This is a genomic window from Nocardioides marmoribigeumensis, from assembly GCF_031458325.1.
GTDB classification, from domain to species: Bacteria; Actinomycetota; Actinomycetes; order Propionibacteriales; family Nocardioidaceae; genus Marmoricola_A; species Marmoricola_A marmoribigeumensis.
Window position 1 is genome coordinate 3554821 of the sequence record NZ_JAVDYG010000001.1, and the last position, 451499, is coordinate 4006319.

The 451499-nt window shown below is 73.0% G+C and carries 433 protein-coding genes, 7 tRNA genes, 1 other RNA gene, 2 pseudogenes and 1 riboswitch (2 of these 444 only partly in view); of the genes and pseudogenes, 301 read left to right on the forward strand and 142 right to left on the reverse strand.

Going from position 1 to position 451499, the window contains the following annotated elements:
• Positions 1-501 carry the 3' end of a phosphotransferase gene (locus J2S63_RS16895; RefSeq protein ID WP_310304653.1) on the forward strand. The gene continues 705 nt to the left of window position 1, outside the view, so 501 of the gene's 1206 nt are visible here — the last part of the coding sequence; its start codon lies off the left edge, out of view; it ends in the stop codon at positions 499-501.
• A gap of 73 nt (positions 502-574) precedes the next feature.
• Here the strand turns inward: J2S63_RS16895 and J2S63_RS16900 are convergent, their stop codons facing one another.
• The 9 genes and pseudogenes from J2S63_RS16900 to J2S63_RS21345 all read right to left on the reverse strand — a co-directional run.
• The gene (locus J2S63_RS16900; RefSeq protein ID WP_310304655.1) at positions 575-1570 is read right to left on the reverse strand and encodes a GNAT family N-acetyltransferase; all 996 of its coding nucleotides are present in this window, start codon (positions 1568-1570) and stop codon (positions 575-577) included.
• A gap of 48 nt (positions 1571-1618) precedes the next feature.
• Positions 1619-2998, reverse strand: a pseudogene (locus J2S63_RS16905) (glycosyltransferase).
• An 18-nt stretch (positions 2999-3016) separates the two neighbouring features.
• A complete protein-coding gene (locus tag J2S63_RS16910; RefSeq protein ID WP_310304657.1) occupies positions 3017-5410 on the reverse strand; it encodes a LamG domain-containing protein in 2394 nt (797 codons plus the stop codon).
• Complete coding sequence (locus J2S63_RS16915) at positions 5407-6093, reverse strand: hypothetical protein (RefSeq protein WP_310304658.1); 687 nt, start codon at positions 6091-6093, stop codon at positions 5407-5409. The genes J2S63_RS16910 and J2S63_RS16915 overlap by 4 nt, the downstream gene beginning before the upstream one ends.
• On the reverse strand, positions 6090-7121 hold the full coding sequence (locus tag J2S63_RS16920; protein WP_310304660.1) for a sulfotransferase domain-containing protein: 1032 nt from the start codon (positions 7119-7121) through the stop codon (positions 6090-6092). The genes J2S63_RS16915 and J2S63_RS16920 overlap by 4 nt, the downstream gene beginning before the upstream one ends.
• A complete protein-coding gene (locus J2S63_RS16925; protein WP_310304663.1) occupies positions 7118-8506 on the reverse strand; it encodes an O-antigen ligase family protein in 1389 nt (462 codons plus the stop codon). The genes J2S63_RS16920 and J2S63_RS16925 overlap by 4 nt, the downstream gene beginning before the upstream one ends.
• The gene (locus J2S63_RS16930; RefSeq protein ID WP_310304664.1) at positions 8503-9633 is read right to left on the reverse strand and encodes a glycosyltransferase family 4 protein; all 1131 of its coding nucleotides are present in this window, start codon (positions 9631-9633) and stop codon (positions 8503-8505) included. Before J2S63_RS16930 ends, J2S63_RS16925 begins: the two co-directional genes overlap by 4 nt.
• Before the next feature lies 1 nt (position 9634).
• On the reverse strand, positions 9635-10333 hold the full coding sequence (locus J2S63_RS16935) for a glycosyltransferase family 4 protein (protein WP_310304666.1): 699 nt from the start codon (positions 10331-10333) through the stop codon (positions 9635-9637).
• Positions 10334-10397: 64 nt separating this feature from the next.
• A pseudogene (locus tag J2S63_RS21345) lies at positions 10398-10760 on the reverse strand (glycosyltransferase); the annotation flags it as partial.
• A gap of 137 nt (positions 10761-10897) precedes the next feature.
• Between J2S63_RS21345 and J2S63_RS16940 the strand changes: the two are divergent.
• Positions 10898-11599, forward strand: a complete 702-nt coding sequence (locus J2S63_RS16940) for a hypothetical protein (protein ID WP_310304668.1) — start codon at positions 10898-10900, stop codon at positions 11597-11599.
• On the opposite strand, the gene J2S63_RS16945 is transcribed toward J2S63_RS16940, so the two are convergent.
• Positions 11578-12459, reverse strand: coding sequence for a hypothetical protein (locus J2S63_RS16945; RefSeq protein ID WP_310304670.1), 882 nt, complete (start codon positions 12457-12459; stop codon positions 11578-11580). The two genes, J2S63_RS16940 and J2S63_RS16945, sit on opposite strands and share 22 nt — an antisense overlap.
• A gap of 38 nt (positions 12460-12497) precedes the next feature.
• Positions 12498-13487, reverse strand: coding sequence for a non-homologous end-joining DNA ligase (gene ligD / locus J2S63_RS16950; RefSeq protein ID WP_310304672.1), 990 nt, complete (start codon positions 13485-13487; stop codon positions 12498-12500).
• Positions 13488-13615: 128 nt separating this feature from the next.
• Here ligD (J2S63_RS16950) and mfd point away from each other — a divergent pair, with 128 nt between their 5' ends.
• The 9 genes from mfd (at position 13616) to J2S63_RS16995 (ending at position 24651) form a co-directional block, all read left to right on the forward strand.
• Positions 13616-17212, forward strand: coding sequence for a transcription-repair coupling factor (gene mfd / locus J2S63_RS16955; RefSeq protein WP_310304674.1), 3597 nt, complete (start codon positions 13616-13618; stop codon positions 17210-17212).
• Between the two features lie 47 nt (positions 17213-17259).
• Complete coding sequence (locus J2S63_RS16960) at positions 17260-17961, forward strand: hypothetical protein (RefSeq protein ID WP_310304676.1); 702 nt, start codon at positions 17260-17262, stop codon at positions 17959-17961.
• A 4-nt stretch (positions 17962-17965) separates the two neighbouring features.
• Positions 17966-18592, forward strand: a complete 627-nt coding sequence (locus tag J2S63_RS16965; protein WP_310304678.1) for a nucleoside triphosphate pyrophosphohydrolase — start codon at positions 17966-17968, stop codon at positions 18590-18592.
• Positions 18593-18603: 11 nt separating this feature from the next.
• Complete coding sequence (locus tag J2S63_RS16970; protein ID WP_310304680.1) at positions 18604-20265, forward strand: M15 family metallopeptidase; 1662 nt, start codon at positions 18604-18606, stop codon at positions 20263-20265.
• Positions 20266-20417: 152 nt separating this feature from the next.
• Positions 20418-21698, forward strand: coding sequence for a phosphopyruvate hydratase (eno, locus tag J2S63_RS16975; RefSeq protein ID WP_310304684.1), 1281 nt, complete (start codon positions 20418-20420; stop codon positions 21696-21698).
• Positions 21699-21708: 10 nt separating this feature from the next.
• Positions 21709-22320, forward strand: a complete 612-nt coding sequence (locus tag J2S63_RS16980; protein WP_310304686.1) for an FtsB family cell division protein — start codon at positions 21709-21711, stop codon at positions 22318-22320.
• A 3-nt stretch (positions 22321-22323) separates the two neighbouring features.
• Entirely contained in the window at positions 22324-22878 is a 555-nt protein-coding gene (locus J2S63_RS16985; protein ID WP_310304688.1) for a DUF501 domain-containing protein, read from the forward strand.
• On the forward strand, positions 22871-23800 hold the full coding sequence (locus tag J2S63_RS16990; RefSeq protein WP_310304690.1) for a Ppx/GppA phosphatase family protein: 930 nt from the start codon (positions 22871-22873) through the stop codon (positions 23798-23800). The genes J2S63_RS16985 and J2S63_RS16990 overlap by 8 nt, the downstream gene beginning before the upstream one ends.
• Positions 23797-24651, forward strand: coding sequence for a uracil-DNA glycosylase (locus J2S63_RS16995; protein WP_310304692.1), 855 nt, complete (start codon positions 23797-23799; stop codon positions 24649-24651). The genes J2S63_RS16990 and J2S63_RS16995 overlap by 4 nt, the downstream gene beginning before the upstream one ends.
• On the opposite strand, the gene J2S63_RS17000 is transcribed toward J2S63_RS16995, so the two are convergent.
• On the reverse strand, positions 24648-25688 hold the full coding sequence (locus J2S63_RS17000) for a hypothetical protein (RefSeq protein WP_310304693.1): 1041 nt from the start codon (positions 25686-25688) through the stop codon (positions 24648-24650). The genes J2S63_RS16995 and J2S63_RS17000 overlap by 4 nt on opposite strands.
• Positions 25689-25772: 84 nt before the next feature.
• On the opposite strand from J2S63_RS17000, the gene J2S63_RS17005 reads away from it, so the two are divergent.
• A tRNA-Leu gene (locus J2S63_RS17005) sits at positions 25773-25845 on the forward strand.
• A 1-nt stretch (position 25846) separates the two neighbouring features.
• On the forward strand, positions 25847-26518 hold the full coding sequence (locus J2S63_RS17010) for a hypothetical protein (RefSeq protein ID WP_310304695.1): 672 nt from the start codon (positions 25847-25849) through the stop codon (positions 26516-26518).
• Here the strand turns inward: J2S63_RS17010 and J2S63_RS17015 are convergent.
• The 3 genes from J2S63_RS17015 to J2S63_RS17025 are packed head-to-tail and all read right to left on the reverse strand — an operon-like array spanning position 26444 to position 28715.
• Positions 26444-27373 (reverse strand): oxygenase MpaB family protein, encoded by a 930-nt coding sequence (locus J2S63_RS17015; RefSeq protein WP_310304697.1) that lies wholly within the window; start codon positions 27371-27373, stop codon positions 26444-26446. The genes J2S63_RS17010 and J2S63_RS17015 overlap by 75 nt on opposite strands.
• A gap of 60 nt (positions 27374-27433) precedes the next feature.
• On the reverse strand, positions 27434-27856 hold the full coding sequence (locus J2S63_RS17020) for a TY-Chap domain-containing protein (protein ID WP_310304698.1): 423 nt from the start codon (positions 27854-27856) through the stop codon (positions 27434-27436).
• Between the two features lie 4 nt (positions 27857-27860).
• Positions 27861-28715: a PPK2 family polyphosphate kinase gene (locus J2S63_RS17025; protein WP_310304699.1), complete on the reverse strand. Its 855-nt coding sequence runs from the start codon at positions 28713-28715 to the stop codon at positions 27861-27863.
• A gap of 80 nt (positions 28716-28795) precedes the next feature.
• Here J2S63_RS17025 and J2S63_RS17030 point away from each other — a divergent pair, with 80 nt between their 5' ends.
• Positions 28796-29917: a DNA adenine methylase gene (locus J2S63_RS17030; RefSeq protein ID WP_310304701.1), complete on the forward strand. Its 1122-nt coding sequence runs from the start codon at positions 28796-28798 to the stop codon at positions 29915-29917.
• Here J2S63_RS17030 and J2S63_RS17035 read toward each other — a convergent pair.
• The gene (locus tag J2S63_RS17035; protein ID WP_310304704.1) at positions 29899-30270 is read right to left on the reverse strand and encodes a YchJ family protein; all 372 of its coding nucleotides are present in this window, start codon (positions 30268-30270) and stop codon (positions 29899-29901) included. The genes J2S63_RS17030 and J2S63_RS17035 overlap by 19 nt on opposite strands.
• Positions 30271-30407: 137 nt before the next feature.
• On the opposite strand from J2S63_RS17035, the gene J2S63_RS17040 reads away from it, so the two are divergent.
• Entirely contained in the window at positions 30408-31256 is an 849-nt protein-coding gene (locus J2S63_RS17040; RefSeq protein WP_310304706.1) for a Bax inhibitor-1/YccA family protein, read from the forward strand.
• 152 nt (positions 31257-31408) lie between these two features.
• On the opposite strand, the gene J2S63_RS17045 is transcribed toward J2S63_RS17040, so the two are convergent.
• Entirely contained in the window at positions 31409-32446 is a 1038-nt protein-coding gene (locus tag J2S63_RS17045; RefSeq protein WP_310304708.1) for an SGNH/GDSL hydrolase family protein, read from the reverse strand.
• A gap of 242 nt (positions 32447-32688) precedes the next feature.
• On the opposite strand from J2S63_RS17045, the gene infA reads away from it, so the two are divergent.
• The 7 genes from infA (at position 32689) to rplQ (ending at position 36812) form a co-directional block, all read left to right on the forward strand.
• On the forward strand, positions 32689-32910 hold the full coding sequence (infA, locus tag J2S63_RS17050; RefSeq protein WP_166084121.1) for a translation initiation factor IF-1: 222 nt from the start codon (positions 32689-32691) through the stop codon (positions 32908-32910).
• Between the two features lie 30 nt (positions 32911-32940).
• On the forward strand, positions 32941-33054 hold the full coding sequence (rpmJ, locus tag J2S63_RS17055) for a 50S ribosomal protein L36 (RefSeq protein WP_004008316.1): 114 nt from the start codon (positions 32941-32943) through the stop codon (positions 33052-33054).
• A 198-nt stretch (positions 33055-33252) separates the two neighbouring features.
• Positions 33253-33627, forward strand: a complete 375-nt coding sequence (gene rpsM, locus J2S63_RS17060) for a 30S ribosomal protein S13 (RefSeq protein WP_310304710.1) — start codon at positions 33253-33255, stop codon at positions 33625-33627.
• A gap of 70 nt (positions 33628-33697) precedes the next feature.
• Positions 33698-34105, forward strand: a complete 408-nt coding sequence (rpsK, locus tag J2S63_RS17065; RefSeq protein WP_091125760.1) for a 30S ribosomal protein S11 — start codon at positions 33698-33700, stop codon at positions 34103-34105.
• 33 nt (positions 34106-34138) lie between these two features.
• Positions 34139-34747 (forward strand): 30S ribosomal protein S4, encoded by a 609-nt coding sequence (gene rpsD, locus J2S63_RS17070; protein WP_310304712.1) that lies wholly within the window; start codon positions 34139-34141, stop codon positions 34745-34747.
• Positions 34748-34948: 201 nt separating this feature from the next.
• Positions 34949-35962 carry a DNA-directed RNA polymerase subunit alpha gene (locus J2S63_RS17075; RefSeq protein WP_310304714.1) on the forward strand — a complete coding sequence of 338 codons (1014 nt, stop codon included), beginning with the start codon at positions 34949-34951 and terminating at the stop codon, positions 35960-35962.
• Between the two features lie 202 nt (positions 35963-36164).
• The gene (rplQ, locus tag J2S63_RS17080; RefSeq protein WP_310304716.1) at positions 36165-36812 is read left to right on the forward strand and encodes a 50S ribosomal protein L17; all 648 of its coding nucleotides are present in this window, start codon (positions 36165-36167) and stop codon (positions 36810-36812) included.
• A 90-nt stretch (positions 36813-36902) separates the two neighbouring features.
• Here rplQ and J2S63_RS17085 read toward each other — a convergent pair whose 3' ends face one another.
• Positions 36903-37541: a YczE/YyaS/YitT family protein gene (locus J2S63_RS17085; RefSeq protein ID WP_310304718.1), complete on the reverse strand. Its 639-nt coding sequence runs from the start codon at positions 37539-37541 to the stop codon at positions 36903-36905.
• Positions 37542-37594: 53 nt separating this feature from the next.
• Between J2S63_RS17085 and truA the strand changes: the two genes are divergently transcribed.
• From truA to J2S63_RS17115, 6 genes are all read left to right on the forward strand, one after another.
• A complete protein-coding gene (gene truA, locus J2S63_RS17090; RefSeq protein WP_310304720.1) occupies positions 37595-38455 on the forward strand; it encodes a tRNA pseudouridine(38-40) synthase TruA in 861 nt (286 codons plus the stop codon).
• Positions 38452-39051 (forward strand): class I SAM-dependent methyltransferase, encoded by a 600-nt coding sequence (locus tag J2S63_RS17095; RefSeq protein ID WP_310304722.1) that lies wholly within the window; start codon positions 38452-38454, stop codon positions 39049-39051. Before truA ends, J2S63_RS17095 begins: the two co-directional genes overlap by 4 nt.
• Before the next feature lie 29 nt (positions 39052-39080).
• Complete coding sequence (gene ppdK / locus J2S63_RS17100) at positions 39081-41786, forward strand: pyruvate, phosphate dikinase (protein ID WP_310304724.1); 2706 nt, start codon at positions 39081-39083, stop codon at positions 41784-41786.
• A gap of 147 nt (positions 41787-41933) precedes the next feature.
• A complete protein-coding gene (locus tag J2S63_RS17105) occupies positions 41934-42362 on the forward strand; it encodes a hypothetical protein (protein WP_310304726.1) in 429 nt (142 codons plus the stop codon).
• Between the two features lie 55 nt (positions 42363-42417).
• Positions 42418-44094 (forward strand): ABC-F family ATP-binding cassette domain-containing protein, encoded by a 1677-nt coding sequence (locus J2S63_RS17110; protein ID WP_310304728.1) that lies wholly within the window; start codon positions 42418-42420, stop codon positions 44092-44094.
• A gap of 108 nt (positions 44095-44202) precedes the next feature.
• Positions 44203-44865: a hypothetical protein gene (locus J2S63_RS17115; protein ID WP_310304730.1), complete on the forward strand. Its 663-nt coding sequence runs from the start codon at positions 44203-44205 to the stop codon at positions 44863-44865.
• A gap of 64 nt (positions 44866-44929) precedes the next feature.
• On the opposite strand, the gene J2S63_RS17120 is transcribed toward J2S63_RS17115, so the two are convergent.
• Entirely contained in the window at positions 44930-45445 is a 516-nt protein-coding gene (locus J2S63_RS17120) for a hypothetical protein (protein ID WP_310304732.1), read from the reverse strand.
• Between the two features lie 356 nt (positions 45446-45801).
• Here J2S63_RS17120 and pgm point away from each other — a divergent pair, with 356 nt between their 5' ends.
• On the forward strand, positions 45802-47442 hold the full coding sequence (gene pgm, locus J2S63_RS17125; RefSeq protein WP_310304733.1) for a phosphoglucomutase (alpha-D-glucose-1,6-bisphosphate-dependent): 1641 nt from the start codon (positions 45802-45804) through the stop codon (positions 47440-47442).
• Positions 47443-47498: 56 nt separating this feature from the next.
• Here the strand turns inward: pgm and J2S63_RS17130 are convergent, their stop codons facing one another.
• The gene (locus tag J2S63_RS17130; protein WP_310304734.1) at positions 47499-48797 is read right to left on the reverse strand and encodes a citrate synthase; all 1299 of its coding nucleotides are present in this window, start codon (positions 48795-48797) and stop codon (positions 47499-47501) included.
• A 336-nt stretch (positions 48798-49133) separates the two neighbouring features.
• On the opposite strand from J2S63_RS17130, the gene rplM reads away from it, so the two are divergent.
• The 3 genes from rplM to glmM are packed head-to-tail and all read left to right on the forward strand — an operon-like array spanning position 49134 to position 51520.
• On the forward strand, positions 49134-49577 hold the full coding sequence (gene rplM, locus J2S63_RS17135) for a 50S ribosomal protein L13 (protein WP_310304735.1): 444 nt from the start codon (positions 49134-49136) through the stop codon (positions 49575-49577).
• A gap of 48 nt (positions 49578-49625) precedes the next feature.
• On the forward strand, positions 49626-50141 hold the full coding sequence (gene rpsI, locus J2S63_RS17140; protein WP_310304736.1) for a 30S ribosomal protein S9: 516 nt from the start codon (positions 49626-49628) through the stop codon (positions 50139-50141).
• A gap of 14 nt (positions 50142-50155) precedes the next feature.
• Complete coding sequence (glmM, locus tag J2S63_RS17145; RefSeq protein WP_310304738.1) at positions 50156-51520, forward strand: phosphoglucosamine mutase; 1365 nt, start codon at positions 50156-50158, stop codon at positions 51518-51520.
• On the opposite strand, the gene J2S63_RS17150 is transcribed toward glmM, so the two are convergent.
• From J2S63_RS17150 to coaA, 4 genes are all read right to left on the reverse strand, one after another.
• Positions 51498-52253, reverse strand: a complete 756-nt coding sequence (locus J2S63_RS17150; protein WP_310304740.1) for a hypothetical protein — start codon at positions 52251-52253, stop codon at positions 51498-51500. The genes glmM and J2S63_RS17150 overlap by 23 nt on opposite strands.
• An 86-nt stretch (positions 52254-52339) precedes the next feature.
• Positions 52340-52816: an SRPBCC family protein gene (locus tag J2S63_RS17155; protein WP_310304742.1), complete on the reverse strand. Its 477-nt coding sequence runs from the start codon at positions 52814-52816 to the stop codon at positions 52340-52342.
• Positions 52817-52825: 9 nt separating this feature from the next.
• The gene (locus J2S63_RS17160; RefSeq protein WP_310304744.1) at positions 52826-53788 is read right to left on the reverse strand and encodes a DUF389 domain-containing protein; all 963 of its coding nucleotides are present in this window, start codon (positions 53786-53788) and stop codon (positions 52826-52828) included.
• 7 nt (positions 53789-53795) lie between these two features.
• Entirely contained in the window at positions 53796-54788 is a 993-nt protein-coding gene (gene coaA / locus J2S63_RS17165) for a type I pantothenate kinase (RefSeq protein WP_310304746.1), read from the reverse strand.
• Positions 54789-54828: 40 nt separating this feature from the next.
• On the opposite strand from coaA, the gene glmS reads away from it, so the two are divergent.
• The 9 genes from glmS to tsaD are packed head-to-tail and all read left to right on the forward strand — an operon-like array spanning position 54829 to position 63805.
• Positions 54829-56673 (forward strand): glutamine--fructose-6-phosphate transaminase (isomerizing), encoded by a 1845-nt coding sequence (glmS, locus tag J2S63_RS17170; protein ID WP_310304748.1) that lies wholly within the window; start codon positions 54829-54831, stop codon positions 56671-56673.
• 14 nt (positions 56674-56687) lie between these two features.
• Positions 56688-57044, forward strand: a complete 357-nt coding sequence (locus J2S63_RS17175; protein WP_310304750.1) for a holo-ACP synthase — start codon at positions 56688-56690, stop codon at positions 57042-57044.
• Positions 57041-58459 (forward strand): NAD(P)H-hydrate dehydratase, encoded by a 1419-nt coding sequence (locus tag J2S63_RS17180; protein ID WP_310304752.1) that lies wholly within the window; start codon positions 57041-57043, stop codon positions 58457-58459. The genes J2S63_RS17175 and J2S63_RS17180 overlap by 4 nt, the downstream gene beginning before the upstream one ends.
• Positions 58456-59607: an alanine racemase gene (gene alr / locus J2S63_RS17185; protein WP_310304754.1), complete on the forward strand. Its 1152-nt coding sequence runs from the start codon at positions 58456-58458 to the stop codon at positions 59605-59607. Before J2S63_RS17180 ends, alr begins: the two co-directional genes overlap by 4 nt.
• Complete coding sequence (locus tag J2S63_RS17190; RefSeq protein ID WP_310304756.1) at positions 59594-60721, forward strand: alpha/beta fold hydrolase; 1128 nt, start codon at positions 59594-59596, stop codon at positions 60719-60721. The genes alr and J2S63_RS17190 overlap by 14 nt, the downstream gene beginning before the upstream one ends.
• Positions 60718-61680: a tRNA (adenosine(37)-N6)-threonylcarbamoyltransferase complex ATPase subunit type 1 TsaE gene (tsaE, locus tag J2S63_RS17195; protein WP_310304758.1), complete on the forward strand. Its 963-nt coding sequence runs from the start codon at positions 60718-60720 to the stop codon at positions 61678-61680. Before J2S63_RS17190 ends, tsaE begins: the two co-directional genes overlap by 4 nt.
• Positions 61681-61690: 10 nt before the next feature.
• Complete coding sequence (gene tsaB, locus J2S63_RS17200) at positions 61691-62338, forward strand: tRNA (adenosine(37)-N6)-threonylcarbamoyltransferase complex dimerization subunit type 1 TsaB (RefSeq protein ID WP_310304761.1); 648 nt, start codon at positions 61691-61693, stop codon at positions 62336-62338.
• The gene (gene rimI / locus J2S63_RS17205) at positions 62335-62769 is read left to right on the forward strand and encodes a ribosomal protein S18-alanine N-acetyltransferase (protein ID WP_310304762.1); all 435 of its coding nucleotides are present in this window, start codon (positions 62335-62337) and stop codon (positions 62767-62769) included. The genes tsaB and rimI overlap by 4 nt, the downstream gene beginning before the upstream one ends.
• Entirely contained in the window at positions 62762-63805 is a 1044-nt protein-coding gene (tsaD, locus tag J2S63_RS17210; protein ID WP_310304765.1) for a tRNA (adenosine(37)-N6)-threonylcarbamoyltransferase complex transferase subunit TsaD, read from the forward strand. The genes rimI and tsaD overlap by 8 nt, the downstream gene beginning before the upstream one ends.
• 95 nt (positions 63806-63900) lie before the next feature.
• On the opposite strand, the gene J2S63_RS17215 is transcribed toward tsaD, so the two are convergent.
• The 4 genes from J2S63_RS17215 to J2S63_RS17230 all read right to left on the reverse strand — a co-directional run bounded on the left by J2S63_RS17215 (position 63901) and on the right by J2S63_RS17230 (position 67798).
• The gene (locus J2S63_RS17215) at positions 63901-65166 is read right to left on the reverse strand and encodes a hypothetical protein (protein WP_310304767.1); all 1266 of its coding nucleotides are present in this window, start codon (positions 65164-65166) and stop codon (positions 63901-63903) included.
• On the reverse strand, positions 65163-65696 hold the full coding sequence (locus J2S63_RS17220) for a SigE family RNA polymerase sigma factor (protein WP_310304769.1): 534 nt from the start codon (positions 65694-65696) through the stop codon (positions 65163-65165). The genes J2S63_RS17215 and J2S63_RS17220 overlap by 4 nt, the downstream gene beginning before the upstream one ends.
• Before the next feature lie 168 nt (positions 65697-65864).
• Entirely contained in the window at positions 65865-66506 is a 642-nt protein-coding gene (locus J2S63_RS17225; protein WP_310304770.1) for a LysE family translocator, read from the reverse strand.
• Positions 66507-66604: 98 nt separating this feature from the next.
• Complete coding sequence (locus J2S63_RS17230) at positions 66605-67798, reverse strand: THUMP-like domain-containing protein (protein WP_310304772.1); 1194 nt, start codon at positions 67796-67798, stop codon at positions 66605-66607.
• 202 nt (positions 67799-68000) lie between these two features.
• Between J2S63_RS17230 and groES the strand changes: the two genes are divergently transcribed.
• The 3 genes from groES (at position 68001) to J2S63_RS17245 (ending at position 71025) form a co-directional block, all read left to right on the forward strand.
• Entirely contained in the window at positions 68001-68297 is a 297-nt protein-coding gene (gene groES, locus J2S63_RS17235; RefSeq protein ID WP_310304774.1) for a co-chaperone GroES, read from the forward strand.
• A 113-nt stretch (positions 68298-68410) separates the two neighbouring features.
• Complete coding sequence (gene groL, locus J2S63_RS17240; protein WP_310304776.1) at positions 68411-70033, forward strand: chaperonin GroEL; 1623 nt, start codon at positions 68411-68413, stop codon at positions 70031-70033.
• A gap of 95 nt (positions 70034-70128) precedes the next feature.
• Positions 70129-71025 (forward strand): oxygenase MpaB family protein, encoded by an 897-nt coding sequence (locus J2S63_RS17245; RefSeq protein WP_310304778.1) that lies wholly within the window; start codon positions 70129-70131, stop codon positions 71023-71025.
• A gap of 41 nt (positions 71026-71066) precedes the next feature.
• On the opposite strand, the gene J2S63_RS17250 is transcribed toward J2S63_RS17245, so the two are convergent.
• Complete coding sequence (locus tag J2S63_RS17250) at positions 71067-72626, reverse strand: alpha/beta fold hydrolase (protein ID WP_310304780.1); 1560 nt, start codon at positions 72624-72626, stop codon at positions 71067-71069.
• A gap of 135 nt (positions 72627-72761) precedes the next feature.
• On the opposite strand from J2S63_RS17250, the gene J2S63_RS17255 reads away from it, so the two are divergent.
• The 3 genes from J2S63_RS17255 (at position 72762) to J2S63_RS17265 (ending at position 74904) form a co-directional block, all read left to right on the forward strand.
• Positions 72762-73217: a MarR family winged helix-turn-helix transcriptional regulator gene (locus J2S63_RS17255; protein ID WP_310304782.1), complete on the forward strand. Its 456-nt coding sequence runs from the start codon at positions 72762-72764 to the stop codon at positions 73215-73217.
• Between the two features lie 14 nt (positions 73218-73231).
• Positions 73232-74461, forward strand: coding sequence for an MFS transporter (locus J2S63_RS17260; protein ID WP_310304784.1), 1230 nt, complete (start codon positions 73232-73234; stop codon positions 74459-74461).
• A gap of 68 nt (positions 74462-74529) precedes the next feature.
• Complete coding sequence (locus tag J2S63_RS17265) at positions 74530-74904, forward strand: hypothetical protein (RefSeq protein ID WP_310304786.1); 375 nt, start codon at positions 74530-74532, stop codon at positions 74902-74904.
• A gap of 10 nt (positions 74905-74914) precedes the next feature.
• On the opposite strand, the gene J2S63_RS17270 is transcribed toward J2S63_RS17265, so the two are convergent.
• Genes J2S63_RS17270 through J2S63_RS17280 form a run of 3 tightly spaced genes read right to left on the reverse strand, consistent with a single transcriptional unit; the run spans position 74915 to position 79129 of the window.
• Entirely contained in the window at positions 74915-75856 is a 942-nt protein-coding gene (locus J2S63_RS17270; RefSeq protein WP_310304788.1) for a DMT family transporter, read from the reverse strand.
• Positions 75857-75899: 43 nt separating this feature from the next.
• Entirely contained in the window at positions 75900-78440 is a 2541-nt protein-coding gene (locus J2S63_RS17275; protein ID WP_310304790.1) for a DUF4153 domain-containing protein, read from the reverse strand.
• Positions 78437-79129 carry a response regulator transcription factor gene (locus J2S63_RS17280; protein WP_310304792.1) on the reverse strand — a complete coding sequence of 231 codons (693 nt, stop codon included), beginning with the start codon at positions 79127-79129 and terminating at the stop codon, positions 78437-78439. Before J2S63_RS17280 ends, J2S63_RS17275 begins: the two co-directional genes overlap by 4 nt.
• Positions 79130-79260: 131 nt before the next feature.
• Here J2S63_RS17280 and J2S63_RS17285 point away from each other — a divergent pair, with 131 nt between their 5' ends.
• Positions 79261-79668, forward strand: a complete 408-nt coding sequence (locus tag J2S63_RS17285) for a DUF7715 family protein (RefSeq protein WP_310304795.1) — start codon at positions 79261-79263, stop codon at positions 79666-79668.
• Positions 79669-79746: 78 nt separating this feature from the next.
• Positions 79747-81261, forward strand: a complete 1515-nt coding sequence (gene guaB, locus J2S63_RS17290; protein ID WP_310304797.1) for an IMP dehydrogenase — start codon at positions 79747-79749, stop codon at positions 81259-81261.
• A 113-nt stretch (positions 81262-81374) separates the two neighbouring features.
• Here guaB and J2S63_RS17295 read toward each other — a convergent pair whose 3' ends face one another.
• A complete protein-coding gene (locus tag J2S63_RS17295) occupies positions 81375-82139 on the reverse strand; it encodes a class I SAM-dependent methyltransferase (protein ID WP_310304800.1) in 765 nt (254 codons plus the stop codon).
• A gap of 117 nt (positions 82140-82256) precedes the next feature.
• Between J2S63_RS17295 and J2S63_RS17300 the strand changes: the two genes are divergently transcribed.
• From J2S63_RS17300 to J2S63_RS17330, 7 genes are all read left to right on the forward strand, one after another.
• Positions 82257-83366, forward strand: a complete 1110-nt coding sequence (locus J2S63_RS17300) for a GuaB3 family IMP dehydrogenase-related protein (protein WP_310304802.1) — start codon at positions 82257-82259, stop codon at positions 83364-83366.
• A 7-nt stretch (positions 83367-83373) separates the two neighbouring features.
• The gene (locus J2S63_RS17305) at positions 83374-83793 is read left to right on the forward strand and encodes a hypothetical protein (RefSeq protein WP_310304804.1); all 420 of its coding nucleotides are present in this window, start codon (positions 83374-83376) and stop codon (positions 83791-83793) included.
• 59 nt (positions 83794-83852) lie between these two features.
• Positions 83853-85040 (forward strand): sterol desaturase family protein, encoded by a 1188-nt coding sequence (locus J2S63_RS17310; RefSeq protein ID WP_310304806.1) that lies wholly within the window; start codon positions 83853-83855, stop codon positions 85038-85040.
• A 157-nt stretch (positions 85041-85197) separates the two neighbouring features.
• Positions 85198-86172: a pirin family protein gene (locus J2S63_RS17315; RefSeq protein WP_310304808.1), complete on the forward strand. Its 975-nt coding sequence runs from the start codon at positions 85198-85200 to the stop codon at positions 86170-86172.
• Positions 86173-86206: 34 nt separating this feature from the next.
• The gene (glpD, locus tag J2S63_RS17320; RefSeq protein ID WP_310304810.1) at positions 86207-87913 is read left to right on the forward strand and encodes a glycerol-3-phosphate dehydrogenase; all 1707 of its coding nucleotides are present in this window, start codon (positions 86207-86209) and stop codon (positions 87911-87913) included.
• A gap of 81 nt (positions 87914-87994) precedes the next feature.
• Positions 87995-89263, forward strand: coding sequence for an alkaline phosphatase family protein (locus J2S63_RS17325; RefSeq protein WP_310304812.1), 1269 nt, complete (start codon positions 87995-87997; stop codon positions 89261-89263).
• A complete protein-coding gene (locus tag J2S63_RS17330) occupies positions 89260-90450 on the forward strand; it encodes an alkaline phosphatase family protein (RefSeq protein WP_310304814.1) in 1191 nt (396 codons plus the stop codon). Before J2S63_RS17325 ends, J2S63_RS17330 begins: the two co-directional genes overlap by 4 nt.
• Before the next feature lie 84 nt (positions 90451-90534).
• Here the strand turns inward: J2S63_RS17330 and J2S63_RS17335 are convergent, their stop codons facing one another.
• On the reverse strand, positions 90535-92052 hold the full coding sequence (locus J2S63_RS17335) for an AMP-binding protein (protein WP_310304816.1): 1518 nt from the start codon (positions 92050-92052) through the stop codon (positions 90535-90537).
• A gap of 135 nt (positions 92053-92187) precedes the next feature.
• On the opposite strand from J2S63_RS17335, the gene J2S63_RS17340 reads away from it, so the two are divergent.
• Together J2S63_RS17340 and J2S63_RS17345 are read left to right on the forward strand one after the other, a co-directional pair.
• Positions 92188-93801: a succinic semialdehyde dehydrogenase gene (locus J2S63_RS17340; protein ID WP_310304818.1), complete on the forward strand. Its 1614-nt coding sequence runs from the start codon at positions 92188-92190 to the stop codon at positions 93799-93801.
• Between the two features lie 13 nt (positions 93802-93814).
• On the forward strand, positions 93815-95542 hold the full coding sequence (locus J2S63_RS17345) for a GMC oxidoreductase (RefSeq protein ID WP_310304819.1): 1728 nt from the start codon (positions 93815-93817) through the stop codon (positions 95540-95542).
• A 134-nt stretch (positions 95543-95676) separates the two neighbouring features.
• Here J2S63_RS17345 and J2S63_RS17350 read toward each other — a convergent pair whose 3' ends face one another.
• Both J2S63_RS17350 and J2S63_RS17355 read right to left on the reverse strand, forming a co-directional pair.
• Positions 95677-96597 carry a methylenetetrahydrofolate reductase gene (locus tag J2S63_RS17350; protein ID WP_310304821.1) on the reverse strand — a complete coding sequence of 307 codons (921 nt, stop codon included), beginning with the start codon at positions 96595-96597 and terminating at the stop codon, positions 95677-95679.
• A gap of 43 nt (positions 96598-96640) precedes the next feature.
• Complete coding sequence (locus J2S63_RS17355) at positions 96641-97963, reverse strand: serine hydrolase domain-containing protein (protein ID WP_310304823.1); 1323 nt, start codon at positions 97961-97963, stop codon at positions 96641-96643.
• 287 nt (positions 97964-98250) lie between these two features.
• On the opposite strand from J2S63_RS17355, the gene guaA reads away from it, so the two are divergent.
• From guaA to J2S63_RS17380, 5 genes are all read left to right on the forward strand, one after another.
• Positions 98251-99819, forward strand: coding sequence for a glutamine-hydrolyzing GMP synthase (gene guaA, locus J2S63_RS17360; RefSeq protein WP_310304825.1), 1569 nt, complete (start codon positions 98251-98253; stop codon positions 99817-99819).
• Positions 99820-99829: 10 nt separating this feature from the next.
• The gene (locus tag J2S63_RS17365; RefSeq protein ID WP_310304827.1) at positions 99830-100129 is read left to right on the forward strand and encodes a hypothetical protein; all 300 of its coding nucleotides are present in this window, start codon (positions 99830-99832) and stop codon (positions 100127-100129) included.
• Positions 100130-100200: 71 nt separating this feature from the next.
• Positions 100201-100647 carry a class I SAM-dependent methyltransferase gene (locus J2S63_RS17370; RefSeq protein ID WP_310306732.1) on the forward strand — a complete coding sequence of 149 codons (447 nt, stop codon included), beginning with the start codon at positions 100201-100203 and terminating at the stop codon, positions 100645-100647.
• 156 nt (positions 100648-100803) lie between these two features.
• The gene (locus J2S63_RS17375; RefSeq protein WP_310304829.1) at positions 100804-101355 is read left to right on the forward strand and encodes a Dps family protein; all 552 of its coding nucleotides are present in this window, start codon (positions 100804-100806) and stop codon (positions 101353-101355) included.
• Positions 101356-101586: 231 nt separating this feature from the next.
• The gene (locus J2S63_RS17380; RefSeq protein ID WP_310304831.1) at positions 101587-102876 is read left to right on the forward strand and encodes a cytochrome P450; all 1290 of its coding nucleotides are present in this window, start codon (positions 101587-101589) and stop codon (positions 102874-102876) included.
• 13 nt (positions 102877-102889) lie between these two features.
• On the opposite strand, the gene J2S63_RS17385 is transcribed toward J2S63_RS17380, so the two are convergent.
• The 5 genes from J2S63_RS17385 to J2S63_RS17410 are packed head-to-tail and all read right to left on the reverse strand — an operon-like array spanning position 102890 to position 110546.
• Positions 102890-105367: a bifunctional FO biosynthesis protein CofGH gene (locus J2S63_RS17385; RefSeq protein ID WP_374725141.1), complete on the reverse strand. Its 2478-nt coding sequence runs from the start codon at positions 105365-105367 to the stop codon at positions 102890-102892.
• Positions 105255-107228, reverse strand: a complete 1974-nt coding sequence (locus J2S63_RS21350) for an ABC transporter ATP-binding protein (protein ID WP_374725120.1) — start codon at positions 107226-107228, stop codon at positions 105255-105257. Before J2S63_RS21350 ends, J2S63_RS17385 begins: the two co-directional genes overlap by 113 nt.
• Positions 107225-108934 carry an ABC transporter transmembrane domain-containing protein gene (locus J2S63_RS17400; protein WP_310304835.1) on the reverse strand — a complete coding sequence of 570 codons (1710 nt, stop codon included), beginning with the start codon at positions 108932-108934 and terminating at the stop codon, positions 107225-107227. The genes J2S63_RS21350 and J2S63_RS17400 overlap by 4 nt, the downstream gene beginning before the upstream one ends.
• A gap of 36 nt (positions 108935-108970) precedes the next feature.
• Positions 108971-109264, reverse strand: coding sequence for a hypothetical protein (locus tag J2S63_RS17405; protein ID WP_310304837.1), 294 nt, complete (start codon positions 109262-109264; stop codon positions 108971-108973).
• A 1-nt stretch (position 109265) separates the two neighbouring features.
• Positions 109266-110546: a PspC domain-containing protein gene (locus tag J2S63_RS17410; protein ID WP_310304839.1), complete on the reverse strand. Its 1281-nt coding sequence runs from the start codon at positions 110544-110546 to the stop codon at positions 109266-109268.
• Positions 110547-110688: 142 nt separating this feature from the next.
• Here J2S63_RS17410 and J2S63_RS17415 point away from each other — a divergent pair, with 142 nt between their 5' ends.
• From J2S63_RS17415 to pcrA, 6 genes are read left to right on the forward strand one after another with little or no spacing between them, the layout of a single operon-like run.
• Positions 110689-112050: a PspC domain-containing protein gene (locus J2S63_RS17415; protein WP_310304841.1), complete on the forward strand. Its 1362-nt coding sequence runs from the start codon at positions 110689-110691 to the stop codon at positions 112048-112050.
• Positions 112047-112697 carry a response regulator gene (locus J2S63_RS17420; RefSeq protein WP_310304843.1) on the forward strand — a complete coding sequence of 217 codons (651 nt, stop codon included), beginning with the start codon at positions 112047-112049 and terminating at the stop codon, positions 112695-112697. Before J2S63_RS17415 ends, J2S63_RS17420 begins: the two co-directional genes overlap by 4 nt.
• A gap of 57 nt (positions 112698-112754) precedes the next feature.
• Positions 112755-114530, forward strand: coding sequence for an NAD(P)H-binding protein (locus tag J2S63_RS17425; RefSeq protein ID WP_310304845.1), 1776 nt, complete (start codon positions 112755-112757; stop codon positions 114528-114530).
• A 4-nt stretch (positions 114531-114534) separates the two neighbouring features.
• Positions 114535-114876 (forward strand): hypothetical protein, encoded by a 342-nt coding sequence (locus J2S63_RS17430; RefSeq protein ID WP_310304847.1) that lies wholly within the window; start codon positions 114535-114537, stop codon positions 114874-114876.
• A 5-nt stretch (positions 114877-114881) separates the two neighbouring features.
• Positions 114882-115790 carry a M15 family metallopeptidase gene (locus tag J2S63_RS17435; RefSeq protein ID WP_310304849.1) on the forward strand — a complete coding sequence of 303 codons (909 nt, stop codon included), beginning with the start codon at positions 114882-114884 and terminating at the stop codon, positions 115788-115790.
• A gap of 45 nt (positions 115791-115835) precedes the next feature.
• On the forward strand, positions 115836-118277 hold the full coding sequence (pcrA, locus tag J2S63_RS17440; RefSeq protein WP_310304851.1) for a DNA helicase PcrA: 2442 nt from the start codon (positions 115836-115838) through the stop codon (positions 118275-118277).
• 39 nt (positions 118278-118316) lie between these two features.
• Here pcrA and J2S63_RS17445 read toward each other — a convergent pair whose 3' ends face one another.
• The gene (locus J2S63_RS17445) at positions 118317-118979 is read right to left on the reverse strand and encodes a M23 family metallopeptidase (RefSeq protein WP_310304853.1); all 663 of its coding nucleotides are present in this window, start codon (positions 118977-118979) and stop codon (positions 118317-118319) included.
• A gap of 146 nt (positions 118980-119125) precedes the next feature.
• On the opposite strand from J2S63_RS17445, the gene J2S63_RS17450 reads away from it, so the two are divergent.
• From J2S63_RS17450 to sucD, 5 genes are all read left to right on the forward strand, one after another.
• Positions 119126-119827 (forward strand): succinate dehydrogenase cytochrome b subunit, encoded by a 702-nt coding sequence (locus J2S63_RS17450; protein WP_310304855.1) that lies wholly within the window; start codon positions 119126-119128, stop codon positions 119825-119827.
• Between the two features lie 24 nt (positions 119828-119851).
• The gene (locus J2S63_RS17455; protein ID WP_310304857.1) at positions 119852-121882 is read left to right on the forward strand and encodes a fumarate reductase/succinate dehydrogenase flavoprotein subunit; all 2031 of its coding nucleotides are present in this window, start codon (positions 119852-119854) and stop codon (positions 121880-121882) included.
• Positions 121879-122619 carry a succinate dehydrogenase/fumarate reductase iron-sulfur subunit gene (locus J2S63_RS17460; protein WP_310304859.1) on the forward strand — a complete coding sequence of 247 codons (741 nt, stop codon included), beginning with the start codon at positions 121879-121881 and terminating at the stop codon, positions 122617-122619. The genes J2S63_RS17455 and J2S63_RS17460 overlap by 4 nt, the downstream gene beginning before the upstream one ends.
• Before the next feature lie 353 nt (positions 122620-122972).
• Entirely contained in the window at positions 122973-124136 is a 1164-nt protein-coding gene (gene sucC / locus J2S63_RS17465) for an ADP-forming succinate--CoA ligase subunit beta (RefSeq protein WP_310304862.1), read from the forward strand.
• A 12-nt stretch (positions 124137-124148) separates the two neighbouring features.
• The gene (gene sucD, locus J2S63_RS17470; RefSeq protein ID WP_310304864.1) at positions 124149-125030 is read left to right on the forward strand and encodes a succinate--CoA ligase subunit alpha; all 882 of its coding nucleotides are present in this window, start codon (positions 124149-124151) and stop codon (positions 125028-125030) included.
• Between the two features lie 104 nt (positions 125031-125134).
• On the opposite strand, the gene kynU is transcribed toward sucD, so the two are convergent.
• Positions 125135-126364, reverse strand: coding sequence for a kynureninase (kynU, locus tag J2S63_RS17475; protein ID WP_310304866.1), 1230 nt, complete (start codon positions 126362-126364; stop codon positions 125135-125137).
• Positions 126365-126471: 107 nt separating this feature from the next.
• Positions 126472-128994 carry a penicillin acylase family protein gene (locus J2S63_RS17480; RefSeq protein ID WP_310304868.1) on the reverse strand — a complete coding sequence of 841 codons (2523 nt, stop codon included), beginning with the start codon at positions 128992-128994 and terminating at the stop codon, positions 126472-126474.
• Between the two features lie 150 nt (positions 128995-129144).
• Here J2S63_RS17480 and J2S63_RS17485 point away from each other — a divergent pair, with 150 nt between their 5' ends.
• Positions 129145-130671: a cell division protein PerM gene (locus J2S63_RS17485; RefSeq protein ID WP_310304870.1), complete on the forward strand. Its 1527-nt coding sequence runs from the start codon at positions 129145-129147 to the stop codon at positions 130669-130671.
• 18 nt (positions 130672-130689) lie between these two features.
• On the opposite strand, the gene J2S63_RS17490 is transcribed toward J2S63_RS17485, so the two are convergent.
• Positions 130690-131484 (reverse strand): class I SAM-dependent methyltransferase, encoded by a 795-nt coding sequence (locus J2S63_RS17490; protein ID WP_310304872.1) that lies wholly within the window; start codon positions 131482-131484, stop codon positions 130690-130692.
• A 139-nt stretch (positions 131485-131623) separates the two neighbouring features.
• Between J2S63_RS17490 and purN the strand changes: the two genes are divergently transcribed.
• Genes purN through J2S63_RS17510 form a run of 4 tightly spaced genes read left to right on the forward strand, consistent with a single transcriptional unit; the run spans position 131624 to position 135166 of the window.
• Positions 131624-132256, forward strand: a complete 633-nt coding sequence (purN, locus tag J2S63_RS17495; protein WP_310304875.1) for a phosphoribosylglycinamide formyltransferase — start codon at positions 131624-131626, stop codon at positions 132254-132256.
• The gene (gene purH / locus J2S63_RS17500; RefSeq protein WP_310304877.1) at positions 132253-133839 is read left to right on the forward strand and encodes a bifunctional phosphoribosylaminoimidazolecarboxamide formyltransferase/IMP cyclohydrolase; all 1587 of its coding nucleotides are present in this window, start codon (positions 132253-132255) and stop codon (positions 133837-133839) included. Before purN ends, purH begins: the two co-directional genes overlap by 4 nt.
• Positions 133840-133869: 30 nt before the next feature.
• Positions 133870-134730, forward strand: coding sequence for a bifunctional methylenetetrahydrofolate dehydrogenase/methenyltetrahydrofolate cyclohydrolase (locus J2S63_RS17505; protein ID WP_310304880.1), 861 nt, complete (start codon positions 133870-133872; stop codon positions 134728-134730).
• A gap of 1 nt (position 134731) precedes the next feature.
• Positions 134732-135166, forward strand: coding sequence for a DUF3017 domain-containing protein (locus J2S63_RS17510; RefSeq protein WP_310304882.1), 435 nt, complete (start codon positions 134732-134734; stop codon positions 135164-135166).
• Positions 135167-135306: 140 nt separating this feature from the next.
• Here J2S63_RS17510 and J2S63_RS17515 read toward each other — a convergent pair whose 3' ends face one another.
• The gene (locus tag J2S63_RS17515) at positions 135307-136293 is read right to left on the reverse strand and encodes a malate dehydrogenase (RefSeq protein ID WP_310304883.1); all 987 of its coding nucleotides are present in this window, start codon (positions 136291-136293) and stop codon (positions 135307-135309) included.
• A gap of 108 nt (positions 136294-136401) precedes the next feature.
• Here J2S63_RS17515 and J2S63_RS17520 point away from each other — a divergent pair, with 108 nt between their 5' ends.
• The gene (locus J2S63_RS17520; protein WP_310304885.1) at positions 136402-138273 is read left to right on the forward strand and encodes a glycogen debranching N-terminal domain-containing protein; all 1872 of its coding nucleotides are present in this window, start codon (positions 136402-136404) and stop codon (positions 138271-138273) included.
• On the opposite strand, the gene J2S63_RS17525 is transcribed toward J2S63_RS17520, so the two are convergent.
• Both J2S63_RS17525 and J2S63_RS17530 read right to left on the reverse strand, forming a co-directional pair.
• Positions 138264-139235 carry an SDR family NAD(P)-dependent oxidoreductase gene (locus J2S63_RS17525; protein ID WP_310304887.1) on the reverse strand — a complete coding sequence of 324 codons (972 nt, stop codon included), beginning with the start codon at positions 139233-139235 and terminating at the stop codon, positions 138264-138266. The two genes, J2S63_RS17520 and J2S63_RS17525, sit on opposite strands and share 10 nt — an antisense overlap.
• The gene (locus J2S63_RS17530) at positions 139232-139687 is read right to left on the reverse strand and encodes an SRPBCC family protein (RefSeq protein ID WP_310304889.1); all 456 of its coding nucleotides are present in this window, start codon (positions 139685-139687) and stop codon (positions 139232-139234) included. Before J2S63_RS17530 ends, J2S63_RS17525 begins: the two co-directional genes overlap by 4 nt.
• A gap of 137 nt (positions 139688-139824) precedes the next feature.
• On the opposite strand from J2S63_RS17530, the gene J2S63_RS17535 reads away from it, so the two are divergent.
• The gene (locus J2S63_RS17535) at positions 139825-142059 is read left to right on the forward strand and encodes an NADP-dependent isocitrate dehydrogenase (protein WP_310304891.1); all 2235 of its coding nucleotides are present in this window, start codon (positions 139825-139827) and stop codon (positions 142057-142059) included.
• Positions 142060-142108: 49 nt separating this feature from the next.
• Here the strand turns inward: J2S63_RS17535 and J2S63_RS17540 are convergent, their stop codons facing one another.
• A complete protein-coding gene (locus J2S63_RS17540; protein WP_310304893.1) occupies positions 142109-144781 on the reverse strand; it encodes a hypothetical protein in 2673 nt (890 codons plus the stop codon).
• A gap of 70 nt (positions 144782-144851) precedes the next feature.
• Positions 144852-145985, reverse strand: a complete 1134-nt coding sequence (locus J2S63_RS17545; protein WP_310304895.1) for a GNAT family N-acetyltransferase — start codon at positions 145983-145985, stop codon at positions 144852-144854.
• Between the two features lie 31 nt (positions 145986-146016).
• On the opposite strand from J2S63_RS17545, the gene J2S63_RS17550 reads away from it, so the two are divergent.
• From J2S63_RS17550 to J2S63_RS17560, 3 genes are read left to right on the forward strand one after another with little or no spacing between them, the layout of a single operon-like run.
• Entirely contained in the window at positions 146017-147354 is a 1338-nt protein-coding gene (locus J2S63_RS17550; RefSeq protein ID WP_310304897.1) for a hemolysin family protein, read from the forward strand.
• On the forward strand, positions 147351-148424 hold the full coding sequence (trpS, locus tag J2S63_RS17555) for a tryptophan--tRNA ligase (RefSeq protein ID WP_425573301.1): 1074 nt from the start codon (positions 147351-147353) through the stop codon (positions 148422-148424). The genes J2S63_RS17550 and trpS overlap by 4 nt, the downstream gene beginning before the upstream one ends.
• Positions 148421-148933, forward strand: a complete 513-nt coding sequence (locus J2S63_RS17560) for a 2'-5' RNA ligase family protein (RefSeq protein ID WP_310304902.1) — start codon at positions 148421-148423, stop codon at positions 148931-148933. The genes trpS and J2S63_RS17560 overlap by 4 nt, the downstream gene beginning before the upstream one ends.
• Here J2S63_RS17560 and J2S63_RS17565 read toward each other — a convergent pair.
• On the reverse strand, positions 148915-149310 hold the full coding sequence (locus tag J2S63_RS17565; RefSeq protein ID WP_310304905.1) for a hypothetical protein: 396 nt from the start codon (positions 149308-149310) through the stop codon (positions 148915-148917). The genes J2S63_RS17560 and J2S63_RS17565 overlap by 19 nt on opposite strands.
• An 89-nt stretch (positions 149311-149399) precedes the next feature.
• Here J2S63_RS17565 and J2S63_RS17570 point away from each other — a divergent pair, with 89 nt between their 5' ends.
• Together J2S63_RS17570 and J2S63_RS17575 are read left to right on the forward strand one after the other, a co-directional pair.
• Complete coding sequence (locus J2S63_RS17570) at positions 149400-149648, forward strand: SCO4848 family membrane protein (protein ID WP_310304908.1); 249 nt, start codon at positions 149400-149402, stop codon at positions 149646-149648.
• A complete protein-coding gene (locus J2S63_RS17575; RefSeq protein WP_310304910.1) occupies positions 149645-151672 on the forward strand; it encodes a penicillin acylase family protein in 2028 nt (675 codons plus the stop codon). Before J2S63_RS17570 ends, J2S63_RS17575 begins: the two co-directional genes overlap by 4 nt.
• 73 nt (positions 151673-151745) lie before the next feature.
• Here J2S63_RS17575 and J2S63_RS17580 read toward each other — a convergent pair whose 3' ends face one another.
• Positions 151746-152429: a glycosyltransferase gene (locus tag J2S63_RS17580; RefSeq protein WP_310304913.1), complete on the reverse strand. Its 684-nt coding sequence runs from the start codon at positions 152427-152429 to the stop codon at positions 151746-151748.
• A 182-nt stretch (positions 152430-152611) separates the two neighbouring features.
• On the opposite strand from J2S63_RS17580, the gene J2S63_RS17585 reads away from it, so the two are divergent.
• Genes J2S63_RS17585 through meaB form a run of 3 tightly spaced genes read left to right on the forward strand, consistent with a single transcriptional unit; the run spans position 152612 to position 157694 of the window.
• Positions 152612-154456: a methylmalonyl-CoA mutase family protein gene (locus J2S63_RS17585; RefSeq protein WP_310304916.1), complete on the forward strand. Its 1845-nt coding sequence runs from the start codon at positions 152612-152614 to the stop codon at positions 154454-154456.
• The gene (scpA, locus tag J2S63_RS17590; RefSeq protein WP_374725121.1) at positions 154453-156687 is read left to right on the forward strand and encodes a methylmalonyl-CoA mutase; all 2235 of its coding nucleotides are present in this window, start codon (positions 154453-154455) and stop codon (positions 156685-156687) included. Before J2S63_RS17585 ends, scpA begins: the two co-directional genes overlap by 4 nt.
• A 14-nt stretch (positions 156688-156701) precedes the next feature.
• Complete coding sequence (meaB, locus tag J2S63_RS17595; RefSeq protein ID WP_310304918.1) at positions 156702-157694, forward strand: methylmalonyl Co-A mutase-associated GTPase MeaB; 993 nt, start codon at positions 156702-156704, stop codon at positions 157692-157694.
• 3 nt (positions 157695-157697) lie between these two features.
• Here the strand turns inward: meaB and J2S63_RS17600 are convergent, their stop codons facing one another.
• The gene (locus tag J2S63_RS17600) at positions 157698-159866 is read right to left on the reverse strand and encodes an acyltransferase family protein (protein WP_310304920.1); all 2169 of its coding nucleotides are present in this window, start codon (positions 159864-159866) and stop codon (positions 157698-157700) included.
• An 80-nt stretch (positions 159867-159946) separates the two neighbouring features.
• Between J2S63_RS17600 and J2S63_RS17605 the strand changes: the two genes are divergently transcribed.
• The 20 genes from J2S63_RS17605 (at position 159947) to J2S63_RS17700 (ending at position 180091) form a co-directional block, all read left to right on the forward strand.
• The gene (locus J2S63_RS17605; RefSeq protein ID WP_310306736.1) at positions 159947-161149 is read left to right on the forward strand and encodes an amidohydrolase; all 1203 of its coding nucleotides are present in this window, start codon (positions 159947-159949) and stop codon (positions 161147-161149) included.
• A gap of 119 nt (positions 161150-161268) precedes the next feature.
• On the forward strand, positions 161269-162351 hold the full coding sequence (locus J2S63_RS17610; RefSeq protein ID WP_310304923.1) for a BMP family lipoprotein: 1083 nt from the start codon (positions 161269-161271) through the stop codon (positions 162349-162351).
• Between the two features lie 92 nt (positions 162352-162443).
• A complete protein-coding gene (locus J2S63_RS17615; protein ID WP_310304926.1) occupies positions 162444-164021 on the forward strand; it encodes an ABC transporter ATP-binding protein in 1578 nt (525 codons plus the stop codon).
• On the forward strand, positions 164021-165112 hold the full coding sequence (locus J2S63_RS17620; RefSeq protein WP_310304930.1) for an ABC transporter permease: 1092 nt from the start codon (positions 164021-164023) through the stop codon (positions 165110-165112). Before J2S63_RS17615 ends, J2S63_RS17620 begins: the two co-directional genes overlap by 1 nt.
• Positions 165109-166392: an ABC transporter permease gene (locus J2S63_RS17625; RefSeq protein WP_310304933.1), complete on the forward strand. Its 1284-nt coding sequence runs from the start codon at positions 165109-165111 to the stop codon at positions 166390-166392. The genes J2S63_RS17620 and J2S63_RS17625 overlap by 4 nt, the downstream gene beginning before the upstream one ends.
• 50 nt (positions 166393-166442) lie before the next feature.
• Positions 166443-166871, forward strand: a complete 429-nt coding sequence (locus J2S63_RS17630; protein WP_310304935.1) for a cytidine deaminase — start codon at positions 166443-166445, stop codon at positions 166869-166871.
• Positions 166849-168000 (forward strand): cytochrome P450, encoded by a 1152-nt coding sequence (locus J2S63_RS17635; RefSeq protein WP_310304937.1) that lies wholly within the window; start codon positions 166849-166851, stop codon positions 167998-168000. The genes J2S63_RS17630 and J2S63_RS17635 overlap by 23 nt, the downstream gene beginning before the upstream one ends.
• Before the next feature lie 16 nt (positions 168001-168016).
• Entirely contained in the window at positions 168017-169300 is a 1284-nt protein-coding gene (locus tag J2S63_RS17640) for a thymidine phosphorylase (protein ID WP_310304940.1), read from the forward strand.
• An 87-nt stretch (positions 169301-169387) separates the two neighbouring features.
• On the forward strand, positions 169388-169858 hold the full coding sequence (locus tag J2S63_RS17645; protein WP_310304942.1) for a MaoC family dehydratase: 471 nt from the start codon (positions 169388-169390) through the stop codon (positions 169856-169858).
• A 148-nt stretch (positions 169859-170006) separates the two neighbouring features.
• The gene (locus J2S63_RS17650; protein ID WP_310304944.1) at positions 170007-170780 is read left to right on the forward strand and encodes an MlaE family ABC transporter permease; all 774 of its coding nucleotides are present in this window, start codon (positions 170007-170009) and stop codon (positions 170778-170780) included.
• The gene (locus J2S63_RS17655; protein ID WP_310304946.1) at positions 170777-171592 is read left to right on the forward strand and encodes an MlaE family ABC transporter permease; all 816 of its coding nucleotides are present in this window, start codon (positions 170777-170779) and stop codon (positions 171590-171592) included. Before J2S63_RS17650 ends, J2S63_RS17655 begins: the two co-directional genes overlap by 4 nt.
• Positions 171589-172737, forward strand: a complete 1149-nt coding sequence (locus J2S63_RS17660) for an MCE family protein (protein WP_310304948.1) — start codon at positions 171589-171591, stop codon at positions 172735-172737. Before J2S63_RS17655 ends, J2S63_RS17660 begins: the two co-directional genes overlap by 4 nt.
• Entirely contained in the window at positions 172734-173807 is a 1074-nt protein-coding gene (locus tag J2S63_RS17665) for an MCE family protein (protein ID WP_310304951.1), read from the forward strand. Before J2S63_RS17660 ends, J2S63_RS17665 begins: the two co-directional genes overlap by 4 nt.
• A complete protein-coding gene (locus J2S63_RS17670) occupies positions 173804-174772 on the forward strand; it encodes an MCE family protein (protein WP_310304952.1) in 969 nt (322 codons plus the stop codon). Before J2S63_RS17665 ends, J2S63_RS17670 begins: the two co-directional genes overlap by 4 nt.
• On the forward strand, positions 174769-175977 hold the full coding sequence (locus J2S63_RS17675) for an MCE family protein (RefSeq protein ID WP_310304955.1): 1209 nt from the start codon (positions 174769-174771) through the stop codon (positions 175975-175977). The genes J2S63_RS17670 and J2S63_RS17675 overlap by 4 nt, the downstream gene beginning before the upstream one ends.
• The gene (locus J2S63_RS17680; protein ID WP_310304957.1) at positions 175974-177020 is read left to right on the forward strand and encodes an MCE family protein; all 1047 of its coding nucleotides are present in this window, start codon (positions 175974-175976) and stop codon (positions 177018-177020) included. The genes J2S63_RS17675 and J2S63_RS17680 overlap by 4 nt, the downstream gene beginning before the upstream one ends.
• Positions 177017-178141: an MCE family protein gene (locus J2S63_RS17685; protein ID WP_310304959.1), complete on the forward strand. Its 1125-nt coding sequence runs from the start codon at positions 177017-177019 to the stop codon at positions 178139-178141. Before J2S63_RS17680 ends, J2S63_RS17685 begins: the two co-directional genes overlap by 4 nt.
• A gap of 60 nt (positions 178142-178201) precedes the next feature.
• Positions 178202-178768 (forward strand): DUF2231 domain-containing protein, encoded by a 567-nt coding sequence (locus J2S63_RS17690; RefSeq protein ID WP_310304961.1) that lies wholly within the window; start codon positions 178202-178204, stop codon positions 178766-178768.
• Position 178769: 1 nt separating this feature from the next.
• Positions 178770-179630 (forward strand): ATP-grasp domain-containing protein, encoded by an 861-nt coding sequence (locus tag J2S63_RS17695; protein ID WP_310304964.1) that lies wholly within the window; start codon positions 178770-178772, stop codon positions 179628-179630.
• A complete protein-coding gene (locus J2S63_RS17700; protein WP_310304966.1) occupies positions 179621-180091 on the forward strand; it encodes a hypothetical protein in 471 nt (156 codons plus the stop codon). Before J2S63_RS17695 ends, J2S63_RS17700 begins: the two co-directional genes overlap by 10 nt.
• A gap of 63 nt (positions 180092-180154) precedes the next feature.
• Here J2S63_RS17700 and J2S63_RS17705 read toward each other — a convergent pair whose 3' ends face one another.
• Together J2S63_RS17705 and J2S63_RS17710 are read right to left on the reverse strand one after the other, a co-directional pair.
• Complete coding sequence (locus J2S63_RS17705; RefSeq protein WP_310304969.1) at positions 180155-181198, reverse strand: DUF7064 domain-containing protein; 1044 nt, start codon at positions 181196-181198, stop codon at positions 180155-180157.
• Positions 181199-181284: 86 nt separating this feature from the next.
• The gene (locus J2S63_RS17710; protein WP_310304971.1) at positions 181285-182580 is read right to left on the reverse strand and encodes an oxygenase MpaB family protein; all 1296 of its coding nucleotides are present in this window, start codon (positions 182578-182580) and stop codon (positions 181285-181287) included.
• Positions 182581-182650: 70 nt separating this feature from the next.
• Here J2S63_RS17710 and J2S63_RS17715 point away from each other — a divergent pair, with 70 nt between their 5' ends.
• The 3 genes from J2S63_RS17715 to deoC are packed head-to-tail and all read left to right on the forward strand — an operon-like array spanning position 182651 to position 184778.
• A complete protein-coding gene (locus tag J2S63_RS17715) occupies positions 182651-183226 on the forward strand; it encodes a TetR/AcrR family transcriptional regulator (protein ID WP_310304973.1) in 576 nt (191 codons plus the stop codon).
• Between the two features lie 22 nt (positions 183227-183248).
• The gene (locus tag J2S63_RS17720) at positions 183249-184073 is read left to right on the forward strand and encodes an SIMPL domain-containing protein (RefSeq protein WP_310304975.1); all 825 of its coding nucleotides are present in this window, start codon (positions 183249-183251) and stop codon (positions 184071-184073) included.
• Positions 184074-184112: 39 nt separating this feature from the next.
• Positions 184113-184778, forward strand: a complete 666-nt coding sequence (deoC, locus tag J2S63_RS17725; RefSeq protein ID WP_310304977.1) for a deoxyribose-phosphate aldolase — start codon at positions 184113-184115, stop codon at positions 184776-184778.
• On the opposite strand, the gene J2S63_RS17730 is transcribed toward deoC, so the two are convergent.
• The 3 genes from J2S63_RS17730 to J2S63_RS17740 form a co-directional block, all read right to left on the reverse strand.
• A complete protein-coding gene (locus J2S63_RS17730; protein ID WP_310304980.1) occupies positions 184765-186429 on the reverse strand; it encodes a phospho-sugar mutase in 1665 nt (554 codons plus the stop codon). The two genes, deoC and J2S63_RS17730, sit on opposite strands and share 14 nt — an antisense overlap.
• 14 nt (positions 186430-186443) lie before the next feature.
• Positions 186444-187256: a crotonase/enoyl-CoA hydratase family protein gene (locus J2S63_RS17735; RefSeq protein ID WP_310304982.1), complete on the reverse strand. Its 813-nt coding sequence runs from the start codon at positions 187254-187256 to the stop codon at positions 186444-186446.
• A 78-nt stretch (positions 187257-187334) separates the two neighbouring features.
• Positions 187335-187787 carry a gamma-glutamylcyclotransferase family protein gene (locus tag J2S63_RS17740; RefSeq protein WP_310304985.1) on the reverse strand — a complete coding sequence of 151 codons (453 nt, stop codon included), beginning with the start codon at positions 187785-187787 and terminating at the stop codon, positions 187335-187337.
• A 58-nt stretch (positions 187788-187845) separates the two neighbouring features.
• Between J2S63_RS17740 and J2S63_RS17745 the strand changes: the two genes are divergently transcribed.
• From J2S63_RS17745 to J2S63_RS17755, 3 genes are all read left to right on the forward strand, one after another.
• A complete protein-coding gene (locus J2S63_RS17745; RefSeq protein WP_310306738.1) occupies positions 187846-189243 on the forward strand; it encodes an NAD(P)H-quinone dehydrogenase in 1398 nt (465 codons plus the stop codon).
• A 114-nt stretch (positions 189244-189357) separates the two neighbouring features.
• The gene (locus tag J2S63_RS17750) at positions 189358-190608 is read left to right on the forward strand and encodes a SpoIID/LytB domain-containing protein (RefSeq protein WP_310304988.1); all 1251 of its coding nucleotides are present in this window, start codon (positions 189358-189360) and stop codon (positions 190606-190608) included.
• Positions 190605-191525: a metallophosphoesterase family protein gene (locus J2S63_RS17755; protein ID WP_310304991.1), complete on the forward strand. Its 921-nt coding sequence runs from the start codon at positions 190605-190607 to the stop codon at positions 191523-191525. The genes J2S63_RS17750 and J2S63_RS17755 overlap by 4 nt, the downstream gene beginning before the upstream one ends.
• Positions 191526-191530: 5 nt before the next feature.
• Here the strand turns inward: J2S63_RS17755 and J2S63_RS17760 are convergent, their stop codons facing one another.
• From J2S63_RS17760 to J2S63_RS17775, 4 genes are all read right to left on the reverse strand, one after another.
• Positions 191531-192043, reverse strand: coding sequence for a metallophosphoesterase family protein (locus J2S63_RS17760; RefSeq protein WP_310304995.1), 513 nt, complete (start codon positions 192041-192043; stop codon positions 191531-191533).
• 82 nt (positions 192044-192125) lie between these two features.
• Positions 192126-193904, reverse strand: a complete 1779-nt coding sequence (locus tag J2S63_RS17765) for an acetyl/propionyl/methylcrotonyl-CoA carboxylase subunit alpha (RefSeq protein WP_310304997.1) — start codon at positions 193902-193904, stop codon at positions 192126-192128.
• Between the two features lie 187 nt (positions 193905-194091).
• Positions 194092-195681, reverse strand: a complete 1590-nt coding sequence (locus tag J2S63_RS17770; RefSeq protein ID WP_310305002.1) for an ABC transporter permease — start codon at positions 195679-195681, stop codon at positions 194092-194094.
• The gene (locus tag J2S63_RS17775; RefSeq protein ID WP_310305005.1) at positions 195678-196607 is read right to left on the reverse strand and encodes an ABC transporter ATP-binding protein; all 930 of its coding nucleotides are present in this window, start codon (positions 196605-196607) and stop codon (positions 195678-195680) included. Before J2S63_RS17775 ends, J2S63_RS17770 begins: the two co-directional genes overlap by 4 nt.
• 66 nt (positions 196608-196673) lie before the next feature.
• Between J2S63_RS17775 and J2S63_RS17780 the strand changes: the two genes are divergently transcribed.
• A complete protein-coding gene (locus tag J2S63_RS17780; RefSeq protein WP_310305007.1) occupies positions 196674-197873 on the forward strand; it encodes an acyl-CoA dehydrogenase family protein in 1200 nt (399 codons plus the stop codon).
• Here J2S63_RS17780 and J2S63_RS17785 read toward each other — a convergent pair.
• Together J2S63_RS17785 and J2S63_RS17790 are read right to left on the reverse strand one after the other, a co-directional pair.
• Complete coding sequence (locus J2S63_RS17785) at positions 197839-199938, reverse strand: DUF6077 domain-containing protein (protein ID WP_310305009.1); 2100 nt, start codon at positions 199936-199938, stop codon at positions 197839-197841. The genes J2S63_RS17780 and J2S63_RS17785 overlap by 35 nt on opposite strands.
• A gap of 29 nt (positions 199939-199967) precedes the next feature.
• Positions 199968-200600 carry a Maf family protein gene (locus J2S63_RS17790; protein WP_310305012.1) on the reverse strand — a complete coding sequence of 211 codons (633 nt, stop codon included), beginning with the start codon at positions 200598-200600 and terminating at the stop codon, positions 199968-199970.
• Positions 200601-200783: 183 nt separating this feature from the next.
• Here J2S63_RS17790 and J2S63_RS17795 point away from each other — a divergent pair, with 183 nt between their 5' ends.
• Together J2S63_RS17795 and J2S63_RS17800 are read left to right on the forward strand one after the other, a co-directional pair.
• Entirely contained in the window at positions 200784-201443 is a 660-nt protein-coding gene (locus tag J2S63_RS17795) for a hypothetical protein (protein WP_310305015.1), read from the forward strand.
• A 193-nt stretch (positions 201444-201636) separates the two neighbouring features.
• A complete protein-coding gene (locus J2S63_RS17800; protein WP_310305018.1) occupies positions 201637-202269 on the forward strand; it encodes a hypothetical protein in 633 nt (210 codons plus the stop codon).
• Positions 202270-202379: 110 nt separating this feature from the next.
• Here J2S63_RS17800 and J2S63_RS17805 read toward each other — a convergent pair whose 3' ends face one another.
• Both J2S63_RS17805 and J2S63_RS17810 read right to left on the reverse strand, forming a co-directional pair.
• Positions 202380-202607 carry an acyl-CoA carboxylase subunit epsilon gene (locus J2S63_RS17805; protein WP_310305021.1) on the reverse strand — a complete coding sequence of 76 codons (228 nt, stop codon included), beginning with the start codon at positions 202605-202607 and terminating at the stop codon, positions 202380-202382.
• A 74-nt stretch (positions 202608-202681) separates the two neighbouring features.
• The gene (locus tag J2S63_RS17810; protein WP_310305025.1) at positions 202682-204304 is read right to left on the reverse strand and encodes an acyl-CoA carboxylase subunit beta; all 1623 of its coding nucleotides are present in this window, start codon (positions 204302-204304) and stop codon (positions 202682-202684) included.
• An 85-nt stretch (positions 204305-204389) separates the two neighbouring features.
• Here J2S63_RS17810 and J2S63_RS17815 point away from each other — a divergent pair, with 85 nt between their 5' ends.
• The 6 genes from J2S63_RS17815 (at position 204390) to purE (ending at position 209062) form a co-directional block, all read left to right on the forward strand.
• Positions 204390-205160: a biotin--[acetyl-CoA-carboxylase] ligase gene (locus J2S63_RS17815; RefSeq protein ID WP_310305029.1), complete on the forward strand. Its 771-nt coding sequence runs from the start codon at positions 204390-204392 to the stop codon at positions 205158-205160.
• 25 nt (positions 205161-205185) lie between these two features.
• The gene (locus J2S63_RS17820; protein WP_310305032.1) at positions 205186-205716 is read left to right on the forward strand and encodes a PH domain-containing protein; all 531 of its coding nucleotides are present in this window, start codon (positions 205186-205188) and stop codon (positions 205714-205716) included.
• Positions 205700-206677 (forward strand): adenylate/guanylate cyclase domain-containing protein, encoded by a 978-nt coding sequence (locus tag J2S63_RS17825; protein ID WP_310305036.1) that lies wholly within the window; start codon positions 205700-205702, stop codon positions 206675-206677. The genes J2S63_RS17820 and J2S63_RS17825 overlap by 17 nt, the downstream gene beginning before the upstream one ends.
• Positions 206678-206857: 180 nt before the next feature.
• Entirely contained in the window at positions 206858-207283 is a 426-nt protein-coding gene (locus tag J2S63_RS21355) for a winged helix-turn-helix domain-containing protein (RefSeq protein ID WP_374725122.1), read from the forward strand.
• A 79-nt stretch (positions 207284-207362) separates the two neighbouring features.
• Complete coding sequence (locus J2S63_RS17835; protein ID WP_310305039.1) at positions 207363-208568, forward strand: 5-(carboxyamino)imidazole ribonucleotide synthase; 1206 nt, start codon at positions 207363-207365, stop codon at positions 208566-208568.
• Positions 208565-209062 carry a 5-(carboxyamino)imidazole ribonucleotide mutase gene (gene purE / locus J2S63_RS17840; protein WP_310305042.1) on the forward strand — a complete coding sequence of 166 codons (498 nt, stop codon included), beginning with the start codon at positions 208565-208567 and terminating at the stop codon, positions 209060-209062. Before J2S63_RS17835 ends, purE begins: the two co-directional genes overlap by 4 nt.
• 317 nt (positions 209063-209379) lie before the next feature.
• Here the strand turns inward: purE and J2S63_RS17845 are convergent, their stop codons facing one another.
• Genes J2S63_RS17845 through J2S63_RS17860 form a run of 4 tightly spaced genes read right to left on the reverse strand, consistent with a single transcriptional unit; the run spans position 209380 to position 212828 of the window.
• A complete protein-coding gene (locus tag J2S63_RS17845) occupies positions 209380-209796 on the reverse strand; it encodes a CoA-binding protein (RefSeq protein ID WP_310305045.1) in 417 nt (138 codons plus the stop codon).
• Positions 209793-210665: a DMT family transporter gene (locus J2S63_RS17850; protein ID WP_310305048.1), complete on the reverse strand. Its 873-nt coding sequence runs from the start codon at positions 210663-210665 to the stop codon at positions 209793-209795. The genes J2S63_RS17845 and J2S63_RS17850 overlap by 4 nt, the downstream gene beginning before the upstream one ends.
• Positions 210666-210681: 16 nt before the next feature.
• Positions 210682-211593, reverse strand: coding sequence for a crotonase/enoyl-CoA hydratase family protein (locus J2S63_RS17855; protein ID WP_310305051.1), 912 nt, complete (start codon positions 211591-211593; stop codon positions 210682-210684).
• Positions 211590-212828 (reverse strand): LCP family protein, encoded by a 1239-nt coding sequence (locus J2S63_RS17860; protein WP_310305054.1) that lies wholly within the window; start codon positions 212826-212828, stop codon positions 211590-211592. Before J2S63_RS17860 ends, J2S63_RS17855 begins: the two co-directional genes overlap by 4 nt.
• A 24-nt stretch (positions 212829-212852) precedes the next feature.
• Between J2S63_RS17860 and J2S63_RS17865 the strand changes: the two genes are divergently transcribed.
• The 9 genes from J2S63_RS17865 to J2S63_RS17905 all read left to right on the forward strand — a co-directional run bounded on the left by J2S63_RS17865 (position 212853) and on the right by J2S63_RS17905 (position 225041).
• Positions 212853-213383: an acyl-CoA thioesterase gene (locus tag J2S63_RS17865; RefSeq protein ID WP_310305057.1), complete on the forward strand. Its 531-nt coding sequence runs from the start codon at positions 212853-212855 to the stop codon at positions 213381-213383.
• Positions 213384-213459: 76 nt separating this feature from the next.
• Positions 213460-214950 carry an LCP family protein gene (locus J2S63_RS17870; RefSeq protein ID WP_310305059.1) on the forward strand — a complete coding sequence of 497 codons (1491 nt, stop codon included), beginning with the start codon at positions 213460-213462 and terminating at the stop codon, positions 214948-214950.
• A gap of 117 nt (positions 214951-215067) precedes the next feature.
• Positions 215068-216003, forward strand: a complete 936-nt coding sequence (locus J2S63_RS17875; protein WP_310305062.1) for a glycosyltransferase — start codon at positions 215068-215070, stop codon at positions 216001-216003.
• Positions 216000-216953: a glycosyltransferase family 2 protein gene (locus tag J2S63_RS17880; RefSeq protein ID WP_310305065.1), complete on the forward strand. Its 954-nt coding sequence runs from the start codon at positions 216000-216002 to the stop codon at positions 216951-216953. The genes J2S63_RS17875 and J2S63_RS17880 overlap by 4 nt, the downstream gene beginning before the upstream one ends.
• A 57-nt stretch (positions 216954-217010) precedes the next feature.
• On the forward strand, positions 217011-218207 hold the full coding sequence (gene glf / locus J2S63_RS17885) for a UDP-galactopyranose mutase (RefSeq protein ID WP_310305068.1): 1197 nt from the start codon (positions 217011-217013) through the stop codon (positions 218205-218207).
• Entirely contained in the window at positions 218204-220267 is a 2064-nt protein-coding gene (locus tag J2S63_RS17890) for a glycosyltransferase (protein WP_310305070.1), read from the forward strand. Before glf ends, J2S63_RS17890 begins: the two co-directional genes overlap by 4 nt.
• On the forward strand, positions 220267-221223 hold the full coding sequence (locus J2S63_RS17895) for an ABC transporter permease (RefSeq protein WP_310305073.1): 957 nt from the start codon (positions 220267-220269) through the stop codon (positions 221221-221223). Before J2S63_RS17890 ends, J2S63_RS17895 begins: the two co-directional genes overlap by 1 nt.
• A gap of 1 nt (position 221224) precedes the next feature.
• Positions 221225-222028, forward strand: coding sequence for an ABC transporter ATP-binding protein (locus tag J2S63_RS17900; protein WP_310305076.1), 804 nt, complete (start codon positions 221225-221227; stop codon positions 222026-222028).
• A 136-nt stretch (positions 222029-222164) separates the two neighbouring features.
• The gene (locus J2S63_RS17905) at positions 222165-225041 is read left to right on the forward strand and encodes an FG-GAP-like repeat-containing protein (RefSeq protein ID WP_310305079.1); all 2877 of its coding nucleotides are present in this window, start codon (positions 222165-222167) and stop codon (positions 225039-225041) included.
• 59 nt (positions 225042-225100) lie between these two features.
• Here J2S63_RS17905 and J2S63_RS17910 read toward each other — a convergent pair whose 3' ends face one another.
• Positions 225101-225826, reverse strand: a complete 726-nt coding sequence (locus J2S63_RS17910; RefSeq protein ID WP_310305082.1) for a TIGR03089 family protein — start codon at positions 225824-225826, stop codon at positions 225101-225103.
• 134 nt (positions 225827-225960) lie between these two features.
• On the opposite strand from J2S63_RS17910, the gene J2S63_RS17915 reads away from it, so the two are divergent.
• A complete protein-coding gene (locus J2S63_RS17915) occupies positions 225961-226989 on the forward strand; it encodes a nucleotidyltransferase family protein (protein ID WP_310305084.1) in 1029 nt (342 codons plus the stop codon).
• Positions 226990-226999: 10 nt separating this feature from the next.
• Here J2S63_RS17915 and J2S63_RS17920 read toward each other — a convergent pair whose 3' ends face one another.
• The 3 genes from J2S63_RS17920 to cofD are packed head-to-tail and all read right to left on the reverse strand — an operon-like array spanning position 227000 to position 229841.
• Positions 227000-227773 (reverse strand): DUF3105 domain-containing protein, encoded by a 774-nt coding sequence (locus J2S63_RS17920; RefSeq protein ID WP_310305087.1) that lies wholly within the window; start codon positions 227771-227773, stop codon positions 227000-227002.
• Between the two features lie 53 nt (positions 227774-227826).
• Positions 227827-228828, reverse strand: coding sequence for a coenzyme F420-0:L-glutamate ligase (gene cofE, locus J2S63_RS17925; protein ID WP_310305089.1), 1002 nt, complete (start codon positions 228826-228828; stop codon positions 227827-227829).
• Entirely contained in the window at positions 228825-229841 is a 1017-nt protein-coding gene (cofD, locus tag J2S63_RS17930) for a 2-phospho-L-lactate transferase (protein WP_310305092.1), read from the reverse strand. The genes cofE and cofD overlap by 4 nt, the downstream gene beginning before the upstream one ends.
• A 350-nt stretch (positions 229842-230191) precedes the next feature.
• Between cofD and J2S63_RS17935 the strand changes: the two genes are divergently transcribed.
• Entirely contained in the window at positions 230192-230449 is a 258-nt protein-coding gene (locus J2S63_RS17935; protein WP_310305094.1) for a WhiB family transcriptional regulator, read from the forward strand.
• 35 nt (positions 230450-230484) lie between these two features.
• On the opposite strand, the gene J2S63_RS17940 is transcribed toward J2S63_RS17935, so the two are convergent.
• On the reverse strand, positions 230485-230967 hold the full coding sequence (locus J2S63_RS17940) for a metallopeptidase family protein (protein ID WP_310305097.1): 483 nt from the start codon (positions 230965-230967) through the stop codon (positions 230485-230487).
• 50 nt (positions 230968-231017) lie between these two features.
• On the opposite strand from J2S63_RS17940, the gene J2S63_RS17945 reads away from it, so the two are divergent.
• From J2S63_RS17945 to J2S63_RS17980, 8 genes are all read left to right on the forward strand, one after another.
• Positions 231018-231416, forward strand: a complete 399-nt coding sequence (locus tag J2S63_RS17945) for a DUF3499 domain-containing protein (protein ID WP_310305101.1) — start codon at positions 231018-231020, stop codon at positions 231414-231416.
• Positions 231417-231426: 10 nt separating this feature from the next.
• Complete coding sequence (locus tag J2S63_RS17950; RefSeq protein WP_310305103.1) at positions 231427-232809, forward strand: phosphomannomutase/phosphoglucomutase; 1383 nt, start codon at positions 231427-231429, stop codon at positions 232807-232809.
• Positions 232806-233030, forward strand: coding sequence for a Trm112 family protein (locus J2S63_RS17955; protein ID WP_310305106.1), 225 nt, complete (start codon positions 232806-232808; stop codon positions 233028-233030). Before J2S63_RS17950 ends, J2S63_RS17955 begins: the two co-directional genes overlap by 4 nt.
• Positions 233027-234073: an SIS domain-containing protein gene (locus tag J2S63_RS17960; RefSeq protein ID WP_310305109.1), complete on the forward strand. Its 1047-nt coding sequence runs from the start codon at positions 233027-233029 to the stop codon at positions 234071-234073. The genes J2S63_RS17955 and J2S63_RS17960 overlap by 4 nt, the downstream gene beginning before the upstream one ends.
• A 129-nt stretch (positions 234074-234202) precedes the next feature.
• On the forward strand, positions 234203-235633 hold the full coding sequence (gene ahcY, locus J2S63_RS17965) for an adenosylhomocysteinase (RefSeq protein ID WP_310305112.1): 1431 nt from the start codon (positions 234203-234205) through the stop codon (positions 235631-235633).
• A 19-nt stretch (positions 235634-235652) separates the two neighbouring features.
• On the forward strand, positions 235653-236366 hold the full coding sequence (gene mtrA, locus J2S63_RS17970; RefSeq protein ID WP_310305115.1) for an MtrAB system response regulator MtrA: 714 nt from the start codon (positions 235653-235655) through the stop codon (positions 236364-236366).
• A 3-nt stretch (positions 236367-236369) separates the two neighbouring features.
• A complete protein-coding gene (gene mtrB, locus J2S63_RS17975; protein ID WP_310305117.1) occupies positions 236370-238028 on the forward strand; it encodes an MtrAB system histidine kinase MtrB in 1659 nt (552 codons plus the stop codon).
• Positions 238025-239812 carry an LpqB family beta-propeller domain-containing protein gene (locus J2S63_RS17980; protein ID WP_310305120.1) on the forward strand — a complete coding sequence of 596 codons (1788 nt, stop codon included), beginning with the start codon at positions 238025-238027 and terminating at the stop codon, positions 239810-239812. The genes mtrB and J2S63_RS17980 overlap by 4 nt, the downstream gene beginning before the upstream one ends.
• Positions 239813-239821: 9 nt before the next feature.
• Here the strand turns inward: J2S63_RS17980 and J2S63_RS17985 are convergent, their stop codons facing one another.
• A complete protein-coding gene (locus J2S63_RS17985) occupies positions 239822-240808 on the reverse strand; it encodes a threonine/serine dehydratase family protein (RefSeq protein WP_310305123.1) in 987 nt (328 codons plus the stop codon).
• A 77-nt stretch (positions 240809-240885) separates the two neighbouring features.
• On the opposite strand from J2S63_RS17985, the gene J2S63_RS17990 reads away from it, so the two are divergent.
• The 7 genes from J2S63_RS17990 to secA all read left to right on the forward strand — a co-directional run bounded on the left by J2S63_RS17990 (position 240886) and on the right by secA (position 248469).
• Positions 240886-241419, forward strand: coding sequence for a DNA-formamidopyrimidine glycosylase family protein (locus J2S63_RS17990; protein ID WP_310305126.1), 534 nt, complete (start codon positions 240886-240888; stop codon positions 241417-241419).
• Positions 241416-241697 carry an Fpg/Nei family DNA glycosylase gene (locus J2S63_RS17995; protein ID WP_310305131.1) on the forward strand — a complete coding sequence of 94 codons (282 nt, stop codon included), beginning with the start codon at positions 241416-241418 and terminating at the stop codon, positions 241695-241697. The genes J2S63_RS17990 and J2S63_RS17995 overlap by 4 nt, the downstream gene beginning before the upstream one ends.
• A 69-nt stretch (positions 241698-241766) precedes the next feature.
• Positions 241767-242540: a ComF family protein gene (locus tag J2S63_RS18000; RefSeq protein WP_310305133.1), complete on the forward strand. Its 774-nt coding sequence runs from the start codon at positions 241767-241769 to the stop codon at positions 242538-242540.
• 398 nt (positions 242541-242938) lie between these two features.
• On the forward strand, positions 242939-243559 hold the full coding sequence (hpf, locus tag J2S63_RS18005; RefSeq protein WP_310305137.1) for a ribosome hibernation-promoting factor, HPF/YfiA family: 621 nt from the start codon (positions 242939-242941) through the stop codon (positions 243557-243559).
• A gap of 145 nt (positions 243560-243704) precedes the next feature.
• The gene (locus J2S63_RS18010) at positions 243705-244403 is read left to right on the forward strand and encodes a response regulator (RefSeq protein WP_310305139.1); all 699 of its coding nucleotides are present in this window, start codon (positions 243705-243707) and stop codon (positions 244401-244403) included.
• A 94-nt stretch (positions 244404-244497) separates the two neighbouring features.
• A complete protein-coding gene (locus J2S63_RS18015; RefSeq protein ID WP_310305142.1) occupies positions 244498-245646 on the forward strand; it encodes a winged helix-turn-helix domain-containing protein in 1149 nt (382 codons plus the stop codon).
• Positions 245647-245655: 9 nt separating this feature from the next.
• A complete protein-coding gene (secA, locus tag J2S63_RS18020; RefSeq protein WP_310305145.1) occupies positions 245656-248469 on the forward strand; it encodes a preprotein translocase subunit SecA in 2814 nt (937 codons plus the stop codon).
• On the opposite strand, the gene J2S63_RS18025 is transcribed toward secA, so the two are convergent.
• Complete coding sequence (locus J2S63_RS18025; protein WP_310305147.1) at positions 248462-248995, reverse strand: Rv3235 family protein; 534 nt, start codon at positions 248993-248995, stop codon at positions 248462-248464. The two genes, secA and J2S63_RS18025, sit on opposite strands and share 8 nt — an antisense overlap.
• Entirely contained in the window at positions 248992-249765 is a 774-nt protein-coding gene (locus J2S63_RS18030) for a LysM peptidoglycan-binding domain-containing protein (protein WP_310305150.1), read from the reverse strand. The genes J2S63_RS18025 and J2S63_RS18030 overlap by 4 nt, the downstream gene beginning before the upstream one ends.
• Positions 249766-249881: 116 nt before the next feature.
• On the opposite strand from J2S63_RS18030, the gene J2S63_RS18035 reads away from it, so the two are divergent.
• Positions 249882-250421, forward strand: coding sequence for a hypothetical protein (locus J2S63_RS18035; protein WP_310305152.1), 540 nt, complete (start codon positions 249882-249884; stop codon positions 250419-250421).
• 53 nt (positions 250422-250474) lie between these two features.
• Here the strand turns inward: J2S63_RS18035 and J2S63_RS18040 are convergent, their stop codons facing one another.
• Positions 250475-250693: a helix-turn-helix domain-containing protein gene (locus J2S63_RS18040; protein ID WP_310305155.1), complete on the reverse strand. Its 219-nt coding sequence runs from the start codon at positions 250691-250693 to the stop codon at positions 250475-250477.
• A gap of 98 nt (positions 250694-250791) precedes the next feature.
• Between J2S63_RS18040 and J2S63_RS18045 the strand changes: the two genes are divergently transcribed.
• Positions 250792-251487, forward strand: a complete 696-nt coding sequence (locus J2S63_RS18045) for a CpaB family protein (protein ID WP_310305158.1) — start codon at positions 250792-250794, stop codon at positions 251485-251487.
• On the forward strand, positions 251484-252740 hold the full coding sequence (locus J2S63_RS18050) for a CpaE/TadZ family protein (protein WP_310305161.1): 1257 nt from the start codon (positions 251484-251486) through the stop codon (positions 252738-252740). Before J2S63_RS18045 ends, J2S63_RS18050 begins: the two co-directional genes overlap by 4 nt.
• On the opposite strand, the gene J2S63_RS18055 is transcribed toward J2S63_RS18050, so the two are convergent.
• Positions 252730-254049, reverse strand: coding sequence for a hypothetical protein (locus tag J2S63_RS18055; RefSeq protein ID WP_310305164.1), 1320 nt, complete (start codon positions 254047-254049; stop codon positions 252730-252732). The two genes, J2S63_RS18050 and J2S63_RS18055, sit on opposite strands and share 11 nt — an antisense overlap.
• Before the next feature lie 88 nt (positions 254050-254137).
• On the opposite strand from J2S63_RS18055, the gene J2S63_RS18060 reads away from it, so the two are divergent.
• The 4 genes from J2S63_RS18060 to J2S63_RS18075 all read left to right on the forward strand — a co-directional run bounded on the left by J2S63_RS18060 (position 254138) and on the right by J2S63_RS18075 (position 257919).
• Positions 254138-255553 carry a WS/DGAT/MGAT family O-acyltransferase gene (locus tag J2S63_RS18060; RefSeq protein WP_310305166.1) on the forward strand — a complete coding sequence of 472 codons (1416 nt, stop codon included), beginning with the start codon at positions 254138-254140 and terminating at the stop codon, positions 255551-255553.
• Positions 255554-255573: 20 nt separating this feature from the next.
• Complete coding sequence (locus J2S63_RS18065) at positions 255574-256023, forward strand: DUF6912 family protein (RefSeq protein WP_310305168.1); 450 nt, start codon at positions 255574-255576, stop codon at positions 256021-256023.
• 62 nt (positions 256024-256085) lie between these two features.
• Positions 256086-257714: an L-glutamate gamma-semialdehyde dehydrogenase gene (gene pruA / locus J2S63_RS18070; protein WP_310305170.1), complete on the forward strand. Its 1629-nt coding sequence runs from the start codon at positions 256086-256088 to the stop codon at positions 257712-257714.
• A gap of 4 nt (positions 257715-257718) precedes the next feature.
• The gene (locus J2S63_RS18075; protein WP_310305172.1) at positions 257719-257919 is read left to right on the forward strand and encodes a hypothetical protein; all 201 of its coding nucleotides are present in this window, start codon (positions 257719-257721) and stop codon (positions 257917-257919) included.
• Here the strand turns inward: J2S63_RS18075 and J2S63_RS18080 are convergent.
• A complete protein-coding gene (locus J2S63_RS18080) occupies positions 257894-258379 on the reverse strand; it encodes a DUF2505 domain-containing protein (protein WP_310305174.1) in 486 nt (161 codons plus the stop codon). The genes J2S63_RS18075 and J2S63_RS18080 overlap by 26 nt on opposite strands.
• Positions 258376-258870 (reverse strand): DUF2505 domain-containing protein, encoded by a 495-nt coding sequence (locus J2S63_RS18085; protein ID WP_310305178.1) that lies wholly within the window; start codon positions 258868-258870, stop codon positions 258376-258378. Before J2S63_RS18085 ends, J2S63_RS18080 begins: the two co-directional genes overlap by 4 nt.
• 85 nt (positions 258871-258955) lie before the next feature.
• On the opposite strand from J2S63_RS18085, the gene J2S63_RS18090 reads away from it, so the two are divergent.
• From J2S63_RS18090 to J2S63_RS18105, 4 genes are all read left to right on the forward strand, one after another.
• A complete protein-coding gene (locus J2S63_RS18090) occupies positions 258956-263857 on the forward strand; it encodes an NAD-glutamate dehydrogenase (RefSeq protein ID WP_310305181.1) in 4902 nt (1633 codons plus the stop codon).
• 42 nt (positions 263858-263899) lie between these two features.
• Positions 263900-265321 carry an amidase gene (locus J2S63_RS18095; protein WP_310305184.1) on the forward strand — a complete coding sequence of 474 codons (1422 nt, stop codon included), beginning with the start codon at positions 263900-263902 and terminating at the stop codon, positions 265319-265321.
• Positions 265318-266211: an SDR family NAD(P)-dependent oxidoreductase gene (locus J2S63_RS18100; RefSeq protein ID WP_310305186.1), complete on the forward strand. Its 894-nt coding sequence runs from the start codon at positions 265318-265320 to the stop codon at positions 266209-266211. The genes J2S63_RS18095 and J2S63_RS18100 overlap by 4 nt, the downstream gene beginning before the upstream one ends.
• Before the next feature lie 88 nt (positions 266212-266299).
• Positions 266300-266587, forward strand: a complete 288-nt coding sequence (locus tag J2S63_RS18105; protein WP_310305188.1) for a hypothetical protein — start codon at positions 266300-266302, stop codon at positions 266585-266587.
• Positions 266588-266665: 78 nt separating this feature from the next.
• Here the strand turns inward: J2S63_RS18105 and J2S63_RS18110 are convergent, their stop codons facing one another.
• Positions 266666-268237 (reverse strand): HNH endonuclease signature motif containing protein, encoded by a 1572-nt coding sequence (locus J2S63_RS18110; RefSeq protein WP_310305189.1) that lies wholly within the window; start codon positions 268235-268237, stop codon positions 266666-266668.
• Between the two features lie 94 nt (positions 268238-268331).
• On the reverse strand, positions 268332-269282 hold the full coding sequence (gene ku / locus J2S63_RS18115; RefSeq protein WP_310305191.1) for a non-homologous end joining protein Ku: 951 nt from the start codon (positions 269280-269282) through the stop codon (positions 268332-268334).
• 30 nt (positions 269283-269312) lie between these two features.
• Between ku and ligD (J2S63_RS18120) the strand changes: the two genes are divergently transcribed.
• The 3 genes from ligD (J2S63_RS18120) to J2S63_RS18130 all read left to right on the forward strand — a co-directional run bounded on the left by ligD (J2S63_RS18120) (position 269313) and on the right by J2S63_RS18130 (position 271860).
• Positions 269313-270269 (forward strand): non-homologous end-joining DNA ligase, encoded by a 957-nt coding sequence (ligD, locus tag J2S63_RS18120; RefSeq protein WP_310305193.1) that lies wholly within the window; start codon positions 269313-269315, stop codon positions 270267-270269.
• Complete coding sequence (gene ligD, locus J2S63_RS18125) at positions 270262-271188, forward strand: non-homologous end-joining DNA ligase (RefSeq protein WP_310305195.1); 927 nt, start codon at positions 270262-270264, stop codon at positions 271186-271188. The genes ligD (J2S63_RS18120) and ligD (J2S63_RS18125) overlap by 8 nt, the downstream gene beginning before the upstream one ends.
• Positions 271189-271317: 129 nt before the next feature.
• Entirely contained in the window at positions 271318-271860 is a 543-nt protein-coding gene (locus J2S63_RS18130) for a hypothetical protein (RefSeq protein ID WP_310305196.1), read from the forward strand.
• 104 nt (positions 271861-271964) lie between these two features.
• Here the strand turns inward: J2S63_RS18130 and J2S63_RS18135 are convergent, their stop codons facing one another.
• Positions 271965-273833, reverse strand: coding sequence for a hypothetical protein (locus J2S63_RS18135; protein WP_310305199.1), 1869 nt, complete (start codon positions 273831-273833; stop codon positions 271965-271967).
• 220 nt (positions 273834-274053) lie between these two features.
• Here J2S63_RS18135 and J2S63_RS18140 point away from each other — a divergent pair, with 220 nt between their 5' ends.
• The 14 genes from J2S63_RS18140 (at position 274054) to J2S63_RS18205 (ending at position 283793) form a co-directional block, all read left to right on the forward strand.
• Positions 274054-274755: an ATPase, T2SS/T4P/T4SS family gene (locus J2S63_RS18140; RefSeq protein ID WP_310305202.1), complete on the forward strand. Its 702-nt coding sequence runs from the start codon at positions 274054-274056 to the stop codon at positions 274753-274755.
• Between the two features lie 66 nt (positions 274756-274821).
• On the forward strand, positions 274822-275505 hold the full coding sequence (locus J2S63_RS18145) for a DUF5343 domain-containing protein (RefSeq protein WP_310305204.1): 684 nt from the start codon (positions 274822-274824) through the stop codon (positions 275503-275505).
• Positions 275502-276035, forward strand: coding sequence for a TIGR02391 family protein (locus J2S63_RS18150; protein ID WP_310305207.1), 534 nt, complete (start codon positions 275502-275504; stop codon positions 276033-276035). The genes J2S63_RS18145 and J2S63_RS18150 overlap by 4 nt, the downstream gene beginning before the upstream one ends.
• Positions 276036-276133: 98 nt before the next feature.
• Positions 276134-276298, forward strand: a complete 165-nt coding sequence (locus J2S63_RS18155) for a hypothetical protein (RefSeq protein ID WP_310305210.1) — start codon at positions 276134-276136, stop codon at positions 276296-276298.
• Positions 276295-276537: a hypothetical protein gene (locus tag J2S63_RS18160; RefSeq protein ID WP_310305214.1), complete on the forward strand. Its 243-nt coding sequence runs from the start codon at positions 276295-276297 to the stop codon at positions 276535-276537. The genes J2S63_RS18155 and J2S63_RS18160 overlap by 4 nt, the downstream gene beginning before the upstream one ends.
• Positions 276534-277355 carry a hypothetical protein gene (locus J2S63_RS18165; RefSeq protein ID WP_310305217.1) on the forward strand — a complete coding sequence of 274 codons (822 nt, stop codon included), beginning with the start codon at positions 276534-276536 and terminating at the stop codon, positions 277353-277355. The genes J2S63_RS18160 and J2S63_RS18165 overlap by 4 nt, the downstream gene beginning before the upstream one ends.
• Positions 277352-277543, forward strand: coding sequence for a hypothetical protein (locus tag J2S63_RS18170; protein WP_310305221.1), 192 nt, complete (start codon positions 277352-277354; stop codon positions 277541-277543). The genes J2S63_RS18165 and J2S63_RS18170 overlap by 4 nt, the downstream gene beginning before the upstream one ends.
• Entirely contained in the window at positions 277540-277740 is a 201-nt protein-coding gene (locus J2S63_RS18175; protein WP_310305224.1) for a hypothetical protein, read from the forward strand. The genes J2S63_RS18170 and J2S63_RS18175 overlap by 4 nt, the downstream gene beginning before the upstream one ends.
• Positions 277737-279233 carry a terminase large subunit domain-containing protein gene (locus J2S63_RS18180; RefSeq protein WP_310305227.1) on the forward strand — a complete coding sequence of 499 codons (1497 nt, stop codon included), beginning with the start codon at positions 277737-277739 and terminating at the stop codon, positions 279231-279233. The genes J2S63_RS18175 and J2S63_RS18180 overlap by 4 nt, the downstream gene beginning before the upstream one ends.
• A 473-nt stretch (positions 279234-279706) precedes the next feature.
• Entirely contained in the window at positions 279707-279868 is a 162-nt protein-coding gene (locus J2S63_RS18185) for a hypothetical protein (RefSeq protein ID WP_310305230.1), read from the forward strand.
• Entirely contained in the window at positions 279865-282375 is a 2511-nt protein-coding gene (locus J2S63_RS18190) for a bifunctional DNA primase/polymerase (RefSeq protein WP_310305233.1), read from the forward strand. The genes J2S63_RS18185 and J2S63_RS18190 overlap by 4 nt, the downstream gene beginning before the upstream one ends.
• 452 nt (positions 282376-282827) lie before the next feature.
• Positions 282828-283406 carry a recombinase family protein gene (locus tag J2S63_RS18195; RefSeq protein ID WP_310305236.1) on the forward strand — a complete coding sequence of 193 codons (579 nt, stop codon included), beginning with the start codon at positions 282828-282830 and terminating at the stop codon, positions 283404-283406.
• Positions 283403-283636 carry a hypothetical protein gene (locus J2S63_RS18200; protein WP_310305237.1) on the forward strand — a complete coding sequence of 78 codons (234 nt, stop codon included), beginning with the start codon at positions 283403-283405 and terminating at the stop codon, positions 283634-283636. Before J2S63_RS18195 ends, J2S63_RS18200 begins: the two co-directional genes overlap by 4 nt.
• Positions 283620-283793, forward strand: coding sequence for a hypothetical protein (locus tag J2S63_RS18205; protein ID WP_310305239.1), 174 nt, complete (start codon positions 283620-283622; stop codon positions 283791-283793). Before J2S63_RS18200 ends, J2S63_RS18205 begins: the two co-directional genes overlap by 17 nt.
• Here the strand turns inward: J2S63_RS18205 and J2S63_RS18210 are convergent.
• Both J2S63_RS18210 and J2S63_RS18215 read right to left on the reverse strand, forming a co-directional pair.
• Entirely contained in the window at positions 283790-284440 is a 651-nt protein-coding gene (locus J2S63_RS18210; RefSeq protein WP_310305242.1) for a DUF4145 domain-containing protein, read from the reverse strand. The two genes, J2S63_RS18205 and J2S63_RS18210, sit on opposite strands and share 4 nt — an antisense overlap.
• Positions 284441-284491: 51 nt before the next feature.
• Complete coding sequence (locus tag J2S63_RS18215; RefSeq protein ID WP_310305247.1) at positions 284492-286048, reverse strand: recombinase family protein; 1557 nt, start codon at positions 286046-286048, stop codon at positions 284492-284494.
• Positions 286049-286059: 11 nt separating this feature from the next.
• Here J2S63_RS18215 and J2S63_RS18220 point away from each other — a divergent pair, with 11 nt between their 5' ends.
• From J2S63_RS18220 to J2S63_RS18260, 9 genes are all read left to right on the forward strand, one after another.
• Positions 286060-286764, forward strand: a complete 705-nt coding sequence (locus J2S63_RS18220) for a TadA family conjugal transfer-associated ATPase (protein WP_310305250.1) — start codon at positions 286060-286062, stop codon at positions 286762-286764.
• A complete protein-coding gene (locus tag J2S63_RS18225) occupies positions 286764-287615 on the forward strand; it encodes a type II secretion system F family protein (RefSeq protein ID WP_310305252.1) in 852 nt (283 codons plus the stop codon). Before J2S63_RS18220 ends, J2S63_RS18225 begins: the two co-directional genes overlap by 1 nt.
• The gene (locus J2S63_RS18230; protein WP_310305254.1) at positions 287612-288526 is read left to right on the forward strand and encodes a type II secretion system F family protein; all 915 of its coding nucleotides are present in this window, start codon (positions 287612-287614) and stop codon (positions 288524-288526) included. Before J2S63_RS18225 ends, J2S63_RS18230 begins: the two co-directional genes overlap by 4 nt.
• A gap of 14 nt (positions 288527-288540) precedes the next feature.
• Positions 288541-288744, forward strand: coding sequence for a hypothetical protein (locus J2S63_RS18235; protein WP_374725123.1), 204 nt, complete (start codon positions 288541-288543; stop codon positions 288742-288744).
• Entirely contained in the window at positions 288741-289139 is a 399-nt protein-coding gene (locus J2S63_RS18240) for a TadE family protein (protein ID WP_310305257.1), read from the forward strand. The genes J2S63_RS18235 and J2S63_RS18240 overlap by 4 nt, the downstream gene beginning before the upstream one ends.
• Positions 289136-289573 (forward strand): hypothetical protein, encoded by a 438-nt coding sequence (locus J2S63_RS18245; protein ID WP_310305262.1) that lies wholly within the window; start codon positions 289136-289138, stop codon positions 289571-289573. The genes J2S63_RS18240 and J2S63_RS18245 overlap by 4 nt, the downstream gene beginning before the upstream one ends.
• Positions 289570-290004 carry a pilus assembly protein TadG-related protein gene (locus tag J2S63_RS18250; protein WP_310305265.1) on the forward strand — a complete coding sequence of 145 codons (435 nt, stop codon included), beginning with the start codon at positions 289570-289572 and terminating at the stop codon, positions 290002-290004. Before J2S63_RS18245 ends, J2S63_RS18250 begins: the two co-directional genes overlap by 4 nt.
• 162 nt (positions 290005-290166) lie before the next feature.
• The gene (locus tag J2S63_RS18255) at positions 290167-290826 is read left to right on the forward strand and encodes a heme oxygenase-like domain-containing protein (RefSeq protein ID WP_310305268.1); all 660 of its coding nucleotides are present in this window, start codon (positions 290167-290169) and stop codon (positions 290824-290826) included.
• Positions 290823-293108, forward strand: coding sequence for a SpoIIE family protein phosphatase (locus J2S63_RS18260; RefSeq protein WP_310305270.1), 2286 nt, complete (start codon positions 290823-290825; stop codon positions 293106-293108). The genes J2S63_RS18255 and J2S63_RS18260 overlap by 4 nt, the downstream gene beginning before the upstream one ends.
• Before the next feature lie 133 nt (positions 293109-293241).
• Here J2S63_RS18260 and J2S63_RS18265 read toward each other — a convergent pair whose 3' ends face one another.
• The 3 genes from J2S63_RS18265 to J2S63_RS18275 are packed head-to-tail and all read right to left on the reverse strand — an operon-like array spanning position 293242 to position 296179.
• Positions 293242-294321, reverse strand: a complete 1080-nt coding sequence (locus J2S63_RS18265) for a hypothetical protein (protein ID WP_310305272.1) — start codon at positions 294319-294321, stop codon at positions 293242-293244.
• A gap of 7 nt (positions 294322-294328) precedes the next feature.
• Positions 294329-295507, reverse strand: coding sequence for a sensor histidine kinase (locus J2S63_RS18270; RefSeq protein ID WP_310305276.1), 1179 nt, complete (start codon positions 295505-295507; stop codon positions 294329-294331).
• A gap of 30 nt (positions 295508-295537) precedes the next feature.
• On the reverse strand, positions 295538-296179 hold the full coding sequence (locus J2S63_RS18275) for a LuxR C-terminal-related transcriptional regulator (RefSeq protein ID WP_310305278.1): 642 nt from the start codon (positions 296177-296179) through the stop codon (positions 295538-295540).
• Between the two features lie 120 nt (positions 296180-296299).
• Here J2S63_RS18275 and prfB point away from each other — a divergent pair, with 120 nt between their 5' ends.
• From prfB to J2S63_RS18325, 10 genes are all read left to right on the forward strand, one after another.
• Complete coding sequence (gene prfB, locus J2S63_RS18280) at positions 296300-297421, forward strand: peptide chain release factor 2 (RefSeq protein WP_310305279.1); 1122 nt, start codon at positions 296300-296302, stop codon at positions 297419-297421.
• Between the two features lie 70 nt (positions 297422-297491).
• On the forward strand, positions 297492-298181 hold the full coding sequence (gene ftsE, locus J2S63_RS18285) for a cell division ATP-binding protein FtsE (protein ID WP_310305283.1): 690 nt from the start codon (positions 297492-297494) through the stop codon (positions 298179-298181).
• 22 nt (positions 298182-298203) lie between these two features.
• Positions 298204-299124, forward strand: a complete 921-nt coding sequence (gene ftsX / locus J2S63_RS18290; protein WP_310305286.1) for a permease-like cell division protein FtsX — start codon at positions 298204-298206, stop codon at positions 299122-299124.
• Between the two features lie 73 nt (positions 299125-299197).
• Complete coding sequence (locus tag J2S63_RS18295; RefSeq protein ID WP_310305288.1) at positions 299198-300460, forward strand: M23 family metallopeptidase; 1263 nt, start codon at positions 299198-299200, stop codon at positions 300458-300460.
• Positions 300461-300510: 50 nt separating this feature from the next.
• Positions 300511-300987: an SsrA-binding protein SmpB gene (gene smpB / locus J2S63_RS18300; RefSeq protein ID WP_310305290.1), complete on the forward strand. Its 477-nt coding sequence runs from the start codon at positions 300511-300513 to the stop codon at positions 300985-300987.
• Positions 300988-301053: 66 nt separating this feature from the next.
• Positions 301054-301422, forward strand: a transfer-messenger RNA (tmRNA) gene (gene ssrA / locus J2S63_RS18305).
• 90 nt (positions 301423-301512) lie between these two features.
• On the forward strand, positions 301513-301692 hold the full coding sequence (locus J2S63_RS18310) for a hypothetical protein (RefSeq protein WP_310305293.1): 180 nt from the start codon (positions 301513-301515) through the stop codon (positions 301690-301692).
• The gene (locus J2S63_RS18315) at positions 301689-302807 is read left to right on the forward strand and encodes a carboxylate-amine ligase (protein ID WP_310305296.1); all 1119 of its coding nucleotides are present in this window, start codon (positions 301689-301691) and stop codon (positions 302805-302807) included. Before J2S63_RS18310 ends, J2S63_RS18315 begins: the two co-directional genes overlap by 4 nt.
• Positions 302808-302952: 145 nt before the next feature.
• Positions 302953-303702, forward strand: coding sequence for an alpha/beta fold hydrolase (locus J2S63_RS18320; protein ID WP_310305299.1), 750 nt, complete (start codon positions 302953-302955; stop codon positions 303700-303702).
• 10 nt (positions 303703-303712) lie between these two features.
• Positions 303713-304960 carry a PP2C family protein-serine/threonine phosphatase gene (locus J2S63_RS18325; RefSeq protein WP_310305301.1) on the forward strand — a complete coding sequence of 416 codons (1248 nt, stop codon included), beginning with the start codon at positions 303713-303715 and terminating at the stop codon, positions 304958-304960.
• Here J2S63_RS18325 and J2S63_RS18330 read toward each other — a convergent pair.
• Together J2S63_RS18330 and J2S63_RS18335 are read right to left on the reverse strand one after the other, a co-directional pair.
• Entirely contained in the window at positions 304921-306411 is a 1491-nt protein-coding gene (locus J2S63_RS18330) for an amino acid permease (RefSeq protein WP_310305304.1), read from the reverse strand. The genes J2S63_RS18325 and J2S63_RS18330 overlap by 40 nt on opposite strands.
• A 120-nt stretch (positions 306412-306531) precedes the next feature.
• A complete protein-coding gene (locus J2S63_RS18335; RefSeq protein ID WP_310305306.1) occupies positions 306532-308604 on the reverse strand; it encodes a PAS domain-containing sensor histidine kinase in 2073 nt (690 codons plus the stop codon).
• 242 nt (positions 308605-308846) lie between these two features.
• On the opposite strand from J2S63_RS18335, the gene J2S63_RS18340 reads away from it, so the two are divergent.
• Both J2S63_RS18340 and J2S63_RS18345 read left to right on the forward strand, forming a co-directional pair.
• Entirely contained in the window at positions 308847-310970 is a 2124-nt protein-coding gene (locus J2S63_RS18340) for an MMPL family transporter (protein WP_310305308.1), read from the forward strand.
• Position 310971: 1 nt separating this feature from the next.
• Entirely contained in the window at positions 310972-312093 is a 1122-nt protein-coding gene (locus J2S63_RS18345; protein WP_310305313.1) for an amidohydrolase family protein, read from the forward strand.
• Here J2S63_RS18345 and J2S63_RS18350 read toward each other — a convergent pair.
• On the reverse strand, positions 312081-312965 hold the full coding sequence (locus tag J2S63_RS18350) for an LLM class flavin-dependent oxidoreductase (protein WP_310305315.1): 885 nt from the start codon (positions 312963-312965) through the stop codon (positions 312081-312083). The two genes, J2S63_RS18345 and J2S63_RS18350, sit on opposite strands and share 13 nt — an antisense overlap.
• A gap of 155 nt (positions 312966-313120) precedes the next feature.
• Between J2S63_RS18350 and J2S63_RS18355 the strand changes: the two genes are divergently transcribed.
• The gene (locus J2S63_RS18355) at positions 313121-314212 is read left to right on the forward strand and encodes a hypothetical protein (RefSeq protein ID WP_310305318.1); all 1092 of its coding nucleotides are present in this window, start codon (positions 313121-313123) and stop codon (positions 314210-314212) included.
• Between the two features lie 11 nt (positions 314213-314223).
• Here J2S63_RS18355 and J2S63_RS18360 read toward each other — a convergent pair whose 3' ends face one another.
• Positions 314224-315183 (reverse strand): hypothetical protein, encoded by a 960-nt coding sequence (locus tag J2S63_RS18360; protein ID WP_310305321.1) that lies wholly within the window; start codon positions 315181-315183, stop codon positions 314224-314226.
• Between the two features lie 307 nt (positions 315184-315490).
• Here J2S63_RS18360 and J2S63_RS18365 point away from each other — a divergent pair, with 307 nt between their 5' ends.
• The 6 genes from J2S63_RS18365 (at position 315491) to J2S63_RS18390 (ending at position 321624) form a co-directional block, all read left to right on the forward strand.
• Positions 315491-316129 carry a PadR family transcriptional regulator gene (locus tag J2S63_RS18365; protein WP_310305323.1) on the forward strand — a complete coding sequence of 213 codons (639 nt, stop codon included), beginning with the start codon at positions 315491-315493 and terminating at the stop codon, positions 316127-316129.
• A complete protein-coding gene (locus J2S63_RS18370; RefSeq protein WP_310305326.1) occupies positions 316126-316866 on the forward strand; it encodes an ABC transporter ATP-binding protein in 741 nt (246 codons plus the stop codon). Before J2S63_RS18365 ends, J2S63_RS18370 begins: the two co-directional genes overlap by 4 nt.
• Positions 316863-319406, forward strand: a complete 2544-nt coding sequence (locus J2S63_RS18375; RefSeq protein ID WP_310305329.1) for an FtsX-like permease family protein — start codon at positions 316863-316865, stop codon at positions 319404-319406. Before J2S63_RS18370 ends, J2S63_RS18375 begins: the two co-directional genes overlap by 4 nt.
• Positions 319407-319413: 7 nt before the next feature.
• The gene (locus J2S63_RS18380; protein ID WP_310305331.1) at positions 319414-320301 is read left to right on the forward strand and encodes an amidohydrolase family protein; all 888 of its coding nucleotides are present in this window, start codon (positions 319414-319416) and stop codon (positions 320299-320301) included.
• Between the two features lie 141 nt (positions 320302-320442).
• Positions 320443-321180, forward strand: coding sequence for a J domain-containing protein (locus J2S63_RS18385; protein ID WP_310305333.1), 738 nt, complete (start codon positions 320443-320445; stop codon positions 321178-321180).
• Positions 321181-321216: 36 nt separating this feature from the next.
• The gene (locus J2S63_RS18390) at positions 321217-321624 is read left to right on the forward strand and encodes an HIT family protein (RefSeq protein WP_310305335.1); all 408 of its coding nucleotides are present in this window, start codon (positions 321217-321219) and stop codon (positions 321622-321624) included.
• Here the strand turns inward: J2S63_RS18390 and J2S63_RS18395 are convergent.
• On the reverse strand, positions 321617-322651 hold the full coding sequence (locus J2S63_RS18395) for a phosphatase PAP2 family protein (protein WP_310305337.1): 1035 nt from the start codon (positions 322649-322651) through the stop codon (positions 321617-321619). The genes J2S63_RS18390 and J2S63_RS18395 overlap by 8 nt on opposite strands.
• A 96-nt stretch (positions 322652-322747) precedes the next feature.
• Here J2S63_RS18395 and fabG point away from each other — a divergent pair, with 96 nt between their 5' ends.
• The 7 genes from fabG to J2S63_RS18430 all read left to right on the forward strand — a co-directional run bounded on the left by fabG (position 322748) and on the right by J2S63_RS18430 (position 328944).
• Positions 322748-323512, forward strand: a complete 765-nt coding sequence (gene fabG, locus J2S63_RS18400; RefSeq protein WP_310305340.1) for a 3-oxoacyl-ACP reductase FabG — start codon at positions 322748-322750, stop codon at positions 323510-323512.
• A gap of 151 nt (positions 323513-323663) precedes the next feature.
• Positions 323664-323843: riboswitch (cyclic di-AMP (ydaO/yuaA leader) on the forward strand.
• Between the two features lie 6 nt (positions 323844-323849).
• Positions 323850-324455 (forward strand): C40 family peptidase, encoded by a 606-nt coding sequence (locus J2S63_RS18405; protein WP_310305343.1) that lies wholly within the window; start codon positions 323850-323852, stop codon positions 324453-324455.
• Positions 324456-324483: 28 nt separating this feature from the next.
• Complete coding sequence (locus tag J2S63_RS18410) at positions 324484-325497, forward strand: DUF3048 domain-containing protein (protein ID WP_310305346.1); 1014 nt, start codon at positions 324484-324486, stop codon at positions 325495-325497.
• A gap of 196 nt (positions 325498-325693) precedes the next feature.
• Entirely contained in the window at positions 325694-325945 is a 252-nt protein-coding gene (locus J2S63_RS18415; RefSeq protein WP_310305349.1) for a hypothetical protein, read from the forward strand.
• A 223-nt stretch (positions 325946-326168) separates the two neighbouring features.
• Entirely contained in the window at positions 326169-326783 is a 615-nt protein-coding gene (locus J2S63_RS18420; RefSeq protein ID WP_310305352.1) for a YqgE/AlgH family protein, read from the forward strand.
• A gap of 24 nt (positions 326784-326807) precedes the next feature.
• The gene (locus tag J2S63_RS18425) at positions 326808-327101 is read left to right on the forward strand and encodes a DUF3039 domain-containing protein (RefSeq protein ID WP_374725124.1); all 294 of its coding nucleotides are present in this window, start codon (positions 326808-326810) and stop codon (positions 327099-327101) included.
• Positions 327102-327135: 34 nt separating this feature from the next.
• Entirely contained in the window at positions 327136-328944 is a 1809-nt protein-coding gene (locus J2S63_RS18430; RefSeq protein ID WP_425573308.1) for a DEAD/DEAH box helicase, read from the forward strand.
• On the opposite strand, the gene J2S63_RS18435 is transcribed toward J2S63_RS18430, so the two are convergent.
• The gene (locus J2S63_RS18435; RefSeq protein ID WP_310305354.1) at positions 328941-329393 is read right to left on the reverse strand and encodes an Lrp/AsnC family transcriptional regulator; all 453 of its coding nucleotides are present in this window, start codon (positions 329391-329393) and stop codon (positions 328941-328943) included. The two genes, J2S63_RS18430 and J2S63_RS18435, sit on opposite strands and share 4 nt — an antisense overlap.
• A 121-nt stretch (positions 329394-329514) precedes the next feature.
• On the opposite strand from J2S63_RS18435, the gene hppD reads away from it, so the two are divergent.
• Complete coding sequence (gene hppD / locus J2S63_RS18440) at positions 329515-330738, forward strand: 4-hydroxyphenylpyruvate dioxygenase (protein WP_310305356.1); 1224 nt, start codon at positions 329515-329517, stop codon at positions 330736-330738.
• A 112-nt stretch (positions 330739-330850) separates the two neighbouring features.
• Here hppD and J2S63_RS18445 read toward each other — a convergent pair whose 3' ends face one another.
• From J2S63_RS18445 to J2S63_RS18460, 4 genes are all read right to left on the reverse strand, one after another.
• Positions 330851-331615, reverse strand: coding sequence for an amino acid ABC transporter ATP-binding protein (locus tag J2S63_RS18445; RefSeq protein ID WP_310305359.1), 765 nt, complete (start codon positions 331613-331615; stop codon positions 330851-330853).
• Positions 331615-332409 carry an amino acid ABC transporter permease gene (locus J2S63_RS18450; RefSeq protein WP_310305361.1) on the reverse strand — a complete coding sequence of 265 codons (795 nt, stop codon included), beginning with the start codon at positions 332407-332409 and terminating at the stop codon, positions 331615-331617. Before J2S63_RS18450 ends, J2S63_RS18445 begins: the two co-directional genes overlap by 1 nt.
• A 47-nt stretch (positions 332410-332456) precedes the next feature.
• Entirely contained in the window at positions 332457-333251 is a 795-nt protein-coding gene (locus tag J2S63_RS18455; protein WP_310305363.1) for a basic amino acid ABC transporter substrate-binding protein, read from the reverse strand.
• A 72-nt stretch (positions 333252-333323) separates the two neighbouring features.
• Positions 333324-334208, reverse strand: coding sequence for a hypothetical protein (locus J2S63_RS18460; RefSeq protein WP_310305365.1), 885 nt, complete (start codon positions 334206-334208; stop codon positions 333324-333326).
• Between the two features lie 29 nt (positions 334209-334237).
• Here J2S63_RS18460 and J2S63_RS18465 point away from each other — a divergent pair, with 29 nt between their 5' ends.
• Entirely contained in the window at positions 334238-335437 is a 1200-nt protein-coding gene (locus J2S63_RS18465; protein WP_310305367.1) for a homogentisate 1,2-dioxygenase, read from the forward strand.
• Positions 335438-335504: 67 nt separating this feature from the next.
• Here J2S63_RS18465 and J2S63_RS18470 read toward each other — a convergent pair whose 3' ends face one another.
• Together J2S63_RS18470 and ldtCP are read right to left on the reverse strand one after the other, a co-directional pair.
• A complete protein-coding gene (locus tag J2S63_RS18470; protein WP_310305368.1) occupies positions 335505-336314 on the reverse strand; it encodes a choice-of-anchor P domain-containing protein in 810 nt (269 codons plus the stop codon).
• A 29-nt stretch (positions 336315-336343) separates the two neighbouring features.
• Positions 336344-337198: a protein-sorting L,D-transpeptidase LdtCP gene (gene ldtCP / locus J2S63_RS18475; protein WP_310305371.1), complete on the reverse strand. Its 855-nt coding sequence runs from the start codon at positions 337196-337198 to the stop codon at positions 336344-336346.
• A 212-nt stretch (positions 337199-337410) separates the two neighbouring features.
• Here ldtCP and J2S63_RS18480 point away from each other — a divergent pair, with 212 nt between their 5' ends.
• Genes J2S63_RS18480 through J2S63_RS18490 form a run of 3 tightly spaced genes read left to right on the forward strand, consistent with a single transcriptional unit; the run spans position 337411 to position 339153 of the window.
• A complete protein-coding gene (locus tag J2S63_RS18480; protein WP_310305373.1) occupies positions 337411-337944 on the forward strand; it encodes a DUF1697 domain-containing protein in 534 nt (177 codons plus the stop codon).
• Positions 337937-338377: a nuclear transport factor 2 family protein gene (locus J2S63_RS18485; RefSeq protein ID WP_310305376.1), complete on the forward strand. Its 441-nt coding sequence runs from the start codon at positions 337937-337939 to the stop codon at positions 338375-338377. Before J2S63_RS18480 ends, J2S63_RS18485 begins: the two co-directional genes overlap by 8 nt.
• On the forward strand, positions 338374-339153 hold the full coding sequence (locus tag J2S63_RS18490; RefSeq protein WP_310305379.1) for an enoyl-CoA hydratase: 780 nt from the start codon (positions 338374-338376) through the stop codon (positions 339151-339153). Before J2S63_RS18485 ends, J2S63_RS18490 begins: the two co-directional genes overlap by 4 nt.
• Here J2S63_RS18490 and J2S63_RS18495 read toward each other — a convergent pair.
• Together J2S63_RS18495 and J2S63_RS18500 are read right to left on the reverse strand one after the other, a co-directional pair.
• Positions 339140-340384: an MFS transporter gene (locus J2S63_RS18495; protein WP_310305382.1), complete on the reverse strand. Its 1245-nt coding sequence runs from the start codon at positions 340382-340384 to the stop codon at positions 339140-339142. The genes J2S63_RS18490 and J2S63_RS18495 overlap by 14 nt on opposite strands.
• The gene (locus J2S63_RS18500; RefSeq protein ID WP_310305385.1) at positions 340381-340917 is read right to left on the reverse strand and encodes an ArsR/SmtB family transcription factor; all 537 of its coding nucleotides are present in this window, start codon (positions 340915-340917) and stop codon (positions 340381-340383) included. Before J2S63_RS18500 ends, J2S63_RS18495 begins: the two co-directional genes overlap by 4 nt.
• A gap of 92 nt (positions 340918-341009) precedes the next feature.
• Between J2S63_RS18500 and J2S63_RS18505 the strand changes: the two genes are divergently transcribed.
• Positions 341010-341585 carry a nicotinamidase gene (locus J2S63_RS18505; RefSeq protein ID WP_310305388.1) on the forward strand — a complete coding sequence of 192 codons (576 nt, stop codon included), beginning with the start codon at positions 341010-341012 and terminating at the stop codon, positions 341583-341585.
• Between the two features lie 22 nt (positions 341586-341607).
• Here the strand turns inward: J2S63_RS18505 and J2S63_RS18510 are convergent, their stop codons facing one another.
• Complete coding sequence (locus J2S63_RS18510; protein ID WP_310305390.1) at positions 341608-342897, reverse strand: nicotinate phosphoribosyltransferase; 1290 nt, start codon at positions 342895-342897, stop codon at positions 341608-341610.
• A 35-nt stretch (positions 342898-342932) separates the two neighbouring features.
• Here J2S63_RS18510 and clpS point away from each other — a divergent pair, with 35 nt between their 5' ends.
• The 5 genes from clpS to J2S63_RS18535 all read left to right on the forward strand — a co-directional run bounded on the left by clpS (position 342933) and on the right by J2S63_RS18535 (position 345618).
• On the forward strand, positions 342933-343229 hold the full coding sequence (gene clpS / locus J2S63_RS18515) for an ATP-dependent Clp protease adapter ClpS (RefSeq protein WP_310305393.1): 297 nt from the start codon (positions 342933-342935) through the stop codon (positions 343227-343229).
• On the forward strand, positions 343222-343833 hold the full coding sequence (locus tag J2S63_RS18520) for a DUF2017 domain-containing protein (RefSeq protein WP_310305395.1): 612 nt from the start codon (positions 343222-343224) through the stop codon (positions 343831-343833). The genes clpS and J2S63_RS18520 overlap by 8 nt, the downstream gene beginning before the upstream one ends.
• A gap of 42 nt (positions 343834-343875) precedes the next feature.
• On the forward strand, positions 343876-344319 hold the full coding sequence (locus J2S63_RS18525) for a M67 family metallopeptidase (RefSeq protein ID WP_310305398.1): 444 nt from the start codon (positions 343876-343878) through the stop codon (positions 344317-344319).
• Between the two features lie 70 nt (positions 344320-344389).
• A complete protein-coding gene (locus J2S63_RS18530) occupies positions 344390-344662 on the forward strand; it encodes a MoaD/ThiS family protein (protein WP_310305401.1) in 273 nt (90 codons plus the stop codon).
• Positions 344663-344670: 8 nt separating this feature from the next.
• Entirely contained in the window at positions 344671-345618 is a 948-nt protein-coding gene (locus J2S63_RS18535) for a PLP-dependent cysteine synthase family protein (protein ID WP_310305405.1), read from the forward strand.
• 25 nt (positions 345619-345643) lie between these two features.
• On the opposite strand, the gene J2S63_RS18540 is transcribed toward J2S63_RS18535, so the two are convergent.
• A complete protein-coding gene (locus J2S63_RS18540) occupies positions 345644-347473 on the reverse strand; it encodes a S8 family serine peptidase (RefSeq protein ID WP_310305406.1) in 1830 nt (609 codons plus the stop codon).
• A 114-nt stretch (positions 347474-347587) separates the two neighbouring features.
• Between J2S63_RS18540 and J2S63_RS18545 the strand changes: the two genes are divergently transcribed.
• From J2S63_RS18545 to rdgB, 8 genes are all read left to right on the forward strand, one after another.
• Positions 347588-348247, forward strand: a complete 660-nt coding sequence (locus J2S63_RS18545; protein WP_310305409.1) for a lysophospholipid acyltransferase family protein — start codon at positions 347588-347590, stop codon at positions 348245-348247.
• A gap of 21 nt (positions 348248-348268) precedes the next feature.
• Positions 348269-349102: a glutamate racemase gene (murI, locus tag J2S63_RS18550; RefSeq protein WP_310305411.1), complete on the forward strand. Its 834-nt coding sequence runs from the start codon at positions 348269-348271 to the stop codon at positions 349100-349102.
• On the forward strand, positions 349099-349860 hold the full coding sequence (locus tag J2S63_RS18555; RefSeq protein WP_310305414.1) for an MBL fold metallo-hydrolase: 762 nt from the start codon (positions 349099-349101) through the stop codon (positions 349858-349860). The genes murI and J2S63_RS18555 overlap by 4 nt, the downstream gene beginning before the upstream one ends.
• Positions 349861-349926: 66 nt before the next feature.
• On the forward strand, positions 349927-351045 hold the full coding sequence (locus J2S63_RS18560; RefSeq protein WP_310305416.1) for a DUF3152 domain-containing protein: 1119 nt from the start codon (positions 349927-349929) through the stop codon (positions 351043-351045).
• Between the two features lie 7 nt (positions 351046-351052).
• Positions 351053-351955, forward strand: a complete 903-nt coding sequence (locus J2S63_RS18565) for an ABC transporter ATP-binding protein (RefSeq protein ID WP_310305419.1) — start codon at positions 351053-351055, stop codon at positions 351953-351955.
• Entirely contained in the window at positions 351952-352764 is an 813-nt protein-coding gene (locus J2S63_RS18570) for an ABC transporter permease (protein WP_310305421.1), read from the forward strand. Before J2S63_RS18565 ends, J2S63_RS18570 begins: the two co-directional genes overlap by 4 nt.
• Before the next feature lie 21 nt (positions 352765-352785).
• Positions 352786-353541 carry a ribonuclease PH gene (rph, locus tag J2S63_RS18575; protein ID WP_310305424.1) on the forward strand — a complete coding sequence of 252 codons (756 nt, stop codon included), beginning with the start codon at positions 352786-352788 and terminating at the stop codon, positions 353539-353541.
• Positions 353534-354184, forward strand: a complete 651-nt coding sequence (gene rdgB / locus J2S63_RS18580) for an RdgB/HAM1 family non-canonical purine NTP pyrophosphatase (RefSeq protein WP_310305427.1) — start codon at positions 353534-353536, stop codon at positions 354182-354184. Before rph ends, rdgB begins: the two co-directional genes overlap by 8 nt.
• A 66-nt stretch (positions 354185-354250) precedes the next feature.
• On the opposite strand, the gene J2S63_RS18585 is transcribed toward rdgB, so the two are convergent.
• Positions 354251-354328 (reverse strand) — tRNA-Leu (locus J2S63_RS18585).
• Positions 354329-354352: 24 nt separating this feature from the next.
• Positions 354353-354820 carry a thioredoxin-dependent thiol peroxidase gene (gene bcp / locus J2S63_RS18590; RefSeq protein ID WP_310305429.1) on the reverse strand — a complete coding sequence of 156 codons (468 nt, stop codon included), beginning with the start codon at positions 354818-354820 and terminating at the stop codon, positions 354353-354355.
• 86 nt (positions 354821-354906) lie between these two features.
• Here bcp and J2S63_RS18595 point away from each other — a divergent pair, with 86 nt between their 5' ends.
• Genes J2S63_RS18595 through J2S63_RS18620 form a run of 6 tightly spaced genes read left to right on the forward strand, consistent with a single transcriptional unit; the run spans position 354907 to position 357951 of the window.
• Positions 354907-355611 carry an energy-coupling factor ABC transporter permease gene (locus J2S63_RS18595; protein WP_310305431.1) on the forward strand — a complete coding sequence of 235 codons (705 nt, stop codon included), beginning with the start codon at positions 354907-354909 and terminating at the stop codon, positions 355609-355611.
• A complete protein-coding gene (locus J2S63_RS18600) occupies positions 355608-355919 on the forward strand; it encodes a PDGLE domain-containing protein (protein WP_310305434.1) in 312 nt (103 codons plus the stop codon). Before J2S63_RS18595 ends, J2S63_RS18600 begins: the two co-directional genes overlap by 4 nt.
• 1 nt (position 355920) lies before the next feature.
• Positions 355921-356577: a cobalt ECF transporter T component CbiQ gene (gene cbiQ / locus J2S63_RS18605; protein ID WP_310305438.1), complete on the forward strand. Its 657-nt coding sequence runs from the start codon at positions 355921-355923 to the stop codon at positions 356575-356577.
• On the forward strand, positions 356574-357344 hold the full coding sequence (locus J2S63_RS18610) for an energy-coupling factor ABC transporter ATP-binding protein (RefSeq protein WP_310305440.1): 771 nt from the start codon (positions 356574-356576) through the stop codon (positions 357342-357344). The genes cbiQ and J2S63_RS18610 overlap by 4 nt, the downstream gene beginning before the upstream one ends.
• 50 nt (positions 357345-357394) lie before the next feature.
• Positions 357395-357637: a DUF3618 domain-containing protein gene (locus J2S63_RS18615; RefSeq protein ID WP_310305443.1), complete on the forward strand. Its 243-nt coding sequence runs from the start codon at positions 357395-357397 to the stop codon at positions 357635-357637.
• Between the two features lie 14 nt (positions 357638-357651).
• Positions 357652-357951 (forward strand): GroES family chaperonin, encoded by a 300-nt coding sequence (locus tag J2S63_RS18620; RefSeq protein ID WP_310305446.1) that lies wholly within the window; start codon positions 357652-357654, stop codon positions 357949-357951.
• A gap of 96 nt (positions 357952-358047) precedes the next feature.
• Here the strand turns inward: J2S63_RS18620 and J2S63_RS18625 are convergent, their stop codons facing one another.
• Both J2S63_RS18625 and J2S63_RS18630 read right to left on the reverse strand, forming a co-directional pair.
• Positions 358048-359031, reverse strand: a complete 984-nt coding sequence (locus J2S63_RS18625) for an aldo/keto reductase (RefSeq protein ID WP_310305449.1) — start codon at positions 359029-359031, stop codon at positions 358048-358050.
• Positions 359032-359033: 2 nt separating this feature from the next.
• Entirely contained in the window at positions 359034-359462 is a 429-nt protein-coding gene (locus J2S63_RS18630) for a hypothetical protein (protein WP_310305452.1), read from the reverse strand.
• 170 nt (positions 359463-359632) lie between these two features.
• Between J2S63_RS18630 and J2S63_RS18635 the strand changes: the two genes are divergently transcribed.
• Positions 359633-359773 (forward strand): hypothetical protein, encoded by a 141-nt coding sequence (locus J2S63_RS18635; RefSeq protein ID WP_310305455.1) that lies wholly within the window; start codon positions 359633-359635, stop codon positions 359771-359773.
• A gap of 16 nt (positions 359774-359789) precedes the next feature.
• Here the strand turns inward: J2S63_RS18635 and J2S63_RS18640 are convergent, their stop codons facing one another.
• Positions 359790-360239 (reverse strand): CBS domain-containing protein, encoded by a 450-nt coding sequence (locus J2S63_RS18640; RefSeq protein ID WP_310305458.1) that lies wholly within the window; start codon positions 360237-360239, stop codon positions 359790-359792.
• Positions 360240-360296: 57 nt separating this feature from the next.
• Here J2S63_RS18640 and J2S63_RS18645 point away from each other — a divergent pair, with 57 nt between their 5' ends.
• A complete protein-coding gene (locus J2S63_RS18645; protein ID WP_310305460.1) occupies positions 360297-360653 on the forward strand; it encodes a hypothetical protein in 357 nt (118 codons plus the stop codon).
• 32 nt (positions 360654-360685) lie between these two features.
• Positions 360686-361456, forward strand: a complete 771-nt coding sequence (locus tag J2S63_RS18650) for an SDR family oxidoreductase (RefSeq protein WP_310305463.1) — start codon at positions 360686-360688, stop codon at positions 361454-361456.
• Here the strand turns inward: J2S63_RS18650 and J2S63_RS18655 are convergent.
• Positions 361453-362481 (reverse strand): GNAT family N-acetyltransferase, encoded by a 1029-nt coding sequence (locus tag J2S63_RS18655; RefSeq protein WP_310305466.1) that lies wholly within the window; start codon positions 362479-362481, stop codon positions 361453-361455. The two genes, J2S63_RS18650 and J2S63_RS18655, sit on opposite strands and share 4 nt — an antisense overlap.
• A gap of 76 nt (positions 362482-362557) precedes the next feature.
• A tRNA-Lys gene (locus J2S63_RS18660) sits at positions 362558-362630 on the reverse strand.
• Positions 362631-362756: 126 nt separating this feature from the next.
• Here J2S63_RS18660 and sigK point away from each other — a divergent pair.
• Positions 362757-363353 carry an ECF RNA polymerase sigma factor SigK gene (sigK, locus tag J2S63_RS18665; RefSeq protein ID WP_310305470.1) on the forward strand — a complete coding sequence of 199 codons (597 nt, stop codon included), beginning with the start codon at positions 362757-362759 and terminating at the stop codon, positions 363351-363353.
• On the forward strand, positions 363350-364084 hold the full coding sequence (locus tag J2S63_RS18670; protein ID WP_310305473.1) for an anti-sigma factor: 735 nt from the start codon (positions 363350-363352) through the stop codon (positions 364082-364084). Before sigK ends, J2S63_RS18670 begins: the two co-directional genes overlap by 4 nt.
• A 22-nt stretch (positions 364085-364106) precedes the next feature.
• Here J2S63_RS18670 and J2S63_RS18675 read toward each other — a convergent pair whose 3' ends face one another.
• Positions 364107-365708 (reverse strand): phytoene desaturase family protein, encoded by a 1602-nt coding sequence (locus J2S63_RS18675; protein ID WP_310305477.1) that lies wholly within the window; start codon positions 365706-365708, stop codon positions 364107-364109.
• 68 nt (positions 365709-365776) lie between these two features.
• On the opposite strand from J2S63_RS18675, the gene J2S63_RS18680 reads away from it, so the two are divergent.
• On the forward strand, positions 365777-366538 hold the full coding sequence (locus J2S63_RS18680; RefSeq protein ID WP_310305479.1) for a potassium channel family protein: 762 nt from the start codon (positions 365777-365779) through the stop codon (positions 366536-366538).
• 176 nt (positions 366539-366714) lie between these two features.
• Here the strand turns inward: J2S63_RS18680 and J2S63_RS18685 are convergent, their stop codons facing one another.
• Positions 366715-367251, reverse strand: coding sequence for a hypothetical protein (locus tag J2S63_RS18685; protein ID WP_310305482.1), 537 nt, complete (start codon positions 367249-367251; stop codon positions 366715-366717).
• Positions 367252-367446: 195 nt separating this feature from the next.
• On the opposite strand from J2S63_RS18685, the gene J2S63_RS18690 reads away from it, so the two are divergent.
• Together J2S63_RS18690 and J2S63_RS18695 are read left to right on the forward strand one after the other, a co-directional pair.
• Entirely contained in the window at positions 367447-368169 is a 723-nt protein-coding gene (locus J2S63_RS18690; RefSeq protein ID WP_310305485.1) for an ANTAR domain-containing protein, read from the forward strand.
• 39 nt (positions 368170-368208) lie between these two features.
• Positions 368209-368925, forward strand: a complete 717-nt coding sequence (locus J2S63_RS18695) for a GAF and ANTAR domain-containing protein (protein ID WP_310305488.1) — start codon at positions 368209-368211, stop codon at positions 368923-368925.
• A gap of 42 nt (positions 368926-368967) precedes the next feature.
• On the opposite strand, the gene J2S63_RS18700 is transcribed toward J2S63_RS18695, so the two are convergent.
• From J2S63_RS18700 to J2S63_RS18730, 7 genes are all read right to left on the reverse strand, one after another.
• A complete protein-coding gene (locus J2S63_RS18700; protein ID WP_310305491.1) occupies positions 368968-369660 on the reverse strand; it encodes a thermonuclease family protein in 693 nt (230 codons plus the stop codon).
• 2 nt (positions 369661-369662) lie between these two features.
• On the reverse strand, positions 369663-369944 hold the full coding sequence (locus tag J2S63_RS18705; protein ID WP_310305493.1) for an excalibur calcium-binding domain-containing protein: 282 nt from the start codon (positions 369942-369944) through the stop codon (positions 369663-369665).
• Positions 369945-370090: 146 nt separating this feature from the next.
• Positions 370091-370483, reverse strand: a complete 393-nt coding sequence (locus tag J2S63_RS18710) for a response regulator (protein ID WP_310305496.1) — start codon at positions 370481-370483, stop codon at positions 370091-370093.
• 100 nt (positions 370484-370583) lie between these two features.
• Positions 370584-371261 carry an anti-sigma factor family protein gene (locus J2S63_RS18715; RefSeq protein ID WP_310305499.1) on the reverse strand — a complete coding sequence of 226 codons (678 nt, stop codon included), beginning with the start codon at positions 371259-371261 and terminating at the stop codon, positions 370584-370586.
• Positions 371258-371812: a sigma-70 family RNA polymerase sigma factor gene (locus J2S63_RS18720; protein WP_310305502.1), complete on the reverse strand. Its 555-nt coding sequence runs from the start codon at positions 371810-371812 to the stop codon at positions 371258-371260. Before J2S63_RS18720 ends, J2S63_RS18715 begins: the two co-directional genes overlap by 4 nt.
• The gene (locus J2S63_RS18725; protein WP_310305505.1) at positions 371809-372198 is read right to left on the reverse strand and encodes a hypothetical protein; all 390 of its coding nucleotides are present in this window, start codon (positions 372196-372198) and stop codon (positions 371809-371811) included. Before J2S63_RS18725 ends, J2S63_RS18720 begins: the two co-directional genes overlap by 4 nt.
• Positions 372199-372247: 49 nt before the next feature.
• Complete coding sequence (locus tag J2S63_RS18730) at positions 372248-374344, reverse strand: CDP-alcohol phosphatidyltransferase family protein (RefSeq protein ID WP_310305508.1); 2097 nt, start codon at positions 374342-374344, stop codon at positions 372248-372250.
• 85 nt (positions 374345-374429) lie between these two features.
• Between J2S63_RS18730 and J2S63_RS18735 the strand changes: the two genes are divergently transcribed.
• The 5 genes from J2S63_RS18735 to J2S63_RS18755 are packed head-to-tail and all read left to right on the forward strand — an operon-like array spanning position 374430 to position 378474.
• The gene (locus tag J2S63_RS18735; protein ID WP_310305511.1) at positions 374430-375434 is read left to right on the forward strand and encodes a zinc-dependent alcohol dehydrogenase; all 1005 of its coding nucleotides are present in this window, start codon (positions 374430-374432) and stop codon (positions 375432-375434) included.
• Positions 375412-375801 (forward strand): 6-pyruvoyl trahydropterin synthase family protein, encoded by a 390-nt coding sequence (locus J2S63_RS18740; protein WP_310305514.1) that lies wholly within the window; start codon positions 375412-375414, stop codon positions 375799-375801. Before J2S63_RS18735 ends, J2S63_RS18740 begins: the two co-directional genes overlap by 23 nt.
• Positions 375801-376877, forward strand: coding sequence for a glycosyltransferase family 4 protein (locus J2S63_RS18745; protein WP_310305517.1), 1077 nt, complete (start codon positions 375801-375803; stop codon positions 376875-376877). Before J2S63_RS18740 ends, J2S63_RS18745 begins: the two co-directional genes overlap by 1 nt.
• The gene (locus J2S63_RS18750) at positions 376874-377767 is read left to right on the forward strand and encodes a lysylphosphatidylglycerol synthase transmembrane domain-containing protein (RefSeq protein WP_310305520.1); all 894 of its coding nucleotides are present in this window, start codon (positions 376874-376876) and stop codon (positions 377765-377767) included. Before J2S63_RS18745 ends, J2S63_RS18750 begins: the two co-directional genes overlap by 4 nt.
• Positions 377764-378474 carry a RibD family protein gene (locus J2S63_RS18755; RefSeq protein WP_310305522.1) on the forward strand — a complete coding sequence of 237 codons (711 nt, stop codon included), beginning with the start codon at positions 377764-377766 and terminating at the stop codon, positions 378472-378474. Before J2S63_RS18750 ends, J2S63_RS18755 begins: the two co-directional genes overlap by 4 nt.
• Before the next feature lie 345 nt (positions 378475-378819).
• Here the strand turns inward: J2S63_RS18755 and J2S63_RS18760 are convergent, their stop codons facing one another.
• Together J2S63_RS18760 and J2S63_RS18765 are read right to left on the reverse strand one after the other, a co-directional pair.
• Positions 378820-379395 (reverse strand): GNAT family N-acetyltransferase, encoded by a 576-nt coding sequence (locus J2S63_RS18760; RefSeq protein WP_310305525.1) that lies wholly within the window; start codon positions 379393-379395, stop codon positions 378820-378822.
• Positions 379392-380012, reverse strand: a complete 621-nt coding sequence (locus tag J2S63_RS18765; protein WP_310305528.1) for a TetR/AcrR family transcriptional regulator — start codon at positions 380010-380012, stop codon at positions 379392-379394. Before J2S63_RS18765 ends, J2S63_RS18760 begins: the two co-directional genes overlap by 4 nt.
• A 69-nt stretch (positions 380013-380081) precedes the next feature.
• Here J2S63_RS18765 and J2S63_RS18770 point away from each other — a divergent pair, with 69 nt between their 5' ends.
• Positions 380082-380678, forward strand: a complete 597-nt coding sequence (locus J2S63_RS18770; protein ID WP_310305531.1) for a TIGR03086 family metal-binding protein — start codon at positions 380082-380084, stop codon at positions 380676-380678.
• A 298-nt stretch (positions 380679-380976) separates the two neighbouring features.
• Here the strand turns inward: J2S63_RS18770 and J2S63_RS18775 are convergent.
• Together J2S63_RS18775 and orn are read right to left on the reverse strand one after the other, a co-directional pair.
• Positions 380977-381052: transfer RNA gene (locus J2S63_RS18775), tRNA-His, on the reverse strand.
• 66 nt (positions 381053-381118) lie between these two features.
• On the reverse strand, positions 381119-381766 hold the full coding sequence (gene orn, locus J2S63_RS18780) for an oligoribonuclease (RefSeq protein WP_310305533.1): 648 nt from the start codon (positions 381764-381766) through the stop codon (positions 381119-381121).
• A gap of 51 nt (positions 381767-381817) precedes the next feature.
• Between orn and J2S63_RS18785 the strand changes: the two genes are divergently transcribed.
• Positions 381818-382846 (forward strand): adenosine deaminase, encoded by a 1029-nt coding sequence (locus J2S63_RS18785; protein ID WP_310305536.1) that lies wholly within the window; start codon positions 381818-381820, stop codon positions 382844-382846.
• A gap of 4 nt (positions 382847-382850) precedes the next feature.
• Here J2S63_RS18785 and J2S63_RS18790 read toward each other — a convergent pair whose 3' ends face one another.
• The 3 genes from J2S63_RS18790 to J2S63_RS18800 all read right to left on the reverse strand — a co-directional run bounded on the left by J2S63_RS18790 (position 382851) and on the right by J2S63_RS18800 (position 385940).
• On the reverse strand, positions 382851-384521 hold the full coding sequence (locus J2S63_RS18790) for a hypothetical protein (protein ID WP_310305539.1): 1671 nt from the start codon (positions 384519-384521) through the stop codon (positions 382851-382853).
• A 152-nt stretch (positions 384522-384673) separates the two neighbouring features.
• Positions 384674-384750, reverse strand: a tRNA-Arg gene (locus tag J2S63_RS18795).
• Positions 384751-385034: 284 nt separating this feature from the next.
• A complete protein-coding gene (locus J2S63_RS18800; protein ID WP_310305541.1) occupies positions 385035-385940 on the reverse strand; it encodes a LysR family transcriptional regulator in 906 nt (301 codons plus the stop codon).
• A gap of 77 nt (positions 385941-386017) precedes the next feature.
• On the opposite strand from J2S63_RS18800, the gene J2S63_RS18805 reads away from it, so the two are divergent.
• From J2S63_RS18805 to J2S63_RS18815, 3 genes are read left to right on the forward strand one after another with little or no spacing between them, the layout of a single operon-like run.
• Positions 386018-386932, forward strand: coding sequence for a DMT family transporter (locus tag J2S63_RS18805; protein WP_310305544.1), 915 nt, complete (start codon positions 386018-386020; stop codon positions 386930-386932).
• Positions 386929-388185, forward strand: a complete 1257-nt coding sequence (gene egtB / locus J2S63_RS18810; protein ID WP_310305547.1) for an ergothioneine biosynthesis protein EgtB — start codon at positions 386929-386931, stop codon at positions 388183-388185. Before J2S63_RS18805 ends, egtB begins: the two co-directional genes overlap by 4 nt.
• Positions 388182-388790 (forward strand): HAD-IA family hydrolase, encoded by a 609-nt coding sequence (locus J2S63_RS18815; protein ID WP_310305551.1) that lies wholly within the window; start codon positions 388182-388184, stop codon positions 388788-388790. The genes egtB and J2S63_RS18815 overlap by 4 nt, the downstream gene beginning before the upstream one ends.
• Before the next feature lie 10 nt (positions 388791-388800).
• Here J2S63_RS18815 and J2S63_RS18820 read toward each other — a convergent pair whose 3' ends face one another.
• Genes J2S63_RS18820 through J2S63_RS18830 form a run of 3 tightly spaced genes read right to left on the reverse strand, consistent with a single transcriptional unit; the run spans position 388801 to position 391956 of the window.
• Positions 388801-390213, reverse strand: coding sequence for an aminopeptidase P family protein (locus J2S63_RS18820; protein WP_310305554.1), 1413 nt, complete (start codon positions 390211-390213; stop codon positions 388801-388803).
• Positions 390210-391193, reverse strand: coding sequence for a helix-turn-helix transcriptional regulator (locus tag J2S63_RS18825; RefSeq protein ID WP_310305556.1), 984 nt, complete (start codon positions 391191-391193; stop codon positions 390210-390212). The genes J2S63_RS18820 and J2S63_RS18825 overlap by 4 nt, the downstream gene beginning before the upstream one ends.
• 10 nt (positions 391194-391203) lie before the next feature.
• Entirely contained in the window at positions 391204-391956 is a 753-nt protein-coding gene (locus J2S63_RS18830) for a hypothetical protein (RefSeq protein WP_310305559.1), read from the reverse strand.
• A 127-nt stretch (positions 391957-392083) separates the two neighbouring features.
• Here J2S63_RS18830 and J2S63_RS18835 point away from each other — a divergent pair, with 127 nt between their 5' ends.
• The 5 genes from J2S63_RS18835 to ettA all read left to right on the forward strand — a co-directional run bounded on the left by J2S63_RS18835 (position 392084) and on the right by ettA (position 398992).
• A complete protein-coding gene (locus J2S63_RS18835; RefSeq protein WP_310305563.1) occupies positions 392084-393262 on the forward strand; it encodes a PrsW family intramembrane metalloprotease in 1179 nt (392 codons plus the stop codon).
• A gap of 67 nt (positions 393263-393329) precedes the next feature.
• A complete protein-coding gene (locus J2S63_RS18840) occupies positions 393330-395015 on the forward strand; it encodes an ABC transporter (protein ID WP_310305566.1) in 1686 nt (561 codons plus the stop codon).
• Positions 395012-396649: a GTPase gene (locus tag J2S63_RS18845; RefSeq protein WP_310305569.1), complete on the forward strand. Its 1638-nt coding sequence runs from the start codon at positions 395012-395014 to the stop codon at positions 396647-396649. The genes J2S63_RS18840 and J2S63_RS18845 overlap by 4 nt, the downstream gene beginning before the upstream one ends.
• Positions 396650-396784: 135 nt before the next feature.
• Entirely contained in the window at positions 396785-397261 is a 477-nt protein-coding gene (locus J2S63_RS18850) for a single-stranded DNA-binding protein (protein ID WP_310305572.1), read from the forward strand.
• 48 nt (positions 397262-397309) lie between these two features.
• A complete protein-coding gene (ettA, locus tag J2S63_RS18855) occupies positions 397310-398992 on the forward strand; it encodes an energy-dependent translational throttle protein EttA (protein WP_310305573.1) in 1683 nt (560 codons plus the stop codon).
• Between the two features lie 342 nt (positions 398993-399334).
• Here the strand turns inward: ettA and J2S63_RS18860 are convergent, their stop codons facing one another.
• Positions 399335-400552: an acetyl-CoA C-acetyltransferase gene (locus tag J2S63_RS18860; RefSeq protein ID WP_310305575.1), complete on the reverse strand. Its 1218-nt coding sequence runs from the start codon at positions 400550-400552 to the stop codon at positions 399335-399337.
• 103 nt (positions 400553-400655) lie between these two features.
• Here J2S63_RS18860 and J2S63_RS18865 point away from each other — a divergent pair, with 103 nt between their 5' ends.
• Entirely contained in the window at positions 400656-401585 is a 930-nt protein-coding gene (locus tag J2S63_RS18865; protein ID WP_310305578.1) for an acyl-CoA thioesterase, read from the forward strand.
• Here J2S63_RS18865 and J2S63_RS18870 read toward each other — a convergent pair whose 3' ends face one another.
• Positions 401586-401990 carry a globin gene (locus J2S63_RS18870; RefSeq protein ID WP_310305581.1) on the reverse strand — a complete coding sequence of 135 codons (405 nt, stop codon included), beginning with the start codon at positions 401988-401990 and terminating at the stop codon, positions 401586-401588.
• A gap of 142 nt (positions 401991-402132) precedes the next feature.
• On the opposite strand from J2S63_RS18870, the gene J2S63_RS18875 reads away from it, so the two are divergent.
• A complete protein-coding gene (locus J2S63_RS18875) occupies positions 402133-402495 on the forward strand; it encodes a hypothetical protein (protein ID WP_310305583.1) in 363 nt (120 codons plus the stop codon).
• A complete protein-coding gene (locus tag J2S63_RS18880) occupies positions 402482-402862 on the forward strand; it encodes a DUF5130 family protein (protein ID WP_310305586.1) in 381 nt (126 codons plus the stop codon). The genes J2S63_RS18875 and J2S63_RS18880 overlap by 14 nt, the downstream gene beginning before the upstream one ends.
• Before the next feature lie 97 nt (positions 402863-402959).
• Here J2S63_RS18880 and pepN read toward each other — a convergent pair whose 3' ends face one another.
• Positions 402960-405509 (reverse strand): aminopeptidase N, encoded by a 2550-nt coding sequence (gene pepN, locus J2S63_RS18885; RefSeq protein WP_310305589.1) that lies wholly within the window; start codon positions 405507-405509, stop codon positions 402960-402962.
• Between the two features lie 93 nt (positions 405510-405602).
• Between pepN and J2S63_RS18890 the strand changes: the two genes are divergently transcribed.
• A complete protein-coding gene (locus tag J2S63_RS18890; protein ID WP_310305592.1) occupies positions 405603-406037 on the forward strand; it encodes a hypothetical protein in 435 nt (144 codons plus the stop codon).
• On the opposite strand, the gene gdhA is transcribed toward J2S63_RS18890, so the two are convergent.
• Positions 406030-407367, reverse strand: coding sequence for an NADP-specific glutamate dehydrogenase (gdhA, locus tag J2S63_RS18895; protein ID WP_310306744.1), 1338 nt, complete (start codon positions 407365-407367; stop codon positions 406030-406032). The two genes, J2S63_RS18890 and gdhA, sit on opposite strands and share 8 nt — an antisense overlap.
• 22 nt (positions 407368-407389) lie before the next feature.
• Positions 407390-408898, reverse strand: coding sequence for a serine/threonine-protein kinase (locus J2S63_RS18900; RefSeq protein ID WP_310305596.1), 1509 nt, complete (start codon positions 408896-408898; stop codon positions 407390-407392).
• Positions 408899-409131: 233 nt separating this feature from the next.
• Here J2S63_RS18900 and J2S63_RS18905 point away from each other — a divergent pair, with 233 nt between their 5' ends.
• The 7 genes from J2S63_RS18905 to J2S63_RS18935 all read left to right on the forward strand — a co-directional run bounded on the left by J2S63_RS18905 (position 409132) and on the right by J2S63_RS18935 (position 416926).
• Positions 409132-409785, forward strand: a complete 654-nt coding sequence (locus tag J2S63_RS18905; RefSeq protein ID WP_310305598.1) for a DsbA family oxidoreductase — start codon at positions 409132-409134, stop codon at positions 409783-409785.
• Between the two features lie 24 nt (positions 409786-409809).
• The gene (gene metG, locus J2S63_RS18910) at positions 409810-411609 is read left to right on the forward strand and encodes a methionine--tRNA ligase (protein WP_310305600.1); all 1800 of its coding nucleotides are present in this window, start codon (positions 409810-409812) and stop codon (positions 411607-411609) included.
• The gene (locus tag J2S63_RS18915) at positions 411606-412511 is read left to right on the forward strand and encodes an alpha/beta hydrolase (protein WP_310305603.1); all 906 of its coding nucleotides are present in this window, start codon (positions 411606-411608) and stop codon (positions 412509-412511) included. Before metG ends, J2S63_RS18915 begins: the two co-directional genes overlap by 4 nt.
• A 12-nt stretch (positions 412512-412523) precedes the next feature.
• A complete protein-coding gene (locus J2S63_RS18920) occupies positions 412524-413042 on the forward strand; it encodes a ribose-5-phosphate isomerase (protein WP_310305606.1) in 519 nt (172 codons plus the stop codon).
• Positions 413035-413880 (forward strand): Fpg/Nei family DNA glycosylase, encoded by an 846-nt coding sequence (locus J2S63_RS18925; RefSeq protein WP_310305608.1) that lies wholly within the window; start codon positions 413035-413037, stop codon positions 413878-413880. Before J2S63_RS18920 ends, J2S63_RS18925 begins: the two co-directional genes overlap by 8 nt.
• Before the next feature lie 9 nt (positions 413881-413889).
• Positions 413890-415032 (forward strand): PP2C family protein-serine/threonine phosphatase, encoded by a 1143-nt coding sequence (locus J2S63_RS18930; protein WP_310305609.1) that lies wholly within the window; start codon positions 413890-413892, stop codon positions 415030-415032.
• 133 nt (positions 415033-415165) lie between these two features.
• Positions 415166-416926 (forward strand): lectin-like domain-containing protein, encoded by a 1761-nt coding sequence (locus tag J2S63_RS18935; RefSeq protein ID WP_310305610.1) that lies wholly within the window; start codon positions 415166-415168, stop codon positions 416924-416926.
• 80 nt (positions 416927-417006) lie between these two features.
• Here the strand turns inward: J2S63_RS18935 and J2S63_RS18940 are convergent.
• A tRNA-Gly gene (locus J2S63_RS18940) sits at positions 417007-417080 on the reverse strand.
• Between the two features lie 135 nt (positions 417081-417215).
• Between J2S63_RS18940 and J2S63_RS18945 the strand changes: the two genes are divergently transcribed.
• From J2S63_RS18945 to clpX, 7 genes are all read left to right on the forward strand, one after another.
• Positions 417216-417288 (forward strand) — tRNA-Pro (locus J2S63_RS18945).
• Positions 417289-417384: 96 nt separating this feature from the next.
• On the forward strand, positions 417385-418776 hold the full coding sequence (gene tig / locus J2S63_RS18950) for a trigger factor (RefSeq protein WP_310305614.1): 1392 nt from the start codon (positions 417385-417387) through the stop codon (positions 418774-418776).
• Positions 418777-418824: 48 nt separating this feature from the next.
• Positions 418825-420132 carry a lipase family alpha/beta hydrolase gene (locus tag J2S63_RS18955; RefSeq protein WP_310305616.1) on the forward strand — a complete coding sequence of 436 codons (1308 nt, stop codon included), beginning with the start codon at positions 418825-418827 and terminating at the stop codon, positions 420130-420132.
• Positions 420129-420656 carry an SRPBCC family protein gene (locus J2S63_RS18960; protein ID WP_310305617.1) on the forward strand — a complete coding sequence of 176 codons (528 nt, stop codon included), beginning with the start codon at positions 420129-420131 and terminating at the stop codon, positions 420654-420656. Before J2S63_RS18955 ends, J2S63_RS18960 begins: the two co-directional genes overlap by 4 nt.
• 33 nt (positions 420657-420689) lie before the next feature.
• Positions 420690-421376, forward strand: coding sequence for an ATP-dependent Clp protease proteolytic subunit (locus J2S63_RS18965; protein WP_374725143.1), 687 nt, complete (start codon positions 420690-420692; stop codon positions 421374-421376).
• Positions 421268-421987, forward strand: a complete 720-nt coding sequence (locus tag J2S63_RS18970) for an ATP-dependent Clp protease proteolytic subunit (RefSeq protein WP_374725144.1) — start codon at positions 421268-421270, stop codon at positions 421985-421987. The genes J2S63_RS18965 and J2S63_RS18970 overlap by 109 nt, the downstream gene beginning before the upstream one ends.
• Positions 421988-422136: 149 nt before the next feature.
• Positions 422137-423420, forward strand: a complete 1284-nt coding sequence (clpX, locus tag J2S63_RS18975) for an ATP-dependent Clp protease ATP-binding subunit ClpX (RefSeq protein WP_310306748.1) — start codon at positions 422137-422139, stop codon at positions 423418-423420.
• Positions 423421-423442: 22 nt separating this feature from the next.
• Here clpX and J2S63_RS18980 read toward each other — a convergent pair whose 3' ends face one another.
• Both J2S63_RS18980 and J2S63_RS18985 read right to left on the reverse strand, forming a co-directional pair.
• Positions 423443-424120 (reverse strand): response regulator transcription factor, encoded by a 678-nt coding sequence (locus J2S63_RS18980; RefSeq protein WP_310305622.1) that lies wholly within the window; start codon positions 424118-424120, stop codon positions 423443-423445.
• Entirely contained in the window at positions 424117-425274 is a 1158-nt protein-coding gene (locus J2S63_RS18985) for a sensor histidine kinase (protein ID WP_310305625.1), read from the reverse strand. Before J2S63_RS18985 ends, J2S63_RS18980 begins: the two co-directional genes overlap by 4 nt.
• A gap of 108 nt (positions 425275-425382) precedes the next feature.
• Here J2S63_RS18985 and J2S63_RS18990 point away from each other — a divergent pair, with 108 nt between their 5' ends.
• Positions 425383-426072: a hypothetical protein gene (locus J2S63_RS18990; protein WP_310305628.1), complete on the forward strand. Its 690-nt coding sequence runs from the start codon at positions 425383-425385 to the stop codon at positions 426070-426072.
• 13 nt (positions 426073-426085) lie between these two features.
• On the opposite strand, the gene valS is transcribed toward J2S63_RS18990, so the two are convergent.
• On the reverse strand, positions 426086-428716 hold the full coding sequence (gene valS / locus J2S63_RS18995) for a valine--tRNA ligase (protein WP_374725125.1): 2631 nt from the start codon (positions 428714-428716) through the stop codon (positions 426086-426088).
• A gap of 102 nt (positions 428717-428818) precedes the next feature.
• On the opposite strand from valS, the gene J2S63_RS19000 reads away from it, so the two are divergent.
• The 11 genes from J2S63_RS19000 (at position 428819) to J2S63_RS19050 (ending at position 440443) form a co-directional block, all read left to right on the forward strand.
• Entirely contained in the window at positions 428819-429355 is a 537-nt protein-coding gene (locus J2S63_RS19000) for a sigma-70 family RNA polymerase sigma factor (RefSeq protein ID WP_310305632.1), read from the forward strand.
• The gene (locus J2S63_RS19005; protein ID WP_310305634.1) at positions 429352-430137 is read left to right on the forward strand and encodes a hypothetical protein; all 786 of its coding nucleotides are present in this window, start codon (positions 429352-429354) and stop codon (positions 430135-430137) included. The genes J2S63_RS19000 and J2S63_RS19005 overlap by 4 nt, the downstream gene beginning before the upstream one ends.
• Positions 430138-430156: 19 nt before the next feature.
• On the forward strand, positions 430157-431518 hold the full coding sequence (locus tag J2S63_RS19010; protein WP_310305638.1) for a bifunctional folylpolyglutamate synthase/dihydrofolate synthase: 1362 nt from the start codon (positions 430157-430159) through the stop codon (positions 431516-431518).
• Positions 431515-431937 carry a DUF4233 domain-containing protein gene (locus tag J2S63_RS19015; RefSeq protein WP_310305639.1) on the forward strand — a complete coding sequence of 141 codons (423 nt, stop codon included), beginning with the start codon at positions 431515-431517 and terminating at the stop codon, positions 431935-431937. The genes J2S63_RS19010 and J2S63_RS19015 overlap by 4 nt, the downstream gene beginning before the upstream one ends.
• 10 nt (positions 431938-431947) lie before the next feature.
• Positions 431948-432367 (forward strand): nucleoside-diphosphate kinase, encoded by a 420-nt coding sequence (ndk, locus tag J2S63_RS19020; RefSeq protein WP_310305641.1) that lies wholly within the window; start codon positions 431948-431950, stop codon positions 432365-432367.
• A gap of 113 nt (positions 432368-432480) precedes the next feature.
• Positions 432481-433506: a rod shape-determining protein gene (locus tag J2S63_RS19025; protein WP_310305643.1), complete on the forward strand. Its 1026-nt coding sequence runs from the start codon at positions 432481-432483 to the stop codon at positions 433504-433506.
• 11 nt (positions 433507-433517) lie between these two features.
• A complete protein-coding gene (gene mreC, locus J2S63_RS19030) occupies positions 433518-434462 on the forward strand; it encodes a rod shape-determining protein MreC (RefSeq protein WP_310305645.1) in 945 nt (314 codons plus the stop codon).
• Position 434463: 1 nt separating this feature from the next.
• Positions 434464-434979, forward strand: coding sequence for a rod shape-determining protein MreD (mreD, locus tag J2S63_RS19035; RefSeq protein WP_310305648.1), 516 nt, complete (start codon positions 434464-434466; stop codon positions 434977-434979).
• A 3-nt stretch (positions 434980-434982) separates the two neighbouring features.
• Complete coding sequence (gene mrdA / locus J2S63_RS19040) at positions 434983-437193, forward strand: penicillin-binding protein 2 (protein ID WP_310305650.1); 2211 nt, start codon at positions 434983-434985, stop codon at positions 437191-437193.
• Positions 437190-438407: a rod shape-determining protein RodA gene (gene rodA / locus J2S63_RS19045; protein WP_310305652.1), complete on the forward strand. Its 1218-nt coding sequence runs from the start codon at positions 437190-437192 to the stop codon at positions 438405-438407. Before mrdA ends, rodA begins: the two co-directional genes overlap by 4 nt.
• An 80-nt stretch (positions 438408-438487) precedes the next feature.
• Positions 438488-440443, forward strand: a complete 1956-nt coding sequence (locus J2S63_RS19050) for a TIGR03960 family B12-binding radical SAM protein (RefSeq protein WP_310305654.1) — start codon at positions 438488-438490, stop codon at positions 440441-440443.
• 117 nt (positions 440444-440560) lie between these two features.
• Here J2S63_RS19050 and J2S63_RS19055 read toward each other — a convergent pair whose 3' ends face one another.
• Positions 440561-441334, reverse strand: coding sequence for a hypothetical protein (locus J2S63_RS19055; protein ID WP_310305658.1), 774 nt, complete (start codon positions 441332-441334; stop codon positions 440561-440563).
• 38 nt (positions 441335-441372) lie between these two features.
• On the opposite strand from J2S63_RS19055, the gene J2S63_RS19060 reads away from it, so the two are divergent.
• The 10 genes from J2S63_RS19060 to nadD all read left to right on the forward strand — a co-directional run.
• Positions 441373-442113: a TIGR03936 family radical SAM-associated protein gene (locus J2S63_RS19060; protein WP_310305660.1), complete on the forward strand. Its 741-nt coding sequence runs from the start codon at positions 441373-441375 to the stop codon at positions 442111-442113.
• A gap of 146 nt (positions 442114-442259) precedes the next feature.
• Positions 442260-445508, forward strand: coding sequence for an Rne/Rng family ribonuclease (locus tag J2S63_RS19065; RefSeq protein WP_310305662.1), 3249 nt, complete (start codon positions 442260-442262; stop codon positions 445506-445508).
• 212 nt (positions 445509-445720) lie between these two features.
• A complete protein-coding gene (gene rplU, locus J2S63_RS19070; protein ID WP_310305664.1) occupies positions 445721-446032 on the forward strand; it encodes a 50S ribosomal protein L21 in 312 nt (103 codons plus the stop codon).
• 29 nt (positions 446033-446061) lie between these two features.
• Complete coding sequence (gene rpmA / locus J2S63_RS19075) at positions 446062-446319, forward strand: 50S ribosomal protein L27 (RefSeq protein WP_310305666.1); 258 nt, start codon at positions 446062-446064, stop codon at positions 446317-446319.
• A gap of 126 nt (positions 446320-446445) precedes the next feature.
• Entirely contained in the window at positions 446446-448002 is a 1557-nt protein-coding gene (gene obgE / locus J2S63_RS19080) for a GTPase ObgE (protein ID WP_310305670.1), read from the forward strand.
• Positions 448002-449144 (forward strand): glutamate 5-kinase, encoded by a 1143-nt coding sequence (gene proB / locus J2S63_RS19085; RefSeq protein ID WP_310305673.1) that lies wholly within the window; start codon positions 448002-448004, stop codon positions 449142-449144. Before obgE ends, proB begins: the two co-directional genes overlap by 1 nt.
• A 129-nt stretch (positions 449145-449273) precedes the next feature.
• Complete coding sequence (locus tag J2S63_RS19090) at positions 449274-449618, forward strand: DUF8830 family protein (protein WP_310305675.1); 345 nt, start codon at positions 449274-449276, stop codon at positions 449616-449618.
• Between the two features lie 134 nt (positions 449619-449752).
• Positions 449753-451006, forward strand: coding sequence for a glutamate-5-semialdehyde dehydrogenase (locus tag J2S63_RS19095; protein ID WP_310305676.1), 1254 nt, complete (start codon positions 449753-449755; stop codon positions 451004-451006).
• 29 nt (positions 451007-451035) lie between these two features.
• Positions 451036-451194: a hypothetical protein gene (locus tag J2S63_RS19100; protein ID WP_310305678.1), complete on the forward strand. Its 159-nt coding sequence runs from the start codon at positions 451036-451038 to the stop codon at positions 451192-451194.
• Positions 451195-451216: 22 nt separating this feature from the next.
• Positions 451217-451499, forward strand: partial view of a nicotinate-nucleotide adenylyltransferase gene (gene nadD / locus J2S63_RS19105; protein WP_310305681.1) — the 5' end (the start) only. It continues 386 nt past the right edge of the window; 283 of the gene's 669 nt are visible here — the first part of the coding sequence; its start codon is at positions 451217-451219; its stop codon lies beyond the right edge, outside the window.

Consider the following 451499-nt stretch of genomic DNA (forward strand, 5'->3'; position numbering starts at 1 on the left):
CTGGGGCGCGCCGCGGCCCACCCCCTGTCCCCGACCGCCGGACGCGCGGTCGCCTCGGCGATCGTGGAGCTGGAGCGCCTCGGGGTCACGGTCCTGCAGCACCAGGACGTCTCGGCCCAGAACTGGATCGTCGACGGGCAGCAGCTCAGCGGGCTGATCGACTGGGAGACCTGCTCCCCGACGGGCACGCCCGGCATCGACTCCGTGGAGGCAGCCGTCTCGGTCCTGGAGCACGGCATCGCCCTCGAGCGGTGGTCCGACGAGCTCGTGGTCGAGGTGTTCGGTCCGGCGTGGGAGTCCTCGGCGTACTTCGAGGGGACCCGAGAGGCGACCGCACGCGCCGTGCAGGCAGCCGGCCTGGCTGCCGGACTCGCCGAGCCGTTCACCGTGGCGTACTTCGCCGGCCGGCTGGGTCGGAAGCTCGCCGAGCCGGCGAGCCAGAGCCTGGGGGCCGGCGCGCTCGCCGCGATGCTGGAGACCGTGGCGCGCAGCTTCTCCTGAGCCACCTGAGCCGCCTGAGCCGCCCGAGCCGCCCGAGCCGACCGAGCCGCCCAGGGCCCCCTGGCGGGGTGTCTCAGCCGCGCAGCCGCGCGGTGGCGGCCACCGCGGCCCTGCCCCGGGCGGTGCGTCCGAACGCCAGGCTGTGCAGCGGCGAGGGGTCCTTGGTGAAGCGCGCCTTGTAGCTCTCGTCGCCGCGCAGCAGCCGGAACTCGGTCCGGCCCTCCTCGAGCGCTGCCTGCAGGGCGTGGCAGTACATCACGAAGCCGAGCGAGTGCCGCTCGAGCTCGGGGTCGCGTCCCCCCTGGTAGAGCGCGTGGGCCGGGCCGAAGCTGTAGCAGTGCAGGGCGGCGACGACCGTGCCCTCGGACTCCATCACCCACAGCCGGAGCCAGCCACGCTCGAGCGCGACCGCGGCGAAGTCCTCGTGGAAGGCGCGCTCCGCGCCCGTGGCGTACGCCGCGTCGTCGCCCCAGGTGAGCCGGTGCAGCCGGAACAGCTCGGCCAGGTCGTGCCGGAGGGTCTCGGCGGTGGCCAGCCGGATGGTGAACGGCATCGCCCTGGCCAGCTGACGGGGGCGACGACGGACCTGGGAGCGGAAGTTGTGGCTCATCGTGGCCAGGTGCTCGTCCCAGGTGGAGCCCTGGAAGTGGACGACGGGGCTCGGGGTGACCCGCACCGTGGTGCCCCCGGGCAGGAGGTCCTCCCAGCCGTCGGTCACCGGGACGTCCTGGAGCAGGAAGACGTCGGCGCGCACCTCGGAGCCGCCGAGCACGCGCTCGCGGATCATCCGGGCCGCGAGGGGGCGGTCCTCGGGCGCGCACACCGGGCCGAGCTGGTCGGCGGGACCGTTGCCCAGGAAGCGCACCTGGCGCAGGACCCGTCCGGTGCGGTGCAGGGGGAGGAGCACGCGTGGGTGGGCGGGGTCGTCGAGCAGGACGTGGGTCTCGCCCCCGCCGCCGAAGTGCCGCAGCCAGGTCTCGGCCCACTCACGGGTCGAGAACAGGTTGCCCGACCGCAGCGCGAGGTCGTCCCAGACCTCACGGTCCGGCCAGTGCTCGGTGAGGCTCATCGGCGCTCCTGCGGGGTCGTCGTCGGGTCGTCGCTGGTCACCGGCACCTCACTCGGGCCGGGCGAGGGGGCCGGTGCGGCCCAGCCAGGTCGCCTCGACGACGCCGGTCATCTTGCCGACGTCCTTGACCAGCTGCGCGGCCGGGAGGAGCGCGAGGGCGCGGGGGTCCTCGCGGCGCCGGACCAGGCGCGCCGCGGGGAAGCCGAGGATCGCGACCGCCCCGGCCCCGGCGACCCGGCGGTGCCCGGGACGGGGGGAGACGGCGAGGGCGGCGAGGCCGACGTAGCCCACGCCGCGGACCAGGTCGACGCGCCGCTGGGCGGGCGACCCGCCGGCCGCGGCGCCCCGGCCGTAGCCGCGGAACTGGCGGAAGGCGAGCCGGGCCGAGCTGCGCTGGAACCACACGACCGTCGCGTCGGGGACCAGGGCGTGATGGGCGCCGCCGGCGATCGCGTCGCGGCCGAAGGCCTCGTCCTCGGCGGTCAGGAGGTCCTCGCGGAACCCGCCCGCCGCGTCGTACGCCGAGCGGGTGAAGGCGACGGAGCGGCCGTCCACGCGGTCACCGGAGTACTGCGGGCCGATCGTCCGCAGCCACAGCCGCCACGGGAGGCTGGCCCGGCGCAGCTCGCCGGCGTCGGGCCACGCGACGGCGGCGAACGCGGCCTCGAACAGCCGGTCGCCGACGTGGGCGGCGTAGACCCCGGTGAGCAGCGTCGGGTCCTCGACGTCGTCGAAGGCGCCCCGGAAGGCCTGCAGCCAGCCCGGGTCGACCCGGCAGCCCGCGTCGGTGCAGGCGACCAGGTCGTGCCGCGCCTCGCGGACACCGTGGTTGCGGCTGCCGGCGATCGTGCAGGGCTCGACCTCGACCAGACGCACGCGGGGGTCGCGCTCGGACTAGGACCGCAACCTGTCGCGGGTGCCGTCCACCGAGCCGGAGTCGACCACGAGGACCTCGTCGTCGGGGGTCAGCTGCGGCAGCAGCGGCTCGAGCACCTGGTCGATCACGCGCACCTCGTCGAGCGCGGGGACGACGACGCTGACCGGACGGCCGCCCTGCGCCCCGCGCCCGGGCCGGCCGGCCAGCAGGGCCAGGTCGCGCGCGGTGGTGGCGGCGTCCGCCACCTCCAGGGGGCGTACGCCGAGGCGCCGGTCCAGGCGGTCGGGCGCGGCCGGCGCGACGGACCCGGTCGACCGGGCCCGGACCAGGCGGAGGCCGAGCCACCACGCCGCCAGCAGCGTCGCGGTGGGGCGGTGGCCCTCGACGAGGACGAGCACGTCGGGGGAGAGGGCGCGCAGCTCGGCCGGGCCGGCGGTGCGCCGGGTGGCGAGCACCTCCACCCGGCCGGAGGAGACGAGCAGGTCGGCGAGCCGGGTCGTGGTCGGTCCGTCGCCGAGGAGGAGGCAGCGCAGCGGCGCGCGAGGCGTCACAGGTCGGTCACCGTCCGCTCAGCCGCCGAGGCCGAGGTCGTGGTGGGCGGCCACCGTCTCCGGCGAGAGCTGGTGGAGGTAGACGGCGAGCTCGTCGACGGTGCCGGCGTAGTTGCGCTGAGCGGGCTCCTTGGGCCAGCCGGCGAGCCGGTCGCCGCCCACCTGCCACGACCCGGCGTAGGCCGAGGTGGACCGCTTGGTCGAGTCGCCCGCCACCCGCCGGCCGTCGAGGTAGAGCACCGTCCCGGCGTCGCCGTGGGTGGCGACGGCGTGGTGCCACCGGTCGTCGTCGACCCGCGCCCCGCTGCGGACGACGTGCGGAGCCCGCGACCCGTCGTACATCCCGAAGACGAGCCGGCCGTCGGTGTCGACGTAGAGGTGCCGGTCGGCGTAGGAGCTGAGCGTGGTCTGGCTGGAGCCGTAGCCGACGATCTTGCCGGTGCCCGACCCCTTGAACCAGACCTCGACGCTGAACGTCGACGGGGCGGCTGTCCGGGAACGTCCGCGCGCCATGCCGAGCACCCCGTCGAGCTGGACCGCGGTGTCGTCGGGGACGCCCTGGAGCGCGCCCGGGACGCCGCGCGTGACGCCGCCGGAGGTGTAGCGCCCGCCCCCGCCGGCCGGCACGAGCGTGCCGGCGACGCGGTCGGCCTGGTCGTCGAACGGCCAGTAGAGCTGCGGCCGGTCCGCGAGGACGCGCCGGCGGTAGGCGTCGGGGCCGGAAGCGACGGTCACGGTGGTCGCGGTGGAGGGCGCGCTCGCCACACCGGCGCCGTCGGTGGCGACCACGCGGTAGCCCACCCGCGAGCCGGGCGTGAGGCCCGTGTCGAGGAACGACATCGTGGGACGCGGGGTGTCGTGCGACGAGGTGGCGCTGCGGGTGGCGACGACCGTGCCGCCGCGCAGCAGGGAGTAGCCCAGCGTCGCGTTGTCCCAGTCGTCGGTGGCCTCCCACGTCACGCGGACGCGGCCGGACGCGTCGCTCACCGCGAGCGGAGCCGAGGGCTGCTCGGGGGCGATCGAGGGGACGCCGGGGTCGCGGGCCGGGCCGAAGCGGGTCAGGCCCTGCTGGGGATCGCCGTTGACGGTGGTGAACTCGCCGCCGGCCCACAGCACGTCGGCGGTCGGGGAGTAGGTGAGGTCGCGCGGGCCGAGGGACCCGACGATGCCGCCGTCGGTGGTCGGCATCCAGTGCAGGAGGCGGGGTGCCCCGGAGCCGACCACCTCGGCCTGGAAGCGGTGGTAGTGCTCGTCGCCGGGCTTGTCGAGGAGGTGGCGTGCGGTCTCGCGGAAGCCGCCGGGGACGGCGTGGCAGTCGTGGGCGTGGGAGCCGGTGTAGAGGGAGGAGCCGACCCGCTCGATCGCCCAGGTGGCACCGAGGCAGGTGTTGCGCCAGCGCACGACCCCGTTGGTCGGGTTGATCGCCAGGCGGCCGTCGAAGACGTGCTCGCCGAGACCTTCGGTGGCGACGTAGACCGTGTCGCGGTCGACGGCGAGGTCGGTGACGTAGGAGCGGCGCCCCCCGTTGGTGCCCCGGAGCGGGTTGCCGGACCAGGCCGTGTTGGCGCCGGTGGCCGCGCTGACGGCTCGGACGCCCCGCCGCAGCTGGCCGTTGACCCGGTCGAAGTCGCCGCCGATGATCACGCGCTTCTGGTCGGCGGTGATCGCCATCGCGATGACGTAGCCGTTGACCCGAGGAGCCCAGGAGGTCAGCGCGCCGTTGTCGGTGCGGACCGCGGCGACCTTGTAGCGCCTGCGCCCGGAGACCTGGGAGATCTGCCCCCCGATGTAGAGCCGGGAGGCGCTCGGCACGAGCGCGCGGACCCGTCCGTAGACGCGGTCGACGCGGAACGAGGTCAAGGCCCCGGAGCTGACCCGGAACGCCGCCACGTTGCCGCGCACGCGTCCGTCGACGGTCTGGAAGTCACCGCCGACGAAGATGCGCGAGCGGTCGTGGGAGGCGCGGATCTCGTAGACCGTGTCGCAGGTGTAGGTGCCGGCCCTGGCGCCCCTGGAGCACTCCTTGTCGTAGACACCGGAGGAGGGGATCGGGTAGCTGGGCGCCCGGAAGGCGTGCGAGAAGGGGAGCAGCGCCCCGGTCGTGGCGTTGAACGCCGCCATGTTGCGCCGGGCGACCTCCCTCGTGCCGGGAGCCGCGCCCGGGGGGCGGACCTTGGTGAAGTTGCCGCCGACGTAGACCACGTTGCCGACCGCCTCGACGGCGTAGACGACCCCGTTGGTCTGGTAGGTGGGCAGCGGCTGGGCGGTGAAGCGGGTGTCGCTGGTCGGCGTGGGATCGGTGGCACGCGCCCTGAGGGCGGCGCCGGTGGCGGTCGTGCCCGGCACCCAGGCGAGGAGCGGGACGAGGAGGGCGCCCAGCGCGGCGCCGAGCAGGCCGGACCGGGTCCTCACGGGAGGCTCCGGCGCCGGACCGCGGCCCCGACGACGGCGGCGCCGGCGAGGGCCAGGAGAGCGCCGGCCACCAGGGCCTGCGGGACGGTGGGCACCGACGGGGAGTCGGGGGTCACCGCCGACCCGATCAGACGGCCCTTGACCAGCCCGTCCTGCGCGACCTCGTCGAGCAACGCCGTGGCGAGGGCCTGGGCGCTGCGCGCGGCGGTCGCCGGGTCGTCGCTGGCGAACCTGATGTCGACCACCAGCGTGGTGGCCTCGATCGTGGCCCGGCTGCCGTCGAGCAGCGCCTTGGAGGTCGTGCCGGCGTCACGAGCCGCCTTGGCCAGCACGTCGGGGTTCTCCAGGAGCGTGAGGTAGCGGGGGCCCAGCAGCAGCATCGTGTCGGCGGAGGTCGCGATCGGGTCGCGCGGGGTCAGGGAGACCAGGGCGGTGCTGGAGTAGCCGCCGGCCACGCGCGGCACGCCGACCAGGACCAGGGCGAGCAGGACCATCAGGACCGCGACGGCCGAGGACCACCACGCGCGTCCGAGGTGGCGCCACGACCCGACGGTGAACGAGGTGCCCTGCGCCCGGGCCCGGCGCTGGGCGCGTGCGTTGGCGGCCCCGACGGCCAGGGAGGTCGCCAGGACGACGGCGAGCGCCAGGGGCACCCACCAGCACCACTGCGGCACGTCGGTCATGAGTCGGGTCCCCCTCGGTCGGGCGGGTGGAGCTCGCTGTCGTCTGCGTCCGGCTCGAGGCCGGCGTCAGCTCCGGCGTCCTCGCCGTGGCCCCCCGCGGTGGCCCAGTCGAACCGCCTCCCCAGCGTCTCGAACAAGGCCTCGTTGTGAGGATCGTAGTAGGCGGTCAGGCGCCGGCGCAGGTCGTCGTCCCAGCCCCTGGGGGGAAGCAGGTGGTGGTGCTCGAAGCGGATCCCGTCGTGGTGGGGCAGGCCGAGGAACTCCTCGACCTGCGCGAACACCGCCGGTGGGTCGGCGTACATGTCCTCCGAGCGCAGGACGAGCACCTGCTCGCCGCCCAGGTGCTCCAGCCAGCGGCGCACCTGCTCGTCGTACCTCCCGCGCGCGAGGTAGGTGTGGTTGTCGTGCTCGTAGGAGTAGTACGCCGGGTCGCGCAGCAGGCGCTCCACCTCGCCCTCGAGCCGCCGCGGCTCGGCGTCGATCGCGGCCGCGAAGTCGGTGAGGTCCTCGGCGTCGCTGCCCCTGCGCTCGCGGAAGTTGGAGAACGCGCGCTCGACCGGGTCGCGCAGCAGCATGATCACCTTGGCGTCGGGCGCGGTCGCCGCCACGCGCTCGGGGGCGAGCGGGTGGAACATGTAGTAGGGCGAGGCCTCGCCCACGACGGGGTGGTAGCCCAGGCGGGCCTCGGCGCGGGCGACCGCGGACCGGGTGGGGAAGTGGGAGCGGTACCACCGCTCGCCCCTGGTCCAGTTGATGTCGAAGTAGTGCGGGCTCTTGATCTGCTGGACCGCCGGGAACATCGGCAGGACGCCGGGGTGCTGCTGGAGCCACTTCCACAGGCTCGTGGTGCCCCCGCGCTTGGCCCCGGCGATGAGGAAGTCGGGCACCACCCGACGACCTGCGGTCGCGATCGCATAGCGGCGTACGGCGGCGCGGCCGGCGGCCTTGACCTGGGGCGGCACCTTGCCCTTGACCGCCCGCAGCCGGTCGGGCACCTCGACGTGCCGCTGCGGTGTGGCCTCGCTCATGTGGTCCCCCTGCTGGTCGGGGCGGGCTCGCGGCCCGCCGGACGTCGGCCCCCCGGCCGTCGGTCGGTCGTCGGTGGGGGCACCAGCCCCAGGGCGGCCACCAGGCCGGCGACCATCGCCACGAACACGAGCACGTAGGCGTTGCGCAGCGCGTAGTCGACGGTGAGGTTGGCGAGCACGACCCCGGCGGTGGTGCCGAGCCCGTAGGCCAGCAGGTCGGTGCGGACCTCCTCACCGAAGGTGCCGCGCCGCTTGCGGCGTGCGCGACGCACCCGGTCCAGGCCGAGGCCGAGCGCGACCGCCACGACCACCACCGCGACCCCGCCGATCGCGCCTTCCTCGGCGAGGGTGGTGAGCAGCCCGTCGTGACCGTGCTCGACCGGGTTGGCCCAGATCGGCGAGGGCGGGCTGGCGTTGAGGCTGCGGTAGGCACCCGGGCCCCAGCCCAGCAGCGGGCGCTCCCAGAAGTAGCGCAGCGCCTCGGACCAGATCTCCGGCCGGGTGTCGTCGGGGTTGACCGCGCCGTCGAGCGAGCTGACGCGCGCGACGACAGTCGAGAACGGAAGCGCGACGCCGGCCGCCTGGGCGAGCAGGAGCGGCACGACGACCGCGGGGACGACGCGCGCGACGATCAGCCGGCGGAAGGTGCGGTTGAACAGCAGGACGACGACGCCGAGGGTGAAGGCCAGCCACGACAGCCGCGAGAACGACAGCACCAGCGCGGCGCCGCAGGCCAGGCTGGCGGCGATCCCGACCAGGCGCTGGGAGCGGCGCTCGGTGGCGACCGCGAGCGTGATCGAGAGGAAGAACGTGACCGCGGTGTAGAAGCCGAGCTCGTTGGGGTCGGCGAAGGAGCCGACGGCCCGGCCGCTCACCACCGCCCCCGCGAGCTGGGCCCGCACCTGGGAGCCGCCGAGCAGCGCCGGAACGGTGGACCCGAAGGAGCCGATCGCGGTGCACGTGAGCAGGAGGCGCAGGTCGGCGGTCGTGCGCGTGACGAACAGGACGCAGCCGGCGTAGAGGATCCCGACGAGGGTGGTGATCGTGATGCCGGCGTAGTCGGAGAGGAAGGGGCTCAGCAGCGCCGAGGCCGCGACGGCGGCGCCGTAGACGACGGTGCCGCCGACCGCCACGGCCGGTGCGCCGCGCAGCCGGCTCCAGTCCCGGTCGTCGCCCAGGACGAGCCGGCTCAGCAGCACCGCCCCGACGGCCACGACCACCAGGACGTGGGCGTAGTTGAGGTTGCCGGGCACGCCCGGCAGCGCCTGGGGCCCGACGCCGGCGCCGAGGGGCACGACGGCGACGGCCCACAACGGCCTGCGGGCGAGGAGCACGACCAGGCCGGCGACGACGGCCAGGACGGCGGGCAGCGCGACCCAGGTCACCGGTGCCGTCTCCCCACGGCGTCACGGAGGACCCGGACCAGCCGGGCCGCGGCGACCTCGGCGGTGTCGAAGAGCTCCGGGGCGAGCCGCAGCGCCTCGGCCCGCAGCGCCTCGGCGCGTCCCGGGTCGGCCAGCTCGCCGAGCGCGCGGGCCACGGAGCCCGGGTCGAGCGCGTCGACCAGCAGCCCGCCGCCCCGACGCACGCGCCGGCCGACCGGGCCGCCGTCGTCGGGCGCCAGCACGGGTACGCCGGCCAGGGTCGCCTCCATCGCGGCCATGCCGAAGCCCTCGCGCCCAGGCGTGCGGGGCCCGGCTGGCCGGGTGAGCACCGCCAGCGCGTCGGCCCCGCCGAGCAGCTCGGCCGCGTCGGCGACGTGCCCGGCCAGGTGCACCCGGTCGGCCACCCCGAGGTCGGCGGCGAGCCCGGACAGCCGGCGCCCCTCGCCGGGCTCGGCCGGGTCCTCACCGCCCATCACCAGCAGGTCCCAGCCCTCGGCGCCCGGCGCGGCGAGCGCGCGGATCGCGGTGTCGATGCCCTTGTAGGGCGTGAAGCGGCTCAGCATCACCAGGAGCCGGCCGACCGGACGTCCGACCCGGTCCTCGACCTGCTTGCGGGCGAGGTCGCGGGGGAGCGCCTGCCCGACCGGCTGCGGCGGGTGGATCACGGTCACGTCGGCCCGACGCGTGGCCGGCACCAGCTCCTCGGTGGTCGCGACGACCTCGTGGGCCACGCGCGCCACGACCGGGGTGACCCAGCGGTCGAAGCTGTGGTCGTGCTTGACCCACACCGTGGGCAGCCGCAGGACCCGGGGCAGGGGGCCGAGGGCGACCTGGGCCTTGACCCCGTTGGCGAGCACGACGTCGGGAGCGCTCGCTCGCAGCGCCCGCCGCAGCGGCCCCCACGAGCGCAGCACGTCGACCGGCCGTCGACCGACGGGGAGGACCCGCACGGCGACGCCACGGGACTCGAGCTCGGGCCGCAGGGGGCCGTCGCGCAGCAGGACCGCGTCGACCTCGAGGTCGTCGGTGGCGTCGAGCAGCCGCAGCAGCCAGTACTCCGCGCCGCCGAGCTCGCCGAACGGGTTGAGCACGGTGACACGCAGGCGACCGGGAGCGGGACCGGCCATCTCAGGCCCGGCCCAGCAGCTCGGCGTACAGCTCGAGGACGCGGTCGGCGGCGCGCGGCTGCTGCGCGAGGTCGTCGCCGCAGGCCCACGCCACCGCCTCGGCCTCGGCGCGCGCGGCGGGGTCGGCGAGGACCTGGTGGAGGGCGCCGGCCAACGCGTCCGCGTCCTCGACGGGTACGACGACCCGGGCCGGCCCCCAGCCGCCCTCGCGGACGCCCTCGACGTCACTGGCGACGACGACCCGGCCCAGCGCACCGGCCTCGATCGGCACCAGCGACATCCCCTCGTAGCGGGAGGGGCAGGTGACCACGTCGGAGGCGACCATCCACGCGACCGAGGTCTCGCGCGGGGCGTCGCCGAGGAAGCGGACGTGCTCGACCCCGCGGGCCTGGCGGCGCAGCGCCTCCTCGTCGGGTCCGCCGCCGACCAGCACCAGGCGGGCCTGCGGCTCGGCCGCGACGACGGCGGGCCAGGCCCGGAGCAGCACGTCCTGGCCCTTCTGGTGCGCCAGGCGCGCGCAGCAGACGACCAGCTGGACGTCGTCGTCGACCTCGAGGAGCTTGCGCGCCTGTGCGCGGTCGACCGGGGCGCCGGCGCGCAGCGCCCCCACCTCGACGTCGTTGGGGATGAGCCGCAGGTCGCCGGTGATGCCGACCGCGCGGCCCTCGGCCCGCTCGGACTCGCTGACGCAGCAGGTCACCGACCAGCGCGACCCCAGCCGTTCCCACGCCTGGGCGGCGCGTCGGGTGCGGCCCTGCGCGGCGAGCCAGGACCACGCGTGGGGGGGTGTAGACGGTCGGCAGGCGGCCACGCAGGGCCAGGCGACCGGCGAGCCCGGCCTTGGCGCTGTGCAGGTGGACCAGGTCAGGTCCCCAGGAGCGCACCACGCGGCGCAGGCCCGCGACCTCGCGCGGCAGCAGGCGCGGGTCGGGCTCGCGCGCGGCGGGCCAGTCGAGGACCTCGACGCCGAGACCGCGCATCAGCGCGGCCAGGGTGCCGCCGGGGCACGCCACCGCGACCTCCCACCCGGCCTCCAGCTGGCGGCGGACGTAGTCGTCGACGACGTAGGGGACCCCGGTCTCGGTCGACTGGCTGACGTGCAGGACGCGTCGTCGCGCATGGTCCATGCTCGGCAGCTCCTCCACCCCCTGCACCTGTTCACCCGTGTCCCGTGCGCCCCAGCAATCGCAGCACGAAGGCCAGTATGACGACGCCCCCCTGGCTATGCTGCACCTTCAGGGAGTTGACGGGCGGGGAGGCCTCAGTGGACGACGCACGCGGGGGCGCACCCCGTCGCACCCTCTGGGTCGTCGTCGGGCTGGTGGGGCTCGTCGCCCTGACCGCCGGCCTCCTGATGAGCGCCCAGCCCCCGGCCTACACCTCGCACGCGGTCGTGTCCCTCGAGCCCAAGCCGGGCCGCAGCGTGCCCCCGGCCTCGACGATCAGCCTCCTCGCCGCGCCCTACGCCGCCTACGCCTCGGCGGACAGCACCTTGAAGGAGGTCGCCGACAGCGCGGGCCTGACCCTGGACGAGGTCCGCTCCGCGGTCGCGGTGAGCCTCCCCGCGGGCTCCACCAACGTCGAGGTCGACGTCACCGCCGGCACCTCCGCCGACGCGGTGGAGATCGCGGGCCGGGTGGCGTCCAAGGTCGCGACCTTCGCCGCGGACGACGCGGTGCTCCGCGCCGCGATCGCCATCCCGCCCACCGACCCCAAGCAGACCCTGGTCTCCCGTGCCCAGCCGGTCCTCGCCCCGCTCGGGCTGGGTCTCGGCGTGGCGCTCCTGGTGCTCGCCGTCTTCATGCTCTCCGCACCCGCCGCTCGCCGCCGCCTGGACCGACGCCGGTCGAGCCGGCCCGACCCGGTGGACGCCGAGGCCCCGGGGGACCCGCTGACGCCTGAGGAGCGCGTCGCACCGGCCGGACCCGTGGCCGGTCCGCGGGATCAGGGCGCCGACATCCGGTAGACGGGGCTCCGCTCGCCCTCGCTGCCCACCAGCACGTGGTCGCCGTCGCGTCCGAACGCCACCGACTCGCCCTGGGCCAGTGGTGGCTTGGGTCGTCGCACCGGGGAGGTGCCGCCGAGGTGGCGGTAGAACCACGCGTCGGCGTAGTCGACGAGGACGAACCGGCGGCCGTCGGGCGAGAACGACGCGCCGGTGACCACGGGGGGCGCCCACGCGACCCGGCGCAGCAGGTTGGTGCGCGTGCGCGAGAGCGTCTCGGGGGCGCGGTAGACCGCTCCGCCGGCGGAGTCCTTGGTGACGACGAACAGCCGCCCCGTCGTGGGGCGGACCATGAGCGCCTCGGCGTCGTGCCGGCCGTCGGGGTAGCGCAGGTCGAAGCGGGTCGCGTCGACCGCGCGGCCGGCCAGCGTCCGCGGCTCGACGAAGCGGTAGACCGAGACGTGCCGGCGGGAGTGGCCGTTGTCGCCGATGTCGCCCACCCAGATCTGGTGCCCCCGGCCGGCGGCGACGTCCTCCCAGTCGACGGCGGTCGCACCCCGCAGCCGCACCACCGCCCGCGTGCGTCCGTCACGGTCGACGGCGAAGAGACGGGGGAGGTCGCCGCTGTCGTTGTGGGTCCAGACCGTACGGCGGGGGTAGGTGCTCCGGGCCAGCCCCGAGGACTCGACGATGCGGGCGTCGAGCAGGCGCCGGTCCAGCCGGGCCTGCTGACGGGCCTCCTGACGGGCCTCCTGACGGGCCTCCTGACGGGCTTGGTCACGGGCTTGGTCACGGGCGGGGGTGACGGCGCCGGCGGTGGGTCCGACCGCGAGGGGCAGCGCGGCGAGGACGGCGACGGCGCCTCGGCGTGGTGCGCGCACGACGGGGCCTTTCGGTGGGGGTGGGGACCCTCCCGAGGCTACGCGTCCGGTCCGGCCTCCGGCTCCTCCGGAGGAGGCTCCTCGCCCTCGGCCTCGTCCCGCTCCGCCCACTCCAGCAGCGGGGCCAGGTCGAAGACCGCCTCGTCGATCCCCTCGTGGAGGTCGCCGAGCTCGGCGAACCGCGCCGGCACCGTCGCGATGGTCAGCTCGCGGGGCTCGACGTCGTCGACCTCGTCCCACCGGATCGGCGTCGACACGGTCGCGTCGGCGTTGCCGCGCACGGAGTAGGCCGCGGCGATGGTGTGGTCGCGGGCGTTCTGGTTGTAGTCGACGAACAGGGCGGCCGGGTCCCGGTCCTTGCGCCACCAGGTGGTCGTCACGTCGTCCGGTGCGCGGCGCTCGACCTCGCGCGCGAACGCGAGCGCTGCCCGGCGTACGTCGGGGTGGCCGTGGTCGGGCTGCACCCGCACGTAGACGTGCAGGCCGTTGCCCCCGCTGGTCTTGGGCCAGCCCACGGCACCGAGCTCGTCGAGCACCTCGTGGACCACGTGGGCGACGCGACGAACGCGGTCGAAGTCGCACTCCGGCCCGGGGTCGAGGTCGATGCGCCACTCGTCGGGCTTCTCCGGGTCGTCGCGGCGGCTGTTCCAGGGGTGGAACTCGACGGTCGACATCTGCACCGCCCAGATGACGGCCCCGAGCTCGGTGACGCAGAGCTCGTCGGCGGTGCGCTTGAACCGCGGGAAGAACAGCTCGACGGTCTCCACCCACGGCGGAGCGCCCTGCGGGAGCCGCTTCTGGTGGACCTTGGCCCGGGGGTCCCCGGTCACGCCCTTGGGGAAGCGGTGCAGCATGCACGGCCGCTCGAGCAGCGCGCGCACGATCCCGTCGCCGACCGAGAGGTAGTACTCGACCAGGTCGAGCTTGGTCCACCCGTGCTCCGGGAAGTACACCCGGTCGGGGTTGGTCACCTTGACCACGCGGTCGTCGACCTCGATCTCGACCGCCTCGCCGTGGGAGCTCGCCATGCACGCCACCGTAGACTGGGCCCACACCCCCTCCCGCGCGTCGAAGGGGGCTGCTGTGCTGTCAGCAGTGGGTGATCGAGCCGGCAGCACGGTGATCGAGCCGGTCGAGATCAGAGGAGCGACGTCGCATGGGCCTGTCAGGACTGGCCGAGTGGGTGCTCAGCGAGCCGGTGCTCGCGGGGGCGCTGGAGCACGCCGCGAGCACCCGCACGCTCGACCTGACCGGGCCCGCGGCGCTGCGGCCCTTCGTGGCCAAGGGGCTGGTCGACGCGGGCCGCACGGTCCTGGCCGTCGCCGCCACGACCCGTGAGGCGGAGGACCTCGTCGAGGGGCTCGGCAGCCTGGTCGACCCGCACCGCGTCGCCATGTACCCCTCCTGGGAGACGCTGCCGCACGAGCGGCTGTCCCCGCGCAACGACACCGTCGGCCGTCGCCTCGCGGTGCTGCGCCGCCTCGCCCACCCCGGAGACGACCCGACCACCGGACCCCTCTCGGTCGTCGTCGCCCCCGTCCGCTCGTTGCTCCAGCCGCAGGTCAAGGGGCTGGCGGACCTCCGGCCCGTCGAGCTCGTCGCGGGTGGCCGGGCCGACCTCGACGACGTCGTCGCCCGGCTCGCCGCCGCGGCGTACACCCGGGTCGACCTGGTCGAGCGGCGCGGCGAGTTCGCCGTCCGCGGCGGCATCGTCGACGTCTTCCCGCCCACGGAGGAGCACCCGCTGCGCGTGGAGTTCTGGGGCGACGACGTGGAGGAGATCCGCACCTTCGCCGTCGCCGACCAGCGCACGCTGGACAAGGTCGAGCGGCTCTGGGCGCCACCGTGCCGCGAGCTGCTCCTGACCGACGAGGTGCGCGAGCGCGCGCGGCGGCTGGGGGAGCAGCACCCGGTGCTGCGCGAGATCACCGACAAGATCGCCGAGGGCATCGCGGTGGAGGGCATGGAGTCCCTCGCCCCGGTGCTGGTCGACGAGATGGAGCTGCTCGTCGACCTGATGCCGGAGGACACCCACGTCCTCGTCATGGACCCCGAGCGGGTCCGCAGCCGCGCCCACGACCTGGTCGCGACCAGCGAGGAATTCCTGGCCGCGTCGTGGGCGACCGCGGCCACGGGCGGCCAGGCGCCGATCGACCTCGGCGCCGCGTCCTACCGCAGCATCGGCGACGTCCGCGGGCACACGCTCGAGTCGGGGCGCGCCTGGTGGAGCCTCAGCCCGTTCGGCCTCGACACCGACCCGGTGGTCGAGCCTGTCGAGACCACGGACGTGATCTCGACGAGCTCGATCACCAGGGGGGGCGTCGAGAGCCGCAGCATCGGGTTCCGGCCCGGCACCGTCTACCACGGCGAGGTCGACCGGGCGGTCGCCGACATCCGCGCCTGGCTCGCCTCCGGCGGGCGCGTGGTCACCGTCTACGAGGGTCACGGGCCCGCCCAGCGCATGGTCGAGCTGCTGGGCGACGCCGACGTGCCGGCGCGCTTCGACGAGCACGTGGACTCCACCGCCGACGTCCCCGGCGGAGTCGCGGTCGTGACCTGTGGCAACCTCGCCCACGGCCTGGTCGACGAGACCCGGCGGCTGGCGCTGGTCACCGGGGACGACATCGTCGGGCAGCGGTCCTCCACCAAGGACATGCGCAAGATGCCCGCGCGCCGCAAGAAGCAGATCGACCCGCTGGAGCTCAAGTCCGGCGACTACGTCGTCCACGAGCAGCACGGCGTCGGCCGCTACGTCGAGATGAAGCAGCGGGTCGTGCAGGGCGCCACCCGCGAGTACCTCGTCCTGGAGTACGGCGCCTCCAAGCGCGGCGCCGCTCCCGACAAGCTCTACGTCCCCACCGACCAGCTCGACCAGGTCACGAGGTACGTCGGCGGCGACATGCCGAGCCTGGACCGTCTCGGGGGCGGGGACTGGGCCAAGCGCAAGGGCCGCGCCAGGAAGGCGGTCAGGCAGATCGCCGCCGAGCTGATCAAGCTCTACGCCGCCCGGCAGGCCACGCGTGGCCACAAGTACGGTCCCGACTCCCCGTGGCAGCGCGAGCTCGAGGACGCGTTCCCGTTCACCGAGACCCCCGACCAGCTGAGCACCGTCGAGGAGGTCAAGCGCGACATGGAGCGCGAGGTCCCGATGGACCGGCTGGTGTGCGGCGACGTGGGCTACGGCAAGACCGAGATCGCGGTGCGCGCGGCGTTCAAGGCGGTGACCGAGGGCAAGCAGGTCGCCGTCCTGGTGCCCACCACCCTGCTCGTGCAGCAGCACTTCTCGACGTTCGCCGAGCGCATGACCGGGTTCCCGGTCAACCTCAGGGGCCTGAGCCGCTTCCAGACCGACAAGGAGGCCAAGGAGGTCCTCGAGGGGATCAAGGACGGCAGCGTGGACATCGTGATCGGCACCCACCGCCTGCTCAATCCCGACATCGCCTTCAAGGACCTCGGGCTGGTCATCGTCGACGAGGAGCAGCGCTTCGGCGTGGAGCACAAGGAGAAGCTGCTCCAGCTGCGCACCTCGGTCGACGTCCTGGCGATGTCCGCGACCCCGATCCCTCGCACCCTGGAGATGGCGGTGACGGGCATCCGCGAGATGTCGACGATCACGACGCCGCCGGAGGAGCGGCACCCGGTGCTGACCTACGTCGGCGCCTACGAGGACCGCCAGATCGTCGCCGCGATCCGACGCGAGCTGCTGCGGGAGGGCCAGGTCTTCTACATCCACAACCGGGTGCAGTCGATCGAGAAGGCCGCCGCGCGCATCCGCGAGCTCGTGCCCGAGGCGCGGGTCACCACCGCGCACGGCCAGATGGGGGAGCACGCCCTCGAGCAGGTGATGGTCGACTTCTGGGAGAAGCGCTACGACGTGCTGGTGTGCACCACGATCGTCGAGTCGGGCCTCGACGTCTCCAACGCCAACACGATGGTCATCGAGCGGGCCGACACCCTGGGCCTGAGCCAGCTGCACCAGCTGCGCGGGCGGGTCGGCCGCAGCCGCGAGCGGGCCTACGCCTACTTCCTCTACCCGCCGGACAAGCCGCTGACCGAGACCGCTCACGAGCGGCTCGCGACGATCGCCCAGCACTCCGACCTCGGTGGGGGCATGGCGATCGCGATGAAGGACCTCGAGATCCGCGGTGCGGGCAACCTGCTGGGCGGTGAGCAGAGCGGCCACATCGCCGACGTCGGGTTCGACCTCTACGTCCGGCTCGTCGGCGAGGCGGTCAACGAGTTCAAGGGCGACGGCACCCCGGAGCCGGCCGAGATGCGCATCGAGCTGCCGGTCGACGCGCACCTGCCGCACGACTACGTGCCGAGCGAGCGGCTGCGGCTCGAGATGTACAAGCGGCTGGCCGAGGTGCGCACCGACGACGACGTGGACCTGCTGCTCGAGGAGATGCGCGACCGCTACGGCGACCCGCCGTCCGCGGTCGCGAGCCTGCTCGACGTGGCGCGCTTCCGCGCCCGCTGCCGCCAGGCCGGGCTGACCGAGGTCACCGTGCAGGGCACCAACGTGCGCTTCGCCCCGGTGGAGCTGCCCGAGTCGGCGCGCCTGCGGCTGCAGCGGCTCTACCCGCGCAGCCTGGTCAAGGAGGCCGCCCGTACGATCTTGGTGCCCCGGCCCAGGACCAAGCCGGTCGCGGGCGAGCCGATCCGTGACGCCGAGCTCCTGGCCTGGTGCCGCGAGGTGGTCGACTCGGTGATCGACCGGGCGCCCGTGGCCGCCGCCACGCCGCGCACCTGAGGCCCCGCATGCTTGCCCTGCCGCCGCAGACGAAGGAGAGTGCCCCCGTGCTGTCATTGGTCGAGTCATCCCGCCGCCGCCTCGCGGTCGTCGCCGTGCTCGTGCTCCCCCTGTCCCTGTCGGCCTGCGGCAACGGGGTGGGCCCCGGTGACGCGGCCGAGGTCGACGGCCACGCGATCAGCGTCCAGCAGGTCGACGACCTGGCGCGCGTGATCTGCGCGACCCAGGGCGGCCAGCAGGGCCAGGGCGGCAAGACCCCGACGGCGTCGGTCCGTGCGATCGCGCTCAACGTGCTGATCGGCATCGAGGTGGGCGCCGGCATCGGCGACCTGGGCTCGGTCGACCAGCAGCAGGTCTCGCAGAGCGTGCAGTCCGCCGCCCAGGCGCGGGCGATGGTCGACGAGGCCGACCGTGAGCTGTTCGACCGCGTGGTCAAGGACTCGACCCGGTCCCAGCTGGTCCTCGACGCCGAGGCCGCCAAGCGGCTGCAGGCCTCGGGCGGCGACCCCACCGACCAGAACGCCCTGCAGGCCGAGGTCGCCAAGGTCCAGGCCGACTACGTCAAGGGAGCCGACGTCAAGGTCGCGCCCCGCTTCGGTCGGATGCAGGACGGTCAGCTCGTCGCCGGGGACGGCTCGTTGTCGGTGCCGGTGTCCAAGGGTGCGCTGGCCTTCAAGGGCGGCTCCTCCGACGACCCGTTCGGCACCGCCAGCACCGCGGACTTCCCTGCCTCCCAGCGCTGCAGCTGACCCGGTGGGGTCCGAGGCGGCGGGGACCGAGCCGGCCCTGCTGCGCCTGGTCGAGGTGATGGACCGGCTGCGTCGCGAGTGCCCGTGGGACCGCGAGCAGACCCACACCTCGCTCACGCGCTACCTCCTCGAGGAGACGCACGAGGTGCTCGAGGCGATCGACACCGGCGACCTCGACCACCTGCGCGAGGAGCTCGGCGACCTGCTGATGCAGGTCTACTTCCACGCCCGCATCGCTCAGGAGACGCCGCGCGACCAGGGCGGCTTCGACCTCGAGGACGTCGCGGCCGGCATCGCCGACAAGCTCGTGCGCCGCCACCCCCACGTCTTCGCGGGGGTGGAGGTCGCCGACGCCGACGAGGTCGAGCGCAACTGGGAGGCGATCAAGGCCCAGGAGAAGCAGCGCTCCGGCCCGACCGAGGGCATCCCGGCCTCGCTGCCCGCGCTGGCCTACGCCGACAAGGTGCTCGGACGGCTCCACCGGCAGGGCGCCGACGTGACGCTCCCCGAGGACGCGGGGATCGGCGCTCGCCTGCTCGCCCTGGTCGCCGAGGCCCGGTCGCAGGGGCTGGACCCTGAGACGGAGCTGAGAGTCGCGGTGCGTCACCTCGTGGAGGCCTTCCCGGGGTGAGGATGGGCCCCATGCTCGGGACCCACTCCTCCTGGCGGCTGCTCGCCGCGCTCCTCCCCGGCCTGGCCCTCCTCCTCGGGGCCCTCACGGTGCCGGCGGAGGCGGCCACCGGGCCGACGCTCGCGCTGACCGGGCCCGCGACCGCGAAGCGCGGCTCCACCGTCTCGCTGCGCGCGACGCTCACCAGCGCGTCGGGTGCGCCGCTGGAAGGCCAGCCGGTCCGGCTCGAGACGGCCGACGGCACCACGGTCGCCACCGCGGACACCGTCGCCGACGGCACCGTGGTCCTGCGGGCGACCCTGGCCGCGACCACGGCCTTCCACGCCGTCCGGGACGCGGTCGGCGACGGGTCGGGCGACGGGGCCGCCGCCACCTCGAGCGAGGTCACCGTGCGCGCCTTCGACGCCCGGACGACGCTCGGCCTCACCGGACCGGCCTCCGGCTACGTCGACACCTTCCGCACCCTGACCACCACGCTCACCCGGCAGGACACCTCGGCCGGGGTCGCCGACGAGCAGGTCCGCCTCGAGCGACGGGTCGACGGGGTGTGGCGCCTCGCGCAGTCGGCGACGACGACCGCGGACGGCACGGCGACGTACTCCGTCAAGGTGCTGCCCGGCGACAACACCTTCCGCACCGTCTACCCCGGCCGCTCCGACCGCCCCGACGGCACCGACAACCTGCTCGGCGCGCGGAGTGCGGAGGTGACGCTGAGCGCCCTCAAGCGGGCGACCACGCTGAGCCTGACCGGACCGGGGCGCATCGTCGACGAGACGTCGGTGCTGCTGCGGCTGACCTGGAAGGCCGGCAACGGCACCGCCGTCCCGGGCCGGGTCGTGGTCCTCCGTCGCCTCGTCGGAGGGGACTGGGCACGGTACGACTCGGTCGCGCTCGGCTCCGACGGTGCGGCGAGCCTGCGCGTGCGACCACGGGTCGACAGCCGGTGGAGGGCGGTCGGGTCGGAGGGTCGCTGGTGGAAGGCCGACACCTCGGAGGTCCACGTGCTCGACAACGTGCCGCCGGGGTCGCCGGTGGTCTACCCGGCCGCCGCGCCGCGCCCGGCGATCCGCATCGCGCCCAACGCGCGCGCCACGGGGGCCGGCGCCAACCCGACGGTCGGCCGCCTCCCCGACGCGATGTGGCGCACGATGGTGGGCCGCACCTGGCACTCCGGCTGCCCGGTCGGTCGCAGCCAGCTGCGGGTCGTGCGCGTCAACTACTGGGGGTACGACGGCTACCGCTACCGCGGCGAGATCGTGCTGCGCGACTCCGTCGCCGACCGGGGCGCGACGATGTTCGCCTCGATGTACCGCCAGCGGCTGCCCATCTTCCGCATGTTCCGCGTCGACCGCTTCGGCTGGAGCTCGACGCTGCACGGCGGCAACGACTACAGGTCGATGCGGGCGGGCAACACCTCGGGCTTCAACTGCCGTGGCGTGACCGGCAACCCCAGCGTCACCTCGCCGCACTCCTACGGCCGCTCGATCGACCTCAACACCTGGGAGAACCCCTACCGCTCCCAGCAGGGGCTCGTCCCCAACTCCTGGTGGCAGTACCACTCCCACCCGCGCATCGCCTGGCGCTCCCGCTCGCACCCGGTGGTGCGCACGATGGCCGCCCACGGCTTCCGGTGGACCTACGGCCTGGGAGACACCCAGCACTTCGACGGCTGAGCGGCTCGCGGTGGTCGAGCCCGCCCGCTGACCACGACCGTCGCGGTCCGGGGGCGGGTCGCCGCCGGGCGAGCGGCCCCGCGCGGTCTAGGCTGAGGCGGACGACGAAGGTCAGCAGGAGACCGGCAGCGAGCACGTAGGAGCGCAACACCGTGGCGGCGATCGAAGCAGTTGGAGCACGCGAGATCCTCGACTCCCGAGGCAACCCCACCGTCGAGGTGGAGGTGGCCCTCGACGACGGCACGGTCGCTCGCGCGGCCGTGCCCTCCGGCGCCTCGACCGGCGCGTTCGAGGCCGTCGAGCTGCGTGACGGCGGCGACCGGTACGCCGGCAAGGGCGTGACCAAGGCGGTCGACGCGGTGCTCGACGTGATCGGTCCCGAGCTGGTCGGCTTCGAGGCCTCCGAGCAGCGGCTGGTCGACCAGGCCCTGCTCGACCTCGACGGCACCGACAACAAGGCCAAGCTCGGCGCCAACGCCATCCTCGGCGTCTCGCTCGCCGTGGCCCGTGCCGCGGCCGACTCCGCCGACCTGCCGCTGTTCCGCTACGTCGGCGGTCCCAACGCCCACGTGCTGCCCGTGCCGATGATGAACATCCTCAACGGTGGCTCGCACGCGGACTCCAACGTCGACGTGCAGGAGTTCATGATCGCCCCGATCGGCGCGGCGACCTTCCGTGAGGCGCTGCGCCAGGGCGCGGAGGTCTACCACGCGCTCAAGTCCGTGCTCAAGCAGCGCGGCCTGGGCACCGGCCTCGGCGACGAGGGCGGCTTCGCCCCCGACCTCGGCTCCAACCGCGAGGCCCTCGACCTGATCGCGGAGGCGGTCTCCGCCGCCGGCCTCTCGCTCGGCACCGACATCGCGCTGGCGATGGACGTCGCGGCCTCGGAGTTCTTCGGTGACGGCGCCTACTCCTTCGAGGGCGGCCGCAAGTCGGCCGAGGAGATGACCACCTACTACGCCGACCTGGTCTCGGCCTACCCGATCGTCAGCATCGAGGACCCGCTGGACGAGGACGACTGGGAGGGCTGGAAGGCCGTCACCGACGCGCTCGGCAGCCGCACCCAGATCGTCGGCGACGACCTGTTCGTCACCAACGTCGAGCGGCTCCAGCGCGGCATCTCCGGCGGCCAGGCCAACGCCCTGCTGGTCAAGGTCAACCAGATCGGCTCGCTCACCGAGACCCTCGACTCGGTCGACCTGGCCCACCGCAACGGCTTCCGCTGCATGATGAGCCACCGCTCCGGCGAGACCGAGGACACCACGATCGCCGACCTCGCGGTCGCCACCAACTGCGGCCAGATCAAGACCGGGGCCCCGGCGCGGTCCGAGCGGGTCGCGAAGTACAACCAGCTGCTCCGCATCGAGGAGGAGCTCGACGACGCCGCCCGCTACGCCGGTCGCTCGGCCTTCCCCCGCTTCACGGCGGGCTGACGGCACTCCCATGGCGCAGCGCCGAGGATCCTCCGCCCGCCGGCCCGGTGACCTGGGTCGCGGCGCTCGAGCGCGCCCGACCGGACGTCCGGCCCTCGGCTACGGCTCGGCGGCGCGGGCAGGTCGCGCCCTGCGTCGCGGGGGTGCCGAGGTGGTCGCGCTCCGGTCCCGGCTGACCGGCCGGGCGGCCGTGCTGGTGCTCGTGGTCTGCGCGCTGCTGGTCTCCTACGCCTCCAGCCTGCGGGCCCACCTCGACCAGCGCAGCCACATCCACGCCCTCCAGCAGAGCATCGCCGACTCCCACCGCGAGATCGCCGCGCTCAAGCGCGAGAAGCAGCGCTGGAAGGACCCGGCCTACGTCGAGGCGCAGGCCCGGGCCCGCTTCGCCTTCGGCTTCCCGGGCGAGATCGGCTACCAGGTGCTCGACGACGACGGCACCCCGCTCGACGCCGGCTCGCGCCTCGACCGGCCGGCCGCGGCGTCCGGCGACGGGCGTCCCGAGTGGTGGCAGTCGACGCTGGCCAGCCTCGACGCCGCCGAGAAGCCGCCGCGCACCGAGCGCCCGGGCCCCGCCGTGATCAAGGCGCCGCCGGGTGACGCCCTGAGCGGCACCGGGGACTGAGCGTTGGGGGAGCCCCTGACCCCGCGCGACGAGGCGGTGGTCGCCGAGCAGCTGGGACGCGAGCCGCGCGCGATCCACGAGGTCGGTCACCGCTGCCCCTGCGGCAACCCCGACGTGGTGACCACCGAGCCGCGACTGCCCGGCGGGACGCCGTTCCCGACGACGTACTACCTGACCTGCCCGCGGGCCGCCTCCCTCATCGGCACGCTCGAGGGCAACGGCGTGATGAGCGAGATGACCGAGCGCCTGCGTGCCGACGAGGACCTCGCCGTGGCCTACCGCCGCGCGCACGAGGCCTACCTCGCCGCGCGCGCGGAGCTGGGCACCGTCCCGGAGATCGAGGGCATCTCGGCCGGCGGCATGCCCGACCGGGTCAAGTGCCTGCACGTCCTCGCGGGCCAGTCCCTGGCCCAGGGGCCGGGGGTCAACCCGCTCGGCGACGAGGTGCTCGAGCGGCTCGGCGCGTGGTGGGCGGCCGGTCCGTGCGTCTCGGTGGACGAGCCGTCCCCGGTGGTCGAGCCGTCCCCGGTGGTCGAGCCTGTCGAGACCCATGACTGAGCGTGCCGCCGGCATCGACTGCGGCACCAACACGATCAAGCTCCTCGTGGCCGACCTCGACCCCGACACGGGCGAGCTCTCCGAGCTGGTGCGGACCGCCCGGATGGTGCGGCTCGGCCAGGGCGTCGACGCCAGCGGCACGCTCCACCCCGACGCGCTGGAGCGGGTCCTCACCGCCGTCGACGAGTACGCCGGGCTGCTGCGCGAGCACGACGCCTCGCGCCTGAGGTTCTGCGCCACCAGCGCGGTGCGCGACGCGACCAACCGCGACGTGCTCGTCGACGGGGTGCGCGAGCGGCTCGGGGTCACGCCGGAGGTGCTGTCCGGCGACGAGGAGGCGCGGCTGTCCTTCGCCGGCGCGACCCGGGGGCTCGGTGACGTCCCGGCCCCGGTCCTCGTGGTCGACATCGGCGGCGGCTCGACCGAGCTGGTGCTGGGCCACGGCACGACCGTGGACGCCGCGCACTCGCTCGACGTCGGGTCGGTGCGGATGACCGAGCGCTTCCTCGCCACGGACCCCCCGTCGTCCGAGGAGCGCGAGGCCCTCGTGCGGTCGGTCGACGACGCGCTCGACACCCTGCCGGGCCACGGCGTCGACCTGTCCACCGCGCGCACCGTCGTGGCGGTCTCCGGCACCGGCCTCACCGTCGCGGCCGCGGTGCTCGACCTGCCCGCGCTCGATCGCGACCTCGTCGACCGGCGGGTGGTGCCCGTGGCCGGCGTCCACGAGGCCGCCGACCGGCTGGCCGCGATGACCGTCGCGCAGCGGCGCGCCCTGTCCTACATGCACCCGGGCCGCGCCGACGTGATCGGGGCGGGGGCGCTGATCCTGAGCCGGGTCCTCGCACGCGTGCCGGCCGACGAGCTGGCGGTCTCGGTCAGCGACATCCTCGACGGGATCACCTGGTCGGCGCTGTCGTGACCGACCCGCACCCGCACCCGCACGCCGACCCGCACCCGCTCACCGGCCAGGAGTTCGCCTCCCCGGTCCCGCCGGGCACGGGCTGGCCCGACGACCCCGCCGCCCCGGACACCCCGGTGGCCCACGACGCCGCGTCGATCGAGCACCTGGCCGCCTCGACGTCGCTCGAGGAGCTCACCGCCCGGGTCTCGGTCTGCCGCGCCTGCCCGCGGCTGGTCACCTGGCGCGAGGACGTCGCCGAGGCCAAGCGGGCGTCGTACTCCTCGGAGCCCTACTGGGGCCGCCCGATCGCCGGGTGGGGCGCCCCCGACCCGGCGGTCCTCGTGCTCGGGCTCGCCCCGGCCGCGCACGGAGGCAACCGCACGGGCCGCATCTTCACCGGCGACCGGTCCGGCGACTGGCTCTTCGCCGCCCTGCACCGCGCCGGCCTCGCCGCCCAGGCGACCTCGGTGCACGCCGGCGACGGCCAGCGGCTCCTCCACACGCGCATGGTGGCCGCCGTGCGCTGCGCGCCGCCGGCCAACAAGCCGACGACCGAGGAGCGCGACACCTGCGCGCCGTGGCTCGACCGCGAGCTGGCCCTGGTCGCGCCGTCGGTGCGGGTGGTGGTGTGCCTGGGCTCGTTCGCGTGGGAGGCGGGGCTCAAGGCCTACCGCCGCCAGGGCTACGACGTGCCGCGGCCCAAGCCGCGCTTCGGGCACGGCGCGGAGGTCCTCCTGACCGGGCCGGCCGGGCCGCTCCACCTGGTCGGCAGCTACCACCCCAGCCAGCAGAACACCTTCACCGGCACCCTCACCGAGCCGATGCTCGACGCCGTCCTGCTGCGGGTCCGCGAGCTCGCCGGTCTCTAGTTGCTCGGCACCGGCAGGCGTCGGTCGACGTCGAGCGCGAGGACGCCGTCCGCACCGAGGGCGGCGGTGTCGCGCGGGTCGACGCAGACCGCGAGCGCGGAGACCAGGTCGCGGTGGGTGGTGGTCAGCACGGTGACGAGCTGGGGCACCGCGCGGTTGAGCGCCTCGCTCTGGGACCCCGGCCGGCGCAGCTCCCGGACGGTCGCTGCGACCTTGCGCTGCAGCGGCGCGAGCGCGGTCGCCGCCAGCGCGCGGGTGCAGACCGGCCCGCCGCCCGAGGCCGCCGCGAGCGCCGCCTCGGTCGGCCGGAAGGTGCCCACCCAGGGCTGCAGGAGCCGGACCAGGCAGGCGGCGGTCCTGCCCGGCGGCCGGTTGTAGCAGCCGTTGTAGCCGGCGTAGAGCGTGCGCACCGCCTCGTCGTACGCCGTGACCGGCCCGGCGAGCGTGGCGGCCGCCTCTGGGGGGAGGTACGACGGGACGTCGGCCGTGCGCCTCCCGCGCAGCGCGAGGTGGCTGGTCCCGCCGAACCCGCAGCCGCGGAAGGCGTAGGCGACCCCGCCGCCGAGGGTGTCGCCGTCCTGGACCAGGCGGTAGCGCGCGGTCTCGGTGAACCGGCCGGGCCGGCTGCTGTTGGCGGTCTGCTCGCACGGGCCCGTGCGGCGGCGCTCGCCCGTGGCGAGCGTGTCCCCGGCCCGCAGGGCGACGGTGCGGCTCAAGGCGCCGGTGGAGACGCTGCCGCGCACCAGCAGCCGCTCGCAGGTGTCGTCGGCACAGCCGACCACCAGCGCCAGCCGGTCCCGCGTCCCGCGGGTGTTGCCCGGGCCGGTGAGGGTCGTGCGGTCGACCACCGAGGTGACGTCATAGGTGCCGACGAGCGGGTGGGTGGCCATCGTCGGGCTCGGGGACGCCGCGGGGGAGTCGGCCGTGTGCTGCCTGCTGTCCCCGCTGTCACCGCTGTCCCCGCTGTCACCGGTGCACGCGGCCAGGGTGAGGGCCGGCAGCACGAGGACCAGGGAGAGCACCCGGCGACGTCGCATGGCTCGATCGTGGCACGGTCCACCCCTCAGGGTGGAGCACCTGGGCCGGAAAGGCCGGGGGGTGTCGGCTACGTTGCCGGTGCCGCCCCCGTGGCCCAACGGCAGAGGCAGAGGTCTTAAACACCTTTCAGTGTGGGTTCGAGTCCCACCGGGGGCACGTGCTGACTCGCTCGCTGGTCCTCGCCCTCTCCGGGCCCCTCCTCGCCCACGAGGCGCTGCTGCGCGCCGCCTCGTCGTACGGCGCCCGCACCGTGCAGCTCGGCGTCAGCGACGAGCCGGTTGCCGCGGGACTGCGCCTGACGGTGCTCGACCCGCCCGTGGACGCGTTCGTCGTGGTGACCGGCGACGACGTGGACGGGACCGGCCTCGCCGCCGCGCTCACCGACCTCGGGCAGGTGGTGCGGGGGTGGTGGGCTGAGACCGCGGAGCCGCTCCCGCCCCGCGAGGTCCCCGACGGCGAGCGGCTGGACGCGCTGGCCAACGTCGCGGTGCTCAGGCGCCCGGCCGATCAGTCCGAGGAGGAGTGGGTCCGCTTCTGGAAGGACTTCCACACGCGGGTCGCGATCGAGACCCAGGGCTCGTTCGGCTACGTCCAGCACCGGGTCCTCGAGCCGCTCCCCGGCAGCCCCGAGGTGGCGGCGGTGGTGGAGGAGCACTTCCCGATGGCGGGGCTGGTCGACCTCCACGCGTTCTACGGCAGCGGGGGCGACGACGCCGAGCTCGGCCGCCGGCTGGAGCGCCTCATGGAGTCGGTCTCACGCCTCGGGGCCGACCGCGACCTGGACCTGGTCCCGACGAGCCGCTACCGATGGACCCTCGCCCAGCCCTAGCCGTGCCCAGGCCGCGTCGAGGCCCGTCCGGCCGCGCCGGCGGTAGGCGGCCCGGGCCGCGGGCAGCAGCCGCACCCGCTCGGGCAGGTGCGGCCAGGTGCGCGTGACGACCTTGCGGAACGCCTCGAAGCCGGCCCGCTGGGCGGGGGTCCAGGTGAAGCCGCACAGCTCGCGTGCCCGCGGGGGCAGCGCGCCGACCGCGACGTCGCGCGCCGGGATCCCGCCGACCCGGGTGGCGGCCACCCACAGCGCGCGCGGCAGGTGGTCCTGGCGCATCGACCAGGGCCGGTTCATGAAGTCGACGAGCCCCTGCGCCGCGGGGGTCAGCTCGAGGACGTGCTCGACGTGGTGGTCCCAGTACTCCACGAACGCGTCGTACGTCGGCGGGGCGACCCGCATGGTCAGGCCGTAGGCGCGCCACCACTCCAGGGTCTCGAGGTAGTAGGCCGACCGGCGGGCGTGGTCCATCGACCGGCCGCCGTAGAGGTCGTCGACGCGGAAGGCGACGTCGACGAAGGTCGCGTGGGCCCAGAAGAAGGTCTCGGGGTCGAGGGCGTGGTAGCGCGCGCCGCCGTGGGAGGCGGGCATCTCGCCCCTGATGTCGCGGTGGAAGTCGCGGACCCGGCGGGCCTGCTCGGGGTGCAGGTCGCCGTCGTAGATGATCGAGACGATCTGGGGCACCGAGCGCAGCAGCCGGTCCAGCGGCTCGTCGTAGAACGCCGAGTGCTCCTCCACGCCGCGCCCGAGGGCGGGGTACATCAGCTGGAGCAGGCCGGTGGTGCCGGCGCACAGGAAGCCCAGGCGGTCGCCGTACGACTCGTAGAGCACGGACCCGGGCCCGAAGGGCTGCGACATCCCGATCCCCCTCGAAGTGACGACAGGTGTTGTCAGTCTAACGAGGACGGCGCCCGGGCGTCACGGCTCCTCGCGGGTCAGCTCCACCTCGAGGTCCTCCAGCTCGCAGCCCAGCGCCTGCAGCGCCCGGACGGTGGCCAGGGCCAGCCGCGGTGCGCCGATCAGCTGGGCCTCGCGCTGGAAGGTGGTCAGCTCGGGCAGCCACGGCTTCTCCCAGCCCTGGCGCAGCAGGGTCGCTTCGGTCTCCTCGCTCATCTCCCACGCGCCGCCGATGCGGGTCGAGCCGACGCACTCGGCGACCAGGGCGTTCTGCGCGGCGGTGATCTGGACGTAGCGACGCGGCCCGGGCGGGGGCGGCTTGGGCCCGAAGAGCCGCTTGCGCGGCACCTCCCGGCGCTCGCCGATCACCAGCGAGTCGTGCAGGTCGAGGGCGAGGAGGGCGCCGACGAGACGGCGGTTGAGGTCCTCCCAGGTGCCGTGCACCGGCTCAGCCGAGCCCGGGCGAGGACTCGAGCAGGCGCTTCTTCTCGGCCTCGACGTCGTAGTCGGGGGTCGGCCAGTCGAGCCCGATCGTGCGCAGGGTCTCCAGGAGCAGGTGGGCGACGGCGAGCTTGCGGTACCACTTGCGGTGGGCGGGCACGACGAACCACGGCGCGACGTCGGTGTTGGTGCGCTCCAGCGCGATCTCGTAGGCGGACATGTAGTCGTCCCAGTACTCCCGCTCGTCGAGGTCGGCGGGGTTGAACTTCCACCACTTCGTCGGGTCCTCGAGCCGCTCGAGGAGCCGCTCGGCCTGGCGCTCCTTCGACGCGTGCAGCATCACCTTGAGGAGGGTGTAGCCGGAGTCGACCAGCTCGGCCTCGAACTCGTTGATCGCGTCGTAGCGCCGCTCGATCTCGTCGGCGGGCGCCAGTTCGTGCACCCGCCCGATCAGCACGTCCTCGTAGTGCGACCGGTCGAAGACGCCGATCATCCCCGGACCCGGCAGCGCCTTGCGGATGCGCCAGAGGAAGTCGTGCGAGAGCTCCTCCTCGGTCGGCTTCTTGAACGAGCGGATGTGCAGCCCCTGCGGCTCCATCAGCCCCGCGGCGTCCTTGACGATGCCGCCCTTGCCGCAGGTGTCCATGCCCTGCAGCACCACGAGCACGCGGCGGTCGTCGTTCCCCTCGACCCCGTGGGCGAAGAGCCGCTCCTGGAGGTCGGCCATCTCGGGGCCGAGGACGTCGAGGGCCTCCTTGCCGCCGTCCTTGTCCTCGCGGTCCCAGCCGGGCGTGGCCTTGGTGTCGTAGCCGACCAGGTCGACCGGGCCGGGCAGCACCCGGAGCTCCTCGCGAAATCCCATGGGTCGTACCTACCACGCCGGGGTACGCCGCACACGCGCGTCGGGCGGGCAGGGCGGCCGGGCCTGGCTAGCCTGTGGCCGTGATCAAGTACCTCGGCTCCAAGCGCACGCTGGTGCCGGTGCTGGGGGAGATCGCCGCGGCGGTCGGGGCGCGCACCGCCCTCGACCTGTTCACCGGCACCACGCGCGTGGCCCAGGAGTTCAAGCGGCGCGGGGTCGAGGTGACCGCCAACGACCGTGCGGCCTACAGCGCGGTGCTCTCCGACTGCTTCGTCGCGACCGACGCCGCCACCGTCGACCTCGACGCCCTCGACGAGGCGCTGGCCCACCTCGACGCGCTGCCCGGGCGGCCGGGCTACGTCACCGAGACGTTCTGCCACGCCTCGCGCTACTTCCAGCCCCACAACGGGGCCCGCATCGACGCCGTCCGGCACGCCCTCGAGACCGACTTCGCCGACCACCCGTTGCGGGCGGTGTTGATGACCAGCCTGCTCGTCGCCGCCGACCGGGTCGACTCCACGACGGGCGTCCAGATGGCCTACCTCAAGTCGTGGTCGCCGCGCAGCTACCGCGACCTGCGTCTGGTGCGGCCCGACCTGCTGCCGGGCCCGGGCACGACCCTGCGTGGCGAGGCCGCGGACGCGGTCGACCTCGTGGGGCCGGTCGACCTGGCCTACCTCGACCCGCCGTACAACCAGCACCGCTACGAGACCAACTACCACGTGTGGGAGACGCTCGTGCGCGGCGACGAGCCCGACCACTACGGCGTGGCGTGCAAGCGCGTGGACAGCCGCGACCTCGAGCGCAAGAGCGTGTTCAACATCAAGCGCGCGATGCCGGCCGCGCTGGCCGACCTCGTCGCCCGGGTGCGGGCCGAGGTCGTCGTGGTCAGCTGCAACGACGAGTCCTGGGTCTCGCCGCACGACCTGCAGGGCTGGCTGCAGGACGCCGGCCACGAGCGGGTCGCGCTGCTCGGCTTCGACGCCCGGCGCTACGTCGGTGCGCAGATCGGCGTGTTCAACGCCGCCGGTGAGCGCGTGGGGCAGGCCCGGCGCCTGCGCAACGTCGAGCACCTGCTGGTCGCGGGCCCCTCGGCGCGCGTCGAGGCGGCGGTCGCCGCGGTCGAGGGGGGCGTCTTCCCCGCCCACGTCCCCGCCCTGACCGGCGAGCCGGCCTGTCGAGATCAGGTCCCCGCCACGTAGAACCAGCGCCCGGCCCGCCGCGCGAACTCGCTGACCTCGTGCATCGACCCACCGTCGTGGTCGGCGCGGAACTCCACGACGCCGGTGTCGTCGTCGGGCCCGCCTGCCTCGGTGCGCAGGACGGTCAGCCCGCGCCAGAGGACCCCCGGGGCCGGCTCCACCACGGCCGGTCGCGTCCGCGGGTGCCACGTGCGCCACACGTGGTCGAGGTCCCCGACGACGTACGCCGTGTAGCGCGAGCGCATCAGCTCCTCGGCCGTGGTGGCCTGCCGCTCACCACGCAGGAGCGGGCCGCAGCACGCGTCGTACGACTGGTGGAGGCCCCCGCAGGGGCACGGACCGGTGCCGAGCACGCGGCCAGGGTAGGCGGCGACGCGCCGGTGCCCTTTCTGCGGGGTGTCTCAGCCCGACCTCAGGTTGGATTCCTACGATGGACCCAGCTCACGGAGCGCCCACCTAGGGCGCTCGTCATTCACCTCGAGGATGTGACATGCAGAGCAGCAACCCGGTCTTCAACCGGTCCGAGGGGTTCAACGGACGCGGCCAGACCACCTACGCCGGCAACGGCATGAGCTACCCGGCCTACGGCGCCCCTGCCGAGGCCGGTCAGTGGCAGGGCGGCGGCTACTCCGAGACCCGCCCGATGACGATCGACAGCGTGGTCCAGAAGACCGGCATCACCTTGGCCGTCGTCGTGGTCGTGGCGGCGGCCACCTGGGTCCTCACCCCGCCGATCGACAGCATCGACGCCGCCCGCACCCTGGGCTCGATCGCGATGCTCGGCGCCCTCGGCGGCTTCGCGCTGTCGCTGGTCAACTCCTTCAAGCGTGTGGTCAGCCCCGCGCTGGTGATCGCCTACGCGGCCTTCGAGGGCCTGTTCGTCGGTGGCTTCTCCAAGGCGATCGAGACCCAGTTCTCGGGCCCGAACGGCAGCGGTGGTCTGGTGATCGGCGCGGTCGTGGGCACCTTCGGCGCGGTCGGCGGCACGCTCGCGGCGTACAAGTTCTTCGACATCCAGGTCGGCTCCCGCTTCCGCAAGTGGGCCGTCGCCGCGATGTTCGGGTTCGTCGGCGTCGCGCTGCTCGACTTCGTGCTGGGCATCTTCCACGCCGACCTCGGCCTCCTCGGCTTCGGCCCGGCGGGCCTGCTGTTCAGCATCCTGGGCCTCGGCATCGGCGTGATCATGCTGATCCTCGACTTCGACTTCGTCGAGCGCGGCATCGCTGCCGGGCTCCCCGAGCGCGAGTCGTGGCGCGCGGCCTTCGGGCTGACGGTCACGATCATCTGGATCTACATCCAGCTGCTCAAGATCCTCGCGATCCTCCGCGGCCAGGACTGACCCAGACCCCAGGACCGCTCAGGACCCCTCAGGACCAGACGGAGCCCCGGCCAGGTGGCCGGGGCTCCGTTGCGTCTCGGTTCAGTTTCACTAGGTACCTAGTGATGTTGTCGCTCCCCGAGCGAAGTTTCGCTCGGGAAGTGCCCGTTTCACTAGGTACCTAGTGATTCCGCGTGGGGCTCCACGCCGTCCTCGGTGTCCTCGGGTGCGTGTACGTCGGTCTCGGGCTGGTGGCGGCGGCGGCGCAGGGTGGCGAACCGGCCCGGGCCCCGGCGGCCGGTCTCGTCGGTGACCGGCTCCACGGAGGCGCCGGGGTGGCGGGCGGCCTCGAGCACGGCGATGTCGATGGGCAGGACGGCCTCGCCGCGGTCCCACTCCGGGGTCTCGTCCTCCGGCACGAGGTCGAGCGCGGCCAGCACCGTCGGGAGTACGGCGGCACTCATCCGGGCGTAGCCGGCGGCGGAGGGGTGGAACCGGTCGGGGCCGAAGAGCAGGTGGGACAGCGAGGTGAACTCCTCCCCGAGGATCGACCCGAGGGCGACGGCTCGTGCGTCGGCCTGGACGACCACGGTCGCCTGGGCCTGGGCCAGCTGGCGCGACCACACGCGGGCGATCTGGCGCAGCGGCGGCTGCAGCGGCTCGATCGCGCCGAGGTCGGGGCACGTGCCGACCACGACCTTGACCCCGTGGGACTTGAGCCGGGTCACCGCCGCCCGGAGGAGGCGCTGGGAGGTCTTCACCGGGACCGCGTGGGTCACGTCGTTGCCGCCGATGAAGATGATCGCGACGTGGGGCTCCATCGGCAGGACCCGGTCGATCTGCCCGGCGAGGTCCTTGGACTGGGCCCCGACCTTGGCCACCGACGACAGGTAGACCCGACGGTCCGCGGCCTCCGCGACGCCCGAGGCGAGGTAGGCGCCGGGCGTCTCCTCGACCGTCTCGACGCCGTAGCCGGCGGCGGAGGAGTCACCCAGCAGGGCGATCTTGATCGCAGGGCCGGGGCGGCCGTGGCCGTACCACCCCGACGGGGCGGGCGGGTCGTCCTCCGCGTTGCCGATCTGGCGGCGGGCCAGCTTGGCCTCGGCCACCAGCAGGCCCCAGAGGCCGCCACCCAGTGCGGTCACCCCGCCTCCGGCCACCGCCAGGCCCGTCGCGACGCGCCTGAGGCCGGGGGAGGGGGAGCGGGTCACGTCGGCCACCCTAGCGAGGGGGCCCGATTAACGGTTCGCAGGTGTTCTTGCGTAGACTCCTACGTCGGCCCAACGTGGCTCCGTTTTGTGCTGCCTCGCGGCTGCCCCGGTCTCCTCGCTCCTGAGGACGCCTGATGACCGGGGTCGAGGTGCACGACAAGTCACGAGGTCCACCCCGCGCAGCCACGCGGGGGCGGTTCGCGGGCCACCCGGAAGACACCATCCAACAGATTGCGGAGGACATGCCGAAGAAGGAAGGCGTCATCGAGATGGAGGGCACCATCGTGGAAGCCCTCCCCAACGCGATGTTCCGAGTCGAGCTGAGCAACGGGCACAAGGTGCTCGCGCACATCAGCGGCAAGATGCGGCAGCACTACATCCGCATCCTCCCGCAGGACCGGGTCGTCGTGGAGCTCTCGCCGTACGACCTGACTCGCGGCCGCATCGTCTACCGGTACAAGTAACCAGCCGAACACGACCCGAAAGGGCCTCTGATGAAGGTCAACCCGAGCGTCAAGCCGATCTGTGACAAGTGCAAGGTGATCCGTCGCCACGGCCGCGTCATGGTGATCTGCGAGAACCCCCGCCACAAGCAGCGGCAGGGCTGAGTCTCGACCGGCTCGACCACCCGCGAGCCCGCAGCACACAACTGAACACACCAACAAGTACGTGATCGCTCCTCGTCCCTGACGGACGAGGTCACCGCCGGCCCGGAGGCCGGCGCCCGGTGCCAGGGGCAACGGGACGCGACACGACACGAAACCTCCGGAGAACCAGAGGGCAGAGCCCTCAAGGAAGGCCAACGCATGGCACGCCTCGTTGGTGTCGACCTCCCGCGCGACAAGCGCATCGAGGTCGCACTCACCTACATCTACGGCATCGGCCGTACCCGCGCCCAGCAGGTCCTGGAGGTCACCGGGGTCAGCCCCGACCTCCGCGTGCACGAGCTGGGCGACGAGGAGCTGGTGAAGCTCCGCGACGAGATCGAAGCCAACTTCAAGATCGAGGGTGACCTCCGTCGCGAGGTCCAGGCTGACATCCGCCGCAAGATCGAGATCGGCAGCTACCAGGGCCGCCGGCACCGGATGAACCTCCCGGTCCGCGGTCAGCGCACCAAGACCAACGCGCGCACCCGCAAGGGTCCCAAGCGCACCGTCGCCGGCAAGAAGAAGGCCCGCTGACCCGCTTCGGCGGAGTCCGGCGCTGAGCCCCTCACCACCAGCTTCCTAGAACTACAGGAGTACCAACCGCATGCCTCCCAAGAGTCGTCAGGCCGCGGCCAAGACCAAGGTCCGCCGCAAGGAGAAGAAGAACGTCGCGCAGGGCGAAGCCCACATCAAGAGCACGTTCAACAACACCATCGTCACGATCACCGACCCGACCGGTGCGGTGATCTCGTGGGCGTCCGCCGGCACCGTCGGCTTCAAGGGCTCCCGCAAGTCCACCCCGTTCGCCGCGCAGATGGCCGCCGAGGCCGCTGGACGTCGCGCGATGGAGCACGGCATGAAGAAGATCGACGTCTTCGTCAAGGGCCCGGGCTCGGGCCGCGAGACCGCGATCCGTTCCCTGGGTGCGATCGGCCTCGAGGTCGGCACGATCCAGGACGTCACGCCCACGCCCCACAACGGCTGCCGCCCGCCCAAGCGCCGCCGCGTCTGACACCCGACCGACTGAGAAAGAGAGACATCTGACATGGCCCGTTACACCGGCCCCATGACCAAGAAGTCGCGTCGACTGGGTGTTGACCTCGTCGGTGGCGACCAGGCGTTCGAGCGCCGCCCCTTCCCGCCCGGCCAGCACGGCCGCGGTCGCATCAAGGAGTCGGAGTACCTGCTCCAGCTCCGCGAGAAGCAGAAGGCCCGCTTCACCTACGGCGTGCTGGAGAAGCAGTTCCGCCGCTACTACCACGAGGCTTCGCGTCGTCCCGGCAAGACCGGTGACAACCTGCTGCAGCTCCTCGAGTGCCGCCTGGACAACGTGGTCTACCGCGCCGGCTTCGCCCGGACGCGTCGCCACGCGCGCCAGCTGGTCAGCCACGGCCACTTCCTGGTCAACGGCAAGAAGGTCAACATCCCGTCGTTCCAGGTGACGCAGTACGACGTCATCGACGTGCGCGAGAAGTCGCTGGAGATGACGCCGTTCATCGTCGCCCGCGAGACCTTCGGCGAGCGCCTGGTCCCCGGCTGGATGGACGTCCTGCCCGACCGCATGCGTGTGCTCATCCACCAGGTCCCGGTGCGCGCCCAGATCGAGCTGCCCGTCCAGGAGCAGCTCATCGTCGAGTACTACTCCAAGAAGTAAGACGTTCAGGGGCTCCGCCCCGGAATGCCCCCGGGCGGTGGTCACCACCGCGGCCGCCGTCCGGGAGGACTTCTCCAAGTCCACAACGGAAAAGACCACACCCCCACCCGGGGACTTCGTCCCCGGGAGTCAACCGAAACGGCTCCGCCGTTTCCGTTCGAGACCCTCAAATAGCGGTCGGTCTCGGGAAGGAACACACCAGTGCTGATCTCCCAGCGCCCTGCACTCTCCGAAGAGGTCGTCGACGAGTTCCGCTCGCGCTTCGCCATCGAGCCCCTCGAGCCCGGCTTCGGCTACACGCTCGGCAACTCGCTGCGTCGCACGCTGCTGTCCTCGATCCCCGGTGCCTCCGTCACCAGCATCAAGATCGACGGCGTCCAGCACGAGTTCTCCACCCTCGAGGGCGTCACCGAGGACGTCACCGAGATCATCCTCAACCTCAAGGGCCTCGTCGTCTCCTCCGAGCACGACGAGCCGGTCTCGATGTACCTGCGCAAGCAGGGCCCCGGCCCCGTCACCGCCTCGGACATCGAGGCCCCGGCGGGCGTCGAGATCCACACCCCCGACCTCTTGGTCGCCACCCTCAACGAGAGCGGCCGCCTCGAGATGGAGCTGGTCGTCGAGCGTGGCCGCGGCTACGTCAGCGCCACCCTCAACAAGGGCATGGACAACGAGATCGGCCGCATGCCGGTCGACTCGATCTACAGCCCCGTGCTCAAGGTGACCTACAAGGTCGAGGCCACCCGTGTCGGTCAGCGCACCGACTTCGACAAGCTCGTCATCGACGTCGAGACCAAGAAGTCGATGCGTCCCCGCGACGCCCTCGCCTCGGCCGGCAAGACCCTGGTCGAGCTGTTCGGGCTGGCCCGCGAGCTCAACGTCGAGGCCGAGGGCATCGACATCGGCCCCTCGCCGGTCGACGAGCAGCTCGCGGCCGACCTGGCGCTGCCGGTCGAGGAGCTCAACCTCACCGTCCGCTCCTACAACTGCCTCAAGCGCGAGGGCATCCACACCGTGGGTGAGCTCATCTCCCGCTCCGAGCAGGACCTGCTCGACATCCGCAACTTCGGTGCGAAGTCGATCGACGAGGTCAAGCTCAAGCTCCACGAGATGGGTCTCGCGCTCAAGGACAGCGCCCCGGGCTTCGACCCGTCGCTGGCCCTGGCCAACTACGACGACGACGACGCGTCGTTCGTCGAGGACGAGCAGTACTGAGCTGATGGCGCGAGCGCGTCGGCTTCGCCGCCGCGCTACCGCACGGTCGGGGGCTCCGCCCCCGACTGCCCCCGGCCGTGGTCACTCCGCAGCCGGTCCAACTGAAGAGCAGATCACCGCTTTGCGGTGAACCACGCCGAGGGACTCCGTCCCTCGCCATGACCCGAGTACCTAGTCCGGCTCGGGAGGAACGAGGAACACCATGCCCACCCCCAAGAAGGGCGCCCGTCTGGGCGGCAGCCCGGCCCACCAGAAGCTGATCCTCAGCAACCTGGCGACCGCGCTGTTCGAGCACGGCCGGATCACCACGACCGAGGCCAAGGCGCGCGCGCTGCGCCCGCACGCGGAGCGGCTGATCACCAAGGCCAAGAAGGGCGACCTGCACAACCGTCGCCTGGTGCTGCGCACCATCCGTGACAAGGGCGTCGTGCACGAGCTCTTCACCGAGATCGCCCCGCGCTTCGCCGACCGTCCCGGTGGCTACACCCGCATCACCAAGATCGGCCCCCGCAAGGGCGACAACGCCCCGATGGCCGTGATCGAGCTCGTCACCGAGCCCTACGCGCCGAAGCAGGGCTCGCGTCCGGCCTCCGGTTCCGCGACCACCCCGACCACCGCGACCGCCGCCGCCCCGGCGCCGGCTCCTGCGGACGAGCCGGTCGTGGTCGAGGAGACCGACGCCGCGGCGTCGTCGGAGCCGGCCGAGGTCGACGTCGTCGACGACGAGTCGGCGGTGGCCGAGCAGGTGCCCACCGAGAGCGAGGAGCTCGCTCCCGCCCCGGCCGGCACCGAGGTCGAGGACGAGGCCGTCGAGGCCCCGGCCGCCGACGAGGAGACCGACAAGGCCTGATCGGCTCGCTGCCGACCAGCCAGAGCGCGACGGCCCGTCACCTTGGGAGGGTGACGGGCCGTCGTACGTCTGCGTCGGGCGGCGGCGGCCTCAGGCCGATGCGGCCTCGGCTGCCTCGGCGGCCCGGGTGCCCGGCTGGTGGAGGTCCTGGCGCAGCAGGCGGGCCGCGAGGGCCACGGCCGGACCGAGCAGGACGATCACGACGATCGTGCCGAGCCCGACCGCCGCGCCCTGCCACCACCCGACCAGGGCGCCCAGCAGCTGGGCGGTGTTGTAGGAGACCGCGAACGGCACCGGCGGGTCGAAGCCCAGCGCCGCCGCCTCGACGGGACCGGCGCCGAGCCCGACGCCGAGGTAGAGCGCGATGCCGGCCGCGAGCACCGGGAACGCCGCGACGAGCAGGACCAGGCGCGCCCACAGCGCGTCGGGCTGGTCCACCACCTCGAGCCCGAGGTTGACCACCAGGCTGACGACGGCGACCTGGGTGATCGTGCCGATGCCGGGGCGCACGCCGCGCACCCAGCCCAGGCCGACGAACGCCAGGCCCACCACGACGCTCATCCACAGGAACGACACGTCCAGCCCGATCGAGAGCCCGTTGACCAGCGTCGAGTAGCCGTCGGACCCCAGCCGTGGGACGAGGGCGAGGGTCACGCCCACGCCGAGGACGACACAACCGAGCAGCAGCTGGGCACCGCGGAGGACCGGGTGCCGGCGGGATCGCGTCACCAGGTGAACCTACCGACCGGCTCGGCGCCGGCGGCGGCTGGGAGGATGGCGCGGTGCGTGTGCGTCTGGATCTCTCCTACGACGGCGGCGGCTTCCACGGCTGGGCCGCCCAGCCCGGCCTCCGCACCGTCCAGGGCGACCTCCAGGACGCCCTGCGCACCGTCCTGCGGGAGCCGGACCTCACGGTCACGTGCGCCGGTCGCACCGACACCGGCGTGCACGCCCGGGGCCAGGTGGTGCACGCCGACGTGGCGGAGGAGTCGCTGGCCGCGACGGTCGGTCGCTCCGGCGACGCCCCGGTCGACGCGCTCGCCCGCCGCCTCAACGGCGTGCTCGCGTGCGACGTGCGCGTGCGCCGGGTCTCGGTGGCCCCCGAGGGCTTCGACGCCCGGTTCTCCGCGCTGTGGCGGCGCTACGTCTACCGGCTGAGCGACGCCCCCGGCGTGCCGGACCCCCTCACGCGCGGGCACGTCCTGGTCTGGCCCCGCCCCCTGGACGAGTCGGCCATGCAGGAGGCCGCCGCGGGCTTGCTGGGGGAGCACGACTTCGCGGCGTTCTGCAAGCGCCGGGAGGGCGCGACGACGGTGCGCCGGCTCCTGGACCTCCGCGTCGAGCGTGTACGACGGGAGGGCGGCTCCGGCCTCGACCTCACCGTCCGCGCGGACGCGTTCTGCCACTCGATGGTCCGCGCCCTCACCGGCTGCCTGCTGGCCGTGGGCGAGGGACGCCGTGACCCGTCGTGGGCCGCTGAGGTCCTGGCCGGACGGCAGCGCGACCCGGCGGTGCTCGTCGTGCCGCCGCACGGGCTGTGCCTGGAGGAGGTCGCCTACCCGGCCGACGAGGGGCTCGCCGCGAGGGTCGAGCAGAGCCGACGGGTCCGCACCCTGGCAGAGACGGAGGCCGTGCAGCCGTGAGCGACGAGCACTACTTCACCGCCGACCCCTCGGTGCCGTTCACCCGCAAGCCCGTGCACGCCCGCGTGTGGGGCCACGACCTGGCCCTGGACTCGGGGTCCGGGGTCTTCGCCCAGGGCCGGGTCGACGCCGGCACCGCGGTGCTGTTCCGCGAGGCCGAGCCGCAGGCCGCCGACGGGCCGTTCCTCGACCTCGGCTGCGGGTACGGCGTCGTGGCGCTCGCGCTGGCCGCCGTACGCCCCGGGGCGGAGGTGTGGGCGGTCGACGTCAACGAGCGGGCGCTCCTGCTCACGCGGGAGAACGCGGCGGCGGCCGGGCTCGCGGTGCACGCCGTGGGCCCCGAGGAGGTGCCGCCCGAGGTGCGGTTCTCCGAGATCTGGTCCAACCCGCCGATCCGCATCGGCAAGCAGGCGCTGCACGAGCTGCTGCTGACCTGGCTCCCGCGGCTGGCGCCGGACGGCCGTGCGGTGCTCGTCGTGGGACGCAACCTGGGCGCCGACTCGCTGCACCGGTGGATCGAGGAGCAGGGGTGGGACGTGGCGCGGCTGGGCTCCGCCAAGGGGTTCCGCGTGCTGGAGGTGCGCCCTCGCACCTGAGGGCGGCCGGGTGGGGGCAGGATGAGGTCATGACGACGACGCGGGCGACGAGGTACGTCTTCGACTTCACCGAGGGCGGCAAGGACCAGAAGGACCTGCTGGGGGGCAAGGGGGCCAACCTCGCCGAGATGACCAAGCTCGGGCTGCCGGTGCCACCGGGGTTCACGATCACCACCGAGGCCTGCCGCGCCTACCTGGAGTCGGCGCGTGGGGGCGAGGCCGGCTCGATGCCGGAGGGTCTCGCCGAGGAGGTCTCGGAGCACCTGGCCTCCCTGGAGGAGGCGATGGGCAAGCGGCTCGGGGACGCCGAGGACCCGCTGCTGGTCTCGGTGCGCTCGGGCGCGAAGTTCTCGATGCCCGGGATGATGGAGACCGTCCTCAACGTCGGGCTCAACGACGAGTCGGTGCAGGGGCTGGCACGGCAGAGCGACAACCCGCGCTCGGCCTGGGACTCCTACCGCCGCCTGCTGCAGATGTTCGGCAGGACCGTCCTCGGGGTCGACGCCGACCTCTTCGAGCACGCCCTGGACGAGCTCAAGGTGACCCGCAGCGTCGAGCACGACGTCGACCTCTCCGCCGAGGACCTCGAGGAGCTGGTCGGCACCTTCAAGTACGTCATCGCCGAGCACAGCGACATCGGCTTCCCGCAGGACCCGCGCGCGCAGCTCGACCTCGCGATCGCCGCCGTCTTCGACTCGTGGAACACCGATCGCGCCGCGATCTACCGCCGCCAGGAGCGCATCCCGCACGGCCTCGGCACCGCGGTCAACGTCTGCTCGATGGTCTTCGGCAACCTCGGCGACGACTCCGGCACGGGGGTGGCCTTCACCCGCGACCCGGCGTCCGGGGCGCAGGGCATCTACGGCGACTACCTGCAGAACGCCCAGGGCGAGGACGTCGTCGCCGGCATCCGCAACACCGTGCCGCTGGCGGACCTCGAGCAGATCGACAAGGCGTCGTACGACGAGCTGCTGCGGATCATGCAGCGGCTCGAGGAGCACTACAAGGACCTGTGCGACATCGAGTTCACCGTCGAGCACGGCAAGCTGTGGATGCTGCAGACGCGGGTGGGCAAGCGCACCCCGGGCGCCGCCTTCCGGATCGCGGTGCAGCTGGTCGACCAGGGCCTGATCGACCTCGACGAGGCGCTGCAGCGGGTGACCGGGGCCCAGCTGGCGCAGCTGATGTTCCCGCAGTTCGACCCCAGCGCCGAGCGCGAGCTGCTGACCAAGGGCATGAACGCCTCGCCCGGGGCCGCGGTCGGGCGCGCGGCCTTCGACTCGGCCACGGCCGTCGAGTGGGCCGAGGAGGGCGACAAGGTCATCCTCGTTCGGCGCGAGACCAACCCCGACGACCTCTCGGGCATGGTCGCCGCGACCGGCATCCTGACCTCGCGGGGCGGCAAGACCTCGCACGCGGCGGTCGTGGCGCGGGGCATGGGGCGCACCTGCGTCTGCGGGGCGGACGACCTCGACGTCGACGTGCGAGGTGGTCGCTTCCGCACCTCGGACGGCGTGGAGGTCCACGAGGGCGAGGTCATCTCCATCGACGGCACGACGGGTGAGGTGTTCCGCGGAGAGGTGCCGGTCAAGGACTCGCTGGTCGTGCGGTGGTTCGAGGGCGAGTCCGAGCTCGCGGACGAGGACGACCTGGTGGGCGCGGTCGCTCGGCTGATGGACCACGCCGACCAGGCCCGTCGTCTCGGGGTGCGCGCCAACGCCGACACCCCGGCGGACGCGATGCGGGCGCGACGCTTCGGCGCGGAGGGCATCGGTCTGTGCCGCACCGAGCACATGTTCCTCGGTGACCGCCGCGAGCTCGTCGAGCACCTCATCCTGGCCTCCGACGCCAAGGGGCAGGCCAAGGCCCTCGACGCCTTCCTCCCGCTGCAGCGTGCCGACTTCGTCGAGATCCTCGAGGCGATGGACGGACTCCCCGTCACGATCCGGCTGATCGACCCTCCGTTGCACGAGTTCCTCCCCGGCTTCACCGAGCTGTCGATGAAGGTCGCGGTGGCCGAGGCCGCCGGCAAGCCCAACAAGCGCGACGTGCGGATGCTCACCGCCGTCAAGCGGATGCACGAGGAGAACCCGATGCTCGGGCTGCGCGGCGTCCGCCTGGGCATCGTCATCCCGGGGTTGTTCGGGATGCAGGCGCGCGCGATCCTGGAGGCGGCCGCCATCCGGGTGAAGGCCGGGGGAGACCCGCGGCCCGAGATCATGATCCCGCTCGTGGCGACCGTCCAGGAGCTCGAGCACATGAAGTCCGACGTCGACGCGGTCGCGCGCACGGTCGAGCAGGAGACCGGGACCTCGGTGCCTTACAAGGTGGGGTCGATGATCGAGCTGCCGCGCGCCGCGGTGACCGCCGACCAGATCGCCGAGCAGGCGGAGTTCTTCTCCTTCGGCACCAACGACCTCACCCAGATGACCTGGGGCTTCTCCCGTGACGACGTCGAGGCGGCGTTCTTCAGCCAGTACCTCGAGCGCGGCATCTTCGGCGTCTCCCCGTTCGAGACCCTCGACCGCATCGGGGTCGGAGCGCTGATCCGCGAGGCGGTCGAGCGCGGGCGCCGCACCCGACCCGACCTGCACCTCGGCATCTGCGGCGAGCACGGCGGAGACCCCGACTCGATCCACTTCTTCGAGGAGGTCGGGCTCGACTACGTCTCCTGCTCGGCGTTCCGGGTCCCGGTCGCCCGGCTCGAGGCCGGCCGGGCGGTCGGCGACGCCTGACCTGCCGGGGCCCGGCCCACGCCGGTCCCGATTCGGTCAGGGACAACGACGGGACGGGTGTCAGGTGCGCCCGGGACGCGGGGCCCGGTTGTCTCCTCCTCACCGAGGCGGTCCATCCCGGGCCGCCCTGACCGTGAGGACACCACGATGCGCATCACCACCACCACCCGCCGTACCGCCACCGTCGTCGCCACCGCAGGGGCCGCCCTCGCGCTCGCCGCGGGTGCCGCGTCGGCGCACGACTGCTTCGTCCCGATGCAGAGCCTCAACGCGCCGGTGAGCGCCAACTGGGAGGCGATCAACGCCGAGCAGATCGCCGGCTTCGGGTTCGGCTACGAGGCGCCCTGCGCCGGCGCCTCGAAGGCGGGGTACGCCGCCCTCAAGGCCGCGGGCCTGCCGGTCGGCGTGAAGATCTACGTCGGCAGCAACGCGGCCGGCGAGATGACCATCGGCGGCCACTCGGCCAACCCCAACCTGGCCGACGGTAAGGGCCTGGACAACTTCGAGGCCGGCAGCGAGCTGCCGTTCCAGATCGCCGGGGTGTGGTACGACGCCGCGTCGCACCACGTCTGCTGACCCCGGACGGATATCGGGTCGCCGCAGCAGCACCCGGCCGGGGAGAATCACGCTCATGGGTCATGTCGACGTCTCCGGAGTGCGGTTCGAGCTCCCCGACGGCCGGGTGCTGCTCGACGACGTGTCGTTCCGCGTCGGCGAGGGCGCCAAGGTCGCCCTCGTCGGCGCCAACGGCGCGGGGAAGACCACGCTGCTGCGCATCGTCACCGGCGACCTGGTGCCGCACGCGGGCGCCGTGACCCGCTCCGGCGGCCTCGGCGTCATGCGCCAGATGGTCGGCCGCGAGGACGAGACCGTCGGCGAGCTGCTGCTGTCCGTCGCTCCCGAGCGCGCGCGAGCGGCCGCGGCCGAGGTCGCGCGCCTCGAGCTGGCGCTGATGGAGACCGAGGACGAGCGCACCCAGATGTCCTACGCCTCGGCGCTGGCGGAGTGGGGCGACGCCGGCGGCTACGACCTCGAGGTCACCTGGGACGTCGTGTGCACCCAGGGGCTCGGGGTGTCCTACGAGCGCGCGAAGTACCGCGACCTGCGCACCCTCTCCGGTGGCGAGCAGAAGCGGCTCGTGCTGGAGTACCTCCTCGCCGGTCCCGACGAGGTCCTGCTGCTCGACGAGCCGGACAACTTCCTCGACGTCCCCGGCAAGCAGTGGCTCGAGCGACGCCTCCAGGAGTCGCCCAAGACGGTGCTGTTCGTCAGCCACGACCGCGAGCTGCTCAGCAACGTCGCGACGAGGGTGGTCACCGTCGAGCTCGGGGCAGCGGGCAACACGACCTGGACCCACCCGGGCGGCTTCGCGTCGTACCACGACGCCCGGAAGGCGCGCTTCGAGCGCTTCGAGGAGCTGCGGCGTCGCTGGGACGAGGAGCACGCCAAGCTCAAGGCCCTCGTGCTCCGCCTCAAGATCAAGGCGGAGTACAACGACGGGATGTCCTCGCAGTACAGGGCGGCGCAGACGCGACTGCGCAAGTTCGAGGAGGCCGGACCGCCGACCGGCCAGCCTCGCGAGCAGCAGGTCACCATGCGCCTCACGGGCGGGCGCACCGGCAAGCGAGCGGTGATCTGCGAGCAGCTGGAGCTGACCGGGCTGATGAGGCCGTTCGACCTCGAGGTCTGGTACGGCGAGCGCGTGGCCGTGCTGGGCTCCAACGGCTCGGGCAAGTCGCACTTCCTGCGGCTGCTCGCCGCCGGCGGGAGCGACCCGGACGTCGAGCACCAGCCCGTGGGTGAGACCGAGATCAAGCCCGTCGTCCACACCGGGCGCGCGCGCCTGGGCGCCCGCGTGCGGCCCGGCTGGTTCGTGCAGACCCACGCCCACCCCGAGCTCGTCGGGCGGACGCTGCTGGAGATCCTGCACCGCGGCGACGCCCACCGCGCCGGCATGCCGCGGGAGCAGGCCGCCCGGGCTCTCGACCGCTACGAGCTGGCCGCCTCCTCCGAGCAGCGCTTCGAGTCCTTGTCAGGAGGACAACAAGCCCGCTTCCAGATCCTGCTCCTGGAGCTCTCCGGGGCGACGCTGCTGCTGCTCGACGAGCCCACCGACAACCTCGACGTGGAGTCGGCCGAGGCGCTCGAGGACGGCCTCTCGGCGTTCGAGGGGACGGTCCTCGCGGTGACCCACGACCGGTGGTTCGCCCGCGGCTTCGACCGGTTCCTGGTCTACGGCGCCGACGGCTCGGTCTACGAGTCGACCGAGCCGGTCTGGGACGAGACCCGTGTCCAGCGGAGCCGCTGACCCGCTTCCGCGGTGGTCGGGCGTGGTGTCGGACGACACACGTCGTCCCGGTGCTGAGGACGGCGTGGAGGAGGACGATAGAGGTACCGACAACTCGAGGTGAACCCCATGAGGACGCCCACAGCCCTGGTCCTCACCGCCGCGTCCGCGGCCCTGCTCACCAGCCTCTCCTTCTCCGCCGCCGCGAGCGGAGGTCTGCTGCGGGTCGGAGCTCGCAACGACGCCCGTGCCACGACCTCTCTGGTCAACCACGGGCCCGGCCCGGCACTCCGCCTGGCCAACCGTCCGGGGGCACCGCCCCTGCGGGTCTCCTCCAGCCGGCGCGTCGCCGGGCTCAACGCCGACCGCGTCGACGGCTGGGAGGCGAGCCGCCTGCGCACTCCGGTCATCGTCTACCGCGTCGGAGGGGACGACGACGAAGGGCCGTGGGTGGTCAAGACGTTTCCCGGCCTGCCGGCCGGCTGGTACGTGGCGACCTACCGGGTGCGGGTGACCTTCGAGGCCCCGGCCGACAGCCACGCCGACCTGAGCATCTGGTTCACCACGAGCACTCAGCCAGAGGTGGGCCGGGTCGACGGCTCGCAGGCCGGAGGCGTGCTGGTCCTGGAGGCGACGGCCCTGGTCGACGCACGGACGCCGGTCAGCCTTCGGCTGCACTCGCCGTGGGCGTTCAACACGCAGGGCTCCGCCGTCGACGCCCTGGACTCGCGGGTCACGTTCGTCCCGGCGACGGCGCTGCGCCAGGCCCGGACGACGTACTCGGCGGACTAGCAGCCGGACGCGCCGAAGCCCGGCCCCCGAGGGGGACCGGGCTCCGGGTCTCGACAGGGACCGGTCAGGGGAGCGGGATGCTCGAGATGCCTCGACCGTGCGTCGCCGCGTAGACGTTGCCGTCGTCGGCCAGCTCGACGTCCATCGCCGCGGTGAGCGGCAGGTTGCCACCGAGCTTCTTCCAGGTCGTCGACCTCGCTGGGCGGTAGAGCACACCGAGGTCGGTGCCCAGGACCAGGGCGCCGTCACGGGTCTGCTTGATCGAGCTCGTCGGCACGTCCGGCAGGTTGCCGGAGATGTCGGTCCAGGTCGTGCCGCCGTCGGTGGTCTGGAAGACGTGACCGATCCCGGCCCCCGGTCCCTCGGTGAAGCGGCGGCTGAAGCCGTTCATCGCGAGGTAGGCGTGCTGGGGGTCGGTCGGGTCGACCGCCGCGCCACCGATGTAGCGGTTGGGCACCGCGTCGGGGAGCGTGATCGCCTTCCAGGTCTTGCCGTCACCGGCGTTGGTGGCCAGGCCACGGGTGAAGCCCGAGTTGTTGCAGGGGCCGCACCAGCCGACGTAGCCGATGCCCTTGTCCACCGCGATCGCCGTGGCGGAGTGGCCGGCGCCCAGGTCGAAGGCCTTGGTCCAGTCCGAGCCGGACCGGATCGACCAGCCCTTGGCCCAGGTCCAGACGTAGCGTCCACCGGCGGCCCACGAGTCGGGGTCGGACCGGTCGTACTCGAACGGCGCGATGAACCGCGGAGACGGGTCGGACGGACCGACCTTGCGGGACGACGCGGCCTCCTCGGTGAGGGCGCCGGGGTTGAGCGCGCAGTTCGGCGGTCACCGAGAGCGACAGGTTGAGGAGAATCTCAGCGCCGGGCGCCGCATCACAGGAGGCGTTGCCGGTCGGCCGCAGGTGCCGAACGGCGACGTCAGGGCAGGATGGGGCCATGACCGACAGCCGCGCGGGGCAGCCCGCCCTCCCGGAAGACCTCGTCGACGTCGCCCACCTGGTGACGGCGTACTACACCCTGGAGCCCGACCCCGACGACGTCGACCAGCAGGTCGCCTTCGGCACCAGCGGGCACCGGGGGAGCAGCCTGCGGACCTCGTTCAACGAGACCCACATCGCGGCCACGACCCAGGCGATCTGCGACTACCGCCGCGAGCAGGGGTACGACGGCCCGCTGTTCATCGGGCGCGACACCCACGGCCTGTCGGAGCCGGCGTGGGCCACCGCGCTCGAGGTCCTCGTGGCCAACGACGTGACCGTCCTGGTCGACTCCCGCGACGGCTACACGCCGACCCCGGCCGTCTCGCACGCGATCCTGCGGGCCAACCAGGGGCGCACCACGGGCGGTGGCCTCGCCGACGGGATCGTCGTGACCCCGTCGCACAACCCGCCCTCCGACGGCGGCTTCAAGTACAACCCGCCCCACGGCGGCCCCGCGGACAGCGACGCGACCAAGGTGATCGCCCAGGCGGCCAACGCCTACGTCAGGGCCGGTCTCGACGGCGTACGACGTGTGCCGTTCACGCGCGCACGCGCGGCCGTGTCGTCCTACGACTTCCTCGGGACCTACGTCGACGACCTGCCGCAGGTGCTCGACCTCGACGCGGTGCGTGAGGCGGGGCTGAGGATCGGCGCCGACCCGCTGGGGGGCGCGAGCGTGCACTACTGGGGCGAGATCGCCGAGCGCCACGGGCTCGACCTGACCGTGGTCAACCCGCTGGTCGATCCCACGTGGCGGTTCATGACGCTGGACTGGGACGGCAAGATCCGCATGGACTGCTCCTCACCCGACGCGATGGCGTCCCTGATCGACAAGCGCGACCGGTTCCAGCTCGCGACGGGCAACGACGCCGACGCCGACCGCCACGGCATCGTCACCCCCGACGCCGGGCTGATGAACCCCAACCACTACCTCGCGGTCGCGATCCGGCACCTGTTCGGCGGGGCCCGTCCCCACTGGCCCGACACGGCTCGCATCGGCAAGACGCTGGTCTCGTCCTCGATGATCGACCGCGTCGCCGAGGAGCTGGGCAAGCCGCTGGTCGAGGTGCCGGTCGGGTTCAAGTGGTTCGTCGGCGGGCTGGTCGACGGGTCGTTCGGCTTCGGCGGCGAGGAGTCGGCCGGCGCGTCCTTCCTGCGCAAGGACGGCACGGTGTGGACCACCGACAAGGACGGGATCCTCCTTGCCCTGCTGGCCTCCGAGATCCTCGCGACGACCGGGCGGAGCCCGAGCGAGCACTACGCCGACCTGGTCGCGCGGCACGGCGACCCGGCCTACGCCCGCATCGACGCCCCCGCCGACCGCGCGCAGAAGGCCAAGCTCGCGGCGCTGTCGCCCGACGACGTGACCGCGACGACGCTGGCGGGGGAGGAGATCACCGGCAAGCTCACCGAGGCACCCGGCAACGGCGCAGCGATCGGTGGTCTCAAGGTGACCACCGGGTCCGCGTGGTTCGCCGCCCGCCCGTCGGGGACCGAGGACGTCTACAAGATCTACGCCGAGTCGTTCCGCGGCGCCGACCACCTCGCCGAGGTGCAGGCCGAGGCCAAGGAGGTCGTCAGCGCCGCCCTGGGCTGACCAACCGGGTCAGCCGGGGCCAGCCGTGCCGGCCGGCCGGGGCCGGCCGGGTCCGGTCAGGCCCATCGCTCCTCGCGGGGCACGAAGTCGACGGTGCGGTCGCCGGTGTAGATCTGCTTGGGACGCGCGATCTTCTGCTCCTTGTCCTGGACCAGCTCGAGCCACTGGGCCAGCCAGCCCGGGGTGCGGCCGATCGCGAACAGGACGGTGAACATCTCCGGCGGGAAGGACAGGGCCTCGTAGATGAGGCCGGAGTAGAAGTCCACGTTGGGGTAGAGCTTGCGCTGCACGAAGTAGTCGTCCTCGAGCGCGATCTTCTCCAGCTCCTGGGCGATCTCGAGCAGCGGGTTGACCCCGGTGACCTCGAAGACGTCGTCGCAGGCCTTCTTGATGATCTTGGCGCGCGGGTCGTAGTTCTTGTAGACCCGGTGGCCGAAGCCCATGAGGCGCTCGTCGCCGTCCTTCACGCCCTGGATGAAGTCGGGGATGTTCTCCTTGGACCCGATGCGGCGCAGCATCTTGAGGACGGCCTCGTTGGCGCCGCCGTGCAGGGGGCCGTAGAGCGCCGCGACGCCGGCCGCCACCGAGGAGTAGGGGTCGACCTGCGAGGAGCCGACGGAGCGGACCGCGTTGGTCGAGCAGTTCTGCTCGTGGTCGGCGTGGAGGATGAACAGCACGTCGAGGGCCTTGGCGATGCGCGGGTCGGCGGCGTAGGACTGCTCGCTCATGCGGAAGAGCATCGAGAGGAAGTTCTCGGTGTAGGACAGCTCGTTGTCGGGGTAGACGAAGGGCTTGCCCTGTGCGTGCCGGAAGGCCCACGCGCCGAGGGTCGGCATCTTGGCGATCATCCGGACGATCTGGAGGTGACGGTTGTCGGCGTCCTTGATGTCGTTGGACTCCGGGTAGAACGTCGAGAGCGCGCCGACGGAGGCCATCAGCATGCCCATCGGGTGGGCGTCGTAGCGGAAGCCGTGCATGAAGCCCTTGACGTTCTCGTGCACGAACGTGTGGTAGGTGATCTCGTGCACCCACTGCTCGTACTGCTCCTTGGAGGGCAGCTCGCCGTAGATGAGCAGGTAGGCGACCTCGAGGAACGTCGACTTCTCGGCCAGCTGCTCGATCGGGTAGCCGCGGTACTCCAGGATGCCCTTCTCGCCGTCGATGAAGGTGACCGCGGAGCGGCACGAGGCGGTGTTGGTGAAGCCGGGGTCGTAGAGCGCCAGACCGGGCTCGTCCTCGTCGGTGCGGATCTTGGCGAAGTCCGCTGCCCGCAGCGTCCCGTCGGTGATCTCGAGGGTGTAGTCCTTGCCCGTGCGGTTGTCCCGGACGGAGAGGGACTGGTCGGCGTCGGTCACGTCGGCTCCTGATCTCGGATGCTGGTGAGCTGGAATTGAGGGGGTCGCCCGCCGCCCAACCTATTCCCCCGCCCAGGGACAGGAAACCGAGCCCCCGAGGCGTGAGAACGCGGGGGCGGGCCGCGTTTTGCCCCGCCCGTCGTACGTCGGTAGCATGGCTCGCTGCGGCTCGTGCCGCGTGGCGCCGGCTCCTCGCCGGACCACGCAGATCCGAGACCGGCCCGCCAGGCCGGATCCGGGCAGTGTTCGTCACAGTCGCAGGTCCACCACCAAGCCGCACGCCGCCTGATTCGTCCGAACAGCCGTGCGGTCACGAACGAAGGAGAGGGAGCGCCCGTGCGCACCTACAGTCCCAAGCCCGCCGACATCCAGCGCGAGTGGCACGTCATCGACGCCACCGACGTGGTCCTCGGCCGCCTGGCCACCACCACCGCGAACCTCCTGCGAGGCAAGCACAAGCCGACCTTCGCCCCGCACATGGACGGCGGCGACTTCGTGATCATCGTCAACGCCGACAAGGTCGCGCTGTCGGGCAACAAGAAGAACACCAAGATCGCCTACCGCCACTCGGGCTACCCGGGCGGCCTCTCCGCCACCGCCTTCGGCGATCTGCTGGAGAAGGACCCGCGCAGGGCCATCGAGAAGGCCGTGTGGGGCATGCTCCCCAAGAACCGCCTCGGTCGTCAGGTGCTCAAGAAGCTCAAGGTCTACGCCGGGCCGAACCACCCGCACCAGGCCCAGAAGGCCCAGCCCTACGAGATCACCCAGATCTCCCAGTAATCCCCGAGCACCCAGACTTTTTCGAGTAGCGAGAACAAGGACATCTTCGTGACCGACACGACCACCGAGCAGCCCACCGACCAGGCTGACGAGACCTTCGAGACCAACTCCGAGGGCGTCGCCTACACCTCCGAGAGCGCCCCGTCCGCCGACGCCCCGCAGCGCCCGGCCACCATCGCCCCCTCCGCGGCCACCGGCCGTCGCAAGGAGGCCGTCGCCCGCGTCCGCCTGGTGCCCGGCACCGGCCAGTGGACCGTCAACGGCCGCACGCTCGACTCCTACTTCCCCAACAAGCTGCACCAGCAGGTCGTCAACGAGCCCTTCGTGACCACGGACCTGGTCGGCCGCTTCGACGTGATCGCCCGCATCCACGGTGGCGGCATCACCGGCCAGGCCGGCGCCCTGCGCCTGGGCGTGGCCCGTGCGCTCAACGCCGTCGACGTCGAGGCCAACCGCCCGTCGCTCAAGAAGGCCGGCCTGCTGACCCGCGACGCCCGCGTCATCGAGCGCAAGAAGGCCGGTCTCAAGAAGGCCCGCAAGGCGCCGCAGTACAGCAAGCGCTGATCTTGGCCGGCACGATGGCCGAGCGAGCCGAGCGCAAGCGGGTCTTCGGCACCGATGGTGTCCGAGGGCTCGCCAACGGCCTGCTCACCGCCGAGCTCGCGCTCGACCTGTCCGTCGCTGCCGCCCACGTGCTGGGCGAGGCCGGTGCCTTCAAGGGGCACCGGCCTCGTGCCGTCGTGGGCCGCGACACCCGGCTGTCCGGCGAGTTCCTCGAGGCCGCGGTCGTCGCGGGCCTGGCCTCGGCGGGCGTCGACGTCCTGCGCGTCGGGGTCCTCCCGACGCCGGGGGTCGCCTTCCTCACCGGGCACCTCGACGTCGACCTCGGCGTGATGATCTCGGCGAGCCACAACCCGATGCCCGACAACGGGATCAAGTTCCTCAAGCGGGGCGGCGTCAAGCTCGACGACGAGGTCGAGGAGCTGATCGAGCAGCGGCTGCGCGAGCCGTGGGACCGGCCCACCGGCGCCCAGATCGGTCGGGTCAAGTACCACTACCAGGGCATGCACCAGTACGTCGCCCACCTGGTCGGCGCACTGCCCAACGGCCTCGAGGGGCTCAAGGTGATCGTGGACTGCGCCCACGGGGCGGCCCACGCCTCCGCGCCCGCCGCGCTGCGCACCGCCGGTGCCGAGGTGATCGCGATCAACGCCGCGCCCGACGGGCGCAACATCAACGACGGGTGCGGCTCGACGCACCTGGGCCCGCTGCAGCAGGCCGTCGTGGACCGCGGCGCCCACGTGGGCTTCGCGCTCGACGGCGACGCCGACCGGTGCCTGGCCGTGGACGCGGCCGGCAACGTGGTCGACGGCGACCAGATCCTCGCGATCCTGGCCCTCACCCTGCGCGACCGCGGCCGCCTGGCGCACGACACCGTGGTCGCCACGGTGATGAGCAACCTCGGCTTCGTCCACGCCATGGAGCGCGCCGACATCACGGTCACGCAGACCAAGGTGGGCGACCGCTACGTGCTCGAGGAGATGCAGCGTGGCGGCTTCAGCCTGGGCGGCGAGCAGTCCGGCCACGTGATCCTCAGCGACCACGCCACCACCGGCGACGGCACCTTGACGGCGCTGACGGTCCTGAGCCGCATGGCGCAGACCGGTCAGGACCTGGCCACGCTGGCCTCGGTGATGAAGCACCTGCCGCAGGTGCTGGTCAACGTCGGCGGGGTGGACAAGGAGCGCGCCGGCACCGACGAGGAGCTGCGCGCCGCCGTGGCCCGCGAGGAGGAGCGCCTGGCGGGTTCCGGGCGGGTGCTGCTGCGTCCCTCCGGCACCGAGCCCCTGGTGCGGGTGATGGTCGAGGCCGCGACCCCCGAGGACGCGCGCGAGACCGCCGACCGGCTGGCCGCCGTGGTCAAGGAGCGTCTGGCGCTCTGACCCCGCCGGGGCCGCCGTCGGGGCCGCCGTCGGGGCCGCCGTCGGGTCTGTCGGGATCGTCGTCGGTCGCCTGCTTGCGGCGCAGCCACAGCGTGGACGCCAGGAGCGCGGCGACCACGTAGGTGAGCACCTGGGCGGCCCGCAGGGCGACGACGTGGCGCACCTCCACCCCGTCGCGCTGGATCCCGAGCATGAGCAGCCAGTCGGGCGACCGCGAGCCTTCGTACGGCGACTGGGCGGCCCAGGTGCCCAACGCCGCCCAGGGCACGAGGCACAGCAGGAGCACGAGGAAGACCGCGGCCCTGGCATGGCGCCGCAGGCCCCGGCCACGGACGATGCGGAACAGGCCCAGCGGCGGGAGGACCGCGAGGGGCCCGAGCCCGACGACCACGAGCAGCACCAGCACGTGGCCCGCGACGGTCACCGGGGTCGCGAAGAGCGCGTCGGCCGGGACGTCGACCAGGCACAGCACCAGCATCGACAGGAGCATCGGGGTGAGGTAGCCCAGCCCGACCAGGCGCCACGGGTGCGGCAGCCGCGGCAGGTGGGTCTCACCCTTCGTCTCGCGCCGAAGGTCGGCCTCGAGCACCTCGACGTCCTCCCCGAGGGTGCGCCGCGCCCAGACCACGACGTAGACGAGAGCGGCGAGGCCCGCGAGGACGCCCTGCGCCGTGAGCAGCACCTCGAGCGGCACCCCGCCGTCGTACGACGGGTCGTCGGTGACGTGGGGCACCAGGCCCAGGTTGAGCCCGGCTCCGCCGATCCCCAGCAGCGAGACCGCCGCGGTGAGCAGGCGCTCCTCGGACCGGTCCCTCGTGGTCAGGCGGCGACCTCCTCCGCGTCGAGCTCGGCCAGCATGCGCTTGGCGAACCGGTCGCCCATCTGGTTCATCACCTGGGACATCACGCCCTGGACCATGCCGCCGGCGACCTTGGGCAGGGGGAGGGCCACGCAGATCTCGAGGTAGATGCCGAGCCGGACGCCCTTGGGGTGGTCCTCGAGGGAGTACCACCCCTTGACCGCGGCGGGCTCCTTGCCGCCGCGCGGGGCGTGCTCGTACTCGATGCGCTCCTTGGGGGTCTCCTTCATGCGCTCGGTGAACGTCGGCGCGAACTTCACCGGCAGGCCGGGGATCGAGCCCATGTGCCAGATCCACAGGTCGCCGTCGACCTCGATCCGCTGCAGCAGCGGGGTGAGCCGCGCGACGGTGTCGGGGTCGGTGAGCATCTCCCAGACCCGGTCGCGGTCGGCGGTGATGACGGCCTCGCTCTGCGTGCTGGAGGTGAATCGAGTCATGGCGGGGTCCTACCCGCCCACTCCCGCCCGCACACCGTGACGCAGACCGCGGCGGGCGACGCGGCGCCAGACGAGCTTCTGCACCCACAGGGTGGTGACGCCGGCGACGACGATGCCCAGCACGTTGACGCCGAGCTGGGCCAGGCAGCCCCCGACCTCGCTCCAGAGCCCGGAGGCCAGCGCGACGGCCAGGGTCCCGATCGCGGGCACGGTCGTCACGGAGATGAAGACCCCCACGAGCGGCCCGGACTTGGAGGTGGTGAGGGACAGCACGCCGGCCGACCCGGCCACGAGCGCGACGAGGAACGACCAGATGTCGGGCCGGATGATGAAGTCGGTCTGGGGACCGGTCGAGGCCTCCTCGGGGGTGAACAGCCCGAAGCCGTGGTAGCCCACCGCCCAGCAGAGCGTCGCGAGGCCCAGTGCCATGACGAAGCCGACCGCCAAGGTGGCCAGGGCGCGCGGCACCATGTGCGGCCGGGGTCGCGCCAGCGCGAAGCAGATCGCGGCCATCGGGGTGAACTCCGGGCCCACGACCATCGCGCCCACGATGAGGATCGGTTGGTCGAGGATGCGGCCGGCGCCCGCGATGAGCGTGGCCAGGGTGAGGAAGGCGACGAACGCCCAGGACAGGCGTGACTCCGCACGGAGCCGGTCCTCGATCGCCACCCACACCACGCCGTCGTCGGGCGCTCCCGGGGCGGCCTTCTCGGCTCGGGTCGCGTCGTCGGACAGGACCGTGGAGAGGTCCTCGACGGTGATCGAGCCCTGGTGGTGCAGCCCGAGGTCGCGCAGGGAGCCGATCACCCCGCTGGCGTTCTCCCGCGCGACGTCGGCGAGGACGAGGTCGCCTTCGGGCTTGCGGAAGGCGCCCTCGTGGACCGCCACGTTGGTGACCGTCTCGTCGTCGCAGAGCAGCTCGGTCACCTGCTCCCGGAGGTCGGCGGGCACCCGCAGCCGCAGGTGGATCATGCTCGTCTCACAGCTTGCGCAGCCTGACCCAGGAGACCGAGTGGTCGGCGTTCTTGCGCAGCACGAGGCTCGCCCGCGCCCGGGTGGGCAGGATGTTGCGCTCCAGGTTGGGGCCGTTGATCTCGTCCCAGATGCGGTTGGCCTCGGTCTCCGCCTCGGTGACGGTGAGGTCGGCGTACTTCGAGAAGTACGACGTCGGGTCGCGGAACGCGGTCTCGCGCAGCCGCTGGAACCGCTCGACGTACCACCGGCGGATGTCGCTGGTCGCCGCGTCGACGTAGACCGAGAAGTCGAAGAAGTCGCTCACCGCGAGGCCCGTGCGGCCGTCGGCGCGCACCCGCGCGGGCTGGAGGACGTTGAGCCCCTCGACCACGACGATGTCGGGGCCCTTGACGGTCACCGGGTTGTCGGGGACGACGTCGTAGACCAGGTGGGAGTAGGACGGCGCCGCCACCTCGTCCTTGCCGGACTTGATGTCGATGACGAACCTGAGCAGCGCCTTGCGGTCGTAGGACTCCGGGAACCCCTTGCGGTGCAGGAGCCCGCGGCGCTCGAGCTCGGCGTTGGGCAGCAGGAACCCGTCGGTGGTGACCAGCGCGACCGAGGGGTGGGCCGGCCAGTGGGCGAGCATCTGCTGGAGGACGCGCGCGGTCGTCGACTTGCCCACCGCCACCGAGCCGGCCACCCCGATGACGAACGGGGTGCGCGGCGGCTGGGGCTGGTCGAGGAACGACTCCTGGGCGCGGTGCAGCTGGCCCGCGGCCTCGACGTAGAGGCTGAGCAGGCGGGACAGGGGCAGGTAGACCTGCACGACCTCGTCGAGGTCGAGCTCGTCGCCGAGCCCCCGCACGCGCTCGATCTCCTCGGAGGTCAGCGGCTGCTCGGTCGCCGCGCCGAGGGCCGCCCAGGCACTGCGGTCGAGCTCGACGAAGGGCGAGTGGTCCCGCTCTCGCGCGTGGTCGCGGTCCGCCGAGGCGGCGGACTGCTGGGCCGAGGTCATGCGGAGCATTCTTGCCCACGGGCGTCGCTAGGCTGACCCCATGTGCGGAATCGTGGGGTACGTCGGCCCGAAGTCGGCCGAGCGCGTCATCGTGGAGGGCCTGCGGAGGCTGGAGTACCGCGGCTACGACTCCGCCGGGGTGGCGCTGGTCCACGAGGGGGGCCTGGTCGGTGACAAGCGTGCCGGCAAGCTGACCAACCTGGACAAGGCGCTCGAGGAGCACCCGCTCCCGGAGTCGACGATCGGCATCGGGCACACCCGCTGGGCCACCCACGGCCCGCCCACCGACCGCAACGCCCACCCGCACCGCGGGCAGAAGGAGCGCGTGGCGGTCGTCCACAACGGGATCATCGAGAACTTCGCCTCGCTGCGGCACGAGCTCGAGGCCGCCGGGCACGACCTGCGCTCCGACACCGACACCGAGGTCGCCGCGCACCTGCTGGAGATCGCCGTCGCCGAGGGCGCCGACCTCACCACCGCGATGCAGGACGTGTGCCGCCGGCTGCGCGGTGCCTTCACCCTGGTCGCCGTCGACGCCCAGGACCCCGACCGGGTGGTCGCGGCGCGCCGCAACTCCCCGCTGGTCGTCGGCGTCGGCGAGGGCGAGAACTTCCTGGGCTCCGACGTCGCGGCGTTCATCGAGCACACCCGTCACGCGCTCGAGCTCGGCCAGGACCAGGTCGTGACGATCACCCGCGACGCGGTGGAGGTGACCGACTTCGAGGGCAACCCGGCGCAGGCCCGTGCCTACGAGATCGACTGGGACCTCACCGCAGCCGAGAAGGACGGCTACGACTGGTTCATGCGCAAGGAGATCTTCGAGCAGCCGCGGGCGATCGCGGACTCGCTGCTGGGTCGCCACGACGACAGCGGCAAGCTCCAGCTCGACGAGATCCGTATGAGCGAGGACGAGCTGCGCGACGTCGACAAGATCATCATCACCGCGTGCGGGACCGCGTTCTACGCCGGCCTGGTGGCGAAGTACGCCATCGAGCACTGGACCCGGATCCCGTGCGAGGTCGAGCTGGCCCACGAGTTCCGCTACCGCGACCCGATCCTGACCCGCGACACGCTCGTGGTCGCGATCAGCCAGTCGGGCGAGACCGCCGACACCCTGATGGCGATCCGCCACGCGCGCGAGCAGCGCGCCAAGGTGCTGGCGATCTGCAACACCAACGGCTCGACGATCCCGCGCGAGTCCGACGCGGTGATCTACACCCACGCCGGCCCGGAGATCGGCGTCGCGTCGACCAAGGGCTTCATGACCCAGCTCATCGCCTGCTACCTGCTCGGGCTCTACCTCGCCCAGGTCCGCGGGACGCGCTTCGGTGACGAGATCGCGTCGGTCGTCGACGAGCTCGCCGGGCTGCCGGCCAAGGTCGAGCAGGTGCTGGGCCAGGCCGACCAGATCTACGCCCTCGCGCAGGACCTGCAGGACGCCCGCTCGGTGCTGTTCCTGGGGCGTCACGCCGGCTTCCCGGTCGCGCTCGAGGGGGCGCTCAAGCTCAAGGAGCTGGCCTACATCCACGCCGAAGGCTTCGCCGCCGGCGAGCTCAAGCACGGCCCGATCGCGCTGATCGAGGAGGGGCTTCCGGTCTTCTGCGTCGTGCCCCCGCCCGGTCGCGACCTGCTGCACGACAAGATGATCAGCGGCATGCAGGAGGTGCGCGCCCGCGGTGCCCGCATGATCGTGCTGGCCGAGGAGGGCGACGACGCGGTCGACGACTACGCCGACGTGATCTTCCGGCTGCCCAAGGCCTCGACGCTGCTCCAGCCGGTCGCCGCGGTCGTGCCGCTGCAGCTGTTCGCCTGCGAGCTCGCGACCCTCATGGGCCACGACGTGGACCAGCCGCGCAACCTGGCCAAGTCCGTCACCGTCGAGTAGCCCCGGGAGGTCCGGTGATCGTCGGGATCGGGGTCGACGTGTGCGACACCGCACGGTTCGCGGAGTCGCTGCGGCGCACGCCCACGCTCGCGGACCGGCTGTTCACCGACGCCGAGCGCGTGCTGACCGGCGAGTCCCTGGCGGGGCGCTTCGCCGCCAAGGAGGCGATCGCCAAGGCGCTGGGCTGCCCGGCCGGGCTGGACTGGCACCACGCCGAGGTCGTGCGGGAGCCCGACGGCCGGCCCACCTGGCGCCTGAGCGGCACCGTGGCGGCCGCGGCCGACGGCCTCGGCGCCACCTCCGCGCACCTCTCGCTGAGCCACGACGGCGGCATCGTCACGGCCTTCGTGGTGCTGGAGCGCGACTCGTGAGACGCGCCCACACCGTCGAGCAGGTCCGCACGGCCGAGGAGGCGGCCTTCGCGGTCACCCCCGACGGCGCGCTCATGCAGCGCGCGGCCGCAGGGCTCGCGACCGCCCTGGCCGACCTGCTCGGTCACGTCTACGGCGCCCGTGTCCTGCTCGTGGTCGGGGCCGGCAACAACGGCGGCGACACGCTCCACGCCGGCGCGCGCCTGGCCCGGCGCGGCGCCGCGGTGGACTGCGTGCTGCTGTCGCCCGACCGGACCCATCACGGCGGCCTCGCCGCTCTCCGGGCAGCGGGCGGCCGCGTCGTGCAGACCCCCGGGCCGTCGTACGACGTGGCGGTGGACGGCATCGTCGGCATCGGCGGCTCGGGACCGCTGCGCCCCGAGGCCGCCGCGCTCGTCGGGTCGCTGAGCCACCTCACCTGGGTCGCGGTCGACACGCCCTCCGGGGTCGGGGTCGACGGCGGCCTGGTCGACGGGCCGCACGTGGCGGCCGACCTCACCGTGACGTTCGGGACGCACAAGCCCGTGCACCTGGTGGACCCCGGCGCGCGGGCGTGCGGGGTCGTGCACCTGGTCGACCTCGGGCTCGACCTGCCGCCCGCCCCGGTGGAGGCGCTGCAGGAGCACGACGTCGCGGCGCTGCTGCCGCAGCCGGCGCCGGCGGCGCACAAGTACACCCGCGGCGTCGTCGGGGTCCGGGCCGGGTCCGCCGACTACCGCGGCGCGGGCGTCCTCTCGGTCTCCGGCGCGGCCTGCGGGCTCGCCGGGATGGTGCGGTTCGTGCCCGCCGGCTCGCTGGAGGAGGCCGCGCCGGTCATCGCCCTGGTGCAGGCGGCCCACCCCGAGGCGGTCGTCGGCACGGGACGCGTCCAGGCCTGGGTCGTCGGCTCGGGCGGCGGCGACTCGTCCGCCGAGCAGCTGCGGGCGGCCCTGGCCGACGACGTCCCGGTCGTGGTCGACGCCGACGCGCTGTCCGTGCTCGAGGAGTGCGGGGGAGTCGCGGGCCGGCCCGCGGTCCTCACCCCCCACGCCGGCGAGCTGGCGCGGATGACCGGCGTGCCGCGCGAGGAGGTCGAGGCCGACCAGCTCGGGTCGGCACGCCGGGCCGCGGCGAGGTTCGGCTGCGTGGTGATGCTCAAGAGCCGCCACACGGTCGTCGCCCACCCCGACGGCCGGGTCCGGGTCACCACCGTCGGGCCGCCGTGGCTCGCGACCGCCGGGGCGGGTGACGTCCTGGGCGGTCTCGTCGGCGCGCTGCTCGCCGCCGGCCTCTCGGCGTACGACGCCGCGAGCGTGGGCTCGTGGGTGCACGGCGCCGCGGCCGCCCTGGCCCGGCCCGAGGGACCCGTGAGCGCCGCCGAGGTGGCGCGCGCGATCCCCGAGCTGTGCGCGCGGCTGCTGCGGGAGGGGCCGTGAGCCCTGTCGTGAGGGCCGAGCTGGTGGTCGACCTCGACGCGGTCCGGGCCAACGTGGCCCACCTGCGCGAGGTCGTCGCGCCGGCCGAGGTGATGGTGGTGGTCAAGGCCGACGGCTACGGCCACGGCATGGTCGAGGTCGCGCGGGCCGCCCGCGCGGCGGGCGCGAGCTGGCTCGGCGTGGCGGTCGCGGAGGAGGCGCTGGCCCTGCGTGCGGCCGGCGACACCGGGCCGCTGCTGTGCTGGCTGGCGGTGCCGGGCGAGGACTACGCCCCGGCGCTCGCCGCCGACGTCGTCGTGACCGCCTCCACGGTCGACCAGGTGGCGGCGGTCGCGTCGGCCGCGCGCTCGCTCGGACGCACCGCCGGGCTCCAGCTCAAGGTCGACACCGGGCTCTCCAGGAGCGGCGCCACCGCCGCGGACTGGCCCGGGCTGGTCGCCGCGGCCCGCGCCGCCGAGGAGGCCGGCGACGTCGAGGTCGTGGGCGTCTGGTCGCACTTCGCGTGCAGCGACGAGCCCGAGCACCCGGCCAACGACGCCCAGGAAGCGGCCTTCCGGGCCGCGCTCGAGGTCGCCACCGCGGCCGGGCTGAGGCCGCGCTGGCGGCACCTGGCCAACTCGGCCGCCGCGCTGCTGCGTCCGTCCTCGCGCTTCGACCTCGTGCGGTGCGGCCTGGCGTCGTACGGCCTCTCCCCGGCGCCCGAGGTGCGCGACGCCGCCGGCTTCGGCCTGCGCCCGGCGATGACCGCCCGGGCGACGCTCGCGCTGGTCAAGGACGTGCCGGCCGGCGCCGGGGTGTCCTACGGCCACACCTGGACCGCGCGCGAGGACACCCGGGTCGGCCTCGTGCCGGTGGGGTACGGCGACGGCGTGCCTCGCGCGGCCTCCTCGCGGGCAGAGGTCCTCGCAGGAGGGGTCCGCGCCCGGGTCGCCGGCCGGATCTGCATGGACCAGCTGGTCGTCGACCTCGGGGCCGGCACCGCGGCCACAGCGGGGGACGAGGTCCTGCTGTGGGGCGACGGGTCCCACGGCGAGCCCACGGCGCAGGACTGGGCCGAGGCGTGCGGCACGATCTCCTACGAGATCGTGACCAGGGTGGGCGGCCGGTTCGCCCGTCGTCACCGGGGAGGTGGAGATGCCGAGCACTAGGCAGGTGGCCCGGCTCGTGGGCACGGTCGCAGGGGTCGGCGCGACCGGCTACCTCGCCGACCAGACCCTCGGGCGGCGGCAGCGCAGGCGCGCGCGCCGCGAGGACCCGGACGGCCTCGGCAGCCTGCGCGGCGAGGTCCACCAGGTGCTCACCGACGACGGGATCCGCCTGCACGCCGAGGTCGACGAGGTCTCGCCGTACTCCACCGGACAGGCCGCGCGCCGCCGCACCGACGCCACGGTGGTGCTCGTGCACGGCTTCGCGATGACCCAGGACTGCTGGCACTACCAGCGGGCCGCGCTGCGCGGGCGCCGGCGCATCGTGCTCTACGACCAGCGGTCCCACGGTCGCAGCGAACGCTCGCCCGACGGCCACGCCACGATCGAGCAGCTCGGGCGCGACCTCTTCGCGGTCCTCACCCAGCTGACCGGTGACGAGCCCGTCGTGCTGGTCGGCCACTCGATGGGCGGCATGTCGATCGTCGCCCTCGCCGAGGAGCACCCCGAGCTGTTCGGCGACAAGGTCGTCGGCACCGCGCTCGTCTCGACGACCGCCGGCAGCCTGCACACGCACCGCATGCTGTCGCGCTGGATCCCCGACGCGCTCGGCCGCCGCGTCGTGGAGCGCGGGCTGGTGATGGCCTCGCAGCGCGAGCGGCTGCTGGAGCTGGTCCGCAAGCGCGGCTCGGCGGTCGCCTTCGCGGTGATCCGCGAGTTCGCCTTCGGCGACGGCGCCGTCCCGGCCGCATGGGTGGAGTTCCTCGACCGCGAGATCGCCGAGGTGCCGCTCAACGTGCTCGTGGAGTTCATCCCGCAGTTCGACTCGCTCGACAAGTTCCACGTCGTCGAGGCCTTCGCCCAGGTCCCGACCTGGATCATGTGCGGCACCAAGGACAAGCTCACCTCGATCAGCCACGCGCGCAAGCTGCACTCGCGCATCCCGGGCTCCCGGCTCGTCGAGCTGCGCGGCGGCGGCCACATGTCGCTCTTCGAGTTCAAGGACCGGGTCAACCGCGAGCTCGACGACCTCCTCCTCGCCGCCGACCAGCACGTGCACGCCGCGGAGGCCGCGGCGCTCGGGCCGGGCCGGGCGACCTCGGGAGGCGCGTCGTGACCGGCTCGTCCGGCACCGCCGACATGGCCCGCATCCAGGTCGGCGAGGCCGCGCCCGACCAGGCCGCGGAGGTGGCCGCGGTGATCCACGAGGCCTTCGCCGGCCGCCCCGCGCTCGACCCTCCGGCCCCGGCCCTCACCGAGACCCCGGAGAGCGTCGCCGAGCAGCTGGGCGACGAGGGCGGTCTCCTGGCGTCGGTCGGCGGTGAGCCGGTGGGCGCACTGCTGATGCACCACGAGACGACGGACTGGGGCGAGTCGCTGCTCCTGACCCGGGTCAGCGTGCGTCCCGCGGCCCAGCACCTCGGCGTCGCGCGCACGCTCGCCGCGACCGCCGAGGACATCGCAGCGCGTCGCGGGCTGCCGCGGGTGCACCTGCACGCGCGCGCCGAGCTGCCCGCCACCGTCGACTTCTGGCTGCGGCAGGGCTACCGGGAGGTGTCCCGTGAGGGCACGCTGCTCACCCTGGCCAAGGAGCTCCCGGTCGCCGTCACCGTGCCGACCGGCGACGACATGCAGGCGCTCGGGCGCCGGCTCGCGGCCCTGCTCCGCCCCGGCGACCTCTTGCTGCTGACCGGCGACCTCGGCGCCGGCAAGACCACCCTGACCCAGGGCCTCGGAGAGGGCCTCGGCGTCCGCGGCGCCGTCACCTCGCCGACCTTCGTCATCTCCCGCATCCACCCCGGCCCGCTGCCGCTGGTCCACGTCGACGCCTACCGCCTGGGCGGCCTGGAGGAGCTCGACGACCTCGACCTCGACGTCTCCCTCGCCGACTCGGTCACGGTCGTCGAGTGGGGCGGCGGCATCGCCGAGGCACTCGCCGAGGACCGGCTCGAGCTGTCCCTGCTGCGCTCCGGCACCGAGGACGACGAGACCCGTGTGGTCCGGGTGAGCCCGGTGGGTGTCCGCTGGCTGGGCACCGATCCGGCCGCTGCGGTCGCGCCGGGTCCCGTCGCATAGCCTCGTCCGCGTGCTGCTCGCCCTCGACACCTCGACCCCGCTGGTCAGCGTGGCGGTGTACGACGACACCGCGGGCCACGAGGGCACCGTGCTCGCCTCCCTGACCAGCGACCGGCCGATGAAGCACGGCGAGTCGGTGGCGCCCCTGGTCGAGCAGGCGCTGGCCGGCGCGGGTGTGGCTCGCGGCGACCTGACCGGCATCGTCGCCGGCACCGGCCCCGGCCCCTTCACCGGTCTTCGCGTCGGGCTCGTCTCGGCCCGCGTGTTCGGGCTCGCGCTCGGCGTCCCGGTCCGCGGCGTGTGCTCGCTCGACGCGGTCGCGGCGGCGGTCTCCTCCTCCGAGTCGTTCGTCGTGGTGACCGACGCCCGGCGCAAGGAGCTGTTCCACGCGTCGTACTCCTCCGACGGGCGGCGCCTGACCGACCCCGCCGTCTCCCGCCCGGCCGACGTGCTGGCCGGCCTCCCCGAGGACACGCTGGTCGTCGGTCCCGGCGTCCTGGTCTACCCCGACGCGTTCGCCCGCACCGGCGGCCCGACGACGGTCGACGCCGCGGTGCTCGCCCGCCTGGCCGCGACCGGGGCCACGACCGAGCCCGAGCCGATCTACCTCCGCCGCCCCGACGCGGTCGCGCCCGGACCGCCCAAGAAGGTGTCGTGATCCGCGTGGCCACGATCGAGGACGTCCCCGCCGTGACCGCGCTGGAGGCCGCCGTGTTCGGTCCCGACGCGTGGTCGGCCGCCTCGGTGACCGAGGAGCTGACCGGGCCGCGCCGCCGGGCCTGGGTCGACGGCGACCCCGTGTCGGCGTACGCCGTGACCGCGACCGCGGGCGACGTCGCGGACCTGCAGCGCATCGCCGTCGACCCCTCCCGCCGGGGGACCGGGGTCGCCTCCGCGCTCATGACCACGCTGCTCGACGCGGCCCGCTCGGACGGCGCGGCCCGGGTGCTGCTCGAGGTGGCGGCCGACAACGAGGCGGCCCTCGGCCTCTACGCCCGGCACGGCTTCGCCGAGATCGACCGGCGGGCGGCCTACTACCGCGACGGGCGTGACGCGCTCGTCCTGTCCCTGGAGCTGACCCGTGAGTGAACCGCTGGTCCTCGGCATCGAGACCTCCTGCGACGAGACCGGCGTCGGCATCGTGCGGGGGCAGACCCTGCTCGCCGACGCGGTCGCGTCGTCGGTCGACGAGCACGCCCGGTTCGGCGGCGTCGTGCCCGAGGTCGCCTCGCGGGCGCACCTGGAGGCGATGGTGCCGACGATCGAGCGGGCCTGCGAGACGGCCGGGATCCGGCTCGACGACGTCGACGCGATCTCGGTGACCAGCGGTCCCGGCCTCGTCGGCGCGCTGCTCGTCGGGGTCGCGGCGGCGAAGTCGCTGGCGCTGGGCCTGGGCAAGCCGCTCTACGCCGTCAACCACCTCGCCGCCCACGTCGCCGTCGACCAGCTCGAGCACGGCCCGCTGCCCGAGCCCTGCCTGGCGATGCTGGTCAGCGGCGGCCACTCGTCGCTGCTGCTGGTCGAGGACGTCACCGGCGAGATCGACCCGCTCGGCTCGACGATCGACGACGCCGCGGGGGAGGCGTTCGACAAGGTCGCCCGGCTGCTCGGGCTACCGTTCCCGGGCGGCCCGCACATCGACCGCGCCGCCCGCTCCGGGTCGTCGGTCGCGATCGACTTCCCGCGCGGGCTCACCACCCGGCGCGACCTGGAGCGCCACCGCTTCGACTTCTCGTTCTCCGGCCTCAAGACGGCCGTCGCCCGCTGGGTCGAGGCCCGTGAGCGGTCGGGGGAGCCGGTCCCGGTCGAGGACGTCGCCGCCTCCTTCCAGGAGGCCGTCTGCGACGTGCTCGTGCGCAAGGCCCTCGACGCCGCGGGGGACCGCGGGGTCGAGCACCTGCTGATCGGCGGTGGCGTCGCCGCCAACTCCCGCCTGCGCGCGATGGCCGAGGAGCGCGCCGCTGCGAAGGGGATCCGGGTCCGCGTCCCGCGCCCCGGCCTGTGCACCGACAACGGCGCGATGGTCGCCGCCCTCGGGAGCGAGATGGTCTCCCGCGGCCGGGCTCCCTCGGGCCTCGACGTGCCGGCGGACTCCTCGCTGCCCGTGACGGTGGTGCAGCAGTAGGGGCTCAGTTTCACTAGGTACCTAGTGACTTTGGTGCTTCCCGAGCGAAGTTTCGCTCGGGAAGCACCAGCTCTGCCGCTGGTGTACGGCGGCCCTCAGGCCCCCGCGTCCAGCCGGAGCGGGACCTCGCCGACGTCGCCGCTGGGCATCGGGCCCGCGTCGGCCAGCTCGGCGGAGCCGTCGAGGCCGATCCGGACGAGGCGCCACGCCTTGCCGTCGAACACCGAGGCGAGCAGGTGGGAGTCGTCCTCCCACCCCAGCTGAGGGATGTACGACGGGACGCCGGGCTCGCCCGCCGCGGAGATGGTCAGCAGCGACTTGCCCGTCGCGGCGTCGAGGACGTCGACCGACGCGGGCCCCAGCCCGTCGCCGTACGCCGGGCCGCCGGTCACGTAGAGCCCGTCGGGGCTGAACGTCTCGAGCAGGAAGTCGCAGGTCCTGAGCAGCGACGTGGTCCCCATCGACCTGCGGATCTCCGAGCAGGAGCCCGCGGGCAGCGACTCGGTCTGGCCGGCGAGCCGCTCCTCGTGGGCGCTGTTGACCATGACGAACCCCGGGACCTGGTCGTCGATGCCGTGCGAGGTGGCGTAGCGGGCGTGCCCGTCGGCGGTGCTGTAGAACACCGTGCAGCCGCCGCCCTCGGGCGCCTGCTCCTTGCAGCTGCCGCCGGACCCGAGGAGCGGGCCGAGCTGGACGTGCTTCAGCGGTGCGGAGAAGGTCAGGTCACCGTCGGCCTCGCTCCAGGTGTGGATGCGCCCGTCGGTGCCGACGTACGCCGCGGCCGTGCGGTCGGGCGTCACGGACAGGGCGCCGTCGATGTCGGCCGGCTCCTGGACCTCGACGGACCCGCTCGTGTCGCGGACGACGAACGTGCCGTTGCCGTCACCGTCCCGCTCGAGCGTCACGACGCGCCCGTCGACCAGCGCGGAGTGGACCGCGTCGCTGCCGACCTTGACCCGTGTGCCGTCGGGCAGGAGGACCTGGGAGCCGATCCGCACGAGGATCTTCGGTGCGGCGCCGGTCGGCAGGTCACCGAGGACCGAGACGTCCTGATGCCTGCCGGTGGGGGTGACCGGGTCGGTGGGGCTGGGGTCCAGGGTGACGTCCTGGGTGACCGCCGGGGTCGGGGTGTTGGTCGCGAAGCCCGGGTCGCTGCGGTCGGTGCTGCCCGTCGCGACCATCGCGGTCGGGACGACCACGGCCACGACGGCCGCGGCGGCGACGACCCCGGTGGCGATCCGGCGACGTCGGATGCTGCCGGCGCGGGACGTGACGTCGTCGAAGGAGAGCAGGTGGGGCTCGGTGGAGTCGGCCCGGCGACGCAGCGCGTCGCCCAGCCGCTGCTCGTCGTGGCTGGTCATCGGTCCTCCTGGGTGGTGCCGGCGGTGTCGAACAGGTCGCCGGAGCGGCTGCGGAGCGCGGCGAGCGCGCGGCTGGTCTGGGACTTCACGGTGCCGACGCTGACGCCGAGCACCTCGGCGGTCTCGGCCTCGGAGAGCTCCTCGTAGTAGCGCAGCACGACGGCGGCGCGTTGCTTGCGGGGGAGCGTCTGCACCAGGTCCCACAGCTCCTCGTCGCGGCCACCGGCCGACGACGACGGGGTGGGGGCGGCCTGCTCGGGCACCTGGTCGGTGGCGTGCTCGCGGCGCTTGAACGGCCGCCGCCACAAGGAGTTGTGCTCGTTGACGATCACGCGTCGGACGTAGCCGTCGAGCGACCCGCGGTCCTCGACGCGGTCCCACGCGAGGTAGAGCTTGGCCAGGGCCGTCTGGACGAGGTCCTCGGCCGTGTGCCGGTCTCCGCTGATCAGGTAGGCGGTGCGGAGCAGGCTGGCCTGCCGCGCCTCCATGTACGCGGAGAACTCGGCGTCGCGCTGCGCGCGGTCACCCATCGTCCCCCTCCTCTGCGCGGGTAGGTGCGTGCGCGGCACGGCGACGTGTGTGGTGTCCACGCTCATCGGCGTCTCCGCTCGTGTCCCTCGAAGCCTCCCGCGAGGTGCGGGAGACATCACCAGGACGCGCCGCGGAGGGGAAAGGTTGCATCCGCGCCGGAACGTCTCCTACTCGGGTCGGCCGGTCGCGGCGAGGGCGATCCCGAGCCCGATGATCGAGGTGCCCCCGACCAGGCTGAGGCGGCGCCCGTGCCGCGGGGAGGAGGCGAACCACTCCCGCAACCGCGAGGCGATGACGGCCCACAGCCCGTCGCTGAGGAGGCCGATCGTCACCGCGATCGCGCCGAGGACGAGCATCTGCACGGTCGCGTCGCCGGTCTCCCGCGAGACGAACTGGGGGAGGACGGCAGCCGCCATCGCGAACGCCTTGGGGTTGGTCGCCCCGACCGCGAAGCCCTGGCGGAGCACGGTCCGCCGCGACAGCGCAGGGGCGCCGACACCGCCGGTCTCGTCGGCGAACCGGCCGTGGCGGATGGCCTGGACCCCGAGCCAGACGAGGTACGCCGCGCCGGCCAGCTTGAGCACGGTGAACACGGTGACCGACTCGGCCACGAGGGCCCCGAGCCCGAACGCCACGAGCGTCATCACGACCGCCAGGCCGGCGGTGTTGCCGGCGACGGTCAGCAGGGCGACCCCGCGGCCGTAGGACAGGGCGCGCCCGACGATGAACAGCACGCTCGGCCCGGGGATCGCGATGATCACCAGCGCCGCGAGGGCGAAGCCGAGGAGGTGCTCGGTGGTCACGGGCATGGGTCGAGTCTCCCAGCGCGCCCTCGGGACCGGCCAGCGACTTTCGGCCCGGTCGGCGTCGCCGTCGTACGCCGCGAGCACGGTCGTGCGGCCTCGGGTCACGGCCGCAGCGGCCGGACGCTGAGGACCGTCGCCTTGCCGGCGACGCGGGTGACCACGATGGTCGCCTCCTGGTCGCCGGAGAGCGCGAGCCTCTTGCGCAGCTGCTCGGGGACGATCCCGACGCCGCGCTTCTTGATCGTGAGCCGGCCGACGTGACGCTCGCGGAGCGCGGCGCGCAGCCGCTTCTCGGCGAAGGGCAGCTCCTCGAGGACCTCGTAGCCCACGGCGTACGGCGTGTGGCCGGCCGTGGGCGCGGTGACGTAGGCGATCTGCGGGTCGACCAGCGTGCCGCCGAGGCTGGCCGCGACCGCGGTGACCAGACCGGCCCGGATGACCGCGCCGTCGGGCTCGAAGAGGTAGTCCGACACCGGGCCGGTGCCCACCGCAGCCGGGCCCGGGTCGTCCTCGGCGGTGAGCGTCGCGAGCCCACCGGGCTGGATCACGGTGGCCCGACGGGCCGTGGTGGCCAGGTGGGAGGACCACAGCGCCGCCTCCTTGACCTCGCCCCGGAAGCTCACCCACTCGGCCTCGACGCCGGCGGGCACGCGGTCGTGCGGGATCCCGGGCGCGACCTTGACGACGCTGGGGCGCTGCAGGAGCTGCTCGACCCAGGACCACGGGGGGACGTAGGCGTCGGGGTCGAACGTGCGACCCCGCCCGGTGCGCCGCGCGGGGTCGGCGACGACGAGGCCGAACGGCGCGAGGTCGAGCGTCGTGGCGTCACCGGTCATGACGGCTGCGGACAGGCCGAGCGCCGCGAGGTTGGCCTGCGCCATGGCCGCGCGCACCGGGTCGAGCTCGACCCCGGCCACGGGGGTGCCGGACGGGGCGAGCCTGCGGGCGACGGCGATCAGGTCGCCCCCGATGCCGCAGCCGAGGTCGACCACCGATGACGGCGAGGCGAACGAGATCCGGGCCGCGCGATGGGCCGCCACCTCGGCGCGCGTGCACTGCTCCAGCGCGTCGGGGGTGAACCACAGCCGGTCGGCGTTCTCACCGAGCTTGGCCCGGGCCGCGGCCCGCAGCGCCGCCTGGCTCATCGCCGCCGCGGCGAGCTCGGGGTCGGTCTCGCGCCGCAGCGCGGCACCGGCGCGCACGGGGTCCGCGCCGCCGGCGTACAGCGCCACCGCGCGGGCGGTCACGCGCAGCCCCTCGGGGGAGCGGAGCCGCTCGAAGGTGGCCAGGTCCATGGGGGGATCCTCGCAGGGCAGACACGTTGGCACTCGACTTGACCGAGTGCTAGTCGCGGGCTAGTTTCGGAGTTGGCACTCTCACCCTGAGAGTGCTGAATCGCTCGGCAGTCCAGGCGACCCCCGCGACGGCGTCCGGAGGCCCCGAGCGAGAAGTCTTCCGTACAGCTCTCGACGAACGAGAAAGTGGAGGTCGACGACAGTGTCGGTCAACATCAAGCCGCTCGAGGACCGGATCCTCGTCAAGACCCTCGAGGCCGAGCAGACCACCGCCTCTGGCCTGGTCATCCCGGACACCGCGAAGGAGAAGCCCCAGGAGGGCGAGGTCGTCGCTGTGGGCCCGGGTCGCTTCAACGAGGACGGCGACGAGCGCATCCCGCTCGACATCAAGGTCGGCGACAAGGTCATCTACTCGAAGTACGGCGGCACCGAGGTCAAGTACTCCGGCGAGGAGTACCTCATCCTCAGCGCCCGCGACGTGCTCGCGATCGTCGGCTGACCCCACCGGGGCCAGCCCACCCAGCTTCACCGACACCGCCCCGGGCGGCCTCCGGGCCCTCGGGGCGGTGTCTTCCTGCACCACCCTTCCGACCGAAAGGCAGTGACTCTTCGATGCCGAAGATCCTGGAGTTCGACGAGGGCGCGCGCCGCGCCCTCCTCCGCGGCGTGGACAAGCTCGCGGACACCGTCAAGGTGACGCTCGGCCCCAAGGGCCGTTACGTCGTCCTCGACAAGAAGTGGGGCGCCCCCACGATCACCAACGACGGCGTCACGGTGGCGCGCGAGGTGGAGCTCGACGACCCGTTCGAGAACCTCGGTGCGCAGCTCACCAAGGAGGTCGCCACCAAGACCAACGACATCGCCGGTGACGGCACCACCACGGCCACCGTGCTCGCGCAGGCCATGGTCCAGCGCGGGCTCCACGCGGTGACCGCCGGCGCCAACCCGATGGGTCTCAAGCGCGGCATCGACCAGGCCGCCGAGGCCGTCGGTGAGGAGCTGCGGAAACTCGCCCGCGACGTCGACTCGCGCGAGGACATGGCGGCCGTGGCCACCGTGTCGAGCCGCGACCCGCTGATCGGCGACCTGCTCGCCGAGGCCTTCGACAAGGTGGGCAAGGACGGCGTCATCACCGTCGACGAGTCCAACACCATGGGCACCGAGCTCGAGTTCACCGAGGGCATGCAGTTCGACAAGGGCTACATCTCGCCCTACTTCGTGACCGACGCCGAGCGCATGGAGGCCGTCGTCGACGACCCCTACATCCTGCTGCACCAGGGGAAGATCTCGGCGATCGCCGACCTGCTCCCGCTGCTGGAGAAGGTCATGCAGGCCGGCAAGCCGCTGTTCATCCTGGCCGAGGACGTCGAGGGCGAGGCGCTCTCGACCCTGGTGGTCAACAAGATCCGCGGCACGTTCAACGCCGTCGCGGTGAAGTCGCCGGCGTTCGGTGACCGCCGCAAGGCGATGATGCAGGACGTCGCGATCCTCACCGGCGGCCAGGTCGTCGCCCCCGAGGTCGGCCTCAAGCTCGACCAGGTCGGCCTCGACGTGCTGGGCACCGCCCGCCGCGTGGTGGTCACCAAGGACAACACCACCATCGTCGACGGTGGCGGCGACGCCGCCGCGGTCTCCGGCCGCGTGCAGCAGATCAAGCAGGAGATCGAGGCCTCGGACTCCGACTGGGACCGCGAGAAGCTCCAGGAGCGCCTCGCCAAGCTGGCCGGCGGCGTCTGCGTCGTCAAGGTCGGCGCGGCCACCGAGGTCGAGCTCAAGGAGAAGAAGCACCGCATCGAGGACGCCGTCTCCGCGACGCGCGCCGCGATCGAGGAGGGGATCATCCCCGGTGGTGGCTCCGCCCTGGTCCACGCCTCCGCGGTGCTCGAGGGCGACCTCGGCCTGACCGGCGACGAGCAGATGGGCGTGCGGGTCGTCCGCAAGGCCCTCGACGAGCCGCTGCGCTGGATCGCGGAGAACGGTGGCGAGAACGGCTACGTCGTCGTCGCCAAGGTCCGCGAGGCCGGCCCGGGCACGGGCTACAACGGTGCGACCGACACCTACGGCGACCTGCTCGCCGAGGGCATCCTCGACCCGGTCAAGGTGACCCGCTCCGCGCTGGTCAACGCCGCGTCGATCGCCGGCATGCTGCTCACCACCGAGACCCTCGTGGTGGACAAGCCCGAGGACGAGGACGACGCTCCCGCGGCCGGTCACGGCCACGGGCACGGCCACTGAGGCTCGTCCCACAGCGATCACAGCCCCTCGACCCTCCTGGGTCGGGGGGCTGCGTGGTCTCGACGAGCTCGACCACCTCGGGCACACTCGGGCGGGTGACCTCCCGTGCCCACTGGCTGTCCCGCATCGCCGAGCTCGACCCGGTCGAGGACCACGAGGAGATCTACCGGATCTCGTTCCTCCACGAGTTCCCGTGGGACCTCAACCAGGCGCTGAGCTTCGCGCTGTTCCGCACCTACGCCGTCCCGTCGATCGGCCGCCTGCTCTTCGAGACCGGTGAGTTCACCGAGCGCACCCAGCGCAGGTACGACGACACGGTGCTGCTGCTCGAGGACGCGCTGGTCCAGGGCCTCGGCAGCGAGGCCGGCCGGGTCGCCGTACGCCGGGTCAACCAGATGCACGCGATGTACGCGATCAGCAACGACGACATGCGCTACGTGCTCTGCACCTTCGTGGTCGTGCCGATCCGGTGGATGGACGAGCTCGCGTGGCGGCCGTTCTGCGAGGCGGAGAAGGTCGCGTCCGCGGAGTACTACCGGTCGCTGGGCCGACTCATGGGCATCAAGGGCATCCCCGAGACCTGGCAGGACTTCGCCGAGGCGATGGACGCCTACGAGGCCAGGAGGTTCGCGTACGACGAGGGGGCGCGCCGGGTGGCCGACGCGACGCTCGACCTGCTCTGCACCTTCCCGCCCAACCACCTGCTGCCGGCCGCGGCGGTGAAGCGCTTCTCCTACGCGCTGATGGACGACGCGCTGCTCGAGGCGTTCGGCTACCCGCACCCCTCGGCCGCGATGCGCTGGGCCGCGAGGGCCGGCCTGCGGGCCCGCGGGCTCGGGCTGCGTCTCTCACGCCCGCGGCTCGAGCCGTTCTACGCCGCGGACCTGCCGCAGGTCCGCAGCCACCCCGACGGCCACGACGCCGCCCGGCTCGGCACCTTCGAGCCGCCGCCCGGCTGTCCGGCGCACGTGCTGCGGGGTGCGCCGGTGTGACCCCGCCCGACCGCTCGCCGGGTCACCGCCGTCGGTGACGGTCAGCCGACCGTCGGGAGCTGCAGCCTGGCCCCGCTCACCTGGACCACGCCGGGCACGCGGCTGCCGTGGCTGGCGAACATGTCGCTGACCGGGCTGACCACGAGGTAGAGGTTCTGCCCTTGGGGGACGTCGACGGCGACCGAGGGGAGCTCGATGCGGCGCTTCGCGCCGGTGACCGCGGTGGGCTCGTTGATCGGCATCATGTTGTTCTGCACGATCCTGGCGTCAGCGGGGGAGGTGCCGACCGCGAGGGCGAGGAAGGCCCGCGCGTCAGGGGTGTAGGTGGTCACCTTGCCGTCGAGGAACGAGCGGCCGGCGATGCGGATCGGGCCGGCGGCGACCTGGGTGGGCAGCGGCGCGCCGACCGCGGTCGTGGACACCAGGTCGGGGAGCGCGACCGTGCGGTCGGGGGCGACCGAGGAGACCGTGGTGCACGTCCCGTCGGCCGTCGCGAGGTGGAAGCGGCCGAAGCCGGTCAGGCCGCGGTCCTTGCCCTGCAGCTTCTCCTGGAGGAAGCGGAGGGCCAGGTCGCCGAACGAGGCGCTGCCGAGCTCGGTGCTGCACGGGTCGCCGGCGACGCCGACCCCGGCGGGGAACACCGAGGGCAGGGTGTGGCCGCCGTTGTAGCCGACGAAGATGCTGCGGGAGCGGGCGCGGTCGGTGAGGGCACCCGCCCAGTTCTTCAGGCCCTGCGTGAGCGGGAAGAGGTTGTCGGTCTCGCCCTGGCCGAACAGCACCGGGATGTCGAGGCGCCGTCCCTGCGAGAGGTGCCACCTCGGGCCGTTCTTCTCGAAGAACCTGTCGAGGTCGGTGGTGCCCGGGGTCGAGCCGTCGGGCCAGTTGCCGCGGGCCGCGCCCTCGGCGACCGAGGCGATGATCTCCTGCGGCAGCGCGTCGCTGGGCAGGCTGGCCGCGGTCAGCGCCGAGACCCACTCGGTGCGCACGACCTCGTCGGGGGCGAGGCTGTCCTTGAGGTCCCACCAGGTGATCTCGGGGGCGAGGGCGTCGAAGACCGGCTTGCCGTGGACCCGCAGCTCCTCGAAGGCGCCGAGGAACTGGTAGCCGCCGCCGTAGGACCCGCCGATCGCGCCGAGGCGCGGGTCGCCGGGGGCGTCCTTCTTCACCCAGCCCTGGCTCGCGATGAACGCGACCAGGTTGCGGACGTCCTTGCCCTCGAACGCGGGGTTCTCGACGTGGGCCTTGCCGCCGCTCTCGCCGAAGCCGCGCTGGTCGAACGACAGGACGCCGAAGCCGGCGTCGAGGTACTTCTGGAACGCGGCAGGGTCGGTGGTGCGGCTGCCGCCCCACCCGTGGCTGTGGATCACGAACGGCACCCGGTGGCTGCTGCTCGCGCCCGCCGGCTTGAACATCGTCCAGCAGATGTCGACCTTGGCCGTGGTGCCCGGCTCCGGGGCGCTCTTGAGGCAGCCGTCGGTCACCGTCGGCGCCGCGGCGGAGGCGGCGGGCGCGGTGAGGACGGCGGTGGTGCCGGCGGCGGCGAGCGTCAGCGCGGCCAGGGCGGCTGCCCCACGGCGGCCGCGGCGAGCAGGGCGGGTCACGGGCAACGGGTTCATGCCTGCCCAACGAGGGCGCGTGGGCCCGGGTCACGGCCTGACCAGGACAAACCGAACATCCCTCGTGTTCTGGGAGGTGAGGAGCGCCACACGCGGTCGGGTGGTGTGCATAGGGAACCTATGGAAACATTGGTGGACGTGGTCAACCAGTTCGCCGACCGGGTCGAGGAGCTCAGCAACGAGCTCGTCGTCCTGAGCGCCCGCCTCGTCCGGGAGGTGCGCCGCCGCCACCGCGACGACGCGCCCGCCGCCATCCGGGTGATGAGCCTGGTCGACGAGCTCGGTCCGAGCACCGTGTCGGTCCTCGCCGAGGCCGACCGGTGCAGCCAGCCGACGATGACCGGCCTGGTCAACGGGCTCGGCGACAAGGGCTGGCTCGAGCGCCTGCCCCATCCCGACGACGCGCGGTCGAGCCTGGTCTCGATGACCACGCGGGGACGCGCCGCGCTGGACGACGTACGCCGGCGAAACGCCGCGATGGTCGCCGAGCGGGTCACCGCGGCCGGCCGCACCCCCGAGGAGCTGGCCACGGCGGTGGCCGTCCTCTCCGACGTCCTCACACCCGCACCTCAGTAACGAAAAGGATCCCCGTGCTCAAGCAACCCCGTGCCGTCTGGGCGGTCGCGTTCGCCTGCGTGATCGCCTTCATGGGCATCGGCCTGGTCGACCCGATCCTCAAGTCGATCGCCGAGCAGCTCGACGCGACGCCGAGCCAGGTCTCGCTGATGTTCACCAGCTACATGGCGATCATGGGCGTCGCGATGCTGGTCACCGGCGTCGTGTCCAGCCGCATCGGCCCCAAGCGCACGCTGCTCTCCGGCCTCGTGCTGATCATCGTGTTCGCCGCGCTCGCGGGCTCGTCGGACAGCGTCGGCGCCGTCGTCGGCTTCCGCGCCGGCTGGGGCCTGGGCAACGCGCTGTTCGTCGCCACCGCGCTCGCCACGATCGTGATGTCGGCACGCGGGTCGACCGCGCAGGCGATCATCCTCTTCGAGGCCGCGCTGGGCATCGGCATCGCCTCCGGCCCGCTCATCGGCGGTCTGCTCGGTGAGCAGTCGTGGCGCGCGCCGTTCTTCGGCGTCTCGGTGCTCATGCTCGTCGCGCTCGTGGCGACCGCGGTCTTCCTGCCGTCCACCCCGCCGACCGGCCGCCGCACCTCGCTGGCCGACCCGTTCCGTGCGCTGCGGCACAAGCCGCTGCTGCTGCTCGCGATCACCGCGATCTTCTACAACATCGGGTTCTTCACGATCCTCGCCGCCGGGCCGTTCGCGCTGCCGGGGGCCGGGATCATCGAGATCGGCTGGATCTACTTCGGCTGGGGCGTCCTGGTCGCGCTCGTCTCGGTGGTCGTCGCCCCGCTCGTGCAGCGCGCGATCGGCACCACCCAGGCCATCCTGGTGACCCTCGCGCTGTTCACCGCCGACCTCGCGGTGATGGCCGTCTGGGCCGACCACCCCACCGTCGTCGCGGTCGGGATCATCGCCTCGGGTGCCTTCATCGGCAACAACAACACGTTGATCACCGAGGCCGTGATGGGGGCCGCGCCGGTCGAGCGGCCGGTCGCCTCCGCGGCGTACTCCTTCGTCCGCTTCTGCGGCGGCGCGGTCGGCCCCTACGTCGCGCTCAAGCTGTTCGGCCTCCCGCCGCACGAGCACGTGCACGCGCCGTTCGTCTTCGGTGCGGCCAGCGTGCTGGTCGGCGTGGTCGTCCTGGCCCTCGGCTTCCGGCCGGTCGCCGCGGCTCTGGCGGCGCACCACGCGGCCCAGGGCCACGAGCGGGAGGACGAGGCCGAGGCCGTCCTCGTAGGCGATCTGGACTGAGGCACGCTGCCGAGCCCACCCTTTCGGCCCGTTTACGGCGGGAAGGGTGGGCACTAGCGTCGCTGACCATGAGGCGCCCGCACGAGAACGTCGCGACCGTCCTGGTCGATCCGGCGGTGCTGCGCGACCTCGAGCTCGAGCTGATGAGCCACGACCTGTGGGTGTGGCCCGTCGCCACCGCCCCGATCTGCCTCGACGGCGAGCGCCAGGCCTTCCAGATCCGGCGCCGCCTGGTCGAGCAGCACCGCGGCGACTGGGACGACGCCGCCGGGTGGACCCCGGTCTGGGTCTCCTTCGGCGACACCTGGCGGCACGGTGACGACCCGCTGCCGTGGTCGGCGCACCAGGCGCTGTGGCACACGCTCGGGGCGTACGACGGCCACGTGCGCTACCGCCTCGGCCTCGGCGGGGTGCCGCGGCTGTCGATCCGCCAGGAGAGCTGAGGCCCGCCGCTCAGGCGGCCTCGGCCGGCACCGGGCCAGCGGGCCGGGCGCGCGGGCGGCGACGTGCGAGCGCGACGCCGAGCAGGGTCAGCGCGCCTCCGGCGTAGGCCAGCGGGGCGGGCGCCTCGGAGAGCAGCACCCACGCGAGCCCGATCGTCACGACCGGCACGAGGTAGGTGGTCACGCCGAGCTGGGAGGCGCTCATGCGGTTGAGGGCGAAGGCATAGGTGGTGAAGCCGATCGCGGTGGGGAACGCGCCGAGGTAGACCACCCACGCCACGGACGAGGCCGGTGCCGCGCGCACGTCGTGCACCAGCTCGCCGGCCCACGGCAGACAGGCGATCGCCCCGATCGTGCACGCCAGCCAGGTGACCTGGATCGCGGGCACGCGGGTCATCAGGGGCTTCTGCACGACCACGCTGACGGAGTAGACCAGCGCCGAGACCAGGCACAGGGCCGCGCCCAGCACCGGACGCGTGCCGGCCCCGGTGGAGTCGCCCGAGAACGCGATCGCCGACACCCCGACCAGGGCCACGACCAGGCCGATCGCCAGCTCGCGGGAGAACGACTCGCCCAGCACCACCGCGGCGAGCACTGCGAGGATCAGCGGGGAGAACTGCAGCAGCAGCGCCGCCGTGCCGGCGTCGACGTGGCGCTCGCCCTCGTTGAGCGCGAGGTTGTAGACGGCGTACCACAGCACGCCGATCACCACGAACCTCCACCCGTCACGCCGCTGCACCGGGGTGAGCCCGCGACTCAGCGCGAGCCCGCCGAGCAGCACGGCCGCCACCAGGCAGCGACCCAGGGACAGCGAGCCCGCGCCGAAGTCGTCGCCCAGGTGGCGGATCGCGACGAACGCCGAGGCCCAGAGCACCAGGGTCACGCCGATCGCCGCGATCGCGGCCCAGTCGCGGGTGGGGGCTGCGGTGGCGGGGTCGGGCGTCGCGGTCACGGGGCGACGCTAGTCCGCGGCACCGACAGCCCCCGACGGGTGGTCAGTCGCAGGCCCGGTCGGCGCGCCAGCGGCTGAGGTTCCACGACCAGAACCCGTCGGTGTGCCGGCCGGTCCGCTCGGCGAAGGAGGTGCCGCGGTCCGCGCAGGCCGTGCGCCGCAACGAGGCGGGCAGGCTCGGGAGGGCGTCCTCCGAGAGCCCCAGGAGGTAGGAGGTGTCGGTCGGCACGCGGCCCTCGCGGGCCAGGTTGTGCTCGGCGATCCGCGCGTCGGGGTCGACCGCCGCGAGGAGGAGCAGCGTCGCGGCCCCGGTCGCGAGGACGGTTCGGGGGAGCCAGGCGGCCCGGGCGAGCACCCCGGCCACGACCACGAGCAGGACCACCAGGCCCAGCCAGGCCTCGAAGAACGCCACCAGCACCCGCAGGCGGGTCCAGCCGTAGGCGTCGTCGTACAGCCCGATGCGCATGAGCGCCGAGGCGACCACGGCCAGGGAGAGCGCGCACAGGACCCCGACCGCGGCACGGACGCGCCAGAGGTCGGCCTCCCGGTCCGCCACGCGCCAGGCGGTGGCCGCGACCGCCAGCGTCAGGACGGTGACCACGCAGAGCTGGCCGAAGCCCTGGTGGACGTACTCGGCGTAGGTGATGCCGACGGTGCGCTCGAGGTAGGACTCCCCGCCGAACATCGCGGTCGCCTGAGCCACGACGAACCCGGCGAGGAGGACGTCGACGAGGGCGACCGGCACCAGCCACTCCCACCCGTGGCGCGTGTGGTGCTGCTCGACCGGCACGAGGTCGACGCGCGGGGGGTTGAGGGCGACGTAGAGCGCGGCGAGCGTCACGCCACCGACGAAGAAGGTGGAGAAGCCGCGGGCGAAGAGGGTGTCGACGCGCAGGTCGGGCACGAGCGAGCCCAGCCAGGAGCCGTAGAGGGCGTCCGCGGAGCCGAGGAGGGTGCCGAAGACCAGCACGAGCGCGAGCGAGACGACCGCGGTGCGGGCGACCCGCCACGACACCGCGCCCCCGCCGGTCTCGAGGCTGCGACCGAGCCAGGGGAGGCCGCGCAGCGCGGCCAGGGGTACGGCGAGCGGTGCGGCCGCGAAGCCGACCAGGGTCCCTGCCCCGGTGAGGGCGACGGCGACGAGCAGCCCGGCGGCGAGGACGCAGAGCGTGACGATCCAGCCGGCGTCGAGGAGGAGCACCGGGAGGGTGAGGGCGAGGGACAGCGCGACCAGGGCCCAGCCGTAGCGGTCGAGACGGTCACGGGCGGTCCAGGCGACCGACCCGACCATCGCGACGACCACCAGCCACCAGCCCAGGCCGACGTCGTGGAAGGGGACCATCAGCCCGGCGAGGACCCCGACCCCGAGGGCGCCGAGGACCACCGACGGGCGGCCCTCGGGCCGCGGCTCGGGCCAGACGTTCCCGAACGCGGCGTCCATCGCGCCGGGCCTCTCGGCCCTGGCGGTCGGCGGGCCTGTCGGGGCCGGGCGAGCTGGGGTCGAGGTCACGGGAGCCTCCTGGGTCGGGGCGGGACGGGACGGTGGGGAGTGCGGGAGCTCGACCCGCACCAGGCACCCGGTGGGGTCGTCGACGACGTGGATGCGGCCGCCGTGCAGGACGGTGACCCAGTGGGCGACGGCCAGGCCCAGGCCGGTGCCGCCGCCCTCGCCGGCGAGGCCGGTGGTGAAGCGGCGGAAGGCCGCCTCGCGGTGCTCGGGCGGGATGCCCGGACCCTGGTCGTGGACCTCGAGCACGGGGCCGGTCGGTCCCGCGCGCGCCGCGAGGGTGACGGTCCCGCCGTCGGGGGAGTGCCGGACCGCGTTGTCGACGAGGTTGGCCAGCAGCTGGTGCAGCCGGCGCGTGTCCCCGGCGAGCGCGAGGGCCGGCTCGGCCTCGGTCCGCACCGTGACGTGGCGGCGGGTGGCCAGCCGGGCCTCGTCGGCGACACGTCCGAGCAGCGCGCCGGCGTCCACGGGGGCCACGTCGAGGGCGACGAGCCCGGCGTCGAGACGGCTGAGGTCCAGCAGGTCCGAGACCACGTCGGAGAGGCGCTCGGCCTGGCGCAGGGGCGCCCCGAGGCTGTCCGCGGTGGGCTCGACCACGCCGTCGGCGAGGTTCTCCAGCGTGGCGCGCAGCGCCGCGACCGGCGTCCGCAGCTCGTGGGAGACCGTGGCGACCAGCTCGCGCCGGCGGCGGTCCTCGCTCTGCAGCTCCTCGGCCATCGCGTTGAACGCCCGGGCCAGGTCACCGATCTCGTCCGCGGCCGCCACCGACACGCGCGTGGAGTAGTCGCCCCTCGCCATCGCGGTCGCGGCGGCGGTCATCTCGCGCACGGGCACGGTCATGCCGCGGGCCAGCGTGTGGGTGAGCACGAGCGCGACCAGCACCGAGACCGTCACCACCGCGTAGGCCGGGGTGCCGGCCGCGGACGCGGCGGTCGTCAGCACCGCCACGACCAGCACGATCACCCCGACCACGGCGGCGAGCCGCACCTTGAACGAGGTCCACAGCGCGCTGGGCCCCGCCGGCCCTGCGGGCCCTTCGCCGCTGGTCCGGACGCCGCCGCCGGGGTCCTGGCTCACGAGGTCTCCCACGCGTAGCCGACGCCGTGGACCGTCCGGATCCGCCCGGCCCCGACCTTGGCGCGCAGCGCCTTGACGTGGCTGTCGACGGTGCGGGTCGAGGCGTCGGGCCAGCCCCAGACCTGCTCGAGCAGGCGGCTGCGGGAGAGCACGGTGCCGGGCTGCTCGGTCAGGCACACGAGCAGGTCGAACTCGGTGCGGGTCAGCGCCACCTCCGCGCCGTCGACGGTGACGCGGCGGGCGGCGACGTCGACCACCACGGGGCCGAGACGGCGGGGGCCGTCCGTACGCCGGGCCAGCTCGCCGGCCCGCTCCACCCGCCGCAGCAGCGCCTGGGCCCGCGCGACCAGCTCGCGCATCGAGAACGGCTTGGTGAGGTAGTCGTCGGCACCCACCCCCAGTCCCACGAGCACGTCGGTCTCGTCGTCCCTCGCGGTGAGCATGAGGACCGGGGTCGGGGTCCGGGCCTGGATCCGCCGGCACACCTCGTGCCCGTCGAACCCCGGCAGCATGACGTCGAGGACCACCAGGTCCGGCTCGTGCTCCTGCGCGGCACTGACCGCGGCGGGGCCGTCGTACGCCTGGGTGACGCGCCAGCCCTCCGCGCGGAAGCGCAGGCTGACCGCCTCGTTGATCTCCGGCTCGTCCTCGACGACGAGCACGTGCGGTGGTGGCTGTCCCGGACCCATGCCAGGACAGTAGGACCCGCGCCGCGCAGGACCGGCGCGCTCGCTGTGAAGGTCCTGTGAAGAACTCCGGTCGCCCTCCGAGGACTGTCGGCCACCGCTCCTAGCGTCCCCCACGTCGAGAGGAGCAAGGCATGAAGGTGCTGGTGACGACGAGGCGGACCAACGGGCTCGTCGAGGGGGACTACGACTGGACGGTCCCGGGTGAGCTGGCGTGGATCACGATGGTGTGCGACACCGACCTGAGGGATCCCGAGGGAGGCTGCGGGTGCGGGCGGGGGTTCGGCGGCATGACCTCGCACCGCGCGACGACCACGGTGGAGTTCGTGGACCTGCCGATGACGTGGGAGGAGCTCGAGGTGGCCGCGCGGACGAGCCTCACCGACCAGGGGTGGATCAACGAGCGGCAGCCCGAGCAGCTCAACCGCGAGATCCTCGACGAGACCGTGAGCAACATCCGCGAGCTGGCCGACATGTTCGAGGTCGGGGACGTGCTCCGGCGTCGACTCGATCACTTCGTGCCCGCGAGGCGGCCGACCTGAAGGTGGCACCGGGAAGGGACGGACCCCTTCGCTCGTTAGGATGGGCACCCACCCCGTCGCCGCGACCGAAGGGCCCCCATGAACCTCTCCCCGGCCGGAGTCCCCGACAAGTTCCTCCCCCTCGGGCTGACGTACGACGACGTGCTGCTGCTGCCGGGCGAGACCGACGTGATCCCCAGCGAGGTCGACACCACGACCCGGCTGACGCGCGGCATCTCGCTGCGGATCCCCCTGGTCTCGAGCGCGATGGACACCGTCACCGAGTCGCGGATGGCGATCGCGATGGCCCGCGAGGGCGGCCTCGGCGTGCTGCACCGCAACCTGTCGATCGAGGACCAGGCCTACCAGGTGGACCTGGTCAAGCGCACCCAGACGGGCATCATCAGCAACCCGGTCACGATCGGCCCCGACGCGACGCTGGAGGAGCTCGACGAGGTCTGCGGGCAGTACCGCGTCTCCGGCCTCCCGGTCGTCGACACCCAGGACCGTCTGCTCGGCATCGTCACCAACCGAGACCTGCGCTTCACCCCCGTCGCGGAGTGGGCCACGACCAAGGTCGACGAGGTGATGACCCAGATGCCGCTCATCACCGGCCCGCCCGGCATCTCCCGCGAGGACGCCACGCTCCTGCTGCGCAAGCACAAGCGCGAGCGCCTGCCGCTGGTCGACGAGACCGGTCACCTCGCCGGCCTCATCACGGTCAAGGACTTCGTCAAGAGCGAGCAGTTCCCCAAGGCCAGCAAGGACGCCGACGGCCGGCTCATGGTCGGCGCGGCGGTCGGCTACTTCGGAGACGCGTGGCAGCGCGCGACCACCCTGGTCGAGGCCGGCGTCGACGTGCTCGTGGTCGACACCGCCCACGGCCACGCCCGCCTGCTGCTCGACATGATCCACAGGCTCAAGTCCGACTCCGCCCTGCGGCACGTCCAGGTCATCGGCGGCAACATCGCGACCGGCGCCGGGGCCAGGGCCCTGGTCGAGGCCGGGGTCGACGCGGTCAAGGTCGGCGTCGGGCCCGGGTCGATCTGCACCACCCGCGTGGTCGCGGGCGTCGGCGTACCCCAGGTCACGGCGGTGTACGACGCCGCGCAGGCCTGCGCCGAGGCCGACGTCCCGGTCATCGCCGACGGCGGCCTGCAGTACTCCGGCGACATCGCCAAGGCGCTCGTCGCCGGTGCCGAGTGCGTGATGGTCGGCTCGCTGCTGGCCGGGTGCGAGGAGTCGCCGGGCGAGCTGGTGTTCGTCAACGGCAAGCAGTACAAGTCCTACCGCGGCATGGGGTCGCTCGGTGCCATGTCGAGCCGAGGCAAGAAGTCGTTCTCCAAGGACCGCTACTTCCAGGCCGACGTGACCAGCGACGACAAGATCGTGCCCGAGGGCATCGAGGGCCAGGTCGCCTACCGCGGCCCGCTCTCCGCCGTCGCGCACCAGCTCGTCGGCGGGCTGCACCAGTCGATGTTCTACGTCGGCGCCCGCACGATCCCGGAGCTGCGGGAGCGCGGCCAGTTCGTCCGCATCACGCCGGCGGGGCTCAAGGAGAGCCACCCCCACGACGTACAGATCACCGCCGAGGCGCCCAACTACACCCGCTGAGCCGCTGGGGTGCGGTTTCACTAGGTACCTAGTGAACCTGTCACTCCCCAAGCGAAACTTCGCTCGGGGAGTGACAACATCACTAGGTACCTAGTGAAACCGAAGCGGCCCCGTCAGGCGCGGGCGGTCACCAGCCGCGCGCGGACGGGTACGTCGACCGGGCCGTCGCCGGTGACTCCGAGCCGCTCGCCGCAGCGCCGCATCAGCGCCTCGCGGTGGGCCTCGTCGAGCGAGGCGACGTAGACCCCCGCCGGCCCGACGCCGAGGGTGAACGGGTGCCACCACTCCTCGAGCGAGGGGAACCCGACGCTCAGGTCGACCGCCTCCTCGGTCACGTCGGCGAGCCCGGCGTCGCGGAACAGCTGGACGAGCTGGCCGGGGCGGGCGCCCGGGAGGTGGTCCTCGTGCGGGCCCTGCGGGTCGAGGTCGTGGACGGCGGCGAAGAAGAAGCCCAGCGGGCCGTGCTCCGGCGCGAGGTTCCACAGCGTCGCGGCCACGGTCCCGCCGCGGGTCACACGGGCCATCTCGCGCAGCCCGGCCACGGGGTCGGCCATGAAGTTGACGACCAGGTTGGCCGTCGCCAGGTCGAACGACGCGTCGGGCCAGGGCAGCGACTCGGCCCCGCCGCGGCGTACGTCGACCCCGGGCAGCCGCGAGCCGAGCGCCTCGACGAACGAGGTGGACGGGTCGACCGCCGCCACGGACGCGGCGCCGAGCCGCTCGACCAGCAGCGAGGTCAGCGCCCCCGGGCCACAGCCGACGTCCACGGCCCGCTGCCCCGGGCCGATCGGCAGGCGCTCGACGAGGGCCCGGGAGAGGGGCCCGGAGAAGCGCCCCATGAACGCGTCGTACGCCGACGCGGCGACCGCGAAGCTCATCGACTCCTCCTCGTGACGCGAGGGTCGCCGCCGGACGGGCGGGCCACCTGCGCACATGGTCGAGCCCCGGGCGTGCGCGGTCAAGGTGCCGTCCGTCCCGCCCGATAGGCTCGGCCCGTGCAGGAGATCGAGATCGGCCGTGCCAAGCGGGCCCGTCGGGCCTGGTCCTTCGACGACGTCGCCATCGTGCCGTCGCGCCGTACGCGTGACCCCGAGGAGGTCTCGACCGCCTGGCAGATCGATGCCTACCGCTTCGAGATCCCGGTCGTCGCGGCGCCGATGGACTCGGTGATGTCGCCGGCCACGGCCGTGCAGTTCGGCAAGATGGGCGGGCTCGGCGTCCTCGACCTCGAAGGCCTCTGGACGAGGTACGACGACCCGAGCGACCTGCTCGCCGAGGTCGCCTCGCTCGACGAGGGACGCGCGACCCGGCGCCTGCAGGAGATCTACGCCGAGCCGATCCGGCCCGAGCTGATCGGGCAGCGGCTCCAGGAGATGCGCACGGCCGGCGTGACCGTCGCGGGCAGCCTGTCGCCGCAGCGCACCAAGGAGTTCGCCAAGGCCGTCGTCGACGCCGGCGTCGAGATGTTCGTCATCCGCGGCACGACCGTGTCCGCGGAGCACGTCTCGAGCCAGGCCGAGCCGCTCAACCTCAAGGAGTTCATCTACGAGCTCGACGTGCCGGTGATCGTGGGCGGGTGCGCGACCTACCAGGCCGCGCTCCACCTCATGCGCACCGGCGCGGCCGGGGTGCTCGTCGGGTTCGGCGGCGGCGCCGCCCACACCACCCGCACGGTGCTCGGCCTCTCGGTCCCGATGGCGTCGGCCGTGGCCGACGTCGCCGCGGCGCGTCGCGACTACATGGACGAGTCCGGTGGTCGCTACGTCCACGTCATCGCCGACGGCTCGATCGGCAAGTCGGGCGACCTGGCCAAGGCGGTCGCCTGCGGCGCCGACGCGGTCATGATCGGCTCGCCGCTGGCGCGCGCGACCGAGGCCCCCGGCCGCGGCTTCCACTGGGGCAGCGAGGCGTGGCACCCGCACCTGCCGCGCGGCGAGCGCATCCACATCGGCACGTCCGGCTCGCTCGAGGAGGTGCTGTTCGGCCCCTCGACGACCCCCGACGGCACGATGAACCTCGTGGGCGCGCTGCGCCGCGCGATGGCGACCACGGGCTACACCGAGCTCAAGGAGTTCCAGCGCGTCGAGGTCGTCCTCCACGGATGACCGGCCCGTGAACGACTGGGAGCCGTGGCTCGTCGCCACCGCCGCGCTGCACCTCGGGTTCCAGCTCACCGTCACCGCCGTGGTCTACCCGGCGCTGGCCGACGTACCGCCCGCGGACTGGTCCGCTGCGCACGCGGCGCACTCGCGCCGCATCTCCTACGTCGTGGCCGCGGCCTACCTGCCCCTGCTCGGCGTCGGCCTCTGGGCGTTGGTCGACGGTCCGGTCGACGTGGGGCTCGTCGTCGCGGCCGTCGGGGCCGCGGTCTCGTTCCTCACCACCGCCGCTGTCGCCGCCCCGACCCACGGGCGGCTCGGCTCCGGCCGCACCGACGCGCTGGTCGCCCGGCTCCTCGTCGCCGACCGGGTCCGCCTCCTCGGCGCGGTCGTGTGCCTGGCCGGAGCGCTGGTCGCCGTGCTCGCAGGCTGAGCGCCCGGATCGGCCGACCGGCGGGGGAGGCCGGCGAGCGACGGTGTCATCATCTGCCCATGAAGGTCGACCTCACCGTCCTGGCGATCCCGGTGTTCTTCGGCTCGATGGGTGCGGAGTACGCCTGGCAGCGGGCCCACCCGGTCGAGCCGGGCACGCGCGCCGGGGACTACCAGCTCGCCGACACCCTGGCCAGCCTCAGCATGGGCGTGGGGAGCCTGGCGGCGCCGTACGTCGCCAAGAAGCTGCTCGACCCGGTGACGCCCGGTGTCGGGAGGTACGGCAAGGCGTTCCTGGGCCTCGGCCTCGCGGCCGCGGTCGCCACGACCGTCGGCGACGTGGTCCGCAAGCGGCTGCGCGACGGCAGGCTGCCCGAGCCGCAGACACTGCCCGACGACGTACGCGCGGTGCAGGACGAGCTCGCCGAGCTGCGGCAGGCCAAGGCCACCCCGCGCGCCGAGCGTCCCCGCCGCACGCGCACGCTGACGAAGGCGCACGGGGCACTCGCGGCCAGCGCGGTCCTCAGCACCGCGCTCACGACGAGCACGGTCTGGGCCGCGCACACGACCGGGCGGGGGCTGTTCGGCCGCGGCCTGAAGGACCTCGGCACCGGCAAGGTGGCCTGGGCGACCGCGATCCTGGGCTGGGACTTCATCTACTACTGGAACCACCGCCTCGACCACGAGTCGCGCTGGCTCTGGGCGATGCACGTCGCGCATCACTCGAGCGAGCGCTACAACCTCTCGACGGCACTGCGGCAGCCGGTGGCCGAGAGCCTCGTGCTGTCGGTGCCCTACGGCCTGCTGGCGTTCCTCGGCGTCCGCCCCGAGCTGATCGAGCAGGCGCGCGGGATCAACCTGATCTACCAGTTCTGGATCCACACCGAGGCGGTGCGCTCGATCGGGCCGCTGGAGAAGGTCCTCAACACCCCGAGCCACCACCGGGTGCACCACGGCTCCAACCGGCGCTACCTCGACCGCAACCACGGCAGCATCCTCATCGTCTGGGACAAGGTTTTCGGCACCTTCCAGGAGGAGGACGAGCCGGTCGTCTACGGGCTGACCAAGAACATCGACTCCTACAACCCGGCGGTGATCGCGACCCACGAGTGGCGCGACATCGCCGAGGACGTCGCCACCGCCGAGACCTGGCACGACCGCTGGTCGTTCCTGCTGCGCGGCCCGGGCTGGGCCTACGAGCGCCGCGACCGCACGGCCCGCGAGGTCGAGGCACTCGTCGCCTCCTGACCACGACCGCCCGGACCGGCACAACCGCGGCGACCCGGGTCCCCTCGCGCCGCGGGGGCGCCCGGCGGCTTGCAGTGTGCCGGTCCGGGAGACCACCCAGGAAATAGTTGACGTGTCACGGTGGTTGCACCGACACTGACCAAGAGAGGTGATCCGCATGCCTGCTGTGACCGTCCCCGACTTCACCGTCCTGCCGCGTGTCGACCGTCCGGGCCTCGACGCCCGCCCGCGCGACGTCGTCCAGGTGACGACCGCGCCCCGCGGCTTCGAGGGCGAGGGCTTCCCGGTGCGCCGCGCGTTCGCCGGCGTCGACCTCGCCCGTCTCGACCCGTTCATCCACATGGACCAGATGGGCGAGGTGGAGTACGCGCCCGGCGAGCCCAAGGGCACGCCCTGGCACCCGCACCGCGGCTTCGAGACCGTGACCTACATGATCGACGGGGTCATGCAGCACCAGGACTCCCACGGCGGCGGCGGCCTGATCACCAACGGCGACACCCAGTGGATGACGGCCGGCAGCGGCCTGCTCCACATCGAGACCCCGCCCGAGGAGCTCGTGACGAGCGGCGGGCTGTTCCACGGCGTCCAGCTGTGGGTCAACCTGCCGCGCACCCTCAAGATGGCCGCTCCCCGCTACCAGGACATCCGCGGCGGGCAGGTCGCCCTCCTCTCGTCGTACGACGGGGCGTCGCTGCTGCGCGTCATCGCCGGTTCCCTGGCCGGCCACGAGGGGCCGGGCTCGACCCACACGCCGATCACGCTCGTGCACGCCACCGTGCAGCCGGGCGGGCGGCTCGAGCTGCCGTGGCCCACGGAGTTCAACGCGCTCGCCTACGTGCTGGCGGGCCGTGGCACGGTCGGCGCCGAGCGGCGGCCCCTGGTCAGCGGCCAGCTTGCGGTCTTCGGCTCCGGTGACGCGATCGAGCTGACCGGCGACCCTCGCGACACAGGCGCGCAGAGCCCGGCGCTCGAGGTGCTGCTGCTCGGCGGGCGGCCGATCCGCGAGCCCGTCGCGGCCTACGGCCCGTTCGTGATGAACACCCGCGCCGAGCTGATGCAGGCCTTCGAGGACTTCCAGGCCGGCCGGCTCGGCACGATCCCGAGCGAGCCGCACCCAGGTCACCTGTCCTGACCCGCTCACTCGGGCGCCGGGGCACACTGGCGGCATGACCGCCCTGAGCCCGGACCAGCGCGCCACCGCCCTCGAGACGATGGCGGCCCCGCCGGGCGGGGAACTGGACGTGCTGGTGGTCGGCGGGGGAGTGACCGGTGCGGGCATCGCGCTCGACGCGGTCACGCGCGGCCTCTCGGTGGGCCTGGTCGAGCAGCGTGACCTCGCCTCCGGCACGAGCAGCCGCAGCAGCAAGCTGATCCACGGCGGGCTGCGCTACCTCGAGATGTACGACTTCACCCTCGTGCGTGAGGCGCTGGCCGAGCGCGGCCTGCTCATCACGCGGCTGGCCCCGCACCTGGTGCGACCGGTGCCCTTCGTCTACCCGCTGACCTCCCACCTCGAGCGGCCCTACGTCGGGGCCGGGCTGGCGCTCTACGACTCGCTGGCCGCGGCGTCGCCATATCCCCGGGGCGTGCCGCTGCACCGCCACCTCTCCAAGCGCAAGGCGCTGCGCGTCGTGCCCGACCTCAAGCCGGAGGCGCTCACCGGCGCGGTGCAGTACTGGGACGCCCAGGTCGACGACGCCCGCCACACGATGATGGTCGCCCGCACCGCGGCCACCCACGGCGCCCACGTGGCCACGCGCGCCAAGGTGACCGGCTTCCTGCGCGAGGGCGAGCGGGTCACCGGCGTGACCGCCCGTGACCTCGAGGCGGGCAGCGACCTCGAGATCCGCGCACGCGTCGTGGTCAACGCCGCCGGCGTCTGGACCGACGACATCCAGGAGCTCGTCGGTGGTCGGGGCGTGATGCACGTCCAGGCCAGCAAGGGCATCCACCTCGTGGTGCCGCGTGACCGCATCCGTTCGCGCAGCGGGCTGATCCTGCGCACCGAGAAGTCGGTGCTCTTCGTCATCCCGTGGGGCCGCCACTGGATCATCGGCACCACCGACACCGCCTGGGACCTCGACAAGGCCCACCCCGCGGCCTCGCGCGCCGACATCGACTACCTTCTCGAGCGCGTCAACGCGGTCTTCCGCGAGCCACTGCGCCACGAGGACGTCGAGGGCGTCTACGCCGGCCTCCGGCCGCTGCTGTCCGGCGAGTCCGAGCCGACCAGCCGGATCAGCCGCGAGCACACGGTCGCCACGCCCGTGCCGGGCCTCGTGCTGATCGCCGGCGGGAAGTACACCACCTACCGCGTGATGGCCAAGGACGCCGTCGACGCGGCCGCCCACTCGCTCGGCGGCGGCGTCCCGCGCAGTATCACCGAGCGGGTGCCGCTGGTCGGGGCCGAGGGCTATGCCGTGCGCTGCAACCAGGTCGACACCCTCGCGCGGCGTGCGGGCATCCACCCCGCTCGCGTGGAGCACCTGCTCGGCCGGTTCGGCGACCTCGTCGACGAGGTCCTCGAGCTCATCGTCGGCGACCACGGGCTCGGCCGGCCGCTCGAGGGCGCGGAGGACTACCTGCGCGCCGAGGTGGTGTACGCCGTCACGCACGAGGGCGCGCGCCACCTCGACGACGTGCTGTGCCGGCGCACGCGCATCTCGATCGAGACCTTCGACCGCGGCATCGCCTGCGCCCGGCCGGCCGCGGAGCTGATGGCCGGCCCGCTGCGCTGGTCGGCCGAGCAGCTGGACGAGGAGGTCGACCACTACCTGCGCCGGGTCGCTGCCGAGCGCGCCAGCCAGGAGAAGCTCACCGACCAGGAGGCCGACGAGGCCCGGGTCACCGCGAGGGACGTCCTGGGGCTCTGACCCGGGCCGTCACGGGATCGTCGTCCGCGCGTTGCCCGGAGTTCGGCGTACGACGGGGCCGTCAGGGCGCATAGTGAGCCCGTGATCAGTCGCAGAACCTTCCTCGGTGCGTCGGCCGGCGGCGCGGCCGCTCTCGGAGCGGGACACCTGCTGGGTGGCGAGGCCCTCGCGGCCACCGGGCTGCCGTCGCCCGCGGCGTCCGGCATCGAGCACGTCGTCGTCGTGATGATGGAGAACCGCTCCTTCGACCACTTCCTGGGCTGGCTTCCCGGCGCCGAGGGCAAGCAGTCCGGGCTGCGGTTCCAGGACCGCTACGGCAGCTGGCACTCGACCTATCACTCGACGAAGTTCTCCACCTGCGGCTTCAACGACCCCGACCACTCCTTCGAGGGCGGCCGCGTGCAGCTCAACGGCGGCCGCAACGACGGCTGGCTGCGCTCGGGGGTCAGCGACCGGGCGGCGATCTCCTACTTCACCAAGCCGGACCTGCCGTTCATCGGCCAGGCCGCCGCGGAGTGGACGACGTGCGACCGCTACTTCTCCGCGATCATGGCCGAGACCTATCCCAACCGGTTCTACCTGCACGCCGCGCAGACCGACCGCCTGCACAACAACACCGACCAGTGCCACCTGCCGACGATCTGGGACCGGTTGAAGGCCAAGGGTGTGAGCGGCACCTACTTCTTCAGCGACATCCCCTTCACTGCACTCTGGTATGACCACCTGCTCGACATCTCCAAGCCCTTCGGCGCGTTCCTCACCCAGGCTGCGACCGGCACGCTGCCGAACTTCTCGATCGTCGACCCGCGCTTCGAGGACGAGGGCTCGGGCACCTCCAACGACGACCACCCGCATGCCGACATCCGCGCCGGCGAGGCGTTCCTCAACCAGGTGTACGACGCCGTCCGCACCAGCCCCGCGTGGGACAAGACCGTGCTGGTCGTGACCTTCGACGAGTGGGGCGGGTTCTTCGACCACGTGGTGCCGCCGCGCGCGGCCGACTCGGTGCCCAACCACCGGCTGCGCGGGTTCCGCGTGCCGACGATCGTGATCAGCCCTCGCGCCCGGCGCCGCCACGTCGCCCACAACACCTACGACCACGCCTCGATCCTCAAGCTGGTCGAGTGGCGCTGGGGGCTCGCGCCGCTGTCGCAGCGCGACAAGTACGCCCGCAACCTGGCCGAGGTGCTCGACTTCTCGTCCCCACCGCGGCTCGCCTCACCGACGTTCTCGGTCCCGCCGTTCGTGTCGGCGGGCTGCCCGACCGAGGACGCGCAGGGCTCGGAGTACGCCGAGTGGCCGGCGTTGAAGAAGCTCGCCCTGAAGCTCGGATGGGAGCTCCCGGCATGACGCGCACGCTCCGCCCCGTCGTCCTCCTGCTCTCCCTGGCCATCGCGGCTGCCGCCGTGCTCGTGCTGGTCGTGACGCCCAGTCGCTCGCAGGCCTCGGTCCGGCCGCTCGGCGTGGCCGCGCGGATGCGCTCCGCCGCCCGGGCGAGCGCGCCCTCGATCAGCCGCTACGTCCCGCCGGTCCGGCACGTCTTCGTGATCAACCTCGAGAACAAGGGCTACGACAAGACCTGGGGGCCGGGCTCCAAGGCGCCGTACCTCGCCACGACCCTGCGTCGCAAGGGCGTGCTGCTCAACGCCTACCACGGCACCGCGCACAACTCGCAGCCCAACTACGTCGCGCAGGTCAGCGGCCAGGGCCCCAATCCCGACATGCAGGCCGACTGCCAGGTCTTCTCCCCGTTCCAGGGCAGCGGCACCGAGGCGCCGGGGCAGTACCGCGGCGTCGGCTGCGTCTTCCCCCGCACGGTCCGCAACATCGGCCGCCAGCTCACCGCCCACTCGCTGAGCTGGAAGGGCTACATGGAGGGCATGAGCCGCGCCTGCCAGCACCCGGCAGTCGGCTCGCAGGACCCGACCCAGAAGGCCACGGCCACGCACGCCTACGCGGTGCGGCACAACCCGTTCATGTACTTCCGCAGCATCATCGACCACCCGGCGTACTGCCGGCGCCACGTCGTCCCACTGGCGCGGCTGCGGACCGACCTCGAGCGGGTGCGCACCACGCCCCACCTGACCTACATCACCCCCGACCTGTGCCACGACGGCCACGACGCGCCCTGCGCCAACGGCGAGCCCGGCGGCCTGGTCTCGGTCAACCGGTTCATGCGGCGGTGGGTGCCGCGGATCCTGCAGTCGCCCGCCTACCGGCGCAACGGCATGCTCGTGATCACCGCCGACGAGGCCGACTCCCCGCAGAGCGACGCCTCGGCCTGCTGCGGCGACGACGGGCCGACGACCAACTCCCCGCTGCCCGGCATCTCGGGCTTCGGCGGCGGCACCATCGGCGCGCTGGTGATCTCCCGCTGGACGCGTGCCAACACCTGGAGCAGCACGCCCTACAACCACTACTCGCTGCTCGCCTCGCTCGAGGAGGTCTTCCGCCTGCCCAAGCTCGGCTACGCCGCCCGCGCCGGCCGCGACCGGTTCGGGCTCGACGTCTACAACAACGGCTGGCAGCTGCGCTGACGCCGGGCCCCGCGTACTCCGACGTACGCGCTGGACAAATCGGACATCAGCAGCAGGTACGTCGGGGTACGCCGGGCGGCGGGGTCAGTTGACCTGGCGGTCGCGGCCCTCCCAGTACGGCGCGCGCAGCTTGAACTTCTGCAGCTTGCCGGTGGCGGTGCGGTCGAGCACCTCGCGGAACTCGACCGACGAGGGCGCCTTGTAGCGCGCGAGCCGGGACTTCACGTAGTCGATCAGCTCCTGCTCGGTCAGCGTCGAGCCCTCGCCGAGCACGACGAGCGCCTTGATCGTCTCGCCCCACTTCTCGTCGGGTACGCCGATCACCGCGACCTCGGCGACGTCGGGGTGGCTGAAGATCGCGTCCTCGACCTCGATCGAGGAGACGTTCTCGCCGCCGGTGATGATCACGTCCTTCTTGCGGTCCTGGATCGTGAGGTAGCCGTCGTCACCGATCACGCCCCCGTCCCCGGTGTGGAACCAGTCGTCGGCCAGGCAGCGCGCGGACTCCTCGGGGTTGTCCCAGTAGCCGTCGAGGCAGACGTTGGAGCGCGCGAGCACCTCGCCGTCCTGGAGCGACAGCGACACCCCGATCGCCGGGGCGCCGGCACGGACCAGCTTGGCGGCGCGCTCCTCGGCGGACAGGTCGTCCCACTCCTGCCTGGTGCGGTTGACCGTGAGCAGCGGCGAGGTCTCGGTCAGGCCGTAGATCTGGATGAACTCCCAGCCGAGCTCCTCCTGCACCCGCACGATCGTCTTGGTCGGCGGGGGAGCGCCGGCCACCACGATGCGCACGCGGCCCCGGCCGGGGACCTCGCCCTCCCAGTCGGGCAGCGCGTCGAGGACCGCGGCGATCACCGCCGGGGCGGCGCACATCAGCGTGACGCCGTGCTGCTTGACGCGTCGCAGGATCTCGGCACCGTCGACCTTGCGCAGCACGACCTGGGGGACGCCGAGGGACGTGGTCACGAACGGCATGCCCCAGCCGTTGCAGTGGAACATCGGCAGCGTGTGGAGGTAGACGTCGCGGTCGGTCACCCCCACGTGGAGGCCGAAGGTCAGCGCGTTGGTCCACAGGTTGCGGTGGGTCAGCTGCACGCCCTTGGGCCGTGCGGTCGTGCCGGAGGTGTAGTTGATCGTGGCGGTGGCGTTCTCGTCGGGTGCGGACCAGGGCGTGGGGTCCTGCGAGCCGGCGAAGAGGTGCTCGTCCTCACCGATCACGAACCGGTGCTCGGCGTTCACCCCGGCGAGGGACTCCTCCACCTCGGGGTCGACGAACAGCACGCGGGCCCCGGAATGCTCGACGATGTAGGAGACCTCGTCGGGGGAGAGCCGGAAGTTGATCGGCACGAGGATCCGACCGTAGCCGCAGATGCCGAAGAACGCGGTCAGCAGGCGGGCCGAGTTGTGCGACACCATCGCGACCCGCTCGCCCTCGGCGATGCCCAGGTCCTCCATCGCGCGGGCCATGCGTCGCGCCCGGGCCGCCAGCTCGGCGTACGACATCTCGCCCAGGGACGGGGCGGGCTGCTGCGGCTCGTCGACGACGCCGGTGCGCTCGCCGTACACCTGCTCCGCGCGGCGGATGAAGTCGTTGACGGTCATGGGGACCTGCACGGGAACCTCCGGGAAGGACGGGGATACGCTGAGGCGCGGTGTGACGGGCGTCTCGCCCCGACCTTAGTCACGAGGTGATGGGCGCCTCTAGGCGTCCTGCCGGATCCCAGATACCCTCGGTATATGAACGCTCCGGACCCGAACGACGGCACCACGACCGAGCTGCGCGACCCCGACCACGACCCCAGCGCGTCGCTGGCCCTCGAGCCGCAGCACGTACGCCGCCTGACCGGCCTCCTGCTCGCCACCAGCGGCGAGACCAAGCCGGCGATCTCCCCGATCAACGGCCAGCCGCTGGGCGACATCCCGCAGTCGACCGAGGCCGACGTGGCGGAGGCGTTCAAGCGCGCGCGCAAGGCGCAGGCCACGTGGGCCCGCACCACGCTCGAGGAGCGCGCCGAGATCTTCCTTCGCCTGCACGACATCGTGCTCGAGCGCCAGGACGAGATCATGGACCTGATCTGCTGGGAGTCCGGCAAGGCCCGCAAGCACGCCTTCGACGAGCCGCTGCACATCGCGCTGACCGCCCGCTACTACGCCCGCACCGCTCAGCAGCACCTCGGCACCACGCGCGTGGCGGGCGTCGTGCCCGGCCTGACGCGGGTCGAGGTCAACCGCATCCCCAAGGGCGTCGTCGGCATCATCAGCCCCTGGAACTACCCCTTCACGATGGCGCTGTGCGACGGACTCCCGGCCGTGATGGCGGGCAACGCCGTCGTCGCCAAGCCCGACGCCCAGACCATGCTGAGCGCGCTGATCGGCCTGGAGATCATGGAGCAGGCGGGCTTCCCCAAGGACCTGTTCCAGATGGTCGCCGGCCCCGGCCGCGTGATCGGCACCGAGATCATCAACCGCGCCGACTACATCTGCTTCACCGGCTCGACCGCCACCGGCAAGCTGATCGCCAAGCAGTGCGCCGAGCGGCTGATCGGCTGCTCGCTCGAGCTCGGCGGCAAGAACCCCATCCTGGTGCTGCGCGACGCCGACCTCGACCGCGCGGCCGAGGGGGCCGTGCGTGCGGCGTTCTCCAACGCGGGACAGCTCTGCGTCTCGATGGAGCGGATGTACGTCGCCGACCAGGTCTACGACAAGTTCGTCCAGAAGTTCGTCGACCGGGTCAACGCGATGAGCCTCGGCGCGAGCACCGACTGGGGCGTCGACATGGGCTCGCTGATCAGCCAGGACCAGCTCGACACGGTCGTCGCCCACGTCGAGGACGCGCGCAGCAAGGGCGTGCGCATCCTCACCGGCGGCAAGGCGCGACCGGACCTCTCGCCGTACTTCTACGAGCCGACCGTCCTCGAGGGCACCACCCCCGACGTGACCTGCTTCGGGGAGGAGACGTTCGGACCGGTGATCTCGATCTACCGGTTCTCCGACGAGGACGACGCGGTCGAGCGGGCCAACGACGGCGACTACGGCCTCAACGCCTCGATCTACAGCCAGGACGGGCAGCGGGCGCGCGAGATCGCCCGGCGGATCAAGTGCGGCACGGTCAACATCAACGAGGCGTTCGGCGCGACCTTCGCCAGCATCGACTCCCCGATGGGCGGCATGCGCGAGTCCGGCATGGGCCGTCGCCAGGGCGCCGAGGGCATCCTGCGCTACACCGAGCCGCAGGCCGTCGGGACCCAGCGCCTGCTGCGGTTCGCCCCCATGTTCGGCATGAGCGACCAGGCCTACGCCAAGTTCATGACCGCCAACGTCAAGCTCATGACCAAGCTCGGCCGCAAGTGAGAGGCTCCACCCTGTGACCACCAGCACGACCTTCGACTTCGACGTCCTCGTCATCGGCTCCGGCTTCGGAGGGTCCGTCTCGGCGCTGCGGCTGACCGAGAAGGGCTACTCCGTCGGCGTGATCGAGGCGGGCGCGCGCTTCACCGACGAGGACTTCGCCAAGACGTCCTTCGACCTCAAGCGCTACCTCTTCCGCCCCGAGATCGGGTGCTACGGCATCCAGCGCATCGAGGCCGTGCGCGACTCGCTGATCATGGCCGGCGCGGGGGTCGGCGGCGGCTCCCTGGTCTACGCCAACACGCTCTACGAGCCCCTCGAGCAGTTCTACAAGGACCCGCAGTGGGCCGACATCACCGACTGGAAGTCCGAGCTCGCGCCCTACTACGACCAGGCCAAGCGCATGCTCGGTGTCGTCGAGAACCCGCTGCGCACCCCGGCCGACGAGGTGATGGAGAAGGTCGCCAACGACCTCGGCGTGGGGGACACCTTCCACCCGACCCCGGTCGGCGTCTTCTTCGGCGGTCCGGAGGCCCAGCAGGGCGAGGAGGTCGAGGACCCCTACTTCGGTGGCGCCGGCCCCAAGCGCAACGTGTGCATCCAGTGCGGTGACTGCATGACCGGGTGCAAGTACAACGCCAAGAACACCCTGGTGAAGAACTACCTCTACCTCGCCGAGCAGAAGGGCGCCGTGGTGATGCCGCTGACCACGGTCACCCGGATCACCCCGCTCGAGGGCGGCGGCTACGAGCTCAAGGTGAAGTACACCAAGGCCAAGCTGCGCAACGGCAGGTCGGTGACCCGCACCCTCACCTGCGAGCAGCTGGTGATGGCGGCCGCCGCGATCGGCACGCAGAAGCTGCTGCACAAGATGAAGGCGCAGGGCCACCTGCCCGAGCTGTCGGACCGGCTGGGCTACCTCTCGCGCACCAACTCCGAGGCGATCCTCGGCGCGATCGCCCCCGACACCAAGATCGACTACAGCCAGGGCATCGCGATCACGTCGAGCTTCCACCCCGACGCCGACACCCACGTCGAGCCGTGCCGCTACGGCAAGGGCAGCAACGCGATGTCGCTGATGCAGACCGTGCTCACCGACGGCGACGGCCCGGTGCCGCGCTGGCGCACCTGGCTCAAGGAGCTGTGGCTGCAGAAGGGCAGCATGTTCGACCTGTACGACGTCCGGCACTGGTCCGAGCGCACCGTCATCGCGCTGGTCATGCAGACGCTGGACAACTCGATCACGACCTACGCCAAGCCCATCCCCGGCACCAAGAAGTGGCGCCTGACCTCCAAGCAGGGGCACGGCGAGCCCAACCCGACGTGGATCCCGGTGGCCAACCAGGTCGTGCGCAAGATGGCCGACATCATGGGCGGCACGCCCGGAGGTGCGATCGGCGACCCGTTCAACATGCCGATGACCGCGCACTTCATCGGCGGCGCCACGATCGGCCGCTCGCCCGAGGACGGCGTGGTCGACGCCTACCAGCGGGTGTTCAACTACCCCGGCCTGCACATCGCCGACGGCTCGGCGATCTCGGCCAACCTGGGCGTCAACCCGTCGCTGACGATCACCGCCCAGGCCGAGCGCGCGATGTCGTTCTGGCCCAACAAGGGCGAGGCCGACCCCCGCCCGGCCCTCGGCTCGACGTACGAGCGGATCGACCCGGTCGAGCCGGCCCACCCCGCCGTCCCGGCCTCCGCGCCGGCCGCCCTGCGGCTCCCGATCGTCGCAGTCAGCTGAGGGGCGCTGGGTCCAGTTTCACTGGGTACCTAGTGATGTTGTCACTCCCCGAGCGAAGTTTCGCTCGGGGAGTGCCAGTTCTGCCGCACGAGTACGCCGCGCCAGCGGCCCGGGCGGCGTACGGCGAGGGCGGGCTACGCCCGCACGTGCTCGACCAGCCTCCGCGCGAGCTCGACCGAGGCCTCGATCTCGACCCGGCGGATCGACACGCTCTCGACGTTGACCCCGACGGGCACCCCGAGCCCTCGGCAGAACGCGACGAGGTCCACCGCGGCGGCGTAGGCCTGCTCCATCGAGGTGGCGAGCGTGTCGGCGGAGTGGCGCAGGTCGTTCTCGATCCACCGCGGCACCTCGACGCCGAGCCACCGCAGGAACTCCAGGGTCCGCATCGACCCGCAGACCGAGAGGGTGAGGACGACCGGCGCCGGGTCGCCCCCGCGGGCCCGGCACTCGTAGGCGTAGTCCGAGACCAGGTTCTTGGCCGCGTTGGTGTCGAAGACGATCTGGGTCACGAAGAACGCGCAACCGGCCTCCTGCTTGGCGATCAGCCGCAGGTGCTCGTCGCCGCGCCGGTCGTGGCGCTCGGGGATCGTCACCCCGCCGAGCAGCAGGTCCGGGTTGAGGTCGCGGCGCAGCCCGTGCGCCTGGGTGAGCGACAAGGGCGCCACCGCGTCGGCGCTCGCGGCCCCCACCAGAACGGTGGCGACGCGGGAGGGGTCCTGCGACGACAGCCACGAGCCGAGCGAGCCGGCGTCGTACTTCCCGACGGCGCGGTAGACGACCACCGGCGTCGGCCAGTCCCCCAGGTGCGCGGCGAGGTAGTCGGCCGGGTCGATCGTCGGGCTGAACGGGAACGGCCGGTCCACCTCGGTGCGGGAGCTCTCGTCGTCGATGTCGTAGAGCACGAGCCCGTCGAGGTCGAGCGGGCGCAGGCGGTCCATCGTCGCGGCCGCGACCTCGGCCACGCGCGCGGGATCGGTCGAGAGCCGCGGGGGAGTGATCGCGAACAGCACGAACCCGCCCTGCTGCTCCCGAAGGCGCGCCAGCACGTCCACGCCCCCGACCGTAGTGCCCGCGGGCGCACCCGGCAGGCGAGGGTCAGCCGAGGGTCGAGACCACGTCCCGCACGAGCGCACCGAACCGGTCGTCCAGGTCGGGGTCGGGGGTGAACCCCATCCGCAGGACGACCAGCCCCTCGGAGGGGATCACGGCCATGCTCTGGCCGTCATGGCCCAGCGCCTCGAAGGTGTCGAGCGGCATGCGGTCGTCGTACGCCGTCCCGTCGGCCTTGCGGTTGAGCCACCACCCGGCGCCGTACGGCTGGTCCTCCTCGGTCTCCTCGGCCCTCGTCGCGGTCGTCGCCTGACGCATCCAGCCTGCGGGCAGCAGGCGGCGGGGACCGACCTTGCCGTCGTCGAGCGCGAGCTGGCCGATCGCGGCCCAGTCGCGCGGCGTCGCCCAGCCGTACGACGAGCACACCGGTGTGCCCGAGGCGTCCGGCTCGACCACGAAGGAGGAGAGCCCGAGCGGGCCGAAGAGCTGCTGGTGGAGCAGGGAGGCGTCCGAGCCGGTGCGGTCGAGCAGGATGTCGCAGAGGAGGGTCGTGGAGCCGGAGGAGTACTGCAGGTGCTCGCCGGGCGGGTGGGCGAGCGGCTGGGAGGCGACGTAGCCGCCCATGTCGTTCTCGACGTAGAGCATCCGCGTGATCGGGGTGCCGAGCGCGTAGGTCTCGTCCCACGCCAGGCCGCTGGTCATCCGCATCAGCTCGTCGACGGTGATCCTCGACCGGCCGTCGGTCCACTCCTTGCGCAGGTCGTCGTCGTCGACGGAGACGCGGCCCTCGGCGACCAGGCGGCCGACGAGCAGGTTGGTGACCGACTTGGTCATCGACCAGCCGAGCTGGCGGGTGTCGGCGCTGAACCCGTCGGCGTAGCGCTCGGCCACGACGCGGCCGTCCTTCACCACGACCACCGCGCGGGTGCCCAGCGCGGCGCGGTCCCCGGCCGACAGGTCGGACCCGAAGGCCCGGTCGATCGCCGTGTCCAGCTCGGGGGCGGGCGGGCCGTCGGTCACCGGCGAGGCGCCGGTGACGACCGGAACCTCCGGGACGCGGGGCGTGCCGCCGAGCGTGCAGCCGTAGCCGGAGGTGAAGTGGGCCGTCTGCTTGGCCAGGAGCCCCAGCAGCGACCCCGTGACCTTGCCCTTCGACGAGGAGGTCCTCAGGAACGGGACGAGCGGGTTGGGCGGCAGGTCGTCCTGGGGGTCGTCCCGGCCGGCGAGCAGCTCGACCGCGCAGGCGTTGTGGGCGGCGTACCCGGTGCCGGTGAGCAGCAGCGGACGGGCGTAGAGGTAGCCCCCGACCAGCGCCACGACCAGCAGCAGCACCAGCACGAGGAGCACGCGACGGACGACTCGGACCATGGCGGCAATCTAGGCCCGGCGGTCGAGCCCCGGCGGGACCCCAAAACGTGTGTCAGGGCCCGGCGAGAAAGGGAGGGAGAGAGCGCCAGGCCCTGACATGTCCACGCAGCTGCCTGGACCATGACCAGTCCTCGGCCTGGGAGGGAGAGAAACGCCGAGTCTGGTCACTGGCGCAACGACCCGGGCCGGGAAGCGTTACGGGCGGTCACGAAGTTTTTTCGCCGGCGTCCGGGCGCTAGACTCCAAGCCCCCTCCACCGGCCCTGCCCCGGCCACGAAAGGTTGCGTGTGAGCACCTCTCACGACCTGGTCCTCGTCGTCGACTTCGGCGCGCAGTACGCCCAGCTGATCGCCCGCCGGGTGCGCGAGGCGCGCGTCTACTCCGAGATCGTCCCGCACACCATGCCGGTCGCCGAGATGCTCGCCAAGGGTCCCCGCGCCATCGTCCTGAGCGGCGGGCCGTCGTCGGTGTACGCCGAGGGCGCGCCAGGCATCGACCCGGCCCTGTTCACGGCCGGGGTCCCGGTGTTCGGCATGTGCTACGGCTTCCAGCTCATGGCGCAGGCCTGCGGCGGCGAGGTCGCTCCCAACGGTGTCCGGGAGTACGGCCGCACGCCGGTCCGGGTGACCGAGCCCGGCACCCTGCTCGCCGAGATCCCCACCGAGCACCGCGTCTGGATGAGCCACGGCGACTCCGTCGTCGCCGCTCCGGAGGGGTTCTCCGTGCTGGCGACCACCGGCGGCTCGCCCGTGGCGGCCTTCGAGGACCTCGAGCGGCGTCTCGCCGGGGTGCAGTGGCACCCGGAGGTGATGCACTCCGAGCACGGCCAGGCCGTGCTGACCCACTTCCTGCACAAGATCGCGGGGTGCCGGCCCACCTGGACGATGGTCAACATCGTCGAGGAGCAGATCGAGGCGATCCAGAAGCAGGTGGGCGACGGCCGGGCGATCTGCGGCCTGTCCGGCGGGGTCGACTCCGCGGTCGCCGCCGCGCTCGTCCAGCGAGCGATCGGCGACCGTCTGACCTGCGTGTTCGTCGACCACGGCCTGCTCCGCAAGGGCGAGGCCGAGCAGGTCGAGCGCGACTTCGTCGCCTCCACCGGCGTCTCCCTGCACGTGGTCGACGCCCAGCAGCGCTTCCTCGAGGCGCTGGCCGGGGTCAGCGACCCCGAGGAGAAGCGCAAGATCATCGGCCGGGAGTTCATCCGCGTCTTCGAGGCTGCCGAGGCCGAGGTCGTCGGCGAGGCCGCCGAGCAGGGCGACAAGGTCCAGTTCCTGGTCCAGGGCACGCTCTACCCCGACGTGGTCGAGTCCGGCGGCGGCGCCGGCACCGCCAACATCAAGTCCCACCACAACGTCGGCGGCCTGCCCGAGGACCTCGAGTTCCACCTCGTCGAGCCGCTGCGCACCCTGTTCAAGGACGAGGTCCGGCTGGTCGGCGAACAGCTGGGCCTGCCGGCCGAGATCGTCTGGCGGCACCCGTTCCCGGGCCCGGGGCTCGGCATCCGCATCATCGGGTCGGTCACCAAGGAGCGGCTCGACATCCTCCGCGACGCCGACGCGATCGCCCGCGAGGAGCTCACCAGGGCGGGGCTCGACCGCGACATCTGGCAGTTCCCGGTCGTCCTGCTGGCCGACGTACGCTCCGTGGGCGTGCAGGGCGACGGCCGCACCTACGGCCACCCGGTCGTCCTGCGCCCGGTCACCTCCGAGGACGCGATGACCGCCGACTGGGCGCGTCTGCCCTACGACGTGATCGAGACGATCTCGACCCGCATCACCAACGAGGTGCGCGAGGTCAACCGGGTCACGATCGACGTCACGTCCAAGCCCCCGGGCACCATCGAGTGGGAGTAGCTTTCGCGGTGTGAGTGACGTCGTCTCGCACTACACCGGCGAGGGCGACCTGGGCAGCGCGATCCGCGACGCGCTGGCCGCGGCCGGCACCGACACCGACGGCATCTCCACGACCGCGCTGGCTCCGGTCGACGAGTTCCACATCCGCGGCCGCGCGGCGAGGCTGGCGATCATCGCCGCGCTCGCGGTCGACGAGGACGCGGCCGTCCTCGACGTCGGCAGCGGTCTCGGTGGTCCGGCGCGCACCGTCGCGGAGGTCGTCGGCTGCCACGTCACCGGCGTCGACCTGACCCCCGAGCTCTCTGCCTGACCGCGACCGAGCTGTCGGAGTGGACGGGCCTGGGCGATCGCACGAGTTTCGTCACCGGCGACGCCACGGCGCTGCCGTTCGCGGACGATGCGTTCGACGCCGCGATGACGATCCACGTGTCGATGAACATCGCCGACAAGGCCGGCATGCTGCGCGAGGCGCGGCGGGTGCTGAGGCCCGGCGGGCGCTTCGTCGTGTACGACGTGCTGCAGGGTCCGGACGGGGAGATCCACTTCCCGGTGCCGTGGGCACGCGACCCGTCGACCAGTCACCTGGTGACCCCCGACGAGATGCGGGCGCTCCTCGGTGACGCAGGCTTCTCGGTGGTCGAGGAGACCGACTCCTCGGCCGCGAGCCGGGACTGGTTCAGCGCGATGGCGGCGCGCATCGCGGCGTCCGGCCCGCCGCCGGTGACCTTCGCGGCCTTCCTGGGGAACGACTTCGCCGAGATGGCCCGCAACCAGGTGGCCAACCTCGCCGAGGAGCGCATCCGGACCGTGACCTTCGTCTGCACCTGACCGCGCACCAGGGTCGGCTCGTGGCGGCGGAGCGGCTCCCCCTTCGGGGAACGACCGTGACCTGCGGTGCTCCCGGTGGTTCCTGCCGCGCCACGGTGGGGTCCGTGCCACACGCCCGCCCGGTTTCCTTGCAGGGCACACGGGTACCGACAGGACATGGCTATCAAATACACGACCCCCGGACTCGACCAAGCCGACGCCGAGCGCATCATCGCGCTGCTCCAGTCGCGCCTGCACGCCGCCAACGACCTCCACCTGACCCTCAAGCACGTGCACTGGAACGTCGTGGGCCCCCACTTCATCTCCGTGCACGAGATGATCGACCCGCAGGTCGAGGAGGTCCGCGGCTTCGCCGACGACATCGCCGAGCGCATCGCGACCCTGGGCGGCTCGCCCAAGGGCACGCCGGGCGCGCTGGTGCAGGAGCGCACCTGGGACGAGTACTCCATCGGCCGCGCCTCCACCCAGCAGCACCTCGGGGCGCTGGATGTCGTCTACCAAGGCGTCATCACCTCCTACCGCGAGGCGATCGAGGAGGTCGGCAAGCTCGACCCGATCACCGAGGACATGCTCATCGGCCAGACCGACAAGCTCGAGCTGTTCCACTGGTTCATCCGCGCCCACCTCGAGGACCAGGGCGGCGCGCTCGTCACCGAGGGGGCGAGCTCGGAGGTCGAGGGCGCCGCGGCAGGCGCCGAGACGGAGTAGCACCAGCAGCACAGCACCACCAGAGGTCGGGCACACGAGCCACTCGAGGCCGTCGCGGGCAGGTCCCGCGGCGGCCTCGTCGCGCGTCCAGGTGGTCTGCAGGTGCCCGGGGGCAGCATGGGGCAGGGCCGGGGTCGCCCCGGGTCCTTCCCGGGCTTCGGGCGGGGCGCACGTCCTCGGGCGCGTCCCGTCCCTAGACTGGGTCGACACCGGAGCGGACAGGAGGGCGAGATGGTCGGGCTGCTGGACTCCTTCGTCGGTCGTGCCCGCGGCACGGTCACGGACTTCCTGGTCAGACGCACGGGCGGGGTCGACCTCACCCGGGTGGACAAGGTCCCCGAGCGGCTGTCGTGGCCGCTCGTCCGCCACGGGTTCGACCCCGTGCCCCGACTCGACGCCCTGCGGGAGCGCGAGCCGCTGGCCAAGCTGACCTCGTTCCTCGGCATCACGGTCTGGGTCGTCACCGGCGATGCCGAGTGCCGAGAGGTGCTGGCGCACACCACGGCGTACTCCAACGACATCAGGCCCTACGTCGGCAAGGCCGGCGACGCGACCAGCGGCGACATCGGGGGCCTCGGCTTCACCGATCCGCCCGAGCACTCGCGGCTGCGCCGGCTGCTGACCCCCGAGTTCACGATGCGCCGCCTCGAGCGGCTGCGTCCCCGCATCGCCGACCTGGTCGAGGCCCAGCTCGCGGCCACCCGCGCCGGCGTCGGTGAGGACGGCGTGGTCGACCTCGCCGAGCACTTCGCGTTCCCCGTGCCGTTCCTGGTGATCTGCGAGCTCCTCGGCCTGCCCGACGAGGAGCGCGCCCGGGTGCGCGAGCTGACCACCGCGCGCTTCGACGTGACCTCCGGCGGCACGGGCGTCTTCGGCGCCGTGGCCGGCTCCCGCGAGTACCTCCTCGACTTCACCCGTCGCCAGCGCCAGGACCCGGGCGACGGCCTCATCGGCCAGATCATCCGCGAGCACGGCGACGAGATCAGCGACTTCGACCTCGCCGGCCTCGCCGACGGCGCCTTCACCGGGGGCCTGGAGACGAGCGCGTCGATGCTCGCGCTCGGCACCGCACTGCTGCTGGAGCACCCGGAGTGGTTCTCCCGGCTCGCCGACGAGCCCGGCATCGTCGAGCCCGTGGTGGAGGAGCTGCTGCGCTACCTCTCGGTCGTGCAGATCGCGTTCCCGCGCTTCGCCAAGCAGGACATCGAGGTGGCCGGCAAGCGGATCAAGAAGGGCGACGTGGTGATCGCCCACCTCACCGGCGCCTCGCGCGACACCCGCGCCGGCCACGACGGGTCCTTCGACCCGACCCGCGACCACCCCGGCCGGCACCTGGCCTTCGGGCACGGCTTCCACCGGTGCGTCGGGGCCGAGCTGGCGCGCCTCGAGCTGCGCATCGCGTTCCCCGCGCTGGCCCGCACGTTCCCCGACCTGCGCCTGGCCACCGACGTGGGCGAGCTGCCGTTCCGCGAGCGGTCCATCGTCTACGGCGTCGACGCGCTACCCGTCCGCCTGTCCTGAGGCAGGGGTCCCGTCAGGCGCGGGCCGGGACCTCGCCGTACGTCGTGGTGCGCTGGCGCAGGGGGCGCCCGATGCCCGCGGCGATCTCGGCCAGCTCGGCGACCGTCTTGGCCGAGCCGTGCTCGGAGCCGGCCATGCGGGAGATGGTCTCCTCCATCAGGGTGCCGCCGAGGTCGTCGCAGCCGGACTGCAGCATCAGCCGCGTGCCCTCGACGCCGAGCTTGACCCACGACGTCTGCACGTGGTCGATGCGGCCGTGGAGCAGGATCCGTGCGGCGGCGTGGACCGCCAGGTTGTCGCGCAGGGACGGCCCCGGGCGGGCGACGCCGGCGAGGTAAATCGGCGCGCTGGTGTGCACGAACGGCAGCGGCACGAACTCGGTGAACCCGCCGGTCTCGTCCTGGATCCGTTGCAGGACCCGCAGGTGGGTCACCCAGTGGTCGGGGCGGTCGACGTGGCCGTACATCATCGTCGCGCTCGAGCGGATGCCCAGCCGGTGCGCGGAGGTGACGACCTCGACCCACGCGCTGGTGGGCAGCTTGCCCTTGGTGAGGATCCACCGGACGTCGTCGTCGAGGATCTCCGCGGCGGTGCCGGGGATCGTGTCGAGACCGGACTCCTTGGCCTTGAGCAGCCAGTCGTGGATCGTCAGGCCGGTGCGCGCGGCGCCGTTGACGACCTCCATCGGGGAGTAGGCGTGCACGTGCATCTCGGGCACGCGACGCTTCACCGCGGCGGCGATGTCGAAGTACGCCGTGCCGGGCATCTCCGGGTCGATGCCGCCCTGCATGCAGACCTCGGTCGCGCCGAGGCGCCAGGCCTCCTCGGCCCGGTCGGCGACCTGGTCCAGCGAGAGCGAGTAGGCGTCGGCGTCGGTGCGCCGCTGGGCGAACGCGCAGAAGCGGCAGCCCGTGTAGCAGACGTTGGTGAAGTTGATGTTGCGGTTGAGCACGTAGGTCACGTCGTCGCCGTTGACCTCGCGGCGCATCGCGTCGGCCAGGCGGCGGACCTCGTCGAGGTCGGTGCCGTCGGCGGTGAACAGCGCTAGCGCGTGCGCGTCGGTCAGCCCGCGCGGGTCGCGCTCGGCCTGGGCCAGGGCGGCGCGGACGTCGGAGCTGAGCCGCTCGGGAGCGGTCGCTGACGCGACCTCCTCGCGCAGGAGCGCCCAGTCGCCGTACACGTCGGAGAAGTCGCCCCGCCGGTCAGCGGTGCGGCCGGTGGTGTCGATCGTCTCGTGGAGGTCGGTGCGCCCCCAGGCGCCGGCGTCCGCCCCGAGGTCAGGCTCCTGCCAGGGCAGCCCGACGGGGCGTACGCCGTCGCGCAGCAGCCCGGTCTCGTCGGCGAGCGCGGCCACGTGGGGGCGGACGCGGGGGTCGATCCAGGGCTCGCCGGCGCGGGCGTACTCGGGGTGGACGGTCAGGCGCGGCGTCAACGAGAAGCCGGCCTCGGCGGTGACCTCACGGAGGGTGTCGAGGGAGGGCCAGGGGCGCTCGGGGTTGACGTGGTCCGGCGTCAGTGGCGAGACGCCGCCCCAGTCGTCGACGCCGGCGGCGAGGAGGTCGCGGCACTCCGACAGGTCGACCAGGTTGGGCGGGGCTTGGATGCGCATGCGGGGGCCGAGCACGAGGCGGGCGACCGCGACGGCGGCGAGGTAGTCCTCCAGCCCGAGGTCGTCGACGCCACGCATCGCGGTGTCGGGCTTGGCCCGGAAGTTCTGGATGATCACCTCCTGGACGTGGCCGTACTGGCGCGCCACCCTGCGCAGGGTGAACAGCGACTCGGCGCGCTCGGCCACGGTCTCGCCGATGCCGACGAGCAGGCCTGTGGTGAACGGGACCGAGAGGCGACCCGCGTCCTCGAGCACGCGGAGCCGGACGGCAGGATTCTTGTCAGGGGAACCAAAATGCGGTTGGCCCTTCTCGGTGAAGAGCCGCTCGGACGTGGTCTCGAGCATCATGCCCATCGACGGGGAGACGGGCTTGAGCCGGTTGATCTCCTCCCACGACATGACGCCGGGGTTGAGGTGCGGCAGCAGGCCGGTCTCCTCGAGCACGCGCACGGCCATCGCGCGGACGTAGTCGAGGGTCGAGTCGTAGCCCTTCTCGTCCAGCCATTGCCGGGCCTCGGGCCACCTGTCCTCGGGCCGGTCGCCGAGGGTGAACAGCGCCTCGGCGCACCCGAGCGCGGCGCCCTGGGTCGCGATCGCGATCACCTCGTCGGGCGAGAGGTAGGGCTCGCGTCCCTCGCGCGCCGCCTGGGCCGGCGTCTCCACGAACGTGCAGTAGTGGCAGCGGTCGCGGCACAGCCGTGTCAGCGGGATGAAGACCTTGGGGGAGTAGGTCACGACCCCGGGCCGACCGGCGGCCTCCAGGCCCGCGTCACGCACCCGGGCCGCATGGCCCATCAGCGTCCGCAGGTCGTCCCCGCGGGCCTGCAGCAGCACCGTCGTCTCGGCCAGGTCGAGCGTCGCCCCGCGGGCCGCGCGAGCCAGCGCGCGGCGTACCTCGTGGGGGGTCGGTGCGGTCGCGTCTGTCACCGGACGAGCCTAACCACGCCACCGGTGGTGCCGGTCGGTGGTCCAGGGAACCCGACCGACCCCGCCCGTCAGGCCTGCCAGGAGCGCCAGAGGGCGGCGTAGGACCCGTCGCGGGCGACCAGCTCGTCGTGGGTGCCGATCTCGGAGACCACCCCGTCCTCGACGACGGCGACGCGGTCGGCGTCGTGGGCGCTGAACAGCCGGTGCGCGATCGCGACGACGGTGCGGCCCTCCAGCACCGCGGCCAGCGAGCGCTCGAGGTGGCGCGCCTCGCGCGGGTCGACCATCGAGGTCGCCTCGTCGAGCACGAGGGTGTGCGGGTCGACCAGCACCAGCCGCGCGAGCGCGACCTGCTGCACCTGGGCCGGGCTGAGCCCGCGCCCACCGGAGCCGACGCGGGTGTCGAGCCCGTCGGGGAGCGCGGCGGCCCAGTCCTCGGCGTCGACGGCGGCCAGGGCGCGCCACACCTCGTCGTCGGAGACCTCCTCGGGGTGGGCGAGCGCGCGACGTTGTCGCGCAGGGTGCCGGCGAAGACGTGGTTCTCCTGCGTCACGAGCGCGACGCGACGGCGGAGCGAGGGCAGGTCGAGCTCGGTCAACCCGACGTCGCCGACGGTGACCGACCCCGTCCGCGGCGGGTGGATGCCGGCGAGCAGGCGCCCCAAGGTCGACTTGCCGGCGCCGGAGGGGCCGACCACGGCGAGGCGCTCGCCCACACGGAGGTCGAGGGAGAGACCGTGGAGCACGTCGCGCTCGCCGTCGTAGGCGAAGCGCACGTCGGTGGCGTCGATCTTGTCGCAGGCGGGCGCGCGCCCCGTCACCACGCGGTCCTGCGGCACCTCGCGGACCCCGAGCAGCCGCGCGAGCGAGACCGACCCCGTCTGCAGCTCGTCGAGCACCGACATCAGCCGGTCCATCGGGTCGGCGAGCATCTGGACGTAGAGCGTCGCCGCGGTCACCTGCCCGAGGTCGACGTGACCGCCGACGTAGAGCCAGCCGCCGACCAGCACGGTCGCCGCGGTCGGGACCGCGTGGACGGTCGCCTCGAACACCGGGAAGAACCCCGTGCGCAGCCACAGCGTGTAGCGCTCCGCGGCGTACGACGACGCGACGTCGCGCGCGATCCGGCGCAGCCGGCGGTCCTCGAGCCGCAGCGCCTCCACCGTGCGCGCCCCGTCGACCGTCTCGGCCAGCGAGGAGGCGATGAAGGTCCACGACTCGTGCTCGCGGAGGTAGCCGTCGCGGGCGCGGGCGAGGTACCACCGCACCGTCGCCACCAGGGCGGGGAGGCCGAGGGCCAGCGGCAGGGCGACCCACCAGCCCCCGACGACCAGGGCGGCGCCGACGGTCAGCGCGGTCTGCAGCGTCGCCACGACCGCCTCGGGCAGCGACCGCTGGGCGGTCCACTGCAGGGCGTCGACGTCACGGGTGGTGCGGGTGACCAGCTCGCCGCTGCCGGCCGTCTCGACCGCGCCGAGGGGCATGTCGAGACTGTCCTGCACGAACCCCTCGCGCAGCTCGGCCAGCGTCAGCTCGCCGAAGACGAACCCGCGGTAGCGCGCGGCACGGGTCAGCACCGTCTGCGCGGTCAGGGCGACGAGCAGCAGCAGGACGGTGCGGTCGACGTACGCCGTCGTGGTGCCGGAGCGGACCGCCTCGACAAGGCCGCCGATCAGGGCGGGCGCGGCGAGGCCGGCCACTGTCGCCAGGACGTGCAGCACGACGAGCTGTCCGACCAGGCGGCGACGCCGGGAGACCAGGTCGCCGACGTAGGCGAGGACGGCCGACGGCTCCGAGACGGGCAGGTGGGTGCTCACCGGGAGGCCACCTCCTCGCCACGGGTGACGGCCGCGGCGTAGCCCGGGACGTCGCGCAGCAGCTCGTGGTGGCCGCCCTCGGCGACGACGCGCCCGCCGTCGAGGAACACCACGACGTCGGCGCGGTCCAGGACCAGCGGGCTGGTGGTCGTGAGCAGCGTGGTGCGACCGCGACGCGCGGACCCCAGCCGAGAAGCGATCCGGGCCTCGGTGTGGGCGTCGACGGCGGAGGTGGGCTCGACCATGACCAGCACCTCGGGGTCGGCGAGCAGCGCGCGGGTCAGCACCAGACGCTGCCGCTGGCCGCCGGAGAACGCCCGGCCACGCTCGGTGACCTGCCCGTCGAGCCGGCCCGGGAGGGCGTCGAGGACGTCCTCGGCCGCCGCGACGTGCAGGGCCTCGAGCAGCGCCGCCTCGCCCCGCTCGTGCAGGTCGAGCTCGTCACGCAGGCGCCCCGCGAAGAGCACGGCACCCGTGTCGCCGACGACGATGCGCCGCCGCACCTCGGCCAGGGGTACGGCGTCCAGGCGGTCCGCGCCCCAGCTCACCTCGCCCGGGGCGAAGCGGCCCAGCCGGTCGGCCAGCGCCGCCGCGTCCTCCGGGCGGGTGGAGACCACCGCGGTGAGCAGCCCGGACCGCACCCGGACCCCGGACTCGTGGTCGACCAGGTCGCCACCGTCGACAGGGCGCGGGGACGTCGCGACGTCGGACTGCTCCGGCTCGAGGTCGAGCACGCGGCAGACCCGGGCAGCCGCGACCCGGGCGGAGATCGCCTTGCCCAGCACCTCGGTCGCCGTGCGCAGCGGGATCATCAGGAACGCGGAGTAGCCGTAGAACGCGACCAGCTCGCCCACCGTGATCCGCCCCTCGACCGCGAAGCGCGCGCCCAGCCACACCACCACGACGACGAACAGCCCCGGCAGCGCGACCTGCGCGGCGTCGAGGACCGAGTGGACCCGGCCCACCTGGATGCCGGAGTCGCGCACCCGGGTCGACTCCTCGACGTACCTCCGGTGGAAGACGCGCTCCCCGCCGACCCCGCGCAGGATGCGCAGCCCCGCGACGATGTCGGCCGCCAGCGCCACCAGCTCGCCGTAGGCCTCGCGCTGCCGGATCGTGCGCTGCTGCAGCGGGCGCATGACGGGCCAGAGGAGCAGCAGCATCAGGGGCACGCCGACCAGCACGAGCGCGCCGAGGACCGTCGAGGTGCGCAGCAGCACGACCGCGACCAGTACGAAGGACACGACCGAGCCGGTGCCCCGCGCGGTGACGTCCATCAGCTGCCCGATGCGCGCCATGTCGGCGGTCCCGACCGCGACGACCTCGCCGGTGGAGAGGCGGTGCGGCAGGGTGCCGCCGAGCCTGACCGCCTGCTGCGAGACCAGCGTCAGCGTGCGGAAGGCGGAGGTCAGGAAGTTCGCGACCGCGCACCGGTGGCGCAGGATGCTGGACGCCGCCTGGAGCAGCCCGACCGCGAGCAGCACCAGCGCCATGCGGACCAGCAGACCGGTGTCGCGCGGCACCAGCGCGTGGTCGATGGTCCACCCGACCAGGGCCGGCACGAGGGCCTGCGTGCACATCCACACCACGCCGTACGCCATGCCGGCCGCGAGGCTCTGCCACTGGCGGCGGGCCAGCCAGAAGAGGTACGACCCCGGCCCGCGGGAGTCCGCGGGACCGGGGTCGTCGAGATGTCGTGGCCGCACCGCACCAGGCTAGGAAGGACGTGCTTCCCGCGCGTCTCAGTTTCTGCGCAGGGCCCTGCCCAGGCTGGCGACCAGGCCGACCGCCCCGGCGATGACCAGGACGATCGAGAAGGCGACGCCGCCGTCCCCGACCTGCATCACCCCCTGGTCGGTGAGCAGCCACAGCAGGGCGACGCCGACGGCGAGCAGCCCCACCACCAGGTAGCCGGTCTGCAGCGGGTGGAAGCCGGGGTGCCGCTCGTCGTCCGGCTCGACCTCGTGGCTCTGCCACTGCCCGAGGACGGTCGTGTCCTCGGCCTCGAGCGGGGTGGTCTCCTCGTGCTCGGGCATGTCAGCCCCTCCTCACGTCGATGTGGCCGAAGGCCGCGTCCAGGTGGAGCGTCAGCGGAGCGCCGGTGACGCTCGGCGGGCCCTCGTAGGTGCGCCGCACGTCGGTGCCCCACCCGTCGTGGGTCAGGCCGTCGGGGGTGTCGATCGCGCCGCCGTAGCGGACCTCGGCGTCCACGTCGACGTCGACGTCGCCCGGCACGATCACCACGATCTCGCCGGCGTTGACGTCGGCGCTGATCGTGCGGCCCGCCAGGGCCGACGGCTCGCTCAGGTCGGTGAGGTCGATCTCGATGCGGCCGGCGGGGACCGAGTAGCTCGACCTCAGCTGGCTCGTCGTGGTCGGGCGGACCGTGACGTCGCGCGAGCCGTGGTAGGTCGGCTCGCCGACCGCGGTCGCACCGAGCGCGACGAGGGAGACCAGACCGAGCAGGACCAGCCCACCGGCCCGCCCGAAGAACGAGCCGACCACGAGCATCCCGCCCACGATCGCCAGGGCGAGGGCGGCGTAGCCCGCGTCGGGCACGGCGTGGCCGTTGCTGTCGAGCAGCCCCAGCACACCGAGACCGAGCGCCACCAGGGCGAGCGTCGGCATGAACAGCAGGGGGCCGCGGCGCCGGCGCGCCGGGGGGTACGCCGGCGCGGGGCGCCAGGTGCCCGTCGCCCGGTCGTAGCGGCCGGTGAAGGCGGGAGCCGGGGCGTCGTACGACGGCTGCTCAGGACCGCCCGCACCGGTCACCCCGGGTGCACCGGTCGCACCGGTCCAGGTCGCCCGCTGCTCGCGCCGCGACTGCCGGACGAGGTGGAAGGCCAGTGCACCGACCGCGAGCACGCCGAGGAACCACACGCCGCCGCTGTCCCCGCCGACCCCCGTGGTCAGGGCGATCAGCGCGGCGACGACGAGGGCGACGATCACCAGGACGTTGCGCGTGGAGTCGTCGCTCGGCACCACCACGTGGCCGTCCCGCTCGTCGGGCACCAGCAGCCACAGCGCGGCGTACAGCAGGATGCCCGAGCCGCCGAAGAACGTCAGGACGACGAAGATCACCCGCACGAGCAGCGGGTCGACGTCGAGGTGGCGGGCCAGCCCGCCCGCGACGCCCGCGACCTTGCGCTCGGTGACGCTGCGGCGCAGCGCCCGGTAGTCGCCGAGCGCCGCGGTGTTCATCCCGTCGCGCGGTCCGTCCCCACCCGGACCGGGCGGAGGGCCCGACCGGTCGCCCGGCGGCGGGGGAGGCGGGGTGCCGGGCGGCGAGGGGGGAGGAGGGGTGACCGTCTCGTTCATGGCTCCACCGTGGCCCTTCCCTACGCGTGCGCACCATCGGTGACGCCCCTGATCCTGCCCGGGGGAGGATGCCACGGACTCAGGGTGAGGTCAGGGTCGCCACTCATGGGTCAGGGGCTCGCGCTCTGCGACGATTGAGCCGATGGAGCAGACGAGCCAGACCACCCACCAGCCCCCGGCCTCCGGCCCGGCGGGCTCGGCGGGCTCGCCGGTGTGGGTGCCGCGCAAGGCGCACCGCAGCCGTCGCGACAGCTACCTCGGCGGCGTGGCCGGGGGGCTCGCGGAGCACCTGGGCGTCGACCCGGTGCTGGTCCGCGGCTTCTTCGTGCTCTCCACGCTGGCGGCGTTCGGGCTCGTGCTCTACCTGGCGCTGTGGGTGATGCTGCCGATGGACAACCGGCCCGAGCCCTCCAGCCCGGGTCTCGAGTCCGCCACCCGCAGGGGCCTGCGACCGGGGCGCCCCGACTCACGTCGCCGCGACACCGGCATCCTCCTCGCGCTGGCCGCGGTGGTCTTCGGCGTCGCCGGGCTCACCGACGTCGCGACCGGCAGCCTGCACCTGCTCTGGCCCGGCGCCTTCGCCGTCCTTGGTGTCTCCGTCCTCTGGCTGCAGGCCGACGAGGCCCAGCGCGAGCGGTGGCGCCACGCGGGCGAGCGCGTCGGGATCGCCCGCATCCTGCTCGGCAGCGGCGGCGCCGCGGCCTGGGCGCGCCTGGTCGCCGGGGCCGGCCTGCTGGTCACGGCGCTGGTCATCTTCGCCGCCCAGTCCGGCCAGGTCACCGTCGCCCGCGACATGGTGGTCGCCGGGATCCTCGGCATGGGAGGCCTGGCGATCGTGCTCGGCCCGTGGCTGTTCAGCCTGGCCTCCGAGCTCACCGACGAGCGCGCCGAGCGCATCCGCACCCAGGAGCGGGCGGACGTCGCCGCGCACCTGCACGACTCCGTGCTCCAGACCCTCGCGATGATCCAGCGCAGCTCCGGGGACCCGCCGACGGTCGCCCGCCTCGCCCGCGCGCAGGAGCGCGACCTCCGGCAGTGGCTGTACGGCGACCAGGCGGCTCCCGAGGGCACGCTCGCCGCCTCGCTGAGTGCGGTGGCGGCCGAGGCCGAGGACCTGCACGGCGTGCCGGTCGAGGTCGTCACGGTGGGCGACCGGCCCACGACGGCCGAGCTCGTCCCGCTGGTCGGCGCGACCCGCGAGGCCGTGCTCAACGCCGTGCGCCACTCCGGTGCACCGCGGGTCGACGTCTACGCCGAGATGGCCGGCGACCACGTGGAGGTGTTCGTCCGCGACCGGGGCCGGGGGTTCGACCTGGCGGCCGTGCCCCAGGACCGGCAGGGTGTCCGGGGCAGCGTCATCGGCCGCATGGAGCGCCACGGCGGCAGCGCCGAGGTCCGCAGTTCCCCCGAGGGTGGCACCGAGGTCCGGCTCTCGATGCCGGTCCGCACCCAGCCCCAGCAGCAGGTTCCCGAGCAGGCCCACGACCAGGAGGAGACCCGATGAGCCCGGTGACCGTGGTGGTCGTCGACGACCACGCCATGTTCCGCTCCGGTGTGCGGGCCGAGCTCGCGTCGTACCCCGCTCGCGTGACGGTGGTCGCCGAGGCCGAGGACGTCGACTCCGCGGTCGAGCAGGTCCGCGCCCACCAGCCCGACGTCGTGCTGCTCGACGTGCACCTGCCCGGCGGCGGGGGAGTCGAGGTGATGCGCCGCGCCGCGCCGCGCTGCCCGGACACCCGCTTCCTGGCGCTGTCGGTCTCCGACGCGGCCGAGGACGTGATCGGCACGATCCGGGGCGGCGCCCGGGGCTACGTCACCAAGACCATCACCGGGCCCGAGCTGGTCGACGCCATCGACCGGGTCTCGATCGGCGACGCGGTGTTCTCGCCGCGCCTGGCCGGCTTCGTGCTGGACGCCTTCGCCGGCTCGATCGCCGTCGCCCAGGTCGACGAGGACCTCGACCGGCTCACCGAGCGGGAGCGCGAGGTGATGCGGCTGATCGCGCGGGGCTATGCCTACAAGGAGGTCGCCTCCGAGTTGTTCATCTCGGTCAAGACCGTCGAGACCCACGTCTCCAGCGTCCTGCGCAAGCTCCAGCTGTCCTCGCGTCACGAGCTCACCCGCTGGGCCAGCGACCGCCGTCTGCTCTGAGACCTCACGCCTGCCCGGCCCGGTCGAGCGGTTGCCGCCTCCCACTAGCGTGAGGCCATGAGTCCGGGGAGCGCGCACCAGTCCACCGACCAGATCCGCACCGTCCTGGTCGCCGGCGCGACCGGCTTCGTCGGCCGGCGCCTGTGCCCCGCGCTGGAGGACAAGGGCTACGAGGTGCGCGCGATGACCCGCCACCCCGAGACCTACTCGGGGCCGGGTGAGGCGGTGTTCGGCGACGTCCACGACGCCTCGACGCTCACCGACGCGCTCAAGGGCGTCGACGCGGCGTACTACCTCGTGCACTCGCTGGACTCGCCCGACTTCGAGCGGCTCGACCGCGAGGCGGCCCAGGCGTTCGGCCGGGCGGCGGCCGAGGCCGGGGTCCGGCGCATCGTCTACCTCGGCGGCCTCGGCTCCGACGAGGACATCCTCTCGGCCCACCTGCGCAGCCGTCGCGAGGTGGAGAAGCACCTCGGCGACGCCGGGGTGCCCGTCACCTCGCTGCGGGCCGGCATCGTCATCGGCCACGACGGGCTGTCGTGGGAGATGACCCGCCAGCTCGTCGAGCGGCTCCCGATGATGATCACCCCGCGCTGGGTCAGGACGCGCACCCAGCCGGTCGCCCTGAGCGACGTCGTCCGCTACCTCGTCGCCGTCCTCGACGTGCCCGAGACCTCCGGCCGACCGCTCGAGGTGGGCGGCCCCGACGTGCTGTCCTACGCCGAGATGATGCGCCGCGTCGCACGCCACCAGGGCCGCACCATCCTCGTCCTGCCGGTCCCCGTCCTCTCGCCCCACCTGTCCTCGCACTGGCTCAACCTGGTCACCGACGTCGATACCGCCGCCGGCCGCTCCCTGGTCGACTCGATGGTCAACGAGGTCGTGGTCAACGACCACACGCTCGAGCGGCTGGTCCCGCTGGACCTGCGCACCTTCGACGAGGCGATCGGGGAGGCCTTCGAGGAGCGCGAGCGCGAGCTCGCCCAGGCCAGCGGGTGGAAGGCGCGCCTGCGCGCCAAGCTCCCGATGTCCCTGTCCTACAAGGTGCCGATCCGGCACGAGGAGTCCGACGCCGTACGCCGGCACCGGCGCCGGGTGGTCGCCGGCACGTCCCTGGTCGGTGCGGGCCTGCTCGGCTACGGCCTGAGCACCAAGCCCGGCTCGAAGGCGTTCTACGGCGCCACGCTCGCCACCGCCGGCATCTACACCGCCGGGGGGCTGGCCTCCGGCCCCCTCCACCTGGGCTGGATCCAGCTGCAGGACCGGTCGCTCAATCGCCCGATCATCACCCCGATCCTCACCGGCGCGGGTGCCTTCGGCGTCTTCTACGTCGGCGCCCACGTCGTCAAGCTCGTGCCGCCGCTGGGCAAGGCGGTTGCCACCGTCCTCCAGTTCGCCGACGAGGGCGACGAGAAGCTGCTCTACCTCACCACCCTGTCCAACGGGGTCGCCGAGGAGATCTTCTTCCGCGGCGCGGTCTACGCCGCCCTGCAGGACCTGCACCCCACGCTGACCAGCACCGGTGTCTACATGGTCGCCACGATCCCGACGCGCAACCCGATGCTGGTCTTCGCAGCCGGCCTCATGGGCCTGCTCTGGGGGGCCCAGCGACGCGCCAGCAACGGGCTCCAGGCGCCGGTCCTGACCCACCTCACCTGGTCCACCCTGATGCTGCGCTACCTCCCGCCCGTCTTCGCCGACGTCGTGCCCGAGCAGACCCGCGGCGCCCGCGCCGAGGTCGCGCGGCACCAGCCCCGCGCGGTGCGCGCCGTGTCGGCGGCCGTGGAAGCCCCCACCACCGCTCCGGGGCTGCTGCGCCGCTGGCTACGCTGACGCCGTGAAGATCCTCGAGGCCGTCCTGCTGGTGTTCCACCTCCTCGGCCTCGCGGCCGTGGCGTTCGGCCTGCTGCGCCAGCTCAACCGGCCCACCAAGGTCGTCGACGCGGTCATCGCCCACGGGGCGACCACCCAGCTCGTCACCGGCCTGCTCCTCGTCGGCGTGCTGGAGTCCGGCGACGAGGCCGTCAACCACGTCAAGATCGGCATCAAGCTGCTCGTCGCCCTGGTCGTCGTGGGCCTGGCCCACGCCAACCGGCGCAAGCCGAGCATCCCCACCGGCCTGTTCTGGGGCCTGGTCGGGCTCGAGCTGGTCAACGCGGTCATCGCCCTGGCCTGGTAGCCCCGATGCGCCGGGCCGCCCTCGCCCTCCCCGGCCTCGGCCTGGCGCTCGTCCTGGCGGCCTGCGGCTCCGGGTCGCCGCTCGAGCCCCGCACGGCCACGTCGAGCTCCCCCTCTTCCGCCGCGCCGCGCCCGTCGCACCGGCCTCCCGCCACGTCCGCGACCTCGCGACCCTCGCGCACGACCCCGACCCGGCGACCCGTCCTCGACACCTGGCAGGTCGGCGCCCACGTGCTCCCGCGCCGGCCGGACGGCTTCGGCGTCGTACGCCCCACCCCGCCGGAGCTCAGGGTGCGCCGCCTGGCCACCACCGACGCCCTCCCCGGGCCCACCGACGGACGGTTCCACTCCTCCTCGCGGACGATGACCCCTGCGCTGGCGCGACGGCTCGAGCTCGCCTGGTCCCCGGGCTGCCCCGTGGCGCTGGGGGACCTGCGGCTGCTGGACCTGGCCTTCCACGGGTTCGACGGGGAGCTCCACACGGGGCAGCTGGTGGTCCGCGCCGACGTCGCGGGCGAGGTCGTCGAGGTGTTCCGGCGGCTGTTCGCCGCGCGGTTCCCGATCGAGCAGATGCGGGTGGTGACCCAGGCCGACCTCGTCGCACCGCCGACCGGCGACGGCAACAACACCGCCGCCTACGCCTGCCGCGCGACGCGGGGCTCGACCTCGTGGTCCGCGCACGCCTACGGGCTGGCCGTCGACGTCGACCCGTTCATGAACCCCTACACCCGCGACGGCTCCGACCTGGTGCTGCCCGAGCTCGCGTCGTCGTACCTCGACCGCTCCTGGCGACGTCCCGGCATGGTGCTCCCGGGAGGGCCGGTGACCCGTGCCTTCTCCGCGGTCGGCTGGACCTGGGGCGGGACGTTCTCGACCGTCCACGACCCGATGCACTTCTCCGCCGACGGGCGCTGACACCTGCGCCGACCTGTCGGCGCAGCGACATAGGCTGAGCCGGACATGACTTCATTCCCCATCCCAGCCCGGTCCGACTCGGCGAGGCAGTCCCTCACGGATCCCGACGCCGATGCGCTGTTCCCGGCGTCCGACGCCGGGTCCGACCTCGAGGAGCGGCCGCGCCGCAGGCCCCGGGTCACCGCCGACCAGCTGCTGGAGGGGCTCAACGAGCCCCAGCGGGAGGCAGTCGTCCACGAGGGCGCGCCGCTGCTGGTCGTCGCCGGCGCCGGCTCGGGCAAGACCCGCGTGCTCACCCGCCGCATCGCCTGGCTGATCTCCGAGCGCAAGGCCCACCCCGGCTCGATCCTGGCGATCACCTTCACCAACAAGGCCGCCGCCGAGATGCGCGCCCGGGTCGAGGACCTGGTCGGCGGGCGCGCCAAGATCATGTGGGTCTCGACCTTCCACTCCGCGTGCGTGCGCATCCTGCGCAAGGAGGTCGAGCGCTTCGGCTACAAGTCCGGGTTCTCGATCTACGACGCCGCCGACCAGAAGCGGCTCATGGCGCTGGTGTGCAAGGACCTCGAGCTCGACCCCAAGCGCTACCCGCCCAACGCGGTCCTGCACTGGGTGTCCAACCACAAGAACGACCTGGTCGACCACGAGTCCGCCGCCGCCCGGGCCGACAACGACCTGGAGCGCACCTACGCCGAGGCCTACTCGCTCTACCAGCAGCGGCTCAAGTCGGCCAACGCCATGGACTTCGACGACCTCATCATGACGACGGTCCACCTGCTCCAGGCGTTCCCCGACGTGCGTGAGACCTACCGGCGACGCTTCCGCCACGTGCTCGTCGACGAGTACCAGGACACCAACCACGCGCAGTACGCCCTCGTCCGCGAGCTCTGCGCCGAGGACCCGTCGGCGTACGACGCCGGCTCGGACCCCGACGCCGTCGGGCCGGCCGAGCTCATGGTCGTCGGCGACGCCGACCAGTCGATCTACGCCTTCCGCGGGGCCAACATCCGCAACATCCTCGACTTCGAGGAGGACTTCCCCCAGTCGCGCACGATCCTGCTCGAGCAGAACTACCGCTCGACCCAGAACATCCTCAGCGCCGCCAACGCGGTGATCAGCCGCAACCAGGGCCGCAAGCCCAAGAACCTCTGGTCCGACCAGGGCCGCGGCGAGCCCATCGTGGGCTACGTCGCCGACGACGAGCACGACGAGGCGCGGTTCGTCGCCAAGGAGATCGACACCCTCACCGACGCCAAGGCGGCCAGGCCCGGCGACGTCGCGGTGTTCTACCGCACCAACGCACAGTCCCGCGTGTTCGAGGAGGTGTTCATCCGCACCGGCATGCCCTACAAGGTCGTCGGTGGGGTGCGCTTCTACGAGCGCAAGGAGGTCCGCGACGCGATCGCCTACCTCCGCATGCTGGCCAACACCGACGACGAGATCAGCCTGCGCCGGGTGGTCAACGAGCCCAAGCGCGGCATCGGCGACCGGGCGATCGCCTGCGTCGAGGCGATGGCCCGTCGCGACGGCACGACCTTCTTCGAGGCCCTGCAGCACGCCGAGGACGCCCCCGGCATCGCGACCCGCTCGGTGACCTGCATCGCGGGCTTCGTCGCGATGGTCGAGGAGCTCCAGTCGATGGTCGACGCGGGGGAGCGGGCCGACGTCGTGCTCGAGGCGACGCTGGCGCGCAGCGGCTACCTCGCCGCGCTGGAGGAGTCCGAGGACCCCCAGGACGAGACCCGGCTGGACAACCTCGCCGAGTTGGTCGCCGTGGCGCGCGAGTTCGCCGACGAGCCGGTCCCGCCGCCCTCCGACGACCCGGCCGACCTGACTCCGGCGCGCCCCGGCGTGCCCGAGTTCCTCGAGCGCGTCTCCCTGGTGGCCGACTCCGACCAGATCCCCGACCAGGACGACGAGAGCCTCGGGGTCGTCACGTTGATGACCCTGCACACCGCCAAGGGGCTGGAGTTCCCCGTCGTCTTCCTGACCGGGCTCGAGGACGGCGTCTTCCCCCACCAGCGCTCGCTGGGCGACCGCACCGAGCTCGAGGAGGAGCGCCGGCTGGCCTACGTCGGCCTCACCCGCGCCGAGCAGCGCCTCTACGTCTCCCGCGCCCTGGTCCGCTCCGCCTGGGGCGCACCGGCCCACAACCCCGCCTCGCGGTTCCTCGACGAGCTCCCCGACGAGGTCATGGACTGGCGGCGCACCGCCGCCGAGCAGTCCTCGTGGAACCGGTCGGTCATGCCGCAGCTGCCGACCCGCCGCTTCGGCAGCGCCAGCGCCAAGGCCGACGCCGAGGCCCGGGGCCAGAAGCGCGAGGTCCCCAGCCTCTCGCCGGGGGACCGGGTCACCCACGACTCGTTCGGCATGGGCACGGTCGTGGCCGTCGAGGGCGCGGCCGACAAGGCGGTCGCCTCGATCGACTTCGGCTCCGACGGGGTCAAGCGGCTCCTCCTGCGCTACGCGCCGGTCGAGAAGCTCTGAGCCCGACACGCGCGCGGTTGCCGAGGTGGCCGGGCGGGGCTACGGCGTGACGCCGTGGAAGACCAGCGCCTGGTAGGGGTCGACGGGGTCGCCGGCGCCGGGGCGGACCTCGAGGTGCAGGTGGGGGCCGGTGGTGTTGCCGGTGGCGCCGACCAGCCCGATCTCCTGGCCGGAGAACACCGTCTGCCCCGGGCGGACCCCGATCGCCGACTGGTGGCAGTACCACAGCTCGGTGCCGTCCTTGAGCGTCTCGACGGTCCGGTTGCCGTAGGCGCCGGCCCAGCCGACCTGGGTGATGGTGCCGCCGGCCACAGCCTTGATCGGGGTCCCGGAGGGGGCGGCGAAGTCGAGGCCGGTGTGGCAGTGCGACCACAGGCCGCTGCACTGCCCGAACCGCGCGGTCAGGCGGTAGCCCGAGACCGGCAGCACCCACGCGTCCTTGGCGAGCTTCTTGGCCGCGTCCTCGGCGCTCGCCGCGAGCTTGGCGATGGCGGCGTTGGCCTCGCGCGCCTGGCGGGTCGTGCCGGCGTACGCGCTGGGGCCTGCGCCGCCCGTCGTCGCGAGCCCGGCGCCGGAGGAGTCCTCGCCCGGTGACGCCGTGGCGCTGGGGCCGGCGGCCGCCAGGGCCAGCGCCGCGCACGCGACGGAGGCGACCGCCAGCGGCACGCGTCGGCGCGCGGGTCGGGCAGCGGTGGGGCTCACCCCCCGATTGTCCCCGATCCGGGCGCTTCGAGTCCCGCGGTTGACGACAAGACGGGCGGTGGCGCGGTGTCGAGGACGGATCGGTGCGAGATCTCACACACCCCAGGTGCTCCGCAGTGCGGCACCCTCGCACTAACCTGTCGAGAGTGACGACCACCACCAAGTCCCCGGCCGCTCGGGCGCGGTCCTCCACGATCGTCTGGAAGCTGGCAATGGCGCTGACCGGCCTGGTCTTCGTCGCCTACGTGCTGCTCCACATGTACGGCAACCTCAAGGTCTTCGCCGGCCAGGCGTCCTTCGACGGCTACGCCGAGCACCTGCGCGAGATCGGTCAGCCGATCCTCCCGCACGCCGGCCTGCTGTGGATCATCCGTGTCGTGCTCCTGGTCTCGGTCGCCGTCCACGCGACCGCGGCGTACAAGCTGTGGGCCCGTGCGCGCGGCGCGCGTCCCCAGCGCTACGTCGTCCAGAAGGCGGTCCAGGCGTCCTGGTCCAGCCGCACGATGCGGTGGGGCGGCACGGCGCTGCTGCTCTTCATCGTGTTCCACATCCTCAACTTCACCACCCGCACCGTGACCCCGGGCGGCGACTCCGACAGCCCCTACCAGCGGCTGGTCAACGCCTTCCAGCCCGAGCAGTGGTGGGTCGCGGTGATCTACCTGGCCGCGATGGTCGCCCTGGCGATGCACCTGCGCCACGGCGTGTTCAGTGCCGCCCAGACCTTGGGCCTGACTGGCACGGTGGAGAAGCAGCGCCGCTGGAACCTGCTCGGCTACGCCCTCGCGACCGTCGTCGCCGGCGGGTTCGCGCTCGTCCCCCTGTCCGTCCTGTTCGGCATCGTCGACTGACCGACCCAGACCCGGGAGCAACGCATGACTGACCACCAGACCCGTCCGGGCTCGGGGGACGCCGAGGGTTACTTCCTCGAGGGCACCCCGGTCGCCGACACCAAGGCGCCGGCCGGCCCGATCGCCGAGCGCTGGACCAAGCACCAGTTCGACAACCGCCTGGTCAACCCGGCCAACCGTCGCAAGCTCAGCGTGATCGTCGTGGGCACCGGCCTGGCCGGTGGCGCTGCGGCGGCCACGATGGGCGAGCAGGGCTACGAGGTGAAGTCCTTCTTCTACCAGGACTCCCCGCGCCGGGCCCACTCGATCGCCGCCCAGGGCGGCATCAACGCGGCCAAGAACTACAAGGGCGACGGCGACTCCGTCTACCGCCTGTTCTACGACACGGTGAAGGGCGGGGACTACCGCAGCCGCGAGTCCAACGTCTACCGCCTGGCCGAGGTCAGCGCGAACATCATCGACCAGTGCGTCGCGCAGGGCGTCCCGTTCGCCAGGGAGTACGGCGGCCTGCTCGACAACCGCTCGTTCGGTGGCGTCCAGGTGTCCCGCACCTTCTACGCCCGGGGCCAGACGGGCCAGCAGCTGCTGATCGGTGCCTACCAGGCGCTCGAGCGGCAGGTCGCGGCCGGCACGGTGACGACGTACTCCCGCCACGAGATGCTCGAGCTGATCGTGGTCGACGGCACCGCGCGCGGCATCATCGCCCGTGACCTGGTGACCGGCGAGATCGAGACCCACCTGGCCGACGTGGTCGTCCTGGCCTCCGGTGGCTACGGCAACGTCTTCTTCCTCTCCACCAACGCGATGGGCTCCAACGTCACCGCGTCGTGGCGTGCGCACCGCAAGGGCGCCTACATGGCCAACCCCTGCTACACGCAGATCCACCCGACGTGCATCCCGGTCTCGGGCTCGCACCAGTCCAAGCTGACCTTGATGAGCGAGTCGCTGCGCAACGACGGCCGCATCTGGGTGCCGAAGAACGCCGCCGACTGCGACAAGGACCCCCGCGAGATCCCCGAGGAGGACCGCGACTACTACCTGGAGCGGATCTACCCCTCGTTCGGCAACCTGGTGCCGCGCGACATCGCCTCTCGCCAGGCCAAGAACATGTGCGACGAGGGCCGCGGTGTCGGTCCCGAGGTCGAGGGGGTGCGCCGCGGGGTCTACCTCGACTTCGCCGACGCGATCCAGCGCATGGGCCGCCCGGCCGTCGAGGCGAAGTACGGCAACCTCTTCGACATGTACGCCCGCATCACCGGCGAGGACCCCTACGAGACGCCGATGCGGATCTACCCCGCCGTGCACTACGTGATGGGCGGTCTGTGGGTCGACTACGACCTGCAGTCCTCGATCAAGGGCCTGTTCGTCGCCGGTGAGGCCAACTTCTCCGACCACGGGGCCAACCGGCTCGGCGCCTCCGCGCTGATGCAGGGCCTGGCCGACGGCTACTTCGTGCTGCCCAACACGATCCGCGACTACCTCGCCGACGGGCCGTTCGAGAAGATCGACGAGAGCCACCCCGCGGTCGCCGAGGCGCGCCGGTCGGTGGAGGAGCGGATCAACCGCTTCCTGTCGATCAACGGCACCCGCAGCGTCGACAGCTACCACCGCGAGCTGGGCAACATCATGTGGGAGTTCTGCGGCATGGAGCGCACCGAGGACGGCCTCAAGAAGGCGATCGACCTCATCCGCACCCTGCGCGCCGACTTCTGGAACAACGTCAAGGTGCTCGGCGCCGCCGACACCCTCAACCAGTCCCTGGAGAGGGCGGGTCGCGTCGCGGACTTCATGGAGCTCGGCGAGCTCATGTGCATCGACGCGCTCAATCGGCGTGAGTCCTGCGGCGGCCACTTCCGGGCCGAGTCGCAGACCGAGGACGGCGAGGCCCTGCGCCACGACGACGAGTACGCCTACGTCGCGGCCTGGGAGTTCGTGCCGGACACCAGCGAGAGCGCCGACGGCGGACCCGCCGACGCGCGCATGGGGATGCCGATCCTCCACAAGGAGGACCTGGTCTACGAGTTCGTCGAGATGAAGCAGCGGAGCTACAAGTGAGACTCACTCTCAAGATCTGGCGTCAGCCCGACGCCGCCACGAAGGGCTCGATGCACACCTACGAGGTCGACGACGTGTCCGAGGACATGTCGTTCCTCGAGATGCTCGACGTCCTCAACGAGCAGCTCAACACCAACGGCGAGGAGCCGGTGGCCTTCGACAGCGACTGCCGCGAGGGCATCTGCGGCATGTGCGGCCTGATGATCAACGGCAAGGCCCACGGCCCCGAGGTCACCACGACCTGCCAGCTGCACATGCGGTCGTTCAAGGACGGCGACACGATCACCATCGAGCCCTGGCGGGCCGAGGCGTTCCCGGTGATCAAGGACCTGTGCGTCGACCGCGGCTCGTTCGACCGAATGATCCAGGCCGGCGGCTACGTCTCGGTCAACACCGGTGCCGCTCCGGACGCCCACTCGACCCCCGTGCCCAAGCCCCATGCCGACCGTGCGTTCGACGCCGCCACCTGCATCGGGTGCGGCGCCTGCGTCGCGGCGTGCCCCAACGCCTCGGCCTCGCTGTTCCTCGGCGCCAAGATCACCCACCTCGGCGAGCTCCCGCAGGGCCAGGCCGAGCGTGACACGAGGGTGCTGGGCATGGTCGCCCAGCACGACGAGGAGGGCTTCGGCGGCTGCACCAACATCGGCGAGTGTGCCGCGGCCTGCCCCAAGGAGATCCCGCTCGACGTGATCTCCCAGCTCAACAAGGACCTGCGCACGGCGCTGCGCCACGCCTGAGCGGCGAGCGACGACGTACGACGCGACGGGGGTCCGGAGGCCGGGCCCCCGTCGAGCTGTCCGGGCGGGTCGGTCCGCAGGGCGCACGCCCGGCCCGGCGGGCGGCTCGACCTGCGCGGACGCTGGAGCAGATTTTCCCAGCTGCCCGCGATTGATACCTCCTGCGGGCGGGCAGGTGTCCCGGCGGGGCCCGGCCGGGTCGGGCGGCGGTGTGAGATGCGTCGGGGTTGCCGGGGAGGCCTGTGCCCGGGCCGACCCCCGGCGCTAGGGTCGGAGACGGCCCGGACACCGGCGTGACCGCTCCGGGCCCACATCTGAACACTGACGAACACTGACGAACAGAGGCAGACCTCGTGGACCTGATGGAGTACCAAGCGAAGGAGCTCTTCGCCAAGCACGGCGTGACGACCACGCTCGGGAAGGTCGTGACGACCGCCGACGACGCGAAGGCCGCCGCGGAGGAGATCGGTGGCGTCACCGTCATCAAGGCCCAGGTGAAGGCCGGTGGCCGCGGCAAGGCGGGTGGCGTCAAGATCGCCAAGACCCCCGACGAGGCCAAGGCCCACGCCGAGCAGATCCTCGCGCTGACCATCAAGGACCTCCCGGTCAACCGGGTGCTGGTCACCCCGGCCACCCCGCCGGTGGAGGAGTACTACTTCTCGTTCCTGCTCGACCGCTCCAACCGCTCCTACCTCTGCATCGCCAGCGTCGAGGGCGGCGTGGAGATCGAGGAGGTCGCCAAGACCAACCCCGACGCGGTGAAGAAGATCGCGATCGACGCCGGCACCGGTGTCGACGACGCCAAGGCCCAGGAGATCGTCGACGAGGCCGGCTTCCCGGCCGAGCTGCGCGACCAGGCCGTCGACATGGTCAAGGCCCTGTGGAAGGTCTTCGTCGAGGAGGACGCCACCCTGGTCGAGGTCAACCCGCTGGCCCGCCTCGAGGGCGACAAGCTCGAGGCGCTCGACGGCAAGGTGTCGCTCGACGACAACGCCGACTTCCGCCACGAGGACCACGCCGGCTTCGAGATCCGCGAGGAGACCGACCCGCTGGAGGCGAAGGCCAAGGACAAGGGCCTGAACTACGTCAAGCTCGACGGCCAGGTCGGCATCATCGGCAACGGCGCCGGCCTGGTGATGAGCACCCTCGACGTCGTGGCCTACGCCGGTGAGAAGCACGGCGGGGTCAAGCCGGCCAACTTCCTCGACATCGGCGGCGGTGCCAACGCCCAGGTGATGGCCGACGGTCTCGACGTGATCCTCAACGACCCGCAGGTCAAAGCGGTGTTCGTCAACGTCTTCGGCGGCATCACCGCCTGCGACGAGGTCGCCAACGGCATCAAGGGCGCGCTGGAGATCCTCGGCGACGAGGAGAACAAGCCGCTCGTCGTACGCCTCGACGGCAACAACGTCGACAAGGGGCGAGCGATCCTCGAGGAGCTCAACCACCCGCTCGTGACAGTGGTGGACACCATGGACGGCGCGGCCGACAAGGCCGCCGAGCTGGCGAACAAGTAAGGGCCGCAGAGAATGTCGATCTACCTCAACAAGGACTCCAAGATCATCGTCCAGGGCATGACGGGCGGCATGGGGTCGAAGCACACCACCTTGATGGTCGAGTCCGGCTCGAACATCGTCGGCGGCGTCAACGCCCGCAAGGCCGGCACCAACGTCGAGCTCGGCGGCAAGGACCTCCCGGTCTTCGGCTCCGTCGAGGAGGCGATGAAGGAGACCGGCGCCAACGTGTCGGTCGTCTTCGTGCCCCCGGCGTTCACCAAGGACGCCTGCATCGAGGCCATCGACGCGGGCATCGAGCTCCTCGTCGTGATCACCGAGGGCGTCCCGGTGCAGGACACCGCCGAGGTCTTCGCCTACCTCGAGGGCAAGAGCACCCGCATGATCGGCCCGAACTGCCCCGGCATCATCACGCCGGAGGAGTCGCTGGCCGGCATCACGCCGCACACGATCGCGGGCAAGGGCCCGGTCGGCCTGGTGTCCAAGTCGGGCACGCTGACCTACCAGATGATGTTCGAGCTGCGTGACCACGGCTTCACCACCGCCATCGGCATCGGCGGCGACCCGGTCATCGGCACCACGCACATCGATGCCCTCGAGGCCTTCGAGAACGACCCCGACACCAAGGCGATCGTGATGATCGGCGAGATCGGTGGCGACGCCGAGGAGCGGGCCGCGGACTACATCAAGGCCCACGTGACCAAGCCGGTCGTCGGCTACGTCGCCGGCTTCACCGCCCCCGAGGGCAAGACGATGGGCCACGCCGGCGCCATCGTCTCCGGCTCCTCCGGCACCGCCGAGGCCAAGAAGGAGGCCCTCGAGGCCGCCGGGGTCAAGGTCGGCAAGACGCCGTCGGAGACCGCTCAGCTGATGCGGGAGATCCTCGAGAGCCTGTGACCCGCTGGGTTCAGTTTCACTAGGTACCTAGTGACTTTGGCACTCCCCGAGCGAAACTTCGCTCGGGGAGTGCCAGTTCTCCCGCAGGTACGACGGCCACGGGGTCAGGTCACCGCGAGACGACGGGCGTACGCCGGGTCGAGGTGCTCCTCGCTCTCCATCACCGTGACCAGGTGCTCGACGGCGTCCCAGAGGTCGACGTGCCGGACGTAGAGCGGCGCGACCCCGAAGCGGGCGACGTCGGGGGTGCGGAAGTCGCCCACGACCCCGCGGGCGATGAGCGCCTGCACGACGCCGTAGGCGTCGGGGTGGCGGAACGAGACCTGGCTGCCGCGCCGCTCGTGCTCGCGCGGGGTGATCAGCTCGAAGCCGTCGACCCGTGACTCGACCAGCTCGACCAGGTGGTCGGTCAGGGCCAGCGAGGCGGCCCGCAGGTCGGCCGTCGCGACGCCGTCGAAGACCTCGAGCGCGGACTCCAGGGCGGACAGCGCCAGGACGGGCGGGGTGCCGACGACCATGCGCTGGATGCCGGGCGCGGGCTCGAAGTCGCGGTGCATCTCGAACGGTGCGGCGTGGCCCCACCAGCCGGTGATCGGCTGGTCCAACGAGTCCTGCAGTCGTGGGGCCGCCCAGACGAAGGCGGGGGAGCCGGGGCCCCCGTTGAGGTACTTGTAGGTGCACCCGACGGCGAGGTCGGCGTCGGCCGCGGCGAGGTCGACGGGCACGGCGCCGGTGGAATGGCACAGGTCCCAGAGCGTGACGGCGCCGACGGCGTGCGCGGCCGCGGTCAGGCCGGGCAGGTCGAACATCGCGCCGCTACGGAAGTCCACGTGGGTCAGGGCGAGGACCGCGACGTCCTCGTCGAGGGACGCGGCCGGGTCGGCCGGGTCGCACCAGCGCAGCTCGAGGTCGAGCAAGGCCGCGACGCCCTGGGCGACGTAGCCGTCGGTCGGGAACGTGGTCGGCTCGAGCACGACCACGCGCCGGTCGGGTCGCAGCCGCGCGGCGGCCACCATCGCCTTGAACAGCGTGACGCTGGTGGAGTCGCCCACGGTCACGTCCTCAGGGGCGGCGCCGATCAGCGGCGCGATGCGGGCCCCGCAGCGGGCGTTGAGGTGGGTCCAGTCGGCGGAGTTCCACCCCCGGACCAGCTCGCTGCCCCACTCCCGGCGTACGACGGCCGCCAGCCGGTCCGGCACGTGCCGGGGCAGGGCGCCCAGCGAGTTGCCGCACAGATAGACGACGCCGTCGGGCAGGTCGAACAGCTCGCGCCGCCCGCGCAGCGGGCTGGCGGCGTCACGGGCCTCGGCGTCCTCGCGGGTGAGGTGGGTCATGGGGCCACGCTAACGCGGGGGGACGCAAGCCGCGGACGACCGACACTGGCGCCGATGTCGGCCCCCGACGGGCCGGAGTGCCGCATCGGCGCCGATGTCGACCGGCGTCAGCGCGGGGCGCTCACCGTCCTCCGGCTCACCCGGTCCTCGCGGATCTGGGCGCGGGTGAACGGGAAGGCGACCCACTCCTTGCGCGCGAACATCCGGGTCTGGTCCGCCGACCACCGCGACCGGGGATCGGTCGACTGGGAGTAGGTCAGGATCGTGCGCGCCAGCACCCGTCCGGCGTCGAGGAACGAGATCGCCTGGATGTGCGAGGAGCCGTAGGAGACCGGGACGAGGTGGTCCTTGTTGGCCGCCGGGGTCCGCGACGAGGTGACGTTGGCGTTGCCGACGAAGCCGTCGCCGCCGCCGAGCCCGATCGGCGGAGCCCCCTCGTCACCGGCGACCTGCAGCGTGCCCCACGGCGTGGCCGGCGCGACCATCTTCGAGGCGAGGTAGGCCAGCGCGTCGCTCATCGCCTGCACGACCTCGGGGTTGTTCTCGTTGAGGTTGCGCGGGGTGTTCACCGGGTCGTTGGCGTCGAACGGCACCTCCCAGATCGGCGTCGTGGCGTCCAGCGCGCGGAGCATGAACTCCTGGAAGATGTGGGTGCCCACGCTGTCGCGGTCGCTGCGCCCGTCCCACGTGCGGAGCACGTCGCAGGACGCGCCGCCGTCGGCCGCCTCGCAGACGTCGACCAGGTCGTTGTCCTGGCGGGCCAGGATCGCGCCCATGATGCGGTTCTGGTGCTCGAAGCCGCGCAGGGCGCGCGGGGTGACCTTGGCGTGCTTCAGGCGGTCGAGCACGTAGTGGTAGACCATCCGCGTCCGCAGGGTCCGCTCGCACTTCTCGCAGCCGATGATGCGCGCGTAGCCCTCGAGCCGCTGCTTGGGGTTGGGCAGCCAGTAGGAGTCGTTGGCGTTGGCGACCCAGTCCTTGCGGAACGCCTCGGGCAGGTTCTTCGGCCCGAAGATGCCGGGCCGGCTGGCGTCGGCGTCGGTGCCCCACTTGCAGTCGCTGGTGGCGCGGGTGCCGTCGAGGCCGGGGAGGCCGGCGACGTTGAACAGCACCTGCCCGGTGGGCGTGGCGCACTGGTTGACCTGTGCGTTGGTGACGTGCGGGACGACCGAGTGGTCGGCGTACACGACGTCCCCGTTGCGGTCCGCCGCGGTCGTGTTCACCCACGGCATGCCGCCGCCGACGTCCTGCTTGTGCAGCAGGTCGCGGACGTTGCGGGCCTTGCCCATGTCGAGGAACGTGTCGACGGTGCGCAGGTGCTCGGCGTTGGCGTCCTTGAGCGCGAAGAAGCTCACCGGCGTCCACGGCATGAAGGTCGCCTGGTCGGACAGCACGTAGCCCTCACCGGTGCGGTAGAGGTCCTCGCTGACCTTGCCGAGCGAGCCGCCGGGCTTCCTGACGGTGATCGAGACGGTCCGGTGGTCCAGCTCCTTGGGGCCGGAGTCGGTCAGGTAGGTCGTCGGGTTGCCGAGGACCTTGTACTCGTACGGCGTGAAGCGGTAGGCCGTGCTGACCGTGTGGCTCCAGGCCACGTTGCGGTTCCAGCCGATGTTGATCACCGGGGAGCCGATCAGGCTGGCCCCGGCCACGTCGTAGACGCCCGGGATCGTCAGCTGCGCCTGCTCGAAGCGGTAGCGGCCCCGCCACGGGAAGTGGGGGTTGCCCAGCACCATGCCCCGCCCGGTCGAGGTCGCGGCGGACCCGAGCGCGGTGGCGTTGGAGCCGAACGGCTCGCGCGGGTCCTTGCCGAGCGCCTTGAGGAGCGCGTCGCGGTCGGTCACGGTCGGCGCCTTGGCGAAGGAGGTGAGGGCCGCGGTCGGGGCGACCGCCCCGGTCGGGGGAGCGGCGTCGACGATCTGGGGGACGAAGACCCCGGTGGAGGCGAGCAGGTTGGCCGCGTAGACGCCGTACCAGAGGTCGAGGGCGGTCGCGTCCGGCCGGATGTAGCCCCTCCCGCGGCAGGTCGGGTCGGGCACGTTCGTGCGGCCACCGATGTCGCGGATGTACTTGTTCACGCCCGCGACGTAGCCCCGCACCATCGCGCGCGCCTGCTTGCCCGGCCCCCGCCTCGGGTCCGCGAGCAGCTTCTCGACGACCTTGCGGTTGTGGATGTCGGTGAACAGCGCGTCGGTCTGCAGGTTGGTCGCGTTGAGCGTGACCTGGTCGTCGTACCTCCTGTGGGGGCCGAACCACCTCGAGCGCTGGCCACGACCGGTGACCAGGGTGTCGGCCAGGTTGCACAGGTTGGTCTGCGCGGTCGCGTAGCCGTGACCGAACCCCAGCGAGCCCCAGTCGTCGGCGACGACGTGCGGGATGCCGTGCCGGGTGCGCGTGATCGTCGCCCGGTAGCCGGAGTACGACGCGGCGCGCGCGCTGTCGACCGCCCGCGGCTCGGCCCCGGCAGCGGCCGGCGTGCCCTGGGCGGCCAGGACGAGCAGGGGAGCGGCCAGCGAGCCGGCGGCGAGGACCGCGAGGGAGCGGCGGCCGGGACGGCGGGTGGCACGGCTGGTGGCACGGCGGGTGGCACGGCTGGTGGCACGGCTGGTGGCACGGCTGGGGTGCAGGCGCACGGGGGCTCCTCGGCAGGCGACAGGGACCACGCGTCCAACGACGAATGTGAGCCGAAGTTAGGTTCTGCTGGTCGGCGAATCCCGCCCGGATCCAGCGAGGTGCGGCGTGGGAGCCCGCCCGGGACGGCGCGAGCGGAGAGGATGTCGGCGATGACCGACCTGCTCTCCCGCCCGACCCGCGCCCCACGCGACCGCGCCGGCTCGTCCGGCTCGTCCGGTGGTGGCCGCGCGAGCGAGCCGGGCCAGCGGGCGCTCGCCGTGAGCGCGGCCTGGGCCGGCGTGGTGGCGCCGGCGATCCTGCTGGCGGTCTTCTGGGGCGTCGCGCTGGTCGGCTGGTTCTCCTCCGACGGCGGCTCCCACGGCACCACCCGCACCGCCCTGCGCATCGGCGCCGACGCCTGGCTCCTGGCCCACGGGGCCCACCTGCAGGTCGGCGCGGCGACGGTCACCGCGGTGCCCCTCGGCCTGAGCCTGCTCTGCGCCTACGTCGCCTTCCGGGCCGGCCGCTGGGCCGGCGCGACGTCCGAGGTCGAGGACCTCATGTCGCTCGGTCTGGGCGCGGTCGTGCTCGGCGGCACCTACGCCAGCGTCGCCCTCGTCGCGGCGATCCTCGCCGCGACACCGGCGGCCGCGCCCGACCCGCTGCGGGCGTTCCTCGGCGGCGCCGTCGTGGCCGGAGTGGCCGGCGGGCTCGGGCTGGTCGTCGGGTCCGGCCTGCGCGCCGAGCTGCGCGCGCTCCTGCCCACCCATGCCCGCGCCGTCCTCTTCGGCGGCCTGGTCGCCTTCCTCGCGACGTACGCCGCCGGGGCCGTCCTGTCCGGCCTGGCGGTGGCGGTCCGCGGCCAGTCGGTGGCCAACGTCCTGGCCGGCCTCCACCTCGACGGGGCCGGTGCCTTCTTCTCGGTCGGCCTGGTCGCCGTCCTCGCCCCCAACCTCGCCGGGTGGGGCGCCTCCTACCTCCTCGGGCCCGGCTTCGCCCTCGGCACGGGCACGGTCGTGGCGCCCTCGGGCGTCGTGCTCGGCCCGGTCCCCGCGGTGCCCGTCCTGGCGGCCGTGCCGGGCAACGGCCCCGCCCCCGGCTGGGCGCTCGCGGTGCTGGCGGTCCCGGTCCTGTGCGGGCTCTACGCCGGCCGCGCGACCCTGCGACGCTTCCCGACCCGGTCCTACGCCGTGGGGGCTGCTCGGTCCGCCGGTGCCGGGCTGCTCGCCGCGGTCGCGCTGGCCTTCCTCGCCGCCGTGTCCGGAGGGTCGGTCGGGTCCGGCCGCATGACCGACGTCGGCCCGGCCGCCGGCCCGACGCTGCTGATGTCCCTGGCCACCGTCGCCCTCGGCGCGGTCGTGGCCGGGCTGCTCCAGGTGTGGTGGCGCACCCGCCACGGCGACGAGGGCGACCTCGTCGACGAGGGCCCGCTGGACCGGTCCATCCCGTGGCGCGACCGCGAGGCCGCGGCGGGCCGCGCGGAGGCGCGCTCCGACCGACGCCGCGAGCGCCGGGCCCGTCGCCGCGGTGTCGCCGTCGACGACCCCCGGGCCGACGTGCCCGGGTGGGCCGACCTCGGGGTCTGGAGCGCCTCGACCCGGCACGTGCCGCGCCGGTCAGGGCCGTCCGGGGAGACCCAGGCGGTCCACCCGCCCGACGACGGCGAGCAGACGGCCCACGTGCCGCGTCCGGAGTGACGGGTCGGGGCTGACGGGTCAGGCCGTCGCGGTGACGATGACGGCCCGGAGGAGCCCGGCCTGCGTGGCCGCGACGTTGTTGCCCAGCCGCGCGAGGAAGGTCGGCCCGAGCAGGGTCCCCTGGTTGACCGGCCCCGGAGGCGGCCCACCCGTCGTGGCCGCGGTGTGGTCCTCGACGGCCTCGACGCTCAGCCCGGCCGCCTCGAGGTGCCGCTGGTAGTCCTCGGCCGTCTCCACGAACGACGAGCGCTCGTCGTCGGCCCACGGCAGGGGATAGGTCAGGTCGACCGGCCCCGTCGCCATCTGGTCGTAGACCGCGAACCGGCCGCCGGGCCGCAGCACCCGGCGTACCTCCGAGAAGACCGCGGCCTTGTCGGGCACGTTCATCCCGACGTGGACCATCACCGCGGCGTCGAGACTCGCGTCCTCGAGCGGGAGGTGCTCGCCGGGGGAGACCACGAAGCCCGCCCGGTCCCCGAGCCCGACCCGGGCGGTGAGCTCGGTCGCGGACTCGACGAACTCCGGGGTGAGGTCGACCCCGGTCACCTGCGCCCCTCGCAGGGCGGCCATCCGGCTCGTCCCGCCGATGCCGCAGCCGACGTCGAGCAGCGCGGTGCCCTCGCCGACGCCGAGCACCTCGAGGACGTGGCCCGTGGCCGCGGCGCCCCCGGCGTGGAGCTGGTCGACGGGGTAGAGGTCGGCCGGGGTGAGGCGGTCGAGGTCCACCCCGTGCTGGGCGAGGGCTGCCAGCACGCGCTCGGCGAGACTGCCCTCCGAGCCGTAGTAGCCGGTCACCAGGTCGCGCACGTCCATGCCTGCCTCCTCCGCCCGACCCCGGGCCCACCGGGTCGCACGGACGCTATGCCACCCGGGCCCGCAGGACCAGGGCCGCTGGGCCCGACGGGGCTGGGCGCGGTCCGGCCCGAGGCTGGTGGACGGATACCCTGGACGCGTGCCCACTCCCTCCCGTGCCGACCGCGCGCCCGCTCGCCTGGTCGTCCTGGTCTCCGGGGGCGGCACCAACCTGCAGGCGCTGCTCGACGCCTGCGACGACCCGGCGTACGGCGCCACGGTGGTCGCCGTGGGCGCGGACCGTCCCGGTGTCGAGGGCCTGGCCCGGGCCGAGCGCCGGGGCATCCCGACCTTCGTCGAGCAGGTGGCCGAGCACCGCACCCGCCAGGAGTGGGACGCGGCGCTGACCAAGGCCTGCGCCGCGCACTCCCCGGACCTCGTGGTCCTGGCGGGCTTCATGAAGCTGGTCGGTGACGACTTCCTGCGGGAGTTCGGCGGGCGCTGCGTCAACACGCACCCGGCGCTCTCGCCGTCGTTCCCGGGGATGCACGGGCCGGCCGACGCGCTGGCCTACGGCGTCAAGGTCACCGGCGCGACGCTGTTCGTCGTCGACCCCGGGGTCGACACGGGCGCGATCGTCGCCCAGACCGTCGTGCCCGTCGAGGACGACGACGACGTCGAGTCGCTGCACGAGCGGATCAAGGTCGCCGAGCGACGCATGCTCGTCGACGCGGTGGGCCGCATGGCCCGTGACGGCTTCACCATCAACGACAGGAAGGTCCGGTTCACGTGACCCAGGACGCGACCCAGCCGAGCAGCACCGACACCCGCAAGCCGGTCAGGCGCGCGCTGGTCTCGGTCTTCGACAAGACCGGTCTGGACGAGCTCGCCCAGGGCCTGCACGAGGCCGGCGTCACGTTGGTCTCGACCGGGTCGACCGCGGCCCGCATCGCCGACGCGGGCGTGCCGGTGACCAAGGTCGAGGACCTCACCGGGTTCCCCGAGTGCCTCGACGGCCGGGTCAAGACCCTCCACCCGCGCGTGCACGCCGGGATCCTCGCCGACCTCCGCCGAGACGACCACCGCCGCCAGCTCGAGGAGCTCGACGTCGAGCCGTTCGACCTCGTGGTGGTCAACCTCTACCCCTTCACCGAGACCGTCGCCTCGGGCGCGACGCCCGACGAGTGCGTCGAGCAGATCGACATCGGCGGCCCGTCGATGGTCCGGGCCGCGGCCAAGAACCACCCGTCGGTCGCCGTGGTCGTCTCGCCGCAGCGCTACGACGACGTGCTGGCCGCGGTGCGCGACGGCGGCTTCACCCTGTCCGGACGCCAGCGGCTCGCGGCGGAGGCGTTCGCCCACACCGCGTCGTACGACGTGGCCGTCGCCTCCTGGATGGGCGGGGTGCTGACCGACAGCAGCGACGGCACCGGCTTCCCGGCGTGGACCGGCGCGACGTGGACCAAGAAGGCCGTGCTGCGCTACGGCGAGAACCCCCACCAGCCGGCCGCGCTCTACCAGCACTGGCGCGGCGGCCTGGCGGGTGCGACGCAGCTGCACGGCAAGGAGATGTCCTACAACAACTACGTCGACACCGACGCGGCCCGGCGGGCGGCCTACGACTTCGACGCTCCCGCGGTCGCGATCATCAAGCACGCCAACCCGTGCGGCATCGCGGTCGGGGCGGACGTCGCCGAGGCCCACCGCAAGGCCCACGCCTGCGACCCGGTCTCGGCGTTCGGCGGCGTCATCGCGGTCAACCGGCCCGTGAGCGTCGCGATGGCCGAGCAGGTCGCCGAGGTGTTCACCGAGGTCGTCGTCGCGCCCGACTACGAGGAGGGCGCCGTCGAGGTGCTCGCCCGCAAGAAGAACATCCGCGTGCTGCGCTGCCCCGACGACCAGGCGCCCGACCCGGTCGAGTTCCGCGCGATCAGCGGCGGCCTGCTGATGCAGCACGCCGACCGGCTGCAGGCCGAGGGCGACGCCTCGTCCAACTGGACCCTCGCGGCCGGTGAGCCGGCCGACGAGGCGACCCTGGCCGACCTGGCGTTCGCCTGGCGGGCCTGCCGCGCGGTGAAGTCCAACGCGATCCTGCTCGCCTCGGACGGCGCCTCGGTCGGCGTCGGCATGGGCCAGGTCAACCGCGTGGACTCCTGCCGCCTGGCCGTCTCCCGCGCGGGCGAGCGGGCCAAGGGCTCGGTCGCCGCGAGCGACGCGTTCTTCCCCTTCGCCGACGGCCTGGAGATCCTCGTCGAGGGCGGCGTCCGCGCGGTGGTGCAGCCCGGCGGCTCCGTGCGCGACGCCGAGGTGGTCGAGGCCGCCCAGAAGGCCGGGCTCACGCTCTACCTCACCGGCACCCGCCACTTCTTCCACTGACCCCTGCTCCCCACCCCGGGAAGGACACCTGTGACCGCCCAGATCCTCGACGGCAAGGCGACCGCCGCCGCGATCAAGTCCGAGCTCAAGGCCCGCGTGGCCGTGCTGCGCGAGCACGGCGTGGTGCCGGGGCTCGGGACCGTGCTCGTGGGCGACGACCCCGGCAGCCGGTGGTACGTCAACGGCAAGCACAAGGACTGCGCCGAGGTCGGCATCGAGTCGATCCGCGTCGACCTGCCGGCCGACACCCCGCAGGCCGAGGTCGAGGCCGCGATCGCGCGGCTCAACGCCGACCCGGCGTGCACCGGCTACATCGTCCAGCTGCCGCTGCCCAAGCACATGGACGAGAACGCCGTCCTCGGCCAGATCGACCCGTCGAAGGACGCCGACGGCCTGCACCCGACCAACCTCGGCTGGCTGGTGCTCGGCAAGCCGGCGCCGCTGCCCTGCACGCCGGCCGGCATCGTGGAGCTGCTGCGCCGCCACGACGTCGACATCGCCGGTGCGGAGGTCTGCGTGGTCGGCCGCGGCGTGACCGTCGGCCGCCCGCTGGGGCTGCTGCTCACCCGCCGCAGCGAGAACGCCACGGTCACCCTGTGCCACACCGGCACCCGCGACCTGGCCGCCCACACCCGCAACGCCGACATCGTGGTCGCGGCGGCCGGCGTGCCCGGCATCATCCGCGGCGACATGGTCAAGCCCGGGGCGGCCGTCCTCGACGTCGGCGTCTCCCGCGACAGCGAGGGCAAGATCGCCGGCGACGTCGCGCCGGACGTGTACGACGTGGCCGGCTGGGTCTCGCCCAACCCCGGTGGCGTCGGGCCGATGACCCGGGCGATGCTCGTGGCCAACGTGGTGCTCGCCGCCGAGCAGGCAGCCGGGATCGCCTGAGGTGCTTCCCTCCGACGGGTCCCGCGACCCCGACGACGTCCGGGTCGGTCCGGACGTCCGGCCGGTCATCGAGCCGGAGCCCCACCCCGACGCCCCCTCGATCGACCCGGCGGAGGCGGTGCACCCCGTCACCGGGCGTCGCGCCCACAGCCTGCAGCCCCGCCGACCCCGGACCCGGGGTGGCGTCGCCTACCTCATGGTCCTGCTCGTGGCGGCCGCCGGCCTCGCGATGGTCGTGGCGGGGCTGTGGCGCGCGGGCACGATGCTGCTCGGGGTGGCGTTCCTGCTCGCCACGGTCAGCCGGATCGCGCTGGCCGACGAGGACGCCGGCATGCTCAAGCTGCGGCGCAAGGCGATCGACGTGCCCACCCTGCTCGCGATCGGTCTGGCGCTGGTGGTCCTGGCGGCCGTCGTACCCCAGCAGCCGACGCCCTGACCCAGCCGCCGCCACCACCCAGCGCCACCACCCAGCGGCCGCGTGCATGTGCGCACACATGAGCGCGCACTCCGTGCCGGGACGGCGTGTCCCGGTGAATGCGCGCTCGTGTGAGCGACGTCCGACGAGCAGCGGCGGGCTCAGATGAGCCCGAGCTCCTTGACCGCGTCGCGCTCCTCGATCAGCTCGTTGGCGGTCGCCTCCATGCGGCTGCGGGAGAAGTCGTCGATCTCCAGCCCCTGGACGATCTCCCAGTCACCGTTCTTGGTGATGACGGGGAAGGAGTAGATCAGGCCCTCGGGGACGCCGTAGGACCCGTCGGAGACGACGGCCATCGACACCCAGTCGTCGGCCGCGGAGCCGTGCAGCCAGTCACGGGCCGCGTCGATCGTGGCAGACGCCGCGGAGGCGGCCGAGGACGAGCCGCGGGCCTCGATGATCGCCGCGCCGCGCTTGGCGACGGTGGGGATGAAGTCGTTCTCCAGCCAGTCCTGGTCGTTGACCGTCTCGGCGGCGTTCTTGCCGTTGACCTCGGCGTGGAAGAGGTCGGGGTACTGCGTCGCGGAGTGGTTGCCCCAGATCGTCATCTTCTTGATGTCGGTCACCGAGGCGCCGGTCTTGGCCGCGAGCTGCGAGATCGCGCGGTTGTGGTCCAGGCGGGTCAGCGCGGAGAAGCGCTCCTTGGGGATGTCGGGGGCGTTGGTCATCGCGATCAGCGCGTTGGTGTTGGCCGGGTTGCCGGTCACGCCGATGCGGACGTCGTCGGCGGCCACGCTGTTGAGGGCCTTGCCCTGCGCGGTGAAGATCGCGCCGTTGGCCTCGAGCAGGTCGCCGCGCTCCATGCCCTTGGTGCGGGGGCGGGCGCCGACGAGCAGCGCGAGGTTGACGCCGTCGAAGATCTTGTCGGCCTCGTGGCCGATCTCCACGCCGGCCAGGGTCGGGAACGCGCAGTCGTCGAGCTCCATCACGACCCCCTCGAGCGCCTTGAGGGCGGGCTCGATCTCCAGCAGGCGCAGCTCGATCGGCCGGTCGCCGAGCGCACCGCTCGCGAGACGGAACAGCAGGCTGTAGCCGATCTGGCCGGCGGCGCCGGTGACGGCGACCTTGAGGGGAGAGGAGTCGGACACGGAGGTCTCCTTCGCAGCAGGTTCGTGTGCGGCCCGGCAGGTGGGGCCAGGGTCCCGACGCTAGCAGCGTCGGTGCGGGCGATGCCCCCAGCGTCCTACCCTGCAAGCGTGATCCGCACCCCACCTCCGGCCCTGCACGACCTCGCGACGATGGTCGACGCGCCGGCCCTGCTGCTCGGCGACCTCGACGGCCAGCTGCGGCCCGGCGGCGTGAGCGGGTGGTACGTCGACGACGTGCGCCTGCTGCAGCGGTGCGAGGTCTCGCTGGTCGGGGCCCGGCTGGAGCTGGTCCGGCGGGACACGGGACCGGCCGGCCGACACTCGTGGAGCTACGTCACCCGCGAGCTCGCCGAGGGCGCCGACGCCGCCGTACGCCTGGAGCGCGTGCGGCACCTCGGCCCCGACTCGTGGGAGGAGGACCTCGAGCTGAGGGTCTCCGGGCCGACAGCGCTCGAGGTGACCCTGGTCGTCGAGCTGACCGTCGACGACACCGGGATCTTCGTCGTGCGCAGCGGGGGGACGGGGGACCCCGCCGCGCTGTCGGGCGACCTGACCTGGGGTGCCTCGACCACGGCGTCGCTCTCGCTCACGGGCCCCGGGCCCGACGAGCGCACCGTGGACGGCGGCTCGCTGCGGTGCTCGTGGACGGCCACGCTCGAGCCGGGGTCGTCGCTGCGGGTCGGGCTGGCGGCGCAGGCGCCGGGGGAGCCGCTGTTCGGACCCGGGTCCGACCGTGGCTGGGACCCGGTCGTCGAGAGCGACGACCCGCGCATCGGCCGCGTCGTACGCCGGAGCCTGGGGGACCTGCAGGGCCTGCTGATGCGCGACGGCGACGACGACTTCCTGGCCGCCGGGAGCCCGTGGTACCTCACCCTCTTCGGCCGGGACTCGCTCTGGGCGGCCCGCCTCCTCCTGCCGTACGACGACTCGCTGGCCCTGCCGACCCTGCGCGCCCTCGCGCGCCGTCAGGGGACCACCACCGACCCGTCGATCGAGGAGGAGCCCGGCAAGATCCCGCACGAGATCCGGCGCGAGGAGCTGGCCCACCTGCTGCCGCCGGTCTACTACGGGTCGGTCGACGCCACCGCGCTGTGGGTGTGCCTGCTGGCCGACGTCGCCCCGACGGCGCCCGAGGCCGAGGTCCGTGCGCTGGTGCCCGCGCTGCGGGCCGCCCTCGGGCAGGTGGTGGCGACCAGCGAGGCGACCGGCTGGTTGCGCTACGTCGACTCGACGGGGACCGGTCTGGCCAACCAGGGCTGGAAGGACAGCCCCGACTCGGTCAGCCACGCCGACGGCCGCCTGGCCGACCCGCCGATCGCGCTGTGCGAGGTGCAGGCCTACGCCTACGAGGCGGCGGTGCGCGGGCAGTCGCTGCTGGCCTCGCTCGGCGAGGCGCCGGTGCCGGGTCTCGACGAGTGGGCGGTCTCGCTGCGGGAGCGGTTCAACCGGGACTTCTGGACCGGCGACGGCCTGGCCCTCGCCCTCGACGGCGAGGGGCTCCCGGTCGACATCGCCTCCTCCGACGTCGGGCACGTGCTGGGCACGGGCATCCTCGACCCCGACCGTGAGGCGGTGCTGGCCGACCTGCTCGTCTCCGACGAGCTCTCCTCCGGCTTCGGCCTGCGGACGCTGACCACGGCGTCACCGCGCTATGCGCCCCTGAGCTACCACAACGGCTCGGTCTGGCCCCACGACACCGCCATCGCCGTGCGCGGGCTGCTCGCGACAGGTCACACCCGCGCGGCACGTGTCCTCACCGCGGGCCTGCTCCGCACGGCCGAGGCGTTCGAGGACCGCGTCCCCGAGCTGTACGCCGGCGACAGCGCGGCCGAGGTGCCGTCCCCGGCGGCCTACCCGGCCTCGTGCCGCCCCCAGGCCTGGTCGGCCGCGGGCCTGGTGTTCGCCCTGTGGGGGTGCCAGGGGGAGGGTGACGACCTCCTCCCGGCGTACTCCGTGCGCCGGTCCTCGCGTCAGTCCTGAAGTCCGGCCGCCTCGCGCACCCACTCCCACATCGCCTGGCGGTCGGCCTCGCTCTCGCGGGTGCGGCGCGTGAGGTGCTCGGGCCGCGGGCGCCGATCGTGCCAGAGCAGCCCGCCCTCGGGGGCGGGTTCGGCGGCGACCAGCCAGACGCTGGTGTCGGCGCCCTGCGCCGCGTCGCGCAGGATCGGGCCGGTCACCTTGTGGAAGCCGGGCAGCGAGTCGACGACGCCCGGGGTGTCGGCCCAGCCGGGGTGCATCGCGTGGACCGCCACGCCCTTCCACCGCTCGGCGAGGACCGGCAGGAGCGAGACCTGGACCCGCTTGCTGCGGGCGTAGGCGGTCGGCGGCTTGTACTCCCCGCGGGTGTACTCCGGGTCGCGGACCGGCAGGCGCGAGGTGTACATCCCGCCGGAGGTCACCAGCACGACGCGGGCGTCCGGCTCGAGGTGGGGGAGCAGCAGGTCGGTCATCAGCACCGGGCCGAGCACGTGCACGGCCATGGTCTGCTCGTGACCCTGCGGGGACTCGGTGCGCTCGGGCGGCATGACGCCGGCGTTGTGCACGATGCCGGCGAAGGTCAGCCCGGACGCGGCGGCCTCGCCGGCGAACCGGCGTACGTCGTCGAGGTCGCCCACGTCGCACCGCCACAGCCGGAAGCTCGCCCCCGGCACCGCCTCCCGCAGCTCGCCCTCGACCCGCGCGCCCTTGTCGAGGTCGCGCACGACGAGGTGGACGTCAGCGCCGAGGCGCGCGAGCCCCTCGGCGGTGGCGGTCCCGAGTCCCGACGAGGCACCGGTGACCAGCACCTGCCGGCCCGTCAGTGCCCCCGGGGCGGGATCGCGGGGCCAGGACGCCAGGTGACGGCGGACGCCCAGGCCGATCGTGGAGTAGCCGAGGACCACCGACCGGTCCAGGACCGTGTCGACCGCACGGCTCAGGGTGTGGCTCGGGGTGTGGCTCACGAGGAGACCCGCAGCCGGTCGAGCGCCTCCTGCATGCCCTTCTCCGCCTCGTTGCCCAGCTTCTTGAGGGCCAGGCCGAGCACGGGGGACAGCAGCGGGGCGGCCTTGCCGACGAGGCCGTTGAACTGGAAGTCGGCGTGGTAGGTGACCTTGGTGCCGCCGGCGGGAGTGGGCTGGAAGGTCATCGTGTCGGTGGCGGTGACGGTCTTGTTGGTGCCGCGCAGCTGGAACCGCTCGCCCGGGACGAGCTCGGTGACGGTGTACTCCAGCTCGGTCGTGGACCCCATGAACGACGAGGTGTTGTCGTAGACGGTGCCCACGCCGCCGTCCCCGGACCGCCGGCTGGTCTCGACGGTGCCCGGGTCCCACTCCTCGGTGGTGGTGAAGTCGCTGAGGTAGGCGAACACCCGGTCGACGGGCGTGAGGGTCTCGACGGTGCGCGTGATGTCCATGCCCCAGCCTTACCCACCCGCGCAAACTTTGTGCAAACCCTCACGGGTGGATCCGGTGAGAGGAGCGCCACAGTGCCTGCCGGACCGGATCGACCCTCGGCGTGCGAACCGCCCGAGGAGTGGGCAGGATGGGGTCCGTGACTGACTCTTCTGGCTCCTCCGGCTCCACGATCATCTACACCCACACCGACGAGGCCCCGCTGCTGGCGACCTACTCGTTCCTGCCGATCGTCCAGGCCTTCGCCGGCAAGGCCGGCGTCGAGGTCGAGACGCGCGACATCTCGCTGGCGGGCCGGATCATCGCGCAGTTCAGTGACCGGCTGAGCGACGAGCAGAAGCTCGACGACGCGCTCGCCGAGCTCGGCCAGCTGGCCAAGACGCCCGAGGCCAACATCATCAAGCTGCCCAACATCAGCGCCTCGGTGCCGCAGCTCAAGGCCGCGATCAAGGAGCTGCAGGACCAGGGCTACGACCTGCCCGACTACCCCGGCGACCCCAAGACCGACGAGGAGCGCGACGTCCGCGCGCGCTACGACAAGGTCAAGGGCAGCGCGGTCAACCCGGTGCTGCGGGAGGGCAACTCCGACCGTCGCGCGCCGGAGTCGGTCAAGAGCTACGCCCGCAAGCACCCGCACTCGATGGGCGAGTGGTCGCCGGAGTCCAAGACCAACGTCGCGCACATGACCGCCGACGACTTCCGCTCCAACGAGCAGTCGCACGTGATGGACGCCGACGGGTTCCTCACCATCGAGCACACCGACGAGCAGGGCGTGACGACCGTGCTGCGCGAGGGCGTGCCGGTGCAGGCCGGCGAGGTCGTCGACGCGACGTTCATGAGCGTGGCCAAGCTGCGCGAGTTCCTCGCCGCCCAGATCCAGCGCGCCCAGGACGAGGACGTGCTGTTCTCGGTCCACCTCAAGGCCACGATGATGAAGGTCTCCGACCCGATCCTCTTCGGCCACGCCGTCGAGACGTTCCTGCCCGAGGTCTTCGAGGAGTACGGCGTCCAGCTGGCCGAGGCGGGCCTGTCGGCCACCAACGGCCTCGCCTCGATCCTCTCGGGCCTCGACGCGCTCGAGAACGGCGAGGAGATCAGGGCCGCGATCGACCGCGGCATCGCCGCCGGGCCCGAGCTGGCCATGGTCGACTCCGACAAGGGCATCACCAACCTGCACGTCCCGAGCGACGTGATCATCGACGCCTCGATGCCGGCGATGATCCGCATCGGCGGCCACATGTGGGGACCCGACGGGCAGGAGGCCGACACCCTCGCGGTGATCCCCGACTCGTCGTACGCCGGGATCTACCAGGCGACCATCGACGACTGCCGCGCCCACGGTGCCTTCGACCCCTCCACGATGGGCTCGGTGCCCAACGTCGGGCTGATGGCCCAGGCCGCCGAGGAGTACGGCTCCCACGACAAGACCTTCGAGATCGGCGCGGCCGGCACCGTGACGGTGACCGACGCCTCGGGCAACGTGGTCTTCGAGCAGCAGGTCGGCCCCGGCGACGTGTGGCGCATGTGCCAGACCAAGGACGTCCCGATCCGCGACTGGGTCAAGCTCGCCGTCCGCCGCGCCCGCGAGTCCGGCACCCCCGCGGTGTTCTGGCTCGACGAGACCCGCGCGCACGACGCCCAGCTGATCGCCAAGATCAAGGAGTACCTCCCCGAGGAGGACACCGACGGGCTGACGATCGAGATCATGTCGCCGGTCGAGGCCACGACGTACTCCCTCGAGCGGATCCGCAAGGGCGAGGACACCATCTCGGTGACCGGCAACGTGCTGCGTGACTACAACACCGACCTCTTCCCGATCCTCGAGCTCGGCACCAGCGCCAAGATGCTCTCGATCGTGCCGCTGATCAACGGCGGCGGCCTGTTCGAGACCGGCGCCGGCGGCTCGGCGCCCAAGCACGTGCAGCAGCTGGTCAAGGAGAACTACCTGCGCTGGGACAGCCTGGGCGAGTTCCTCGCGCTGGCCGAGAGCTTCGAGCACCTGGGCCGCACGACCGACAACAAGCGGGCCACCCTGCTCGGCAAGACGCTCGACAAGGCGACCGGCAGGCTCCTCGACGAGAACAAGGGCCCCTCGCGCAAGCTCGGCTCGATCGACAACCGCGGCAGCCACTTCTACCTGGCGATGTTCTGGGCCCAGGAGCTGGCCGGCCAGGACGAGGACGCCGACCTCGCCGCCGACTTCGCCGAGCTGGCGAAGACCCTGGCCGACAACGAGGACAAGATCGCCGGCGAGCTGATCGAGGTGCAGGGCAACCCGGTCGACATCGGTGGCTACTACCGCCCCGACGACGCCAAGGCCACGGAGGTCATGCGCCCCTCGGCCACGCTCAACGCGGCCATCGACGGGCTCTGACTGCGGGTCGCCGGTCCGCGGCTCCGGGTGATCGGGGGGAGCCGCGGCCTCAGCGGCTTCGGCGGACGACCCCCCGCAGCGCGGTGGTGAAGCCGAGCTGGGGGAGGGTCACCCGGACCCGGACCACCTCGCGCGGCTCGGGGCTGGCGTCGTGGCGCACGGGCACCCGGACCACCCAGCGGTGGGCCGACGGGTCGTCCAGGGCGTGCTCGGAGAAGGCGGGGAACCCCAGCCGCAGGTCGTCGGCGGTGAGGGACCGGCCGCGGTGCGCGGGCAGCAGCCGCCGCCGCACGAACGGCGCGTAGTCGGTGCGCGGGTGCCACGACACCACCCACACCAGGGCCTCGCCCTCGCGCACGCGGTCGCGCACCGCACGCACCCGGACCCGCGGCGGCGGGTCGTCGTCGAGGACGGTCACCGAGCCGGTGGCCTGGCCCGCGACCACGCCGTGGACGCCGTACGCCGTGACGCGCGTGAGCGACCGCGCGAGGGAGTCGCGGCGGTCGCCACGGACCGGCCAGGCGAGCGTGCCGGACGTGGCCCCGCCCGCGAGGTCCAGGAGGGGCCGGCCGACCGCCCGGCCGTCGAGCGCCCGCAGGCCCCCGAGGCGGAGGGTCGCCGGGGAGGACAGCGCGCCGCGGAGGCGGTAGGGCAGCCAGGCGACCGACCCGTGGTCACCCTCCCGGAGGGTCACCGAGCCCAGGTCGAGCAGGGGCAGGCGTCGGCGGGGCACCGGGGGCAGCGAGCCGTCCATGGCCGAGACGTCCAGCACCCAGACGCGACCGCGGTCGCTGCGGGCGACCAGCGAGACCTGGGTGAGCGACCGCGTGTCGAGGTCGGCCCCGCCGAGGGGGACGCGGAGGGTCTGCGCCCACAGGCGTCCGGGTGACTCGCCGCCGCTGGGCAGCGGGCTCAGCGACCCGTCGCCGGCCGGGGTGACGAGCGCGGAGCGCCCGGAGGCGTCGGTGAGCCGCACGTCGACCTGCACGGGGCCTCGAGCCGGGTCGACGACCGTGCGCAGGTCGAGGGCCTCCGCGGCGCTGACGTCCCAGGGACGGCGCAGCCTCAGGCCGCCGGTCGCCCCGGCGCTCGTCCAGCCCATCTCGAAGGCCGGACGGGTGGGCGCGAGCGCGGGTGCCGAGGCCCAGTGGGGCGGCGGGATCCGCGGGTCGGCGGCGAAGCGGCCGCACGCCCGGGTGGAGGGACCGGCGGGCGTGACGCCGCGGCACAGCTGGGTCCGGGCCCCGGAGGACCGAGCCAGGACGGCGTCGGTGCCGGGTCGGCGCAGCGCGCGTCCGACCCCGACCGCGTGGCTCAGCACCACCGCGTCTCCGGCGCTGGGCGCGGAGACCCGCGACCCGTCGTACAGCGGGAGGAAGGTGGTGCGCCGCGTCGCCAGCAGCCGCACGGCCCCGGCGACGTAGGTGCGCGCTGCGCGGCGCTGCTCCGCGGCGTCGAGCCGCTCGGGCGCGTCGGGCGCGCACGGACCGGTGCCCCCCGACCAGTCGTCCTCGGTCCACTCGCTGTTGAACCAGTCGTGGTTCGCGCCGACCAGCATCACGCTGCTGTGCAGCGCGGTGTCGTCGCGCCCGGCGAGCCCCGGGGCGGCGTCGGTCCAGGCCTGGCCCTGCAGGTCGACGACGTCGCCGTCGCAGGAGGGGAGCAGGGTCACGGTCGGGAGGTACGGCGTCGCGCGCCGGGCGAGGTCGGTCGGCGCCAGGAGGACCAGGCCGCGGACGCGGTAGGGCGCCGACAGGGGGGTCTCGAGCGCGGCGAGGGCCGCCCCCTCGCCACCGCGACCGTGCCCGAGGAGCACGACGTCGGAGAGGTCGGCCTGACGGGTCCCGGAGGCGACCCAGTCGGCCCAGAGGTCGAGGTGGGCACGCAGCAGGCGGGCGCGGGCGAGCGCCCCGCCGTCGTCGGGGGAGCCGTCCTGGGCGTTGATCCCGTCGGCCGACACCGAGACGGTGACGAACCCCTGGGAGGCAAGCCGCCGTTGCAGGTAGTGGAACCCGAGGTGGTTGGCCACCGGCTCCAACCCGTGCGGGCAGGGCCACTCGAGGTCGCTGCGCCCGTCGCCGTCGGTGCAGGTGGCGTGCCGGCCGTGCAGGAGCAGCACGAGCGGGCTGCGGCCGGTGGCGTCGGCGGGAGCCTCGACGTGGCCGACCACCTCGACGGGGTCGGGCAGGCCGGGGAGCTTGATGCCGGGGCGGGTGTAGTCGCTGGTCACGACGGGGTGCCGCCCGGCCACGCCGGGGTCGGCGGTCGTGGCCCGGGCGATCGCGGGTCCGGCGGCGGTGGGGGAGGTCACGGCGTCCTCGACCGGCTCGTCGAGCACCCGGGAGCCGAGCCGCACGTCGAGGTCCTCCGGGTCGGGTGCGGTGCCCCCGGGCACCCGGAGGGAGACGGTGCGGCCCTCGACGGCGGCGTCGCCGAGCACGGCCCCGGCGGGCACGTCGCCGACCGCCGCGGAGAGCACGACCTGGGGCCGGGCGTCGCCGACGGGCAGGGTCTCGGGCGCGGTCCAGGTGACCTCCCAGCCGCCGTGGGGGTCGGGCGCCACGTCCCAGTGCCCGACGTCGGTCGACGGCGCGTCGAGGTCGGTGCTGAGCTGGTCGCGGGGTCCGGGAGGGGCGTCGGGTGCGGCGCTCGCCGCGGGCACCGCGGTCAGCGCGAGGAGGACCGCCAGGGCAGCGGCACGAGCGGCTCGGGGAAGGCGCACCTCAGCACGATAGGAGCCGTTCTGTCCCGTTCCGGGGAGCCCGCGCCGGTGCCCTGCGATCAACGGGCGATCAGGACCGGGCGGCCTCCCACTCCTCGCGGAGCAGGTCGAACGCCACGGCGTCCTCGAGCCCCCGGCGGGTCAGCACGTGCCGGCGGGCCAGGCCCTGGACCAGCAGTCCCGCCGAGGTGAGGACCCCGCGGGAGGCCTGGTTGCCCACGGCGGCGAAGGCGTGGACCTGTTCCAGCCCGAGCGCCCCGTCCTCCCCGTCCAGGAACGCGTGCCGCAGCGCCAGCCGGCAGGCCTCGACGGTCAGGCCCTGCCCCCGGGCGTCGGGGTGCGTCCAGTAGCCGAGCTCCGCGCTGCGCCCGTCCTCCAGGTCGAAGAGGTTGACCGCCCCGACCAGCTGGTCGCTCGCGTCGGCGACCGCCCAGACGACCGCGGTCCCGTCCGCGGCCCGGCAGGCCGACTGGTGCCGCCACGTGGCCGCGTCCCCGGAGGCGTAGGGCGAGGGCAGCTGCCCCAGCCAGTCGCTGGTCGTCGGGTCGCCGCAGGCCTCGACGACGCGCGGGTCGTCGGCGGCACGCAGGGGTCGCAGGTGCACCCGGTCGCCGTGGACCTCGGGCACGTCGAGCCACCGGTGCCGTGGCGCGAGCGGTTCACCCGGCAGCACCGTGCCGACCCACCCGTCGCGCAGCTCGCCGCGCTGGGACAGGTGGCGCCGCACGGTGCCGTCGAAGGTGAAGCCGACCTTCCACGCCAGGCGCCTCGAGGCCCAGTTGCCCTCGTGGGCCCACCACTCGACCACCTGCAGGCCCAGCTGCTCGAAGCCCCAGCGCACCAGCAGCCGCACCGCCCGCTCGGTGACGCCGCGCCGGCGTACCCAGGCGGACGCGCCGTAGGCGAGCTCCGCCCGACCGTCACCGCGTGCGACCAGGCCGATGTTGCCGGCGTACGACGGGACGCCGTCGCGGTCGGCCTCGACGACGAAGACGTGCTCGCTCTCGGACCGCCACCAGCCCGGGATGTCCGCGAGCAGGTAGGTGCGCGCGTCGGCCTCGGTGTAGCCCACCGGCACCGTGGTCCACCGCACCGACTCCGGGTCGAGGCACTGCTCGAGGACGCCGGGCGCGTCGGACTCCCGAGGAGCGCGCAGGGTCACGACCCCGTCGCTCAGGGTCGGGACGTCCTCGGGGAACCGCATGGAGCCAGGGTCGCACCCCTATCCTTCACGCATGAGCGAGGTCCTGCCCTCCATCGGGCTGGTCGTGCTGTTCGTGCTCGTGGGGGGCGTGTTCGCCGCGGCAGAGATCTCCCTGGTCTCCCTGCGCGACAGCCAGGCCCGTGCCCTGGCCACGCGCGGGCGTCGGGGGCGGGTGGTCGCCGAGCTCAACCAGGACCCCAACCGCTTCCTCGCCGCGGTCCAGGTGGGCGTGACGCTGGCCGGCTTCCTCTCCGCGGCGTACGGCGGCGCGACGCTGAGCGAGGACCTCGCCCCCAGCCTGGTGGACTGGGGCCTCCCTGCGGGCGGCGCGGACGCGGTGGCCCTGGTGCTCGTGACGGTCGCGATCTCGTTCCTCTCGCTGGTGCTGGGCGAGCTGGTGCCCAAGCGGCTCGGCCTGCAGCGGGCGGAGGCGTTCTCCCTCGCGCTGGGCCCGATGATCGACCGCCTGTCGCGGCTCTCGCGCCCGGTCATCTGGGTGCTGTCGGCCTCGACCGACGTGGTCGTGCGCCTGCTCGGCGGCGACCCCGACGCCCAGCGTGAGCAGATCACCGACGAGGAGCTGCGCGAGCTGGTCGGCTCCCACCACACGCTGGGGGAGGAGGAGCGCCAGATCGTCGAGGAGGTCTTCGAGGCCGGTGACCGCCAGCTGCGCGAGGTGATGGTGCCGCGCACCGACGTGGCGTTCCTCGACGCCTCGACGCCGGTCTACAAGGCGGCCAAGGAGGCGCTGACGATGCCGCACAGCCGCTACCCGGTGATCCGCGGCTCCTCCGACGACGTCATCGGGTTCGTGCACGTGCGCGACCTGCTCGACCCCGAGATGGCCAAGAGCAGCGTGCGCGTGGCCGAGCTCGCCCGCCCCGTGCTCACCCTCCCGTGGACCAGGCCGATCCTCTCCGCGCTGAGCGACCTGCGGCGCGAGGGCATGCACCTGGCGGTGGTCGCCGACGAGTACGGCGGCACCGCCGGCATCGTGACCATGGAGGACCTGGTCGAGGAGCTGATCGGCGACATCCGCGACGAGTACGACACCGCCGAGTCCGACTCCACCCACCTGGTCTCGGGCGAGGTGGAGGTCGACGGTCTGCTCAACCTCGACGACTTCGAGGACGAGACCGGCATCGCGCTCCCCGAGGGGCCCTACGAGACCGTCGCCGGGTGGTTGATGGCCGAGCTGGGGCGGATCCCCGAGCCCGGGGACGCCGTGCGGCACGGGCAGTTCGCCATCACCGTGCTGGTCGTGGACGGCAGGCGGGTCAGCCGGGTGCGGGTGGAGGCGGCGCCCCAGGGCACCGAGCCCGACGGTGACAACCCCGTCGCAGAGGCGGACGAGCGCATAGCAGAATGACGCCCATGGCCGAACCCGCCGCTGCCCCTGCTCGTCCCCGCGTGCTGTCCGGCATCCAGCCGACGTCGGACTCGATGCACCTCGGCAACTACCTCGGGGCGACGCGGCAGTGGGCGGCGATGCAGGACGAGTTCGACTCGTTCTTCTTCATCGCCGACCTCCACGCGATCACGGTGCCGCACGACCCCAAGCAGCTGCGCGAGCGGTGCCGCCGCTCGGCCGCCCAGCTCCTCGCCGCGGGCGTCGACCCCGAGCGGTCCACGATCTTCCTGCAGTCCCACGTGCCGGCGCACGCCCAGGCCGGCTGGGTGATGCAGTGCCTGACCGGGTTCGGTGAGGCGCGCCGCATGACCCAGTTCAAGGACAAGACGGCCAAGCAGGGCGAGAACACCGCCAGCGTCGGGCTGCTGACCTACCCCATGCTGATGGCGGCCGACATCTTGTTGTATCGACCACAATATGTCCCGGTGGGTGAGGACCAGCGCCAGCACCTCGAGCTCACCCGCGACCTCGGCCAGCGCTTCAACAGCCGCTACAAGAAGACCTTCCGCCTTCCGGAGCCCTACATCCTCAAGGAGACGGCCAAGATCTTCGACCTCCAGGAGCCGACGGCCAAGATGTCCAAGAGCTCCTCGAGCCCGACCGGCATCATCGAGCTGCTCGACGACCCCAAGGTCTCGGCCAAGAAGATCCGCTCGGCCGTCACCGACTCCGAGACCGAGATCCGCTTCGACGAGGAGAACAAGCCCGGCGTCTCCAACCTGCTGCGGATCTACTCCGCGCTGACCGGCGACTCCGTGGACTCCTTGGTCGACAAGTACGCCGGCCAGGGCTACGGCGCGCTCAAGGGCGACCTGGCCGACGTGCTCGTCGACTGGGTCACGCCGTTCCGCGACCGCACCTTCGAGCTGCTCGAGCACCCCACCGAGCTCGACCAGATCCTGCGCGCGGGAGCCGAGCGGGCCAACGCGATCGCCGACCGCACGCTGGCCGACATCTACGACCGGGTCGGGTTCGTCCCGCCGCTGCACACCTCCCTGACCGCGGCCGAGCCGGGCACCGCTCGGTGACGACCATCGGGGTGTCGGTCGCGGTCCCCGACCCGTGGGGCGTCGACCTGCAGCGCTACCGCGTCGAGCTCGGGGACGACTCGGCCGCCGGCATCCCGACCCACGTGACGCTGCTGCCCCCGATCGACGTCGACGACGTGCTGATGCCGGTCATCGACGAGCACCTGGCGGCGGTCGCGAGCGACACCACGCCGTACCTCCTGCGCATGCGCGGCACCGGCACCTTCCGGCCGGTCTCGCCGGTCGTGTTCGTCAACGTCGTCCAGGGCATCGGCGGGTGCGAGCTGCTCGCGCAGCGCGTGCGTCGCGGGCCTCTGGCCATCGACACGCAGTTCCCCTACCACCCCCACGTGACCATCGCCCACCGTCTGCGGGAGGACCTGCTCGACCGGGCGTTCGAGGAGCAGGCGGGCTTCGACTGCACGTTCACCGTCGACCGGTTCAGCCTCTACGTGCACGACGACGCGCAGGGCTGGGTGACCGAGCGCGACTACGCCTTCGGCGGCTGATCCTCCTCGCGTCGCAGTGCCCGGCCGGCCCTGCCGACCCCGCGCACGCCCTTGCGGGCCAGGTCGACGGGCACGCCGACGAGGTCGGTGAGACCGAGCACCACGCCGAGGCGGTCGGTGATGGTGTCGAGCTTGCCCGAGACCCGGTCGATCTTCTCCGCGGCGTCGCTGAACCGGTCGAGCGCGACGGAGAAGCGGTCGAGCGCCTCGCTGAAGCGGTCGAGCTGGACGCCCAGGCTGTCCGCGGTCGCGTCGATCTTGGCGACCGTCTCGTCGACGGTGAGCAGGGTCCGGGCGCGGTCACGCATGCGGCGCCGCTCGGCGGCGGTCGGGGCGGCCTGGGCGGTCGGGGCAGTCGGGGTGGTGGAGTCGGGCACGTGGTGATTGTGGCGCGTTCCTGCCCTGGTCGCCGAGGGTCCCGACGCTCGCTGCCCGTCCGTCGGGGGCGACCTTGTTCAATGGGGGCGTGACCCTGACCCGCCGCCACGTCCTCCTGCTCTGGGCCATCGCCGCGTGGAACGTCTTCTCCTACGCCAACTTCGCCAAGAACCTCTGGTCCGCGCACCAGGCCGGCGAGGACCGGCCGACCGGCTACTGGGTCGCCCACACCGTGCTCATCGTGGTCAACCTCGTGATCGCCGTCGTGCTGGCGCGGCTGGGCTGGCAGGCGCACCGCGCCGGTCGGGAGGCCGGCGCCCGGCAGGGGCGTGCATGAGCGCACCGGCCCGCGGCGTCGTGCGCGACCGGTGGGGCGTGCCCCACGTCGTCGCTGACGACCTGGACGACCTCGCGCGGCTCCAGGGGACGGCGGCGGTCGAGGACCGCGCCTGGCAGCTGGAGCTCGTGCGGCGCAAGGCGGAGGGGCGGCTCGCCGAGGTGCTGGGCGAGGGCCAGCTCGCCGGGGACGTCCTGGCCCGGCGGGCCGGCCTGGCGAGCCTGGCCCGTCGGTCCCACGACGCCGCCGACGCCGAGACGCAGGCCTTCTTCGCGGCGTACGCCGAGGGGGTGAACGCCGCGCTGCCCGGCGCCCGTGCCCCCGAGCTCGAGCGGCTCGGCGTGGTGCCGGAGCGGTGGGAGCCGTGGACCCCGATGGCCGTGTTCGCCGCGCACCACCTGCTGTTCGGCAGCTTCCCGACCAAGCTCTGGCGCGAGCACCTGCGCCGTCACCTCACGCCCGAGCAGGGGGCGGTGTTCCACGACGAGGGGATCTGGGTCCCCGGCAGCAACTCGTGGGTGGTCGGCGGTGACCGCACGCGCAGCGGCAGACCCGTCATCGGCGGCGACCCGCACCGCACGTTCGAGGCGCCCAACCCCTATGCCCAGGTGCGGCTGACCTGCCCCGCCGAGGGTGTCGACGTCGCCGGGTTCACGTTCCCCGGCGTGCCCGGCGTGCAGCACTTCGCCCACGCCGGCGAGGTGGCCTGGGGCATCACCAACGCGATGGGCGACTACCAGGACCTCTACGTCGAGCGGTTCGAGCAGGACGACGACCAGGTCCGGGCGCTCGGTCCCGACGGGTGGGAGCCCGTCGAGCGGCACCTCGAGACGATCGAGGTCGACGGGAGCATCGCGCCCGTCGAGGTCGAGGTGCTGCGCACCCGGCGGGGCCCGGTGGTGCTGCTCGGCGACGAGCCCGGCACGGCGTACTCCCTGCGCTGGCCGGCCGACGTGCTGGGCGACCTCGGACTCGGCACGGTCGTGCCGCTGCTGCGGTCCCGCAGCGTCGCCGACGTGCTGAGCGCCCTCGAGGGCTGGGTCGAGCCGGTCAACAACCTGCTCGTCGCCGACACCGCGGGGGCGATCCGTCAGCAGGTCGTCGGCCGTGTGCCGCTGCGACAGGAGGAGAACCGCTGGCGCCCGGTCCCCGCCTGGGACGGGTCGAGCGCCTGGCAGGGGTGGGCCGACCTCCCCGGCCGCGACGTCGCGGCCGACGAGCACGTGGTGACCGCCAACCACCGCATGCCGGGCTTCGACGTCGTGGGCGTCGAGTTCGCGACCCCCGCACGCGCCGACCGGATCGACGCCCTGCTCGACGGCGCGACCGACGTGGACGTGGACACCTGCGCGGAGGTGCACGGCGACGTCCTCGCCGGGCAGCCGGTCGCCCTGCTCGAGGCGCTGGGACGGCTGACCGAGGTCCCGGACGACGCGCGCGCCCTGCACGAGGAGCTCCTGGCGTGGGACCAGCGGTTCGACGCGGCGAGCGAGACCGCGGCGGCCTTCGTCGCGGTGCGCGACGCCTTCGTCGCCCGGCTGGCCGCGTCGCCGCCGTTCGACCGCCTCCCGGCCCCGACCCACCCGGCCTACCTCGCCTCGTGGTTCGACGTGCCGACGCAGCTCTACCTCAGCCTCGCCAACCTCCTGTCCGAGCGGGGCGCCACGGTCGTCCCCGACCGCGAGGTCCACCTGCGCGCCGCCCTCGCCGAGGTCGCCGCGCAGCCGAGGACGACCTGGGGGAGCCGTCACGTCTACCAGCCCTTCACGCTCGTGGGGGAGCCGGGCGTGGGCGCGCCGCCGCTGCCCGGGGACAACGACTGCGTGCGCTGCGCGGGGCAGGTCCCCGGCACGTCCACGGCCTCACGGGGCTCGGTCGCGCGCTACGCCTGGGACCTCGGTGGCCCGCACCTCAGCGGCTGGGTCGTGCCGCGCGGGGCGCACGGCGACCCGGCCCACCCCCACTTCGACGACCAGCAGCAGGCCTGGCTGGACGCCACCTTGTTGCCCGTCGCCGGGCCCTGAGCCCCCGCCCGGCGTACCCCGACGTACGCGTTGGACACATGGGACAACAGCAGCTCGTACGCCGGAGTACGCGTCAGCCGGCGAGCGGCAGGCGGGCCGACGCGACCTCGGCCCAGGTCATGACCAGCTCCTCCACGGCCACCGACCAGGGCCGCTGCGCGACCCGGGTGTACGCCGTGCCGGGTCCAGCGGGCGTGCAGGTCGGGGTTGCGGTAGTCCGCGCCGAACAGGTCGAGGTCGGCGCCGTGCCGCCACGTGCGGACCGTGGGGGCGCCGAGGGTGCGCGCCTCCCGTGCGGCCTGCTGGTGGGGACCGGCGTCAGGTGGACGTCGCGGTGGATCCGGCGCCACCAGCGGTCCAGCGGGAGACCGGCGGCCAGCGGACGGCGGCACCCCGGCGTGCCGCGCCAGCGCAGCTCGGCGACGACGGGGATGCCGCGCGCACGCGCCGCACGCAGGGCGCTCGCCCCGAGGAGCCAGGGCGAGGCGAGGTGGACCGCGTCGGGCCGCACCCGCGCGAGCACCTGCTCGACCTGCGGGTCCGGCAGCCCGACGGGGAACGTCCGGGTGGGCACGGAGCGTGTCCGCACCACCGGGACGCCGCGGTAGTCGCTCGCGCCCCCTCCCGGGGTCACCAGCACCGGCTCGTGGCCGGCGCGTGCGGAGGTGTCGACGAGCCCGTCCAGCACCTGCCGGACGCTCATCGAGGTGCTGCTGGTCCGCGGCCAGAAGGTCTCGCTGACGATCACGATCCGCATGACCCGACCGTGGCGGGCGCGGATGAACGGACGGTGACCTGTGGGCAGAGGGTGTGCGGCGTGATCTCGACTGATCACTCGCTTCGCTCGTTGCTCGATCACCGTGCTGCATTCGTCACACCGGCGGCGGAACGTGTCTCGAACGGTGGCCCCGGGCAGGAGGGGTCCCTAGGCTGCGGAGCATGTCCCCGCAGGAGCACCTGTCCCTCCTCGCCGGAGGCGAGCCCCACACCCGCGAGGAGTGGGAGAAGGCCGCCGCCGACGTGCTGCGCAAGACCGGCCGGATGAAGGCGGAGGACTCCGACGCCCTCGTCTGGTCCAAGCTGACCCGCACGACGCTCGACGGCATCGAGATCACCCCGCTCGGCACGCCGCTGCTGGTCGCCGACGTGCCGGAGCCGGGTGAGCCCGGCCTCGCGCCGTACACGCGCGGCTCGGTGGCGGGCCGGGCCGACGAGGGCTGGGACGTGCGGGCGCACTACGCCGACCCCGACGCCGAGCAGAGCGCGCGGGACGTCCTCACCGACCTGGAGAACGGCGTCACCAGCCTGTGGCTCCAGCTGGGCGAGGCCGGCATCGCGGTGGCCGACCTGCCCGTGGTGCTCGAGGACGTGCTGCTCGACCTCGCGCCCGTCGTGCTCGACGCACCCGACGACCCGGTCGCGGCCGCCCGCGCCTACGCCGACCTGCTGGACGAGAAGGGCAAGGACGCCGCTCCCGGCACCAGCCTCGGCGGCGACCCGCTCGGCGTCGCCGTGCGCCACCGCGCCAACCCCGCCGCGCCGGCGCCGGGCGACCTCGAGGAGACCGTCCGGGCGCTCGCGGAGATCGCCCGCGAGCGCGGCACCTACGCCCTGACCGTCGATGCCACCGCGGTGCACGACCTCGGCGCGACCGACGCCCAGGAGCTCGGCTACAGCCTGGCCGCCGGGGCGGGGTACCTCCGGGCGCTGACCGCCTCCGGCCTCGACGTCGCGACCGCGGCGAGCCTGGTGGAGTTCCGCTACGCCGCCACCGACGAGCAGTTCCCGACGATCGCCAAGCTGCGCGCCGCGCGCCGCCTGTGGCAGCGGGTGCTCGAGCTGTCGGGCGTCGCGGACGCCGCCGGCCAGGTGCAGCACGTGGTCACGAGCCGGCCGATGATGAGCAAGTACGACCCCTGGGTCAACATGCTCCGCACCACGGTGGCCGCCTTCGCGGCGGGAGTCGGCGGCGCGACCTCGGTGACGGTGCTGCCCTTCGACAGCGCGATCGGCCTGCCCGACACGCTCGCCCGCCGCAACGCACGCAACACCTCCTCCCTGCTGATCTCCGAGTCCCACGTCGCGCGGGTCACCGACCCCGCCGGTGGCTCCTACGCCGTGGAGCGGCTCACCGACGACCTCGCCCACGCCGGCTGGGCCCAGCTGCAGCAGATCGAGGGCGAGGGCGGTGTCCTGGCCTCCCTCGACGCCGACGACGGCCTGCTGGTCCGCGTGCAGGAGCAGGCCGTGACCGCCCGCGACCGGCAGGTCGCGACCCGTCGCCGTCCGGTGACCGGGGTCAGCGAGTTCCCCAACCTGGCCGAGGAGCTGCCCGCGCGGAAGCCGTGGCCCGCTGCGGCCGTCCCGGTCCGCCGCTACGGCCAGCCGTTCGAGGAGATGCGCGACGCGCCTGTCGGCACGCCGGTCCTCCTGGCCACGCTGGGCCCGATCGCCCAGCACACCGCCCGCGCGACCTTCGCCGCCAACCTGCTCGCCGCCGGTGGCATCGACACGGTCGTGGCCGGGGCCACCGAGGGACCGGACGACCTGGTCGCCGCGTTCTCGGAGGCGGGCACCTCCGTGGTGTGCCTGGCCGGCACCGACCAGGCCTACGCGGAGTGGGGGGCAGCGGCGGTCAGCGCCCTGCGCGAGGCCGGCGCGACGTACGTCATCCTCGCCGGGAAGCCCGGCGAGAGCACGGTCGACTCCGTCGACGACAGCTGCGCGACGGGCGTGGACGCCTTGGCGTTCCTGACCCGCGTGCGAGAGGAGCTGGGCAAGTGACTGCCACCACTGGCAACGGGGTTCCGGAGAGCTTCGCGGAGCTGGACCTGGGCGACGGCGCGACGTCCGGCGGCGCGCCCAGGACCAGCGCGACCGAGGGCGCGGCGCCGTCCACCGACGCGGGCACCGTCGAGGACGGCGTCTGGGCCTCGCCGGAGGGCATCGGGGTCAAGAGCCTCTACACCGCCGCCGACCTCGACGGTCTCGACGCGCTGGACACCTACCCGGGCCTGACGCCGTTCCTGCGCGGCCCCTACCCGACGATGTACACCACCCAGCCGTGGACGGTCCGGCAGTACGCCGGCTTCTCGACCGCCGAGGAGTCCAACGCCTTCTACCGCCGCAACCTCAAGGCCGGCCAGAAGGGGCTCTCGGTCGCCTTCGACCTGGCCACGCACCGCGGCTACGACTCCGACCACCCGCGCGTGCGCGGCGACGTGGGCATGGCGGGCGTGGCGATCGACTCGATCTACGACGCGCGCACGCTCTTCGACGGCATCCCGCTGGACCAGATGTCGGTGTCGATGACGATGAACGGCGCGGTGCTGCCGGTCATGGCGCTCTACATCGTCGCGGCCGAGGAGCAGGGGGTGAAGCCGGAGCAGCTCGCGGGGACCATCCAGAACGACATCCTCAAGGAGTTCATGGTCCGCAACACCTACATCTACCCCCCGCAGCCGAGCATGCGGATCATCAGCGACATCTTCGCCTACACCGCGGCCAAGATGCCCCGCTTCAACTCCATCTCGATCTCCGGCTACCACATGCAGGAGGCCGGGGCGACCGCCGACCTCGAGCTCGCCTACACGCTGGCCGACGGCGTGGAGTACATCCGGGCCGGCCTCGACGCGGGCCTGGAGATCGACAAGTTCGCGCCCCGCCTGAGCTTCTTCTGGGCGATCGGCATGAACTTCTTCATGGAGGTCGCCAAGATGCGCGCGGCCCGCGCGCTGTGGGCGCGGCTGGTCAGCGACTTCGACCCGCAGAACCCCAAGTCGCTGTCGCTGCGCACGCACAGCCAGACCTCGGGCTGGTCGCTCACCGCGCAGGACGTGTTCAACAACGTGCAGCGCACCTGCATCGAGGCGATGGCCGCGACGCAGGGCCACACCCAGTCGCTGCACACCAATGCCCTCGACGAGGCCATCGCGCTGCCGACCGACTTCTCGGCCCGCATCGCCCGCAACACCCAATTGTTGCTGCAACAAGAATCCGGCACCACCGGCACGATCGACCCGTGGGCGGGCTCCTACTACGTCGAGCGGCTCACGCAGGACCTCGCCGAGCGCGCCTGGGGCCACATCCGCGAGGCCGAGGAGGCCGGCGGCATGGCCAAGGCGATCGAGGAGGGCATCCCCAAGATGCGCATCGAGGAGGCGGCCGCCCGCACACAGGCACGCATCGACTCGGGTGCGCAGAAGGTCATCGGCGTCAACACCTATCGCCTGCCGAGCGAGGACGCCCTCGACGTGCTCCGCGTCGACAACGCGGCGGTCTACAAGTCGCAGATCGCCAAGCTCGAGCGGCTGCGCGCCGAGCGCGACGACGACGATGTACGCCGGGCACTGGAGGCGATCACCAACAGCGCGGAGCGGGGCGCGGCCAAGGGGTCGCTCGACGGCAACCTGCTGGCGCTCGCGGTCGACGCGGCGCGGGTCAAGGCGACGGTCGGCGAGATCTCCGAGGCGATGGAGAAGGTCTACGGGCGGCACCAGGCCGTCATCCGTACGATCTCGGGTGTGTACAGGTCCGAGGCCGGTGAGTCCAACACGTCGGTGGAGAAGGTCCTCGCCGCGACCGACAAGTTCGAGGAGGAGGAGGGCCGTCGCCCCCGCATCCTCGTGGCCAAGATGGGGCAGGACGGCCATGACCGCGGCCAGAAGGTCGTCGTCTCCGCCTTCGCCGACCTCGGCTTCGACGTCGACGTGGGCCCGCTGTTCTCGACCCCCGAGGAGGTCGCCCAGCAGGCGGTCGACGCCGACGTGCACATCGTCGGGGTCAACTCGCTCGCGGCCGGCCACCTCACGCTCGTGCCCGCCCTCAAGCAGGCGCTGGCGGACCTCGGGGCCGAGGACACGCTCATCGTGGTCGGCGGGGTGATCCCGCCCGACGACGTGCCCACGCTGCTCGAGATGGGCGCCGCCGCGGTCTTCCCGCCCGGCACGGTCATCGCCGACGCCGCGCTCGGGCTGCTGGAGAAGCTGTCCGAGAAGCTCGGGCACGCGGCCTGAGCCGGGCTGGTCACGTGCCGGTCGACGTCGACGCCCTCGTCGCGGGGGTCCGTGAGGGCAAGCGCGCAGCCGTCGCACGGTCGATCACGCTGGTCGAGTCCTCGCGTCCCGACCACCGAGCCCTGGCCCGTGAGCTGGTCACCGCGCTGGCGTCGGAGGACGCGCCGGTCGTGCCCCGGGTCGGCATCTCCGGCGTGCCCGGGGTCGGGAAGTCGACGTTCATCGAGTCGCTCGGCACGCACCTCACCAGCCAGGACCTGCGGGTCGGGGTGCTGGCCGTCGACCCGTCGTCGGTGCGCACGGGCGGGTCCGTGCTGGGCGACAAGACCCGGATGCCGCGCCTGGCCACCGACCCGCGCGCCTACATCCGGCCCTCGCCGACCGCCGGCACCCTCGGCGGCGTCGCCCGCGCCACCGCGCAGTCGATGACCGTCCTCGAGGCCGCGGGGTACGACGTGGTGCTGGTCGAGACGGTCGGGGTCGGCCAGTCCGAGGTGACCGTCGCCGGCATGGTCGACTCGTTCCTCTTCCTCACCCTCGCCCGCACCGGGGACCAGCTGCAGGGGATCAAGAAGGGCATCCTCGAGATCGCCGACGTGATCGCGGTCAACAAGGCCGACGGTCGCGAGCACGAGACCGAGGCCGCGGCCAAGGAGCTGGCGGGTGCGCTGCGCTTCGTCCACCGCGGCGCCAAGGGCCGCTGGGTCCCGCCCGTCCTCACCTGCTCCGGCCTCACCGGTCACGGGGTCCCCGAGGTCTGGGCCAAGGTGGTCGCCCACCGCGAGTCCCTGGGGGAGCAGGGGGTGGCGGCCAAGCGGGCGCAGCAGCAGCTCGACTTCACCTGGGCGCTGGTCCGCGACGAGCTCGAGCAGCGCCTGCGCCGCTCGCCTGGCGTGGCCGCCGTGCGCGAGGCGATCCGGGCCGAGGTCCTCAGCGGCGCCCTCCCCGCCACGGCCGCCGCCGACCGGCTCCTCGAGGCCTTCGACGGCCGACCCACGCAGGCCTGATCGTCACGAGCCGCCCGGGCGCTCCTGCAGGTCGAGCTCGGCGGCGAGCGGCTCGGCCAGCCGCCGGCTGTAGTCGACGGTCATGTGCTGCAGGTCGCGCATCGTGACCAGGTCACCGACCACCGAGGGGCAGACCCCGTCGAAGCAGAACCACCTCGCCGCGTCGATGCTGCGCGCGCCGGCCGCCTCCGCCGCCTCGAACGAGGCCTCGGCCTCGCGCTGCGCGTCGGCGCGCGGGGTGAACAGGCAGTCGCCCAGGTCGGGGTGGCCGTCGGTCAGGCAGGTGGAGCTCGCCTGGCGCAGCCTCGGGGTGTTGCCCACGACGTAGGTCCGACCGGCGTGCGGGACGAGCCGCTCGAAGAGCGTGCGCCAGCCCGCCCGCAGGACCTCGAGGTAGCGCTCGAGGTCGCCGCCTCGGGACACCGTCTCGCCCGTGGCCGGGTCCACGACGGGCGTGGCGTGGGTGGCGACCACGAGCACGTCGGGGGAGAGGTCGTCGACCTGCTCCAGCGCCCAGTCCTGGAAGTCCTCGCACCCCTCGTCCGGCCGTCCGGTGTGGCGGTCGACCTGCACCAGGGCCGTCGCCATGCACCCGCTGTAGACCAGGAGGAGGACCCGGTAGCCGTGCCGGCGGCCGATCGTCTCGACGGCCGGGGCCAGGGCGCGGGCACGGGAGTCGCCGAGCACGACGATCGTGCGGGCAGCCGAGACGTCCCCGGTCGGGCACAGCGCGCGGGTCCCGGTGCGGCGGTAGTCGCACCTGCCGAGGGAGGCGACCGAGCCCACGACCTCGCGCAGGTCGGGCTGGAGGCCGCGGGGCACCTCGTGGTGGTCGCGAGCGGCCAGGACCGACGCCCGGACGAGGGCGACCAGCGGGTCCGTGCCGGCGTGGCGCGGCGGGTAGTCCGCCACGGTGACGGCCGGGCCGTTCGGCCAGGAGTCCAGCTCCCGGTCGATCACGCGCTGGCCGCCGAGGAGGACGGCGAGGGAGACGACGACGCTCACCGGGTAGACCAGCAGCGCCCGGCCGGTCGGGCGCCACGTCCGGCCGTGGAGGAAGGGCGTCTCGACCCACCTGTACGTCGCCCAGGAGAGCAGCAGCGCGACCGTCACCAGGAGCAGCTGGCCGGGCATGCTCTCGAGCCGGGAGGGCGCGGCCGCCCGGCCGAGCACCAGCAGCGGCCAGTGCCAGAGGTAGAGGGAGTAGGACCAGTCGCCGACGGTCGTGAGCGGGCGCACGGAGAGGAGCCGGCCGACCGCCGTGGGACGGCCGCCGTCCCCGTCGGGCAGGAGCAGCGCGGCGGTGCCGAGCACGGGCAGCGCGGCGACGACCCCCGGGAACGGCGTGGAGCCGTCGAGCAGCAGCGCGGCGGCGGCGACCGCGACCAGGCCGGCGGCGGCGGCCACCTGACGCACCGGCCGGGACCTCCACCGCCCCGCGGGCCACAGCGCGACCAGGGCACCGACGCCCAGCTCCCACGCCCGGGCCGGGGTCGAGAAGTAGGCCGTCACCGGTGAGGCGTGCGTGGTCCAGGCCGACCACGCGAGCGAGACCACGAGCAGCGGCACCAGCAGCCGGGTGGCGGCACCGTGCAGCGTCCGTCCGCCCCGGTGCGGCGCGGAGCGCACCCACGCCAGGCAGAGCAGGAGCAGCAGGGGCCAGGCGAGGTAGAACTGCTCCTCCACCGCCAGCGACCAGTAGTGCCGCAGCGGCGAGGCCGGCTCGCCCTGCGCGAAGTAGTCGGTGCCGACCGTCGCCTCGCGCAGGTTGGCGGCGAAGAAGGTCGCCCACACCCCGTCCGTCAGCACCTTCGCCGCCCGGGTCAGGGGGAGGACGAGCAGCGAGGCGACCGCCGTGGTGACCAGCACCAGCGTCGCCGCCGGGAGGATCCGCCGGGCGCGCCGGGCGTAGAACCGGCGCAGGGAGACCCGTCCGCTGCCCTCGGCCTCCCGCAGCAGCAGCGAGGTGATGAGGTAGCCCGAGATGACGAAGAAGACGTCGACGCCGACGTAGCCGCCGGGCAGCGCGCCCGGCCTCAGGTGGTTGACCACGACCACGAGGACCGCGACCGCGCGCAGGCCCTGGACGTCGAGGCGTCGGCGCAGCCTGGGGGTCCGGGCACCGGTCTCGCGCGCCGGGGTCGGCGCGGCGGACGTCGCCGGGGCAGCCACGCGCGGAATCTAGCACCGGCCGGTCGGCCCGACCCGGATCGCCACGGACGTGGGGCAGGGCGGATAACGTGGTGCCCGACATGTCCATCACGCGCACGCCCGCCGACACCGCCCTCGCGGCGGAGGTCGACCGCCTCGAGCCCGACCTGCGGGAGCTGCGGCGCGACCTGCACGCCCACCCCGAGCTCGCCTGGACCGAGAGCCGCACCACCGAGCTGGTCGCCGAGCGCCTGGTCGCCGAGGGCATCAAGGTGCAGCGCCTGTCCCGGTCGGGGCTCATCGCCGAGCTCGGCAGCGAGGGGCCCGTGGTCGCGCTGCGGGCCGACCTCGACGCGCTCCCGGTCGACGACACCACGCCCGACCCCTGGGCCAGCACCGTGGACGGGGTCGCCCACGCCTGCGGCCACGACGTGCACACCACCGCCCTGCTCGGTGCGGGGCTGGCCCTGCAGCAGGTCCTGGAGTCCCACGAGGTGCCGGGCCGCGTGCGGCTGCTGTTCCAGCCCGCCGAGGAGGTCATGCCCGGCGGGGCCCTCGAGGTGATCGCCGCCGGGGGGCTGGCCGAGGTGGAGCACGCCTTCGGCCTGCACTGCGACCCTTCGCTCGACGTGGGCCAGGTGGGCCTGCGGGTCGGTGCGATCACGGGGGCGGCCGACTCCGTGCGCGTGCGGCTGACGGGTCGTGGCGGCCACACCAGCCGGCCCCACCTGACCCAGGACCTCACCTACGCGCTCGGCACGATGATCACCGAGATCCCGGCGGCCCTCAGCCGCCGCCTCGACCCCCGCTCGGGCGTGAGCATGGTGTGGGGCGTGGTCCGCGCCGGCGCGGCGCAGAACGTCATCCCGTCGTACGGCGAGGCGGCCGGCACGGTGCGCATGCTCGACCCGGTCGCGTGGGCCGGCGCGGAGGAGCTGGTCACCACCCTGGTCCACCAGGTCGTGGCGCCCTTCGGGGTGACGGCCGAGGTCGACTACACCCGAGGCGTGCCGCCGGTGGTCAACCAGCCGCGGTCCACGGCGCTGCTGGCCGACGCGGTGGAGCTGACCCTCGGCGAGGCGGGCGTCGTCTCGACGACCCAGAGCCTCGGCGGCGAGGACTTCGGGTGGTACCTCGAGAAGGTGCCCGGTGCGATGGGCCGCCTCGGCACCCGCACCCCCGGCGGGCCGACGTACGACCTGCACCAGGGTGACCTGCGCATCGACGAGCGGTCCACCGCCGTCGGCGCCAAGGTCCTGGGCCACGCGGCCCTCACCGCGCTCGAGTGGACAACGAAGCGGTAACGGTTTCCCTCCCGCACCGGTGCGGGCTTCGGGCGCGCCGCGCCCGGCACTAGCCTCGGCCACGACTCCGCTGGGTGTGATCTGGCCCCGGGGCAATCGTGCACAGGAGGGATCGACAAGTGCGTCGACTCAAGAAGACATCGGCCGCGATCGCGGCCGCCGCGCTGCTCCTCGGCGGTGGCTTGACCGCATGTGGCAGCAAGGACACCGGGGCGTCCGGCAAGGGCGACCCGTGCTCCGGCGGCAAGGGCCCCAAGGTGGGCCTGGCCTACGACATCGGCGGCCGTGGCGACCAGTCGTTCAACGACGCCGCCTGGGCCGGCATGGAGAAGGCCCTCAAGGAGCTCGACGCCTCCTGCAAGGAGGTCAAGGCCGCCGCGGACGACGACAACGCCGCGCGCGCCGAGCGTCTGCGCACCCTCGCCGAGGCCGGCTTCAACCCGGTCATCGGCGTCGGCTTCGCCTACTCCGAGGCCGCGGCCGCGGTGGCGCCGGACTACCCCGACACCGACTTCGCGGTGATCGACGGCTACAGCCAGTTCGTCAAGGAGTCCAAGAACCTCGTCGACCTGACCTTCGCGGAGGAGCAGGGCTCCTTCCTCGTCGGCGTCGCCGCGGCGCTGAAGTCCCAGAAGAAGCACGTCGGCTTCCTCGGCGGCACCCACGGTGACCTGATCAAGAAGTTCGAGGCCGGCTACACCGCAGGTGTGCACGCCGTCGACCCGAAGATCAAGGTCGACGTCAAGTACCTCACCGAGGACCCCAACGACAACGCGACCGGCTTCGAGAACCCCGCCGGCGGCAAGACCGCTGCCGAGGGCCTCTTCGACGGCGGCGCCGACGTCGTCTACCACGCGGCCGGCAAGTCGGGACTCGGCCTGTTCCAGGCGGTCGCCGAGAAGGGCGACGGCTACTGGGCGATCGGTGTCGACTCCGACCAGTACCTCACCGCGGCCGCCGACCAGAAGCCGCACATCCTGACCTCGATGCTCAAGCGCGTGGACACCGCGGTGTTCGACGTGATCAGCGAGGTCAAGGACGACAGCTTCAAGGGCGGCAACAAGACCTACGACCTCAAGCTGGGCGGCGTGGGCTACTCCAAGTCCGGCGGCTTCGTCGACGACATCGCCGACCAGATCGACGGCTACGCCGAGAAGATCAAGAGCGGCGAGATCAAGGTCCCGACGGCGCCCAAGGGCTGATAGCCCGGGGCTCACGGCTCCGCTCCGAGCCCGGGGTCGCGCGATAGCGTGGCCCCGGGCTCGGCCGTTGTCAGCAGAGTGTCAGGAGGGACATGACCACCACCGACCTGCCCGAGCGGGCACCGGCGTCGCCGGGCGACGCCGTCCGCGTGAGCGGCATCGGCAAGCGCTTCCCGGGCGTGGTCGCCAACCACGACGTCGACTTCACCGTGCGTGCGGGCACGATCCACGCGCTCGTGGGGGAGAACGGCGCCGGCAAGTCGACCCTGATGAAGATCCTCTACGGCGTGCAGAAGCCCGACGAGGGGACGATCACGGTCAACGGCAAGGACCTCGTCCTCGGGTCGCCGACCGACGCGATCGCCGCGGGCATCGGCATGGTCTTCCAGCACTTCATGCTGGCCGACAACCTCACCGTCCTGGAGAACGTCGTCCTCGGCGCCGAGAAGCTGCACGGCATCGGGGGCAGGGCGCGCGACCGCATCCAGGAGATCTCCGACCGCTACGGCTTCGGGCTCGACCCCGACGAGCTGGTCGAGGACCTGGGTGTGGGGGAGCGGCAGCGGGTCGAGATCCTCAAGGTGCTCTACCGCGGCGCCGAGATCATCATCCTCGACGAGCCGACCGCGGTCCTCGTGCCGCAGGAGGTCGAGGCCCTCTTCGCCAACCTGCGCGAGCTCAAGGCGCAGGGGCACACCCTGATCTTCATCTCCCACAAGCTCGACGAGGTGCTCTCCGTCGCCGACGAGATCACCGTGATCCGCCGGGGCACGACGGTCGCCACGGTCGAGCCCGCCGACGTCACCGCCCGCCAGCTGGCCGAGCTCATGGTGGGTGCCGAGCTGCCCTCGCCGAGCACCGAGGAGTCGACGGTCACCGACCAGGTGCGCCTCGACGTACGCCACCTGACCGTGCGCGACGACGCCGGCCGCGAGGTCCTCCACGACGTGAGCCTGACCATCCACGCCGGCGAGGTGCTCGGCATCGCGGGGGTCGAGGGCAACGGCCAGACCGAGCTGGTCGAGGCGATCGTCGGCATGCACCGGCCCGCGGGTGGGTCCATCCGCCTCGGCGAGGACGACATCACCGCGTGGCACACGCTGCGGCGCCGGGAGTCCGGCATCGGCTACATCCCCGAGGACCGCCACCGCCACGGGCTGCTGCTCGACGCGCCCCTGTGGGAGAACCGCATCCTCGGCCACCAGACGCGCGAGCCCAACGTCTCCGGGCCGTTCCTCGACCGTCGCGGCGCACGTGAGGACTCCGAGCGCATCGTCGCGGAGTACGACGTCCGCACGCCCGGCATCGACACCACCGCACGGGCGCTCTCGGGCGGCAACCAGCAGAAGTTCATCGTCGGCCGGGAGATGAGCAGCACGCCCGTGGTGCTGATCGCCTCCCACCCGACCCGCGGCGTCGACGTCGGCGCCCAGGCGCAGATCTGGGACCACATCCGCCGCGCCCGTCGCGAGGGGCTGGCCGTGCTCCTGGTCTCCGCCGACCTCGACGAGCTGATCGGCCTGTCCGACACGATCCAGGTGATCCTGCGCGGGCGCCTGGTCGGCACCTTCGACCCGCAGACGGTCACCCCGCAGCAGCTCGGGTCCGCGATGACCGGGGCCGACGAGGGCACCGGCGAGACGACCGACACGGGAGCAGGAGCCGAGTGATGGACCTCCCCAAGCGCCTGGTGCTGGCGCTCGCCGCACCCGTGCTCGCCTTCGTGGTCTCGGGCATCGTGGCGACGGTCGTGCTGATGATCAGCGGGGACGACGTGGCGTCGTTCTGGTCGACGCTCACCTCGTGGCCCGAGAAGCGCAACCTGGTCAACATCGTCAACTACGCCGGCATCCTCTACCTCTCCGGCGTGGCCGCGGCGATCGGCTTCCGGATGAACCTGTTCAACATCGGCGTCGAGGGTCAGTACCGCATCGCCGGCCTCGCCGCCGGCTGGGTCGCCGGCGCCGCCTGGCTGCCGGGCTACGCCAACACCGCCCTGGCGATCGTCGCGGCGATGGTCGTCGGCGCGCTGTGGGCGGGCATCGCCGGCTGGCTGCGCGTCTCCCGCGGCGTGAGCGAGGTGATCTCGACGATCATGCTCAACGCGATCGCGGGCGCGATGATCGGCTACCTGATCAACAAGGTCGGCGTGCGCACGGGCGTCGACCTGCACACCGAGAACATCCCCCAGGAGTCGTGGGTCGGCACGATCCCGCTGCTGGGCGCCGACGGCGGGGTCTACGGCCTGACCGCCCTGGCGGTGCTCGTCGGGGTCGTCTACTGGCTGCTGCTCAGCCGGACCCGTTTCGGCTTCGAGCTGCGCGCGACCGGCATGTCGGAGACAGCGGCGGTGGCCAGCGGCGTCAACGTCAAGCGGATGATCGTCTACACGATGCTGATGTCAGGTGCCGTCGCCGGCCTGATCTCGCTGCCGGCGATGTTCGGCTCGGTGCACAACTACGGCCAGTCCACGCAGGCCGGCCTCGGCTTCGCCGGCATCGCGGTGGCGCTGCTCGGTCGCAACAACCCCGCGGGGATCGCGGCGGGCGCGCTGGTCTTCGCCTTCCTGCGGGAGAAGGGCAACCTGCTCAACATCCTGGCCGGCATCTCCCCGGAGATCGTCGCGGTCACCCAGGGCGTGATCGTGCTGGCGGTGGTCATCGCCTACGAGCTCGTGCGCCGCTACCGCGTCCGCTCCGAGCAGGCGGCGGTCGCCGAGAAGGTCGACGTCCACACCGAGGTCGAGGGGGCGAGGGCATGAGCACCAGCACTCCGGGGGCGGGCGTCAGCACCACCGCTGCTCCCCACGCCTCGCGGCACGGCAGGGAGCGCTCGGCGTTCTTCCGCTACCGCTGGTGGATCTACACCGTCGGCGCCCTGGTGCTCGTCTCGGCGGCACGCATCATCGGCAACGCCGACGACGTGTCGTCGTCGGGGACCCTGCGTGCGGCGATCCTGGCCGCCGTCCCCATCGCGCTGGCGGGGCTCGGTGGTCTGTGGTCCGAGCGCGCGGGCGTGGTCAACATCGGCCTCGAGGGCATGATGATCATGGGCACGCTGGGGGCGGGCTACTTCGGCTACCACTACGGCTGGATCGCCGGCGTGCTCGGCGGCATGCTCCTGGGAGCGGTCGCCGGTCTCGTGCACGCGGTCGCCACGGTGATCTTCGGGGTCGACCACATCGTCTCCGGCGTCGCGATCAACATCATCACGCTGGGCCTGGCCGGCTTCCTCGCCGAGCTGCTCTTCACCGACCTGCCCGGCGGTGGCCCGACGCAGTCACCCACGCTGCCCAAGCCGTGGGAGATCGACCTCACCGTGATCGCCGACCCGGCCAAGACGGTGGAGGACAAGCACTGGTTCGTGATCTCCGACCTGGCCTCCGCGGTGGGGGCGCTGACCCTCAACCTGTCGGTCCTCACGATCCTCGCGCTGGTGCTCGTCGTCGGGTCGGGGTGGGTGCTGTGGCGCACGCCGTTCGGCCTGCGCCTGCGGTCCTGCGGCGAGTCGCCGGCGGCCGCGGAGTCGCTGGGCGTCGACGTCTACCGCTACAAGATCGTCGCGGTCACGATCTCCGGGGCGCTGGCCGGTCTCGGTGGCGTGTTCCTCGCGATGGTCGCCCAGTCGGGGTTCCAGCAGAACCAGACCGGAGGCCGCGGCTACATCGGCCTCGCCGCGATGATCTTCGGCAACTGGCGGCCCGGTGGCCTGCTGCTGGGCTCGGGCCTCTTCGGCTACACCAACGGCGTCCAGCTGCGCTCGGGCGGCACCTCGCTGCACGCGCTCCTGCTCGCGGCCGGTGTCGTCCTGCTGGTGCTCGCCGTCGTCCAGCTGCGCCGGGGCGTGCGTGGCTCGGCCGTCGCCAGCGCCGTGATGGGGGCGGCCGTGATCGCGCTCTACTTCTCCATCGACGTGGTGCCGCGGCAGTTCACGACGATGGCCCCCTACGTCGCCACCCTGCTCGTGCTCGCCTTCGCCTCCCAGTCGTTGCGGATGCCGGCGGCCGACGGACAGGTCTACCGCAAGGGCTCTGCAGGATGAGTGGGCAGGATGAGTGGGCAGGATCAGGTGGGCACGATGAGGTGGGCAGGATGACGGCTCCCGAGGTCGGCGTCGACTGGGACGCGCTCCGCGCCGAGGCCGTCGCCGCGTGCGCACGCGCCTACGCGCCGTACTCCGACTACCAGGTGGGTGCCGCCGCGCTCGTCGACGACGGGCGCGTGGTGGTCGGCTGCAACGTGGAGAACGCCTCCTACGGCGTCGGGCTGTGCGCCGAGTGCGGGCTCGTCTCCGCCCTGCACGCCGGCGGCGGCGGGCGGCTGACGCACTTCGTGTGCGTCAACAAGGAGGGCGAGGTGATCATGCCGTGCGGCCGCTGCCGCCAGCTGCTGTTCGAGCACGGCGGTCGCGACCTCGTGCTGATGACGGTGAGCGGGGTCCGGCCGATGAGCGAGGTGCTCCCCGACGCCTTCGGACCCGACTCCTTGGAGCAGGTGCGTGCGCCCGACGTCGACGCTTGACCTGCACGACCCGGCCGTCGTCGCCGACCCCTACCCCGCGCTCGCGGAGGAGCGGTCCCGGCACGAGGTGGCCTGGCACGAGGCGAGCGGGGGATGGCTGGCGTTCTCGCACGCCGCGGTCTCGGCCGTCCAGCGCAACCGTGACCTCGGCCGGCTCTGGCGCGACCGCGAGCCCGCTGCCGAGCTGGAGCCGTTCAACCTCCTGCACCGCAACCAGATGATGGAGAACGAGCCGCCGCGGCACACCCGCCTGCGCCGCCCCGTCGCCGCGGCGTTCAACCGCGGTCACGTCGAGCGGCTGCGACCGCGGGTGCGGTCGCTCGCCGACGAGCTGCTCGACGCGCTGGACCCGACCGCGTTCGACCTGGTGCGCGACTTCGCCGAGCCCCTGCCGGTGCTGGTGATCTGCGAGCTGCTCGGCGTGCCGGCCTCCATGGTCGGGTCGCTGCGCGCGTGGTCGCAGGCGATCGTGCGGATGTACGAGCCGGGGACCGGCCCGGACGTGGTGGACGCGGCGGTCCGCGCCTCGGCCGACTTCGCGGCGTACGCCCGCGAGCTGGTCGCCGAGCGACGGGCCGCACCGCGCGACGACCTGGTCTCCGACCTGGCGCGCTCGGAGCTCACCGACGACGAGGTGGTCGCCTCCGTGGTGCTGCTGCTCAACGCCGGGCACGAGGCGTCGGTCAACGTCTTCGGCAACGGCGCGACGGCGATGCTGCGTCGCGGCCTGGTGCCGGGCGAGGACGTCGCGCTGACCGTCGAGGAGTGCCTGCGCTTCGACTCGGCCCTCCAGCTCTTCGAGCGCACGGCGACGGCGCCGGTCGAGGTGGGCGGCGTGGTGGTCCGGCCGGGGGAGAAGGTCTCGGTCCTCCTCGGGTCGGCCAACCGCGACGAGCGGGTCTTCGAGCGCGCGGACTCCTTCGTCGTCGACCGCGACCCCAACCCGCACGTCGCGTTCGGGGTCGGCGTGCACTTCTGCCTCGGCGCACCGCTGGCGCGCATGGAGCTGGCCGAGTCGATGTCGCGGCTGTGGGAGCGGTTCCCGAGACTCGCCCTGACGGGGCGACCCGAGTCGCGGGGCACCTTCGTGCTGAGAGGCCACCGGTCCGTGCCGGTGGCCGCCGAGTGAGACGAGGAGAGGCACAGTGGCCGAGGCGCACGACGCCGTCGAGGTGATCATCGCCAAGCGCGACGGGAGGAGGCTCACCGACAGCCAGGTCGACTGGGTCGTGGACGCCTACACCCGTGGTGTCGTGGCGGACGAGCAGATGTCGGCCCTCGCCATGGCGATCCTGCTCAACGGGATGGACCGCGGCGAGATCGCCCGGTGGACCGCGGCGATGATCGCGTCGGGGGAGCGGATGGACTTCTCCGCGCTCTCGCGCCCGACCGCCGACAAGCACTCGACCGGCGGCGTCGGGGACAAGATCACCTTGCCGCTCGCGCCGCTGGTCGCGGCCTGCGGGGTCGCGGTGCCCCAGCTCTCGGGCCGCGGGCTCGGCCACACCGGCGGCACGCTCGACAAGCTCGAGGCGATCCCCGGCTGGCGGGCGGCGCTGTCCAAGCAGGAGATGCTCGCCCAGCTCGAGGACGTCGGCGCGGTGATCTGCGCGGCCGGGTCGGGCCTGGCCCCGGCGGACAAGAAGCTCTACGCCCTGCGGGACGTGACCGGCACCGTCGAGGCGATCCCGCTCATCGCCTCCTCGATCATGAGCAAGAAGATCGCCGAGGGCACCGGGTCGCTGGTCCTCGACGTCAAGGTCGGCACCGGGGCCTTCATGAAGGACCTCGACCACGCCCGCCAGCTGGCCGAGACGATGGTCGCGCTCGGCACCGACGCGGGTGTGCACACCGTCGCGCTGCTCACCGACATGAGCACCCCCCTGGGGCGTACGGCGGGCAACGCGCTCGAGGTGCGCGAGTCGGTGGAGGTGCTGGCCGGGGGCGGACCCGGGGACGTGGTCGAGCTGACCCTCGCCCTGGCCCGTGAGATGCTCGCCGGCGCCGGCAGGGACGACGTCGACCCGGCCGACCGGCTCGCCGACGGCTCGGCGATGGACGCCTGGCGGGCGATGGTCTCCGCGCAGGGCGGCGACCCGGACGCCGACCTGCCGACCGCCCGCCACACCCACGTCGTCACCGCGCCGTCCGAGGGGGTCGTGACCCGGCTCGACGCCATGGCGGTCGGGATGGCCGCCTGGCGGCTCGGGGCGGGTCGCGCCGCCCAGGGCGAGCCCGTCCAGGCCGGGGCCGGGGTCGAGATCCACGCCCGACCGGGCGACCGGGTCGCGGCGGGTGCCCCGGTGCTGACGCTGCACACCGACGAGGAGGACCGCTTCGCCCGGGCGCTGGAGTCCCTCGAGGGTGGCTGGGACCGGGGGGACACCGCCCCGGACGGGGTCCCCCTGGTCCTCGACCGCATCGGCTGACCGGTCCCGAGGCTCGGACCTCCCCCTCGCGCCTCGACCAGCGGTAGGTTCGGGGTCATCGGACGTCGTACCCCAGGAGGCCGGCAGATGCGCGTGTTCAAGGACCTCGACGAAGTCGCCGCCTCGGTCGGCGAGACGATCGGCCCCACCGGCTGGATCCCGATCTCCCAGCGGCGGGTCAACGCCTTCGCCGACGCCACGGACGACCACCAGTGGATCCACGTCGACCGGGAGCGGGCGGCGGAGAGCCAGTTCGGCGGGACGATCGCCCACGGCTACCTGACCCTCTCGCTGCTGCCGATGATCGCCTCGAAGCTGTTCGTCATCGAGCACCGCGGGGCCAAGCTCAACTACGGCGTCAACAAGGTGCGGTTCCCCGCCCCGGTCCTGGTCGACTCCAAGATCCGGGGCTCGGTGACGGTCTCCTCCGTGGAGGACCTGTCGATCGGCAAGCGGCTGGTCCTCGACTACGTGGTCGAGGCGGAGGGCCAGGACAAGCCGGCGATGGTCGCCCAGTCGGTCGTGGTCGTGCTCGACGAAGAGAGGCCTGACGCCTGACGTCACCACCGACGCAACCACCGGTCCGCCCCACAGGACGTCATTGCAGAGTCTCCCTCCATACCGTACGGTATGGAGGCGATCTCGCCAGCAGAACGACCGGGTGCGCCCCGGTCCCGACGGGCACACGGGGGCAGGGATGTCGACGATGGGCGCACGGAGCGTGTCCGTGCTGGAGTCCTTCGGCGACTTCTTCGCGTTCGTCGGCGCCGTGGTCCGCAAGCTGCCGAGGCGGCCGTTGAACACCGCCGAGGCCACCCGTCAGGCCTGGATCATCATGCGGGTCATCATCGTCCCGACCGGCCTGGTCTCGATCCCGCTCGGCGCCGTCGTCGCGCTCCAGATCGGCAGCCTCACCCAGCAGCTCGGAGCGCAGAGCTTCGCCGGGGCCGCCTCCGTCGTCGCGATCGTCCGTGAGGGCGCGCCGCTGGCCACCTCGCTGCTCCTCGCGGGGGCGAGCGGCTCGGCGATCTGCGCCGACTTCGGCGCCCGGGTGATCCGCGAGGAGGTCGACGCGCTCCGGGTGCTCGGCATCGACGTCGAGCACCGGCTGATCGTGCCGCGCGTGGTCGCGGCGATCTTCGTCGGCGGCGTGGTCACGGGCCTGGTGATGGGGGTCGGCATCGCGGGGGGCTACGTCTTCAACGTCGTGCTGCAGGGCGGCACGAGCGGGGTCTACGTGCAGTCGTTCAGCTCGCTCGCGGCGGTCGCCGACGTCTCGGTCTCCCTGCTCAAGGGGATGGTCTTCGGCGGGATCGCCGCGGTCGTCGGCGCGTTCAAGGGCCTGCACGTCAAGGGCGGCCCGAAGGGCGTCGGGCAGGCGGTCAACGAGTCGGTCGTGCTCACCTTCCTGTTCCTGTTCACGCTCAACTACCTCATCACCACCGTCTACTTCCAGGTCGTCCCGCAGGGGGCGCGATGAGCTGGCTGAGCTCGACCACCGAGCGCCTGGAGCTGATGGGTCACCAGGTCCGGTTCTACGGCCGGGCGGTCGCGGCGACCCCGCGCACGCTGCGGCACTACCGCCGCGAGGTGTGGAACGTCCTCGCCGACGCGACCTTCGGCACCGGCGCGCTGGCGATCGTCGGCGGCACGGTCGGGGTGATGGTCGCGCTGTCCTACGCCGTCGGCGCCGAGGTCGGCCTGCAGAGCCACGCCTCGCTGGACCAGATCGGCGCGGGCAACTTCACCGCGTTCCTCTCGGCGTACTTCAACACCCGTGAGTCCGCGCCGCTGATCGCCGGCGTCGCCCTGGCCGCGACCATCGGCTGCGGCTTCACCGCCCAGCTCGGCGCGATGCGGATCAGCGAGGAGGTCGACGCCCTCGAGGTGATGGCGATCCCGTCGGTGCCGTTCCTGGTCACCACGCGGATGATCGCGGCGGTGATCGCGGTCGTGCCGCTCTACGCCATCGGGATCTTCGCCTCCTACCTCGCCACCCGCATGGTCACCACGCTCAGCTACGGCCAGTCTCCGGGCACCTACGACCACTACTTCCTGCAGTACCTCGCGCCCGTCGACGTCCTCTGGTCCTTCGGCAAGGTGCTGGTCTTCGCGGCCGTGATCATCCTGGTGCACTGCTACCACGGCTTCCACGCCAAGGGCGGGCCCGCCGGCGTGGGCCTCGCGGTCGGCCGCGCGATCCAGACCTCGATCGTCGCCCTGGTCGTCATGGACTTCTTCATGTCGTTCGCGATCTGGGGGTCGACGACGACGGTGAGGATCACCGGATGAGGCACGCCTACCCGCCCGAGACCCCGGCGGAGGCACGGGCCCTGCGCGTCACCGGGGTGGCCTGGCTGGTGGTCCTCGCGCTCCTGGTCGCGCTGTCGGTGGCGACCTACGCCAAGGCCTTCGACGGCCACGTGACGGTCGCGGTCGACGCCCCGCGCACCGGCCTGCAGCTCAACGTCGGCGGCGACGTGCGCATGAACGGCGCGATCGTGGGCCGCATCTCCGACGTGGCGGCGACCGACAAGGGCGCACGCGTCGAGCTGCAGCTCCAGGGCGACAAGGCCGACCGCATCCCACGGACGGCGACCGCCACGATCCTGCCCACCACCCTGTTCGGCCAGAAGTACGTCGAGCTCCGGTCCTCGGCGGACCCCGCCGACCGTGGCCACGTGGTCGACGGGACCGTGCTGCGGGCCGCCCGCGACAGCGCGTCGGTCGAGCTCACCCAGGTGCTCGACGACCTGCAGCCGCTGCTGACCGCCGTACGCCCCGCGGAGCTGGCGACGCTGCTGCACGAGACCGCGGCCGGCCTCGACGGGCAGGGCGCGACCCTGGCGCGGCTGATCGACGAGGGCGGGCTCTACCTCGGCGAGCTCAACGAGGAGCGACCGCAGCTGGTGCGCGACCTGCGGCTGCTCGACGAGGTGTCGGGGCAGTACGCCCGCAACGTGCCGGCGTTCCTCGGGGTCCTCGACCAGACCACGCGCACCCTGACGGCGGTGACCCGCGGCGCCGAGCTGGCCCGGGCGCTGCGCGAGGTCTCCGGTGCCGCGGACGCCGGCACCGCGCTGATGGCCGCCTCCCGGCGCAACGCCGCGCGGGCAGCCGCCCTGTCGCGGCCGACGCTGGAGCTGCTGGCGGAGTACTCACCGGAGTTCCCCTGCCTGGTCTCCGGGTTCCTCGGCGTCCGGGACAGCTCGGCCGCCCAGGTCAAGGGCGGCTCGGTCGAGGGCTACTTCACCGCCGGCCAGCAGGTCCGCGGCTACCGGCCGAGCGACCGGCTGAGGATGGGCGACCTCGGCACCGGTCCCGCCTGCCGCGGCCTGCCGCACCCGAAGGTCCCCTACCCGGCGGTCGACGTCGACGACGGCGTCTCGCCCGAGATCGACCGGTCACGCAACCCCGACACCGGGGGAGCGCGGTGAGCAGCGTCGGCCCCGGCACCCGCGCCTCGGCGGTGCGCGTGGCCCTGACGACAGTGCTCTCGGTGGCCACCGTGCTCGTGCTGGTCGCCACGATCCGCCCGCTGCGGCTGGGTGGCGGCGACGAGACCTTCACCGCGCTGTTCACCTCGGCCAGCCGGATCCGCCCCGGCGCACCGGTGATGGTCGGCGGGGTCCGGGTGGGCCGCGTCGACGAGGTCTCGCTCGACCGCGACGCCACCGCGCGTGTGTCGTTCCAGGTCGAGAAGGACGTCGACGTGACCACCCGCACGCGCGCGGCGATCCGCTACCTCGACCTCGTGGGCGGGCGCTACCTCGCGCTCACCGACCCCGCCAGGGACGGTGCCGCTCCGTCGGCCGCGCAGGACCCGGACCACCCCATCCCGACCACGCGCACCGAGCCCGCGCTCGACCTCAACGCGCTGCTCAACGGCTTCAAGCCGCTCTTCTCGGCCCTCGACCCCCGGGACGTCAACGCCCTCGCCGGCGACATCATCCGGACCTTCCAGGGCGAGGGGATGACGGTGCGCGAGCTGATCGCGCGCACCGGGTCGCTGACCTCGGGGCTCGCCGACCGCGACCGGCTGATCGGCTCGCTTCTCGACAGCCTGGGCACGACGGTCAGCACGGTCGCCAGGCGTCACGACCAGCTCGAGCAGCTGATCGACGACGTCGCGTCGTTCGCGGTCGGCCTCGCCTCGGACCGCCGGTCGATCAGCGCCGCGCTCCAGCACCTCGAGGTGATGACGCGGCTCTCGGCCGACCTGCTGCACGACGCCCGGCCGTCGCTGAAGGAGGACATCGCCCAGCTGCGGGCCGTCGCGCGTCTGCTGGGGACCGGCACCGGGCGTGGCCAGGTCGCCCACGCCCTGGACCACCTGCCCCGCAAGCTCGAGCGGCTGGCCCGCACCGCGTCGTACGGCTCGTGGTTCAACTACTACGTCTGCTCGGTGAAGTTCCGCGTCGACAGCGGGACACCGATCGCGCCCGAGGTGCGCGACCTGCTCAACCGCCTGAGCCTCAACGACTCGGCGAAGAGGTGTGACCCGTGAGCGGGGCGCTGACTCCTCGTGCGCGGGTGGGCCTCTACGGCTCGGTCGCCCTGGTGCTTCTGGTCCTGCTGACCCAGCGTCTCGACGCGCTCGCGCAGGTGCTGCGCGGCGGCGACCACGTGACGGCGTACTTCACCGACTCCACGGGCCTCTCGCCCGGCGACCGGGTCGAGGTCTCGGGCATCGCGGTCGGACGCGTGACGTCGGTCGACATCGACGGCCCGCGCATCCGCGTCGAGGCGCGCGTGGACGACCCGGTGCGGCTGGGCGACCGCACGACGGCCGCGATCAAGGTCGGCAACCTGCTCGGCAGCAAGTACCTCGAGCTCGAGCCAGCCGGCCAGGGCACGCTGGCCGGCGCGATCCCGACCAGCCGCACCACGCCGGCGTACGACGTCGTGCAGGCGGTCAGCGACCTGTCCGACACGGTCGAGGAGATCGACACCCGGCAGCTCGCGCAGGCGCTCGACACCGTGGCCTCGACCTTCCGCGGCGCGGGCCCCGACGTGCGCCGCGCGGTCTCCGGGGTCTCGCGCCTGAGCCGCGTGGTGGCCTCGCGCGACGAGGAGCTGCGGTCGCTGCTCAGCGGCACCGAGACGGTCGTGGCCTCCCTCGACGACAGCAAGGAGTCGCTGTCCCGCTTCGTGCGGGCCGCCTCCCTGCTGATGGCGGAGGTCGACCGACAGCGCGACACGATCAGCCGCCTGATCGACAACAGCCTGGCGCTCTCGCGCGAGGTGCGCGGCCTGGTCCGGGACAACGAGGAGCAGATCCGGCCGGCGCTGGCCAACATCACCCGGGTCGTCGACCTGCTGCGTGGGCGCCAGGCGAAGCTCGCGCAGACGGTGCACAACCTCGCGACCTTCGCGCGGGTCTTCGTCGACACGATCGGCAGCGGGCCGTGGTTCGACTCCTACCTCGCCAACGTGCCCGACCAGGTCTCGACGACGGGGCCCGAGCGATGAGCCGCCGCCTGCTCGTCCTCGTCGTGGCCCTGGCGGTGGTGCTGGGCGGCGCGGCGCTGCTCACCACGCGTGACGGCACGCGCCGGGTCAGCGCGGTGCTGCCGTCCGCGGTCAGCCTCTTCCCGGGCTCGGACGTGAAGATCATGGGCGTCCGCGTCGGCAAGGTCGTCTCGGTGACCCCGCGCCCCGACGACGTGCTCGTCGAGATGGAGTACGACGACCAGTACTCCCTGCCCGCCGACGCCCAGGCGATCGTCATCTCCCCGTCGGTGATCGGCGACCGCTACGTCCAGCTCACGCCGGCGTACGTCGACGGGCCGCGCCTGGCGGCCGGCGCCACGATCCCGCGCAGCCGCACGGCCGTGCCCGTCGAGCTGGACGACATGGTGGCCTCGACGACCCGCCTGGCCGACGCGCTGGGCCCGCAGGGCGCCAACCGCGGCGGCGCGGTCTCGCGCCTGCTCGACGTGGCAGCGTCCAACCTGACCGGCCTCGGCGCCCAGGTCAACGCCTCGCTGCGCGACGTCAGCGCCGCCAGCGACACGTTCGCCGAGGCGGCACCAGGCCTGCGCCGCACCGTCCGGAGCGGCGCGGGCCTGACCGGCGCGCTCGCGGAGTACGACGCCGCCGTGCGCTCGTTCGACACCCACCTGTCGCGCGTCGCCCGCAACCTCGCCGCGGACCGGGGCGACCTGTCCCAGCTGCTCGCGAGCCTCGCCCGGTCGCTCGGCGAGGTGGCGGTCTTCGTCCGCGACAACCGTGCCTCGCTGCGGCACGACGTCGACGGGCTGCGGTCGGTGACCGGCAAGCTCCGTGCGGAGCGCAAGGCGCTGGTGCAGGTGACCGACCTGGTGCCGCTGGGCTTCACCAACCTGATCGAGACCTACGACGCCAGGACCAAGGCGGTGCGCACGCGCGCGAACTTCGGGGAGATCGCCCAGGCGGCCGACAAGGTGGTCTGCTTCGAGCTGGAGAAGCAGCTGGGGCCGTCGATCAAGGACTCCTGCGCGGTCGTCTCCGCCCTCGTCGGCGGGCTGCCGCTGCCGGGGACCGGCTCCGGGGGTGGCCCCGGTGGTGGGGGGAGCGGCGGCGTGCCAGGGCTGCCCGGCGTGCCCCCGTTGCCGGCGGGCGGCCCGTCGTCGGGCGACCCCCTGGGCGACCTGCTGGGCGTGCCCACGCTGCGGGCCATGGAGGTGGCGCGATGAGACGCCTCGCCGCACTCCTCGCCGGGTGTCTGCTGCTCACCGGCTGCGACTTCGCCGGCCTCCAGGACATGTCGCTGCCGGGTGGGCCCGACCTCGGCAGCAGCCCCTACGAGGTCACCGCCGAGTTCGAGGACGTGCTCGGCCTGGCCGCGCACTCGGCGGTCAAGCTCGACGGCGTGACGGTCGGCGAGGTCGAGGAGATCCGCCGCCGGGGCTGGCACGCCGAGGTGACCCTGCGGCTGCCCGCCGACGTCCGGCTGTCCCGCACGGCGACCGCACGCGTCCAGCAGACCAGCCTGCTGGGCGAGAAGTTCGTCTCCCTCGAGCCCGGGTCCGGCAGTGGCCGGCTGGCCGACGGCGACCGCATCGGGCTGCGCTCCACCAGCCGCGGCGTCGAGGTCGAGGAGGTCCTCGGCGCCACCTCGATGCTGCTCAACGGCGGCGGCCTCGACCAGGTGCGCACGATCTCCACCGAGCTGCAGACCGCCCTGGCGAACGGCACCGACACCCGCCGCTTCCTGCGCGAGCTGACCACGTTCATCACCACCGTCGACCAGCAGCGCGAGCGCATCGTGTCGATCATGGCGAACCTCGATCGCCTGGCCCGCTCGGTCAACCGGGACCCGCAGGTGGTCGACCGGGCGCTGCGCGACCTCGCCCCGGCGCTGCGCGTGCTCACCGCGCAGCGCAAGCCGCTGGTCCGGATGCTCGACCGGCTCGGCCGCTTCTCCCAGGTCACCACGCGCGTCGTGCGCGAGTCCGGCCGCGACCTGGTCGCCGACCTGCGGGCGCTGCAGCCGGTCCTCACCCAGCTGCGCCGGTCCGGCAAGCAGCTGCCCGAGTCGGTGGAGGCGATCCTGTCCTTCCCGTTCCCCGACGAGGTCCTCCACGCGGCCAGGGGCGACTACGTCAACCTCGCGGTCGAGATGGACCTCACGCCCTTCACGTTCCTCGGCAACGCGACCGGCGCCGACCTGGGCGGCTCGCTCGGCCTGCGGGCCGTCGTACCCCAGGACGCGGAGCGGCCCAGGGGGAGCCGATGACGGCCTCGGTGCGGCTCCGGCTGCTGGTCTTCGCGCTCGTGGGCGGCCTCGCGGTCGTCGTGGCCGGCGTCCGCTACGCCGGGCTGTGGAGCCTGGTCAGCGCGCCGACCTACTCCGTGCGCGTCGACCTGCCGCAGTCCGGCGGCATCTTCGACCGCGCGGAGGTGACCTACCGCGGCGTGACCGTCGGGCGCGTCGACGACGTCGACTTCCGCCGCGACGGCGTCGTCGTCACCCTCGACATCGACCGTCGCTGGAGGATCCCCCAGGACGTGCGGGCCGAGGTGCACAACCGCTCCGCGGTGGGGGAGCAGTACGTCGACCTGGTGCCCCGGGCGTCCTCCGGCCCGTCCCTGCACGACGGGGACGTGATCGCCGCGGCCGCGACGAGCGTGCCCGTGACCACCGCCGAGCTGCTGCTGTCGCTCGACCGGTTCGTCGACTCGGTCCCGCAGGCGGCGCTGCGCACCACCGTCGACGAGCTCTCCCGGGCCTTCGAGGGCACGGGCGACGACTTCCGGAGGTTCGTCGCCAACGCCCGCACCATCCTGGTCGAGGCGCAGCGGTCGCTGCCCGCCACCCGCGCCCTGCTGCGTGACGGCGGCACGGTGCTCCAGACCCAGTCCGACCAGGCAGTGGTGATCGCCTCCGCGCTGCGCAACCTCGACGCCCTCACGCTCGTGCTCTCCGACCGCACCGGCGACCTGCGCACGATCCTGCGCGATGCGGTGCCCGCCGCCCGGCAGCTGCGGGCGATGTTCACCGGCCTCACCCCGGTGCTCCCGCCGCTCCTGGGCAACATCGCCGCCCTCGCCTCGGTCACCACCGACCGCATCGCCGGGCTCGAGGAGGGGCTGGTCACGATCCCCTACGCCCTGGCCAGCGCGATCACCCCCGGCCGCGGGGAACGGGCCCACTTCGCCTTCGAGGGGACCCAGGACCCCAAGGCCTGCGAGCGCGGCTACACCCCTCCGCGCCGGTGGCGCTCGCCGCACGACACGTCGTACGCGCCGATGGACGACCGGTTCGGCTGCACCCAGCGCGGCACCACCCTGCCCCGCGGCTCCAGCTCCGAGCTCGACCGCGACCCCGAGGGCCGGCACACCCGCAGCTCGCCCTGACCTGTCCGCGGACCGCGCCCACCGGTTGACCCTCCCGGGCCCCGCCGCGACGATGAGGCGATGAGCCTCTCGGACCGCACGCCCGTCCACATCGACCTCGTCCGCCGCATCGAGGGAGCCCAGGGCCTCGACCCTGCTGTCCACGCGATCGCGCCCGTCGTCCGGCAGGCGTTCGGTGTGGGCAGGCGCGGGGAGGTGCTGCGCGGCGACTGGCTGGGCCACGCCCTGCACCCGCTGCTGACCGACCTGGTGATCGGCTCGTGGACCTCGGCCACCCTCCTCGACCTGGTCGGCGGTCGCGAGTCCGGCAAGGCCGCGCAGCGCCTGGTCGGGATCGGTCTGCTCGCCTTCGCGCCGACCGCGTGGAGCGGCTGGGCCGAGTGGTCCGAGGCCGGCCCCCGGGAGCAGCGCGTCGGGCTGGTGCACGTCGGCACCAACGCCGCCGCGGCCGGGGTCTACCTCGCCTCGTGGAAGGCGCGTCGCAGGGGCGAGCGGGTCAGGGGTGCCGCGCTCGCGCTCGCGGGTGCCGCGGTGTCGGGGTCGGCTGCCTACCTCGGCGGTCACCTCGCCCTCGCGCGCAAGGTCGGCACGCACGACCCCGTGTTCGACGACGCCGTGACCTCCTAGCGTGGTCCCCACCCCTGACCGGCTGCGCATCCTCCTGGTGACCTCGGTCGAGGAACTCGGCCTCGACGAGGAGACCCCGCTCCTGGCCGACGCCCTGCGACGACGAGGCGCAGAGGTCGCGATCGTGCCCTGGGGCCCGGGGACCGACTGGGCAGCCGCCGATCTGGTCGTCGTACGCACGCCGTGGGACTACACGCCTCGCCGGGAGGAGTTCCTGGCGTGGGCCGGGTCCGTCCCCGCACCGTTGGCCAACCCGGCGCACGTCCTGCGGTGGAACACGCACAAGGGCTACCTCGTCGAGCTGGCCGCGGCCGGGGTGCCGGTCGTGCCGACCCGGCTTGTGACCGCCGGCAGCCCGACTCCCGACGCGCAGTGGTTCGCCCGGGCGGGCGACGAGGTCGTGGTGAAGCCGGCGGTCTCGGTCGGGGCGATCGGCGCGATGCGGGCGGCGTACGACGACCCGGCGCTGGTCTCCCACGTCGCCGACCTGCTGACCGGCCAGGACGTGCTCGCCCAGCCGTTCCTGGGCTCGGTCACCGACCGCGGCGAGACCTCGGTGCTGTTCGCCCGCGACCGGGTCAGCCACGCGGTGCGCAAGGTGCCGGCGGCAGGGGACTACCGCGTCCACGAGGAGTACGGCGGCGTGAACACCGTCGTCGAGCCCGACCCGGCCGAGCTCGAGGTCGCCCGGGCGGCGCTGGCCGCGTGCCCGGGACCGAGGCTCTACGCCCGCGTCGACCTGGTGCAGGGCGACGACGGGCCGCTCGTGATGGAGGTCGAGCTCACCGAGCCGGCGCTCTACCTCGTCGAGCACCCGCCCGCCGCCGACACGTTCGCCGAGGCGGTGCTGGGGTGGCGCTGAGAGCGGCCGCCGTCGTCGCGGCGGTCCTCGCCCTGGCCGGCTGCGGCGACGACGACCTCACGACCGCGGACCGTCCGTCCCCGCATCCCCGGCCCAGCACGGCGGGCTACTGCGACGACCTGCCAGGCGTCAGCGGCGACCCCGGCGTCCTCCTGGGCACGGACTGGTCGGGGGAGGACCACGACGTCGGTGACCCGGTCGTCGTGCTCGCCTGCGCCGCGACCAACGAGCAGGGCACGTTGTCCCTCGAGGCCGACGGGACCGGCATCACGATCACCCCGGACCGGGTCCCTCTCGAGGACCTGCGCGACGGGATGGCCGAGTTTCGCGTGACGGTCGAGCGGGGTGCCCACGGCACGCTGGCCGTGCGCGAGGAGAGCCGGGCGATCAGCGGCACCATGCCCGGGCCCCGGGTCGTCACCGACGACGAGGGCTGGCACCTCGAGCGGCCGGCCGGCTGAAGGTGCACGCCCAGGTCTTGGAAGGCGCCCCCGCCGCTCAAGTGAGCCGGCCGCGAGGCCGGCTCACTTGAGCGCCACCATCTCGTGCATCGTGCGGCCGGTCTCCTTGAGCACCTCGTCCTCGAGCCGCACGGTCAGGTCGAAGTCCGACTCGAAGCGGAAGTAGCCCGGCCGGCCGAGCAGCTTGTTGACCAGCGGCTTGACCGCACGGGACCGGACCACCGGCACCATCTCGAGGAAGTCGTTGGCGTGCACGATCCGCTGCACGGCGAAGGTCAGGTCGACCTCGTCGGACTGCAGCGACAGCGTCGAGGGGTAGTCGCGGTTGGCGACCTCGTTGAAGACCCGCGGCCCCTCGAGCGAGGTCACCTCGCCCGTGCTCACCACGATCTCCGAGCCGCGGGCCACCATCAGCGGCATCGAGGCGTGCGCGCCGTACTTCGGCGTGGTGTGCACGTTGGCGTAGATGACCGTGAGGTCGTCGGTGTAGAGCCGGCCCCAGTACCAGTGGTCGATGATCCGCTTCATGTCGCCCACGCCCCAGTTGTGGTCGTGGTAGCCGATGCCGTCGGCCTGGATCGTCTCGCCGTGGATCGTCACGGTGCCGCTCACCCGCGCGCGCGGCGCCCCGACGCACCACGCGAAGTAGTCGCGGTCGCCGTACGTCGTGCGGCCGCCGCCGGGCATCCAGGTCGGCACCTCGCTGTCGAAGGTGAGGTCGAAGGTGATGCCGTCCTCGTCGAGGTGCAGGCGGTGCACCGGCAGGCGCCCCTCGGGGAACTCCGCGCGAGCCCAGTTGTGACCCACGCGCACGTCGCACTGCTCGCGCGAGGCGCTGGCGTCGGAGTCGGCGTAGTGCTTGACCACCTCCAGGCGCGTGCCGTCGGGGCGGTAGACGTGCAGCTCGACGCCGGGCTTGCGCTGGATCAGCTCGCGGGTCTGGATGAAGCCCACCACGATGTGGCCGTCGGACAGGCGCGCGTCGAAGTACCAGTGCTCGAAGGCCAGCTTGTGGTCGTCCAGGTGGGCCGCGTTGCCCTCGGGGCCGACGGGCGCGACGACGGCGTCACGGCGACCGGGGCCGGTCCAGGTCTCGACGATGTCCATAGTTCTCCTCGAATAATTGTGGTCTCGACAAGCTCGACCAGCGACCAGCGACCAGCGACCAGCGACCAGCGACCAGCGACCAGCGACTAGCGACGCAGCGAGCTGCTCGCGTCGAACTCGGCCTGGCGGCCCTCCATCTGGAAGTCCCACCAGTTCTTGCGGTGGGCGCGCATCACGCGGTCGTGCAGCTGCTTGAGGCCGGGCAGGCGGCGGGCGAGCTCGGTGGCGAACACCAGCGGCCAGCGCGCGGCGAGGATGAGGATCCACGGGAACGCCGGCAGCATGTCGTACTGCTTGCGGGTCGCGGGCGCCATCCAGAGCGCGCAGTAGGCGCTGTAGACGCGGTAGTTGTACGCCGCTCGCAGCCGGGCGAGCCCCTTCTGGTGCTCGCGGGGCATGAACGCGCGCGGGAACGACTCGATCAGCTCCTTGCCGTGGTCCCCGGCGTCGTAGGACCGGGCGGCCGTGGAGAGCGCCAGCACCTGGAGGCACTCGCGGACGGTCTCGGGGATCCACTGTGGCTGCACGCCGAGCAGGTGACCCATGTACTTGTTGAAGTGCTGCAGCGCGCGCATCTCGCGCGGCGTCGTCTGGTAGCCGAGCAGGGACAAGGCGAGCGAGGGCGCGACGCTGCCGCCGATCTGGGTGAGCATCGCCCACGTCTGGCTGATCGGCAGGCCGTAGGCCTCCATGTCCCACTCGTCGTGCTCGCCCACGCGCTTGCGGACCGCGACGTGCATGACGCGCACCTGCATCGCGGTGGTGCGGCCGGCCGAACCGGGGGTGAACAGCGCGGCCGGCTCGGAGACGTCGATCCAGAACTTCGAGGTCTCGAGGAAGCGACGCAGCGCGTTGTCGCCGGCGTACCCACCCGCGAGCGACAGGGGAGTGGCGACCCCGGCCTCGGTGTAGACCTCGAGGGTGATCGCGCCGGCGACGGAGAAGAGCATCGTGCCCCACCGGCGCCAGATCGCGGCGCCGAGCTCGACCTGCTCGCGGTCGACCCAGTCGGGGACGGTGTCGAACTCCTGGAACAGCACGCGCATCGACTCGGGTGCGTCCGGCACGGAGTCGATGCCGTCGCGCAGCGCCTCGTCGAGCATCTGGCGTCCGCGACGGTGGCCGATCTCGCCGAAGAACACGTCGGCCACGTAGCGCTCGGCGACCGGGTCCCCGGAGTAGTGGTCGTCGCACAGCATCCGCGCCTGCTCGTCGGTGGGGAAGAGCCGGTGGCCCAGGCGGGCGGCGATCCGCTCCAGCCGCTGCCAGGTGGGCTCCTGCTTGCCCTCCCAGTAGCGGAAGTGGCTGGGACAGCGCCACTCGCGCTCGTCCTCGGGTGTGGTGGTCGAGGCCGTGGCCCTGCTGTCCTGCTGCGTCGTCATGGGTCCTCCGTCGCCCGGTCGGATGTTCCATACCGTACGGTATGGTCCGGACGTCTGGCAAGATGTCACCGTGACCAGCACCGCCTCCTCGGGCACCGGACGCCTGTCGATCGACGACTGGACCGAGCGCGCGCTCCAGCTGCTCATGGACGAGGGCGTGGGGGCCCTCAAGATCGCCCGGCTCTGCCGCGAGCTCGGGGTCACCAAGGGCAGCTTCTACTGGCACTTCGCCGACCTCGAGGCGCTGCGCACCGCGGTGGCCAAACGCTGGACCGAGAGGACGCGCGCCGAGCTCGACGAGCTCCGCGAGCTCGGCACCCTCCCGCCGCTCGAGCGCATCCGGATCATGGCGGCCGGGCTCGTCGAGGACCGCGCCTGGAACGTCGAGCGCACCCTGCGCGAGTGGGCCCGCACCGACGCGTCGGTCGCGGCGACCATCGGCGAGAGCGAGCAGCACGTCTTCGGCCTGCTCAACGACGCCTTCCTCGAGCTCGGCCACCCCGCCGGCGCGGCACGCATGCGCGCGGGTCTCCTGACCTACGCCGGCATCGGGTTCGCGCACGGCCAGGCGTCCCTGCCCCGCGTGACCATGGACGACATCGGCGACCTCGTGGAGTTCCTCAGCAAGGAGACCGGAACCACCTGAGCGGGCCGCGCGTCCCACCCGCATGACCGACCGCGCACGCCTCCAGATCGTCCCCGCCCTCCTCGCCGCCTGCCTGGCGCTCCTGCTCGCGCTCACGCTGTTCGCGGCGTACTCGCTGGGCTCGGGCGGCCGGAGCCAGGCGGCCGTGCTCGCCCCCGCCGCCGCGAGCGAGGCGACGGCGAGGACCTACGGCACGATCACGATGACCGGCACGGGCGAGGCCACGGGGGTGCCGGACCAGCTCTCCTTCACGCTCTCGATCAGCCGGAAGGCCGACGACGTCGCGACCGCGATGGACCAGGCCACGGCGACGATGAGGCGCGCGCTCGGCGCGCTGGCGGCGAAGGGCGTGCTCCGCAAGGACACCAGGTCGACCGGGCTGTCGATCGACCCGGAGTACGACTACCCGAGCTACGGGCCTCCGGTGCTGACCGGCTACCGCGTGCGCCAGACGGTGTCGGTGCTGGTGCGCGACCTGCGCGACGGCGGCAGGGCGATCGCCGCAGCGGTCCGGGCCGGCGGCAACGCGACCCGGGTCAGCGGCATCGGCCTGCGCATCGGCGACAAGGACGCACTGCTGGCCGACGCGCGTGAGGCCGCGGTGCGGGCGGCGACCGCCAAGGCCCAGCAGTACGCCGACGCGACCGGCCAGCCGCTCGGGCGGGTGCTGACGGTCAAGGAGGGGTCGGTAGCAGCGCGGGTGCCGCAGCCTCAGCTGCTGACCCGGGCGATGGGCTACCTGCCGACGGCGGACACCGCCGCGCTCGAGGCGCTGCCGATCCGGGCGGGTCGCAGCGACCTGTCGGTGCGGGTCACCGTGGTCTGGGCGCTCGACGGCGGCGAGTAGGGTCGGGCGCACCCCCCAGACCCTCCGGAAGGACCCGTCGTGCAGTCCCGTGAGTTCCTCGACCTCGTCGACCACACCCTCCTCAAGGCCGAGGCCACGCGCGACCAGGTGAGCGCGCTGTGCGCCGAGGCGCGCGAGCTGCGACCGGCGTCGGTGTGCGTCAACGGCCTGTGGGTCTCGCACTGCGTGAGCGAGCTGGCGGGCTCCGAGGTCCCGGTGTGCAGCGTCGTCGGCTTCCCCCTGGGCGCGATGGCGGCCGCGGCGGTGGCCGACGAGACCCGGCTCGCGGTCGCGTCCGGGGCCGGCGAGATCGACATGGTCGTGCCGCTCGGCCTGCTGCGCGGGGGCGAGGACCACGCCGTGGCGGCCTACCTCTCCGAGGTCCGCGCGGCCGCCGAGGGCGTGCTGCTCAAGGTCATCCTCGAGACCGCGGTCCTCACCGACGCCGAGGTCGTGCGCGCCTGCGAGCTCTCCGTGGAGTCGGGTGCCGACTTCGTCAAGACCTCCACCGGGATGCACGCGGCCGGCGGCGCCACCGAGGCCGCCGTGCGCCTGATGCGGGAGACCGTCGGCCCGGACGTCGGGGTCAAGGCCTCGGGCGGCATCCGCACCCGCGCCGACGTCGAGACGATGGTCGCCGCCGGCGCCAGCCGGCTCGGGATGAGCGCGGCCGCCGCGGTGGCCCAGGAGTTCAGCCGGGGCTGACCCCGGCCGCCTCCGCCAGGTCGACCCGGATCGCGTCGAGCCGCTGGGCGGCCACCAGCCGGGCCGCCGAGAGCGCCTCGGCGGGCTCCTGGTCGTCGCCCACGGGCACGACCGCCTCGAGGTAGCACTTGAGCTTGGGCTCCGTCCCGCTCGGGCGTACGACGACCCGCGCGCCCTCGGCCAGGGTGAACCGCAGGCCCTCGGTCGGCGGCAGCGGACCGCCCTGGCTGAGGTCGTCCACCTGCAGCACGCCGAGCCCGCCGAGCACCTGCGGCGTCGACGCGCGCAGCCGCGTCATCGCGGCCTCGATCAGCGACAGGTCGCTCACCCGCACCGACAGCTGGTCGGTGGCGTGCACGCCGTGGGCCAGGGCGATCTCGTCGAGCCGGTCGAGCAGTGTGCGGCCCTCGGCCTTGAGCGCGGCGGCCAGCTCGAGGACGAGCAGCAGCGCGCTCACGCCGTCCTTGTCGCGCACGAGCCCCGGCGCGACGCAGTAGCCCAGCGCCTCCTCGTAGCCGTAGGCCAGCCCCTCGACCCGGCCGATCCACTTGAACCCGGTCAGCGTCTCCTCATAAGGCTGCCCCGCCGCGGCGGCGAGCTTGCCGAGCAGGCTCGAGGAGACGATCGACGCGGCGTAGGTCCCCTCGACGCCCTGGCGCAGCAGGTGGTCGCCGAGCAGCGCCCCGACCTCGTCGCCGCGCAGCATCCGCCAGCCGCCCGGCCCCACGACGCCGACCGCGCAGCGGTCGGCGTCGGGGTCGTTGGCGACCAGGACGTCGGCCCCGCGCTGCTCGGCGAGAGCGATCGCGAGGTCCATCGCGCCGGGCTCCTCGGGGTTGGGGAAGGAGACCGTCGGGAAGTCGGGGTCGGGCTCGGCCTGCTGCTCGACGACGGCCGGCGGCGGGAAGCCCGCGCGCCCGGCGACCTCCACGACGGTGTCTCCGCCCACCCCGTGCATCGGCGTGTAGACCCACGACACCTCGCGCGGCCCGTCGCCCGGCAGCGCGGCGAGCGCGTCGAGGTAGGCCTCGCGGACCTCCTCGCCGAGCACCTGGCCCTGCGACCCGCGGGGGACGTCGCCGACCGGCCCGACCGCGGCGATGCGGGTGGCGATCTCGTGGTCGGCCGGCGGGACGATCTGGCTGCCGTCGCCGAGGTAGACCTTGTAGCCGTTGTCCTGCGGCGGGTTGTGGCTGGCGGTCACCATCACCCCGGCGACCGAGCCGAGGTGGCGGATCGCGAACGCCAACAGGGGAGTGGGCAGCGGGCGCGGCAGCACGAGGGCGCGCAGGCCGGCCCCGGTCACGACCTCGGCGGTGTCGTCGGCGAAGACGTCGGAGTGGTGGCGGGCGTCGTACCCGATGACGACGGAGGCGTCGCTGCCCGCCCCCTGGTCCTTCAGGTACGCCGCCAGCCCGGCGGCGGCGCGCGTCACGACGACCCGGTTCATCCGCATGGGCCCCGCGCCGAGCGCGCCCCGCAGCCCGGCGGTGCCGAACTCGAGCGTGCCGGAGAAGCGCTCCGCCAGGTCCGCGAGGGCGGACTCGTCGCTCTCGGCGCGGGACAGCAGGTCCTCGAGCTCGGCGCGGGTCTGCGGGTCGGGGTCCTCAGCAGCCCAGGCGCGGGCGCGGTCCAACAGGTCGGGGCTCATGGCCCCGAGATTAGTCAGCGCTTGCGCAGCTCGAACTGCGGCAGCTCCCGCTTGAAGGCCGCGTCGCGGGCGATGCGGGTGTTGTTGTTCATCAGCAGCGCGATCTGCTCGGCGCGCTCGCGGGCGAAGGTGCGGCGCGGGCCCGCGTGCCAGGTGCCGTTGAACAGCCGCTTGGCCGCCGAGAGCGAGTCGGGGGACCGGGTGAGCAGCTTCTCGACGAGCTCCTCCGCGGCGGTCATCGGGTCCTCGGCGACCTCGGTGACCAGGCCGATCTCCTTGGCCTGCGTGCCGGAGACCGAGTCGCCGGTCATGGTGAGCAGCTTGGCGGTGTCCATGCCGACCACCTCGGCCAGGCTGCGGACCCCGGACATGTCGGGGATGAGGCCCCACTTGGACTCCATCACCGACCACTGGGCGTCGGGGGTGGAGAAGCGGAAGTCGGCGCCGAGCGCGATCTGCACGCCGCCGCCGTAGCAGTGGCCCTGCACGACCGCGACCACCGGCACCGGCACGCGGCGCCAGACCCAGGCGGCCTCCTGGAAGGTGTTGGTGCCCCGCAGGAAGCTCGGGATGAAGGCGGCCGCGATCCCCCGCGGGTCGCGCATCACGCTGGCGAAGTCAAGGCCGGCGCTGAAGGACTCCCCGGCGCCGGTGATGATCACCGCGCGCAGCGAGCGGTCCTTGGACAGCCGGCGCCCGGTCGCGACGAGCTCGCGCAGCATCGGCAGCGTGAGGCCGTTGAGCTTGTCGGGCCGGTCGAGCCAGACCCGGGCGATGCCCTCGTCGTCGACGGTGCAGGTGACGTGGTGCGCAGACGTCGTGGTCATGGACCAAGCCTAACCTCGGTTACCGGGAGGTAACCGGGGGTGCCACCCGGTGTGGCGACGTCGGACCGGGCCGGTCGGTCAGAGGCCGGTCGAGCGGCAGGGGCGCTGCCGCAGGGCCGCGACGTAGTCGTCGGGGGCGTCGGCGGCCTCGGCGGCGTCGGCGAGCACGCCGAGGTAGGAGGCCGAGGGCATGCCGCCCTCATAGGCGGCCAGCACGTAGGTGTAGGCCAGCTGCTCGCCGACGAGCGTGGCGATGCGCACCTTGGTCTTGAGGAAGAGCCCGGTGGAGACCGACTGCAGCTCGTCGAGCGCGGCGGTGTCCTCCTCGGTGATGTCGTAGAGCGCGACGAACACCTGCTCCAGCGGGTCCTCGACGATGGTGGCGATCGCGCCGTCCCAGCCGTACTCCTCGCCGCCGAAGGTCAGCCGCCAGCCCAGCAGCCATCCCGTGCCCTGGAGGGGCGAGTGCGGGCAGCGCGTGCTCATCAGCCGCGGGTCCATGTTCGGCCCGTACGCCGCGTAGAGGGTCACGCAGCGGAGCCTAACGGCACTCCCGGGCGTGTCCGGGAAGGATGGAACAATGCCGTGTGTGACTCACGTGGCGATCATCGGAGGCGGACCCGGCGGCTACGAGGCGGCCCTGGTGGCCGCCCAGCTCGAGGCCGAGGTGACGGTCGTCGACACCGACGGCATCGGCGGGTCGGCGGTGCTGACCGACTGCGTGCCCAGCAAGACCCTGATCGCCACCGCCGAGGTGATGACGCAGACCGAGGTGGCCGGCGAGCTGGGCATCACCTTCGGGGTGGAGCCCGACGGGAGCGCCGACCGCACCGCCGACGCCTCGGTCGACCTGGCCGCGGTCAACCAGCGCGTCCTCGGCCTGGCCGACGCGCAGAGCAAGGACATCGCGCAGCGGCTCGAGCGCGAGGGCGTCACGCTGGTCAGGGGTCACGGGCGCCTCGACGGACCGGAGAAGGTCGTGGTCGACACCGGCTCCGGCGAGCAGGTCGTCGAGGCCGACGTCGTGCTCGTCGCGACCGGGGCCGCCCCGCGCACCCTGCCGTCCGCGCAGCCCGACGGCGAGCGGATCCTCACCTGGGAGCAGGTCTACGCCCTCGAGGCGATGCCGGAGCACCTGGTGGTCGTCGGCTCGGGCGTGACGGGCGCGGAGTTCGCGGGCGCCTACAACGCGCTCGGCTGCGAGGTCACGCTGGTCAGCAGCCGCGACCGCGTGCTCCCCGGCGAGGACGCCGACGCGGCCGAGGTCCTCGAGCAGGTCTTCCACCGCCGCGGCATGACCGTGCTCGGCAAGTCCCGCATGGCCGGGGTGGAGCGCCGCGGCGACTCCGTCCTGGTGTCGCTCGAGGACGGCCGCACCGTCGAGGGCAGCCACTGCCTGCTCGCGCTGGGCTCGGTGCCCAACACCTCCTCCCTGGCCCTCGACACCGCCGGCGTCACCACCGACGACGGCGGCTTCGTCAAGGTGGACCGGGTCTCGCGCACCTCGGCCCGCGGGGTCTACGCCGCCGGCGACTGCACCGGGGTGCTCATGCTCGCCTCGGTCGCGGCCATGCAGGGACGCATCGCGATGTGGCACGCGTTGGGCGACGCGGTCTCGCCGCTGGACCTCAAGTCGGTCTCCTCCAACGTCTTCACCGCCCCCGAGATCGCCACCGTGGGCTGGAGCCAGCGCGCCGTCGACGCCGGCGAGATCGAGGCCGAGGCGGTGACCCTGCCGCTGGCCACCAACGCCCGGGCCAAGATGCAGGGCGTCCAGGACGGCTTCGTCAAGCTCCTCGCGCGGCCGGGCACCGGCATCGTCGTCGGCGGCGTCGTGGTCGCGCCCCGCGCCAGCGAGCTCATCCACGCCATCTCGATCGCGGTCGGGCAGAACCTCACCGTCGACCAGCTGGCAGGTGTGTTCACCGTCTACCCGTCGATGAGCGGGTCGGTCGCCGAGGCCGCGCGCCGGCTCCACCGGCGCTGAGCCGTCCCCCGCCGGTCGGGCGAATCGGGAGGAAACTCCCGTTCCGGTGGTGACGGGTGGGACTTGAGTGCATGCTGGATGGCTCACCCACCCCTCCACCCTCGGGAGCCCCTGATGCGCCGCCTCGCCCTCGCCGCCCTCACCACGGTCACCGCCGTGACCACGACGGTCGCGGTCACCGGAGCAGGGGAGGGCGCCAGCGCCTCGGTCGCGGTCAGCCAGGTCTACCGGGTCCCCGACTCCGGCAGGTTCACCGTCCGCGGGCACGGGTGGGGCCACGGTCACGGGATGAGCCAGCACGGCGCCCAGGGCGCGGCTCGCAAGGGTCTCAACGCCCAGCAGATCCTCGCGTTCTACTACCCCGGCACGCGGCGCACGATCGCCGCCGACGGTCTGATCCGCGTGCTCATCACCGCCGACACCTCCGACCCGGTCGCCGTCCGCCCCCGCAGCGGCCTGTCGGTGCGTGACCTGGGTCCCGACGGGACCGGCACGACGACGTACTCCCTGCCGACCACGGTGGGAGCGCGCACCTGGCGCGTGCGGGCCAGCACCGCCGACCGCGACCGCGTGCAGTACTACGACGGCAAGGCCTGGCGGGCCTGGCGCCCGGGCGGTCGCGCCACGCTGCTGGGCCGCGGCGAGCTCTTCTCGCCCGACGGCCCCGTCGCGCTGATCGTCCCGGGAGCCACCGTCCTCTACCGCGGCGCCCTGCGCTCCGCGGCGCCCACGCCGGGCTCGACCGCGCGCGACACGGTCAACGTGCTGTCGCTCGACGACTACGTCAAGGGCGTGATCCCGGCCGAGATGCCCGCCTCGTGGGAGCCCGCGGCCGTGCGGGCCCAGGCCGTCGCCGCGCGCACCTACGCCGTCTACGACCGTGAGGCGCACCCGACGCGCTACTACGACACCTGCGACACCACGATGTGCCAGGTCTACCGCGGGGTGGCCGTCGAGGACTCCCGCAGCAACGACGCCGCCGACCGGACGGCGGGCCAGATCCGCACGCTCGACGGCAAGGCGATCTTCTCCCAGTTCTCCTCCAGCAACGGCGGCTGGACCAGCCAGGGCTCGGTCGCCGGCAAGCCGGCGCCCTACCTCGCCCACAAGCAGGACCCGTACGACGGGTGGGCCGGCAACACCAACCACAGCTGGAGCACCACGCTCGCGGCCGGCACGATCAGCCGCGCCTACCCGACCATCGGCCGGCTGCTGCGGGTGCGTGTGAGGCAGCGCGAGGGCGGGGGCGACTGGCAGGGCCGCGTCGAGAAGCTCGTGCTCGTGGGGACCAAGGGGTCCAAGCAGCTCAGCGGTGACGAGTTCCGGTCCCGGTTCGGCCTGAAGTCGACCTGGTTCCGCCTGTGAGGCGCGCCCGCACGCTGGCCGTCGGGCTGACCTCCGCGCTCGTCGCGCTCAGCGCCTGCGGCGTCGCCGAGCAGTCCCGCCCCGACGCGGCCACCCAGGTCTCGGCCCGTCGCGCCACCGCGGTCCGGGTCGTCGCCGTGGGCGACATCGCCTGCGCCCCGGGCTCCGCGGTCACCCGGACCACGTGCCGGCAGGGGGCCACCGCCCGCCTCGCCGAGCGCCTGTCCCCGCGGCGGGTGCTGGCGCTGGGGGACCTGCAGTACCAGTCCGGCGGGCTGGCCGCGTTCCGGACGGCGTACGACGGGTCGTGGGGGCGGCTCAGGTCGATCACGCACCCGGTGCCCGGCAACCACGAGTACGTGACCCGCGGGGCGGCCGGCTACTACACCTACTTCGCCGACCGGCAGCCCGGTCCGCCGGGGTGGTACGTCCGGGACCTCGGCACCTGGCGCGCGTACTTCCTCAACAGCAACTGCGACAAGGTCGACTGCTCGGCCGAGGCGACGTGGCTGGCGCGCGACCTGGCGGCCCACCCGCGCCGGTGCTCGCTGGTGGTCACCCACCACCCGCGCTGGTCCAGCGGCGAGCACGGGTCCAACCGCTCGGTGGCCCGGTTCTACCGCGTGGCCTACGACCACCACGTCGAGCTGATGCTGTCCGGCCACGACCACCACTACGAGCGGTTCGTGCCGAAGCGGCCGGACGGCACCAGGTCCGCGCGCGGCGTCGTGCAGTTCGTCTCCGGCACGGGCGGCAAGTCGTTCTACCCCGCCGACCACGTGGTCCGCGGGTCGGCGTACCGCATCTCGCACCGCTTCGGCGTGCTGCAGCTGAGCCTCGGGTCCGGGCGCTACGCCTGGTCCTGGAAGGGCATCGGCGGCGCGACCCGCGACTCGGGCTCGCGGTCCTGCACCTGAGTCCCTCAGCGGGCGCGCGGCGGGAGGCGGTGCAGCTCGACGTCGTCGAGCCGGCCGTCCACGGCCCGGCAGGTCAGGTAGGTGCAGTGCGGCTGGCGGCGGCGGTCGGTGGGCGAGCCGGGGTTGAGCAGCCGCAGGCCTGACGCGGTCGTGGTGTCCCACGGGATGTGGCTGTGACCGAAGACCAGGACGTCGACGTCGCCGTACGCCTCCTGGCAGCGCTTCTCCCGGCCCTTGGCGTCGCCGGTCTCGTGCACGACGGCGAGGCGTACGCCGGCCAGCTCGACCCGGGCGACCTCCGGCAGACGGGCGCGCAGCGCGGGGCCGTCGTTGTTGCCCCACACGCCGACCAGCCGCCGCGAGCGCTGCTCGAGCTCGTCGAGCAGGTGCTCCTCGACCCAGTCGCCGGCGTGGACCACCACGTCGGCCTCCGCGACCGCGTCCCACACCTGCGCGGGGAGGTCCTTGGCCCGCTTGGGCAGGTGAGTGTCGGCGAGGAGCAGGAGGTCCAGTTTCACTAGGTACCTAGTGGAACTGGTGCTTCCCGAGCGAAACTTCGCTCGGGGAGTGACGACATCACTAGGTACCTAGTGAAACTGATCAGGCGTCCTTGAGCTCGCAGATGACGGCGCCGGAGGAGACGGTCTCGCCCACGGAGGCGTTGAGGCTGGTGACGGTGCCGGCCTTGTGGGCCTTGAGCGGCTGCTCCATCTTCATCGCCTCGATCACCACGACGGTGTCGCCCTCGTTGATCTCCTGGCCCTCCTCGACCGCGACCTTGACGATCGTGCCCTGCATCGGGGAGGTGACGGAGTCGCCGGACGCGGCGGAGCCGGAGGACTTGCCGCCCTTGCGCTTGGGCTTCTTCGCGCCACCGCCACCGCCGCCGGGGGCCGCGACCGCGAGCTCGGCGGGGAGTACGACGTCCAGGCGGCGCCCGCCGACCTCGACGGTGATCGTCTGGCGCTCACCGGCCTCCTCGGTCTCGGCCGAGCCGCCGGAGTAGGGCGGGATGTCGTTGTCGAAGTCGGTCTCGATCCACTGCGTGTAGACCGAGAACGACTCGCCGTCGCCGATGAAGGCGGGGTCGGAGACGACCTTGCGGTGGAAGGGGATCACCGTCGGCATGCCGTCGACCACGAACTCGTCGAGCGCGCGGCGCGAGCGGGCCAGTGCGTGGTTGCGGTCGCGACCGGTGACGATGAGCTTGGCGATGAGGGAGTCGAAGGCGCCGGGGACGGTCTCGCCCTCGTTGTAGCCGCCGTCGAGGCGCACGCCGGGGCCCGAGGGCGGGAGGTACGACGTCAGCGTGCCCGGCGCGGGCATGAAGTTGGTGCCGGCGTCCTCGGCGTTGATCCGGAACTCGATCGAGTGGCCGGTGATCTCCGGGTCGTCGTAGCCGAGCTCCTCGCCGGCGGCGATGCGGAACATCTCCTGCACCAGGTCGATGCCGGTGACCTCCTCGGACACGCAGTGCTCGACCTGCAGGCGGGTGTTGACCTCGAGGAAGGAGATCGTGCCGTCCTGGGCGACGAGGAACTCGCACGTGCCGGCGCCCTCGTACTTCGCCTCGCGCAGGATCGCCTTGGAGGACTCGTAGAGCCGGGTCAGCTGCTCCTCGGTGAGGAACGGCGCGGGCGCCTCCTCGACGAGCTTCTGGTTGCGGCGCTGCAGCGAGCAGTCGCGGGTGGAGACCACCACGACGTTGCCGTGCTTGTCGGCCAGGCACTGGGTCTCGACGTGGCGCGGCTTGTCGAGGAACTTCTCGACCAGGCACTCGCCGCGGCCGAAGGCGCCGATCGCCTCGCGGGTCGCGGCCTCGAACTGGTCGGGGATCTCCTCGATGGTGCGCGCGATCTTGAGGCCGCGGCCGCCACCGCCGTAGACGGCCTTGATCGCGACCGGGAGGCCGTTCTCCCGAGCGAACTCGATGATCTCGTCGGCGTCCTTGACGGGGTCCTTGGTGCCGGGAGCCAGGGGGGCGTTGGCCCGGTCGGCGATGTGCTTGGCCTTGGCCTTGTCGCCGAGGGCGTCGATCGCCTCGGGGGTGGGGCCGATCCAGGTCAGCCCGGCGTCGATGACGGCCTGGGCGAACTCGGCGTTCTCGGCGAGGAAGCCGTAGCCGGGGTGGACCGAGTCGGCGCCGGACTTCTTCGCGACGTCGATGATCTTCTCGATCGAGAGGTAGGAGTCGCCGGGCGTCGAGCCGCCCAGGCTGTAGGCCTCGTCGGCGACCCGCACGTGCAGCGCGTCGCGGTCGGGGTCGGCGTACACCGCGACCGAGCCGATGCCGGCGTCCTTGCAGGCACGGATCACTCGCACCGCGATCTCACCGCGGTTGGCGATCAGGACCTTCTGCAGGGGCTTGATGTCGGGCACGCGATCCACTCCTGTTGCTGTGTCGATCTGTGTCGAGCTGCCGGGGACGACCCGGGGACGACCCGGGGGCGAGAGGGCCGGAGCCCGTTCGGGAGTCTAGGGGTACGACGTGCGCCCGGGACACCGGGCGACCGCGCCTGCGGACGTGGGATGGACCACGTGGGTCCAGCCGGCGGACCCGGAGCGCTCAACCGGCGGACAGGTCGCGGCGGTCGAACCGCACGAACGCCGCGACCAGCAGCGCCGCGGCGACGGCCAGCAGCCCGAGCACGGGAGCGAGGTCGAACGAGGCCGCGGGCAGCTGCGGGACGTGGGAGTACGGCGACAGGTCGGTCACCGCGTCTGGCAGCCGCAGCAGCTCCCCGAGCTCGGTCAGCACCACCGAGGCAGCGAGGACCGCCCAGCAGGCGACGTACCAGCCGGGCCGGACGGCGTAGAGCAGGAGCGTGACGCCGAGGACGACCCAGACGGCGGGCAGCCGGACCCACGCCGCGGTGAGGTCGGGCCACAGGACCGACGGGTCGGAGGCGCCGATCGCGTGGGCGGCGCCGAGGCTGAGGCCGATCACCGTGACCAGCAGGGTGGAGCCGGCCAGGGTGACGAGCACGTGCCCCGCGAGCCAGTCGCGGCGGGCGGTCGGGGTGGCGAGCAGGCCCTCGAGGCGACCGGCCGCCTCCTCGCCGTGCGCGCGTCCGGCGGCGCTGAGCGCGTAGCCGGTCGCGGCGACCGCAAGGAAGCCCAGCTCGGCGGAGACGAAAGCGTCCTCGAGCACGCCCGTGCCGCCCATCTGCTCGATCATCGCGCGGGCGTCCGCGGTGTCCAGGAGGTCGCCGAGGTTGGTGACCACGCTGCCGACGACGAAGCCGAGCAGCCCGAGCCCGACGGTCCAGGCCAGCAGCCCCTGCCGGTGCAGCCGCCACGCCAGCGCGGTCGCCGAGGCGAGCGAGCCGTGGGCCGGGCCGGGCCGGTCGGGCAGCACGCCGGCGCCGAGGTCACGCCGGGACTCCACCGCCACCGCCACCGCCAGGGCCGCGACCGCGAGCCCGACGTGCAGCAGCAGCGGCCACGCCCGGTCGCCGGCGAAGGGCCTCGTCTGCTGGGCCCACCCGACCGGCGAGAGCCAGGTCAGCCAGTGCAGATCGGTCACGTCGGCGACGGCCCGGACGACGTAGGCCAGCGCGAGGGCGCCGACGACGAGCCCGCGGGCGGCACGGGCACCGGAGGTGAGCTGCGCGGCGACCGCCGCGAGCGCGGAGAAGGCGATGCCGGTCGCCGCCCACTCGGCTCCCATCACGACCGACCCCAGGACCCCGGCCCCCGAGGCCGCGGCGGCCGCTCCGGACAGGCCGCCGACGAGCACGGAGAACACCCACCCGACCGCGACCGCCGCCCCCAGGGGCGCGTGCCGTGCGACCTCGCCGGCTGAGACCAGCTCGCGGCGACCGAGCTCCTCGTCGGCGCGGGAGTGCCGGATGACCAGCAGCCCGGCGACCAGCGCGACGATGGCGGCGTTGAGCACGACCAGCTTGACGAAGGCGATCGCCGCCGCGGAGGTGACGTCGTAGATCGGGCCGTAGAGCGCGACCAGCGCCGGGGCCGAGTTGATCGTCCGGGCCCCGGCGGTCCGCTCCGCCGCCGTGCCGTAGAGCGACACCGTGGCGCCGTACGACGAGGCGGAGATCGCGACGAAGTAGAGCGTCCAGAGCGGGATGATCACCCGGTCCCGCCGCAGCGCCATGAGGAGCAGCGGGCGCAGCCCGGTCAGGTGGGTGCTCATGACGAGACCTCCGCGCGGACCGACTCCTCCTCGACGCGGTCGTAATGACGCAGGAACAGCTGCTCCAGGGTCGGCGGGCGGGACTCCAGCGACAGGATCCCCGCCGCCGCGAGCCGCTCCAGGAACGGGCTGAGCGACTCGGGTGCGACCTGCGCGCGGACCCGCCGCCCGTCGACCTGCAGGTCGTGCACGCCGTGCAGCCCGTCGAGGGCCGGGACGGCGTCGCGCAGCACCGCGTCGACCGAGGTCTCGGTGAGGTGCCGCAGCTCGGTCAGCGACCCGGTCTCGACCGTGCGCCCCTGCCGGATGATGCTCACCCGGTCGCAGAGCGCCTCGACCTCGCTGAGGATGTGGCTGCTGAGCAGGACGGTGCGGCCCCGGTCGCGTTCCTCGCGCACCACCTCGCGGAACGTCTCCTCCATCAGCGGGTCGAGCCCGCTGGTCGGCTCGTCGAGGACGAGCAGCTCGACGTCACCGGCCAGGGCGGCGACCAGCGCGACCTTCTGCCGGTTGCCCTTGGAGTAGGCCCGTCCCTTCTTGGTCGGATCGAGGTCGAAGCGCTCGAGCAGCGCGTCGCGGCGGGCCGGGTCGAGGCTGCCGCGCATGCGGCCGAGCAGGTCGATCACCTCGCCGCCGGACAGCTGCGGCCACAGGTTGACGTCACCCGGCACGTAGGCCAGACGCCGGTGCAGCTGCGTCGCGTCGCGCCACGGGTCACCGCCGAGCAGGCGCACCTGCCCGGAGGTGGCGCGCAGCAGCCCGAGCAGCACCCGGATCGTGGTCGACTTGCCGCTGCCGTTGGGCCCGAGGAAGCCGTGCACCTCGCCCGCCCGCACCTCCAGGTCGAGGCCGTCGAGCGCGCGGAACGCGCCGAACTGCTTGACCAGCCCCCGGACCTCGATCACCGGCTCCCTCACCGACTCCATGGCTCCGACGCTACTCTCCGGCGGCTCTCCGGCGGCCCCTTCGACCCGGCTGCGAGGATGTGCCCCATGGCTACCCCGTCACATCCGTTCGAGCTCTCCGCCGAGCACGAGGCCTTCCGGGCCAGCGTGCGCGACTTCGCCGAGCAGGAGGTGGCGCCCCACGTGGCCGAGTGGGACAAGAAGCACCACTTCCCCAGCGACCTGGTCCACAAGATGGGCGAGCTCGGGCTCTTCGGCCTCACCGCACCGGAGGAGTACGGCGGCGCCGGTGAGGACGGCGACTTCACCAGCCTCTGCGTGGCGATCGAGGAGCTCGGCCGGGTCGACCAGTCCGTCGGCATCACCTTGGAGGCGGCGGTCGGACTGGGCATCAACCCGATCCAGACCTACGGCACCAAGGAGCAGCAGGACCGCTGGCTGCCCGACCTCGTCGCCGGGCGCCGCGTGGCCGGCTTCGGCCTGACCGAGCCCGGCGCCGGCTCCGACGCGGGCGCCACCCGCACGCGGGCCGAGCTGGTCGACGACGCCTGGGTGGTCAACGGGTCCAAGCAGTTCATCACCAACTCGGGGGCCGACATCACCTCCTGCGTGAGCGTCACGGCCCGCACCGGCACCCGGGAGAACGGCTCGCCCGAGATCAGCGCGATCATCGTCCCGGCCGGCACGCCCGGGTTCGTCGCCGAGCCGCCGTACGACAAGCTCGGCTGGCACATCTCCGACACCCACGCGTTGACCTTCACCGACGTCCACGTCCCGGCCGACCACCTGCTCGGCGATCGGGGCCGTGGCTACGCCCAGTTCCTCGCCACGCTCGACGACGGGCGCGTCGCCATCGCGGCGCTGGCGGTGGGCGCCATCCAGGCCTGCCTCGACATGTCGGTGCAGTACGCCGGCGAGCGCACCACCATGGGCGGCCCCATCGGGCGCAAGCAGGGCGTGGCGTTCCAGATCGCCGACCTCGAGGTGATGCTGCAGGCCTCACGCATGCTGACCTACCGCGCCGCGGCGATGAAGGACGCCGGACGCCACACCGGCAGCCACATGAAGGCGTTCAAGCAGGCCGCGTCGGTCGCCAAGCTCTACGCCACCGAGTCCGCGGTCACCGCGACCCGCATCGCGACGCAGGTCTTCGGCGGCTACGGCTTCATGGAGGAGTACCCCGTCGCGCGGTTCTACCGCGACGCCAAGATCCTCGAGATCGGCGAGGGCACCTCAGAGGTGCAGCGCATGCTCATCGCGCGGGGGCTCGGCCTGCCGGTGGAGTGACCGGTGGCGTGACCTGCGGCAGCGTGCCGGTGCCGGGACCGTCGAAGCACACCATCCCGCCCACCCGGCGCTCGTCGGGCAGCCCGATCGTGCGCAGCTCGGCCTGCTGGCGGCGGGCACCCTCGGGCACGCAGGCCAGGGTGACGTCGAGGGTCTCCAGGGCCCGCGCCAGCACGGGCGGCACGGGGTCCTTGACCGACGGGACCACGAACCGGCGGAAGGCGTAGCGGGCGCGGTGCTGCTCTTGTGGCTCCTGCACGAACTGGATGTAGTAGTCGCGCGGCACCACCGAGAAGGTGCGGGTGCTCATGATCGCCAGGACGCGGCCCTCGGCGGCGGGCAGGAGCACGGGACCGGGCCCGGGGTCGGTGGCGAGCAGGGCCTCGACGTGCCGGCGCGCCTCCACCTTCACCTTCCAGGTGGGGGAGGACGCCAGGACGGCCTCGGCCCCGGACGACCACACCGCGGTGCCGGTGCCGACCAGGAGCCCGAGCACGACGACGGCCGCGACGACGCCGGGGAGGTGGGTCGTCCCGCGTCGGGCGAGACCCGGAGGCAGGGCCACGGTCACGAGCAGCCCGACCAGCACGGGCCAGGGGGCGGTGAACAGCAGTCGCAGCGCGATCGGTCCGGTGCTGGTCAGTGCCTCGAGGACGTCGAACAGTCCCGGGACGAGCATCGCCAGTGAGACCACCCCGGCGAGCGCCGCCAGCAGCCGCCCCTCGCGGCTGCGCACCAGGAGCGGGCCGACCAGGAGCGCGAAGCCGAGCAGCGCGACCACCGGCAGGTCGGTGCCGAGCACCCTGCCCCACACCAGGGCGGGCTCGGAGACGTAGTTCTCCTCGGCCACGGGGCCCTTGCTGGTCAGCACGGTGGCCACCCCGGTCAGCAGGGGAGCGGCGAGCAGCGCGAGGGCGCCCAGGCCGAGCGGACGACGCACCCCCGGGAGGAGCAGGGCGCCGAGCAGCCCGACCCCGGCGAGCACGCCGCCGAAGATCGGGGCGGTGACGGTCAGGCCGCACCAGGCCGCCCCCAGGACGCCGAGCACGGCGACCGACCACGCGGCGGGCGCTCCCCGGGCCAGGCGGGTCAGGTGCACCCACACCAGGGGCATGACGAGCAGGATCACCACGACCTTGCCCTGCCACTCGCGGGCGTAGCCGAAGTCGCCCACCAGGCCGGTGCCGCTGAACAGGGGGACCGCGACGGCGACGACCAGGGCGAGCAGCGCACGGCGTGGCGCCCACGCCCGCACCAGGCGCCACGCGCTCCACACGGACAGGCCCGCGAGGACCGGGTTGGCGACCAGGTAGACGAACCCGGCGGCGGGAATCCCGAACAGCCTGGCCAGCGAGCCGTAGGCCTCCTCGAGCGCGGCGACCGGCAGCCCGGCGCCGTAGGTGGCGGGGAAGGTCTGCGGGCCGAACATCGTGTCGCGGCTCGGGAAGGTGCCGTGCTGGGCGACCCACGTCGCCCGGTTGACGTAGTAGACGTCGTCACGCGAGGGGTTGAGCACGAACAGCACGAAGACCCCCAGCCCCACGGCCAGGACCAGAGCGACCACGTGGGCCCAGGACGCCGTCGCCCCGGCCGTCCGGAGAGCACTGGGCGCCGGTGGTGGCGCAGGGCGCCGGGCGAGGCCCGATCCCCTGGACCACGCCACGACGGAGACGAGCGCCAACAGCAGGCCCAGCGCCCAGAAGACCGTGAAGCCGGGAGCCCCGGAGACCGCGCACATCACGCCGACGAGGGCGGACAGGAGCGCGAAGCCGGTCCCGACCAGCAGACCGACGGACCTGCCGTCGCCGTCGCCGGTCGCGGTGGCGGGAGCTGGTGAGGGGGCCGGCGAGGGGACGGCCGCCGCCGTCCGCGTGCCCCACCAGGCGAAGCCCGCCATCGCGGGGGCGCCGAGGAAGAGCCACAGCACGCCCGTGGTGCGGACGGTCCACCCGAGCTCGGCTCCGAGCAGGTGCACGACGGTGAAGACCGCGAACCCCACCAGCAGCACCTCGACCAGGAGGTCGAGCACGGTCACCCAGCGGGGCTCCGACGACGGGGGAGGCACGCCCGAAGCCTAGGAGAGCGGCGGACGGTTCAGCCCACGCCGTGCCGGTCCGTCCACAGGTCGGTCCAGCGGTGTCCCAGCTCGGTGACCAGCTCGCGCAGCAGCGGCAGCCCGATGCCGACGACGGTGTGCGGGTCGCCGTCCACCCCGGTCACGAACGCGCCCCCCAGCCCGTCGAGGGTGAAGGCGCCGGCGACCCGCAGGGGCTCGCCGGTGGCGACGTAGGCCGCGACCTCCTCGTCGCTGACCTCGGCGAAGCGGACGACCGTGCGCGCACTGCGCGCGGCCTCCCGTCGTACGCCGTCACGCACCTCGACCAGGCAGTGCCCGGTGTGCAGCGTCCCCGACCGGCCGCGCATGCGCTCCCAGCGCGCGGTCGCCTCCTCCGCCGACGCGGGCTTGCCGTGGATCTCCCCGTCGAGCTCGAGGACGGAGTCGCAGCCGACCACCAGGACCGGCCCGGCCGAGGCCTCCAGCCCGTCGACGACCACCTCGGCCTTGAGGCGGGCGAGCCCGAGGGAGAGCGCGGCCGGGTCGGTCACGTGGTCGAGCACGCTCTCGTCCACCCCGGAGACGACGACCTCCGGGTCGAGGCCGGCGCTGCGCAGCGTGGCGAGGCGGGCGGGGGACTGGGAGGCCAGGACGAGGCGCGGGACGGGCACCCGTGGAGTATGCCGGGCACCCCGGAGCGTGACCGACGTGGTTCCGGTGTCGCGTCACACCCTCAAAGGGGAAGTCCTCACGGCGAGGTCGTGAGCGGATGAGTCACAGCAGCACGCCTCCTGCGGGGGAGAGGTCCCACCACCGGTCGGACCTGTCCGGCCGACCCCGAGAGGAGCATCCTCATGCACGGCACCCGTCTCTCCCGTCACCCACGCAGGCACCCACGGCGGCTCGTCGCCGGCCTCGCCCTCGCGCTCTGCGTGACCGCCTTCGGCGGCGCCACGGTCGCCGACGCGCAAACCGCCCGGCGCGGCGTCGTCGCCGCCAACAGCCTCGGCACGGCGACCTCCACCTTCACCGGGGCGACCCGGGACGGCCGGGCCGTCACCGGCCGCTTCGTGCCCGACCGGTTCACGCTCAAGGACGGCAGGATCCGGGCCGTCGGCACGCTCAAGGGGGTCATCGAGGGCAAGGCCGGGGTGTCCAGGGCCAAGCACTTCTCCAAGGTCGTCAGCGACCGGGTCACGCGCATCGACGGCCTGTCGTGGAGGAACGCCCTGGCCGGACGCGACGCCATGCGCACCCGCGCCGCGGCCACCTGCGACCTCCTCAACCTGGTGCTCGGACCGCTCGACCTCGACCTGCTCGGTCTGCAGGTCCACCTCAAGCGCGTCGTGCTCGACATCGTCGCGGTCTCGGGGGCGGGCAACCTGCTCGGCAACCTCGTGTGTGCCGTCGCCGGCCTGCTCGACGGCGGGCTCGCCGGGCTCCTCACCCAGGTGCGCTCCCTGCTCAACCTGATCCTGGGTGCGCTCGACCTGGGGCCGCTACCGGTGGGCTGAGCCCCGTTCTCCGGCGGCCGGCCCGGGTCGGCCGCCGGAGAACCGAAGACGTGTCAGTTCTTCGGCGTCAGCGCTCCTGGACAGGAGGACTTTCGGCTTGATCGGGACATTGTGGTGTGGATCGCCCGGGACGGGGGGAGGGAGTGGGGAGAGAACCCCGGTTGAGGGACCGGGGTCAGGAAGGGAACCCACCATGAAGAACCATCACTGGCCCAGGCGACTCGGAGTCTGGGCGCTCACCATCAGCCTCGGACTCCTCGCCTTCGGCGGCGGCGTCGTCGGGGCCGAGGCCGCTCCCAAGCCGGACAAGCCCCGTCTGGCCATGGCGAGCGACGCCGGCAAGCTCTGGTCGACCGTGACCGGGACGACGACGGACGGCCGGACCGTCAAGGCCCGCTTCGTGCCGACCTCGGTCGACTCCGACGGAAGCGTCGCCTCGGTGACCGGCACGGTCAAGGGCGTCGTGCAGGGCAAGGGCGCGTTCGCCCAGACCGTCACGGCCCCGATCGAGTCCGTCAACGGCGTCGACCTGGCGTCGCTCGGTGACACGACCTCGGCCCGTCGGGCCGCGCTGGCTGCCCCCGCCTGCGACGTGCTCAACCTGGTGCTCGGGCCGCTGGACCTCAACGTGCTCGGCCTCGAGGTGCACCTGGACAAGGTCGTGCTCGACATCGTCGCCCAGAGCGGCGCCGGCAACCTGCTGGGCAACCTGCTCTGCGCGGTCGCCGGTCTGCTCGACGGCGGTGGGTTGCTGAGCACCCTGCTCGGCAACCTGAGCGACCTGCTCAACCAGATCCTGGGAGCGCTCGGCGGTCTCGGCCTCTGACCCGCAGGTGACCCGCAGGTGACCCGCAGGTGACCCGCAGGTGACAGCGCACGCGGCCCCCGACCACGAGGTCGGGGGCCGCGTCACGTGCGGGCTGGTGGAGCGGGCGCTCAGCGAGGCAGGCCGCTGGCTCGCCAGCCGCCCGGGCCGTGGGCCAGGGGCCGTCGGTGCATGCGCGAGGGGTCGGACCACTGCGACCTGCGCCGCGGCGCCGGGGCGGCCGAGGCCGCTGCGGACGCGAGCGCCTGGAACACCGCGATCACCGCCGCGACCTCCTCGGGGCTCGCGTCGCCCTTGATCGAGATGAGCGGGGCCCGCTCCGGTGTCTGGTCCGTCATTCGGCTTCCTGCCTTCGTCCCGGGGTGGCTTCGAGGCTCGCTGCGCCGGCACTCGACCGGCGAGCGGGCGCGGCTCAGAGAGGGATGTTGCCGTGCTTCTTGGGCGGGAGGGAGCCGCGCTTGGTGCGCAGCAGGCGCAGGGCCTTGACGATCTCGGCGCGCGTCGTGCTCGGCTCGATCACCGCGTCGACGTAGCCGCGCTCGGCCGCCATGTAGGGGTTGGCCAGCGTCTCCTCGTACTCCTGGATCAGCTCGGCCCGCATGGCGTCCTGGTCCTCGGCCTCCTTGAGCGTGTGGCGGTGGAGGATGTTGACCGCGCCCTGCGCGCCCATCACCGCGATCTGCGCCGTGGGCCACGCCAGGTTGACGTCGGCGCCGAGGTGCTTGGACCCCATGACGACGTAGGCGCCGCCGTACCCCTTGCGGGTGATGACCGTGACCAGCGGGACGGTCGCCTCGGCGTAGGCGAAGATCAGCTTCGCGCCGCGGCGGATGATGCCGTTGTACTCCTGGTCGGTGCCGGGCAGGAAGCCGGGGACGTCGACGAAGGTGAGCACCGGGATGTTGAAGGCGTCGCAGGTGCGCACGAAGCGCGCGGCCTTCTCCGAGGCGTCGATGTCGAGGGTGCCGGCGAACTGCATCGGCTGGTTGGCCACGACCCCGACCGCGTGGCCCTCGACCCGGCCGAAGCCGATCACCATGTTGGGCGCCATCAGCGGCTGCACCTCGAGGAAGTCCTGGTCGTCCAGGACCGACTCGATCACGGTGTGCATGTCGTAGGGCTGGTTGGGCGAGTCCGGGATCAGCGAGTCCAGCGCCAGGTCGACGTCGTTGGGCTCGAGGTCGGCGGGGTCGTCGTAGACCGGGGCCTCGTCGAGGTTGTTCGACGGCAGGTAGGACAGCAGCGCCTTGACGTAGTCGAGCGCGTCGTCCTCGTCGGAGCCCATGTAGTGCGCCACGCCGGACTTGCTGTTGTGCGTGCGCGCGCCGCCCAGCTCCTCCATGGTCACGTCCTCGCCGGTGACGGTCTTGATCACGTCGGGGCCGGTGATGAACATGTTGGAGGTCTTGTCGACCATCACGATGAAGTCGGTGACCGCGGGGGAGTAGACATGGCCGCCGGCGCAGGAGCCCATGATCAGGCTGATCTGGGGGATGACGCCCGAGGCGTGCACGTTGCGCTTGAAGATCTCGCCGTAGAGGCCGAGCGAGACCACGCCCTCCTGGATGCGCGCGCCCGCGCCCTCGTTGATGCCGATGATCGGGCAGCCGGTCTTGATGGCGAGATCCATCACCTTGACGATCTTCTCGCCGTAGACCTCGCCGAGCGAGCCGCCGAAGACGGTGAAGTCCTGGGAGAACACGCAGACCTGGCGGCCGTCGATGGTGCCGTAGCCGGTGATCACCGCGTCGCCGTAGGGACGCTTCTTCTCCTGGCCGAACGCGGTCGAGCGGTGCCGGGCCAGCTGGTCGAGCTCGACGAAGGAGCCCTCGTCGAAGAGGTACTCGATCCGCTCGCGCGCGGTCTGGCGGCCCTTCTTGTGCTGCTTCTCCTGGGCCTTCTCGGCCGGGGCGACGACCGCCTCGTGGTTGCGGCGGCGGAGGTCCTCGAGCTTGCCGGCGCTGGTGGTGAGGTCGATGTCCTCGGGGACGTCGGTGCCCTCGCCGGGGTTGACGGGTGCTTCGCTCGCGGTCACAGGGGGGTCACCTTCCGTCGGCCTACGTTCGCCGGTCAATCTAGTGGCTGTGACGCCTCCTGCCGACACCCGCCCAGCGCTACTCATGTCACACCTGACCGACCTCCCCTCGCCGTTCCGGGTCGAGGTGCTGCCGGAGGCCTCCTCCACCAACCGGCTGGTGGCCGACCGCGCGCGCGACGGGGAGCCCGAGGGACTGGTCCTGGTCACCGAGCACCAGACGGCCGGGCGAGGCCGGCTCGACCGGGTGTGGGTGACGCCGCCGCGGGCCGCGGTCACCGGCTCCTTCCTGCTCCGCCCCCCCGTCGACACGGTGCCGTCGGAGCGCTGGCCGATGCTGCCGCTGCTGACCGCCGTGGCCGTCGAGGAGGCCGTGGTCGCCGCCGGCGGTCCGCCGGTCGAGCTGAAGTGGCCCAACGACGTCCTGCACGACGGGCTCAAGTTCGCCGGGATCCTCCTCGAGCGCGTCGAGACCCCGACCGGGCCCGCAGCGGTCGTCGGGATCGGGCTCAACGTCTCGACCACCCGCGAGGAGCTGCCGGTGCCGACGGCGGCGTCGCTGGTCACCGCCGGCATGGTCGACCCCGACCGCACCGCCGTCCTGCGCGAGCTGGTCCTCGCGCTCGCCCGGAGGTACGCCGGGTGGTCGCGCGCGGCCGACGACTCCGGCCTGCTCGCCGCCTACCGCGACCGCTGCGCCACGGTGGGCCGCCGGGTGCGGGTGGACCTGCCGAGCGGGGAGGTGCTCGAGGGCGCTGCGGTGGGGGTGGCCGACGACGGCGCTCTCCTCGTGGAGGACCGCGACCGGGTGGTCCCGGTGCACGCCGGGGACGTGGTCCACGTCCGCACGGCGTGAGGCCGCTGCATGCCATGATCGGCGCGTGGCCATCAACCCCAAGCTGCTGAACGAGGGTGAGCGCGTCGTCGTCACGACCCGCACCCACGTCAAGGCGCTGTTCGCGCCGATCGCGGTCCTGCTCGTGGTGGTGTTCCTGACCGCCTACCTCGGTGGCGTCGTCCAGCACGAGGTGTCCGACGACACCGTGGTCAAGGTGCTGTGGGTGGTGCTGGTCCTGGTGGCCGCGGTGGCGCTGGTGCTGTGGGTGGTCAAGCCCTTCGTCCGCTGGTTCTTCACCTCCTACACGTTCACCGACCGGCGCTTCATCCAGCGGTCGGGGTTCATCGCCAAGGAGGGCCGGACGATCCCGCTCAACCGGATCAGCGGCGTCGACTTCGAGATGGGCCTGGTCGACCGGGTCTTCCGGTGCGGCACGCTCGTGGTCTCCGACGCCAGCGAGATGGGCCGGGTCGAGCTCTCCGACGTCCCCCAGGTCGAGAAGGTGCAGATGCAGGTGGCCGAGGAGCTCCACCGTCTCACCGCCGCGGACACCCGCAGTGACGACGGGACCTGACGCCGCGAGCGGGGCCTGCCCCGACCGCCGCCGCTACACCGCCACCGAGCTGGCCGAGGCCAGCGGGCTCGCGGTCGAGGACGTCCGCGCGTTCTGGTGGGTGCTCGGCCTCCCCGACGCCGGTGACCACCCGGCGTGGACCGAGGACGACCTCCACGCGCTGCGGGCGCTGACGGAGACCGGGCTCGGGCGCGAGGCGGTGACCCGGGTCGTCCGGGCGGTGGGCCAGAGCGTCGCGCGGATGGCGGAGTGGCAGGTCGCGGCGGTCGCCAGCACCGCCACCGCCTCGGGCAAGGACCCGGACGCGGCCGCCGACGCCCTCGAGCAGGCCCGGCCGGCGCTCGAGCGGGTCGTCGCCCACGCCTGGCGCCGCCACCTCGAGGTCGGCATCGCCCGCCTGCGCACCGACGCGGCGGTCGCGGCCGGCCATGACAGCCCGCCCGCGGGGGTCGAGGGGCCCTGGGTCGACGAGCAGACCCACGACCTGACCGTCGGCTTCGCCGACCTGGTCAACTTCTCCGGCCTGTCGAGCACCCTCGACGTGGGCCGCATCGGCGACCTGGTCGAGGTCTTCGAGGCCCGGTGCGCCGACGTCGTCACCTCCCGCGGCGGGCGGCTGATCAAGACCATCGGTGACGCGGTGCTCTTCGTGGCCGACGACGCCGACGACGCCGCCCGGATCGCCTTCGCGCTGGTCGAGGTGATCGGCAGGGACGCACGGCTGCCCGACGTACGCCTCGGGCTGGCGAGCGGGCCCACCGTCAACCGGCTCGGCGACGTGTTCGGGTCCCCGGTCAACCTGGCCTCGCGGCTGACCGCGCTGGCCCGTCGCAACCGGGTGCTGGTCGACGACGAGACCCTCGCCCGGCTGCCCAAGGGGGAGTACGTCGCCCGCCGGCTCTCGGCGCGCCCGGTGCGCGGTTTCGGGCTCGTGGAGCCGGTGGCCCTGGCGCCGGCCTGAGGTCCGGCCCGAGGTCCTGCCTGAGATCCGCCCGTGCGTCGGCGCGTGCACCCGGCCGGTGCCTGCGCACCACGAGGTGTCCCGCTGAGGAGGACGGATGCGGCGTCTGTATGTAGTCCAAACGGGCCAAACCGCCCCGTTCGACACCGGGCCGCCGATTTTGCGGCCAGACTCAGGGACGTGTTGTCAGTTCAGGGTGTCGAGGTCGACCCCGTCTCGAGGCGCGTGTGGCGCGACGGGACGGAGATCCGCCTCTCCAGGAAAGAGTTCGACCTGCTGCACGCGCTGATCCGCCGTCCCGGCGAGATCGTGACGCGCGACCAGCTGATGCTGGAGGTGTGGCAGACGACGTTCTGGACCTCGGCGAAGACCATCGACGTCCACCTGGGCTGGCTGCGTCGCAAGCTCGGCGACGACACCCGTCACCCCACCCTGATCACCACCATCCGTGGTCGCGGGCTGCGCTTCGAGCTGCCCGCCGACGTCCCCGCCGACCCGCCGGTGCGGAGCGCTGCGGATCCTGCTCCCCACCCCGGGAGCCTGCCCAAGGTGAGTCCCGCCGAGTCGGCCTCGATCCTCCCGCCCCGGTTCTCGGCCGCCACCTGAGGACCGAGCCCCGCCGGCCCGTGCCCGTCCCGGACGCCTCGCGTCCGGGACGTCGTCGTCCGCGGCTACTCTTCTGCGCGTGACCCCCTCCGCCCAGGCCGGCTCCAGCACGCCCACCCTCGCGGTCGTCGGCGGCGGGCAGCTGGCCCGGATGATGGCCCAGGCGGCCGTCGGCCTCGGCGTCCCGCTGCGGCTGCTGGCCGAGGGCGAGGGCGTCTCCGCCGCCCAGGTCGTGCCGGACACGACCGTGGGCGACTACCGCGACCTCGAGACGCTGCGCGAGGTCGCGCGCGGCTGCGCGGTCGTCACCTTCGACCACGAGCACGTCCCGCCGCCGCACCTCGAGGCGCTCGCGGCCGAGGGGCACGCCTGCCGCCCCGGCCCGTCCGCGCTCGTGCACGCCCAGGACAAGGGCGTGATGCGCGCCCGCCTGGACGAGATCGGCGTGCCCTCGCCCCGGCACGCGATCGTCGCCGACCCCGCTGCGGTCTCGGCGTTCGCCGACTCCGTCGGCGGCTTCCCGGTCGTCCTCAAGACCACCCGCGGGGGGTACGACGGCAAGGGCGTCTGGGTGGTCGGCTCACCGGAGGAGGCCACCGACGTCTTCGGGCTGGCCGACGACGTGGCGACCGCGGGGTCGCGGATGCTCGCCGAGGAGCTGGTCGACTTCCGCCGTGAGCTGTCGGCGCTGGTGGCCCGCTCGCCCTCGGGACAGGTGGCGGCCTACCCCGTCGTGGAGTCGGTCCAGAAGGACGGCATCTGCTGGGAGGTCACGGCCCCCGCGCCCGACCTCTCCGAGTCGCTGGCGCTCCAGGCGCAGCAGGTCGCGATGAGGGTGGCCGCGGAGCTCGACGTCACCGGCATCCTCGCGGTGGAGATGTTCGAGACGAGGGCCGGCGAGGTGCTGGTCAACGAGCTGGCCATGCGCCCCCACAACACCGGCCACTGGTCGATCGACGGGGCGGTCACCAGCCAGTTCGAGAACCACCTGCGCGCGGTCCTCGACCTGCCCCTCGGCTCCCCGGCCCCGCGGCAGCGCTGGACGGTGATGGTCAACATCCTCGGCGGCGACCACGGGCGGCTCAGCGAGGACCTCTACGCGGCCTACCCCCACACCTTCGCCCGCGACCCCTTCCTGCGCGTCCACCTCTACGGCAAGGACGTCAAGCCCGGCCGCAAGGTCGGGCACGTCACGGCCTACGGCGACGACCTGGACGAGGTGCGCGAGCGCGCCCGTCACGCCGCGGCCTGGTTCCGCGGCGACCTCGGTGAGGAGAGCGAATGACGCCACGTGTGGGCATCGTGATGGGGTCGGACTCCGACTGGCCGGTGATGGAGGCGGCCGCGCAGGCGTGCGCGGAGTTCGACGTCGCCCACGAGGCCGACGTGGTCTCGGCCCACCGCATGCCCGAGGAGATGCTCGCCTACGGCAAGGAGGCCGCCGGCCGCGGGCTGCAGGTGATCATCGCCGGCGCCGGGGGAGCGGCCCACCTGCCCGGCATGCTCGCCTCGGTCACCCCCCTGCCGGTGATCGGCGTGCCCGTCCCGCTGAAGTACCTCGACGGCCTGGACTCCCTGCTCTCCATCGTCCAGATGCCCGCGGGTGTCCCGGTCGCCACGGTCGCCGTGGGCAACGCGCGCAACGCCGGCCTGCTCGCCGTACGCATCCTCGCCGCGGCCGACCCGGCGCTCCAGCAGCGGATGGTCGAGTTCCAGTCGTCGCTGCGCGACGCCGCCCACGCCAAGGGCGCCAAGGTCCGCGAGGCCCAGCAGGGCTGACCCGGATCTGGCAGACGCTGCCCCGCACGCTACTCGCGGCATGGTCGGGCAGGAGGTTGGGTGCGACTCGGGCCTCGCTGCGGGGTCCGATCCGTACCCAGTCGCCCAGCGGATCGGGGAATCAGTCGTTTCCCGTTCTCACGGATGATGGGCACGGCCCGCCGATGTGTGGCGGATCCGTGCACTGTTCGGCGGATCCGGACACCGGTTGTCCGTGGTCGGATGTCGGCATCCGCCGAACTCGGACCCGATCCGCCGAACCTTTCGTCGCGAGCGACCATCGGCATGATGGGGGGCTTCCGCAGAGACCGAGCCTCCTAGCGAGGGCCGTGGGCGGGCCACTCGATGAGCGGGCAGGTGTCCATCACCATCGGGACGCCCGCCGCGACGGTGCGGTCGTACGCCGCGCGGTCGAGCACGCCGAGCTGGAACCAGACCCCGCGCGCCCCGATCGAGACCGCCTGGTCGGCGAACCCACCGGCGGCCGAGGAGCGCCGGAACACGTCGACCACGTCGACCTCGAACGGGACGTCGGCGAGCGTCGCGTAGCCCTGCTGGCCCAGGACGGTCGGGGCCGAGGGGTGCACCGGGACGATCCGCTTGCCCCGCGAGAGCAGCGCGGCCGAGACGGCGTACGCCGTGCGGGACGGGTCGCCGGAGAGGCCGACGACGGCCCACACCTGCGCGGCGAGCATCGAGCGGATGTCCTCGGGGTCCTGCCAGGGAAGCGTCATGGGGCCAGCACCTCCACGGACTCGGTCCGGCTGAGCCGGAAGATCCCGTAGCCCACGACGACCAAGGAGAACCCCTCGACCAGCAGGGAGAACGCGTCGTGCCGCGGGACCTCGTGGAAGACGAGCACCCCGAACGTGATCGACACCACCACGTTGAGGATGTGCAGGTGAGGCATCGAGGCCGAGAGGGGTCCGGCGCGGTAGGCCGCCTGGTTGAGCAGCACGCCCGCCGGGCCGAGGACGGCCACGGTCCAGAACGGCCACGTGCCGATCACCGAGACGACGTCGGAGGCCCAGCCGCCGGAGAGGTCGGCGAGGTGGCCGGAGAGCTTCATCATCCCGGCGGTCAGGCCGAAGATGACGCCCGCGCCGAAGCCGAAGCCGTTGGCGCGCGCGCGCCCGCCGAGGCTCCGGCCCACCACCATGAAGAGGAGGGCGCCCACGATCGCCGCGGGGACGAAGATGCCGGCGGTGGTCAGGTGGGTCTCGTCGCCGTGGGAGGGACGTGACACCGCGAGGAAGAGCGCGAGGGCGCCGCCGGTCATCGTCACGACCGCGGTCTCGGTCGGGGAGGGGCGTCGTCGGTCCAGGACGGCGCGGATCGGCACGGCCATGACCACGCCGCTGACCTCGACCGGCTGGACGACGACCAGCAGCCCGAACTGCAGCGCCACGGCGTGCAGGACGAACGACACCATCGCCAGCACCTGGCCGAGGACCCACCGTGGCGTGCGGAGGAGCGCCTTGAGGTGGCTCCCGGCGCCGGTCGAGGTGACGCCGTGATTGGCGTGGTGCTGCAGGGCCGAGGAGAGCGCGAAGCCGAACGCAGAGACCAGCGCGAGGACCAGTCCTGTCAGCTGTGGACTCACCGTCGGACGCGCCGGCTCAGCCGGCGGGCTCCTGCCAGGGGTAGAACGGGGGCAGCTCCGAGGCCTTGCCGGCGTACGACGGGTCGCGCTTCTCCAGGAACGAGGCCACGCCCTCCTTGCCGTCGCCGACCGAGGTCCAGAACATCGCCAGCGAGTCGATCCGGTGGGCCTCGAGGGGGTGGGGCTGGGCGGAGTTGCGGTACATCATCTGCCGGGCCAGCGCGATCGCCACGGGGGACCGGTGGCGGGTGAAGCGCCGGGCGAGCTCGAGCGCCGCGGGCAGCAGGTCGTCGGGGGCGTGGACCGAGCGCACGAGCCCCATCTCGAGCGCGGCGGGGGCCTCCAGGATGTCGGCGGCGTAGACGAGCTCCAGCGCCCGGCTCATCCCGACGATGCGGGGCAGGAACCAGGTCGAGCAGGCCTCCGGCACCACGCCGATCCGACCGAACACGAACCCGATGCGGGCCTTGTCCGAGGCCAGCCGGAGGTCCATCGCCAGCGTCATCGTCGCGCCGATCCCGACGGCCGGGCCGTTGATCGCGGCGATGACGGGCTTGGGGCAGTCGTAGATCGCCAGGGTCACGCGGCCCCCGGTGTCGCGCACCCCGCGGTGCACCTCGGGGGCGTCGAGCCGGTCGGTCAGGTCCGCGAGCGTCGGCTCCTGCGACTCGTCGAGCCCGAACACGTTGCTCCCGTCGGACCCCGTCGAGAGGTCCATCCCGGCGCAGAACGCGCGCCCGCTGCCGGTGACGACCACCGCGCGCACGTCGTCGTCGGCGGCGGCCCGGTGGAAGGCGTCGACCAGCTCCTCGGCCATCTCGACGGTGAAGGCGTTGAGCTGGTCGGGACGGTCGAGGCGCAGGACGAGGATGCCGTCCTCGTCGACCTCCCAGGCCAGGGTGGAGTAGTCGGGCGTCGTGGGGCTCATCTGGGCCTTCCTGTGGGGGTGCAGAGCTTCTTGCCGATCTCGTCGGCGCGGTTCTCGCGGATCAGCTTGAACAGCCGCTCGGACCGCTCGGTGTCCCAGTGGACCTCCAGGTCCGCGATCGGGACACCGCAGGTGAGGCCGCTCTTGCCGTTGACGTGGTTCATCGCGAGGGCGAACTGGGCCAGGGCGACCGGGCCGGTGCCCTCGCCGAGCCGCACCGACCTCGCGCCCCCGGTCACCACACGGTAGTAGCGCACCGGGTTGAGGATCGTCTTCCACGAGAGCACCTCGTGGCCGATCGCGGAGACCACCTCGCGCTGGTGCTGGGCGCGCTCGATGTCGCCGAGCGCGAAAGCGTGGCGCGATCGGGAGTAGCCGAGCGCGGTCCTGCCGTCGGCCTGCTGGCAGCCGGCCTTGACGTCGAGGTGGGCGAGCTTGTCCTTCACCGCCTCCTTGGGGCAGATCTGGATGCCGCCGACCGCGTCGACCAGGCTGACGAACCCGTTGAAGCCGATCTCGACGTAGTCGTCGATGTGGATCTTGGTGTTCTGCTCGACCGTGCGGGTCAGCAGCCGCGGGCCGCCGTACGCGAACGAGGCGTTGATCTTCGTCGTCCCGTGGCCGGGGATGTCGACGATCGAGTCGCGGGGGATCGACATCAGCAGGTTGGGGCCCTTGCCGGTGTGCAGGACCATGATCGTGTCGGTACGGCGCCCGGGCAGGCCCTTGCGGGCGTCGGAGCCGACCACGAGGTAGTTGGTGCCGCCGTTGTCCGCGGGACGGTCGCCCTTGGGCTCGAACTTCACCTTGGTCGCGTCGGAGTAGGCCCACAGCGGTACGGCGACCAGGAAGACGACCCAGGCCAGCAGCAGCCACTTGATCAGCCCGAGACGGAACCGGGGACGTCGCAGGCCGGAGCCGCGGCGCCCGCGACCACCTCCGCGGCCCGGCTCCGGCGCGATGCTCGGCGGTTGTCCCGAGCCCGACCCGGACCCGGATCCCGACCCGGACCCCGGCCTCGAGCCCGGCCGTCGCGCGGACGGCGGGGGGCCGGCCGAGCCCGGCCGGAGGACCTGCGTGTGCTCGTCGTCCGGCCGCGACTGCGCACGGCCACTGGAGCCACTGGAGCCACTGGAGCCACTGGAGCCACTGGCCCTGCTGCCACCCGTGCCACCCTTGCCGTAGAGCCAGTCGTAGTCGTCCTCGCGCGAGCCGCCGCCCGGTCCTCCAGCCATGGCGGTGACGCTACCGTGCGGCACATGGCCGACCGACCGGACTCACCCGGGGCACAGCACGCGCTCCCTCCCAGCTTCGCCCGCACGGAGCTGGCCGTCCTCATGGACACCACCCACGTCAACCTGCTGGGCAACGTGCACGGCGGCGTGATCATGCGTCAGGTGGACAGCACGGCGGGCGCCGTGGCCCAGCGCCACAGCGGCGGTCCGGCGGTGACCGCGGCGATGGACGAGATGGCGTTCCTCCAACCGGTCCACGTCGGCGACATCCTGCGCACCATGGCCCAGGTCAACTGGGCGGGGCGGACCTCGATGGAGATCGGGGTGCGGGTCGAGACCGAGCGTTGGAACGAGACCACCGGCAAGCCGCTGCACGTGGCGTCGGCCTACCTGGTGTTCGTCGCGATCGACGAGGACGGCTCCCCCCGGAAGATCCCGGGGCTCGACCCCCAGAGCGAGCGGGAGCGCCGTCGTGTCCGGGAGGCGGAGATCCGGCGCGCCCACCGGCTCGCGCGCAAGCAGGAGATCCAGGAGGGTCGCACCGGCGCGCCGTGACCGCAGGGCCCTCTGGGACTGGTGATACTGACCGGCAGTCCCTCGCGAACTTCCCCTTTGCCGCGAAAGGCCCCGCATGTCGCTCCTCACCGCTCCCGGACCTCGGGACGACACGGCGACCCGGCCCGGCTCGGACCGGCCGCGTCACGACCGGCAGGCGCAGCGCCGGGCCGTTCTGGGTCGCATCCGCCTGCGTCGCGCGCTGACCCTGGTGCTGATGACCCTCGTCCTGCCGGGCTCCGCGCAGCTGGTCGTGGGCCGTCGACGTGTGGGCCAGGTCGCGATCCGGACCTGGCTCGGCCTGTGGGCCGGGCTCCTCCTCGTGGTCGGCGTCGGCTTCCTCTGGCACGGGCTGGTCTTCAAGCTGGGGTCGAGCACCGCCTTCCTCACGCTGGTCCGCCTGGTCCTGATGCTGCTCGCCGTCGGCTGGGCCGCCCTCTTCGTGGACGCCTGGAGGTTGGGGCGCCCGCTGGAGCTGGAGCGCAAGCACCGCCTGCTGCTCGGCGGGCTCAACGCCGGCCTCAGCCTGGTCGTGGCGGGGTCGCTGCTCTTCGGGGCTCACCTGGTCAACGTCCAGCGCGGCTTCATCACGGCGATGTTCGGCGACGGCGTCGCCTCCGCCGCGACCCACGGGCGCTACAACGTCCTGCTGGTCGGAGGCGACTCCGGCGACGACCGCTGGGGCCTGCGCACCGACTCGCTCACCGTGGCGAGCATCGACGAGGACACCGGCCGCACCATCCTGTTCGGCCTGCCCCGCAACATGACCAACTTCCCGTTCCCCGAGGGCTCGGTGATGGCCGAGCACTTCCCCCAGGGCTACGACTGCGGCGCGGACTGCACGCTCAACTCCCTGGCCACCTGGTCCGGCGACCACAAGGACGTCTTCGCCCACTCCAAGGACCCCGCCATGGCGGCCACGATCGAGGGCGTCGAGGGGATCACCGGCCTCAAGATCAACTACTTCGCGATGGTCAACCTCCAGGGCTTCCGCAACCTGGTCGCCGCGATGGGCGGCCTGACCCTCAACGTCCGGGACCGCATCCCGATCGGGCTGCCGGTCACCTCCTACATCGAGCCCGGCGTGCGCAAGCTCAACGGCTTCGAGACCCTGTGGTTCGCCCGGTCGCGCCACTCGGCCGACGACTACTCCCGCATGGCGCGCCAGAAGTGCGTGATGAGCGCGATGCTCCAGCAGCTGAGCCCCCAGATGGTGATCACCAAGTTCGAGGGCCTGGCCAAGGCCAGCGAGTCGCTGCTCGAGACCAACCTGCCCGCCTCCGAGCTCGACACCTTCGTCGACCTCGCGCTCAAGGCCCGCAGCCAGCGCATCGCGACGGTCTCGTTCGTCCCGCCGCAGATCATCACCTCCCACCCGGACATCGACAAGATCCGGTCGATGATCAAGACCGCCATCGACCGGTCGGACAAGACCGACGGGGCGAAGCACAAGCTGGGCAAGGGCTTCTCCAAGCGTCACCAGGGTCCGCAGACCGGCGGGTCGCTGGGCTCGATGTCCGACGGCTACGCCGCCAACCAGTCCGACGACCTGTCCAAGGTGTGCTGAGCGCCACGGGCCGACCCGTCCCACCCCTGGGTAGGGTCGGCGGGTGAACGAGCGGACCGAGAAGGCCACGGGCTCACGCGTGGCTCCGCCGCCGAGCGACGCGAGAGCGGTGGACGCGTGACCGGTCAGTCCCCCCGCGACCGGGTCGCGGCCGTGGTCGTGACCTGGAACCGCGCCGACCTCGTGGAGCGCATCCTGCGGGCCGTCGACGCCCAGACCCACCGCCCCGAGGTCGTGGTGGTCGTCGACAACGCCTCGACCGACGCGACGCCCGAGGTGCTCGACCGGCTGGCCGGGGAGCTCGCGGTCCGTCTCGACGTCCTGCGCCTGCCACGCAACACCGGGGGAGCCGGCGGCTTCCACGCCGGCCTCGAGCGTGCCCTGAGCACCGACGCGGACCTGTTCTGGCTCATGGACGACGACGGCCTCCCGCCGGAGGACTGCCTGGCCTCGCTGATCCCCGCCCTGGCCTCCTACGACTTCGTCGGGCCCGCCGTCGTCGCCGAGGGCGACCCCTCCCGGCTATGCTTCCCCATCCGCGTCCCCGGGTCCGCCCGGGTGGTGCACCGGCTCGACGACGTGGAGCGCGCCTCCCGCGACGGGGTGCTCCCCGAGGTGGTCATCCCGTTCAACGGCGTCCTGCTCACCCGCGACCTGGTCGAGCGCATCGGCACCCCGCGGGAGGAGTTCTTCATCTGGGGCGACGACGTGGAGTACCTCTGGAGGGCCAGGCGTGCCGGCGCACGCGTCGCCACCGTCGTCGGCAGCCACTTCGCCCACCCCGCGACCGACGACCTCGGCACCCCGATGATGTTCGGCCGCACCACCTACAACCACTCGCCCTCGGACCTCAAGCACTACTGCATGGCTCGCAACAACGTGGTCAACCTGCGCGACTACGTCGGGTGGCTCGGCGTCCTGGCGTTCCTGGTCAAGACGGTCTGGTTCTACCTGTTCACCCGCCCCGACCGGCACCGGCTGGCGCTGAGCGCCGAGGCCGTGCGCGCCGGCGTACGCCGGGACTTCGGCGGGCACGAGAGGTTCCTGCGATGACCCAGGGGAGCACCGAGGGCGCCACCGAGCGCGGCACGGACACGGTGGCGGTCGTGGTCGTGACCTACAACCGCGCCGGCCTCCTGACCGGCTGCCTCGACGGGCTGGCCGCGCTCGAGCACCGCCCCGACGCGGTCTACGTGGTCGACAACGCCAGCACCGACGACACCGCCGCCGTGCTCGCGGCCCGCGCGGGGCGCGGTGACCTGCCGTTGCACGTGCTGACCAGCGAGACCAACCTCGGCGGCGCCGGCGGCTTCCACCTCGGCCTGTCCACGGCGTACGACGCGGGCTGGGACCGCATCTGGCTGATGGACGACGACGTGGTGCCCGCGCCCGACTGCCTCTCGGTGATGCTGGCCCACCCCGGCCCGGCCCTCATCGCGGTCCGGGAGGACACCAGCGGGAGGCTGTGCGAGAAGGCCGCCACCGTGTTCGACCTGAGCAACCCGCTGGCGATCCGGCCCAAGCGCGAGATGGTCGAGGACCGCTACCCGCGCCGCGAGGACATGCCGTCCGAGGTGCCGGTGCACAACGTGGCGTTCGAGGGCTTCATGGTGCACCGCCGGGTGGTGGAGGCGGTCGGCCTGCCCGACCCGGGGTTCTTCATCTTCTACGACGACGTGGACTTCGCCCTGCGCACGCGGGCGGCCGGCTTCCCGGTGGTGGCCCTGCGCGACGCGGTGCTGGTGCGCCGGCTCGACTTCGACCAGCAGCACGATATGCGGTCGTGGAAGGGCTACTACATGTACCGCAACCTGTTCGTGGTCCACCTGCGCTACGGCACCAACCTGCTGGTCCGCCTCAAGCCCTACCTCATCACGCTGGTCGTGCTGCTGCTCGCGCCGCTGCGCGGGGGGCGCGCCGAGGCGGCCAACGTGGTGAGGGCGCTGCGGGACGCGCCGGCCGTCGCCCGTGTGCGGCCGCCCCGCGCCCCGGTGCGCCGATAGACTCGGCAGGCTTCCCCATCCCACCGACACCCCTCGCGACACAGGAGCAGCGCCATCGTGGCCAACCCGAACCCTGACCTGCCCGACCTGGTGGTCGTCGGCTCCGGCTTCTTCGGTCTCACCATCGCCGAACGCGTGGCCAACGAGCTGGGCAAGCGCGTCCTGGTCCTGGAGCGGCGCCACCACATCGGCGGCAACGCCTACAGCGAGGCCGAGCCCGAGACCGGCATCGAGGTGCACGTCTACGGGGCGCACCTGTTCCACACCAGCAACCAGCGCGTCTGGGACTACGTCAACCGCTTCACCACGTTCACCAACTACCAGCACCGGGTCTTCGCGAAGTACCAGGGGCAGGTCTACTCGTTCCCGATGAACCTCGGCTTGATCAACCAGTTCTTCGGCAAGAGCCACACGCCCGACGAGGCCCGCGCGCTCATCGCCGAGCAGGCCAGCGAGATCGAGACCTCCGAGGCCGAGAACCTCGAGGAGAAGGCGATCTCGCTGATCGGCCGGCCGCTCTACGAGGCCTTCGTCCAGGGCTACACCGCCAAGCAGTGGCAGACCGACCCCAAGAACCTCAGCGCCGACATCATCACGCGCCTCCCGGTGCGCTACACGTTCAACAACCGCTACTTCAACGACACCTACGAGGGCCTGCCCACCGACGGCTACACCGCGTGGCTGGAGCGGATGGCCGACCACCCCGGCATCGAGGTGCGGCTCGAGACCGACTTCTTCGACGTCAAGGACGAGTACCTCGGCAAGGTGCCGGTCGTCTACACCGGTCCCGTCGACGAGTACTTCGGCAACAGCGAGGGCCGGCTGTCGTGGCGCACGGTCGACCTCGAGCCCGAGGTCATGGCCGTCGACGACTTCCAGGGCACGTCGGTGATGAACTACAACGACGCCGACATCCCCTTCACGCGCATCCACGAGTTCAAGCACTTCCACCCCGAGCGGGACTACCCCGAGGCCAAGGGCAGGACGGTCATCGTGCGGGAGTACTCCCGCGCGGCGGAGAAGGACGACGAGCCCTACTACCCGATCAACACCGCCGAGGACCGCGCCAAGCTGCTCAAGTACCGCGACCTGGCCAAGCAGGAGCCGATGGTGCTCTTCGGCGGCCGCCTCGGCACCTACAAGTACCTCGACATGCACATGGCCATCGGGTCGGCGCTGTCGATGTTCGACAACAAGATCCGCCCGCACTTCGAGTCGGGCGCGCCGCTGAGCAGTGGGGGAGTGGACGAGTGACCCTGACCAGCACCACTGCCCAGACCACCGGCGCGGACCAGGGACCGACCGTCGAGCGCCTGCTGCAGCGGCAGATCCTGCCCCTGGACCGCGACCTCGACGTGCTGAGCCTCTACGTCGACCCGGCCGAGGCCGCGCTCGACGTCGACCGCTACGAGATCGGCAGCAACCGCTCGGCGCAGGAGGCCCACGCGGCGAGCCTGCGCCAGAAGGTCGGTGCCGGTGCCGACGTGCACCCCGACCAGATCCTCGACCGCACCCGCATGCGGGTCCCCCAGGGCGAGCGGCTCTCGTTCGGCACCTACTTCAACGCCTTCCCCGCCTCCTACTGGCGCCGCTGGACCGTCGTCTCCGAGGTCCGCCTGACCGTCCGGCTGACCGGCCCCGGCGCGACGGTGATCGTCTACAAGTCGATGGCCAACGGCCGCTCGCAGCGTGTGGACTCCGCGACGACCCGCAGCGTCGAGACCGAGGCCTTCACCTTCGACCTCACGCTCAAGCCCTTCGTCGACGGCGGGTGGTACTGGTACAACGTGGTCGCCGGTGACGACGACGTGGTCGTGGAGTCGGCCGAGTGGACGGGCCTGGTCCCCGAGGACCGCGCCTCCCACGGCACCACCACCGTCGGCATCACGACCATGAACCGCCCGGACTTCTGCGCCAAGCTGCTCGGCCAGATCGCCGACGACGCCGACCTGCGCCCCTACCTCGACGAGGTCCTCGTCGTGGACCAGGGCAACCAGAAGGTCACCGGCTCCGAGTACTTCCCCGCGGCGCAGGAGGCCCTCGGCGGCACCCTGCGGGTGATCGAGCAGGGCAACCTCGGCGGCTCGGGCGGCTACGCCCGCGGCCAGCTCGAGACGGTCCGCCGTGGCACCGCGACGTACTTCCTGTGCATGGACGACGACGTGGTCTGCGAGCCGGAGGGGATCATCCGCGCGGTCACGTTCGCCGACCTCGCCCGCCGCCGCACGATCGTCGGCGGTCACATGTTCAGCCTCTACTCCCGCTCGCGGCTGCACAGCTTCGGCGAGATCGTCCAGCCGTGGCGCTTCTGGTGGCAGTCGGCGCCCGGGGTCTTCAACGACTGGGACTTCTCCGCCCGCAACCTGCGCTCCGCACGGTGGCTGCACAAGCGCATCGACGTGGACTTCAACGGCTGGTTCATGTGCCTCATCCCGACCTCGGTGCTGGCCGAGATCGGGCTGAGCCTGCCGCTGTTCATCAAGTGGGACGACTCGGAGTTCGGCCTGCGGGCCAAGGCGATCGGCGTGCCCACGGTGACCTTCCCGGGGGCGGCGGTCTGGCACGTGCCGTGGACCGACAAGAACGACGCGCTGGACTGGCAGGCGTTCTACCACCAGCGCAACCGGTTCATCGCCGCGCTGCTGCACTCGCCCTACGAGCGCGGCGGCCGCATGGTGCGCGAGAGCCTCAACCACCAGATCAAGCACCTGGTGTCGATGCAGTACTCCACGGTCGAGCTGCGCCACCAGGCGCTCGAGGAGATCCTGGCCGGCCCCGACCACCTCCACGCCGACCTGCCCACCCGCCTGGGCCGGATCAAGCAGTTCGTGCAGGACTTCACCGACGCCCGCCTCCAGGCCGACCCCGACGCGTTCCCCCCGGTGCGCCGGGAGAAGCCCCCGCGCAAGGGCAGGGACGGGACGGAGATCCCGGGCCGCCTCTCCCAGCTGGTGACCGCCGGTCTCGCGCCGATCCGTCAGCTCAAGGCGCCGCGCCGGCTCTCGCGGACCAACCCCGAGGCGGAGGTCCCCGCGATGGACGCCAAGTGGTACAGGCTCGCCCGCTTCGACTCCGCGATCGTCTCGATGCCCGACGGCACCTCGGCCGCGCTCTACCAGCGCGACCCCGAGCGCTACCGCGAGCTGGTCCGCAAGACCCTCGAGATCCACCAGCGGCTGCACCGTGAGTGGCCCCGCCTGGCCCGCCTCTACCGGGACCACCTCGACCAGGTGGTCTCGCCGGAGGCGTGGGACCGCACGTTCGGCACCAGCCCGGCGGACATGCCGGCCGGCCGGCGCGACGGGGACCTCTGATGGCGCTCAAGGTCCGCAGCGAGGCCAAGGGCCGCGCCCCCAAGGGCGGGCCGGTCCCGCACACCGTCGACCCCGCCTGGGTGCCGGCAGCCCCCCTGCTGTCGCCCTACGGCAGCGGCGGGCTGCACGACGTGGCCAAGCGCACCTACCTGCTCAAGCTGCTGGTGCAGAAGGAGATCCAGGCCCGTTACAACGGCTCGTTCCTCGGTCTGCTGTGGTCCTACGTCCTCCCACTGACGCGCTTCTGCATGTACTTCTTCGTCATCGGTCTGGTGCTCGGGCTGCACAGGACGGTGCCGAACTTCGCGATCCACATGTTCTGCGCGCTGGTCTTCGTCCACTTCTTCACCGAGACGTTCTCCTCGGGCACGCGCTCGATCATGCGCAACAAGGCGATCGTCCGGAAGATGGCGATGCCGCGCGAGATGTTCCCCGTCTCGGCGGTGATCGTCTCGGCGATCCACGCCTTCCCCCAGATCCTGATCCTGCTGGTGGCGTCGTTCGGCGTGGGCTGGCACCCCAGCATGAGCGACCTGTTCGCGGGAGTGCTGGGCTTCACCGTCCTCACGCTGTTCTGCACCGGCCTGGCGCTGATCTTCAGCGCGTTCAACGTCTACTTCCGCGACTTCGGCCAGTTCGTCGGCCTGCTGACGATCTTCACCCACTGGGCCGTGCCGATGATCTACCCCTACTCCCGGGTCGCCCGCAGCAGCCTGGGCGGCACGGTGTGGGAGCAGGTCTACCTCTCCAACCCGCTCACCGAGGCGGTGCTGCTGCTCCAGCAGTGCTTCTGGGTGCCGACGTGCAAGGGCAAGACCTACTGCACCGGGCCCGACGCCATGCCCAGCCACCTGTTCGAGCGCGGCTTCGTCATGCTCGGGGCGGGCGTGGTCTTCCTGCTCCTCTGCCAGCGGATCTTCACCCGCCTCGAGGGCAAGTTCGCAGAGAGGCTCTGACATGGGTGACTCCGACAGCATCGTCGTGCGCAACGTGAGCAAGCAGTTCACGCTGCGCTACCACCGCACGCTCAAGCAGATGGCGATCGCCCTGGCGCGCAAGCAGGACATCAGCGAGGCCTTCCTCGCCCTCGACGACGTCTCGTTCACCGTCCAGCAGGGCGAGAGCATCGGGCTGATGGGGCTCAACGGCTCCGGCAAGTCCACGCTGCTCAAGCTGATCAACGGCGTCATGCCACCCGACTCCGGGGAGGTGCTCACCCGGGGGCGCATCGCCGGCCTGATCGCGACGGGCGCGGGGTTCCACCCGCAGCTGACCGGGCGCGACAACGTCTACCTCAACGCCGCGATCATGGGCATGAGCCAGCGCGAGATCGACCGCAAGTTCGACGAGATCGTCGAGTTCGCCGACATCGGCAGGTTCCTCGACACCCCGGTGGGCCACTACTCCTCGGGCATGTTCTCCCGGTTGGGCTTCTCGGTCGCGGTCCACACCGACTCCGACATCTTCCTGGTCGACGAGGTCCTCGCGGTGGGGGACCGGCCGTTCAAGAAGAAGTGCATCAAGCGCATGGAGGAGATCCGCGACGAGGGCCGGACGCTGTTCTACGTCAGCCACGCCGCCGGGTCCGTGCGCAAGATGTGTGACCGGGTGCTCGTGCTGGAGAAGGGCATCCTCGGCTTCGACGGCCCCGTCGACGAGGGGATCAAGTACCTCCACTACGACGACGACGACACCGACGAGGTCGAGGGCGAGCTGGACGAGACCGACGACATGGACAGCGAGCTCGGCGCCGACATCTGAGTCGGATCACACGGTTGTCATTATCGTCAGCCTGACAAAATTACACCGTTGTAGTTCGGGCGAACCGATTGCGGTGGTCTGTGACAGGTGTGACATTTGAGGCCTCCTGTGACACCGACTGCTCTGGAGCGCCTCTGTGACCGCCTCGAACCGCCGCCGATTCGTGCTCGCCTGCCAGCAGGCCTTCGCGATCGCGGTCGTGACGACGATCGCCGTCCCTGCCGCCTCGCTCGTCGAGCTCGACATCCTCGGTCCCGGTGACGCCGACGCCGCAGGTGGGGCCGGCGGCGCCGGACCCTCCCTCACGGCGCAGGAGGTCTCCACGGTGACCTCCGCGCCGGTGAGGCCGACGGTGGACGAGGTGCCGCTGCACGGCGTGAGCGCCCGTGGGCTGCGCGCGCTCCGCACCGATTCTCGCACCGCCCGCCGCGTCGCGGACCGTTTCGCGGTGCTCTCCCGCCCCGTCCCGGCCCGCGGCTACGCCACGGTCGGCGTCACCTGGGCCCACGGGGAGCGGATCGCCGACGGCGACATCTCGCTCGCGGTGCGCACGCTCGAGCGTGGCGTCTGGAGCGACTGGCAGGCGATGGCCTACGACGCCGACCACGGCCCCGACCCGGGGTCGGCGGAGGCCCGCAGGGCGGCTCGTCCCGGGACCGACGCGGTCGTCGTCGGCGACGTGGACGACGTCCAGGTCCGCGCGGTGACCGCCGACGGCTCGGTCCCCGACGACATGCGGCTCGCGGTCATCGACCCCGGCCACGACGTGCGCCCGCGCCTCGCGACCCCGGCGATCGACACCGCGACGCTCGACGACCCGGCGGCCCCCGACACGACTGGCACGACGGGGACCACCGACACGACCGACACCACCGACGGGGGCGCTGTCCTCAGCGCCTCGAAGCTGACGGGCCCCGGGCTGGTGACCCCCAAGCCGGTGATCTTCTCGCGGGCCCAGTGGGGCGCGGACGAGCGCATGCGCGACGCGGGGTCCCTGCACTACGGCGAGATCCACGCCGGCTTCGTGCACCACACGGTCAACGCCAACAACTACTCGCGCAGCGACGTGCCGTCGCTGATCCGCGGCATCTACGCCTACCACACCCAGTCCAAGGGCTGGAGCGACGTCGGCTACAACTTCCTGGTCGACCGGTTCGGCCAGATCTGGGAGGGCCGCTACGGCGGTGTGGACCGGCCGGTGGTCGGCGCCCACACCCTGGGCTACAACGACGACGCCTTCGCGATGTCGGCGATCGGCAACTTCGAGGAGGCGCGCCCGCCGCAGGCGATCATCGACGCCTATGCCCGCCTGTTCGCCTGGAAGCTGTCGCTGCACGGCATCCGCGCCGACAGCACGCGCCAGTGGGTGACCAGCAAGTACTTCCAGGCGATCAACGGTCACCGTGACGCCGGCCAGACGGCCTGCCCGGGCAAGTACCTCTACGCCCGCATCCCCGACATCCGCCGCGAGGCAGCCGCGCTGCAGCGCCCGTTCTCCTCCCGCAACCGCTTCGGTGACCTGTCCGGCACCGAGTGGCCCGACCTGGTCGCGCGCCGCGCCTCGGACCACCACGTGATGATCGTGCGGACCTCCGGCCAGGTGCACTTCCTCTCGGGGTCGAACGCCGCCTCGGGCTGGGGCGCCACGACGTTGCGCGCCGCCGTGGGCGACATCACCGGCGACGGCAAGGGCGACGTGATCGCCAAGGTCGGCGACGGAGCGGTCTCGCTCTACCCGGGCGACGGCGCCGGCCACCTCAAGGCACCGGTCCGCACCTACGTGGGCATGGCTGCGCTCGACGTCATCACCGGCGTCGGCGACTTCAACGGCGACGGGCGCAACGACCTGGTCGGCCGGGTGGCCTCCAACCACGACCTGCTCCTCTACCCCGGACACGCCGCCGGTGCGTTCGGCAAGCCCGTGCGGATCGCCCGGGGCTGGGACTACGACCGCACCGTGGGGGTCGACGACCTCGACCGCGACGGTCACCGCGACCTGGTGGCCCGCAGCGGCGCCACGCTCTACCTCCTGCGGGGCACGGGCTCGGGGCTGCGTGCCCGGGTCGCGCTGCCCGGCAGCTGGAAGGGGTACGACGTGGTCACCGGCCGCGGCGACCTCACCGGCGACCGCGTCCCCGACCTCATGGTCCGCAGCTCCTCCGGCACCCACCCGACCTGGATCTACCCCGGCGACGGCAAGGGCGGCTTCGGCCGGCGGCTGGGCGGCTACACCCGGTTCTCCAAGGTGAAGTGGTTCCTCGCCGGCGGCAACCTGGCCGGCACCCGTCCGCTCGACGTCGTCGGGCTCGGTGCCGACGGTCGCACCCTGCGCATCTTCGCCAACAGCGGGCGCCGCAACCTCGGCAAGGTGGTCGACACCGGCATGGTGGTGCACCGCACCAACCTGCTGCTCAACGCCGGGGACTGGGACGCCGACGGCTACGGCGACGTGATCTACCGCGTCCCTGCGACCAACAGCCTGATCCTGCGCCGTGGCCTCGGCCAGGACCGGTTCGCCCCGCCGGTGAAGATCGCCACCGGCTGGAACTCGGTCTCCATGGTGGCGGCCGTCGGCGACACCACCGGTGACGGCTATCCCGACCTCATGGGGCGCGGGGCCGACGGCAACATCCGGATCTACCCGAGCAACGGCCGGACCGGCCTCAAGCCGAGCTACGTCGCGCACTCCTCCATCGCCGCGGACCGCCAGGTCGGCGTGGGCCTCTTCAACGGCGACGGCGCACCCGACAACCTCCTGCGCCGCTCCGACGGCTCCGTGTGGCTGTGGTCGGGCAACGGACCGGGCGGCCTCATGGACGGCAGGCAGGTGGCCGGCGGCGCCAAGGGCTACTCCTGGTTCAACGGCATCGGCGACCTGGACGGCGACGGTCGTGCGGACGTGGTCGCGCGTGACGGCTCCGGCGCGCTCTGGCTCCTGCGCGGCACGAGTGCCGGGCTGGCTCCGAGGCGGCTGATCGGCACCGGGTTCGGCATCTACGACTACGCGGGCTGAGCCCCGTCACGTCACGGGGCCGGCCACGGCTCCCGCCCCGGCCGGAGCGGCCGGCCGGCTCAGCAGGTCACGGCCCGCTCGGTGGCGGCGACCTCGGGCAGGCGGTCGGGGTCGGCCACCCAGACCGTGCCCCCGCCGGACCCCAGGGCGTGCACGAGCAGGGTGGCGCCGAGCCGGCTGACCGGCACGGCCGCGGTGGCCGCGCGCAGCGGACCGCCGGTGCCCTCGACCCGGAGGTCCAGCACGTCGGACTGCGCCAGCGTCCCCTGCGCGTCGGCCCAGGCGGGGTCGGCGGGCCGGGGCGGGTCCCAGGAGGTGAAGGCGTCGGGCTGGCCCCAGACCACCTCGCCGAGGTCGACGACGCCGGCGGGCAGGGGCTCGGTGAAGCGGGTCCCCAGGGCCGACAGCGACGTCGCCACGACCCGGCGGCCGGCCGCGACGTGGTCCGGCAGGGTCGCCGGCCCGCACACCACCAGTGCCGGGTCGTGGTGCCCGGCGTCGGGCGCCACCGCGACGGCCCCGAGCGCCCAGCACGCGCCGAGCCACACCGGGCCCAGCCAGTGCGACGGCAGGTCGAGCAGCACCTCGTCACCGCGTTCGACGTCGAGCTCGTCCTGGAGGAGGGACGCGGTCTTGGCGACCCAGTTGGCCCAGCTGGTGACCGACAGCTCCACGCGCTCGCCGGGCTGCGCGCCGTACCACGTGACCAGCGGACGCCCGGGGTCGGCGGCGGGTCGGGTCTGCTGGGCGAGGAGGTCGGCGAAGGTCGAGGGCGTCGGGGGCACCGCCCAACCCTAGGATGCCGCCCATGCCCGCCGGAGACCACGCCCGCACGTCCGCCTCCGCAGCCGGACGACCTGCCGCACGACCAACCGCACGACCAACCGCACGACCAGCAGCCGACGTCGAGGCGGTGATCGTGGCGGGCGGGTTCGGCACCCGCATGCTGCCGCTGACCGAGCGCCGTCCCAAGCACCTGCTCGAGGTCGGGGGCGTGCCGTTCCTGGTGCACCAGATCACCCGCCTCGCCGCGGTCGGGGTGCGGCACGTCGTCCTCGCGACGTCCTACCACGCCGAGCTGTTCCGGCCGGTCCTCGGTGACGGGGAGAGGTACGGCGTGCGCCTGACCTACGTGACCGAGGACGAGCCGCTGGGCACCGGGGGAGCGATCCGCAACGTGGCCGGCGCTCTCGACCCCGACCCCGACCACGCGGTCGTGATCCTCAACGGCGACGTGCTCAGCGACCACGACCTCCGGGCGCAGCTGGAGGACTTCCACCGGCCCCGGGAGGGGCGGCCGGTCGACGTCTCGCTGCACCTGGTGCAGGTCGAGGACCCCCGGGCGTTCGGGTGCGTGCCCACCGACGCCCAGGGCCGCGTCGAGGCCTTCCTGGAGAAGACCGAGGACCCGCCGACCGACCAGGTCAACGCCGGCTGCTACGTCTTCCGGCGGTCGGTGGTCGACACCATCCCCGAGGGCCGGGTGGTCTCGGTCGAGCGGGAGACCTTCCCCGGGCTGCTCGCCGACGGACACCTGGTGGTCGGGCACGTCGAGACGGCCTACTGGCGCGACGTCGGGTCACCGGCCGCGCTCGTCGCGGCGTCCCGCGACCTCGTCCTGGGCCACGCCCGGTCCTCGCTGCCCGAGGGCGGGCGGGAGGCCCTGGTCGTCGAGGCGAGCGTCGAGGGCGCGGTCGACGGCGGCAGCAGCGTCCTGGGCGGTGCCGTGGTCGCGCGCGGCGCCCGGGTGTCGGGCTCGGTGCTCATGCCCGGTGCGCGGGTGGGCGTGGGCGCCGTCGTGGTCGACAGCGTCCTCGGGCCCGGGGCGTCGGTGGGGGCCGGTGCCCGCCTGGAGGAGGCGGCCGTGGGCGACGAGGCGGTCGTGCCCGAGGGCCTCGCGCTGCCGTCCGGCACGCGCGTGGCGTGCGGGACGACAGCGTCCGCCTGAGGCGCGCGGCTCAGCCGGCCTGCGGCTCGGGGGAGTCGGAGTAGGGGTAGTCCTTCATGAAGGACGACACGACCGGGCCGCTGACCTTGCCGCAGTACTGCCAGATCCCGAGCTGACCGTCGGGGTTGCCGTGCGTGCCGCCCATCGACCAGTGCGTGAGGGCCACGTGGGTGCCGCTGGGGAAGTCCGAGCCACGCTCCTTGGTGTCCTTGGCGGTCCACGGGGCGGCCATGAACTTGTCGGAGAGCGAGGACCCGGCGAAGACGTCGGCGAGCTTCTTCAGCGCGTCGACCTGCTTCGCGTCAGCGGCGACGGTGTCGTCGTACCAGAGGATCGTGTAGCCGTGCTCGAGGCTGTGCACGAGCCGCTCGAGGGGCGGCCGGTCCTCGGCGGTCCAGAACTTGCGCACCTGGCCGCCGAACAGGAACTGGCCCCAGTGGGGACCGGCGGCGGGCGGGTTGGTGGTGTAGGTGATCGACTGGCCCTCGGGGCGGTGGTCCTGGTTGCCCTCGGCCTTCTTGGTGACCACGTCCTGGCAGCCCGCGGCCGAGGCGGGGACGCCGATGGCCGAGAGTGCGTCGGGCTTCGGCTTGCTGGCCTGCTGGAACTGCACGAACACCATGACGCCGACGACGACCGCGAGCACCAGGGCCGGAGCCACCATCAGCGCCGTGCGACGGCGTGCCTTGGACCGCTCCTCGGCGCGCATCCGCTCCAGGGTCGCGCGGCGCTCGGCGGTGACGCCTCCGGCGCCGGCGCCGGTGTTCTTCTTGCTCTTGGCCACGGGTCGCTCTCTCGTCGTCCGGCCGGGGGACCGGGGTCGGGGGAAGGGGCGGGTCAGGGACCGATCCTAGAGGCTGGCCCCACACGCAGTCCGCCAGGCGCGTCGTACGGCGACCGGGCGGCCCAGCCGCACGCCAGCAGCACCGCGGCGAGGAGCCGGTCGCTGCCCGGCGGCACCTCGAGCACCCAGCCGTCCTCGCCGGGCGACAGCCGCGCGCCGGTGCCGAGCACCCGCGCCAGCGCGCCGCCCAGCTCCTCCGGCGTCGCGGGCGCGCCGAACCCGCGGGCCCCGGCGCGGCCGGGCTCGAGGGCGGTGAGGACCGCCTCGCGGGCCCCCAGGCCGAAGAGGTCCTCGTCCTCGGCCCGCACCAGGGCGGCGGCGCCGGGGCCGTGGTCGCCCGCCGGGAGCACGAAGGCGTCCAGCCCTCGGACCAGCGCCGCCGGGCTGTGCGAGAGCTTGCCGGTGGCGAGCTCGGCGGCGGAGGCGACCTCGTCGGCCACGGCCGGCGCGGTGACCACCAGCGGGTTGCCGTAGGCGTCGGCGCGACCGCCGTGGTCGTCGAGCACGACGAGCCCGGCAGCCCCCATCGCCAGGTCGGTCTGGCCGGCCCGCCAGGCGCGACCGGCGGTGTCGGTGAGGACCACGGCCACGTTGGCCCCCCAGTGGCGGCTCAGCGCCTCGCGGAGGGCGCGTGCCGAGCCGTCGGGGTCCAGCGGCAGGAGCACGAGCGTGCCGGTCTCGACGTTGGAGGCGTCGACGCCCGCGGCCGCCATCACGAAGCCGTGGCGCGTGCGCACGATGCGGGTGCGACCCCGGACCGCGACCACCCGGTCGGTCTCCGCGGCGACGGCCTCGGCCCGCGGGTCCTCGGCGTCCGCGTCGGCGGCCACGAGCCGGCCCTCGGCCTTGCTCACCACTTTGCTGGTCACCGCGACCACGTCGCCGTCCTGGGGGACGACGCCCGCCCCGCGCCAGGCGACGGCGAGCAGCGCGGCCAGGTCGTCGCCCGGCCGCACCTCGCCGACCCCGGTCGCCGGGACGACGAGGAGGGTCACGCGCCCAGTCCCACCAGGGCGAGGGCGGCGCGCGCCATCGCGGCCGTGGCGTCGTGGTCGGTCATCATCAGCGGCACCGCGTCGCAGGCCATGCCGGTCGCCCGGACCCGCTCGACCAGCGCCGCGTCGACGGTGTCGACGAGCCAGCCGTCGAGCAGCCCGCCAGCGGACCGCGCCCCGTAGTGCTCGGCGACGCCGGCGGCCGAGACCTCGACCCCGATCGACTCGAGCAGCTGGTGGGCCATCCCGCGGACGTGGGTGCCGGCGACGATGGGGGAGAGCCCGACCACCGGGGCCGAGGTCGCGGCGAGGGCCTGGCGGACGCCGGGCACCCCGAGGATCGTGCCGATCGAGACCACCGGGTTGGACGGCGGCAGGAGGACGACGTCGGCCTCGGTGATCGCCTCGACCACCCCGGCGGCCGGCGTGGCGGCGTCGATGCCCACGGGCACGACCGCGAGGGCCGGCACCGCGGCCCGCAGCCGGATCCAGTACTCCTGGAAGTGCACCACCCGCTTGCCCGAGGGCGCCTGGTCGTCCGGGACCGCGACGTGCGTCTCGACCCGGTCGTCGGTCATCGGGAGCAGCCGGACACCCGGCTGCCAGCGGGCGCACAGGGCCTCGGTGACCGCGGACAGCGTGTAGCCCGCGTCGAGCATCCGGGTGCGGACCAGGTGGGTGGCGAGGTCACGGTCGCCGAGGCCGAACCACGCCTCCTCCACGCCGTACGCCGCGAGCTCCTCCTTGGCGTGCCAGGTCTCGTCGGTGCGACCCCAGCCGCGCTCGGGGTCGATCCCGCCGCCGAGGGTGTACATCACGGTGTCCAGGTCGGGGCAGATCTTGAGCCCGTGCATCCACAGGTCGTCGGCGGTGTTGGCGACGACGGTGACCTCGTCGCCCCAGCCGGGGACGCGTGCCAGGCCCTGGAGGAAGCGGGCGCCGCCGACGCCGCCGGACAGCACGGTGACGCGTCGTCGAGCCCGGTCCGGGGGGCTGCTGGGGGAGGTCGTCATGGTCGCCTTCTACCCGTCCCGGCCGCCGGGGGTCAAACCGGGAGCGGGGGCTAGGGTCGCTGGCGGCGACCCCGGCCCGTGGGGCTCGTGGGACCAGAGTGACGGGTGGGACGGGACGTCGTACCCGCCGGTCTCGGGCCCGCGGGCCCGGATGGGACCGATCGGACCAGACCGGGGTGGATCGGGGCGGCCGCCGCTGCCGATCTCGCCCCGGTCAATAGCAGACTTCCGCTTGACTGCGGGCGTACGACATGCTTGTAATTCTCACGGTGTCATTCCTTGTGGCGAGGGTTCAGGCACCACTCACAGGAGGGGATCCGTCAGGGTCACCCGGGTCGAAGGGGAGTGCCGTGCGAGAACTGTTCCTGGTCGAGGAGACCGAGACCGACGAGCTCAGCTGGCAGGAGCGAGCGCTGTGCGCTCAGACCGATCCGGAGGCGTTCTTCCCCGAGAAGGGCGGCTCCACGCGCGAGGCCAAGCGGGTGTGCCTCACGTGCGAGGTGCGCAACGACTGCCTCGAGTACGCCCTCGGCAACGACGAGCGCTTCGGCATCTGGGGCGGCATGTCCGAGCGCGAGCGCCGCAAGCTCAAGCGCCGCGCGGTCTGACCCCCGGCTCAGTCGGCTCAGTCGGCTCAGCCGTCTCAGTCGTCGTCGGGGTCGTCGTACCTCGGGTCGACCTCGTGCGGGCTCCGCCCGAGGAGCTCGGCGACCTGCTCGACGACGACGGTGAGCACCAGGGCGGCCAGGTCCTCCGGCGTGGCCGCCCGCAGCTCGATCGGCCGACGGAAGACCACCAGCCGGACCGTGTCGCCTCGGCGCACCACCGAGGCCAGGGGCACGGTCGACTCGTCCCAGCCCTCCGGCAGGACCGGCGCCTCCTCCACCGCGAGCTCGAGGCTGCCGAGGTCCTCGGGCCACCGCTCCTCCAGCGCCTCGACGACCTCGAGGACCTGGGAGTCGAAGCGGTCCCGCCGCGAGGGGCGTCGCGGACCTCCTCGTGGGGTCAACGGTCCGGGCAGCACCGCCGGTCCCCGCATCCCGCGTCCCCGCCGGTCGCGCCCGCTGCCGCGCCGGGGCCTCGCCCCGTCCACGCGGCCCGACTCCTCACGACCATCTGGACTCACGCCCGCGAGCCTATCCACGACGCGCCGAACCTCCGGGTAGCGTCGGCGTCGTGAGTCCCGTCCGCCGCTGTTCGCGCACCGCCTGCCGGCGTCCGGCGGTCGCCACCCTCACCTACGTCTACGGCGACCAGACCGCCGTCCTCGGCCCGCTGGCGACCTACGCCGAGCCGCACGCCTACGACCTGTGCGACGAGCACAGCGACCGGCTCTCCGCCCCGCGCGGGTGGGAGGTGCTGCGGCTCGCGCCGGACCCCGACGCCCTCGGCCCCAGCACCGACGACCTGCTCGCGCTGGCCGACGCGGTCCGCGAGGCGGCGCGTCCGGTGCGGCCCGTCGAGCCGCCGGCTCCGCCCTCGGAGATCGGCCGTCGCGGCCACCTCCAGGTGCTGCGCGGCGAGCGCGGCGGTGAGCGGGACTCCGGCGGGCACAGCTCCAGCGGACAGCAGTAGGTTGAGCCGCGTGAGCGGCACCCGACCGACGACCGACCCGGCCAACCTGGACCAGGTCATCAAGGCCTACGACGTGCGCGGCACGGTCCCCGACCAGGTCGACGAGGAGCTGGCGCGCTCGGTCGGCCGGGCCTTCGTCGAGGTGACCGGGGCGGCGACGACGGGCGTGGTCGTGGGGCACGACATGCGTCCCTCGAGCCCGGGGCTCGCGCAGGCGTTCGCCGAGGGCGCCTCCCACGCCGGGGCCGACGTCACCATGATCGGGCTCGCCTCGACCGACCAGCTCTACTTCGCCTCGGGGCACCTCGGGCTGCCCGGGGCGATGTTCACCGCGAGCCACAACCCCGCGCAGTACAACGGCATCAAGCTGTGCCGCGCCGGTGCGGCTCCCGTCGGACGCGACACCGGACTGGCCCGGGTCCGCGACCTCGTCGCCGCCGGCGAGGCGCCACCCGGCGCGACCCCGGGCCGCGTCGAGCAGCGCGACGTGCTCGAGGACTACGCCGCCCACCTGCGCAGCCTCGCGCCGGTCACCGGGCGCCGCCTGCGGGTGGTCGTCGACGCCGGCAACGGCATGGCCGGTCACACCGCGCCGGCGGTGCTCGGCCCGCTCGACCTCCACGTCGTGGAGCTCTACTACGAGCTCGACGGCACCTTCCCCCACCACGAGGCCAACCCGATCGAGCCGGACAACCTGCGCGACCTCCAGGCCGCCGTCCTGCACGAGGGGGCCGACCTCGGGCTGGCCTTCGACGGCGACGCCGACCGCTGCTTCGTGGTCGACGAGCGCGGCGAGGCGGTGAGCCCCAGCGTCCTCACCGCGCTGATCGCGGCCCGCGAGCTGGCCAAGGAGCCCGGCGCGACGGTGATCCACAACCTCATCACCAGCCGCGCGGTCCCCGAGATCATCGCCGAGCAGGGTGGCCGGGCGGTCCGCACCCGCGTCGGGCACTCCTACATCAAGGCGACGATGGCCGAGACGGGGGCCGTCTTCGGCGGCGAGCACTCCGGCCACTTCTACTTCCGCGACTTCTGGCGCGCCGACTCCGGCATGCTGGCCGCTCTCCACGTGCTGGCCGCGCTGGCGGAGCAGGACGGGCCGTTGAGCGCCCTGCTCGCGGACTACTCCCGCTACCGCGCCAGCGGCGAGATCAACTCCACCGTCACCGACCAGGCCGGTGTGGTGGCACGGCTGGAGAAGGGGTACGCCGGGCAGCCCGGTGTCGAGGTCGACCACCTCGACGGGCTGACCGTGACGCACGACGACTGGTGGTTCAACGTCCGCCCGTCCAACACCGAGCCGCTGCTGCGGCTCAACGCCGAGGGCCGCGACGAGGCGACGATGACCGCCCTGCGCGACGAGGTCCTCACGACGATCAGGAGTGCACCGTGACCGGCAACCCCACCCTCGACCCGGCGCTGCTCGAGCTCGTCCGCTGCCCGCAGTGCCACGGCACGTTGCAGGTCGACGGGGCGGCCGGGGCCGGCGATCCGGCCGACGAGGGCGGGCTCGTCTGCACCGCCTGCTCCCTGCGCTACCCGGTCCGCGGCGGGGTGCCCGTGCTCCTCGTCGACGACGCGGTCCCGTGGAACGCCGAGGCGGTGCGGCCGTGAACGAGGTCTTCGACGAGACGCGCCTGGACGATGAGGCCGCGCTCGAGCAGGCCGACCAGGTGCTGCGCCCGCTGGCCGAGGCCGGCGCCCGGGTGCGGCGCGAGTCGGTGGAGGCCGCCGAGGCGCTCGCCGCGGCGGTCGAGCAGATCAAGGACGACCAGCCACGCGCCGTCGTCGCGGCGGGGCCCGACTCGCGTCTGCTGCGCGCGGTGCTCGAGCCGCACTGCCCCGTCCCCTTCGTGGCGTGGCCCGGACCGGGGCTCCCGGGCTGGGCCGGCTCGCTCGACCTCGTCGTGATGCTCGCGCCGGGCGGCGAGGACCCCGGCAGCGCCGCGACCGTCGCCGAGGCCGTGCGCCGCGGTGCCCAGGTCGTCGTCGGCTGCCCGCCGGACTCGCTGGTGGCACGGCACGCCGAGGGCCGGCACGCGACCGTCCTCCCGGCGCGCAGCCACGACCAGCTCGCCACCGCCGTGGTCGTCCTCGAGCTGCTCTCGCAGGTCGGGCTCGGCCCCGAGACCGTCCCCGACGAGGTGGCCGACGCGCTGGACCAGGTCGCGGTCGCGTGCTCGCCCCACCGGGACCTGACGGTCAACCCGGCCAAGGCCCTGGCCATCGCGTTCGCCGACTGCCTGCCGGTGGTGTGGGGCGGGTCGGTCCTCGCCGCCCGTGCGGCTCGCCGGGTCTCGGAGTCGATGCGCCGGGCCAGCGGACGGTCCGCGCTGGCCGGCGACGCCGAGCACCTGTTCCCGGTGCTCGCGGCGGCTGCCGCGCGCGACCTGTTCGACGACCCCTTCGCCGACGGGCACGACGGCGCGGTCCGCGAGCCCAGCCCCGCGCTGCTGGTGCTCGACGACGGCTCGCAGGAGCCCGGCGTGGTCGAGGGCAGGCGTCGCCTGACCGAGGTGGCCGACGAGCGCGACCTGCGGGTCGAGGTGCTCACCGCCGCCACCGGGACGGACCTGGCGCGCTACGCCTCGCTGCTGGGGCAGGGCCGCTACGCCGCGGCGTACCTCGGCATCGGGCTGGGCCGGCGGCTCTTCTGAGCCCACGTCGGGTCAGCAGCCTGCCGATCCGTCGGCGGGTGGCAGCCGAACCACCCGAGGGTCGGGCCCCGGGGAGGCCGGGGCCTCGCCGTTAGGATTGCTCCGATACGCCACTCATCGAGGAGAACAATGGACTTCAAGGTCGCTGACCTGACCCTGGCCGACTACGGGCGCACCGAGATCGAGCTCGCCCAGCACGAGATGCCAGGGCTGATGGCGATGCGGGAGCGTTACGGCGACAGCAGGCCGCTGGCGGGCGCGCGCATCGCCGGGTCGCTGCACATGACGATCCAGACCGCCGTCCTCATCGAGACGCTGACCGCGCTGGGCGCCGAGGTCCGCTGGGCCTCCTGCAACATCTTCTCCACCCAGGACCACGCCGCGGCCGCGGTCGCCGTAGGCCCCGAGGGCACCGTCGACGCCCCGGCCGGCGTGCCGGTCTTCGCGTGGAAGGGCGAGAGCCTCGAGGAGTACTGGTGGTGCACCCAGCAGATCCTGCGCTGGCCCGACGGCAAGCACGCCAACATGATCCTCGACGACGGTGGCGACGCGACGCTGCTGGTGCACCTCGGTGTCCAGAGCGAGAAGGAGGGCGTCGCGCCCGACCCCGCCACCGCAACGAGCGGCGAGCAGCGCGTCGTCTTCGAGGTGCTCAACAAGACCCTCGCCGAGGACCCGACCCTGTGGACCGGCATCGCCAACGAGATCAAGGGCGTGACCGAGGAGACCACCACCGGCGTCATGCGTCTCTACGAGATGCTGCGTGACGGCAAGCTGCTCTTCCCGGGCATCAACGTCAACGACTCGGTCACCAAGAGCAAGTTCGACAACAAGTACGGCTGCCGCCACTCGCTGATCGACGGGCTCAACCGCGCCACCGACGTCCTCATGGGCGGCAAGGTCGCGGTCGTCTGTGGCTACGGCGACGTCGGCAAGGGCTGCGCGGAGTCGCTGCGCGGCCAGGGCGCCCGCGTGATCGTCACCGAGATCGACCCGATCTGCGCGCTCCAGGCCGCGATGGACGGCTACCAGGTCGCCACGCTGGAGTCCGTGCTCGGCGACGCCGACTTCGTCATCACCGCGACCGGCAACCGCGACGTGGTCACCGCCGAGCAGATGAGCCGCATGAAGCACAACGCGATCGTCGCCAACATCGGGCACTTCGACAACGAGATCGACATGGCCGGCCTCGAGCAGTGGGACGGCGTGGTCCGCAAGAACGTCAAGCCGCAGGTCGACCTGTGGACGTTCCCGTCGGGCAACGCCGTCATCGTCCTGTCCGAGGGTCGCCTGATGAACCTCGGCAACGCGACCGGCCACCCCTCGTTCGTGATGTCCAACTCGTTCACCAACCAGGTCCTGGCGCAGATCGAGCTGTTCACCAAGACCGAGGACTACCCGGTCGGCGTCTACACGCTGCCCAAGCACCTCGACGAGGAGGTCGCACGCCTGCACCTGGGAGCGCTCGGCGTCGAGCTCACCGAGCTCACCGACCAGCAGGCCGGCTACCTCGGGGTCGACAAGCAGGGTCCCTACAAGTCCGACCACTACCGTTACTGATCGACCGAGCCGACCTGCCATGGCCGCGTCGTCCACCGAACCAGCCAGCCCGGGCCTTCCGCCCAAGGGCCGCGTGCTGGTCGTCGACGACGACGTGGCCCTGGCGGAGATGCTCTCGATCGTCCTGCGCAACGAGGGCTTCGAGTCGCGGGTGGTCAACCGCGGTGACCAGGTGCTGCCCGTGCTGCGCGACTACCGTCCCGACCTGGTGCTGCTCGACCTGATGCTGCCGGGCAAGGACGGCATCGACGTGTGCCGGGAGATCCGCGCCGAGTCGGGGGTCTCGATCGTGATGCTCACGGCCAAGAACGACACCGTCGACGTGGTGCTCGGCCTCGAGTCCGGGGCCGACGACTACGTCGTCAAGCCGTTCAAGCCCAAGGAGCTGATCGCCCGCATCCGCGCCCGCATCCGGCGGCTCGAGCCGCCGGGCACCGAGGTGCTGCACGTCCAGGACCTCACCATCGACGTCGCCGGGCACCGGGTCACGCGCGGCGACGAGGTGTTCTCCCTGACGCCGCTGGAGTTCGACCTCCTCGTCTGCCTGGCCCGCAAGCCCTGGCAGGTCTTCACCCGCGAGGTGCTGCTGCAGGAGGTCTGGGGCTACCGCCACGCGGCGGACACCCGGCTGGTCAACGTCCACGTCCAGCGGCTGCGCTCGAAGATCGAGCACGACCCGGAGAACCCCGAGGTCGTCGTCACCGTCCGGGGCGTGGGCTACAAGGCGGGCTGAGCCGTGCTGGCGTCCGCCCGCAGCGCCCTCGCCCGGGCGGCCGCGTCCGCAGCCCGCCTGTGGCGGCGATCGCTGCAGGCCCGGGTGGTCCTCAGCACCGTCGCGCTCACCGCGCTGGTGGTGGCGCTGCTCGGGGTCGCGCTGCTGCGCCAGATCTCCGACGGGCTGGTGGGGGAGCGGGTCGAGGTGGCGCTCGCCGAGGCCGGGCAGAGCAGCGCCGAGGTGCAGAAGAGCCTGAGCGCGGCGAGCACCGACTTCGACGTCGAGGCCCAGCTGTCCGACCTCGCGGCCCGGGTGGTCGAGCGCGGGCGCTCCCAAGGGTACGACGTGGTGCTGATCGGGCCGCTGGCGACCAGTCCCGGCAGCACCGGCGACGGCACGGGACCCACCGGCGGCGGCCAGCGCTTCAGCCCCGGGCTCGACCCGACCAGCGTGCCGCCGGCCCTGCGCCGGAAGGTGGAGTCGCCCACGGGCGGGGGGGACGGGTGGACCTACACCGAGCTGCGCAGCGGTGGTGGCGCGACGGGCAGCGACGAGCCGACCCGCGTGCCGGCGGTCGTCGTGGGCTCGCGGCTGGTCCTGCCGGCCGACGGCGGCACCTACGCGCTCTACCACCTGTTCCCGATGGGCCAGGAGGAGCAGACGCTCGCGCTGGTGCGCCGGGCGCTGCTCACCAGCGGCCTGCTGCTCATGCTCCTGGTGGCCGGGGTCGCGTTCCTGGTCGCCCGCCAGGTGGTGACCCCGGTCCGGCTGGCCCGGCGGGTGGCGGAGCGCATCGCCTCGGGCCGTCTCGAGGAGCGCATGCAGGTGCGGGGCGAGGACGACATCGCGCGCCTGGCCGGCTCGTTCAACCAGATGGCCGCCTCGCTGCAGAAGCAGATCCGTGCCCTGGAGGACATGTCAGCGGGGCAGCGGCGCTTCGTCTCCGACGTGTCCCACGAGCTGCGGACCCCCCTGACCACCGTGCGGATGGCCGCCGACGTGCTCCACGACGGCCGGCACCGGTTCGACCCGGTGACCGCCCGGTCCGCCGAGCTGCTGCACACCGAGCTCGACCGCTTCGAGAACCTCCTCACCGGCCTGCTCGAGATCAGCCGCTTCGACGCCGGCGCGGCCACGATGCACCTGGACCGGGTCGACCTGGTCGACGTCGCCCGCCGCGTGGTGGGCTCGATGTCGCTGCTGGCCGAGGACGCCGGCGTACGCCTGGTCCTCCTCCCGCCCGACCTGCCGTGCGTGGTCGAGGCCGACGCGTTGCGGGTCGAGCGGGTGGTGCGCAACCTGGTCGGCAACGCCATCGACTACGCCCGCCCGGCGATCGTGCCCGACATCGAGGTGCGCGTGGCCGGCAACGACACCGCGTGCGCGCTGACCGTCCGCGACCACGGGGTGGGTCTCGCCCCGGGCGACGAGACGCGGGTGTTCAACCGGTTCTGGCGCGCCGACCCCGCCCGTGCCCGCACCACCGGCGGCACCGGTCTCGGCCTCGCGATCGCGCGCGAGGACGCCCGGCTGCACGGCGGCTGGCTCGAGGCGTGGGGTCGTCCGGGCGAGGGTGCGCAGTTCCGCCTGACGCTCCCGCGGCGCGCGGGGGAGGACCCGGTCTCCAGCCCGCTCCCGCTGCAGCCCGAGCCCGCGCCCAGCCGGGCGGTGACGCGATGAGGTCCAGGCCGGTCGGCGTGGTCGCGGTGGTCCTGGCCGCGGCGCTCCTCGCGGCGTGCTCCCAGGTCCCCTCCGACGGTCCCGTCCGCTCCACGGGCAGCTCGGTCCCGTCGCCGTCCTCGGCGCCCTTCGACTTCAACCCGCCCGGCCCGCGCGCCGGGGCCGGACCGGCCGAGATCGTGACGGGCTTCCTCACCGCGCTGGAGGCGACGCCGGTCTCCACCCGCGTGGCCTCGCAGTACCTCACCGAGCGGGCCGCGTCCGCGTGGCGCCCCCAGCGCCGCACGCTGCTCTACCAGGGCCGCGACGTCCAGGCCGACCCCGTGCAGGACAGCTCGAGCCGCACCTCGGTGGCCCTGCGCCTCACCTCGCCCTACGCCCTCGACGGAGGGGGGCGTTGGGACGGGCCGGCACGCGACGTCGACGCGGACGGACTGACCCTCGAGCTGGTCCGCGACCGCGGCCAGTGGCGGCTCAGCTCGGTGCCCGACGCGATGGTGGTGCCGCTGTCCTACTTCCAGGACCACTACGCGCGCTACGACCTGCACTTCTTCGACCCGTCGGGCCGGCTGCTCGTGCCCGAGCCCGTCTACCTCCCGCGCGGTCCGCAGGCCGCGACGCTGCTCGTCGACCACCTGCTCGACGGCCCGCGGCGGCCCGACCGCGGCGTGGAGCGCACCTACTTCCCGCCGCGCACCCGGCTGGCGGTCAGCGTGCCGATCCGCAGCGACGGGGTCGCGGAGGTGCCGCTCAGCGAGGAGGTCGACGAGCTCGAGGGCGCCGACCTCGACCGCGCGCTCGCCCAGCTGGTGTGGACCCTGCGGCAGCTGCCCGACGTGACAGCGGTCCGCGTCACCGCCGGTGGCCGGCCGCTGCGGCTGACCGGCACCGGGCCGATGCTCGACGTCGACAGCGCCGCGTCCTACTCCCCGTTCGTCAGCTACGCCGAGGACGCGCTGTTCAGCCTCGACGGCGACACGGTCCAGGAGATCCGCCCGTTCACGCGTCCGGCGCGCACGCCGCTCGTGAAGCTCCCCGTCGCCCTGCCGGGGGCCCGGCTCGGCGTGAGCCTGCAGGCCACGGCGGCCGCGGTCAGCGACGACGACGGGCTGGTCCGCACCTATCCCGCGGGGTCCGGCGTGGACTCGCCGGCCGGCGCCGGGGGAGCGATCACGGCCGGTGGCTCACTGCGCCCGCTGTGGGACTGGTCGCGCCGCGTGTGGCTGGTCGACCCGGCCGGCGGACCGGAGGCCGTGCGCGTCTCGGTCGGCAGCCGCCAGACGGTCCTCCCGGTGGCGGGTCTGCCTGCGGGCCCGCTGACCGCGGCGGCGCTGTCGCGCGACGGCACCCGGCTCGTGCTCGCGCTCGCCCCGGCGGGGGGACGCGGGGCACGGCTCTACCTCACCCGGGTCCTGCGCGCCAGCGACGAGTCCGGCACCCCCGTGCGCCTCTCTCGCGCGCGGCCGATCGCGACCCAGAGTCCCCTCAAGCGCGTGGTCGACGTCGCCTGGCGCGACGGCACCCAGGTGGCGGTGCTCTCCCGCACCTCACGCACCACCAGCCTGGTCGACCTGGTCTCGGTCGACGGCGAGTCGGAGTCGGGTGCGCTCAGCGAGCCCGTCGACGTGCTCTTCGACCGCGCGGTCTCGCTCACCTCCTCGCCCGGCACCCGCACCCTGCTGGTCACGACGCTCGGGCGGCGCACCTTCGAGCTGAGCCTCCAGGGTCGCTGGGTCGAGGACGCGGACCTGCGCGACGTCGCGCGGCCGGTCTTCGTCGGCTAGGGCGGCCGCTCAGTCCGGGCGGGTGACCTCGGCCGGGTCCAGCCCGACGAGGTCGCGGTAGCGGGCCGCGTCCACGTTGCCGCCGGAGAGGACCACGCCCACCCGGCCACCGACCCGGACGCGACCGGTCAGCAGCGCCGCCAGGGCGCAGGCGCCGCTGGGCTCGAGGACCGCCCCCAGGTGGCGGGCTGCCATCCGCATGGCCGCCACGATCTCCTCGTCGGACACGGTGACCACGTCGGTCAGGCGCGCCTGGAGCACCTCGAACGGGTGGACGCCGGGGCTGGTCGTCTGCTGCCCGTCGGCGATGGTCCGGGGCACCTCGATGGTGACGCGCTCGCCCGCCGCGAGCGACCGTCGTACGTCGTCACCGGCCGCGGGCTCGACCCCGTGGACCCGGCAGCCCGGGAGCAGGGCCGCCGCAGCCGTCGCGCAGCCGGCCGCGAGGCCGCCCCCGCCCACCGGCACGAACAGGTCGTCGACCGGGCCGCCGGGGGCGACGTCCTCGAGCAGCTCGAGGGCGACGGTGCCCTGGCCCGCCATCGTGAGGGGGTCGTCGTACGGGTGGACGACGAGGCGGCCGGTCGCGCGCGCACGCTCCGCGAGCAGCGCCTCGCGGTCGGTGGAGTAGCGGTCGAAGGTCTCGACCAGCCCACCCGCCACCAGCGTCGCCGCACGCTTGGACTCCGGGGCGTCCTCCGGCATGAGCAGCAGCGCCGTCGTGCCACGGATCGCCGCCGCGCGTGCGACCGCCTGGGCGTGGTTGCCCGAGGAGACCGCGACCAGGCCGTGGCGCAGGTCGTGCGGCGACCGGGCCAGGGCGTTGTTGAGCGCCCCGCGCAGCTTGAACGCCCCGCCGACCTGCAGGTGCTCGGCCTTGAGCAGCACCTCGGCCCCCACCGCCTCGTCGATCGCCGGGCTGTGGAGCACCGGCGTCCGGACGACGTGGCCCTCGATCCGCCCGGCCGCGGCGCGGACGTCCTCGAGGCCGATCACCGCCGCCTCGTCCCGTGAACCTGCATGGGTGCAGCATGCACGGGCCCCGTCTTGACCGCGACTTGTTGGATGGGGAGGTGCCCGAGGGAGACAGCGTCCACCTGCTCGCCGAGCGGCTGCGACGTCACCTCGACGGGCGCACCGTCGTGCGCTCGGACCTGCGGGTGCCCCGGCACGCGACGGTGGACCTCGCCGGGCGCGTGGTGCTCGAGCACGCCACCCACGGCAAGCACCTGCTGACCCGGCTCGGCGGCGGGTTGACCCTCCACACCCACCTGCGCATGGACGGCTCGTGGACGGTGACGGGTCCCGGCAGGCGGCTGCCGCGCCGGCTGTGGGACGACGTGCGCGTGGTCCTCGAGGTCGACTCGGGGGAGACCGCTCACGGTCTGCTGCTGCCGGTCGTCGACGTCCTCCCGACGCGCGACGAGGCCACGGTGGTCGGCCACCTCGGGCCCGATCCGCTGCGACCCGACTGGGACGAGGCGGAGGCGGTCCGCCGGCTGTCCGCGGACCCCACCGTGCCGGTCGCGCGGGCGCTGCTCGACCAGACCAAGGTCGCCGGCTGGGGCAACCTGTGGGCAACGAGCTGTGCTTCCTGCGTGGCGTGAGCCCGTGGACCCCCGTCGGGGAGGTCGACGTCGCGGCGCTGGTGCGTCTCGGTGCCCGCGCCCTGCGTCACTCGGCCAGGTCGCCCGGCGCCTACCAGGTCACCACCGGCAACCGGCGGCGCGGCGAGCAGCACTACGTCGCCGGGCGCGCCCGGCGGCCGTGCCTGCGCTGCGGCACCGAGGTGCGCGTGGTCGACGCCGTCGACGGGGTCCCCGGCGCCCGCCGCACCTGGTGGTGCCCGCGGTGCCAGCCCGGCCCCGGTCCCGACGCCCGCTGAGGGCACCTCTCTCCACAGCCGTCGTACGACGGGGCGCGCGACCCGCGCGCGGGGGCCAGGCTGGCGGGCGTGTGGGACGCGCTGCTCGACCTGGCCGCGGGGTCGGTGTGCGTGGTGTGCACCCGGCCCGGGCGGGCGCTGTGCCGGCGCTGCCACCGGGCCCTCCCGGGCGCGGGGGCGCCGGCTCGGCCGACGCCCTGCCCGCCAGGGCTGGTGCCGGTGCACGCCACGGGCGACTACGACGGCGCGCTGCGGGCCCTGGTGCTCGCCCACAAGGAGCACGCCGTGCACGGCCTCGCGGTGCCGCTGGGGGACCTCCTGGCGGTGGCGGTGACGGCGGCGCTGCGGGCCGAGGTCGGGCGCGCCTGGCCCTACCCGCCCTCCCCGGCGGGGCCCGTCGTGCTCGTGCCGGTGCCGAGCCACCCGCGGGTCGTGCGCGAGCGGGGGCACGACCCCCTGCTGCGGCTGACCCGCCGCGCGGCGACCGCCCTGCGGCGCGACGGGGTGCCGGTGTCGGTCGCGAGACCGCTGCTCGTGGTCGGCCGGCCGCGCGACCAGGCGGGCCTGACCGCGCAGGAGCGGGCGGCCAACCTGGCCGGGCGCTTCGCGGCCAGGGCGGGCCCGGGCCCCGGCGACCCGGGGGCGGTCGTCCTCGTCGACGACGTGCTGACCACCGGCTGGACGCTCCGGTCGGCCCAGGCCGCCCTGGAGCAACGGGGGTGGGCCCCGGTGGCCGGCGCGACCGTCGCGGCCACCCGCCGTCACAGGAGACAGGTGGTCCCACCAGCCCCGGGAGTCCCGGACTTGGGGGTCCTGCTACCGCGATCACCACCGGGGCACTAGCGTCGTGACATGGAGTCCGCCCGGGTCCGTGGTTGCGTCGGGGGGACAGGCGCGAGCAGTGCCCCGCTCGGGGCCGTGCTCGCCCAGGCCTCCCGGCAAGCCGATGCCAGTCGCAGGCGAAACGGTCCACGTAAGCCCGGTGCCCCCGTCCGCGGGCGTGCCGGACGATCACGGTGCGGCTTAGAGGTAAGTCCTGCCGGCCGGTCCCTGCCAGATGCAGGGGTCAGCGCCGAGAAGGTGGGTAGTGGCAGAGAAGCCGCGAGAGCCTCAGCAGGCGGTTGTGGGGTCGAAGACCAGGTCGGCCGGGCGGGCTCCACTCTCAGCGCTGTCACTGCTGCTGTCACACTCGCTGGCAGGTGGATCGCCCGAACGGGAACTCACGAGGACCGGAGGTAGGCATGGACATCGTCGTCAACGCCCGACACGGGGAGATCACGGACAGGTTCCGTGAGCACGTGCAGGACAAGCTGGCCCGCCTCGAGAAGCACGACCAGAAGGTGATCCGGATCGAGGTCGAGGTCGAGAAGGAGCGCAACCCGCGCCAGCACGACCGCTGCGTCAAGGTCGAGCTCACCGCCTTCACCAAGGGTCCGGTGGTGCGCGCGGAGGCGGCGGCCGACGACAAGATGGCCGCCCTCGACCTGGCGCTGGACAAGATGAGCGCGCAGATGCGTCGCGCGGCCGACCGCAAGCGGGTCCACCGCGGGCGGCACGCGCCGGTGTCCGTGGCGCAGGCGACCGCCGCGCTGGTCAACGGCAGCGTCGGCGCCGAGTCCGAGGAGTCGACCGACGACGCGGCGGCCCACGCGGGCGTGACCGCCGAGGGCCCGATGGTGGTGCGCGAGAAGACCCACGCCGCGACCCCGATGAACCTCGACCAGGCGCTCTACGAGATGGAGCTGGTCGGCCACGACTTCTTCCTCTTCGTCGAGGAGGGGAGCCGTCGCCCGTCGGTCGTCTACCGCCGCCGGGGCTACGACTACGGCGTGATCTCCCTGGACCTGGAGAACCCCGCCTGAGCGGGCGACCGCCCGGCTGAAGGGTGACTAGTCGTGATCTCGCCCAATTTGGCTAGTTCGAGACCCTGGTCCCGTGTGGCGGCGACGTAGGTCGTACGTCCGGATTTTGCTGAGCACGTAGCCCGATCGTGCCATGATCCCTTCTGTGAACCTCCCCGCAAGCTCCGTGGCCAACGGTCAGGTCGCCGACAGCGCCATCCGGGTCCTGGTCGTCGACGACCAGGAGCTCTTCCGCCGCGGCCTCACCATGCTGCTCAACGTCGAGCCGGACATCGACGTCGTGGGCGAGGCCTCCAGCGGGGCCGAGGCGGTCGGTCTGTGCCACACCGAGGCCCCCGACGTGGTCCTCATGGACGTGCGGATGCCCAAGCAGAACGGCATCGAGGCCTGCGCCTCGATCAAGGACGCGGCGCCCGGCGCCCGCATCATCATGCTCACCGTCAGCGACGACGAGGGCGACCTCTACGACGCGGTCAAGAGCGGGGCCTCGGGCTACCTGCTCAAGGACTCCTCGATCGACGAGGTCTCCCAGGCGATCCGCGTCGTGGCCGACGGCCAGTCCCTGATCAGCCCCTCGATGGCGATCAAGCTGCTCGACGAGTTCAAGCAGATGTCGCGCGGCGACCGCAACCTCAGCCCCGGCCCCAAGCTCACCGAGCGCGAGCTCGAGGTCCTGCGCCTGGTGGCCCACGGCCTCAACAACCGCGAGATCGCCAAGCAGCTGTTCATCAGCGAGAACACCGTCAAGAACCACGTGCGCAACATCTTGGAGAAGCTCCAGCTGCACTCCCGCGTCGAGGCCGTGATGTACGCCGTGCGGGAGAAGCTGCTCGAGATCCCGTGAGCCGGCGCTGACCGACTCGCTCTCGCTGGCGCAGGCGCGTCGCGTCGCGCTGGCCGCCCAGGGGTTCCTGGACGCGCCCCACGCCGCCCCGACGATGCGCACGCTGCTGCGCACCCTGGGGCGCACCGGCGTCCTCCAGATCGACTCGGTCAACGTGCTGCAGCGCGCCCACTACATGCCGCTGTTCAGCCGGATGGGTCCCTACGACACCTCCCTGCTGACCCGCGCCGCCGAGCAGCGACCCCGTCGACTGGTGGAGTACTGGGCCCACGAGGCGGCCTACATGCCGGTCGAGCTGTGGCCGTTGATGCAGCACCGCATGGCGACCGCGGAGACCAAGGCGTGGGGCGGTCCTCGCCGCATCGCGCGCGAGCAGCCGGACCTGGTGCAGTGGGTGCTCGAAGAGGTGCGCGAGCGCGGGCCGGTCAGCGCCCGCGACGTCGAGGGCGACGTCGAGCGCACCACGGACCACTGGGGCTGGAACTGGTCGGCGGCCAAGCAGGCGCTGGAGTACCTCTTCTTCGCCGGCCGGGTCACGGTCGCCGGGCGGGGCCCCGCCTTCGAGCGGCTGTACGACGTCCCCGAGCGCGTGCTGCCCCCCGCGGTGCTCGCCGCCCCCGCCCCGGCGCCGGAGGAGGCGGCTCGGCAGCTGGTCGAGCGGGCGGCCCGCTCCCACGGGGTGGCCACCGTGCAGTGCCTGCGCGACTACTTCCGCATGGACGTGGCGCCGACCCGGCAGGCCGTGGCCGAGCTGGTCGAGGACGGGACCCTGCTGCCGGTGCAGGTCGAGGGCTGGCGCCGGCCGGCGTACCTCCACCGCGACGCGCGGCTGCCCCGCCGCGTCGACGCGGCCGCGCTGCTGAGCCCCTTCGACCCGGTGGTCTGGGAGCGCTCGCGTGCCGAGGCGCTGTTCGGCTTCCGCTACCGCATCGAGATCTACGTGCCGGCGGCCAAGCGCGTCCACGGCTACTACGTCCTGCCCTTCCTGCTCGGCGACACCCTGGTCGCGCGGGTGGACCTCAAGGCCGACCGGGCCGCGGGAGTCCTGGTCGTGCAGGGGTCCTTCGCCGAGCACGACGCCCCGGCGTCCACCGCTGAGGCGCTGGCGGGCGAGCTCGCCGTGCTGGCCGTGTGGCTGGGGCTGGAGCGGGTGGAGGTCCGGCCCCGTGGGGACCTGGCCGCGAGTCTCGACGCGGCGGTGCGCGCGCTCGGGGGCCGTGGGCCGCTGCAGGTCTGTAGGTAGAGTGCAGCCGTGCCTGCCATCATCGACAAGATCCTGCGCATCGGCGAGGGCAAGATCCTCCGTCAGCTCGAGGCCGTCGCCAAGGCCGTCGACGCGATCGAGGACGACTTCGTCTCGATGAGCGACGACGAGCTGCGCGGCATGACCGACGAGCTCAAGAAGCGCCACGCCGACGGCGAGAGCCTCGACGACCTCATGCCCGAGGCGTTCGCGACCGTCCGTGAGGCCGCCAAGCGGGTGCTCGGGCAGCGGCACTACCCCGTGCAGATCATGGGCGGCGCGGCCCTGCACCTCGGCAACATCGCCGAGATGAAGACCGGTGAGGGCAAGACGCTCGTCGCGACCCTCCCGACGTACCTCAACGCCCTGACCGGCAAGGGCGTGCACGTGGTCACCGTCAACGACTACCTCGCGACCTACCACGCGGAGTGGATGGGCCGCGTCTACGGCTTCCTCGGCCTGACCACCGGCATGATCGTCCCGGACATGAGCCGCTCGGCGCGGCGCGAGGCCTACGCCTGCGACATCACCTACGGCACCAACAACGAGTTCGGCTTCGACTACCTGCGCGACAACATGGCCAACTCGCTGGAGGAGTGCGTCCAGCGCGGCCACTACTTCGCGATCGTCGACGAGGTCGACTCGATCCTCATCGACGAGGCCCGGACCCCGCTGATCATCTCCGGCCCCACCCAGGACGAGGTCCGGTGGTACCCCGAGTTCGCGACCATCGCCGAGCGCATGGTCAAGGACGAGGACTACGAGGTCGACGAGAAGAAGCGCACCGTCTCGGTGCTCGAGGGCGGCATCACCAAGGTCGAGGACTACCTCGGCATCGACAACCTCTACGACTCGGTGAACACCCCGCTGATCTCGTTCATGAACAACGCGATCAAGGCCAAGGAGCTGTTCCGCAACGACAAGGAGTACGTCGTCATCGACGACGAGGTGCTCATCGTCGACGAGCACACCGGCCGCATGCTCCACGGCCGCCGCTACAACGAGGGCCTGCACCAGGCGATCGAGGCCAAGGAGGGCGTCAAGATCCGCGAGGAGTACCAGACCCTCGCCACGATCACGCTGCAGAACTACTTCCGCCTCTACGACAAGCTCGGCGGCATGACCGGCACGGCGATGACCGAGGCCAGCGAGTTCGACAAGATCTACAAGCTCGGCGTCGTGCCGATCCCGACCAACCGCCCCATGGCGCGCATCGACCAGCCCGACCTGGTCTACCGCACCGAGGAGGCGAAGTACGAGGCCGTCGCCAAGGACATCGCCGAGCGGCACCGCGTGGGCCAGCCGGTGCTGGTCGGCACGGTCTCGGTGGAGAAGTCGGAGTACCTCTCCGCTCTGCTCAAGAAGCACGGCGTCCCGCACTCGGTCCTCAACGCCAAGGCCCACGCCAACGAGGCCAAGATCGTGGCGCTCGCCGGTCACAAGGGCGCGGTCACGGTCGCGACCAACATGGCCGGTCGAGGCACCGACATCATGCTCGGTGGCTCGGTGGACTTCCTCGCCGACGACGAGCTGCGCAAGCAGGGCCTCGACCCGGTCGAGCACGCCGACGAGTACGAAGCGGCGTGGCCGGCCATGGTCGAGCGGATCAAGGCCCAGGTCGGCGCCGAGCACGACGAGGTCAAGGAGCTCGGCGGCCTCTACGTCCTCGGCACCGAGCGGCACGAGTCGCGCCGCATCGACAACCAGCTGCGTGGTCGGTCCGGTCGTCAGGGCGACCCGGGCGAGTCGCGGTTCTACCTCTCGCTGCAGGACGAGCTCATGCGGCTGTTCAAGTCGGACTGGGTCGACTGGGTGCTGACCACCCTCAAGGTCCCCGACGACGTGCCGATCGAGAACAAGCGCGTGACCAACTCCATCGCGTCGGCGCAGAGCCAGGTCGAGGCGCAGAACTTCGACTCCCGCAAGAACGTCCTGAAGTACGACGACGTGATGAGCCGTCAGCGCGAGGTGATCTACGCCGAGCGCCGCGCGGTCCTCGAGGGCGCCGACCTGCACGACCAGATCAGCACCATGATCGACGACGTGGTCGCCTCCTACGTCGGCGAGGCGACCTCCGGGTTCCCCGAGGAGTGGGACCTGGAGAAGCTCTGGACCGCCCTCAAGCAGCTGTGGCCGGTCGGCCTCAGGCTCGACCAGGTGGTCGCGGAGGCCGGCGGCATCGACGGGCTCGACCGCGAGGAGCTGGTCGACCAGCTGCGGGCCGACGCCCACGCGGCGTACGCCGCCCGCGAGGCCGAGTTCGGCGACGAGGTGATGCGTGAGCTCGAGCGGCGCGTCGTGCTCTCGGTGCTCGACCGCAAGTGGCGCGAGCACCTCTACGAGATGGACTACCTCCGCGAGGGCATCGGCCTGCGCGCCTACTCCCAGCGCGACCCGCTGGTGGAGTACCAGCGCGAGGGCTTCGACATGTTCACCGCGATGATGGACGCGATCAAGGAGGAGTCGGTCGGCTTCCTGTTCAACATCGAGGTGGAGGTCGGCGCCGAGGACGAGGACGAGCAGGCGGTCCCGGACGGCGAGACCCCCTTCGAGATCAGCGCGGCCGCGGCGGCGCAGACCTCGCAGGCCCACCCGCAGATCCATGCCAAGGGTCTCGACCGGCCGCAGCAGCCGCAGTCGGAGCTGACCTACAGCGCGCCGACCGAGACGGGGGAGACCGAGGTGCACCGCGACGGTGCCGCCGACGACAGCTACTCCGGCATCGGGCGCAACGCGCTGTGCCCCTGCGGCTCGGGCAAGAAGTACAAGAAGTGCCACGGGAGCCCCAACGGTCCCGACGGCACGACCGCCCGCATCAGCTGAGCTCGAGCGCCGTACACACCCAGCGCTCCTGCTGCCGGTCCAGGCGCAGGGCGAGGGCGCGCGAGCGCCTGCCCTGGCGCAGGTGCACGCTCACCTCGGCGACCGACGGCGCCGGGCGGCTGACGTGCACGCTGCGCACCTGGGCCAGGGCTGTGGACCGCAGGGGCAGGGCGTCGGCGTCGGTGGTCGCCGCGAGCTGCACCAGGCGCGTGCGGCGCTCGAGGTCGCGGAAGACCTCGCGGCTGGTCCACCGCACGAGCTGACCGACCGGCCGGTGACCGCCGACCACCTCGACCAGCGCCTGCGCGAAGCGCACCGTCCACGCGCGCAGCTCGCGGTCCGCGACGTCAGGAGTGCGGCACGCGGGTGGCGCGGTGACGGGTCCCGGGTTGAGGGGGCCGGGCTCGTCGGGGACGAGGTGGAGGGCCAGGGTGCCCTGCACGACGGGTCGCGCGGGGTCCTGGGGCTCGGGGACGAGGCGGGTGACCACCGGCGCGGGAAGGGCCTGGGGCCGGGGACGGGTCATCGTGCTGCTCCTGCGGGTCGGGTGCGGACGGGGTGCGGGGAGTCGGGGGAGCCGGGGGAGGTCGCCGCGCGCCAGCCGTCCGGGACGACGAGCCGGGCGCCGGCGACGAGCACGTCCGGGTCGGGCCCGAGGGTCGCCCGGTTGAGGCGGTGCAGCCGGGGCCACGCGCGAGCGACCTGCCCGTCGGAGGCCGACGGACCGAGCAGCGTCGCGGTGATGCTCCACAGGCAGTCGCCGGGCCGTGCCGTCACGGTGCGGGGCGCGACCCGGGGGTGCCGGTGGGTCTCGCGCGGGTGCGCTGCGCGCTCGGGAGCGGCGCCGGTCGGCAGGCCGGGCAGCGGCAGGCCGTCGAGGAGCCCCCAGCCGCGCGGGTGAGCCGGGTGGTCGGCCACCGGCTGGGCGCCGGGGGTCGTCAGGCAGCCGCCGACCAGGACCACGAGGAGCGAGCGGACGAAGGCCGGGCGCAGGCACGCCCGGGCGGCGCGCGGCGCCGGACGGGAGGGGTGGCGTCCCAGGTCACGGGCGCAGGCGAGCACGGCGGCGGCGAACCACGCGCCGCAGATCGCCATCCCGGTCCAGGCGGTGGCCTCGAGGGCCGCGGACACCCGAGCCGGGTCGCCGGGGGCCAGGCCCGCTCCGTGCCCCGGCCCGACCAGCGTCGCCGCGGCGGCGCGGAGGCCGCGGACCGAGACGGTGGTGGCGGCCACGGCGAGGCTCTGCAGCGCGCCGGTCGCCAGGACCAGGCGCAGGCCTCGGGAGGTGGGGGACACGGGTGCTCCGATCGGGTCGAACAAGTCGATGACCAGTCTTAACCCGTGTTTGACTGAGTTTGCAAGAGTTTGGCCTCGATCTTGTGGAGGACGCGGTGGGCTGGCACGGTGGACCGATGGGCTGGGAAGAGCGACTGCTGGGCGTGCTCGACGACCTCGAGCAGCAGGCCGAGGGGCTGGCGCTGGCGGCGCGCGACGTCGATGTGGCGGAGCTGGGCCGGGCGGAGTACGCCGAGGTCGACCTGGCGGCGCGTCTGCACGCCTCGGTCGGCCGGGTGGTCCAGCTGGACCTGCCGGGCTGGGGCCGGCGTGAGGTCGTCCTGGAGCGGGCGGGCCGGGGATGTGCCGTGGTCCGCGAGGCGCGTCCGGGCGCGCAGGCCGCGGTGCTCAACCTCGACCACCTGCGCGGCGCGTCGGGCCTGGACCCCGGCGCGCGGCCGGAGGAGCTGCGTCGCGTGACCGCCCGGCTCGGGCTCGCCTCGGCGCTGCGCCACCTCGCCGAGGAGGTCGAGCGGGTCACGGTCGTGCGCACCGACGGCGAGCGTCGCACCGGGGCGCTGGCGAGGCTGGGGGCCGACTTCGTCGAGGTGGTCGGCGAGGCCGGGCACGTCGAGGTGCTGCCGCTCGCGGTGGTCGTCGCGGTCTCGCCGGCCTGAGGGGCCAGGGTCGGCCAGGGACGGGCTCGCCGAGCCGGTCGCGTCAGGTCAGGTCAGGTCTTGGTCTGGCCCTTGATCTGGGCCTCGGTCTCGGCGTACATCCGCTGGATGAAGGCCTCGAGCTCGTCGCGCTCGATGCGCCACTGCCCCCGCCCGCCGATCTTGAGGGCCCGGATCTCGCCCCGCTGCACCAGCGCGCTGACCTGCGCGAGCGAGGTGTTGAGCACCTCGGCCACGTCGTTGAGCGTGAGGAACCGCGGACCGTCGGTCATGGGGCCATCGTGACACCTGGGACCACACGAGGACGGAATTTGCCCCGGCCTGTGGACAACTCTCGTTCGGGTGGTGCCGGAGGGGGTATCAAGTCCGCGTGACCTCGACAGCTCCTCCCCGGCAGGACGGCCGCACCGACGTGCCAGCCCCGCCGCCGGCAGTCCGGCTGGTGCGCCCCGGCTGGCGCGACCCGCGCCTCGTGGTGGGCCTCCTGCTGGTCTGCGCCTCGGTCCTGCTGGGCGCCCGCCTGCTCGCCTCGGGTGACGACACGACGCCGGTGTGGGCCACCGACGGCCCCGTCGCGGCAGGGGCCGGCCTCACCGCCTCCGACGTGCGTGTGGTGCGCGTGCGCTTCTCCTCCGAGGCCGACGCCGGCCGCTACCTCTCAGCAGATGCGCCCCTGGGCGCCGGCCTGGTCGCCACCCGCGACCTCGGCGAGGGCGAGCTCGTGCCCGCCGACGCCGTGCGCGCCGGGGGCGGGTCGCTGCGCCAGCTCCCGCTCACGCTCCCGTCCGGAGCCGTGCCGCCGGCCGTGCGGGTCGGCACCCGCGTCGACGTGTGGGCCGTCCCGCGTGAGGCAGGCGGCTCCGCGTCGGCCGGCGCACCGGGCGCGTCCGCGACGGCGAGCCGGCTGCTGCTGGAGGACGTCCCGGTGCTGGCCGTCGGCCGCGGGGGAGTCGGCGGCCCGGAGGCGCTGCAGCAGGTCGTGGTCGGGCTGCCGGCCTCGACCGACGTCGCGCCGGTGGTCGAGGCCCTCGGCAGGGGCACCGCCCTGCTCGTGGGGCGCCCGTGACGGGCGCGGACGGCGCCCGCCTCGGCGTGCTGCTCGCCGGTGACGGCGAGGACTGGGAGCGACCCGCCCTCGACACCCTCCAGGGCACACGCGACCTCGTGCTGCTGCGCCGCTGCCTCGACCTGACCGAGCTGCTCGCCACCGCCACCAGTGGCACCGCCCAGGTGGCGGTGGTCGGTCACCGCAGCCACGGGCTCGACCGCGACGCGGTCGACCGGCTGGCCTCCGCGGGGGTCAGGGTGGTCGTGGTCGTGGCGGACGCCGGCACCAGCGCGTCGTCGTACTCCCAGGAGTGCGAGCGCCTCGAGCGGCTGGGCGTCGCCTCGGTCCTGCCCGCCGCCGCGGTCGGCGCCGACCTCGCCCGGGTGGTGCGCGAGGCCGTCGTGCACGACGTGGCAGCCGCCGGCCCGGACCTCCCCGGCCCCGTGCCTCTTCCCGAGGGTGCCGAGGGGCGCCTCGTCGCGGTGTGGGGCGCCCACGGCGCCCCCGGCCGTACGACGGTCGCGGTCGGCCTGGGCGCGGTGCTGGCGGCGCAGGGCGTGCCGGTGGTGGTCGTCGACGCCGACCCGCACGGCGGCGCGGTGGGCCAGCACCTGGGGGTCCTCGACGAGGCGTCGGGACTGCTCGGCGCGGTGCGCCTGGCCAACGCCGGGTCGCTCGACCCGGCTCGTCTGGCCGCGAGTGCCCGCACGGTGGAGCCGGGGCTGGCGGTGCTCACCGGCCTGCCGCGGGCCGACCGCTGGCAGGAGGTCCGCCCCGGGCCCCTCGGCGACGTCCTCGACGTCACGCGTGCGCTGGCCGACCTCGTGCTGGTCGACGCGGGCGCCGGCCTCGAGCCACCGCCCGCTCCCGGGCTGCCGGTCCCGCGCACGCGCGAAGCGCTGGTCAGCGGCGTGCTGGAGGCGGTCGACGAGGTGCTGGTCGTGGCCTCGCCGGACCCCGTGGGCCTGACCCGGCTCGCCCGGTCCCTGGTGGACCTGCGCGCGGTGCGCCCCGGCGGGCCCTCGGTGGTCGTGGTCAACCGCATGCGGTCCGGGCTGGGCTGGCGCGAGCGCGACGTGACCGACATGGTCGCCCGGCTCTGCCCCGCGGCGTCGGTCGTGTTCGTGCCCGACGACCCGGCCACCGCCGACAAGGCGCTGGTCGGGGGACGCACCGTGGCGCAGGTCGACCCACGGGGGGCCACGCGCCTGGGCACCGGGCTGGCCCGGGTGGCGGCCGCCCTGACCGCGGGCGCCGCGCTCAGACGGTGAGCAGCAGGTAGAGCCCGCCGACGGTGAAGACCACCATCACCACCAGCAGCGGCAGCTGGCCGGTGAGCTGGTGGCGGCGGGGCAGGAGCTTCATCGCCTTGTCGTGCGCCGCCACGACGCCGAGCACGTGGCCACCGACGATCGAGACCACCTTGGTGTAGGCCAGCAGCGTCTGGTGCTGCGAGAGCCAGTAGCTCACCTGGAGGTCGGCGGTGCCCAGCAGGTCGGAGCCGTCGCCCATCGGGTCGCTGAGGTAGACCAGCGTCTGCTGGCCGTACTCCACCAGCAGCGTGAGGTAGTGGGCGATGACGTAGCCCACGATGATCGGGACCAGTGACGGGGCGAACCTCAGCGGCAGGTCGCCGCGGTAGCCGTCGCCGGCGGACGGTGCGGCGAGCGTGGCGAGCCCGAACAGCCCGGCGACCAGGAGCCAGAAGCCCATCAGCGCCAGGGTGTCGAGCAGGCTCTTGTCGACCCCGAGGTCGGTGGTGACCCGCAGCCAGGCGAGGGACTCCTTGAACGAGTCGAACGCCGTGCTGCCGAGCAGGATGCCGGTCAGGGCCAGGAGACCGGGCACGGGCCGCAGCCCGTCGAGGTTGGCCAGGGGGGAGCGGACGACCAGCACGCCGTCGGCGCGCCGCCCGAACACCGAGAGGTGGCCGACGAGCGTCGAGTAGGCCTCGAAGGGGTCGGCGGCCGCGATCCACCGCTGGCCGAAGACCGCGGCGCCCACGAGCACCACCGCGAAGTAGACCGCGAACCACAGCTGCACGGGCCCGAGGAAGCTCGAGCGCGGGTAGACCAGCTCGAGCCAGGTGAAGGCGAAGATGCCGAACGCGGCCGGCCACACGCCGACCCACGGCGGCAGGGTGGCCACGCCCTCGTCGGGGTCGCCGCCGGTCACCCGGGACAGCAGGAGGTGGACGGTCCGCAGCGGGTTGACCGCGCGGTAGAAGGGTCCGAACAGCAGCGACATCGGCACCAGCCCCACCCACAGCCACACGTAGACCACGCCGAGGGTGGGGTTGATCGCCGAGTCGGGGCCGAAGTGCGCCGCCCAGATGACGTAGCCGGTGAAGACGAAGCCGAGCAGCCGCAACGCCCAGGAGACCGGGCCTCCGTCGACGGCTCGGGCGAGCGCGGCCGGGAGGGGGCGGCCCGCGGTCTCACCGTCGAACCGCGGCCGCCGCCACGCCAGCACCAGCACGGCGAACGAGACGGCGAGGGCGGCAGCGCCGCCGGCCAGGGCGAACGGCAGCGAGATCGGGAGGTCCTGCGCGCCGCCGATGCCGTGCGTGAAGACCTTCACACTCACTCCTGGGTGGTCAGCGGTCGTCCGGGCGTCGATCAGTGAAACAATCCCACGTCAGGCGACGCCGAGCGGAGGAGGGCACGCGGTGGAGCGACTGCGCCCGGGGGACGTGGCCCTGCTCGACATCGAGTCGGGCGGCCCGCCCATGCACGTGGCGACCGTCGAGGTCTTCGAGCCAGGACCCGAGGGCTTCGACCACGCGAGGCTGCTCGCGCTGATCGGTGACCGGCTGGCCTTCGTGCCGCGCTACCGCCAGCGGCTCCTCCCGGTGCCGGGCGGTCTCGCCGCGCCGGTGTGGGTCGATGACGCCGACTTCGACCTGACCTACCACGTGCGCGAGTCCGCCGTGCCCCGACCGGGCACGATGGCCCAGCTCGAGGAGCTGGTCTCCCGCATCATCGCCCGCCCGCTCGACCGCAGCCGACCGCTGTGGGAGATGTACCTCATCGAGGGGCTCGAGGACGGGCGCGTGGCGATCCTGGCCAAGTCCCACCAGACGCTCGTCGACGGCGTCTCGACGATCGACCTGGGCCAGGTCATCCTCGACCACGACACCGTGGCGCGCGAGCGCATCCCCGACGACTGGGTGCCCCGCCGCGAGCCGTCCGCGCTGAGCATGCTGGCCGCCGCGGCCCAGACCCGCGCCGCCGCTCCCGACGTGACCGCGCCCGCCCGGGCCGTCGCCCGGGCCGCGCTGCGGCACAACCCGCTCGCCCTCGGCGTCCGGGCCGGGCGATCGGCGCCCGAGAGCCCGCTGCAGACCACGCTCTCGCAGCAGCGCCGCTTCCACACGGTGCGCACCGACCTCGACGACTACCGCCAGGTCCGCCGCTTCCACGGCGCCACGGTCAACGACGTCGTGCTCGCCACCGTCACCGGTGCGCTGCGGTTCTGGCTGATGACGCGTGCGGAGTCGGTGCACAGCAGCCGGCAGCTCCGCGCGATGGTCCCGATGTCCGTGCTCGACAACGACCTCGAGCCGACCTCGCTCGGCAGCCAGGTCACCGGCACCGTCCTCGCCCTGCCGATCGGCGAGTCCAGCCCGGTCGTGCGGCTCCACCAGGTCTCCTACGCCCTCAAGGCCCACAAGGACACCGGCAAGGCGGTCTCCGCGCTGCGGCTGATCGGGGTCGGCGGGTTCGCGCCCACCACGTTCCACGCCCTCGGTGCCCGGGTCGCGGCCGACTCCCGCGGTCGCGAGTTCAACCTGGTGGTCACCAACGTCCCCGGACCGCAGTTCCCGCTCTACGCCGCCGGGGCCCGGATGCTCGAGACCTATCCCGCCCAGCCGCTGCTGCCGGACCACGCGATGGCGATCGGCGTGACGTCGTACGACGGCGGGGTCTACTACGGCATCACCGCCGACCGCGACGCGATCCCCGACGTCGACGTCGTCGGGCAGTGCCTCAGCGAGGCGCTGGCCGAGCTGGTCGACACCACCTCCGAGACGCGCATGCGGGCACCGCGCGGTCGCACGGCGGACGGCCCCCTCGATGGCTGAGTCGACCGAGGAGTCCTGACGTGCGGGTCTACCTCCCCGCGGGTCCGGCCCTGCTGCGCGAGCTCCAGGAGACCGGCCGGCTCGCTGCCGACCCGGAGCGCACGGCCTACGCCGTGACACCCGAGGTGTGCGCCGAGCTCGGCGTGGGCGCCGACGACGAGGAGGCGGAGTACGCCGTCCTGGCGGTCGCCGCGGCCGACGCCGTCGCGCTCACCGGCGAGGTCGCCCGCCGGGTCGTGCTCGTGCTCGAGACGAACGCCACCGCCCGCGAGGGTGCCCTGGTCTCGGTGCCGCACGAGGTGCCGCTGAAGCGGGTCGAGGCGGTCCAGGCCGACGACGCCGACGCGGAGCCGCTGGTGCGCGCCGCGCGCGACGGCGACTCGTCCGCGACGGCGGCGCTGGAGGACCACGACCTCGGCTGGTTCGCCACCCAGGAGCTCGGCCAGGTCCTCGAGGTCCTTCGCGGCTAGGTTTCGGGGTTCGGTCCGCTCGCACCTCAGCCAGCGCGGAGGGTCGTGGCACGATCGGGGTCATGGACGCCGTGACGCACACCCCGCAGCCGGTGAACGAGCCCAACCTCACCTACGCCCCCGGCAGCCCCGAGCGCGAGGCGCTCCTCGCCGAGCTGGTCCGCCAGGAGGCCGAGCAGCCCGACCTGCCGGCCGTCATCGGCGGCGAGCACACGATGGGCGGAGGCCCCGAGCACCGCGTGGTGCAGCCCCACGACCACCAGCACGTGATCGGCGTGACCAAGGCGGCCAGCAAGGCCGACACGAGGGCGGCGATCGCCGCGGCGACCGAGGCGGCCCCGGCCTGGCGGGCGCTGTCGTTCGACGACCGCGCGGCGATCCTGCTCAAGGCCGCCGACCTGCTCGCCGGTCCGTGGCGGCAGCAGCTCAACGCCGCGACCATGCTCGGGCAGTCCAAGACCGCGTTCCAGGCCGAGATCGACGCGGCGTGCGAGCTGATCGACTTCTGGCGGTTCAACGTCCACTTCGCGCGGCAGGTCCTCGCCGAGCAGCCGATCGCCAACTCGCCGGGGGTGTGGAACCGCACCGACCACCGTCCGCTCGAGGGCTTCGTCTACGCGGTGACCCCGTTCAACTTCACCGCGATCGCCGGCAACCTGCCGACCGCGCCGGCCCTCATGGGCAACACCGTCATCTGGAAGCCGTCGCTGACCCAGCAGCGCGCCGCCAGCCTCACCATGGAGCTGCTCGAGGAGGCAGGGATGCCCCCGGGCGTGATCAACCTGCTGCCCGGGCCCGGACCCGAGGTCTCCGACGTCGCGCTGGCCCACCCCGACCTCGCGGGGCTGCACTTCACCGGCTCGACGCCGACCTTCCAGTCGCTGTGGCGCACGATCGGGGACAACCTGACCCGCTTCCGCTCCTACCCCCGCATCGTGGGGGAGACCGGGGGCAAGGACTTCGTCGTCGCGCACCCCTCGGCCGACCCCGACGTGCTGCGCACCGCGCTGATCCGCGGCGCCTTCGAGTACCAGGGCCAGAAGTGCTCCGCCGCGTCCAGGGCGTACGTCGCGCGGTCGGTCTGGGAGCGCATCAAGGACCAGCTGGTGGAGGAGACCGAGGCGATCGCCGTGGGTGACGTCACCGACCTGTCCAGCTTCATGGGCGCGGTGATCGACGACCGGGCGTTCGACAAGCACCGCCGGGCGATCAACCGGGCGAAGCGCTCCTCCAAGCTCGAGGTGCTGGCCGGCGGCAAGGTCGACGACAGCGTGGGGTGGTTCGTCCGCCCGACGATCGTGGAGTCCTCGACCCCCGACGACGAGATGTTCCGCACCGAGTACTTCGGGCCGATCCTCGCGGTCTCGGTCTTCGACGACGACCGCTTCGAGGACGCCGTCGACCAGATGGAGTCGTTCGCGCCCTACGCCCTCACCGGGTCGGTGGTCGCGCAGGACCGCCGGGCCGTGGCGTGGGCGAGCGAGCGCCTGCGGTTCGCCGCGGGCAACTTCTACGTCAACGACAAGCCGACGGGCGCGGTCGTGGGGCAGCAGCCGTTCGGCGGTGGTCGGGCCTCGGGCACCAACGACAAGGCGGGCGCGGCCAGCAACCTGCTGCGGTGGACCTCCCCGCGCAGCATCAAGGAGACGCTGGTCCCGCCGACCGACTACCGCTACCCGTCCATGGGCTGAGCCGGTGAGCCCCGTCTGGCTGGTGGCCCAGCACCTCGGGAGCCTGCACGGCTACGAGAAGCTGCTCGTGCTCCTCGTGGCCTTCGGGCCGTTCGTGGTGCTGTGGTTCGCCGTGCGCTACGCCAACCGGCGCAACGCCGCCGAGGACGCCCAGGACACGCAGGACGCGCGGGACGACCTCAGCGGTCGCCCGCCAACCACCTGAGGCCGGTCTCGCGCTCGCGGCGCAGGCCGCTGCCGAGGATCTTGCCGATCAGCCCCTCGAGCTTGCCGCCGACCAGCGGGATGTTGACCTTGACCTCGGCGTCGAACAGCTCGGTGCTGGTGCCGTCACCGTTGTCGACCAGCGTGATGCGGCCGCGCAGGTGGCCGGGCTTGCCCGGGATGGAGATGTCCAGCCTCGCGGCGTCGGCGGAGGTCCACTCCTCGTGCTGCACGGTCTCCACCGAGTCGCCGATCACCTTGCGCGCGGCACCGGGGGCGTCGCTGGTGTCCTGGCGCTGCCGGACCTCGACGGTCGAGGGCGGCTCGGAGGAGGAGACGCTCACGCTGTGGCTCAAGGCGTCCTGGGAGGCGCACACCGCCTCGCGGAAGGCCGGGTCGAGCAGCATCGCGAGGACCTCGGAGGCCGGGGCGGGGTAGTCGTGGACGCGCTCGAACTTCACGCGCGCTCTCCCTTGTCACCACGGAGCCACGCGACGCCGGCGGCCGCCTCCTTCTCGCGGCCCTGGACGAACAGGTCGCCCATCACCTTCTCGAGCTTGCCGCCGATGAGGGGGACCGAGACCTTGCACTCGCCCTCGAACTGCTGGGTGGTGCGGCCCCCGATCTCGCTGAGGCGGTAGCCGCCGGTGACCCGGGTCGGCTTGCCCGGGGTCGTGATCTCCAGGTGCGAGCTGGCCTGGCTGTCCCAGGTCTCCACCACGACGGCCTGCGTGGTCTCCCCGGCGAACTTCGTCGCGAACGACGGCACGCCCTGGACGGGCTGCACCTGGTCCATGCGCACCTGGGTGACCTCGTCCTGCTGGGTGACGTCGACCTTCACCTCGATCACCCCCGAGGCCTTGGCGGCGTGCTCCCGGAAGGCGGGATCGGTGAGCATGGCGAACACCTCGGCCAGCGGGGCGTCGTACGTCGTCGTGTGGCTGAGCTTCATGGCTCGCATCCTGCCGCATCCGCGACGCGGCACGTCGCAGATGGGGTGGTTGGCAGCGGATCGGAGGCGCAATAGTGTCGAAGACGTGCCCACCACCAAGTCCGCAGACCCCAAGGACGAGCTGATCGTGAAGGCCGCCGCGACGGCCAGTGGCAAGAAGGGGACGGGCACGCCGCCCAGAGCGGCCCTGGAGGCGCTGCTGAGGCAGTACTGGCGCCACGTCGCCTTCGAGGACCTCGGCGAGCGCGCCGACACCGACGTGCTGGGGGCGGCCCTGAGCCACTACCGCCTGGCGGAGAGGCGGCTTCCCGGCGTCGCCAACGTGCGCGCGTTCACCCCGACCGTGGCGGAGCACGGCTGGTCGGCGGGCGGGCACACGGTCGTCGAGGTGGTCACCGACGACATGTCGTTCCTGGTCGACTCGGTGACGATGGAGCTCAACGACGAAGGGCGGGGGGTGCACCTGGTCGTCCACCCGCAGCTCATCGTGCGCCGCACGCTCACCGGCGAGCTGGTCGAGGTGATCGAGGACGAGTCGACCCAGGTCGAGTCCGAGCACGACGTGCTGCGCGAGTCGTGGATGCACGTCGAGATCGACCGCGACGCCAGCCAGGCCGAGCTGGACCGCACTGTCTCGCGCCTGCAGAAGGTGCTCAGCGACGTGCGCGAGTCCGTCGAGGACTGGGAGAAGATGCGCCAGCAGGTGCTCGACGTGATCGACGACCTGCGGGCGCAGCCGCCCGCCTCGCTCCCGCAGTACGAGGTCGAGCAGGGCATCGACCTGCTCAGCTGGCTGGCCGACGACCACTTCACGTTCCTCGGCTACCGCGAGTACCTCCTCGGCGAGGAGGCCGGCGAGGAGGTGCTGCGCGCGGTCACCGGGACCGGGCTCGGCATCCTGCGTGCCGACCAGACGATGTCGACGTCCTTCGGCAAGATGCCGCCCCTGGTGCGGGAGAAGGCGCGCGAGCTCAAGCTCCTGGTGCTGGCCAAGGCCAACTCCAAGTCGACGGTCCACCGGCCCGCCTACCTCGACTACGTCGGGGTCAAGACCTTCGACGAGTCGGGCGCGGTCGTGGGGGAGCGGCGCTTCCTCGGCCTCTACTCCTCCACGGCCTACACCGAGTCCCTCACGCGCATCCCGCTGCTGCGGGAGAAGGCCTACGCCGTCATCGAGTCCGCCGGAGTCGAGCGCGCCAGCCACACCGGCAAGGCGCTCATGGACGTGCTGGAGAACTACCCGCGCGACGAGCTCTTCCAGACCCCGCTCGAGGACCTCCAGCCGATCGCGATGGCGGTGCTGCAGACGCGGGAGCGGCGGCAGGTGCGTCTCTTCGTCCGCTACGACGCCTATCGCCGGTTCCTGTCCTGCCTGGTCTACCTGCCGCGGGACCGCTACAACACCGGCGTCCGCGAGCGGATCTCGGCGATCCTGCTCAAGGAGCTGGGCGGGGAGACCATCGAGTACACCGCTCGCGTCTCGGAGTCGATGCTCGCGCGGCTGCACTTCGTGGTGCGGCCGCCCCGGGGCCAGACGGTGGAGGGCGAGGTCGCCGTCCCCGAGCTGGAGCAGAAGCTCGCCGAGGCCGCCCGCTCGTGGGAGGACGACTTCGTCGCCGCCGTCCGCGAGGAGTACGGCGAGTCCAAGGGCTCGGCGCTCGCCCGGAAGTACGCCGACTCGTTCCCCGAGGCCTACAAGGAGGACTACAAGGCCCGCACGGGCGCGGTCGACATCGGTCAGCTCGAGGCGATCGAGGGCGACGAGGGCATCGGGCTGTCGTTCTACCGGCCGGTGGACTGCGGCGCCAACGAGGCCCGGCTGAAGATCTACCGCATCGGCGGCCCGCTGTCGCTGAGCGAGGTGCTGCCGATCCTGTCGTCGATGGGTGTCGAGGTCGTCGACGAGTGGCCCTACGAGCTGGAGGGCCTCGACCGCGAGACCCACCTCTACGACTTCGGCCTGCGGCACCACCGCCCCGTGTCGTGGGAGGCGCGCGAGCTGGTGCAGGACGCGATCGCCGCGGTCTGGTACGCCCGCAACGAGGCCGACGGGTTCAACGCGCTCGTCCTCGACGCCGAGCTCGACTGGCGCCAGGCGACCGTGCTCCGCGCCTACGCGAAGTACATGCGCCAGGGCGGCACACCGTTCGCGCAGGACTACATCGAGGGCGCGCTGCTCAACAACGCGCCGATCACGCGCATGCTGGTGCAGCTGTTCGAGGCGCGGTTCGACCCCGGCTTCACCGGGGACCGCGGCGAGCGGTGCACCGAGCTCGAGGGGCGGATCGAGCGCGCGCTCGAGGACGTCGCCAGCCTGGACCAGGACCGCATCCTGCGCTCCTACCTCACGGTCGTCAACGCCACGCTGCGGACGAACTTCTACCAGTCCGGGGGCGAGGACGGCACGGGCGGTCCCAAGCCCTACATCTCCTTCAAGCTCGAGCCGAGCGCGATCCCCGAGCTGCCCGAGCCGCGACCGCGGTTCGAGATCTTCGTCTACTCGCCGCGGGTCGAGGGCGTCCACCTGCGGTTCGGTCCCGTGGCGCGTGGCGGTCTGCGCTGGAGCGACCGTCGCGACGACTTCCGCACCGAGGTGCTGGGGCTGGTCAAGGCACAGATGGTGAAGAACTCGGTGATCGTGCCCGTCGGCTCCAAGGGCGGGTTCTTCCCCAAGCAGCTGCCCGACCCGGCCAAGGACCGCGAGGCCTGGCTGGCGGAGGGCAAGGCCTGCTACCGCATGTTCATCTCGGGCCTGCTCGACCTCACCGACAACCTCGTGGACGGCGAGGCGGTGCCGCCGCGCGACGTCGTACGCCACGACGGGGACGACACCTACCTGGTCGTCGCGGCCGACAAGGGCACCGCGACGTTCTCGGACATCGCCAACGAGATCTCCCAGTCCTACGGCTACTGGCTGGGCGACGCCTTCGCCTCGGGCGGCTCGGTCGGCTACGACCACAAGGCGATGGGCATCACCGCGCGCGGCGCGTGGGAGTCGGTCAAGCGCCACTTCCGCGAGGAGGGGGTGGACTGCCAGCACGAGGACTTCACCTGCGTCGGCATCGGTGACATGTCCGGTGACGTCTTCGGCAACGGGATGCTGCTCTCGGAGCACACGCGCCTGGTCGCGGCCTTCGACCACCGCGACATCTTCCTGGACCCCTCACCCGACGCCGCGACGTCCTTCGCCGAGCGCAAGCGGCTCTTCGACCTGCCGCGGTCGAGCTGGCAGGACTACGACCACACCCTGATCTCCGCGGGGGGCGGCGTCTACTCCCGCAGCAGCAAGTCGATCCCCGTGGGCGAGGAGGTCCGCCGGTCCCTCGGCATCGCGGGCGACCGGTCCACGATGACGCCGCAGGAGCTGATGCGCGCGATCCTGCTCGCCGACGTGGACCTGCTGTGGAACGGCGGCATCGGCACCTACGTCAAGGCCTCGACCGAGAGCCACGCCGACGTTGGGGACAAGGCCAACGACGCGATCCGGGTCAACGGCTCGCAGCTGCGCTGCCGGTGCGTGGGCGAGGGCGGCAACCTCGGGCTCACCCAGCTCGGGCGCATCGAGTACGCCCGCGAGGGCCGTGGCGGCGAGGGCGGCCGGATCAACACCGACTTCATCGACAACTCCGCCGGGGTGGACACGTCCGACCACGAGGTCAACATCAAGATCCTGCTCGACCGCGTGGTGCGCGACGGCGACCTGACCCAGAAGCAGCGCAACGACCTGCTCGCCTCGATGACCGACGAGGTCGGGGCGCTGGTCCTGGTCGACAACTACGAGCAGAACGTCGCGATGTCCGGGGCCGACATGCAGGCCGCGCCGCTGGCGCACGTGCACGAGGACTGGATGCAGCGGCTCGAGCGCGAGGGCCACCTCGACCGGGCCCTGGAGTTCCTCCCCACCACCGAGGAGCTCCAGGCGCGCATCGAGCAGGGCGAGGGGCTGTCCTCGCCCGAGCTCGCGGTCCTGCTGTCCTACACCAAGATCGTGCTGGCCCAGGAGCTCGTCGAGACCGACCTGCCGGACGACCCGTTCCTCGAGGTCGACCTGCTGGAGTACTTCCCGGAGAAGATGCGGACGACGTACGCCGACCAGATCCGCCAGCACCCGCTGCGCCGCGAGATCGTCACCACCGCCACGGTCAACGCGCTGATCAACGGCGCCGGGATCACCTTCTACCACCGGCTCTCGGAGGAGACCGGCTCCTCGGCCGAGGAGATCGTCCGGGCCAACTTCGTGGCGCGCGAGATCTACGGCTCGCGGCCCTTCGTGGACACGGTGTTCTCCTACGACAACCGCATCGCCACGCGCACGCAGATGATGATGCGGCTGCAGATGCGCACCCTGGTCGAGCGCGCGACGCGGTGGCTGCTCAACAACCGCCGGCCGCCGCTGGACAGCCAGGCCACGGTCGACTGGTTCCGGCCGATGGTCGCCGACCTGCTCGAGCAGATGCCCGACATCGTGGTCGGTGAGCAGCGCGACCTCTTCGACAAGTGGCGCACCGGGTTGGAGGAGCAGGGCGTCCCTGCCGACCTCGCGCGCCGCGCGGCGATCCTGCCGCTGTGCTACTCGCTGCTGTCGGTGGTCGAGACCGCCCGGCGCGACGACCTCGACCCGCTGCTGGTGGCCAGGACCCACCTGCTGGTGGGCGAGAAGCTGAGCCTGCCGATCCTGATCCAGCGCATCCTCGACCTGCCCCGCACCGACCGCTGGCAGACGATGGCGCGCGCGGCGCTGCGCGACGACCTCTACTCCGTGCACGCGGCCCTCACCTCGCAGGTGATCGACCGCACCGGCGGGGCCGACGACGGGGACTCCTCCGAGGAGGCTGTGGCGCGGCGGATCGCCACGTGGGAGGACGGCGACGGCGTGCTGGTCGAGCGGGCCGTGCAGACGCTCCGCGAGATCTGCACCGACGACCGGGCGGACCTGGCGCGGATGTCGGTGGGCCTGCGGGTCGTGCGCACCCTGCTGTCGTCCTGACCAGCCGCTGGCCGGGATGGTCGCGACCACTACCGTGACGCCATGACTGACGAGCTCCTCTGGTCCGGCGTCTCCGGGCAGGCCACCGCGGTGGCCGCGGGCGAGGTCAGCGCCGCGGCGCTGCTCGAGGCGACGCTGGCCCGCATCGAGCAGGTGGACCCGACGCTCCACGCGTTCACGGTGGTGGCCGCCGACGCGGCGCGGGCCGAGGCCGCCGCCCGCGATGCCGCGCAGGCCGCGGGGGAGCCGCTCGGCCCGCTGCACGGCGTGCCCGTCGCGATCAAGGACGAGAACGACGTCGCCGGCCTGGTGACCAGCTTCGGCGGCCACGGCAACAGCGAGCCGGTCGCCGAGGACGGCGAGGCGACGCGCCTGCTGCGTGAGGCCGGAGCGGTGGTGGTGGGCAAGACCAACCTGCCCGAGTTCGGGCAGTTCCCGTTCACCGAGTCCGAGCGCTTCGGCAACACCCTCAACCCGTGGGACACCTCCCGGACTCCCGGGGGCTCTTCCGGGGGCACCGCGGCCGCGGTCGCCTCGGGCATGGTCGCGGCCGCGATCGGTGGGGACGGGGGCGGCTCGATCCGCATTCCCTCGGCCTGCTGCGGCCTCTTCGGCCTCAAGCCCACCCGCGGCAGGGTCTCGGCGTCCCCGTGGCCGGACCTGTGGGGGAGCCTCGGAGTGATCGGCCCGCTCACCCGGTCCGTGCTCGACAGCGCCCTGGTGTACGACGTCCTGCGCGACCGCGTGACCCCGACCGACCGCTGGCGGGCCCCGGACAGCACCTCGTTCGTCGACGCCGCCCGGTCCGGCGGCGACGGGTCCGCCCCCCGGCTGCGGATCGGCTGGACCCCCAGGTCGACGGTGCCGGGGGTGAAGCCGAGCGCCGAGCAGGCGCAGGCCCTGCGTGAGACGGTGACGCTGCTGGGCGACCTCGGGCACGAGGTGGTCGAGGTCGCCCCTCGCTACCCCGACGTGACCGCCGCCTTCCTCCCCCAGCTCTTCGGTGCGGTGCGCGAGGAGACCCGGCGCGTGCAGCACCCCGACCGGCTGGAGAAGCGCACCCGCGAGATGGCGCGGCTGGGCGTGTGGGCGACGCCGCGGGTGGTCGCGGCCGCCGAACGGCGCGGGGAGCGCATCGCCGAGATCGTGGACGCGCGGGTCTTCGGGCTCGTCGACGTGCTGCTCACCCCGACGATCCCCGGCCTGCCGCCTCCGGTGGGCGCGGTCGAGGGCCGCTCGGCCGTCCCGTCCCTGCTCGCGAGCACCCCGATGGTCGGCTACTGCGCGATCTGGAACGTCACGGGCCACCCGGCCGCGGCGGTCCCCGCCGGGCTCAGCCCCGACGACCTGCCCACCTCGGTCCAGCTGGTCGCACGGCGCGGGGCCGAGACCACGCTGCTCGCGCTGGCCGCCGAGATCGAGAAGGCGCGCCCCTGGGCGGGCCGACGGCCGGTGGTGTCATGAGGGGCGTGCCGGCCGTCCTGCTCGCTGGACCCGTCTCGCGCGCCCGACGGCTGGTCTCGCTGCTCACGGGGGCCGACCTGCCGTCGCCCCTGCAGGGGCGACGGGTGATGGTGACCGGGGCGTCGTCGGGCATCGGGGAGGCGACCGCGCTGGCCTGCGCCGCCCGCGGTGCCGAGGTGCTCCTGGTGGCGCGGCGGGCCGACGAGCTGCGACGCGTCGCTGTCGACATCACCGCCGCCGGCGGAGTGGCGCACTGCTACCCGTGCGACCTGTCCTCCGGGGAGGCGGTCGACGACCTGGTCAAGGTCGTGCTCGCCGAGCACGGTGGGGTCGACTACCTGGTCAACAACGCGGGCCGCTCGATCCGCCGGTCGATCGCGTCGTCATACGAGCGCATGCACGACTACGAGCGCACGATGGAGATCAACTACTTCGGGCCCGTCCGGCTGACGATGGGGCTGCTGCCGGCGATGGTCGACCAGGGGTTCGGCCACGTCGTCAACGTGCTGAGCTGGGGCGTGCTGGTCAAGGCGCCGAAGTTCTCGGCCTACCTCGCCTCCAAGTCCGCGCTCGACGTGTTCAGCCGGATCGCCGCACGTGAGTACCTCGGCGACAACATCACCTTCACCAACGTGCGGATGTCGCTGGTGCGGACCGACATGATCGGCCCGACCGGGCTCTACGCCAAGGCGCCGGCTCTCACTGCGGAGCAGGCGGCCGCCAAGGTCGTGCGCGCGCTCGAGGACCGCCCCGTGACGGTCGACCCGTTGCCGGCCCGCGCGATCGACGCGCTCAACCTGCTGACGCCGCGGGTCGCCGACCTGGTGTTCCACGCCGTCCACCAGCGGTTCCGCGAGTCCTCGCAGGCGCGCCGGCACCTGAGGGACTGACCCCGGGGGCGGGGCCGCCGTGCCTGCGGTGGACAGGTGCCCCGAGGACTAGCGGCGAGCGCGCACCCGGTGCGCGACCGCGCACAGCGTGACCACGCCCGCTACGAGGGCTCCGCGGGCCAGTGCCCCGCTCGCTCGGCGGCCCCGGACCGTTCGGGTCGCCTGGCTCGACAGCACCGCCCAGTTGCTCTGGTGTGAGATCGCGGAGCCGTTGCTCTGGTGCGACATCAGCGAGAGCGACGACATCGACGACAGGATCGACGCCGCCGAGGCGAACGACCCCACGCTGGCGAAGGAGGCGAACGACCCGACGCTCATCACCGACAGCACCGAGTCCTGGGAGCAGACCGACAGCAGCGATCTCTCGGACCGGTAGGACCACATGACCGCGACCTCAGGTCACCGGACCCGCATCCGCGCGCCGCTCGCCCGCGCACGTCCGTGCGCTGCGTCGTCAGTCGAGGGGGTAGGTGCCGGTGGCGGTGACGAGGTAGGCGTGGCCGAGGGGTGAGTCCCAGCGGTAGGCGGCGGGTGGTCCGCCGCGGTCGTCGGCGCTGATCACGGGTGCTGCGGTTGTCCAGTCGTCATCGGGCCAGTGGTGTTCGGGCCAGCCGATGTCGAGGTCCCAGGGGTCGGTGATGCGTCGGTAGGTCCAGTGTCCGTGGGTCTTGGCTCGGTGGTGGTGTCGGCAGAGCTTGGCGAGGTTGTGGTTGGACGTCTGCCCGGGTGGTCCGCCGTCGTCGGGGTCGAGGAACGGGTCGGTGTGGTCGAGGTCGTAGCGGCCTCGGTTGGTGCAGTAGGGGAACACGCAGCCGTGGTCGCGTTCGTCGACCAGGGCGCGGAGGTGGTCGGGGGCTTCGTAGGCGTCGACGGCGTGGTGGTGGTTGAGGTCGATCACGGGGGTGACCTGCACGCGTGTGCCGGGGGCGAGGTCGGCGAGCCACTGCTCGACCGCGGCCCGCGAGATCGGGGACGCGGCGTGGGGCAGGCCGCTGGCCTGGATCCTTGCGACGTCGGTGGAGGTGTGCAGGTGCAGGTGGATGGGGCGCTCGACCCCCAGCGGGCTGCGGACCCGGGGGGCCCGGGGGGCCCGGTTCGGCCGGCGGCGCGGCACCGGGTCACCGTCTCCGGTCTCCCCGGTCTCCCCGGTCTCCCCGGTCTCGGCGTTGATGACGGCGTCGGCGGAGTGGGACAGGTCGATGGCGTGCTGCGGGTCGGCGAGGATCCCGATGGCCTTGGACATGCGGACCAGCTCGGGGGAGTCGTCGCCGAGGATGCCCAGCTCGGTGGCCGTGGTCTTGAGTGCGTCACGGAAGTCCAGGCCGTCGGGGACCGAGGTGAGGCCCTCGAACCGCATGGTGCCGTCGGGTCGGCTGTCCTGCAGGACGAGGTCGTCGGCCCCGTGCTCGTAGTCGAACCACACCCCCCGCTTGTCACTCGCGGCCTCGGCCTCGGCCGCGGCAGGGTCGGGGTCGAAGCGCAGGACCGCGGCGTCGATGGCGTTCTTGATCCGGGTCACCGACAGGCTGGTGGTGAACGGGGCGAGGTTGCGGTCGACCCAGTCCGCCGCCTCCTCCGGCAGGGTCCGGGTCTGCTGGGCCACGGTGCGGGCCTTCCAGGCGGGGAGCTTGCCGGCGTGGACCCGGGCCCAGCAGCGGGGCAGACGCTCACGGAGCTCCAGGGCGTCCTGGGTCAACGACCGGGCAGCGCCGTGGCTGGTGCGCAGGGTCGTGGCGAGCTCGGTCACGCAGTACTCGTCGACCGCGACCCCCGACATGAGGATCGGCATGTTCGCTGGGTCCACCGAGACCGGCGCCGGTAGGAGAGAGTCGCCGTCGAGGGCGACCGTGTCGGCGCGGTGCAGGTCGGCCCACTCGGTGACCAGGGACAGCGTGCGGGCCTCGGCCGCCTCGATCGTGCGCTGCTCGGCACGGACCCCGGACAACAGCACCTCACGACGCCACCCACGGCCCTGGGAGGTCAGGTCCTCAGGGGCGGGGGCGGTGAACCCGGCGGTCGCTGTCATGACCTCATCCCACCACCGAGCTCCGACACTTTCTCTCCGGTGCACAGGCGACTCCCGGGCTCTCGACCACCTCGCGGTCGCGCCCGGCGTACGGTCAGCTGGCCTTCTTGGCCGCAGTCTTCTTGGAGGTCGTCTTCTTGGCGGCGGGCTTCTTGGTGGCCGACTTCTTCTTCGTGTCGGACTTCTTCTTGGGCGGTGAGGACTTCTTGGCCGGCTTCTCCGCGTCGTCGGAGGAGGACGAGGACGAGGACGACGACGAGCTCTCGCCACGTCCCGTCTTGGCGGCCTCGACCGAGCGCTGGAGGGCGGCCAGGAGGTCGACGACCTCGCCGGACGAGGCCTCCTCCGGCTTGGTGCGGGTGACCTCCCCGCCCTGGCGCTTGGCCTCGACGAGCTTCTCGACGGCCTCGGCGTAGTCGTCCTCGAAGTCCGCCGGGTCGAAGTCGCCGGCCAGGGTCTCCAGGAGCATCTGGGCCATCTTGAGCTCCTGCTTCCTGGGCTCCCCGGCCTCCTCGAGGACGGGGAAGTCCGCGGCGCGGATCTCGTCGGGCCACATCAGGGTCTGCATCACCAGGACGTCGTCCCGGACGCGGAGGAGGGCCGGCGAGGTGCGCGTGCGGAGCGACACGGTCACGACGGCGACGCGGTCGCTCTCGCGGAGGGCGTCGCGGAGGAGGGCGTAGGGCCGGACGCCGGACTTCTCCGGCTCGAGGTAATAGGACTTCTCCAGCATCAGCGGGTCGATCTGGTCGCTGGGCACGAACTTCTCGACCGAGATCTCCTTGCTGCTGCTCAGTGGGAGCTCGGCCAGGTCGTCGTCGGTGAGGATGACCATCTCACCGTCGTCGGTCTCGTAGCCCTTGGCGATGTCGGCGTAGGCGACCTCCTCGCCGTCGAGCGAGCAGACGCGTTGGTACTTGATCCGCCCGCCGTCCTTGGCGTGCACCTGGCGGAAGGAGACGTCGTGGCTCTCCGTGGCGGAGTAGAGCTTCACCGGCACCGTGACCAGGCCGAACGAGACGGCGCCCTTCCAGATGGCTCGCATGCTTGCACGCTACCCGTCAGGATGGTCCGCATGCGCCCGATGCTGGCCACTCGTGGCACCTACGTCCCCGCCGGGTCGGAGTGGTTGCACGAGGTCAAGTGGGACGGCATGCGCGTGATCGCCACCGTGCGCGACGGCCGGCTGACCCTGCACTCGCGCAACGAGAACGACGTGACCGTCTCCTTCCCCGACCTCCAGGGGCTGGCCGGACGGGCGACCTTCGGCGGCAAGGACGTGGTCCTCGACGGCGAGGTCGTGGCGTTCCTGGACGGGCTGCCGGTCTTCGGCGCCCTCGCCGAACGCATGCACGTCGCCCACGCGAGGAGGGCCGAGCAGCTGGCGGCCACCAACCCCGTCACGCTCCTGCTGTTCGACCTGATGCACCTGGACGGGCTCGACCTGACCCCCCTCCCGCTCGAGCAGCGCCGCCAGGTGCTCGCCGACCTGGTCGAGGAGGGGCCGCGCTGGCGCGTCCCTCCGGCGTACGACGACGGGCAGGTCCTGCTGGACGCCACCAGGGCGCAGGGCCTCGAGGGCATCGTGAGCAAGCGGCGCGGGTCGGCGTACCGCCCGGGGGTGCGCAGCCCCGACTGGCTGAAGTTCCCGCACCGCCCGACGGGGTCCTACGTCGTCGGCGCGTGGCGCACGGAGACCGCGTCGCGACGGCTGGGCTCGGTGCTGGTGGGGGAGCCGACCGAGGAGGGGCTGGTCTACCGTGGGCGCGTCGGCAGCGGGCTCGCCGGGACGGCGGGGGAGGCGTTGAGGGAGAGGCTGGCCGGCACCGAGGTGGAGGACAGCCCGTTCGGCACCGAGGTGCCGCGCGAGGACCGCGTGGGCGCGCGGTGGGTGCGTCCCGAGGTGGTGCTCGAGGTGGCCAGCCTGGGGCTGACGCCGCAGAAGCGGCTGCGCCAGCCGTCCTACCTCGGCGTGCGCACGGACCTGCGTCCCGAGGACCTGCTGCTGCTCGAGGAGACGCTGGATGGCTGAGGCCACGCAGGAGGAGGTCCGGGTCGACGTCGACGGGCGGACGCTCAAGCTGAGCAACCTGTCCAAGGTGCTCTACCCCGACACCGGGACGACCAAGGGCGAGGTGCTGCACTACTACGCCCAGGTCGCACCGACCCTGCTGCCCCACCTGGCCGGGCGCGGGGTCACCCGCATCCGCTGGCCGCACGGCACCGGCGACCAGTCGTTCTTCGAGAAGAACCTGCCCTCGGGCGCACCGGACTGGCTGCCCCGGGTCACCGTCACGTCGTCCGGCTCGCGAGGTGGCGGGGACCGGATCAGCTACCCGTTCGTCGACTCGCTGGCCGGCCTGACCTACCTCGCCAACCTGGCGTCGCTGGAGCTGCACGTGCACCAGTGGCGCTTCGGCAAGGACGGCCCGGTCAACCCTGACCGCATGGTCATCGACCTCGACCCGGGGCACCCGGCCTCGCTGCACGAGTGCGCGCAGGTGGCCCTGCTGGTGCGCGACAAGCTCTCCTCCCTGGGCCTGCCCTGCGTGCCGGTCACCTCGGGCAGCAAGGGCCTGCACCTCTACGCACCCATGCCCGGCGACCTCACCTCCGACCAGGTCCGCGATGCGGCTCGCCAGATCGCCGAGGGGCTGGAGAAGTCGCACAGGTCGCTGGTCACCTCGGTCATGACGAAGACCAAGCGGCCGGGCAAGGTGTTCCTCGACTGGTCGCAGAACACCGCCGCCAAGACGACGATCAGCCCCTACTCGATGCGCGGCGCCCTCACGCCGTACGCCGCGGCGCCGCGGACCTGGGACGAGGTCGAGGAGGGTGCCGAGGAGGTCGGCGCACTCGAGCAGCTGACCTACGACGTGGTGCTCCGACGCCTCGCCGAGGACGGCGACCTGTTCGCGGACCTGCTGCCCACGTGGGACGTCCCGGGGTGACGCAGCAGACACGTCGAAAGACTGTCAGTCTGACAAGAACAGGAGCACTATCGAGGTGAAGGTTGTGCTCCGACGGGGGCCGCAGATCAGCCCCAGGAGTGCCGGAGCACCCGATCTCTGGAGGGGATCATGGCCACCACGCTCCACACCACCGCACACGACCACAGGCTCCACGAGCTGACCGAGAACCACGCGGTCGCCTTGCTCGGCGGCCTCACCCGGCTCTCCCTGGGCTGGATCTTCCTGTGGGCGTTCCTCGACAAGACCTTCGGCCTCGGTCACGAGACCGCGTCGAAGGACTCCTGGCTCAACGGCGGCAGCCCGACCAAGGGCTTCCTCGGCTTCGCGGCCGCAGGACCGTTCAAGGGCCTCTACAACGACCTCGCCGGCCAGACCTGGGTGGACTGGCTCTTCATGCTCGGGCTGCTGGGCATCGGCGTGGCCCTGCTCGCAGGTGTCTTCATGAACCTCGCCGCCTGGGCCGGCACGGTCCTCCTGGTCCTCATGTGGACCGCGGTCCTGCCCCCCGACAACAACCCGTTCATGGACGATCACCTCGTCTACGCGCTGGTCCTGCTGACCCTGGCCGCCCTGGGCGCCGGCCGTTGGCTCGGACTCGGCGACTGGTGGGAGCGTCAGGACGTGGTGCAGAAGCACCCCGTGCTGCGGTAGTTCCCCTCCGAGGCCGGCCCCGTCGCTCACGCACCGACGGGGCCGGCGCACGTCTGCGCGACCCAGGTGTGCGCCGGGGCGCGGCGGTGAGGGGAGTGCTCGGGTCAGCCGGAGGCGACCCGGTCGCGGACCGTCGTGCCGGGAGCCGGCGCCTCGCGGGCGCAGGCCGGCAGGTCGCTCCAGGACGAGAGGTCCGAGGAGCTGCGGAGGATCTGGCGCATCATGCGGACGAAGCAGGTGCGGTCCAGGAGCCGGTCCCGCGGGGTCAGGGCGCCGCCGAGGGTCTGCCAGGCAGTGTCGGAGTAGAACGTCGGGGCGTCCGGGACGCGCTGGGGGTCGTCGTCGACGACCTCGTAGACCGCCATGGCCTGCCACCAGTTCCCGTGCGCCGGCTGCTGGAGGTAGACCCGGCGGAAGGCCGGGCTCACCTCGAGGTAGGGGATGAGCCCCCCGGCGTCGAAGGTGAGCGTCGCCCAGCCGGTCGCGACGATGTAGGCGGGGTGCCGGGTCCGGACGAAGTTCAGCAGGTCGCACTCGAAGATCGACCCGAACCGCTCGTCCGACCTGGTCATGACCAGCGCACGGCCCTTGCACCCGGGCGCGCCATGGGTCCGTCCGCGGAAGCCCGATCGCTCGCTCCAGTAGAGCCGGTTGTCGGAGCTGCCCGGAGGTGCGGCGTACTGCGGGATGAGCTCGAGGTCCACCTTCGCGTGGGAGGCGAGCCAGTAGAAGCTGCAGTACTGCAGGGTGCAGCCGACGGTCCGACCCTCGGCGTGCTCGGAGAGCCAGTCGGCCACGTCGTGCGAGGCCTGGATCTGCCACCCCTGCTGGTCGGCGGGGCGCCGTGAGCCGGCCGACACGGCTCCGGAGGCGGCTGTGGTCACGACCATCGCCAGCGCTGCGACCACCCCGACCGCGCCGGCGGCCCGCCGCAGCCTCGGGGCACGGGCGGGGGACGGGCGGCGCGCCAGGCCTCGGGCTACGAGGGCACCGACGAGGAAGGCGATCCCGGAGGGGAGCAGGGCGGCGTTGCGGGTCGCGAGGCCGGCGCTGGCGGAGTAGATCGCGAGACCGGACCCGCTCGCGCACAGCAGCAGCCCGGTCAGCTCGAGCGGTCGGTCGACCCGAGGCGCCGACCACAGGATGATCACCACGGTCAGGGCGGCGAAGGCGATGAACAGGGGCGAGTCCACGAACGCCTGGTGCTGCACGCGGTCGGGGGCGGCCACCGCTGCGTCGAGGAACGAGGTGCCCGTGGCGCCCGCGGTGAGGACTGTGGCGTAGTACGTCGCCGGCACGGTGGCGACCACGAGGAGTCCGGACACCCAGCGCGGCAGGTGGGTGCGGATCAGGACGACGGCGGCCACGCACAGCGGGATCGCCAGTGCCCCCGTCTCCTTGGTCAGGATCGAGACGACGGTCGCCAGGCACGCCACGACGACCCAGGGCCGGCTGGTGCGAGGCCCTGTCGTGGCGAGGACCGCTGCCACCAGCGCCATGACGGTGGTGGCGCAGACCCAGCCGTCGGGCACGAAGTAGGAGCCGCCCGAGACCAGCGTCCACGGCTGCGCGACGGCGGCCACGCCTGCCGCGACGGCGGCCGTCCACGACCGGGTCAGGCGGAGCGTGAGGAGCCCGCCCAGCGGGGCCAGCAGGACCAGCGGCAGCCGCGAGACCCAGATCGAGGCGGCGAGGCTCTCGTGGACGAGCCACGGCGCCGTGAGGGCGAGGGGGTAGACGGGGCGGTCCCACCAGTGGAGGGGAGTGCCGTCGATGAGCCGGTATCCGTCGCCGTGGATGACGTTGTAGCCGACCGAGAGGTAGGCGCTGCCGTCGGAGTTGAGCCACCACGCACCGAGCACCACGAACCAGAGCACGCCCGCCGCCGTGAGGACGACCAGGAGCAGTGCGACGAGACGCCGGTCCGACGAGGAGTGGTCCGCGGTCGGCTCGATCGGCTCGGTCGGGGGCATGAGCGGCAGTGTAGGGACCACCCCGTCGCGCGCTGCCGGCCCCCGGGGGCTGCCTCGGGGAAGCCGAGACCGTCATGTGATCTGCGCCACACTGGTCGAACAGGAGTGACCCGAGGAGACTGCTGTGGCGGGTTGTCCACAGATGGCGGACACCCGAGGTGTGCAGCTCCTCCGCCCGGGTGAAAGTGGCCCGCAAGCACCAAGTGAAGGCCCGGGGGACATGAGCCTGCACATCACCTCCTCGGACGAGGCGATCCGCGACGCGCTCGACGCGCACCTGCGAGAGGTCGTGCGTCGCGACGGCGTCGACCCGCAGCGCGACCACGCCGCCGTACGCCGCCTCGCCACGTCGGTCGTCCGGGCCCACGACGAGCGCAGCCTCACCGGCGCGGTGCTCCCGGTCGTGGACTCCGAGGCCCTGGTCGACGAGCTCGTCGCCAACCTGGCCGGCTACGGCCCGCTCCAGCGCTACCTCGAGGACCCGTCGGTCGAGGAGATCTGGATCAACGACCCGGCGCGCGTGTTCATCGCTCGGGCGGGTCGCCACGAGCTGACGCCGGTCGTCCTCACCCGGGCCCAGGTCGCCGAGCTCGTCGAGCGGATGCTCAAGTCCAGCGGCCGCCGCGTCGACATCAGCCAGCCGTTCGTCGACGCGATGCTGCCGGGCGGGCACCGCCTTCACGTGGTCCTCGAGGGCATCTCGCGCGGGTTCAGCGCCGTCAACATCCGCAAGTTCGTCGTGCGCGCGGCGCGGCTCTCCGACCTGGTCGCCCTGGGCAGCCTCACGCAGCCGGCCGCCGACTTCCTCTCGGCCTCCGTGAGCGCCGGTCTCAACATCGTCGTGAGCGGCGGCACTCGGGCCGGGGGATTACAGCGATATTTGGCCCCGGGCCGCCCCTCTTACGCCCCGGCGTGTGCATAACCTGTCCGCCCATGTCGGTCGTCGCAGGTATGGTCTCGGCATTTACCTGTACCTAGAGGGGGACCCGTGGCGACCTATCCGTACATCTCCGGCCAGGCGGCGCTTGCCGCGGCCTTTGCGCAACTCCGCAAGGGCGGCTGGTCGAAGGTGGATGCTGGCTACCTGCAGCGGTTCAACATCGCCCCCGCCAACGAGTCGTACGTGATCTCCATCCTGCGGTTTCTGGGCATCGTCGACGATGAGGGCAACCGGGTCGCGGACAACACGCAGTTCTTCTACGGCAACGACGAGGCCTTCAAGGAGGGCCTCGACGCGACGCTTCGCCGCGCCTACGCGCAGTTGTTCGACGAGATGGGGGACGGAGCGTTCGAGGCCGAGAAGCAGGACCTGACCCACTGGTTCCGCGCCGCCGACAGGACCTCGGACCTCGTGGGGCAGCGCCAGGCGTCGACTTTCCAGACCCTCTCCGCGATCGCGGGGCATGGGGACGTCCCGGTCGCGCGGACGGCGACCGCCAAGAAGGCCGCCTCGGGCACGAACGGCTCGGCCAAGAAGGCGACCGCCAAGAAGGCCTCGGCCAAGCAGACGGAGAAGCCTGTCGGCGGCGACGGCGACGGCGTCAAGTTGAAGGCTCAGGGCGTTCAGGACGTCGGGCTGACGGTCCGCATCGAGGTCAACCTCCCGCCCGGGGGCGACGCCGACACCTACGACGCGATCTTCGCGAGCATCAAGAAGCACCTGATGTCGTGAGCGAACCGCTCGACCGCTTCGAGCGGATCACGCGGTCGGTCGGCGCGGCACCGGCCGCCCTGTCAGTCGAGGCCGCCGACAGCGCCACCGCCACGGACGCGGCCGTGATCGAGGTGGTCGAAGTCGAGGAGCCGCACCCGTTCGAGTCGCGGAACATCCACCCGGACCTGCCCAAGAAGGTCCGGTCGCTGTTTGACGACGGCTACTGGGAGGATGCCGTCTTCTCCGCCTTCAAGTTCATCGAGAAGGAGGTCAAGCGGATCTCCAACGTGCGGAGGAAGGTCGGATTCGACCTCATGATGGACGTCTTCAACGAGAACGCGCCGAAGGTACAACTGAACGCCCTCGCCAACGACTCCGACGTCGACGAGCAGCGCGGATACCGGCATATGTTCGCGGGTGCGACCGCGGGCATCCGCAACCCGCGCGGCCACGAGGTCGAGGTTGGCGACACCCCGGACGAGGCCCTGGACTACCTGGCCCTCGCCTCGCTGCTCCTGCGGAGGCTCGACGCCGCTGGCCTCCGCTAGGAGGATGCCCTGGCTGCACAGCATCCGGCGAAGTCGCGTAATGATTGACCTGAGGAAGCCGACACCTTGAGTTGAGAGGAACGGCTTCCATGTCAGAAATGCCCACCGTGAGCGCCGCGTGCGCCCGCCTCGCAGCACTCCGGCGCTGGAGATGCGAGGACGACCCCGGCGTGGTGCAGGCCGAGCGCGACCTGGTCGTCGCCCATGCCGCCGCTCTGACCGCCGAGGCTGCCCGCCTGCTCCGCGGGGAGGCCCGGCCGTGATCGAGCCCTACCGCTACGCCAACGGCGAGGTTCACGGCGGTCCCCCCGAGCCGCCCGACCCCTGGTCGGGCACCGAGACCCCCAGCCTCGCCGCGGAGTCGTCACCGCGGCGGGGCCGGGGCACCAGCCGCCTCGTCCTGCGAGCCCGCCGCGTGCGCGACGACCCGCAGTGGGCGAGCCGGTCGCCGGAGAGCAAGCGGCGCCTGCTCGACCTGGACGAGAGGGAGGCGCGGCGGTGAGCGCCGTCGCGTGCCAGGTCTGCGGCCTGGCCACCGACCAGCGCCCGGAACGGCGCCTGGTCCGCACGCCCGCGGGCGTGGCGGTCGGCCAGGGCTACGAGGTCGGCACCTGCGACGACTGCGCCGCGCTCGACCCGGCCCGCCCGGGGCTCGCCGTCCGCGCCGCGCTCCGCGTTCTGGGCAAGGAGGAGGCCGACGACGTGCTCGCCGCCAAGGCGTTCGAGGAGGCCGGGGTCGACGTCACCGAGGTCCTCTACGACCGCGGCGACGACCGCGGCGGCCGGGGGGCGCGAGGCCCGCAGCGCAAGGCGTTCGCCCACGTCGGCGCCGACGGCCTGGCCGCCCTCCGGCTCGGCTACGCCAAGGTGCTCGACATGCGGGTCCACGCCGCGACCCGCGACCGGGCGGTGCCGCCGACCGCCCCGCCGGAGGGCCACCCGCCCGCCTGCGTGGCGTGCGGCGTCGCCCGGTCGGCCGGGTGGGCCACAGTGCGGACCAAGGCGCTGACCCGCGGGCCGGACTTCCTCGACGGCTGCGTGTGCTCCACCTGCGCCGAGGTCCTGCGCGACGTCGGCGCGGTCGGCGCGACCTTCCTGGAGCGGGCGGCCATGCAGGCCAAGGGGATCGACTGGGTCGCTGGCGCGAGGGTGCCGGGCCTGCAGGCGTGGGTCGCCACCGGCCTCCCGCCGGGCGAGCCGTGGGGGTGGGTCGACCTGGCCCTGCCCGAGCCGGAGATGGACCCCCTGGCCCTTCTCCGGTCCCAGGTGGCCGACCTCCAGCGCGAGGTCGCGGTGCTGCGCGAGGCGGTGGCCCGGTGAGCGGCTTCTGCGGTGACCGCGCGTGCGCCAACCGGGTGCAGTTCTTCCTCATGACGCCGGACGACGAGGGCATCGCCGAGCCGTGCGCGGCCTGCCTCGCGGCGCTCGCGGCGACGCTGGAGGTCGGCGGCCCGGCGGCGTCCCTGCGCGACCTGCACCGCGCGGTCCTGGCGAGGGGCGCGGCGTGACCGCGGCGACCGTGGTCACGTTCCGGGCCGAGGAGGCCGAGGCGCGCCTGGCCCGCTTCGCCGAGTGGGCCGGGGGCGCCGTCGAGGTCGAGGACCTCGGCAACCTCGAAGGCCACCGCCGCTACCGCGTGGACGCCGAGCGGTGGGCGGCGTACACCCGGGCCACGGCGCCGAAGCGGGCGAGGCCGACGCGGTGAGCGAGGCCGCCTACAACGTCGCCCTGACCCTGCGCGTGGTCGCGGGCACGTCCGAGCCGGCGCCGTGGGGGTCCGTCGCCGACGCCCGGCAGCGGGCCGACATGCGAGCCCTGCTCGCCGGGGACGACTCCCGGCAGCACGTCTGGCAGCGCGCCCGCGGCTACATGAAGACCACCGACTCCGGCGTCGCGGCGCTCGCCGCGCTGCTGACCGACGTGCCCGCCAACGGGGTCGTGCAGGTGTTCGCGGTCGACCTGGAACAGGCCCGCAAGATCATGACCGCGATCCGCACCGCGGCCGCCCACCTGCCGTCCGTGCCCCTGAAGGTCACCGCGAGCCGGGTGACCCGCACCGACAACGACGCCGCGATCGTGGTCGAGACCTCCGACGCAGCGTCGGCGCTCGGGGCCAGCCCGCACCTGCTGATCCTCGACGAGTTCGCGAACTGGAAGGACACCGCGTCGTTCCAGGACCTGTGGGACAACGTCTACTCGGGCCTGCCCAAGCAGGGCAACGCGCGCATCCTCATCGTCACGTCGGCCGGGCCGATCGGGACCTGGCCCCACGGGCGGCTGACCACCTTCCAGGGCTCGAAGCACTGGCGCTACAGCCTCGCGCCCGGCCCGGCCCCGTGGCGCACGCCCGAGGACCTGGAGCGGCAGCGGGAGGGCCTGTCGTCGGCGGCGGCGTTCCGCATGTTCCACCTCAACGAGTTCACGACGCCCGAGGACGGCCTGGTCGGCGAGGAGGACCTGGCCGCCGCGGTCGCGGAGGGCGTCCGCGTTCGGCCGTACGACCCGCGGCACGCCTACGTCGTGACCGCCGACCTCGGCGTCGTGAAGGACGCCACCGTGGTCACCGTGTGCCACCGCGAGGGTGACCGCGTGGTGCAGGACGTCCTCGCCCGGTGGCTGCCGCGGCACGGCCGCCACGTCCGCCTGGACGACGTCCGCGACGAGGTCGCGCGGCTGCACGCCGAGTACGGCAGCGCCCCGGTGCGGATCGACCCGAGCCAGGCAAGGCAGATGGTCCAGGGGCTGCAGGAGACCGGGGTCCTGATCGAGACGGTCACGATCGACGCCAACTACAACCACGCCTGCGCGACGGCCCTGCAGCAGGCGTTCGAGCGGCGCCGGGTCGACCTGCTCGACGTGCCCGAACAGACGGCGGAACTGGGCACGGTGGTGGTCAGGACGCGGACGTCGGGCGGCAAGGAGACGGTCGCCCTCGACTCGACCGGCAACGGCCACGACGACATCGCCGACGTGCTCGGCATGGCCGCCGAGTTCCTCATGTCGCGGCCGTACTTCGGCGTGCCCTCGATCAACAACGCGGCCGCCCTGCGCGGCACCGAGATCCGCCGCGGCGGCGGCGCCCGGGAGGGCGTGCGGCTCGGCAAGCGGGACCTCGGCACCGTGCCCAACAACACCCGCCGCAAGGTGCCGGGGGCGCCGGGGGCCTACGAGCGGTTCCGCCGGCGCGTGGGCTACTAGGGCGGTCCGTCGAGGGTCCGGGCCTACCGGCGCGGCACCCGCGTCACCGTCGCCGGCGCCTTCTCTGGACCGCCGAGGGCCGCCGGGTGCCCAGGTGCGCGGGCACCCCTGGCCGGGCGAGAGATGGGCACCGTGCAGGGCCTGGCCAAGTCCGAGGGGGCGGGCGCGCGGGATGATGGGAGCGGAGTTCGCCCGTCTCCGTGCGCTGAGCCCCGGCCGCTTGCTCTGACGGCCGGGGCTCGGCCGTCTCCGCACTTGGCCGAACCCAAGCTAGGATGGAGCCTGCGGGATGACGGGCAGTCACCCACCGGCGCCAGTACGGGCGTACCGCCGGTCGGGGCCTCGACCGCGAGAACGCCCTCCGGGACGGCCCAAGCATCGCGGCAGCCGTGGACGTGCAAGCCGCACGCACGGATGGGCAAACTCCCGTGATCCCCACGAGGACAACGACACTGGCCGCGTACGCGCGCGCCGTGAAGCACAACGAGCCGCCCGAGGTCGTCGCCGACGCCCTCGCGCTCGACACCGCGGCCCGGCTGCAGGAGCAGATCCTGGCCGCCTTCGACCGCTCGCCGATCGACCCCGACGACGCCGACGAACTGGCCGACCTGCTCCGGTCCGGGGGTGCGTCATGACGCTGTTCCCCGACCCGGCCGGGCCGTACGAGGCCGCCGCCGAGGCGTACCGCGACGCTGGCATGGCGCCGATCTCCCTTCCCTGCAAGGCGAAGTCGCCGCCGGTCGCCGGCCACACCGGCAGCAAGCACCGCGGCGTGTACGCGGAGACCGACGCCGACCTCCGCTTCCACGCCCAGATGCGCCGAAAGGGCAACGTCGGGGTCCGGCTGCCCGAGGACGTGGTCGGCATCGACGTCGACGTCCGCCACGCGGGCGACACGACGGTCGCCATGCTGGCGGCCGCCCTCGGGCCGCTGCCGCCGACGCTGCACTCAACGTCGCGCGACGACGGGTCGCGGATCGCGTTCTACCGCGTGCCCACCGGCCTGCGGTGGCGCGACGTGGGCGAGGGCGTAGAGACGGTGTGGTGGGGCTCGCGGTACGCCGTGGCGTGGCCGAGCGTCCACCCCGACACCGGCGCGGTCTACCACTGGCACACGGCCGACGACGAGCGGCTCGACGGGGTCCCCAGCGAGGGCTGGGCGCTCGCCGCCGCCCTCCCCGCGGCGTGGGTCGACGCGCTGACCTCCGACGTCGAGGAGAGCGACGGCCCGGTCGACCTGGCGGTCCTCCGACCGGACGTCGCGCGAGCGCGGGTGCGGGGCACGCTGGACTGGCTCCGTGAGGCGAAGGACGGCGAGCGCAACAAGCGGATCTACGACGCGGGCGTGCTGCTCGGCGGGTTCTGGGCACGGCTGCCCGACGACGTCACCGAGGAGGACGACCTCACCCACGAGGCGCTGCAGGAGGCGGCACGCAAGGCGTTCGCGGACCTCGGCGTCGCCCCCGACGAGCCGAAGGCGAACGACACGCTGCAGCGCGGGTGGGAGGCGGGGCTGCGGGCACCGGCTGCCGACAACGACTGGGACGGCGACGTCGGGAGCCCGGCCGACGACTTCGCCCCGGAGCCGGGCGAGCGGCCCCGCAAGCGCATGTCGGTGGACGTAGCCAACGACAGCGACGCGCTGCAGTGGTGCAAGCGGGCCGTCGGCACCGGCGACCTGGCCGGGATGTTCCTCCGCGGCGACGAACTGGTCTACACGGCCAGGGTCGGGGAGGCCGGGTACGTGCCGCCCGCCGGCAAGAAGGAGCAGGAGGACGGGACGGTCCGGTACGACGAGGACGGCCCCGCCCAGGTCCGGCGCCTGTCCGCGCGCACGCTCGCGGCGTACGTCGACCACCACACCCGCGTCTACAAGTCCACGCAGAAGGCCGGGCCGGTGCCCGCGATCTTCCCCGAGGTCATCGCGGGCCGGGCGCTCTCCGCCCCGGAGTTGCTCGGCGGCGCGCGGCGGCTCAACGGCGTGACCACCGTGCCGCTGGTGCTCCACGACGGGTCGGTGCTCTCCGAGCCCGGCTACCACCGCGGCAGCGGGCTGCTCTACCTGCCGACGCGGGAGACGCCGGCGGTGCCGGGCCGGCTGACGCGGGCCGACGCGGAGGCCGCGCTGGCCACCCTGCTCGACGTCGTCGCGGACTTCCCCTTCGTGAGCGAGCACGACCGGGCCAACTGGCTCGCCGCGCTCCTCACGCCGGTCATGAAGGTGCTCGTGCCGCCGCCCTACCCGCTGGTCGCGATCGGCGCCCCGTCGGCGGGCTCGGGCAAGTCGCTGCTCGCGTGGGTCCTGCGCGAGGTCGTGGGCGGGGTCTTCCGGTCCGAGATGGCCCGCGACGGGCAGGAACTCCGCAAGCAGATCACGACCATCCTCGACAAGACGGTGGGGGCGTTCGCGCAGTTCGACAACGTGCGCGGCACCCTGCGGTCGTCCGCGCTGGAGGGCCTCCTCACGTCCGACGTCTGGTCCGACCGGCTGCTCGGCGAGAACACGGAGGTCACCGCCCCGAACGACCGGGTGTGGGTGCTCACCGGCAACAACCTGTCCCTCGGCGGCGACCTGCGGCGCCGGACGGTGTGGTCGTGGATCGACGCCAAGATGGAGCGCCCGGAGGAGCGGACGGCGTTCCGGCACACCAACCTCAAGGCCCACGTCCGCGAGCACCGGGGCGACCTGCTCGCCGCGATGGTCACGGTGGTCGCGGCCTGGGTCCAGGCCGGTCGGCCCAGCGCCGGCGGCGGGGGGCGGTCCGACGACTTCGCCGAGTGGCAGCAGGCGACCCGCGGCGTGCTCGCGTTCGGCGGCTTCACCGGGGTCGTCAACCACGCCGACACGGTGCGGCGGTCCAACCTCTCCGACGAGGACGAGGCGGGGACCCTGTTCGAGGCGCTGTTCCGGCGCTGGGGGTCCCGGCCGTGGACCCCCCGCGAGACCAGCGACGCCGTCGAGATCGAGGACGGGATCGTCGAGGACGACCTCCCGGGCAGGCTCGCCGAGAAGGTCGGGCGGCCGGGGTTCAGCAAGTCGCTCGGGTGGTGGCTGTCGGACCACGAGGGCCAGGTCCACCGCGGCGTGACGCTGCACCGCTCCGGCACGAAGAAGTGGCGGCTCGACCACGACCTGCTCTGAGGCGGGCCGTCAGGGGTGCCCCGGCCGGGCCTGTCGGCCGGGGCGCCCCGGGGGCCGGCGGGAAACCGCAAACCGCCCGCTCCGGGGGCGCCGGGGGTTGGGCGGTTTTGTGGGCGGTTTCGGTTTCCGGGCCTACCTGGGTTGGGGTCGATCTTGCTCCCTGCAGAAGCAGGGAGAACAGAGAAGTGGCTTTGGGAGTGCGCCGGGGGCAGTGCCCCCGACCCCGACGGGGCGTGAAACAGAAACCGCCGGAGAAACCGCCCGGCGGCCCCGCACGGTGCTGCACCCCCGGCGCGGCGGTTTCTCGGCCCCGGCGGTTTCCCACCGACCCCGGCGGGCCGTCTGGGGTCAACCCGTGAGCCGTCAGCGGACCGTCCGGGGACTGGGCATATTTGGGGTTGACGCTTCAACCATCCCGGCCCGGACGGGCCGACAACGACAGGGGACCACCCATGCCAGCCATCGTCGGCTACCGCCGCGTGAGCACCGCAGACCAGCGCCTCGACCGGCAGATCCTGGGCGGCTGCGACCGGATGTACGAGGACACGGCCAGCGGCAAGGACCGCGACCGGCCGGGGCTCGCCGCCTGCCTGGCCTACGTCCGCGAGGGGGACACCCTGCGCTGCCACAGCGCCGACCGCCTCGCCCGGAGCCTGGCCGACCTGATCGCCACCGTGGACGACCTGACCGCCCGCGGCGTGCGCGTCGAGTTCATCAAGGAGGGCCTGACCTTCGAGCGCGACTCCGCGGACCCCTACGCCCGCTGCCTGTTCCAGGTCATGGGCGCGTTCGCCGAGTTGGAGCGCAACATGATCCGCGCCCGGCAGGCCGAGGGGATCGCCCTCGCCCGGCAGCGCGGCGCGTACGTCGGCCGGATGCCCGCGCTGTCCCCGGAGGAGGTCAGGACGGCCCGGCAGCGGCACGCCGACGGCGTCACGCTGGCCCGGCTCGTGCGGGACTACGGCGTCGCCAAGAGCACGATGCAGGCGGCGCTCGCGGGCACCGGCGTGTACGCCGCGGTGGCGTCGTGACCGCCCTCGACGTGTCCGACCCCGTCGCCCTGGAGGCCGCCCTGGAGGCCCTGCCCGAGGGCACCTGGGTCGAGGTCGACGCCGGCGTCGAGGTCCTCCGCGTCGTGCGCGTGCCCGGCGGGTGGCACCTGCCCGGCGACCTCGCCGTCGCGTCCGCGGACGTCGTGGACGGCGAGCCGGGTAGCGTCGTCGTCCTGACCGAGGAGGGCGCCGGTGTGCAGGCAGTGTGAGAGCGGCGCGGAGGCCGCGGAGTCGTACGACGTCCTGGCCGAGGACGACCTGGAGGGCCTCACCCCGGAGCAGCGCGAGCGCGCCGCCGCGACGTGGGCCGAGAGCCCTACCGAGGCCACGCGCCGCGCGACGCAGGCGCTGCGCGACGACCGCTAGGGCGCCGGAGGCTTCGCCTTCTTAGCAACGCGGGCCGCCTTGCGCTTCTCCAGCCGGGCCGGGGACTGGTACACCTCGTCCAGGACCTCGGCCATGAGTTCGACGACCTCCTCGGCCTCCTCCTTCGTGACCGGTTCGACGAAGTCCCCGTGGGCCATGTCGTTGCCGAAGTGCCGGATCTCGTGCGCCTGCTCTTGCGTGTGCTTCCGGATGTGGTCGCCGTCGCGGAGCGCGTCGATCCGCTTCTCCAGGTTGCGCCCCTCGGCCTTCTTGTCCTTGGCGGTCGCCTCGATGACCGCGCGAGCGAGGGCGCCTGCGGCCCGGTAGGCCCCGACGGCGAGGCACAGAGTCGCTTCGCTGGCGGCCTCGCCGATGTGGGTCGGCACATCCTCGAACTCGATGACCTCGAGGTGACGCGGGAACCATCTGGGGGATGACCACTGGTGGTTGTCCGCGGTGTCCGACGGGTACATGCCCGCGCTGTAGAAGGTGGTCCGTTCGGTCGCCATGTTGAGCCGCTTGCAGTTCGGGCACTTGTACACGGCGTCTGCGAAGACTCCACCACCGATCGCCGGTGACGCGTGGAGGTGGGAGACCGGCTCCATGTACGCCAGGCGGCCGCAGTGCCCGCAGTTCGTGCTTGCCATGTCAGGCACCCTATGTGGGGCCGCCGACAGCGCGAGAGCGGTTCCGGCCCGTCACGCTGGTTCGGCCACCCAGGACTCGTCCGGCTTCCAGTCGAACAGTAGGCGCGCCCGCACCTGTTCCCGCGTGCGGCGCCCGGGCCTGCCCTTGAGCACGGTGACCCGGGAGAGCACGTCGTCGAGCACGCGGCGCTGCGCCGCCTCGTCGCCTTCGGCTGCCTCCCACGCCTCGCGGTAGGTCTGGCCGGTCGCGACCCACTCCCACCGGAGCACTGGACGCCTGGCGAGCGCCGCCTCCCGCTGCCGACGCAGGGCCTTGATTTGGGTCGCGAGCGAGTCGTACTCGGCGTCGTCGGCGTCGAGTTGCTGGGCCTGCAGCGCGCGGATGTCGAGGGCCAGGTCGGCGGCGTCCTCGGCGCCGCCCGCGTCGGCCGTCTCGACCCGGTGCATGCGCGCGGTGTCGCCCCACCCCCGCAGGAACTCCTCGACCACGACGTCCTCGAAGTTGCTGATGGACATGCGGCACTTCGGGCAGTTGTAGCCCGGCCTGCCGTTGATGAAGTTCCGCCACATGCGCTGGCCGCCGTCGAGGCCCTCGCACGCGCAGACCACGAGGCCGCTGAGCAGCCCGCTGGTCTGCTTGCGCGCCGCCCGCGGCCGGTTCTGCGGCTTGTCTGCGGCGTCGAGCCCGGCGACCATCGCGGTCCAGTCGCCGCGCGACATGACGGCCAGGTGCTCGTGAATCACCACGCGCCCGACGGCGTCGGTCATGACGCCCTCGCCCCGGCGCTTGCTGCCGACGTTGCCGGGGTTGGACGGGACCGCCCCGTACAGGAACGGGTGCCGGAGGATGCGCTCGACGGAGGACCACGACTCCCACGTCGTCGGCAGCCCCTCGGTCTCGACCGGCTCCCTGCCGTCCGGCAGGTCGGCGTTGTGTCGGAGCGCGCGGGCCAGGCGGGGCGGGGTGGCCCCGGCCTCGTTGAGCCACATGCGGACGCTGTGGATCGAGTCGCCCCGGCGCACGCGCTCGACCATGCCCTTCACCCAGCCGATCGTCTCGGCGTCCTGCACGTACACGTAGCCGATGCCGTCCGCGGCCCGCACGCGGCGGTAGCCGTAGCAGACCGTGCCGCCCGGCGCCCGCCCGTCGGCCAGGACCTTCTGGCGCGAGTCGGCCACGCGCGCCGAGATGTCGTCGGCGGTCATCTCGGCGACGGCCGCGAGCACGGAGGCGACGATCTTGCCGACGGGGGAGTCGAGCGAGAAGCCCTCGTTGACGCTCGCGAGCGACCGGCCCTGGTCCTGGAGCGCGCGGACCGTCGCCCAGAACGCGTTGAAGTTCCGCGACAGCCGGTCGATCCTGTAGACGACCACGCAGTCGAAGTCGGCTTCCGCGAGGGCGCGCCACCCGGGTCGCTCCGCGGGGTCGACCTTCGACCCGCTGGTGTCCGGGTCGGACCACACGCCGACCACGCTCATGCCCTGGGACTCGGCCCACTTGCGGCACCGGTCCTCCTGCACGGCGAGGGACACCGTGTCCTTGTCGCCCTTCCGCGTCACGCTCTGCCGCAGGTACAGCGCCGCCCGGCGCTGGCTACTCTCGGTCATGTCGGCTCCTCGTGTGCCGTCCAGACCCCCGGTGGTGCCAGCCACGCGGGGGTCGCCTGTCTCGCCCCCATTATTACCGCTTTCCGACCCCGGGGCGCACCCAGGCGGGCAAGACCACCATGCTCAACACCCTCGCGGCCGCCATCCCCGGCGGGCAGCGGGTGGTCAGCACCGAGGAGGTGTTCGAGCTCGACTTCCGGCACCCCGACTGGGTCGCCCTCCAGACGCGGCAGAGCGGGCTCGAGGGCACCGGCGAGATCCGGCTGCGCGACCTGGTCAAGGAGAGCCTGCGCATGCGGCCCAGCCGCCTCATCGTCGGGGAGGTGCGCGCCGAGGAGTGCCTCGACCTGCTGCTCGCCCTCAACGCCGGGTTGCCCGGCATGGCGTCGCTGCACGCCAACAGTGCCCGCGAGGCGCTGGTCAAGATGTGCACGCTGCCGCTGCTCGCGGGGGAGAACATCTCGGCGCGCTTCGTCGTCCCGACCGTGGCCTCGTCGGTGGACCTGGTGGTCCACCTCGGGCTGGACCCCGACGGCGTACGACGCGTGCACGAGGTGGTGGCCGTCCCCGGCCGGGTGGAGGGTGACGTGATCGAGACCGAGCCCGTCTTCGTGCGTCGCGACGACACTCTGGTGCGCGCCAACGGCACGCCTCCGCGGCCCGAGCGCTTCGCGCGCGCCGGCATCGACCTCACCCGCATCCTCGGGGGCCGGTGATGGGGGCGTTCGTCGGGCTGCTGCTGGGCGTCGGCCTCCTGCTGGTGTGGAGCGCGTTCTCCACGCCGGCGCCGGAGCGGTCCGCCCGTCCCGCGTCCGCACTGAGGGAGCAGCTCGACCGGGCCGGCCTGGCCGGCACGTCACCGCGCACCGTCGTGGCCGCGAGTGCGGCCCTCTTCCTCGTGGCGTTCCTGACGGTGCTCGTGATCTCCAGGACCGTGCCGGTGGCGTTCGTCTTCGCGGCGATGGGCGCCTACGCCCCTCTTGCCTGGGTGGCCGCACGGGGCCGCTCGCGGCAGCAGGAGCTGGCCGAGGTGTGGCCCGACGCGGTGGACAACCTCGCCAGCGCCGTCCGAGCCGGTCTCTCGCTGCCGGACGCCCTCGCCGGCCTCGGTGACCGCGGTCCCGAGCCACTGCGCGAGGCCTTCCAGGTGTTCGCCCGTGACTACCAGGCCTCGGGCCGGCTCGGCGACTGCCTCGACGCGCTCAAGGTGCGGCTGGCCGACCCGGTCGGCGACCGGGTGGTCGAGGGACTCCGGGTGGCCCGCGAGGTCGGCGGCGGCGACCTGGGCCGTCTCCTGCGCAACCTGTCGGCCCACCTCCGCGACGACTCTCGGACCCGCTCCGAGCTCGTGGCGCGGCAGAGCTGGGCGGTCAACGGCGCGCGGCTGGCGGTGGCGGCGCCCTGGCTCGTCCTGCTCCTCATGTCCTTCCAGCCCGACGTGATCGCGCGCTACTCCTCGCCCGGCGGCGTCGTGGTGCTCGTCCTCGGTGCGTCGCTGTGCCTGTTCGCCTACCGCGCCATGCTCCGGATCGGTCGCCTGCCCACCGAGAAGCGGGTGCTGTCGTGAGCTGGTCGGTCACCGGAGGGCTCGCGGGGCTGGGGCTCTCGCTCGGAGCGCTGCTGGTCGTCGCGCACGTCCAGGCCAGGCGCCGGCCCGACTTCGCCGGCCGAGTGCTGCGCCACCTCACCGACCTGCCCGAGCTCGGCGGCGGACGGGTGCCGGCGGGCGCATCCGCCGGGCGCCGGCTCCTCGGGCTGCTGGCCGCCGGGATCGGCGACGTCCTCGGTGGGGCCACCTCGGTGCGCCGCCGCCTCGAGCGTGCCGACCTCGACCTCTCCGTCGCCGAGTTCCGCGTGCAGCAGGCGATCTGGGGCCTGGTCGCGCTGTGCGGGTTCGGGGCGCTGACCGTGCTGGTTGCCCTCCGCAGCCCCTCCAGGGTCGTGCCCATGGTGGTCCTGACCCTGGTCGCCGGCGCGCTCGGCGTGCTGCTGCGCGAGAACCGCCTCACCGCGCAGGTGCGCGCCCACGAGGGCGAGGTGCTGGCCGAGCTGCCCGCCCTGGCCGAGCTGCTCGCCCTCGCGGTCGCTGCCGGCGAGGGCCCGGTGGCCGCTCTCGACCGCGTGGTCGGGCGCAGTCGCGGTGCCCTGTCGCGTGAGCTCGCGCGGGTCCTCGCCGCGATGCGGACCGGCACGCCGGTCTCCACGGCCTTCGACGACTACGCCGCCCGCACCGGTCTGCCGGTGGTGGCCCGGTTCGCCAGCGGGCTCGCCGTCGCCGTCGAGCGCGGCACCCCACTGGCCGAGGTCCTGCACGCCCAGGCGGCCGACGTACGCGAGGCGCAGCGGCGGGCCCTCATCGAGTCGGGTGGTCGTCGCGAGATCGCGATGATGGTGCCAGTCGTCTTTCTTGTCCTTCCGACAACAGTCATGTTCGCGTTCTGGCCCGGCCTCGTCGGGCTCCGTCTGGTCACACCCTGACCCTGGAGGTAGCAGTGCAGCTCATCGTCACCCACCTGATGGCGTTCTTCGCCAGCCTGTTCGCGCGCACGTCGAGGCGCACGGCCGACGAGCGCGGCGACGTGCCCGGCTGGGTCCTGGTGACCGTCATGACCGCCGGCCTGGTGGCCGGGCTCTGGGCGGTTGCCGGCCCCGAGCTGGAGCGCATGCTCCGCGAGGCGCTGCAGTCGGTGTCGTGATCCCGCCCGCACCGGGCCGTCGCGACCAGCAGGGAGCGGCGGTCGTCGACTTCGTGCTGGTCCTGGTCGTCCTGGTGCCGCTCTTCCTCGGCATCCTGCAGGTCGGCCTCGTGCTCCACGTGCGCAACACCCTCACCTCCGCCGCGTCCGAGGGGGCGAGGTACGCCGCCCGCGTCGACCGCGGCCTCGAGGACGGACGAGCACGTGCCCGCGAGCAGGTCGCCGACGCCCTGACCGGCGACCTCGCGGCCGCGGTCACCGCCCGTGCCACCACCGTCCAGGGCCAGCCGGGTGTCGAGGTCGAGGTCTCCGCCGACGTGCCCGCCCTCGGAGTCTGGGGCCCCGCCCTGCACCTCGACGTCACCGGCCACGCCGTGAAGGAGACGCTGCCGTGAGACGCCGCACCGACCAGGGCTCTGCGCTCGTCGAGGTGACGTGGCTGTCGCTGCTGCTCCTCGTCCCGCTGGTCTACGTGATGGTCTCGGTCTTCGCCGTCCAGTCCGGCTCGTTCGCGGTCAGTGGTGCCGCACGGGCCGCGGCCCGGGCCTACTCGCTCGCGCCCGACGAGGCCTCCGCACCAGCCCGGGCCCGCGCGGCGGCTGCGGTGTCCCTCGCCGACCACGACATCCGGGCCGGCGACGCGGTCGTGACCGTCACGTGCCGCCCCGACCCGGCCAACTGCCTCGCGCCCGGCAGCCTCATCACCGCGGTCGTCCGGCACCAGGTGGTGCTGCCGCTGGTCCCCTCCGCGCTCGGTCGCCAGGCGCCGAGCTTCCGGGTCGAGGCCCGCAGCACGGTCTCCTACGGCACCTTCCGGGAGGACAGGTGAGACCCGGGAGGGACGAACGTGGCCAGACCGCGCTGCTGATCGTGGGGTTCTTCCTCGTGGCCGTGCTGCTCGTCGTCGTGGTGGTCGACGCGTCGGCGGCCTACCTCCGGCGGCAGGAGCTCGACGCCCTGGCCGACGGCGCCGCCCTCGCCGCGGCCGACGGGCTCCAGGGAGCGCAGGTCTACGAGCAGGGGCTGGGGGAGCGGGCCGCGATCGACCAGGGGCTGGCCCGTGCGCTGGTCGCGGACTACCTCGACCGCCTGGGCGCGCGACGCGACCATCCCGGCCTGGTGCCGGAGGTGACCGTGCGCGCGGACTCCGTCGACGTCGTCGTACGCGCGCCGCTCGAGCTGCCGCTCGTGCCGCCCGGCTGGACGTCGGGCAGCCGGGTCACCGGGCGCGCCTCGGCCTTCGTCGCGGTCAGCGACTGACGTGCCGGCGGTCCCGGTCGGGGCCGAAGGGCCCGACCCGCCCAGGGGGTGATGACCACCGTCAGCTCTGCCCCATAGGGTGAGTCCGCTGCCCCGACAGCGGTGATCCCCGGCTGACCCGAGGACGCCCTGGGGGCGCACGCCCAGCTGAAGGAGGTCACCGTGTCTCGGGAGCACGCCATGGCCACCGGCGAGACGTCGGTGCTGCCACCGGTGCGCCGCTCCGGTCCGCCGGACGCGTTGCGCGTGCTGCGCGAGCGCACCTCGAGCCCCCACGCCGGCCTCGACGCCGGGCTCACCGGCGACGACCGTCGCGTCGCCGACGAGCCGTCCTACCTCCGGCTGCTGCACGTGCTCGCCACCCTCCATGCCGGGGTCGAGGCGCCGCTGCACGAGTGGGTCGGCGTCACCCCGTGGGTCCGCGACGCCCTCGGTGACGTGCCGCTCCCCGCCCGCGCCGGCCTCTTCGCCGACGACCTGGTGAGCCTGGGCGCGACCGCGCCCGACCCCCACCTCGCCGAGGAGTACGACGACGCGCACGGCCTGGCGACCCTCTACCTCCTCGCCGGGTCGTCCAAGGGCGCCCGGGTCCTGCTGCGGGGGTTGCCCGACGACGTGGCGCCCGGCGCCCGGCGTGGTCTCACCGACGCCGCCTCGCGCGACTCCGCCCGCCTGTGGGGTGCGGTGGTGTCCCTGCTGGGCGCGCCGCTGGCGCGGGCCCACCCGAGCACCCACCTCGACCTGGCCGCTGCGGCCGCGGACCGGGCGGCCGGCGTCTTCGGTGCCCTGCACGCACTGGTCGACGGGCGGAGGGCCTCGTGAGCGACGCGACGGCCACCGAGGTCGCCGAGGGCTTCCTCCCGGTCGGTGCCGACATCGACCTCACCAACTGCGAGCGCGAGCCGATCCACATCCCCGGCAGCGTCCAGCCGCACGGCGTCCTGCTCACCACGACCGGCCTCGACGGCACCGTGGTGCAGGTCAGCAGCAACTGCGCCGCCGTCTTCGGCGTGGAGGCCGAGCACCTGCTCGGCGTCCCGGTCGCCGACCTTTTCCACCCCTCCTCGAGCCGCGTGCTGGCGCGCGCGATGGCGGACCCCGCCGCTGACCGCACGATCTCCCCGTGGCGCGTGATGGTGCCGGACGGCTCCGGACGCCCGGTCGTCTACGACCTGCTCGCCCACCACTGGCAGGGCGTCTGGATCATCGAGCTCGAGCAGGCCACCGAGTCCCCGTTGACCGAGAACACCCTCACCGGTGTGCGGACCGCCGTGACCCGGCTGAGCCAGGCGCCCAGTGTGGTCGAGCTGCTGGACCGCGCGGCCCAGATCTTCCGCCAGCTCACCGGCTTCGACCGCGTGATGGTCTACCGCTTCGACCGGGAGTGGAACGGCCAGGTCGTGGCCGAGGCGCGGCGACTCGACCTCGAGCCGTTCCTGGGCATGCACTACCCCGCCTCGGACATCCCGCCGCAGGCCCGTGCGCTCTACACGACCAACTGGCTGCGCTTCATCCGCGACGTCCACGCCGTCAACGCGCCGCTGGAGCCCCCGCTGGACCCGGTCAACGGCGGCTCGCTGGACCTGTCGGGCAGCGCGCTGCGCAGCGTGTCGCCCATCCACTGCGAGTACCTCTCCAACATGGGCGTCACCGCCTCCATGTCGGTCTCGCTCATCATCGGCGGCAAGCTCGCCGGGCTGATCGCGTGCCACCACTACTCCGGTCCGTTCGTGCCGCCGGCGTCGATCCGCGCGACCTCGGAGTTCCTCGCCCACACGCTCTCGCTGCTGCTGGCCAGCCGCGAGCAGGACGAGCGCACGGCGCGCTCCCGGGTGATCCAGGAGGCGCTGGTCGCCTTCGCCCAGGCCGCCAGCAGCCGCGACAGCGACCTCGACGGGCTGCTGACCGCTGCCGCGCCCGAGCTGATGCGCATGCTCGGCGCCACGGGCATGGCCTGGTCGCTCGAGGGCCACGTCGCCACCGCCGGTGACTCCCCGGCGCCCGACGACGTCCTGCGACTGCGGCAGTGGGTCGACGTGCAGCCCTCCGAGCTCATGCTGCACACCGACAAGCTCCCGCTCGACGAGCCGTCGCTGGCCGACCTCGCCCCGCTCGCCAGCGGCCTGCTCGCCCTCCGGCTGGCCGACGGACAGGACGTGATGTTCTTCCGGCCCGAGGTCGTCCACACGGTCAACTGGGGTGGCAACCCCCACCTCAAGGAGCTCCGCGTCGACGGCGACGGGGTGCCGCGGCTCTCCCCGCGCGGGTCGTTCGCCCTGTGGCGCGAGACGGTGCGGGGCAAGGCCGAGGAGTGGGCCGAGCCCGAGCAGGAGGCCGGCCAGCAGCTCGGCGCCCAGCTCATGTCGGTGCTCTACAACCGCCACCGCACGGTCGCCCTGGTCGCGGAGACCCTCCAGCAGTCGCTGCTGCCCGACAGGCTGCCGCAGTCCCCGGGCTGGGGCCTCGCCGGACGCAGCCGTCCGGCCTCCGCGGGCGTGGGCGGCGACTGGTACGACGCCGTGCCCCTGTCCGACGGCCGCCGGCTGCTGGTCGTCGGTGACGTCGCGGGCCACGGTCTGGCCGCCGCCAGCGCGATGGCCCAGCTGCGCAGCAGCGTGCGGGCCTACGCCGTCGAGGACGCCGACCCGGTCCGCGTGCTGCGCCGCGTCGACCAGGCGACCGCCACGCTCTCACCCGATGTCATCGCCACCGTCGTGGTCGCCGTGCTCGACCCCGCGACGGGCGAGGTCGAGGTCGCCTCGGCCGGTCACCCCAACCCGGTGGTCCGCATCTCGGGCCGCACCCACCTGCTCGAGGTCGACTCGCTGCCACCGCTGGGCGTGATCGGCCTGGCCCGCCGCCACGACATCAGCTCCACCCGCCTCACGATGGGCCCTGGCGACGCGCTCCTGCTGGTCTCCGACGGCATGTTCGAGCGTCGCGAGGAGGAGGTCGACGTCTCGCTCCAGGGCCTGGTCGAGCTCACCGAGCGCACCCTGGTCGACCACCCCGTCGTCGAGGCCGCGCTGGCCGAGCTCCTGCACCGCTCGCCCGGCACCTCGATCGACGACGACGTCACGCTGCTGCTCCTGCGCGGCCTCTGACCTGCGGTCCCCCCCTTTCGGGGACTGGTGGACGGCCTCCTCGCCGGGGACCCTGGCCACGACGTCGCTGCCCGACGTCCGGCTGCGTCCGTCCGTCTCGAGGGGGGGATGGACGGACGCACCCCCACGCCGCTCAGTTCTGCCGGAGCTCGAGCAGCAGCTCGCCGTCGTACTCCTCCAGCACGGCCCGCAGGCCACCCTGCGACCGTTCGAGGAGCCTCCCCGAGGTCTCGACGACCCGGCGGATGCGGTCGGTCTCCCGTGCGGTCGGGGCGCGCACGAGGAGCATCGTGACGGGGGGGCCGCTGGTGGTCCGGCACGACAGCGTGGTGCCGAGCTCGGCCTCGGCGAGGAGGAGCTCGAGCAGCTCGCGGGTGTGGTCGAGCAGGGCGGGCTCGGCGGCGTCGGTGGCGGGTCCGGAGGACACCGTGACCCGCACCCCCCGGGCACGGGCGTCGGAGATCTGGTCACGCAGCGACCGGGTGAGCAGCGACCGCGCCTTGAGCGTGTCGCGCAGGTCCTCGGCGGCGAGCCGGGCCTCCGTGCGCAGCCTCGAGGTGCCGCCCTCCCGCTCCACGCGGCGCAGGAGGGGCTCGACCCGGGACCTCAGCTCCTCGCGGCGGGCGTCGTCGGCGCCCTGCACCGCGCGCCGCAGCCGCTCCTCGTCGGCGAAGGTGAAGCCTCGCCGCACGTAGGCCTCACGCAGGTCGGCGCTGCGCCGCAGCACGCTGCGGATGCCGAGGGAGCCGAGGAGCCAGGTCAGGGGTGGGACGCTGAGGAACAGGCCCTGCATCCAGCCGACCGTCGGCGTCAGACCCACCGCGACCGTGTTGCTCGCGACGACCACGACGGTCGTCGCGAGCGCGCACGACACGCATTCGCGCAGGACCAGGGTGGCGACGAGCACGCCGATCTCGCCCATCGGCCAGTTGGCGTAGCCCGCCAGGCCGGCCGGGGTGAGGAACGGGTGCACGCAGAGGGCCATCGCCGCCGCACCGACCACGAGGACCGAGCCGCGGCGCAGGTCGAGGGTCGCGGGCTGCGAGGAGATGAGGGGGGTCAGGGAGGCCCCTGCGAGCACGACGGCGAGCAGGATCGCCACGCCCAGCAACGGCGCGCTGCGGTGCTCGTCGGCGTAGAGCACGGCCTCGGTGAGGTGCAGCGAGATCCACAGGAGGGCAGCGAGCAGCGTGACCCGGCGTACGTCGGTCATGCGCCGGTCACCGCGCCCCGTCAGCGGGCCACTGCACCCGCACCGTGGTGCCCGAGCCCGGCCGGGAGCTCACCGTGGCGAGCCCCCCGACGGCGCCCACCCGTCCCTCGATCGACAGGGCGAGCCCGAAGGAGGTGGGTCCCACCCGTGCCCGGTCGAACCCGCGGCCCTGGTCGGAGACCTCCAGCGACACCCGGTCGGGGCCATGGACGAGCCGCACCGTGACCGGACCGTCACCGGGGGCGGCGGCGAGCCCCCGCCCCGACGAGGTGGGGTAGGCGTGGGCCGCGACGTTGCGCAGCGCCTCCGTGACGGCCATGAGCAGCGCCTCGGCGACGTCGGGTGGCAGGTCACGGGCGTCGGGGGCGGCGGAGCAGCGCGAGGAGGCGGTGGGGTACTCGGTCAGGACCGCCTCGAGCACGGCCCCGCGGAACGCCACGTGGTCGACGTCGCCCGTCGGGGGCCCCTGCTGCAGGCCGGCGATGGTGTCGCGGGCGAGCGCGCGCTCGTCGACCTCGGGTGGGGCGAGGGCGATGGTCTCCAGGGCGGCCAGGATCTCGTCGTGCACCAGCGCGTCCCACTGGGCGCTGCGCCTGCCGAGCTGCTCGCTGGCGCGCGCCAGCAGGAAGCGCTCGGCGGTGGCGGCGGCCTCCTGCTCGAGGGCGCGCTGCGAGAGCGCGATCGAGGACAGGACAGCGGCGCTCATCACGAGGACGGTGACCTCGAACAGCAGGTCGTTGGCGGCCCGTTGGGTCGACACCGGCCAGACCACCGACCGCAGGTGCAGGTCGGCGAGCATCAGCGCGGAGCCCACCACCAGGTTGGGCACCCAGCGGCGCGTCACCAGCACGCTCGCCGCGATGGCACTCGGGACATAGGCGTGCACCCAGGGCGGCGTGCCCTCGGCGTACGTCGTGCCAGTCACCAGGGGCAGGCCGAGGGTGGCGGCCAGCACCGTGCCGGAGTGGACCCGGGCGGCCAGGCGGGTGGTGCGCACGCCGCGGACGGCGGCGGCCGCGGCGAGCAGGACGCCGAGCGCGAGCAGGGCGCAGACGGGCACCTCGAACCACCAGGGGGTGGCGTCGCGCTGCATCACCAGCGCTGCGGACGCCGGCACGGCCACGATCACGACCCCCACCGTGAGGAGGATCGCGCCGATGCGCAGGGCGTCGAGCCCGCGCCTCACCGGACCGTGCCGGGGGAGGGGGGAGAGGGCTCACTCATCACTCGGTCTCCGGATGAAGCCGTCCTCGGTGGCCCGCTGGATGAGCTCGACGCGGGTGTTCACCGAGCGGCCGAGCTGGGTGTACTTCTTGCGGATCCGCTTGAGGTGCTCCTTGATCGTCGACTCGCTGACCTCGAGCCGTCGGGCGGCCTGCTTGGTGACCAGGCCCTGGTTGAGCGCGCCGAGCACCTCGATCTCGCGGTCGCTGAGGTGGGGGCGCAGCGCGGTCGACTGGTGGAGGACCTCGGCCAGCTCCTGGGACAGGAACGTGCTGCCCTCGGCGACGGTGTGGATGGCCTCGATCAGCTGTTCCTCGGTCTGGTGCTTGAGGACGATGCCCAGCGCGCCGGCCATGACGGCGTCCGACATCTGCGGGATGTCACCGCCTGCGGTGAAGACGAGCACCTGGATGCCGCGCTCGAGCAGCGCGGTGACGTTGTCGCGGGGGCGGGAGCCGTCGCGCAGGCGCAGGTCGAGCAGCGCGACGTCGGCGTCGGGGAGCGGGGTGCCGTCGAGGACGGAGTCGACGACCCCGACGAACTCGAGGTCCCCCTCGGCGTCGAGGACGCTGTGGCGGATCCCCTTGACGACGATCGGGTGGTCGTCGATGGCGACGACTCGGATCGATGACATCTTCCTGCCCCCCGCTCGGACCTGCTCCCATCCAAGCGTTGCCAGGCCCCGAGGTCGACATGCGGAGCCCCGCGTCCCCCTAAGGGGTTAAGGGCGACCGTGCCGGTAGGCTCGTCCATCATGGCCGGACCCGACTTCGACGCGCGCATCAAAGAGCTGCAGGCGACCCTGCACACCATCGAGCAGGTGCTCGACCTCGACGCGATGCGGACGGAGATCGCCGCACTGGGCGAGGAGGTCGCGGCTCCCGACCTGTGGGACGACCAGACCAACGCCCAGCGGGTCACCGGGCGGCTCTCGGCGCTCCAGGGCGAGCTCGACCGCTTCACCAGGCTCCGGGCCCGCCTCGAGGACCTCGAGGTCCTCGTCCAGCTCGGCCAGGAGGAGGGCGACGCCGACTCGATGGCCGAGGCCGAGGTCGAGCTGGGCCGGGTGAGCAAGGCGGTCGAGGGCCTCGAGGTCCGCACCCTGCTCTCCGGGGAGTACGACGTCCGCGAGGCCCTGGTGACCATCCGCTCGGGAGCAGGTGGTGTCGACGCCGCCGACTTCGCCGAGATGCTGATGCGCATGTACACCCGCTGGGCCGAGCGCAACAAGTACCCCGTCGAGGTCTTCGACACCTCCTACGCCGAGGAGGCCGGCATCAAGTCGGCCACGTTCGCGATCCACGCGCCCTACGCCTACGGCACGCTGTCGGTCGAGGCCGGCACCCATCGCCTCGTGCGGATCAGCCCCTTCGACAACCAGGGTCGCCGCCAGACCAGCTTCGCCGCGGTCGAGGTCGTGCCGGTGCTCGAGCAGACCGACGAGATCGACATCCCCGACGAGGACATCCGCGTCGACGTCTACCGCTCCAGCGGCCCGGGCGGTCAGAGCGTCAACACCACCGACTCGGCGGTCCGGCTCACCCACATCCCGACGGGCACCGTGGTCTCCTGCCAGAACGAGAAGTCCCAGCTGCAGAACAAGGCCTCGGCGATGGTGATCCTCAAGGCCAAGCTGCTGGCGATGAAGAAGGCCGAGGAGGCCGCGCACCTCAAGGACCTCAAGGGCGACGTGGCCGCGAGCTGGGGCGACCAGATGCGTTCCTACGTGCTCAACCCCTACCAGATGGTCAAGGACCTGCGGACCAGCCACGAGTCCGGCAACCCGCAGGCGGTCCTCGACGGCGAGATCGACGACTTCATCGAGGCCGGCATCCGCTGGCGCCGCGGCGCCGACCACGCCGCCGTCGCGGGCTGACCCGGCTGATCCTGATCTCTCGGCGTGGTCCCGGCCCGGCCCGGAGGGCGCGACCTACGCTGGAGCCACTGTGATCACGTTCGACAGCGTCACCAAGACCTACCCCGGCCAGCGCCGTGCCGCGCTGGACAACGTCTCCGTCCACGTCGACAAGGACGAGTTCGTGTTCCTCGTCGGGGCGTCGGGGTCGGGCAAGTCGACGTTCCTGCGCCTGGTGCTGCGCGAGACCCGTCCGACCAGCGGGCACGTCCTGATCGACGGCCGAGAGATCAACAAGCTGCCGGGCTTCCGGGTGCCGGCCCTGCGCCGCCAGATCGGCACGGTGTTCCAGGACTTCCGGCTGCTGTCCAACAAGACCGTCTACGACAACGTCGCGTTCGCGCTGCAGGTGATCGGCAAGCCGCGCTCGCACGTGCGGCAGACGGTGCCCGAGGTGCTCGAGATGGTGGGGCTGGAGGGCAAGGGCGACCGGCTGCCCGACGAGCTGTCGGGTGGTGAGCAGCAGCGCGTGGCCATCGCCCGCGCCTTCGTCAACAAGCCGATGATCCTCATCGCCGACGAGCCGACGGGCAACCTCGACCCGACCACGTCGGTGGGCATCATGAAGCTGCTCGACCGGATCAACCGCACCGGCACGACGGTCGTGATGGCCACCCACGACGTCGGCATCGTCGACCAGATGCGCAAGCGGGTGATCGAGCTGTCGGGCGGCCGCGTCGTCCGCGACGAGGCGCGCGGCGTCTACGGCTACCAGCACTGAGCGCGGACCGGGAGATCCACTGATGCAGCTGACCTACGTCTTCTCCGAGCTCGGCAACGGGCTGCGGCGCAACGTCTCCATGACGGTGGCGGTGGTCGTGACGCTCTTCGTCTCGCTCACCCTCGTCGGCCTCGGCCTGCTGCTCAACGCGCAGGCCGACAAGGCGGAGAAGTTCTGGGGCGACCGGCTCCAGATCACGGTGTTCCTGTGCACCGACAACTCGCCCCGCGCGGCGTGCATCGACGGCAAGACCACCAGGGCCCAGAAGGCCGCGGTGGTCAAGGTGCTGCGCGCCTCCGACGAGGTGAAGTCGTTCCGCTTCGAGAACAGCCGCACGGCCTACGCCAAGTGGCGCGAGCTGCAGACGGGCAACGACGACAGCCAGCAGCAGGTCCTGGACTCCATCCGGCCCAAGGACCTTCCGGAGTCCTACTGGGTCACCCTCAAGGACCCCCGCAAGTTCCGTGAGCTGCGCGCGCAGGTGGGGTCGATGGACGGCGTGGGCACCGTGCGCGACCTGCGCGAGATCCTCCAACCGATCTACTTCTGGATCACCGCGTTCAAGTGGGGCGCGATCGGCATCGCGGCGGTGCTGCTCTTCGCCGCCATCCTGCAGGTCGGCAACACGATCCGGCTCGCGGCGTACGCCCGCCGCAAGGAGATCGGGATCATGCGCCTGGTGGGCGCCTCCAGCCTCTACATCCAGCTGCCGTTCCTGCTGGAGTCGCTGGTCGCGGCCGTCCTCGGGGTGGCGCTCGCCGGCGGCGCGGTCTTCGGCTTCCTCTATCTGGTCGTCTACCGCGTGCTGCGACCCAACTCCTCCATCGTGGCCTGGGTGGACTACTCCGACGGCGTGGTGGCCCTGGTCGCCATGACCCTGGTCGGGCTGCTGCTGACCTTGGTCCCCACTTTGCTGCTGACGCGCCGCTACCTGAGGGTTTGACGCCGATCTGGTCGATTTGCCCCGTAGCATGGGCCGTCGCACAGCGACTCCCGACCGTCGACCCGAGGAACCCGTGCTCCACCACTTCCCCGTCAGGCCCAGCGCGTCCCTGCGCGCCCTCGCGGCGCTGGCTGCGGGCGCCGTGGTGGTCGCCGTCCCGGCGCACGCCGCCGAGCGGGGCGACAAGCTGAAGGACAAGAAGCACAAGGTCGAGAAGAAGATCGACAAGGCCGACCACGAGGCCGAGGAGTCCAGCGCCGCGCTCAAGGCGGCCACGGCCGCCCTCGCCAGCGCCCAGAGCGACCTGGTCGACGCCCGCGCCCACCTCAGCCAGACGCGGGGGGAGCTCGCCGCGGCCGAGGCGCTCGACCGGCTCATGCAGCAGCGACTGGACGCCGCCGAGGCGCGCCTGGCCAAGGCCCAGCAGGACCTCGCCGCCGGCGAGGCCGAGATGGCCACGCAGGAGGACGACCTGCGGGCGATGGTGGCCTCCTCCTACGAGCAGGGCGACCCCGGACTGATGGGCCTGTCGATGGTCTTCACCAGTGGCGACCCCGCCGACATCGCCGGCTCGATGAGCGCCTCGAGCAGCGTGGTCAACAAGGAGTCGGCGATCCTCGACAGCCTCGAGGCGACCAAGGTGCTGCTCGACGTCCACCGCCAGGAGATGGCGGCCGCCAAGGAGGAGGTCGCCCAGCGTCGCCAGGAGGCCGCGGCCAACCTCGCCACCAAGCAGTCGCTGGAGCTCCAGGCCGAGGCCGCGGAGTCCCAGGTCTCACAGATGGTCGACCTGCGCGCCCAGGCCCGCAACGCCGCGCTCGAGGCCAAGAAGGCCGACCTGGTGGTCCTCAAGCACCTCATCGTCGAGCGCGACCGGATCGCCGACCTGATCGCGGCGCAGGCCTCCAAGGGCGCCGGTTACACCGGCCCGGTCACCGGCAACGGCTTCCTCGACCGTCCGGTGGACGGCCCGGTCACCTCGCCGTTCGGCTGGCGGATCCACCCGATCTACGGCTACCGCTCCCTGCACGACGGCACCGACTTCGGTGTGTCCTGCGGGACGCCGATCCGCGCCGCAGCCCGAGGCAAGGTGCTCACGGAGTACTACCAGACGGCCTACGGCAACCGGATCGTCATCGACCACGGCGTCCACTTCGGGGTCGGGGTCGCGACGATCTCCAACCACCTCTCGGGCTACGCCGTCGCCACCGGTGAGCGGGTCAAGCGCGGTCAGGTGATCGGCTACGTCGGCAACACCGGCTGGTCGACCGGCTGCCACCTGCATTTCACGGTGCTGGAGAACGGCAAGGCCGTCGACCCGATGAAGTGGTTCTGACTGCCTGACGGTGGTCGAGTCCGTCGAGACCACGCCGATAGGCTTGCCCCATGGCCAAGGAGACCGGACGCAAACTCATCGCGTCCAACAAGAAGGCCCGCCACGACTACCACATCGAGGACACCTACGAGGCCGGCATCGTCCTCCAGGGCACCGAGGTGAAGTCGCTGCGGGCCGGCCGCGCGTCCCTGGTCGACGGCTTCGCCGACATCGAGAACGGCGAGATCTACCTGCACGCGGTGCACATCCCGACGTACGCCGAGGGCACCTGGACCAACCACCCGCCGCGGCGGCGGCGCAAGCTGCTGCTGCACCGCGAGGAGATCGACAAGATCGAGGGCAAGGTGCGCGAGAAGGGCTACACGCTCGTCCCGCTCCAGCTCTACTTCGTCGACGGCCGCGCCAAGGTCGAGCTCGGTCTCGCCAAGGGCAAGAAGACCTGGGACAAGCGGCACGCGATCGCCGAGCGCACCGCCAAGCGGGAGACCGAGATCGCGATCGGACGCCGCGCCAAGGGCATGGGCTGACCCTGCGCCAGGGAATGCGCTGGGTCTTGGGGGAGTTGACCCGTAGGATGGATACACAACTCAAGAGGGGCTGATCGGTTTCGACTTGGGACGTACGTCCCAGGGGAAGCGGGTCGAGGATCCAGGCTCATCTCGTGAACGCTGCCTGGAAAACTACAACTGCCAACGCTAAGCGCAGTTCGCTCACCCTCGCTGCCTGACAGCGAGCGTGACGGGTCAGGCTGAGGTCGCCTCCGACTCAGATCCTGGCCTCATCTAGGAGGCTTGCTGCGTCGCTCTCGTCGGAAGGGTGCCGTGGGACTCAAATCCGAATGAGTCCGTCGGCGACGTGTCTGTGCGAGCGCCGGGACTGAGAAGACGTTTCCACAGACTGCACCCGGAGAAGACCTGGCACTGCGCTCGAGGACGCGGGTTCGATTCCCGCCAGCTCCACCGATCCCTCTGGCCTCAGCCGCTCCGACGACACGTCGGGGCGGCTGTCGCTTTCTCCCCTCGCCGCCACCGTGCGCGGGTGAGAATCGGCCCATGACCCTCCTCATCGTCGTGGGCATCGCCCTCGTCGTCCTGATGGTCGCGCTGCTCCTGGTGCTGAGCCGGCGCGGCTCGGGACCTGAGCCGGGCACGCGTCGCGCGCCGGCCTCCTCCGTCGCCGACGACCCGGCCTTCGGGCTCCGCGACAAGGGACCCGGCGGCGGGAGCGTGTGACCACACTCCGCCGTCTCGGGGTCGAGGAGGAGCTCCTCCTGGGCGACGTGGCGACCGGCGAGGTGCTCCCGGTGGCGCGGGAGGTGCTCGCGGAGTGCGGCCGGCTCGGCGCCGGTGAGGGCGCCGGTGAGGGGGCTGCCCTCAAGCACGAGTTCTTCCTCGCCCAGGTGGAGGTGGCAACGGCGCCGCAGGTCGAGGTCGCGGCGGTCCGACGCGAGCTGGCCGACGGCCGGGCGCGCGTCGCCGGGGCCGGAGCGACGATGGGGGTGGCGCCCCTGGCCGTCCCAGGTCCTGTGCTCGCCACGGCTGCGAGCGGCCGGGAGGTCTCGCCGGGCGACCGCTACGCAGCCGTCGAGGATCACTACGGGGAGACGGCGCGCGCGTCCTTGATGTGTGCGATGCACGTGCACGTCGAGGTGGCCGGCCCGGAGGAGGGCGTGGCGGTGATCGACCGGGTGCGTCCGTGGGTTCCCGTCCTGCTCGCGCTGAGCACCAACTCGCCCTTCTGGCACGGGTCCGACACGGGACATGCCAGCTGGCGGTCGAGGGTGTGGAACACGTGGCCGACGGGCGGACCCGCTGAGCTCTTCGGCGACGCGGCCGGCTACCGCGCCCGCGTCGACTCCATGGTCGCCGGCGGCGCCGCGCTCGACGAGGGGCTGGTCAACCTCGACGTACGACTCTCGCACCGCTACCCGACGGTCGAGCTCCGCGTCGCGGACGTGTGCACCGACCTCGACGACGCGATGGTCGTCGCGGCACTGACGCGCGCCCTGGTGGGCCACTTCGCCGCACGGGCGGACGAGCCCCCCGCCGCCTGGCGGGTGGACGAGCTGCGGGGTGCGGCGTGGCGAGCGGCCCGGTTCGGGCTGGACGACCGGCTGGTCTCACCGGTGTCGCACGAGCTCGTCGCGGCTGCGGAGGCCGTGCACCAGCTCACGGACCTCGTCGCGGCGTCCCTCGAGGCGGCCGGCGACGCCGACCTGGTACGGCGTGGTCTGGAGGCCCTCCTGACCCGGGGCACGGGCGCCGCCCGCCAGCGGGAGGTGGTTGCCGCCGGAGGCTCGCTGACCGACGTCGTCGCCGACGTACGCCGCCGGACCGTGCGGTCCTGACCGGACGTCCCGCTTCGGCGTGGGATGACCGGGCCGAGGGGCGACTAGGGTGGGCAGACAGCTCTCCACCAGACAGGAAATCGACGTCATGGACGTACGGGCGCGTCACAACGTCAACGAGATCGGTCCGCAAGACGCGCGACCGATGCTGTTCGCCCACGGGTTCGGCTGCGACCAGAGCATGTGGCGGCACGTCGCCCCCGCCTTCGCGGACGGCCACCGGGTGATCACCTTCGACCACGCCGGCGCCGGCGGCGCCGACCCGTCCCTCTGGGACCCGCAGCGCTACGCCGCGCTCGACGGCTACGCCGACGACGTGGTGCGGATCGTCACCGAGCTGGACCTGCACGACGTGGTCTACGTCGGCCACTCCGTCTCCGCCATGATCGGCGCCCTGGCCCAGGTGCGCGCGCCCGAGAGGTTCTCCCGGCTGGTGATGGTCGGGCCGTCGCCGCGCTACCTCGACGACGACGGCTACCACGGGGGCTTCAGCCAGGCCGACATCGACGAGCTGCTGGAGTCGCTGGCCGGCAACTACCTGGGCTGGTCGTCCGCGATGGCGCCGGTGATCGTCGGCAACGCCGACCGCCCGCAGCTCGGCCAGGAGCTCACCGAGGCGTTCTGCCGGATGGATCCCTCCGTCGCCGCGGTCTTCGCGCGCACCACGTTCCTCTCCGACACGCGTGACGTGCTGCCGCAGGTCAGCGCCCCCACGCTGGTCCTGCAGTGCTCCGAGGACGTCATCGCGCCCAGTGAGGTCGGCCAGTACGTCGCGCAGCACCTCCCGCACGCGGAGCTGGTCACCCTGCGGGCCACGGGCCACTGCCCCAACCTCAGTGACCCGGAGGAGACGGTGGAGGCGATCCGGTCCTACCTCGGGCGTGAGGTGGCGTGAGGCGCCCCCCGTGCCGCTGACCCGCGCCGACGAGGCCTTCGCCAGGGCGCTGCTCGAGGACGATCCGGTCGCCCTCTACGAGCGGGCGCCCTGCGGCTATCTCTCGACCACCGCCGACGGGGTGCTGACCAAGGCCAACGCCACCTTCCTGGCGTGGACTGGCTACGAGGTGGACGACGTCGTCGGGCAGCCCTTCACGGCGCTGCTCACCAAGGGCGGCAAGATCTTCCACGAGACCCACTACGCGCCGATGCTGCGACTCCAGGGCTTCGTCCGGGAGCTCGCCGTGGACCTGGTGCGCAAGGACGGCAGCCGACTCCCGGTGCTGCTCAACGCGAGCCTGGACAGGGGCGACGACGGTGAACCGCGGGTGGTGCGCCTGGCCGTCTTCGACGCGACCGAGCGCAGGCGCTACGAGCGGGAGCTGCTGCGGGCTACGCAGGAGGCCGAGGCGGCGCGGGCCCGGGCCGAGGCGGCCGAGCGGCGCAGCCGGGTGCTGGTCGACACGCTCCAGCAGACGCTGGTGCCCGGCACCCTGCCCGTCGTCGAGGGCCTGGAGCTGCACGGTGGCTACCGGCCGGCAGGCGACGGCGCCGAGGTCGGCGGGGACTTCTACGACGTGTTCCCGACCTCGCCCGACGAGTGCTGGCTGATCCTCGGCGACGTGTCGGGCAAGGGCGTGGAGGCCGCGGTGGTGACCAGCCTGGTGCGTCACGCCACCCGCGTGCTGGTCGCCACGCTGTCGGACCCGGTCGAGGTGCTCGCCCAGCTCGACGTCCAGCTCCAGCGCCACGACACCGACCGCTACTGCACCGCGGTGCTGGTCCGGATGCGTCGGCTCGAGGGCACGTGGGAGGTGCTGTGCGCCTCCGGCGGGCACCCGCCGGCCCTGCTCCGGTCAGGTGCGCAGGAGGCCTCGGCCGTCCATCCCGGCGGGCAGGTCCTCGGTCTGGTGCCTCACGCGGAGTTCGCCTCGACGCGCCTCACCCTGGGAGCGGGCGAGACCCTGCTGCTCTACACCGACGGCATCACCGAGGGCCGCAACCCGGGCGGGTTCTTCGGCGAGCGGCGCCTCCTCGAGACCGTCAGCCGGGCACCTTCCGGGGCCCGGCCCCTGGTCGAGACGGTGCTCGCCGCGGCGCTGGAGTTCCAGGGCGACCACACCAGCGACGACATCGCGTGCCTCGCCGTGACGGTCACCGCCGGAGAACCGACGGCTCAGGTGCTCGACGAGGAGCGTTCGGCCTCCCGCGCGTAGTTGGGGTCGGTGGCCAGGCGGCTGTGCTTGGCGCTGTAGAGGAAGTAGACCGCGAAGCCAACCGCCATCCAGACCAGGAAGCGGATCCACGTGGCCGTGGGCAGGTTGAGCATCAGGTAGAGCGAGGCCAGCGCGGCCAGGACCGGCATCACCGGCACACCGGGGCAGCGGAATGCGCGCTCGAGGTCGGGCCGCGTGCGTCGCAGGACGATCACCCCGATCGCTACCAGCACGAAGGCGAACAGCGTGCCGATGTTGACCAGCTCGGCGAGCTCGGTCAGCGGCACGAAGGTCGCGATGAGCGCGACCGCGGCGCCGGTGAACATGCTCGTGCGGACCGGGGTGCCGAACCGCGGGCTGACCCGTGCGAAGACCGGGGGGAGCAGGCGGTCGCGGCTCATCGCGAAGAACACCCGGCTCTGCCCGAGCAGCAGGATCATCATGACCGTGGTGAGGCCGAGCAGCGCTCCCACCGAGATCACCGTCGCGAAGCCCGGGTGCCCGACGGACCTGAACGCCTCGGCCAGGGGCGCGTCGACCTTGATCTGGTCGTACTTCACCATGCCGGTCACGACCAGCGAGACCGCGATGTAGAGCGTCGTGCAGATCGCGAGGGAGGAGAAGATGCCGATCGGCATGTCGCGCTGCGGCTTCTTGGTCTCCTCGGCGGCCGTGGCGACGATGTCGAAGCCGATGTAGGCGAAGAAGACCAGCGCCGCGCCGGTGAAGATGCCGCTGATGCCGAAGGCGCCGGGGGAGAACCCGAGGTCCTGCAGGAGCGAGGGGACCGCCGTCCCGCCGCTGGCGCCCTTGGAGCCGGCGGGCGGGATGAAGGGCGACCAGTTCTGGGTGTTGACGAAGAAGAGGCCGGCGATGATCACCAGCAGGACGATCGCGACCTTGATCGCGACGAAGACGAAGTTCACCTGCGAGGAGACCTTGATGCCGAAGCAGATCACCGCGGTCAGGATCAGGACGATCGCCGCGGCCACGAGGTTGTGCCCCTCGCCGTAGGCGAACTCGGGGATGGTGATCCCGGCTTGCTTCATCACGTCGGCGAAGTACGTCGACCAGCCGACCGCGACGGTGCTCGCGCCGAGCGCGAGCTCGAGGATGAGGTCCCAGCCGATGATCCAGGCGACGAGCTCGCCGAGGCTGGCGTAGGAGAAGGTGTAGGCCGACCCGGCGACCGGGACGGTGCTGGCGAACTCGGCGTAGCAGAGCGCCGCCAGGGCGCAGGCGAGCCCGGAGAACACGAACGAGATCGCGATCGCGGGGCCGGCCTTCTCGCCGGCGGCCTCACCGGTGAGCACGAAGATGCCGGTGCCGATGACGACACCGACACCGAACACGGTCAGCTGGAGGGGGCCGAGCTCCTTGCGGAGCTGGTGCTCCGACTCCTCGGTGTCGGCGATCGACTGCTCGATCGACTTGGTCCTGGTCAGGTTCATCGCGGATACCTCGCGTCTCCGAGCGGCGGGTGTGCCGCCCTGCCCATACCCCGTCGGGTGGCTGCGGAACCTCGTTCGGTCCGCCTTTGATGTCATCGTGACAACGGTCGATCGGCGTTGTCAGTCGGCCCGGTGCTCGACGGGGAGCGTCATGCGCACCCGGGTGCCGCCCTCGGGCCTCCGTCCGACCTCCAGCGTGGCGCCGGCGACCTGCGCCAGGTCGCGCATGCCGGCCAGGCCCACGTGGCCGGGCCGGTCGCGGTCGGCGCCCGGGGGGATGCCGCGACCGTCGTCGTCGACGGTGACGACGGCGGTGTGGTCCTGCACGGCGAGGTCGACCACGACGGTGGTCGCGGAGGCGTGCTTGCGGGCGTTGACCAGGGCCTCCTTGACCACCCGGTTGACCAGCACCCGCTCGCCCTCGGGGAGCGGGAGGTCGTCCTCGCCGGCCACGCGGAAGGAGACGTCGGTGCCGTGGAACACGAACCCGGCGGCCTCGGTGAGCGCGTCCGACAGGCTGACCCCCTCGGGCAGGGACTCCAGGTCGAAGAGGAGGTTGCGCAGCCGCTCGGTCGCCCCGGCGACGATCTCCTGCAGCGCCGTCACGTCGTCGGTGGCGTCGGGTGCCTCCGTGGCCAGCCGGCGCCGGAGGAGCCCCAGGCGGAGGTCGACGGCGGCGAGCGCCTGGACCGGGTCGTCGTGGACGTCGTGGGCGATCCGCTGGCGCTCGTCCTCCTGGGCCTGCACCAGCCGTTGCAGGAGCCGGCTGCGCTGCTCGACGAGGTCGCGCAGCGCGGCCTCGGCCCTGATCCGCTCGCTGATGTCGCGCTGGATGGTGCCGGCCACCTGACGACCCTGGGTGTCGCGACTGCCGACGAGGAACGTCGAGATCTCGACGGGGACGGTGGGACCGTCGTCCACCGGGACGAGGTCGGCCCGGCCCGACCAGCTGCCCTCGCTCAGCAGCGCGCGCCAGCGTCGGGGGAACTCATCGGCGGTCGCGCCGGGCGCCAGCCGTCCGATCTCGAGAGCGGTGACGTCGGCGTCGCCGGGGACCCCGATCATGCGACGTCCGCTGGGGTTGACGTAGATCGGGCGGCCGCGCTCGTCGGCCATCCCGATGAAGTCGCCCGAGGCGTCGACCAGCGCCTTGAACAGGCCCAGGTCGAAGCCGGCCTCGCCCACCGCGCGACCGGCCTCCTCCTGGACCGAGCGCACGGTCCGCACGCCCCGCGTCACCGCGAGCGCCCCGCCGGCGACGTAGCACAGCAGCGCCGGGACGACCGGGGTCGTCACGACCTCGGAGAAGGCGAGGATCACGAGCAGGGAGCCGATGAGGACCGCCGGCACGACGACGCCGGAGGCCAGGTCGGCGGCCGGCAGCTCGCCGGGCGCTCGGGGAGCGGGCTCGAGCGGACGCAGGGACGTCGTCATCGCGACGGCGATGACGGCGGTCGCCACGAGGGACAGCGAGCTCAGCGCGGTGCCAGGCCTCCACAGCCCCTCGGCGAGGAGCACGAAGTAGGTCACGTCCACCACGACGATCGCGAGCACACCGCCGAGCAGCACGAGGTCGGACCTGGTCATGCGCAGCCGCGCCGTCGCCACGGCAGCGGCCGCGAGCACGAGCAGCCCGATGTCGAGAACGGGGTAGACGACGTTCATCACGATCGCGCGGTGCGGGACGCCCGGCCCGGTCAACGTGCCCAGAGGGCCGGAGAGCGCACTGAGGGCGACCCCGAGCGCCACCAGCGCGGCCGAGACACCGTCGAGGGCCACCAGCACCGACAGGCGGGGGGACAGCTCGCGCAGCCGGAGGGCCAGCCCCGCGAACAGCAGCACGCTGGAGAGAACCCACGCTGCGTCGGACCAGTCGGGGTAGTTCGGCTCGCGACCGACGGACAACCCGACCAGGGACACGTCGAAGCCGACGGCGCGCAGGACCAGCGAGGCCACCACGCACCACCACGCGGCAGTGGTCGTGCCCCGCTGGCGGGCCCCCACGACGGCGAGCACCGCGACGAGGGAGTACGCCGACCCCTGGAGCAGGCCGTCGAAGCGCGAGTCGAAGCCCGGCCGGGGGCGGACGCCCGGGAGCGTCCACACGACGTACGCCGCGACGAGCAGCACGGCGACCGCCAGCAGGGCGCGGGTCCACGCGGGCGTGGAGGGCCGGACCACGGGTGTGCTCATCTCCGCCCCTCCTCGAAGCGACCACGAGGTGTTCCTGGTCCAGCACCCTAACCCCGGACTGGACCACCGGGACCGTCCCCGCGGCGCGGTCGACCGGAAATGTCGTTGGCGTCGGGCAGGCTGTTCGCGGGAGGATCGCCGGACCTTCGACCGATGAGTTCCGGGGGCGGACGCGGTCCACTTCTCGGGGGAACACCATGCGGGACCCGTGCTGGGCACCGCCTGAGCGAGAGAAGCACGTCATGCACGCAACGTTCGCCGGCCGGCTGACCGGGCGCTCCACCAAGTGGATGGTGCTGGTCTTCTGGCTCGTCGCGCTCGGTGTGGGGGGCACGTTCGGCTCCAAGCTGATGGACGTCCAGAACAACGAGGCGTCCTCCTGGCTGCCGGCGAGCGCCGAGTCGACCCGCGCCCTGGAGCGGCTGACCCCCTTCTACGACCCCGACACGATCCCGACGGTCGTGGCCTACGAGAAGAAGTCGGGCCTGACGCCCGCCGACATCGCCGCCGCCAAGGAGCAGGCCACCGAGTTCGCCGGGCTCGAGGGCGTGGAGGGCAAGGTCGTGGGGCCGATCCCGTCCCAGGACGGCAAGGCGATGCAGACCCTGGTCAACTTCAACTTCGGCGCCAACGGCTGGATGGAGATGCCCGACACCGCCGACCGCCTGCGCGACATCGCGTCGGTGGACGGCGGCACCACCTTCATCACCGGCTCCGGCGGACAGGCGGCCGACGCCTCGGAGGTCTTCGGCGGGATCGACGGGGCGCTGCTGTTCTCCGCCCTCGGCATCGTGATCCTGATCCTGCTGGTCACCTACCGCAGCCCCGTCCTGTGGTTCCTGCCGATCTCCTGCTCGGTGGTCGCCCTGATGGCCGCGGAGGGCCTCATCTACGCCCTGGCGAAGTACGCCGACCTCACGGTCAACGGGCAGAGCCAGTCGATCCTCTCGATCCTGGTCATCGGCGCCGGCACCGACTACGCGCTGCTGCTCGTGGCGCGCTACCGCGAGGAGCTGCGGCGTCACGACGACCGGCACGAGGCGATGGCCTTCGCCCTGCACCGCGCGGCGCCGGCGATCCTGGCGAGCGCCTCGACCGTCGTGGCCGGCATGCTGTGCCTGCTCTTCGCCGAGATGAACTCCACCGCGGGCCTCGGCCCGGTGACCGCGATCGGCGTCGCGGTGACCTACCTCGTGATGGTCACGCTCCTGCCCGCCCTGCTGGTGATCTGCGGGCGCTGGGTGTTCTGGCCCAAGCGACCGACCTTCGGCTCGGACGAGCCGACCCAGGCCGGCTTCTGGCGCCGCTCGGCGGACCGCATCTCGCGGGCGCCTCGCAAGGTGTGGGCGGTGACGACCGCAGTGCTGCTGCTGGCGTGCCTCGGCACCCTGCAGCTCGACACCTCCGGCATCCCGACGGCCGAGCAGTACACCACCGACATCGAGTCGGTGGACGGCCAGCAGATGCTGGCCGACCACGGCCTGGCCGACGCGTCCAACACCCTCCAGGTGGTGGCCAACGCCGACGAGGCCGACCAGGTCAGCGACGCCCTGGCCGGCATCGCCGGCGTCGGCAAGGCGGGCGACCCGGTCGTCAAGGACGGCACGGCGTTCTTCGAGGCGCCGCTGCAGGGCGACGTGGCGTCACCGACGACCTTCACCTCGATCGAGGAGGCGCGCGACGCGGTCCACGCCGTGCCCGGGGCCGACGGCCTGGTCGGTGGCTGGTCGGCGATCTACCTCGACACCAAGATCGCCTCCACCCACGACAACAAGGTGATCATCCCGCTGATCCTGTTGGTGGTGCTGCTCATCCTCGTGGCGCTGCTGCGTGCGCTCACCGCCCCGCTGATCCTGCTGGCGACGGTCGTCCTCTCGTTCGGTGCGGCCCTGGGGCTCTCGACGCTGCTGTTCGTGCACGTCCTCGGCTTCGAGCACACCGACCCGAGCTTCCCGCTGTTCGCGTTCGTGTTCCTGGTGGCGCTGGGCATCGACTACAACATCTTCCTGATGACCCGCGTCCGCGAGGAGACGCAGGTGCGCGGCACGCGCGCGGGCTCGATCGTCGCGCTCGGGTCCACGGGCGGGGTGATCACCTCGGCGGGCCTGGTCCTGGCGGCGACCTTCGCGGTCCTCGGCACGATCCCGCTGGTGTTCCTCGCCGAGCTCGGACTGACCGTCGCGCTGGGCATCCTGCTCGACACGATGATCGTCCGGTCGGTGCTGGTGACCGCGATCAACCTCGACCTCGGCCAGCGCATCTGGTGGCCGAGCCGCCTCGCCTCGCGCGACGAGTCGGAGCTCGGCTCGCCGCCCGAGCAGCCCGACCCCGCCGCCCGGAGCTGGGAGCCCGCTAACGTCGGCTGACATGGCCGACCTGACCGACACGACGCCCGCGCAGACCGCGCACCCCGACTGGCTCGACCGGCTCCCCGAGCAGGTGGTGGACCCGCACCTCCACCAGTGGGACCCGCTGACCACCACCCGCGAGGTGTCCCGGGAGGCGCGGCTGTTCCGCCCGTTCCAGCGCGTGCCGCGCCGGCTCAACCGGCTGCTGCCGCGGGCCGACCGGGAGTTCGTGGGCGACGCCCACCACGTCCTCAAGCCCTACCTGCCCCACCTCTACGCCGAGGACGCCGGTGTCCTGCCGGTGGGCACGGTGGTGCACATCGAGGCGGTGTGGCCGCACGAGCCCCACCTGGAGAGCGTGGGGGAGACCCGCTGGCTCGCGACGCTGCCCTTCGGGAGCTCGGGCCTTCCCCGTCTCGGCGGGATCGTGGTGCACGTCGACCCGCGCTGGTCCGACGCGGGTGCGGTGCTCGACGCCCACGCCGAGGCGAGCGACAAGGTGCGCGGGGTCAGGTTCAGCGCGGCCCACCACCCCGACCCGGCGGTGCGCGACTTCAGCGACACCCCCGCGGTCTGGTCCGAGCCGGGGTTCCTCGACGGGTTCGCCGCGCTCGCCGAGCGCGGGCTGTCCTTCGAGCTGTGGGGCTACGCCCACCAGCTGCCCGAGGCGCTGGGGCTGGTGGAGCGCTACCCCGAGACGACGTTCGTGCTCGACCACTTCGCCACGCCGGTGGGGGTGCTGGGGCCACGGGGGCGGCACACCGGTCGCTACCCCCACCAGGTGCGCGACATGCTCGCCTCGTGGCGCGAGGACGTCTCGGCGCTGGCCGCCCACCCCAACGTGGTGGCCAAGATGAGCGGCCTCGGCATGCCGGTGCTGGGGGGTGACCTGCGGGCGGCGGCGGTCGACCTCGCTGACCTGCCGCGCGAGCGGCGGCTGGTCGACGCGGTGGCCCCGCTCGTGCAGCACGTGCACGCGTCCTTCGGCCGCGAGCGCACCATGTGGGCCTCGAACTTCCCGATGGACAAGCCCACCCTCACCCTGCCCGCCACGCTCGGGATCCTCGTGGAGGTGCTGGGCGACGAGGCCGACCTGACCGCGCTGACGCGCGACGTGGCGTCGCGGGTCTACCGCCTCTGACCGACCACCTCGGCGAGGGCGTCGAGGCAGGCCGGGTCCGCCGTGGCGGGGACGAGCACGACCTCGTCGCACCCGGCGGCCTCGGCCTCGGCGAGGGTCCGGCGCAGGCGGTCGGCGTCGGCCACCTCCACCTCCGCCGCGAGGGCAGCGGCCAGCTCCGGTCCGAGGAAGCCGAGGTAGCGCTCGGCGAACGCCTGCAGCCGTGGCAGCGCGTCGTCCACGCCGAGGCAGCAGAAGAAGCCGCTCACCTTGGTCGGCGCCGGTCGTCCGGCGGCCGCCCACGCCTCGTCCGCCAGCCGGTTGACCGACTCGAAGTCGCGGCGGTGGCCCGCGACCGAGAAGCCGCTCACCCCGTCGGCCCACCGGGCGGCCCGAGCCACCGCCCTGGGGCCGAGCGCGCCGGCCAGGATCGGCACGCCGCCCTCCTGCACCGGGAGCGGCCCGACCGGCTCGCCCCCGTCGTACGCCGGGCCGCCGTCGAGCAGGCGCCGCAGCTCGGCGACGGCCTCGTCGAGCCGCTGGTGGCGACGCTCCAGCGGGCTGCCGAGGGCCCGGTAGTCCTCCTCGCGCCCCCCGACCCCGACCGCCACCGTGAGGCGGCCCGCGGAGAGCTGGTCGAGCGTGCCGACCTGCTGGGCCACCATCGCCGGCGGGTGCTGGGGCAGGACCCAGACGTTGGCCATCACGCGGACCCGCTCGGTCACGGCCGCCGCGGCCGCCAGCGAGGCGACCATCTCGGGATTCGTGAAGGTGACCCGCTCGCCCGCGGAGACCGAGGAGAAGGGGCCGGCGTCGATCCCACGGGCCCACCGCACGGTCGTGTCCGGCGCGTAGTCCGGGGCCATCTGGGGGAGCGCGACGCCGATCTGCATGGGGGCCAACCTAGCCAGGCCGGCGCCCGCTCCGGGCGGGCGTCCGGGGTTGGTCGGAGCCGTCCGGAAGTGTCCGGGAAGTTCGGATCGTGGCGTGCTGCGCCCTCCGCCCACCTGAGAATCCGGTCGACCCGTCACCCGTCCCAGGAGGTCCCGTGACCCGCCTTCCCGTCCGTCGCTCCGCGCTCCCGATCGCGCTCGGCCTCGCCCTCACCGGCGCCGTCCAGACGGTCCCGGTCTCGCGCGCCGGCGCCGCGCCCGCACCGCTGACCGTCACCCGGGTGGAGCCGGTCAACGAGAGCGGGGGGCTGAGCGGCTGGCTGCCGATCGCGTGCGCGGTGCGGGTCGACCTCACCGACGGCACGCTCGCCGCGGACCCGGCGCGCTACCGCCTGCGCGTCACGCACGAGGACGGCACGACCCAGGACCTCGACCGGGCCTCCTCGCCGAGCGGGGGCACCGACGACCCGGTCATCCAGCAGTCCTGCGAGGACTTCGTCGAGGGCGAGCCGGTGACGGTCTCGGTGCGCGAGGAGGACGCGAGCGGCACGGTCGTGGAGATCTCCGACCCCGTGCGCTTCGTCCTCCACGTCACCGGCCACCCGTCCGGCGTCAGCGACACCTCGGTGATGCGAGCGGGCCGGTGGACCAACTTCGTGGACCGGCGGGCCCGGATCGAGTTCGACGGCACCTGGGAGGACGGGACGGTCTTCGACACCCGGGTCTGGACCTCGCGCACGCAGGAGTTCACCGCCGACGACTGGACCGCCGACGTCAACGGGTCGGGAGCGGTCCTCGAGGCCAGGGACCGCACCACCCCCGTGCTGACCTGGACGCCACGGCAGCGCGACTACGGCCGCTGGGTGTGGATCTCCGTGATCGGGCAGAAGCCGGGCAAGGCCGCCTGGAGGTTCACCTTCCAGCCCGAGTACGTCGCCGCCGGCACGATGCCGACCGCCTTCTTCGACGGGTACGGCGCCCGCGTGGGCGTCGCGCGCGTGGGCCGCACGGTCGCGATGACCCGCCCGTCGACGTACCTCACCAGGCGTGGGGTGGCGGCCGGTGTGCAGGCGTCCTACCGCTGGATGGCCGACGGCCGGGCGATCTCGGGGACCGTTGCGTCCCACCGTCGCTACGTCGTGCCCGCCCGCCTGGTCGGGAAGCGGCTGACGGTCCGCACGACCTTCCGCGCCCGCGGCTACCGCGCGATCAACCGGGACGCGGGCTTCGGCCGCGTGCGTCGCTGAGCCCGGGCCCGTCAGCCGGGTGGGGCGAGCAGGTCGAGCCCGCGGCGACGGGCCCAGGGGAAGCAGGACAGGGCGACCAGGGCGAGGAAGCCGCTGATCGTCTTGTCGGCGAGCGAGGCGAGCAGGTTGCCGGCAGCGAGGGAGATCGCGAAGCCCTGGCCGGCCGCCTCGAGGTTGGCCACGAGCGTGTCCTCGCCGTGACCGGTGGAGCCCGAGTAGAGGACGCCCAGGATCGGCAGGGTCAACAGGGTGCACGTCACCGCGACGAGCAGGTTGAGCGAGAGGAACCGCGGCAGCGTGCGGCCCATCCCGCGCCGGACCCCGTAGCCCCACACGAGGGCACCCGCGGCGTTGACCACCCCGAAGGGGAGGGACGCGGAGCCGCTGGACAGCACGCCCAGCGCGTTGCTGGCGACCCCGACGCCCGCCCCGGTCCAGGGCCCGAAGCCGACCGCCACGAACGCCGTGCCGACCATGTCGAGGTAGATCGGGAGGTGGAGGCCGTCCACCAGGAAGCGTCCGAGCACGTTGGCGACCACCGCGGCGACCACCAGGGCGACCGCGACCCCTCGCGAGGGGCCCGGGACGTCCACCAGGGTGGCGGGCGCCTCCTCCGGGTCGGCCGCCTCGGGTGCCTCGGTCGGAGGGGGAGCGGAGCGCTCCTCCTCCACCGCCCCGGCCTCGAGCCAGCCCTCGACGGCGCCCTCGGGTGCGCGCATCACGGTGGCCAGGTCGCGGACCAGGTCGAGGTTGACCCGGCTGCGCCCGACCCGGAACGCGTCGTACACCGTGGTGCGGGCGACGCGCGCGGAGTGTTCGTCCAGCCCCCGGGCCAGTCGCAGCTCGGTGACCGAGCGGGCCAGCTCGGCGTAGGAGGGCTCGCCCGCCGACCGGCGAAGGCGCTGCAGCTCCTGCACGACGTGGTCCCAGCGGATGCTCCGAGGAGAGGGGCGCTCCACGGTCGTGCTCACCAGCTTCCCGAGTCCGTTCCCGGCCGTCGCCGGGTCCGGGGCCGACCGTACGCGATCGGAGGCCGCGTGACGGGTTGTTCGGGAACGTCCGAGAAGTGTGTTTCGTCGCGCGCGCCCGTCGCGCGCGTCGTGGCATGGCCGTGCCGGGGAGCAGGGCGCGGGCTGGGGTGTCCGGCGCCGCCGATCCGGGCCTCGGGGGTGCCGGTCACGTCCAAGGGGGGCGTGACCGGCACCGAGGTCCGTCCTGTGGCAGGACACGCGCGTGCCTGCTTGCTATGCACCTACGCGGTATGCATACTCCGTATCCATGTCGATCAAGTACGGGCTGCTGGCCCTCCTGGAGCGCGAGCCGATGTACGGCTACCAGCTCCGCACCGAGTTCGAGGCGGCCACGGGGTCCACCTGGCCACTCAACGTCGGGCAGGTCTACACGACCCTCGCCCGGCTCGAGCGCGACGGCCTCGTCGCGCCGCAGGGTCAGGACCACGACGGACGCGAGCGCTACTCGATCACGCCCGAGGGCCGCGCCGAGCTCACCTCCTGGTTCGGCTCACCGGTCTTCACCTCCGACCGCCCGCGCGACGAGCTGGCGATCAAGCTCGCCTTGGCCGTCACGGTTCCCGGCGTCGACGTCGCGGCGGTCATCCAGCGGCAGCGCGCCGCCTCGATCGTCGCGATGCAGGACCTCACCCGGCTCAAGAAGACCGCCGACGAGCTCAGCTGGACCCTCGTGCTCGAGGCGATGCGCTACCAGCTCGAGGCCGAGGTCAAGTGGCTCGACCACTGCGAGAGCACCCTCGCCCGCCACGGTCGCGGGCGCCCGCCCGAGCCCGCCCGCCCCGGCACCGGGGCCGGTCTCCGCGCCCCCGTCGCCCCGACCACCCCGACCGGCCAGACCAGGCCCGCCAGCCCCGCCAGCCCCGCCAGCCAGGAGAGCGACCGATGACCGAGCCCACCCCCGTCACCCCCGTGCTCGAGATGGTCGACGTCTCCCGCATCCACGGTCGCGGCGACGCCGCGGTCCACGCCCTGCGCGGGCTCTACCTCACCGTCCACCCCGGCGAGCTGGTCGCGGTCATGGGCCCCTCGGGCTCGGGCAAGTCGACCCTGCTCAACCTCGCCGGCGGGCTCGACCAGGCCACGGCCGGCCGCATCCGGGTGCGTGGGCAGGAGCTGGGCTCGCTGCGCAAGGCCGAGCTGGCCGCCGTACGCCGTCGGGCCGTGGGTTACGTCTTCCAGGACTACAACCTCATCCCGAGCCTCACTGCGGCCGAGAACGTCGCCCTCCCGCTCGAGCTCGACCGGGTCCGTGGGCGCGAGGCGAGCCGTCAGGCGCGCGCGGTCCTCGACGAGGTCGGTCTGGAGGGTCTCTACGACCGGTTCCCCGACGACCTCTCCGGAGGTCAGGCGCAGCGGGTCGCCATCGCCCGCGCCGTGGTGGGGGAGCGCAGCCTGATCCTGGCCGACGAGCCGACCGGTGCGCTCGACTCCGACACCGGTGAGCACGTCCTGGCCCTGCTGCGCGCGCGGTGCGACGCGGGCGCCGGGGCGGTGCTGGTGACCCACGAGGCGCGGCACGCCGGCTGGGCCGACCGCGTGGTGTTCCTGCGCGACGGCGCCGTCGTCGACGAGGCCGGCTCGCAGGTCGACGCGGACGCCTTCGTGCTCGGCGGCCGCCGATGAGCCCACGAGCCTGGCGCCCGGCGATCCGTCTCGCCCGGCGCGACCTCGCCCGTCATCCGGTCCGGGCCGGTCTGACCTTCCTGCTCGTCATGCTCCCCGTGATGGTGGCGGCGGCGCTTGCTGTCACGGTGCACAACGGCCGCAGCACGCCCGAGACCTTCGCCACCGAGCAGATGGGCGACGCCGACGCGCTGGTGCGCGTGAGCCCCTGGACCAAGGTCAAGGCCGAGCCGGCCACCTACGGCGCGGCCATCCCCTTCGGCGGCAAGCAGCGGGTGCGCCGCGACCCGGCCACCGTGCAGCTGGACGAGCTCCTGCCGAGGGGCTCGCAGATGCAGCCCGGGCCGGTCTCGGGGTCCCTCGCGCTCGCCACCGGCGGCTCGGCCTTCGCCCAGAGCATCCCCGACGAGGCACTGGCCGACTCGATGGCTCGCGTCGTCACCGGCCGCGAGCCCCGGACCGCCGGCGAGGTGCTGGTCGGCCACGGCGCCGCCAAGGTGCTCGACCTGCTCGGCCCCGGCGGTCGCCCGACCGAGGACGCCGCGCTCGAGCTCGCCGACGGCACGCGCGTCGCCGTCGTCGGCACCGTCGCCACCGACGGCCCCTACCTCCGGATCCTCGGGCGGCCCGGCCTGCCGCTGCAGCAGGACCTCGACGACAACGCGGGACCGGCGTTCCTCGTCTCGTTGCCCGAGCTGTCGACCCCGCAGACCAAGGCGCTGGTGCGCCGACTCGCCGCCGACGGTGTCGCCATGCAGGCCCGCGACGCGATCCTCCATCCCGAGCGCTGGGGCCAGGGCGGCTCCGGTCCCGACGCGGAGTCGGTCGCCGCGGGCGCGCTGGCGATCCTCGTCGGCCTGGTCGAGGTCGTGCTGGTCGTGGGGGCGGCCTTCGCCGTCGCGGGACGCCGGCAGCTGCGCGACCTCGGTCTCATCGCGGCCAACGGCGGCGTCGGCAAGGACGTCCGGAGGCTGATGCTCGCCCAGGGTCTCGTGCTGGGCGTGACGGCCTCCGTCGTCGGGGCCGCAGCCGGCACCGCCCTCGGTCTCGCCGGCGGCCGGTGGGCCGAGCGTCGCTTCGACCTGGTGCTCCACACCTCGGAGGTCCCCTGGCCCGCGGTCGTCGCGGTCACCGTCCTCGGGTCGCTGACCGCGGTGGTGGCGGCCCTCGTGCCGGCCTGGAGCCTCGGTCGCGTGACGCCGGTGCAGGCGCTGTCGGGCCGGTTCCCGCTCCGGCTCCGGGCGGTCCGTCCCCACCGGGGGTCGTTCGTGCTGGCCGGGATCGGCCTGCTCGTCCTCGTCGCGGGCGGCTACCTCACCTCGCGGTGGTTCGCCCCGCGCGGCAGCGAGAACCCCATCGGGCCCTTCGTGTCCGGGCTCGGGCTGCTCCTGCTGCTGGCGGGGGTCGTGTGGGCCACGCCGCACCTCGTCCAGGTCGCCGCAGCCGCCGGACGTGCCCTGCCGCTCTCGGGCCGCTACGCCTTCCGCGCCGCCGGCCGGCACCACTTCCGGACGGCGGCGGCGGCGACGGCGCTGATGTTCACGGTCGCGGTGGCGGTGCTCACCGGCTTCGTCGTCTCGGAGGCGGCCAAGGGGTCGACGTCGGGCGACCCGGACGTGCACGCGCTCTCCGTCGACGGGAGCGCTCGCAACGCCTCCGCCGAGGCGGTCCGCGCGACGATCGAGGACACGCTCGGCCCGGTCTCCTTCGCCGGGAGCCAGGTGCTGGGGACGACGAGCTCCCTGCTGACGATCAGGACCCGCAACGCCTCCAACGAGGTCCGGCAGATCGACCGCGCCTCCCTCGAGACCGTGCCCGGTCCGCTCACCGACGAGCAGCTGGCCGCGTTCGACCGCGGGGCGCTGCTCGTCACGCCGGACGCCTACCTCCCGACGAGGCTCGACGAGGTCCGGATCGGTCTCGAGACCCGCGGGACGAAGCCGCTGGCCACGGTGCCGGTGGTGCGCGTGCCGGCGCCGCGGGTCCCTGACTGGTCGAACATCGGCGCCGCCTTCGTCTCCCCGGCCACCGCGCAGCGGCTCGGCACGGAGCCGAGCTACGCGTCGTACGTCGCCCTCGCGCGGCGCACGATCACCGACGCCGACCTGCAGCGCCTCAACGCCTACGGGATCAGCTCGTGGTCCAACGACCCCGAGCGTCAGAAGGTCGAGCGGTTCCAGTACGCCGGGGTGCTGGGCGCCGGCCTGCTGAGCCTGCTGGTGGTCGGCATCGCGGTCGCACTCGCCTCGGCGGAGGGCCGCGACGAGGCCGCGACGCTGTCGGCCGTCGGCGCCGGGCCGGCTCGGCGACGAGGGATCGGCGCCATGCACGGGCTGTTCCTCGGCCTGGCGGGGCTTGCCCTCGGCGTGGCCGTGGGGCTGCCCGGGGCCCTGGCCTTCGTGCAGCTCAACGGGGAGGCCGGGGTGGACGTGCCCTGGGGATCGTTCCTCGGCACGCTCGCGGCCGTCGCGCTGCTCTCCCCGGTGGCGGGATGGCTGGTCACCCCGTCGCGGCTGCCGCTCACCCGCCGTACGACATGATCGGGCGGTGACCCCACCCGACCTGCAGGACGAGGCTGCGCGCCTCCACACGGTGTGGCGCGAGCTCGGGATCCCCGGCGTCGTCGACGTGCACACACACTTCATGCCGGCCAATGTGCTGGCCAAGGTGTGGGCGTACTTCGACAGCGCCGGGCCCCTGCTCGGCCGGCCGTGGCCGGTGGCCTACCGCGAGGACGAGGACGCCCGCGTCGCGCGCCTCCGGGCGTACGGCGTCCAGCGGTTCACCTCCCTGCTCTACCCCCACAAGCCGGGGATGGGTGCGTGGCTCAACGAGTGGGCTGCCGATTTCGCGGCCCGGACGCCCGACTGCCTGCACAGCGCGACGTTCTTCCCCGAGCCCGAGGCGGGGGAGTACGTCGGGGCCGCGCTCCGCTCCGGGGCCCGGGTCTTCAAGGCCCACGTGCAGGTCGGCGCCTACGACCCCTCCGACCCGCTGCTCGACCCCGTGTGGGAGCAGCTGGAGGAGGCGGGCACCCCGGTCGTCATCCACTGCGCCTCCGGCCCGAGGCCGGGCGCGCACACCGGACCGGGTCCGGTGCGGGAGGTGCTGCGCCGGTTCCCGCGGCTCACGCTGGTGGTCGCCCACATGGGGCTGCCGGAGTACACCCCGTTCCTCGAGCTGGCCGAGACCCACGAGCGCGTGCACCTCGACACGACGATGGCGTTCACCGACTTCGGCGACTTCACCGACCCCGGTGACCTCGACCTGCCGCGCCTGGCCGGCCTGCAGGACCGCATCCTGCTCGGGACCGACTTCCCCAACATCCCCTACCCCTACCTCCACCAGGTCGAGGCGCTGGTGCGGCTCGGCCTCGGCGACGACTGGCTGCGCGCGGTGCTGCGCGACAACGCCGTCCGCCTGCTCGACCTCTGAGCGCGTCCCGCGGGCGCGGGGCATGGACCCGGGGCGGAGGGGGTAGACCCGCCTTGAGCGGAAATGTCCGATCTGCGTGACCTCGGGACGTCAGTCCCGTTGACCTTCGCAGCACGACACACCGCGGGAGAGGTGAGGGAGATGAACGCGTTCCACGTCCTGGGGGTGCGCCCCGGCGCGAGCCCGGAGGAGATCCGCGCGGCCTACCGCCGGCTGGCCCGTGAGCTGCACCCCGACCGGCACGTGCAGGCCGACGGCACCGTGCCGACAGAGGTCCACGAGTCGTTTTGCGAGCTCAACCGCGCCGTCGACGCCGCGCTCAAGGCGCAGAGCATCCCGGTGGAGCCGGTCGTCCCCGCCCCGGAGCCGACCCCGCCCGCGCAGGCCGTCCCGACCCAGCGCCGGGCCCGACCGGCCCCGGCGCGCCGCCCCGCCCGCTTCGTCGACCCCGTCCTGGCGCTCCTCACGGTGCCCAAGGCGGGCGGCCACGCCTGGACCGACGAGCAGCTGGAGCTCTGGGCGCTCACCCTCGTCCCGGCCGCCCGCACGCACGAGCGCGAGGCGCGGCGCCTGGCCCGCGCCGCCGGTGCCGCCAACGTCCACCAGCAGACCCTCGCGACCGCGCACGCGCTGCTCAGCCTCACCCTGCGCGGCCGAGCCGGCGCCCGGGCGCACCGCGTCCGCGGGGCCCTGCCCGCGGCGTACGCCTCCCTCGAGGCCGACCTGCCGCCCTCCGTCGTCGCGCGCCTTCCGCGCCCGGTCCTGGCCCCGCGCACGCGTCGCCGCCGCGTCCCGCTCGGCGCGGGTCTCATCGCGGCCGGGGCCGGCCTGGCCGCCCTGGCCCAGCACCTCCCGCTCGTCCCGGGGCTGCTGGGCTGAGCCGGCCCACCTCGGTCCGGGTGGCACCATCGGCGCATGGACTGCGTCTTCTGCCGGATCGTCGCCGGTGACCTGCCGGCGGCGACCGTGCTCGACGAGCCCGACCTGGTCGCGTTCCTCGACGCCCGGCCGGTCTTCAAGGGGCACGTGCTGCTGGTGCCGCGGCAGCACGTCGTGACGCTCCCGGACCTCCCGGCCGGGCTGCGCGACCCGTTCCTGGAGACCGCGCAGCGCCTGGCGCGCGCAGTCGTCGACGGACTCGGGGCGCAGGGGTCCTTCATGGCGATGAACAACACCGTCTCCCAGTCGGTGCCCCACCTGCACCTGCACGTCGTGCCGCGCACCAAGGGCGACGGGCTGCGCGGCTTCTTCTGGCCACGCACGAGGTACGCCGACGGCGAGGCCGAGGAGTACGCCGGACGGCTGCGTCAGGCGCTCAGCTGACCGACTCGGCGTGCGCCCGGACGCGGGTGGGCGTCGACCGGCGCCGGAAGGCCTGACCGGTGCCCTTGGCCGCGATCCAGGCGCCGACGACACCGAGGACCGTGCCGCCGATGGCGTCGACCGCGTAGTGCCAGCCGAGGTAGATGGTCCCCGGCACCGTCAGGGCCAGGAAGACCCACAGGAAGATCCGCAGCGCGCGGGGCAGGCGCAGCAGCTCGGCGATCACGACCATGGTCACGCAGAGGCCGACGTGCAGGGAGGCGAAGGCGGCGATCGTCTGCACGGCCTGGGTGTTGAACGGGTTGACCAGCACGTCGTGCCGCTCGGCCATCATCGAGACCTGCAAGGAGGTGACGTCGGTGTGGGGCAGCGCGGCGAAGGTGTCGGGCCGGGCGTAGACGGGCCCCAGGGTCGGGACCGCGAAGTAGGTCAGGGCACCGAGCACCCAGTCGACCGCGATCGCGGTGACGTACCACGCGCCGGCGGCGGTGTCGCGGGACCAGACCAGCGCGACGACGAGCGAGGCCGGCACGAAGACGATCCAGGCGATGTAGACGAACGAGAAGAAGTGGGCCGCGAACCCCGTGCCGAGCCACTGGTGCAGCAGCACCGCCGGGTCGTGGCCGAGGAACAGCGCGCGGTCGAGGTCCTCCAGCAGACCGTCCCAGAGGTGGCGGTTGACGAAGGGGACGTAGGACTTCAGGTTGCGGAACGAGGCGTAGGTGACGTACCACGCCGCCAGCCCGAGGAACGCGAACTTCACGTGGGAGGCGTGCCAGCGTTCGCGCACGACCGTGCGGGCCTCGCGCCACACGTGCCACGGCCGTCGTCCGGCTGCCCACAGGGCGCGCGGGGCGACGTCGAGGAGGAAGGCGAGGAGCAGGATCGCCGGGAGCCGGAGGTAGGTCGGGCCCGCGACGCTGTCGGGGTCGCGCACCGGGAGGTCGTAGACCCAGGCGACGACGAACGTGGCGACCAGGAAGATCCCGGCCACCCACGTCGCGAAGCGGAAGCCGCCGGCCTGCATCCGTCCAGTTTAGTGCGTGGGAGACTCGGGCCCGTACTTCTCGCGCCCGCCCAGCGGCGCGTGTCACCGATGTCACTCCCGGAGGTCAGGTCCACCATGAGCCGCTACACAGGTCGAGTCGTGATCGTGACGGGCGCAGCGCGCGGCATCGGCGCCGCGACGGCCCGCCGCTTCGCCGAGGAGGGGGCCTCCGTCGCGGTCCTCGACCTCGACGAGGCCGAGGCCGCGAAGACGGCGGCGACGCTGCCCGTCGACGGCGACGAGAAGGCCATCGGCATCGGTGTCGACGTGGCCGACGCGGCCGCCGTCGAGGCCGCGGTCACCCGGGTCGTCGAGGAGCTGGGCAAGGTCGACGTGCTGGTCAACAACGCCGGCATCACCCGCGACAACCTGCTGTTCAAGATGACCGAGGACGACTGGGACTCGGTGATCAACGTCCACCTGCGCGGGGCGTTCCTGATGACCCGGGCCGTCCAGAAGCACATGGTCGAGGCGAAGTTCGGCAAGATCCTCAACCTCTCGAGCGTCTCCGCGCTCGGCAACCGGGGCCAGGCCAACTACTCCGCGGCCAAGATGGGCATCCAGGGCTTCACCCGCACGCTCGCGCTCGAGCTCGGCCCCTTCGGCATCAACGCCAACGCCATCGCGCCCGGGTTCATCGTCACCGAGATGACCGACGCCACCGCGCGCCGGGTCGGTGTCGAGCCCGAGGCCTACCGCGAGGCGGCGGCCGCGGCCACGCCCGTGCGCCGGGTGGGCTGGCCCGAGGACATCGCCGCCGCCGCGGCGTACCTCTGCAGCGACGAGGCCTCCTACGTCACCGGCCAGACCCTGTACGTCGACGGTGGCGCCAAGGTCTGAGCCACCGCGGGCGACGGGCCGGGCGACGGATCCGGTGGAATCTCGCGCGCGACGCGCCCGATTCCCCGCAATCGCTGGCGCAACCGGGACTGATCAACTACTTTCGTCCGGCTGACAACTCAACACCCGCGCGGGCTCGCCGAGTCCTGCCGTCCGCGACGGGCCGACGACCACTGGCAGGAGTGGGGGACCCAACATCGTGTCCCTCTGACGGTTCCCCCACCGTCACGGGCACTCGGGGTGAAGCAGACCGGCCTCTTCGGAGACCGCGACGCGGAGCACCTTCTGGCTCCAACCCGACAGCTCACCTCACAGGCGTGAGAAGGGATACCCCGGCATGCCTGTGCCCGCGCTCGTCGCTGCGCGCCCGACCGTCCCCGGTCCGGCCCGCTCCACCTCGTCCACCGCGTCGCTGTCCACGCACGTCCTCCGCAAGGCCGCCGTCAACGCCCTCGTGCTGGCGCTGACCGCCCTGGTGCTCGTGGCCCACCCCACCACCGCCCGCCAGGGCACCGCGCCCGCACCGCAGGCGCCCGTCGTCTCCCCGCGGATCACCCACGTCGCGGCCGTCTCGACCCGCATCCGGTCCGCGCTGACCATCGCCCGCAACCAGAAGGGCGACCCCTACCGCTACGGCGCGTCCGGTCCCAACGCCTTCGACTGCTCGGGGCTGGTCTACTACGCCACGCACCGCGCCGGCTTCGGCCACGTGCCGCGCACCTCCTCCGCCCAGGCGCGGTTCATGCGGCACATCAAGCGCTCGGCCATGCGCCCGGGCGACTTCGTGTTCTTCTACGACGGCGGCGGGGTCTACCACGTCGGCGTCTTCACCGGCTGGGACCGCGGGCGTCGGATGATCGTCCATGCGCCGTACACCGGCGCGCGCGTGCGCCGCGAGGCCATCTGGACGAACCGGTGGTTCCCCGGCACGTTGCGGCGGTGATCCCAGCCGCACGTAGGATCCTGGTCCCATGCGCACCGACCGGACCACGACCCGTCCTGCCTGGCTGCGTGCCGGCTCCCTGCTCGCCGCCTCCGCCCTGCTGCTGACCGCCTGCGGCGGCGACAAGAAGGACGGCGGCAGCGACCAGCCCGCGGACCCGCAGGGCACCGGCCACCAGTCGACGCTCTCGCGGATCAACCCGCTGACCGGCGAGCGGCTGGGCGCCCCGCCCAAGCGGCCGATCCTGGCGTTCAAGATCGACAACTCCGGCCACGGCACGCAGGTCGGGCTCGGCAAGGCCGACATGGTCGTGGAGGAGCTGGTCGAGGGCGGCATCACCCGGCTCGCGGCGTTCTACTACAGCAAGGTCCCGCACCGGGCCGGCCCGATGCGGTCGATGCGGGCCACCGACATCGGCATCGTCCAGCCCCTCAAGGCGGTCCTGGTCGCCAGCGGGGGAGCCGGGGTCACCTTGCGGCGCGTGCACGGGGCCGGCATCCGCACCGTGACCGAGGGCGCGCCGGGCTTCTACCGCGGGCAGGGCTACGCGCCGTACAACCTGTTCATGGACGTCGACAAGCTGGTCAAGCCGATGAAGGCGCTCCGGACGACGCCGACGCCCTACCTCCCCTTCGGTGACCAGGACCTGCCCAAGGGCAAGCCCGCCAAGCGGTTCACCGCGGTGTTCAGCACGAGCAGCGCGACCTCCTTCGAGCTGCGCAAGGGGAAGTACGTCAACACCGACTCCAACGCGACCAAGGGCGACGACTTCCTGCCCGACACCGTCGTCGTGCTGCGGGTCAAGGTCGGCCTCGCCGGCTACCGCGACCCCGCGGGCTATCCCGTCCCGGAGACCAAGTTCACCGGTCGCGGACCGGCGGTGGTCTTCCACGACGGTCGGATGGTCCGCGGCACGTGGGTCAAGAACGGGCTGGACCGCGTGGTGACCCTGCGCACCGCTGCCGGGCCGCTGGAGATCCCCGCGGGCAAGGTCCGCCTCGAGCTGGTCCCGGTCAAGGGCGGCGACCTGCGGGTCGGCTGACCGCTGCGGGCCGCTGCGGGCCGCTGCGGAGCCGCTGCGGAGTCTCCTTCGGGGTGAGCCTGAACACAGCTCAGGTCTGCTGAGCGTGGCCTGTGTCCGGCGTCACCGGCGGCCGAGTTGGGGGACGCTGCACTCCGTCCCTACCGTGGTGGACGTGCCGAGACCCGGCACTCTCCACGCACCTGAGGGGGACCCCATGACGGCGACCCGGACGTCCGGCCAGACCTCGACCAGCAGCACCGGCAGCACCTTCGCCGGCCGCCTGCGCGCGGCTGTCGAGCAGGCGCAGCCCTCGGTGCCCGAGCACCGCCGTGCCCGTGACTGGCACGGCTCGACGCAGCACAGCGTGGCCAACCCCCGTCGCACCCGTGGCCTGGTCCGTGAGGACGCGACCGGCGGGGGCGGGACCGGCGACTTCGCCACGCGCCTGCGCCGCGCGGTCGGCTGACCGACCGCGCCCCTGGCCAGGGCTGAGGGGGGACCCTCGCCCTGTCACCGCCCCGGCCCTGCTGACGTGCCCTGCGGGTTTCTCCCTTTGCCTCAGGTGCACTCCTCCCATCGGCGGGGTCGGGGCCGCTCTGCCTTCTCCCGGGCGCGTCCCCCGCTGTGTCCCGTGCCCGGTGTGGGGGCAGGATGGGCCCCGTGAGGGCGAGACGAGGGGCCGCGCGGTGATGGAGATCCCCAGCTTCAGCACCTCCAGCGCCGCGCCCGCCACCGGTCGTCTCCTGGTGGCCACGCCCGAGCTGATCGACCCCAACTTCCGGGACTCGGTCGTGCTCCTGCTCGACCACAACGCCGAGGGCACGCTGGGCGTCATCCTCAACCGGCCCACCCCGATCCTCGTCGCGTCCGTGCTCAGCGGCTGGTCCGCCGCCGCCGAGCCGCCCGAGGTCCTCTTCGAGGGAGGCCCCGTCGACAAGGACTCTGCCCTCGCCCTCGCCGAGGTCCGGGAGTCCGGCGGCGCGCTGGGTCCGCTCGACGCGGCGGCGACCGACCCGATCGGCTTCCGCCGGCTCTTCGGCGACGTCGGGATCATCGACCTCGACACCCCCTCGGAGGTGCTCGGGCCGGCGCTGCACCGCCTGCGCGTCTTCGCCGGCTACGCCGGGTGGAGCCCCGGACAGCTCGAGAACGAGATCGAGCAGGACTCCTGGTACGTCGTCGACGGCGTCCCCGAGGACGTCTTCGTGGCGCACCCGGCCAGGCTGCGCGCCGATGTGCTGCGCCGGCAGCCCGGTGAGCTGGCCTGGGTCGCGACGCGCCCCGAGGACGCTGCACTGAACTGAAGGCCGGCCTCGTAGAATCACCTGGTGACCGATCAGCCGACCACCACGACCACGACGTTGCCCGGCACGGACACCCTGGAGGACACCCGCCTCGACCGTGACCTCGAGACCTACGAGGGCGGGGACCACGAGCGGTTCTCCCACTACGTCGACAAGGACAAGCTGACCGAGGCGATGGTGATGGGCACGCCCGTCGTCGCCCTGTGCGGCAAGGTCTGGGTGCCGAGCCGGGCGCCGGAGAAGTTCCCCGTCTGCCCGGACTGCAAGGAGATCTGGGAAGGTCTCGGCGACGACTCCGACGGCGACCAGGACGCCTGAGCGCCCGGTGACCCGTCCGCACCCCTTGTCGTCCCTGCCTGCCCACACCGCCCACACCGCCCACCCGGACCCCGCGGACGCCGCTCCGCTCCCTCCGGCCTACCCCGACCGCGCCGCCTGGGGCACCGCCCCCAGCCTGCGCGCCTGGCAGGCCGAGGCGGTCCGCGCGTACTTCGAGAAGCGGCCGCGTGACTACCTCGCGGTCGCGACGCCGGGTGCGGGCAAGACGACCTTCGCCCTCACCATCGCCGCCGAGCTGCTCGCGACCCGTGCGATCGAGCGGGTCACCGTCGTGGCCCCGACCGAGCACCTCAAGACCCAGTGGGCCGTCGCCGCGGCCAAGGCCGGCATCCCGATCGACCCGACGTTCTCGGGCACCGCCGGTCGCACCAGCAAGGACTTCGTCGGGGTCGCGGTGACCTACGCCGGGGTCGCGGCCAACCCGCTCGCGATGCGGATGCGCACCGAGCGGTTCCGCACGCTGGTGATCCTCGACGAGATCCACCACGCCGGCGACGCGCTGTCGTGGGGCGAGGCGGTGCGCGAGGCGTTCGATCCGGCGCGCCACCGGCTGGCGCTGACCGGCACGCCGTTCCGCTCCGACGTCAACCCGATCCCGTTCGTCACCTACGCCCCCGACTCCGACGGGGTGCCGCGCAGCGTGGCCGACTACTCCTACGGTTACGCCCGGGCGCTCGCCGACCACGTCGTCCGGCCCGTGCTGTTCATGGCCTACTCCGGCGCGATGTCGTGGCGCACCCGCGCCGGCGACGAGATCGCTGCCCGGCTCGGTGAGCCGCTGACCAAGGACCTCACCGCCCAGGCGCTGCGCACCGCGCTCGACCCCGCCGGGTCGTGGATCCCGTCGGTGCTCCAGGCGGCCGACCGCAGGCTGACCGAGGTGCGTCGCCACGTCCCGGACGCGGGCGGGCTGGTCATCGCCGGCGACCAGGAGTCGGCCCGGGCCTACGCCCGCGTGCTGGCCGAGCTGACCGGCGCCAAGCCGGTGCTCGTGCTGTCCGACGAGAAGGCCTCCTCCAAGCGCATCGAGCAGTTCTCCGCCTCCGACGACCGCTGGATGGTGGCGGTGCGCATGGTGTCGGAGGGGGTCGACGTGCCCCGGCTGGCCGTCGGCGTCTACGCCACGACGACCACCACCCCGCTGTTCTTCGCCCAGGCGGTCGGCCGCTTCGTGCGTGCCCGCCGGCGCGGGGAGACGGCGTCGGTGTTCCTGCCCTCGACCGGGCACCTGCTCGGCCTGGCTTCGGCGATGGAGGTCGAGCGCGACCACGTGCTCGGGCGCGCGGTGACCGACGAGGACGACATCTTCGCCGCCGAGGCTGAGCTCCTCGCGCGCGAGGAGGCGAGCGAGCAGGCGTCGGGGGAGCAGGAGCTCCTGCCGTTCCAGGCCCTCGGCTCCGAGGCGGTCTTCGACCAGGTCGTCTACGACGGCGCCGCCTTCGGTCACGCCGGCGAGGTGCACGTCGGGTCCGACGAGGAGATGGACTTCCTCGGCATCCCCGGGCTGCTCGAGCCCGACCAGGTGCGCGACCTGCTGCGCAGCCGCCAGTCCGAGCGGGCCCGCAAGCAGGCAGAGTCGCCCGCCCCGGCCGCGGCTCCTGCCCCGGCTCGCGAGGAGGTCGCCTTCGAGCAGCTGGGCCGCATGCGCAAGGAGCTCAACGCGCTCGTGGCCGCCTGGCACCACCGCACCGGCCAGCCGCACGGCGTGATCCACGCGGCCCTGCGACGGGAGTGCAAGGGACCTGCCGCCGCAGTGGCCTCGGCCGACCAGCTGCAGGAGCGGATCGACCGCATCCGCCACTGGGCGGCCGCGCGCTCCTAGCCCCCGACCAGCGGCAGCAGCCGAGGGCGGATCTGGGTGTCCAGCGCGATGACGGTGGTGGAGCGCACGATGCCCTCGTGGGCCAGCACAGCGTCGATCACGCGCTGCAGGTCGGCGTTGGACCGGGCCACCACGCGGCACCACATGTCGCCCTCCCCGGTGATGGTGTGGGCCTCGGTGACCTCGGCGATGCCCTCCAGGTGCCGGGCCACGACGTCGTGCCCGACGCCCTGGCGCAGCTGCAGGGTGAGGAACGCGGTGACCGGGTAGCCCAGGGCCGCCGGGTCGAGCGTGGGCGCCCAGCTCGCGACCACGCCGCGCTCGGCGAGCTTGTCGAGCCGGGACTGCACCGTGCCGCGCGCGACCCCGAGCCGGCGCGAGGCCTCCAGCACGCCGATCCGAGGCTCGGCAGAGAACAGGTGCAGCAGCCGGGCGTCGAGGTCGTCCATCAGGTCAGCCTAGCCACCCTCACTGGACAGGACGCATGCTCCCTGCGCGGTTCGGTGGGCAATCTGTCCATCGTGTCGCGGATCTGTTGCCCAGTCTGCCCGTGGCCGCCATCCTGGCGCCATGACGGACCAGATCACCGACCCCACCCCGACCGGCCTCACCGAGGGCGAGCTGCGCGCCGACCTGACCCTCGAGCAGCTCAAGGAGCTCGTCGGCCTGGTGGAGTACGACGCCAGCCGTGACCCGTTCCCGGTGACCGCGATGGACTCCATCGGCTTCGTGGTGGGCAACGCCACCCAGACCGCGGGGTTCTACCAGCTGGCGCTCGGCATGGACCTCGAGGCCTATCGCGGGCCCGAGAACGGCTGGCGGGAGTCCAAGTCCTACGTCCTGCGCTCGGGCAGCGCCCGCTTCGTCTTCACCGGCGCCGTGGACCCCGCCAGCCCGCTGGCCGACCACCACCGCCGCCATGGTGACGGCGTCGTCGACCTCGCCCTCGAGGTGCCCGACGTCGACCGCTGCATCGAGCACGCCCGCTCCGTCGGGGCCACGATCCTGGTCGAGCCGCACGACGAGACCGACGAGCACGGCACGGTCCGCCTGGCCGCGATCGCCACCTACGGCGAGACCCGGCACACCCTGGTCGACCGCAGTCGCTACCACGGGCCGTACCTCCCCGGCTATGCCGCGCGCAGCTCCGCCGTACGCCGGGGGGAGGGGCATCCCAAGCGGCTCTTCCAGGCGATCGACCACGCCGTCGGCAACGTCGAGCTGGGCCGCATGGACGAGTGGGTGGAGTTCTACAACAAGGTCATGGGCTTCACCAACATGGCGGAGTTCATCGGCGACGACATCGCCACCGACTACTCCGCCCTGATGTCCAAGGTCGTCGCCAGCGGCAACCACCGGGTGAAGTTCCCGCTCAACGAGCCGGCGGTGGCGCGGAAGAAGTCGCAGATCGACGAGTACCTCGAGTTCTACGCCGGCGCCGGCTGCCAGCACATCGCCCTGGCCACCAACGACATCCTGCGGACCGTCGACCTCCTGCGGGACAACGGGATCGAGTTCCTCGACACCCCCGACTCCTACTACGACGACCCCGAGCTGCGGGAGCGCATCGGCAACGTGCGGGTGCCCGTCGGGGAGCTCAAGCGCCGCCGGATCCTGGTCGACCGCGACGAGGACGGCTACCTGCTCCAGATCTTCACCAAGCCGATGGGCGACCGGCCGACGGTGTTCTTCGAGTTCATCGAGCGCCACGGCTCCCTGGGCTTCGGCAAGGGCAACTTCAAGGCGTTGTTCGAGGCCATCGAGCGCGAGCAGGACGCCCGCGGCAACCTCTGAGAGGGCCGCTTCAAATTCACTAGGTACCTAGTGAAACTGGCACTTCCCGAGCGAAACTTCGCTCGGGAAGTGACAACGTCACTAGGTACCTAGTGAAACTGCACCCAGCGGCTCAGAGGACCTTGGAGAGGAAGGACTGGGTGCGCTCGTGCTGGGGGTCGGCGAGCACCTCGCGGGGGTCGCCCTCCTCGACGATGACGCCGCCGTCCATGAAGACCAGCTTGTCGCCGACCTCGCGGGCGAACCCCATCTCGTGGGTCACGACCATCATCGTCATGCCCTCGGAGGCGAGGTCCTTCATCACCTGCAGCACGTCACCGACGAGCTCGGGGTCGAGCGCGCTGGTCGGCTCGTCGAAGAGCATCATCTGGGGCTCCATCGACAGTGCCCGTGCGATCGCGATGCGCTGCTGCTGGCCTCCCGAGAGGTGGGCGGGGTAGGCGTCCTCGCGCTCGGCCAGGCCGACCTTCTCGAGGTTCTTGCGCGCGATCGCGACCGCCTCTTCGCGCTTGCGGCCCTTGACCTTCTCCTGGGCGATGCAGAGGTTGCGCATCACGGTCAGGTGGGGGAAGAGGTTGAACTGCTGGAACACCATGCCGATGCGGCTGCGGACCTTGTCGAGGTCGACGTCGCGGTGGGTGATCTCCTCGCCGGCGACGAAGATCGTGCCCGACGTGGGCTCCTCGAGCCGGTTGATGCAGCGCAGCAGGGTCGACTTGCCGGACCCGGAGGGTCCGATCACGCAGACCACCTGACCGGCGTCGACGGTGAAGTCGATGCCCTTGAGCACCTCGTTGTCCCCGAAGTACTTGTGCAGGTCCTGCACGTCGATCGCGTGGTCGCCGCGCGCCTGCGGCGCCGTGTTCTTCTCGGACATCAGCGGGCCCTCTCGGAGCGAGCTTCCATGCGCCTCACCACGATGGAGAGCGGGACGGTGATGATCAGGTAGCAGAGTGCGGCCACCGTGAGGGGGGTCAGGTTCGCCTCGTCGTTCAGGCCCTCACGCCCGAACTTGGTGAGCTCGTACTCCGTGATCGAGAGGCCGAGCACGTAGACCAGGGAGGAGTCCTTGGTCAGCAGGATGAGCTCGTTGGTCAGCGGCGGCAGGATGATCCGGAACGCCTGCGGGACGACGATCGAGATCATCGCCCGGCTGTTGGTCATGCCGAGCGTGCGGGCTGCCTCCATCTGTCCCTTGGGCACGGCCTGGATGCCGGCCCGGATCGTCTCGGCCATGTAGGCCGCACCCACCAGGCCCAGCGCGATCGTCACCGTGCCGAACGTGCCCCCGGGCAGCTGTCGCCCAGGGAACGCGGTCGGCAGGCCGAAGTAGAGGCCGATGAAGACGATCAGCGCCGGGACGCCCCGGAAGAACTCGATGAACCCGGTCGCGATCCAGCGGTAGGGGCCCACCGGCGAGAGCCGCATGAGCGCGAGGATGAGCCCCAGGATCAGGCCGAAGGTGAACGCCCCCAGCGTGTAGAGGATCGTGTTCTTCAGTGCCGTCGTGATGACGCCCGGGAACTGCTTCTTGACCAGCGCAGGGTCCAGGAAGGCGTCCTTGAGCGTCCCCCAGTCGGCGGCGAACAGCAGTCCGAGGATCAGCAGCACCAGCACGGCGTACTGGATCGCTCGGCTGACCTGGGCTCGCTTGCGGGGGGTCATCGCCATGGCTGGCTCCTGGAGGCAGGCGGGTCAGAGGACCGTCGGGACGGGCGTCACTTCTTGGGGGCGGTGCCGAACCACTTCTTGTAGATCGTGTCGTACTTGCCGCTGGACTTGAGGTCCTTGATGACCTTGTTGGCCGACTCGAGCAGCTTGTCGTTGTTGCCCTTCTGGACCGCGAAGCCGTAGGACTCGCCGGTGTTGAACTCGGCGGTGACGTAGGTGCCCTTGTTGCTCTTGGCGAAGTCGAGCAGCGGACCGTTGTCCTGGATGACGGCGTCGACCTGGCCGGTCTTGAGCGCCGTGGTCTGGAGGCCGAGGTCCTCGAAGGACTTGAGCTTCACGTCCTTGGGCGCGTTCTGCTTGGCGTAGAGCTCACCGGTGGTGCCGGACATGACCGCCAGCGACTTGCCCTTCAGCGCCTCGAGGGAGTCCAGCGACTGGTCCTTGGTGAGGAGCGCCTGCGAGGCGTCGAAGTAGGGGTCGGTGAAGTCGATCGCCTTCTCGCGCTCGGGCGTGATCGTCATGCCTGCGGCGGCGATGTCGCACTTGCCGGCGTTGAGCGACTGGCCGGACTGGATGCCCTCGAAGCCGGTGATCTCGATCTTGACATCGAGGTTGTTGGCCTTCGCGACCTCCTTCATCAGGTCCATGTCGAAGCCGACGATCTGGCCGTTCTGCTTGAACTCGAACGGCTTGTAGGGCAGCGAGGTGCAGACCGTGAGCTTGCCGTCGTTGACGACCTTGACCCCGCTCTTCGTCGTCTTGGTGTCGGTGGCACAGGCACTCATGGCGAGCACGAGCGACGAGGCGGCGGCGAGGGACAGCGCTGAGCGGAGTCGAGTCATGGTGGTCACCCTAGACACACGACGGGCGGATGTCGTTCACCAAAGCGTTACGAACCGGTGTCGGGTCGCGGGTCAGGCCAGGCCGAGCGAGACCAGGTCGTGCCACGGGTCCTCGACGCCGCAGCACCCGAACGAGGTGAACCAGCGACGCGTCCGCGCCACGCCGTCGGCGCCCAGACCCCGCACCCTCTCGGCCACGACCTCCGCGTCGCGCTCGGCCAGCGCGGCGCCGGCGGACTCCCCGTCGAGCGAGGCGCGCGTGGCCAGCAGGACGTTGAGGAAGCCGTGGTGCTCGAAGCCGGTGGGCCCGGCGCGGTGGCGTACGGCGCGGTGCAGGCCCGCCGTGCACTTGAACGCCAGCTCCCGGTCCAGCAGCGCCTCGATCGCGGCGGCCAGGCCGGCCTCGGTGGGGAACAGGTCGGCCTCCACCCCGCCGGTGCGCAGCTTGCCGCGCAGGTCGCCCATGGCGATCTCGTCGGCCGCCGCGAGCCAGCCGGGCGACGGCTCCTCGGGCGTCGCCGCCACGCCGAGCTGCGGGAGCTCGACGTGCACCGGCACCTCGTCGGGCAGGTCGTACGACGCCTGCTGGGCCGCGGCGACCACCCGCCGGGCGTTGCCGGGGAGGTCGTCGAGGTCGCGCAGCGCCACCTCGATCCCGGCGAGGCGGACCCGGCCCGAGGCGAACCAGCGGGGGAGCGGCGCGAGCCCGCCGGCCCCACCGGAGACCACGACCGTGACCGGGAGCGGCTCGGCGTCGGGCGGGACGAGGTCGGCGAGCCCGGGCAGGGCGCGGTCCCCGACCACGAGCGGCCCGACCAGCGGCGCCCAGCCGGCCGACTCGCGCCGGTCGAGCCAGGCCGTGACGGCGTCGGCGAGGTCGGCGTCGCCGGGCGGGAAGACGGCGGCGTCGTCGGTGAACGAGGTCCACTCCTGGGGCACGGTGAGGTCGCTGGACACCCTTTCGAGGTTAGACGAAGGTGGATGGCATGGCGTTCTACAGGCAGGTCGGGACCGTCCCGCAGAAGCGGCACACCGTGCTCCGTGACGACGAGGGCGCCCTGCTCCGCGAGGAGCTGATGGGGGAGGAGGGCTTCTCCTCCGACTCCTCGCTGCTCTACCACCGCGGCGTCCCGTCGTCGATCGTCGCCAGCGAGATCTGGGACCTGCCCGACCACTCGACGACGCCCAACCACCCGCTCAAGCCGCGGCACCTCCGGCCGCACCGGCTCTTCGACGAGTCGATGTCCGCCGACGTCGACGCGGTCACCGGACGGCGTCTGCTGCTGGGCAACGGCGACGTGCGGATCGCCTACGCGGTCGGTGCGGCGACCTCGCCGTACTACCGCAACGCGCTGGGCGACGAGTGCGTGTTCATCGAGCAGGGCTCGGGCGTCGTGGAGACGGTGTTCGGGGCGCTGCCCTACCGCTCCGGCGACTACGTCGTCGTGCCGCGCGCGACCACGCACCGCTGGGTGCCGGGCGAGCTGACCCGGTGGTACGCCGTCGAGGCCAACAGCCACATCCACCCGCCCAAGCGCTACCTGTCCCGGTTCGGGCAGCTGCTCGAGCACGCGCCGTACTGCGAGCGCGACCTGGACGGCCCCGACGAGCCGCTGCTGGTCGAGGGCGAGGACGTCGAGGTGCTGGTCAAGCACCGCGGCCAGGGACCGGGTGGCGTCGTCGGCACCCGCATGGTCCATGCCACGCACCCGTTCGACGTGGTGGGCTGGGACGGCTGCCTCTACCCCTACACGTTCAACGTCGAGGACTTCATGCCGATCACCGGCAAGGTGCACCAGCCCCCGCCGGTGCACCAGGTCTTCGAGGGCTGGAACTTCGTGATCTGCAACTTCTGCCCGCGCAAGGTCGACTACCACCCGGCCGCGGTGCCGGTGCCCTACTACCACTCCAACGTCGACAGCGACGAGATCATGTTCTACGTCGAGGGCGACTACGAGGCCCGCAAGGGCAGCGGCATCGACCGGGGCTCGATCTCGGTGCACCCGGGTGGCCACGCGCACGGTCCGCTGCCGGAGGCCATCGAGGCCTCCTTGGGCAAGGAGTACTTCGACGAGCTGGCGGTCATGGTGGACACCTTCCGCCCGCTCGACCTCGGCGAGGGCGGACTCGGGTGCGAGGACCCGGCGTACGCCTGGTCCTGGGCCGGGCGCCGGCTGGGGGACTGACCCGGGAACGACGACGTCCGGCCGAGCGGCGCCGAGGCGCCGGCTCGACCGGACGAGGGAGGTCGCGTCAGCCGGTGACCGGGAGGCTGCGGGTGACCGGCTTCGGGGCGGGCGCCTGGGCGGGCGCGCGACCGGCGGCCGCGGTGCCGCAGGTGGCCGACCCCAGCGTGAGCACCTCGGTGCCGTCGCCGAGGCTGACCACGAGGCCCTGGACGCTGAACGAGCCGTCGGCGTTCTTGGTCTGCTTGTTGATCGTCACGTTGAGCAGCGGGTCGGCCGGGATCGAGGTGTTGGGCGCGGTGCTCGGCACGTCGACGGCCTGGCCGAGGAGCTTGAGGCCGGCCACACGGACGTCACCCTTGGTGCCCTGGCAGCTGACCTCGATCACCTTGGCGCCCAGCAGGGAGTCCGGCGGGGTCAGCAGCACCTTGCACACGTCGCTCAGCTGGGCCGGCGTGGTCGGCGTGGGGATCGGCAGGCCGGGGACCTCGGGCAGGGTCGGCAGGTCGGGCACCTGGTCGGTGGCCTGCTGGCAGGCGTCGACCAGCTCCTGCGGCGGGGGCGGCAGCTGCTCGAGCAGGCCACCACCGACCGACGCGTCGACCAGGGTGATGCCGGCCTTGCGGTTGCCGGCGTAGAGCGCGGAGATCGTCGCCGAGGCCAGCGGGTTGTCGGGCAGGCTGCCCGCGCTGGACTGCTTCAGCGTGCCGTCGGAGGAGCTGATCGCAGGCATCGGCTCGATCGGGACCGGGCCCTCGGCGCTGATGCCGAACGCCGAGGACGTCGAGGAGTCGGCCTGGCCGGGGGAGGCCAGCGTGATCGACGCGGCGGTCAGGGCCGCGACGGTGCCGGCGGCGAGGAGGGCGGTCTTCTTCATCATGTTTCTCCGTTGTCTCTATCGGGGGATCAGCGGTTGTCGATCGACACCTGGGTGCCGAGCGGGAGGTTGGTGAGGCGGCTCAGGGCGTCGGACGGCACGCGGATGCAGCCATGGCTGACCGCCTGCCCGAACACCGAGGGGTCGGGCCAGGTGTGGAAGGCGACGGTGCCCGGGCCGCCGCCGTAGGTGTCGAGGGTGTCGCTGTGGGTGCCCAGCGGGAGGAGGAAGGGCGAGTAGGACTGGCCGGGGTCGGCGATCAGCGCGTGCACGAAGGTCAGGCCGGTCGGGGTCGGGGTGGCGGGGGCGCCGACCGCGACGCTCCAGCTGCCGACCTTGCGGCCGTCGTACAGCAGGTCGAGGGTGCGGCTGCCCAGGTGGACACGGGCGGCGTAGGGGCTCCGGCGGGTGTCGAGGTCGCGGGCCCAGATCCAGCCGGCGGAGGCGTTGGGCCGCGAGGGCAGCAGGACCCGCACCCAGCCGGGGCGGCGGGCGACGACCGGGAGCCAGGTCTGCGAGAGCGTCCGCGGCCTGACCTTGGCGAAGGGACGCTTGCCCGGGCGGGCGAACACCGCGACCGTTCGGATGGGGTGCACGACCTGGCCGGCCCTGGCCTGTCGGCCGGTCACCAGGCGCGGGGCGGCCTTGATGCGGGCGTGGGTCGTGGAGGCGGGCAGGTGCTCGAGGTTGACCTGGGGCGCGGCGACCAGGCCGGCACGATCGTTGCCGAAGGGCCTCCAGCCGGTCACGGCGACGGCCCCGGCGAGGACCAGGCAGAGGACGGTCACCTTGACCAGCGAGCGCGCGAGCGCGCTGCTCAGGCCGGCGACGACCGTGGACACCTCGTCGGCCCCCTTGACCAGCGGGCCCACGAGCGCGCTCATGGACGCCGTCGGGGTGCGACGGGCTACACGTCGGCCCTGCGTCATGGTTGGCTCTCCCTCGAGTCACCGCCGAGGCGGTGTCGTGCTCTTCTCCCCGTGCTGCGTTCAACGAGGGGGACCCCCACGGGTCACGGGGGAGGGCGAAGAATTTTACTGAACAAGGTTCGGGTTTTCTTGACACGAGCCTGGCCGAGTGGGAAAAGGGGGAGCCTGTGCCGACGTACGTCGCTTTCCTCCGCGCGATCAACCTCGGGGCGACCCGCAAGGTGCCGATGAAGGAGCTCGTCCCGTGCCTGGAGGAGGCGGGGTTCGAGGACGTCGCCACCCACCTCGCGACCGGCAACGTGCGGCTGCGGTCGCGCCGCCGCACCACCGACAGCGTCGAGGCGGCGGTGGAGGAGGCGCTGGCCGAACGGTTCGGCTTCGAGGTGCCCGCCGTCGTGCTCACCCTCGAGGAGCTGGCGCGCGTGGTCGAGGAGGCCGAGGCGACTCCCGAGGTGAGACGGGCCTACGTGACGCTGCTGAAGAAGGCACCTCCAGAAGGGGTGGTCCACGAGCTCGACTCGTGGTCGGCCGAGGACGAGGGCGCCCGCGTCGGGCGCCGTGCGGTCCACTGGTGGGCCGACCACGACATGCACGCCGGTCGGCTCGACAATGCCGTGGTGGAGAAGCACCTCGGCGTCGCCACCACGCGGAGCCTCAAGGTCGTCCGCACCGTGCACGAGAAGTGGGGGTCCGATGACTGAGCCAGGCACCGTGGCCGCAGCGTTCCGGGACGCGGTGATCGCCCGCGACCCCGAGGCGATGGAGGCCGTGCTCGCCGAGGACGTCGTCTTCCGCAGCCCCGCCGTGCACCAGCCGTACGCCGGCAGGGTGGCCACCATGGTGGTCCTGCGGTCGGTGCTGCGCGTGCTCGAGGACTTCGGCTACGAGCGCGCGTTCGCCACCGAGGACGGCAGCGGGCACGTGCTGGAGTTCGTCGCCCGCGTCGGCGCCCGCGAGGTGCAGGGGGTCGACATGCTCGCGACCGCCGAGGGGCCTCGTGACCGAGCTGACCGTCCTGATCCGGCCGATGTCGGGGCTCGCCGCGGTCGTCGACCGCATGGGCGAGGTCATCCCCGAGGTGATGGCCGAGCTGGGCCTGGCCTGATCGCGGTCCCGCTAGGGTCGCCGCCATGACGACGACCACCCAGCTCGAGACCACCAAGGGCGACGGCGTCCTGCGGATCACCTTCCGTCGCGAGGAGGCGTTCAACGCCCTCAGCGAGGAGATGGCCACGGGCCTCGTGCAGGCGCTGCACGCCGCCGTCTCCGACGACGAGGTGCGCGTGGTCGTGATCGCCGGCAGCGGCTTCGCGTTCAGCGCGGGCGCCGACCTCACCGGCGACAACCCGGTCGAGAACTTCGACGAGCGCGCGATGGAGGGCGCGGCCGCGATCATCCGGGCGGTTGTCCAGCTGGACAAGCCGGTCATCGCCGCGGTCAACGGCGTCGCGGCGGGCGTGGGCGCGTCGGTCTGCTTCGTCGCCGACCTCGCGGTCTGCAAGGAGTCGGCCGCCTTCATCCTCGCCTTCTCCCAGATCGGGCTCATGCCCGACGGCGGCTCCTCGCTCAGCGTCGCGGCCTCGGTCGGCCGCGCCAAGGCGATGCGCATGGCCCTGCTGGCCGAGCCGCTCCCCGCCCGGGAGGCGTACGACGCCGGGCTGGTGAGCCACGTGGTGGCCGACGACGAGTTCGACGCGCTGGTCGACAAGCTGGCCAGGCGCCTGGCCTCGGGGCCGCCGGTCGCCCTCGCCGCCACCAAGCGGGCGATCAACGCCGCCACGCTCGGCGGCCTGGAGGACGCCCTGGACCGGGAGGGGCGCGGTCAGGTGATGCTCTTCGGCACCGAGGACGCCGGCGAGGGCATGCGCGCCTTCGTGCAGAAGCGCCGCCCGGCCTTCACCGGTCGCTGAGGGCGTCCTCCGCCACCGGGGCGCGGGCGAGGTCGCGCACCGGCCGTGAGGTGAGCACCAGCCCGCACGCGGCGACCCAGAGCATGCCCGCGCCGACCAGGACCGGGCCGTAGCCGAGGGCCTCGCCCAGCGGTCCGAGCGCCAGCTGGCCGACCGGCATCGCGACGTAGGACCCCAGCGCGTCGTAGGAGTAGGCCCGCGAGAGCTGGTGCTCCTCGACGTGCTCCTGCATCGCGAGGTTCCAGCCCAGGTTGAAGATCTCGAACCCCATGCCGGCGAGCACGGCCGCGGCGACCACCAGCCACAGCACCGGGGCGGAGCCGAGCAGGACCAGCGGGACGCCGGCGAGGGCGATGCCGGCCACGCCCCACCGCAGCGGCCGGTCGAGCCGCACGCGGAGCATGATCGCGGTCATCAGGAGCAGGCCGACGGACTCCGCGGACAGGACCAGGCCCCACCCCTGCTCGCCGAACGTGCGCTTGGCCTGCGCGGGCCCCAGCGTCAGCCACGCGCCCGACTGCAGGGCGTTGAGGACCGAGAAGCCCGCGACCACCACCCACAGCCAGGTCGTCGAGCGGAACAGGTCCCATCCCTCCCGGAGGTCCGCGAGCGCCGAGGGCGGGTCGGCCGGACGCTCCGCGCGTGGCACGCGTACGCCGAGCAGCGCGCCCGCGGACAGCGCCCAGCACAGCGCGTCGACGGCCAGGGCCCAGCCGGGTCCGGCGGCCACGACGAGGAGGGCGGCGATGCTCGGACCCACGACGGTCAGTGCGCCGCGGGAGACCGACAGCAGCACGTTGGCGCGCTGGAGCTCGCGCCGCTCGACGAGCTGGGGGAGCAGCCCGGCCATCGCCGGGAACGAGACCGCGGAGGCCAGGCCGTGGACGGCGCTGAGCACCACCATCGAGGTGACGTCGGCACGGCCGGCCACCACGAGCGCGGCCAGGACGCCCTGGGAGGCCGCCGAGACGAGGTTGCCGCCCTGCATGACCAGCGTGCGCGGCCACCGGTCGGCGACCACCCCGCCGACCAGCAGGAAGAGCACCATCGGCACGGTGTGCGCCGCGAGCACCACCCCCAGCTCGGAGGCCGAGCCGCCGTCGAGGTCGAGCACGGCGAACGCGAGGGCCACGTTGGCCATCGACAGCCCGAGGAGGTTGACGGTGCGGGAGGCGAAGAACCACCCGAAGTCGCGCTGGCGGAGCAGGCCGAACGAGTCCGGGAGCCTCACGGCCGCCGGTCCTGCATCACGAAGGAGAACACCGACAGGGACACGGGCTGGGTCCCCTCGGCGCGCGGCGGCCCGGCCTCGTCGTGCAGCAGCTCCGCCGCGCGCCGCAGCAGGTCGCGCGCCTCGGCGTACACCTCGGGGGTGACCCAGACCTCGGCGTCGGCGACGAGGCCGCCCGTGCCGGTGGCCCGCTGGGCGTAGCGCCGGCGCAGCTCGTCGGCCGCGGCCTGGACGAACAGCTCGCCGGCCTCCCCGCGCTCCTCGGGGCCGCCCTCGGGCTGCGGGGCGCGGTCCTCGAGGCGCCAGGGGTGGCGGTAGCGCTTGGCCAGCCCGCCGCGGATGCGCTCCTCGCCGACCACCTCGAGCTCGCCGGCGTCGAGCAGGAACCGCAGGTGGTAGGAGGCGTTGGCGTGCGTGACGCCGAGCTCGCGGGCCACCTCGGCCGCGGTGAGGTCGGTGCCGGTGAGCAGGGAGAGCATGCGCAGGCGCAGCGGGTGGGCGAGGGCGCGCAGGTGCGCGGCGGACTCGGGCACGGTGACCTCCCAGGACTTCTGAGGGAGTGTGGTCCGGACCGCGACCACTGTCAAACGGTTGTTGGGGGGTCGTGGGTCGCTAGGCTCCCCGCATGAAGCGCGCGTTGATCGTCGTCGACGTCCAGAACGACTTCTGCGAGGGCGGGAGCCTGCCCGTGACGGGCGGCGCCGAGGTGGCGCACAAGATCTCCACGCTGCTGCACCACTGGACCAACCAGGACCCCAAGGCGCCCGACTACGCCGTCGCCGTGGCCACCCTGGACCACCACGTCGACCCCGGCGACCACTTCAGCGACGACCCCGACTTCGTGCACTCGTGGCCACGCCACTGCGTGGTCGGCACCGACGGCGTCGCCTTCCACCCCAACCTCGACCCGCAGCCCTTCGACGCGGTGTTCCGCAAGGGCGAGCACGCCGCGGCCTACTCCGGCTTCGAGGGCACGGCGCCGGACGGCACCGGTCTCGCGGACTGGCTGCGGTCCCACGAGGTCACCGACGTGGACGTGTGCGGCATCGCCACCGACTACTGCGTGCGTGCGACCGCGCTCGACGCGGTCGAGGCGGGCTTCGGCGTCCGCCTGCTCACCGCCCTGTGCGCCGGCGTCGCGCCGGCGACCTCGGAGTCCGCCCTGGCGGAGATGAGGAGCGCGGGCGCCGTCGTGCTGTGAGCCTCGTTCGGGGATCCGTCTGCTAGTCGTGGACGGTCGGGATGACCGGGTCGCCCTTGGTGAGGGAGCGCGCGAGCAGCGGCAGCTCCTCGCGCGCGCGCACGTGGCGCTCGCGCGCGAGGTCGAGCGACTCGCGGCCGGTGATGGTGCCCGCCCGCACGAGTGGCTGGAGCAGCTGACGGTCGTTGCGGTCGCCCGCGGTGGGGTGCCCGATCCCGATGACCTCGGCCTCGGCCACACCGCTGTCGTCGAGCCGCCGCAGGGCGAACTTGCGGCCACCGACCGAGACCTTGTCCTGGCTCTTCTTGGCGACGGAGACCAGCTCGCCGTCGTCGCCCTCGCGCGCGACCAGCTTGTAGACCAGGCTGCTGGTCGGGTGCCCGCTGCCGGTCACCAGCGAGGTGCCCACCCCGTAGCCGTCGACCGGTGCTGCGGCCAGGGCGGCGATGGCGTACTCGTCGAGGTCGCTGGTGACCACGATCCGGGTCTCCCGCGCGCCCAGCCGGTCGAGCTGGCGGCGTACCTCGTGCGCGAGCGTGCCGAGGTCGCCGGAGTCCAGGCGCACCGCGCCCAGCTGCCCGCCGGTGATCTCGACCCCCGCCGCGACCGCCTCGGCGATGTCGTAGGTGTCCACCAGCAGGGTCGTGTCGACGCCGAGGGACTCGACCTGGGCGGTGAACGCGTCGCGCTCGGTGTCGTGCAGCAGGGTGAACGAGTGGGCGCTGGTGCCCATCGTGGGCAGGCCGAAGCGACGGCCCGCCTCGAGGTTGGAGGTCGCCGAGAAGCCGCAGACGTACGCCGCCCGCGCGGCGGCGAGCGCCGCCTCCTCGTGCGTGCGCCGGGTGCCCATCTCCACGCAGGGCCGCCCGCCCGCGACCCAGGTCATGCGGGAGGCCGCCGAGGCGACCGCGCAGTCGTGGTTGAGCACCGACAGCAGGAGGGTCTCGAGCAGCACCGCCTCGGCGAAGGTCGACTCCACCACCACGAGCGGGGAGTAGGGGAAGTAGATCTCGCCCTCGGCGTAGCCCCAGATGTCGCCGCTGAAGCGGTAGCCGGACAGGTAGTCCAGCGTGGCGTCGTCGACCACGCCGCGCTCCTGGAGGAAGTCCAGGGTCGGCCCGTCGAAGACGAAGCGCTCGAGCAGGTCGAGGGCGCGACCGACGCCGGCGACCACGCCGTAGCGCCTGCCCTCCGGCAGCCGGCGGCCGAAGAGCTCGAAGACCGAGCGTCGCTGCGCGGTCCCGGAGTGCAGGGCCGCCCGGAGCATCGTGAGCTCGTAGTGGTCGGTCATCAGTGCGGTGGAGTCGGGCACGCGCTCAGACTAAGCAGGGGCCTAGGGTGGGAGCCGTGTCGACCCCTGCACCGATCGAGATCGAGGAGCCGGATGTCGAGGAGCTGACGGCGATCGACCGGCCCTGGCAGACCGTGGTCTGGAACGACCCGGTCAACCTGATGTCCTACGTCACCTTCGTGTTCCAGCAGTACTTCGGCTTCACGCGCAAGAAGGCGGAGAAGAAGATGCTCGAGGTGCACCGCGACGGCCGATCGGTGGTCTCGACCGGGGGCCGGGAGGAGATGGAGCGCGACGTGCGAGCGATGCACGAGTACGGCCTGTGGGCCACGATGGAGCGCACGGATGGGTGACCGGCTGCACCGCGGCTTCGGTCGTCTGCGGGGAGGTGGCGCGATGGCCACCTTCACCGTCTTCGAGGCCGACCTGCTGCGCAGCCTCGCCGGGCAGGTGGTCGAGCTGCTGCGCAACGAGCGCGCGGTCGTCGACAAGGAGGCCGACCCGCTCGAGGCGATGCTCAACTTCACCGGCCCGGTCGACCCGCCCGACGACCCCGTCCTCGCCCGGCTCCTGCCCACCGCCTACCGCGACGACGACGACGCGGCCGCGGAGTTCCGCCGCTACACCGAGGGCGACCTGCGCGACGGCAAGGCCGCGACCGCCGGGACCATGATCGACACCCTCGAGGAGGCCGGTCTCGGGGACGACGTCGGCGGCGACGGGGCCGACCCCGGCTCGGTCGTGGACCTCGAGCTGGACGCCGCGCAGGCGCTGGCCTGGCTCAAGGGGCTCACCGACCTGCGGCTCGCGCTCGCCGTGAGGCTGGGGATCGAGGAGGACGAGCAGGCCCACCGGCTGGTGGAGGACCTCCCGCAGGACGACCCGCGCGCCCACCTCGTGGCGATCTACGAGTGGCTGGGTTTCCTCCAGGAGACCCTCGTCCACGCGGTCTCCTAGGGCTCGCTGGGCCCGTCTCCGGCCGCCCACTAGCCTGGAGAGGTGCTGCGGATCGACCAGGCGACGTACGACGCGATCGTCGCCCACGCCAAGCGAGACCACCCCGACGAGGCCTGCGGGATCGTGGCCGGGCCCGAGGGCTCGGACCGTCCGGAGCGGTTCGTGGAGATGGTCAACGCGGCAGGCTCGCCGACGTTCTACGAGTTCGACTCCACCGAGCTGCTCGCGCTCTACAAGCAGATGTGGGCAGCCGACGAGGAACCGGTGGTGATCTACCACTCCCACACCGCCACCGAGGCCTACCCCAGCCGCACCGACATCGGCTTGGCCAACGAGCCCGGAGCCCACTACGTGCTCGTCTCCACACGCGAGCACGGGAATAGCGACGGACCGGTGGAGTTCAGGTCCTACAGGATCGTCGACGGCGAGGTCTTCGAGGAGGAGGTCGAGGTCGTCGACCGTCTCCCCGAGACGGCGACCCCCTGACGCCGCCGCCCGGGCACACTGGAAGCCCGCACGTCCCCGCCACCCCATCAGCACCGAGGAGAGCACCGTCATGGCCATCGAGGTCCGAGTCCCGACCATCCTGCGCACCTACACCGACGGCGAGAAGTCGGTCACCGCGCAGGGCGACACCCTGGGTGCGGTGATCGACGACCTGGAGGCCAACCACGCCGGCATCAAGGAGCGCCTGGTCGACAACGGTGAGCTGCGCCGCTTCGTCAACGTCTACGTCAACGACGAGGACGTCCGCTTCACCGGCAGCCTCGGGACCACGCTGAGCGACGGCGACCAGGTCGTCATCCTCCCTGCGGTCGCCGGCGGCTGACCCTCCCCATGCGGTTCGACAACCTGCTCGACTCGGTCGGCGGCACGCCCCTCGTGGGCCTGCCGCGGCTCTCGCCGTCCCCCGACGTGCGCATCTGGGCCAAGCTGGAGGACCGCAACCCCACCGGCTCCATCAAGGACCGGGCCGCCCTCAAGATGGTGGAGGCGGCCGAGAAGGAGGGCCTGCTGAGGCCCGGCTGCACGATCCTGGAGCCGACCAGCGGCAACACCGGCATCTCCCTGGCGATGGCCGCGCGGCTCAAGGGCTACCGCATCGTCTGCGTGATGCCGGAGAACACCTCGATCGAGCGCAGGCAGCTGCTCGGCATGTGGGGCGCCGAGATCGTCTCCTCGCCGGCCGCGGGCGGGTCCAACGAGGCCGTGCGCGTGGCCAAGCGGCTCGCCGAGGAGCACCCCGACTGGGTGATGCTCTACCAGTACGGCAACCCCGCCAACGCCCTCGCCCACCAGGAGGGCACCGGCCCGGAGATCCTCGCCGACCTCCCGTCGATCACCCACTTCGTCGCCGGGCTCGGCACCACCGGCACGCTCATGGGGGTCAGCAGGTTCTTCCGCGAGGCCAAGCCCGAGGTGCGCATCGTGGCGGCCGAGCCGCGCTACGGCGAGCTGGTCTACGGCCTGCGCAACCTCGACGAGGGCTTCGTGCCCGAGCTCTACGACGCCTCGCTGATCGACTCGCGGTTCAGCGTCGGCCCGCGCGACGCCGTACGCCGGGTGCGTGAGCTGCTCGAGTCCGAGGGCATCTTCGCCGGCATCTCCACCGGCGCGATCCTGCACGCCGCCCTCGGCCAGGCCGCCAAGGCGGTCAAGGCGGGGGAGCGCGCCGACATCGTCTTCATCGTGTGCGACGGCGGCTGGAAGTACCTCTCCACCGGCGCCTACGAGGGCACCATCGACCAGGCCGAGGACCGGCTCGAGGGCCAGCTCTGGGCCTGAGCCGGCGCAGTCGGTTCCCAGGGGATCAGCCCCGGACCAGCTGGGCGACCTGGAGGAAGACCACCCGGCCGTTGACCGAGTCGGAGTCGATCGTGTCGGGGTCGGAGACGGCGTAGTCGCCGCTCACGTCGACGCGATAGGTCCCGGCCGTGGCGGCGGGCACCGTGAGGGTCGCGGTGCCGTGCGACATCGTCATGCTCGTCGTGGTCGTCCCGAGCTTCCTGCCCGAGGGGCTGGTGACGGTGGCGGAGTACTGCGCGAGGTTGGCCGCCGTGCCCGGGGTCGGGTAGACCAGGACGAGGTGGAGCTTGTCCACCGCGTCGGTGACCTTGACCTTGTAGGTCGCGGTGTCCGAGCCGCCGAGCGTGACCGGCGGGGCGTCGTACTGCCAGGAGTCGCTGCGCGGCACGCGCCACCCGTCGGCGGTGCGCACGCGGCTGTCCGCCCTCCTGGAGGCGGCTGCGAGCCGGTCGCGCCACCCGTCGCCACGGACCAGGGCGACGGCCTTGTCGAGGTTGACGTGGCCGTAGCCGACCTGCCAGAACGGCAGCGCGTGGCCCGTGGCGTCGCGCACCGGCGAGGCGGTCGCCTGCAGCGCCAGACGCACCTGCGTCGGGGAGAGGCGCGGCTGCGCCTGGAGGAGTACGGCGGCCGCGCCGGCGACGTGCGGGGAGGCCATCGAGGTGCCCGAGGCGGTGGCGTTCTCACCGGGCGGGCAGGGGCCGATCACGGTGCCGGTGCTGTCGCAGGTGGAGGAGATGTCGACGCCGGGGGCACTCACGTCGGGGTGGACGAGCCCGATCCGGTCGCCGGTGGCGACGGTGTGGCCGCCGGCGCCGATCGCCTGGGCGAAGGAGTTGTCGAAGCGCATCCCGTTGGAGGAGAAGTCCCCACGCCGACGCCGCAGGTCGGAGGCGGCAACGGAGATCACCCACGGGGCCTGGTTGAACGGGCTGACGCTCGCCTCGGCGTTCTCCGCACCGGAGTTGCCGGCGGCGAAGACGACCGTGATGCCCTTGCGCGTCAGGGCCCTGGTGGCGACGTTGACCGGGTCCTTGGGGTCGTACTGCCGGAAGGAGTTGCCCCACGAGTTGTTGATCACGTCGATGCCGAAGTGGTGCTTGTCGGAGAGGATCCGATCGAAGGCGGTGACCACGGCGGTCGTGGTGATGACCGCGCCGATCGCGAAGCAGGCGAGCTCGGCGTCCGGCGCGACGCCCAGACGGCTGCCGTCCGGGACCGAGGAGGAGTCCGCGGCGATGATGCCGGCGACGTGGGTGCCGTGCCCGGAGCCGAGGTCGGTGTTGGACGCCGGCGACCGGTCGACCGGGACGACGAGGGTGTTGTCCTTGGTCGGGGTCTGGTTGGCGTACTCCGGGCTGAGCAGGACCTCGTTCTTGACCACGTGGTCGGCCAGGTCGGGGTGGGTCGCGTCGCAGCCGGAGTCGACGACGCCGACGGTGACGCCCTTGCCGGTGAAGCCCTTGGCGCGGAGCGCGCGGGCGGCCGTGGTCGAGGACGACATCACGTTGCTCGACGCGGTGTCGAGGTAGTCCAGCCGGTCGTCGGGATAGACGGCCTGTGCGATGCCGGACGCCTTCGCGACCGCTCCGGCCGGGCCGGCGACCAGGACCATCGGGAGGGTCCGCAGCGGTTGGACGGTGAGGCCGAGCGCCCGGAGCCCGTCGACCTGGTCCGCGGTGGGCGAGGTCGTGAAGGTCGCGATGCCACGCACGGGTGGGGCGGCCGGCAGCCCGGCGGCATCCGCGCGCGGTGTCGACAGGGTGCCGGGGGCGGCCAGGGCCAGGGCGCAGGCGGCCGCGGTGACGGCGCCGAGCAGGGCAGGTCGAGACATGGTGGGTCCCTTCGAGGTGAGCACGTGTCAGGTCCAACGGCCGCCCGCGTGAGGGGTTACGCGCGGGTCACTTCCCGACACGGACCCGCAACACCGACGCCGTAGCCTGCAGTCGTGCTCTACCGGATCCTCCACACCGTCCTGCCGCCGGCGCTGCGGGCGATCTGGCGTCCCACGATCGAGGGCGTCGACCACGTGCCGCTCACCGGTGGGGTGCTCCTGGCCAGCAACCACCTCTCCTTCGCCGACAGCGTGGTGATCCCCTCGGTCGCCCCGCGCGACGTGGTGTTCCTGGCCAAGTCGGACTACTTCACCGGCACCGGCGTCCGCGGCGCGCTGCAGCGCGCGTGGTTCGAGGGGCTCGGCATGATCCCGGTCGACCGCGACGACAGCCGCGCGGCGATCGAGTCGCTCGGCACGGCCCTGGAGGTGCTGCGCGCGGGCAAGGCGTTCGGCGTCTACCCCGAGGGCACCCGCTCGCGTGACGGCCGGCTCTACCGCGGGCGCACCGGGGTCGCCCAGCTCGCCCTGCAGTCGGGGGCGCCGATCGTGCCCGTCGGCCTGGTCGGCACCGAGAAGCTGCAGCCGGTGGGCTCCAACCGGCCGCGCCTGGCCAAGGTGACGGTGCGCTTCGGCGAGCCGCTCGAGGTCGCCGGGAGGTACGACGGCGTGGCCCCCGGCAGGGCGCGGCGCGAGATCACCGACGAGGTGATGCGCCGCATCGCCGGACTCACCGGCCAGGAAGTCGTCCCCTCCTACAACCCGCGGAGCTGATCGGGCACTAACCTGCCCGACATGGCGGACGCTCCGATCGGGATCTTCGACTCCGGCTTCGGTGGACTCACCGTGGCCCGGGCCGTGATCGACCAGCTGCCGCACGAGTCGACGCTCTACCTGGGTGACACCGCCCGGCAGCCCTACGGGCCCAAGCCGATCGGCGAGGTCCGCGAGTACGCCCTGGAGTGCCTCGACCACCTCGTCGACCAGGGCGTCAAGCTGCTGGTCATCGCCTGCAACTCCGCCTCGGCCGCGGTGCTGCGCGACGCCCGGGAGCGTTACGAGGTGCCGGTCGTCGAGGTGATCTACCCCGCGACCCGGCGGGCGGTCGCGGCGAGCCGCACCGGCCGCATCGGCGTCATCTGCACCCGCGCGACCGCCGAGTCGATGGCCTACGACGACGCGTTCGCCGCGGCGCCCCACGTCACCCTCCACACGCAGGCGTGCCCGCGGTTCGTGGAGTTCGTGGAGTCGGGGGTGACCAGCGGGCCGGAGCTGATGGGGGTGGCCCACGACTACCTCGACCCGCTGACCTCGCAGGGCATCGACACCCTGATCCTCGGCTGCACGCACTACCCGCTGCTGACCGGCCCGATCTCCTACGTGATGGGGGACCAGGTCACGCTGGTCTCCTCGGCCGAGGAGACCGCCAAGGACGTCTACCGCCAGCTGGTCCGCCGCGGCATCGAGCGTGACCCGTCCCTCGGTCCGGCCACGCACCGCTTCCTCACCACGGGCGACCCGGAGGAGTTCTGGCGCATCGGACGCCGGTTCCTGGGCCCGGAGATGGAGTCGGCGCAGCAGTTCGCGTGGGTGGGCACGGTGGGCTCTCTCGGTTCGGTGGGTGCATGAAGCTCACCGTGATCGGCTGCAGCGGGTCCTACGCCGGTCCGGAGTCCTCGGCCTCGTCCTACCTCGTCGAGGCGCCCGACGGCGAGGGCGGCACGTTCCGCCTGCTGGTGGACCTCGGGTCGGGCGCGCTGGGGGCGCTGCACCGTCACGTGGACCCATTGCTGATCGACGCGGTCCTGGTCAGCCACCTGCACGCCGACCACTTCTTCGACATCAGCGGCTACTACGTGATGCGCAAGTACCACCCGACGGGGCCGGCTCCCCGCATCCCGGTCTGGGGCCCGCGCGGCATGAGGTCGCGCGTGGCCCGGGCCTACGGCCTGCCGCTCGACCCCGGGATGAACGACGAGTTCGCCTTCAAGCGGCTGCGCAAGGGCAGCTTCGAGATCGGCCCCTTCCAGGTCACCGCACGGCGGGTGCTGCACCCGATCGAGGCCTTCGCGTTCCGGATCGAGCACGAGGGCAAGGTCCTGGTCTACAGCGGTGACACGGCCCTGTGCGACGCGCTGGTCGAGCTCGCCGAGGGCGCTGACGTGCTGCTCGCCGAGGCGGCCTTCCGCGACGACGAGGACAACCCGCCTGGGATCCACATGACGGGCTCCGAGGCCGCGTCGGTGGCCCGCGACGCCCACTGCCGCACGCTGGTGCTCACGCACGTGCCTCCGTGGCACGACAAGCGCGACGCCCTGCGCGAGGCCGAGGGGGTCTTCCTCGGGCCGATCTCGCTGGCCGCCGAGGGCTCGTCCTACTCGATCTGAACGCCGCTGCGCCCCTGCACCACGGCGGCCGTCGCCGCGCCATGGGGCGTCCCATAGGGTCACCCCATGAGGGGTGGACGCATCGTCGCGCTGCTCGCGCTGACCTGCGCGGGCCTCGTCCTCCCGGCCGGTGCCGGCTGGGCGCGGACGGGGGAGGTGACCAGCACCTCGCCGCCGGCGGTGCTCGGCACACCACGCTTCGACTCGCCGGCCACCGCCGACCCCGGCTCGTGGTCGCCGGAGCCCGAGTCGACGACCTACCAGTGGCTCGTGGACGGTGAGCCCGTCGCGGGCGCGACGGGGCCGTCGTACACCCCACGGCTGGGGGACATCGGCCACGGCCTCAGCGTGACCGTCACCGCCTCGACGACGGGCTTCTCCCCGGGCACGCGGACCTCGGAGGCGAGGACCGTCCGGCGCGGGCTCTTCCGCGACGCGACCGTCCGGCTCCAGGGGACCCCGCGGTTCGGCCACGCGCTCGCCCTCGACTCGTTCACCGCGACCCCGACGCCCGACTCGCGCAGCCTCACGTGGGTGCGCGACCGTCGCGCGATCGCCGGGCAGACCGAACGCCGGCACCGCATCGCCGTGGCCGACGTGGGGCACCGCGTCGGTCTGCGGGTGACCGCACGCCGCACCGGCTACGCCCCGCTGGTGGTGACCTCCGCGACGCCACGCGTCGGCCATCGCACGCCCGTGCGGCACTCGGTGACCTACCACGTCGAGACCCGCGGCCGGATCAGCGCCGACGTCGCGGCGTTCAAGCGGCTCGCGCAGGCGACGTACGACGACCCGCGCGGCTGGCGCGGCGGGGGAGTGGCGTTCCGCAGGGTGGCCCGTGGCGGCGACCTGACGCTCGTGCTGGCCGAGGCGAGCTGGCTGCCGCGGTTCTCCTCCCAGTGCAGCGCGCAGTGGTCGTGCCGGGTGGGGCGGTTCGTGGTGATCAACCAGACCCGGTGGCAGCACGCCTCGCAGATGTGGCACCGCACCGGTGGCTCGCTGCGCGCCTACCGCCACATGGTCGTGGACCACGAGACCGGCCACTGGCTCGGTCACCACCACGCCACCTGCCCCGCGCGGGGGGCGCTCGCGCCCGTCATGCAGACGCAGTCCAAGGGGCTGGACGGCTGCCGGCCCAACCCGTTCCCGGTCGCCGCCGAGTGGCGCTCGGCGTGGAGGAGATGAGACGACCGTGATCACCATCGACCACGTCACCAAGAGGTACGGCGGGTTCACGGCCGTCGACGACGTCTCGTTCGTCGCGCAGCCCGGCCGGGTCACCGGCTTCCTCGGCCCCAACGGCGCCGGCAAGTCGACGACCCTGCGCGTCCTGACCGGCCTGACGCCCGCCGACGGCGGCACCACGAGCATCGGGGGGCGGCGCTACTCCGACTTCCCCAACCCGGGGCGCCACGTCGGGGTCCTGCTCGACGCCTCCGCCCAGCACGGTGGCCGCACCGGTCGCGAGGTGCTCGCGGTCGGGGCCGCCACGATGGGACTCCCGTCCGGCCGGGTGGAGGAGATGCTGGCCCTGGTCGGGCTGTCCGACCAGGAGGCCAAGCGCCGGGTGAAGAACTACTCCCTCGGCATGCGGCAGCGCCTCGGCATCGCCCACGCGCTCCTGGGCGACCCCTCCGTGCTGGTGCTCGACGAGCCGGCCAACGGCCTCGACCCGGCCGGCATCCACTGGATGCGGCAGATGCTGCAGTACTTCGCCTCCCGCGGCGGCACGGTCCTGCTCTCCTCCCACCTGCTCCACGAGGTCGAGCAGGTCGCCGACGACCTGGTGATGATCGGGCGCGGCCGGGTGGTGGCGCAGGGGAGCACGCGCGACCTGCTCACCACCCAGGGCGCCTACGCCGCCGCCGCCGACTCCGAGGGGCAGACCGCGCTGGCCGACGCGCTGGCTCGCGCCGGCCACGACGTACGCCCGCACGGCAGCGGGCTGACCACCGACGCCGACCCCGCCGACGTGGGTCGCCTGGCGCTGCAGTCGCAGGTCGCGCTGATGGAGCTGCGCGGGGCCGACGGCGCCGGGCTCGAGGAGCTGTTCCTGCAGCTGACCGCCGACACCGCGAGGGAGGACGTGCTGTGACGAGCACGAGCACGACCGGGTCGACGGTGAGCCTGCCGGAGGACCGCGACGCCCACGTCCCGCTCGCGCGACTGGTCAAGGTCGAGATGCGCAAGATGCTCGACACCAGAGCCGGCTTCTGGCTGCTCGTGGTGATCGCGCTGCTGACGGTCGCCGCGATCGGTCTGTTCGCGGTCTTCGCCCCCGACCAGGACCGCACCTTCGACAGCTTCCTCGGGGGTGCGGCGACGCCGCAGGGCTTCCTGCTCCCGGTGCTCGGCGTCCTGCTGGTCACCAGCGAGTGGGGCCAGCGGGCGGCGCTCGCCACGTTCACGCTGGTCCCCGTGCGGGCCCGTGTCGTGGCCGCCAAGGTGCTCGCCGCGCTCGTGATCGGCACCGCCGCCGTGCTCGTCGCGGTCGTCGTGGCCGCTCTGGTGACCGCGGTCCGCGGCGGCAGCAACGCGTGGGACGCCGCCGGCACCTCGGTGCTCGACGCGACCTGGATGTTCGCCCTCCTGCAGGCGCTCGGCATCCTCCAGGGGCTGGCCTTCGGCATGCTCTTCCTCAACAGCGCCGCGGCGATCGTGGTCTTCTTCGTGGTCCCGATCGTGAGCAGCGTGGTGTTCAACCTCGTCCCCGCGCTGCAGGACGTCGCGCCGTGGGTCGACCTCGGCTCCGCGCAGGCCGAGTGGGGCGGCGGGGGACCGGTCGGCAACCAGGGGCCGCCGACGGCCGAGGCGTGGGCGCAGCTCGGCACCGCCGGCCTGATCTGGATCGTGCTCCCGCTGGTGCTCGGAGGGCTGCGCATCCTGCGCAGCGAGGTGAAGTAGCCGGTCGTTAGGGTCGGGCCCATGGCCCACACCCCCTCTGCGCCCCCGTCCGAGCCACAGCCTCGTGTCGACGGCCGCGCCGACGACGAGCTCCGCCCGATCACCCTGACCCGCGGCTGGCTCGACCACGCCGCCGGCTCGGTCCTGGTCGAGTTCGGCCGCACCCGCGTGCTGTGCGCGGCCTCGGCCTCCGAGGGCGTGCCGCGCTGGCGCAAGGGCTCGGGCCTCGGCTGGGTCACCGCGGAGTACGCCATGCTCCCGTCCTCGACCCACACCCGCTCCGACCGGGAGTCGGTCAAGGGCCGCATCGGCGGCCGCACCCACGAGATCTCCCGGCTGATCGGCCGCTCGCTGCGCGCGGTCATCGACTACAAGGCCCTGGGCGAGAACACGATCACCCTCGACTGCGACGTGCTGCAGGCTGACGGCGGCACGCGCACCGCCGCGATCACCGGGGCGTACGTCGCCCTGGCCGACGCCTGCGGCTGGCTCGGGTCCCGCGGGGCGCTGAAGGGCACCCCCCTGACCGGGTCGGTCGCCGCGGTCTCGGTCGGGATCATCGACGGCGTGCCGCGGCTCGACCTGCCCTACGAGGAGGACGTGCGCGCCGAGACCGACATGAACATCGTGATGACCGGCGACGGCCGCTTCGTCGAGGTGCAGGGCACTGCCGAGGCCGACCCGTTCGACCGCGCGATGCTCGACTCGCTGCTCGACCTCGGGGCCAAGGGGTGCGCCGACCTCACCGTCATCCAGCGCGAGGCGCTCGGTGGCTGACTCACCTCGCGTGTTCCTCGCCACCCGCAACACCGGCAAGCTCGCCGAGATGCAGCGCATCCTGAGCCGTCACGTGCCCGGGGTGGAGGTGCTCGGCCTCGACGACGTGCCGCCGTACGACGAGCCGGCGGAGACCGAGCCGACCTTCGAGGGCAACGCCCGGATCAAGGCGCTGGCCGGTCTCGCCGCCACCGGGCTGCCGTCGCTGGCCGACGACAGCGGGCTCGCCGTCGACGCGCTCAACGGCATGCCGGGCGTGCTGTCGGCCCGGTGGGCCGGGGTGTCCGGCGAACGGGTGGAGAAGGACCGGGCCAACAACGACCTGCTGCTCTCCCAGCTGGCCGACGTGCCCGACGAGCGGCGTGGTGCGGCGTTCCACTGCTGCGTGGTGCTCGCGGTGCCCTCCGCGTCGGGCGAGCCGGCCGTGCACGCGGTCGACGGGGTCATGCGGGGCCGGGTGATCCGGTCGCTGCGCGGCACCGGGGGCTTCGGCTACGACGTGCTGTTCTGCGCCGACGGCCACGACGTGACGACCGCCGAGCTCCCGCCCGAGGAGAAGGACGCGATCTCCCACCGCGGCAAGGCCCTGCGCGAGATCGCCCCGGTGGTCGCCGCGGTGCTGTCCTCGGGGCCGGACGCCTGAGCCTCTACCCTCGAGCGGGGCTCCTGGCCGCGCGCTCGGCGGGCGGCGCCCGGCCGTCGTACGCCGTGGTGCGCCCGGCGAGACTCGAACTCGCACTGCACAGGACCTAAACCTGTTGCCTCCTGCCAATTGGGCTACGGGCGCGCGGTGCCGAGTTTGTCACGGGCCTCACTCCAGGCCGAGGTCCCGCTTGAGCTTGGCGACGTGGCCGGTCGCCTTGACGTTGTACTGCGCCACCTCGATGTCGCCGTCCTCGCCGACGACGAAGGTCGAGCGGATCACGCCCTGGACGGTCTTGCCGTACATCTGCTTCTCGCCGAACGCGCCCCACGCGGTGAGGACCTCCTTGGAGGGGTCGGAGAGCAGGGTGATCGTGAGGCCGTCCTTCTCGCGGAACTTCGCGAGCTTCTCGGGCTTGTCGGGGGAGATGCCGAGCACCGTGTAGCCCTTGCCCTGCAGCGAGTCGAGCGAGTCGGAGAAGTCGCAGGCCTGCTTGGTGCAGCCCGGAGTCATCGCGGCGGGGTAGAAGTAGACGATCACCTTCTGCCCGCGCAGGCCGGAGAGGGTGACCTCCTCGCCGGCGTCGTTCGTGAGGGTGAAGTCGGGGGCCGGGGTGCCGGGCTCGAGGCGGCTCATCGGTGCTCTCCTGCGAGGGTCTGCTTGTTGCGAACGATGTGCAACAAGGTAGGTTCGGGGTCGACGCCAACCTAACGGAGGCCCGCATGCACGTCCCCGACGGATTTCTCGACGCCCCGACCTCGGTGGCGACCGCAGGAGTCGCCGTCGTCGGTGTGGGGCTGGCCCTCCGGGGCGCCCGCCGCGAGCTCGACGAGCTCACCACGCCTCTGGCCGGGCTGGTCGCGAGCTTCGTCTTCGCCGCCCAGATGCTCAACTTCCCGGTCGGCGCGGGCACGAGCGGCCACCTCCTCGGCGGAGCGCTCGCGGCCGCGCTCGTGGGCCCGTGGACCGGCGTGCTCTGCCTGTCCACGGTGTTGCTCGTCCAGGCGTTCCTCTTCGCCGACGGCGGCATCACCGCGCTCGGCACCAACATCACGCTCATGGGCCTGGTCGGTGTCGGTGTCGGCTGGCTCGTCCTCCGCGGCCTGCAGACCGTCCTGCCCAGGCGCACCTCCCTGGTCGCACCGCTCAGCGCCGTCGCCGCGTTCGTCTCCGTGCCGGTCGCGGCGCTCGCGTTCGTGGGCCTGTACGCCGTCGGCGGCGCCGCCCCGGTGCCCCTCGACACCCTCACGACGGCCATGCTCGGCTGGCACGTGCTCATCGGGCTGGGCGAGGCGGCGATCACCGGGCTGGTCGTCGGCAGCGTCGTCGCGGTCCGTCCCGACCTGGTCTACGCCGCCCGCCCGACCCTGGCCGCCCGCGAGCTCGAGGTGCGTCCCGGGCTGGCCCGTGCGAGCGAGGTCGGATGAGGCACCTCCCGCTGCGCGTCCTGGCCGGTCTCGCGCTCGTCGTCGTGCTGCTGCTGGGCGGGGTGGTCAGCTACTACGCCTCCTCCTCCCCCGACGGGCTGGGCCGCGTCGCCCAGGACCACGGCATCACCAGGGCCGAGAAGGACCACGTCGCCGAGGACTCCCCGCTGGCCGGCTACACGGTGCGCGGCGTCGGCGACGACCGGCTCTCCCGAGGCGTCGCCGGCGTGGTCGGGGTCGGTGTGGTGCTCCTGCTCGGCACCGGCCTGACCCGCGTCGTACGCCGGCGCGCGGACGCGCGGTCCTGAGGTGGGCGCCGGACACGGCCACCGGGTGCACTTCCACGGGCACTCCCCGCTGCACCGCGCTCGACCCGAGCGCAAGGTGCTCGCCGTCGTCCTCGGCATGCTCCTGGTGGTCGCGACGCCCCACGGCTGGTGGCCGGCGTTCGCGCTCTACGCGGCCCTCCTCCTGGGCCTGGTCGCCCTGTCGCGGGTGCCCGTCGGCTACCTCGCGCCCCGGCTCCTCGTCGAGCTGCCGTTCCTCGTCTTCGCGCTCGTGCTGCCGTTCGTCGCGACGGGGGAGCGCGTCGAGGTGCTCGGCCTCGACGTGAGCCGCCCCGGTCTCGTGGCCGCGGGCACCCTGGTGGTCAAGGGCACCCTCGGCGTGCTCGCCGCGTTGCTGCTCGCGGCGACCACCGAGCCGCGCGACATCCTGCGGGGCCTCGAGCGCCTGCGCGTCCCGGCGCCGATCGTGCAGATCATGTCGTTCATGGTCCGCTACCTCGACGTGGTCACCTCCGACATGGCACGGATGCGCATCGCGTTGCAGGCAAGGGGCTTCGAGGCCCGCAACCCGCGCCACTGGCCGGTGCTCGCGCGGTCGGCGGGGGCGCTGTTCATCCGCTCCTACGAGCGCGGCGAACGCGTCCACCTCGCGATGCTCTCGAGGGGGCACAGGCCGTGACCCAGCCCGTCCTCGACGTCCGCGGACTCGCGCACGCCTACCCCGACGGCCACCAGGCGCTGTTCGGCGTCGACCTCCACGTCCACCGCGGCGAGCGCGTCGCACTGCTCGGCCCCAACGGCGCCGGCAAGACCACGCTCGTGCTGCACCTCAACGGCATCCTGACCGCAGGCGCCGGCAGCGTCGCCGTGTCGGGGCTCCCGGTCACCCGGTCCAACCTCGCCGAGGTGCGCCGACGGGTCGGCATCGTCTTCCAGGACCCCGACGACCAGCTGTTCATGCCGACCGTCCGCGACGACGTCGAGTTCGGGCCCCGCAACCTCGGCCTGCGCGGGGCCGAGCTCGACGAGGCCGTCGATCGGGCGCTCGGGCTCGTCGGGATGCAGGAGTACGCCGACCGCCCGCCCCACCACCTCTCCTTCGGCCAGCGTCGCCGCGTCGCGGTGGCGACCGTCCTGGCGATGGAGCCCGAGATCCTCGTGCTCGACGAGCCCAGCTCCAACCTCGACCCGGCCTCGCGCCGCGAGCTGGCCGACATCCTGCGCTCGCTGGACGTCACCGTCCTCATGGTCACCCACGACCTGCCCTACGCCCTCGAGCTGTGCCCGCGCTCGGTGATCCTCTCCGGAGGGGTCGTCGTGGCCGACGGCCCGACGCCCGACCTGCTCGGTGACGCCGAGCTGATGGCCTCCCACCGGCTGGAGCTCCCGTTCGGGTTCGACCCCCGCCATGTGGGTCCCCCCGGGGCCTCTCGTGCCGCGCGGTAGCCTCTGACCGTCGTACGCCCCCGCCGGCCACCGCCGCTAGGAGACCCACAGTGAGCCAGCCCGACCGCATCGAGCAGGACATGGAGGAGACGCGGGCCCGGCTCGCGGCGACGATCGACCAGCTGGTCGACCGGACCAACCCCAAGAACGTCGTCAAGCGCGAGGTCAACGCGGTCAAGCGCACCTTCGTCGACGAGCAGGGCAACCCGCGCACCGAGAACATCCTCAAGGTCGTCGGCGGCGTCGCCGGCTTCGTCGTCGTGCTGGTCGTGATCCGGAAGGTCACCCACTGAAGACGCCGATCCGGATGCTGCACGACCGGGTCCTGGTCCAGCTGGACAACGAGGCCGGGGAGCGTCGCTCGTCCGGTGGCATCGTCATCCCGGCCACGGCGGCGGTCGGCAACCGGCGCCTGGCGTGGGCACGCGTCGTCGCGGTCGGTCCGCACGCCCGGGCCGTCGAGGTCGGCGACCGGGTGCTGTTCGACCCCGACGAGAAGGCCGAGGTCGACGTCAGCGGCGAGGGCTACATCCTCATGCGCGAGCGCGACGTCCACGCGGTCGCCGCGACCCGGGTCGACGACAGCGAGACCGGGCTCTACCTCTGAGTCAGTTTCACTAGGTACCTAGTGAAACTGATACTTCCCGAGCGAAGTTTCGCTCGGGAGGCGACAACGTCACTAGGTACCTAGTGAAACCGCAGCTCACCCCCGCCGGGCGTAGGTGCGGTGCGACATCCCCGGCAGCGGGTCACGGTTGAGGCCGGCGAGCTCTTCGAGGTCGCTGCGGGCGGGCCGCCAGGACGCGGCGCCGACGTTGCGGGCGACCTGGTCGGGCCGGGAGACCCCGGCGATGACGCTGCCGACGCCCGCCTGGGCGAGCAGGCCGCTGACGGCCAGGGTGAGCAGGTCGATCGCGCGGGAGTCGGCGAAGGCCTGGAGCGCGTCGATCCGGTCGAAGTCGGCGTTCTGGAGGCGGCGCCGCTGTCCCTCGGCCGAGAGCCGGCTGCCGGTGGGGGCGTCCTCGCCACGCTCGTACTTGCCGGTGAGCAGACCGTAGGCGAGCGGGAAGTAGGGCAGCACGCTGAGGCCCAGGGCCCGGCACGCGGGGAGCAGCTCGTCCTCGGCGACGCGGTTGTAGAGGGAGTACTCGTTCTGCGCGCTGATGTAGCCGGGCACCCCGAGCTGTCGCGCCACGTGGTGGGCGTCGGCGACCTCCCAGGCCGCGAAGTTCGAGCAGCCGATGTAGCGCACCTTGCCCTCGACCACGAGCTCGCCGAGCGCGCTCAGGGTCTCCTCCATCGGCGTGACCAGGTCGGGCTGGTGCAGCTGGTAGAGGTCGATGTGATCGGTCTGCAGCCGGCGCAGGGATGCCTCCACTGCACGTCGGACGTAGCGGCGGGAGGCGCGCGCCCCGTGGTCGGGGCCGTTGGCGCCATCCATGTCCATGCCGAACTTCGTCGCGACGACGACGTCCTGCCGGCGGCCCTGCAACGCGCGTCCCAGCATCTCCTCGCTGAGCCCGCGGCCGTAGGTGTCGGCGGTGTCGAAGAAGTTGACCCCCGCGTCGAGGGCGGCGTCGACGATGTCGTCGACGGTGTCCTGGTCGATGCGGGTGCCGAAGGCGTTGCACCCGATCCCGACCATCGACACGACGAGGCCGGAGTCGCCGAGGGGCTGGTAGTCCACCATCACTTCACCAGGACGCGAGCCACGAGCGTGTCGGACTCGTGCTCCTCGATGTCGACCTGACCCGGCTGCTTGAGCTCGATCTCCAGGCGCGTGTTGCCGGGCTTGAACTCGAGCTGCTGCTCGGGGGAGGAGTGCACGTGCAGCTCGCCGGCGCGGTCGGAGGTGATCTCGACGACCAGGGTGTCGCCCGCCTTGGCGTCGATCTGCTGGTTGGCCGGGTCGATCGTGTCGCCGCTGACGGTGAGCTCGAGCGTGGGGCCCGCCGGCGCCTCGGAGGACGGGGGCGGAGCGGTCGAGCTCGCGCCGCCGGCGGTGCTCGCGGCCGGCGCGGGGGTCGCGGCGGGCTCGTCGTCGCCGCAGGCGGTGAGCGACAGCGCCAGACCGAGGGAGGCGATAACCAACAGGGTGCGCGGGTGGCGGAGGGTCATGCCGCCCATCTTGGCGGACGGGCGGGGGCGGAACACAGCGGGTCGCGGTCTAGACCGGAGCGTCGGCGGAAGATTGAGTGAATGTCCGGCCGGGGACCTTTGGCCCAAGACCTGACCCCTCCAGGTCCTCCGCCCGTCCCCACCGGGTGCGCAGGAAAGGTTGTCGTCCCATGCTCTCTGCCGCGATCCAGCACAAGCAGCTCACCGCCGTCTCCCGGCCCGTCGTCCCGGCCCAGCGCAAGAGCGACGCCTTCACGGCGTACGCCGCGGTGCACGAGCTCGGCCGCTCGATCCACCAGCCGGCCAAGTAGCGCGCCCGACCGGGCCTCATCCGGCGGGCGGGCGGTCGGCCCGCTTGCTCCGGATGCCCTCGTCGCTGCAGTAGCCCTCGCCCGAACGCTTGCGGCACACCAGCCCGACGAGCAGCCCGGCTTCGTCGACGACGGCGAGGCGACGCGCGCCCACGGCGAGCATGCGGTCCGGCAGGAGGTCGACCGGCAGCTCGGCCGGCACGGTGCGCCCCTGGAGGGTGCCGGCGTGGACCGCCGCCTCGGCGTCGTCGCGGCCCTCGAGGTCCGCGCGGACCAGCGTCGAGAGCAGCAGCCCGTCGCCGTCGACGACCAGCGCCAGGTGGACGTGCCCGCCCGCCAGGAACCGGCGTACGTCGCCCACGGTCGCCCCCGGCGGGTGCACCGTGGGGTGGTGCACCGCGACGTCGGCCGCGGTGGCGGGTGACGGCGAGCCCGTCGAGGCGGGCAGCGAGGTGGGCAAGGTCACCCACCCACCGTGCCACAGGGCGGTCGGAGGCCTGACGGGTGAGGCGACAATGGAGGGGTGGACCGACCCGCAGCACCCCCGCGCCGACGGGGACTCCTCGACCCCGACGACCTGCGCGGGAGCCACCTGCGCTCCCAGGGCACGCAGGCCGACCTCGACCGCGTCCGCCGCTGGGTCCTCTCGGTGCTGCTGGTCTCGACGATCCTCCACCTCGCGGCCGGCACCGCCGCGCTCGCGGCCTTCAGGGACGACCTGTCCGGTCTCGGCCAGGTCGTGCTGCTCGGCCTCTCGGCCTGCGTCGGGGTCATCGCCGTGGTCGCCGGGCGCCTGATCCACGAGCGCCGGCCGCTGAGCACCTGGCTGGTCCTCGGGCTGGTCCCGGCCCTCGTGGGCACCTGGCTCACCCTGTCGTGAGGGTCGAGGTCGCCTGCGGCACCATGGACCGCATGCCGAACCCGACCTCCCGCACCGCCGTCGTCACCGGCGCCAGCAGCGGCATCGGTGCCGCCACCGCGCGTCATCTCGCTGCCGAGGGCTTCCACGTCGTCTGCGCGGCGCGCCGGGCCGACCGGGTCGAGGCCCTCGCCCGCGAGATCGGCGGCACCTCCGTGACCTGCGACGTCACCGACGCCGACCAGGTGGCCGCGCTGGCCACGGCGGTCGGCCCCCGGGTCGACGTGCTGGTCAACAACGCCGGTGGTGCGTTCGGCGCCGCGCCGGTGGCCGAGGCCGACGTCGACCAGTGGCGGGCGATGTACGAGGTCAACGTGATCGGCCTAATCCAGGTCACCCGCGCGCTGCTCCCGGCCCTGGTCGCCAGCGGGGCCGGGGTGATCCTCAACGTGGGCTCGACCGCCGGACGCATCGCCTACGAGAACGGCGGCGGCTACACCGCCGCCAAGCACGGCACCCAGGTGGTGACCGAGACGCTGCGCCTCGAGCTGTGGGACCAGCCGGTGCGCGTGTGCGAGGTCGCGCCCGGCATGGTGAGGACCGAGGAGTTCGCCCTGGTGCGCTTCGACGGCGACCAGGACAAGGCCGACGCGGTGTACGCCGGCGTGGCGGAGCCGCTGACCGCCGACGACGTGGCCGACGCGATCACCTGGATGGTGACCCGGCCCCCGCACGTCAACGTTGACGAGCTGGTGATCCGTCCTCGCGCCCAGGCCGCGCAGCACAAGGTGCACCGGGTCCTGGACGGTCGGGGCGGGAGCTAGACAGTGACCTCGCCGTGCCACGACTCGGTGACGTGGTCCAGGGTCCAGCCCATCGAGGTGTAGAGGCCGTCGGCGCCGGTGGGGGAGTCGGCGTCGACCTCGAGGTCCACCCGGTTGCGGCCCCGCTCGTGGGCGTCCTTGATCACGGTGTGGAGCAGCGCCTTGGCGACCCCGCGGCCGCGGGCGCGACGGTGGACCCCGATGTACTCGACGTAGCTGCCGTGGTGGCCGGAGGCGTCCTCGCCCAGGACCGAGGCGACCAGCGCGCCGCCGGGCACCAGCTGGCCCTCGACCTCGACCTCGGCGACCCACCAGTGGTCCCAGCGGTGACCGGGGTCCTCGCGCAGCCGCTGGACGAACTCGGGGAAGCTCTCGCGATAGCTGTTGAAGTGATCGGCGAACGACTCCTCGAGCATCAGGTGCACCACCTGGATGTCGGCTGCGACCGGCTGGCCGTCGTCGTGCTTGGCCACCCGGCGTACGACGACGCCCTCGCGCGGTCCGGGCAGGCCGTCGGCGTCGTCGACAGGGCGCGTGAGGTGCAGCCACGTGCGCTTCTTGGCGTAGCCCGCGCCGGTGAGCCAGCGCTTGAGCCGCTCGTCGGCGGCGTAGGGGCTCGCGTCGAGCTGGGTCGACCCCAGCTGGCGCAGCACGGCCACGGCCCGGGCCACGTCGGCCATCCAGGCGAGCAGGGCCGCGGCGACCCGGTCGCCCTCGGGCAGGTCGGGGCGCACGGTGAGGTCGACCATCGTGCGGCCGGCTGCGCGGTCGTGCACCGACGCCCAGGCCTGGGCCCGGTCGTCGGCATCGAGGACGACGAGCTGGCGCCGGGTCCACGACCCGCTGCCCACGACCAGCGCCGCGACCGTCTCCTGCTCGACCCTGCCCTCGCCGCGGAAGGCGTGGAGGACCGAGGTCGCCAGCTCGGCGAGGGCCGGCACGTCGTCGGCGCCGGGGGGCCGGGCGCTCCAACCGGGCGGGAGGTCCAGCTCGGGGACGGCGTGCAGCGGGTCGACGTCGTTCACCCGTCCGAGTCTGTCAGCACCACGACCCGGGGAAAGCAACAGGCCAGGACCGCGAAGGTCCTGGCCTGTCTGGTAGTACGCCACGTAGGACTTGAACCTACAACCCGCTGATTAAGAGTCAGCTGCTCTGCCAATTGAGCTAGTGGCGCGTGAAGCGGGTCAAAGATTACCAGCGGGCCAGGGTGAGGTGAAATCGGGGGCGGGCCCACCCATCCGAGGCGAGGATGGGGGCGAACAACGGGCGAGAGGTGCGAGGGCACCTCCGAGGAGGCGGCATGAGCGACAGCGCGCGCAACGAGCGCACCGACCTGCGGGTCGTGCGCACCGGCGCCGGCGACGACGTGTCCGAGCTGCTCGGACGGGTCGCCCGCGGCGACTCCGAGGCGTTCGCCGGGCTGTACGACGCGCTGAACGGCTCGGTCTACGGGCTCGCCCGCCGAGTGGTCCGTGACCCGGAGCGGGCCGAGGACGTCGCGCAGGAGGTGTTCCTCGAGGTGTGGCGCAAGGCCCCGACCTACGAGTCCTCCAAGGGCACCGCCAAGACGTGGATCCTCACGATCGCCCACCGCCGCGCGGTCGACGCCGTACGCCGCAACGAGGCGTCGCGGAAGTACGAGGCCCGGACGGTGGTCGACGACGTGCAGCACGACGCCCCCGGTGACGAGCTGATCGGCCGCGAGGAGCAGAAGCAGGTGCGCGACTGCCTGCAGACCCTCACCGACCTGCAGCTCGAGTCGGTCCAGCTGGCCTACTACCAGGGCTACACCTACAGCGAGGTCGCCACGCTGCTCGACAAGCCCCTCCCCACGATCAAGACCCGGATGCGTGACGGACTGATCCGCCTCCGGGACTGCATGGAGGTGTCGGCATGAGCATCGACGTCCACACGCTGTCCGGCGCCTATGCGCTCGACGCGCTGACCACCGAGGAGGCCGAGGAGTTCGAGGCTCACCTCCAGGGCTGCGGGGCCTGCCGCACCGAGGTCGCCGAGTTCCGCGAGGTGGTGGCCGCCATGGGCGCCCAGTCGTGGGCGGCGAGCCCGCGCCACCTGCGCGCCGAGGTGCTCGGCGCCGCCGAGCGCGCCGCGCAGGAGCGTCCGCCGGCCCGCGTCGAGGGGACCCCGGTGGTCGACCTCGCCACCCGTCGCCGCCGCTCGCCCGCGCTGATGCTGGCCGTCGCGGTCGCCGTGGTCGCCGCCGCCGTCGGTGGCTTCATCGGGGTCCGCACCCTGGGGGCGCAGGACGCGCAGACGGTGCCGCTGGCAGCGCCGGCGCAGGTGGTCTTCAACGCCTCGGATGCCAGCCAGCTGGCGGTCAAGACCTCCAACGGCGGCACGCTGCACGTGGCGATCTCCCAGGCCCGCAAGGAGATGGCCGTCGACGCCCGGGACCTGCCGCGCCTCGACCGGCAGCACGTCTACCAGCTCTGGGCGGTGCACAACGGCATCACGACCAGCGCCGCGGTGCTCGGCGCCGACACCACCGGTGCGGCCATGGGCCTGCCGGGGGAGGACACCCAGATCGCGGTGACGGTCGAGCCCGGCACGGGGTCCAAGCAGCCGACCAGCCAGCCGATCGCCACGGTCGACCCCTCGTCGATCTGAGCACGACCGGACGCACCCGGGGCTACTCGTCCCGGGTGCGGTCCTTCTTGCCGAGGATCTCCAGGAGCGCCATGGCCGCGTTGTGACCGGCGACGCCGCTGACCCCGCCGCCGCGGGCCGCGCCCGACCCGGCCATCAGCACGTTGTCGACGTGGGTGGCGACGCCCCAGGCGTGGGCGGGGGTGTCGGGTGCGGCGCGGTTGGTCGACCACGGCCAGCTCAGGTCGCCGTGCCAGATGTGCCCGCCGGGCATGGCCAGCGCCGCCTCGACGTCCTGGGGGGCCATCGCCTCCAGGCAGGGGTTGCCGTTCTCGTCGAGGGAGATCAGGTTCTCGATCGGCTCCTCGAGGTAGACGTTGATCGCGTCGAGGATGCGCAGCACCGTCTCGTCGCGCTGCGCCTCGACGTGCCCGGAGTAGAGCCGCGCCGGCGCGTGCAGCCCGAAGAACGTGAACGCGTGCATGCCCTCCATCGCCAGGGTGCCCATCACCGAGGGGTCGGTCAGCGAGTGGCAGTAGAGCTCGCCCGGCGGGAACTCCGGGATGTCGCCCTCCTGCGCCTCGACGTAGGCTTGCTGCAGCTGGTCGTAGCTCTCACCGACGTGGAAGGTGCCGTTGAACGCCAGCGGCGGCGAGACGCCGGACCGCAGCCGGGGGAGGCGGTCGAGCAGCATGTTGACCTTGATCTGCGAGCCCTCGGGCCGCGGGCCGGGGTTCTCGCCGAGCAGCAGGTGCATCACCCAGGGCGCGACGTTGCCGAGCACCCAGTCGCACTCCACGACGTGGGACTCGCCGCCGTGCTGGAACTGCACCTGGGCGTGCCTGCCGTCGCTGCGGACCCGCTGCGCGAAGGCCCGGGTGAGCACCTCGGCCCCGCGCTTCCACGCCGCCCGCTCGATCGAGGAGGAGAGGGCGCCCATGCCTCCGATCGGCACGCGCCAGTCCCCCGTGCCGTTGCCGACGTGGTGGTAGAGGAAGGTGCGGTTCTGCCGCAGGTCGGGGTCGTGCAGGTCGGCGAAGGTGCCGATCACGCCGTCGGTCGCGACGGTGCCGCGGACCAGGTCGTCGGCGAACACCTCCTCGACGGTCGCGCCGAGCGGCTGCTCGACGACCCAGCGCCACACGTCCTCGCCGAGGCGTTGGCGCATCTTGTTCCTGGCGACCATCGGCTCGAGCATGGAGGGGGCGAGCACCTGTGCCATCTCGGCGAGCCGGCCGTGGAAGGACTGCCACCGCTCGTACTCCCGGCTCGACCCCGTCAGCGCCTGGAACGAGTCGGCCGTCTGCTGGCCCGGGTTGCTCTCGATGAGCAGCCCGGTGTGCTGACCGCGCCGGATGGTCGGGGTGTACGACGCGGTGCGCCGCGTGCGGAACTGCGCGTCGAGGCCCAGGTCCTTGCTGATCTGGTCGGGGAACAGGCTGACCAGGTAGGAGAACCGCGACAGCTTGGCGGGCCGACCGGGGAACAGCTCCTGGGACACCGCCGCGCCCCCGGTGGTGCCGAGCCGCTCCAGCACGAGGACCGAGAGTCCGGCCTCGGCGAGGTAGGCCGCTGAGACGAGGCCGTTGTGGCCGGCTCCGACCACGACGACGTCGTACCGGGGGAGCTTGTGAGGAGCGGACATCGCGCACAACGTACCGGAGGAGGTCACCGCAGCGATTGAAGGCGGCGACGTCGGGCATCCTCGTCCCCGTGGCCGGGACCGACGCGACGACGCTCCCCTCCGACCGCGAGGCGAGGCGCCACCGGTGGGAGGACCTCACCACCTGGCCCCTCATGCTCGCCGCGCTGGTCTTCCTCGTGGCCTACGCCTGGCCGATCCTCGACCCGACGCTGCCGACGGCGGTGGACCGCCTCGCCGCGGTCGTGATGCGCGGCACGTGGCTGGTGTTCCTGACCGACTACGTGGTCCGCCTCCGCCTGGCCCACGACCGACCGGCGTTCGTGCGTCACCACCCGCTCGACCTGCTCAGCGTGGCGGTCCCGGTCCTGCGGCCGCTGCAGCTGCTGCGGGTCGTCACCGTGCTGGACCGGGCGATCGGGCGCCGGCTCGGCAGCCGCGTCGCGATGTACGCCGTGGCGGTCACGACCGCTGCCGTGGGTCTCGGCGCGCTCGCCATCCTCGACGCCGAGCGGGACGCCCCCGGGGCGACCATCACCTCCTTCGGCGACGCGCTGTGGTGGGCGTGGGCGACGGTGACGACGGTCGGGTACGGCGACCGCTACCCCGTCACGACCGCCGGGCGAGGCGTTGCTGCAGTCCTCATGCTCTGCGGCATCGCGCTGCTCGGCCTGGTCACCGCGTCACTCGCCTCGTTCCTCGTCGACCGCTACCAGGACGAGGACGAGGAGGAGGACCAGGCGCGCGACGACGCGCGCTTCGCCGCGCTGCACGACGAGCTGCGCGAGCTGCGGGCCGAGATCCGCGCGCTGCGCCGGCCCGAGTCGCTCTGAGGTCCCTGCGGCACGCGACACCCCACCGGTCGGCCCTGGTGCCAGGACCGAACGGTGGGGTGGCGACCCAGTTGCGTCCGTCCCCCTCGACGGACGTCGTGCCGGGTGGCGTCCCCCACGAACGCGGTGCACCCGGGGCCCGGGCGACTGGTGGCTCCCGGACCTGCGGTCGACGGTCAACGTGGGCGACCGCGCGACCGCGCTCGGGGACCCTTCCCAGACGTGGCTGCGGTGCGGGGTCCAGGGCCCCCCGAGGGTCGCCGGTCGCGTGCGTCGAAGACGGCCCACAGGCCGTCGACGCGTCCGGGCCGGGTGGTGACCCCCCCGTCCATCGAGAGGAGCCCGAGGATGCCCTGACCAGGGGGGCGGTCGACCAGGGTGGCGTGATCCACCTCGGCGACCGGAGCGCCCTCGCCGCTGTCGCCGCTGTCGGTGCTGTCGGTGCCGGCCGGGGTCTCGTCGATGGTCAGCCGCACGACGGAGTCGGCACGCGAGAGGGTCAGCAGCAGGCCGGAGCGCCCGCGCTGCAGGACGTCCCGTGCCAGGACGGCGGCGACCAGGCCGGCGGGGGAGACGAGGTGGAAGATCCCGTGGCGCGTGAGCTGCCCCGACACGAACGACCGCGTCTCGTGGCCGGACGAGCCACCGTCGACCTGCAGTCGGTGGGTCCAGTGCTCGGCGGAACCGTCGATCGGCTCGACTGGGCGCGTCATGGCGGTCCTCGGGAAGGGGGCAGGGCGAGGCTCGCGAACGCAGGGTCCGGGCAGACGAGGGCCGTCCGGTCACACTACCTGCCGGACGGCGGATCCAGGTCGATCCACGCGGCTCCAACAGGTGGTCCAGACCGGGTCAGGGGTAGGGTGGGCACGCGCGCGTCCGTCGACACGCCGGGCTCTGCGAGGACCGAGGTGACTGTGCGCTCCACCAGCCAGATCGTCGCCGCGCTGTACGACAAGCGTGTCGACGGCACCTCGTTGACCGACCTGCTCTGCGTCGACTGCACGAGCGACCTCAGCCTGAAGGGCGCCACCCTCTCGGTCGGGGACCACACGGGGCTGGTCGCGGTCGTCGGCGCCTCGGACCCCGTGCTCCGGCGCCTGGAGGAGCGACAGGTCGAGCTCGCCGAGGGGCCGGCCGCCGACGCCGCGCGCTCCGGCGCGCCCTCGGTGCACCACCAGCTGGACGACGCCGCGACCGCCCGCTGGCCGACGTACGCCCCGATGGCGCTCGAGGCCGGGGTCGGCACGATCGTCGCCTGGCCGCTCTCGGTGGTGGCCGTGCGGGTCGGGGCGCTGGCGATGTACGCCGGCTCGCCGGGGCCGCTGGAGACCAGCGGTGCCACGGCGTCGGTCCGGACCTGGGTCGACGCCGCGACCGCGATCCTGCTCGACCTCCAGGAGGCCGAGACCGACCCGTCGAGCGTCGGCGGGCTCGCCTCCTCCCTCGACTACACCGCGGAGATCCACCAGGCCACCGGCTTCGTCTCGGTCACCGCCGGCGTGCGGCTCGACGACGCGCTCGAGCTGATGCGCGCCCGGGCGTTCGCCACGGAGCGGACACTGCTGCAGGTGGCGCGAGACGTCCTCGCGGCGCGACTCGTGATCGCCGATCCGGGTGCTCACGATGAGTGACGGGGCGCCCCACGGGGCACCTCACGGTTTGGAGGCACGATGACCGACCAACGCCTGGCCCACGTCTTCGTCGAGCTCGCCGACACCCTCGTCGACGAGTTCGACGCGGTGGACTTCCTGTCCACCCTGGTCGAGCGCAGCATCGAGCTCCTCGACGCCGATGCGGCCGGGGTGATCCTGCGTGGTGCTCGCGGGACGCTCCACGTGGTCGCGGTGAGCAGCGAGCGGGTCGAGGTGCTCGAGCTGTTCGAGGTCCAGAACGAGGAGGGCCCGTGCCTGGACTGCCTGACCGGCGGCGAGCCCGTGGTCAACGTCGACCTCGTCGAGGCCCAGGCGCGCTGGCCGCGCTTCACCCGCGTCGCTGAGCAGCTCGGCTTCACCTCGACCCATGCGCTGCCGCTCCGGCTGCGCGAGACCAACCTGGGCGCGATGAACCTCTTCCAGACCCGCCGGACGCCGCTGAGCTCCGACGACCTGCTGATCGGGCAGGCGCTGGCCGACATCGCGACGATCGGGCTGCTGCAGGAGCGAGCCGTCCGCGAGTCGGCCCTCCTCGCCCACCAGCTGCAGTCGGCGCTCAGCAGCCGGGTGTCGATCGAGCAGGCCAAGGGGGTCCTGCTGGCGCGCGAGCAGATGCCCGTGGAGTCCGGCTTCGAGCTGATGCGCTCCTACAGCCGGCGCGGCCGTCTGCCGATGCGCCAGGTCGCGCAGCGGGTGATCGACGGCGAGCTCACGGCCGAGGACCTGCGGCTCTGAGCGCCGGCCGGGGGAGAGACCCGGACACGCGAGGACCCCGGGTCAGCAGGCCCTCCAGATGCCGCGCGGGGCGGAGCGCGCGTCGCTCTGGGCGCGCCGGTAGGAGGTGACGCGCTCGAACGGCGTGCCGGCGTACACGTAGACCGTGGCCCAGCCGAGCCACACCTGGGTGCGGTTCATGTCGCGGCCCGTGGAGCGCTTGACCACGTAGCGCAGCAGGCGGCCGTAGCGGTCGACCCGGTCCTGGGTCGGGTCGCTGACCAGCTTGACCGGGGTGCCGGTGGGCAGCTTCCGCTTCAGCGACCTCGACGCCGCCCGGCCGCCGCACTCCACGCCGCCGTAGACCTCGGGGGTGTCGATGCCGACCAGGCGGACCCGGCGCTGCGCCCCGGAGTGGAGCCGGACGTCGATGGTGTCGCCGTCGACGACCTTGGTGACGCGGCCGTACTGCACCAGGCGCGCGGGCCGGGTGGACCCGCTGGTCGAGCCGCTCGTCGACCCGCCGGAGGAGCCGCACGGGCACGGCAGCGAGTCGCAGGCGCGCCCGTCGTCGTCGGCGTCGAGCCGGTAGGGGTCGCTGCGCGGCCCGCCGGCGTCGAGGTAGACCTTCTGGGCCTGGGCCTGCGTGGAGAAGTCCGAGCAGTCGTAGTCCAGGGCGGCGGCCGGCCCGGCGCCGGCGAGCGTGGAGAGCACACCGGCGACCAGGGCGACGACCAGGACGAGGGAGCGACGCACGGTCAGGCCTCGCAAGCCGTGCCGTCGCGGTCGCGGTCCAGACGCGTGTAGTTGCGCCAGTAGATCGCCTTGGCGCGGTCGCCGTACGCCGGGCGACCGTAACCGGCGCGCACCTGTCGCATCGCTGCGGTGTAGGACCTGGCCACGCCGTGCTTGAAGTCGTGGTGCAGCGCCGAACAGCTGGAGTAGTAGCGACCCGCGGCGTGGGCCGGGGCGGCGGTGACGGTGAGGGTGCCGGCGGTCAGTGCGACGGCGGCGAGAACGGTCTTGCCTGAGGTGAACACGAGTCTCCCGAGAAGGACGTGACGGGTGGGTCGACACAACGGTAGAAATCGGGCCGGGTTTTCTCCACAGGTCAATGGTCCTCATGCGGATGGAGTCCGACCTCCACCGAACGGTCCACCCCGAAGGGCCAGGGGTGCTCGGGTGCTCAGCCGCCCAGCAGGACGTGGAGCACGCGCGGGAGCCGTCGGACCTCGAGCTTGTCGACGCACTGCAGGATGCCGACGTTGAGCGCCGCCTCGACCACCCCGGGGTTGAGGGCGGCCGAGAACAGCACGACCACCTGGTTGGGCCGGTGGGCGAGCATGCGCACGGCCGTCTCCAGCCCCGTCGTGCCCGGCATGCGCTCGTCGAGGACCACGGCCGAGGGAGGGGGGTCGAGCGCGACGAACTGCTCCACGGCGTCCAGACCGTCGACCGCCTCGCCCACGATCTCGAACCCCTGGTGCTCCAGCGTCGCGCGGACCACGTCGCGGACCGCGGGGTCGTCGTCGACGATGAGCACGGTGGGCGTGGAGGGCACCGCCGGCGTGGCCGTCATGAGGGGGACACTAGCGGTGGCGGAGGGCGTACGGCGGCAAGTGCGCACGACCGGTGCGGACGACCAGCGCGGCCGGTCGGTCCCTCCCGCCCGGGCCCGTTCAGGTGCGGGTGGGTCTCAGGGTGAGCACGGTGCGGCCCGTGCCGCTGACGAGCACCTCGACCGAGGCGATGTCCGCGACGTCGGCAGCCGTGGCCGCCTCGAGCCGCGTCTCCCGGTCGGGCACGCCGCGCCACGTCGCGACCTGCTCGGTCGAGCCGTCGCGGGTCCGGACGACCAGGGCGTAGGACGGTGAGCCCTCGCCCCAGTCGCCGCCGCGGTAGGTGCAGGCCAGCCGCATCCGGGTGCCCCACGCGACGTCCTCGAGCGACACGGTGGCGCTGAGCCGGTCCTGGTCGACCTGCGTCATCGCCTGCATCCGTGCCGGCACCGGGGACGAGGAGGAGCCGACGAGCAGCACCGCGCTCACGACGGCGATCATCACGGCGGCTGCGGCTGCTCCCGTCGCGGCGAGGAGGCGCACCCGGCGACCGCGCCGTCGTACCTCCTCCAGCAGGTGGGGGAGCATCGTCTCGGGCAGGACCGGCGAGGCCTCGGGGCCGGCGTAGGCGGGCTCGTCGACCTGCGAGAGCAGCGCGGGCAGGCCGGCGAGGTCGGCGACGGCGCGGGTGCAGCTCGCGCACCCGGTCAGGTGCTCCTCGAAGGCGCGACGCTCCGCGGGGCCGAGGGCCCCGAGGACGTAGGCCGCGTCGTCGTGCGAGAACGGGTCGGTGCTCATCGGCTCACCCCCAGCTCCTCGAGCGCCAGGCGGAGCGCCCGCAGGGCGTAGTGGGTGCGGGACTTCACCGTCCCCTCCGCGATGCCGAGGCGGCGGGCGGCCTCGGCGACCGAGCGGCCGTCGAAGTAGCACTCGCGCAGCACCTGGCGATGGTCGGGCGAGAGCCGCGTCATCGCCTCGGCGACGACCCACGACTGCAACAGCTGGTCGACGTGGTCCTGCTGCTCGGTCTCGGGGACCTCCGCGGTGATCGTCTCGGGGTGGCTGCGCCGGGAGCGCCACTGGTCGATGACCAGGTTGCGCGCGACGGTGAACAGCCACGCTCGGGTCTGCGCCGAGGACCTCGACAGGACGTCCGGGTGCTGCCAGGCCCGCAGGAGCGTGTCCTGGCAGACGTCCTGGGCCCGGGCCGCGTCGCCCATGGTCAGGTGCAGGCAGTAGCGCCACAGGTCCGCCGCGTGCTCGTCGTGCAGCGCCTGCATCAGCCGTTCCTGCTGCCTGGGCAACGCACCTCCCGTCGCTGCGCTCGTCCGGCCATTGTGCGTGCTCAACCGTGGGCCCGGCGGGTTCCGCCGGCGGTGAGGTGGCCGAGGTGTCCCTCGCGCACCAGGCCGTAGGCCCCGCACGCCACGGCGACGACCTCGCTCACCGCGGCGACCCAGGCGTACCAGCTCCAGCTGGTGTGGATGCCGAAGAGGCTGCCGTTGACCGCGACGAGGAAGGCCCCGAGCGTCGCAGCTCCGAAGCCGGCGAGCAGGAACAGCGGCACCCAGTGGTGCCAGCGCACGAGCAGCACCGCGATGACCAGGCCCGCGGCCACGTTGACCACGAACAGCGCACCCACCGTTCCCTGGTCCTTGACGCCGTCGACCCACAGGTAGAGGTGGACGAGGGCGGACACCACCGCCGCTGCGGCACCGATCGTTCGAGTGTTCATGGGGACCTCCGATCCGCTGCTCTGGACACGGTCCGCAGGGCCGCGCGGTTCACCGTCGGCGCGTCGGTTCGGCGAAGGCGGCCAGGAACCGGTCGCGGAAGGCGTCCATCCGCCACACCGGGGCCTGCCGGCTCGGCAGCAGCCCGGGCTCCCAGCCCCACCCCGCCGCCCGGCGTACGACGGCAGGGTCCTTGGCGATCAGGGTCACCGGCACGTCGTAGCCGGGGTGGGCGCCGCTGACGTAGTGGTGCGGCTGGTGGTCGCCGAGCATCACGACGACCAGGTCGCCCCCGGACCGGGCCAGGAAGGAGACGACGGTGCGCAGCGTGTACTCCACGGACCGGCCGTACGCCGACCGCACGCGCCGGGTGTCCGCGAGGACCTCCGCGGCGCTCTCGCCCTGCTGGGGCATGCCGTGGAACACCGAGCCGTCGCCGACCCGGTCCCAGGGGACCAGACGCGGCAGGGGTGCCCAGGGGTGGTGGCTGGAGACCAGGTCGATCTCGGCCATGACCGGACGCCGGTCGCCGGGGGTCAGCTCGTGGCGGGCGAACCAGTCCAGCGTGTACTGGTCGGGCACGGGCGCATAGCCGAAGCGTGGCCCGCGGTAGCCCACGTCGCGGGAGTCGTGCAGCTGGTCGACGCCGTAGAAGTGCTCGCCGGCGGGCCAGTCCTCGGTGTCGGCGGGCACATCGAGCAAGGTGCGCCAGCCCGCTCGGTCGAAGGCGGTGGAGAGCGTGAGGCGTCGCGTCGCGAGCAGCTGCTCGTAGCGTCGCTGGCCCGAGACCCACAGGCCCGACTGGACGCTCGCGTGGGCCAGCCAGCTGCCCGCGCCGAAGGTCGGTGAGGTCAGGAACCCGCTGCGGGAGCGGTAGCCCGCGGCACCGAGGCGCCGCGACCCCGCGGCGAGGACGGCACGGATCCCCGGGGCGTAGGAGCTGTCCTGCACCGCGGAGCGGCCGTAGCTCTCCACGAAGACCAGCAGCACGTCCTTCCCGCGCAGCCCCTGGAGCAGGTGGTCGCCCGGGACGGACCCGAACGGGTCCCTGGCGATCTGCGCGGCGAAGACGCCCCGGTCGTGCAGGTCCGCCCGCGCGGTGCGCACCTCGGCCACGGCCAGCCGCGCCGACGCCGACGACAGGCCGCCCGCGCCCAGCGGGGCGGTCACCAGCGCGACCGCGGCGAGGCCGAGGACGGCTCGCGTGGCGGGGAGCGGGTGGCGCCGGGCGAGCGCGCAGGTCCGCACCGTCGCGAGCGGCACCAGGACGACCGCCGTGACCGCGGCGACCACCGCGCCGACGGCGGCAGCCCGGGCGGCGAGGCCGCCGACGGAGTCGCTCAGCACGCCCACTGCCGACGGGAGGTAGGTCCAGTCGGCGACGGGGCGGAAGTCGCGGTCGAGCACGGCGCGGAAGCCGAGGTCGAGCACCTTGAGGACCAGCAGCAGGCCCCCGACCGCTCCGACCGTCACGGCCAGCGCGCGGCCGACCCGACCGGGCAGCACCAGCACGAGCGCGACCAGGACGAGTGCCTCCACCGGCACGCGGGTCACGGTCGGGAGGGCGGGGGCGGCCCACACCAGCGCGACGGCGAGCCCGTCGAGGATGGTCGGCCCGGCCCCGGCACCGGTGAGCCGCTCCACGACCTCGGTGCCGAAGGAGACCACCAGGAGGGCGAGCGCCACGGCGACGACGGCGAGGGCGCCGACCCGCGGGAGGAATCCGGTTGCGGCGGCCAGGAGCGCGACCCCCTGGAGAGCCGCGACCACCTTGCGCCAGTACGCCGGCCGCAGCGGTCCGCGCAGCGGCGGGCAGACGGCCTGGGCCAGGAGGAGGGCGTAGCGCGCCGCTCCGACCGCCAGCACCCACCATCCCAGCGACGTCGCGACGTAGGTGCTCAGGGCGAGGACGAGCAGTGCGTCGGTCTCCGCGTCGAAGTGAGCCCCTCGGGCCGTCACCGTGCCGGTGCGGCGCGCGACGTGCCCGTCGACCGCGTCGAGGGGCAGCGCGACGGCCGCCAGCAGGCACAGGACCGGGCGGGCGTCGTGGCCTGCCACCGCAACGAGGGCCAGCACCGCGACCGCGAGCGCCAGCACCAGGCGCGCCGCCGTGACGCGGTCCGCGGGAGTCGGGTGAACCGGGCGCACGGCACCTCCGTGTGGTGGGAGAGGACTCCTCCTCCACGACGGACCAGGGCCGCTCGCGGTTCACCGGCGACCACCAGGAGCAGGGATGACACGGACGGCACGTGCGCTGTGGGTCACCGGCCCCTGCCGGTGCGAGATCCGGTCGGAGCCGCTGCCCGAGCCCGGCGCGGCCGACGTGCTCGTGCGCACGCGCTTCTCGGCGGTCAGCCGTGGCACCGAGCGGCTCGTGCTGCGCGGCGGGGTGCCGGCGGACCAGCGCGAGCGCATGCGGGCACCGCACCAGGTCGGGGACTTCCCCTGGCCGGTGAAGTACGGCTACCTCAGCGTCGGCGTGGTCGTCGCCGGTGCTCCGGACCTGGTCGGGCGGGACGTCTTCTGCCTGCACCCGCACCAGACGGCGTACGTCGTGCCCGCGCGGGACGTGACCCCGCTGCCGGAGGGCGTGCCCGCACGACGCGGGGTGCTGGTAGGTGCGGTCGAGACCGCGGTCAACGCGCTGTGGGACGTGCCGCCGCTGCTCGGCGACCGGGTGACGGTGGTCGGGGCGGGCATGGTCGGCTGCGCGGCCGCCCGGCTGCTCGCCGGGGTCCCGGGCGTCGAGGTGACCCTGGTGGACCTCGACGCCTCACGCGGCGCGGTCGCGGAGACGCTCGGGGTCCGCTTCGCCCTCCCGGAAGCAGCGCCGGGGGAGCAGGACCTGGTCCTGCACGCCAGCGCGACACCGGAGGGGCTCGCCCTCGCGCTCGGCCTGCTCACCACGGGCGGCACGGTCACCGAGCTCAGCTGGTACGGCGACCGGGTCGTCCCGCTGCCGCTCGGCGGCGACTTCCACTCGCGACGGCTGGCCCTGCGCTCGACCCAGGTCGGCACCGTCTCGCCCACGGCTCGGTCGCGGTGGGACCACGCCGGCCGCCGCTCGCTCGCGCTCGACCTGCTCCGCGACCCGGCGTACGACGCGCTTCTCACCGGCACGACGTCGTTCGAGGACCTGCCGGACCTGATGGCGCGGGTCGCGCAGGGCGCTCCGGGGATCTGCCGGACGATCGCCTACGACGGGGAGGACGCGGATGTTCAGCCTGACCGTGCGTGACCGGATGATGGTGGCCCACAGCCTGGCCGACCCGTTCTTCGGGGCGGCCCAGCGCCTGCACGGCGCGACGTACGTCGTCGAGCTGACCCTGTGGGCGGACCGGCTCGACCAGCACGGCGTGGTCGCGGACCTCGGGGTGGTCGCGAGCGGGTTGCGAGCCGTCCTCGCCGGCCTGGAGCTGCGCAACCTCGACGACGAGCCGTCGCTCGCCGGTGTCCTCACCACGACCGAGGTGCTGGCCCGCGAGGTCGCCGACCGGTGCGCGGCGCGCCTCGCGGTCGGCCCCCACGTCACCGAGGTCGAGGCCGTGCTGCGCGAGTCCGACGTGGCGTGGGCGTCCTACCGCCGGCCGGCACGGGAGGCGTGATGCAGGTGCACCTGGTCGTGCCGGGCTCGGTCGTCGACCCGGGACGGCCCAGCGGCGGCAACGTGTACGACGCCGAGCTCGCCCACGCGCTCCGGGCTGCCGGTGTGCGCGTGGGGGAGCACCCGGTGCCGGGGCGGTGGCCGGGTCGCGGAGAGGAGGGCGCCCTGGCTCGGGTGCTCGGACAGGTCCCGGACGGCGAGGTGGTGGTCCTCGACGGGCTGGTCGGGTCGGCCGCGGCCGACGCGCTCGCCGCCGTCCGTCGTCGCCTCACCGTGCTGGTGCTGGTCCACCTGCCCCTGGGGCTGGACGCGACCGTGCCTCCGGTCGTGGCAGCGCAGGAGCGACGCGCGCTGAGCGCTGCTGCGGGTGTGGTCGCCACGAGCGGCTGGACCCGGGACTGGCTGACGACCGCCTACGGCCTCGACGCGGTCCACGTCGCGCGGCCGGGCGCTCGGCACGCACCACCGGCCCGGCGGGGCACGGGAGGCGCGCTGCTCTGCCTCGGAGCCGTCGTCCCGGCCAAGGGCCAGGACGTGCTGGTGGAGGCGCTGGCCGGGCTGCGCGACCTTCCCTGGACGTGCCGCGTGGTCGGGCCGCGGGACCTCGACCCCCGCTTCGTCCGGCGGGTCGAGCGGCGCGTGCGCGAGGAGGGTCTCGACCGCCGGGTGCTGCTCCGGGGTCCCGTGCCCCACTCGCGCGTGGCCAGGCAGCTCGCGGCCACCGACCTGCTCGTGCAGCCCACCCGGCTCGAGACCTACGGGATGGCGACGACCGAGGCCCTGGCCCACGGCGTGCCCGTGGTCGCCTCGGACACCGGTGGCGTCGCGGAGGCGGTGGGCCGCACGGGGACCGGCGCGGTGCCGGGACTGCTCGTCCCGCCCGGTGACCCGACCACCCTGGCGGACGCCCTGCGTGCGTGGCTGACCGACCCAGCGGCCCGGGCACGACTGCGCGCCGCCGCGTCCGCCCGGCGCGTCGACCTGCCCGCCTGGTCGGCCACCGCAGCGGCCGTCCTGCGAGCCGTCGACCGGGTGCGGGTGAACCGGACCGCCCCCGCCACCGTGGTCCGGTCATGAGCCAGGCACTCCGCCTCGTCACCGGCGCCCCCGTCCTCGCGGTCCTCCTGGCGTACGTCGGCACCGAGCCCTTCGCGCGGGCGCTCGACGCGCTGACCGTGCCGGCCGTGGCGACTGCCCTCGCCGTCACCGCGCTGACCACCGCGTGCTGCGCGTGGCGCTGGACCTGGACCGCCCGCCACCTCGGGCTGGACCTCGACCTCCGCTCGGCGCTCGGCGCCTACTACCGCTCCCAGCTGCTCAACGTGGCGCTCCCGGGTGGCGTGCTGGGCGACGTGCATCGCGCGGTGCGCCACGGCGTGGACGTCTCGGCGCTGCCCGGGGCCGCCCGCGCGGTGCTGTGGGAGCGGGCCGTCGGGCAGGTGCTGCTCGTCGGCGGCGCGGCCGTGGCGATGGCGTGGCTGCCCGCGCCGGCCCGCATGCCGGCGTACCTCGGTCTCGGGGTCGCCCTCGTCGTCGTCCTGGGCCTGCTCGGTCGGGCCGTCCTCAGGGTGCGGCGGGGCCGGCGCTCGGTGGCGTTCGGCGAGCTGCGCCGCCTCGCGGTGACCGGTCTCTGGCTGCCGCTGGTGCTCTCGGCGGTCGCCGTGCTGGGCCACGTGCTGGTCCTCCTGACCGCGGCGAGGGCCGCCGGGGTCGCGCTGCCCGCCCCGGCCGCCGTACCCCTGCTGCTGACGGTCCTGCTCGGCTCCTCCCTGCCGCTCGGCGTCGCGGGCTGGGGCCCGCGCGAGGGCACCGCGGCATGGGTGTTCTCCGCGGCCGGGCTCGGTGCGGCCGGCGGGGTGACCGTGGCCGCGCTCTCCGGAGTCCTCACCTTCCTCGCCGTGCTCCCGGGGGCAGTGCTCCTGCTGGCCGACGCCATGCCCCGACCCGTCCGCTGGAGGCACGCATGACCCGGCCCTACGTGCTGCTCAGCTGCAGCCTCAGCCTCGACGGCTACCTTGACAACGCCTCGGACCGACGGCTCGTGCTGTCCAACGCCGCCGACCTCGGACGGGTCGACCGGGTGCGGGCGGGCTGCGACGCGATCATGGTCGGGGCCGGCACGATCCGCAGCGACGACCCGCGCCTGGTGGTCCGCAGCCCCGATCTGCGTGCGGAGCGGCTCGCCCGCGGACTGCCGGAGACGCCCGCGAAGGTCACGCTCACCGACTCCGGCCGGCTCGACCCGCGGGCGAGCTTCTTCACCACCGGCGCGACCGAGAAGCTCGTCTTCGCCGGGACGTCGGCGGTGCCACGGGTCCGCACCCACCTCGCCGGGGCGGCCGCCGTGCTGGACGGCGGCCGCCGCGTCTCGATGGGGCGGGTGGTCGCGACGCTGCACGAGCGGGGCGTCAGGCGTCTGATGGTCGAGGGCGGGGGACAGGTGCACACCCAGCTCCTCACCCAGGGCCTCGCCGACGAGCTGCAGCTGGTCGTGGCGCCCCTGTTCGTCGGCGACTCCCGGGCGCCGCGCTTCGTCTCCGACGGGCGGTTCCCGTGGGACGAGCAGCACCGCGCCGAGCTGGCCGACGTACGCCGCATCGGGGACGTCGTGCTGCTGCGCTACGCGCTGTCGGAGCGGTTCAGCGACCTCGAGGAGCCGGTCCGTGCGGGCTGAGGTGCCCCACGCAGCGGTCCGCGCGGTGGTCCCGCTGCCGGTGCGGCTCGCCGACGGCACCGTGGTGACGTCCTCGTCGTCCTGCAGGACCTCGGGCTCGACACGTACGACGCCAACCTCGCGCTCGGCCATGACCCCGGACGAGCGGGACTGCACCGTGGCTGCCCAGATGCTCCGGGCCCTCGGCGTCGGGTCGCTCGTGCTGCTGGACGTTGCCGACGTCTCGGGAGCGGGCCGGCAGCCGCCTCGACGAGGCGGTGAGGAGTGCGGACGACGAGGGCCCCCGACCTGCATCTGCGCCCCCGAAGTGCCCCTCACTTGCGCGCCGTTGCAACCGGCGGACGGTCACGCCACATGACCGACGACTGCGCCCGGTGGGGGAGAGGGTCGTGACTTCACCGGTTGGATGCTCGAGACCACTGGCCGGGTCCAGAGGCGGACCGTCGTACTGACCGCTCCCTGCTCGTAGGGCTTGGGCGGCCCGAACGCGGTGTAGCCCAGCGCTTGCCAGAACGGTGCCGCGTGTTCGGCGTTGGTCTCCACGATGGCTGCTCGTAGCTGGGTGACTTCCGGCCATCCGTGGATCCAGTCCAGGAGGAGGTCGTGGGCCCGGCGGCCGATGCCTTGGCCCTGGTGCTGGGGGTGCACCTGAAGCAGGCCGATGTGGACGGTGCCAGCATCAGGCCACCCGCGCAGCAGGTCGATGAGCGCGACCAGGCCGGTGCCGCAGAACACGCCCAGCACGACCTTCTGGTCCGGAGCGAGGGTCGCCGGCCTTGCGGTCAGCAGGCGATGTGCCTCGTCCGGACCGGGTGGAGAGCCGCTGACGCGCTGGGTGTAGTCGGGGTCAGCTTCGATGAGCCTCTGAACCGCCGTGACGTCGCTCTCCTCGAGCCGGCGCAGCGTGAGCCCGTCGGTCATGCGCGGTCCTGCACGAGCCGGCCTAGAAGGATGGGGAGCATCTCACCTGGCTCTGGCCAGGGGAAGGCGGGCACGGCGTCCTGCAGAGACGCGTAGCCGTGGATCGCCACCCACAAGGCGGTGGCGTCAGTGAACGTCGTCGCGTCCGGCTCCGTGCCGGCGGTGCGGGCGACCGCACTGACAAGGGTGCCGAACGCCTGGGCGCCGAGAAGGTTCTCGGCTGCACGCGGCTCGGTCATCGCGGCGCGCGGGTTCGTCCGGTGCCGTCCGAACATGACGCGGTAGCGGTGGGGACGGTCGCGGGCGAACTCCAGGTAGGCCCGACAGACGGCCTGCAGGTGCTCCGCGGGCGAGGCGGAGCCGTCGGCTGCCTCGAGCGCCGCGTCGAGCTCGGCGAACGCGTCGGCCACGACCGCGGCGACGATTGCCTCGACGCTCTCGAAGTGTCCGTACACCGACGGGGCCGAGATGCCGACCTTGCGAGCCACTCCGCGCAACGTGATCGCATCTTCGCTGCCGGTCTCCTCGATCAGTGCGGTGGCGGCCGCCACGATGTCGCGGCGCAGCTTCTCGCCATGACCGCGCGGGTTCCTGGTTCTGCCTGGGTCCGAGTTCACGCGACGTACTTTACACCCGTAAGGCAACGGGCGTAAGGTTACGGCGATGACCACCGAGGGAGGACGCCCATGAACGAGCCGTACGACGTCATTGACCGCATCGAGCGCAGCCTGGACATGACCCGCGCCATCGTCAGCCAGATCAGCGAGACCCAGTGGACCGAGCCCACACCGTGCGCCGACTGGGACGTTCGCGAGGTCGTGAACCACACCGTGGGAGGCATGCGGATCTTCACCGCGGAGCTGACCGGGAACGACGCCGGGGCCGACCACGAGGCCGACTGGCTCGGCGCCGACCCCGTGGGGCAGTTCCTCGATGCCGCGGCCGCCGACCGGTCCGCCTGGCGTCAGCCGGGCGCCTTGTCGACCACCGTGCAGATCTCTTTGGGTGCGCTGCCCGGACCGATGGCGGCTGTCATCCACCTCACCGAGGTGCTCGTGCACGGCGTCGACCTGGCAGTCGCCACCGGAAGGGTGGACCTGATCGACCAGCAGCTCTGCGCCGACCTGCTCGCCACCATGCGCGCCATGGGTGTCGACGCCTACCGCATGCCCGGCGTGTTCGGTCCCGAGGTGGCCGCGCACCCAGGCGCCGCGCCGCACGACCAGCTCGCCGCTTTCCTCGGCCGAGACCTCGAGCGGATGAGCGCAGGTGTCGCCTCATGACCCCGGCCGAGACGCTCAGAGGGCCGAGCGCCTGGGACCTGGACTCGGTTCGTACGGGGCACTGGTGGCAGCCCTTCACCGGGGTCTGATGGTGCTGACCGGCCTGACCGTGCGGGGTGTGTCGGGTGTGTCGGGTGTGCCATCGGTCCGTGACTGCCCCTTCACAGCGCCCCTCAGATCGCGCCACCTGGGGGCGGCTGGGGGCGGCTGGGGGCGGCTGGGGGGCAACGCCCCGGACGACGAAGGCCCCCGACCTGCATCTCTGCGGGTCAGGGGCCTGACGTCGCCCACTGGGCAGTGGGGTGAGTGACGGGACTTGAACCCGCGGCCACCTGGACCACAACCAGGTGCTCTACCAGCTGAGCTACACCCACCATGGCTCCGATCCACCCGCAGAGCGATCTGCGGAGGGCACGGAGCACGCAGAAGTGTACCGGCTCTCAGACCTCGGCCTGACCGGGGTCGGAGCCGTTCGCCGACGGCACCTCGGCAGCGCCCTCGGGGAGGCCCTGCGCGATCGCCTTGGCCTCGGCCGACGAGGGTCCGGGCGAGGGGGTGAAGATCGCGGCGCGGTAGTAGCGCAGCTCCTCGATCGACTCCTGGATGTCGGCCAGCGCGCGGTGGTTGCCGTGCTTGGCGGGCGCGGCGAAGTAGGCGCGGGGGTACCAGTGGCGGGCGAGCTCCTTGATCGAGGAGACGTCGACGATGCGGTAGTGCAGGAACTCGTCGAGCTGAGGCATGTCGCGGGCCAGGAAGAGCCGGTCGGTGCCGACGCTGTTGCCCGCCAGCGGGGGACGGCTGCCGTCGGGGCACTGGTCACGGACGTAGGCGAGCACCTGCTCCTCGGCGTCGGCCAGCGTCGTGCCCTGGTCGAGCTCCTCGAGGAGGCCGGAGCTGGTGTGCATGTCGCGCACGAACGGCACCATCTGCTCCAGCGCCTCGGCGGGCGGCTTGATGATCAGGTCGACGCCCTCCCCGAGCACGTTGAGGTCGAAGTCGGTCACCAGGGCGGCGATCTCGACCAGCGCGTCAGCAGTGGTGCTGAGGCCGGTCATCTCGCAGTCGATCCACACGAGTCGGTCATTCATCACCGGTGACCCTACCCGGGCGCCTCCGGCCGACCCTCCTACTGTGAGGGCGTGACCCAGGACCGTCCCCTCGCGGACTTCATCGCCGGCCTGCCCAAGGCCGAGCTCCACGTGCACCACGTCGGCTCGGTCTCGCCACGCATCGTCGCCGAGCTCGCCGAGCGCCACCCCGGCACGGTGCCCTCGGACCCCGACGCGCTCAAGGAGTTCTTCACCTTCCGCGACTTCGCGCACTTCGTCGAGGTCTACCTCGCCGTCGTCGCGCTGATCCGCGAGCCGGAGGACATCCGGATGATCACCTACGAGATCGCCGCCGACATGGCCGGCCAGGGCATCCGGTACGCCGAGCTCACCTGCACGCCGTACACCAACGTCAAGGCGGGCATCCCGATCGAGGCGTTCGTCGAGGCGATCGAGGACGCCCGCGTGGCCGCCGAGCGTGACCACCGCGTGCGCCTGCAGTGGTGCTACGACGTCCCCGGCGAGTTCGGGGTCGAGGCCGCGGCCGAGACCGTGACCTACCTCGACGCCGCTCCGTCGTCGCTGGTCGGCTTCGGGCTCGGCGGCCCCGAGATCGGCGTGCCCCGGCCGCAGTTCAAGCCCTACTTCGACGCGGCCCGCGCAGCGGGGCTGCACTCGGTGCCCCACGCCGGCGAGACGACCGGGCCGCAGACCATCTGGGACGCGTTGAACGACCTCGGCGCCGAGCGGATCGGGCACGGCACGTCGTGCACCCAGGACGCGGCGCTGCTGCAGCACCTGGTCGAGCAGCGCATCCCGCTCGAGGTGTGCCCGACCTCCAACATCGCCACGCGTGCGGTCGAGCACCTCGACCAGCACCCGATCAAGGAGATGGTGGCGGCCGGTGCGGTGGTGACGATCAACTCCGACGACCCGCCGATGTTCGGGACGTGGCTCAACCAGGAGTACGAGATCGCCGCCGACCTGCTCGACCTCGACGCCGACGGGGTCGCCGACCTCGCCCGGACGGCGGTCGACGTGTCGTTCCTCGACGACGCCGGGAAGCGAGAGCTGCGGCGAGAGATCGACGACCACGCGACCGGCTGGGCGCAGCGCTGAGGGCCTACTGGCCGAGCTCGACGCGCTGACCGACGCGCAGGCGGCCGTCGACCTCGAAGGTCAGCTCGACGGCCCCCGTGACGAGTCCGGTGTCCTGGTCGACGTAGTGCAGGCGCAGGCTCATCGGCTTGAGGGGCGGGGAGTAGGGCGTCGAGAAGCGGTTGATCGTGGGCTGCTCCTCGACCCCGCCGGACGTGCCGAGCTGGTCGACGACCGTCCACGTGACCTTGTCGGTGTCGGTGTTCCACACCACGAAGGGACCGTCGGGGTCGTGCCAGTGGCCGTAGCTCACCGACCCGGGCGGCAGGTCCGGGATGCCGTCGTCCCAGGGCTGGTCCTCGTGGCCGCGGGTCGCGCGCAGCAGGTCGATGTCGTCGATGCCGAGGTAGCCGAGCATCGCGTCGGGCTGGTGCACCACCACGTGGACCGGCGTGCCCGGCTCCTGCTCGTCGACGACCTTGCGCACCTGGGCGCCGCGCTCGGTCGGTGAGACCCCCGACGGGTTGGTCACCATGCCGCCGAAGAGCGACTTGAAGTCCGGGTCGGCGCCGCCGGTGAAGGTCAGGCCGTCCACCTCGACCAGCTTGCGGTCGACGACGTCGGCGCCGAACTTCTTCAGCTGGTCGACCGTCGTGGTGGAGTCGTGGTCGCCCTTCGCCGCCACGACCGGGATCGTGGGGGAGGCCTCCGCCTCGCCGCGGACGAACCCCTCCTCGCCGACCGTGCCGTTGGAGCTGACGTCCCCGGAGATGGTGCGGGCGGCGAAGGCGTCCTTGCCCAGCAGACGCACGAGCTCGGCGTACAGCCCGCGACGGACGTGGGTGCCCACGAGGCTGCCCTGGGGGTCGGCCTCGGCGAGCACGACCACCTCGCCCTCGCGCGGCGCGAGCCGGCTGCTCGCGGCCGGGAGGACGCTCGCGATCGAGGCGGCGGCCTCCTCCTCGTAGTGCGCGCCGCGCTCCTTGAGTCGCCGGACGTTCTTCTCGATGAACGGCTGGACCTGCTCGGCCACCTCGCGGGCCTGGGGGCTGGTGAAGGACAGCTCCGGCCGGGCGTCGAGCGGGTAGAGCCGCGGGGCGGGGTCGCTGCCGGGCCACGTGGCGTACTGCACCGCGGCGAAGGCGCTCGAGCCGACCAGCATCGCGGCGCCGGTGGCCGTCACGGCCAGGACGCGACGGCGCCGGTCGTAGCGGCTCAGCCGCGGCAGGAGGATCAGCGTCAGCACGACCCCGCCGGCCACACCCACGAGGCCGGCCCGGGTGAGGAAGCCCTCCTGGAACCGGTCGGTCAGCTGGCGGGCGTAGGCGCGCCCGACCGCCGCGGGATCGTTGAGGGACTGGGCGTTGACCTTGAGGAACGCCGGGTCGATGTACGACGCGAGGGTGCCGCCGGCGTCGGGCGGTCCGGTCACGCGCAGGTTGGCACCGAGCCCCAGCGGCCCCGTGCGGTCCCAGAACACCGAGCCGAGGACGCCGGTGTCGAGCACCGAGTAGCCGTTGTGGACCAGCGTGACCTCGACCGGGACCGTGCCGAGCCGGTCGGGGAAGCGCAAGCCCTCGACGGTGCGCTGGACGATGAGCGGGGCGGTGGCCAGGACGGTCAGGAGGCCCAGGCCGAGCGCCCACGCCGCCCACCTCGCGGCTCGCCTGGTGCGGGTGCGGTCGCGTCCGGCCATCCCTCCACGTTAGGGGCTCGGCCCAGGAGGACGAGGGCGAACGCGACGGGGAGCACCCGGATCCCGCCTCGTGGTGTGCCGGCGCCGGCCACATCCCACGTCAACCCGGCGCTGTCCGAGCTGCGCTGCGAGACGCGGCTGACCGCTGGCGGTGGCGCCCCCGGCAGGACTCGAACCCGCGCCACGCCGGGTAGAAACCGGCTGCTCTATCCACCTGAGCTACGGAGGCCTGAGGAGAACCCTAGCGAGGGACGGCGCGTTGTCGGTGGCTGCCGCCAGGGTCGACCCATGGGGGGACACCACACCAAGGACAAGCGCAACGGCGACCTCGGGGCCGCCGAGGTCTACGGGCTCGCTCGAGGTCCAGTTGCGGTCGGGATGGTCCGACCGCCACGGGGTCCATCACGCGCCCCCGACGCGTCATCGGCAGAGCGTCGAGCTGCGGGTCACGCCGAGCCGCGACGGCCAGGTTGCGGGCGTCCTCCGGGGCGGCGACTTCCGGACCATGCCGGACTAGGAGATCGCAGCCCGCCCGGCGGCGAGCAGCGCGTGCGTCACGGCCTCGACCGTGGGCGTGCGGCTGCGGCGGGTGAGGAGGAAGACCTCGCGCCCGACCGGCGCCTCGAGGGGGCGTACGACGACCCCGGGCGCCCCGAGGCCCAGCACCAGCTCGGGCAGCAGCGCACCCGCACCCGTGGTGCGCACGAGCTCGAGCAGGATGAGGAAGTCGTCGGAGGTGTGGCGCACGTCGGGCTCGAACCCGCCGACCTGGCGGCACGCCCGCAGGTGCATCGCGTGGTGGCCCGTGCCGGGCTGGCAGGCCGCCCACGGCAGGTCGGCCAGGTCCGCGAGGGACACGTGGGTGTCGGCGGCGCGGGGGTGGTCGGCCGGGAGCACCACGTTGATCGGCTCGCGCAGCACGGTCTCGCGGCGCAGCTCGGGGTGGAGCGCGCGCGGCTGCTCCTCGTACTCGTCGCCGACCAGCACGTCGAGCTGGTGCAGCCGCAGGGCCGGCACCGCCTGCTCGACCTCGAGCTCGGTGGCCTCCACCCGGATGCCGGGGTGCTCGTCGGCCAGGTCGCGGATGGTGGGCGCGACGACGCGCAGGAAGGCCGACTGGAAGGCCGAGACCCGCACGGTGCCCTCGAGGCGCCCGGCGGCGACGGCGGCGACCTCGGCAGCGGCGGCCTCCGCGCCCTCGAGCAGGGTGTCGGCGTGGCCGACCAGCACGTGGCCGGCCTCGGTGAGGCGGACGTTGCGTCCGACGCGCTCGAGCAGCCGGGCCCCGGCCTCGCGCTCGAGGACGGCCAGCTGCTGGGAGACCGCCGAGGGCGTGTAGCCGAGGGCGCCGGCCGCGGCGTGGATCGTGCCGCGCACGTGCACCTCGCGCAGCAGGCGGAGACGGTGGAGGTCCAGCATCCGTTCAGATTACCTTCACGATGTCGTGCAGCAACCCGAGGTGGACCTGAACGGTCGCGCGCCCCGACGCTGGACCCATGGGACCCCTCGCCTGCCTGCTCTCCGCGGTCGGCTTCGGCCTCATGGCCGTCCTCGCGTCGCTGTCGTACGACGACGGGGTGGGGCTCGACGCGTTCCTCCTGGTGCGCTTCGGGCTGGCCGGCGTGGTGCTCGTGGCCCTCGCGCAGGCCCAGGGCCGGCTGCGCCACCTGACCCGTCGGACGGTCGTGACCGCGCTGCTCATGGGAGGCGTGGGCTACGTCGCGCAGGCGGGGCTCTACCTCTCCGCCCTGAGGTTCGTCGACGCCTCGCAGGTCGCGCTGGTCTTCTGCTGCTACCCCCTGCTGGTGATGGTCTCCGCCGTGCTGACCCGGCGCGAGCGGGCGTCCGGGCGACGCGTCGCGGCACTCGGGGTCGCCCTGGTCGGCGTCGCGCTGGTGCTCGGCGGCGCGGGCTCCTTCGACCCGGTCGGGTCCGCGCTCGCCTTCGGCGCGGCCGTCGTCTACACCGGCTACATCCTCGTGGGGGACCGCGTGAGGGCCGACCCGATCGCGTTCGCCGCCGTCGTGTGCTGCGGGGCGACCGGCACCCTGCTGGCCTCGTCGGCCGTGCGCGGGCTGCCCGACCTCGCCCTGGCGCCGCGCGCGTGGCTCTGGCTGGTCCTGGTGGCGCTGGCGTGCACCGTGGCGCCGATCATCGCCTTCTTCGTGGGGCTGGCCCGGGTCGGTCCGTCGGTGGCCTCCCTGCTCTCGCTGCTGGAGCCCGTCGTCACCGTGGGCAGCGCCGCGCTCGTGCTCGGCGAGGCGCTGGGCCCCTGGCAGGTGGCCGGCGGTGCGTGCGTGCTGGCGAGTGCCGCAGTCGTCCAGTGGCCCGCCCGTGCCAGGCGGCGCCGGTCACCTCTCGCCGTGGCGGGGTGGCCTGTTCAGGTGGAGCCTGCCACGATCGAGGGATGAGCGACTCGGACGCCCTGCTCGCCCGCTTCGACGAGGTCCGCGCCCACACCGAGCGCCTCGCCGCCCCGCTGTCCCCCGAGGACCAGACGGTGCAGTCGATGCCCGACGTGTCGCCGACCAAGTGGCACCGCGCGCACGTCACCTGGTTCTTCGAGACCTTCCTGCTCGCCGAGGCCGACCCGGGCTTCACGCCCTTCCAGGACCAGTACTGGTTCCTGTTCAACAGCTACTACGAGGGCGTCGGGCCCCGCTACCAGCGCGCGATGCGGGGAGCGATCACCCGGCCGGGCGCGCACGACGTCGGTCTCTACCGCCGTCACGTCGACGACCGCGTGACCGACCTGCTCGCGCGGGTCGACGAGGGCACGCTGGACAAGGTCCGCCCCGTCCTCGAGCTCGGCTTCCACCACGAGCAGCAGCACCAGGAGCTGCTCCTGATGGACATCAAGCACGTGCTCAGCCTCAACCCCCTGCGCCCGGTGTACGCCGGGTCGCCGGCGGACCCGGGCGTGCCCGACCGCCTCCGCTGGGTCTCCTTCGAGGGCGGGCTGGTCGAGATCGGGCACGAGGGTCCCGGGGCCGGGTTCTCCTACGACAACGAGCTGCCCCGGCACGCGTCGTACGTCGGCCCCTACCGGCTCGCGGACCGGCTGGTCACCAACGGGGAGTGGCTGGCGTTCCTCGCCGACGGCGGCTACCACCGCCACGAGCTGTGGCTCTCCGACGGCTGGAGCAGGGTGCAGGCGGAGGGCTGGGAGGCGCCGCTCTACTGGACGCGTGCCGACGACGGGAGCTGGCTCGAGCACACGCTGCACGGCACGCACCCGGTCGACCCGGCGGCGCCGGTCTGCCACGTCAGCCACTACGAGGCCGACGCCTACGCGACCTGGGCGGGCAAGCGGCTGCCGACCGAGGCCGAGTGGGAGCACGCCGCGACGGTGTCGGGCGCGGTCGAGCCCGCGGTGAACGCGCTGCACCCGCGCGCGGCCGGGCCGGCGACGGGCGGCCTGCGGCAGATGCTGGGGGACTGCTGGGAGTGGACCGGCTCGGCCTACCTGCCCTACCCCGGGTTCCGGCCCGCCGAGGGCGCGATCGGGGAGTACAACGGCAAGTTCATGTCCGGCCAGATGGTGCTGCGCGGAGGCTGCGCGCTGACCCCGCCGGGCCACACCCGGGCGACCTACCGCAACTTCTACCCGCCCGGCGCGCGCTGGCCGGTGACCGGCGTGCGGCTCGCCGACGACGCCCGGTGACGCCCTCGGCCGTGGTCTGGGACCTCGGCAACGTGCTCATCGACTGGCAGCCGGCGCTCGCCGTGGCGGAGGGCGTCGGTGACGACGAGGCCCGCCGGTTCCTCTCCGGCTTCGACTTCCTCGCCTGGAACCACCGGATGGACGCCGGGGAGACGACCTGGCAGGACGCGGAGGACGAGCTGGCCCGCACCCACCCGCAGTGGGCCGCGCACGCTCGCGCCTACCGCGCCCACTTCGCGCACTCGCTCGCCGGTGAGGTGCCCGGGACGCGGGCGCTGGTGGAGACCCTGCACGCCGCGGGCGTGCGCCAGTGGGGCCTGACCAACTGGTCGGAGGAGCTCTACCCCCACGCGCCGGGGCGGTTCGAGGTGCTGGCGCTCCTGGAGGACGTCGTCGTCTCCGGCCGGGAGCGGCTGGCCAAGCCCGACCCGCGGATCTTCGCGGTCCTCGTGGAGCGGACCGGGCTCGCCGCCGGTGACCTCGTCCTCGTCGACGACCGGCCGGCCAACGTGGCGGCCGGGGTCGCGGCCGGGCTCCACGGCGTGGTGTTCACCGACGCCGACGCCCTCCGGGTGGACCTGCGCGCACTCGGCCTGCCGGCCTAGGGCGCCGGGCTCAGCGCAGGGACGCCATCCAGGCCTCGATCGCGTCGGGCTCGCGGGGGAGTGCCTCGGAGAGGTTGCGGGCACCGTCGGCGGTGACCAGGAGGTCGTCCTCGATGCGGATGCCGATGCCGCGCATCTCCTCCGGCACGAGCAGGTCGTCCTCCTGGAAGTAGAGCCCGGGCTCGACGGTCAGGCACATGCCCTCGGCCAGCTCGCCCTGGGTCGAAGCGTCGGCCGCGGCGCGGCCGCAGTCGTGGACGTCCATGCCGAGCATGTGGCTGGTGCTGTGCAGCGTCCAGCGCTTGTAGACCTGGCTCTCGGGCGCGAGCGCCTCCTCCGCCGAGCACGGCAGCAGCCCGAGGTCCTCCAGCCCGTGGGCCAGGACGGTCATCGCGGCCTCGTGGGCGTCCTGGAACCGAGCGCCCGGACGCACCTTGTCGATGCCGGCCCGCTGGGCCTGCAGGACGAGCGCGTAGAGGTCGCGCTGCAGGGGGGTGAACCGACCGTCGACCGGCAGCGTGCGCGTGACGTCGGCGGTGTGGAGGCTGGTGGCCTCGACGCCCATGTCGAGCAGCACCAGCGTGCCGGGCGTGATCGGGCCGGTGTTGTCGATCCAGTGCAGCGTCGTCGCGTGACGACCGCCGCCGACGATCGAGTCGTAGCCGATGTCGTTGCCCATCGCGCGCGCCCGGCGGAAGAACGTGCCCTCGATCCAGCGCTCGCCGTGCCGCAGCGCGTTGTCCCACTCGCGCACCGCGTCCTCGAACCCGAGGGTGGTGATGTCGCAGGCCTCCTGGAGCCGCTCGACCTCCCACTCGTCCTTGACCAGGCGCAGCTCGGACAGGACACGGTCGAGCTCGGCGTCGCGGCCCTCGTCGCCGGGGACCAGCGCGTCGACCCGGGCGTCCACCCCGCGCAGCACCCGGGTCTTGGCGTCGCCGCGCAGGTCGTCCTCGAGGCGGTCGATGTGACGGCACTCGAGCCCGAGGGAGTCCGAGATCTCGCCCAGGGAGGGGCGCCGCCCGGCCCACAGCTCGCCGTACACCCGGTCGCGGAAGAACTCGTCGGTGTCGCGCGAGGAGCGCGGCCGCGCGTAGAGCACCGCCTCGCCCGCGGTCAGCACGAGGACGGCGTCGCTGGTCTGGTTGCCGGTCAGGTGGGTGTGCGCGGTGTGCGGCCGGAAGCGGAAGTCGGTGTCGTTGGACCGCTGCTTGTAGGTGCCCGCCGGGATGACCAGGCGCTCGTCGGGCAGCAGGTCGGCCAGCGCGGAGCGTCGGCGCGCGGCGTGGTCGGCGACCGGGTGGCGGGGCAGGTCCAGCTCGCGGTCGCCCCAGCCCGTGCGCATGAAGTCGGCATAGGCCGGTGCGACGGGGAGGTCGTGGGACTCGGTGCCGGGCGTCTGGTCCTGCTGCTCCTCGCTCATCCCTCCACTCTAGATCGGGCGAGCCACGTCGCCGCCTGGGTGCGGTTGTCCAGGTCGAGCTTGGTGAGGATGCGGCTGACGTGGTTGCGCGCGGTCACCGGCGAGATCACCAGGCGCTCGGCGATCTCGCGGTTGGTCAGCCCCTCGGCGACGAGCGCGAGGACCTCGCGCTCGCGGGCCGAGAGCTCCGGGACGACCGGCGGCGCCGCTGCCGGCTGGGGCACCGTCGCCGGGGTCGTGCTCCTCGGCAGCACGGTGGCGGTCAGGCCGCCCGCCAGCAGCAGGGCCCCGAGGACGTCCAGGGCATCGGCACCCCGCGCCCAGACCAGGCGGCCGCCCACCGAGAGCGTGGCGAAGCCGGCCGCGGCCCAGAGCACCGGCGCGAGCCGCCCGCGGTCCTCGCGCCGCCGGGCCCGCAGCGCCACGGCGACGGGCACCAGCAGGAGCGGGGCCTGCAGCACCCAGTCCCCGAGGGCGTCCACGCGGCCGGCCCAGCCGACGGGCAGCAGGCCCAGCGGGTTGGGCTCGTTCGAGGAGTCCGAGGTGCCGGAGACCAGGCTCCACGCCCCGACCACCGCGACCTGGGCGGCCACCACGACCGCGACGACGAGGCGCCAGCGCGCGGAGGGCAGGCGCCCGTCCGGCAGCAGGACGAGGGTGAGCAGCGTGAGTGGCACGACGAGGGCCCCGGCGCGGTCGGCCAGCCAGGCCGCCCACGCATCGCCGTGCCCGGCCTCCAGCAGCTGGGTGGCCAGGCTCATCGCGACGAAGAGCAGCGCGACGGTCTGCAGCAGCCAGCCCACCGGGTTGCGCGGTTGCAGGCCGGCGCAGAGGGCGCCGGGCACCGCGAGCGCGACCGAGACCAGCACCAGCTTCCACAGCGCGGATTCCTGGCTCAGCGCGACCGCGACCAGGAGCGCGGACAGCACCAGCACGACAGCCGCCGTGGCGGCCGCGACCGGGAGGCGGACGGAGCGCACGCGACCAGTATCAGGCGTCCTGGTCGACCTGTCTCCCGTCCCGGCGGGTGCTCGGGCCGGCCACCCAGGAGGCCTGCGGCAGCCGCAGCACGTGGACCCCCAGCCACGCGAGGGAGACGGCCAGGAGCAGGTGCGGCTCGAGCACGCCGTACGACGGGAGGAGGAAGTCCCACACCAGGAACGTCGCGAGCAGGACCAGCGGGACGCGCGGCAGCGACCGGCCGCGGAGCCCGGCCGCCACCAGGACGAGCAGCCCGAGGAAGGACCCGAGCAGGTGCGGCAGCAGGGCGGTCAGCATCGTCCCGGTGTGCTCGAGGTAGGCCTCGTTGAGCGCGACCGCGGACCCGGTGCCGATCGCGTCCGGGCCGACGGTGCCGGCCGCGTAGCCGAGGGCGACCACGTTGTGGAACCCCCACATCCCCCACAGCACCAGCAGCACGGCGACGGCGCTCAGGCGCGGTGCGGCGAAGCGGGTGAGATGGGCCAGGCCGAGCAGCCCGAGGGGCAGCACCCCGAGGCTCAGCAGGAGCAGCGTCTGCTCGGTCACGTGGACCGCCCGGTGGTCGGCGCCCCAGACGATCTGAGCGCTGAAGTCGTCCAGCTCGGGGACGAGGAGCTCCCCGGCGTACTGCGCGAGGCCGTTGGTCAGGGCGGCCAGGACCAGGCAGAGGCCCGCGCCGACCCGGGCGGCCGCCGACAGCGGTGGTCCCGACCCGGGAGCGGCCGGCCGGAGGTCGGCGGTGGTGGAGGAAGTGGTCGTCATGCCGTCACCGTGGGCGCCGGAGCCGGTGCGGCGCATGGTGCACGTGCACCAATCCGGCAGGTGAGCGCCGCCGCGCCCTCCTCACGGAGCGGGTTGGAGGGCAGAGGTGCTGGATACGCTCCCAGGCATGAGCCAGGCCTACGGACCCGCCGGGCGGACGTACGCCGGCCCGCCCGCGCGACCTGCGATCCCGCCGGCGGTGCGCAAGTACGGTCCCCGCGGCGCCCTGTTCGCCGTCGTCGTGTCGGTCGCGCTGCTGCTCGGGGCGCTGGTGATGGGGTTCGTGCTCGTCGCGAGCGGTGAGCCCCGGGCCATCGGGATCGGCATCGTGCTGGCGACCCTGCCCGTCGGGCCGCTGGTGGCGGCGTACTTCTGGCTCGACCGCTACGAGCCCGAGCCCACCCGCCTGCTGGTGCTGGCCTTCGCGTGGGGCGCCCTCGTGGCGACCGGCGCCGCGCTCGTCCTGCAGGCCGTCGAGCAGATGGTCAACAGCTCGGGCGAGCAGTTCTCCGCGATCGTGATGGCGCCGCTCACCGAGGAGGCCGCCAAGGGGTTCTTCGTGCTGCTCATGCTGTGGCTGCGCCGACACGTGATCGACGGGCTGGTGGACGCCCTCGTCTACGCCGGCCTGGTGGGCGTCGGGTTCGCGTTCACCGAGAACATCCTCTACTTCGCCGGCGCCTACACCGGTGGTCCCGACTTCGGTCCGGGCGGCATCGCCTCGGCCACCTCGCTGTTCGTGCTGCGCGGCGTCCTCAGCCCGTTCGCGCACCCGCTCTTCACCTCCGCGACCGCGCTGGGCGTCGCGGTCGCGGTGACCAGCCGCAGCGGCCTGCTGCGGCTCGCCGCACCGGTCGGCGGCTACCTCGCTGCCGTGGTGATGCACGCCTGGTGGAACGGCTCGGCGTTCCTCGGCGGCGGGCAGTACTTCCTGCTCACCTACGTCTTCGCGATGGTGCCCGGCTTCCTGGCGATGGTGTCGCTCGCGCTGTGGGGCCGGGCGCGCGAGGGCCGCCTGCTGGCGCGGGCGATGCACGACCTGACGCGCTACGGCTACCTCAGCCCGGCCGAGCTGCCGGCCCTGGTCTCCCTGCGGGCCCGCCGTGGAGCCCGGCGCCAGGCAGCGGCGCACGGGGGACCCGAGGCGGGACGGCTGGTGCGGGAGTACCAGCAGCAGGCCGTCGAGCTCGCCACGCTCCACAACCGGGTCATGCGGGGCACGGCTCCGGCCGGCTCCCTCGAGCGGGGGACGCTCATGCTCCAGCGGCTCACCGCCCTGCGCCTCGCCACGGGATGGCTCCGGTGAGCGGAGCGACCCAGATGGCAGAGGCGCGTGGCTCCGCCGCCGAGCGGAGCGAAGGCGGTGGACGCGCATGACCTCGGACCAGGAGGCGGTCGAGGCGGTCGAGCGCCTGCGCGCCGCGCTCGCCGGAGCCACGCTGCCGCTCGACCTGCCCTCGGCCGCCGCGCGGCGCACCGAGCGCCAGGAGCTGCTCGACCAGCTCGAGGACTACGTCCTGCCGCGGCTGCGCCAGATCGAGGCCCCGCTGCTCGCGGTCGTCGGCGGCTCGACCGGTGCGGGCAAGTCGACGCTGGTCAACTCGTTGCTCGGGAGCCGGGTCACCGAGCCCGGCGTGCTGCGGCCGACCACCCGCTCGCCCGTGCTCGCCTTCAACCCCGCCGACGCGCGGTGGTTCGACGCCGGCCGCATCCTGCCCGACCTGGCGCGGACCAGCGCCCCGACCCAGGACCCGGCGGCGCTGCAGCTGGTGCCGGTCGAGTCACTGCACGAGGGACTCGCCGTCCTCGACGCCCCCGACATCGACTCGGTCGAGAGCCGCAACCGGACGCTGGCCTCCCAGCTGCTCGCCGCGGCCGACCTGTGGCTGTTCGTCACCTCGGCGGCCCGCTACGCCGACCAGGTGCCGTGGGACTTCCTCCGCGCCGCCGCCGAGCGCAGCACCGCCGTGGCGGTCGTGCTCGACCGCGTGCCGCCGGGCGCCGAGGACGAGGTCACCCAGCACCTGCGTCAGATGCTCGCCGAGCGCGGCCTCGCCCGGTCCCCGCTGTTCACCGTGACCGAGTCGCCCGTCGACGGGTCCGGGCTCCTGCCCGCCGCCGCGGTCGCCCCCGTGCGGGAATGGCTGCACGGGCTGGCCGCCGACAGCGCGGCCCGCGCGGCCGTCGTACGCCAGACGCTGGAGGGGGCGATCCGCTCCGCCGCCTCACGGTCCGGGGCGCTGGCCGCCGCTCATGCCGAGCAGGTCGACACCGTCGAGCGCCTGCGGTCCGACGCGCGGCAGGCCTACCGCGCCGCCGTGACCCAGGTCGAGGAGGCCTCCGCCGACGGCACGCTGCTGCGCGGCGAGGTCCTGGCGCGGTGGCAGGAGTTCGTCGGCACCGGGGAGCTGCTGCGGTCCCTGGAGACCCGCGTCGGCTGGCTGCGCGACCGGGTGGGCGGCTGGGTGCGCGGCAAGCCCGTGCAGGCCGAGCGGGTCACGGTGGCGGTCGAGAGCGGGCTCGAGTCGCTGCTCGTCGAGCACGCCGAGTCCGCCGCCGAACAGGCGTCGTGGGCGTGGGGCTCCTCCGAGGCGGGGCGCGCGCTGCTGCCGCCCGAGCTCTCGCGGGCCTCCCGCGGGTTCCGCGCGGCGGCCGAGCGCGCGGTCCGCGACTGGCAGCAGGGGGTCCTCGACCTGGTGCGCAGCGAGGGTGCCGACAAGCGCTCGACCGCGCGCTTCCTGGCCTTCGGCGTCAACGGGCTGAGCGTCGCGCTGATGGTCGTGGTCTTCGCCCACACCGCCGGCATCACCGGCGCCGAGGCCGGCATCGCGGGTGGGAGCGCCGTCCTGGGACAGAAGCTGCTCGAGGCGGTGTTCGGCGACCAGGCCGTCCGCCGGCTCGCCGAGCACGCGCGACGGGACCTCGCCGCCCGCGTCACGGAGCTGTACGCCGCCGAGGCCGCGCGGTTCGACGAGGTGCTCGACGGGCTCGGTCTCGCCGGCGCCGACACCGAGGCCCTGTGGGAGGCCTCACGCAGCGTCGGGCGGGCCACGCCGTGAGCCGGGTGGTGGACCGGCTGGTGGGCCGGGGCCCCTCGCTGCCCGACCGGGTGGCCGCGCTGCGGACCGTGACCGAGCAGGGGCGCGGCAGGCTGCCGTCGGACCTGCTGGACGACGCCGCGGCCGTCGTACGCCGGGCGGGGGAGCGGCTCGCGCTCTCCGGCGACCACACCGTCGTCGCGCTGGCCGGTGCGACCGGCTCCGGCAAGTCCTCGACGTTCAACGCGGTCGCGGGCGTCCCGCTCACGACCGTGGGCGTGCGGCGCCCGACGACCTCGACGACCACGGGCGTGGCGTGGGGGGCCGACGACCCGTCCACGCTGTGGGAGTGGCTCGAGGTGCCGCAGCGGCACCTGGTCCGTCCCGGGGACCCCGGCTGGAGCGACCGGCTCGACGGGCTGGTCCTGCTCGACCTGCCCGACCACGACTCGACCGAGGTCACGCACCACCTCGAGGTCGACCGGCTGGTCGCCATGGTGGACCTGATGGTGTGGGTGCTCGACCCCCAGAAGTACGCCGACAACGCCGTCCACGAGCGCTACCTGCGGCGCCTGTCCACCCACGCCGACGTGGTCGTGGTGACCCTCAACCACGTCGACTCGCTCTCGGCCGACCGCCGGCCCGACGTGCTCGCCGACCTGCGCAGGCGGCTGGTCGAGGACGGGCTGCCCCAGGTGCCCGTCGTCGCGACGTCCGCCGCCACCGGTGAGGGCATCGAGGACCTGCGCTCGCTGGTGGCGGCCCGTGTGCGCGACAAGAAGGCCGCCGCCCAGCGGCTGCGCGCCGACGTGGTCGGCGTCGGCTCGGCCCTCCAGGTCGCCCACGGCTCCGCGTCCCCGGGGGCGATCAAGCGGCCCGCGCGCGCTGAGCTGGTCGACGCCTTCGCCGACGCCGCCGGGGTCGAGACGGTCTCCTCCGCGGTCGAGCGGGCCGTGGTGCACCGCGGGGGTCGCCACACCGGCTGGCCCGTGACCGCCTGGCTCTCCCGGCTGCGCCCCGACCCCCTCAAGCGGCTCCACCTCGACCTGGGCGAGCAGGGCAAGCAGCTCACCGCGCTCGGTCGGGCCTCGGTCCCCGAGCCCACCCGGGTGCAGCGGGCACGCGTCGACACCGCCGTGCGCTCGGCCGCCGACGCGGTGGTCGGAGGGCTCGCGCCGGCGTGGGCGACCGCCGTACGCCGGGCCTCGACGTCGCGCCTGGAGGACCTCAACGACGCGCTCGACCGCGCGGTGGTGGGCACCGACCTCGGGGTCGCCCGCACCCCGCTGTGGTGGCGGTTCGCCCGGCTGCTCCAGGTGGTGCTCGCCCTCGCGCTGGTCGTGGGTGCGCTGTGGCTGCTGGCGCTGTTCGTCCTCGACTACCTCCAGGTGCCCGAGCCGCCGGCTCCGGTCCGCTACGGCCTGCCCCTCCCGACCTGGCTCCTCGTCCTCGGCGCCGGGGGAGGGGTGGCCCTGGGGATCGTGGGCCGGTTCGTCAACGGGCTGGTCGCCCGGTCCCGTGCGGCGCGAGCGCGCCGGCGCCTGCGTGAGTCGATCGGCGGGGTCGTCGACGACCTCGTCGTGGCGCCGGTCGACCGCGAGCTCGCCGCCCACCACGCGGTGGGCGACGCACTGGCGGTGGTCACCGCCCGCTGACCGGTCCTCGGGCCGGTTCGCGTCCCCAGGGCGACCGGGCGTCGGGCCGTGCACAGGCCGGCGGCAGCGTCCGTCGTACGACGGTCAGGAGCGGTTGGCTCGCCCTGTCCGTTCCCGACCGATGAGGAGCCACCCATGAACGACACCCACATCACCCTGCACGGCTGGGTCGGCGGCGAGGTCCGCCACCGCGACGTCAAGGGGGTGAGCCTCTCGACCCTCCGGGTCGGCGTGACGCCCCGCGTGCGGCGCAACGGCGAGTGGGCCGACGGCGAGACCACGTGGTACACCGTGACCGCCTGGCGCGCCCTGGCCGAGCGGGTCCGCGACTCGGTCGTGGTCGGCGACGCGGTCATCGTGCACGGCCGCCTCTCCACGCGCACCTGGACCGACGACAAGGGCCAGCCGGTGACCACGCTGGAGGTGGAGGCGGTCTACATGGGTCACGACATGAGCCGGGGCACCTCGACGTTCCGCAAGGCGCAGCGACCCGAGACCGTCGACGGCGACCTCGAGCAGGAGGTGGCGGCGATGGTCGCCGAGACCGCCGCCGAGGCCCCTGCCATGACCAGCTGGGGGCCGACCGGCGCGGTGCGCGAGCCGGCCGCCTGAACCCCGCCCTGGGGGCGAGGGGGTGGCGGCCCGTAGGCTGGGCGGACCATGTCTGAGTACGTCTTCACGCTGCGCAATGTCCGCAAGGCCCACGGTGACAAGGTCGTCCTCGACAACGTCACCCTCTCGTTCCTCCACGGCGCCAAGATCGGCGTCGTCGGACCCAACGGCACCGGCAAGTCGTCGCTGCTGAGGATCATGGCCGGTCTCGACCAGGCCAACAACGGCGACGCGATCCTCGACCCGGGCGCGACCGTCGGCATGCTCCAGCAGGAGCCGCCGCTGACCGAGGGCCGCACCGTCCTGGAGAACATCGAGGAGGCGGTCGGCGACATCAAGGCCAAGCTCGACCGCTTCAACGCGATCTCCGAGGAGATGTCCTCCCCGGACGCCGACTTCGACAAGCTGCTCGCCGAGATGGGCGACCTGCAGACCGACCTCGACCACGCGAGCGCGTGGGACCTCGACAGCCGGCTCGACCAGGCGATGGACGCGCTGCGCTGCCCGCCCCCGGACGCGATCGTCGACCACCTGTCCGGTGGCGAGCGCCGCCGGGTCGCGCTGTGCAAGCTGCTGCTCCAGCAGCCCGACCTGCTGCTCCTCGACGAGCCGACCAACCACCTCGACGCCGAGTCCGTGCAGTGGCTCGAGGGCCACCTCGCCTCCTACCCCGGCGCCGTCCTGGCCGTCACCCACGACCGGTACTTCCTCGACAACGTCGCCAGCTGGATCCTCGAGCTCGACCGCGGCCGTACGCACCCCTACGAGGGCAACTACACGACCTACCTCGAGACCAAGAAGGACCGCCTCAAGGTCGAGGGCGCCAAGGACGCCAAGCGCGCCAAGATGCTCGAGCGCGAGCTCGAGTGGGTGCGCTCCAACGCCAAGGCCCGCCAGACCAAGAGCAAGTCGCGTCTGGCGCGCTACGAGGAGATGGCGGCCGAGGCCGACCGGATGCGCAAGATCGACACCTCCGAGATCAACATCCCGGCCGGTCCCCGCCTCGGCGACGTGGTCCTCGAGGCCCACGACCTCAAGAAGGGCTTCGACGACCGCGTGCTCATGCACGACGTCACCTTCACGCTGCCCAGGGCTGGCATCGTCGGCGTGATCGGTCCCAACGGCGTCGGCAAGACCACGCTGTTCCGGATGATCACCGGCGAGGAGAAGCCCGACGGCGGCGAGCTGCGCGTGGGTCAGACGGTGAAGATCTCCTACGTCGACCAGAGCCGTGGGGGCATCGACCCCAACAAGAACGTCTGGGAGGTCGTCTCCGACGGCCTGGACTTCATCAAGGTCGCCAACTTCGAGATGAACTCCCGTGCCTATGTCGCCTCGTTCGGCTTCAAGGGGCCGGACCAGCAGAAGAAGGCCGGCGTCCTGTCGGGCGGTGAGCGCAACCGCCTCAACCTGGCGCTGACGCTCAAGATGGGCGGCAACATGCTGCTCCTGGACGAGCCGACCAACGACCTCGACGTCGAGACGCTGCAGTCCCTGGAGGACGCGCTCCTGGAGTTCCCGGGCTGCGCGGTCATCACCTCCCACGACCGCTGGTTCCTCGACCGCACCGCCACCCACATCCTCGCCTGGGAGGGCGACGACGAGGACGAGGGCAAGTGGTTCTGGTTCGAGGGCAACTTCGCCGCCTACGAGGCCAACAAGGTCGAGCGGCTCGGCCCCGACGCCGCCCGCCCCCACCGCGTCACCCACCGCCGCCTCACCCGCGACTGATCGGGTCCAGTTTCACTAGGTACCTAGTGAATTTCTCACTCCCCGAGCGTTGCAACGCTCGGGGAGTGACAGTTTTGCCGGAGGAACGGTGACGCAGGAGCATCCTGGGTCGCGCGCCACTCGCCCTGGGTCCCGCCTCGGTGTCACCCGACACGAGGTACGACGGCGGGGCCGACCGTGCCCGACCGTGCCCGACCGTGCCCGCCAGCAGTGCCCGCCGGCCGGGCGCGCGCCGCTCACCGAGCCCACTGGCCGGCGTACCGCGGCGGAATTGGTACTTCCCGAGCGTTGCATCGCTCGGGAAGTACCAAAGTCACTAGGTACCTAGTGAAACTGAGCCCGTCAGCCCAGGCGCTCGAGGATGAGGGCCATGCCCTGGCCCCCACCCACGCACATGGTGATAAGGCCCGTGGACTTGTCGTGGCTCTGCAGGGAGTTGAGCATCGTGGCCTGCAGGCGGGCGCCGGTCATGCCGAAGGGGTGGCCGATCGCGATGGCGCCACCGTTGACGTTGAGCTTGTCGAGGTCGACGCCGAGATCCTGGTAGGACGGCACGACCTGGGCTGCGAAGGCCTCGTTGATCTCGACCAGGTCGATGTCGTCGATCGTCATGCCGGCGTGCTTGAGCGCCTGGCGCGAGGCCTCGACCGGGCCGAGACCCATGATCTCCGGCGACAGGCCGGTCAGGCCGGTGGAGACGATGCGCGCCAGCGGGGTCAGCCCGAGCTCGGCGGCCCGGGTGTCGCTCATGATCACGACCGCGGCGGCGCCGTCGTTGAGCGGGCAGCAGTTGCCGGCGGTGACGACGCCGTCGGGGCGGAAGACCGGCTGGAGCTGCGAGACCGCCTCGTAGGTCACGCCGGCGCGCGGGCCGTCGTCGGTCGAGGCGGTCGAGCCGTCGGGCAGGGTGACCGGGCTGATCTCGCGGGCCCAGAAGCCCTCGTTGATCGACTTCTCGGCGAGGTTCTGGCTGCGCACGCCGAACTCGTCGAGCTCCTTGCGCGAGAGGCCGCGCATGCGGGCGACGTTCTCGGCGGTCTGGCCCATCGCGATGTAGGCGTCGGGCAGCTGACCGTCCTCGCGCGGGTCGTGCCAGTCCTTGCCGCCCTCGGCGTACTCCTTGGTGCGCGCGGCGGCGTCGTCGAACTTCGGGTTGCGCGTGTCGGGCAGGTGGTCGGAGGTGCCCTTGGCGAAGCGGGAGACCGTCTCGACGCCGGCGCTGACGTAGACGTCGCCCTCGCCGGCCTTGATCGCGTGGAACGCCATGCGCGTGGTCTGCACCGACGAGGAGCAGTAGCGCGTGATCGTCGTGCCGGGCACCTGGTCGAGCCCGAGCAGCACCGAGACGATGCGGCCCATGTTGTTGCCGGACTCGCCGCCCGGCAGTCCGCAGCCCAGGATCAGGTCGTCGATCGTGGTGGGGTCGAGCGCCGGCACCTTGTCGAGCGCCGCCTGCACCATCTGCGCGGTGAGGTCGTCGGGACGCATGTCCTTCAACGAGCCCTTGTTGGCGCGGCCGATGGGGGAGCGGGCGGCAGAGACGATGACGGCCTCGGGCATGGGGTGACTCCTCGGGTCGGGGACACGGGCCACCTCGGCCCGGACCACCAGCCTAGTGAGCGGCCCTGCGAGCCCGACAGGGTGACCTGCGACGATGAGGTCCGTGACCGACGAGACACCCCTCCCGCCGCACGTGTACGCCTGCCCGCTGCGCTGGGCCGACATGGACACGCTCGGCCACGTCAACAACGTCACCTACGTCGACTACCTCCAGGAGGCGCGGGTCGACCTGCTCCGCGCGCTGGCCGCCGAGGCCGGCCCCGAGGTCGGCCCGCTGCCCGCGGTGTTCGTCGCGCGGCACGAGGTGCAGTACCTCTCGAGCCTGGTCTTCCGCCCCCAGCCGGTGCACGTCGCGATGCAGGTCAGCGAGGTGCGCGCGGCGTCGTACACCCTGGACAGCGAGGTGTACGACGAGCGCGACGGCGAGCGCCACACCTACCTCCGCGCCCGGTCGGCGCTCGTGCACGTCGACCCGGCGACCCAGCAGGTGCGCCGCATCTCGCCGGCCGAGAAGGCGCTGCTCGGCAGGCACCGCGGCCCCGACCCGGCGGAGCGGCTCGCCCCGCTGCTGCCGGACGTCGAGGTGCCGCCGCACGCGTCGACGTACGACGTCCACGTGCGTTTCTCCGACGTCGACCCCAACCAGCACGTGAACAACGTGACCTACTTCGAGTACTTCCAGGAGGCCCGGATCGGGCTGGTGACCCGGCTGAGCGGGGTGCACTTCGACGACCAGGGCGGCGAGCGACCGAGCCCGCTCGGGTCGCAGGGACTCGGCCTCGTGGTCGGGCGCGTCGACGTGGACTACCGCGAGCCCCTGGTGCTGCGCGCGGAGCCCTACACGCTGCGCACGTGGGTCGAGCGGGTCGGCCGCTCGAGCTTCGTGATCCAGGGCGCGGTCGTGGAGGACGGGCGCGTGCTGAGCCGGGGGCGCACGGTGATGGTCGTCATCGACCAGGGCACCGGACGCTCGACGCCGATCCCGGACCCCAACCGAGCCGTCCTCGAGTCGGCCGCCGCCAGGGGCGAGTGATCAGGCGTTGCGCATGAACTGCGCGGCGTAGGTGACGTAGCCCCACAGGCGCGCGTCCTGGTCCTCGGTCAGACCGACCTCGTCGAGCGCGGCCCGGAAGTGGGTCAGCCAGTGCTCCTGGGCGGTCTCGTCGACCGTGAAGGGCGCGTGGCGCATGCGCAGGCGCGGGTGGCCGCGCTCCTCGGAGTAGGTGTTGGGCCCACCCCAGTACTGCACCAGGAAGAGCAGGAACCGCCGTCGCGCCGAGCCGTCGGCCAGGTCGGCCTCGGGGTACATCGGGCGGAGCACCTCGTCGGTCTCGACCCCGTCGTAGAACCGGTTCACGATGCGCTCGAACGTCTCCATGCCGCCGACCTCGTCGTAGAAGGACGGCTCGGGGGCAGGAGGGGTCTGGGCGTCGCTCACGGTCCCATTGTCCCCACCGGCCCAGGGGCGCGGTCACGGGGGCGTGAGGGAGATCTCGGCCCCCGAGGCCCGGATCGGGCGGCGGGCGCGCGCACCGCCGCTAGGCTGGACAAGGACCGACCCCGGACGTGATGGGACCCGCATGACCGACCGTACGACGCCCCGCCGCCGCCCTGCGCGCCTGTCCCGCACGGCGCTCCTCGCCGCGGCGGTCCTCGCGAGCTCGCTCGTCGCGACCCCGGCCTGGGCCGCCCCGCCGGCCACCTGGACCGACCCCGACAACCCGGGTCTGGCCCAGGCGCTGCTCACCCTGGGTGGCTGGGTGGTCGGGATCATCGCGGTCATCGCGCTGCTGACCTACCTGCCGTCGATGATCCGCGGCAGCAGGGGCGAGGGCACCCTCACCTTCTCCGAGAAGTCGGAGTGGTTCGGCGGGCCCCGCACCGGTGTGGACCACGAGGCCGACGAGCCCCAGGGGACCGGAGGCGCAAGTGCCCGGTGGTGACGGTTTCAACAGCTCGCAGCGCGCCGCGATCGACAAGGCGATCCGCGACGCCGAGACGACCTGCCGCTTCGAGTTCTCGGTGTACGTCGGCCGCTCGACCGGCGAGCCCCGCGCCTACGCCACGCGGCTGCACGCCACGCTGGTCAAGCCCGACTGCTCGGTGCTGATCCTGGTCGACCCGATGGGCCACGCCCTCGAGGTGGTCACCGGGTCCGAGGTGCGGCGCAACCTGACCGACGTGGAGGTCGACCTCGCGGTCGCCCAGATGCAGGCCGACCTGGCCGAGGGGCGGCTCGTCGACGGCCTCGTGCGCGGGATCAACCAGCTCGCGTCGTACGCCCGGAAGCCCAACTCGCTGCACGGCTGAGTCAGTTTCACTAGGTACCTAGTGACACTGACACTCCCCGAGCGAAACTTCGCTCGGGAAGCGACAAGATCACTAGGTACCTAGTGAAACCGCACCCTCAGTCGAGCTCGGCGTCGCGGGCCTGGTTGGCCAGCGCCCGGCGCAGGTCGTCCGCCCCCTCGCGGACGTAGCGCACGGAGCCCGGGTTGGCGTGGGTGCCGGCGATCCAGGCCTCGACCCGCTCCAGCAGCTCAGGGTCGGGGGCGGTGCGGGGGAACAGCAGGGTGAGCATCACCTGGGCGCCGTTGCTGCCCTTGCGCTCCCAGACGGTCTCGGCCATCTCGAGGTAGCGCGCCTGGAAGGGTTCGAGCACGTCCTCCTGCCCGGCCACCTGGAACGCGCCCGCGATCGAGCGCTGGGTCTCGTTGGGCACGTCGTCCCGCTCGACCGCGTCGTGCCACGCGCGGCTCTTGGCCTCGGCGGTGGGCTGGACGGCGCGGGCGGCCGCGGCGCGCTCCTTGCCGGAGATCGTGCGGTCCTGCTCGAGCATCGCGTCGATCATCGTGTCGTTGGCGCGGCCACCGGCGGCGAGCGAGGTGAGGAGCACCCAGCGCAGGTCGGTGCTCACCTCGAGGCCCTCGAGCGGGGCGCTGTTGTCGTAGAGCCCCTGGACGCGGTCCAGCGACTCCTCGGCCCGGGCGTTGCCCGCCAGCGAGCGGACGAGGGCGAGCTGGTGGTCGCTTCCTGGTGCGGCCTCCTCGACCAGGCGCCGCAGCCCGCGCTCCCACGCCTCACGGATCTCCGCGCGCGTGGCGGGAGCGGTGTACTGGTCGACGGCCTGGGTGGCGTAGCGCAGCAGCGCGCCGACCGCCACGAGGTCGGTCTCGGACGCCACGCCGCGCAGCACGAGGGCGGCGAAGTCGCGCGCCGCCATCTCGGCGTCGCGGGTCATGTCCCACGCCGCGCCCCAGCACAGCGCCCGGGCGAGCGAGTCGTCGAGCTCGTCGATGTGCTCGACCAAGGTCTCGAGCGAGCGCTCGTCGAGGCGGATCTTGGCGTAGGTCAGGTCGCCGTCGTTGAGCAGCAGCAGGTCGGGCCGTTCCTGCCCCACGAGGTCGGGTACGTCGGACAGCGAGCCGGCGACGTCGGTCTCGGTGTGGCTGCGGCGCACGAGGTGGCCGTCGCGCAGGTCGTAGAGCCCGATCCCGATGCGGTGGCGGCGCAGCTCGGGGTGCTCGACCGTGGAGGTCTGCCGCACCGCGAACGTGGTGAACCGCCCGGAGGCGTCGACGTCGAACTCGGGGGCCAGGGTGTTGACCCCGCTGGTCCTGAGCCACTCGTGGGCCCAGCCGGACAGCTCGCGCCCGGAGGAGGACTCGAGCGCGGAGAGCAGGTCGGTGAACTCGGAGTTGCCGAAGGCGTGCTGCTGGAAGTAGCTGCGGAGGCCCTGCAGGAACTCCGCCTCGCCCACCCAGGCGACGAGCTGCTTGAGGACGGAGGCGCCCTTGGCGTAGGTGATGCCGTCGAAGTTGACCTCGACCGCCTCGAGGTCGTGGTTGTCGGCGGCGACGGGGTGCGTGGTCGGCAGCTGGTCCTGGCGGTAGGCCCAGTTCTTGCGCGCGTTGGTGAAGCCGGTCCAGGCCTCGGTGTACTTCGTGGCGCGCGTCGCGCTGTGGTGCGCGGCCCACTCGGCGAACGACTCGTTGAGCCACAGGTCGTCCCACCAGCGCATCGTGACGAGGTCGCCGAACCACATGTGCGCCATCTCGTGCAGCACGGTGTTGGCGCGCTGGTCGTAGAACGCGGCGGTCTGGCGGGAGCGGGGGAGGTAGTCGTCGCGCAGCGTCACGCAGCCGGCGTTCTCCATCGCGCCCATGTTGTACTCCGGCACGTAGGCCTGGTCGTACTTCCCGAACGGGTAGGGGAACTCGAAGGCCTTCTCGAAGAACTCGAAGCCCTGCTTGGTGATCGTGAGCAGCTCGTCGACGTCGAGGTGGTCCTTCATCGACTGCCGGCACAGGTGGCCCAGCGGGATCTTGCCGTGCGGGCCCTCGTAGACGTCGTACGTCGCGTGGTACTCGCCCGCCACGATCGCGGTGATGTACGTCGACATCCGCTCGGTCTGCGGGAAGCGCCAGACGGCGGCCCCGTCCTCGGCCGGCTCGGGCTCGGGCGTCGCGGCGTTGGACACCACGACCCAGTCGGCGGGGGCGGTGACCGTGAAGGTGAACACCGACTTGAGGTCGGGCTGCTCGAAGGTGGTGTAGACGCGCCGGGCGTCCGGGACCTCGAACTGGGTGTAGGTGTAGACCCGGTCGTCGGCGGGGTCGACGAACCGGTGCAGGCCCTCGCCGACGCGGCTGTAGCGGCAGTCGGCCACCACGGTCAGGACGTTGTCCTCGGCCAGGTCGTCCAGCGCGATGCGGCTGTCGGCGTAGACGTCGGCGGGGTCCAGCGGGCGGCCGTTGAGGTCGATCGAGTGGACGGTGGCGCCGACCAGGTCGGCGAAGGTGGAGGTGCCCGGCCGTCGGCACGAGAACCTCACCACGGTGGTCGAGGCGAAGGTCGTGTTGCCGGTGGTGAGGTCGAGGGTGACGTCGTAGGAGTCGACGGTGATCAGATCGGACCGGGTCGCGGCCTCGTCACGAGTCAGGTTGGTTCCGGGCATGAGGGCCATGCTCGCACTGGCCGCCAGGACCCTTGCTCCGGGGTGAGCCGCGAGTCGCCCCGGCGCGGTCGGCGTCTGGGGCATCCTGGGTCCATGCCGGAGAACCCGTGGGAGATGATCGCGCGGTCCCAGCGCGCGGCGGTGGGCCTGTTCGCCGAGACGATGTCGACGGTGGTCGAGATGGGCAAGGCGGGCGTGACCCGTCCCGAGGAGGTCCTCGCGCAGGTCTCGGCGATGGCGTCGGCGATGGGCGACCTCGCGGGCTCCACGGCCAAGCCGCTGGAGATCTTCCTCGACAGCCAGCGCCAGCTGGCCGAGACGATGGCGGCCTTCGCGGTCCTCCAGCGCCAGATGGCCGAGGTGGTCGAGAGCGCCGCAGCGAGCCACTCCGCGATCGTGCAGGCGCTGGAGATGATGTCCAACCCGGTCATCGGCGTCGCGCACAAGCTGCGCAGCGAGGAGCCGGCCCCGCGCGCGGGTCGGCGTCCCTCTCGCGCCGCGGACCCCGAGCGCGACCGGCCTAGATGACGCCCAGGGCGAGCATCGCGTCGGCGACCTGGATGAAGCCGGCGATGTTGGCCCCGGCGGAGTAGTTGCCCGGCAGTCCGTACTCGTCGGCGGTCTCCAGGCAGCGCTGGTGGATGTTGGCCATGATCTCGGCCAGCCGCTGCTCGGTGTAGTCGAAGGACCACGAGTCGCGCGAGGCGTTCTGCTGCATCTCGAGCGCGCTGGTGGCGACGCCGCCGGCGTTGGCCGCCTTGCCGGGGGCGAAGGCGACGTCGGCCTCGGTCAGGACCTTCACGGCCTCGGGGCTGCACGGCATGTTGGCGCCTTCGGCCACCAGCGTGCACCCGTTGCGGACCAGCACCTCGGCGTCGCGGCCCGACAGCTCGTTCTGGGTGGCGCACGGCAGCGCGACGTCGCACGGCACGTCCCAGATCGACCCGCCGGTGACGTGGTCCGCGTCGGCGCGGGCCTCGGCGTACGCCGCGAGACGCTCGCGGCGGCCGAGCTTGACCTCCTTGAGCAGGTCGAGGTCGATGCCCTTCTCGTCCACGACGTAGCCACCGGAGTCCGAGCACGCCACGACGGTCGCGCCGAGGCTCTCGAGCTTCTCGATGGCGTAGATCGCCACGTTGCCCGAGCCCGAGACGACGACCCGCTTGCCGTCCAGCTCCTCGCCGCGGCTGCGCAGCATCTCCTGCACGAAGAACACCGTGCCGTAGCCGGTGGCCTCGGTGCGGACCTGCGACCCGCCCCAGGTCAGGCCCTTGCCGGTGAAGACGCCGGACTCGTAGCGGTTGGTGATGCGCTTGTACTGCCCGAAGAGGTAGCCGATCTCGCGGCCGCCCACGCCGATGTCGCCGGCCGGGATGTCGGTGTACTCGCCGACGTGGCGGTAGAGCTCGGTCATGAAGGACTGGCAGAAGCGCATCACCTCGCCCTCGCTGCGGCCCTTGGGGTCGAAGTCCGAGCCGCCCTTGGCCCCGCCGATCGGCAGGCCGGTCAGGGCGTTCTTGAAGATCTGCTCGAAGCCCAGGAACTTCACGATGCCGAGGTAGACCGAGGGGTGGAACCGCAGACCGCCCTTGTAGGGACCCAGCGCGGAGTTGAACTCCACGCGGAAGCCTCGGTTGATCTGGACCTCGCCGCGGTCGTCGACCCAGGGCACCCGGAAGATGATCTGCCGCTCCGGCTCGCAGAGCCGGGGGATGATCGCCGCGTCGGCGTAGTGCGGGTGCTTGGCCGCGACGGGCGCCAGGGTGTCGAGCACCTCGTGGACGGCCTGGTGGAACTCGGCCTCACCGGGGTTGCGACGGATCACCTTGTCGTAGACGTGCTGCAGCCTGTCGTCCAGCGTGGCCATGTCGGTCCTCTCCTCAACTCTCTCCGGCGATGAGGAGGGTGTCGCCCTCCTGGCGCAGCTGCAGCGTGACCGAGTCCGAGACCGTGCTGCCGTCCTTCTTGGTGTAGGTCACCCCGTAGGAGACCAGCATCCGGTCCGGGTCCGCGCTGATGTCGCCGGGGGTGGCGGACTCGATGGTCCCCCAGAACCCCGAGTAGGAGCCGTAGCCGCCACTCTGCCGCTGGAACTCGGGCGTGAGCATCTTCCACGCCGACCTGCGGTCGGAGGTGACGGTGGAGAGGTAGTCCTCGACGAAGGACCGCATGTCGGCCGCGCTGGCTCCCGCCTGCGCCGACTGCTGGTCGGAGGGCGACGGCTTCGTGGAGTCCGAGGCCGAGGGGGACTCGTCGCGGGCCGGCTTGCCGGCCTGGGGGGAGTCGTCCCCACCGTTGAGGATCGCGATGCCGAGCACGAGGACGGCGACCAGCACGACGGCGGCCAGCACCCAGGCACCCACCCGACGGGACCGTCCGGACCCGCCCGGACGCCCGCGCCTGCCGCTCGGGCGCGGCTCCGGGGCGATCGGCGGGACGGCGGGCGGAGCGGAGCCCCGGGGCGCCTGCTCGGTCCGGGGCTCGCCGGCGCTCCCCGCGGCCCCGGCGGCCAGGACCGCGGTGCCGTCGTGGTCCTCGGCGTCGGTCTCGGTCTCGAGGGTGCGCGTCGGCCCGACGGGCACGGGCGGCATCGGTGCGCCGGGGCCGCCGCGGAGCACGTCGCGCACCTGCGCCAGGCTCCAGCGCGCGGCCGGGTCGGTGGCCATGGTGGCCTCGAGCACGGGGCCGAGCCATCCGGCGGTGGCCGCGTCGACGCGGGGCGGCTTCTCGTGGACGATGCGGTACATCGCCCCGACCACGTTGTCGCCCACGTCGTACGGCGGTCGGCCGACCAGCGCGTGGTAGAGCGTCGCGCCGAGCGACCACGCGTCGCTGGCGGGGCTGGCCTGCTCGCCGGAGGCGATCTCGGGAGCGAGGTAGGCGGGGGATCCGGTGACCATCCCGGTCTGGGTGAGCGTCGCGTCGGCCTTGGCGCGAGCGATGCCGAAGTCGGCGATCTTGGCGTCCCCCGAGGTGCTCACCAAGATGTTGGACGGCTTGACGTCGCGGTGGACGATCCCGGCAGCGTGGGCCGCCGCGAGCGCGTCGGCGACCTGGGCGAGCAGCCCCGCGGCCGCGTCCGGGGGGAGAGGCCCCTTGTCGCGCACGATCTGGGCGAGGTTGCGGCTCTCGACGTACTCCATCACCAGCCAGTGCTCGTCGTCGTCGACCGCGAGGTCGAAGACGGAGACCACGTGAGGGTGGTGGAGGGCCGCAGCGAGGCGTGCCTCACGCGCTGCCCGGTCGAGGTCGGGGCTGCTGCCTCCGGGGGCGAAGCCGATGCGCTTGAGCGCGACCTCGCGGTCGAGGACCTGGTCCCGTCCGCGCCAGACGATGCCCATGCCTCCGCGGCCGATCTCGGACTCGAGCGAGTAGCGTCCGGCGATCACTCGGCGTCGTCCTTCCCTCGGGCCCCTCGCGGGACGTGACTGGTGCTGATCGGGTGCTGATCGGGTGCTGGCGGGTGCTGGTCGAGTGCTGCCCGGGGCGCGCCCGGGCCTCGGTCCACCATGCCCTGTCGACGTGCGGGGATGCATCTTCACCGGTGTCGGAAGTGCCACATCCAGCGTGTCCGGGGCCCTCGACGGGAATATTGACACGTCAATCAGGGGATATGACTGGCATGACCAGCACCCACGTCGCGAGCACCCCGACCACCTCCGACCGCCAGGAGGTGACGTTCTGGTTCGACCCGCTGTGCCCCTGGGCCTGGATGTCGTCGCGCTGGCTGCTCGAGGCGGCGAAGGTCCGTGACCTCGACCCGCGCTTCCAGGTGATGAGCCTGGCCGTGCTCAACGAGGGGCGCGAGGAGCTGCCGGAGGAGTACCGCGAGTTCCTCCAGCACGCGTGGGGGCCGGTGCGGGTGTGCATCGCCGCAGCCGAGCAGCACGGCGACGAGGTCCTCCTCCCGCTCTACACCGCCCTCGGCAACCGCATCCACGTCGCCGGCCGCAACAGCCCCGAGGAGCGCCCCGCGGTGATCGCCGAGGCGCTGGCCGAGGTCGGGCTGCCCGCCTCCCTCGCCGAGGCGGCGGACTCCGACGAGCACGACGACGCGCTGCGCCAGTCCCACAAGCGGGGCATCTCGCTGGTGGGCGAGGACGTCGGCACGCCGGTGATCGCGGTCGACGACGTGGCGTTCTTCGGTCCCGTCGTGACGCCCGCGCCCAAGGGCGAGGACGCCGGCCGGCTCTGGGACGGGGTCGTCCTGGTCGCGGGCACGCCCGGGTTCTACGAGCTCAAGCGCAGCCGGGAGAAGGGCCCCGACTTCAGCTGACCCGGCCTCAATAGGATCGGGCCCATGACCCACGTCCTCTCTGCTGTGGCCTGGCCCTACGCCAACGGCCCCCGTCACATCGGCCACGTGGCCGGGTTCGGGGTGCCGTCCGACGTCTTCAGCCGCTACATGCGCATGGCGGGTCACGACGTGCTCATGGTCTCCGGCACCGACGAGCACGGCACCCCGATCCTGATCGCCGCCGACGAGGCCGGCGTGACGCCGCAGGAGCTCGCCGACCGCAACCACCGGCTCATCGCCGAGGACCTGTGCCACCTGGGCGTGACCTACGACCTCTACACCCGCACGACGACGCGCAACCACTACGCCGTGGTGCAGGACCTGTTCACCGGGGTCTACGACAACGGCTACTTCGTCGAGCGCACGACGTACGGCGCGATCTCGCCCTCGACCGGCCGGACCCTCCCCGACCGCTACATCGAGGGCACCTGCCCGATCTGCGGCGCCCCGGGCGCGCGGGGTGACCAGTGCGACACCTGCGGCAACCAGCTCGACCCGCACGACCTGATCGACCCGGTCTCCAAGATCAACGGGGAGACGCCGGAGTTCATCGAGACCCAGCACTTCTTCCTCGACCTGCCCGCGCTCGCCGACGCGCTGGCGGAGTGGCTCGACGAGCGGGAGGCGAGCGGCACCTGGCGACCCAACGTCATCCGCTTCAGCCAGAACATCCTCAAGGAGATCCGCCCGCGGGCGATGACCCGCGACATCGACTGGGGCATCCCGGTGCCGCTGGAGGGCTGGCGCGACAACCCGACCAAGCGGCTCTACGTCTGGTTCGACGCCGTCATCGGCTACTTCTCCGCGAGCGTGGAGTGGGCCCGGCGGACCGGCGACCCGGAGCGGTGGCGCGACTGGTGGAACGACCCCGAGGCGCTGTCCTACTACTTCATGGGCAAGGACAACATCACCTTCCACTCCCAGATCTGGCCCGCCGAGCTGCTCGCCTACTCCGGCAAGGGCGACAAGGGCGGTGAGCCCGGCAAGTTCGGGCGGCTCAACCTGCCGACCGAGGTGGTCTCCAGCGAGTTCCTCACCATGGAGGGCCGCAAGTTCTCCTCCTCCAAGCGGGTCGTGATCTACGTGCGCGACATGCTCGCGCGCTACCAGGTCGACGCGTTCCGCTACTTCGTGGCCGCCGCCGGGCCGGAGAACCAGGACGCCGACTTCACCTGGGCGGAGTTCGTGCGCCGCACCAACGACGAGCTCGTCGCCGGCTGGGGCAACCTGGTCAACCGCACCGCCAACCTCATCGCCAAGAACTTCGGCGAGGTCCCCGCGCCCGGTGAGCTGACCGACGCCGACCGCGAGCTGCTCGCCCGCACGGAGGCGGCGTTCGGCACCGTCGGCGACCTGATCGGCCGGCACCGCCAGAAGCAGGCGATCGGTGAGGCGATGCGCACCGTCGCCGAGGTCAACAAGTACGTCTCGGACTCCGAGCCCTGGAAGCTCAAGGGTGACGACCAGCGCGACCGCCTGGCGACCGTGCTCTTCGTCGCCGCGCAGGCCGCTGCCGACTGCAACGTGCTGCTGAGCCCGTTCCTCCCGCACTCGGCCAACCGGGTCGACGAGGTCTTCGGCGGCGCCGGCGACCTCCAGCCGATGCCCCGCATCGAGGAGGTCGAGGACCTCGACGGTGGCCCCGGCTACCCCGTGATCACCGGGGAGTACGCCGGCGCCGCCGCCTGGGCGCGTCGTGAGCTGGTCCCCGGCACGCCCGTGGGCAAGCCGACGCCGGTCTTCACCAAGCTCGACACCGCCGTGGTCGACGAGGAGCTGGAGCGCCTCGAGGCGCAGGGATGAGCCGGGACCCCCGGCTGCACCCCCAGGCGCTCGCCGCCCTGGTCGAGGCCGAGGACCTCGACCCGCTCGCGACCGTGCCCGACGACGAGATCGCCGAGGTGCGCGAGGAGCAGCGCGAGGCCGGTCTCGCCGAGCCCAAGGAGCCCGTCCACGAGGTGCGCGACCTCGAGGTCGGGGGAGTCCCGTGCCGGCTGCACCGCCCGTCGGCGGGCACGCTCCCGGTGGTCCTCTACCTCCACGGCGGCGGCTTCGTCCTCGGCGACCTCGAGACCCACGACGCCCAGGCGCGACGGCTCGCCAACCGCACGGGCTGGGCGGTCCTGGCCGCCGACTACCGCCGCCCGCCCGAGCACCGCTTCCCGGCGGCCCTGGACGACTCGGTCGCGGCGCTCGACGGCCTGCTCACCGACGCCGACGCCCTCGGCCTCGACCCGGCCCGGGTGGTCGTGGCCGGTGACAGCGCGGGCGGCAACCTGGCGGTCGGCGTGGCCCGTCGGCGGCCCGGCACCCTCGCCGGGGCGCTGCTGGTCTACCCCTTCCTCGACCCGGAGACCGCCTCGGCGTCGTACTCCTCGCTCGACGGCGGCCTCGACCGGGCCGACGCGCGATGGTTCTGGGACCACTACGCCCCCGACGGCGTCGACCGGGCCGACCCCGACCTCGCGCCGCTGCGCGCGACCGACCTGGGGTCGCTCCCGCCCACGCTGGTCCAGGTCGCCGAGTGCGACACCCTCGCCGACGAGGTGGAGGCCTTCGTGAGGCTCGCCCGGTCCCAGGGTGCGCAGGTGGAGGACACCCTCCACGCCGGGATGATCCACGGCTTCTGGCGGCGCCCCGCGGAGTTCGACGCGGCCGAGGTGGCCCTCGACGAGGCCGCACGCTGGCTGGCCCGGCTCGGCTGACAGGATTCGCCCATGCGCGTGCACATCGGCTCCGACCACGCCGGCCTCGAGCTCAAGGACCACCTCGTCGCCTGGCTCGCGGAGCAGGGCTACGAGCCGGTCGACCACGGCCCCTTCGTCTACGACGCCCTGGACGACTACCCCGTCTTCTGCCTCCGGGCGGGGGAGGGCGTCGCGGCCGACCGGGCGCAGGGCCTCGACAGCCTCGGCGTGGTGATCGGCGGGTCGGGCAACGGTGAGCAGATGGCCGCCAACAAGGTCCCGGGCATCCGCGCGGCGCTGGTGTGGAGCGAGCAGACCGCCGCCCTGGCGCGCGAGCACAACGACGCGCAGGTGGTCTCCGTCGGTGGGCGCATGCACACGATCGAGGAGATGACCCGGTTCGTCGAGGTCTTCCTGACCACCCCGTTCACCCACGACGAGCGCCACGTGCGTCGCATCGGCCTCATGGCCGACTACGAGCGCACCCACGAGCTGCCCCCGCTGCCGGAGTCCGCGCGTCCCGGCAGCGCCGGCGTCGGCGATGCCTGAGGGTCACACCCTCCGCCGGCTCGCGGTCCGTCTGACCGACGCCTTCGCCGGTCACCCGGTCCGCGTCAGCAGTCCCCAGGGCCGCTTCGAGGCCGAGGCCCGGCTGCTCGACGGCACCGTGCTCGAGCGGGCGGACTCGGCCGGCAAGCACCTGTTCGTCGAGCTCGCGGGAGAGCGGGTCGTCCACGTCCACCTCGGTCTCATCGGCGCCTTCGACGTCGTCGAGGGACCGGCCCCGGCGCCGGTGGGTGCCGTGCGGCTGCGCCTGGAGCGCGGCGGCGCCCACCCGACGTACGCCGACCTGCGCGGAGCGATCGTGTGCGACCTGGTGACGCCGGAGGAGGCCGCAGCCGTCCGGGCCAGGCTGGGCCCGGACCCCCTCCGGGCCGACGCCGACCCCGACCGGGCCTGGCAGCGCATCCGGCGCAGCGAGCGGAGCATCGGTGACCTCCTCATGGACCAGGCGGTCGTGGCGGGGGTCGGCAACGTCTACCGCGCTGAGGTGCTCTTCCGGCAGCGCATCCACCCGCTGAGGCCCGGGCGCCGGCTCACGCGCGCCCAGTTCCGTGCAGTCTGGGACGACCTGGTGCTCCTCATGGCCGAGGGGGTGCGGACCGGCCGGATCGACACGGTGAGGCCCGAGCACACGCCGGAGGTGATGGGACGTGACCCCCGTCGCGACGACCACGGCGGGGAGGTCTACGTCTACCGCCGGCAGGGTCAGCCGTGCTGGGTCTGCGGGTCACGGATCCGCACCGAGACGCTCAACGGGCGCAACTCCTTCTGGTGCCCACGGTGCCAGCGCCGTCCCCGGCAGGACGCGGGTCGCACCCGATAGGGTCGAGCGGTGATCACAGGCCTGAGGGACGGCTCGGGCCGTTGGCTCCGGGGCGACGAGCGAGGTCTGCGGATCGGTCTCTACGCCGCGGTGGCCGTCGTCGGCCTCGCGATGCTCGCTGCTCCGGACGACGTGGGCGCGATCGTGCTCATGGTGCCGCTGCTGGCCGGGGCCCTGCTGCTCCCCCCGCGGCGCATCCCCCCCTTCGTCCTCACCGTCATCGCCGTCCTGGCGGTGCAGACCCTGATCTCGTTCGAGGAGTCGATCCCGACCCGCCGGGTCGTGGCCTTCGTGGCCGCGCTCGGCATGGCGGCGCTGGTGCTGGGGTTCAACCGTCGCCGCAGCAGCCTGGGGGTGGCCGGCTACGCCTCGGACGCGCTGCTGACCGAGCTGCGCGCACGGCTGGGGCGCCAGGCGGTCATGCCCGCGCTGCCCGCGGGCTGGCGGGCCGAGAGCCACCTCCGTGCCGCCGGCGGCACGCAGTTCGCGGGTGACTTCGTGCTCACCCACCTCGAACCCGACGAGCGCCTGCGGCTGCTCGTGGTGGACGTGTCGGGCAAGGGGGTGGCGGCAGGTCCCAAGTCGCTGCTCCTCTCGGGTGCCTTCGGCAGCCTGCTGGCCTCGACCGAGCCGGCGGAGTTCCTCTCCGAGGCCAACCACTACGTCTGGCGCCAGGACTGGCCCGAGGGGTTCGCCACCGCCGTCCAGCTCACGCTCGACCTCACCACCGGCGACTTCGTCCTGCGGTCAGCCGGGCACCCGCCGACCGTGCAGCTGCACGCCGGGAGCGGTCGCTGGACGGTGCACGAGGGCTACGAGGGCGCTGTCCTCGGCCTGCTCGAGGACGAGACGTACGACGCGGTGGTCGGCCGGATGATGCCGGGCGACGTGCTCCTGCTGTTCACCGACGGCATGGTCGAGGCGCCGGGCCGCGACATGTCGGTGGGCCTGGACCGGTTGCTCGGCGAGGTCGAGCGCACCGTGCACCGCCGTGACGACGGGTTCGCCCACGACCTGGTGGAGCGGCTGGGGGCGCAGGGTGACGACTGTGCCCTGGTGGTCGTGACCCGGTCGCCCCACGTGGCGGCGGGGCCTGGGGCGCTCGCCCTGGAGCACCGCATCGGCGGTGCCCCTGGAGGTCCCGGGTCCTAGGGCCCTGGCCGGCCGCCGACCGGCGGAGCGTCTTGACCTCGTCGGGCTATGTCGGCCCCCGGGATGTCGTCCTACGTTCGAGAAGTGGGACTCGGCTCAACGCACGGTCCCACCACTCCAAGGGGGATCCACCATGACCATCTCACCGAGCCCGCGTCTCATCGGCCTGGGCGCCGGCACACTTCTCATCGTCGGGCTCCAGCTGGCCACGGCGACCAGCACGCAGGGCGTGCCGCTGCCCGAGCAGTGCGGCACCACGACGTACGCCGGGTTCGGCGACCCGTTGCCCGCGCCACTGTCGATCAACGGGAACGCCGCCGTGGTCTCCACCTCCGACGGGCCCGTCCTCCGGGTGACGCCCGCCGCGTACAACCAGGCCGGCTCGGCGTTCACCACCAGCAAGGTCAACCTGGTCAACGGCGGGTCGTTCAGCACCAAGTTCTCCTTCAGGTTCTCCAGCCAGCTGGGCGGGGGCGCCGACGGCGTCGTCTTCACCGTCCAGAACGTCTCCAGCAACGTCGGCGGGTTGGGCGGCGGGATCGGCTACCAGGGAGTCGCACAGAGCATCGGCGTCGAGCTCGACAACTGGAACAACGGGTCCATCGACGGCAACAGCGACAACCACGCAGGCATCGATCTCAACGGTGACGTCAGCTCCGTGGTGAGGGCTCCGTTGGCGCCCATCAACCTCGACGACCCGTCGGTGGTCCACCGCGCCTGGGTCGACTACGACGGCGCGACCGACGCGCTCGAGGTGAGGGTCGCCGACTCCGACACCCGCCCGGTGTCCCCGCTCCTGAGCTACACCGTCGACCTGCCGGCCGTCCTGGGCGGGAGCGGCGCTCCGGCCGACGACGCGTTCATCGGGTTCACCTCGGGCACCGGCGCCGCGGCGGCCAACCACGACATCCTGTCGTGGGAGTTCAGCAACTGCTACCGCCCCGTCGGCGTGGACAGCCCGCCCTTCGTGGATGCAGGCGGCCCCTACACCGGCGAGGAGGGCGCAGCGGTGGACGTCGCAGGCGCCGCGTCGGACGACCGGACGATGCCCCTGCCCAGCACCTGGTCCGCCACGGGCCCCGGGACGTGCAGCTTCGGCGACCCCTCGACGGTGACGACCACCGTGACCTGCGACCAGCCGGGGACCTACACGCTCACGCTGAGCGCGGACGACGGCGAGAACCCGCCCGTCTCCGACACGGCCACCCTGGAGCTCGCCGCCTCCAACCATGCGCCGGAGGTCGGGGCGCTCTCGGCCGACGCCACCGGCGCCTGCGCCGTGACCGCGTCCGCCCGGTTCACCGACCCGGACGCGGCCGACACTCACACCGCTGAGTTCTCGTGGGGCGACACGACCAGCTCGCCGGGCACGGTCGTCGAGTCCGCAGTGACCGGCACCGCCACCGGCACCGCCACCGGCACCCACACCTACGGCTCGGCCGGTTCGTACACGATCGGGGTCACCGTCACCGACCAGGACGGATCCTCCGACGCAGAGACTCTGACCTATGCGACCGCCAACGGGGCGGGGGACTTCCTCCCGCCGATCAACCAGGGCGGCACGACGCGGAGCGTGTTCAAGAAGGGGAGCACGATCCCGGTCAAGATCGTCGTCAACGACTGCGATGGGAAGCTCGTGACCACCCTGTCGCCGGTGGTCCAGCTCGACCGGATCGACACCGTCCCTGTCGGCGCGGTCAACGAGACGATGATCGTCGAGTCGGCCACCAACGGGAAGACGATGCGGTGGGTCGGCGACATGTACCACTACACGCTGTCGACCAAGAACAGCCAGTTCGCCGGCGGCGCCGCCCTGACGGCGGGGACCTACCGCATCACGGTGACCGACCCGTCCCTGGCGCACTCCCGGTCGGTGGTCTTCGACCTCAGGTGACCCAGGAGCCGCAGGATCCTGCCCTCGCGATCGCCGGGGGCAGGATCGTGCCGCTGCCCCGTGCGTCACGCGCCGAGCGGTGGAGCGGATGACGGGAATCGAACCCGCGTAGCCAGTTTGGAAGACTGGGGCTCTACCATTGAGCTACATCCGCGCGGCGTCCGAGGACGCGCGTCGTCATCCTTCCACACGGCTTCCGAGGGCTGTCGTGGACCGTCGTTTCGACAGTGCGCGGGGCGCTGACTAGACTCCGGTGGGTTCACCACCGTGTCCACGACGGTCCCGGTGACGGGGCGTAGCGTAGTGGCTAGCGCGCCTGCTTTGGGAGCAGGAGACCGCAGGTTCGAGTCCTGTCGCCCCGACTTCCCACGCACAGCCACCGGGCTGTGGGCACGGGGGTCCCGCAGGCAGCCTCCTGGCGCGGGCCCCACCTGACACACCGATCGAGGAGTACATCTGTGAAGAGCGCCGTCGAGACCCTGAGCCCCACCCGGGCCAAGCTCACCGTCGAGGTGCCCTTTTCCGAGCTGAAGCCCAGCCTGGACGCGGCGTACCGCAAGATCGCCCAGCAGATCAACGTCCCGGGCTTCCGCAAGGGCAAGGTCCCCGCCGCGATCATCGACCGCCAGGTCGGCCGCGGGGCGGTGCTCGACGAGGCGATCAACGACGCCCTGCCGCAGCTCTACGTCCAGGCGCTGCAGGACAACGACCTGGAGCCACTGGCCCAGCCCGAGGTCGACATCACCCGCCTCGAGGACAACGACAGCCTGGAGTTCACCGCCGAGGTCGACGTCCGTCCCACCCTCGAGCTGCCCGACCTGACCGGCCTCGAGGTCTCCGTCCCCGACGCGGTCGTCACCGACGAGGACGTCGAGACCCAGGTCCAGGCCCTGCGCGAGCGCTTCGGCACGCTGGTCGACGTGGACCGCGCCGCGGGCGAGGGCGACTACGTCGTGCTCGACCTGGTCGCGACCCGGGACGGCGAGCCGGTCGAGGGCGGCGAGGCCAGCGGCATCAGCTACCAGATCGGCAGCGGCGGCATGATCGACGGCCTCGACGAGGCCGTGACCGGCAAGTCCGCCGGGGACGAGACGACCTTCGTCTCCACCCTGGCCGGGGGCGACCTCGCCGGGCAGGACGTCGACATCGCGGTGACCGTGAGCGGGGTCAAGGAGCAGCAGCTGCCCGAGCTCGACGACGAGTTCGCGCAGATGGCCTCGGAGTTCGACACCGTCGCCGAGCTGACCGACGACGTCCGCGTGCGCCTGGCCAACGGCAAGCGCCTGGAGCAGGCTGCCCAGGCCCGCGACGCGCTGGTGGAGAAGGTCCTCGACCTGGTCGAGGTGCCGATCCCCGAGACCCTGGTGACCTCCGAGATCCAGGCCCGCCGTCAGAACGTCGAGCAGCAGCTGGCGATGCAGGGACTCGACCTGCAGGGCTACCTCGACGCCGAGGAGCAGACCATCGACGAGTTCGAGGGCGACCTGGAGAAGTCCGCCCGCGACTCGGTCGCCGCGCAGTTCATCCTCGACCAGCTGGCCAAGAGCCAGGAGATCCAGGTCGAGCAGCAGGAGCTCACCGAGCACATGCTGCGCCGCGCCCAGCAGTCGGGCCAGAACCCCAACGAGTTCGTCAAGCACATGGTCGAGCACAACCACGTGCCCGAGATGGTCGCCGAGATCGTCCGGGGCAAGGCGCTGGCGACGCTGGTGGAGTCCGCGACCGTCAAGGACGCCTCGGGCAACGTCGTCGACCTGAAGAACCTGCGTGGCGACGGCACGGTCGGCGAGCCGGAGGACGCGGCGGCCGAGGCCGGCGACAGCGCCGAGGTCACCGACTCCGAGTCCTGACCGGCGTGTCGCATTGTCAGTGCACATCTGTTCACTGACAATGGTGCGGTGAGCTCGCACGACACCGCGCCCCTGGCCCACGGCGCTCGGCTCGTCCGACCGGACGGCGCCGAGCAGACCCTGCCGCTCCCGCCCCTCCACGGGGCGGGTGCGCGCGGCGCCTCGCGCGTCGTGCCCGAGCAGCCGGTGCCGGGCGTGGTCGACGCGCTCGCGCTCGGGGCGGCGTACGCCGAGGAGCTGCTGGTCGGCACCGCGCGCGACACCCACCGGGCCTTGGCCGACCGGGTCTTCGGCACCGCCGACCGCCTGGGAGCCGGCACCGTCGTGGCGGCCCCGAGGCTGCTGCACGACGGCATCGCGGCCACGGTCTACGGCTCGATCGCCCTGGCGCTGAGGGCTGCGGGGGAGGGCTTCTCCCGCCTCTCGCGGGCCGGGGTCTCCGGGCCCGCGCTCGACGACAGCGCCCCCGGGCGTGCGGTGCAGTCCGCGGTCAACGGGCTGATCGGGGAGAAGCTGAGCGAGGAGCACCCCCACCTGGCGCTGCCGCTCGTGGTCCGGGCCTCCGGCCGCACGGTGCCGGTCGAGCGGGAGGCCCTGCGTGCGGCGTTCCCGCACGCGAGCAACCGCGTGCTGGTCTTCGTGCACGGACTGGGGGAGCATGAGGGCATCTGGGACCTGAGGCGCGAGGAGGTCGGGGGCTCCTACGGCTCGCGGCTGGAGATGGCGGCCGGGTGGACCCCGGTCTACCTGCGGGTCAACACCGGCATGCCGGTGGCGCACAACGGCGTCTCGCTGACCGCGCTGCTCCAGGACCTGGTCGACCAGTGGCCGGTCGACGTCACGCGCGTCGCCCTCGTCGGCCACTCGATGGGCGGCCTGATCATCCGCGCGGCGTGCTCGGTGACCACCGAGCACCGGCGCCCGTGGGTGGAGCGGCTCAGCGACGTGGTCACGCTCGGCACCCCCCACCTGGGCGCCGACCTGGCCAAGGGCGTGAAGCACGGAGCCCGCTTCCTCGGCGTCACCAAGGAGTCCGCGGCCTTCGGACGCATCCTCGACCACCGGTCGGCCGGCATCCGCGACCTCGAGCACGGCCTGCCCGAGCTGCCGCCGCTGCCGCACGTGCGCTACCGCCTGGTCTCCGCCGCGATCGGCTCGCCGCGCAGCCCGCTCGGACGCCTGTTCGGCGACCTGCTCGTCCGCCGGGGGTCGGCGACCGGCCAGAGCCCGCCCTTCAGCAGGCGCATGCTGCGGCTCTTCCCCGACGCCGACCTGCTGCACGTCGCCGAGACCAACCACTGGGGGCTGCTCAACCACCCCGAGGTCTACCGCGCGATGACACACTGGCTCGCGTGAGCGACCCCCGCACCGGCACCGTGTCCGACCCGCGCCGCGAGCTGCGCGTCGAGCTCGAGGTCGCGGCTCCGCGCGGGCGGGTCTGGGAGGTCCTCACCGACTTCTCCCGCATGCCCGCCTGGAGCCCCGAGCTGGTGCGCATGGTCCCGCTGCGGCGCGGCGGGCTCCGGCTCGGTCAGCAGTACGTCGGGATCAACCGCCGCGGCCCGGTGGTCTGGCCCACCCGCAGCGTGGTCTGCGCGCTCGCGCCGGGCTCGCTGGTCGCCTGGGACACGGTGAGCAGCGGCGCGCGGTGGATCTGGGAGCTCAGCGACGTGAGCGACGGCAGCGGTGCCGCCGGTGGTGCCGGTGGCTCGCGGACCCGGGTCGTCCACCGCCGCCAGGTCCCGCGCGACCTGACGCTCGGGTCGCGGGTCGTCGCGCCCCTGCTCCTCGGCGGCACGCCCGAGCACGCCGACGAGCTCGAGGTCGGGATGGGCACGACGCTGGAGCGTCTGAGGGCCGAGGTCGAGGGCTCCGCCTGAGGTCGGGGCCGCGTCGCGGGGCCCTCTCGTCCGCTGTCCGCGAACACGGGGGGATTGGCCGTGGAACTGTCCGGCCCGGCGGCTAGGGTCGGTCCCGTGACTGACATCTCGATGAATGCCGGGGCGGCGTCGTACGGCCTCGACGACAACGTCTACCAGCGTCTGCTGCGCGAGCGGATCGTGTTCCTGGGCTCGGAGGTCCGCGACCAGAACGCCAACGCCATCTGCGCGCAGATGCTCCTGCTCAACGCCGAGGACCCCGACGCGGACATCTTCCTCTACATCAACTCCCCGGGCGGCTCGGTCGACTCCGGGATGGCGATCTACGACACGATGAACTACATCTCCAACGACGTCGCCACGGTGGCCATGGGCCTCGCGGCGTCGATGGGGCAGTTCCTCCTGTGCGCCGGCGCCGCGGGCAAGCGCTACGCGCTGCCCCACGCGCGGATCATGATGCACCAGCCCTCGGGCGGCATGGGCGGCTCGGCCTCCGACATCAAGATCCAGGCCCAGCAGTCGTTGCACATCAAGAAGGTGCTCTTCGAGCTGATCAGCCAGCACACCGGCCAGCCGCTGGAGCAGGTGGAGCAGGACGCCGACCGCGACCGCTGGTTCACCGCGGAGCAGGCCAAGGAGTACGGCTTCATCGACAGTGTCGTGGCCAACGCCGGCCAGGTGGCCGAGCAGGGCCGTCCCGCTCACACTTCCAAGAACTGAGGACTGACGTGAACTACTACATCCCCCAGTGGGAGGAGCGGACGTCCTACGGCTTCCGCCGGATCGACCCCTACGCCAAGCTGTTCGAGGAGCGCATCATCTACCTCGGCACGCCGATCTCCGACGACGTGGCCAACGCCGTCATCGCCCAGCTGCTGTGCCTGCAGTCGATGAACCCCGAGCAGGACATCAGCATCTACATCAACAGCCCGGGCGGCTCGTTCACGGCCCTCACCGCGATCTACGACACGATGCGCTTCATCAAGCCCGACATCCAGACCGTCTGCCTGGGCCAGGCTGCGTCCGCGGCCGCGATCCTGCTGGCGGCCGGCACGCCCGGCAAGCGCATGGCGCTGCCCAACAGCCGCATCCTGATCCACCAGCCCTACACCGAGGGCTCCTACGGCCAGACCTCCGACATCGAGATCCAGGCCAACGAGATCCTGCGGATGCGCGAGCTGCTCGAGCAGATGATCGCCGACGCCTCCGGCAAGACGACGGAGGAGGTCAGCAAGGACATCGAGCGCGACAAGATCCTGACCGCCCAGGCCGCAGTGGAGTACGGCCTGATCGACTCGATCCTGCAGTCGATGAAGGAGCTCCCGGCCTGACCGGCCCGGGGACACCCAACGGGACGGATCAACCACCGTGTCCTGGTCCCCAAAGGGCCTCCGGCGGGGTAATTTCGCCCTAGGCCCTCGGACGAGACCCGTCGAACCCGCGACAGCGGGTCGGCCCGAGATGATGAGGAGGCGTGCCAGTGGCACGCATCGGTGACGGCAGCGACCTGCTGAAGTGCTCTTTCTGCGGCAAGAGCCAGAAGCAGGTCAAGCGCCTGATCGCAGGACCCGCGGTGTACATCTGTGACGAGTGCATCGACCTGTGCAACGAGATCATCGAGGAGGAGCTGACCGAGGGCACCGAGGTCGGCCTCGACGAGCTCCCCAAGCCTCGGGAGATCTTCGACTTCCTCAACTCCTACGTCATCGGGCAGGAGACCGCCAAGAAGTCACTGGCGGTGGCGGTCTACAACCACTACAAGCGCGTCCAGGCGGGCGTCGGCGTCGGGGCCCACCGTGCGCGGGGTGAGGACGCGGTCGAGCTGGCCAAGTCCAACATCCTCGTGATCGGGCCGACCGGCTGTGGCAAGACCTACCTCGCCCAGACCCTGGCGCGCATGCTCAACGTCCCGTTCGCGATCGCCGACGCGACCGCGCTGACCGAGGCCGGCTACGTCGGCGAGGACGTCGAGAACATCCTGCTCAAGCTGATCCAGGCCGCCGACTACGACGTCAAGAAGGCCGAGACCGGCATCATCTACATCGACGAGATCGACAAGGTCGCCCGCAAGGCGGAGAACCCCTCGATCACGCGCGACGTCTCGGGCGAGGGCGTGCAGCAGGCCCTGCTCAAGATCCTGGAGGGCACGACCGCCTCGGTGCCGCCGCAGGGCGGGCGCAAGCACCCCCACCAGGAGTTCATCCAGATCGACACGACCAACATCCTGTTCATTGTGGGTGGGGCGTTCGCCGGCCTGGAGCAGATCGTCGAGCAGCGCATCGGCACCAAGACCCTCGGCTTCGGCGCCAAGCTGCCGACCAAGGAGGAGAAGGACCTCGACCGGATCTTCTCCGAGGTCATGCCCGAGGACCTGCTCAAGTTCGGGCTGATCCCCGAGTTCATCGGGCGCCTGCCGGTCATCGCGACGGTCGAGAAGCTCAACCGTGAGGCGCTGGTGCAGATCCTCACCGAGCCGCGCAACGCCCTGGTCAAGCAGTACCAGAAGCTCTTCGACCTCGACGGGGTCGAGCTGGAGTTCACCACCGACGCCATCGACGCGGTCGCCGACCTGGCGATGCTGCGGGGCACCGGTGCTCGCGGGCTCCGGGCGATCATCGAGGAGGTCCTCCTCCACGTGATGTACGACGTCCCGTCGCGCGACGACGTGGAGAAGGTTGTCGTGACCGGCGAGGTCGTCAAGGACAACGTCAACCCGACGCTGGTCCCGCGCTCCACGGCGGCCAAGAAGAAGAAGTCGGCCTGAGCCCAGGTCGACCCGGCGCGGCTCAGGGCGAGTCCGCGCCACCGACGCTGATCAGGCCCGTCTCGTAGGCGAGCACGACCAGCTGCACCCGGTCGCCCAGGTCGAGCTTGGTGAACAGCCGTGAGACGTAGGTCTTCACGGTCGCCTCGCTGAGGAAGAGCTCGGCCGCGATCTCCTGGTTGGACCGGCCCCGGGCGACCTCGACCGCCACTGCGCGCTCGCGCTCGCTGACGCGGTCCCACACCGCCGCACCGGGCGACGGCCCCGGGGGGTGGGTGGCGAAGCGCTCGAGGAGCCGGCGGGCCAGCGCAGGCGCGACCATCGACTCGCCACGGGCCACGACGTCCACGGCGTGGACCAGGTCGCCGGGACGCGCGTCCTTGAGCATGAAGCCGCTGGCGCCCGCGCGGACCGCGTCGACGACGTACTCGTCGAGGTCGAACGTGGTGAGCACGAGCACCCGGGTGCCCGGTGCCTCGCTGACGACGGCACGCGTCGCGCCGATCCCGTCCAGCCGCGGCATGCGCACGTCCATCAGCACCACGTCCGGACGATGCTCACGGGCCAGCTCGACCGCCTCGACCCCGTCACGGGCCTGGCCGACCACCTGCGCCCCGGCACGCTCGAGGATCATGGCGAAGCCCTCGCGGACCAGGTCCTGGTCGTCGGCGACGAGCACCCGCCACGCCGGCCGGGTCACCGCGCACCTGTCAGGGGCAGCTCCGCGATGACCACGAACCCCCGGTCCGCGGCCGGGCCGGACCGCACGGTCCCGCCGTACAGCGCGGCCCGCTCGGTCATCCCGACCAGGCCGTGCCCGCGGGGTCCGGTGCTCGCCGAGGATCCGCACCCGTCGTCGGAGACGTCGACCCGGACGCCGCGGGCGTCGTAGGCGAGGCGGACCAGGACCCGGGTCGCGTGCGCGTGACGCCGCACGTTGGTCAGAGCCTCCTGCACGATGCGGTAGACCGCGAGGTCGAGGCCGGGGGAGAGCGGCACGACCTCCCCCTCGGTGACCCACTCGACGTCCAGGCCCTGCGCACGGGCCTCGGCGAGCAGACCAGGGATCAGCCCCACCCCTGGTTGCGGGGCGAGAGCGCCCGCGTCCCCCTCCTGGCGCAGGATCGCCACGACGCGTCGCATCTCCTCCAACGCCTCCGAGCCGCTGGTGCGGATCGTCTCGAGACGCGCGCGGACGTAGGCCGGGTCGCTCTCGACGACCTGCTCCGCCGCGCCCGCCTGGACCACGATCGAGCTGACCGCGTGGGCGACGACGTCGTGCAGCTCGCGGGCGATGCGGGTGCGCTCGTCGACGATCGCCTGCAGGACGGCAGAGGCGGCGCTGACCTCGGCGTCGACGGCGCGCTGCAAGTGCAGCAGCGAGCGGCGCTCGTGGACCGCGAGGGCGCGGCCGGCGGACCAGGTCAGGGCGAACACCGCCCAGTGGAAGACGATCTCGGAGGCGCCCTGGAGCGCGTCGACCCGCAGGTCGAAGAACAGCAGCGCGGCCGCCCCGAGCGCCGCTCCGGCGTACGGCGCCCGGCCGCGCCCGTGCCGTGCCACGGAGAACAGCGCGATCGCCATCGGGACGAACTGGCCCCAGAACAGCACGTAGAGCGGGGTGAGCGAGAACAGCGCGGGCCAGGCGAGCAGGGCCACCGCCGCGGTGGCGAGCGGGGCGACCCGGCGCAGGCAGAGGACGCCACCGACCACGACGACGGCGGCCGAGGTGACGGCCCGTGACCCGGAGCCCTGGACCGACGCGAACGGCACGAGGAGCTCGGCGAGCCCGGCCGCGACGACGGCGGCGGCCAGGGCACCGTCGAGGACCGATCGTCGGCTCGCTGCGCTCACGGGACTCACCCTAGGTTCCCCAGGTCGACGCCGTGGTCATCCTGCGGTTGACGCCGTTGTCGACCGGGGAGGGACGCGGTGACCGGCCCGCGCCGCTTCGCTGGGGACATGACAACCTCGACCTTCCGGCGCGACGTCGCCGCCACCTCCCTCGTCGTCACGGCCGTGCTCAGCGCGGTCTCCACCGCCACGGCCCCCGAGTTCCCCAGCGGCTACACCGACCGCCTGGCTGCCATCGACCAGGCGGGCGCGCTGTCGTGGGTCTCGGCCCTGACGTTCACGCTCGCCCAGCTGCCGTTCCTGGTCGCGGTCCTGGGTGTCGGGCACCTCCTGCGCGACGAAGCGTCCCGCCTCTCGGTGGTCGGCGTCTGCCTGGCCTCCGTGGGTGCCTTCGGCCACGCGGTGTTCGGCGGTGTCTCCCTGGTCAGCGTGGTCATGGCGCAGGACGCCGCCACGCGGTCCACCTCCGCCGCGCTGCTGGCGGACGTGGAGGGTTCGCCGGTGATGCTCTTCGCCGCCATGGGACTGCTCGGCACCGTGTTCGGCCTCCTCGTGCTGGCTGCCGCCTTGTGGCGCACCCAGGTGGCCCCCCGGTGGGTGCCGGTCCTGGTCGCCGCCTTCCTCGTCGTCGAGTTCGTCGGGGGGAACCTCGCGAGCTGGGCGCCCCAGCTCTCCGCGGTGCTCTACCTGGTCGCCTTCGGCGCGCTCGCACGGACCGTCCACGCGCAGGCGACGGACGACGCTGCGTCCCGCACGGGGCTCGGTCACGACGTCCCTGCCCCCGCGGTCCCGGCGTAGCAGTCGCCGTGGCTCAGGACGGCGGGGCGACCTCGGCGCGCGCCACGAGCACGTCGCCGTCGGACTGCTCGAGCGTGAGGCCGCCGACGACCTTCAGCGCCGCGCAGAGGTCCTCCCGAGCCGCCTCGACCCGGGAGAGCGAGGCCGCGGAGCCCGAGACGACGGCGTCGGTCAGCTCGGTGCGCATCGAGACCTTGGCCGCCGACTTGACCCCGCGCAGCGCCGCGAGCGCCTCGGCGACCGCGCCGAGGAGCTCGGGGTCGCCCTCGACGCCACCGAGGTCGGCAGTGGTCGGCCAGGGCTGGTGGTGGACCGAGCCCTCCTGCCACCACGACCAGACCTCCTCGGTCACGTAGACCAGGAACGGAGCGAGCAGGCGCAGCTGGACGTGCAGCGCGGTGGCGAGGGTCGCCCGCGCCGAGCGGGCCGCCTCCTCGCCGCGGGCGCCGTAGGCCCGCTCCTTGACCAGCTCGACGTAGTCGTCGCAGAAGGACCAGAAGAACCGCTCGGTCACCTCGAGCGCCGTGGTGTAGTCGTACGCCGCGAACGCGGCCGTGGCGCGCTCGACCACCTGGGCCAGGCCCGCCAGCAGGGCCCGGTCCACCGGGTCGGTGGCCGCGGCCGGGTCGACCTCGCCGGCACCGGGGCCGCTGAGCACGAACTTGGAGGCGTTGAGCACCTTCATCGCCAGACGGCGGCCGACCTTCATCTGCGACTCGTCGAACGGGGAGTCCAGCCCCGGCCGGGCCATCGCCGCCCGCCAGCGGACGGCGTCGGCGCCGTACTTGTCGAGGATCTCGGTGGGGACGACCACGTTGCCCTTGGACTTCGACATCTTCTTGCGGTCGGGGTCGACCACGAAGCCGGACATCATCGCGTGGGTCCACGGGACGACGCCGTGCTCGAAGTGGGAGCGGACGACCCGCGAGAACAGCCAGGTGCGGATGATGTCGTGGGCCTGGGTGCACAGGTCCATCGGGAAGACGCGGGAGAACAGGTCGTCGTCGCTCTCCCAGCCGGCCGCGATCTGCGGGGTGAGCGACGAGGTGGCCCAGGTGTCCATCACGTCGGGGTCGCCGATGAAGCCGCCCGGCCTGCCCCGCTGGTCGGCGGAGTAGCCGGAGGGCGCGTCGGTCGAGGGGTCGACCGGCAGGTCGGCCTCGCGGGGGAGCAGCGGGTGGTCGTAGTCGGGCTCGCCCTCGGCGGAGAGGGGGTACCACACCGGGAACGGGATGCCGAAGAACCGCTGGCGCGAGACCAGCCAGTCGCCGTTGAGGCCGCCGACCCAGTTGTCGTAGCGGTGGCGCATGTGCGGCGGCAGCCACTGCAGCTCGCTGCCGCGCTCGACCAGCTCGTCGCGCAGGGCCGTGTCGCGGCCGCCGTTGCGGATGTACCACTGGCGGGTGGCGACGATCTCGAGCGGCTTGTCGCCCTTCTCGTAGAAGTTCGCCATGCGCTGCGTGGGCCGGGGCTCGCCGTCGAGGTCGCCGGACTCGCGCAGCAGCGCGACCATCGCCTCGCGGGCCGAGAACGTGGTCTTGCCCGCCAGCTCGGCGTACGCCGTCGCCGCGGGCTCGGCGCTCAGCCACTCGGGGGTCTCCCGGTGCAGGCGGCCGTCGCGGCCGACGACCGTGCGGACCGGGAGGTCGAGCTCACGCCACCACGTCACGTCGGTGAGGTCACCGAAGGTGCAGCACATCGCGATGCCGGCGCCCTTGTCGGGCTCGGCGGCCTCGTGCGCGACGACCGGGATCTCGACGCCGAAGACCGGCGAGGTGACGGTGGTGCCGAACAGCGCCTGGTAGCGCTCGTCGTCGGGGTGGGCGATCAGTGCGACGACCGCGGGGATCAGCTCGGGGCGCGTGGTCTCGATGTGGACCTTCCCGGTGGTCGAGCCTGTCGAGACCGGGCCGTGGAACGCCACCCGGTGGTAGGCGCCGGGGTACTCCCGGGCCTCCAGCTCGGCCTGGGCGACCGCGGTCTGGAACGTGACGTCCCACAGCGTGGGCGCCTCCTGCAGGTAGGCCTCGCCGCGGGCGAAGTTGCGCAGGAACGCGCGCTGGGAGACGGTCTGCGCCTTCTTGCCGACCGTGGTGTAGGTCTGGGTCCAGTCGACGGAGAGGCCGAGCTGGCGCCACAGCGCCTCGAAGGCCTTCTCGTCCTCGACGACCAGCTTCTCGCAGAGCTCGATGAAGTTGGGCCGGCTGATCGGGACCTGACGCTTGGGGTCCGGCTTCTCGGGCGCGACGAAGTCGGGGTCGTAGGGCAGTGACGGGTCGCAGCGCACGCCGTAGTAGTTCTGCACCCGGCGCTCGGTGGGCAGGCCGTTGTCGTCCCAGCCCATCGGGTAGAAGACCTCCTTGCCGCACATCCGCTGGAAGCGGGCGACCAGGTCGGTGTGGGTGTAGGAGAAGACGTGCCCCACGTGCAGCGACCCCGAGACGGTCGGCGGGGGAGTGTCGATGGCGTAGACCTGCTCGCGGGTCTTCGACCGGTCGAAGCGGTAGGTGTCCTGCTCCTTCCACCGCGCCGACCACGTCGCCTCGAGGCCCTCCAGCGCCGGGCGGTCGGGTACGACGACGCCGCGGTCGGGCGTCGACGTGTCCGGGGCCGTGCCCATGGCGGGGCGCTGGGTGTCAGTCATGGGCCGAATCCTACGAAGCGCCCGGCGAAGCGCGCGCACCAGTTCCGCAACGAGACCGCCGGCCCGTTCGTCGGGACAGGTGTGGAGCGAGAACATGGCCCGATGAGGCCGGGCGAGGACGACCGCGCGTCGCTGGACGCGGAGTTCAGCGACCTCGTGGCCGCCGGTTGGCGGCGGTGGACGCACGCGGCCTGGCTGCTGACCCGCGACCGGGACGACGCGGAGGACCTGGTGCAGCAGGTGCTCACCCGGACCTACGCCGCCTGGCCGCGCGTCCGGACCCTGGACGCCCATGCCTACGTGCGGCGGGCCCTGGTCAACGCCTACCTCGACGGCTACCGGCGGCGCCGCCTGCTGCGGTTCGTCCCGGCCTCGCACGACGACCGGCTGCTCGACCGCCGCCTCGACGACGAGGGCGAGGCGGCCGGTGACCGCACGGACCTGCGCGCCCTCCTGGCGACCCTGACCCCGCGGGAGCGGGCGGTGGTCGTGCTGCGTCACTACCTCGACCAGTCCCAGGCGGAGACGGCCGAGAGCCTCGGGCTGCCCCCGGGGACCGTCGCCGCCACCCTCAAGCGCGCGCTGGCCAGGCTCCGCGTCGCCGCGACCGACCCGACCCCGCAGGAGGTCCCCCGATGACGAGCACAGTTCAGGACCTGCGCGACGCGTTGGCCGACGAGCCGTTCGAGCTGCGGGCCCCCGACGTCGACGCCGTCATGGCCGGCGGGCGCCGCCTGCGCCGCCGGCGTACGACGACCCGCGCGCTGGGCGCGGTCGCCGCGGCCGCGCTCGTGGTCGCCGGCGTGGCGGGGGTGACCCACCTCCGGGCGCCCGGGGCCGGGGCGGTGCTGGGCTCGCCCGACTCGGTGGCCGAGCACGCGGCTCTCGCGCGGGCCGCGCACGAGGAGGCGGACTCCGCGGTGCGGCGCTTCGTGCGGGTCCCGCTGGACGTCGCCGCCTGGTCGGGCACGCGGCCCGACGGTGAGCAGGGCAGCCGGGCGCTGCCGCGCGACGACCGCGAGTGGGCCACGCTGCAGTGGCTGCGCTTCCGGGCCGACCTGCCGTCGGGGGGCTCGGTCTTCGTGCTGACCCAGAACGAGCCCCCGTCGGACGCGGCTGCCGGCCCGCCGACCGGGCAGGAGGACCGCGCCTGCACCCACGTCTACCTCTCCTGCACCACGACCCGGGTCCCCGGCGGGGTCGTCGCCCTCGAGCACGGCCGCACCGACGACGGTGAACGCGGCCTGCGGGCCTCGTTCACCCCGGACGACCCGTCGGGCTCCTGGGTGCTGGTCGAGGTGTCGAGGCCGGCGGCCGCCCCGTCGCCGTACACCTCGGACCAGCTGGTGGCCCTCGCCACCGACCCCGCGATGTCCCTGCCGGTGCCGCTGGCGGCCGACGACGTGCGCGCCCAGGACTGAGCCCTAGACTCGGGGGGTCATGCAGACCACCCCCCGCGAGCCGTCCGAGTCCTACCGCCAGGTCGAGTCGGCCCTGCTCCGCCGCTGGCCCGAGTCCCGTCTCGAGCCGAGCCTCGACCGCATCCAGGCGCTGGTCGAGCTGCTCGGCGACCCGCAGAGCGCCTACCGCGTGGTCCACCTGACCGGCACCAACGGCAAGACGTCCACCGCCCGCATGGTCGACCGGCTGCTGGTCGCGGCCGGGCTCCGCACGGGTCGCTTCACCAGCCCGCACGTCGAGTCGATGACCGAGCGCATCAGCCTCGACGGTGAGCCCGTCGACGAGGAGGCGTTCGTGCGCGCCTACGAGGACGTGGCGCCCTACCTCCAGATGGTCGACGAGACCGAGGCCCACCCGGTGAGCTTCTTCGAGGCGTCGGTCGCGATGGCCTACGCCGCCTTCGCCGACGCCCCCGTCGACGTCGCCGTGGTCGAGGTCGGCATGGGCGGGGCCTGGGACGCCACCAACGTCGCCGACGGCGACGTGGCGGTCGTGACGCCGATCGCGATCGACCACGCGCGCTACCTCGGCGACCGCCCCGAGCTGATCGCGGTCGAGAAGGCCGGGATCATCAAGCCCAACGCGCAGGTCGTCGTCGCCCACCAGACCGAGCAGGTCATGGCCGTCCTCGCCGAGCGCTGCCGCGAGGTCGGGGCCACGATGCTCGTCGAGGGGCTCGACTTCGGCGTGGTGAACAGCGTGCCGGCCGTCGGCGGCCAGCTGATGAGCCTGCGGGTCGGCGACCTGTCCTACGACGACGTCTTCCTGCCGCTGTTCGGTCACCACCAGGCCCAGAACTCCGCTCTCGCCCTCGCGGCGGTCCACGCCCTCCTCGGCGACGGGGCGCTGACCGGCCAGGTCGTGGGGGAGGCGTTCAACGGCGCCACCTCGCCCGGGCGCATGGAGGTCGTGCGCCGCGGCCCGACCGTCCTGCTCGACGCGGCCCACAACCCCCATGGCGCCGAGGCGGCCGTGGAGGCGGTGCGCGAGTTCTTCACCTTCGACCCGCTGGTCGGCGTCGTCGGCATGATGGCCGACAAGGACGTCGAGGCGTTCTTGGCGGTCCTCGAGCCCGTCCTGTCCGAGATCGTGTGCACCCAGAGCGCCACGCCGCGCGCGATGCCGGCCCACGAGCTCGCGCTGGTCGCCGCCGACATCTTCGGCGAGCACCGTGTGCGCATCGCGCCCGGCCTGGACGACGCGATCGAGCAGGCCGTCACGCTGGCCGAGACCGGGGGAGCCATGGGCGAGTCGATCGGGTCCGGCGGCGTGCTCGTCACCGGCTCGGTGGTGACCGTGGGCGAGGCCCGGGTGCTCCTGCGGCGTGCGGGCGAGCGATGACCCACCTGCAGCGCACCATGTGCGCGGGCATCCTGCTGCTCCAGACCATCGCCCTGGTCCCGTTCGCGGCGGTCCTCCTGCCGCTGACCGACCTGTCGACGCCGGCGGCGGTCGCCCTCGGGGTCGGGCTGCCGTTGGCCAGCCTCGTCGCGGCCGGTGCCCTGCGCACGCGGGCCGGGGTGTGGCTCGGCTGGTCGGTGGAGGTCGGCACGATCGCGACCGGCGTCGTCGTACCCCTCATGTTCGGGCTGGGCGCGGTCTTCCTCGCGCTGTTCGCCGGGTCGTGGTTCCTGGGCCGCAGGATCGACCGCGAGCGCGCCGAGCGCACGGCCGCGTGGGAGGCCGAGCAGGAGCCCGAGCAGAAGTCGGAGCAGGAGTCGGAGCGGGCGGCGGGTCCGGTGCCCGAGCCCGGGCACTAGGCTCCGCCCCATGTCCGAGCACCCCATGCAGCGCACGCTCGTCCTCCTCAAGCCCGACGCCGTGCGTCGTGGCCTGGTGGGCGCGATCCTCTCCCGCTTCGAGCAGCGAGGCCTGCGCATCGTCGCGCTCGAGCAGCGCGTGATCGACGGCGCCCAGGCCGACCGCCACTACGCCGAGCACGTCGAGCGTGACTTCTACCCGCCGCTGCGCGACTTCGTCACCTCCGGCCCGCTGGTGGCGCTGGTGCTCGAGGGCGACTCCGCCATCGAGGTGGTCCGCGGCATCAACGGCGCCACCGACGGACGCAAGGCCGCCCCCGGGACGATCCGCGGCGACCTCTCGCTGTCCAACCGGGAGAACCTCGTGCACGGCTCCGACTCCCCGGAGTCCGCCGAGCGCGAGATCGCGATCTGGTTCCCCGGCCTCTGACACCTGACCTGCTCCGCGCGGGCGTGCGTGTCCTCCCGGATCGGGGGGTCGTCGCTGCCTACGCTTCCCCGGAGACACGTGTGACGTGAGTGCTACGGGAGTGCGGAGCAGGGATGGCGAACAGCTTCATCGGCCGGGACATGGCGGTCGACCTCGGAACGGCCAACACACTCGTCTACGTCCGCGGCAAGGGCGTGCTGCTCGACGAGCCGAGCGTCGTCGCCCTCAACGCCTCGACCGGTGAGGTGCTGGCCGTCGGCCACGAGGCCAAGCGCATGCTCGGCCGCACGCCCGACAACATCACCGCGATCCGACCGCTCCAGGACGGCGTCATCGCCGACTTCGACGCCACCGAGCAGATGCTGCGGTTCTTCATCCAGCAGGTGCACCGCCGCCGCTACTTCGCCAAGCCCCGCCTGGTGATCTGCGTGCCCAGCGGCATCACCGCGGTCGAGCAGCGGGCGGTCAAGGAGGCCGGCTACCAGGCCGGCGCGCGCCGGGTCTACATCATCGAGGAGCCCATGGCCGCCGCGATCGGCGCCGGGCTTCCGGTCCACGAGGCCACCGGCAACATGGTCGTCGACGTCGGTGGCGGCACCACCGAGGTCGCGGTGATCTCGCTGGGCGGCATCGTGACCAGCCTGTCCATCCGCACGGCGGGCGACGACCTCGACCAGGCGGTCATCGCCTGGATGAAGAAGGAGCACTCGCTCATGCTGGGCGAGCGCACGGCCGAGGAGATCAAGATGACCCTCGGCACGGCCTTCCCGCTCACCAAGGAGCCCGAGGCCGAGATCCGCGGGCGCGACATGGTCACCGGCCTGCCCCGCACCGTCGTGGTCTCGAGCAGCGAGGTGCGCCACGCGATCGAGGAGCCGCTCAACGACATTGTCGACGCGGTCCGCACCACGCTCGACCAGACGCCCCCCGAGCTCGCCGGCGACATCATGGACCGCGGGCTGGTCCTCACCGGTGGCGTCGCCCTGCTGCGCGGTCTCGACGAGCGCCTGCGCCACGAGACCGGCATGCCGGTCCACGTCGCCGAGGACCCCCTGCACTCCGTCGCCCTGGGCGCGGGCAAGTGCGTCGAGGAGTTCGAGGCCCTCCAGCAGGTGCTCGTCACCGAGAACCGTCGCTGAGGAGTCGACCGATGGCACCCCGCACCCGTCGTCCCCGCACCAAGGAGGACCGCCAGCGGCGCGGCTCGCGCTCGCTGCTCGCCGTGCTCTCCCTGGCCAGCGTGACCGTGATGGCCGTCGACGCCCAGGGCGGTGACGGCTCGCCCGTGGAGTCCGCCCGCTCCGCGGTCGGCGACCTCCTCGCCCCCGTGCAGAGCGGGGCGTCCACCGTGGCGCGCCCGTTCCGCGAGGTGCCGGAGTTCTTCACCAGCAACCGCGACCTGCGCGCCGACCTGCACCGGCTCGAGGCCGAGAACGCCAACCTGCGCGGCCAGGTCAACACCACCTCCCAGGTGCGCTTCCGCGCCGCCGAGCTCGACGGGCTGCTGCGCTCCAGCCGGCGCAGCGGGCTCGCCCTGGTCCCCGCCCGTGTGATCGCGATCGGTCCCGCCCAGAGCTTCAGCCAGACGGTGACCATCGACGCCGGCACCGCCGACGGCGTCCACCCCGACCTCAGCGTGCTCAACAACGACGGTCTCGTCGGCCGCGTGATCGCCGCGGGCCGCCACTCCGCGACGGTGCTGCTCATCGTCGACGAGCGGTCCATGGTCGGGGCACGCCTCGGCTCCAACGCCGAGGTCGGGTTCCTCACCGGGCGCGGCTCCCTCGACGGTGACAGCCCGCTCGACCTCGACCTCGTCGACGACTCGGAGACCCCGGGCAAGGACGACGTGGTGGTCACCTGGGGCAGCCGGGGCGGCTCGCCCTACGTCGCGGGCGTGCCGATCGGCAGCGTCACCAAGGTCTACTCCACCCCGCGCGAGCAGGCCAAGCACGCGGTGATCGACCCCTACGTCGACTTCTCCTCCCTCGACGTCGTGGGTGTCGTGGTCGACGCGCGCACCAAGGGCGACCGGGCCGTCATCCGGGCCGGCGACGTCGACACCGGCACCCGCTCCGACCAGGAAGGACGCTGACATGCGCGTGGTCCGGGGACTCGTCTTCCTCGCCGTGATCCTGCTCGCGGTCGTGCTCCAGGTGAGCTTCTTCGCCGCCTTCTCCCTCGACGGCGTCGTGCCCAACCTCGCCCTGCTCGTCGTCGTCGCCGCCGCGCTCACCCGCGGCCCCGAGTTCGCCGCGCTCCTCGGCTTCGTCGGCGGCCTGGCGGTCGACCTCGTGCCGCCGGCCGACCACCTGGCCGGGCGCTGGGCGCTCGCGCTGGTGGTCGTGGGCTACCTCGCCGGGCGGGTCCGCGCCGACGCCGAGCGCTCGACCGTCGGGGCCCTGGTGACCGTCGCCGCCTGCTCGTTCGTCGGAGCCTCGGTCTTCGCGCTGAGCGGTTTCGTCCTGGAGGACAGCGGCGTGCCGGTCACCGAGGCGCTGCGGGTGATCCCCGAGGCGGTGCTCTACGACCTCCTGCTCGCCCCGTTCGTGCTCCCGCTGGCGATGCGGCTCTTCCGCCGGCTGCGGCCCGAGCCCGCGATGGCCGTCTAGCCCATGGCCACGCTGACCGCCTTCTGGTCCTCCGGGTCGCCGTCCACCGCCGGCACACGCACGCGCCTGGTGGGGCGCAACCGGCTGTGGGTGATCCAGGTCCTCGTGCTCATGCTGTTCCTGACCCTGCTCGGCCGGCTGTGGTACCTCCAGGTCGACAGCGGCGCCGACTACCAGGCCAAGGCCGCCGACCAGTCGATCCGCGAGGTCGTCGTGCAGCCCGCCCGCGGCCTCATCGTCGACGACATGGGCCGGCCCCTGGTCGCCAACCGCACCTCGTGGGTCGTCACCGTCGACCGCACGCTGCTCAACCGGCTCGACGAGACCCAGCAGGACAAGCTGCTGCGACGCATCGGCAAGGCGGTCAAGCAGCGTCCCAAGGTCATCCGCCAGCGGCTCGTGCTGTGCGGCCAGCCGGGGTCGGTCAGCGGCACCTGCTGGAACGGCTCCCCCTACCAGCCCGTCCCGATCGCCAAGGACATCCGGCAGCGCACGGCCCTGGCGATCATGGAGCAGAACGAGGACTACCCCTCGGTCATCGTCGAGCGGCAGAACGTCCGCGCCTACCCCTCGCCGTTCGGCATCAACGCCGCCCACGTGCTGGGCTACCTGAGCCCGATCACCAAGGACGAGCTCGACCGGGCCGAGGCCAAGGGTGACGAGTCGGTGCACGGCGCCTCCGTCGTCGGCCGGGCCGGCCTGGAGAAGGAGTACGACGCCTACCTCCGCGGCTTCCCGGGCTACAAGAACGTCGCGGTGGACTCGATGGGCCGGGTGCTCGGCGACTCCGGCGAGGTCAAGGGCAAGGTCGGCGACACCCTGGTGACCTCGCTCGACGCGCGCGTGCAGTCGGTCGTGGAGCAGCAGCTGCAGCAGATGATCCAGGTCGCCCGCGGCACGATGGACCCGGTGACCGGGCGACGCTACGCCGCCGACTCGGGGGCCGCCGTGGTGATGGAGGCCAAGACCGGCCGCGTGGTCGCGATGGCCAGCCAGCCGACGTACGACCCCGACGTGTGGACCGACGGCATCAGCTCCAAGCAGCTCGAGCGGCTCTACTCCACCGACGCGGGCACGCCGCTGCTGTCCCGGGCGACGCAGGGGCAGTTCGCCCCGGGCTCGACCTGGAAGCCGTTCATGACGATCGGCGCGCTGCAGAACGGCTACAGCCAGTCGACCTCGCTCCCGTGCTCCTCGAGCTTCCAGGTCGGCAACCGCCCCTTCAAGAACTTCGAGTCCGGCTCCTACGGCAACATCGGCTTCCAGAAGGCCCTCGAGGTCTCCTGCAACACCTTCTTCTACCGCGTGGGCTTCAACTTCTGGCAGAAGTACGGCTCCGACGTCGCCGACGTGAACGCCAAGGACCCACTGGTCGAGATCGCCAAGACCTTCGGGTTCGGCAAGCGCACCGGCATCGACGTGCCGGGCGAGACCACGGGTCGCATCGCCGACCGCAGGTGGAAGCGCGCCTACTACGACTCGATGAAGGACTACTACTGCCGCATCGGCAAGAAGCCGGGCTACGACTTCCTGCACCGGTTCGCCCGGGAGTTCTGCGTCGAGGGCTACGCCTACCGCGCCGGTGACGCGGTCAACTTCGCCATCGGCCAGGGCGACACCGCGGTCACCCCGATCCAGCTGGCCCGGGGCTACGCCGCGATCTCCAACGGGGGCACGCTGTTCGAGCCGCGGGTGGCCAAGGCGATCGTCGGCCCCGACGGCAAGGTCGTCCGCGAGATCCCGCCCGAGGTCCAGGCCAAGGTCAAGATCTCCAAGAGCGACCTCGACTTCGTCCGCACCGGTCTCAGCTGGGTCGCCTCCGAGCCCCACGGCACGATGAACTGGCGTTTGCAGGGCTTCCCGCTCGACAAGGTGCACCTGCACTGCAAGACCGGGTCCGCGGAGGTCACCGGCAAGCAGACGACGTCGTGGGTGGCGTGCTTCGACAAGGAGTACGTCACGGTGATGATGATCAGCCAGGCCGGCACCGGCTCCGGCGCCTCGGGCCCCGGCATCCGCAAGATCTGGGAGGCCCTCTACGGCATCGAGGGCGACAAGGTCCGCAAGCGTGACGCCGCCATCCCCGGCACCAAGCCTCCGGCGACGCTGCCGGTCTTCGCCCGCGACGGCTCGATCCTGCCGCCGGCCACCCGGCACCACCGTGCCCACCCACGCGCCCACCGCCGGGCCACGCACGCCGAAGGGGAGTCATGAGCACCCTCGCCCCGACGCGCCTGCGCGCCGCGGCCCGGACGGAGTCGTCCTGGGCGCGCGTTCCGCGCGTGGACTGGCCGCTGCTGCTGGCGACCGCCGCGCTGCTCGTGATCGGCACGCTCCTGGTGTGGTCGGCGACCGCGCAGCGCGACACGCTCACCGAGGGTGACCCGCAGGCCTACCTCCGCCGTCACCTGGTCAACATCGCGATCGGGATCGTGCTGGCCGTGCTCGTGGCCGCCACCGACCACCGCTGGGTGCGCATCCTCGCGCCCGTGCTCTACGCCGGGTCGCTGGTCGGGCTCGCGCTGGTCTTCGTGATGGGCTCGACCATCAACGGCTCGCGGTCGTGGATCGTGCTGGGCGGCATGTCCATCCAGCCCTCCGAGTTCGCCAAGCTCTCGGTCGTGGTGATGATGGCGCTGGTCGTGGCCGAGCGCACCGAGGGCTCGTGGCGCCAGCGCGAGGTCCGCCACCTCGACGTGGTGGGCATGCTCGCCGTGGCCGCCCTGCCCGCGGCGATGATCCTGCTCCAGCCCGACCTCGGCACGGTGCTCGTCCTGACCGCCACCGTGTTCGGCGTCATCGCCGCCTCCGGTGCGCCCCGCCGCTGGCTGGGCGGCCTGGCCGTCGGCGGCATCGCCGTGGCGACGGTCGCGGTGGTCGGGGGAGTGCTCAAGCCCTACCAGATCGACCGGTTCATGGCGTTCACCAACCCCGCGCTCGACCCGCGGGGCGCGGGCTACAACACCGAGCAGGCGCGCATCGCGATCGGCAACGGCGGCATCTTCGGCCAGGGGCTCTTCCATGGCTCCCAGACCCGTGCCGGGTTCGTCCCCGAGCAGCAGACCGACTTCATCTTCACCGTCGCGGGGGAGGAGCTCGGCCTGCTCGGTGCCGGCCTGCTGATCCTGCTGCTCGCCGTGGTGATCCGCCGGGCGCTGTCGATCTCGCTGCACTCCGAGGACCTCTTCGGCCGGCTCGTCGCGGCCGGCATCGCCTGCTGGTTCGGCTTCCAGGCCTTCCAGAACATCGGCATGTGCCTGGGCATCATGCCGGTCACCGGCGTGCCCCTGCCTCTGGTCTCCTACGGCGGCACCTCGATGTTCGCCAGCCTCATGGCGGTCGGTCTGCTGCACAACATCCACGCGCGCAACCAGCGCTCGCTCGGCCTCGGCGTCTCCAGCACCTACCAGTCGCGCTCGCGCTACTGAGCCACACCACGGTGGTCGAGCCTGTCGAGACCACGCGCCCGTTATCCTGGGGAGTCCCCTAGATCTCCGGAGAGTGCTGCATGCCTGCCCTCGCTGACGCCGGCGCGTCGGTCTTCCACCGCCTCGAGCCGCTGCTGCCGACGGTGCAGAAGCCGATCCAGTACGTCGGGGGCGAGCTCAACTCCACCCTCAAGGACTGGGACTCGGTCCAGGTCCGCTGGGCGCTGATGTACCCCGACGCCTACGAGGTGGGCCTGCCCAACCAGGGTGTCCAGATCCTCTACGAGGTGCTCAACGAGCAGGAGTGGGTCCTCGCCGAGCGCACCTACGCCGTGTGGCCCGACATGGAGCGCCTGATGCGGGAGCACGACATCCCGCAGTTCACCGTCGACCAGCACCGCCCGGTCGGGGACTTCGACCTCCTCGGGGTCTCGTTCTCGACCGAGCTCGGCTACACCAACCTGCTGACCGCCCTCGACCTCGCCGGGATCCCGCTGCACGCGGTGGACCGCACCGAGCCCCACCCGCTGGTGGTCGCCGGTGGTCACTCCGCGTTCAACCCCGAGCCGGTCGCCGACTTCGTCGACGCCGCCGTCCTGGGTGACGGCGAGGAGGTCGTGCTCGCGATCTCCGAGGTCGTGCGCGAGTGGAAGTCCGAGGGGCGCCCCGGCGCCGACGGCCGCTCGCCGCGCGACGAGCTGCTGTTCCGCCTCGCGGTCTCGGGCAACGTCTACGTGCCCAAGTTCTACGACACGTCGTACGACGAGAGCGGCGCGATCGTGCGCGTCGCCCCGACCATGCCGGGCGTCCCGGCCCGGGTGCGCAAGCACACGCTGATGGACCTCGACGCCTGGCCCTACCCGCGCAAGCCGCTGGTGCCGCTGGCCGAGACCGTCCACGAGCGCTTCTCGGTGGAGATCTTCCGTGGCTGCACGCGCGGCTGCCGCTTCTGCCAGGCCGGCATGATCACCCGCCCCGTGCGCGAGCGCTCGATCACCACGATCGGTGCGATGGTCGACAACGGCATCAAGGCGTCGGGGTTCGAGGAGGTCGGCCTGCTGTCGCTGTCCAGCGCCGACCACACCGAGATCGGCGAGGTGGCCAAGGACCTCGCCGACCGCTACGACGGCACCAACGTCTCGCTCTCGCTCCCCTCGACGCGCGTGGACGCCTTCAACATCACGCTGGCCAACGAGTTCTCGCGCAACGGCCGTCGCTCCGGGCTGACCTTCGCCCCCGAGGGCGGGTCGGAGCGCATGCGCCGGGTGATCAACAAGCAGGTCTCGGAGGAGGACCTCATCCGCACCGTCGCCGCGGCGTACTCCCACGGGTGGCGCCAGGTGAAGCTCTACTTCATGTGTGGCCTCCCGACGGAGACCGACGAGGACGTGCTGGAGATCGCCGACCTGGCCAAGAAGGTGATCGCCAAGGGCCGCGAGGTCTCCGGACGCAACGACGTGCGCTGCACCGTCTCGATCGGTGGCTTCGTGCCCAAGCCGCACACGCCCTTCCAGTGGGCGGCGCAGCTGGACTGGGAGACCACCGACGCGCGGCTGGCCAAGCTGCGCGAGGAGGTCCGCAAGGACAAGCGGTTCGGTCGCGCGATCGGCTTCCGCTACCACGACGGCCGCCCCGGCATCGTCGAGGGACTGCTGTCCCGCGGCGACCGGCGCATCGGTCGCGTGATCGAGGCCGCCTGGCGCGACGGCGGGCGCTTCGACGGCTGGAGCGAGCACTTCTCCTACGACCGCTGGATGGCCGCGGCCGAGAGCGGGCTGGCCGGCACGGGTGTGGACGTCGACTGGTACACCACCCGCGAGCGCGACCTCGACGAGGTCCTGCCCTGGGACCACCTCGACTCCGGACTCGACAAGGTCTGGCTCTGGGAGGACTGGCAGGAGGCCCTCGACGACCGCGGTGACGTCGAGGACTGCCGGTGGACCCCGTGCTACGACTGCGGCGTCTGCCCCGAGATGGGCACCGAGATCCAGGTCGGCCCCACCGGCCAGCGCCTGCTCCCGCTCAGCGTCGTCTGACCGCGGCGCGCGAGGCCGGCCGGCCCCGCGCGGGCGCCACGTACTCCGCCGTACGCGTTGCGCGTGTCCGATTTGTCCAGCGCGTACGTCGGAGTACGCGGGTGGGGTTGCGGGCGGTCAGAGGCCGGAGACGAGCAGGGCGAGCCCGATGATGAGGACGACCCCGACCACGAGCAGCCCCACCATGAGCGCGGTGCGGCCGGCCGATGCCGGGGGCGGGTCGGCCCAGGCGCGCTGGACGCGGTCCTCGGGCAGTCCGGTCGGGGGTCCGGGGTAGGACGGCGACTCGGCGACGCTGCCGGGGTCCCCCGGGTCGCCGGGCGCGTAGGACTGCGGAGCGGCCGGCGGCGGGGGAGCTGGACGCTCGTCGCTGCCGGGGTAGCGGAACTGCGCGGGCTGGGCCGGAGGCTCAGGAGCCCCGGCGGCGGTCGGGCCTGACGCTGCGGGCGGGGGAGGGGACACACCAGGTGGCGTGGGTGCCGGCGGGACCGGACCCGCCGCAGGGTCGCCCGGCGTGCCGTCCCAGCCGTTGTCCCCACGCTGGAGGACGCCGTCGCCGGAGTACAGGTAGGACCACGCCTGACCGTCCTCGCCGCGCACGTGGACCTCGCCCTCGCGCACGAAGCTGCCGAGGCTGCGGTAGAACTCGCTGGCCTGCTCCGACCACTTGGGGTCGCCGTCGGTGTCGGTGCCGACCAGCAGCCACTCGCCCTCGCGCCGGACCTGCGCCGCGGCGTACGGTGCGAGCTCCTCGAGCGAGTCGACGTGGACCTGGTCGGCGTCGAACCAGCCGCCGCGTGCGCCCATGCGCACCTCGAGGACCGTCAGAGCCTGACGCTCGAGCTCCTGGGGGAGCTTGAGGCGGCCGGAGGTCTCGACGAGGTAGCCCACGCGGTCAGGCTACGTGAGCGCCAGTAGGGTGGCCCCCCGTGCGTGACCAGCCCGAGCAGCAAGCCCCACCGGTGCAGCGCCTGCGCCTGCACTACGCCAAGCGCGGCCGCCTCCGTTTCACCAGCCACCGCGACTTCTCCCGCGCCTTCGAGCGCGCGCTGGTGCGGGCGGGGGTGCCGATGGCCTACTCCTCCGGCTTCCACCCGCACCCGCGCATCTCGTACGCCGGCGCGTCGCCCACCGGGGCCGCCTCGGAGGCGGAGTACCTCGAGATCGGCCTGGCGCGCGAGATGGACCCCGAGGAGCTGCGGCGCCTCATCGACGAGTCCCTGCCTCCCGGGCTCGACGTGCTGGAGGTCGTGGTCGCCCACGGCGGGTCGCTCCCGGACCGGATGGAGGCGAGCCACTGGCGGGTCCGGCTGCCCGACGTGCCGGTCGCGGAGGCGGCCGACGCGGTCCGCGCGTTCCTCGCCGCGGAGGAGGTGACCGTCGAGCGGATGACCAAGCGGGGCCTGCGGACCTTCGACTGCCGCGCCGCGGTCGTGCGCCTCGCGGTCGCCGACGACGCCTCCGCGGAAGCGGGGTGTGCCATACTCGACACGGTCTTGCGACACGCCACACCGTCTGTGAGACCCGACGACGTCCTCGCTGGACTACGCGAGATCTCTGGGCTGCGCACCGGCAGTGGAGCGCTGCTGGAACGACTGGCCCAGGGACCGCTCGACGCGGAAGCCGGCACAGTGGGGGACCCGTTGGCACCAGACCGCGACGCGGTGTGACCCGGAGGTGACAGCTCCGGCCCATCCCCGCTGACCGCGGTCAGTGTCCTCGGTCCTTCGCGACCCCCGTTCCGGGATCCCGGGGCGTCGCCGCAACCGTAGGCTTACTGACTGCGCACGTCTGCGACGGGCGCCAAGGGAGTTCCATGCTCGACGAGCAGACCCCGGACGAGTCCGGGAACGACACCACCAGCGCCCAGCAGGGCACCGACCTCGGCTCCGGCTCGGAGGCGCCCGGCGCCCCCGAGGCCACCGAGGCCTCGACTCCGGTGGTCAAGAAGACCACCCGCAAGCGTGCTCCGGCCAAGAAGGCCGCGCCGGCGGCGCAGGCGCCCGGGGACACCCCCGACCCGGCGGCCGACGCCCCGGACGCCGAGGCGGCACCGGTCAAGAAGGCCGCACCGCGCAAGCGCGCGGCCAAGAAGACGGCGCCCGCAGCGGAGGCGCCCCCGGCGGCTGACACGCCCGCCGCCGAGCCCGGTGGCACCCCGGACACGCCGGGCGACACGCCCGAGGCTCCGGTGGTCAAGAAGACCACCCGCAAGCGCAGCACCAAGAAGGCCGCCGCCGAGCCGGCACCGGCCCAGACCGACGCGGGCGCCGACGACGACGGGTCCGCGGTGCCAGCCGCTGCGACGTCGCTGCTGTTCCAGGCCCCGCCCGCCGCCCCGGCGCCCCGCAAGCGCACCACCAAGAAGGCGGCCGCCCAGGCTCCCGACGGCGCGGACACCGGCGAGACCGCTGGGACCGCCGACGCGAGCGCCGCCGGTGACGGCGACGCGACGGCCCCTCCCGCCAAGAAGACCGCGGCGAGGAAGACGGCCGCCAAGAAGACGGCCGCACGCAGGACGGCCGGTGGCGCGACGCCCGGTGGCGCCTCCTCCGGCGAGCCGGACGACTCCGCCGAGGACGGCACGGTCGAGAAGGCAGTCGACAAGGCGGCCGACAAGGCGGCCGACAAGGCGGCCGACCGCGCGGCCGACCGGGCCGCCGAGGACCAGACGGCCGACGACCAGGAGCCGGGTGACGACGCCGAGGGCGAGGGCGACGACTCCCAGGGCGGCACCCGGCGCAGGCGCCGTCGTGGAGGCCGACGCCGCCGTGGTGGCGGTGGCGGCGGGGGCCAGGGCGGCTCCGACAACGGCGGGGACTCCTCCGAGGGTTCCGGCGACGACCAGGGCTCGGACGACGACAGCAGCGCCGACGCGGACAGCGGCGACAGCGAGTCCGGCAGCGAGGGGCAGGGCGGCACCAGCCGTCGCCGCCGTCGCCGCCGCCGCGCGGGCGAGGGCGACGACGAGCCCACCGACGACCCGGAGAACACCGTCGTCCGGGTCCGCACCGCCCGGCAGGCCGAGGACGAGATCACCTCGTTCACCGGCTCCACCCGCCTGGAGGCCAAGAAGCAGCGCCGCCGCGAGGGTCGCGAGGCCGGCCGGCGCCGCGCCCCGGTCATCAGCGAGGCCGAGTTCCTCGCCCGGCGCGAGGCTGTCGACCGCAAGATGGTCGTCCGCCAGCGCGGTGACCTCACCCAGATCGCGGTCCTCGAGGACAAGGTCCTGGTCGAGCACTACGTCGCCCGGGAGTCCCAGACCTCGCTCATCGGCAACGTCTACCTCGGTCGTGTGCAGAACGTCCTGCCCTCGATGGAGGCAGCCTTCATCGACATCGGCAAGGGGCGCAACGCGGTCCTCTACGCCGGTGAGGTCAACTGGGACGCGCTCGGCGCCAAGGACGGCGGCCAGCGCAAGATCGAGCAGGTGCTCAAGCCCGGCCAGTCCGTCCTGGTGCAGGTCACCAAGGACCCGGTGGGCCACAAGGGCGCGCGCCTGACCAGCCAGATCAGCATCCCCGGCCGCTTCCTGGTCTACGTCCCCGAGGGCAGCACCTCCGGGATCTCCCGCAAGCTCCCCGAGACCGAGCGCAACCGTCTCAAGTCGCTGCTCAAGGAGATCGTCCCGTCCTCGGCGGGCGTCATCGTGCGCACCGCGGCCGAGGGCGCGGCCGAGGACGAGCTGCGCCGCGACGTGCAGCGGCTCACCGCCCGCTGGGAGGACATCTCCTCCAAGGTCGAGGGTGGCAACGCACCGCAGTGCCTCTACTCCGAGCCCGACCTGACCCTCAAGGTGGTGCGTGACCTCTTCACCGAGGACATCGCCGAGCTCGTCGTCGCCGGCGCCGACGCGTGGGACATGGTCGAGACCTACGTCAAGCAGGTCGCACCCGACCTCGAGGAGCGCCTGACGAGGTACGACGACGCGGAGCACGGCGGGGCGGACGTCTTCGCCGCCTACCGGATCGACGAGCAGATCAACAAGGCGCTGGACCGCAAGGTGTGGCTGCCTTCCGGCGGCTCGCTGATCATCGACCGCACCGAGGCGATGACCGTCGTCGACGTCAACACCGGCAAGTTCACCGGCTCCGGGGGCAACCTCGAGGAGACGGTCACCAAGAACAACCTCGAGGCCGCGGAGGAGATCGTCCGCCAGCTCCGGCTGCGCGACATCGGCGGCATCATCGTCGTGGACTTCATCGACATGGTGCTCGAGAGCAACCGTGACCTCGTGCTGCGCCGCCTGATCGAGTGCCTGGGCCGTGACCGCACGCGTCACCAGGTCGCCGAGGTCACCTCGCTGGGCCTGGTGCAGATGACCCGCAAGCGCATCGGCACCGGCCTGCTCGAGGCCTTCAGCGAGAGCTGCGAGCACTGCCAGGGCCGCGGCCTCGTGGTCCACGCCGAGCCCGTCGAGGCCAAGAAGGGCGGCGGGGGCGGCAAGTCCGACGGCGAGGAGTCCTCGCGTCGCGGACGCCGTCGGCGCGGCAAGGGCAGCGACGACATCGGCGACAACGGCGACACCGGCGGCAACGGCGGCAGCGGGAACGGCCACGCCGGCGCGCAGCCCGCCCACGGCGCGGAGGAGTCGCCGAAGCGCCCGACGCCGGCGGAGTTCGCCGCGATGGCGGCCAAGTCCGCCGAGAAGGCCAAGGACGAGGTCGCCGAGGTGGCGGCCGGCACCGCCGAGCCCCACAAGGTCACCGACGCGGTCGGCAAGGTCGTCAGCGACGCGGTCACCGAGGCCGGCAACGTGCTGCACGGCTCCGGTGACGGCGACGCCCCCGGCTCGGAGGCCTACGAGGCTGCCGGGACCGAGCCGACGCCCACCACCGAGCCGGCGCCCGAGCCCAGGACTGCTGCGGAGCCGACCCCCGAGGTGACCCCCGAGCCGGAGCCGACGCCGGGGGCCACCTCTCCGGTCGAGACCCCGGGCGAGGGCGGTGCCACCCCGGAGCCGACCCCGGAGCCCGTGTCGACCGAGCCGCGGATCATCACCTCGACGCGCCGACGGGGGGCCCGCCGCGCGGCGGGACCGCCCAAGGCCGTCGAGGACGAGTGAGCCCGGCGGGCCCGACCAGGACGGGCGGCGGGTCACCACCGTGGCGTTTTGACCCGCCCCCCACCCACCCGTAGAATCGACCAGCGGTGCGCTCGCGCGCGCCCTTCGTCGTGCCGTCGGAACCAGACGGCGCCCTCCGAGATCCCACCAGGTCGCGGAGCCGTGCCCGGCCCGACGCCCCAGATCCGCATCAACGAGGAGAGTGAGTCGCGGTGTACGCGATCGTGCGCAGTGGCGGGACCCAGCAGAAGGTCGCCGTGGGTGACGTCATCGAGATCGACAGGGTGCAGTCGGCCGCCGGCGACAGCGTGAGCCTCCCGGTCCTGCTCCTGGTCGACGGCGCCGAGGTCACCTCCGACGCCGACCGGCTCGCCAAGGCCTCGGTCACCGCCGAGGTGCTCGGCGCGACCAAGGGCCCCAAGATCACGATCCTGAAGTACAAGAACAAGACCGGCTACCGCAAGCGTCAGGGTCACCGCCAGAAGTACACCCAGGTCAAGGTCACCGACATCTCCGCCAGCTGAGCGGAACCCACGAGAACGAGGACTGAGCGATGGCACACAAGAAGGGCGCGGCGTCCACCAAGAACGGTCGCGACTCCAATGCACAGCGCCTGGGCGTCAAGCGCTACGGCGGCCAGGTCGTCAACGCCGGCGAGATCATCGTCCGCCAGCGTGGCACCCACTTCCACCCCGGCGCCGGCGTCGGCCGTGGCGGGGACGACACCCTGTTCGCGCTGGTCGCGGGCAGCGTCGAGTTCGGCACCAAGCGCGGTCGCCGCGTGGTGAACATCGTCCCGGCCGGCGAGTGAGCCAGCGGGACACCCGACACGCCTGAATGCATCCGACGGGCGCCCTGCTGATGATCAGCAGGGCGTTCGTCCTTTTCTCCTGACCGTCCCGCCCCACCCCTGACCCGAACCCGGAGGACCACCACCATGGCCGTGCCGACCTTCGTCGACCGCGTCGTGCTGCGCGTCTCCGCCGGACGCGGGGGCAACGGTGTCGCGAGCGTGCACCGCGAGAAGTTCAAGCCGCTCGGCGGCCCGGACGGGGGCAACGGCGGGCCGGGCGGCTCGATCGTGCTGCGCGTCGACCCCGACGTGACCACGCTCGTGGACTACCACCACAGCCCGTCCCGTCGCGCCGAACACGGCGGGCACGGCGCCGGCGGCCACCGCAACGGCGCCCACGGGTCCGACCTCGTGCTGCCCGTCCCGGACGGCACCGTCGTGATGACCGAGGACGGCCACGTGCTGGCCGACCTGGTCGGTGCCGGCAGCGAGGCCGTCGTGGCGCAGGGCGGCCGCGGGGGACTGGGCAACGCCGCTCTGGCCTCGGCCCGCCGCAAGGCGCCGGGCTTCGCCCTCCTCGGTGAGCCGGGCGAGGAGCGCAGCATCGCGCTCGAGCTCAAGGTCGTCGCCGACGTCGGGCTGGTCGGCTTCCCCAGCGCCGGCAAGTCGAGCCTGATCGCCGCGCTCAGCCGCGCGCGGCCCAAGATCGCCGACTACCCCTTCACCACCCTCGTGCCCAACCTCGGGGTCGTCACCGCCGGCGACGTGACGTTCACGGTCGCCGACGTGCCCGGCCTGATCGAGGGCGCCGCCGAGGGGCGCGGCCTCGGCCACGACTTCCTGCGCCACATCGAGCGCTGCGCCGCGATCGTGCACGTCATCGACACCGCGACGATGGAGACCCAGCGCGACCCGCTGGGCGACCTCGACGTGATCGAGCGCGAGCTCGCGGCGTACGGCGGGCTGGAGGACCGGCCCCGCCTGGTCGCCCTCAACAAGATCGACGTGCCCGACGGCCGCGACCTGGTCGACCTCGTGCGGGGCGACCTCGAGGCCCGCGGGCTCCAGGTGTTCCCGGTCTCAGCCGCCAGCCACGAGGGGCTGCGCGCCCTGTCCTTCGCGATGGCCAGGATCGTCGCGCAGGCCCGCGCCGACAAGCCGGTGGTCGAGAGCACGCGCATCGTGCTGCGTCCCACCGCGGCCGACGGGGGCGGGTCGTTCGAGGTCAGCCCGCTCGACGACGGCACCGGCCACCCCGCCTGGCGGGTGCGCGGCGACAAGCCGGAGCGCTGGGTGCGTCAGACCGACTTCTCCAACGACGAGGCCGTCGGCTTCCTCGCCGACCGGCTCAACCGGCTCGGGGTCGAGGACCGGCTGCTCGAGCTCGGTGCCGAGGAGGGCGACACCGTCGTCATCGGTCCCGACGAGAACAGCGTCGTCTTCGACTTCAAGCCCATGGTCGACGCCGGGGCCAGCACCCTGGGCAGCCGGCGCGGCGAGGACAACCGCTTCGCCGAGGAGCGCGACTCCGTGGCCAGGCGCCGGGCCATCGACGAGGCCTACGCCGGCCGCGGCGAGGGCGAGGCGCGCGCCGACGTCGCCCGCAGGCTCCGCGGTCAGGGCCCGGCCTCGGAGGACGGCGACGACGGGGTCGAGGTGGTCTGGGACCAGGGCGAGGTCTGGTCGGAGGACGAGGACTGATGAGGTCGGAGGTCCTCGGCGCCGAGCGGGTCGTGGTCAAGGTCGGCTCGTCGTCGCTGGCCTCCGCCGACGGGGGCATCGACCAGGCCCGCGTGGCCGCGATCGTGGACGACCTGGCCGCCGCACGCGCGAGGGGCGCCGAGGTGGTGCTCGTCTCGTCCGGTGCGATCGCGGCCGGGCTCACCCCGCTCGGGCTCAAGCGCCGCCCACGCGACCTCGCCACCCAGCAGGCCGCGGCCTCCGTCGGGCAGGGCCTGCTGATGCACCGCTACACCGAGGAGTTCGCGCGCCACCGGCTCACCGTCGGCCAGGTGCTGCTCACCGTCGACGACGTCACCCGCCGCAGCCACCACCAGAACGCCTACCGCACGTTCGGCCGGCTGCGCGAGCTGGGCGTCGTACCCGTCGTCAACGAGAACGACACCGTCGCCACCACCGAGATCCGCTTCGGTGACAACGACCGCCTCGCCGCCCTCGTGGCCCACCTCGTCCACGCCGACCTCCTGGTCCTGCTCAGCGACGTCGACGGGCTGTACGACGGCCACCCGCGCGAGGCGGGCACCTCCCTGGTCACCGACGTGCGCGGGGAGGCCGACCTGGAGGCGGTCCGCATCGGCAGGGCCGGCGCCGCCGGGGTGGGCACGGGCGGCATGCAGACCAAGGTCGAGGCCGCCCGGATCGCGACCGGTGCGGGCATCCCGGTCGTGCTGACCTCGGCCGACCAGGCGGGGGAGGCGCTGCGGGGGGAGCAGGTCGGCACGCTGTTCCACCCCACCGGCCGACGGCGCCCCACGCGGCTGCTGTGGCTGGCCCACGCCACCGAGGGGCGCGGCCAGGTCGTCCTCGACGACGGGGCCGTCCGCGCCGTGACCGAGCGGCGCGCGTCCCTGCTCCCCGCGGGCATCACCGCGGTCACCGGCACCTTCACCGCCGGCGACCCCGTCGACCTCACCGACCAGGCCGGACGACTCATCGCCCGCGGACTGGTCAACTACGACGCCGAGGAGCTCCCCGCCCTGGTGGGGCGCTCCACCCGCGAGCTCGCGCGGGAGCTCGGCGCCTCCTACGAGCGGGAGGTCGTGCACCGCGACGACCTCGTGGTCCTCACCGGGCCCGGCTCGGCCGGGCCAGGTCCCGCCTGACGGGACTGTGGACGACGAATTCCGTCGTACGCGGACGATTTGCGCGGTCTTCCGTCGGTTTCGCTGACGCGTGGCCTGCTGAGAAGGCAGGCTTTGACGCGAGGGCAGCCTGACCGAGGCAAGGGGACGATGAGCAAGCGCGCACGGCTCTGGCACGTCACCGTGACAGTGGCCGGTGAGGCGATGGAGCCGCTCATGGTGCGGGCTGCGCTGGCGCGGCTCAGCCAGGAGCGGCCGTTCATCAGCGCCCTGCGGTTCAACTCCGAGCGGGCCGAGATCACCTACTGGGACGAGGCCGAGCTCATCGTCGACGCGGGCTCGCTCGCCCTGCGCCTGTGGAACGAGCACCGCGACTCCGCCCGCCTGCCCGACTGGGAGGTGATCGGGCTGGAGATCGTCGAGCGCACGCTGCACCTGGACCGGTCGGCGTACGAGAACATGGCCGACCTGAGCGTCGTACCCCAGCCGTTCTGAGGGGGTCGGTTTCACTAGGTACCTAGTGACAGTGACACTTCCCGAGCGAAGTTTCGCTCGGGAAGCGAGAACATCACTAGGTACCTAGTGAAACCGCACCCAGCGCTGCTCGCCGGGCCGCCTAGGCTTGGGACATGAGTGACCTCGAGACCCTGGTGCTGGACTGCGCCCGACGCGCTCGTACGGCGGCGCACGAGCTGGCGGTGGCGACGCGGGCGAGCAAGGACACGGCGCTCCACGCGATGGCCGACGCGCTGGTCGCTCACCAGGACGCGATCCTGGCCGCCAACGCCGAGGACGTGCAGCGGGCCCGCGACAACGGCACGCCCGAGTCGCTGGTCGACCGGCTGCGGCTCGACGAGGGACGGGTCGCGGGCATGGCGCAGGGACTGCGCGACGTCGCGGGCCTGGCCGACCCGGTCGGCGAGGTGCTGCGCGGCTCGACCCTGGCCAACGGGCTCGAGCTGCGCCAGGTGCGGGCGCCGTTCGGGGTCGTCGGCATCATCTACGAGGCGCGGCCCAACGTCACCGCCGACGCCGCCGGCATCTGCCTCAAGAGCGGAAACGCTGCGCTGCTGCGGGGCTCGACCAGCGCCCTGGCCTCCAATCGGGCGATCGTCGAGGCCCTGCGCGGGGCCGTCCAGGCCTCGGGCCTGCCCGCCGACGCGGTGCAGCTGGTGCCGGGGGAGGGCCACGACGCGGCCAAGGTCCTCATGCGGGCCCGGGGGCTCGTCGACGTGCTCGTCCCGCGCGGTGGTGGGGGGCTGATCCGGTCGGTGGTCGAGGAATCGACCGTCCCCGTGATCGAGACCGGCGTCGGCAACTGCCACGTGTACGTCGACGCCGAGGCCGACCTCGACATGGCGCTGGCCATCGTGCTCAACGCCAAGACCCACCGGCCGTCGGTGTGCAACGCCGCGGAGTCGCTGCTCGTGCACGCCGACGTGGCCGAGGAGTTCGTGCCCCGCGTGGTCGCGGCGCTGCAGGACGCCGGGGTCACCGTGCACGGCGACGAGCGGTTCGCCGCGCAGGAGGGCGTCGAGCCGGCCACCGAGGCCGACTTCGACACGGAGTACCTCTCCCTCGACATCTCCGCCGCCGTCGTCCCCTCGCTCGAGGACGCGGTCGCCCACATCCGCCGGCACTCCTCGGGACACACCGAGGCGATCGTGACCCGCTCGCAGGCGGCGGCCCGCCGCTTCGTCGCCGCGGTCGACTCGGCCGCGGTGATGGTCAACGCCAGCACGCGGTTCACCGACGGCGGCGAGTTCGGGTTCGGGGCGGAGATCGGGATCTCGACCCAGAAGCTGCACGCCCGAGGCCCGATGGGGCTGCCCGAGATGACCTCCTCGAAGTACGTCGTCACCGGCGACGGGCACGTGCGCTGACGGGCCGCTCGGCGCGATAGGCTCCGCTCATGCCGCTGCAGACCCCTGTCCTCGCCCTGGCCCGCCTCGCGGAGGAGGGCCACTCCGGAGGCGTCAACCCCTGGATCATCGGGGCGACGGCCCTCGGCATCCTGCTGTTCCTGCTGTTCGTCGTCGTCGCCATCGGCGGCGGCCGCGACCACACCTGAGCACCCGACCCCCTGGACCTCCGTGACTGACGCCGCGCCTTCCCCCGTCGCCGACGGGAGGCGCCGTCGGCGCCTCGGGGTCATGGGCGGCACGTTCGACCCGATCCACCACGGGCACCTCGTGGCCGCCAGTGAGGTCCAGTCCTGGTTCGACCTCGACGAGGTGGTGTTCGTCCCCACGGGCGAGCCCTACCAGAAGGCCGAGCGCGAGGTCTCGACCGCCGAGCACCGCTACCTGATGACGGTCATCGCGACCGCCTCCAACCCGCGGTTCACCGTCTCGCGCGTCGACGTCGACCGCGACG

What these genes read in the sequence shown, in the direction of transcription:
- J2S63_RS16900 (WP_310304655.1), bottom strand. Translation starts at nt 1,570, where the DNA reads ATGAGCCTCACCGAGCACTGGCCGGACCGTGAGGTCTGGGACGACCTC.
- J2S63_RS16915 (WP_310304658.1), bottom strand. Translation starts at nt 6,093, where the DNA reads ATGACCGACGTGCCGCAGTGGTGCTGGTGGGTGCCCCTGGCGCTCGCC.
- J2S63_RS16920 (WP_310304660.1), bottom strand. Translation starts at nt 7,121, where the DNA reads ATGAGCGAGGCCACACCGCAGCGGCACGTCGAGGTGCCCGACCGGCTG.
- J2S63_RS16930 (WP_310304664.1), bottom strand. Translation starts at nt 9,633, where the DNA reads ATGGCCGGTCCCGCTCCCGGTCGCCTGCGTGTCACCGTGCTCAACCCG.
- ligD (WP_310304672.1), bottom strand. Translation starts at nt 13,487, where the DNA reads ATGGCGAGCTCCCACGGCGAGGCGGTCGAGATCGAGGTCGACGACCGC.
- mfd (WP_310304674.1), top strand. Translation starts at nt 13,616, where the DNA reads ATGGGCCTGTCAGGACTGGCCGAGTGGGTGCTCAGCGAGCCGGTGCTC.
- J2S63_RS16970 (WP_310304680.1), top strand. Translation starts at nt 18,604, where the DNA reads ATGCTCGGGACCCACTCCTCCTGGCGGCTGCTCGCCGCGCTCCTCCCC.
- J2S63_RS16980 (WP_310304686.1), top strand. Translation starts at nt 21,709, where the DNA reads ATGGCGCAGCGCCGAGGATCCTCCGCCCGCCGGCCCGGTGACCTGGGT.
- J2S63_RS16990 (WP_310304690.1), top strand. Translation starts at nt 22,871, where the DNA reads ATGACTGAGCGTGCCGCCGGCATCGACTGCGGCACCAACACGATCAAG.
- J2S63_RS17000 (WP_310304693.1), bottom strand. Translation starts at nt 25,688, where the DNA reads ATGCGACGTCGCCGGGTGCTCTCCCTGGTCCTCGTGCTGCCGGCCCTC.
- J2S63_RS17015 (WP_310304697.1), bottom strand. Translation starts at nt 27,373, where the DNA reads ATGTCGCAGCCCTTCGGGCCCGGGTCCGTGCTCTACGAGTCGTACGGC.
- J2S63_RS17025 (WP_310304699.1), bottom strand. Translation starts at nt 28,715, where the DNA reads ATGGGATTTCGCGAGGAGCTCCGGGTGCTGCCCGGCCCGGTCGACCTG.
- J2S63_RS17040 (WP_310304706.1), top strand. Translation starts at nt 30,408, where the DNA reads ATGCAGAGCAGCAACCCGGTCTTCAACCGGTCCGAGGGGTTCAACGGA.
- infA (WP_166084121.1), top strand. Translation starts at nt 32,689, where the DNA reads ATGCCGAAGAAGGAAGGCGTCATCGAGATGGAGGGCACCATCGTGGAA.
- rpmJ (WP_004008316.1), top strand. Translation starts at nt 32,941, where the DNA reads ATGAAGGTCAACCCGAGCGTCAAGCCGATCTGTGACAAGTGCAAGGTG.
- rpsM (WP_310304710.1), top strand. Translation starts at nt 33,253, where the DNA reads ATGGCACGCCTCGTTGGTGTCGACCTCCCGCGCGACAAGCGCATCGAG.
- rpsK (WP_091125760.1), top strand. Translation starts at nt 33,698, where the DNA reads ATGCCTCCCAAGAGTCGTCAGGCCGCGGCCAAGACCAAGGTCCGCCGC.
- rpsD (WP_310304712.1), top strand. Translation starts at nt 34,139, where the DNA reads ATGGCCCGTTACACCGGCCCCATGACCAAGAAGTCGCGTCGACTGGGT.
- rplQ (WP_310304716.1), top strand. Translation starts at nt 36,165, where the DNA reads ATGCCCACCCCCAAGAAGGGCGCCCGTCTGGGCGGCAGCCCGGCCCAC.
- ppdK (WP_310304724.1), top strand. Translation starts at nt 39,081, where the DNA reads ATGACGACGACGCGGGCGACGAGGTACGTCTTCGACTTCACCGAGGGC.
- J2S63_RS17105 (WP_310304726.1), top strand. Translation starts at nt 41,934, where the DNA reads ATGCGCATCACCACCACCACCCGCCGTACCGCCACCGTCGTCGCCACC.
- J2S63_RS17110 (WP_310304728.1), top strand. Translation starts at nt 42,418, where the DNA reads ATGGGTCATGTCGACGTCTCCGGAGTGCGGTTCGAGCTCCCCGACGGC.
- J2S63_RS17115 (WP_310304730.1), top strand. Translation starts at nt 44,203, where the DNA reads ATGAGGACGCCCACAGCCCTGGTCCTCACCGCCGCGTCCGCGGCCCTG.
- pgm (WP_310304733.1), top strand. Translation starts at nt 45,802, where the DNA reads ATGACCGACAGCCGCGCGGGGCAGCCCGCCCTCCCGGAAGACCTCGTC.
- glmM (WP_310304738.1), top strand. Translation starts at nt 50,156, where the DNA reads ATGGCCGAGCGAGCCGAGCGCAAGCGGGTCTTCGGCACCGATGGTGTC.
- J2S63_RS17155 (WP_310304742.1), bottom strand. Translation starts at nt 52,816, where the DNA reads ATGACTCGATTCACCTCCAGCACGCAGAGCGAGGCCGTCATCACCGCC.
- J2S63_RS17160 (WP_310304744.1), bottom strand. Translation starts at nt 53,788, where the DNA reads ATGATCCACCTGCGGCTGCGGGTGCCCGCCGACCTCCGGGAGCAGGTG.
- coaA (WP_310304746.1), bottom strand. Translation starts at nt 54,788, where the DNA reads ATGACCTCGGCCCAGCAGTCCGCCGCCTCGGCGGACCGCGACCACGCG.
- glmS (WP_310304748.1), top strand. Translation starts at nt 54,829, where the DNA reads ATGTGCGGAATCGTGGGGTACGTCGGCCCGAAGTCGGCCGAGCGCGTC.
- J2S63_RS17190 (WP_310304756.1), top strand. Translation starts at nt 59,594, where the DNA reads ATGCCGAGCACTAGGCAGGTGGCCCGGCTCGTGGGCACGGTCGCAGGG.
- J2S63_RS17215 (WP_310304767.1), bottom strand. Translation starts at nt 65,166, where the DNA reads ATGACCAGCCACGACGAGCAGCGGCTGGGCGACGCGCTGCGTCGCCGG.
- J2S63_RS17220 (WP_310304769.1), bottom strand. Translation starts at nt 65,696, where the DNA reads ATGGGTGACCGCGCGCAGCGCGACGCCGAGTTCTCCGCGTACATGGAG.
- J2S63_RS17225 (WP_310304770.1), bottom strand. Translation starts at nt 66,506, where the DNA reads ATGCCCGTGACCACCGAGCACCTCCTCGGCTTCGCCCTCGCGGCGCTG.
- J2S63_RS17230 (WP_310304772.1), bottom strand. Translation starts at nt 67,798, where the DNA reads ATGGACCTGGCCACCTTCGAGCGGCTCCGCTCCCCCGAGGGGCTGCGC.
- groL (WP_310304776.1), top strand. Translation starts at nt 68,411, where the DNA reads ATGCCGAAGATCCTGGAGTTCGACGAGGGCGCGCGCCGCGCCCTCCTC.
- J2S63_RS17255 (WP_310304782.1), top strand. Translation starts at nt 72,762, where the DNA reads ATGGAAACATTGGTGGACGTGGTCAACCAGTTCGCCGACCGGGTCGAG.
- J2S63_RS17265 (WP_310304786.1), top strand. Translation starts at nt 74,530, where the DNA reads ATGAGGCGCCCGCACGAGAACGTCGCGACCGTCCTGGTCGATCCGGCG.
- J2S63_RS17280 (WP_310304792.1), bottom strand. Translation starts at nt 79,129, where the DNA reads ATGGGTCCGGGACAGCCACCACCGCACGTGCTCGTCGTCGAGGACGAG.
- J2S63_RS17285 (WP_310304795.1), top strand. Translation starts at nt 79,261, where the DNA reads ATGAAGGTGCTGGTGACGACGAGGCGGACCAACGGGCTCGTCGAGGGG.
- guaB (WP_310304797.1), top strand. Translation starts at nt 79,747, where the DNA reads ATGAACCTCTCCCCGGCCGGAGTCCCCGACAAGTTCCTCCCCCTCGGG.
- J2S63_RS17295 (WP_310304800.1), bottom strand. Translation starts at nt 82,139, where the DNA reads ATGAGCTTCGCGGTCGCCGCGTCGGCGTACGACGCGTTCATGGGGCGC.
- J2S63_RS17310 (WP_310304806.1), top strand. Translation starts at nt 83,853, where the DNA reads ATGAAGGTCGACCTCACCGTCCTGGCGATCCCGGTGTTCTTCGGCTCG.
- J2S63_RS17315 (WP_310304808.1), top strand. Translation starts at nt 85,198, where the DNA reads ATGCCTGCTGTGACCGTCCCCGACTTCACCGTCCTGCCGCGTGTCGAC.
- glpD (WP_310304810.1), top strand. Translation starts at nt 86,207, where the DNA reads ATGACCGCCCTGAGCCCGGACCAGCGCGCCACCGCCCTCGAGACGATG.
- J2S63_RS17330 (WP_310304814.1), top strand. Translation starts at nt 89,260, where the DNA reads ATGACGCGCACGCTCCGCCCCGTCGTCCTCCTGCTCTCCCTGGCCATC.
- J2S63_RS17335 (WP_310304816.1), bottom strand. Translation starts at nt 92,052, where the DNA reads ATGACCGTCAACGACTTCATCCGCCGCGCGGAGCAGGTGTACGGCGAG.
- J2S63_RS17340 (WP_310304818.1), top strand. Translation starts at nt 92,188, where the DNA reads ATGAACGCTCCGGACCCGAACGACGGCACCACGACCGAGCTGCGCGAC.
- J2S63_RS17355 (WP_310304823.1), bottom strand. Translation starts at nt 97,963, where the DNA reads ATGGTCCGAGTCGTCCGTCGCGTGCTCCTCGTGCTGGTGCTGCTGCTG.
- J2S63_RS17375 (WP_310304829.1), top strand. Translation starts at nt 100,804, where the DNA reads ATGGCTATCAAATACACGACCCCCGGACTCGACCAAGCCGACGCCGAG.
- J2S63_RS17380 (WP_310304831.1), top strand. Translation starts at nt 101,587, where the DNA reads ATGGTCGGGCTGCTGGACTCCTTCGTCGGTCGTGCCCGCGGCACGGTC.
- J2S63_RS17405 (WP_310304837.1), bottom strand. Translation starts at nt 109,264, where the DNA reads ATGCCCGAGCACGAGGAGACCACCCCGCTCGAGGCCGAGGACACGACC.
- J2S63_RS17410 (WP_310304839.1), bottom strand. Translation starts at nt 110,546, where the DNA reads ATGAACGAGACGGTCACCCCTCCTCCCCCCTCGCCGCCCGGCACCCCG.
- J2S63_RS17415 (WP_310304841.1), top strand. Translation starts at nt 110,689, where the DNA reads ATGGAGCAGACGAGCCAGACCACCCACCAGCCCCCGGCCTCCGGCCCG.
- J2S63_RS17420 (WP_310304843.1), top strand. Translation starts at nt 112,047, where the DNA reads ATGAGCCCGGTGACCGTGGTGGTCGTCGACGACCACGCCATGTTCCGC.
- J2S63_RS17425 (WP_310304845.1), top strand. Translation starts at nt 112,755, where the DNA reads ATGAGTCCGGGGAGCGCGCACCAGTCCACCGACCAGATCCGCACCGTC.
- J2S63_RS17435 (WP_310304849.1), top strand. Translation starts at nt 114,882, where the DNA reads ATGCGCCGGGCCGCCCTCGCCCTCCCCGGCCTCGGCCTGGCGCTCGTC.
- pcrA (WP_310304851.1), top strand. Translation starts at nt 115,836, where the DNA reads ATGACTTCATTCCCCATCCCAGCCCGGTCCGACTCGGCGAGGCAGTCC.
- J2S63_RS17455 (WP_310304857.1), top strand. Translation starts at nt 119,852, where the DNA reads ATGACTGACCACCAGACCCGTCCGGGCTCGGGGGACGCCGAGGGTTAC.
- sucD (WP_310304864.1), top strand. Translation starts at nt 124,149, where the DNA reads ATGTCGATCTACCTCAACAAGGACTCCAAGATCATCGTCCAGGGCATG.
- kynU (WP_310304866.1), bottom strand. Translation starts at nt 126,364, where the DNA reads ATGACCCACCTCACCCGCGAGGACGCCGAGGCCCGTGACGCCGCCAGC.
- J2S63_RS17485 (WP_310304870.1), top strand. Translation starts at nt 129,145, where the DNA reads ATGACCGACCTGCTCTCCCGCCCGACCCGCGCCCCACGCGACCGCGCC.
- J2S63_RS17490 (WP_310304872.1), bottom strand. Translation starts at nt 131,484, where the DNA reads ATGGACGTGCGCGACCTGGTGACCGGCTACTACGGCTCGGAGGGCAGT.
- J2S63_RS17530 (WP_310304889.1), bottom strand. Translation starts at nt 139,687, where the DNA reads ATGGACATCACGCGCACCGTCGAGACCCTCACGCCCGTCGACCGGGTG.
- J2S63_RS17545 (WP_310304895.1), bottom strand. Translation starts at nt 145,985, where the DNA reads ATGCGGTTCCCCGAGGACGTCCCGACCCTGAGCGACGGGGTCGTGACC.
- J2S63_RS17550 (WP_310304897.1), top strand. Translation starts at nt 146,017, where the DNA reads ATGAGCGAGGTCCTGCCCTCCATCGGGCTGGTCGTGCTGTTCGTGCTC.
- trpS (WP_425573301.1), top strand. Translation starts at nt 147,351, where the DNA reads ATGACGCCCATGGCCGAACCCGCCGCTGCCCCTGCTCGTCCCCGCGTG.
- J2S63_RS17575 (WP_310304910.1), top strand. Translation starts at nt 149,645, where the DNA reads ATGAGCGCACCGGCCCGCGGCGTCGTGCGCGACCGGTGGGGCGTGCCC.
- J2S63_RS17580 (WP_310304913.1), bottom strand. Translation starts at nt 152,429, where the DNA reads ATGCGGATCGTGATCGTCAGCGAGACCTTCTGGCCGCGGACCAGCAGC.
- J2S63_RS17585 (WP_310304916.1), top strand. Translation starts at nt 152,612, where the DNA reads ATGTCCCCGCAGGAGCACCTGTCCCTCCTCGCCGGAGGCGAGCCCCAC.
- J2S63_RS17605 (WP_310306736.1), top strand. Translation starts at nt 159,947, where the DNA reads ATGTCCATCACGCGCACGCCCGCCGACACCGCCCTCGCGGCGGAGGTC.
- J2S63_RS17615 (WP_310304926.1), top strand. Translation starts at nt 162,444, where the DNA reads ATGACCACCACCGACCTGCCCGAGCGGGCACCGGCGTCGCCGGGCGAC.
- J2S63_RS17620 (WP_310304930.1), top strand. Translation starts at nt 164,021, where the DNA reads ATGGACCTCCCCAAGCGCCTGGTGCTGGCGCTCGCCGCACCCGTGCTC.
- J2S63_RS17625 (WP_310304933.1), top strand. Translation starts at nt 165,109, where the DNA reads ATGAGCACCAGCACTCCGGGGGCGGGCGTCAGCACCACCGCTGCTCCC.
- J2S63_RS17630 (WP_310304935.1), top strand. Translation starts at nt 166,443, where the DNA reads ATGACGGCTCCCGAGGTCGGCGTCGACTGGGACGCGCTCCGCGCCGAG.
- J2S63_RS17645 (WP_310304942.1), top strand. Translation starts at nt 169,388, where the DNA reads ATGCGCGTGTTCAAGGACCTCGACGAAGTCGCCGCCTCGGTCGGCGAG.
- J2S63_RS17650 (WP_310304944.1), top strand. Translation starts at nt 170,007, where the DNA reads ATGGGCGCACGGAGCGTGTCCGTGCTGGAGTCCTTCGGCGACTTCTTC.
- J2S63_RS17655 (WP_310304946.1), top strand. Translation starts at nt 170,777, where the DNA reads ATGAGCTGGCTGAGCTCGACCACCGAGCGCCTGGAGCTGATGGGTCAC.
- J2S63_RS17660 (WP_310304948.1), top strand. Translation starts at nt 171,589, where the DNA reads ATGAGGCACGCCTACCCGCCCGAGACCCCGGCGGAGGCACGGGCCCTG.
- J2S63_RS17675 (WP_310304955.1), top strand. Translation starts at nt 174,769, where the DNA reads ATGAGCCGCCGCCTGCTCGTCCTCGTCGTGGCCCTGGCGGTGGTGCTG.
- J2S63_RS17680 (WP_310304957.1), top strand. Translation starts at nt 175,974, where the DNA reads ATGAGACGCCTCGCCGCACTCCTCGCCGGGTGTCTGCTGCTCACCGGC.
- J2S63_RS17685 (WP_310304959.1), top strand. Translation starts at nt 177,017, where the DNA reads ATGACGGCCTCGGTGCGGCTCCGGCTGCTGGTCTTCGCGCTCGTGGGC.
- J2S63_RS17690 (WP_310304961.1), top strand. Translation starts at nt 178,202, where the DNA reads ATGAGCCTCTCGGACCGCACGCCCGTCCACATCGACCTCGTCCGCCGC.
- J2S63_RS17705 (WP_310304969.1), bottom strand. Translation starts at nt 181,198, where the DNA reads ATGGACATCGTCGAGACCTGGACCGGCCCCGGTCGCCGTGACGCCGTC.
- J2S63_RS17710 (WP_310304971.1), bottom strand. Translation starts at nt 182,580, where the DNA reads ATGACGACGCAGCAGGACAGCAGGGCCACGGCCTCGACCACCACACCC.
- J2S63_RS17720 (WP_310304975.1), top strand. Translation starts at nt 183,249, where the DNA reads ATGACCGACCGCGCACGCCTCCAGATCGTCCCCGCCCTCCTCGCCGCC.
- J2S63_RS17730 (WP_310304980.1), bottom strand. Translation starts at nt 186,429, where the DNA reads ATGAGCCCCGACCTGTTGGACCGCGCCCGCGCCTGGGCTGCTGAGGAC.
- J2S63_RS17735 (WP_310304982.1), bottom strand. Translation starts at nt 187,256, where the DNA reads ATGACCACGACGTCTGCGCACCACGTCACCTGCACCGTCGACGACGAG.
- J2S63_RS17750 (WP_310304988.1), top strand. Translation starts at nt 189,358, where the DNA reads ATGCGCCGCCTCGCCCTCGCCGCCCTCACCACGGTCACCGCCGTGACC.
- J2S63_RS17770 (WP_310305002.1), bottom strand. Translation starts at nt 195,681, where the DNA reads ATGAGCACCCACCTGACCGGGCTGCGCCCGCTGCTCCTCATGGCGCTG.
- J2S63_RS17775 (WP_310305005.1), bottom strand. Translation starts at nt 196,607, where the DNA reads ATGGAGTCGGTGAGGGAGCCGGTGATCGAGGTCCGGGGGCTGGTCAAG.
- J2S63_RS17780 (WP_310305007.1), top strand. Translation starts at nt 196,674, where the DNA reads ATGGCTACCCCGTCACATCCGTTCGAGCTCTCCGCCGAGCACGAGGCC.
- J2S63_RS17795 (WP_310305015.1), top strand. Translation starts at nt 200,784, where the DNA reads ATGCACGGCACCCGTCTCTCCCGTCACCCACGCAGGCACCCACGGCGG.
- J2S63_RS17800 (WP_310305018.1), top strand. Translation starts at nt 201,637, where the DNA reads ATGAAGAACCATCACTGGCCCAGGCGACTCGGAGTCTGGGCGCTCACC.
- J2S63_RS17805 (WP_310305021.1), bottom strand. Translation starts at nt 202,607, where the DNA reads ATGACGGACCAGACACCGGAGCGGGCCCCGCTCATCTCGATCAAGGGC.
- J2S63_RS17815 (WP_310305029.1), top strand. Translation starts at nt 204,390, where the DNA reads ATGTCACACCTGACCGACCTCCCCTCGCCGTTCCGGGTCGAGGTGCTG.
- purE (WP_310305042.1), top strand. Translation starts at nt 208,565, where the DNA reads ATGACGCCACGTGTGGGCATCGTGATGGGGTCGGACTCCGACTGGCCG.
- J2S63_RS17845 (WP_310305045.1), bottom strand. Translation starts at nt 209,796, where the DNA reads ATGACGCTTCCCTGGCAGGACCCCGAGGACATCCGCTCGATGCTCGCC.
- J2S63_RS17855 (WP_310305051.1), bottom strand. Translation starts at nt 211,593, where the DNA reads ATGAGCCCCACGACGCCCGACTACTCCACCCTGGCCTGGGAGGTCGAC.
- J2S63_RS17860 (WP_310305054.1), bottom strand. Translation starts at nt 212,828, where the DNA reads ATGGCTGGAGGACCGGGCGGCGGCTCGCGCGAGGACGACTACGACTGG.
- J2S63_RS17865 (WP_310305057.1), top strand. Translation starts at nt 212,853, where the DNA reads ATGGCCGACCGACCGGACTCACCCGGGGCACAGCACGCGCTCCCTCCC.
- J2S63_RS17870 (WP_310305059.1), top strand. Translation starts at nt 213,460, where the DNA reads ATGTCGCTCCTCACCGCTCCCGGACCTCGGGACGACACGGCGACCCGG.
- J2S63_RS17880 (WP_310305065.1), top strand. Translation starts at nt 216,000, where the DNA reads ATGACCCAGGGGAGCACCGAGGGCGCCACCGAGCGCGGCACGGACACG.
- J2S63_RS17895 (WP_310305073.1), top strand. Translation starts at nt 220,267, where the DNA reads ATGGCGCTCAAGGTCCGCAGCGAGGCCAAGGGCCGCGCCCCCAAGGGC.
- J2S63_RS17900 (WP_310305076.1), top strand. Translation starts at nt 221,225, where the DNA reads ATGGGTGACTCCGACAGCATCGTCGTGCGCAACGTGAGCAAGCAGTTC.
- cofD (WP_310305092.1), bottom strand. Translation starts at nt 229,841, where the DNA reads ATGACGACCTCCCCCAGCAGCCCCCCGGACCGGGCTCGACGACGCGTC.
- ahcY (WP_310305112.1), top strand. Translation starts at nt 234,203, where the DNA reads ATGGACTTCAAGGTCGCTGACCTGACCCTGGCCGACTACGGGCGCACC.
- mtrA (WP_310305115.1), top strand. Translation starts at nt 235,653, where the DNA reads ATGGCCGCGTCGTCCACCGAACCAGCCAGCCCGGGCCTTCCGCCCAAG.
- J2S63_RS17980 (WP_310305120.1), top strand. Translation starts at nt 238,025, where the DNA reads ATGAGGTCCAGGCCGGTCGGCGTGGTCGCGGTGGTCCTGGCCGCGGCG.
- hpf (WP_310305137.1), top strand. Translation starts at nt 242,939, where the DNA reads ATGGACATCGTCGTCAACGCCCGACACGGGGAGATCACGGACAGGTTC.
- J2S63_RS18015 (WP_310305142.1), top strand. Translation starts at nt 244,498, where the DNA reads ATGCGCACGCTGCTGCGCACCCTGGGGCGCACCGGCGTCCTCCAGATC.
- J2S63_RS18025 (WP_310305147.1), bottom strand. Translation starts at nt 248,995, where the DNA reads ATGACCCGTCCCCGGCCCCAGGCCCTTCCCGCGCCGGTGGTCACCCGC.
- J2S63_RS18035 (WP_310305152.1), top strand. Translation starts at nt 249,882, where the DNA reads ATGGGCTGGGAAGAGCGACTGCTGGGCGTGCTCGACGACCTCGAGCAG.
- J2S63_RS18040 (WP_310305155.1), bottom strand. Translation starts at nt 250,693, where the DNA reads ATGACCGACGGTCCGCGGTTCCTCACGCTCAACGACGTGGCCGAGGTG.
- pruA (WP_310305170.1), top strand. Translation starts at nt 256,086, where the DNA reads ATGGACGCCGTGACGCACACCCCGCAGCCGGTGAACGAGCCCAACCTC.
- J2S63_RS18085 (WP_310305178.1), bottom strand. Translation starts at nt 258,870, where the DNA reads ATGAAGCTCAGCCACACGACGACGTACGACGCCCCGCTGGCCGAGGTG.
- J2S63_RS18095 (WP_310305184.1), top strand. Translation starts at nt 263,900, where the DNA reads ATGACTGACGAGCTCCTCTGGTCCGGCGTCTCCGGGCAGGCCACCGCG.
- J2S63_RS18100 (WP_310305186.1), top strand. Translation starts at nt 265,318, where the DNA reads ATGAGGGGCGTGCCGGCCGTCCTGCTCGCTGGACCCGTCTCGCGCGCC.
- J2S63_RS18110 (WP_310305189.1), bottom strand. Translation starts at nt 268,237, where the DNA reads ATGACAGCGACCGCCGGGTTCACCGCCCCCGCCCCTGAGGACCTGACC.
- ku (WP_310305191.1), bottom strand. Translation starts at nt 269,282, where the DNA reads ATGCGAGCCATCTGGAAGGGCGCCGTCTCGTTCGGCCTGGTCACGGTG.
- ligD (WP_310305193.1), top strand. Translation starts at nt 269,313, where the DNA reads ATGCGCCCGATGCTGGCCACTCGTGGCACCTACGTCCCCGCCGGGTCG.
- ligD (WP_310305195.1), top strand. Translation starts at nt 270,262, where the DNA reads ATGGCTGAGGCCACGCAGGAGGAGGTCCGGGTCGACGTCGACGGGCGG.
- J2S63_RS18130 (WP_310305196.1), top strand. Translation starts at nt 271,318, where the DNA reads ATGGCCACCACGCTCCACACCACCGCACACGACCACAGGCTCCACGAG.
- J2S63_RS18135 (WP_310305199.1), bottom strand. Translation starts at nt 273,833, where the DNA reads ATGCCCCCGACCGAGCCGATCGAGCCGACCGCGGACCACTCCTCGTCG.
- J2S63_RS18140 (WP_310305202.1), top strand. Translation starts at nt 274,054, where the DNA reads ATGAGCCTGCACATCACCTCCTCGGACGAGGCGATCCGCGACGCGCTC.
- J2S63_RS18155 (WP_310305210.1), top strand. Translation starts at nt 276,134, where the DNA reads ATGCCCACCGTGAGCGCCGCGTGCGCCCGCCTCGCAGCACTCCGGCGC.
- J2S63_RS18190 (WP_310305233.1), top strand. Translation starts at nt 279,865, where the DNA reads ATGACGCTGTTCCCCGACCCGGCCGGGCCGTACGAGGCCGCCGCCGAG.
- J2S63_RS18195 (WP_310305236.1), top strand. Translation starts at nt 282,828, where the DNA reads ATGCCAGCCATCGTCGGCTACCGCCGCGTGAGCACCGCAGACCAGCGC.
- J2S63_RS18210 (WP_310305242.1), bottom strand. Translation starts at nt 284,440, where the DNA reads ATGGCAAGCACGAACTGCGGGCACTGCGGCCGCCTGGCGTACATGGAG.
- J2S63_RS18215 (WP_310305247.1), bottom strand. Translation starts at nt 286,048, where the DNA reads ATGACCGAGAGTAGCCAGCGCCGGGCGGCGCTGTACCTGCGGCAGAGC.
- J2S63_RS18225 (WP_310305252.1), top strand. Translation starts at nt 286,764, where the DNA reads ATGGGGGCGTTCGTCGGGCTGCTGCTGGGCGTCGGCCTCCTGCTGGTG.
- J2S63_RS18265 (WP_310305272.1), bottom strand. Translation starts at nt 294,321, where the DNA reads ATGACCGACGTACGCCGGGTCACGCTGCTCGCTGCCCTCCTGTGGATC.
- J2S63_RS18275 (WP_310305278.1), bottom strand. Translation starts at nt 296,179, where the DNA reads ATGTCATCGATCCGAGTCGTCGCCATCGACGACCACCCGATCGTCGTC.
- prfB (WP_310305279.1), top strand. Translation starts at nt 296,300, where the DNA reads ATGGCCGGACCCGACTTCGACGCGCGCATCAAAGAGCTGCAGGCGACC.
- ftsX (WP_310305286.1), top strand. Translation starts at nt 298,204, where the DNA reads ATGCAGCTGACCTACGTCTTCTCCGAGCTCGGCAACGGGCTGCGGCGC.
- smpB (WP_310305290.1), top strand. Translation starts at nt 300,511, where the DNA reads ATGGCCAAGGAGACCGGACGCAAACTCATCGCGTCCAACAAGAAGGCC.
- J2S63_RS18310 (WP_310305293.1), top strand. Translation starts at nt 301,513, where the DNA reads ATGACCCTCCTCATCGTCGTGGGCATCGCCCTCGTCGTCCTGATGGTC.
- J2S63_RS18320 (WP_310305299.1), top strand. Translation starts at nt 302,953, where the DNA reads ATGCTGTTCGCCCACGGGTTCGGCTGCGACCAGAGCATGTGGCGGCAC.
- J2S63_RS18330 (WP_310305304.1), bottom strand. Translation starts at nt 306,411, where the DNA reads ATGAACCTGACCAGGACCAAGTCGATCGAGCAGTCGATCGCCGACACC.
- J2S63_RS18335 (WP_310305306.1), bottom strand. Translation starts at nt 308,604, where the DNA reads ATGAGCACACCCGTGGTCCGGCCCTCCACGCCCGCGTGGACCCGCGCC.
- J2S63_RS18340 (WP_310305308.1), top strand. Translation starts at nt 308,847, where the DNA reads ATGCACGCAACGTTCGCCGGCCGGCTGACCGGGCGCTCCACCAAGTGG.
- J2S63_RS18345 (WP_310305313.1), top strand. Translation starts at nt 310,972, where the DNA reads ATGGCCGACCTGACCGACACGACGCCCGCGCAGACCGCGCACCCCGAC.
- J2S63_RS18350 (WP_310305315.1), bottom strand. Translation starts at nt 312,965, where the DNA reads ATGCAGATCGGCGTCGCGCTCCCCCAGATGGCCCCGGACTACGCGCCG.
- J2S63_RS18365 (WP_310305323.1), top strand. Translation starts at nt 315,491, where the DNA reads ATGTCGATCAAGTACGGGCTGCTGGCCCTCCTGGAGCGCGAGCCGATG.
- J2S63_RS18370 (WP_310305326.1), top strand. Translation starts at nt 316,126, where the DNA reads ATGACCGAGCCCACCCCCGTCACCCCCGTGCTCGAGATGGTCGACGTC.
- J2S63_RS18375 (WP_310305329.1), top strand. Translation starts at nt 316,863, where the DNA reads ATGAGCCCACGAGCCTGGCGCCCGGCGATCCGTCTCGCCCGGCGCGAC.
- J2S63_RS18385 (WP_310305333.1), top strand. Translation starts at nt 320,443, where the DNA reads ATGAACGCGTTCCACGTCCTGGGGGTGCGCCCCGGCGCGAGCCCGGAG.
- J2S63_RS18390 (WP_310305335.1), top strand. Translation starts at nt 321,217, where the DNA reads ATGGACTGCGTCTTCTGCCGGATCGTCGCCGGTGACCTGCCGGCGGCG.
- J2S63_RS18395 (WP_310305337.1), bottom strand. Translation starts at nt 322,651, where the DNA reads ATGCAGGCCGGCGGCTTCCGCTTCGCGACGTGGGTGGCCGGGATCTTC.
- fabG (WP_310305340.1), top strand. Translation starts at nt 322,748, where the DNA reads ATGAGCCGCTACACAGGTCGAGTCGTGATCGTGACGGGCGCAGCGCGC.
- J2S63_RS18405 (WP_310305343.1), top strand. Translation starts at nt 323,850, where the DNA reads ATGCCTGTGCCCGCGCTCGTCGCTGCGCGCCCGACCGTCCCCGGTCCG.
- J2S63_RS18410 (WP_310305346.1), top strand. Translation starts at nt 324,484, where the DNA reads ATGCGCACCGACCGGACCACGACCCGTCCTGCCTGGCTGCGTGCCGGC.
- J2S63_RS18415 (WP_310305349.1), top strand. Translation starts at nt 325,694, where the DNA reads ATGACGGCGACCCGGACGTCCGGCCAGACCTCGACCAGCAGCACCGGC.
- J2S63_RS18420 (WP_310305352.1), top strand. Translation starts at nt 326,169, where the DNA reads ATGGAGATCCCCAGCTTCAGCACCTCCAGCGCCGCGCCCGCCACCGGT.
- J2S63_RS18435 (WP_310305354.1), bottom strand. Translation starts at nt 329,393, where the DNA reads ATGGACGACCTCGACGCCCGGCTGCTGCACCTGTTCTCTGCCGAGCCT.
- hppD (WP_310305356.1), top strand. Translation starts at nt 329,515, where the DNA reads ATGACGGACCAGATCACCGACCCCACCCCGACCGGCCTCACCGAGGGC.
- J2S63_RS18445 (WP_310305359.1), bottom strand. Translation starts at nt 331,615, where the DNA reads ATGTCCGAGAAGAACACGGCGCCGCAGGCGCGCGGCGACCACGCGATC.
- J2S63_RS18450 (WP_310305361.1), bottom strand. Translation starts at nt 332,409, where the DNA reads ATGGCGATGACCCCCCGCAAGCGAGCCCAGGTCAGCCGAGCGATCCAG.
- J2S63_RS18455 (WP_310305363.1), bottom strand. Translation starts at nt 333,251, where the DNA reads ATGACTCGACTCCGCTCAGCGCTGTCCCTCGCCGCCGCCTCGTCGCTC.
- J2S63_RS18465 (WP_310305367.1), top strand. Translation starts at nt 334,238, where the DNA reads ATGGCGTTCTACAGGCAGGTCGGGACCGTCCCGCAGAAGCGGCACACC.
- J2S63_RS18470 (WP_310305368.1), bottom strand. Translation starts at nt 336,314, where the DNA reads ATGAAGAAGACCGCCCTCCTCGCCGCCGGCACCGTCGCGGCCCTGACC.
- ldtCP (WP_310305371.1), bottom strand. Translation starts at nt 337,198, where the DNA reads ATGAGCGCGCTCGTGGGCCCGCTGGTCAAGGGGGCCGACGAGGTGTCC.
- J2S63_RS18485 (WP_310305376.1), top strand. Translation starts at nt 337,937, where the DNA reads ATGACTGAGCCAGGCACCGTGGCCGCAGCGTTCCGGGACGCGGTGATC.
- J2S63_RS18490 (WP_310305379.1), top strand. Translation starts at nt 338,374, where the DNA reads ATGACGACGACCACCCAGCTCGAGACCACCAAGGGCGACGGCGTCCTG.
- J2S63_RS18505 (WP_310305388.1), top strand. Translation starts at nt 341,010, where the DNA reads ATGAAGCGCGCGTTGATCGTCGTCGACGTCCAGAACGACTTCTGCGAG.
- J2S63_RS18520 (WP_310305395.1), top strand. Translation starts at nt 343,222, where the DNA reads ATGGGTGACCGGCTGCACCGCGGCTTCGGTCGTCTGCGGGGAGGTGGC.
- J2S63_RS18530 (WP_310305401.1), top strand. Translation starts at nt 344,390, where the DNA reads ATGGCCATCGAGGTCCGAGTCCCGACCATCCTGCGCACCTACACCGAC.
- J2S63_RS18535 (WP_310305405.1), top strand. Translation starts at nt 344,671, where the DNA reads ATGCGGTTCGACAACCTGCTCGACTCGGTCGGCGGCACGCCCCTCGTG.
- J2S63_RS18540 (WP_310305406.1), bottom strand. Translation starts at nt 347,473, where the DNA reads ATGTCTCGACCTGCCCTGCTCGGCGCCGTCACCGCGGCCGCCTGCGCC.
- murI (WP_310305411.1), top strand. Translation starts at nt 348,269, where the DNA reads ATGGCGGACGCTCCGATCGGGATCTTCGACTCCGGCTTCGGTGGACTC.
- J2S63_RS18555 (WP_310305414.1), top strand. Translation starts at nt 349,099, where the DNA reads ATGAAGCTCACCGTGATCGGCTGCAGCGGGTCCTACGCCGGTCCGGAG.
- J2S63_RS18560 (WP_310305416.1), top strand. Translation starts at nt 349,927, where the DNA reads ATGAGGGGTGGACGCATCGTCGCGCTGCTCGCGCTGACCTGCGCGGGC.
- rph (WP_310305424.1), top strand. Translation starts at nt 352,786, where the DNA reads ATGGCCCACACCCCCTCTGCGCCCCCGTCCGAGCCACAGCCTCGTGTC.
- bcp (WP_310305429.1), bottom strand. Translation starts at nt 354,820, where the DNA reads ATGAGCCGCCTCGAGCCCGGCACCCCGGCCCCCGACTTCACCCTCACG.
- J2S63_RS18595 (WP_310305431.1), top strand. Translation starts at nt 354,907, where the DNA reads ATGCACGTCCCCGACGGATTTCTCGACGCCCCGACCTCGGTGGCGACC.
- J2S63_RS18600 (WP_310305434.1), top strand. Translation starts at nt 355,608, where the DNA reads ATGAGGCACCTCCCGCTGCGCGTCCTGGCCGGTCTCGCGCTCGTCGTC.
- J2S63_RS18620 (WP_310305446.1), top strand. Translation starts at nt 357,652, where the DNA reads ATGCTGCACGACCGGGTCCTGGTCCAGCTGGACAACGAGGCCGGGGAG.
- J2S63_RS18630 (WP_310305452.1), bottom strand. Translation starts at nt 359,462, where the DNA reads ATGACCCTCCGCCACCCGCGCACCCTGTTGGTTATCGCCTCCCTCGGT.
- J2S63_RS18635 (WP_310305455.1), top strand. Translation starts at nt 359,633, where the DNA reads ATGCTCTCTGCCGCGATCCAGCACAAGCAGCTCACCGCCGTCTCCCGG.
- J2S63_RS18650 (WP_310305463.1), top strand. Translation starts at nt 360,686, where the DNA reads ATGCCGAACCCGACCTCCCGCACCGCCGTCGTCACCGGCGCCAGCAGC.
- sigK (WP_310305470.1), top strand. Translation starts at nt 362,757, where the DNA reads ATGAGCGACAGCGCGCGCAACGAGCGCACCGACCTGCGGGTCGTGCGC.
- J2S63_RS18670 (WP_310305473.1), top strand. Translation starts at nt 363,350, where the DNA reads ATGAGCATCGACGTCCACACGCTGTCCGGCGCCTATGCGCTCGACGCG.
- J2S63_RS18675 (WP_310305477.1), bottom strand. Translation starts at nt 365,708, where the DNA reads ATGTCCGCTCCTCACAAGCTCCCCCGGTACGACGTCGTCGTGGTCGGA.
- J2S63_RS18685 (WP_310305482.1), bottom strand. Translation starts at nt 367,251, where the DNA reads ATGACGCGCCCAGTCGAGCCGATCGACGGTTCCGCCGAGCACTGGACC.
- J2S63_RS18695 (WP_310305488.1), top strand. Translation starts at nt 368,209, where the DNA reads ATGACCGACCAACGCCTGGCCCACGTCTTCGTCGAGCTCGCCGACACC.
- J2S63_RS18710 (WP_310305496.1), bottom strand. Translation starts at nt 370,483, where the DNA reads ATGACGGCCACGCCGGCGGTGCCCTCCACGCCCACCGTGCTCATCGTC.
- J2S63_RS18715 (WP_310305499.1), bottom strand. Translation starts at nt 371,261, where the DNA reads ATGAGCACCGACCCGTTCTCGCACGACGACGCGGCCTACGTCCTCGGG.
- J2S63_RS18725 (WP_310305505.1), bottom strand. Translation starts at nt 372,198, where the DNA reads ATGAACACTCGAACGATCGGTGCCGCAGCGGCGGTGGTGTCCGCCCTC.
- J2S63_RS18735 (WP_310305511.1), top strand. Translation starts at nt 374,430, where the DNA reads ATGACACGGACGGCACGTGCGCTGTGGGTCACCGGCCCCTGCCGGTGC.
- J2S63_RS18740 (WP_310305514.1), top strand. Translation starts at nt 375,412, where the DNA reads ATGTTCAGCCTGACCGTGCGTGACCGGATGATGGTGGCCCACAGCCTG.
- J2S63_RS18745 (WP_310305517.1), top strand. Translation starts at nt 375,801, where the DNA reads ATGCAGGTGCACCTGGTCGTGCCGGGCTCGGTCGTCGACCCGGGACGG.
- J2S63_RS18750 (WP_310305520.1), top strand. Translation starts at nt 376,874, where the DNA reads ATGAGCCAGGCACTCCGCCTCGTCACCGGCGCCCCCGTCCTCGCGGTC.
- J2S63_RS18755 (WP_310305522.1), top strand. Translation starts at nt 377,764, where the DNA reads ATGACCCGGCCCTACGTGCTGCTCAGCTGCAGCCTCAGCCTCGACGGC.
- J2S63_RS18760 (WP_310305525.1), bottom strand. Translation starts at nt 379,395, where the DNA reads ATGACCGACGGGCTCACGCTGCGCCGGCTCGAGGAGAGCGACGTCACG.
- J2S63_RS18770 (WP_310305531.1), top strand. Translation starts at nt 380,082, where the DNA reads ATGAACGAGCCGTACGACGTCATTGACCGCATCGAGCGCAGCCTGGAC.
- orn (WP_310305533.1), bottom strand. Translation starts at nt 381,766, where the DNA reads ATGAATGACCGACTCGTGTGGATCGACTGCGAGATGACCGGCCTCAGC.
- J2S63_RS18790 (WP_310305539.1), bottom strand. Translation starts at nt 384,521, where the DNA reads ATGGCCGGACGCGACCGCACCCGCACCAGGCGAGCCGCGAGGTGGGCG.
- J2S63_RS18800 (WP_310305541.1), bottom strand. Translation starts at nt 385,940, where the DNA reads ATGCTGGACCTCCACCGTCTCCGCCTGCTGCGCGAGGTGCACGTGCGC.
- J2S63_RS18805 (WP_310305544.1), top strand. Translation starts at nt 386,018, where the DNA reads ATGGGACCCCTCGCCTGCCTGCTCTCCGCGGTCGGCTTCGGCCTCATG.
- egtB (WP_310305547.1), top strand. Translation starts at nt 386,929, where the DNA reads ATGAGCGACTCGGACGCCCTGCTCGCCCGCTTCGACGAGGTCCGCGCC.
- J2S63_RS18820 (WP_310305554.1), bottom strand. Translation starts at nt 390,213, where the DNA reads ATGAGCGAGGAGCAGCAGGACCAGACGCCCGGCACCGAGTCCCACGAC.
- J2S63_RS18830 (WP_310305559.1), bottom strand. Translation starts at nt 391,956, where the DNA reads ATGACGACCACTTCCTCCACCACCGCCGACCTCCGGCCGGCCGCTCCC.
- J2S63_RS18835 (WP_310305563.1), top strand. Translation starts at nt 392,084, where the DNA reads ATGAGCCAGGCCTACGGACCCGCCGGGCGGACGTACGCCGGCCCGCCC.
- J2S63_RS18840 (WP_310305566.1), top strand. Translation starts at nt 393,330, where the DNA reads ATGACCTCGGACCAGGAGGCGGTCGAGGCGGTCGAGCGCCTGCGCGCC.
- J2S63_RS18850 (WP_310305572.1), top strand. Translation starts at nt 396,785, where the DNA reads ATGAACGACACCCACATCACCCTGCACGGCTGGGTCGGCGGCGAGGTC.
- ettA (WP_310305573.1), top strand. Translation starts at nt 397,310, where the DNA reads ATGTCTGAGTACGTCTTCACGCTGCGCAATGTCCGCAAGGCCCACGGT.
- J2S63_RS18860 (WP_310305575.1), bottom strand. Translation starts at nt 400,552, where the DNA reads ATGCCCGAGGCCGTCATCGTCTCTGCCGCCCGCTCCCCCATCGGCCGC.
- J2S63_RS18875 (WP_310305583.1), top strand. Translation starts at nt 402,133, where the DNA reads ATGACCGACCGTACGACGCCCCGCCGCCGCCCTGCGCGCCTGTCCCGC.
- pepN (WP_310305589.1), bottom strand. Translation starts at nt 405,509, where the DNA reads ATGCCCGGAACCAACCTGACTCGTGACGAGGCCGCGACCCGGTCCGAT.
- J2S63_RS18890 (WP_310305592.1), top strand. Translation starts at nt 405,603, where the DNA reads ATGCCGGAGAACCCGTGGGAGATGATCGCGCGGTCCCAGCGCGCGGCG.
- J2S63_RS18905 (WP_310305598.1), top strand. Translation starts at nt 409,132, where the DNA reads ATGACCAGCACCCACGTCGCGAGCACCCCGACCACCTCCGACCGCCAG.
- metG (WP_310305600.1), top strand. Translation starts at nt 409,810, where the DNA reads ATGACCCACGTCCTCTCTGCTGTGGCCTGGCCCTACGCCAACGGCCCC.
- J2S63_RS18915 (WP_310305603.1), top strand. Translation starts at nt 411,606, where the DNA reads ATGAGCCGGGACCCCCGGCTGCACCCCCAGGCGCTCGCCGCCCTGGTC.
- J2S63_RS18920 (WP_310305606.1), top strand. Translation starts at nt 412,524, where the DNA reads ATGCGCGTGCACATCGGCTCCGACCACGCCGGCCTCGAGCTCAAGGAC.
- J2S63_RS18925 (WP_310305608.1), top strand. Translation starts at nt 413,035, where the DNA reads ATGCCTGAGGGTCACACCCTCCGCCGGCTCGCGGTCCGTCTGACCGAC.
- J2S63_RS18935 (WP_310305610.1), top strand. Translation starts at nt 415,166, where the DNA reads ATGACCATCTCACCGAGCCCGCGTCTCATCGGCCTGGGCGCCGGCACA.
- J2S63_RS18990 (WP_310305628.1), top strand. Translation starts at nt 425,383, where the DNA reads ATGACAACCTCGACCTTCCGGCGCGACGTCGCCGCCACCTCCCTCGTC.
- valS (WP_374725125.1), bottom strand. Translation starts at nt 428,716, where the DNA reads ATGACTGACACCCAGCGCCCCGCCATGGGCACGGCCCCGGACACGTCG.
- J2S63_RS19000 (WP_310305632.1), top strand. Translation starts at nt 428,819, where the DNA reads ATGAGGCCGGGCGAGGACGACCGCGCGTCGCTGGACGCGGAGTTCAGC.
- J2S63_RS19005 (WP_310305634.1), top strand. Translation starts at nt 429,352, where the DNA reads ATGACGAGCACAGTTCAGGACCTGCGCGACGCGTTGGCCGACGAGCCG.
- J2S63_RS19010 (WP_310305638.1), top strand. Translation starts at nt 430,157, where the DNA reads ATGCAGACCACCCCCCGCGAGCCGTCCGAGTCCTACCGCCAGGTCGAG.
- J2S63_RS19015 (WP_310305639.1), top strand. Translation starts at nt 431,515, where the DNA reads ATGACCCACCTGCAGCGCACCATGTGCGCGGGCATCCTGCTGCTCCAG.
- ndk (WP_310305641.1), top strand. Translation starts at nt 431,948, where the DNA reads ATGTCCGAGCACCCCATGCAGCGCACGCTCGTCCTCCTCAAGCCCGAC.
- J2S63_RS19025 (WP_310305643.1), top strand. Translation starts at nt 432,481, where the DNA reads ATGGCGAACAGCTTCATCGGCCGGGACATGGCGGTCGACCTCGGAACG.
- mreC (WP_310305645.1), top strand. Translation starts at nt 433,518, where the DNA reads ATGGCACCCCGCACCCGTCGTCCCCGCACCAAGGAGGACCGCCAGCGG.
- mreD (WP_310305648.1), top strand. Translation starts at nt 434,464, where the DNA reads ATGCGCGTGGTCCGGGGACTCGTCTTCCTCGCCGTGATCCTGCTCGCG.
- mrdA (WP_310305650.1), top strand. Translation starts at nt 434,983, where the DNA reads ATGGCCACGCTGACCGCCTTCTGGTCCTCCGGGTCGCCGTCCACCGCC.
- rodA (WP_310305652.1), top strand. Translation starts at nt 437,190, where the DNA reads ATGAGCACCCTCGCCCCGACGCGCCTGCGCGCCGCGGCCCGGACGGAG.
- J2S63_RS19050 (WP_310305654.1), top strand. Translation starts at nt 438,488, where the DNA reads ATGCCTGCCCTCGCTGACGCCGGCGCGTCGGTCTTCCACCGCCTCGAG.
- J2S63_RS19065 (WP_310305662.1), top strand. Translation starts at nt 442,260, where the DNA reads ATGCTCGACGAGCAGACCCCGGACGAGTCCGGGAACGACACCACCAGC.
- rpmA (WP_310305666.1), top strand. Translation starts at nt 446,062, where the DNA reads ATGGCACACAAGAAGGGCGCGGCGTCCACCAAGAACGGTCGCGACTCC.
- obgE (WP_310305670.1), top strand. Translation starts at nt 446,446, where the DNA reads ATGGCCGTGCCGACCTTCGTCGACCGCGTCGTGCTGCGCGTCTCCGCC.
- proB (WP_310305673.1), top strand. Translation starts at nt 448,002, where the DNA reads ATGAGGTCGGAGGTCCTCGGCGCCGAGCGGGTCGTGGTCAAGGTCGGC.
- J2S63_RS19090 (WP_310305675.1), top strand. Translation starts at nt 449,274, where the DNA reads ATGAGCAAGCGCGCACGGCTCTGGCACGTCACCGTGACAGTGGCCGGT.
- J2S63_RS19095 (WP_310305676.1), top strand. Translation starts at nt 449,753, where the DNA reads ATGAGTGACCTCGAGACCCTGGTGCTGGACTGCGCCCGACGCGCTCGT.
- J2S63_RS19100 (WP_310305678.1), top strand. Translation starts at nt 451,036, where the DNA reads ATGCCGCTGCAGACCCCTGTCCTCGCCCTGGCCCGCCTCGCGGAGGAG.